The following is a 448,316-nucleotide window of genomic DNA, read 5'->3' on the forward strand; positions in this document are numbered from 1 at the left end:
ACAACTGCCTGTATGTGCTCGACGAGGCCCTGCGTCCGCTGCCCGTAGGTGTGGCCGGGGAAATCTGTGTCGGTGGCGTCGGTGTCGGCCGTGGCTACCTGCACGATCCGCAGCGCACCGCCGAGGCGTTCATCGAGCATCCGCAGCTCGAAGGCCGCGTGTATCGCACCGGTGACCTGGGACGCTGGCGCGCAGACGGGGTGATCGAATACCTCGGTCGCCGCGACCAGCAGGTCAAGCTACGCGGGCACCGGATCGAGCTGACCGAAATCGAACACCGTCTCTCGCAACACCCGAACGTGCGCGAAGCAGCCGTCCTGCTGCGGGAAAACAATGTCGGCGAAGCCTGGCTGGTGGCGTATTGGTCAGCCCATGACGACACCCTGGGCAGCGACGGCCTGGGCGAGCACCTGCGGGCGCAACTGCCGCCGTACATGGTGCCGGCCGCCTTCGTCTGCCTGGACAGCCTGCCGCTGAACAACAACGGCAAGGTCGACCGCAAGGCCCTGGCCGCCCGGGAACTGGACTGGCAGGCCGACGCCCAGCAAAGCATCGCCCCGCGCAACCCCCTGGAAACCGCCGTGGCGTCGATCTGGGCCGAGGTCCTGGGGCGTGACACCGTGGGCGTGGAAGACAACTTCTTCACCCTCGGCGGCCACTCGTTGCTGGCGACCCAGATCGTGGCGCGACTGCGCAGCCATTTCAAACTCGACCTGCCGCTGCGCACGCTGTTCGAACAGCCCACCGTGGCCTTGCTGGCGGTGAACATTGCCGCCCGCCAGGCCGACGCCGCCGCGCCACAAGCCGCTGCTCTCAAAGCGCCGAAAGCCCAGCCACGCCCGGCCCTGTTGCCGCTGTCGTTCTCGCAACAACGCCTGTGGTTCATCGAGCAACTGACCCCCGGCACGACGCTGTTCAACATCCCGTTCGCCCTGCACCTCAAGGGCGAACTCAATGTCGAGGCGCTGCATGCCAGCCTGAATGACCTGCTGGCGCGTCATGAAATCCTCCGCACCGGCATCCACAGCACCGATGGCGTGCCCTGCCAGCGCATCAGCGAGTCACTGGACATCGCCCTGCCCTTCGAGGACCTGTCCGGCCTGACCGCCACCGCTCGCGAAGGCGCGCAATTCACTGCTCTGCAAGACACCTTCGAGCAGCCGTTCGACCTGACCTCCCCGCCGTTGCTGCGTGCCCGCCTGCTGCGCCTGGCGCCGGGAGAGCACGTGCTGGGCATCGCCCTGCATCACCTGGTGTCGGATGCCTGGTCAGCCACCATCGCCCTGCGGGAACTGGCCCTGGGCTATGAAGCCCGCTGCAACGGCGCCGCCGCCGAACTGCCGGCGTTGCCGGTGCAATACGCCGACTTCGCCCTCTGGCAGCGCGAACACCTGCAAGGCGCCGAACTCAAGCGCCAGCTCGATTACTGGACCACCACGCTGGACCGCCGCGACAGCGAAGGCAGCCCGTTGCTGGCGCTGCCCACCGACCATCCACGGCCATCGATGCAGAGCTACCGCGCCGGGATCGTCCAGCGCGAACTCAGTGCCGACCTCAGCGGCCGGGTGCAAGCCTTCGCCAGCCGCCTCGGCACCACCCCGTTCACGGTGCTGTTCGCCGGCTTCGCCGTGCTGATGCACCGCTTGAGCGGCGATGCCACCGTGCTGGTCGGCACCCCGGTGACCCACCGCGAACAACCGGGCACCGAAGGCCTGCTCGGGATCCTGCTGAACAACCTGGCGATCCGCGCCGACTTTGCGCCGCAAGCGGATTTCACCGCCCTGGTGCAACAGGTCGCCGAGCGCCTGCGCAGCGGCCTGCAGCATCAGGACCTGCCTTTCGAGCAACTGGTGGACAGCCTGCAACTGCCCCGCAGCCTCAGCCACGCGCCGCTGTACCAAGTGATGGTGGCCCAGCAATTGGCCATGGAATCGCGCTTGCGCTTCCCCGGGCTGGAATTCGAAGCCCTGGACACCCCGCTCCGACATTCGGAATGCGACCTCGACCTGCACGTGTTATGCCCGGCCAATGCCCCGATCCAGCTGGAGCTGATGTTCGCCCTCGACCTGTTCGTCGCCGACAGCGCCCGCCAGACCCTGGCCCGCCTGGAGCACTTGCTCGAGCAGATGCTCACCGAACCGCAACGCCCGGTAGCGGCCCTGCCGCTGCTGATGGACGCGGAATGGCAGCGCACGGTGGTGGAATGGAACCGTACCGAGATGGCGGTGCCCGCGCACCTGACCTTCGCCCAACTGTTCGAACAACAGGCCGAGCGCACCCCCGAGCGTGACGCGTTGTGCTTCGAGGGCCGTCGCCTGAGTTACAGCGAGTTGAACCGGCGGGCCAACCAGGTGGCGCATTACCTGCGCAGCCGTGGCGTGGTCGCCAATCGTCCGGTGGCGCTGTGTGTCGAGCGCTCGCTGGAGCTGTTGGTCGGCCTGCTGGGCATTCTCAAGGCCGGTGGCGCCTATGTGCCGCTGGACCCGACCTACCCGGTAGATCGCCTCGCCTACATGCTCGAAGACGCGCAACCGGCGCTGTTCCTCGGCCAACAGGGCCTGTTGGAACAGTTGGGCGCCGACCTGCCACGCCTGCGCCTGGACAGCGACGCGGCGCTGTTCGCCGACCAGCCGGGCGACAACCTGCCGCCGCTCGCCGGGCCGGACGACCTGGCTTACATCATGTACACCTCCGGCTCGACCGGTAAGCCCAAGGGCACCCTGGTCACCAACGGTTCGGTGGTCAACCTGGCCTGGGCGCGGATCCATGGCCTGTACCGTCGCTACACCGACCGGCCGATGCGCACCAGCTTCAACTACTCGTTCGCCTTCGACAGCTCGGTGGCCGAACTCATCCTGCTGCTCGACGGCCACAGCCTGTACCTGACCCCGGAAGACGTACGCTACGACCCACAAGCGCTGGCGCAGTTCTTCGAGGAAACCCGCCTGGAGGCCTTCGAATGCACCCCGGCGCAACTCAAGGCCCTGCTCGAAAGCGACGGCGTACGCCGTGGCGAGGTGTACCTGCCACGTTTCGTGCTGTTCGGTGGCGATGCCGTGGACGCGCAATTGTGGCAGCGCCTGCCATCGATTGCCGGCAGCCGCTTCTTCAACACCTACGGCCCGACCGAGTGCACGGTGGATGCCACCGGTTGCGCGGTCGATGATTTCCCGGCCCGTCCCATCATCGGAAGGCCGATTGCCAACGTGCGCACCTACGTCCTTGACGGTTTCCTCAACCCGCTGCCGGTGGGTGTTCCGGGCGAACTGCACATCGGCGGTGCCGGGGTGACCCTGGGCTACCTCAACCGTGCCGAACAGACCGCCAAGGTGTTCATCGAGGACCCCTTCTCGCCGCTGGAAGGCGCACGGATGTACAAGTCCGGCGACCTCGTGCGTTGGCTGCCCGACGGCCAGCTCGAATACCTCGGGCGCATGGACCATCAGGTGAAGATCCGGGGTTTCCGCGTCGAACTGGGAGAAATCGAAAGCCTGATCGGTACCCAGCCCGGCGTACGCCAGGCCGTGGTGCTGGCCCGGGAGGACGTGCCCGGCGACAAGCGCCTGGTGGCCTACGTGACCTGCGACGGTCAGGCCGATATCAACGCCTGGCGCAAGACCATCGGCGCCGCCCTGCCCGACTACATGGTGCCCTCGGCCTTCGTGCTGCTGGATGAACTGCCGCTGACCGACAACGGCAAACTCAATCGCAAGGCCCTGCCGGCCCCGGACATCCAAGCCGCGCCGGACGCCCTCGATCCGCCGCGTAGCAGCGCCGAACGACAACTCGCCGCGCTGTGGTCGGAGTTGCTGAAGGTGCCGTCGACGCAGATCGGTCGCGACAGCCATTTCTTCTACCTCGGCGGTCATTCGCTGCTGGCGGCGGCGCTGTTCGCCCGCCTGCGCCAACAGTTCGCCACAGTGCCGCCGCTGCGGTCCGTGTTCGAACACCCGACTCTGGAGGTCCTGGCCGCGCTGCTGGGCGATCCGCTGCAAGCCCCCGCCGCGACCTTCGTCCCGGCGCCACGCCCGGCGCGCCTGCCGTTGTCGTTCGAACAACAACGCCTGTGGTTCCTCGAACAACTGAGTGCCGGCGGTGGCGAGTACAACGTGGTCAGCGCCGTGCAACTGGACGGTGAGCTCGATACCCGGGCCCTGCAAGCGGCCCTGAACAGTGTGGTGCAACGTCACGAAATCCTGCGCAGCCGCATCGTGCGCGAGAGCGACGGCGAGTTGGCGCTGGTCATCGAGCCGCACGTCGACATCACCTTGCAACTGACTGCCCTGGAAACCACCAGCGACGAACACTGGCAGCAACTGACCGACGAGGCCATCCACGCAGAAACCGGACGCCGTTTCGACCTCGCCAGCCAAGTGCCTGTGCGGGCCACGCTGATACAGCGCAACGGCCGCGCCCAGTCGTTGCTGTTGCTCACCGTGCACCATTGCGCCACCGACGATGCGTCCAGCCAGAACCTGTTGGACGAACTCGGCCGTTGCTACGGCGCCCATTGCCAGGGCACGACGGCCAGCCTACCTGAGCTGGCCCTACAGTACCCCGACTACGCCCTCTGGCAGCGCGAGCCCGGTCAACAGACCGCATTCAGCAGCCAGTTGGAATACTGGCGTGGGCAACTGGAGGACGGCGACTACCTGTTGGACCTGCCCACCGAACAGGGCCGCCCCAACCACCTCGCCCCGGCAGCCGGTGCGGTGCAATTGCAGCTGCCGCCGGCCCTGGCGGGACGCCTGCGGCAGTTCGCCCAGCAACGCGGCGCCACCCTGTACATGCTGATGCTCAGCGCCGCGCAATTGCTGCTGGGTCGCTACGCCAACCAGCGCGACGTGCGGGTCGGCAGCCCGGTGGCCCAGCGGCCGTTCGCCGAGCTGCAGCCGCTGATCGGTTGCTTCGTCAATACCGTGGTGATGCGTGCCGATCTCGATCCGGACCTGGACTTCGAAGGCTTGCTGGAGCAGGTCCGCAACCGCGTACTGGACGCCCAGCAGCATCAGGACGTGCCGTTCGACCAGGTTGTCGAACACCTCAAGCCAGCCCGCAGCCTCGGCCAGACGCCGTTGTTCCAGGTGTTGTTCGCCATGCAGAACGCCGATGCGGCCTGCCAGCACTGGCCGCAGTTGCAGGTCAGCGAGCGCGCCGTGAGCGCCCAGGCCACCAAGTACGACTTGAACTGGGAAGTGCATGACGGCGAGGTGTTGTCGGTGCTGCTGGAATACCGCGCCGCGCTGTTCAGCGAAACCACCGCCCGGCGTTGGCTGGAGCAATGGCAGCAACTGCTGGAAGCCATGCTCGATGCACCGCAGACCCGCCTCGCGGACTGGTCGCCGTTGGCCGCGACCGAGCGCCAGCGCCAACTGGTGGAATGGAACGCCACCGAACGTCATTACAGCGGCCCGACCGACCTGCACACCGCCCTCAGTCAACAAGCGGCCCTCAGCCCCAACGCCCCGGCGCTGGTGTTCGAAGGCCAACGCCTGAGCTACGCCGAGCTGGACAACCGGGCGCAAGCCGTTGCCCGAGCCCTGCGCGCGGCCGGCATCGGCACCGATGACATCGTGCCGGTGTGCATGGAGCGCTCGGTGGACATGGTCGTCGCTCTGCTCGGCATCGTCCATGCCGGCGCCGCGTGGCTGCCGCTGGATCCGGAACTGCCCGCCGGGCGCCTGGCCTTCCTGATCGAAGACGCCGACGCCAAGGTCACCTTGACCCAGGCCCAGTGGCTGTCGCGCCTGCCAAGTGCGCATCAGGCCTGGACTCTCGACACTCTGCCCCAGGCACCGGCGTTCGACCCGATCAGCGTCGCCGCCAATGACCTGGCCTACGTGCTCTACACCTCCGGCTCCACCGGCCAACCGAAAGGCGTGATGAACGAACACGGCGCCTTGATGAACCGCCTGTACTGGATGCAGGACGCGTTCCCGATCGGTCCGAACGACCGCGTACTGCAGAAAACCCCGTACAGCTTCGACGTCTCGGTGTGGGAGTTCTTCTGGCCGCTGATCACCGGCGCCACCCTGGTGGTAGCGCGTCCCGATGGTCATCGCGATCCGGCGTACCTCAGCCAGCTGATCCAGCAAGAACAGGTCACGACGTTGCACTTCGTGCCGTCGATGCTCCGCGCCTTTGTCGAGGAGCCGAGCCTGGTCGACTGCCGCAGCCTGCGCCAGGTGTTTGCCAGCGGCGAAGCGCTGCCGGTGGATCTGGTGCGGCGTTTCATGGGCCAACACCCGGCGGCACTGGTCAACCTGTACGGCCCGACCGAAGCGGCCATCGACGTGTCGGTATGGCGCTGCTCGGTAGACGACGTGATCGTGCCCATCGGCAAACCCATCGCCAACCTGCGCCTGTACATCCTCGACGAAAGCCTGCAACCGTTGCCCATCGGCAGCATCGGTGAGCTGTACATCGGCGGTGTCGGCGTCGCTCGCGGTTACCTCAAGCGTCCGGATTTGACCGAGGAACGCTTCCTCGCCAGCCCGTTCATCGACGGTGATCGCCTGTACCGCACCGGCGACCGCTGCCGCTTCCTGGCCGATGGCAACATCGAATACCTCGGGCGCCTGGATCATCAGGTGAAGCTGCGCGGCCAGCGCATCGAGCTTGGCGAAATCGACGCCGAGCTGCTGGCGCAGGAAGGCGTTCGCGACGCCGCGACCCTGCTGTTGGAGCAACGCTTGGTGAGCTTCTGGTGTGGCGACGCCGACGAGGCGGCCATTCGTAGCGCATTGAGCGACAACCTGCCCTCGCACATGCTGCCGAGCTTCTTCGTCCAGCTCGACAGCCTGCCTCTGAACAGCAACGGCAAACTCGACCGCAAGGCCCTGGCCGCCACCCCGCTGCCGGAACACCACAGCGATCGGCCGCACACCGCACCGCGCAACGCCACAGAAAGCGCGCTCTGCGAGTTGTTCAGCGAAGTGCTGGAATGCGCGTCGGTGGGCATCGAAGCGCACTTCTTCCAGCTCGGCGGTCATTCCCTGTTGGCGACCCGCCTGGTCAGCCGGGTCCGTGAACGCTTGGGTGTTTCCCTGCCGTTGGCGGTGGTGTTCGAACGCCCGACCGTCGCGGCCCTGGCCGATTACCTGGGCGTGGCGACAGCGGACGAATCGATCACCGTGCAGCCGCGTCCAGCGGCATTGCCCTTGGGGCTGGCGCAGAAACGCTTCTGGATGCTCAGCCGCCTGGTACCGGACTCTCGCGAGTACCACATGCCGTTCGCCCTGACGTTGCGCGGCGAATTGCAGGTCCGCGTCTTGCGCGAAGCCTTCGAACAGGTCAGCCAGCGCCACTTGGTGCTGCGCAGCCGGATTGTCGAAGTCCAAGGCGAGCCGCAACTGCTGATCGACGACCATGGGCCAGCGCTCGCGGTCACGACTGTTGCCACACAGGATTGGCGCGCAACCTGCGCCGCGGCCCAAGCCGAGTTGATGGCGCCGTTCGATCTGGCCGCCGCCGCGCCTTGGCGGGCGCACCTGCTGCAACGCCAGGACAGCGACGAAAACCTGTTGCTGGTGTGCCTGCATCACAGCGCCACCGACGGCTGGGCCATGCAGTTGCTCATCGATGAACTGACCCAGGCCTACGCCGCCGGCCTGAATGGACAGTCGCCGAGCTGGGCGCCGCTGGCGATCGACTATGTCGACTTCGCTCTGTGGCAACAGCATCCGGACACCCAGGCCCGACGCAATGACAGCCTGGACTACTGGAAAAACCACTTGGGTCAGGACGACTACCAGCTCGACCTGCCCATCGACCATCCACGGGGCGCCGAAGCCGATCGTCGGGCCCGGCAGTTGATCGTCAACCTCGGCGCCCAGCGCGCCGAATCGATCCGCCAGTTCGCCCGTCAGCGTGGCACCACCACCTACGTGGTACTCGCCACGGCCCTGAGCGCACTGCTGGCGCGTTATAGCGGTCAGCGCGAGATTCGTCTCGGCACCCCGGCAGACCAGCGCGATCAGCCGCAATCCCAGACGCTGCTGGCCTGTTTGGTCAACACCCTGGTGATCCGCAGCGAAGTCGACCAGCGAGCCCCGGCCGAGCAGTTGCTCGCCAGCCTCGAAGCCGATCTGCGCGCGGCCCAGGCCCACGCCGACCTGCCCTTCGCCACCCTGGTCGGCGCTGTCGCCCAACACCGCGACCTGAACCGCACGCCACTGTTCCAGGTGCTGTTCTCTCTCAACTACGGCCGCGTGGACAGCAGCCAATGGCCGGGACTGGAGGTCGAAGAGCAGACGCTGCCGGTGATCGACGCCAAGTTCGAACAGAGCTGGGAAGTCCAGGACGACGGCAGCGACATGACCCTGGCGCTGGAATATCAGGCGGCGCTGTTCGATGAGTCGACCATACAACGCTGGAGCGCGCAGTGGTGCGCGCTGCTAGATGCCTTGGTGGCGGCGCCTGCGCGAACGCTGATCGAGCTGTTCCCGCAGCAGCAGGATCAGCAGCAACTGGACCGTTGGAACGCCACCGAGCGTCATTACAGCGGCCCGACCGACCTGCACACCGCTCTTAGCCAGCAAGCCGCCCTCAGCCCCAACGCCCCGGCATTGGTGTTCGAAGGCCAACGCCTGAGCTACGCCGAGCTGGATAACCGGGCGCAAGCCGTGGCCCGGGCGCTGCGTGCGGCCGGCATCGGCGCTGATGACATCGTGCCGGTGTGCATGCTGCGCTCCGTCGACATGGTCGTCGCCCTGCTCGGCATCGTCCATGCCGGCGCCGCCTGGCTGCCGCTGGATCCGGAACTGCCCGCCGGGCGCCTGGCCTTCCTGATCGAAGACGCCGACGCCAAGGTCACCTTGACCCAGGCCCAGTGGCTGTCGCGCCTGCCAAGTGCGCATCAGGCCTGGACTCTCGACACTCTGCCCCAGGCACCGGCGTTCGACCCGATCAGCGTCGCCGCCAATGACCTGGCCTACGTGCTCTACACCTCCGGCTCCACCGGCCAACCGAAAGGCGTGATGAACGAACACGGCGCCTTGATGAACCGCCTGTACTGGATGCAGGACGCGTTCCCGATCGGTCCGAACGACCGCGTACTGCAGAAAACCCCGTACAGCTTCGACGTCTCGGTGTGGGAGTTCTTCTGGCCGCTGATCACCGGCGCCACCCTGGTGGTAGCGCGTCCCGATGGTCATCGCGATCCGGCCTACCTCAGCCAGCTGATCCAGCAAGAACAGGTCACGACGTTGCACTTCGTACCGTCGATGCTGCGCGCCTTTGTCGAGGAGCCGAGCCTGGTCGACTGCCGCAGCCTGCGTCAAGTGTTTGCCAGCGGCGAGGCGCTGCCGGTGGATCTGGTGCGGCGCTTCATGGGCCAACACCCGGCGGCACTGGTCAACCTGTACGGCCCGACCGAAGCGGCCATCGACGTGTCGGTCTGGCGCTGCTCGGTAGACGACGTGATCGTGCCCATCGGCAAACCCATCGCCAACCTGCGCCTGTACATCCTCGACGAAAGCCTGCAACCGTTGCCCATCGGCAGCATCGGCGAGCTGTACATCGGCGGTGTCGGCGTCGCTCGCGGTTACCTCAAGCGTCCGGATTTGACCGAGGAACGTTTCCTCGCCAGCCCGTTCATCGACGGTGATCGCCTGTACCGCACCGGCGACCGCTGCCGCTTCCTGGCCGATGGCAACATCGAATACCTCGGGCGCCTGGATCACCAGGTGAAGCTGCGTGGCCAGCGTATCGAACTCGGTGAGATCGACGCCGCCGTGCTGAACCTGCCGGCCATCACTGGGGCCTGCACCCTGGTCATCGATAACCGTCTGGTGGCGTTCTACAGCAGCAACGCCGCGCAATCGGGCCTCGACACCCTGCTCGCCGCCGAGCTGCCGGCGTACATGGTGCCGGCGGTGTGGGTCCACGTCCCGACGCTGCCGCTCAACAGCAACGGCAAGATCGACCGCAAGGCCCTGGCGGCCCTGCCGTTGCCGCAAACCCAGAAAGACTACGCTGCTCCGCGCAATGCGCTGGAAAGCCTGTTGTGCCAGTTGTTCGGTGAACTGCTCGGCGAAAGCCTGACCGGCGGCCGCGAAGTCGGCACCAGCGACAGCTTCTTCGCCTTGGGCGGTGACTCGATTCTCGGCCTGAAGCTGATCTCTCGTCTGCGCGAACACGGCTACTCGTTGACACCACGGGACCTGTTCCGCTCGCCCACCCCGGCGGCGCTGGCCCAGGTGACCACGGCCCTGTTGACCCAGGCCGAACAGGGCGAAGTGACTGGTGCGATGCCATTGATGCCGTTGCATCAGTGGTTCTTCGACCAACAGCAACCCCAGGCCGTGCACTGGAACCAGTCCGTGCTGGCCGACAGCGACCGGCGTCTTGAGCCGGCCATCGTGCAGGCGGTGTTGGATCGCCTGGTCGCGCACCACGACGCCCTGCGCCTGCGCTTCACCGAAGTCGATGGGCAATGGCAGGCGCGGATCGCCCCCGTAGCGCCGGCGCAACTGACTTGCTGCGAGCACCCGGACCAACTGCTGCAGGTCGCGCAAAGCCTGGACCTGCAACACGGTCCCCTGTTTGCCGCGGCCCTGCTGGAAGGTGAACCCCAGCGCCTGTACCTGGTAGCCCATCACCTGGTGGTGGACGCGGTGTCCTGGACGCCGCTGCTGGAGGATTTCCAACAGCTGTATTCAGGTCTGGAGCGCGGCGAACAACCGACCTTGCCGGCGAAAACCACCTCCTACCGGCAATGGGCCGAGCACCTGCATGCTCATGCCAGCAAGGTCGCGGGCGAACAGCGCTACTGGAGCACTCAGATCAGCGTGAACCGGCCGCCAGTGGCCACGGTGGCCGAGCGCCGGACCCTGTCGGCCCGTTGGGAAGCCACCCGCACCCACCAATGGCTGACCGAGTCCCACGCGGCGTACCGCACGCAACCGGAAGAGCTGCTGATCGCCGCCCTCGCCGCGACCCTGGCGGAGACCGAACGTCGCAGCGACATCGTCGTGGACCTGGAACGCCATGGCCGCGATGCACCTTTCGATGGTCTGGACGTCAGCCGCACGGTCGGCTGGTTCACCACGCTGTTCCCGCTGCGCGTCAGCGCCAGCGGCGCCCGTGGCGACCAGGTGCGCAACGCCAAGGAGGCCTTGCGTGCAGTGCCGGGCCAGGGCCTCGGCTACGGCTTGCTGCGTCAACGGGGTGAACTGCCGGCCAGCCATGGCGATGTGCTGTTCAACTACCTCGGACATGAGCAGACGCCCGAGGGTTGGTTGCGCGCCAGCAACCTGACCCCACCGGCGGACGTGTCGCCGGCAAACCGGGTGACCCACGCTCGCGAAGTGGTGGCGTGGCTGGAGGACGGCGTGTTGCGTGTCGAATGGCACAGCGTCACGCCGGAGGCCGACAGCCAATTGCCCGCTCGCCTGTTGGAGCACCTGCAAGCGCTGGTCGAGCACTGCCTCGATCCGCAGGCCGGCGCGCTGATGCCCTCGGACTTCCCCCTCGCCAAGGCGTTGAACCAGAAGTCCCTGGACAAACTGCTGGGCAAGCTCAAGACCAAACCGAACTCCCAAAGCCAGTGAGTGGCGCAACCGCCGCGGGGTCATCGCCTGACCACCGCGGCGTCAACCCGACACTCACTGTTTTCAAGCCTTTGAAATGGACCAAGCAAGCATGAACAACATCGAAGACATCTACTCCCTTTCGCCGACCCAGCACGGCCTGTTGTTTCACAGTGTCTTTGAACCGGATTCGCGGGTGTACTACCAGCAATTGAGCCTGGAAATGAACGGCCCGCTGCAACTCAACGCCTTTCGCGGCGCCTGGCAGGCGCTGATGCAGCGCCACGCCGTGCTGCGCAGCGCGTTTCTCTGGGAAGAGCTGGACGATGCCTATCAGGTGGTGCAGCAGGACGTCGAGCTGCCCCTGACCGAACTGGACTGGCAGGACCGCGCCGACCCGCAAGCCGCGCTGGAACAATTGGGCCTGGAGCAACGGGCACAACCCCTGGAATTGAATGAATCGCCACTGATGCGCGTCTGCCTGGTGCGCCTGGCCCCCGAGCGCTGGCACCTGATCTGGACCTTCCATCACATCCTCATGGACGGCTGGAGCGTCGGCATCGCCGTGCAGGAATGGCTGGCGCTCTACTACGAGCAAGCCCATGGCCGCCCCGCCCATCTGCCACCGACCCGCGCCTACCGCGACTACATCGCCTGGCTGGCGGAGCAGGACATGGCGGCCACCGAAGGCTTCTGGCGCGAGCAGTTGCAGGACCTGAGCGAACCAACCCCGCTGCCCAACTTCGCCGTACGCGAGGCCGCGCCTGCCGGGGCGCCTTTCGCCGAGCGGGAAAGCCGGCTGGATGCCAGCGAAACCGAGCAACTGTCGCAGTTCGCTCGCAGCCACGACCTGACCATCAACACCCTGATCCAGGGCGCCTGGGCGTTGCTGCTGGGCCAGCACGCCGGGCGTGACGACGTGGTCTACGGCGTTACCGTCGCCGGCCGTCCGGAGAACCTGGCGGCGGTCGACAGCACCGTCGGCCTGTTCATCAACACCCTGCCGCTGCGGGTACAGTGGGCCGACAGCCCGGCACTGGTGGATTGGCTGCAGCAGTTGCAGCACGCCAACAGCGACCTGCGCCACCACGCCTACCTGCCCTTGGGCAAACTCAAGTCGATGACGCGGATTGCCGCCGAACAGGCGCTGTTCGATTCGATCCTTGTATTCGAAAATTTCCCGGTCACCGATGCGCTGAACCAGGACACCGGCGGCTTGAGCTTCAGCGCTCCGGCCAGTGAACAGCAGGCCGACGGCATCACCCTGACCCAGGGCCGCAACCACTTCCCGCTGTCGCTGATCGTGATGCCGGACAAACAGTTGCATTACCTGATCAGCTACGACCGCAGCCGCTTCAGCGACGCCGAGGTCGCGGTGCTGTCCGCACAGCTACGCGCGATCCTGTTGGCGATGACCGCGCAAGCCCAGTGCCGGGTCAACGAACTCGAATGGCTGAGCGCGGAAGAACGCCAGCAACTGCTGGTACAGGGTCTTGGCGCGCAATTGCCGGTGCCCCAGGACTGCCTGCACCAGCGTTTCGAACAGCAAGTGGCCGCCTATCCCGAGCAACTGGCGGTACGCGATCGCCAAGTGGCGCTGACCTACCGTGAACTCGATCAACAGGCCAACCGCCTCAGCCAATACCTGCGCGCCCAGGGCATCGGCCACGACAGCGTGGTCGCCCTGGCCCTGGAACGCAGCGCCGATTTCGTCGTGGCCCTGCTCGCCACCCTCAAGGCCGGCGCAGCGTATCTGCCGCTGGACATCAAACAGCCCGCCGGGCGCCTGGTCGACGTGCTGGTGGACAGCCGCGCCGCGCTGCTGATCGGCGCCAGCCCTTCGCCGCTGCTCAAGGGCCTGGCCGAGCACACGCCGGCGCTGTGGCTGACCGAACAGGCCCAGGCCATCGCCACCCAGCCGGACACGCCACCCGTCGTGGCCCACAGCCCGAGCGATGCCGCCTATGTGATCTACACCTCGGGCTCCACCGGCACGCCCAAGGGGGTGGTGGTCGAGCACCGGTCCATCGTCGACTACCTGACGGCGGTGCAGGCCGTGCTCAACCCGCCGGCGGCCGCCCGCTACGGCTTGCTGTCCAGCATCGCCGCCGACCTCGGCCATACCCAACTGTTCGGTGCCCTGTGCAGCGGCGCCAGCCTGTTGCTGGTGGATGAAGACAGCGGTTTCAGCCCACTGGCCCTGGCCGAACTCTTCGACCAGCATCCGGTGGATGTACTGAAAATCACCCCAAGCCACCTCGCCGGCCTGTTGCAGGCACTGCCCGATGCGCGCCTGCTGCCGCGCACGCTGCTGGTGTTCGGTGGCGACGCCCTCAGCCCGGCGCTGCTGGAGCAAGTGAACCGCCTGGCACCGGGCTTGAAGGTGTTCAACCACTATGGCCCGAGTGAAGCGACCGTCGGCGCCATCGCGACCGAACTGCCGGCAGGCCTGCGCAGCATCGCGCTCGGCCGGCCGCTGCCGAACCGTCAACTGCAGGTCGTCGGCGGCAACGGTCGCCTGGCGGCCATCGGCGTGCCCGGCGAACTGCTGATCAGCGGCGCGCTGGCCCGGGGTTACCTGCACCGGGACGACCTCACCGCCGAACGCTTCCACGTCGATGCCAACGAGCAACGCTGGTACCGCACCGGCGACCGCGTGCGCTGGCAAGTCGACGGTCAGATCGCGTTCCTTGGCCGCGTCGACAGCCAGGTGAAGATCCGTGGCAACCGCCTGGAGCTGGGCGAAGTCGAGGCGCAGATCAAGCGCCTGTCACCGCTGATCGAACAGGCACTGGTGCGCGTCGTCGAACTGGACGGCAGCCCACGCCTGGTGGCCTGGCTGGTCGCCAGCCAATCGATTTCCCCCGCCAAGCTGCGCAACGACCTCAGCGCCCGCGTGCCGGACTACATGGTGCCGGCGCACTTCATCACCCTGGATGAACTGCCCCTTACCCGCAATGGCAAAGTCGACGTCCAGCGTTTGCCGACGCCGCAAAAACCCACCGACGACAGCGCCAGCCACGTCGCCCCGCGCAATGAAGTCGAGACCCTGCTGGCCGAGATCTGGCAGGACGTGCTCAAGCTGGAACGGGTTGGCGTACACGACAACTTCTTCGCCCTGGGCGGCGACTCGATCATCAACTTGCAGATCATCGCCCGCGCCAACCAGCAAGGGCTCAAGCTCACGCCTCGGCAGTTGTTCGAAAACCGCACCATCGCCGACATCGCCCGGGTGCTGGGCGCCGATGCCGGCCAGGGAGTGGCGGAAAACCTTGCCGATGGCTACGCGTTGCCACTGGGCGCCGGCCAATTGGCGCGGCTGCAACAGGGCCCGCTCGAGGCCACCTGGCGCTGCGTGGCGCTGTCCCAGGCCATCGACAGCACCCTGCTGGGCCAAGCGATCAGCGCCTTGCAACAACATCACCAGGCCTTGCGCCTGGCACTCAAAGCGTTGCCCGACGGGCAATGGCAGCAAAAGGTCCTGGGCGCGGCCAAGGCAGCGGTGATCGGCCACGAGAAACTGTCCGCGTGCGATCCGCTGCACTTGCAAGCCCTGGCCCAGGCCGGTGTCGACGCGCTTGAACTGGACGCCGGCCAGACCCTGCACGCCTGCCTGTTGGAGGTAGACGGCAAGCCGTCGCTGTTGCTGGCCGCTCACCCGCTGTGCGTGGACGAAGCGTCCTGGTCGCTGCTGCTTGCCGACCTCAACCTGGCGCTGGCACAACTGACGTATCACCGGCCGGTCCGCTTGTCCTATGCCGGCGGCGATTTCAGCCAGTGGACGCGACACCAGCAGGCCCACGCACAAAGCGACGCCCTCGACGATGCCTGGGAACATTGGCTGCAATACGCCGGCACGGAGCCGCTGCAATTGCCGGGAAGCGAGCAACCCACCAGCGTGGTCGAACACGCCCTGCCCGCCAGCACCTCCAGCGAACTCAAACGCGTGGCGGAGGTGCTGCAGCTGGACTGGAACAGCCTGCTGGCCGCTGCCGTGGTCGAACAAGGCCGGGCGCTGTGCGGCGACGGCCTGATCGCGCTGAGCGTACAGGGCACCCGAGCCGCCACCGAACGCTTGCCGGTCGATGCGCCCATTGCCGTGGCCGACCTCGAACCGGCTCGCATCCTCGGTCCCCTGGATCTGGCCGTGGCGTACTTCCTCCAGACCGAAGGCGACAGCCTGCTGCAACGGGTGCAGGCCCTGGTTGCGCAAATGCGCGCCTACCCGCAACACGGCGTTGACTACGGCGCCCTGCGTTACCTGTCGGACAACACTTACCTGCAAGAGCCCCTGCGCGACCTGCCAGCGGCAGCGGTCGCCATCCGCTGGCTGGGCAACCTCGACAGCCACCGCGAGGAGCACGGCATCCTCAGCGGGGTCGAAGCGGCAAACCCACTGGCGGCGTCTGCCTGCCCGCTGACACTCGATGCCTGGTGGCAGGACGATTGCCTGCACCTGCGTAGCCAGGGCGCCCTCGCCGCCAGCTGGGCGCCACGGCTCATGCAACGCTTGGTCGAACTCGCCGGGCTGCACACCGCCACTGACCTGCGCCCCGCCAGCCAGGCCTTCCCGCTGTGCCACAAGCAAGCGACAACCCTGTCGGCCGAGCCCCTGGACTGGCCGAACATCGAAGACGTCTACCCGTTGTCGTCGATGCAACAGGGCATGCTCTTGCACACCCTGCTGCAACCCCACAGCGGCATCTACCTGATGCAGCAACGCTACAGCTGGGACGGCGTGTTGCAGCGCCCGGCCATGGAAGCGGCCTGGCAGTTGTTCCTGCAACGGCACCCGATGATGCGCACTGCGTTCTGGTGGCAGGAAGACCACGAGCCGCTGCAATGCGTATATCGACAAACCCATCGGGCCTTCGACTGGCAGGACCTGCGTCATCTCGATGAAGAACAGCAGCGCCTGGCGATGGACCAGGCCCTGGAAGCGCAACGCCTGCAAGGCTTCGACATGGCCTGTGCGCCGTTGACCCATTTGCGGGTGTTCCAGCTCGATGAGCGCCGCTTCGCCGTGGTGCGCAGCTTCCACCATATCCTCACCGACGCCTGGTGCTTCGGCCTGTTGATGGAAGACCTGCTGGCGATCTACCAGGCCCTCGTCCGCCAGGAGCCCGTGGCCCGTCCGCGCCTGCGTTCGTTCCGCGGCTACATGAGCTGGCTGGAGCGCCATGACATGGCCGCCGCGCACGCCTTCTGGCAGGCGGAAATGGCCGGTTTCAGCGAGCCGACGCCGCTGCACGTGGACAGCCCTGTAGCCCGTCCCGAGCAGGCGCCGGAGCAGGTCGGCGATTTCGACCAGACCCTGAGCATCGCCCAGACCCAGCGGTTGCAGCAGTTGTGCCAGCAATACCAATTGACCCCTAACACCTGGATCCAGGGTGCCTGGGCGCTGTTGCTGTCGCGCTACAGCGGAAACCGCGACGTGCTGTTCGGCGTCACCGTGGCCGGTCGCCCGACCGACCTGGCCGGCGTGGAAGAAATGGTCGGGCTGTTCATCAACAGCCTGCCGCTGCGGGTCGACGTCGACCCCGAAGCGCCGGTCGCCGACTGGCTGCAGGCACTGCTGTCGCACAACGCGCAATTGCGCGAGCACGAAAGCGCATCGCTGGTGGACATCCAGCGTTGCAGCGAGGTGCCCCGTGGCCAGCAGTTGTTCGACAGCCTGGTGGTGTTCGAAAACGCCCCGCTGGACATCAGCAGCGTGCAACTGGATGCCTTCAGCATCGACATCTACGAAGACCGGGTGCACACCAACTTCCCGATGACGGTGGTGCTCTACCCCGGCGACCGCCTGGGCATTCGCCTGTCCTATGACAGCCAGCGCTTCAGCACCGACACCGTGCAGCGCATGCTCGGCCATCTGGTGCAACTGCTGTCGAGCATGCTCGACCAGCCGCAGGCGCCGCTGGGCAGCCTGCACATGCTCACCGAAGCGGAACGCCAGCAGTTGCAGATCGAGTGCAACCGCAGCGCGATGGACTTCCCGCTGGAACGCGGCTATGCGGCGCTGTTCGCCGATCAGGTGCAGCGCCGTGGGCAACACCTCGCCGCGGTCTGCCAGGGTCAATCGCTGACCTACGCCGAACTGGACCGCCGCGCCAACGCCATCGCCCACGGGCTGCAAGCGTCCGGCGCCGGTCCGGAAACCCTGGTGGCGCTGTTTGCCGAGCGTGGCCTGGCCCTGCTGACGATGATGATCGCCACGCTCAAGGTCGGCGCCGCATTCCAGGCCCTGGACATCCAGCAACCGCCCGCCCGCCTGGCGGAACTGCTGAACCTCGGCGAAGCGCCGCTGCTGCTGGTCTGCGAGCAGGCGACAGCGACGCTGGACAACGTCCTGCCGCAGATGCGCCGGCAACCCACCTGCCTGATCGCCCAAGCGCTTTGGAAAGGCGGCGAACAAGCACCGGTTACGTATTCGCACAACCCTGACCAACTGGCCTACGTGATCTTCACCTCGGGCTCCACCGGCACGCCGAAAGGGGTCATGGTCGAACAACGAGGGATGCTCAACAACATGTTCGGCAAGGTGCCGAGCCTGGGGCTGGGTGAGCACGACCGGATTGCCCAGACGGCGTCCGCGGCGTTCGACATCAGCGTGTGGCAGTTCCTCGCCGCATCATTGTTCGGCGCCACCGTGCATATCCTTCCCGATGCCCAGGCCCACGACCCGGTGGCCCTGCTCGACGCCGTCCAGGAACACGGGCTGACGCTGCTGGAAACCGTGCCGGCGCTGATCCGTGGCATGCTCCAGGAGAGTCAGGCACATCACGACCTGGCAAGCCTGCGCTGGTTGCTGCCCACCGGCGAAGCACTGCCGCCGGCCCTGGCCCGGGACTGGTTCGGGCGCTTCCCGGCCATCCCTTTGATGAACGCCTACGGCCCGGCGGAATGCTCGGACGACGTCGCCTTCCACCCCATCACCGAGGCGCCGACCGACGATTGCCTGCACATGCCCATCGGCAAGCCGACCGCCAACAACCAGGTGTTCGTGCTGGATTCGGAGCTGCGCATGGTGCCCCTCGGCGTTCCCGGTGAGTTGTGCATCGGCGGCGTCGGTGTGGGCCGCGGTTACCTGCGTGACCCGCAGCGCACCCAGGAAGCCTTTGTCCCGCACCCGTTCCAGGCGGACGCACGCTTGTACCGCAGCGGCGACATCGGCCGGATGCGCGCCGACGGCGTGATCGAGTACCTCGGCCGTCGCGACCAGCAAGTGAAGATCCGTGGTCACCGTATCGAACTGGGCGAGATCGAAAACCGCCTGATGCAGCACCCGGCAGTGGACAGCGCCGCCGTCCTGGCGCTGCCCGATGCCCGGGGTGCCTTGCAACTGGTCGCCTGGTACGTGCTCGACAGCGCTGCCGACCTGGGCGGCGAATCCGCGCAACAGCTGCTGAGCGCTTACCTGGGCTCGCAACTGGCGAACTACATGGTCCCGGCCCGCTGGCTGGCCCTTGAACAATTGCCGTTGAACGCCAACGGCAAGGTCGACCGTCGTGCCCTCGCCGCCAAAGGCGTGCCTCAGACCGAGACCACCGATGAGCGGTGCGTGGCACCGCGCACCGCCACCGAGCAGGTCCTGGCGGAACTCTGGCAGGAGATCCTCGGCCTCGACAGCGTCGGCGTGCACGATGACTTCTTCGCCATCGGCGGCCACTCGCTGCTGGCTACCCAAGTGTTGTCGCGGATCCGTCGGCGCCTGAACGTCAGCCTGCCGCTGCGCACGCTGTTCGAACGCGGCACCCTGGAGCAACTGGCCGCAGCGGTCGACCGGCAGCGCGACACCCAGGTCGCGTCCGAGGGCGACAACGAAATCGCCCTGGCGCCACGTCACCAGCCGCTGCCGTTGTCCTACGCCCAGCAGCGCTTGTGGTTCCTCGATCGCTTCGAAGGCCCGAGCGCCGCCTATAACATGAGTACCGTGGTGAGGTTGCGCGGGGCGCTGGACATCCCGGCGTTGCAAGCAGCGTTGCAGGCTGTGCTGGAGCGTCATGAGTCGTTGCGCACCGCCTTCCACCTCAACGGCGACCAGCCCTGCCAGGTGATCAGCCCGGCACCGCGGGTCGACCTGACGCCGACCGAGCTGGATCAACTGGCCGGCGAGGCGCAGGCAGCCACCCTGCAACGCCTGATCGACGAGCAGGCCGGCACCCCGTTCGACTTGCAACAGGCGCCGATGCTGCGTGCCAACCTGCTGCGCCTGGGCACGGATGATCATGTGCTGCAATTGGTGCTGCATCACATCGCCACCGACGCCTGGTCCATGGGCGTCCTCGTCCAGGAGTTGATTATCGGCTATCAAGCCTACAAAGGCGGATCGACACCTGAGCTGCCGCTTTTGCCGATCCAGTACGCCGACTATGCCCACTGGCAACGCAGCGAAGCACAGCAGCGTCTGCTGGCCCGGGCCATCGACTACTGGCGTCGGCAACTGGACGGCGCACCGACGCTGATCCCGCTGCCGCTGGATTACCCGCGTCCGGCGCGTCCGGACTATCAGGGCGCGGCGCTGGAACAACGCTTCACCCCAGCCCAGACCCAGGTGCTCAAGGCGTATGCGCAAGAGCACCGGGCGACGCTGTTCATGGTCTTGCTCAATGCCTTCAACAGCCTGATGCAGCGCGCCACCGGGGCCAGCGATTTCATCGTCGGCACCGACCTGGCCAACCGCGAACACCCGGCCCTGGAACACCTGATCGGTTTCTTCGTCAACGTGCTGCCGATCCGCGCGCGCCTGACCGAAGGCGAGACCTTCGACGTTCGCCTGCAACGCTTGCGTGAAGATTGCCTGTCGGCCTTCCAGCATCAGCAAGTGCCGTTCGACAAGCTGGTGGAAGAGTTGCAACCGCCACGCACGCCGGGGGTGAACCCGTTGGTCCAGGTGCTGTTCGTCATGCAGAACACGCCGAGCGGCAACGCCAACCTGCCGGACCTTGCGGTGGAACACCTGGTATCGCGCCAGGAGAGCAGCAAGTTCGACTTGGCGGTATTTGTCGAGGAAGACGAAGAGCAAGGCCTGAACGTGCGCTGGGTGTACCGCACCAGCGTGTTGCAGGAAGCGACCGTCCAGCGTTTCGAGCAAGGCTTCGCAAGCCTGGTCGAGCAGATCGCCTCGGTCTCCGGACAGGCGCTGGACCAGTGGTCCTGGCGCCTCGTGGAAAGCCAGGGCAGTGTCCTGGCCGACGCGCCCGCCGACGACGCCACGGCCCGCAGTTCCCGCAAGCTTTCCAAGCTGAGCAAGCTCAAGCAGACCCGCGCCACCGCCGTCAGCCAGCTGGCCCACGAACAGGTGCGCAGCCGCAGCCTCATCGCCGGGCAACCCCTGCCCCTGGTGATCGAGCCGTTGCTCGGCGACCTGGATCCGGTGCACTGGGCGCTGCAAGCCCGGGAATGGATCAACGAGCAATTGCGCACCCACGGCGGCCTGTTGTTCCGTGGTTTCAACTTGCCGGACGCCGCCGCGTTCGAACAGTTCGCCCAAGCCATCGAACCGGACCTCTACGGGACCTACGGCGACCTGCCGAAGAACACCTCCGGAAAGAACATCTACCACTCCACGCCGTACCCGGAACAACACATGATTCTCTTCCACAACGAGAGCTCGCACCTGCCGCAGTGGCCGCGCAAGCAGTGGTTCTATTGCGAGACACCGTCCCCTGTGGGCGGCTGCACGCCCATCGTCGATTGCCGCCAGGTACTGGCGCGGTTGCCGGACGACATCGTCACCCGCCTGAAAACCCATGGCCTGCTCTACGTGCGCCACTTCACCGACAAGCTCGACGTGCGCTGGCAGGACTTCTTCAAGACCGAACAACGCGAGGAAGTCGAGCGCCAATGCCGGGCGTCGGGCATGCGCTGGGAATGGCTGGGGGCCGATAACCTGCGCATTGCCCAGCACTGCCCGGCGATTGTCGAGCACCCCGAGACCGGCGAGCTGTCGTTCTTCAACCAGGTGCAACTGCACCACACCGCCTGCCTGGAGCCTGAAGTGCGCAGCAACCTGATCAATCTGTTCGGCCCGGAGCACCTGCCGCGCAACGTCTACTACGGCGATGGCAGCGTGATCGAAGATGCGGTGATGGAGGTGATCGGTGCGGCGTACGAAGATTGCGCGGTGCGGTTTACCTGGCAAAAGGGTGACATGGTGATGCTCGACAACATGCTGGTGGCCCACGCCCGGGACCCCTTTGAAGGCGAGCGCAAGATTTGCGTCGCCATGGGCCAGATGATGCGCCGCGAAGAGCTGACGGGGCATTTGCCTGAAGCACAGGCGTTGCCGGTGGCGGAGGTGCTGGCATGACCGCTTACGAAAAGCGTGAAGAAGCCTTCGCCCTCTCGCCACAGCAGCGCAGCCAGTGGCTGGGCGGGTTGCCGGCGGTGCGGCTGGAGCTGGAGATTCGCGGTGCGTTGGCGCTGGAGCGCCTGCAACAACGGCTCGCCGCGTTGAGCGCTTGCCACGAGGCCCTGCGCCTGCGGGTGCGGCCGGAGCCGGGATTGCTGACGCCGTTGCAAGTCATTGAGTCCACCACCAGCGCCGCCGATGGCATCGGCGTCGATGTGCAATCGGTGGATGCCGACCGGCACCGGGTCGTGCTGCAACTGCCCGCCCTCAGCGCGGACCGCGGAACCGTACTGCGCCTGGTGCAGGCGCTGGCGTCGGCGCAGGCACCGGCGTTCGACGAAGAGGCCATGACCTATACTCAGTACAGCGCCTGGTTGTACGAACTGCAGACCGACGAAGATGCCGAACATGGCCGGCGCTTCTGGGCAACCCAGGCGCTGGACGATTCGGCCACCGGCGAATTGCTCTACCGCCAGGTACGCAATGATCGCGCCGATGCACCGGTGGTCACGCGCCTGGTCGTCAGCCCACAGTTGGGCATGGCCCTGGACAGTTTTTGCCAGCGTCGCGGGGCCTCCCCCGAGCAGGTGCTGATGACTGCCTGGGGCGTGCTGTTGCAGCGTTTGAGCAGCGGCGACAGCCCGGCGTTGACCCTGAACTGGGTCCACGACTGCCGCGACGACTACGAAGAACTCGCCGACTGCTGGGGCCTGTTCGCCAAGCCCCTGCCCTTGCGCTGGGAACCGGCTCCCGAGCATTCCTTTGCCCAGGCGCTGGCGAACCTGCAAGCACTCTGCGAACACGCCACCGAATGGCAGGAGTATTGCGGCGTCGGCACTGCGCAAGCGATCGAGGCGGCCCATTACGGCTTCCAGTGGGGTGCGAACCTGCCTGGGCCGCTCGGCCTCCTGGGCAGCAGCGCATCGACGCTTACCGTGCTGGACGTCCAAGCCATCCCGTCGGGCATGGAGCTGCTGCTGGTGGCCGAAACCCTCGGCGGCGGCTATCGCCTGAACCTGTCTCATCCGCCGAGCCGCTACAGCGAACAAGCCGCCACGACGCTGCTGGAACAATTGCAGTCGTTGCTGCTCGATGCCCTCGCCAACCCGGACAAACCGCTGTCGCAACTGTCGCTGCAGGCGCCGGGCTTCGCGGCGACGCTGGCAGCCGTGCAGGCACCGCTCGACGCGCCGCCGTTCACCAACGTGCCGGTGCGCTTCAGCGAATGTGCCGCGCAGTTCCCCACGCACCTGGCCCTGCGTGACCACAACGGGCACTTGAGCTACGCCGAACTGGACGCACGCAGCAATCAACTGGCCCATTACCTGAAGACCCAGGGTGTCGGCCGCGAGGATCGCGTGGCGTTGTACCTGGATCGCTCGGTGCAGATGGTGCTGGCGATGCTGGGCGTGCTCAAGAGCGGTGCGGCATTCATCCCACTGGATGCCCAACAGCCCGCGCAGCGTTCCCTGGCGATTCTGCAGCAGGCGCAACCGACCTTCGTCCTTAGCGGCGCGGCCGGCAGCGCACCCGCCCTGCCGTCCGTCGGCAGCCTCGACCTGCGCGATGAAGCCGCCTGGCAGCAAGGGCCGACCAGCGCACCGGACCTCGACATCCAACCCGAGGACGCGGCCTACGTGCTGTTCACCTCAGGCAGCACCGGCACGCCCAAGGGCGTCATCGTCGAACACCGGCAGCTTGGCAGCTACGTCGCCAGTGTCTCCCGGCGCCTGAAACTCGCAGCGGGCGAGCGCAGCGCGGTAGTCACCTCGCTGGCGGCCGACCTCGGCTACACCCTGCTGTTCCCGGCGCTGCTCAGCGGCGGCGAATTACACCTGCTGGACAAGGAAACCGCCATGGACGCCCAGGCCTGGGCTGCTTGGCAGGCGCAATACCCGGTCGATCACCTGAAGATCGTGCCGTCGCTGCTCGACGCCTGGCTGATCCATGCCCAAAGCGCTGCGGTGCTGCCGCGCAAACAACTGATTCTCGGCGGTGAAACCTGCTCGCGACGCCTGTTGCAGAGCATTCGCCAGCACGCACCGACGCTAATGATCTTCAACCATTACGGCCCCACCGAAACCACGGTCGGGGTGGTGATGCACGCAGTCGAGCCGGCGGTGGATTATCGTCGCCTGCCCCTCAGCGACCGTCTCGACGGCATGCGCCTGTACCTGCTCGACGACCAGCAGGCTCTGGCCGCCCCTGGCCAAAGCGCCGAGTTGTATATCGGCGGCCCGCAACTGGCGCGCGGCTACCTGGACGCGCAACAGAGCGCTGACCGCTTTATCGAACTGGCCCAGCTGCCCGGCGAGCGCCTGTATCGCACCGGCGACATGGCCCGTTATCTTCATGACGGCAGCCTGGAAATCACCGGGCGTGCGGATCGCCAGGTAAAGATCCGCGGTTTCCGCGTGGAACTCGACGAGATCCAGGCGCAACTGACCGGCCTGCCCGGTGTGGCCCAAGTCGCCGTGGAGTGCATCCCTCGGGGCGAACTCGGCCAGCAACTGTTCGCCTTCATAACCCTGGCGCCCGGGCATTCGACCAACGTCGCCCGGCTGCATGGCCAGGCCCAGGACTGCCTGCCGGACTACATGCTGCCGACCTTGCGGATTGTCGAGGCACTGCCGCTGATGGGTAACGGCAAGCTCGACCGCAAGACGTTGCAGCAATGGGCGGACAAGGTGCTCGACACGGTCGGCAGCGCCCTGCCGCGCACCCCGCTGGAAGCCTTGCTCGCCGACGTCTGGGCGCAAGTGCTGGGCCTGGAGCGGGTGGGCATCGACGATGACTTCTTCGAACTGGGCGGCCATTCCCTGGCAGCGGTGACGCTTGCCAGTCGTCTGCAGACCGCGTTGTCGGCGCCGGTGACGGTCAATGCGGTGTTCAACGCCCCCAGCGTCTCGGCTTTTGCGGCGCTGGTGCAGGCCGAGCTCAAGCTCTCGCCGCTGGTCCGGCTGTCGGCGCCCAATGCCAATGCCGCCAATCTGTTCTGCTTCCACCCGTCCACCGGCCATGTGCAGGACTACCGCACGCTGCTGGCCCCGCTGCAATCCTGGAACCTCTGGGGTCTGCAGGCGGCCTACCTGGCCGAGGACAGCACCACGCTGGATGGCGATGTCGAGAGCCTTGCCGCACTCTACGTTGAGCACCTGCGCCAGCAGCAACCCCACGGCCCCTATCACCTGCTGGGCTTCTCCCTCGGTGGACTGCTGGCGATTGCCGCGGCCGCGCGCCTGGAAAGCCTGGGCGAGCAAGTGGCCTTCCTCGGCATCATCGACTCGCAATACCAGCATCAGGCGCCGGAAGACAGTGTCGAGGCGTTGCTGGAATCGGCTGCGCAGGCATTGACCCTGGACAGCCAGGCGCTGATGCGTCAGTTGCCGCCACCGGTCATCGCCGCGCTGACCGAGCAACTGGACGCCCTGCCCCCAGCGAAACGCCTGGCGGAACTGGTGCAGTGGGCCCGCCAGCAAGGCCTGCAACTCGACGGCGACAGTTGGGAACACCTGCAAACGCGACTACGCTATCAGCAGCACACACAGCACCTGCTAGCCAGCTTCAAGCCGGCGCAGCTAAGCTGCCCGGTTCATGTCTGGTGGGCCAGCGACACCCTGGCCCAGGCCGAGTTCGTCGACCCGCATTGGGAACGCCTGAGCAGCGGGCCGCTGACCCGCGAGGTCATCCAGGCGCAGCACCTCACCATCCTCGAGCAAGGCGCCCTGCACCAGCAATTGGCGGCGTGTCTCGAGACATTGGCTACGCACGGAGTGGTTTGAAATGGATCTGTTGTTACTCATGGCTAAACGCTCATGGCGCGCACTGCTGGTGGCGACCCTGACGGGCCTGATCTGCGGCCTCGCGGCGGCCGGGCTGATCGCCAACATCAACCACAGCCTGGCGGTGTTCGACCAATTGCGTCCGCTGGACGGCCTGTACTTCGGTGGGCTGGTGGTGCTGGTGGCGATATCCCGGGTGATCTCCGACGTCAGCCTGCTGCGCCTGGGCCAGGCGGCGGTACACGACATGCGCCTGCACCTGAGCGCCAAGCTGATCGACACGCCTTACGCGCAGTTGCAACGCCTGGGCAAGCACCGCCTGCTGGCGATGTTGACCGACGATACCCAGACCATCAGCCAGGCCGTGGAGCTGGTGCCGATCCTGTTGGTCAACGCCGGGATCATCGCCGCGTGCCTGGCCTACCTGGGCTGGCTGAGCCTGCCGCTGCTGGGCCTGACGCTGTCACTGATTGTCCTGGGCAGCCTCAGTTTCAACTGGCCGCAGCGCCGGGCCTTGACCTCGATCTCCCGTGCACGGGAGCTCAAGGACCAGTTGTTCGACCAGTACCGCCTGCTCACCGACGGCAGCAAGGAGCTGCAACTCAACCACCCGCGTCGCCAGCACTTCTTCACCCGCCTGCTGATACCGGTGAGCCAGCAGTATCGCCGGGACTTTGTACGGGGCATGAGCATCTACGCCCTGGTGCTGAACTGGGGCAATGCGGTGTTCTACCTGCTGATCGGCGTGGTGCTGTTCGCCGCGCCGCAGTTCATTGACCTGAGCGCCAGCCTGGTGACCGGCTATATCCTGGCAATCCTGTACATGATCACGCCGCTGTCGGAGCTGATGCACGCCTTGCCGACCCTGGGCCGGGCCAGCGTTGCACTGAACAAGATCCGAGCCCTGGAAAGCGAGATGCAGACCGCCGACGAGGCCGACGACAGCCTCTCTCCGACCCAGGTCCGCAGCCTGGTGTGCCGGCAGGTCAGCCATACCTACTACCGCGAACGCGAAGACGGCCATTTCACCCTCGGCCCCATCGACCTGACGTTGAATGCCGGCGAAGTGGTATTCATCACCGGCGGCAACGGCAGCGGCAAGACCACCCTGGCCTTGTTGCTGACGGGGCTCTACCGGCCGGAAGGCGGCGACATCATGCTCGATGAGCAAGTCTCCTCAAGCAATGACAACCACCATTACCGCCAGCACTTCTCGGCGATCTTCACCGACTTCTGCCTGTTCGAGAACCTGTTCGATGGCGACGATCCGCACCTGGTGAAACAGGCCCAGGATTACCTGGTCCATCTGCAGTTGGATCACAAGGTGCACATCGAGGAAGGCAAGCTGACGACGCTGGCGCTGTCCACTGGGCAACGCAAGCGCCTGGCGCTGCTCAGTGCCTACCTGGATGATCGCCCGTGCTACCTGTTCGACGAGTGGGCGGCCGACCAGGACCCGGTGTTCAAGCACTTTTTCTACACCCGGATCCTGCCGGACCTGCGCGAGCGCGGCAAACTGCTGATCGTCATTTCCCATGACGATGCCTACTTCGGTCTGGCGGACCGGTTGATTCGCATCGAGCATGGCCAGCTCAGCGAAATCGCGCCCCACGCCGCCATGAAGATGCCGGCCATGCTGTCGGTTTAAGGCAGACGAAGAACCTGTGGCGAGGGGATTTATCCCCGCTGGGCTGCGCAGCAGCCCCTACACAGGCGACTCAATCCACCTGATATACCGAGTAGCAGGGCTTTGGGGCTGCTTTGCAGCCCAGCGGGGCGGTGCGACGTTTCGCTAAATCCCCTCGCCACAGGTTCATCGTTCTTCTTAGGTGAACAGCATTATCCCTAACGAGGCTCACGCCTCTTCATAGATGTAATGCAGGTAGCTCACCTGCTCCGCCAGGGGCAGGCGATGCAGTTTGGGGCAGGACTCGCAGAGCACCGGCGGCTGGCCTTCGACGGGTTCGTGCAGTTGGTAATGCAGGCAGCAATGCCGGCGCAAGGGCAAGCACGGGCAGATCTGCGGCGCGGGTGATTCGACCATGCGTTGCAGGCCCCGCAGCTTCAGGCGCCCGTCATTCACCGTGACCGGTTCCAGCCACTGGTGCGCCTCGGCAAATCCGTCCCGGGACAGGTCGGGGTCCATTCGCGCGAACGCACCATCCCAGATGGCAACCATGTTGCCCCACAGTATCTTCGGCGCCAGCCCCCCGGCGGCGGCCAGGGTCGCGAACAGCGGTGCCAGGTGCTCGTGGACCAACCGCGACCAGTAGGTCGCGCGCTCATCCGGGCCCAAAGCCGGCAGTCGGGTCGCCAGCCCCAGCGCCGAGGGCTGACCGTCATCGTGCAACAGCACCGCCTCTTCGCTCCAGAAATCGATGGCGCTGTGACGGGTCAACACACAGGCCAGGGTCGCCGGCAGGACGATGCTCATGTAGTTCATCGACCACTGCGACACCACGGCGGCGCGGTTCACCCCCGGATAACGCAGGGCGAAGCGGGTCAGCAGCGGTTGCAGGACCTCAGGGTCGGCAAGTCGGCTCAACGCGACGCAAGGCTGATCGGCGGCTCCCTGCCGGATAACCCGCCGTATCGGCGGCCAGGCCTGGTTGAGCCATTCTGGAAATTCGATGACGGGTCTCCCTTTCCCTAATTAATGCAAACGATTAGCATTGGCTGATCCTATCCTTCCTCATCTGCAAACTCAACGTCGTCAGCGACCGGGCTTACCAAGATCACATGCACACACTCCGCACTTTCTGGCGTCTCGCGCGGCCGTTCTGGACATCCGAGGAAAAATACCCGGCCCTGTTGCTGTTGTTGGGCACCGTGTTGATGACCCTGTGCCTGGTGGGCGTCAACATCCTCAACAATTTCTGGAACCTGCATTTTTACAACGCGTTGCAGGCCCTGGACTATCAGGGCTTTCTCGTCGGCAGCCTGCAATTCATCCTGCTGCAGGTCGGCATGGCCGGGTTTACCGTGGGTGCGTTCCACTTCCAGCAGAAGCTGACCATACGCTGGCGCCGTTGGGCCACCCGAAACATGCTCGACCAATGGCTGGGCAGCCAGCGCTACCAGAAGCTGAAGCTGAGCGAGACCGAGGTCGATAACCCCGACCAGCGGATCGCCGAAGACATCGACCTGTTTATCGTCAAGTCGCTGAAATTGAGCCTGGGATTGTTGACGTCGGTGGTGTCGCTGTTCTCCTTCCTGAATATTCTCTGGCAGGCGTCGAACCTGGTCAGCGTGCCGTTCGACGACCAATCGGTGGTCATTCCGGGGCTGCTGGTATGGATCGCACTGGTATATGCCCTGCTGGGCACCGGCCTGGCGTTCTGGCTGGGGCGCGCCTTGCCAAGCCTCAACTTCATGCAACAACGGCGCGAAGCGGATTTCCGCTTCTCTCTCATCCGCCTGCGGGAAAACGCCGACTCGGTGGCCCAGTACCGCGGCGAAGCGGTGGAAAACGAGCGCTTCAACCAGCGTCTGGAAGCGGCGTTGGAGAATTTCTGGGCGCTGGTCAAGAAGCAGAAGCTGATCATGGGCTATTCAACCTTCTACCTGCGCAGCGCCACGGTCATTCCCATGTTCATCATGGCGCCGCAATTCTTCGCCGGCGCATTCCCTTTGGGTCGCCTGACGCAGATCAGCGCAGCCTTCGGCGAAGTCCACGCGGCCATCGCCTACCTGGTCAGCGTGTTTCCGGAACTGTCGGAATGGAAGTCGGTGATCGACCGTTTGAACGGTTTCCAGGAACGCCTGGATCACCTCGAAATCAAGTCCGAGGTCCGTCTCGAGCAGCAGGCCGCCGGCCTCGATATCAAGGACCTGGACGTCTGGCTGCCGAGCGGCCGGCAATTGTTCAAGGGCTTCAACCTGTCGCTCAAGCCCGGCGACAGCCTGATGATCAGCGCGCCGTCCGGCTACGGCAAATCGACCTTGCTTCGCACGATCAGCGGGCTATGGCCCCATGCCAGCGGCACCAGCCGCTATGACCGGGAGCGGGCGCTGACCCTGTCGCAAAAACCCTACCTACCGCTGGGCTGTCTGCGCGAGGCGCTCTGGTACCCCAACCCGCCACGGCCCGAAGAAGATGCCGCGTTGCACCGGGTAATGGAGCACGTCGGCCTGCAACACCTGCGCGATCAACTGGACCAGGAGCGAGACTGGGCCCAGACCCTCAGCGTCGGCGAACAGCAACGCTGTGCATTCGTCCGCGCCCTGCTGGCCCGCCCGACGGTGCTGTTCCTCGACGAAAGCAGCTCGGCACTGGATGCGGCCAACGAGCTGCGCTGCTATCAGTTGCTCAAGCAGACACTGCCGGAGACGATTCTGATCAGCGTCGGGCACAACGCCTCGCTGGAGCATATTCACTGGCAGGTCCTGGAACTCAAGGATGAGGCGCAGTGGGTGCATCGCAAGGTTCAGCAGGCGGCTGTCAGCTAGCCGGGCGATCGTCATCGCGAGCAGGCTCGCTCCCACAGGGTTTCCGGGTGGCTGCAAGGTCTGTGGGCGGCGCAGATCCCATGTGGGAGCGAGCCTGCTCGCGATGGCGCCCGTACACTCAACACCGACCCAAACTGCCCCACCGCTTTCGCGATGACCGCCAGTCCCCGCACCGCGAGATCTCTCTGAACTTCCATCCGGCATCTTCCCTCTGCCCTTTACCAGCATGCTAATCAGAGAGAGGCAGGACGTCATGAGAGCACTCACTTACCACGGTGCGCACAATGTAAAAGTCGACACGGTCCCGGACCCGATCCTGATGGACAGCGATGACATCATCCTGCGCGTCACGGCGTCCGCCATCTGTGGTTCGGACCTGCACCTCTACCGCGGCAAGATCCCCTCGGTCGAGCATGGCGACATCTTCGGGCACGAGTTCATGGGAATCGTCGAAGAGGCAGGTCCCGCAGTGACCGCCGTTCAACCCGGCGACCGCGTAGTGATTCCATTCGTGATCGCTTGCGGCAGCTGTTTTTTCTGCCAGATGGACCTGTTCGCAGCCTGTGAAACGACCAACACCGGTCGCGGTGCCATCCTCAACAAGAAAGCCATCCCACCCGGCGCAGCGTTGTTCGGCTTCAGCCATCTGTATGGCGGTGTACCCGGTGGACAGGCCGAATATGTACGGGTGCCGAAGGCCAACACCGGCCCCTTCAAAGTGCCTGGGACTCTTTCGGACGAGAAGGTGCTGTTTCTTTCGGACATCCTGCCCACCGCGTTCCAGGCGGTCACCAATGCGGGGATCGGCAACGGCTCGAGTATCGCCATCTACGGCGCCGGGCCGGTCGGTTTATTGAGTGCCGCTTGCGCCCGGATGCTGGGCGCCGAGCAGATCTTCATGGTCGATCATCACCCCTATCGCCTCGCCTATGCACAGCAAACCTATGGCGTGATTCCAATCAACTTCGATGAAGATGACGATCCCGCCGACACGATCATTCGCCAGACCAAGGGCATGCGCGGTGTCGACGGCGTGGTCGATGCGGTGGGCTTCGAGGCCAAAGGCAGCACCACCGAGACGCTGCTTGCCACGCTCAAGCTTGAGGGCAGCAGCGGCAAAGCCCTGCGCCAGTGCATCGCGGCCGTCCGCCGTGGCGGGGTCGTGAGCGTGCCGGGGGTGTATGCCGGCTTCATCCACGGTTTCCTGTTTGGCGATGCCTTCGACAAAGGCCTGACGTTCAAGATGGGCCAGACCCATGTACAACGCTATCTCCCCGAGTTGCTCGACCACATCGAGACCGGTCGCCTGGCCCCGGAGGTCATTATCAGCCACCGGATGTCGCTGGAACAGGCCGCCGAGGGTTATGAGATTTTCGACAAGAAGCAGGAGGACTGCCGCAAGGTCATTCTGACGCCGGGGGACTCAGCCATCGCGTTGCCGGAGGGGGATGGCCCGGCCCTGGTGCTGGGGACTTGAACTCAGCCGCCTTGGGAGACGCCAGCGTAACGCTGGCCCGTACGTCGGCGAACACGTAACAGGGAGCGGTCATCGTTAGCAAAGCAGGGCAACATTGTCATCGATCCGGCCTTGAATGATGCGCAAGGTTTCCTGGGTGATCGCTTGTGGGTACAGCTTCTCGGCAACGGTTGCAAACTGACTGGCAACGCTGCAAATCCGGTCGATAATGGAGCTTGCCCTCTCCCATGAAACCTCTGCTTCATCCGCAAGCCTGAGCAGGGCCTTCCGGTTGATCGCCAAGGCCTCACCCATTACATCCATCTGGTGATAGCCGCCCGGCCCTTCGCAGAACGTCACGTCATAGGCCGGGGCCAGCTTCCAGTCGCCAGCCGGCGACATCAGGTAGGAAAAATTCTTGGGGTGGTCGTCTCGGTTGTTGAATGCGACGTTGAAGACTGCACGCTCGAATGCGATCGCTTTCTCTCGCACGTCATTGGTACACATCTGGGTCGCACGTAGGAAGTTGACGTAGTCCAGGGCACCCGGTGATTGGTAATCGGCTCCGGTAAAGGCTGCAAGGCTCTGCATGGGCACGCGTTGACCGTACAGACGGTCGAACCGTTTACTCGCGAACGCCGCCAGCCCGTTGGGCAGACTGAAGTACTCGGTATCCGGCGTCTGGATGCCGCATATACGCAAGCACTCGGCATAAACCATTTCGACGGCACAGACCTCGGGATGTTCGTCTTTGCCCGGGAACTTGATCAGCCACGCTTCGAAGCCTGGCTTGACGGCGGTGGTAAAGGATCCGGCTTCAGGATCCCGATAGACCAAGGCCTTTGGCCTGGCGCCCTGAGGAGAGCCCCCCACCAGCAGCAGGTTTTGCAGGAACTCCCCGCCTTCCCCCTTGAGAACTTCCTGCACCTCGGCTGCGAGCAGATCGAGGGGGATATGTGCTTGCGGCGCATGCCCCTCGGGAACCACGGGCTCGAATGACATCGCTCCCATGGCATTGCCGCCAATATAGGACAGCCGCTCCAGAGGTCCTATGCGTGCGGTATTAAGGTTACGACGCCTGAACAAACGGTCCATCAGCAGCATACCCCAACCGTCAGGCAGCGAGTCATAGATCGGACCGGGCAATCCCAACTGATGGGACGGGAACCCCCTGCGTAACTGCGGGCCCTGCAACGGAAGTGTGTAGGACGACAACTCCAGACCTCGAAGCTTCGCCTCATTGCTGTACTCGAACACAATCTGCGGTCGGCCGCTGAGGACAGTCGTCGACACAAGTGTCCCCCACAGCCAACGCTCTCCCCAGCCTTCGTAGTAGACGTCGACTTGCTCAAGCATTGTCGGGTTTCCTCGTGGCACGATGGCGCTTGGAAATGTGTTCGTAGAGGCGAATGTCTTCAATACTGTCCAGCACAGGCAGGAACAGTCCTTCGAGTTCCTTGCTGCGGCCCAGGACCATTGCTACACGAACGACATTCTCGAAGCCGACATTGCGCCCTGCCTCCAGATTGGACACGGTATTAGTCCCGATGCCTGCGCGCCCGGCGACCTCGGCTTGCGTCATCTGCTGAGCCAGCCGCTCCATGCGCAGGCGCTCGCAAAGTCGCTTGACGATCTCATCCGGCTTGCTGAAGCCTAAATCCAACATAATGGGTATCTCGTTACCTTAGCCCTTGCTAATTCACAACACTATAAGGTCAAGACTAGCACAGCGTAAGAAAACTTAATTCCCTTAAAACAAGGCTTAAATAGGTATATCTGCGGTTAATCAACAGTATATTGGAATTAGATCAGACATCTGCCTCTGCATCCCCTTCGGTGCTACGCTTTGAGTCCGCAAGAGAAACTCAATCACCATCACTCCTTCTCCAACATCCCGATCACCTCATACGGCGTCTGCAGGTCACGCTCGGGAATCTCCCAGATCAGCAGCTTGGGGGGCGTATCCCGAAAAGCCGGGTTGCTGAAGTACTGGTTGGCGCCGCCGGAGAATTCGCCACCGTCCTTGGCGAAACTTCCCACCGGAGCGCCCAGTGCCAGTTCGAGAAAACCCACGAAATTGGAGTTGCGCGAGAACGAGGTGCCGATCAGCGCGACGTTGGGCAGGCCTTCATCGCCAAACAGATCGTCGAGGTTGTCGCCGCCGTTCTCGGCAGCTTGCGGCTGCTCGCTGACTTGGGTGGCCGCGACGGTTTCCGGGGTGGGTTGCCAGCTCAGCGGCAGCCAGTCGATGCCGGCCAGATGCACGAGGTCACCTGCACGCAAGGCCGCCGGGTTGGTGAGGGTTACAAAGGTCTTTTGTGGCGTGGCGCGAATACCCATTCCCTGGACCTGTTGCGCAATTGCCCGGGCCGCCGCATTGGCGCCGCTCTCGCTCCAGTGTGTGTCGGTGCGCAGGTAAGCCGACGCGCCCAGCGGCTGCAACGTCGGCGCCAGGTTCAGCGCCGGTACCCCGGCCTGGCTCAGCGTGTTGGTCCACTCCTCCGCCCGCCGGGCCAGTTCGGTCGGACGATCCAGGCCACACAACTGCTCGGCGGCGATGCGGCTCTTGTCCGGCACCACCGCCACCAGCAATTGAATGCCGCGCTGGTTCAGTCGCCGTTGGACGTCGATCACTGCCTTCGCCTTGGCCTCGGCGTTGGCCCGGGCATGGCGGTTGATGCGCATCTCATCGGTGAGGAACAGCCAGCCCTGGCAACCCGGACGCACCCGCGGCCCGGTGTCATGGAACAGCAGCCAACTGGCGCCGCGCTCCAGGTTGGCGGCCTGTTCCGGGAACCAGGCGTTGGACAGCTGCTTGGCGATGCGGTGGGTGACATCGCCATGCACCACCGCATCGCGGGTCAGGTTGGCCGGCAGCATTTGCACCTTGCCGCTGAACAACAGCCAGCCGCAGGAGATCAAGCCGACACCGAGCAAGCCGATCAGTGTGTAGCCGCAGATTTTGCTGGTTCGGGTAACCAGATCACTAGGGGGTGGCGGTGCGCTGGGCGCAGACTTCTTTGGCGTCGTCATCAGAACTGAAAGTACAGGAAAGGCACGGCTTCACGGCTGGCGATCAGAGCGAACGACAGCAGGAATCCGGCCACGGGCCAAAGGGCGACAGCCAATGCGAACCACACATTGCCCGCCAGTCGTCTTTCACAGCGTACCTGCCAGATCGGCAGGATCACGCACACCACCCCCAGTAGCGCCGCCAGGCCATGCACCGGGCGCAACGTCACCGCCAGCGCATCGCCAAGGGCAAACCCGTGCAGGCCGAACTGCCCGGCGTACAGGGTCATGGCCGAGTGGAAATCCGGGGCGCGGAACAGTGTCCAGGCCAGGCAAACGAACAACAGCGTCAACACATGGGACAACGCACGCGGGACGGCCGGCAGGTTCGAGCGCGACCAGGCGCGGTCGACACACAACGCCACGCCATGGGCCGACCCCCACAGCAAGTAGTTCCAGCTGTCACCGCCATGCCACAGCCCGGCAATGGCCATGGTCAGGAACAGGTTGCGATAGGTTTTCCAGACACCGTGACGGTTACCGCCCAGGCCAATGTACAGGTAATCGCGCAACCAACTGGACAGCGACAAGTGCCAGCGCCGCCAGAAGTCCTGGATGCTGCTGGCCAGGTACGGCCGGTTGAAGTTTTCCGGGAAATGAAACCCCAGCATCAGCCCCAGGCCGATCGCCATGGCGCTGTAGCCGGCGAAGTCGAAAAACAATTGCAGCGAGTACGCCAGGCAACCGATCCAGGCGTCGACGAATGAGGGGTTTTCCAGATGGAAAGCCACGTCCACCAACGGCGCCAGGGTGTCGGCCACCAACACCTTCATGCACATGCCGACCATGAAGCGACGGGCACCAAGGGAGAAGTTCTGCCAGTTGAACCAGCGCTGTACCAGCTCGCGGCGGACCCAGTCATAACGAATGATCGGGCCGGCAATCGAGTGGCCGAACATGGAAATGTAGGTGGCGTAGTTGAGGAAACTGCGTTCCACCGGCACCGTGTGGCGGTGCACATCCACCAGATAGGAAATCGCCTGCAACACGATGAACGACAGCCCGGCCGGCAACGCGACTTTCTGCCATTCCAGCGGCATCGCGCCGTAGCTGGTGATCAGGTCGTTCCAGGTGCCGGCGACGATGTTCGCGTACTTGTACCAGCACAGCACGGCGGTGTTGAACACGATCAGCGCGACCAGCAGCCGCAAGCGCCCACGGGCGTCCTCGCGGGAACGGTCGACCAGCAGGCCGCCGACCCAGGCGACGATGGTCAGCACGATGTGCAACGACAGGAACAGCGGGCTCAGCCAGCCGTAGAACAACCAGCTGCCCGCCAGCAGCACCCCGTTGCGCCAGCCGTGGGGAACCAGGGCGTAGATCAACAGGAAGGCCGGCAGGAACAGCGTCAGGAACTCGAGCGAGGCGAAAACCATGGCGACAGCGCAATCCGATCAGTGGGACAACGTGTCCGTGGCGGCCAGGAGGCGAGGTCCGGTGGCAGTCGGCAGCAGCAAAACGCTGTAGCGCTCGCCTGCCTTCAGTTCACCCAGATCCAGCGCGGGGCCGACATTGGCATTGGCGCAGACCAGTTGCACCGACAGCTTCACCGGGTTGATCGAGCGGCGTTGCAGGTTGCCTTCGGTCACGCCTTTGAACAGATCGGCGGTGCGACCTGCGGGGCGCAGGCTGGCATCGACGCAGCTGCTGTCCAGGTTGAAGAAGCCCAGCGAGGCCTTGAGGCCGTTGAAGTCGTCCGGGATGTCATGCACGGTCACTTGCCTGAGCCCCTTGCCGTCCGCAAGCGCGACCACGGTGGCGAATTCGCCGGGCTCGGCTTTTACTTCCAGCGCCAGGCGCTGCTCGCCGCTGACCAGGGTGCCCTTGATGGCGCTGCTGGCCGTGACCGGGAAAAACAGCGAGGCCGGCTGCGCCGCGTCCAGCTTCAGCGGCGGTTGGCCTTCCTGGGCAATGACCTGCATCGGCTCGGCGCTGCCGTTGACGAAGCGAATGAACGCAGCATCTTCGGCGGGACCGGTCGGGTACAGCGGGATGTCCGCCGCCACCACGTTCAAGCTCGATAGCAACAGCGCAGCCGCGCTCAGCACCTTGGCGTTGGTCATTTTTTCGCCCCTTTGCTGCTCAGCGCTTCAGGCGGCAGCTTGCCCAGTGCAGCGCCGATTGCGGTGCCCCAGGCCTTGTAACCCGCCACGGTGAAATGCTGACCGTCGGTGGTGACCCATTGGCCCGGCTTGGAGAAGGTCAGCGAGTCGATATAGGTGCAAGGCGCGACGTTGCTGGCCAGAAACTGCGACATCAGTTGGGTACGCGCATCGTTCTTCTGGTACATGCCGCCGGCCTTGCCCCACGCTGGGCCGACCCAGGCACATTTGGTGCCGGTGGCAGCGATGGCCTTGGTCAGGCTGGTCACGCTCTGCCAGGCCCAGGCCTTGGGAAATGCCGGTTTGTCGTAGGACGCCATGGTGTCGCCGATGACCAGTACGACCAGGTCGGGCTTGTCCTTGGCGATCAGCTCGGCGATAGGCGTGGTGGTCGCGTCACGGCCCTTGATCTCGATCTTGGCGGTGCCCTTTTGCTCGGCGCCACAGTCGACTTTCTTGCTGATCAACCAGTCGCCGGCGCTGGCGCCACAGGCGCCGATGGAGTGAACGATCGCGCCCTGGCGGGTGAGATCGGCATTGAGCGGCTCCATCAGGTGGTCCGCAAGGCTCATATGGCTTTCGCCGAGCACCAGAAGGGTCAGGCCGGCAAGGGCAGAGGCTGGCATAGGTATCTCCGGGAATCAGTTCGAATAAGGTGAGCGGTAAGGGCTGACCGGTAGCGCCATCGGGCTGCCCGTCATGTCCTCGAACATGTAGCGCGCATACAGGCCACCATTGAATTGTTGATAGTCGCTGGCGTTGTCCACGCCGATCGTTGCGCCCAGGAAAAAGCGCGAACCGAACTTGTACTCGCCGGCTGCCGCCAGGCTGTAGCCCACCCCGGTTTTGCTCTGGCCGGCGTAGCGCGAGTCGTTGGCCGCCTGGCGGTCGCTGTCGTTCGGGAAGAAATCGGCGCCGTCCTGCTGGAAGTGCTGGATGCCCACCGAACTCTTGACCTGATAGGTAAAGCGCTCGGTACGCTGCTGCCAGGTCACCGGCACGCCCAGGGCGAAATAGCTTTGCGGGCTGAAGTAGCCGCCGTGCCCGTACGTGAAGAAGTCCTGGTTGTTTTCGTAGCCCAAGGCGGTGGCGCTCAGGCCAACGGTGAGCGAGTGGTCCTGCGTGTTGTCCAGGTACCAATAGACGCCGCCACCGAGCTCACCCCGGGTGTTGGATTCGACATTGTGGCCCACCAGTTCGTGCACGGAGCCATACCCGTAGGCACCGACCTGCGAGTCGTCGTAGCTCAGTTCGCCACGCACACCGTTGGCGGTCACCCCGCCCCACGATCCACCGCCAGCACGCTTGTCGGTGGTACCGGCAAACGACGTCAGGCTGTCGGTGACCGCGCGACGCGACGCCGCGACGCGGTAACGGACGTTGGCGTTGCTATCCAACGGGCGATCGACACTCACGCCCCCCACCGCCGTCGTGTACTTGAAACCGATCGGCGTGGTCCCGACATCGGCCTTGATGCCTTCATCGGGACGCTCGTACGCCACCCCGACGCCGACGCCTTCGGCGCGCTGCGAACCGATACCGGAGGTTGCGCTGGAGACGCCGCCGAAACGACTGGCGGCCTCGCCCTTCACACTGCCGGCCGTGAGCGCGACGGGAGTGATACGCACGGCCAGGCGGTTATCACCGGCCGGTACGTTCACTTCGAACGGCGTTTCAACGTCCGTCAGTTTGCTCAGGCCCGATTCGCTGTTGTTGCTGCGAACGCTCAACCCCTGGGCGACGTAACCGCTGCGCTCCTGAAGAATATCGTTGAGGGCACGCTGAGCCGAGCTTGTCGAATCGACGACGGTCATTACCGTTCGAGGTTGCGGCTGGGCATTGAAGGGGTTGCCCTGGGCGACCGCGGTACCGCGCACGGAGGCCGCTTGAGCGCTGTTCCGCGGCTGGCCTGGGTAGGCATCGGCAGGCACGCCATCGGCACTGGCGAGCATGACGCCGCCGTTGAGAATGGCCTCCGCCGGTGGTGGGATGGCCGACGCCGGTGCACGCAAGACCTGCCGACGCTGCCCTGCTCCGCCGGCGAACGGGTTCGCCGCCACGCTCATTGCGCCAGGCTGGGCGGCGAGGCTGCGTTGCTTCTCGCTCTGCTCGATGGCAACCGCTTTACGTAGCACTTCAGTCGCCTTGCCGCTGTTGCCCATCGCCCGGTAGATGCGTGCGACTTCAGTCAACGATTCTGGATCGTAGTTCTGCAACGCCATGAACTGTTCCAAGGCATTTTCCGCGTAGCCGTTGTCGTGGGCGAGTACGGCAGCATCGGCCGCGTTCAACAGCACCAACGGGTCGTTCGGGTTGCGCTTGAGCAGGGGTTTGTACAAGTCGAAGGCCTTGGCGTTGTCGCCATTGGCGGTGTACATCCTGGCCAGTGCCGAGGTCGCGGCGACATCGCCCGGACGTTGGGCCAACGCTGGCGCCAGGGTGTCGTAGGCCGCCGCCAGATCACCGCCTTCGCGCAACCGGTCAGCCTGACGGATACGGTACAGGTACAGCACATCGTCATAACGCTTGCGGGTCGCGACGCTCAGCGGCTGGTTCTGCAAGCTGTTCAGGATGGAATTGACCTGGGCGTCGTCGCCGGTCTTCAGCAGCAAGGAGGCGTATTGCAGCATCAGGTCAGCGGACGGCGCGCTGCCTTGGGTCAGCAACGAACGCATCATCGACAGCGCCTGCTCGACATCGCCCGCGTCGACATAGGCCGACGCCAAGGTCGCCGTGCGCTCAGGGCTACGAGCGGCCATCGGTTGCAGGCGATCGAGCAAAGCCAGGGCTTCCTGACGCTGCCCGCGCTTGGCCATGGCGGCCGCCAGATTGATTTGCGTGGTCAACGTGACTCGATCCGCCAGCTCGTTCATATCCGCGCTGCGGCGGTCGACGGGAATCCGGTTGATGGTGGCCTGGGCGTCTTTCCACTGCTCCATTTCCACCGACAGTAAAGCACTGGTGTACAACGCATCGACGTTGTCCGGGTGACTTTTGAGAAAGGCGTCGATCAGGTCACGGGCCTTTTTCGATTCGCCGGTTTTCAGATACAGGCGCGCGAGGCTGAAACGCGTCCAGACATTCTCCGGATCGCTGTTCACTGCATCGATCAACGCGTTCTGGGCACTGCGGATATCGCCACGTTGCTCGGCCACGCTGGCCATCTGGGTGGAGCGCAACGCACGCAGCTGGCCGGTGTTGCCGAGCTTGGCCTGTTCAGCGGCAGGCAGGCTGTCCAACAGGCTCAAGGCTTCATCGGCCTGCCCGGTCTGCGACAACACATTGACCAGGCCGCGGATCGCCTGCGGGTTGCCAGGCTGGTTCGCCAGTACCTGACGGTAGTTGGCGGCTGCGCTGTCGAACTGGCCGGCCTGGGCCTGGATGTCGGCCAGGGTCAGACGAGCGTCCAGGCCATTGGGATTCATCCGCATGGCCTGGGCGACGGCTTCGGTCGCCTTGGCGGTCTGTCCTTTGGCCTGCAGGTCACGGCCTTGTTGCAACAGCGCCCAATAGCGAACGCCGTTCAAGGCGGGTTTCCAGCGAGTGCCACCGGTGCTGATCGCCCGGGTCAACAGTTGCTCGGCTTCGGGGTAACGGCCTTGCTGCTGACGGACCACACCCAGGCCGCCCAGGGCATCGCTGTCATCCGGACGGGCCTTGAGGCGCGCCTGGAAGGCCGTTTCCGCGCCGGCCTGATCGCCCTTCTCCAAGGCCCGCAAGCCGCTGGCCACCAACGGGTCCTGCTGCCAGCTGGAACCGCCAGCGGTAGCCGCTTTCTGGTGCCCCTTGTTCATCTGGTCACGGATTTCCTGGTCGTCCGGGTGAGCCTTCAGGAACTCTTCGAACAACGGCACCTGGGCAGCCGTCGGCGGGCCGATCCAGACCAGCGCCAAACGCCAGCTTTCATCGGCGTCACCGGCGATTTCCACGCGCTTGGTCAACCTGGCGAGCACCCGAGCGCCCTCGGCACGGCTGTCTTCGTGGCGAATCAGTTGCTTGCCATAGAACAGCGCCAGGATCGCGTCATCGGGGGTTTCGCGCAGCAGGCGCTCCATGCCCTGGCGTGCTTCGGCCCAGCCGTCGGCATTGAAGGCCAGGTTGTTGTAATACTCTCGCCCTACCGTGCCTTCCGGGGTCAGGCCGTTGAACATCTTGCGAAATACGTCGGTCGCTTTGTCGCGCTCACCGGCGTCGACCAGGCGACGGGCCTCATCCAGGCGCGCCTTGTTGTCCGGCCTGGCCAGCGCGATGTCCTGCTCCAGTTGACGAGCCATCCAGGGTTGCGGCGACAAGGCTTGCAGGCGCGCCAGGTATTCCTGGGCCTGTTGCGGCTTGTTCTGCTTGACGCCGATCAGCCCCATGCCATAGAGGGCATCGACCTGATTCGGATCCAGGCGCAGGACTTTCTGCCAGATCTCGGCAGAGCGCGACGCATTCGAGCGGGCTTGCCAGTACTGGCCCTGTTCGACCAGTTGGGCCTGGATGTCCGTGCCTTCGGCATGAACACCGGAGGCGATCAGCGCAATGAAAACTGCAACAGCTAGCGTGGAACGGCGCGGGCGCATGACGTCTCCCAGGACAAAGTGAGCGTTCCGTCATCACGGAACTGGTAACGCTTCTCTGCCCAACCCAACCCGAACAGGCTTAGCATGACGTTGTAATAGAGAGGATCGGCACCTTGGTCGCTGCCTTTAGCGAATGCCGCAGCAATACCGTCCTGGGCGCGACGTTGTTGTTGCTCGGCCAACCAGGGGTGCCCCTTGGCAATGAAATACGGCACCAGCGCCGCCGAATAGCCGAAGGGCCCGGTGCCATCGACCGCAGCGGACATCACCTGGGCTTTTTCTGGCGGGACACCCGTCGATGCCGTGCTTTGAACCATGCCATCCAGGGCTTCCAGGAGCTTTGGAGCCACCGGATCGGTCTTGGGTGTCATCCCTGCCCACAGGTAGACGCGGATCGCGTCGTAACTGCCCAGTCCACCCTTGATCGGATCGATCACGAACAGCCCGGACTGCGCGGAAGTCCCGCGATAACCCACCCAATCCGCGACATAACCCTTGGGGCTGGCACTGCGGACCAGTTTGACGGTGTTGTCCGCGATATCCTTCCATGGCCCTTTCGGTTGCTCTTTGGCCAGTCGCAGGAGCAATGGCCGAGGCAGATAGCTCGGGTTCAGGCGCCACAGATGATCTGGCTGAACGAAACCTTCGGGGCCCGGCAAGAGCATTTTCCCGAGGCCCGGCAACGTGACGACCAGTTTCGACTCAATGCTCTTGAGCAACTGCAGCGCTTCGACCCGGTACTCGGGACGCTGCCACAGCCGCGCCGCTTCGAGCAGCGAATAGACGATCCACAGGTCGGCGTCGGATGCCGAGTTGGCATCCTGGAGTTGCCACTGCCCGTCCTTGCCCTGCCCCCACAGCCAGCCCGGCAGGCGGGTCGCGGGGTCCGAGCCGAGCAGGTTGGCGCGGGTCCAGGTCCACAGGTGCTCGAAGCGCGCCTGATCGTTCCCGATCAGCGCGAAGAGCATGCCGTAGGACTGCCCTTCCGACGTGCTGTGGTTGGCCTCCATGCTGGAAGACAACATCCGGCCATCGTCCTGGATGTAGCGCGTGGCCCAGGATTCCCACAGGGGCCAGGCCTTGGCGGCACACGTCGGCTCCGTCGCGAACGACGGCAAGCACGTCAAGGACACGAGGGAAGCCAGCATGGCGCAGGCAGTGCTGCGCAGCCAACTGCCGGGCAAGGTCCGACGCACGTTCATCGATACGGTCTCACGGTCACGCTCAGACACTCAGTCGCTTCCTGGCTTTGGAACGCAGCCCCAGATAGGCCAGGCCGCTCAGCAACAGCACGCCCAGTGCCGTCATCAGCAACGTCCAGCCCACATGGCGCGACATCAGCCATTGCACGTACTTGACCGGCGACAGGCTGCCGACGAAATACTGCTCGTCAGCCACCAGCGGCTCGATCGCCTTGCCACGGATGACCACCAGGCTGCCCTGAATGGCGCCAGCGTCCTGGTCCGTACGGCTCAATGCTTCAGTGGCCTGGGCCAGGCCGGCAGCATCGCCCCCGGCAATGACCACGACACTGCGGCCACTCTTGAGCGGCGACTCGAAGCCGGTCAGGTAGGTGTTGGGCTGGCCACCGGAGAACGCCATGGCCAGGCGGCTCTTGCGCAGGTTCGCTTCCGGATCGGAGCTGAGCCAGTCCTGTATGCGCAGGGTCAGGTCAGACACTTCGAAACGTTGCTGCTGGCCGGTCCCGGCCGCCGGCAAACGATCCGCCCATTGGGTCAGCAACGGCTGGTTGGCGCCGGACGCCATCACCAGCAGGTCCTTGTCGGCAACAGTCGGCGCCTGTGCCGCCTGGATGACCGTCACGCCGGTTGCGGGATAGCCGGTGGAGTCACCGAAGCGACCCAGTACGGTCAGGTAAGCGCTGACGTCACCGAGGCCGGCGTTGTCCGGCAGCACCACGGCGGTCTGCGACAGGTCAGCCATGCGGGTGAACGGGAAGCCAGCGTCCTTGAACACACCCAGGTTGGGCATGGCCATGAAATGGTCGTAGTCGGTCAGGTCCAGCGTCGACTCAGGGTCGATGCTGCCACGCATGTTGTCGATGATGATGTCGCGGCATTCACCTTCCTTGATGTAGTCGTACATGTAGCGCAGTTGCAGGCGCGACTTCAGCGCAACGGCATTGAGCGGCAGCAACACGCGCATGTCGCGCACCAGGGTCTCGTCCTTGATCGCGCTCAACAGGCTCTTGTCCAGACGCTCCACCGAAGGCAGGGTCTCGGACTTGATCAGACCATCGTTGAAGCTGACGATGAACGACGAATTGACGGATTTGGGCTGCGGCGTATAGCGATACTTCAGGTTCAGCGGTGCGCCGTCCTGGTGCCAGTTGAACAGATCCGGCGGGAAGTTCAGTGGTACGGTGATGTCGCCGGGGTTGTACCCGGAAACGTTCAGTTGCTTGCTCGCGATCAGTTCACCCAACTTGACCGGGCGATCGGTGGGCAGCCAGTTCGGTGCATCGTATGGCTTGCGCGGCTTGAGGACATCGAGTTGGTTGATCACCACCGTGCTGCCCGACAGCGCCTGGCCACCGACCGACAGCGCGATGGCGGCCAGCTTGAGTTCTTCGGTGTTGCGCCCCGCCACCACCAGCAGCTTGCCGTTGGCGTCGTTCGGGTTGGTCAGGATGCTCAGGGTCGGCCCCTTCGGCGCAGGAATCGACAATCCGCCAATCTGCGCAGAGGCGTCGCCGCTGAGCACGATCACACCATTGCCCTGGGCCGGCAGCTCATTGAGCTGGGCCCGGAAGCTCGCGCCGCGATAGCTCGCCAGGGCACCGAACCAGGACGACAGCGCACCCGCCGCCTCGAGGGTGCCATTGTCCGGCGCGGCGCTGAAGATGATCGGCAGATCCAGGGGGCGGGCATCGCGCCGATCGAAGAACGGCACGGGCATCAGCGAAAGATCGTTCGGCAACGCCAGCGGCGAGGTCTGGATCTGCAGCGAAGAGTCATTGCTGACCTTGGCCCACAGGCTCGAATGCTGGGGGTCCTCGCAGCTCATGGTGTAGTGACCGATGAACTGCACGCTCAGGCGATTGAACTCGGTGATCAACTGCGGCGGAATCTCCACCGTCTGCTTTTGCAGCGTGCCGGCGTTTTCCTTGGGCAGCGGCACACTCGCCGCCACTTCATCGTTGACCATGATGTTGATCTGGGACAGATCGGGCAACAGCGCTGGCGAGTAACTGTATTGCAGCGTCAGATGCGCGCCGGTCACCACCTGATCGGCCCGCACGTCAAAGTTGACGCTATCGGTCGCTTCGACACCGTGCAGGTTCATCGGATAGGCGCGCCCCAACTGCTTGAGTGTCAGGGTGTAGCCATTGCCTGCGTCCGCCGGTGCGGTATCGGCGAATACCGCGCCACCACTCAAGGCCAGCAACGTTGAAGCCAAAATGCCTGAAAAATGCTTAGCGCTCATTGCTTGTCCATAAGGTTTTCGAGTGGTTGGGAAGACGGCCGGCGGGCAGAGAGGAATTTTTGCAGCTCGGCGAGGGTGGCCTTGAACAATTCGTAGATCCCCCCCATGCCGATGAAAGCGACGTCGCGCAATGCAGCCAACGGGGTGTCTACCTGTCGGCTGCCCCAGTTCGACGCCCAGGTGTCCGCGCGGGAGAAGGTCAGGCGCACCAGCTCGCTTTGCTGGCGCAGGCTCAAACGGTCGAACTGGGCGCCCAGGAGACCGCCGCGACTGAACATCACGGTCCCGGGGAACACACTGGCCTGGTGGTTGCGGAACAACGTCATGCGCAGGCGCTCGCCCTGGGCGATTTCCACGCCCTCCGGCAGACGGAAACCAAGACCCTTCTGCGAGAAGTCCTGGGTGATGCCGTCGAACGTGCGTCCATCCGCCAGCTCAATGCGCACCGGCAGTTCGGCGGCAACGCGCGGTTCGCTGCGGACCTGGCGCGTTTCACTGGCCACGGCCACCGAGGCGCTGGTAATGATGACGTTGTAGAGCGTCCAGGCCATGTTGATGAGGATCGTGGTCATCGCGCCCTCCTCGCCCTGGAACAATTGCCAGAGGCCGAAGGCAATGCCCGCGACGTTGAGAGTCAGCAGCACAATGTAGGGACGCGCCAGTTTCCACTCGAAAAACTTGCGGTCGATGATCCCGCCCTTGTCGGTCACGTTGAAACCGCCGAACTTGGGGTTCACCAGGGCCATGAGCACCGGTCCCATGATGTACCAGGCCAGTACCGTCTCGTAGACCTCGTTCCAGAACGAGTGCCGGAAACGCCCCTGGATCCGTGAGTTGGTCAGGCTGGCGTGGAGGATGTGCGGCAGCACGTAAGCGGTGATCATCAACGCCGAGGCGTGGAAAATCTGCGCCCCGAAAAACAGATAGGCCAGGGGTGCCGTCAGGAATGCGAGACGCGGCAGACCATAGAAGAAGTGCAACATGGCGTTGAGGTAGCACAGCCGCTGCCCCAGTTTCAGGCCGCGGCCCATCAACGGGTTGTCGGTCCGGAAGATCTGCGCCATGCCGCGCGCCCAGCGGATACGCTGGCTGATGTGGCGCGAAAGGCTCTCGGTAGCCAGGCCGGCCGCCTGCGGAATCGCCAGGTAGGCGGTGTTGTAGCCGGCACGGTTCATCTTCAGGGCGGTATGGGCATCCTCGGTCACGGTTTCCACCGCGACGCCCCCTATTTCCATCAGCGCGGTACGGCGCATCACGGCGCAGGAACCGCAGAAGAACGTAGCGTTCCACAAGTCGTTGCCGTCCTGGACCAGGCCATAGAACAGCTCGCCTTCGTTCGGGACGGAGCGGAACGTGTTGAGGTTCTTCTCGAACGGGTCTGGCGAAAAGAAAAAGTGCGGCGTCTGCAGCATCGCCAGTTTTGGATCCTTGACGAACCAGCCGACGCAGATTTGCAGGAAAGAACGGGTGGGCACGTGGTCGGCATCGAAGATCGCGACGAACTCTCCCTCGGTGACTTTCAGCGCTTCATTGAGGTTGCCGGCCTTGGCGTGGCGATTGTTGTCACGGGCCAGATAATTCACGCCAATGCTGTCGCAGAAGGTCCGGAAATCTTCACGACGCCCATCGTCGAGCACGTGCACACGCAGTTTGTCCTTCGGCCAGTCGATCGCCTGGGCGGCGAAGATCGTCACCTTCACGATATCCAGTGCTTCGTTGTACGTCGGAATGAACACGTCCACCACCGGCCATTCGGAAGGCGGCGTACTCATCAGCACCGGTTGGCGCCGCAGTGGCCAGGCGGTTTGCAGGTAACCGAAGATCAGGACGATCAGCGCATAGAATTCCGCCGCCAGCAGGCCATAGCCGAACAGGATGTCGAGCCAATCGTCGAAGCCCAGGGTCGAGGTGATCCGCCAGTACATGTAGCGCAGCGAAGCCGTCAGCGACAGACCGATCAGCAGCACCACCGGGAATCGGCCGGATTGTTTGCGCAGTATCAGCGCGGCGACAAAACAGCCTGCGGCGAAATAGCACTGTGATTGGAGGTCGAAAGGCACCGTGATAATGAACAGCGCCAAAAGAGCCGAGATCAGCAGGACACCGATCTGCACGGTGCGCCGTACCCCATGGGAAAGGTTCTCGAACCCGTCGGCCAGGGTTTGCGCCCAGCGTTGCAGGCGGCCGGGCACTTCATGTTGTTCGTTGGATTGACTCATGATGCGCGACTACCTGCCAATGCAGAGGTCCGGACAAGTGACTTCAGCGCATCGGCAATGGCCAGGACTTCTTGCCGTGCAGACGAGTCTTCATCTTCCAGTAATGGGTTGACGCCAAAGGCGAGGCCTTCGCTGATGGCGTGATCGAGCGGCAGGACACCGATCAATTGTTTGCCCAAGCGGCGCTTGAGCACTTCGAGCATGTCCTGGCAGAACGTGCGCGAGGCATCGAACTGGTTGACGACATAGTGACAGTCACGACGCCAGGCCTGATGGGTACGCCCTTCGAGCAATCGATCGATGGGATCCAGCGTCATGAACGAGGCCGGGTCCGGCGTGATGACGACGATCACCTGGTCGGCGACATCGAGCACCTGCTCCAGATACAGGGTGCGGCCGGGCGGTGTGTCGAGAATCACCACATCGTCAGCCGCCAGATCCATGCGCGCCAACTGCCGCGCCAGCCAATGAGTGTCATCCTCGAGGAAACGCTCGAGCGCACGACGCTCCTGCCCGGAGATCGGGCCGAAAGGCAGGACGCGGGTTCCGCCGATGCCATCGAGCAGCAAGCCGCTCCAGCATTCGCCGGTCAGGCTGGCGCTGGCCATGCCTGCGACATCCGGACTGACACCCAGGTGATATTGCAACGCGTTTTGCGGATCCAGATCAATGGCCAGCCTGCGCCCCTTCGCACCGAGCGCGCCCGCCAGCGCCGCACAGAGCGTACTTTTACCCACGCCGCCCTTGGGCGACACCACCGCGATGACCCGGGCCGGAGTGACCGCTACAGAACCGTTCGGGATCGATCGGCGTAACGCCTCCTCGTTCTGCGCACGCGCCTCGGCCTGGCGCTCAAGCGCGACTTCAGCCAGCAGGGAGCGCAGGGAACCAGCATTGGCGGGGACTGGAACAGGTTCGGATACCGCCGCGTCGACCGACGTGGCCTCAAGCAGATCATCCAGCACCGGCTCGACTCGCCGGTCCAGCGGATGAGCGGGCGTCGCCATCGTCTCGGACAGCGGCTGCACGGTTTCGACCGACTCGGGAGCAATAGCTGCCGCCGACTCTTCCGTCGCCACGAAAGCGCCAGATGCAGCAGGTACCGGAGATTCAGGCAATTCCTTGTAATTGAAGGAATTCTCCATCTCGATATAGCTGGCCGCACTCTCTCCGAACCTGCTCATCAGGTTGTCAATATCATTTGTCCGATTCATAAGCCCTTCACGGCGAGGTCAGTAGCATTCGGGCTCGTATAACGGCAAGCGAGTGCATTCGCGTGGCGAAATGATATCGTCAATATTTTGTTAACAACAAGCTCTTTTATTGGATCCAATAGAAAATAAGACAGGCGGACGCCAAAGTATTGGCGCCGACTGTTTCACAGGTTTATCAGCGAGCGGCAACGGCTGATTATTTGGCGAAGACCTGGCTCATATCCTTGAACGCTTTGAACTCCAGGGCGTTACCGCAAGGATCGAACAGGAACATGGTGGCCTGTTCGCCCACCTGCCCTTTGAAACGGACGTAAGGCTCGATCACGAACTCGGTGCCAAAGGACTTCAGGCGCTCGGCCAGGGCCTCCCACGCATCCCAACCCAGGATGACGCCGAAATGCGGAACGGGAACGTCGTGTCCATCGACTGGATTGCTGTGGACGTCCTCTTGCGAGGCCGTCTTGGGGTGCTCGTGGATGACCAGTTGGTGGCCATAGAAATTGAAGTCGACCCATTGGGTGCTGGAACGCCCCTCCTCCAGGCCAAAGACTTCACCATAAAAGGCTCGTGCTGCAGCCAGGTCATAAACGGGGATTGCGAGGTGAAAAGGCGAAAGGCTCATGAGCGCTCCAATATTTGATAGTCGTGGATGAACGAGCGTAGGCCGGAAAATCATCAAGAAAAATCAATATATATTTTTCAGAAGCACAACTAATATTTGTGAATGATCAAAGAGCTCAAGACCCTTGTCGCCGTAGCCCGGGAGGGTACGTTCGCCGCCGCCGGGAACAGGATCGGCCTCACCCAGGCGGCGGTCAGCGCCCAGATCCAGCGCCTGGAAGCCGAACTCGGCTTCGAGATTTTCGACAGGAAAGGCCGTTCGGCCCACCTCAACCGGATGGGCCACCAGATACTCCTGCAGGCGCAAGAGCTGCTTCGCCTTTACGACAACCTGGGCTCCGCCACCGTGGGACTGCCTGCCAGCACCTTGGTCAATATCGGCGCCATTGCTTCCGTCCAGCGCTCCTATCTGCCCGACGCGCTGGCCCGGTTCCACCAACAGTGCCCACAGTGTCGGACGCGGGTCATCCCGGGCTTGTCGATGGAGTTGGTCAACCTGGTGGATGCCGGCGAAATCGATATGGCGGTCATCATTCGCCCGCCCTTCTCGCTCCAGAGCGATCTGCGCTGGACAACCCTGGCGCTCGAGCCCTATCGCCTGATCGTGCCCCGTGATGTGCCGGGGGAAGACTGGTCGGAACTGCTCTCCAGCCACCCCTTCGTCCGGTACGACCGGTCGTCCTTCGGCGGCAGGCAGGTCGATCGTTTCCTGCGGCAGATGCATTTCACCGTGCGAGAGGTCTGTGAGCTGGATGAACTGGAGGCCATCATCAAGCTGGTGGAAAATGGCGTAGGCGTAGCGCTCGTTCCGCAGACCCTGTCCCATCGGCAATGGCCGGCAGGCCTCCGTGCGCTCGACCTTGGACCCCATACGTTCCATCGCGATATCGGACTGGTGCATCGACCTCGACAGGCCTTGACCGAACCAGTGCGGATCCTGGCCCAGCTTATAAGTGATCAAGTCGAGGGGAGTTCCGGGCAGCCCCAGGCATGAAAAGGCCACTCGAATCGAGTGGCCGTCAGGGGTCAGATCGCGCCCACATTCATTTTCGAACCATCGGTCAAGCGCGAGAGACGATAGGGTTCGGGATCGACACAGGGCGTATCGTTGGCGACCAGATCAGCGGCCAGATAACCGATCCCCGGTCCCAAACCGAACCCATGCCCGGAACAGCCCGCCGCAAGGACGAAACCTGACAATTCCTCCACGGCAGAGATCACCGGCACGGCATCGGGGGTGAAGTCGACATACCCGCCCCAGGTCTCAGCCACTTCAATGTTCGCCAGGGCCGGGAAACGCGCCCGGACCCGCTTCAGGATCTCGGCGACAGCCTCGGGCCTGGCCTCGGGATCGAGGACACGGTTGCGTTCGAACGCCAGGGGTTTATTCGCGCCCCAGCCTGCCAGCCCTTCGGGGCCATGGATAAAGGACTTGCCGATGCCGAACTCCATGGCGGCCAACCGCTTGACGAACATGGGCATGAAAGCCTTCCCATGGCGCAGGCCCTGGGGCGTGACGTCAAGCCGTGCCTTGCCACTGATGGCGATCGTATAACTGCCATCCAGACGGCGGGTGAGCGCGAAATCCGGCGTGTAGAGCGCATCCCCGAGGTTCGGCGCCGGGCGCGTACGCAGTGCGGTCTGGCGCACGCTCGCCTGGGGGAAATTCAACCCGTGGCGCCGACAGAACGCCGAGGCCCAGGCGCCGGCGGCACAGAGGACGGCCTGGGTGCGGATGACACCTTTTTCGGTGATCACCCCCGTCACCGCGCCATTGGTGATATCCAGGTCATAAGCAGCGCAGTCCTGATGGATGGTCGCGCCAAGGGCACGTGCGCCCTCGGCAATTCCCGGCGCCGCGAGCGCGGGCTCCGCCTTGCCGTCATCGACGGAATGCACGCCACCCAGCCATTGCCGACCGACAGCCGGGATCGCGGAAGTGGCCTCCCCTGGGCTCAGTATCCGCGTCTTGATGTCGAATTGACGGGCGATATCCAGCCACGCTTCCCATTCGGCGAGTTGCTTGGCGTTGTCGGTGGCGTACTTGAGGCCGCAGCGGCGGAAACCGAGATCAATGCCAATCTGCGCTGTGAGCTCATCCCACAGCCGCAAGGCGATACCCGAGAGAGGCAGCTCGCGGGCATCGCGATTCTGCTGGCGGCACCAGCCCCAGTTGCGGCTCGACTGTTCGCCGCCGACATAGCCCTTCTCGACCAGGGCCACCGAGAGTCCCCGTTTTGCCAGGAAGTAGGCGGCAGTCGCGCCGATGATGCCGCCGCCAATGATCACCACATCGGCATGGGAAGGAAGCTTTTCATCGCTGGGGATGCGTTTTATCGAGGGTGACATGCCAAGAGTCTCATCTGGATGGGTTATCAAGCCGGGCCATGCAGGCCGTTTTTCCAACGACCTGATGGTGGTCATTACGCCATGTACCGCCTACAGAGCTGTCTCGTTTTCACCGCGTTAAATCGCAGAAAAACTTGTTTTGGGGGCATGCGCAGCACAATCTGCCACGGTCTCCAGATGCCCTCCTTATCGCTTCATTCGGCACAGCGCCCGGCAATTTCCGCCATCAATAACGACGGGCTCGCCAATACCGGGCATTTCAGCTCCGCGGCGAGCCTGTCGCGCAAATGCGCCAGCGATGCCTGGGCGAGCACCAGCACATCCACCTCGTTGGAAATCCCGCTGGCCGCTTCAAGGAGTATCTCGTCATGCCGCGCCCGATCGCCCGCCATCAGTGCCTGGTAAGCCTCGGGGCGCAGTACCGTCTTGATCGTGACATCGCGTCCTTGCGCTGCAGCATGTGCATGCAGCAGCGCGCTGCTCGGTTCCACCGTGCTGGTCGCCGTGCAAAGCAGGCCAATCCGGGTGCCACAGCGCACTGCTTCCGAGGCCATCGGATCATCGATCTTCAGGATCGGCTGCGCCACGATGCTGCGCGCGATGTCGACAGCGGGAGACGTCGATGAACAGGTGACGACAATCAGGTCAGGCTGCGCTTGCGCCGCCAGCACAATCTGATCAACCACGCGCTGGTAGACCTGCGGCTGCGGTACGCCACGCAACAGGTCCTGCAGCAGGCTTTCGTTAAGGATATGGAAGCAGTCGGCGGCGGGAAGCTCGGCGCGCATACGCGCCCGGAACTCCTCGACCAGAAAACCGACGGTATGGATGAAAGCGATCCGCTGGGTCATGGAATTCTCCTGCGCGCGGGCTTATTGACGGGACATGGTTCAGTGTCATCCATTACCGCATGAATCACAGGCAAACCCGCCTCGTTTTCACGTTACGCAATCGCAGGAAAATTTTTGTTGTGGGTAGTGTGCAGCACAATCTGTCTGGCCTGTGGAGCTTCTCGATGATGCTGCTCACTCAAGGAAATAGATGAACCTGTGGCGAGGGGATTTATCCCCGCTGGGCTGCGCAGCAGCCCCAACACAAGCAACTCCATCCGCCTGATACACCACGTCGCGGGGCTTAGGGGCCGCTGCGCAGCCCAGCGGGGATAAATCCCCTCGCCACAATGAACCGGGCAAGTTTTAAGTGAATGCGTTACGCCCGGTGCGGCATCGCATCCATATCCCGTTGCAGACCATGAGTTTGAAGAATGCTCTGCGCCTTTCGCCCAGGCCAAGGTCAATCAGGTGCCTGCAGCGTCTGTGGCGAAGATTGTCCCTCGCCACACCGCTTAGCTGTTGATCAGCCCTCGGATACATCGATCCAGATGGTCTTGATCTCGGTGTACTGGTCATGGGCCCAGATAGACTTGTCACGCCCACCGAAACCCGACTCCTTGTAACCGCCAAACGGTGTCGACGCGTCGCCTTCACCGAAGCAGTTGACGGTAACGATGCCGGCGCGGATTTCCCGCGACAGTTTGATCGCGTTGCGCAGATTGTCGGTGTAGACCGAAGCGGCCAGGCCGTAGACCGAATCGTTTGCCAGGGCTATCGCTTCTTCGAGCGTGTCGAACGTGGTGACCGCCAGCACCGGGCCGAAGATTTCTTCCTGGAACAGCACGCTGTCGGCGCCGACCCCATCGATCACGGTCGGTTGCACATAGATGTCGGCCTCGGTATTACCGCCGAAAACCACCCGCAGGTTCTCGCTGCCGGCTTTTACCAGGTACGAACGAACCTTTTCGAAGTGCGCCTTGCTGACCATCGAACCCAGGCGGTTCTCGGGATCCAGCGGGCTGCCCATCTTCCATTCCCGCAACTGCACGCCGATGCGCTTGAGCAGTTCGTCCTTGATGTCGGCGTGCACGATCAGGCGCGAAGAGGCCGAGCAGTTCTCCCCCATGTTCCAGAACGAACCATTGACCACGTGACCGGCCACCAGGTCGAGATCGGCGACGTCGTTCATGACCACGGCCGGGTTCTTGCCACCGCACTCCAGGACGATCCGCTTGAGGTTGGAATCGGCGGCATACTTGAGGAAGAGACGGCCTGTATCGGTCGATCCGGTGAAGCTGACCATGGTGACGTCCATATGACGACCCAGCGGCTCGCCGACCTCGCGGCCACCGCCGGACAGCACGTTGAACACACCGTCCGGAACGCCTGCCTGGGACGCCAGCTCGGCGACTCGCAGGGCGGTCAGGGTGGTTTCCTTGGCCGGCTTGACCACGATGGAACAGCCTGCCGCCAGGGACGGGCCGATTTTCCAGGCCAGCATCAGCAGCGGGAAGTTCCACGGCAGAACCAGGCCGACCACGCCGATCGCCTCGCGCACCACCAGGGTCAACGCCCCTGCACCGGTCGGCGCGGTATTGTCGTAGATCTTGTCGATCAGCTCGGCATGCCAGCGGATCATGTGGATGGCTTCGGGGATGTCGGTCAGCTGGCATTCGCGAATCGGTTTACCGCTGTCCAGGCTTTCCATCACCGCCAGCTCGACCGCGTTCTGCTCCAGCAGATCGGCAAAGCGCAGCAGCACCTTCTTGCGAGCGCCTGGGCTGAGCTTGTGCCAACGGCCATCGTCAAAGGCTTCGTTGGCCTTGGCCACGGCGTAATCGACATCCTCGGCGTTGCAGGCGGTGATTTCGGCGAGGACTTCGTCGGTTGCAGGATTGGTGGTGGTGAAGGTCTTGCCCGACACCGACGTGTAGAACTTGCCGTCCACGAACGACTGCGTGGGCAGCGTCAGCTTTGCGGCAATGGCGGAATATTCGGCTGCACTCAGTAGATCGCTCATTTGCTGCTCCCGATGATGTGGGCCACTTCACTTTTCAGGGTGGTGATGATGGTCTGGAGGTCCTGCTTTTCATTTTCGTAAAGAGGTTGCAGCGGCGAGCGGACGCTACCGGCGCGCAGGCCATTCAGCTCGCAACCGGCCTTGATCGACTGGACGAACTTGCCGCCTTCGAGAAAGTCCATCAGCGGCATCATGGCGCTCATGATCTTGCGGCCCTTGTCGAAGTCCTTCTCGAGCACACAGGCTTCGTACAACGCCACGTGCTCACGTGGGATGAAGTTGGAGCCGGCGCAGACCCAGCTACGCGCGCCCCAGGCAAAGAACTCCAGGGCCTGGTCGTCCCATCCGCAAGACAGGGCAATGTTGGGGAAATTGCGCGACAGGTTGTGCACCTGCGCCATGTCGCCGGAGCTCTCCTTGATCGCCACGACATTCCGGGACTTCGATACCAGCTCGAAGTACTCGGTCCCCATGCTCACGCTCATGCGGCCCGGGTAGTTGTAAAGCATGATCGGCAAGTCGGCGGCGCGATCGACCGTCAGGGCGTGCGCGGCGTTTTCCTGTTGGGTCGGCAGCGCGTACGGCGGCGAGCCGACCAGGATGGCATCGGCCTTGATGGCGCGAGCGCCCTTGGCGTACTCCACGGAGTCTTCAGTGCGGATCGCACCGGTACCGATGATCAGTGCGGTACGGTTGCCGATGACATCCTTGGCCTTGGCGGCCAACTCGATTCGCTCCTGGGGCGTATGGGCGTAGTACTCGCCGGTGGAGCCGCCAATGATGATGCCGTGGACCTTCGACTCGATCAGGTACTCGAGCACTTGCGCGAACGCGGCCTGGTCGATTTCGCCAGTGGCGGTCAACGGAGTGATTGCCGGGGTGTAGATGCCTTCGAATTTCATGATTGCCTCTTCATCAATAAGGGGAATGCTCCCCGACTCAACGTCCACCACCAGGGGTCGGAGGACATCCAGGTTGGATCAATTCAGTGACTCAAGGCCGCGGCATCGCGCAGGCTCAGTGAGCGGGTTTCAGGGGCCAGCGCCCAGGCCGTCGCCAGACCGATGAAGGTCACTGCAGCGGCGATGTACATGGTCGCGCCGATACCCAGGGTGTGCAGGGACACAGGCACCAGGTAAGTACCCACGGCAGCCCCGACACGGGACAGCGAGGTGCCGATGCCCATGGCGAAGGTGCGGATTTCCGTGGGGAAGATTTCGTTTGGATAAACCAGTTGAAGCACTTGCGCGCCGCCAATGAACAAGGCGTAGGCACCAAACAGCACAAGCACTACCCATTCATTGCCGGAGGAAAACCTGGCCAGCAGCAGCAAGGCCACGCCCGACCAGAGGAAGCTCTGGATCAGCATGCTCCGTCGGCCCATGGTGTTGATCAACCGCGTCGCAACCAGGCAACCGATCACAAAAAGGAAGGTAATGGCGATCGAGCCATACGACGCCCACTGGCCTTTGAGATTGAGTGCCTGCAACACCGTCGGAGCAAAGGCATAAACGGCAAATACCGGGATGATCGAGCAGGTCCAGAACACCGAGACGAAAAACATGCGCTTGCCATAGCCGGAGTGCAGCAGATCACCGAACGACATCTTCTTCTGCTGGTGTTCCTCCGGCAGATCCCGCAGGGAGTAGCGCTCTCCGTACACGCGCTTGATCACCGCTTCTGCCTCGGTATCCCGGCCCTTGCTCAGCAACCAGCGGGCCGATTCGGGGGTACCGATCCTCAGGATGAACAGCGCCAGGCCAATGATCGCGGCGCTGGCCAGGACATAGCGCCAGGCCTCGTCCCCGCCGACATCGAGAATGGCATTGCCGACCATGTAGGCGAAAGCCGCACCGGCAAACCACAGGATGGTCAGTGCGGCGAGACGTGGGCCGCGTTGCTTCCTGGGCAAGAACTCCACCAGCAACGAGGTGGCGACCGGGTATTCGATACCCACTGCCATGCCAATGGCGAAGCGCAGCGCGAACAGCACGGGGGCCGATTCGACCCATAGCTGCGCCAGCGAACAGACAATGAACAGCGACGGCCCGACGAAGTACACCCGCTTGCGGCCCAGTCGATCGGTCAACCAACCGCCGATAAAACCGCCAAAGAACACCCCGATCAATGCCGAAGCGGCAATCATGCCTTGCCAGAACTCACTCAAACTCAACGCGTCAGTAATCTGCAACATGGCGATGCCGATAATACTGAGCACATAGCCGTCGACAAACGAGCCGCCACCGGAGCGGACCGTCAATAACCGATGAAAGTTATTGAGCGGTATATCTTCAATCGATGCATTAGGACTTGTCATTGTTATCTCCTACGGTCGCTTCGGTATTTCAGCAAACAGTCGCTACTGGAAATCCGGGCGATACAAAGCCGTCTCGATCAAAAAGTTCAACCTGTCTTGACACATCAACAGGCCTTGCACTCTTTAACCGATCGTTTGAATCAAACTTTTTCAGTTACTGCTGTTTGTGTTGCGAACTAACTTTCCTTGCCGGCGCGAGTTTGTCCCCAAAAAAGATTCATATTGACGCCCGCCGATAGAAACGGCTCAGGCGGATTCCTGTTCGGGCCAGGGGAATTGAGCAGGAAATCAATCAGTGGATTTTTCTTACCGGCCAACCAGTCGGCCAGTAGCGTTCCGGTTACCGTGCCACGGGTGATACCCAAGCCATTGCAGCAGAGTGCGCCGTAGACATTGTTGGAAAGAGGGCCGAAATGCGCTTCGTGATTACGTGACAAAGCCAGGGAGCCGCCCCAGGTGTATTGAAAGTCGACCTCGGGGAGCATCGGGAAGCGCCGGGCAAACGACTCCTTGTGGCGCTTGATGAACCGCTGCAGATACTTGGGATTGGCACGCCCATCGGTATTGAAACTGAAGCTGTTGCGCACCAGCAGACGATTGTCGACGGTGCGCCGCAAAGTCGTGCCAAAAGGATCGGCGGGGATGACGCCCCAGTAGGGCTTGCCACCCAGGCGTGCCTGCTCGGCACCGGTCAATGGCCGAGTCAGGCTGGCATAGGTGAAAATCGGCAGCATCCGCCCCTTGAGAAAACCGAAGCTCATGGCGAAGGCGTTATTGGTCAGCACCAGCTTGTCGGCGACGATGCGCCCCAGCTTATGGCTGAGAACGGTTTTGTCGCCGTATTCGACCTCAGTGATCGGGGTGTTTTCATACAGCGTCACATTGGCAGGCAAGCTATCGGCCAGGCCTTTCACCAGGGCCGCAGGTTGAATCAGCGCCGTGCCGGGCGTGAACAGGGCCTTGCGATAGAAACGACTGCCGATATGACCCGGCAAGTCCTGCTGGTCGATCATCTGGTATTCCTGGCCCAGTTTGTCCAGGCCGCTGCGGTAGGCATCGAGCACCGCAATACCCCGATCTTCAATCGCGGCCTGATACTTGCCACATTCGCGCAACTGGCAATCGATGCCATGCTGCTCCACCAGGCCCTTGAGAATGTTCTGGCCGGTGAGATTCAACTCAAGGCTGATCCTGGCCGTGGCGATATCACCGATATAGTCGGCGGCACCGATGTCGTGAGGCAGATCGATAGCGAATCCGGCATTACGCCCCGACGAGCCGAAACCCACCTCCTGCGCTTCGACCAGGACAATCTCGTCGTCTGGAAAATTCAACGCCAACTGACGTGCCGCGGCCAGCCCGGTAAAGCCTGCGCCTAATACCACCCAGCGGGCGCTGCGAGTGCCCGAGTGCGACGGCCGGGGCACGCGAGGCTTACTGAGATGAAACCAGCCACAACTGGAGTCGTCTGCCGGGGTGTTGGTGACTGTTAGCATTTATACGACCTGGACTCTTGTAGTTGTAAGTCTGAACCACCCCCTTCCGGCGCGGCTCGATAGCCGCGTCGACGCAAACGGGGTCCCGCGTGTCAATAAGTCAGTGCCACATCCAGCCCTTCCGGTGCCGCATATTCGGACATCCGGCGACGGGACAATTCCATGTGCGCGCGGGCGATATCGCCGGCCAGCGCAGCTTCGTGGTTTTCAATCGCGGCGATCATTTCGTCATGCTGTTGGGCGGCGATTTCCAGATCGGCCTGCATATCCACCGTGGTGGGATGGCGATAGAAAATCTTGCCCAGGCGCGCATGATCGATCAGCAAGCGTTGCAGGCTCGGCATCAAGTAAGGGTTATGGGCCATCCGCCCGATCTGCAGGTGAAACTCATCGTTGTAGAGCACCCGGTTCTCGACATGCTTCTGCTCGATGGCCTCGCGAAACAGTTGCTGGATACGCTTGAGCTCGGCGATCTCCGCGGGTGTCGCTTGCGTTGCGGCGAGCTGGGTGGTGGCGCTGTAGATCAGCGGCGCAGCGAGAAAGAAGCTGCGCAGCGACTGGTAGTTCATGGACGACACCCGCGCCGCCCGATTGGCTTCCAGCTCGATGTAGCCCTCCGCCGCCATCTGCCGCATCAGCTCGCGCACAGGAGGACGCGACAAGCCGAACTCTTCGCATAGGGCCAACTCATCGACCACCGCCCCCGGTGCCAGCTCCATGCTCAGGATGCGTCGCCGCAACGCGTCGCCCAACACAGCCTTGCGATCGATTGGCGCTTCTGTGGCGACCTGCTGGCCGGCTTGATTGACTGCCTTCATAGAAACCTTCGTACCCGTTGAGTGAGCTAGGTCTACTACCTGTAATCCGACTATAAAACAAGAAAATACATTGTGTCTACAATTGAAATACATAGATTTTCGCGTTCTCCCAGACATCTTTACGAAGCGCTGAACCCCTTATAAACAGGGGCTTTGCGCTTCGTTCAGGCGAATGTCCAGATGCGCCATCAATCGGTTCGGAAACGACCTGCCTGGCGCCCTACTTGACCAGCCTGACCTCCTTTGACGGGCGGTAGCCGAAATAGGAGCTGTAGCACTTGCTGAAATGGCTCGGGGACACGAAACCACAGGCCACGAGGACCTCGACCTGGGACAGCTCGGTATGCTGCAAAAGCCGACGCGCCTCGGTGATACGCAACTCCATGTAGTACCGCTGTGGCGTGGTGCCCAATTGCTCCTTGAACAGGCGCTCCAATTGACGCCGCGAACGGCCGGCATAAATGGCCAACTGCTCCAGCTCCAAGGGCTCTTCGAGGTTGGCGTCCATCAGCTTCACCACCTCGCGCAGCGGTGCGCTCAGGCAGACATTTTCAGTCGGCTTGATGCGCCGGTAGCGCGACTCTTCGAACGACAGAATGTCCTCGATACCTTCCACCAACGCTTTGTCGTGAAGCCCCTTGATCCAGTCCAAGGCCATGTGGAAAGCGCCGGAGGGACTGGATGCCGTCAGGCGGTCCCGGTCGATCACGTAAGGCTCGCTGCTGACCTGCGTCGCCTTGCAGAACTCCGCCAGCGCAGGGCGATGTTCGGGATGAATCGCACACCGGTATCCGTCCAACAGTCCTGCGCGGCCCAGGAACCATGCGCCATTCCACAACCCGGCCAGGCCGATCTCCAGCTCCGCGGCAGTCCTGAGCAGGTGCACCAGCTCCTCCGATGCTTTCAGTTCAGTCCTGTAGCCACCACAGATGACCAGCAGGTCAAGGTCCTTGATCAGCGAGCAATCGATACGGGTGTCCGGCCGGATGACCAGGCCCAGATCGCTGATGACTTCCCCGTCGCTCAGACCAAAAGTCCGCGATGAGAACAGCTTGGGGCGCAACAGGTTCGCCGTGACAATCGTGTCCAGGGCCTGGGTGAATGCCGGCAGCGAGAAATGTTCGAGCAGCAGGAAACCCACCCGAACCATCCGGCTCGTCTGGTCGGGGTTTTCATTCAGATAGCGGAAATTCTTGCCTTTCATGCCTCCGCTGAATTGGCGTCGCTCGATCAATTTCTGCCTACTCTTCTCTACGTGACGAATACAGTGTCTGGTGTGTTGCGGGTCAAGCGAGCTGGAAGCCATGACGCAGCGGGTCCTTGTCATCGACAAAGATCGTGTTGTGCCCGGTGATTTGCGCCCAGCCGCCGATGCTCGGCCTGATGCCTTCGAATGGTCCGACCTTGACCGCGTTTTCGACCTTGCCCTCGAAGATGGTCCCGATCAGGCTTTCATTGCGGTACGTATCGCCCACCTTCAGCCGCCCCTTGGCGAACAGTTGGGCCATGCGCGCCGAAGTGCCGGTGCCACCCGGAGACCGGTCGATTGCCTTGTCGCCATAGAACACGGCGCCGCGCCCATCCGCTGCGGTGCCCTGCCCGTCATCGCACCAGATGACGTGGTGAACCCCTTGGATCCTGTTGTTTTCGGGGTGCACGGGGACCGATACCTCTGCCAGGGCCACGCGCAGTTTCTGGCTCATGGCGACGATGTCCGCCGTCGTCATGCCGGTCAAACCGGCCCAGTTCGCCTGCGGTTCGACCACCGCATAGAAATTGCCGCCATAGGCAATATCAACGACGAGCTCGCCAACACCCGGCACCTCGACCCGTACATCGGCGCTGTGCAGATAACTGGCCACGTTGAACAAGCGGATGGAGTCGACAAACTCGCCGTTCAGCGTGTAGTCGACATCCACCCGCCCGGCAGGGGTCTCAATGGCCAACTTGCCAGGCTCGCGGGGTGTGACCAGCCCCTCCTCGATCACCACGGTCGACAAACCGATGGTGCCCGCACCGCACATGGGCAGGCAGCCACTGACTTCGATGAACAACGCGCCAAAATCGCAATCGTCGCGGGATGACGGATAGATGATGACGCCGGACATGATGTCGTGGCCCCGAGGCTCGAACATCAACGCCGTGCGCACCCAGTCATGCTCACGCACAAAGATCTCGCGGCGCTCGGCCATCGAAACGGACGGCAACAGCGGCGCGCCGCCCGCCACCACCCGCACCGGATTCCCGCAGGCATGGGAGTCGATACAAAAAAAGCTGCGTCTCATCGGGGCGACTCTCCTAGAGCGTGCGTGGGGAATGACGCTGCAACGCGCCACGGGACAATCGGTCCAGCAGCAGCGCCACAGCAACGATGGCCAGGCCGGCGCGCAAGCCGAGCCCCATCTCCATCCGGGTCAGACCGCGCGTCACCTCCGCCCCCAGGCCACCCGCCCCCACCAGGCCCAGGCGACAGCAGGATGCATTGGTTCAACCCGACCAGCAGTGTTGGAGCGGCTGTCGGCAGTTCGATCTTGAACAGGATCGCCCTCGGCGAGGCACCAATCGCCTGGCCCAGTTCCAACAGATCTTTGGGCAATTGCTTGAAAGCCAAGGTGGTCAACCGGAGCATCGGCGGAATGCCATAGACGATCGTCGCGATGATCGCCGGTACGCGCCCGAGACTGAACAGCATGACCGCGGGGATCAGGTAGACCCATGGCGGAACGGTTTGCATGATGTTGAGGATCGGCAACAACGCTTCATCGAGCCGCTTCATCCGTGCCGCCAGCACACCCAGCGGGAAGGCAATCGCCACCGAGATCAATACCGCGACGCAGACCAGTGCAATGGTCTGCATCGACGCAACCCAGAGCCCCGAGAACAGACAGAACGCCAACATCGCGGCAGCGAACAATGCCACCTTCTTGTTGGTGAAAAAGAATGCCAGCGCCACGACGATACCGATCAGCACGTAGGGGTTGGGGGCCAGCAACACGCCCTCCACCGCACCCAGGACCGCTTCGATGACCTGGCTGATCCCTTTGAAAAAACCGTGAAGATTGGCGTTCAGCCAGTCCACACCCGGGGCGAGGAATTCACCTGGAGAAAATTGGAGTTGCGCGGTCATTGGGAATCTCCCATCCGGGATCGTGCGGCGCTTTGCGCCAGTCGATCGAGGATCATGGTCAGGATGACGATGGCTATGGCGGCATTGATCGACTTGGCGATGTCCAGCGTACGCACGGCCCCGTAGATGGCTTCACCCAGGCCGCCGGAGCCTACGATGCCGGCAATGACGACCATGCCGAACGCCATCATCAGGCTCTGGTTGACCCCGGCCATGATGCTCGGCATGGCGAAGGGCAAGCGGATCTTGAAGAACATCTGCCAGCCGGTGACGCCGCTGGCGTCGCCCAGCTCGATGAACTCCCGAGGCGTCATGCGGATACCCAGGGAGGTCAGGCGCATGGCCGGCGGCACCGCGACAATGAATGTCGCCAGCAGCGCGGTGGCCGGGCCATAGCCCAGCAAGGCAATGGCCGGCAGCAAATAGATGTAGGGAGGCATGGTCTGCACCAGGTCCAGGCAAGGGTCCACAACCCGGTCGATGGACGGTGCGAGGCCGGTCAGCACCCCCAGCGGAATCGCCACCACCAGCGCCAGCACCGTAGCGGCCAGTACCAACGCGAGCGTACTGACCGTCTCCGGCCACAAGCCGATGACCTCGCAAAACAACAACGCCAGCCCCGTGAGCAGCGCAAACCGGACGCCGACCATGCGCCTCCCCATCAGGGCCAGGATGCCCGCGACGACGTAATACGGTGGATAGGCCACACACCATTGGACCGAGTGGTAAACCCCGTTCAGCAGTCCATTGGCCGCATCGAACAGGAACTCACCGTGATCCGATAGCCATTCGAGGCTGGCATCGACAGTCGAATCGAACTGGCTGGAAAAGTCTGGCGTGCTCATGTCGACGCCTCCAGCTCCGTAGCGGTCGACGTTGCGAAGTCATTCGCAATACCCTGGACGCCGCGAAGCAGGTCGCGGATGGTGACGATCCCCACCACCACGCCGTTATCGACCACCGCCAGTGCGTCGCGATCGGATTTCACCGTCAAGCCGATGAGTGCGTCGATATCCGCATCGACGGTGGTTCTGGCGAACCTTGCGATATCAGTTCCGGGGTTTGCCGCCTGATACACCTCGACCGGGGTCATGACCGACTGGGCCTTGACCAGGTGCAGTCGCGAGATGCCCGCCACGAATTCGGCAACGTAGTCGTCAGCCGGGTTGAGGACGATCTCCTCGGCGGTACCGACTTGGATGATCACGCCATCCTTCATGATCGCGATGCGGTCGCCGATGCGGATGGCCTCCTCCAGATCGTGGGTGATGAATACCGCGGACTTGCCCAGCTCCTTGGTCAGTTGGCGGAACTCATCCTGCAGCTGCCGGCGAATCAATGGATCGAGGGCACTGAACGGTTCGTCCATCAGAATCACTTCCGGATCGGCGGTGATCGCACGCGCCAGCCCGACCCGTTGTTGCATGCCACCGGACAGCTCGCTCGGGTAGCGGGACATCCAGTCGCTCAAGCCCACCTTGGCCAACGCCCGTTCAGCGACCTTGTAGCGCTCGGCCTTGCCGACGCCCTGCACTTCCAGCCCGAAGGCGGTGTTTTCCAGGACCGTCCGGTTAGGCAACAAAGCCACGCTTTGAAAGACCATGCCGATATGCCGCGCCCTGACTTCTCGCAGTTGCGCAGCGGTGAGGGACGACAGGTCCTTGCCCTTGACGAGAACCTTGCCCGCGCTCGGCGTGATGAGTTTGTTGAGAAGCCTGATCAGTGTCGATTTGCCGCTGCCGGACAAGCCCATGATGCAAAAGATTTCTCCACGTCGAACCTGGAGATTGACCTCGGATACCCCGACCACGCAGCCGTAGTTCTGCAGGATTTGAGTCTTGGTCAGCCCCTGTTTGACGACGGCATCCATCGCCGCAGGTGCGTTCTTACCGAAGATTTTCCAGACGGACTGGCAATCCACCAGCACTTCGTTCGTGTCTATGTTGGGCGTTGTCATGTTCGTAACCCGTCGGACCAGTTGTGCCTGGTCTCTCTGATGAATCAAAAGGCGGCAGTAGCTAAAAAACAGCGCGAAACCTGTGCGCCCGACTCAATGGACCCGGGGCGCACAGACCGCTCATTCTTATTTCTTCACGTTTTCCCAACGCTTCAGCAGGTCAGCATGACTGTCGGTCCAGCCTTTGATGGCCTGTTCCATGGTCTTGCCATCCTTGACTTCACCGTTGATCGCGGTGATATCGCCAATCGGCACATACACGCTGGCCATCAGCTCACGCGCTTGGGGATAGCTCTTGGAGAAATCCTTGTGACCGATCCAGTAGTAGCCTTGTGGCGGCGGGAAGATACCTTTTGGATCCTTGAGGAACTTCAAGTCGAACTTCTGCGCCATCCACGACGGTTCCCAGATCGCAACCGCGACCCACTCCTTACGATCCACAGCCGACTTCAGCGCGGCGGTCATCGCAGCGGTACTGCCTTCAAGCAACTTCAACTTGATACCGTAGGCATTGACTGCATTGGTGGCATCGTTCATCAAACCTGAACCCGGCTCGATACCGATGATCTTTCCACCAAACTTGTCGGCATTGGCATTCAGTTGATCGAGCGAGTCGATATCCACATATTTCGGTACGGCAATGGCCTGGTACAAGCCATAAGAAACAGGCGACAGTTTTTCCAGACGGTTCTTGTTTTTATTCCAGTAATCGTTCGCCGCGTAGTCCGTCTGGGAAGCCAATACCTGGATATCGCCTTTGCTCAACGCAGCGTAGGCAATACCCCACTCGGAAAACTCGACAACTTTCACCGTATAGCCGGAGTCCTCGAGAACTTTCTTGGTAATACCGGTGATGGGCGTCAAGTCTTCCCAGGACAACGTACCCATGGTGATGGTTTTTTCTTCAGCATGGACGGGCATCATTGCCATGCCCAACATTGCGACCGCGCAGACGGCCTTCCAGATTTTTTTCATGGTGTTCCTCGATCAACGTTTAAACTTATTATATTGGCCTCCAGACAACAGAAGCCCGTGGATACAACAACAAGTTCACCCTCTGTTCCCGCTATTATTGCCTGTCAATCCAGAACCGGATTGACACTCAATGCCTCAGCCTAATGCGGCATCAAAGTTGGTATCGTTCCTCCGCTCATCCAGCGTGGCCCAATATCATTTAATCTGGAATGACAGGTCTGCGCTGATTCCCTGAGGAGCAATAAACATTTCCATGTTTTCCCGAGAAAGTTCCCAGTGTTCAAACACCAGATCGACGACGGCACTTTCATCACGACTTTCAATGGCCACGATAAAAGCGTCGTGATGTCCGGCAGAAAGTTCCAGGCGCCGCTCCGTATCGGCGTCACGGGGACGGAAAAAAGTATGACCGATACGGGCGTGATCAATCAGCAGGCGTTCCAGGCTGGGTTCCAGATAGGGGTTGCCTGACATTTCCCCCATGATGGCGTGGAACCGGTTGTTCTCGACCACCATCATCAGCGCATCACGGGACACCGTCGCCGCACGAAAACGCCGCTGGGTTTCCTTCAGGTCGTCCAGTTGACGAGCCTTGAAGTTGAGCGCCGCCAGACGACCGATCGCGGCATAGATCATGGGCGCGACCAGGAAAAAATTGCGCAGGGTCGAGTGGTTCATGGGAATCACCCGTGCGCCGCGGTTCTCCCTGATCTCGATGTACCCCTCACCGGCGAGACGCCTGAAGACCTCTCGCACCGGAGTCCTGGAGAGGCCGTAGCGTTCGCTGATGGCGACCTCGTCCAGCGCCTCGTCCGGATCCAGTTCCATCGTCAGAATCTGACGCTTGAGGTCGTCATAAAGTGTGCTTTTGCCGTTTTTCACGATGACCTCCCGAGGCAGTCAAATAAGCGTACGGCTTCTTGTTGAATCCAGACTCGCACGGGTGGCCAGCATCGTCAACGCTTTTGTATTTTGTATGTATACACAGAAAATACTGTAAAAACACACACAAAAAACACATAAAACCTTTTTAAAACAATGGGTTGAATTTAGAGAAGAGTCTGATTGAGGTCGCTAACAGGAATGTTTCCTGTCGCAATTTGGATGCCATAGGCATGGGGATTTGAGGTTGCCCGGCAGGGCGGTTGTCCAAGTGCGTCACCAGGCAGACCGCGTGCGACACGTTTTTGTGGGAGCGAGCCTGCTCGCGATAGCCATCTACCGTCATCCCACGCCAGATCAGCCTCAACCCGAGGCCTGACAATCCCTCCAGACCTCACACATCAACTGCTTCAACATCAACGCCTCCTCCCAGCGATCACTGATATCGCGCCCGTCGGCCCCAGTAATCGCGTAGGGCGGCGGGCCGAGTTCGCAGGTAAAGGACAGGCTTGCAGGTGCGTTCGGGCGAGCCAGCCAGTCCTCGATTCCGTAGCGCCACCAACCGATGAAGCGCTCCAGCCAGGGTCGGTGCTGGGCGAAACCCAAGGGCACTTGCACCTGTTCGCCGTTGCTGACCCGGCCATGGAACCCCCAACTGTGGCGCAGGATGCGCTGGATGTACTCGTCGTCTTCGGCGGCGGCCGGTTCTGGCATCTCGCGGCCCACGACGTAGTGGGACAGGTCCGCCAGCAGTTTCAGGTCGGGCATCTGCTCGAGCAGGTCCAACGTGAACAGCAAGTCATTGCTCAGGCGATAACGATGGGTTTCCAAAAGGATCGGAAAATCCACCTGTTCGGCCAGGCGTTGCCAGCCCTCCACCAGTGTGATCGCCTGACTCAGCGTGCGCGGCCGGACGTCGGCTTGCAGTGTGAGATGGTGACAGCCATGGCGCACAGCAACGTCGAGTGCGGCCGCCAGATCATCCACGCTACGGGGAAAGAGCTGACCCTCGATTTGCAGGCCCAGTGCCTTGGCGGCGGCGTGCAGGCGCGCAGCGTGGGAAGCCTCCCAGAAGTGATCGGTAATGCCATCGAATCCAGCGGCAGCAATTTTTTCCAGCTGCGCTTCGAGGGGAAGCGCGCATTGGCCGCGGTGATCCTGCATGGCCCAGAGCGATTGAAAAATCAGGAACTCGCGCATGTCAGCTCCTCAGTAATTGTTTGAGCGACACGTCAGCATCGGCCAGGGCGTCCAAGGCAAGGCAGCTTCGGTTGGCGATCAGCCGTTCACACAGCTTGATGTCCTTGGCGATGCTGTTGCCCTGGCCCCAGCCGCAGGCGCCTTGCAGGCGATGCTCGGCATCGAGGTAGAACATCAGGAAACCGCCATTTGCGAGGGGCCGGCTCGCTGTCGGTTGCGTATTTGAAATCGCGCCCACGGTCTGGAGCCCCCAGTCGTACTGGTCGGACCAGAAGCCGGGGATCACCTCGAAGGGCAGTTCACGGCCCAGCAGGTTCAGGGCTGCGTGCCGCCCCTGGTTTTCGGCATTGCGCCAGGTTTCCTGACGCTGAAAAACACCCTGTGGATGCAGCCTGAACTCGCAGACATCACCGGCGGCGAAGATGTCCGGCGCACTGGTGCGTAATTGGGCATCGACGCGGATGCCCTGGCCGACGGCCAGTCCGGCGGACGCAGCCAATTCAATGTTGGGTTGCATGCCGATGCCAACGACAACCAGGTCGCAAGGCAACAGCTCGCCGTCAACCAATTGCACCGACTCGGCGTGGATGTCGCCCTGCACCGCCTCGATGGCGACGTTCAAGCGCACGTCCACGCCCTGGCTGTGGTGCAGCGCCAGCAGCGCTTGGGACAGTCGCTCCGGCAGGACGCGGCCCGCCAGTCGCGGCCCGGCTTCAAGCACAGTGACGGTGCAGCCCAGGGTGCGGGCGGTGGCGGCCACTTCGAGGCCGATGAAACCTCCGCCGATGACAACCAATCGTTTGCCGGGTTGCAGCGAAGCACGCAACCTCAACGCTTCATCATGGGTACGCAGATAAAGCACATTGGCTAGACCCTCTGGCACCGAGGGCAATCGCCGCGCCCTGCCCCCGGTCGCCAGCAACAACCGTGCATAATACAGCCCACGACCATCGGCCAACTGCAGCCGGCGTCGTTGCGGGTCGAGGCTCTCCACCGGATTACCCGCCCAGTGCTCGATATCCAGTTCGGCGAGCCGTGCGCTCTCACACAGGCTGTACCCACTCAGTTCGGCCGTACCCTGTAACAGCCCCTTGGACAGCGGCGGACGTTCATAGGGTGGGTGGGCTTCATCGCCGATCAGGATCAAGCGACCTGTATAGCCTTCCTCGCGCAAGGTCAGCGCCGCGCGGCCGCCGGCATGCCCGGCGCCGACGATAACCAAAGGCGCATTGCCAGCTTTCATGGCACAACCTCCACGCCGTCAAACATCAATGCCGAGCAGGACACGCCCCGCTTCGACCCGGACCGGATAGATCTTGAGGTTGACGCACACCGGCGCGCCCAGGGCTTTGCCGGAGCGGTAATCGAAGCGCCCGTTGTGCTTGGGGCATTCGATGACATGGTCCATCACCAGGCCGTCGGCCAAGTGGATGGACTCATGGGTGCACAGGCCCGCGGTGGCGAAGAACTCGTCGTCAGCGGAGCGGTAGACCGCGTAAGTGTGCGGGCCATGGTCGAAACGAATGACATCCTCTTCGTTTATTTCGCCCACGGCGCAAACGTCGATCCATTGATCGGTCATGGCACGTTCTCTTGTTGTGGTAAACGGGAAGGGTCAGGCCGGTGTCGCTTCAGCCTGGGTGCTGGCGGTCGATGCCGTGCGTGGTGGCAAAGGACGACGGACGAAATAACTCGGGTCTTTGCGCTGTTGCCAGATGGTCGGGAGGATTTCCTTGAACGCCGCCCAGAGGCTGGTATAGGGCGGCGGACAGTCGTGGCGGATCTCTTCGTGAAGCTGCGCCAGGGCATGGAACGGCACCATCGGATACATGTGATGTTCCAGGTGATAGTTCATGTCCAGGTAGAGAAAACGCAGCACCGGGTTCATGTAGATGGTGCGGCAGTTGCTGCGATGATCGAGCACGTCTTCAGCCAGGCCGACATGCTGGGACAGGCCGAACACGTAGGACAGCCAGCCGCCATACAGCGTCGGCAGGCCGATGAACATCAGCGGCAACCAGCTCTGCAGGTACAGTGCCGCCGCCACGGTCAATCCATAGATCACCAGCCAGACCCGCGCCGCCAGGAAGATCTTCGGCCACTCGGATGCGGGGATGAAGGTCTGTTCTTCTTCCGCCATCCGCCCGGTCGCATGCCGGCAGACCGACCCCATGGTCTTGATCGCGTAAGGCATCCTGACCAGGCTCAGTACCATACCGATCAGGCTTGGCGGGCGCGGCTCGACGATCTCCGGGTCGCGCCCGACGATGATCGTGTCGGTGTGGTGCCGCGCATGACTCCAGCGCCAGACATGGGGCTCGAACATGAACATGAAGCTCGACACCTGGTAGACCACGTCATTCATCCAGCGGGTCTTGAATGCGGTGCCGTGACCGGTCTCATGCCAGCGGGCATTCGACGCCGTGCCGTAGAGCAGCCCATAGGCAAAGAAGAACGGCACGCAGGCCCAGGATCCCCAGAACCAATAGCCACCGAAACCGGTGACGGCCATCGACAGTAACCAGATCGCGGTATCGCGCAGTGCCGGGCCGTCGCGGCGCTGCATCAACTCTTTCATGCGTTTACGCGAAATCGGCGATTGGTACCAATTGGCGGATACCAGGCCTTTTTGCGCCGCTCTGGCGGCTTCGGGACCGAGCAGTGAATAGTCTCGGCGTGCGGGTTTATCGCGGTGGCCGGAGGTTGCGTTTTGCTCAGGCATCTTATTGTTCTCCGCAAGCTTGATGGTTGTGGGCACTTGCTCGATGCAGGTTCGCATCGTTGGAGAAACCATAGAGAGCGCATCGATCAGCCTCAAGGCCTTGAATTGATTCCCTATCAAGCTATCATCCAGGCCCATCGAAGCTTGATAGTTTTCTATCAAGGCACTGTAGGGCCTGTCATGACCAACACCACCAAACGCCCAACCATCGCCACCGTCGCCAGGCACGCAGGATTGAGTGTCGCGACCGTGGACCGGGTGCTCAACGCCCGGGCGCCGGTCACGCCGAGTACCGCCGAGCAGGTGTTCCAGGCCGCCGAAGCGGTCGGCTATTTCGCCGCCCGACTGATCGGCCAACGGATCCGTGAGCGCCGCCCGAGCTACCGTTTCGGCATCCTCCTGCTCGGCACCGCCCAGGCGTTTTATGGCAACGTAGCCACCGCGATCACGGAAGCGGCGCAACGTCATGCCGGTGCCAACCTGAGCATTCAATTCGAGTACGTCTTCGATCGCACACCCAGCGCAATCGTCGCCCAGATCGAACAGTTGGCGGTGCAGTGCGACGGCCTGGCCGTGGTCAGCTTCGCGCACCCGTCGATCAATGCCAGCATCGCCCAGATCAGGGCCGCCGGCGTGCCGGTGATCGCGCTACTGTCCGACATACGTGAAACGGCCGATGAGCCATACGTCGGCCAGGACAACCATGCAGTCGGACGCACCATGGGTTGGCTGATGGCCCACACCTGCGGCAACCGTGAAGGCAGTGTCGGGGTGTTGCTCGGTGGCCATCGCTTCCTCGGCCACCAGGCGCGGATCGACGGACTGTGCAGCTACCTCGCGGAGCATGCTCCCGGTCTGCGACCGCTGGAGGCGTTGATCAATCTGGACAACGACGACATCACCGAAGAGGCGACCCTGGACCTGTTGGCGCGGCATGACGACTTGCGTGGCTTGTGTGTAGTCGGTGGCGGCGGCGATGGCATTATCAGTGCCCTGTCGCAACTGCCGAACCGGCCGTCGCTGTGCAGCATCCTGCAGGAGTCCACCGAGCTCTCGCGCCAGGCCCTGGCGCAGGGCCTGATCAGCCTGGTCATCGATTCCCAGCCGCGATTGCTGGCCCAGGCCCTGGTCGATCTACTGGTGGAATTGCAGACCGCACCAGCCTTCGATCCGGTGCGGCATCGCATCCATATTCCGCTGCAGATCATGACCTCGGAGAATGCTCGTCCCTGAACATGATGCTGCTCACTCAAGGAAGTAGATGAACCTGTGGCGAGGGGATTCATCCCCTCGCCACAGTGAACCGGGAAGTCTTAAGTGAATGCATTAGGCTCCAGAACGAAACGTTTCCGCCCTCAACCCGCACCGGCTCATTACGTTGCACAACCCCATCCCGGGAAACGGGATCAGCGGCGTTTTTCGTTGTGCAAGCCCCCCCCTCGCATCGCAGCCCTACTCGAACCGCAGCAATTGCGGCGATACATCCATTGTTCGATGCACCTCGAAGTGAGACATCTGCCTGACGCCTATTCTCTGGGTCCACGTAAAGGAGATGGCGATGACGCACACCCGTTTTTTCGGAAAAACCGTACTGACCTGCACGTTCATCCTGGCGATGATCGGTTGGGGGGTCGGTTTCTATGGGCCGCCGATCTACATGCAAGCGGTCATGGAACGCACGGGTTGGCCCATTGCCCAGGTATCGACGGCGGTCACCCTGCACTTTCTCAGCGGCACGATCGTCATCGCCAACTTGCCAAGACTCTATGCACGCTTCGGCATCCCAACCATCACTCTGCTGGGCAGCATTGTCCTGGGCATCGGCGTGAACATCTGGGCCCAGGCCGATCAGCTCTGGGCGCTGTATGCCGGTGCCGTGTGCTCGGGTATCGGTTGGGTGACCTTGGGGGCCGCGGCCGTCAATACCCTGATCGCACCGTGGTACGTCAAGGACAGGCCCAAGGCCCTGGGCAAGGCCTACAACGGCGCCAGTATGGGTGGCGTGATCTTTTCGCCTTTATGGGTGTGGCTGATCGAAGGCTTTGGCTTTGCCACGGCGGCGCTGGTGATCAGCTTCATGGCCGTGCTGATCATCGGTACCTTCGCCCTCCTGGTGTTCAACAAGAGCCCGCGAAGCCTGGGACAACATCCCGACGATGCCGACCAGCCGGAACCGGTGACGCCCGGCTTCAGCCCCACGCCGTGGACCGCCGTGCAGACGCTCAAAGTGGCAAACTTCCGCACGTTGGCCACCGGCATGTCCCTGGGGCTGTTCGCCCAGATCGGCCTGATCGCCCACCTGTACTCGATCCTGGCGGGACGCATGGGGGCGCATGACGCCTCGCTTGCCATGGGCCTGGCCACCGCCAGTGCCATGGGCGGGCGCTACCTCGCCGCGCGCCTGATGACCCAAGGCATGAATCGCAGGTTGCTGGCCTGCCTCGGTTATGCCATGCAGATGCTCGGGACCCTGCTGCTCCTCGGCCTGGACCTGCATCCGTCCGTGGCCTGGATGGCGGTGGTGCTGATCGGCTCGGGCATCGGCAACGCGACTTCCTTGCCGCCGCTGATCGCACAGACCGAGTTCAGCCGTGAACACACCGCCAGGGTCATCGCGCTGATGGTCGCGATCAGCCAGGCCACCTACGCCTTCGCCCCTGCGTCTTTCGGCCTGGTGCGCGCTGCCTTCAGCCAACCGAATCAAGCCATCGTCGCCGTCGTGGCTGTCGCCGTCGTCGTGCAGATGCTCGCCATCCTGTCTTTCTACCGAGGGTTACCCGCCCGCCCCGTCAGGATCAAACCAGTCGAGCACCGCCATCAACGTTGAGCACGGCACCGTTCATGAACGTGTTGGTCATCAAGAACACCGTTGCCGCACCGGCCTCCTCCGCCGTACCGATGCGACGCAGCGGCAGGGTCTGCTCCAGTGAGGCCACGTAGGCGTCACGGCCTTCGCCCAACGCCTTGCTGAAGATCGGGGTGTCGATCGGACCGGGCGACAGGGTGTTCACCCGAATTGGCGCCAACTCCAGGGCCAGGCCACGGGCCAGCGACTCCATGGCGGCCGATGCCGCCCCGATGACGGCAGTGCCATGGGCATTGGGTCGGTCAGCGAGCGCACCCGAGATGAAAGTGATCGATCCGGCCTTGGACAACCTGTCACCCAGGATACGGATCGTGTTGATGGACGCCCAGATACGCTCATCGAACGCCCGGCGCAGATGATCGACGTCGGCGGTCAGGATGCTTCCGGTAACGAACGTACCGGCGAGCAGCACCAGGTGATCGACCACGGGAATGTCCGCCAGCGCGGCCTCGACCGCCTCACGGCGGGTCACGTCGGCCGCGCGCCATCCATCCAAGCCGTGTTCCTTCGCCGCCTGCTCGGCACGGGCCGCATTCGAGCCGACGACCACGACCTTGGCACCGGCGGCCTTCGCCTGTATCGCGGCGGCCAGGCCGATGCCCGAGGTGCCGCCGAAGACCACGACCGTACGGCTAGTGAGATTGGATGCAAGTGCTGGGGTGATGGTCATGTCGGGGCTCCAATGAACGCCGGAATGGCGTGTGATGGAGTAAGCGTAAGGCTGTGAACGCGGATTGATAATTGGGGCGGAAGTCGCTTTACTAGTGCCATGAAGGCACAAATTGGTTTAGACCGTCTTACCGGACTTATCGCATTCGCGCGCGCCGCTTCCCTGGGCAGCTATACCGCTGCGGCGCGGGCGCTCTCGGTGTCCCCTTCCGCCGTCAGCAAAAGCGTGCAGCGGCTTGAAGAGCACTTCGGGCTGATGCTGTTCACCCGCACCACGCGTTCCCTGACCCTTACCCCCGAAGGGCGGGATCTTTACGAACGGGCGTTGCGAATCTTGCGGGAAGTCGAGGAGATCGATCAGGCCGCCGTCGCCTCCCGCGCCGAGCCTGCTGGCGTCTTGAAAGTCACGGCGCCCCTGCCCATCGGCGTGAACATCCTGGCGCCGGCATTGCCCCGGTTCCGTGAGCAATATCCCAAACTGGCAATCGACCTGCGACTCGGCGATCAGTATTCCGACATCATCGAGCAAGGAATCGACGTCGCCATTCGCGTGGGGAACCTCAGTGATTCGCGCCTGGTTTCACGGCCCTTGGGGCCTCATCGAATCGGCGCGTTTGCGTCGCCCCAATACCTCCAACGCAGAGGCATGCCGGCCACCGCTGAAGATCTTGCGGAACACGAGTGCGTGAACTTTCGCTACCAGAGTACCGGGCAAAGTCTGCGCTGGCCCTATCAGGCGGGCGAAAGACAACTGGAGTGGAATCCCGACGCCGCATTCACCGTGGATGTCAGCGACGCGGTAGCGGCCATCATGGCGGCGGGAGGCGGCATCGGTATCACGCCGCACTACGTGGCCGCGCCCTATGTCCGCCGGGGGGAGCTGATTCCCGTCCTGCCCCAGTTCACCGCGGAACGCTTTTCCATCACTGCCTTGTGGCCGGAAAGCCGTCGCGGAAGCCCCAACGTGAAAGCTTTCATTGCCTTTCTGCTTGAACTGTTTCCTGCCACGCCGGCCTGGGATGAGGCGGTGAATGAAGCGGCCGCAGCAAGACAGGGTTGATCGGTCGGTGGGTGAACAACCCCACCGATCCCGCTAGCCCCTCGAGAGGCCTGTATCACCCCAGGCGCATCGACACTTCAATGTCATCCGCAAAAGGCACGGACAGGTAGCCACTCTGCGGCGAACGCACGTAAGCCAGGTACCCAGGGCAGTAATTGGTGTTGTCCGCCACCACCAGGGCGCCTGGGCGCAGGTGTTTTTCAACCAGGCCCAGCACGTCGCCGTACAGCGCCTTGGCGCCATCGAGCAGGAGCAGGTCGACCGCTTCCGGGAGATCGCTGGCCAAGGTGAGCAATGCGTCGCCTTCGCGGATTTCCACCAGGTCGTCGACCCCGCCTTCAACGAAGTGGCGACGCGCCAGGGCGATTTTCGACGGTTCGAATTCACTGCCGATCAGCACACCGCCGCCATTGTCCCGCAGCGCCGCCGCCAGATGCAGCGTGGACAAGCCGAACGACGTGCCGAACTCGACGATGGCCCTGGCCTTCGCGCTGCATGCGAGCATGTACAGCAGCTTGCCGGTGTCGCGGGAGACCGGCAGCCACAAGTCCTTGAGCATGCCGTACAGTTCGAGGTATTCGGTCTTGCTGCGCATCAGGCGCTCACGTTCTTCGCCCGGTACCGTATCCAGCACCGGACTGGTGGCCGCGCTGGCCTGGGTGTAGAGGCGCTCGATCAGGGTGGCAAGGGGTTCTGTGGTCAAGGTGGTCATGATTGCTTCCATCAATGGGGGAATGAAATGCGACTGATTCGTCGCATTTCAATGATGCGAGTGATTCGCCTCATTCGCTATTCGCGTTTCCCCACGACGCCCAAGCCAGCCATGACCCAGCGCCAGAACGCCCGTATTGCCTCACGCAAGCTGCCACAGCAGGCTCGCCCAACCGAGCGACTGGAGACGATTTCCGAGATCGCTGTTCAGGTTTTCGCCGAGGAAGGCGCCCCTTGATTCGCCACCGTTCGCGTCGCGGAACAGACCAGGATGAACAGGTGCAGGGACAGGTGATTCAGCTGCTGCGTCATGTCCACCCCTCAAGTCGCAACGTGGCACGCACCAGGCGTTGCTCTTCGCTTTCGATTTCCCTGAGGTTGTCGCAGATGCTCTGGATATGCGCAACGGCGGCCTTGCGCGCCTGCTCGGGAAGTCGTCCGGTCACGGCGTTGTAGAGCCGTGCATGTTGGCGATCGATCTGGCGCTTCTGCGGTTCGCGGTGGTAGAGGTTGTTGACCGAGGCGAACACCGTGGTGAGCAGCAGGTCCGTCAACGAGCGCAGGGTCTGCACCAGCACCGGATTGTGCGACGCCTCGCAGATCGCCAGGTGAAATGCGTGATCGAGCCGGGCGTGTTCGGAGGGCTCCAACGAGCGCGCATGGGCATCGAGCAGCGCTTCGTAGCTGCGGGTGATCAGGACGAAATCGGCCTCGGTGCCGCGCAAGGCCGCCAGCCGTGCGGACTCGCCTTCGAGCAGGCTGCGCACCTCGAACAGATCGTAAAGCGTGCGGGGTTGTGAGCTGAACAGGTGCATCAATGGCGAGGCGGCACTGTTGCCCGACAGGTCGGCGACGAACGAGCCCTTGCCCTGCTCCGTCTTGATGATCCCGCGGGCACGCAGCAGCTTCAGCCCCTCGCGCAGCGCGGTGCGTGAAACACCGAGCTTTTCCGTCAGCCGACGCTCCGACGGCAGCAACTGGCCGGTCTTGAGTACACCGTCCACGATCAGCCGCTCGATGCGCTCGCACACCACATCGGCCACTTGCAGGTTGCGACGGTTCCGGGTGTCGTCCATTGAACCTCCAACTGGTATGACCAGCCACACCGAGCGCTTCAATCACGCTTACCGATCAGCACAACTCATTGTTTTTAGGCGCGTTATTTAAATGATCAGGAAAACGTCCTATCACAAACTGGTTCGACCACTTCAACAATGCATAGACAGTAGATCGCCCCGGACCAATGATGCAAGTCAGCTGAATGGGATACCTGACTTCACATAAAAACAACCGAGTGCCGTCAGCCGACTATGAACATTCTCTACGATGAACGCGTTGATGGTGTCCTGCCCGCCGTGGATAAAGCCACGCTGCTGCAGGCCTTGCAGGCGCGCCTGCCGGATCTCGAGATCCTGCATCAGCGCGAAGAACTCACGCCCTATGAGTGCGACGGGCTCTCCGCCTATCGCACCACGCCCTTGCTGGTGGTGCTGCCCCGTCATGTTGACGAGGTTCAGGGCGTGTTGGCGCTGTGTCATGCATTGCAGGTGCCTGTTGTCGCTCGGGGCGCCGGGACCGGTTTGTCCGGTGGTGCACTGCCGTTGGAAAAGGGTGTACTGCTGGTGATGGCGCGCTTCAACAACATTTTGCACATCGACCCCGCCGCCCGTACCGCACGGGTCCAGCCCGGGGTGCGCAACCTGGCGATCTCCCAGGCGACTGCGCCGTTTGGCTTGTACTACGCGCCGGATCCATCCTCGCAAATCGCCTGTTCCATCGGCGGTAACGTTGCGGAAAATGCCGGTGGCGTGCATTGCCTCAAATATGGGCTGACCGTGCACAACCTGCTCAAGGTCGACATTCTCACCGTCGAAGGCGAACACCTGACCCTGGGCAGCGATGCGCTCGATTCGCCGGGCCTGGACCTGCTGGCGCTGTTCACCGGCTCCGAAGGCATGCTCGGGGTGATCACCGAAGTCACGGTCAAGCTGCTTCCCAAACCGCAGACCGCGAAGGTGTTGCTGGCGGCGTTCGACTCGGTCGAAAAGGCCGGACGCGCGGTGGGTGACATCATCGCAGCGGGCATCATTCCCGGCGGACTGGAAATGATGGACAACCTGGCCATCCGCGCCGCCGAAGATTTCATCCACGCCGGTTACCCGGTGGAGGCCGAGGCCATCCTGTTATGTGAACTCGATGGCGTCGAAGCCGATGTCCATGATGATTGCGACCGCGTGCGCCAGGTGCTGAAGCAGGCCGGCGCCACCGACGTGCGTCAGGCCCGCGATGAGGCCGAACGCGTGCGGTTCTGGGCCGGGCGCAAGAATGCGTTTCCGGCAGTGGGCCGCCTCTCGCCGGATTATTACTGCATGGACGGGACCATCCCACGCCGGGAGCTGCCCGGTGTGCTGCAAGCCATCGCCGCCTTGTCGGCCGAATACGGCCTGCGGGTCGCCAACGTGTTCCATGCCGGTGACGGCAACATGCACCCACTGATCCTGTTCGATGCCAACCAACCGGGCGAACTCGATCGCGCCGAAGCCCTGGGGGGCAAGATCCTTGAACTGTGCGTGAAAGTCGGCGGCAGCATCACCGGCGAACACGGCGTGGGCCGCGAGAAAATCAATCAGATGTGCGCGCAATTCAACAGCGACGAATTGACCGTGTTCCACGCCGTCAAAGCCGCCTTCGATCCGAGCGGCCTGCTCAACCCCGGCAAGAACATTCCGACGCTGCACCGCTGCGCCGAGTTTGGCGCCATGCATGTGCACCTGGGGCAGTTGCCCTTCCCTGAGCTGGAGCGTTTCTGATGCACAGCGCACACGATAAGGATGCCAGCGACGCGTTGCTGGAACAGGTCGACCAGGCCCTCAAGAATGCTACGCCGCTGTGGATCCACGGAGGCAACAGCAAGGCCTTCCTCGGGCGTTCGGTCACCGGCGAGCGCCTCGACACCCGCGCCCACCGGGGCATCGTCAGCTATGACCCGACGGAACTCGTAGTGACCGTGCGTTGCGGTACGCCCCTGCGGGAATTGTCCGAGGTGCTGAGTGCCTCGCAGCAGATGCTGCCCTGCGAACCGCCCACCTTCGGGGACGCCACGGTGGGCGGGATGATTGCCAGCGGACTCTCCGGCCCGCGCCGCCCGTGGGCCGGTTCGGTACGGGACTTTGTCCTCGGCGCGCGGGTCATCACCGGCCAGGGCAAGCTGCTGCGCTTCGGTGGCGAAGTCATGAAGAACGTCGCCGGTTACGACCTGTCGCGCCTGATGGCTGGCAGCTTCGGCACCCTTGGGCTGATCACGGAAGTGTCGCTCAAAGTCCTGCCCAGACCTCGGCAAACCTTGAGCACCAGCCTGGAAATGGACAGTGATCGCGCCTTGCTGCGCCTGGCGGAATGGGGCCAGCAGCCGCTGCCGATCAGCGCCGCCTGCCACGACGGCCAACGCCTGCACTTGCGGCTGGAGGGTGGTGAAGGTTCGGTGGCGGCGGCCCATGATCGACTGGGCGGCGAGTTGCTGGACGCCTCGTATTGGGAGGATCTCAACGAACATCGCTTGAGTTTCTTCGACGAGGACCTGCCGCTGTGGCGCCTGTCCGTGCCGCACAACACAGCGTGGCTGCCCCTGCCCGGCCGGCAACTGATCGACTGGGGCGGAGCCCAGCGCTGGCTCAAGTCCGGCGCCGAAGCGGCGTTCATTCGCCGGGTCGTCGAAGGCGTCGGCGGCCATGTGACCTGTTACAGCCATGGCCTGATCGACAGTCCATTCCACCCGCTGCCTGAGGCGCTGATGCGCTACCACCGGAACCTGAAGCAACGACTCGATCCACAGGGCATCTTCAACCCCGGTCGCCTCTACGCGGAGCTTTGAACCATGCAGACCACCTTGAGTGAAGAGGCCCGCCGGCTGCCCCGCGCCGAAGAAGCCGAAAGCATCCTGCGCACCTGCGTGCACTGCGGCTTCTGCAATGCCACCTGCCCGACCTACCAATTGCTCGGCGATGAGCTGGATGGCCCACGGGGGCGCATCTACCTGATCAAGCAAGTGCTCGAAGGCAACCCGGCCACGACGAAGACCCAACAGCACCTGGATCGCTGCCTGTCGTGCCGCAATTGCGAAACCACCTGCCCTTCCGGGGTCGACTACCACAACTTGCTGGACATTGGTCGCGCCGTGGTCGATGCGGCGGTCGAACGGCCTCTCGGCCAGCGCCTGTTGCGCGAGGGGTTGCGCGCGGTCGTGCCCAACCCACGCTTGTTCAAGGGGCTGGTCAGCGGCGGCCGGGTGTTTCGGCCATGGTTGCCCGACACCCTGCGCGGCAAGGTGCCTCGCCAGGTGCCTGCGGCCAAACCGCGACCGGTGAGCCGCCATGCCCGGCAGGTGCTCATGCTCGAAGGCTGCGTGCAACCGAGCCTGTCGCCCAATACCAACGCGGCCGCCTCCCGGGTCCTGGATCGATTGGGGATCAGCGTGACGCCCGTTGCCGAAGCCGGCTGCTGCGGCGCCGTGGACTATCACCTGGACGCCCAGGCGGTGGGCCTGGATCGTGCCCGTCGCAACATCGATGCGTGGTGGCCGTGCATCGAAAACGGTGCCGAAGCCATCGTGCAAACCGCCAGCGGTTGCGGCGCGTTCATCAAGGACTACGGGCACTTGCTGGGCAGCGACCCGGCCTACGCCGAGAAGGCAAAAAAAGTCAGCGCCCTGGCCAAGGACCTGGTTGAAGTACTGCGCGAAGAACCGTTGGAAAAACTGAGCATCCACAGCGACCAGCGCCTGGCGTTCCACTGCCCCTGCACCTTGCAGCATGCGCAGAAACTGGGCGGCGCCGTTGAGGCGGTGCTGACGAAGCTGGGCTTCAACCTCACGCCGGTGCCCGACGGTCACCTGTGCTGCGGTTCGGCGGGCACCTATTCGATCACCCAACCCGAACTGTCCCGACAACTGCGCGACAACAGACTCAACGCCCTCGAAAGCGGGCGTCCCGACGTGATTGTCACCGCCAATATCGGCTGCCAGTCCCATCTCGACGGTGCGGGTCGGACCCCGGTCCGGCACTGGATCGAGTGGGTCGAAGCTGCGCTGCCTTAGCCGCGATGCTCAAGCGCAAGCCCGATGCACCGCATCGGGCTCTTTTTACCCCCGCAAGGCACTACCGGATCGATCAACCGGCCGTGACAGTCATGCCGCCGTCGGCCATGACCACCGAGCCGACGATAAAACTTGCGCGATCCGAAGCCAGGAATGCCACGACTTCGGCGATTTCCTCCGGTTGCGCGGCACGACCGATGGGCGCGGCTTCGCCGTGCCGGGCCAGGAAAGCCGGACCGTCATCGACCACGTCGTTGAGGATGTTGGTCACCACGTCGCCGACACCCACGGCATTGACGCGAATGCCATGCCCGATCGCTTCGAGTGCCAGTGTGCGGGTCAGTTGGGCCAACGCGCCTTTCGATGCCGTGTAGGCGGCAATGGTCGGGAAGGCAAAATAGGAGGCATAGGACGCAATGTTGACGATGGCGCCGGCCTTGTTGGGCATCATCGCTTTGACCGCTTCGCGGCAATGCAGAAAGGCGGCGGTGGCATTGACCGCCTGGATGCGCTCCCAGTCTTCACGGGTCATGTCGATGACCAGTTTGTTGATGATGATCCCGGCGTTGTTGACCAGGATGTCCAGACGACCGAACTGCGCCACGGCCAATCCCACCGCGCGCTCGGCGGCGCCGTCCTCGGTGATGTCGGCCACCAGTGGCACCAGCCCTGGGCGGGCGAGGTCTTCGACGGCGGGGTTGCGGTCCTCGGCGACGACCTTGGCGCCACGGGCATGCAGCAACAGTGCGATCGCCTTGCCGATGCCACTGGCGGCGCCGGTGACCAACGCGACCTTGCCTTCGACTTCGTTGGGTAGAGCGTGCTTGATATCAGTCATGATGTTCTCCTGCGTTACGAGCCGAGGAGACATTCGCCGGCTCGGCGCCCATGGGGCGCGGTCGTTATCGACGGCTTCACTGTCTCGCAACGGGTAACGCCGGGCTTTCGCAGGTTTGCCGAGGCTGTCGGGGTTTTGCGCTTGTCAGAAAAATGCAGATAACATCCGTGAAACGTTCGAGCGATTAGCAATGATTTCAGACCCAGGCACGCCTACCCTAGACCAGCTACGCGTATTCCTGACCGTGGTCGATGTCGGCAGCTTCGCCGGCGCGGCGCGCAAACTTCACCGGGCCACGTCCGTGGTGAGCTATTCGATCGCCAACCTGGAGATGCAGCTCGGCGTCAGCCTGTTCGACCGCAAAACCACCCGCAAACCCCAACTGACCGACGCCGGGCGTACCGTGCTGGCCGAAGCACGCACCATCTACAACGGCATCGACGGCCTGCGGGCCAAGGTTCGCGGGCTGCTGCATGGTCTTGAAGCCGAAGTGCACCTGGTACTCGATGTGATGCTGCCCAGTGAGCGGATGGTCGACGCGCTCAAGGCGTTTCGCGAGCAGTTCCCGACCGTGTCGCTGCACTTGCATATCGAAGCCCTGGGTGCCGTGACGCAACGGGTGCTCGACCGCATGGCCACGCTGGGCGTGAGCGGCCCGCTGACCAATAGCGTCGACGGCATCGAGCGGATCGGCGTGGGCAAGGTGGCGTTGATACCGGTTGCCGCCCCCGAGCACCCACTGGCGCAACCGGGGCCACATGCGCCGGGTGCCGGGCGCTCGCATGTGCAACTGGTCCTGACGGATCGCTCCAGCCTTACCCAGGACCAGGAGTTCGCGGTAATCGGCACCCGGACCTGGCGACTGGCCGACCTGGGCGCCAAGCACATGCTGCTTCGCGAAGGCATTGGTTGGGGCAACATGCCCATTGACCGGGTGCGCGACGACCTGGCCAGCGGCCGACTGGTGCGTCTCGAACTGCCCGACTGCGCCGGCGGCGATTATGCCTTTGACGTCATCCATCGGACGGACATGCCACCCGGACCCGCGACCCGCTGGCTGATCGAGCGGTTCAAGGCCCAGGCAACCGCCCTCTGAAGACTTGATCAAGCCGAACCTGTCCAAGGAGCCGCCTGTGCATCCACCTGAACATGACGACCTGGCAGCCAGCGACCCCCCGCGCATCAGGGCCGAGTCGATGCCCCATCACCTGCCGGGAACCCCGAAGGCGTTGCCATCGCACCCGCACTTGCAGGATGTGGTCGTTCAGTTGTTCAGCCATCGCAGCCTTGTCGAACCGATACAGGTGCCTGCCGTGGTGGAGCCGCTGCTGGTGTGGGTGCTGGCAGGCAAGGCCAGGGTCGAGGAGCGCACCCTTGGCGGCGCATGGGAGGCCACCATCGTCGAGGCCGGCGACTTTTTTCTCACCCATACCCAAGAACCCTACGAGATGCGCTGGCAAACCCTCGGGGGCGACACCTTTGAAGTGATGCACTTGTACCTCGGTCTGTCGCTGATCGACCAGGCTGCCCGGGATCTCCTGGGCGAGCAGGCCGCGCCCGTGAGCTTCCTGGACATCTCCGGCGCCCGGGATGAGCGGGTGCACTTCATTCTCGATCAGCTGCGCATCGAACTCATGGAAGAGCGCCAGCCCAGCCCGCTGTTCATCCACAGCCTGGCCCAGGCGCTGGCCGTGCACTTGATCCGTCGCTACCCCGCTCCACACGGCAATCAGAAACGCGGCAGCGCGCTGCAAGCCTACAAGTTGCGCCGCGTCCTGACGGCGATGAACGAGAGCCTGGCCGAGGAATTCAAACTGGCGCAGCTGGCCCGGATCGCCGATTTGAGCGAATACCACTTCAGTCGGGTATTCAAGCGTGCGACCGGATTGTCGCCCTCGCAGTACTTCATCCGTCTGCGGATGAGTCGCGCCCGACAGCTGCTGCTGGAGACCGACCGCAGCGTCATCGACATCGGGCTGGAGGTCGGCTACTCCAGCCCGAGCCATTTCTCCCAGGTGTTTCGTCGCGAGGTGGGTGTCACGCCCAGCGCTTACCGCCAGGCATGAGATGCAGTGCCCAGAGGAAATGGCGGGATGAAAAAAACCGGGCTTCTGCCCGGCTTGATTCGCTGCCGAGACCTGGCTTACCGACTGGCGTCGAGTACCAGCTTGCCACGTGTATGCCGGTCCTGGCTCTTGCGCAGCGCCTCTTGCGCCTGGGACAAAGGCAGCACCTCGACCTCGATCACCAGCTCGCCGGTTTCGAACAGCGCGGCGATCTCCTGAAGCTGCGCGCCATCGGAGCGCGTGGCGAAATGCTTGCCGGTCACCCCGGCGGCCTCGGCCAGCCTGGCATCCGGTGGGCTCACCGGGGACACCAGCACACCGCCGGGTTTCACTACCGACCAGGAGCGTTCCTGGGTATCGCCCCCGACCAGGTCCAGCACCACATCGACCGGCTCGACCGCGGCCTCGAATGCCGCCTGGTTGTAATCGATCACCTGCGCGGCACCCAACTTGAGCAAGTAGTCATGGTTGCGCGCCGAGGCGGTGGCGATAACGGTGGCACCCGCAATGCGCGCCATCTGCACCGCCATGCTGCCGACACCACCCGCGGCGCCGTGGATCAGCACCCGTTGGCCGGCCTTGACCTGCCCGTGCTCGTGCAGGGCCTGCCATGCGGTCAACGCGACGGCCGGAACACCGCCGGCATGCAACGCTGGTAGACGATTGGGCCGATGGGCGAGACGGTCCGCACTGGCAACCACCTCAGTGGCGTAGCCGCCAACGATATTGATAAAACCAAACACCTCGTCGCCGACGACGAAACCGCTGACGTTTTCCCCCACCGCCGCCACACGACCGGCTACCTCGACGCCAGGTGTATAGGGCAACTGCAGCGGAATGAAAGCTTTCATGGCGCCGGAAAGAACCTTCCAGTCAATCGGATTCACCCCGCTACCGGCCACCTCGATCAACACTTCACCCTGGCCCGGTACCGGCGACGCAAGTTCCTGGAGCGATAAACCTTCGACCTGCCCGTATTGCGCTACGCGAATCGCTTTCATGTCTCACCTCGTAAAAAGAATGGCGAGCCGGCGGGGAGCCGGCGTCGGATTACGCGCGACGCGCGTCCAGGCTGAAACGACCTGCACCAAAGGCGACAACCTGCAACAGGCCGCCCGCCATGGCGATGTTCTTGAAGAAATGGATGAACTGGTTCTGGTTACCCAGCTGGTTATGGAACGCCAACGCCGTGGCAACGCTGAACAAGGCCAGCCCGGCCGCGACCAGACGCGTGCGGTAGCCCAGGATCAGCGCGATCCCCCCACCCACTTCCACCAGGATGGCGATGGCCAGCGCCAGGCTCGGGAACGGCAAGCCGACCGATTCGATGTAGGCGATCATGCCGGCCGACGCGCCGATCTTGGAGACGCCGGAAAGCAGGAAGATGGCGCTCAGCAAGATACGACCGGAAAGCGCAACCGATGAAGACAGTGTGCTGGCGGAACCGATGGCAGTGTTGGCAAGGGTGCTGGACGACGGGTTGAATTGAGTCACGGCGATTTCCTCTGGAAGGGCCCACCACCTTGGTGAACCGCAATGAGGGAAATTCTGCGGGCAATTCACTTATCTAAAAAGACGCCTAATTTCGATTATCAAGTTCTACAAAATAGAAAAGCTGCCCTCCTGCCGACGGATCAGGGTTTGGCGCTGCGCGCGTGCCTCGGGCGGGTCGATTGTTCTTCTTGATTGAATTCACATGGCAACTTCCCGGGATTTATCTCTTCGTCCCAAACAAGAAAAATGCCCTCCAGACCCGCCGAGGTCAGCGCGTCCCGGGGTGCCGGATCCCGCCACCAACACCGATCATGTCATCAGCCACTGCGCAAGGACTCCCCATGACACTCGAAAACCCATCGCCGTTTCGTTCCGCCCTGACCACCCTGAGCGCGCGAGCCGCCAACCTCGAACCTTATCTGTACGCCTTGCTGCGAAGCGTCTTCGCTGTCGTGCTGTTGACCCACGGACTGCCCAAGGCGCTGGGAACCTCCCACGGCTCGATGGCCGACCCCATGGCCGCTTCGATCAACCTCATCCAGAACGTGATGGGGCTGCCTTTTGCTGCGCAACTCGCTTTTCTGGTCATGCTGCTGGAAACAGCAGGCGCCCTCCTGTTGGCGATGGGCCTCGCCACGAGGTTGGTCGCCCTGCTTATCGCCCTTCAAATGCTTGCCATCAGCTATGCGCTGGGACCGACATGGCCTTGGATTGACCGGGGCATCGAGTTTCCGGTGTTGATGGGGTTTCTGGCGCTCTACATCGTGGCGCGCGGCGGCGGAGCGTATTCGGTGGATGCTCGCCTGGGACGGTACTGACATCTGGCGGGGCGAACATATCGGCTTGGCGGCGGGCGATCTCATCCTTTCGAACCGCTTTAACGATCTTATAGATCCATTGAAGCGACACCCCCCGCTTACGCGCCAAGTCACTTTGATGAGTACACGCTAAACCGAGCGGACTGCCTGCAAAGCGCGAATCCGCCGGTCGAAACCGATACGTCAACCATCGACAAAACACGGCGGATTGGCCAGCGCACTTATCAGCCATGACAGGGACAGGCTGAGAGCAACGCGTCGATGCAGGTGACGACAGGCAGAAATCGGCCAAAACTAGCCGCTGGTAGGTAACCAAAATTGGCAGATCCAGGCAGGCGCCCTGTACTGGGAACTTAATGCATGAATCGAGCGGACGATTGTCAGGTGGCATCCGCTAAGTAGTAGAGGATGTACCCGGAATACACTAGAGAACCGGCCGCCACTTCGGCTTTGAAGCACTCTTTGATTGCATCCTCATCAACAAAACCGTAATCCGACAGCTTGTCGCTGGCAAAACTAGCAAGTCGCCATGCATCGAAGCCACTGATCTCACCATGAGCCCCAAAGTCAAAGTCTACTGTACCTGTGGGGAGGCTAACCGCACAGCCATAGCCGTGCTTGAAGTAACGAACTCCACCTTCAAGCTCTCCGTGCTGAGGAATGTCAGTTCCCACCCAATCCGTATTGGTCGGAGGCCGCGGGATACCGGACCGCTGCATCATTTCCACAGCGGCGCCGACGCTTGCCTGGTAGTCGCTGATCAAAATGGCGAGTTGTTTATTCATACGGTCTCACGTTGTAGATAAACAGCTGAATTCAGAAACCGCAAAAAGTAGCATTCGAAGCAACTGATGGGCCGCTATTGGCCGATCCACGCCTGCGTCCACCTCAAAAACGAAAAACTCTCAATTTGTAAGGGCTCGCATTATTTCGCTAACCACCGGCCTTGTGTATCTCTCACTGGGGTCAGTCTCAGGCGGGTCGCTACTACGAATCCACTCACCTTGATCGAACGCTTGGTAAAGCGAGAAAGCAGGCTGAGGCATTTCGTTGGTCACACCCACCTCAACCACGGCATTTATGATCCCGTTCATGACGTCGTCGCAAAAATCATAGAGCAAAGATCCCTGTAAATAACCTTCCGCGACCGCAACGGACAGCTCGTTCAGCACATCTTGCGGTGTAACATCAAATTTCTCACATGTGGCGACAAGATCACTCAGGATCAAACCCTCTGCGCCAGCTTTTATCGAAAGCTTCTCGAGCTCACTCTTGGGTAACACCCTGATCATGAGCTTCTTCCGGTTAGGTATGAAAGTACGCTTGCATCACTCATAAGTTTTCTATCCAACAGAGTGGCCGCAGTCGCCACATGTTCAATGCCATGCTGCAATACGGCTTCATTGACGGTCAACTTCAAATCCAGGCAATATCCGCTTCGAGTTAGCAGCCGTCATTCCTTGCACCAGCCAAACGGGCTGAGTACGCTCTGAAAGCGCTTATAGCCACGGGAGGTGCATATGGAAAGCCATGCAGCATTGGAAATCGAGCAAGCTGCTTACGATGAGTTTCTGATCCAATGGAACCAAGACGCCTTCCAACAACAGAGACTCGGTCAAGCCTTCTACAACTTTTTCAACCTTCATAAGCTCACGGATCAGAGATTGGTGACTGGCCTCTATGAGGCTGACGGTCAAAAAGCTACAACCCTGATCTCCCGAATTTTCAACATCAGGTAGTAGCCGGCTACCGGCCAAGAACAGCCGATAGAATTAGGCTGACCGAAGTCCTGTTAGGGATAATTAACATGCTGGTTGAATGCCAAAGGTGCGACCAGGGATACATACGAGCAATGCGTGTCCGCTCTACAAAAATCTCACTTTGGGTGTGCGAAGAATGTGAAGCAACGTGGAAGAGTCCGGCTGAAGTAAATGTCACCGAGTTTGAAGACTACGGAACGTTGATGGTTGGTATCGGACGCAAGCCTTTATGGTCAGAGCTGGAACCACAGTGAAGAGCACGCCATAGGATGCCTTTTATCCAAGGTCTATTCTGGCTCGTCGAAGCATCGCGACACCCGCCCCAGCATTGCGAGGATCGAGATCCCGCATCGAAACAAAACTTTAGCAGTGCGCTCACCAAAGCCAGGATGCAGAAAAAAGGAGGCCGAATATGAAAGCGTCGAGAATGACTAAGACACACGGCTCTCACAAGGCTCAAAAGCTAGTGGAGCTTGGCTGGACTATTAAACATGAATTCAAGGCTGACAACGAAACATACGAGTGGTACTTGGAATGGGAACACGTTGAAGACCCTCCGTTGGGTTCCTCGCAAGATAATTGTGAGGAAGAATGCTCTATGCCGAACGATAATGGTTAATGTGTTTTTGCGAGCACCACATCACTCAAGCACAGTCATATCCCGAACAGTCCCCGAGGGAATCCGGTTTCATCCGGGAAACCCAGCGCAGCAAATGGGCAGCCAGGTAACGCGGGTTTAGCCTCGATGACGTCTGCCACCTGATGGATCCATTTCGAGTTGACGCCGATGTTTTTGACCAGATACCAGAGTATCGCGATCAGACCATAAAGACGGCTCTTGGCATTCGAGTCGAGGCCAAGCCTCTGAAAGTAGGGATCGTTTGGTACGGTGGGTACAGGGTTAGCTGAAACCTGGTTCCAGATGCGACTATGGTGTGCACACCGGTTGCGTAGGATGCTGATCTCCTGCAGCCATTCTTTAAGAATTCTTGCATGAGTGAGGCCGAACCGTTTGCAGATTCTGTTCCGATGGCCGTCTTTGAGTATCTCGTAGTACTTCGATGCGATTCCAAAGTCCCATGCTTCGACGATCACCCAAAAGGGCATTGCTTTACGCTGCTGTCGATGCCACTCGATACTGTCCTCGCGGCTACGAGCAATTTGCTCTTCTTGACGCTTTGACCAGTCGTTCCAAATGTTGCGCGGCTTACCCTGTTTGGTCGTGAAGGTCCTGGTTTGCGAAGGATTGATATAGCGGATGTCCTGATAGGCCAGCGGGTCGTGAAAACCCACCTCGTGAGCGATTGCCGAGCGTAGGTGCACCTCAACGCGCTCAATGGCATCCAGCATCAATTGGCGCAATTTTTTGTCGAACAGATAGAGTTCAATAACGGAATCGAAATGGGTGCCTGGGGTAAACGCGTTTTGACGTCGTGGTTTTTTACCAGCGGCGCACAGCACCACGTCCCCCCTGGCATCACGAAGGAATTCACGGCACGGATACCAGAATCCGCTCAAGCGGTAGTAGCCAATCTGACTGAGTTTACGTTTGGCGCGGGGCACATCGATGATCTGCATACCACGACTGGTGAGCAGAGTGCACAGATCGCTATAGGATCGAAACGGCTTTGGCGGAGCTAATGGCTGCGACATCCTTTGTCCAGAAAAAGAAGGCCCGAACATAGTGCTGGACTGAGCCAGCACCAGAGGTTCGGGCGCTATTGGGTTAAGTATCTGCGCTCATCACCGCGGCGTCAATGCGGCGTCAATGCGGCGTATGCTCCTCTGGACCGTCATGGTTTCGCCCCGTACAGGGCCAGCCGGATTTGGGCGTAACGCTCATCACCACGCCCTTAATGACCTCCTTGCCCATCACCGTGGAAATGATGCGCAGCCCAGGCGTGTGTTGGTCGGTATCACGTATGAACGCTGCATCTTCGGCAAACTCATCGGGTACCAATCCTGGTCGCTGAATTTGCAGCCACCTGAGGAAAATATCCCGGTGAAGCGCTGGCCATCAAGGTCGTTACGATCAAAAAAACACCGTAAAGGGCACCTCCTACGCAACTATCGGAGTTTGCCTACAACCCCGGAAAAGGTCATCCATTTTATCCGGCGGGTCGAGCCCTTCAGCCATACATACCCAGTAACACCAAGCCCTAGTCCAGAGGCTACGTCACCTTGCGCCTTTGCCTACAACTAAGACAGAATCCGCCCGATTGTGTGCCCCGGTCCGTACCGGTAGCTTGGTTTCCGTCACTGCTCATCAGTGATCGGGTTTAGCGACCCGAAGGGTATGGACGCATCAGCACTCCTGATCTCGTTGCGGGTATTCATGTCTGCAATGCTTGTAATGGTGGCTGTGCGCGGGAGATCTTCGGGTCTGCCGGGCTCCTGTGCCCCCGGTTCGCTAACCTGCGTGCAGCCGCCACCCTAACTTGCTTAGCGACAAGTCATGGTGGCCCAATCAGGTCAGGAGATTCACCATGTTCAAGGTCACACCCAATCCTCCGGATTCGGACCCCACCTCATCCTACTCAAGCCTCGATCCGGAGAAATTCCACGAAGCTACTGAGCGGGCGCTCAACTACTATTTGAAGCCCGAACAGGACAAACCCAAGAAAGATCCGCCACCGGGCCAGCTCTTCACCGTCATCCCCGGCATCGACACCGAAAGTCTGCTCGCCAACCTCAGCGAGAGCCTGGCCTCGGCCAACGCCATGATCAACGACCTGGCGTTCGACCTTGAGGGGTCGCGGCGGCATGTTGCGCTGGGTATTCAGCAAGTCATCGAGTTGAGTGAGCTGTTGGCAAATCGGGCGTTGGATAACGTCGATCCGCGCTAGCACCCAGCCTGTAACGTGAGGCCGAGTCGGAACTTGTAGCCTTCCTGTCTACGGAGCCGCCGATTCACACCAGCACGAACGAGGTCGCCTGTGCATGTTCTTCAAACATTGCGCAGGCAACCCATGGCCGACTATCTTCACGGTGTGCGGGTCGTCGAACTCAACGACGACCCGGCGCGGTTCGAAGGCTGCAAACGTAAACCCCGCACCTTCGAAACCCTGCTCCATTCGCAGAGGTGCTGCACCCTTCGCGATTCAGAACTTATAAGTGACGGACGTACCGAAACCGCTGGCGCTGTTCTTGTATCTGGAGCTGTAGGCACCCCGGCTGGCTGAGGCGTCGTTGACCTTCACACTCTCTTCCCACAGATAGGAGTAAGCGAGGTCGACGGTGACATTGTCCACGGGCGTCCACCCGGCACCCAGACTGACCACCGTGCGGTCACCTGTGGGAATACGTGGCGAACGGTTGGTGTTGTTGGTGGGCGACTGATCCACCGAAAAACCGGTGCGCAGCACCCATTGCTTATTGAGCTGGTACGAAGCGCCAATCGCGTGCGCCCAGGTGTCGTGCCAGTTCTCCTCCTCAGTGACACGGCTCAACGTGCCGCTCAGCGCGGGAGGCAACCCGCTGTTCTCGATGGTGATGTCCTTGAAGCGACTCCAACGTGTCCAGGTGCTGCCCAGGTACAGGGTCCAATCGTCATTGAGTTGATGGGTCACCGAAAAGTCGACGGATTCGGGCGTGTCCACGTCCAGCGAAGCATCGTAACTTTCGCCGCTGACTCCCAGTAGGGAAAAGACGCCGCCGGTGACTTTGGTCTTGGCATTATCCAGGTGATAACTGACCTTGGAATGGTAGGTCACGCCCACCCGGGTGCTGTCCATGGCCTGCACCAGGATCCCGGCGTTGAAACCCAGGGCGGTGTCGTCGCCCTTGCTGGTGAGTTTGCCGTCATTGGTCCCAGGACTGAAGGGGTTCAGGACCATCGCCGACAACTCACCGCTGATGCGGTTGATCGTCGGACCGAAACCGATGGAAACCTTGTCATTGAAGGCGTAGCTGATTGTCGGTTGGAAGGTCAGTGTCTTGACCTCGCTTTTGTTGGTGAAGTAACGACCAGCGAACCCGCTGCCGTAATCCGTTATCAGGCCGAACGGCGCGTAGAAACCGACACCGAACGCCCAATGCTCATCGATAGGTTTGACGTAGTAACCCATGGGCACCGTGACCACAGGCACCATGTCGCCGTCTTGCTGGCCGCCGAACGTACTGCGCGTCTGGCTGATGTCTGATTTGGCGAAAAGCGTTGCAGCACCCACGCTGACTTGCTCCCTCTTCAAACGAGACATGCCCGCCGGATTGCCGAAAACGGTGCTCGCGTCATCGGCGGAAGAGGAACGACCGGCAAAACCGGTGCCCATCCCACTGATGCTTTGTTCATTGAGCGCAAAGCCGCTGGCGAACAGTTGCGAAGAGGCCAGCGCGACAGCGAGGCCAAGTGGAGTGTTGAGCATCATTTTTTTCATTGTTGGCTCTCTAGGGTGATAGCAGATGGTGTTGCAGGGAAAACAGTTCAGGCCTTGTAGCCAGTGGGTTGACGTTCACGAGGAGAACCTGCGCAGAACATTCACGTCGTGATCACGCCGACTCCCAGCGACGGAACAGAACGCTGGCATTGACGCCGCCGAAGCCAAATCCATTCGAGAGCGCATAGGTGATGGTTGCCTTGCGTGCCGCCAGGCCAACCAAATCGAGACCCTCAGCAGCCTCATCGGGATTGAGGAGATTCAACGTCGGGGGGATGATCTGGTCCCGCAAAGCCAGCACGGTGAAGAGCGCTTCGATGCCCCCCGCCGCGCCCAGCAAATGCCCCGTGGCCGACTTGGTCGAGCTGATTGCCACGCCTGAGTGGCCACCGAACACGGATCTGATTGCCGCCAGTTCGCCCTTGTCGCCGACCTGCGTCGAGGTCGCATGGGCGTTGATATGCTGTACCTCGCCAGCACTGACACCCGCCTGGCGCAAGGCTTGCTCCATGGCGCGCCGGGCCCCGTTCCCATCTTCCGGCCCTGCGGTCAGGTGATAGGCATCCGCGCTGGTGCCGTAGCCCACCAGTTCCGCCAAGGGCGTCGCGCCACGGGCGAGCGCGTGCTCCAGCGATTCGATCACCAGCAACCCTGCACCTTCGGCCATGACAAACCCGTCGCGCTCGCGATCGAATGGACGCGATGCTTCCTGCGGGCGGTCAGCGAACCCGGTGGACAGCGCGCGGGCGGCAGCGAAGCAACCCAGCGTCACCCGATCGATCGCCGCTTCGGTGCCGCCGCAAATGGCGATATCGGCCTCCCCGCTCCGGATCAGTCGCGCCGCATCGCCAATCGCTTGTACCCCGGCGGCACAGGCCGTCACCGGTGCGCCGAGCGGGCCCTTGAAGCCGTTCTGGATAGAGACATGACCCGCGGCCATGTTGGCGAGGAATGCCGGCGCGGTGAACGGCGATAATCTACGCGGTCCACGGGCGTCCGTGGTCCGTACGGCTTCGGCAATCGCGCCGAAACCGCCGACCCCGGAAGCGATGATGGTCGCGGTCCGCTGTTGTTGCGCTTCATCCGTGGGATGCCAGCCGGCCTGTTCCAGCGCTTCATGGGCGGCCATGAGCGCGAACTCGATGAAGCGGTCCATCTTCTTGCGCTCTTTGGGCGCAATGATGCGCTCGGGCGCATAACCGGCGACGGGATCTTCTTCCAGGGTCGGCACTTGCCCCGCCACGGCGACGCCAGTGCCTTCAGTGATTTCGTCCGGCAGGCGGCGGATACCCGAACGGCCTTCCAGCAATCTGCGCCAGACCTCCTCCATGCCGCACCCCAGGGGGCCAACAATACCGCCGCCTGTGACTACGATTCGCTTTTGATCATTGGCATTCATCATGAGAACCTCTTGATTCTGAGTCGACGTTCAGTGGGCTGTCTGTGCTTCGGTTCTTGCTGCGGTGTCGGGACGGATCTTGAACCAGATGGCATACATCGCCGGCAGGAACACCAGCGTCATGACGGTCCCACCGAATGTCCCACCGATCAGTGTGTAAGCCAGGGTTCCCCAGAACACCGAATGAGTCAGCGGGATAAAGGCCAGGATGGCGGCCATCGCTGTGAGCAGTACCGGCCTGGCGCGTTGCACCGTCGCCTCTACAACCGCATGGAATGGATCGAGTCCTTCTTTCTGGTTGTGATCGATTTGCCCGGTCAGGATCAGCGTGTTGCGCATCAAGATGCCCGACAAGGCGATCAGGCCCACCAAGGCATTGATGCCAAACGGCTGATGGAAGATGAGCAGGGTCGGTACCACACCAATCAGTCCCAGCGGTGCGGTGAGGAACACCATCACCATCGCCGACATCGAGCGGACCTGCAGAATGATGATCAGCAGCGTCAGGGCGATCATGATCGGGAACAGCGGCAACATCGCCCTTGAGGCTTTCCCCGACTCTTCGATCGAACCGGCCTGTTCGATGCGGTAGCCGGCCGGCAGCGTGCTGATGATCGGCTGCAGCTCGTCCAGGATTTTCGTGGAAACATCCGGCGGCTGCAGGTCTTCGGCAATGTCCCCGCGTACCGTGATGGTCGGCGTACGGTCACGACGGCGCAGGACCGGATCCTCCATGCGCACCTCGACACTGCCGATCTGCGACAGCGGAACCCGCTGGCCGGCCGCGCCCACCAATGTGAAGCCCTGGATTTTTGCCGGATCGAGGCGGATATCGCCCGCTGCACGCCCCACCACTTGCACGGAACGAATGTCTTCGCGCACAAACGTGATCGGGATACCCGACAGCAGGAACTGCAATTGCTGGCCGACCGCACTGGACGTCAGCCCAACCGCCTGCAAGCGGTTCTGGTCCAATGTGAAATGCAGTGTCGGTATGCGCGTGCCCCAGTCGGTGTTGACGGTCCGCATCATGGGGCTTGCCCGCATGACAGCTTCGACCCGGCCGGCAATCTCACGCAGCCTCGCGGGATCCGGGCCCATCACCCGGTAAGCGACGGGAAAGGGAGAATACGGACCGAACACCAGTTGGGTAACCCGCACACGGGCTTCAGGCGCGAGCCCGTCAGCCACCGCTTGGCGGAGACGGTGCTTGAGGGTTTCACGCGCCTCCTGGCTGCCGGTCAGCACCACCATCTTGGCGAACGACGGATCGGGTAGCTCCGGCGCCATTGCCAGGTAGAAACGCGGTGAACCCTGTCCGATATAGGACGTGACGATTTTCGCTTCGTCCTGCTTTTGCAGCCAGGCTTCAATGCTGGCCGTCGTCGCGCTGGTCTGCTCGATGGAAGTGCCGTACGGCATCTGCACTTCGATCAGTACTTCGGGACGATCAGAGGCGGGGAAAAACTGCTTCTTGACCAGGCCCATGCCGAGGATGGCTATGACAAAAAAACCAATCACCGCTCCGGCCACCAGCCATTTGCCAGCGATGACCCGTGTCAGCAACCGGCGAAAACGATTGTAGTGAGGCGTGTCATAGATGGCCGCGTGACCACCCTCGACTTGCTTGACGTGGGGCAACAGCTTCACGCCCAGGTAAGGTGTGAAGGCCACCGCGACCACCCAGGACGCGATCAGCGCAATGCCGACGATCCAGAACATGTTGCTGGTGTACTCGCCCGCGGTCGAATGCGCGAAACCGTTGGGCATAAAGCCGACGGCCGTCACCAGGGTACCGGCGAGCATGGGGGCGGCGGTATGGCTCCAGGCGTAGGCCGAAGCTTTGATACGGTCGTAGCCCTCCTCCATTTTGACCATCATCATTTCGATGGCGATGATGGCGTCATCCACCAGCAGGCCCAACGCCAGGATCAATGACCCCAGGGTGATGCGGTCGAAATTCTTGCCGGTGGCGGCCATCACCATGAACACCACCGCGAGGGTCAACGGCACGGCCGCGGCCACCACCACACCCACATGCCAGCCCATGCTGAGAAAACAGACGAGCATCACCACCAGCAGCGCGACGAAAAACTTGATCATGAACTCGTCGACGGCCGAACTGATATTCACCGACTGATCGGTGACCTTGGTGAACGTCATGCCCAGCGGCATGCCTTCGTTGATACTGGCCGTCTCGGCGTCCAGGGCCTTGCCCAGGTCCAGGCCGTTCCAGCCTTCGCGCATCACGATACCCAGCAACAGGGCAGGCTCGCCTTTGTTGCGGACCAGAAAGGTCGCCGGGTCTTCATAGCCGCGCTCCACCGTCGCGACATCCGAGAGCTTCAGCGCCCGCCCCTGCACCACAATCGGCGTATCGCGAATTTTCTCGAGCTTGTCGAACGCGCCATCCAGGCGCACGAAAACCTGCGGTCCCTGAGTGTCGATCGAGCCGGCGGGCGTCAGTACGTTCTGGTTGTTCAGCGCGGCAAAAATATCCTGTGGGGAAAGCCCAAGCGTCGCCAACCGATCATGGGAGAACGACACGAAGATACGCTCGGACTGCTCACCGATGATGTTGACCTTTTTCACACCCGGCACATGCAACAGACGCTGGCGCAACGACTCGGCATCGCGTGCCAGCAAGCGCTGCGGCTCGCCCTTGGCCTTCAATGCAAACAACGCAAAGGTCACGTCCGAGAATTCATCGTTGACCATCGGCCCAATGACACCGGCCGGCAGGGTCTTGGCCTCATCCGCGATTTTCTTGCGGGCCTGGTAGAACTCTTCCTGCACTTCTGCCGGCGGCGTCTTGTCCAGCAGCGACACCATGGTGAAAGCCAGTCCCGGGCGCGTGTAGGTTTCGGTGCGGTCGTACCACTTCAATTCCTGCAAGCGCTTTTCCAGCGGCTCGGCCACCTGGTCCTGCATTTCCTGCGCGGTAGCCCCCGGCCAGGCAGAGATGATCGTCATCTGCTTGACAGTGAAAGGAGGATCTTCCGCACGCCCCAGACCGAAGAATGCCAGGACACCGGCAACCGTGATCAGAAAGATCAGGAAAAGGGTGATCGATCGCTCACGAACGGCAAGCGCCGAGAGATTGAAACGCCCCTCGCTCATGGCTGATTCCCCTTGGCGACCACCTGTGCCCGATCCGCCACCCGAACCTCATCGCCGTCATGCAGCAAATGCGCGCCCAGAGCCACGATCTGTTCGCCCTGCTTGAGGTTGCCAACGACCGTGGCCGTGTCATCCCCCAGACCGAGGACCTGGACCGGACGCCACGAGACTTTTGCCGGTTCGCCGGAAAGCGCCCATACGCCAGGGCCTTTACCCGCATCAAAAACCGCCGCGACAGGCACCCGCAGTGTCTGACCCGGTGACTTGTCCTGGGCGATATTGAGCGTGACGGTTGAACCAAGCGGCGCATTGGCCAGCGCGCCTTCCAGCACGTACCTGGCCTCGAAGGTGCGGGTTACCGGATCGGCGGCATCGGAAAGCAGCCGCAGCTTCGCAACGGTGGCGACCTTGCCGTTGCCGTACAACGTCGCCTGGGCCACCGAGCCAACGGCCGGGCGCAGCGTTTCGGGCAAATCGACGCTGGCTTCGCGTTGTCCGGCGCGCGCCAGCTTGACCACCGGCTGCCCCGCGCTGACGACTTGCCCGGGTTCGGCCAGGGTATCCATCACAACGCCATCGGCGTCAGCCAGCAAGGTCGCATAGCCCATGGCATTGCTGGCCACATCAGCCTGCGCCTGCGCAGCGCTGAGCTGTGCCTTTGCCGTGTCAGCCGCGGCCTTTGCCTGGTCGTATGCAGAGGCCGAGATCGCCCCTGCCGCCACCAGCTCGCGATTACGCGCCTCGTCGTCCGCTGTCTGCTTGGCTTGCGCCCGGGCAGCGGCCACGGCCTGCTGTTGCGCTCGCGCCTGCAGGCCAAGGTCGACCGGGTCCAGGCGCATGAGTGGCTGACCACGCTTGACCGTCTGGCCAGCATCCACCAGACGCTCCTGTACCTTCCCCGACACCCGAAAGCCAAGATCGCTCTGGACACGAGCGACCACAACGCCAGTGAACGAACGCGTGATGTCGACCGAGTTCTCGACGCCAGCGACCCTTACCAGAGGGGGCTGGGTGCGTGCGTCGACGGCAGTCGATGAATTACCGCACGCCGCCAGGACGAGAGGCATTAAGCAGACGGCAACAGGTTTTAGCCGAAGCATGGTTCTCTACTCAATAAAAAAGAACAGGAACCCATCTTCATTCTAGTGACCAATAATGTCAACAGTCACAAAAATAACCAAACTAGCGCACAGAAAGGCTTCGTAGCAGCAACGTCGACAGAAGCGCCGCGGCCGATGAGGCTGTATCGAGGTTGTACTGCAACTGCACGGGATTGGCGTAAGGCCGCATGACCAGGTAGATCGCCTGGACGGCTTCATTCAATGGCGTTTTCCCCTCGAACTCACCGGACTCACGCCCCTCCAGGAGGATTTGCTGAATAAGCTGACGCAAACGCTCGTCATGCGCCTGTGCAGGGAGCCACTCCTCGCGAGCGGCAACAGCGGCAATGTCGTAGAGCTTGCGGTCATGGAAGAACAAGTCGCTGCCCGCCTCCGCCAGCGCCCGGAACAGACGCTTCAACTTCTCGGAAGCCGTCGGCGCCTCCGCGATCGCCGCATCCACAATCGCCATAATCATGACGAGGCGATTGGTACAGATCACCTCTCCGATTGCCTGTTTGGAATCGAAAAATTTATAGATATAGGCCTTGGAGAAGCCAATGGCCTTGGCGATGTCTGACACCGTCGTCTTCTCATATCCATAGCGGCCGAAGTGCAGTGTGGCAGCCTCCACGACTTGATCGCGGACACTATGGTCTGACGGCCCTCGCATCTGGGGTGCATGCATGTGTTTAGTCATTTTCCCAGCTTAGCCCCGCGCACCTCCATTGACAACGAGTGACCAATTGGTAATATCGTCACGAACCGTATCTGGCTAAATCAGGAGCTGTCATGCCCTCCCTCCGTACGCTTGCTCTGCTTGTGAACACCGGCTTAATAGCGAGCTGCGCGGTTGGCCCGGACTATCAACGTCCGGACGCTCCGCTGTCGGACAGCTATCAGGCTCAATCCGCCGTTCAACAAAGGGCGGCGGCCCGTCCGACGAACTTTGCCAGTTGGTGGGAAGGCTTCGGTGATCCGTTGCTCAGTGACTTCATCGCCAAGGCGCTTGCGCAGAACCTCGATCTGGCCCAGGCCTCGGCACGGGTCACCCAGGCACGTGCCGGACTTGGCGCGGCGACCGCTGCCCTGTTGCCGTCGGGCAACATCAGCGGACAAGCCGCACGCGCTTATCAGTCAGTCGAAACGCCACTGGGCCAGGTGCTCAACTCGACGCCTGGCTATGATCGCTATGGCAATTTGTATGAACTGAATCTCGGCGCAAGCTGGGAGCTGGATGTGTTCGGCGGCCTGCGTCGAGGCCGCGAGGCGGAGCTCGCGGAGTATCAGGCGTCGGAAGCCGGTTTCACCGCAACGCGCCTGGCCGTCGCTGCGCAGACCGCGGACATCTATATCACCCTGCGCGGCTTGCAGGCCCGGCTGGCCATTGCCAATCGGCAGGTCGAGACCCAACAAGACCTGCTGGAGAAAGTACAACTGCTCCACAGCAAAGGGCTTGCCGCCGAATTTCAGGTTCGCCAGACCGAGGGGGCACTTGCGCAGGTTCAAGCGACAGTGCCGGTCCTCAATACCGGCCTGGATGCTGCAATGAACGCACTGGACGTCATCCTCGGCAGCCCGCCCGGCACCCACCGGGCCCAATTGAGCGCGACCGGGTCGATTCCTCAGGCGCCGCAGATAACCTCGGCTGGAACACCGGCCGATCTGCTGCGCCGCCGACCAGACCTCATCGTGGCCGAGCGCAGGCTGGCGGCGTCCAATGCCCGCATCGGCGTGGCGATCAGCGAGTACTATCCAAAGTTCTCGCTCAGCGCCCTGATTGGCAGCGCGACCGCCGTTTCCAGCGGCAACCTGTTCTCCAGCGGGGCCAGCCAGGCCTCGGGGGTCTTGGGGTTGCGCTGGAGGCTCTTCGATTTCGGCCGTATCAACGCGCAGATCGATCAGGCGAAAGGACAGGAAGCCGAAGCGCTTGCCGCCTATCGCCAGTCGGTGCTGCGTGCCACCGAAGACGTCGAGAATGCATTCTCCGCACTGGTCAACCGCGAGGCGCAGGCATCTACGCTGACCGGAGGTGAAAGCGCTTTGACCAGTGCTCGACAGTCGTCCTTCATCGCTTACCAGAAAGGTTCGGCCAGCCTGATCGACGTCCTGCACGCCGATGAAACCATGCTGCAGGCATCCGACGCCCGGGCCCAGGCCCAGACAGAATCGGCACGTGCAGCGGTCGCGGCGTTCCGGGCGCTCGGTGGCGGCTGGCAGCCGATTGAAGCCCAACCCGTGGCTACCCGCTGATTACACTTCCCCCCCTGCGGATGAGACCGTCATCGATAAGCACGGTCTCATGCGGCACAACCTGAACCAGGCTGCGCCTGCGTTCAGCTCAGACCGAATGTTTTTCTCAGGCTGGAGTCGACCGGGCCCGCCGGCATGAAACGGCGCAGCTTGCGCAGGAGAGAGGCCTCGCCTTTAGGGGTGCGACGCATTTTCCATGCGCCCAAAGCTGCCTCGACAATCGACGCCGCCACGCCGTCGGGACTTGGTGCGCCCTGGACACTTTTAACAATCGCGCGGGTCACCGTATCGCGGTCTTCAGCATAGGCCGGAATGCTGCCCGCCGTTTGCGGCGCATTGAGATCCAGGTTGGTCTTGGTGAATGACGGCTCGACCAGCACCACGCGGACGCCGAACTTGCGCACCTCATGATCCAGAGACTCGGAAATCCCCTCGACAGCGTGCTTGGAGGCCGAGTAAAGGCCCATATACGGCGCAGGAAGAAAACCCAATACCGAGCTGACGTTGACGATTCTTCCCGAACGCTGTTCACGCATATGCGGCAGTACCGCGTGTGTCGTACGCAGGACACCCCACACGTTGGTATCGAACAACGATTGGGCTTCGGCGACCGACGTTTCTTCTACCGAACCCACCAACGATCCGCCCGCGTTATTGACCAGCACATCAATGCGTTTGGCCTGAGCGATCACGGCCTCGATGGCGCGTTGAACGGAAGCGTCGTCGCGAACATCCATCTCGACAAGTTCGACACCTGGCAACGGGTCTGATTGGGTAACGCTGCGCACGCTGCCAAACACCTGGCAACCTTGCTTGACAAACAATTGCGCAGCGGCACGTCCAATGCCCGATGAAACACCGGTAACAAGGACAACTTTCGTGTTCGACATAGCGGTTCCTCCAGCAAGGGATCATCGAGACGCCACTTTCCACCTAGTAACCATTTTAGTCAATGGTCACAAGCCAAGGATAACGGCTCCTCGCGGAGGATAAGGCGCCCTGCTTTATCGAATTGATGGAAACGCAGCTAACTGCTGTAGCAGTCGCTGCGACTCAAGGCATGAGGCTACGCAGTACCAGATTGGCGATGCTCGTGGACGCATCCTCCACGCCATCAAGGCTGTACTGCAATAGCAATGGATTGATATACGGGCGCAACGCCAGATAGATTGCATTGACCGTTTCATCCAGGGGCGTCTTGCGTTCGAACTCACCCAGCTCACGCCCATCGGAGACGATCTGCCTCACGAATGCCCGGATGCTGGCCTCGTAGAACTGGGCGCTAGGCCAGCTCTCCGAGGCCGCGGATGCCGCGATGTCGTAGAGCTTCCGGTCGTTGAAGAACAGGCTGACACCGGTGATGACCGCGGTTTTCACCAAGCGACGAAAGCGCTCGGTGGCGGTGAGGGACTCCAGGCTGATCGCCTCATCCACGGCCGTGACAATCGTCTCCAGGCAATTGCTGCAAATGGCTTCGCCGATCGCCTGTTTCGAATCGAAGAACTTGTAGATGTAGGCCTTGGAGAAGCCAATGGCCTTGGCCAGGTCCGATACCGTGGTCTTGCCATAGCCATAGCGGCTGAAATGCTCATTCGCCGCTGCGACAATCTGGGCTCGGATCTCATGGTCGACAGGACCGCGGACATTGCGCGAAGGGAAGGATGATGGATTCATGGCGCCAGCTTACCTGCCCCCCCATGGGGTGACAAGCAATGACCAACGCACCATTCAGTCACAAGCATGCACTTTCATAGACCAATCCCGACGATGCTCTATCATGAGCCAGCGCTCATGACGCGCTTCTTCTGACGATTCGCCGGGATTCCCTATCCATGAGAGATCTGCCGCCCACCGCTACATTGCGTGCCTTTGAAGTCGCCACCCGGCACACCACCTTTACTTCAGCCGCACAGGAGTTGCATGTCACTCAGAGCGCGGTCAGCCATCAGCTCAAGCACCTCGAAGCGCTTTGGGGGTTGCAACTGTTCGAGCGCGGCAAGTCATTAAGCCTCACCCCGGCGGGGGCCACCCTGGCGCCCATCGTGAGGGAATTCTTCTTGAGCCTGGAGGCGACCCTGGCTGATCTGCGCGAGCAAAAAGGCAGGGTCCGGCTCGAAGTCAGCACCACCTACTCCTTTGCCTTGAAGTGGCTGCTGCCACGCTTGCCGAATCTCTCCCGCCAGCATCCCGAGCTGTTGGTCTCGCTGGACACCACGGACAAGATCATCCACTTCTCCGAGGCCCAGGCCGATGTCGCGATCCGCCTCGGCAAAGGCATCTACCCGGGCTTGTACTCGGAGTTCCTGTTCGGCGAGCAGGTGTTTCCGGTGGCAAGCCCCGATCTGCTGCAGCGATACGGAACACCGCGCAGCCCTGCCGAACTGTTGCACTACCCACTGCTGACCCGAGATGGCGCCGACCTGGTGCCTAAATGGGAGGCTTGGTTTCAAAAGGTCGGGCTGGAGTTCTTGCCGCTCAAGGAAAGCGTCAGGTTTGGCGATAGCAACATGACAGTCGAGGCCGCTCTGCTCGGCCAGGGTATCGCCCTGGTGCGCAGCGGGCATGTCGAAACCGAGATCAGCGACGGGCGTCTGGTGCGGCTGTTCGAAGTGCCGTTCCCATCCCCCCTCGCCTATTATTTTGTCTGCCCAAAAGGCACCGAGTCGCAGCCACATATCGTCAGCTTTCGCCAGTGGCTGAACGGTGAGGCCCTGAAAGTTCAACGCGCCTATGAATGATGCATGAGAATTTTCTCATGAAACGATGAGGAGACTTCGCTGTAGTTCCTCCCGTCCGAATGCATAAGATGGCACATGCCAATCCATATCATCCTGCTGGTTCTTTTCGCCGCGCTCCTGCATGCCAGTTGGAACGCGTTGCTGCGCGGCGGCGCCGATCGGCTCTGGTCGATGACGATCATGTGCATCGCCATCGCTATCGTCAGTGCCGTCGCCGCAGCGTTCATGGCGCCACCGGCGCCTGCCAGCTGGGGCTGCATGGTGCTTTCGGCACTGCTGCACGTCGGCTACAACCTGTTTCTCGTGCGCAGTTACCGGGTCGGCGACCTGGGACAGACCTATCCGATTTCCCGTGGATCGTCACCGGCGTTGATCACCCTCGGCGCCGCCGTCTTTGCCGGAGAACGCATCGCTCCCGGCACATTGCTCGGTATTGCGTTGGTATCAGTCGGGATCATTTCGCTGGCCTTCCGGGGACGCAAACTGTCAGTTCCCAGCCTGCCCTACGCCCTGGGAACCGGTTGTTTCATCGCCGCCTACAGCGTCACCGACGGCATCGGCACCCGCCTCTCCGGCGCCCCGCTCGCCTACACCGTGTGGATGTGCGCCCTGTGGGGCTTGATGATGCCTGGGGTGTACATCGGCCTGCGCGACGCCCGCAGCTTGTTCAGCGTCCGACCTGGAATGCTGACCGCCGTGGTCGGCGGGCTGGTTTCTTTGCTGGCCTACGGAATTGTCATCTACGCCATGAACGAAGCGCCCCTGGGCGCGGTATCGGCATTGCGCGAAACCAGCGTGCTGTTTGCGGCGCTGATTGGCTCCGTGTTCCTCGGCGAGACACTCACCGCCCGCCGAGTCCTGGCGTGCGTGGTGATCGTCAGCGGCACTCTCATGATCGGCTGATACGCCTATTCCTCACCGCTACAAGAGGTACGCTCGATGGACAACATCTCGCAGACACCGTTGATGCTGATCACCGGTGGCGGTCGCGGAGTGGGTGCCGCTACCGCGCGGCTGGCCGCCGCACGAGGCTACGACGTCGCGATCAGCTACGTGACCAACGAGTCTTCGGCGCTGGCCGTGGCGGCGGATGTGCAGGCCTTGGGACGCCGGGCGCTGGCCATGCGGGCCGACAGTGCCGACCCCGAGCAGGTCGCCGAGTTGTTCGCCGCCATCGACCGCGCGTTCGGGCGCATTGACGTCCTGGTCAATAACGCCGGGGTACTGTCCGTTCAGTCGCGCCTGGAGGACCTCGGTTTCGAACGCATGCAGCGCATCTTTGCGGTCAACGCCATCGGTCCGATGCTCTGTGCCCAGCAGGCGGTGAAACGCATGTCCTACCGGCACAACGGTTCGGGCGGCGTGGTGATCAACATCTCTTCGGCATCGGCGCGCCTCGGCAGCCCGAATGAATACATCGACTATGCGGCGTCCAAGGGTGCCCTGGAGACCTTCACCATCGGGCTGGCCAAAGAGGTGGCTCGGGAAGGGATACGCGTCAACGGTATACGCCCCGGTCACATCTACACCGACATGCATGCCAGCGGCGGCGAGCCGGGGCGGGTCGATCGTGTCAAGGACTCGATCCCCATGGGCCGAGGCGGCCAGCCGGAGGAAGTGGCGCGGGCGATTCTGTGGCTGGCCAGCGCGGAGGCATCCTTCGTTACCGGTACGTTCCTCGATGTGACTGGGGGAAAATGAGCGGCTGGTCAGGTCTCGACATTGATAGGGTCAAGGGTAGCGTCAGTGGGTCAAGCCGGATCTGCTGCGACAGCACCTTGAAAGCTGGCGCTGATCTGTGAGTCCCTTCACCTTATTGTTCATTGTGAAACGACGTTGCGATTGGCAGCACGATCCTGCACTTGGCGAATGGCATAGAGCACCAGGGACAGCAACAGGATGCCGATTCCGCTGAGCACCTCCTTGAGCCCGCCATAACCGGCCAATTCCGCCGAGGCCGTTCCGACCAACACCACTGCGCCGGTGAAGAGGGTCAGTAGCCAGGCAATAGGCACCCAGCCCTTGCCCAATCTGACCGGACGAGGGATCTCGGGCGCATCCCGACGCAAGAGCAGGAACCCCGAGAGCGCGAAGAAAATAGCGACCAGATAGCCGATGTTGGCGGTGACCAGCATGGCCAGCGGAGAAGACAACAGGAAGATCATGCCCAGATTCAGCACGACGGCCACGGTCATGCACCGCCCAGGTACCTGGTGTTTGTTGAGCACGCCCAACTGACGAACAGTCAGGCCCTCCAGCGCCATGCCGTAGAGCGCCCGCGAACCGTCCGCCAAGGCCGCATTGAGCCCCATGAACAACCCCACCAGCAGGGTGGCGACGAAGAAGCTGCTATAGCCGGTACCCAGCATCGCGTTGAACGCGTCGATGTAGAAGCCACTGGGATTGCTCATCGCGGCCTCGCTGTCGACCATGCCGCCCAGACCGAACGCGACTGCGGCGAAGACGGCAACGGTGTAGCCACCCGAGGTGAGCAGGGCCAGGCGCATGTCGCGTTGGCTGCGATATTCGGGGCCGAAGGCCGCGCACATCTCGGTGCCGTAGGCGCTCCAACTGACCAGGAACAACCAGACCATCGCCGTGCGCAGACCACCCCAGCCAAGATCAGCAGGCTCGACCAGCGCGTTGCGAAAGCGCTCGAAACTCCAGCTATCTCCCAACAGCGGAGCCACCGCCAGCACCAGAATCGGGATCAACAGCAGCAAGCCCATGTATTTGGAGGCGCTGGCGGCCATATGGACGCCCAGTCGATTGAACTGCCAGAAGATCAATAACAGGCCGGCGCCTATCAGCTGAGGCAGTCCCACGGTAAGAGGTCCGGCAGTGAAGGACCAATCTTGCCCGGCGAACCATTGCGCCTGGATCAGCGAACCGGCACTGACACTGACAATCGACAGCACGGCTGACCAGCCCAGCCAGTAGCCGAATGAGGCCAGGGGACCGACAAGCTTGCAGCGCCGGCGCCAGCCTTCGGTGGCGATCATTGCGATGCCGCCCGGTTTGTCGGGAAACATCGACGAGACTTCGAGGAAGATCCAGTTCTGACAGGCGCCGATGGCCGCCGAACCCACCCACAGCACAAGCGCGTACACAGGCCCCAGCACGCCCAGTGCGAAACCGAAGGAGGCGAAAATCGAGCCGGAGACGGCCATTGATAACGCGAAGGCATCTGTCCAGCGCAAGGTCTTTTGCAGATGCTGATTATTATTGTTGTTGTCCACGAAAGGACTCCGCACGATTGAGTGTTGAGCCTTCATTAAACGCCTGTCGCCGGCCAACCGGCCATGACCCAGAATGCAAGCGGATGGTCATGAGCGCCACCGTCGGTCCAGGACAGATTGATATTTAGTTAATATGTTATGAATATCGAGGTTCGTTGCCCGATCCAAAATAATAACGCCAGCTTGACTGGCAAGAGGTAGCCGATGAACACCGCCTGTCACCCGACCAACCTGTTCCTGGGTCATCAAGGCTTCGAGGCCTGGCATGGAGATCTCTCGGCCAACTGCGGGACATTTCATGTAGAGCCGCCCCTGCAAAGCGGTATTGAGGAATTCCGCGGTGCTGTGACCCCTGTGGATGACGAACACAGCCTGGTCAAAGGCGCGCGGATCATCAGCAACTGCCGCCAGGTACATCGATCACAACGCGACATTCGCCAGGACGACAAGGATTTTTTCTTCCTGGTCATGCAACTGGATGGGCAGGCGACCGCCTGCCAGCCGGGTACGCAAACCATCCTGCATCGGGGGGACCTGGTATTGCTGGATGTAAGCCGGCCCTGCGAATTTCGATTCGAGGGCTGGAGCGATCAGGTTTCGGTGATCCTGCCACGTAAATCCGTGCTCCAGCGCTTCCGGGAACACCAGTTGCAGATCAACCATCGTATCGACGCAGCGTCACCGATGGGACGCATGAGCGGCCTGCTGTTGCAACAACTGATCGGCAATCCCGGCATGTCAGAGCCTGAGACGCGGGCAACACTGGAGGCGATCATCACCCTGCTACGCCCGGCCATAGGTAGCGCCGGCGACCACCCCACCTCACCCCGGGCCGACACCGCTACATTGCTCAAGGCCAGGGCCCTCATCGACCGCCAACTGACACAAGAGAACCTGACGCCCGAATACCTCGCCTCGACGCTGGGGGTTTCGCTGCGCAATTTGCACCGCATATTTTCCCAAGGCGATATGACGGTGAGCCGCTACATTCTCGAACGACGCCTGCAGCATTGCGCGGAGCAGATCAAGCAAAGCGATACCAAGATCATGAGCATCGCTTTATCGAGCGGCTTCAAGGATTTCAGTCATTTCTCCCGAGCGTTCAAACGGCATTTTGGCTCATCCCCCAGTGACTATCGTCACCAGCCATACGCCTAGCCGCCATTGCTGTCATGTCCTGACAACTGGCGAGCATGAAGCTCGACAACAACGCTTCCCTGCCCGGAAAGTCCAGTGAGACGCACATCGACAGCGATGAATTGCTGGATCACCGCTGCGTTGGTGCGGATGTGATTGCTCAAACGCTCCGTCGTCAGTTTGCCAGCGCCGGCGATGGCCATCGGCAACATCAATTGATCCGCCAGGCGATTGCCAACCGCTGCATTCGATTGAGTCCACGCCATGAGTTCATCCACCGCCACGTCAGCGACTTGCTCTGCGCGCACACGCTCTTGCCCGATGCTCGCGAACACCTCGGTAACGCCGGCTCTGGTGGCAGTGATCGATACCACATTGCCAGGCCCCGCCTGGTCACCCAGATCGGTAACCGACAGGTCGCGTCGTTCAATCTTCAGCCTTGCCGAGAGTCGATCAAGTTCGCGATTCCCGATCGAGACAGGAATGCCCGAAACCAGCGCTCCAGACGAAACGATGGTGACGGGTGCCTGCCCGCCGTCCAGCACCAATGGTTCAAGCGTCGAAGGTCGAATGGTGGCTTCGATCACGCCCCCTCCGCAGGGGACAAAGCCATGACGCAGTAGCGCCAATTCCACCTGTGCGCCCATACGTCGTATCAAAGGCAGCCACGCCTGCTCTATGAAGTCGAAAGGCGGCGCCGCCGGATTATGTGTTCCGCCGGTAATCCGGACGGTACTCGTCCCTGTTGCCTGCAACAGCGCAGGCAACAGGGTCTGCAACACCAGTATCGTGCTGCCCGCCGTGCCGATCGCGAACGAATACTCCCCTGCCTCTACGGTCCCGGGACGGAATTCGATAGCGGTCGAATTGAGTTCCGCTCCCAGGACTTTGGCGCCGCAGATCTCAGCCGCTGCTCGTACTGCGGTGAGGTGCTGGCGCAACAGACCGGGCCGGGAGCGCTTGCCGCGTATCCCTGTCATCTGGAACGCCTGGCCGGTGATCATGGAGAGGCTGAGGGCGGTACGCAGCACCTGCCCTCCTCCCTCGGTGCCGTCGATGAGAATCAGATCCTGGCCCATCCACTCACCCCTTCACGCAGACGACTGGGCGCAGGGTATGGACCACCTCAACCAGATCGCGCTGGGCCGCCATGACCGCATCAATGTCCTTGTAGGCCATCGGGATCTCGTCGATGACCGCCGCATCCTTGCGGCACTCGACATGGGCGGTCGCCCGCACCTGGTCCTCAACGGTAAACACGGCCTTGGCCTTGGTACGGCTCATCACCCGACCCGCACCGTGTGAACAACTGCAAAAGGCTTCCTCGTTCCCCAGGCCCCGGACGATGAAACTCTTTGCGCCCATCGACCCGGGAATAATCCCCATCTGACCCTTCTGCGCAGAGACGGCGCCTTTACGGGTGAGAAGAATATCCTCCCCGAAGTAAGTCCCTCGCTCCACGTAGTTGTGGTGACAGTCGACGGCGATCAGCCGCGACTCAAAGGGCTTGGTGATGACCGACCGCACGGCATCCAGCACCGCCAACATCATGACCGCGCGGTTCTGCTTCGCGAAATCCTGGGCCCACTCGACAGCCTCGACGTAGTCATCGAAGCTGGACGTTCCTTCCCGCAGGTAGGCCAGGTCCCGGTCAGGCAGGTTCACCATGTGCCTGCGCATTTCCTCACGGGCCTTCTCGATGAAATAGCTACCGATGGCGTTGCCTACGCCGCGGGAACCGGTGTGCAACATCACCCATACATGGTCGGCTTCGTCCAGGCACACCTCGACGAAATGGTTACCGGTGCCCAGCGTTCCGAGGTGCTTGTGGTTGTTGGACTTTTCAAGGCCCGGGTGCTTTTGGGTGATGAGGTCGAAACGCCCCTCAAGGGCCGACCAGGCCTGGTCGACAATCGCCGGTGCGGTGTCCCAGGCCCCTTTGTCCCGGCCGCTACGTCCCGAGGTGCGTCCGTGCGGCACAGCCTTCTCGATTGCGGAGCGCAGGCCGAACAGATGATCGGGAAGGTCGCTGGCGCGCAGCGAGGTGCGGACCGCCGACATCCCGCAACCGAGGTCGACCCCGACTGCAGCGGGAATGACCGCGCCCTTGGTAGGAATCACGCTCCCGATCGTCGAGCCCTTTCCTAAATGAACGTCGGGCATGACCGCCATGTGCTTGAACACGAACGGCATCTGCGCGGTGTTCATCAGTTGCTGCCTGGCCTCAGGCTCAACCGGGACGCCTCGGGTCCACATCTTGATGGGCTTGCCGTTTTCGACTTCAAGCAGCTCGAAGGTTTGAGTGGTCATTGTTTTTTCGCTCCTGTGATTTCTGTTTGGGAGCTCTATAGCGAGCGGCATGCCAATTCTACGGTTGGCGGATCATATTTTTACTATCCATTTGATATTAAAGAACTTTAATCGTAATGCCTTTAATCCGAACAGGCCGGCACTGTTCACTGACAGGCCTCAAAACTATACTCAATTATCGTTCGCTATCTTTTGAGATATTCAGCAATGCAGGACAAAAAGACAGTCGCCATAGGCATCCTTGGGTCAAAGCTCGACCGCGTCGGCAAGGGGGAGCAGCGCTGGAACAAATGGCGCCCGACCCTCTCTCTGTGCCAACAGCCCGACCTGGTGATCGATCGCCTGGAGCTGATTCACGGTGAAGCGCGTTGGGACGCCGATCTCGCCTTGAAAGTAGCGGCTGATATTGCCCAGGTCTCGCCAGAGACCGAGGTTCGCCTGCACGCCATGGCGATGCGAAACCCCTGGGACTTCGAAGAGGTCTACGCCGCACTGCATGACTTCGCAGCTGACTATCCATTCGACACAGAGGACGAGGACTATCTCGTCCACATCACAACGGGCACCCACGTCCAGCAGATCGTATGGTTCCTGCTGGCCGAATCCCGGCACATCCCTGCCAAACTGATACAGACCCAGCCAGGCGGCTTGCGGGATGACGACGCAGGACCGGCAGGCAAACACGTCATCACCGACCTCGATCTCCAGCGCTACGATCAGATCGCCAAGCGATTCCAAGCCGAGCGCCTGGAGGGCACCGAACTGCTCAAGTCCGGCATTGCAACCCGCAACGCGGCGTTCAACCGGACGATAGAACAGCTCGAACGGGTCGCCGTGCGATCCCGGGCACCGATCCTGATCAGCGGCCCTACCGGGGCAGGCAAGTCCTTTCTCGCGCGGCAAATCTACGAGCTGAAACGGGGTCGCCATCAGGTCGAAGGCCCGTTCGTCGAGGTGAACTGCGCCACGTTGCGCGGCGATACCGCGATGGCGACGTTGTTCGGCCATACGAAAGGCGCGTTCACCGGCGCTCAACAGGCTCGCGAGGGCTTGCTGCGCTCGGCACACAAGGGCGTCCTGTTCCTCGACGAGATCGGAGAACTGCCGCTCGACGAGCAAGCGATGCTCCTGAAAGCGATCGAGGAAAAGAAGTTCTTGCCGATGGGCTCCGACAAGGAGGTCGAGTCTGACTTCACGCTGATCGCGGGAACCAATCGGGACCTGCACGCGCGCGTTGTTGAAGGTCTGTTCCGCGAAGACCTGTTGGCCAGGATCAACATCTGGACTTTTGTGCTGCCCGGACTGGCCAATCGGAGCGAGGACATCGAGCCAAACATCGATTTCGAATTGCAGCGCCATGCCCGGGATAACGGCCATATGGTTCGCTTCAACACCGAAGCCCGGCGTCGATATCTGGCCTTCGCCACCGCCAGGGATGCCGCCTGGCCAGGCAACTTCCGGCAACTCTCTGCGTCGATCACCCGCATGGCCACACTGGCTGACAGCGGCCGCATCGACATGGCGCTGGTGGAGGACGAGCTGGAACGACTGCGCGCCGATTGGCGGATACCGACCGCCTCGGACCCATTGTCCGAGCACTTGGCAAAAGCCGGCCTTGAGATCGACCTGTTCGATCGCCTTCAACTGGAATCGGTCCTGAAGGTCTGCAGCACAGCGACAAGCCAGGCGGATGCCGGTCGAAAGCTCTTTTCACAGAGCCGATCAGCCAAGGCATCGAGTAATGATTCCGATCGAATCCGAAAATTTCTGGCGCGATTCGACATCACCTGGAGCCAAGTCCCGGGGCTTTCAGCCCATCGTCATGGAGGAAGTTGAAACGTTAGAACGCCACCCATTCCTGGAATACCACTCGCCACTTCAATTTCTGCATTTAAAAAACAGATCTTTAACGCAGATCAACAAAGCACTTCTCATTCCAGACCTATCATCTCCCAGCGCCAATCTTCGCTGAGACCTGAGAGGCAGGGATGAATGACCTAACCGGCAAGTGGCTTAAACGCGGGGCTCTGGGAAGCTTGGTTTTGTTGGGCATTCTGGGTGCCTGGTATGTGCTCGGACCCGCCCCTATAGACCCCGATTTCGCCAGCGGCAACGGGCGAATCGAAGCCACCGAAGTCGATATAGCAAGCAAACTGGCCGGGCGTATCAGCACCATTCTGGTGGCCGAGGGCGAACAGGTCGCCGCCGGTCAGGTGCTGGCGCGCATGGATACCCAGGCGTTGCGAGCCGAACTGCTCCAGGCCCAGGCCCAGTTACAGCGGGCCCGTACCGCCAAACTCACCGCAGCCGCGCTCGTCGCGCAACGGGAAAGCGAAAAGGTTACCGCGCGGGCGGTGGTTGCCCAGCGCCAAGCTGAACTGATTGCCACACAGAAGCGCTTTGCCCGCACGGAAATCCTCGTAAGCCGCAACGCCCTCGCCCGCCAGCAGCTGGATGACGACCGCGCGCTGCTCGACAGCGGTCAGGCCGCGCTGGCGGCAGCCAACTCACAAGTATTGACGGCCCAGGCCGGGATCGAAGCCGCCAAATCTCAAGTCGAGGAGGCCCAAGCCAGCATCGAGGCGGCAGCCGCGACCGAGCAACGCCTGCAGGCGGACCTCACCGATACCGAGCTCAAGGCGCCCCGCGATGGACGCGTGCAATACCGCATCGCCGAAGAAGGCGAAGTGATTCCCGCTGGAGGCAAGGTCCTGAACCTCGTGGACCTGAGCGACGTGTACCTGACGTTCTTTTTGCCGACTCAGCAGGCCGGTCGGGTGGCTATCGGCAGCGAAGTGCACGTGATCATTGATGCCGTGCCGCAATACGTGATCCCTGCCACCGCCAGCTACGTGGACAGTGTTGCGCAATTCACGCCGAAGACGGTGGAAACTACCAGTGAACGGGAAAAGCTGATGTTCCGTATCAAGGCGCGGATAGACCCCGAACTGCTGCGCAAGCACCTCAGCCAAGTGAAAACCGGCGTACCTGGCGTGGCTCATGTCCGGCTGAACCCTCAAGCCCAATGGCCAGCCGCACTGAAGATCAAGGTGCCCGAATGACCGACGGGTTCGCTTGGGCAGCACGCCTGCAGGACGTGGGGCTGCGGTACGGCAAGACCATCGCCCTGGACAGCGTCACGGTGGATATTCCCGCCACCGCCACCGTCGGCCTGATCGGCCCGGACGGTGTCGGCAAGTCCAGCCTGTTGGGGTTGATCGCCGGGGCCCGGACCGTACAGCAAGGACGCCTGACTGTGTTGAACGGCGATATAGCCAACGCCCGTCATCGTGAAGCCCTGTGTCCCCGCATTGCCTACATGCCACAGGGTTTGGGCAAGAATCTCTACCCGACCCTGTCCGTACTTGAGAACCTGGACTTTTTTGCCCGCCTGTTCGGGCAGGGCCGGCATGAACGTCGGCAACGCATCGATGCCTTGTTGGCGAGCACCGGGCTGACCCCTTTTGCGGACCGCCCGGCAGGTAAGTTGTCGGGAGGCATGAAGCAGAAGCTGGGGCTGTGTTGCGCGCTGATTCACGACCCCGACCTGCTGATTCTTGATGAGCCCACGACCGGCGTCGATCCCTTGGCGCGTAATCAGTTCTGGGCGTTGATTGCCGACCTGCGAACGCGCAGGCCCCATATGAGCGTGCTGGTGGCTACGGCCTACATGGAAGAGGCCGAGCGCTTCGATCACTTGCTGATGATGGACGCCGGCAAGGTGTTGACCAGTGGCTCACCTGCGCAAATCCTCCAGCGAACCGAATGTCAGGACCTGGAAACAGCGTTCATCGCCCTGCTGCCACCCGACCGTCGACGGGGCCACACATCGCTGGTGATCACGCCGCGCGTCGAACGCGCTGGACAGCCGGTGATCGCCATCGAGGCCCGGGAACTGACCTGTCGCTTCGGCGCATTCACAGCAGTGGACAGTGCCAGTTTTCGCATCGAGCGCGGAGAGATCTTCGGTTTCCTGGGCTCCAATGGCTGCGGCAAGTCCACCACCATGAAGATGCTGACCGGCTTGTTACCGGCCACCTCCGGGCAGGCCTGGTTGTTCGGCAAGCAAGTCGACCCGCACGACCTCAAGACCCGACAGCGCGTGGGGTACATGTCTCAAGGCTTCTCCCTCTATAACGAGCTGACGGTACGGCAGAACCTGGTGCTGCATGCGCAGTTGTTCCATGTACCCAGGGATGAAATTGACAGCCGCGTCCACGAGGCCGCCGAACGTTTCGGCCTGAAACAGAACCTTGACGCCCTTCCCGACCGGTTGCCGTTGGGTATCCGCCAACGCCTCTCGCTGGCGGTGGCGCTGATCCATAAACCCGACGTGCTGATCCTCGACGAGCCCACCTCTGGGGTAGACCCCATCGCGCGTGACGCTTTCTGGCAGCACTTGCTCGACCTGTCGCGCAATGACGGTGTGACTATATTCATCTCCACTCATTTCATGAACGAGGCGCAGCGCTGCGACCGAATATCATTCATGCATGCCGGACGGGTATTGGTCAGCGGCGCGCCCGAGCAACTGATCATTGAGCGGGGGTTGCCCAGTTTGGAGCAAACCTTCGTTTCATACCTGGAGCAAGCCGCCGGCAGCGAGGCAACCCCAGCGCAGTCCGAGAACCCCAGCAAGCAATCACCCGCTATCGAAGCGCCGTCCAAGCCCCCCGTCAAATCGCACCGCAACGGCTTCAGCGGCCTGCGAATGTTCACTTACGCCCAACGCGAAACCATGGAAATCCGCCGCGACCCGATCCGCCTGACATTGGCGGCGCTGGGTACGGTATTGCTGATGTTCATCATGGGTTACGGCATCAGCCTGGACGTCGAAGACCTGTCGTTTGCGGTCCTGGACCGAGACCAGACCACCACCAGCCTGGCCTATGTCCGCAGTTTTTCCGGGTCGCGCTATTTTATCGAACAACCCGAGCTGCTTGACTACGTTGACCTGGAGACACGCTTGCAAAGCGGTTCAATCACCCTGGCATTGGAGATCCCGCCCAATTTCGGCCGCGACCTCAAGCGCGGCCGCCAGCCCACGGTAGCCGCTTGGGTGGACGGGGCGATGCCCATGCGCGCACGCACGATAGAGGGTTATGTCAACGGCTTGCACAGCGGCTACCTGGCAGAGCTCGGGTATAACGGAGCGGCGCTGGCCAACGTGGAAGTGCGTTACCGCTACAACCCGGATGTGGAAAGCCTGCAAGCCATGGTGCCGGCAATTATTCCGCTGTTGTTGATGATGATCCCGGCCATGCTCACTGCATTGGGGGTGGTACGGGAAAAAGAGATGGGCTCGATCATCAACCTGTATGTCACACCCGTGACCCGGTTGGAGTTCCTGCTAGGAAAACAGCAGCCCTACGTCGCCATGGGCATGCTCAACTTTTTACTGATGTGTGCCTTGGCCGTCTGGGTGTTCGGCGTGCCGCTCAAAGGCAGTCTCTGGGTGCTGAGCCTGGGGGCGTTGCTGTATGTCGGCACCTCCACGGGGTTGGGCCTGTGGTTGTCGACATTCATGAGCAGCCAGATTGCGGCCGTCTTCGGCACCGCCATTGTCACCCTGCTGCCGGCCATCCAGTTTTCCGGATTGATCAACCCGGTTTCCTCACTGGAGGGTTTCGGCGCCCTGGTCGGCAAGGTGTATCCCACCGCACAGTTTCTCACGATCAGCCGAGGGGTGTTTTCAAAGGCGCTGGAGCTGCAGGCGCTGGCGCCTTATTTCCTGCAACTGCTGGTGACGGTGCCGATCCTGATTGGCCTGAGTGTGCTCTGCCTGCACAAACAGGAGCGCTAGCCATGTACAGTCTCTTGAACATCCTGCGCCTGGGCATCAAGGAGTTCCGCAGCCTGTACCACGACCGGGCGATGCTGATCCTGATCGTCTGGGCCTTCTCGTTCGGCATCTACACTGCCGCCTCGGGCATACCCGAGGCGTTGCACCACGCGCCGCTGGCCATCGTCGATGAAGATCACTCGCAACTCTCCGAACGATTGAACGCGGCTTTTCAACTGCCCTACTTCCTGCCTCCAGCGAAAATCAACAGCCAGCAGGTCGATGCGGGCATGGACAGCGGTCGTTATACGTTCGCCCTTGATATTGCGCCCGATTTTCAACAGGACGTCCTCGCTGGGCGCCGTCCAAGCCTGCAGCTCAACGTCGATGCCACCCAGATCGGCCAGGCCTTCACAGGCGCAGGCTACATCCAGACCATCGTCGCCACTGAAATCGGCAAATTCGTCCAAGGCTTGCGCGATGGGCCGCGCCCGCCGGTGAGCTTGGCCATGCGCATGCAGTTCAATCCCAACCTGACCCAGGCCTGGTTCACCTCGGTGATGCAACTGATTGATTACATCACCATGGTGTCGATCATCCTCACGGGTGCAGCACTGATTCGAGAACGTGAGCACGGCACCCTGGAACATTTGCTGGTGATGCCGCTACGGGCGTTCGAGATCATGTTGGCCAAGATCTGGTCCATGGGTCTGGTGGTGCTGCTGGCCACCGCTTTTGCCATATGGGTGATCGTCCAGGGCTGGGTGGCCGTGCCCATCAGCGGCTCCATCGGCTTGTTCCTGCTCGGCACCGCGCTGCACTTGTTTGCAACCACCTCCATCGGTATCTACCTGGGCACCGTGGCGCGCTCAATGCCTCAATTAGGGCTGCTGAGTATTTTGATCCTGCTGCCGCTCCAGTTGCTTTCCGGCGGGGCCACTCCACGCGAAAGCATGCCGCAGCTCGTGCAGAACCTGATGCTGGCCGCCCCCACCACACACTTCGTCAGCTTCGCCCAAGGCATTTTGTACCGGGGTGCGGGACTGGCGATTGTCTGGCCGCAATTCCTGGCGATTGCTTCGATCGGCACGCTGTTTTTCATAGCGGCATTACTGCGATTTCGCCGTGCAATCTCGCAGATGGCTTGAGGCTTCATCGAAAAGCCGATTACCGCGTTGTGTGCTCGCTTGAGCCTTATTGATTTAGCTCAATGTCACTGCGTCGCTCAGGCGTAAAAAAAGCAGGCCGGGTATTTAACGGCTCCGCATTTTCCACCGTTGCATGGAGGATCCTGAAATGAGCGACTTGAGCCTGCGAAACACTCTTCTCGAAGCACTTGAGTTCCAACCTGATATCAACGCCGCAAATATAGGCGTGGCCGTGGACAACGGCGTCGTCACCCTTTCTGGACACGTCAGTAGCTTCGCCCAGAAAATCAGCGCGGAACGTGCCGTCAAGGGCGTCAAAGGGGTGCGCGCCGTGGCTGAGGAAATACAGGTCAGACCGAACCAGAACTCCGGTACGACAGATGACGTCATTGCCAATCGCGCGCTGAACATTCTCAACTGGAGCTCCGATGTCCCTGAAGGCGACATCAAGCTGGTCGTGCACAATGGCTGGGTCGCTCTGGAAGGTGAAGTGGATTGGCAGTACCAGAGGGAGGCTGCTGAGCGAGCAGTGTTCAAATTATCCGGCGTGGTGGGTGTGAAAAACCGACTCACCCTGCGCCCACGGGCGGATGCAGGCGATATCCAGCGTTGTATCGAGGATGCCCTCAAGCGCAGTGCCGAACTCGACGCCAAACAGATCCACGTCAAGGTCGACGGCGATGTGGTAAGACTCGACGGCAAGGTCCATTTATGGAGCCAACGCCGATTGGCGGAGCGGGCAGCCTGGTCTGTGCCTGGAGTCAGAGAGGTGGACGATCATTTATTGCTGGTCTGACCAGGGCTGCGGAGCGCCGCGTATCTCCCGTCTTTGTGACTGGCTTGAAGGGTCGCAACCCATCGCTGAATCGACAGACGGTAGGATTCAGGCGACAAAAAACAGGCACGGTTCTGAGTCGGTCTTCTATGCTTGCTCCAATTATAGGAATTTTTCCCTATGGTCGAGCTGGAACCGCGTCTTTTGAAGGTACATGCCCTCCGGACCGCTTGCTCAAACTGCAGCGTGCTGGAACTGTGCCTGCCGATCGGCCTTACGGGCGATGAGGTCGAGCGCCTCGACACCCTGATCACCCAGCGGCTCAAGGTCAAGAAAGGCGCGGCGCTGTATCGCACCGGCGACCCATTGCGCTCGTTGTATGCGGTGAGAGTGGGCTTTTTCAAGACCAGCGTCCTTTCGGTAGACGGTCGCGAGCAAGTCACCGGTTTCCAGATGCAAGGCGAAATGCTCGGCCTGGACGCTATCAGCAGCGATCACTACGCCTGTAATGCCATTGCCCTGGAAGACAGCGAAGTCTGCCCGCTGCCTTTCAACCTCTTGGAAAAACTGGCCCACGACCTACCCTCGCTACAACACAACCTGAACAAGCTCCTGAGCCAGGAAATCGTGCGCGACCACAGTATGCTGTTGATGCTCGGCAACATGAACGCCGACGAGCGCCTGGCGGCGTTCCTGTTGAATCTGTCGCAACGGCTCAATATGCGCGGCTATTCCTCGCGGGAGTTTGTCCTGCGCATGAGTCGCGAGGCGATCGGCTCCTACCTGGGCCTGCGCCTGGAAACGATTTGCCGGGGCATTGCCCACCTGCGCCAGGAGGAACTGGTGGACATGCGTGGACGCAACGTCACGATCCTGGACCTGCCCGGGCTCAAGCAGAAGGTCGCCGGTTGCCACCGTCATAGCGAGCTGTAATGCCTGCCTTGCATCACATCTGATCTACATCAATACCCCTTTGCGCCTCCAGGCCGACATTAAGACGTAGCGTTCGAACCTTTGTATCGACGAAGGTTACCGAACCTCCCGTCTCATGGAGGCTTAGATCATGGCAACACAACTGCATGGTACAGAACCGCTCGTCCCGACCGTCAAACCTCATCCTCTGGCTGGCAGTTTGCGCAAGGTCGAACCCCGACGCCTGTCGCTGAGCCTGTTGGTCGCCCTGGTTGTCGGCTCAATGATCGGCAGCGGCATCTTCAGCCTGCCCCAGAACATGGCGGCCAGCGCCGGCGCCGGGGCGATCCTGATCGGCTGGCTCATCACCGGCGCGGGCATGCTCTCGCTGGCCCTGGTTTACCAGACGCTCTCCAATCGCCAACCGGAACTGGACAACGGAGTGTTCGCCTATGCCCGTGCGCTGGGCGGTGAATTCCTGGGATTCAACTCAGCATGGGGCTACTGGATCAGCGCCTGGATCGGCAACGTCAGTTACCTGGTGATCCTGTTCGCTGCCCTCAGTTACTTTTTTCCGGTATTCGGTGAAGGCAACAATAAAGCCGCGATTGCTGGCGCGTCCGTCGTGTTGTGGGCGCTGCACTGGATGATCCTGCGTGGAATGCGCACCGCCGCCAAGGCCAACGCCATGACCACGATCGCCAAAGTGGTGCCGCTGCTGCTGTTCATCGGCCTGGTCATTGCCGGCTTCTCCAAAAACACCTTCTTGACGGATTTCTGGGGCACACCGGCATTGGGCAGTACGCTGGACCAAGTCAAGAGCACCATGTTGGTGACGGTCTGGGTGTTCATTGGTATCGAAGGCGCCAACGTATTTTCTGCCAGGGCAGCCGAACGGGCTGATGTCGGCCGAGCCACCGTGATTGGCTTCATCCTGACATTGCTGTTGCTGATCGCTGTTTCCCTGTTGTCGCTGGGCATTCTCAGGCAACCCGAACTGGCCGCCCTGAAGAACCCTTCCATGGCAGGAGTGCTGGAAGTGGTTGCCGGGCCCTGGGGCGCCGTGCTGATCAGCATCGGTCTGATTGTGTCGGTGGGTGGTGCATTGCTGGCCTGGACGCTGCTCGCGGCCGAATCAGTGTTCACCCCAGCCAAGGAAAAGGTCATGCCCCGGCTGCTGGCCAGCGAAAATCAACGGGGCGCACCTGCCAACGCACTGTGGATCACCAACGGCTGCATTCAGCTGTTCCTGTTGCTGACCCTGTATTCGAGCGCCAGCTACCTGGCCCTGATTTCACTTGCCACTTCGATGATCCTGCTGCCTTACCTGTTCAGTGGCCTGTATGCACTGAAAATGACCTGGCAAGGCCAGACCTACGCCGGTCATCGTGGGTTGCAACTGCGCGACATGGCCATCGCCGTGGTCGCAACGGGCTATTGCGTCTGGCTGCTCTACGCCGCCGGCCCCCGGTACATGCTGCTCAGCGCCCTCCTCTATGCCCCCGGCACGCTGATCTACCTGAGCGCTCAACGGGCCAGAACCGACCGTGCCCTTAACGGTTTCGGCTGGAGCCTGCTGCTGGTGATCTGGGGGGCGGCGATCTTTGCCGGTTGGATGCTCTGGTCCGGCCAGCTGTCTTTGTAGGTTCGCAGGCGTGCACTGACCCGTTCGGCAACGGTGCCTGGCAATGGGGCCAGGCTCCCTCCGGACATCACCAAAGAGGAATATCCAATGTCCAATTCAGTGAAAAAAATGCCGGTCAACAGCGACCAGCAAGTGCAGCACTCCACCAGGACAGATACCTGGCATCCGTTGGAAAAACTTCGTCAGCAGGTGGATCACCTGTTCGAAGATTTCAACCGGGGCACAGCGCTCTCGACCTTCAGCCGCGGGCTGTTCGATGTAGAGCCTTTCTGGCGCCGTGAGTTCTCCGCCAGCCTGCCGGCAGTGGACATCAGTGAGAAGGAAAAGAACTTTGAAATTACCGCCGAGCTGCCTGGCATGGATCAGAAGGACATCGAGATCCGCCTGGCCAACGGCAACCTGATCATCAAGGGGCAAAAGAAGGAAGCCAAGGAAGAAAAGAAAAAGGGTTATCACCTGTCCGAACGCCGTTACGGTTCCTTCGAACGGGTGTTCAACCTGCCAAAAGGCATCGATAGCGACAAGATCGAAGCCCAGTTCAGCAAAGGCGTGCTGACGCTGACACTGCCGAAAAAACCAGAAGCACTCAAAGCGGAAAAGGTCGTCCCGATCAAGTCTGATTGACTGCCTTGAAACCTGCCCCTCGCCGGCCAACGACGAGGGGCTTTTTCATGCCTGCGCCGATTGAGCGAACAGGTGGGTGTCATGCCCGCTCGCGAAGGCGATCGTTCAGAGTTCCACGCTATCACGGTACGTCGGCACCGACACCGACCACCCCAGTTCGTCGCAAATCCGGTGGCGCAAGACATCCGACGCATTGGGCTCCCCATGCACCACATAGGTTTGCCGTGGTGGCGTCTTGAAGCCTCGCAGCCATTGCATGATTTCGTCGGCATCGGCATGGGCCGACAGTGTTTGCATCGGCACCACTTCAGCATTGATCGGTACATCTTTACCGTGGATGCGCACCGCAGGCTCGCCCGCCACAATCCTCGCGCCTCGCGTACCGCCGGCCTGGAAGCCGGGCATCAGCAAGGTGTTGATGGGGTTGGGCGCCAGGCTCTTGAGGTGATGCAGCACTCGTCCCCCGGTGGCCATGCCACTGGCGGCGATGATCACCGCCGGGGTGCGCTGCAGGTCCAGAGCCATGGAATCCTTGACCGAGCGCACCGGGTGGGCGATGTGGCACATGCCCTCGCATTCCTCCCGAGACAACCGGTGTTCATCAGCGAAGCGCTGATACAGCCGGGTCACGTCGATGGCCATGGGACTGTTGAGATAGATCGGAATATCGGGGATCGCCCGGCGTTGTTTCAGGCGATACAGGTGATACATCAACAATTGAGCGCGACCGACCGTGAACGAAGGCACCAGGGTGATGCCCCGGCGCAGCGCGGTGCGGGTAATGACATCGGCCAGTTGATCTTCCGGCGATTCATGCGGATGCCGACGGTCGCCGTAGGTGGACTCCACCAGCAGGACATCTGCCTGCTCGATGGCTTTCGGCGCGAACATCACCGGATCTTCGGGCCGGCCCAGGTCACCTGAACAGACCAACGTCACGCCACCAGCCCGGACCTGAACAGTGGCGGCGCCCAGGATGTGTCCGGCACGGCGCAGCAGGATCTCGATGCCCCTGGCGATCTCCACCGAATGTTCGAACGCGACCGGCCGCAGTAATTTGAGCGCCCGTTCGGCATGTTCACGGGTATACAGCGGGAAGGCCGGCGCGTGCTTGGAGACCCCCTTGCGGTTGGCGTACTCGGCCTCTTCTTCTTGCAAGCGGGCACTGTCGCGCAGCAGGATTTTCACCAGTTCACAGGTCGCGGGCGTGGCGTAGATAGGGCCGCGATAGCCATTACGCACCATGACCGGCAAGTACCCACTGTGGTCCAGGTGAGCGTGGGTCAATACGATCGCCTCCAGGTCCCGCATCGGCAGTTCAAAGGGGTCCCAGTTCAGCAGGCGTAACTGCTTGTAGCCCTGAAACAGGCCACAGTCGATCAGGATGCGCTGTTCGTCGTGTTCCAGCAGGTACTTGCTGCCGGTCACAGTGCCTGCGGCCCCGAGAAAAGTCATGCGCATGGCGGTGCTCCTGGACAAACGATGGAAAAGCTATTGATAGCATTGTTCACCCAGGCGGCCGGTGACTGCGTCAACCACTCGGCCGCCAGGGCTCACTTTGTCAGACCGCCAGGACACTGCACTGCACCTGATACAGGATGTGTTCTGTCGTGCTGCCCAGCAGTCCAAACGGATCATTGTGCTGGGAGCGGCCCATGACGATCACATCCACGTCATGCTCCAGAGCAAACTCACTAAGCGCCGAAACTGGGTGACCCAGCAGAAACTGTCTGCGTTCGGCAGGCACACCGAACAGGTTGGCCAGTGCCAGAAAGGATTTCTCCAGGCTTCTTCGCAATTCCTTGCTGAGCTGCGACAGCGATACGCCGCCGCCCCCTACATCACCCAGGTAGACCGATGATGCCTCGTAGGCATGAGCCAGATGCAATTCGGCATCGCATTGCAGCGCCAGGCCAAGCGCCTGGCGGATAATCCGGTCGTTAAGCCCACTGTTCTGTGCAAAGGCACTGGAAGGGTCCACAGCCGCGACCACTTTGCGCGGCAGGCCGTGAGCGGCCGCGCCCACCATGTACAACGGAACAGGGCATTTGCGCAGCAGGTGCCAATCCAGCGGTGTGAAAAGTGCGCGCTTGAGCAGGGATTCGTGCTGGACCTGCTTGATCAGCAAGTCGGGTTGGAATTGCGAGACGTGCTGCAGGATCTGTTCGCCCAGGGCCTCGACCCATGCCACTTCGGTGGTGACACGCAAGCCCCGGCGCCGCATCTTGTCGGCCTCCTCCTCCAACCAATTGCGCTGGTCCTGGAAATAGTTCTGTCGTGCCTCTTCACGAGGCTCCTGTTCGAGCAGCGACAAAATGTCCAGCGAAGGGATCAATGCGGTGACGTGCAGATGCGCTTCGCTGGCTGCCGCCAGGGTCGCGGCGTGATGAAGGACCGGCGAATGTCTTTGCGCCGGGTTGAGGATCAGCAGCAGGCGTTGATACTGGCTCATGATGGTTCTCCGGGGACAGGCTCCAACGCCACGATGCAGCGCTTGATGCCATGATAAATAGCGGCCGTCATGGCAGTGTGGGCGTCCAGCGCCACTCCAGTACCTCGGGCAGGTCCTGCCCATGCTCGATGACGTAGAGCTGATGCCTTTCCATGGTTTCCCAATATCGATCACGGGCGCTGTCGACCAGCGGACTCAGCCGTGGCACTCGCTGGATCACGTCAAGGGCCAATCGATAACGATCGAGCTGGTTGATCACCACCATATCGAATGGCGTGGTGGTTGCGCCTTGCTCCATGAAGCCGTGGACATGGAAGTTGTCGTGGTTATGACGTTTATAGACCAGCCGATGGATCAGCGACGGATAGCCATGGAAGGCGAAGATCACCGGCTTGTCCACGGTGAACAGCTCGTCGAACTCTGCATCCGACAGTCCATGGCCATGTTGTTGCGGTGGTTGCAACACCATCAGGTCCACCACATTGATGACCCGTACCCGCAGGTCCGGCACGTAATGGCGCAGCAACGTAATGGCGGCCAGGGTTTCCAGAGTCGGGACATCACCGGCACAGGCCATTACCACATCCGGATCTTCGTCGTCCTTGCAGGCAAAAGCCCAACGGCCAATGCCTGTCATGCAGTGGCGAATTGCCGAGTCGATATCCAGCCATTGCCATTGCGGATGCTTGCCGGCCACGATCACGTTGATGTGGTTGCGACTCTTGAGGCAATGATCGGTCACAGTCAACAGGCAATTTGCATCGGGAGGCAAGTAAATGCGCACCACGTCGGCACTTTTGTTCGCCACCAGATCGATGAAGCCTGGATCCTGATGGGAAAAGCCATTGTGATCCTGTCGCCAGACATGAGAGGTGAGCAGGTAGTTGAGCGATGCAATCGGTGCGCGCCACGGTACCTGGGCTGCGGTCTTGAGCCACTTGGCGTACTGATTGAACATCGAATCGACGATATGGATGAAGGCCTCATAGCAGGAAAACAACCCATGGCGTCCGGTCAACAGATACCCCTCCAGCCAGCCCTCACACACCTGCTCACTGAGGATTTCCATGACACGTCCCGCACTGTCCAGGTTGGTATCCCCTGCTTCCAGCGCGGCCAACCAGGTCTTGCCAGTGACCTCGTATACCGCATCGAGCCGATTGGAGGCAGTTTCGTCGGGCCCGAACAGACGGAAATCGGCAGCCTTGAGGTTGTGCTTCATCACATCGCGCAGGTATCCGCCCAATACACGGGTGCCCTCGGCCTCGATGGCACCCGGTGCGGAAAACAGCACGGCATATTCGTTGAACCTGGGCATTTCCAAGGGTTTGAGAAGCAAACCACCGTTGGCATGGGGGTTGGCGCCCAGACGCCGATGGCCTGTCGGCGCCAACGCGGCGATGTCAGGCCGCAACGCGCCGTTGGCGTCAAACAACTCCTGGGGTCGGTAGCTTTCGAGCCACTGTTGCAGTTGCATCAAATGCCGAGGCTGTTCGAGGTGGCTCAGCGGGACCTGGTGGGCGCGCCAGCTACCTTCAACCTGCTGACCATCGACGAATTTGGGGCCGGTCCAGCCCTTGGGCGTGCGCAAGATCAGCAGTGGCCAGAGCTGGCGCTCCACAGTACGTCCCGATGAGTCCGTACGGGCCTTGCGCTGGATGTCACGAATCTTGAGCAGCATCTCGTCCAAGGTCTTGGCCAACTGCTGATGAACGACGAGCGGGTGGTCGCCTTCGACAAAAAACGGGTCGTAGCCGTAGCCATACATCAGGGCCGACAGTTCGTCCTCGCTGATGCGCGAAAGCAGCGTGGGATTGGCGATCTTGAAACCGTTGAGATGAAGAATCGGCAGGACGGCGCCATCACGCACGGGGTTGAGAAACTTGTTGGAGTGCCAGCTCGCCGCCAGCGTACCGGTCTCTGCCTCTCCGTCGCCAATGACACACGTCACGATCAACCCTGGATTATCGAACGCCGCTCCATAGGCATGGGCCAGGGAATAGCCCAATTCTCCCCCCTCGTGGATGGAACCTGGAATCTGCGCAGAAACATGGCTGGACAACCCGTACGGCCAGGAAAACTGCCGGAACAGGCGCAGCATGCCGTTCTCGTTTTGTTCAATCGCGGGGTGATATTGGGTGAGGCTCCCCTCCAGGTAGCTTTGGGCGACAATGGCCGGACCGCCATGACCAGGCCCCGTGACAAGGATCATGTCCAGGTCGTGGGTCTTGATCAGATGGTTGAGATGCACATAAATCAGGTTCAACCCGGGCGTTGTGCCCCAGTGGCCGAGCAGGCGCGGCTTGACCTGGTCAACTTGCAAAGGCCTGCGCAGCAAGGGGTTGTCCTTGAGGTAAATCTGTCCCACCGCCAGGTAATTGGAAGCACGCCAATAGGCATCGATACCTTCCAGTTGATCGGGACTGAGAAAATCACTCATCGCGTCCTCCAGACAAGCTGGGTTGGCAGCGCTTCCTGCCGGTCGTCGGAGCCGCCGTCGAACGGCGTGCCATGGGTGGATTCTGGAACGCAGGAATGATCCCGACTTGATTTACATCAGAACCAGGGAGGCTAGGGTGTTAGAAGGTTCGGGCTCATCGGCGTGGAACCGTCTGCTCAGACAGGAGAATCCTCATGCGTGCCATGGTCCTGCACTCGTCTGGCCAACCCTTGAAGTTGGAAGAACGCGCCTTGCCGGTACCGGCACGCGGGCAACTGTTGATCAAAGTCCTGGCCTGCGGCGTATGCCGCACCGACCTGCATCTGTTTGACGGTGAGTTGCCCCAGGCCCGGCTGCCTCGGGTACCTGGCCATGAAATCGTCGGGCAAGTCACCGCTGTCGGCACGGACACAGCCACCGACTGGATCGGTCGACGAGTGGGTGTCCCCTGGCTGGGCTGGACCTGCGGGATCTGTGAGTTCTGCCGCTCGGGAAGGGAGAACCTCTGCGACCAGGCGTTGTTCACCGGCTGCCAGCTGGACGGCGGTTACGCCGACTACACCGTCGCCGACGCGCGTTTCTGTTTCCCTCTCCCTGACGACCTGGATGCCGCCGAAGCGGCGCCCTTGTTGTGTGCGGGGCTGATCGGTTTCCGAGCCTTGCAAGTGGCCCAAGACGCCCCTCATCTGGGACTCTATGGCTTCGGCGCCGCTGCTCACCTGGCAATTCAGGTCGCCGTGGGCCGAGGCCAGCTGGTCTACGCCTTTACCCGGCCCGACGATGACGCTGGCCAGGCTTACGCCCGATCACTCGGCGCAACCTGGGCGGGCCCATCGGATCGATTTCCGCCACACTTGCTCGACGCCAGCCTGATCTTCGCACCCGTGGGCGAGCTGGTACCGCTGGCCTTGAAGGCCACCGCCAAAGGTGGCTGCGTGGTGTGCGCCGGCATCCACATGAGCGACATTCCGAGTTTTCCTTATCGCTTGCTATGGGAGGAGCGCAGCGTGCGTTCAGTGGCCAACCTGACTCGTGCCGATGGCGTGGCATTTTTCCAGCAGCTCCAACACACCCCCGTGCATTGCAGCGTGACCTGCTTGCCCTTGATCGAAGCCAATCAAGCCTTGGAAGTCTTACGCAGCGGACAGGTCAATGGCGCCATCGTGCTCATCCCCTGACCGCCAACAGGCTGCCCGGTATGGAATACAAGGCCCGCTCAGTCGTGCTGCCGATCAAGCGCTCCAGGCCGACCCGGTGTGCGGTCCCCATCACCACCACATCAACCTCTAGCTCATCGACGAGTTCATGAAGGACCGGTATCGGCAGGCCAACGACGAAATGCCTTCGCTGCGCCGACACACCGCAGCGCTCGGCCAGGTTGACGAACGCCGTCTGCAACGACTCACGCAGGGCCTCGACATAATCGTCGTCCCAGGCCCCTGCCAGTAGCGACGCCTCTCCGTTGAACGCCGCCGACAGGTCGCAGGCATACAACAGGTGTAACGGAGCGTCGCATTGCCGGGCCAACGCCCCGGCGGTCTGGGCAATCAGCTCATTCAAGGCATCGGCCTGGGGATCGGAGGGATCCACTGCTGCCAGCACTTGGCGCGGCGTGCCGTGAACGGCCTGGTTGACCAGATGCACCGGCACCGGGCAATCGCGTAACAGATGACAATCGAGGGGCGTGGTAAAGACCCGTTTGAGCAAGGGTTCGAGGGTGACATCCTTGATCAGCAGATCGGGTTGCAACTGTTCGACGCAACGAAGAATGTCCAGCAGAGGATGAGTGGTCCAGACTACGCGCGTCGACACATTCAACCCCTCCTCCTTGAGCAGCGCAGCCTCCTCTGCCATCCAGCGGCGATAGCGATGCAAATGCCGCTGCACGTTCGCTTCGTCTGTTTTCTCACCCCATAGATGGGTATGTGCCGGTGGCTGGACGAATACATATAAATGCAGCTCGGCACCGCTGGCCCGTGCCAGGGCACAAGCCCTGCGCATCGCGGCAGAGGGGTGCAAGTCGGGTTCGACGATCAACAGCAGACGCTGGTATAGCTCCATCGCACACCTCCACCCGGTTGTTCAACGGGAGCCGGCACCTCGCACCGGCCACTGTCCGACATGATCTGCAGCGTGCGCCCACCGATGCCACATGCGGTTTGATCTGAATCAACCTCAGTGCAATCGACGGTTGGGTACGCCAAGGCTGATCCAGATCAGAATCGACTGCCGCCACCGGCGTAGAACTGCACCGAATGCGAGACTTTTTTCGCACTGCACGCTTATCCGACGGAGGATCGACCATGCTCACAGTCAAAGCCCATAACGAACGCGCCGCCGCACTGTATGCCAGCATCAGCGGCAAGCACTGGATTCAGGCGCTCAAAGACGGCCGGCATGTGCTGATCAGGCCGTTGCGGGAAGAAGATCGCCAACGCGAATATGACTTCATCAAGCGCCTGTCTCCGGAATCGCGGCACATGCGCTTTCTATCGCAAATCAACGAACCCGGGACGGCGATGCTCGATCAGTTGATGGACATCGACTACAAGACCCGCCTGGCCTACATTGCCCTGGTCCATGACGATGGCAAGTTGATCGAAATCGGCGTCAGTCGTTACTGCGCGACCTCTGATCACGAATGCGAGTGCGCCGTGACCGTCGCCGACCCATGGCAACAGCTGGGGCTGGGAACGCTGTTGATGGAACACCTGATAGAAACGGCGCGTAAAAACGGCTACCGCCAGATGTACTCCGTCGACTCCGCCAGCAATGTCGCCATGCGCGACCTGGCCCACAGCTTGGGGTTCGAGACCCGCACCGACCCCGAGGACACCCGACAAGTCATTCATCGCCTCTACCTTTAGCCACGAGGCTGCGCGGGTAACCTGTAGAACGGGGCCCGCGCAGGTGGCTCCGGTCAAGCCTGCGGCTTGATCGCCCATACGCTGCAAGGAGCTCGTTGCAGCAAGAGCTCGGCGGTAGTGCCCAGACGCCTGTCCAGGCCATGGTGTGCCGTGGTGCCCATCACGATCACGTCGACCTGATGGTCGTGAGCGAACTTACAAATACCCGGCAGCGGTGCCCCTTCGACGAAATGACGCTTGTGCGGCGCGACCCCGTGCCGCTCCGCCAGCGATTCGAACACCTCGTGCTGCGCCTCGCCCAATGCCTCATAGATTCCTGTCGCCAGGGGGAGCGCGCCGATGCCCATGTCCGTGGCATAGATGGCGGTCCAGTCAAAGGCGTGCAGCAACTCGACGTCGGCGTTGCATTGCTCGGCCAACTTGATGGCGGCGTTGACGATCTGGTCGTTGAACACCAGGTCCTGTTCCTCGCTACGCAGCACGTCGACGATCGCCAGGACTCGCCGAGGCCGGGGGTTACGCGAATCGGTGACCAGATGCACCGGTACAGGACAGTCGCGCAGCAAGCGCCAGTCCAACGGCGTGAAGAAGATCCGTTTCAGCGCCGGCTCCGGCTGTGCATCCTTGATGATCAACGCCAGCGGCAATTCCTTGATGTAATGCTGCAAACCTTGATAGGCATCCTTGCTCCAGACCACCTCACAGGTCACCTCGACCCCATGCCGCCGTGCCAGCTCGGCCTGTTGCCACAGCCAATGCCGATGTGTTTCCAAATAGCCGTCGCGTGCGCTCTTGACTTGGTCGGGCGCGAACAAACCGGCCACCGACAGCACCTCCAGATAATCGATGGCGACGATATGCAGCGGCAGGTCCATCGCCAGCGCCAGCTCGGTGGCACGGTCGAACGCAGGCGTACGGGTCATGGCGTCAGGCGCCAACAGCAATAAACGTTGAGTCTGGGACATGGAACACCTCGACATAGGGCAACAGCCCGTTGAAGGATCGAGGCTTCAGAATGAACCTGTGCCGCAAGCCAGACTTGATCTTCCTCAACTGGCCATCATTGAGGATCAAAAATTCGGTAGCAGCAATCCCGCCCACACCGCCAGCGTTACCAACGCCTGGCCAGTAATCACCTGCACGGCGAACTTTCGCCCGCCACTGAGCCAGGCCACCACGCACTTGCTCAGGGAGTTGCTGCTTATCGCCAACAATACCGGTACGGCGCTCGCCTCGAAGGGCAGCAAACCGGCCTTGACCAAGGACGCGATGGAGGCCATCGAGGCATGAGCGTCAACCAGGCCGCTGAAAATAGCCGTGACGGCCACCCCGGCCTGCCCGAATTCATCAAGCATCGCTGACGACACAACAGTGATGACGGTCATTGCCACGACCACCGTCAACGCCAGCTTCAGGCTGAACGCTCCGCCGTGCTTGATCCCCTCCTCAGCTCGCACTCTGGGTCGGGTAAACATCAATACGCTGGCGTAGAACAGTACGGTCACCGCCCCGCACAGCAGCGGCCACCCCAGCCAACGCAGCAACGCCGGTTCCACCGCACCGAGAATCAGCGCCACCTGTGCCAGAGTCGCCAGGTTGGCCAGCACTGCGGCCGCGCTCAGTACCTTCACATTGAGAGGCTCCTTCGCGGCGATGTGCCCCATGGTCGCGACCGTCATCGTAGCGGAGGCAAACCCCGATGCAATGGCGCCCAGGGCGTAGCCATAGCGAGTGCCAAGGGTGCGAACCGCGACGTGCCCCAGTGCCGCCACCGCCATCAGCATGACGACCAGGAAGCAGATGGTGCGAAGGTTGATGACGTTATAGGGCCCCAGGTAACGGTCCGGGGCGAGGGGGAGTATGACCAACGCGGCAATCAACAGCGTCAGGCCATCGCGCAACTCGACGGCGGTCAACTGACTGCGAGCAAAATGGTGCAGCACCTGACGGCTGGCCAGCAGCCCCGCCAACACCGCGCCTATCGCAGTAGCCAAGGCCGGTGCGCTGACGCAGAGCGCGCCCAACACCAACACCGCGAACAATGCGACTTCGCTGGTGATGCCGGGATCCTTGGCGAGACTTCTCCAATAGGCCATGGTGACCAATGCCCCCAGCGCCAGCGCAACGAACCCTAGCAATAAAGGTCCGCCGATCCAGGCCGTGACATACCCCAACATCGACGTAACGGCAAAGGTGCGCAGGCCGGCAAAATCTTGTCTGCCGTCCTCCCCCTTGCGCCGCTCCCTATCAAGCCCCACGAGCAGGCCGATGCCCAGCGCCGCGCCGGCGTTGATAAAGTCCAGGTCCTCGATCACGACCACGGTTCTACAGCAAGATTTGAGCGGACGTTCGACGGGACACCGCTCGCGCGATCTGCGATCACGTCTTGCGGCCAGGCATGAGGCGCATCGATTCGAGCCTGCAACGTCCTGGTAAACGCCAGCGCTTCATCGACGCTCCGGAAGCCTATGCACCAGGCATCCAGATGGACTACCCAGCGCTTTTCTGCCTGCCGCTCTTCGAGCCGAATAATCATGATCAACCTCCTATGGCGGGTGAGCCTGGATTTCAAGATCAGGCACCAGCCTGCGCCCGATTACGCTGGCCGGGTTGATCATGATCAATCATTGCGCTGTTGCCCGGTCGGGACCGATGTGACGCTTTCAAGCGTGTTTGATGCAAATCAAGTTACCCAGGCTCACCGCGCTCATGATCAATAGCGGAAACAGCCCGCGCGAAAGTCGCCCGGCGCCAACAGGTCCTTGCCCAGGAGGTTTGCCATGTCTACTCAACCACGCTTGATGCTGGTCGTTTCGCCACTGATGGAACACAACCCGGCGTTCGACCGGGCAGCCGCCCTGGCCAAGGCCGAGGGCGCCGCCTTGCACATTGTCGCTTTTGATTACCTGGAAGGCCTGGCCACGGCCGGCCTGGTCAACGAACAGGCACTGGAGCAGATGCGCCTGGGCTATATCGAACGCCACCGCCAGTGGCTGGAAGAGAAAGCCAGGCCCCTGCGCAAGCTCGGCATCGAGGTCACGACAGAAGTACAGTGGGTGGAGCGCCCCTTGCAGGAAATCCTGGTCCACCTCAAAGAGGCGCCGATGGAGGCACTGATCAAGACGGTGGACCCTGAGTCCTGGATCTCGCGCATGATGTTCACGCCTTTGGACGTGCACCTGTTGCATGAATGCAAGGTGCCATTGCATTTCGTCAACAAAGTGGTTCATGCACGTCCGCGTAAAATCCTGGCTGCCGTCGATCCGTTCCACCACGATGGCCGCTACCAGGGGCTCAACGACCGGATCCTGAGCGAAGCCAACAAACTGGCTGCCAGCTGCGATGCGGAACTGGAAGTCATCTACGCCTATGACCTGTCCTCCATCACCGCCGCCGAATACGGTTTTGGCAATGGCTCGCCATTCTTTTCCTCGACGCTGGCCCGACAGCTCTATGAATCCCAGGGTGCGACATTCGACGCCTTGGCCGAACGCAACGGCATCGCCCCGGAACAACGCCGCATGATCATGGGTGATCCGGCCAAGGTGTTGGCCAGCTACGCCGGGGCCCACGACATCGATGTCATCGTCATGGGTCGCGTGGGCTATGGCGGTCTGGACAAGCTGATCGGAAGTACTGTGGAAAGTCTGCTGTACAAGATGCCGTGCAGCTTGTGGGTGATTGCGCCGCAGCAGTTGGATTGAGGCAGATGACCATCGCCGATGAGAGCAACCGCTTCGGGCCTGACTTCTGCCAAGTTGATTGGCGTCCCCTGCACGGCCAGCGAAATCGCCGGGTTTCACAGCCGTTCATCTTTGGTCTGAAAGCAACTGGGCAGAGGCCTGGAGTGTCTGGACGTCGCGCATTTGCAAGGTGGCGCGCAACCCTCCTTCAGGGAGGTTTTCCAAACGGATCTGGCCGCCCAGGCGCTCGGCTATGGCGCGTACGATGGTCAGGCCCAACCCCGCGCCCTGATCATTGCCACGGCTGTAGAACCGCTCGAAGAGCCGCTCACGCTCAGCCTCGTCGATACCCGTCCCCTGGTCTTCAACCGACAGTTCATAACAATCATCCTTCCTGGCGAGCCGTACCGTAATGACGCCATTGGCCGGCGAAAACCTGGCAGCGTTGGTCACCAGATTGTTCAAGGCGATATCGATGGCCACCGGATCGATTCGAACCAGGCCGATGTCGTCGCTGACCTCCAGCACTGGCTCGAGTCCCTTGCTCAATAACCAAGGCGTCATCGGCACCAGAGTTGCACGCACTGTGGCAGCCAGATCGATCGGGGCAGGCGCCTCGGCAATCACCCGCGGTTCAAGCCGCGCCATGGTCAGCAACTGGTTGACCAGGCGCGTGGTGCGATCGACCCCGGCGAGCAAATGCTCCACGGACTCGCGACGACTTTGTTCATCCCCCGCCTCCAACAGGTTCTGTGCGTGCACCCGGAGTACCGCCAGGGGCGTGCGCATCTCATGGGCCGCATCGGCGATAAAACGCCGTTCACGGCCCATGACTTCCTGGATCTGCGCCAATACACGGTTGAGCGCCGCCTGCATGGGCTCAAGTTCCGTCGGCAACGGCATCATCTGCAGGGGTTCGAGTGAGCCCGGATGCCTGGCCCGCAATGTCGCCGCCATGTCCACCAGGGGCTTGAGCCCCCAGCCGATGGCCAGCCAGATCACCGCGGCGAGAAGCACGCTGCCGATCAGATTGGGCACCACGGTATGACGAACGATGCGATCCACCAGATCGGCGCGCACGTCGTCGCGCTCCCCCACCCAGATCTTGAGGCCGTACTGCGGGTCGTCCAGCACGAACGCCCGCCAGGTATGGTTCTTCTGGTCCATCACCTCACTGAAACCGGCAGCGGTGGGTGGCGAGGTGAAGGACGGTGCGCTGGAAGTGTGGACCAGCACGGAACCTTTTGCGTTCCAGACCTGGAAGGCGATCTTGCTTTCATAGGGATGACCATCCACTTTGGGCACCGCCTGCCCCAACGCCAAGTTGAACGCCTGGTACAGCTCGGCATGCTCCTTGCTCGCCATGGGCATACGCATGACGCCCTGCAACAAACGGGCATTCTGGGCCAGTTGCGCGTCATAGACCTCGGCGATTTCGTGGTTGCTGTCGTGCAGATTGAAGACCGTGATGATCAACAGGCCAAGGAACAGCAGGCCCAGAATCAACGTCAGGGTACGCCGGCGTATCGAACTCATCGGTGCTCCTCCACCAGATAGCCGACACCGCGAACGGTTCGGATCAAGTCGGTGGAGAACTTCTTGCGCAGATGATGGATGTGGACTTCGAGCGTGTTGCTCTCGGCTTCCTCATTCCAGCCGTACAGCAGTTGCATCAGATGGTCGCGGGTCATGACTCGCCCCGGCGGTGAAAGCAATTCGTGGAGCAGCTGATACTCCTTGGGCGTCAATGCCACCGGCTTGCCCTGGTAACTGACCTGCTGCGTACCGGGGTTCAGGCTGATGCCAGCGTGCTCGATCAGTGCCTGGGCACGGCCCGCGCTGCGCCGCAGCAGGGCTCGTAGCCGGGCCTTGAGCTCTGCCAGATCGAAGGGCTTGACCAGATAATCGTCGGCCCCGGCATCCAGCCCGGCGATACGGTCTTCGGTGGCATCGCGGGCAGTGAGAATCAGCACCGGCAAATTGCTACCACTCTCGCGCAAGCGACGCAGCACTTGCAGACCATCCATACGGGGCAGGCCCAGATCAAGTACCGCCAGGTCAAAGGTTTCACTGAGCAACGAATGCAGGGCACTGCTACCGTCCTGCAGCCAGTCGACGGTATAGCCCTCACGAATCAGTGCCTGACGGATGCCTTCACCCAGCGCCACGTCGTCCTCGATCAATAGTAAACGCACGCGCACTCCTGTCAGTCGAGTTTCCTGTTCACATCTGCAAGCAACGCTTCGATTTCCTTGCGGCGCCCGGCATCGGCGCTTTCCCGTCCTGGACGGGGGGCTGCCGACAAGGCTTTTTGCAAGGCTGCCCTGGCTTCACCATAGCGCTTTTGACGGTAGAGGTGATCGCCCCAGAAGTACAGGCTATCGATACCATTGGGATTGAGTTGCAACGCCTGCTTGAGCAACGGCTCGGCCTTGTCCGGGTCCCCGAACCCCAGAGGCCAGCCCGGAACCCGGTCATACAACGCCCCGAGACTGGTATAGGCCGAGCCTTGCAGGGCTTGGGGATCGAAGGTCAGGGCCTTTTCCAGATCAGCCTTGGCGTCCTTGACCTTGCTCAGCGCTCCTATACCACCCTTGGCACCGGCCCAACTGCTGTTGACGATGCCGGACCAGATCCAGGCCTCGGCCAACGATTGGCGCTGCTGCTTGAAAGCCGACGTCTGGACGGCGAGTTTTTCGAAGGCCTCGGCACGTTGTCCCTCAGGCAGATCATATTGTATATGTGCCCAGCTTTGCTGGATGTCATGCAGGCGTTGCTGATCAGCGGCATCCAGGGCCCAGGCGCCTTGAACCAAGGTGCCCAGCAGTAAACCGACAAGGATTCTCTTCATGGCTTGGGTTGCTCGTTTTCGGGTTTATGACTCAGGCGACGGATCAGCGGCAATTGCTTGCGCAGACCACGGTCGACCAGATTGGGCAGCAGGCTGTTGAGCCTTACGAAAAACCGCTCGGGCCAGCCCAGGTAGAGCTCGCGACGATCACCGATAATGGCGTGGATCACCGCCAACGCGACCGTTTGCGGGTCATCGACATTGGCTTTGAGCGCCTGGTTCAAGGCGTCGGCCGCCGGTGTGTTCATCGCGGTGCGGGTAGCCCGTGGCGCCACGTAGAGCACGCCGACACGGGTATCGGCCAGTTCACGGCGCAAGGCCTCGGAAAATCCGCGCAAGGCGAACTTGCTGGCGCAGTAACTGGCATAGCCGGGGTAGCCGATGGATCCGTAGGTCGAACCGACGTTGACCACCATCGCGCTGTCGGCTCGCTTGAGCAACGGCAGAAGCAGTTTGGTCAGAGAGATCGGCGCCGTGATGTTCAGCGCAAGCATGGCAGCGATTTCACTGTCGTCGAGCTGTTCGAGCATGGCGAAGTGATTAACACCGGCGGCATTGATCAGCAAGTTGATGCCACCCAACGCCTCGGCGGAGGCCAGGACCTTGCGACGGTCAGCCAGGAAAGTCAGATCGGCACCGACCCAGTACAAATGTTGCGGGTAGCGTTCGATCAGCGGCTGCAAGGTTTCCCCCCCCCTGGCCACGGCCAATACCCGTGCGCCGCTGGCACACAGGGCGGAGGCAATCGCCAGGCCGATCCCGCCGCTGGCCCCGGTCAACACCACCCGCGCATCACACAGGCGCATGTTCGTGCTCCCCGTCACGGGGCAAGCCCCGGAACATGTCGGTGTAAAGCCGGTACACCACCCGGGAGGCATGAATCACCGCAGCCTGGTCCGCGGGATCATCCAGCCTGTTCATCAAGCCGCGGTAGGTCTGCATGTGCTCGATATCCAGCGATCCGTGCGAGCTGAGGTAGCTGAATGCCGCGGGCGGCAGCTCCAGTTGTTGGCGGATGCTGTCGGCGGCGTGGGTCGCCAGGGCGATGCTGGTGCCTTCGAGCACATTGACCATGCCGAACAATCCCACTGGATTGCCCCGGGCGATCAGGTCGTAGAGATAACTGACCATCAGCTCGATCGGCAACGACGGCTGCCCGTTGCGTACCGCTTCCCTGTCGCCACCACAGGCGGCTATATCATCCAGCACCCATTGTTCGTGACCATATTCCTCCTCGATGTACTCACACACGGCTTTGCGCAACCATTCCAGGCGCGTGGGCAGGCGCGCGCCGCATGCCATCATCAACGGCACGGTGTGACGCACATGGTAATAGGCCTGGATCAGAAACGCCCGGTAAGCGGCCAAGCTGACCTGGCCGTCGAGCGCATCACGAATGATCGGCAAGTTGAACAGCGTATGGCGCTCTTGCTGCGTGGCTTCTTGCAGGGTGTCGAAAAAACTCATGAAGGGGACTCCTCGGGCAGAACGGATTCGGTGAGCAAGGTTCGGTAGTGCTCGACAATGGCTTCCCGGCGCGGGCGCCCATTGGCAGTGAGCAAGCCATTGGCCGCAGTGAAAGGCTCGTCCAGCCGCGTCCAGCGATGGACCCGCGCGTAATCGGGCAAGTTGGCGTTGGCCCGGCTCACTGCCAGCTCAAGCATTTGTGGGGTGCAGTCCACGCGGGTGGGCCAGAGCAAGGCATGGTTGTGCGGCAAGGCTTCGCCATAGACAAAGGCTAGGGCGATATCGCCGCCCTGGGTCAGCTCGGCCTCGACCCACTCGGGGTTGACGTTGCGGCCAAAGCTGGTGACGAACTGATGCTTCTTGCGACCGCGCAAGTAGAGGAAACCGTCATCGTCGAATTCCCCCAGGTCACCGCTGGGCCACCACGAGTCTGTGTGCGGGGCTTCCCCCAGGTACCCAAGCAGGGTCGCTCCCTTGATCATGACTTCGCCGTCATCGGCCAGGCGAAGCTGCACATGGGGCAACGGCCGGCCGACACTGCCACAGCGATGAGCCTGTGGCCGGTTGAGGCACACCACCGACGCGCACTCCGACAGTCCATAGCCTTCAAACACCGGCAGGCCCACCGCTTCGGCCCGTCTGAGCAGATCGTGGGACACCCGCGCACCACCCACGGCAGCGAACCGCACGACGTGGGGATTGAACGCCTTTTGTTCGGCGGCCACGACCAGCATCAGCAGCAATTGTGGAACCAGGATCAGGCTCTGCGCCCGCCGCTCGGCCAGGCAGCCCAGCAGGCGTGTCGGATCGACCCCGCTGGCGCCCTGGATCCCGAGTGTTCGCTGGCTGGGCACGCTGAGCATGGCACCGGCATACAAGGCCGCATAGCAGCCAAGGTTCTCCAGCAGAATCGCCAGGGGCAACAAGGCCAGGTGATGCCTTGCCTCGACCGGTTGACTGGCCCGCTCCAGCTCCCGGGCAACCTGCAGCAGACTGTCGGCGCTCAAACAGACGCCCTTGGGCGTGCCCGTGGTGCCGGAGGTGAAGGTCAGCTTGGCGGTGCCCGTCGGCAGATGGCTCGGCCCGGCGAAGTCTCGCTGCCAGAATTCGCCACTGTGCCGGTAACCGGCGGCTTGAAGTTCCGCGGCATAGGCTGGCTCTGCAATCACCCGTTCGGCCTGGCTCTGCTCCAGGCAGTGGCGACGTTGGGCCGGGCTGAAAAATCCGGGAAGGATGACGCAGGCCAGTCCCTCGAATAGCGCGGCAAGATCCCAGAGCATCATGTCAATGCCGTTATCCAAGGCCAGTGCAACGACGCTGATCTGCTCATCCCGCAGCCGTTGCTGGCGCTGCTGGACTTCGGCAAACAACGTGGCGTAATCCATCTGCGTATCATCCCCCCAAAGAGCAATTGCGTGCCCCTGGCGCTCGGAATGCCCACGCAGGGCTTGCTGGAATAGTTGCATTTCAGGCGACATGGCTGTTCTCCCCAGGCGCGGTGGACAGCTCCAGTCGATTGAACAAACCGGTGTTGCGCAGATGAACGAAACCCGCGCGGATGTTTCCGACATGGACCCACGGCTGAGTGTCGTAGTAGCGCCCCCAGAGATGACGATCCTCGCCCAGGCGCTGTGGATCGGCCGGGCACAGGGTCACGGGCTTGAGGCCGAGGCGATGGAAGCTGTTGACCAGGCCGGCATTGCCGGTGAACGCCACCCACTCCAGGCCGGCGACGGCCAACAGGTAAGTGATGGAGATGATGCTCAGCCGGGCGCTACCGGTATCGCAGGCGGCCAGGTTGCCCACTTCGACGATACCGGCACGGTCAACCGGACGACCGGCCGCGGCGCTGATCAAGGGCTCGATGGGCTCATCCAGGTAACGTTCGAGAAACAGTGGTTCTTGCGCGGCCCGGCGTACCCCGGCCACGGCACAGAGCGCGCCGCCGGCATCATCGAGTCCGAACAGCTCCGGCATAAAGTGACGAATATCGGCGCCATGGACCTGGCGGAAACGCTGCTGAATAAACGCTTCGAACTCAGCACGCCGAGGATGAGCCGGCAGACCGTGGTGCAATTGGCGCAGAGGCTGTCCGGCCCCCCCAAAAGCCAGGGGCAAGTGGATATTCCAATCGAAATCAGGCATGGCCGATGCTCTCCGTAAACGTCTTGCAGGGGAGTATCGAGGCCTTGTCTTAACGAAGTCTGAAGATGGCATGCCAGGGCAGGCAGCCAATCAGAACACAGCTCCAGTCGGACTGGAGTCCGAACGACGATGCAGTGAATGTGTAACCGAGAGGCTGCGTGGACATGACCGAGCGGACGAGTTGATCAACACACCAGGTCAGGGCAACCGCGCCTATTCAACGTGCCAGCCCGCCGAGTTCGATATCGGGAAGCCATAAGGCATCTATGCACTGCTGCGAATCCTCCTCGGTCACGGGTTCAAGGTTGATCGGATCAAGACCCAGACCACCGACCAATGCCAGGGAAACGAGGCCGTTTTTTTCCAAGAGCGCCTGGGCCACGCACTGACATAGGGCTCGCGGCGACGCCCTTTGCGGATAATCTATTTCGGCTATTTCAAATTCAATTTCCAGCTGCGCGGTGCAGGTGTTTATCAATGACTGTACGGCGCGCGAGGCGAAGTGAAGCGTGACGAAATACCCCATAACCAGCATCGCCAGAGTGGCGAGCAAGGTAATTGCCTCCCTCCTCCAGACGCTTGCGCCAGATCGAAAACCGGGGAACCGTTCCGCCATTCCCCGCCACCGGGCGCGGAAGGTATGAACCACATCAACGAATCCTTTGACTGTCATGACCGGGCCCTGCCCCAACGTATGGCTCAGAGCATGACGCCCGACGAGCGTCATTGTTTGACTTGAATCAAACTGTGTTGAGTCCTTCTTGTTGAGTCGTATGGTGACGGGTCCCTTCAAAGGAAGGCCTGATCGTAGCGCAACGTTTCAGGCTTAGATCCCTGCCCGCAATTCACGTGGCGACAGACCATAGTGTGAGCGAAAGCGCACCGCAAAACGTGAGGCCGAGGCGTAACCGCAGGCCGCGGCAATTTCCCCGATAGGGCGAGACGTTGTTTGCAACCCTTGCAATGCTGTCGCCAGTCGAACGCTCTCCAGAATATTCCTGAAACTGTCTCCCTCATTCGCCAGCTGACGACGCAACGTCGACTCACCCAGGTTCAGGCGTTGTGCAATGCTCGCGACCGTCCAGTCTTTCTCCGGGCTGCCCATGACGATCTGCTGCACACGTTCACGAACGGGGTCGTTGCGCCCCAACAGCAGAGGTCCGACCTGGCCACCGAGGCACAGACTCAGAAGAACCGCTTCCCCATAGAGTGCGCGTAATGCCTCCGGAGAGTTCGCATGGATAGAGGCCAACAATTGATCCCACGCCTGTGTTGTGTGCCTGTCCAGAGGGACGCATAGATCAGTCTTCAGTTCACCCTGACGGCTCATGATCTGCTGGTTATATCGGGTGCTGAAGTTGCGCAATGTCGAGACAGGAAACGTTACCGCATCGGCGATGTAATGACCGTGAAGTCCGGGGAAGTTCGAGATACCCAGCGCGCGTCCGGCCGGCATCAGGATCAGATGTTGCGGCCCGGCACGCATCTCCCGATCATCCCATTGCAACAGCTTCTCCCCTTGCCGCACTCGACACAAGGTGGTCACGAACACCGGCACCCTCGGCAAGGTCAGCGGCTGTCGCGCCCGGATGACGCACGCATCGATAATGTTTTCCCGGTGCTGTATGCCGTCACAAGGGCGCATCATTCTTAACGTCCGTAAGTTGGAGTAATGGTCGCTTTGGCAAGGGCGTTGGCATTGAGCATATAGCCAACCAAGGCCCCGCTGGCCTCACTGTCGAGTGGTAGCTTATCGACTTTCAACGCCCATACGGTGAATTGATATCGATGGGGTTTATCCCCTACAGGTGGGCAAGCCCCGCCAAATCCTGGCCGGCCATAATCGGTTCGCCCTTGTACTGCGCCGGCAGGCAGGTCCGCTCCCACGCCTCTTGGCAAGCTATGGGTAGAAGTCGGCAGGTTGACCACCGTCCAATGCCACCAACCGCTACCGGTCGGTGCATCGGGATCATAGACCGTGATCGCATAGCTTCGGGTACCGGCAGGGGCGTTTGCCCAGGAAAGCTCAGGAGAAGTGTTGCCACCTTCGCAACCGAAGCCTTGGAATACCTCGCGCTTGGTCAGCGGGCGGTTGTCAGCAATATCCTGGCTGGTCAGTGAGAAGTCGGCGGCATATCCATTGAATGCTACTGCCATGGCAAGTGCAGGCAGGACTGATCTGATGTTCATCGCGGCTCCATCTGAGTCTTAGAGTGAAGCGCGAGTGTAGGTTGAACAAAGCGTGGCTACTGTGCCGAAACGCTCGATGAAAGTGCCGAAATGCTCATTTTTGTTTGGGAAGCGATCCTCAAGCTTCCGTGGGGCGATTTCGCTTCTAACCCACCGTTGTGCTCAACCTCAACGCTACCTGTACCGCGTCCCTCCGCGCCTTTGGTAGCAGGCGCTTTTGTACAATTGACGCTTCTGGCCAGCCCTCGCAACACTTCACGCCGCTCACAACAATAATAATGACTGGCGCCTAGATGCGCCGATGAGACAAGGGGTTCTTGAATGCTTGGTTACTATGCGCAATACAGCAAGGAATACATCACAACCCTGATGGTGGTGACCACCCTCTTCTTTGCCTTGCCCATCTTTTTCGCCCCGCTCCGATGGGCCCGGCTTATGCGCTGGACCGTCCCCGAACACGAACATCTGGCTATCTATTTCGGCCGTTGCCTCGGTGCGTTCATCCTTGTCGTTGAAGTAGCGATGTTGCGTTCGGCCACCACCGGCACCAGTTTCGGTTATGCCTTCGATATTCTTTTTGTGGTTTTCACGCTGATGTTCTTCGTGCATGTCTACGGCGCAATCAAAAGGATCCAGCCTATTACCGAAACATTTGAAATCGGTTTCTGGATGATCCTCTTCGCACTCAATATTCTGTTCTACCCCGCCGCCAGTATCACACTGTAAAACCTTCACTGACCCGTTCGGCCGGAAGTTGCCAGTCGCCGTTCAACCCATTGAAAGTCAGCATTGCCTGGCGCCTTCGCGTTGGCGGCCCCGTGTCCGCCGAACGCTCCGCCATGGTTCTTCAGCGACTGATGCATCCTGTCAATGCCTGCGCGGGTGACTTTCTGCTCTGCTCACTGCCTTGATGAAACATGACAATAGGACCTAGGATCGCAAAGGCAAGAGCAGACATGAAAAGGAGAATCAGCCCCATGAGCCCTAACCTTGCCGATCTGTATAGCAACTACATCGCCTGCCTGAATGCACAGGACTGGGCAAACCTGGGCCATTTCGTGCACCCGGATGTGGTTCACAACGCGAGACCATTAGGGTTGCACGGCTATCGAAGCATGCTGGAAGCGGATTATCGGGCCATTCCCGACTTGCGCTTTGCATTTGAATTCCTGGTGATCGACCCACCGAAGTTGGCGGCTCGCCTGGCGTTCAATTGCACGCCGGTTGGGGAATTCCTGGGCCTGGCGGTGAATGGGGCACGCATATCCTTCGCCGAGAATGTCTTCTACGCGTTCGAGGACGACAGGATCCGCGAGGTCTGGTCGGTCATCGATAAGGGAGCGATCGAAGCTCAGCTCCGATCAGCGTAGCATCAACTCTTCACCCGGGCCTTGGTGCAACTCCATCAGGTCGCAGCCGTCCTGATGGTCGCGATCAGCCAGCCCTACTCGTCGGCGCTCTTCATATGGAAAATCGTGTACGGCAGGATCAGCGTATCGGCGACGAAACTGCAGGCTCCGATAGGGCGCATTTCAGTCGTCATTGAACGGCGCTTTTGCATCCCGCTCACCCGGCGGACCGGGTCGCTGCAAAGCAAAGCAATTCGAACCGTGGCCCTGACCGTCGGGCCGGGCACCGACGAAGGCAAATGCATCGCCCAATGAACCATGCAGCACCCCGTCATGCCCCAGGCCTTCGTAAGTCCGCCAGGTAACATGATTACCGGCAGCACACAGCGCCGCCGCGACCGCATACTGTCGCACAGGCACAATCGTTCGATCAGCCATGCCGGTGGCAATGAATAACGGAAAGGCGATCGATGCCTGGGGCATGTCGGTCGTCGGGATACGCGCGGTATTCAACGTTTCGAGGGGCACGGTCAGAAGTTCGGCAAACGAACCGATCTGCAACGCTTTGGACTTGAGCGCAATGTCACGGGTACAGCCCTGCCGGGCAACACTCAGCAGTTCAAGACCTTTGGCCGTCAGGATGTCCTCTACCCTTGGCCCGCCCTCGCGCAGGCCACCGGAGGCCAGTTCCAGGAACACCGTATTGGACTGGCGCGGCGCCAGCGCAATGGGTCCATGGGGAAATGTGCTGTTCGGGGCCGTGATTACCGCGCCGCGGATAGGCAGCTCCGGCGCGTAGCCACCGGCAAGGATCGCCGCGCCCAGCGCTGCCCCTCCCCCCTGGGATTGCCCGGCCAGGATCGTGTGATTGGCTATCAGCCCGGGCCTGATCGAACGGGCCGCGCGAATCGAGTCCAGAACAGAGCGTCCTTCGGCCTGCCAGAATGTATAGGGATGCGGTCCGGGTCCTCCCAGGCCTTGATAATCGGTGACGACAACAGCAAAACCATGGGCCAACCAGCGATTGATGTACGTCGCATCACGGTCTCGCAAGCCGGTCCAGGACGGTGCGCAGGCATCGGCAATCCCCAGCGTCCCGTGGGCCCAGGCCAGCAGTGGCCAGCCGTGCGGGGGTGGATTTCCAAACGGCAGGTACAACGCCCCGCTGACTGCAATGAGTCCGGAATGCCAGCGCTCGTCGGTTGAGCTGTAGAGCAGGCGCAAAGCCTGCGCGGCCGCGGGCATCTGCGGCTGCACCGCCAGCGTCTCGCTTCGCAGCAGCACACCGGGCAATGCGGGCATTGCTTCAGGCCAGCGGTAAAACGCCGACAGCGCCCCGTCTCCCGCGTCTGGGCCAACGGGAAGCGTGCCTGCCGCCACGGCATTGGCTGCCATAACGACGAATGAGCCGATGCAGATGCGTGCAAAGCCCGCGATTCGGGACAGGTTCATAGGCAGTTCACCTGAGCGGAAAGTGCCTTGCGTAAAGCGCTGCCTTGCACAGCAATGACATTGCCCACGACAGGGGCCACCTCATTGAAGCGGATAAATCCGTGGGTCATGTTCGCGAGCACGTGCAGACTCTTCGTCACGCCCGCGCTTTCCAACCGGTCCGCCAGCTTACGGTTTTCATCCAGCAACGGGTCCAGCGCGCCAACCACCAATCGCACCGGTGGCAGGCCGGCCAAGTCAGCGATGATCGGCTGCACTCGCCAGTCATCTTCGTCATTAGGCAGGTAGCTCGCCCAGTAGGCGCTCATGGTCTCGACCGACAGATTCTGCCCTCCGTATCCACCCAGCCTTTGCCACGAATCGGAGTTCATGTCGCGCGAGTAGCTACCGTAGAACAGCACCAACTGTTGCAGCGCATCAAACCCCGCATCGCGTAGCGCAAGCGCAGCCCCCAAGGCCAGGTTGGCGCCTGCCGAATCACCGCCCAGGGCATAACCACGTACCGGGCAATCGGTGATCGCCCCCAGCTTGATGACCCGGTTGACGATCGACACCACCTCGTTGAACGCCACCGGAAAACGATATTCCGGCGACAACGCGTAGTCGATGGACAACACCGCCAGGCCACTGTCACGCACCAGCTGGCGCAGCGGCGCATCCCAGCCAGCGAGCGAACCGTGGCGAAACCCGCCGCCATGACAGTAGAACATCAAGCAAGGCGTCTCATCGCCCTCCGGCCAATAGAGCTTGCAGGGCACCGTTCGGCCATCGACGGCAAACCCCAAGGTGCGCTCATAGGACAGCGGCACGCTGCGCCGTGCCGCCCAGGCATTGATCCGTTCCAATTGCGCCCGGACACTGTGCACTTCCCCATGAACAACCGGCAGCAACCCTTGTTCGCGCAGCGCCGTGGCCACGGCTATCAGATCTGGGTGAACCGGCGGAGGTGAATCCGCCGACAAGCTTTCAACGCCACTCATGGCCGGTCGTCCTCGTCGGCGCCAAGCGCGTCCAGCAGGATGAACGCCCACTGAGCCCCGTGCATGTCCCGGTCCTGCAAGGCGCCCTGCACCACCGGACGCGGCATGCTGATCTTGATCACATTCAACGCCTCGATGGGGAAAACGCTGATCGACTCCGCAGGCCTGCGGAACAGCTCTGCGATAGCCGGCCCTTGCAGCTTTGGCTCCATGGCCAGTTGCGCGAAGGTGGTCGAGTCTTTGCAGAACACATCGATAGTCAGGGAGAAGGGCCCGGCGTTCTTGGAACGGATTTCATAACCCCATGCTTGCAGAGTATTCATCTCATGCGCCCTCGACTGTTTTGAACGCAAACCGGAAAGGTGCCAACGGGTCCGCCACAACCATCACATGGCTGAGCACGAACTCATGCACCACGCCCCGGTCCATCGAGGCCGGAGAGAAAGGAAATGCATGGGTCGGCAGGTCCTTGTCGCCGGGCAACGGAAAGTGCAGCAGGTAGGGGTTGAGCAACGCGACCATGTCCTGGGTGCGCTCAGCGGTCGCCGACGTGGCTATCGCCATGACGCCGATTTCCACAGGTGTCCCCGTCCGTGACTCAAGCGCTCCCAAGGCTGCGTTCTTGCCGATAGCGCGGAACTGCAAGTCGTAGTCATCGGCGCCGATGCCCAGGTGTTTTTCAATTCGCTGGCGCATGACCGAATCCAGGTAGGCAAGCCACTCATCGAAGCGCTCGACGTATTCCGGATCCCGGACAATGCTCATGACCACCGATTGGAAGCCGCATGGCGCCGCCCCTTCCAACTTGACGGTGTAGTCTTCGCTGGGCTTCCAGACCGAGCCCTCGACCCGCACGGTCTGTTCGTCCAACGCGGTGTAGACCGCCCCTTCCACGTGCAGTACGCCACCGGGCTCGACGAGTACATAAGGGTTGCTGTTTTCATACAGCATGTGGGCCATGACCGATCGTGGCGTGAGCCGTGCGCCCTCGCCGATGGCCTTGATGGTGAATCCCGTGTCGTCGATCGTTGCCATCACCACTGCGTTGGCGGGCGTCGTCGTGCAGGAAGCGCCGCACTCCAGAATCTTTCCGGCATGCCACGCCGCGCCCTGATGGGCCCCGCGCAGGATGGGCAGCGAAGCCATCACCGCCGTGTCCGTGGAGCGTCCCGCCAAGATAATATCCGCACCGGCTTCAAGCGCATGAATGAAGGGCTCCACGCCCATCAGCGCGACAATACGCGAGCAGCGCTCGACCATTGCATCGTCGATATGATCCAGTTGCAAGGGCCTGATGCGCCCCTGCGCCAGCGCTTGTTTCACGACGCTTGCCGGTTGTTCGCTGTAGAGGCTCGCGATGCGTACGACCTGACCGAGTTCGGCGGCGATTTCCTCGCACAGGACCCGCATCAGATCGACCCCCGCGTCGGAACCACAGGTGCCGCAGCTGCCGATGATCAGCGGGATGCCCAGCGCTGCCCGCGCCTGCATGAACACGCGCAACTCGGCCCGCAGTATCGTGGCCGAAGCCTTGGTCGTACCGGTGCCCAGGTAATGCGGACCGGAGTCGGTGGACCCCGCGTCCATTGCAATCACGTCCGGTCGTTCCAGCAACGCCTGATCAAACGCCGCCCGTGGAAAACCGGTGCCAATGGCGCCCGTGGGCGTCAGCACTTTGATCGAAATATTCATGGATTCTCCTTCAAGCCCGTAGAACGACGTCCGTCAGCGATGACGCAATGGCCCGGCGGATTCCCCCCCTCCAGGACGGCCACCGCACATTGCGCGGCAATCAGATTGGTACGATTGAGCCCCTCGACCGTGGAAGCGCCAACATGGGGCGTCACGATCACATTCGGGAGCTGGATGAGTTGTTCGGTCACGGTCGAAAGCAGCGGATCCGACTCGCTTTCAAAGACGTCGAGCCCTGCCCCGGCCAACCGGTTTTGCCGCAGGGCACATAGCAGGTCCGCATCACGCACCAGCCCACCCCTCGCGGTATTGATCAGCACCGCGGACGGTTTCATCCGTTGCAGCGCGCGGCTATCGATCAGGCCGTGGGTATGCGGGCTGAGCGGAGCATGCAGGGAGATGAAATCGCTTTCCTCGAGCAGCGTTTCCAGGTCGACAAAGCAACCTCGGGGGATGCCGTCGACCTGTGCGCCGTCCGGATGAGGGGTGTGAATCAGCGGCGTGACTTCGAACCCGGACAAGCGCTGCAGCACGCCTCGACCGATACGGCCCAAGCCGACGATGCCAACGGTCTTGCGGTACAAATCGCCTCCAAGGGGAATCGACCAGTCATTGGCAGACAACCCCGACTGGCATCGCTTGAGCTGACGACACACAGCGAGCATCAACGCGACGGTGTGGTCAGCGACGCTGGCGTCGTTGCCGCCGACGGCAATGGTCGCCACCTTCCCCGCCGCCTCTACCGCTGCTGTGTCGACCCGCTCGTAGCCCACGCCACGACGGGCAATGACTTGCAGGCGCGGGAGCGCGCTCAACAGGCTCGATGTGACGTTCGCGTGCCCAACGATCCAGCCGTCGGCGTCTTCCAGGAGATCGATCAACTGGCGTTCGCTCAGGTCACCATCCCCTTGCCCCTGAGCCAGTTGCGCGACAACAACATCACAGCCATGGCTCTGCAGGAAGTGCACGGTTTCCGAATCGAAGAAGCGCTGTGTAACCACTATGGTATGGCAAGGTTCAGACATCACTGGCCTCCCGATGAATTTGCCAGGCAATCAAAATGCGTAGTCCACATACACCCGGGCTTCCGAACCGCTCACCACGTTGTCGGGTTGAGCGGACACAAGGGCGACAAAGTCCTGGTCGATTCGGTAATCGATATAAATCAAGCCCACTGAAAGTCCGGCGTAATCCTTTTCGTCGAAGCGATAATAGAGACGATATTCACTCTGCCGTTCGTGTACGTCAGTGCGCCGGCCGCTGAAAGGATCGGTGGCGTCGAATTTGCCTTGTTTGTAAATGGTCATGACTTTAAAGCCATCCAGCGAAGTCCCTAACACCGTATGCCCGCTCAAGTCATATTCAGCGCCTATTTGCCAAGTGTGCTCACCGTGGTTATTGAAGTCGTTACCGGAACGTGTCCAGGCGTCCATCTTGCCGTCGACATTGTCAGCATGATCAAAATAGGCATAGCCGAGTTGCCCATTGCTCAGATCGGCTTTTGTCTCGGAATATGAAAGACCCAGGCGAAGTTTATCGAGCAACAAACCCAAGTTAATATTCAGCCACGTCGCGTCATCATCATAAGCGGCCTCACCGGCCTGCCAATCGCGCTCCCAGATGCGCCCGGCTTTTTGAAACTCATAGTATTGAGTGTCGAATACAATGCCGGCTTTATCGCCGAGAGGTGCTTTCAGCGTCAGTCCATAACGGGTGTTTTCATTGAAGTCCCGCGACACACCATGGTCGTACCCCAGCTCGATGGCCTTCAAATCGTATTTGACGCCATAGGTGTACAGGTCTTTTATTTCCTCGCCCGACTGGCTCAACAGGTGTTCGAAGTGTTCCCGGTCGCGAGGAGACGTGCGGTTGATGTAGGCGGTTTCAAACCCCAACGTACCGGGCAGCGGACCAATGCCCATCTCGGTAAAATTCAGGTGGGCGCGGCCTCCTTGATAAGAGCCTGGAACGATCCGAGTGTCGAGCGTGACCAACGTCCCTGCATCGAACCGACCCCGGCCTATTTGCGAATCGGTATTCCAGCCGTCGCCCTCGTAACGCAATTTGAAATAGCTCTGGCCAACTTTGGCGAAGCCACCGTTAGTGCCATCGGTATCATCAAACAAATCCCGTCCATTATCTTTCGAATCAATCATCGCTACGCCATACAACGAGGCATCAAACCCTGCAACGCCGGCCCAATAGCTGGAGTTATAGTCCAGGATCGCGCCAACCCCTGTCCCTCCCAATTCGGCACCATCCGGGAAACCACCAAAACGATCCTCGATCAAGTCGTTGGATATTCGTGTATTGATATACATCGATCGAAGATAGGCGTTCAACTTCCCTTCATGCTGGAACCTGTCCGGATTACTGATCGTTGCCGAAAGACAAACTTCAGACATAAACAATGTCGACAGCAACGTCATCGCGACGGCGTTAATCGATTTCATCGACCACCTCATCTATTATTTTTATTTTGACGTGAGCAGACGCGACTGGGCGTCATTCAAACTCGGCACAGCGAACTAATGGATCAGATAATTGCCCGTGTAATAACAGCTGTCACAATCAGGACAAGGCTGCTGCCGATGGCCCAGAGCAGGCAGTAGCGTTGCATGTCCCCCATGTCGCGCTTGATGATCCCGCTGATGAGATATACCGCGGCCACCAACGGACTGAGTGCATGGACAGGTTGCCCCAGTACCGCCGCGCGGCCTATGTGCATCGGGTCGATACCGTACTCGGCACCTGCCGCTCCCAGTACTGGCAAGATCCCGAAGAAAAACGCGTCGTTGGACAACAGGAAATTCAGCGGCAAGGCGACCAGTGCGGTAATGATGCCGAAGTACTGTCCGCCGCCGTCGGGAATCAGCTGGACGATTTTCGCCGACATGCCATCGATCATTCCGGTGCCTGACAAGATCCCGGTAAACGCACCTGAAGCGAAGATCAGGGCGATGACCATCAGGACACTTTCAGAATGGGCCGCGACCCGCGCTTTCTGTTCCGACAAACGCGGATAGTTGATCAGCAAGGCCAGGGAAAACCCCACCATCATCAATACCGGCAGAGGTGCCAGCCCAGTTGCCATGGCGTACATGAGCCCTGCGGTGAGCGCCAGATTTACCCAGAAAAGCTTCGGCCGCTGTGTATCGGATTGCACGGTCGGCAGGGAGACCTCCCGCGGAGCAACGTCCTGGGTGCCGGGCGTCCACCCCAAGCGGCGCCGCTCCTTGTGGCCGATCCAGAACGCCACGACGAATGCGTAGGCAAGACCCGCGAACATGGCCGGTACCAATCCCAGGAACATTGACGCTACATCAAGGTGAAGGGCACTGGCGGCGCGGGCGACTGGCCCTCCCCAGGGAATCAGGTTCACCACGGTATTGGTCAAAAGGAGCATCAGCGCCAGGATGAGCGGATTCATCCCCAGACGCAGGTACAGCGGCAGGAACGCGGTGGTGACAATCAAGACCGTCGTCGCACCGTCCCCATCGAACGAAATAACGGCAGCCAACAAGGCCGTGCCCAGCACGACTCGAAGCGGATCGTTGCCGACATACCGCAGAATCCGCCGCACGGCGGGCTCAAAGAGTCCAGCGTCGAACATGATCGCGAAATGCAGGATTGCAAACATCAACATCAATGCCGTGGGCGCCACTTGCTTGACGCCATTCATCACCATCCCACCCAGTTCCGGCCCCACCCCACTGGCCAGCCCGAAAGCAACCGGAATGAGGATAAGTGCCGTCACTGCAGAAAGTCGCTTGCTTATGATCAATGCCATAAACGTGGCGACCATTGCGAAACCTAACCAAGCCATGTGTTTCACCTTCTCGTTTTTATTGTTATCGAGTCATCGAAAATCAATGTGAACAACTTCTGCTCATCCGAAATCTATATAGGGGTTGAAAGCCTGTAAATCTTGATTTTTTTCGTCAATATCCGCCATCAATCGCACCCTTTTGGAGAAACGACTCAGGACAGGATCGAACGAAAACCGCCCTCTTGCAGACATTGACGAAATGACGCTATATCTAATAAACATGTACGTCTTTCAATCAACCTGACCGGATCCACCATGCCAGAACAAGAAGACCTCTATCTTTCGGCAGAAGAGGCGGCAGCCATGCTCGGGATCAGCCTGCCAACGCTGTATGCCTACGTCAGCCGCAAAAATATCCGCTCCCTCAAGATCCAAGGTTCGCCCAAGCGCCGATATTGGGCCGAAGACATCCAGCGCCTGGTCAAGCGCCCGGCGGGAGAGAAGCAGGTGTCCAAGCGCTCGTCACCTTCGGATAGCGCGATTACGCTGATAACCGACGATGGCCTGTTCTATCGCGGCCATGACGTCGTCGAACTGGCTGACCGCGCAACGGTTGAAGACGTCGCCGAATTGATCTGGCAAGTGCCGTCGGCGTTCGGCGCGTCACTGCCCCGTGTACCGAGGGACAGCATCAAGCTGCTGAAGATCTACGAACACATGTCCGCCCCGGAAAAAGCCATCGCGCTTTTCCCATTGGTGCAAAGAGAAAATCCCAAGGCCTTCGACCTTTCCACGGACAGCTACGCGCGCACGGGCGCAGATGTCGTGAGATGGTTTGCCGCCTTGGTGGTGGGAGCGACCGAGCCGAGTGCGCAACCCTTGCACGAGTTCATCGCGCAGGCCTGTGGCGCTCCACCGGAGTACGCCGAGCTGATCCGGCGCCTGCTGATCCTCAGTATCGACCACGAGTTGGATCACACCACCCACAGCGTCCGTGTCGCCGCCACGACCGGGGCAACCCCCTACTACGCGGTCATTGCCGGACTTGCCGCAGCCCGGGGTCACAAAATCGCCTATGGCAGAAATGAAGCCGCCAGCCGGATGATCGAGGAAATCTGCTCGGCCGCTGACCCTGCGCGACCTATCTTGCAGCGCTACAGCCAGGACGGACACATCGTCGGCTTCGGCCCCCACGTCCATGCCATCAATGACCCGCGAGCCAGCAATCTAATGGCGGCGTTGACGGCGACGTTCGAGGGCGACAGCGACTTCGCAAAACTGCAGAAAGCATTTTCGGTGGCCTCGGAACTCGTGGCATACCCACCGGAATTCATCCTTCTGGTGAGCTTCATCGGCCAGAAGTTGGGGTTGCATGGACAGGAAATCTCATTGGCGGGCGTCGGTCGTCTGATCGGTTGGATAGCCCATGCCAGCGAGCAATACAACCAGCACCATGATTCCCGCGCTCGCGCCCATTATGTAGGGACTTTGCCTAGGGCCACCGAGACTGCCCGTCACTAAACCCGCTCGGTCGCGCCTTTGGCGGGTACGCTTGAAGCGACAGACCGGCTACGAGACAGCCATCGCCGTAAACAGTGGCCAGAACTCGGTTTGCCTTTCAAGGCCAGCCACGAACTCCAGCACTGCGGCCTGTGCCGATGCGTCGATATGCGGCATCGCCATGCGCCGGAATTTACGTTCGAAATCGTGATCGGTCATCGGCGTTTCGACTGACCCGGGGCCGGTGATCCTCTCGCTCACGATGCGCTCGCCGGAAACCAGGCTCACGCTGACACGGTTGGCCAGGTGCCGTGGGAACAGAGCAGTCAACGCCGGGTCCTCGACGACACCGACCTTGTTCATCAAGGCAATCGCCGCAGGGTCGGCAATCTTCTCAGGGCGATAGGAGCCCACCGTGATATCGCCATCGAGCAAGGCCCGGACCACGTTATAAGGCAGGCTGTGGTCTGCCGTTTCCCTGGTTCTCGGCAACCATTTCTCGGGGCTATCGGCCAGCACCCGACGGTTGAATTCGGACGTTTCGATCGTAATGGCGGCGATATCCTGTACCCTCTCGATCCGCTTGCGGATGTCCAGCGCCGCCCAGACAGCAGTGTGCAGCTCGCCATTGGTGGGGAATGTCTTGGTCAGGGAGCGTCGTATGGCGTAATCACCGTTGTCGGGCGTAGCAAAACGATCCGTATCCAGATCGAACGGTCCGGAAACCAGCTTGAAGAATCCCATCTCACCTTCGAAGAGCGGCGACGGCCCCGTCATGCCATGGCGCGCCAACTGGGCGGCGAAAATGGCGTTGCGCGCGGCGTTGGCCGCAGAACAGCCTTTCCAGTCGGACAACGCCCCACTGCGCACCTGACGCATGGCCAAGTGACCGCTCACGGCGATGTTGATCGCTTGCTCTGTCTGTGCCACATCCAGCTTCATCAGGTTGGAGGCGGCGGCTGCCATCGCGATGTTGATGTAATTGACGTGGTCCCAACCCCGCTTGTTCAAGCTGGCCGCATCCTGCAAGCGCATCTGGATTTCATAAGCCAGGACGATGGCCGAAATCAGTTCAGCCCCGCTTGCGTTTTCAGCTTGTGCCACGGCGAGGCAAGCTGGAATGTTGTCACTGGGATGACCCGGCTCCAGGCCCATATAGCCATCGTTATAGTCCAGGAAACGAACCATCAGGCCATTGGTGAAGGCCGCGATTTCCGGCGTTGTTTGCAGGTTGGTACCAAATACGCCGGATGATTTCGCGGTATTGGCGGCGGCATAACACACGGCGGCCTTTACCGGATCAGCCTCATAGGCACCCAGCACGCACGCCAGGCTGTCGATGAAGCGCTGGCGTACGAGGTGGACGATCGCTTCAGGCAAGCGCTGTTTTCTGAATGCGTGGGCATAGCGTGCAAGCCGCATCGCAACGGTCGAGTCCGTCATAACTACCTCGGGTTGAACAGGTGGGTCAGTCCTCGTCCATGAGGCGAACAGGTCAAGGCGCGACGTGGCGCCCACCGTCTCAGTCGATGACTACATCAAGCAAGCGGACGTATTGCTGGCCGGCGTGCATGTCACGCTCGACCATGCCGCCTTGTGGCGTCGCACGGGGATAGGAAATCTTGACCATTTCCAGGTTCGGCACCACGATGCGCTTGACCCGTTCGGGGTCAGTGCCGTAGAGCCTGGCAAATTGCGCCGGAGACAATGCCGCACAATCGCAATAACGCTCGAAATTCTCGCGCCCGTTGAAAAACACATCGAACGTAATCCAGAACGGCCCCGCTTGTTTGGATCGAACATGCCGGCAAACGTCACGCAACTTAGTCATTGTGCAAGCTCCTTCATCGCTGTCGACATGTCCGACAGCTCAATCCATTCAAGACGGACCAACTCCATCGGGTTCTCAAGTTGCACCACGTGATTCAACTTGAACTCATAAATCTGTCCTCGGGGTATATCCGCAGGTGTAAAAGCAAATCCGTACGAAGGTAATTCCTTGCCCATGACACTGGGATAATGAAAGAAGTAGGGATTACAGGCATGAGCAATTGTATTGGCCATCTCCTGAGTGGCGGCAGTCGCTACAAACAACATACCTATTTCAGGCGGAGGTAATGTTCCAGCAGGCGGCGTTACACCGGTGACGCCATTCCACCCATACATGCGCAGGGAAATATGAAACTCGCCCAACTCTTCGGCTGGAATGGATTGGCGGGTTCTTGTGTACAGCGCTTCAAGTAGACGATCGTGAAACCCATCGACATCATTGAGCACATCCGGGTCCTGGATACCCACCAACATGATCGTTTGATATAAACCGGCAGCGGCCCCTTCCAGCTTCATCGTGTAGGGCATCGTTTCCCAGCGCGAGCCTTCCACCCGAACGGAACGCCCATTCAAATCGGTATAACGCGCCTGGGCGACGTCCAGGATGCCGCCAGGCTCTACCAACCGAAACGGGTCGCTGTTTTCGTAGAGCATATGGGCCGAGACGCTATGGGGCGTGCACTGGTTATCCAGGCTTAAAGGTTCTACTTCGAAGCCGTTCGCATCAATACTCAGCAAGATACCCGACCCAAGCGTCGGGTTGACGGCGCATTGCACACCGCATTCGCCGGTCTTGCCGGCATGCCATGAGGGGCCCCAAGGCGCGCCTTTCCAGATGGGATAGCAGGCAATGACGGCAGTATCGGTTGCGCGGCCGGCCAATATGATATCGGCACCGCCGTCCAAGGCGGCGATAAAGGGTTCAACTCCCAGAGCCGCGACAATGTGTTCACAACTGTCCACCGTCGCGTCTTCCAGCTCGCCATGAGGCGGGAGCGGCGTGATACGACCTTCTGCGTTCAGCTTCTTGATGGTGCCCTTGTCTTGCTCGCAATAGATGAGAGCAATCTTCGGTGTCACCCCTAATTCTTTTGCGATTTCCAAGGCAATATCGCGCGTCCACTCCAGATTGAGATTACCGCCGGCCTGTCCTGCGGTACCCACAATGATCGGCACACCGGATCGTGACTGCGCTTTCATCAATATCGTCAGGTCACGTTTTACCGCGCCTCGGTTGTTCTTGGATTTGCCCAGTGCAAGATAGGCCGCGCCGCTGTCCGTTGAACCTGCATCCGTGGCAATTACTTGCGCACCCGCCGCCAACCCATAAGCGATTTCGTCTTCTCGAACACCCGCCCCTAATGAACCACAGGGCACGATCACTTTTACGCAACCTTCAAATAACTGCGCCATGACAACCTCTTCTAGAGTACTCAGTGCGCCAATCATAAAGACTCAAATTACGCTGACAAGTGGACAGAATTTATCCATATATCATTAACCAATGACACTACAAATCGGCCATTCCAGGCATATCCAATCAATATCGCGCCTAGGCTCCGGCGTAATTTTCATTTCCAGGCGGGCGTGCTAAAAGCTTGTCTCCGGAATATGCTCGATGAGCATTTACAGGCAACGGGTTGCATGAACTTTTAGCGCATCATTGCAAACTGACTCCGATAATATGATTGGAATAATCCAGGTCATGAGACGCAAACCTACCCACCGAGAACAATCCTTGCTGCCTGAGGACCTGCGCGTGTTCCTCACCGTCATCCGCAAAAACGGCTTTGGTAATGCCGCCGAGGCGCTGGGATTTTCGCCAGCGTATGTCAGCAAGCGAATCTCCGTCCTTGAGGCCGCGTTGGGCGCGAAGCTGTTGCACCGCACAACCCGACGTGTCGCATTGACCGACGACGGCGAACGTGTCCGCGTCTTCGCCACTCGACTGCTGGGGGATATGGATGACTTCATCAGCGAGCTGACCGACGCCCGCCAGCAATTGCAGGGAAGCCTGCATATCTGCAGCTCTTTCGGTTTTGGCCGCAACCATGTCGCGCCCGCGATCGCCGCGCTTTCGCACCTCTACCCTCGATTGGAGATTCGCCTGGACGTGTTCGATCGGATGGTCGATATCGTCAATGAAGGCTTCGATCTCGAAATCAGGGTGGGATACGACCTCCCCCAACACCTTTTGGGAAAGAAACTCGTGAGTAACCGCAGGGTGCTCTGCGCAACCCCAGGGTACCTGGCAAAGCGCGGCGTCCCGACGTCCCTGGATGACTTGGCCCGGCATGATTGCCTGGTGCTCAAGGAGCGCAACAACGCCTTTGGCATCTGGAACCTGACGAAAGACGGTGTTGAAGAATCCATCCGAATCAACGGTCCGCTGTCATCGAACAATGGCGAGATTGTGTTGCGCTGGGCCTTGAGTGACGCAGGTATCCTCCTGCGCTCCTTGTGGGATGTGAAGCCTCTGCTTGAAAGTGGACAACTGGTCCATGTGCTGCCTGCCTATGCCCAGGATGCCGACGTCTGGGCCATCTACCCGACACGGGTCAGTCAATCCGCCAAGCTACGCGCCTGTGTCGAATTCCTCGAGGAGCATTTTAAGACGCTCGCCCTCGTTTGAGTGCCTGGCAGCCATGGCTGACAAGCGCACCTGGGGAACTCAGTCCAGCCACGGATTTTCGGCGTAGTGACGCGCTTCGAAATCGCGAATCTGCGCCGCCCGCTGCAAGGTAGCGCCGATCGCGTCCAGCCCCGACAACAACGATTGCTTGCGCAGCGCATCGATGGTGAACTCGATGACCGAACCATCACTTAGCCAGATACGCTGATTCGGCAGATCGACGCTGATCGTCGCGGTGGCTCCGTTGTTCACGACGCGAGCCAGTCTCTGCAGCTGCGACTGACAAAGCTGTATCACGAGCACGCCATTACGCTGGCAGTTGTCATAGAAGATGCCGGCAAAACTTGTCCCGATCAGCCCACGAATCCCCAGTTGCTTGAGCCCCCATACCGCATGCTCGCGACTGGAACCACAGCCGAAGTTGGGCCCGGTCACCAGGAAGCTGGCCCCGCTCCACGCCGGCTGGTTGAGGACGAAGTCTGGATCGGGCTCGCCGGATTCAAGGAAACGCAAGTCAAAAAACACGCCTTTGTCCAAACCACTTCGATCGATCCCTTTCAAGAACTGCTTGGGCATGATGACGTCGGTATCGATGTTGGGCGCGAGCAAAGGTGCGGCTTTTCCAGTGACAGTTTCAAAAGGTTGCATGGTTCAAGCCTCCTCGGCCAACAGGCGGACGTCCGTCAGGCGACCGCGGATGGCCGCAGCGGCAACCATCGCCGGGCTCATGAGATGGGTCCGTGCGCCTGCCCCCTGACGTCCCTCAAAGTTTCGGTTGGTGCTGGACGCGCAACGATCACCCGCAGCAAGCACGTCGTCGTTCATGGCCAGGCACATCGAACATCCGGACTGGCGCCATTCAAAACCGGCCTCGAGGAAGATCCCGGCCAAACCTTCCTCTTCGGCCTGGACACGCACCTGGGTTGACCCAGGCACGATCATCGCGCGTACTGTCGAGGCGACCTTCCTGCCCTTCACCACCCGTGCCACGTCACGCAAATCTTCGATGCGCGCGTTGGTGCACGAACCGATGAACGCATGGCTGATCTGCACGTCACTTAACGCCATGCCGGCCTCCAACCCCATGTAGGCCAAGGCGCGCTGCATGCCCTGGCGCAGGATCGGATCGGCGACGGTCGCCGGGTCTGGAACGTTGCCACTGATGGATGACGCCTGGTCCGGGCTGGTTCCCCAGGTCACCATCGGCACCAACGTATCCACGTCCAGCAGGACTTCGCTGTCGAACACCGCGCCTTCGTCGGTGAAGAGCGTTCGCCATTGCTTTTCGGCGACAGGCCAGTGTTCGCTTCGAGGAGCACGCGGCGTGGACTTGACGTAGTCAAAAACCTTTTCGTCGGGCGCCACGAAGGCCCCTCGGGCACCCGCCTCCACCGCCATGTTGCATAGGGTCATCCGCGCTTCGACACTCAATGCGCTGATGACCGAGCCGACGAACTCGATGGCGTACCCGGTCGCGCCTGAGGCGCCAATTTTCTCGATCAGCGCCATGATGATGTCCTTCGAGGTGACGCCTATGCCCAGCGTGCCGGTGACCGTGACCCGCATGGTTTTCAGGCGCTTGTAGACCAGGGTCTGCGTCGCCAGCAAGTGCTCGATTTCAGAGGTGCCAATGCCAAAGCCAAACGCGCCCAGTGCCCCATAGGTCGTGGTATGGCTGTCGCCCGCAGCCACCACCATGCCAGGCAGGATAAAACCCTGCTCCGGCGCGACCACGTGCTCGATCCCCTGGCGCTTGTCCAGCACATCGAACAACTCGATGCCGAAGTCCCGACAGTTTTCTTCGAAGTACGAAACCTGCAAGGCGCCACCGGCATCGGGCATGGCCGCAATACGGTTCGGGCTGGTTGGATTGACATGGTCGACGACCGCCAGCGTTGCGCGAGATCGCCAGACGCCGCGCTTCGCCTCGCGAAGCCCGCTGAAAGCTTGGGGGCTGGTGTATTCGTTGGCCACTTGGCGGTCGATGTAGAGCAATACGTGCCCTTGATCGTCCAGGGTAGCGACGGTGTGGCTATCGATGTATTTCTGGTAGAGGGTACGAGGGCTGTTCATTGCGATGCGCTCTGTTGGGCCGGGTCACGGATGAACAGAGAGTATTCGCAATGAAAAACCCATCAATAGCCCTCAAGTGATCACATGAGACACGATTCGTGAACAATCGGCAGGGGCAGTGAGGTGAGCTTCCGGCAGCGTCACGGAGCTTGAACACTGCAGGCTCTGGAATGACATTGGGCGCCTCTTCAGCGACGTGATGGCCACTATCAATGCCTGCGCCCGGTGACTTCTATTCTGCTCACTGCCCTGATGCGACCTGACAATAGGCCCTAGGACCGCAAAGGCAAGTGATGCGCGCCCCCAGAGTAGTCATGACCCAACAACGGGATACGCGCAAAACCGGCGCGACATTGGAACAGGAATGTCTCTAGCGCTTGAGACACCGTGAAGTGGTTGAGCGATCAACCACCTCACTTTGCCAAGCCCTGGTGCGGTATTTCTGAAACACCACACTAGATCATCGGTGAGGTGCTCACCACCCGCAGCGCCAACCCCTCGAACGCATCCAGCGTAATGGTGAATTCGCCCTCAGGCGTGAGATCACCCTCGACCCGTTCATTGATGATGTCGACCACCGGCCCGGGCGCGATATTGGGCAGGTGCAGGGTTTCAGTGATCGGCGTCGAACCGAAGTTCAGCGCGGTGATTTGCGTACCTTTGCCGGCCGGCAACTCGTGAACCATGATCAACAGCCCCGGATGCTCGACGTCCGGAATCAGTATCTGGCGACTCGCGGCGATGTCATAGGCACGGCGCGCAGCGAGGATCTTGCGCAGTTGCGAGGCGAACGAATCCGGATCTTTCAACTGGCTTGGCAAGCTGCCGTACAGGGTCTTCGGACGAGGCATCTGGCCGGCCGACAATGCCGCATCAGGGTTGAGATCCACCAGATCGTAGGCACCGCGATGAATCCAACGGGTGTCGCCATCACCCATCAGATGCTCGACCTGTTCCGCCGGCAACGGCAATGCGCCGACCAGGTCCCAGCCAGACAACGCGAATACACCGGGCTGCATCGCGTTATACATCACCAGCAGCAGATGAACCTGGCGAATCTGCTGGACATCTGCCGTCGTAATGGCGTCGAGATCGCGAATCCCCAACGCCGCCGTGATGATGCTCGCGGTGGTGCAGGACACACCGTTGGTGACGAATTTCAGGTTGTAGGGCGCATGCTCTCCAGTGAGGCGCTCGTACATCTGCTCGCGGATGTGCTCGCGCAGAATGCCGCCGGGAAAGGTCTGCCCCTGATAGAGGTAAGTATCGTGCGCGTGCAGGGTCCAGAAGTGCACCAGCTCCAGGGTCAATTCATCATGATTCTGCAACGCGTGAATCAGCGAGCCCGGATCGATGCCGAGAGTGTGCATCTGCCGCAGCATCAATCGCAGGAATTCGGCATCGCCCATCAGCAAGGCATGTTGATAGGCCGGTCGGGTGATGAAGTCGTAGGAGAGATCCGCCCCGCCATGGGACATGGCGGCGATATCGTCTACGGTCAGGTTCAGCTCCTGGAAACTGAAGCCGCCGGCCTTGCGAATCGCTCCAGCGAGCAATTGGTTTCCGGTGATCGAGAGCGGATGGCTTTCGGACCAGGCGGTACCTTCGAGTTTGCGTTCCACGCCAAGAAATCCGTTGGCGTCCAGACGCAGGATTTTCGCCCCCGAGACATCGATGGCATGCAGCGCGTCGCCGATGACCATTTGCTGAGCGGCAAAGGTCGGGTCCAGCCAGTTCAGCGAAGGTTGCCCTTCCTTGAAGTAATGCAGATAGACCCAACGGCGCGGCTTGCCATCAACGCCCATCACCACCGGTGTCGCACTCCAATCGGTTTCCTTGACGCCTGGTTCGAAGAAGATCACCCGTTGCAACTGACCGACGATGTAATGCTTATCCCGCAGTACGTCGACCTGCTGCGGGGTGAGGTTCTGCGCATCGCGCCCCTCGGCAATGTCGGGGAGCAGCGGCCAGTCCTCCTCGCGGATTTCCACCATGTGGTAGAGCCCCGGATAATCTTCATACGCCATCTCGGCCAAACGAAAATCCGCGCCTTTGCCGGTATGCGACGGGATGACATCCTCGATGACGACCGCATTGTGCGCGGCGGCCATTCGGGTCAATGCTTGCAACTGCGCCTCGGTGCCCAACTGCGGGTCGATGTCGAAACTGATGCGGTCAAAATTTCCGTCAATCGTCGGGGTGTGCTCAGTGCCGGAAAGACCTCCAGCGCGTTTCAACGGCCCATTGTGAATGCCCTGAATACCGATCCTCGACAGCGCATGCCATAGGGTTTCATCCCCCAGCGCCTCCAGCACAGTGCCATTTTCACGGGTAATAATGGACGCCGGATACGCGGTGAACCATACCGAAGACAGTGCCGAGGCGTCACGAGGCCGAGTATGCGCGTAAGGCTGCTGCCACAATCGACCTTGCCCCGAGTACAGCTTGGCGCGCTTCCTGGCAGCGCCGAGCATCGATTGTTCGACGAGCCAGTCGACATGATTTTTCTCAGCTGCCGTCATGGAAACAATCACCTCCGTCATGAAAAACCGCAGCCGCCCTTCTCCAACCGAGGCGCCGCCCGTTTTCATATGAGGCCATTACGCGACATTCGTTGCATCGAATCAGGAGAGAGCCTGCGAGGCACGATCCGCGAGTTCAGAGCGAAGCTCGATCGGCTGCAGAACCGGGTGTCCGCCGAGCCGCCGGGCCGCTTTTGCTGATTGCTTTGCAACGGCCCGTTTCGCTTGAACGGAAAGTTCTGCATATGAAGCGATGAATGACCCTGTTTGGCGACAGGTAAAGGCTCGCCATCAGCCTGGTGATACCCCCTGAGCCCCGCCGCCAAAACTGAAAGAAGCTGACTACAATCATTTTGACATCATGCCGCGCTTGGCGGCTCAGGGAGAAAAATGATGCGTAAAACTTGGCGATCTGGAGTGGCTGCTTTTGCCGCAGTGGTATTGCCCACCTTAATAAGTGGATGCATTTCGACCGAGCGAGTCATGGCTCCATATGAGGACGCGCTGTCGCTGGATAGCAGCGACGCAGTGAAATTTCACAGCATGCTTTACTTTCCTTCTGGCACTGCGCTGCACTTCCCTGGCTACGTGGTAGCCCTGGAGAAAAGCCCACAGGAGATAATAGGCGGACCGAAGTTTAACGATAATGTGCGCTTCGTTCATTCCGAGACGGCATATTTCAACGGGGAGGAAGACAGCCGATACAATACGATCCATCACATCGAGCGATTCCAGACCTTCGACAGCAAGGCCATGTTCGTCTCGCATATTCTCCAAAACGGAGTATTGCAGGACGACAGTGTGCAGGGCGACCCATACCTGGCCAAAACTCACTGTTTTGTCTACAACGCCTATGCGGCCGATGCTCTGGCAGGCATACGCAAAGACTACGATCTTAAGAAAATTAATGACTGGCATGCCTGCAAGACTGCCCAGAATCTGGAAGTTATCAATCCCCTGCTCACTGATCTGTATGGCGAAAGCGCAAAGGCGCTCGATGCACTGAAAAGTAACCTGACTCAGGATCTGCGCAGCTCTCGATATACCCACGTACTAATTGTCGTGATGGGCTGGAACACCGCTCAGGATGAGGCTATTCGCAACATCAACGATATTACTGGAAATATGATGGCCGCCGCGCAAGAAGCACAAAGCGCTCAGATTGATGATCAGGCAACTCGCCCCAAATCCTTGAATATCGTAAATAGTCAGTTCCGCCCGCTGGTGATTGGCGTAACGTGGCCGTCATTTTGGTCCAATTCTTTCACTAATTTTTTCAGCTATAGCAACAAGGCTAACGACGCCGACGAAATCGGCCTATCGTGGCTTAACAAACTCATCAACGAAACCGTACCCGGCGCTCTCGATGCGTCAGGAAGCAAGGCCAAAGTAGTCGCTATCGGCCACAGCTTCGGAGCCCGGGCCATGACTCGCGCATTATTCAGCTCGCCAGCTCTCCAGCCCAGTCAAACAATCCCTGTCAGCCGGGTGGATCTGGCGGTGGGTTTGCAAGGTGCGGTGAGCATCAACCGCTTCATAGTGGGTAAAGGCATTGAAGGTGCGCCTTATCGCGACTTTGCCAAGTTGAGCAAGACCCATATTGCCCTTACTGCGTCGAAATACGATGGCGCCGCAGGCGGGCGAATGGTGGTCTGGTACGATCCTTCCGGCTCGATCAGCTCTTGGAGACTGGCCTGCAACACCTCTGACTCGGCAATGGCAGCAACTTTCGAATGCCTGAAAGCCAGTGATACATCTGCAACACCTGGAGGCAGCTTCAGCCTGTGCAAGTCCGACGGCAAGGACTGCTCGATGTCGCCCGCCAACCCAAGCAAGATTAGCTATATTGACGCCTCTGAAGGAATCACCCAGTTCAATTCCCCCGGCTCTGGCGGCGGTGCCCATAGCGATATTTACCGCCTCCCAATGGGCAGGCTGCTATGGCGTCTCGTTGAAGAGTACGCTCTACAGCGTTGAACAACCTATCCGCTGGTACGATCCTGTCGGATGAACTATCGCAGTATCAGCGCCATGAGGATCACGGCCCGATAAACCTGACGGCAACAGGCGCAGAAATCCTGGCGCTGGTCGAGGCGCTATCCACCTATGTGGACCTCGACCACGCCAACGCGATGACCTGCCGTGATGTTGCATTTACTTGCTTCTGCCGCACTGATGGCATATATGCATCACTGGCCCTATCAGGGCATAGGACACCATCATCCAGGGAGACAAGGATAAGATGTCAACCATCGCCCCAAATGCGACCATCCTCGACGACGACTATCAGCACGCCGTCGTCGACATGACATGCCTGTTTCACAACGGTGCTTGTTACCTGGTATTTGCGTCTGCACAGTTGTTCCCTACAGAACTTGGTGCCCCAGCCGAAGAATCGCCGACCAGCTACCCGGTCAAAAAAATGAAGAGCGGCAGCCGATTGGTGCGCCGCCGCTATGTCGTGACCGCCAAACAGGCGCGGGACTGGTATCGCGACTGCCTCGCTGGTGGAGTGCAATTGCTGATGGGCGATGAGCAACGTTACCCACTGCTGCACGAGAGGCTGTTCCCCGAACCGTCCTGGCCACACCTGGTTGCCACGGAAGACTTCGTCGCGGTCAGTGACGTGGAAGGACCACTTCGCGTGCACCACCTGATGCCTCGCGACTGCCCCCCCATGATATCTCAGCTCTACGACACTGAGCCGGCAGCAGTTGCATGGCTGTGCAGCGAGATGGGCATCGACTTCTTGCGTCATCCTGAACAATTCGGCTCGGTACACCTGCTTTTGCCGAATCCGGTCTTGCGTGACATGCAGATCAGACTCCATGTCGATGACCAGGGCGCAGAAAAAACCGTATTGCGATTGTCACCGAGACATAATCACTCGGCCAGAGGCCTTGAAGTCATGATGCTGGAGCATCGGCCTACAGGGATAAGCGCCATACAAACGGTCACTGCCGAAGGCTCATATCTGGAAATACCTCACGCCGGGACAGCTGAAAAGTTCGAGCTGTTCATTCGTTGCCCGGTACGGGGCGTACTGGCGTGGAAAAAAGACCGTAGCTACTACACACAAATGAACTTCGGTCTGGAGGTCATCGGTACTCAAAAAACGATCCAAGTCCCCGGCAAGGACGGACTCTCATTCAACGTTGCAATCCGCGAGCGGGTTTCGGAGCGTGTGATGGGAAAACCTGCTCGTACTAACGGCATCCCGGCGAGACTGCGTAAAGGACAGTACGACCGCCAGAGAACATCGGCCGCCGAAGACCTGGGGCAAAAGTGGTTGCATCGCAACCAGGAAGAGGCCACAAGCTTCGTTCGCCACCTGATCGGTGAGGCCAAACATCGTGTATGGATCATCGACCCATACTTCGCCACGGCGGAGCTTTTCAGTTTCGCCGCCGCCACGGCGTATTTGAATACCGAAGTGACGATCCTCACCGGCGCGAGCACCGCACTGACCAGGCCTGACGAGCACTACAAGGACAAGGAAGCCGGCGAGGCCATGCTGCTCAATACATCCAAAGATGACATGAAGCACATCAAAGTACGCGTGATGACGGGCTCCATGCCAACGGTGCATGACCGGTTTCTGGTAATCGACAACGATGTCTGGTTTACCGGAAACTCACTGAATTCGCTCGGCGAACGTGCCGGCATGATGATTAAACTCCCGGCACCTGAGCCGGTGATCGACAAGATCAGCCAAGTTTTGCATGACCCGGAACGGACCAAAACTCTGGATGACTGGGTGCAGCATCGCCTGGCGACGCGCGAATCCGCCCCGTGCTCGAAGTTCGTCAAACTGCTCCGTTGGGCACGCAAGCTCAAGCGTGGATCGCTTGGCATATCCCCCCCCTGTTCGACAGCGCAACGACCTGTTCTGAAGCCTGCTGGAAAAACAACTGAGATAGGTGTCGAAACGGAGAAAGCGCCATGATCGATCCACGCATTGTTGAAACGGATTATCACGTCAATCGATGTGTTCAAGAGGATGAATTGGCACGCGCGCTCTGCGAACAGCCCTGGGTCCCCGGCGTCCGAAGAGCCATTGCCGAACTGCTGGGCCAGTTTCTCGCCAACCTCGATGGCGACACCGAGGACATTCCAGAGAAGCTGCGCGATCACAGCCTGCTGCACCAACAAGTACTCGACGATCTAGACCTGCCAGAGCGGTCGAATCACGCGATTCACAGCATGCTCCAGAGTCTGATGCACAATAGCGCAGAGCGTGGCGAAGCCCGAATCGTCGGCCTTGCCCTGGGGGACGCACTGCTTGCACGCGCTCAGTTCACTACCGATATCGTGCCAGTGGCATTGCTAGCCAGATACGACTATCTACTTACCATCGGCTTCACTGAAGCGACCCGGGATGCTCTTGCGTCTACGGATCATCAACTCTGGGACGCCTTTGAATCACTCATTGCCTATGAGAATCGGCTCCACGCGGATCCGGGCCACTTCCGTCATAAAGATCGGATGGACATGCTCAAGGGATGGCATCAGGAAACGGACATTCACGAACTCTGGCATCTGTATGCCTGGGGAATGAGCTGTCTGCACCCAGAAGTGCTTTCTCTTTTAATGGCTGCCCGTCATGCCGATGCAAAACGCTTCCTGCAAATGGCCGAGAAGCTCACCTTTCCGACAATTGCAGCGGACATGCTCTACACATACGACATCCGCTATGATTTCGACCATCTACTTGTGTTGCTAGCAAGTGCCCCGAACACCCAGAGTGACGAGGGCAACTGGAACCGAAACATGCTGGCTCCCTTGCTACTCAAGGTTGCCTTCCGGTATCTGCAGGACCTGGGCAACCCATCAGGAAGAGCGGAGCCTATGGCAGATCTCGACGAAATCAGAATCAAGGTTCGTTCGATTCTGTCGGTACTCCTCGCTCGTCCCGACGGTTATTACCTCTGCGTGAACTGGCTGGTCCACCTGTTGAGGCCGCTTCACCGGGTCTGGGCCTCCAAATATACCGACACGCTCATCGATGAATGCATTATTCAGTTGGCGAACAATGAGTTTCCAGCAGCAACGCTAATCTCATCTCCCGTGCAGCCACTGAAAATGGGACTCCAAGATCTCAAACTGATCACTTTAGCGGACGAAGAAGACGAGCGAGCTTACTTTCATTTTTTTATCGCATTACTACTACACGAAAAAAAGCCCGTCGCAGCGGACTTACGCGAAGCGTTCGAAAGCCTTCTGGTTACTGCCCGCAGTCAGTTCGGTTCCTCAACCGGGTACAAATACAGTTGGCAGCATACGTTGGTTGCAAATCTCTATCTAAGCGATAAGAAGTCTTTAGCCGATAGATGGCGAGTAGCATTCAACCGTTTCGCCTCGATGCTCAGACGTGATCGACTGGGGCAGGCCGCCCAGGAAAACCTAGGCGTCCCAAGTCTGTTCCTCGCAGGTGTGGGCATTGCCATGATCCGCGCAGGCACGAGCCCAGACGCCCCGCCAGCCCTTACGGCGCAGATGGCCGAGCTGTGGTCGGCGGTCTTCGAGGCCGCCTTCCACGCCCACGTCTGCTCGGATCCTTTTGACACCTGGGCCACTGTGATCGAAGACCTGTTTCGGTGTTATCCGAGCATCCAGAGGCTCCAGGGAGATGATCGGTCAAGCGCACTACTGACTTACATCGACCGCCTGGGAGCGGATGACCGCCTGCTTACCCTGGCTATCACAGCACTCGGCACAGCGGGACTAGATCTGCTCGAAATTACCAAGGACGACAGTTTGCAAAGAGCGATGGAAGATCGCATCACCACTTACCTTGCATGGAGTCTGCAATTTGACTCAAGGCAACTACCCGCTCAACTGCGCGGTTACTGGCACAAAAGGCGCCATCGACGGCTTCCTGAGACCCCCAGGCCTGGCCAGCGTGCGTAAAACGGTTGTCGGACCTGCCAGGCCTGCAAACTCGACGGCGCATGTGAGCGGGTCAATACGGCATGTATCTGCGAAGCCGTTTGAATAACGCAAAAACCGCTCTAATGAGGGCGGTTCGGTTTATCACCGGAACTTGTAGGTCCGCCACCCACCTATACGCGTAATCTGTGGTTAGCCGGTAAGACTCAAGGACAAAAGGGCCAGCAGAAGTGTAACCTCGGCTTCCTAAACCGTTGTACAGCTTGAGCTTATCCCGATGCTCCAGAAACACCTCATCCGCCGGCTCGACCTCATCACCCTCCAGCTGTTCGTCAGCGTGCATCAGGAGGGTACGCTGACCCGAGCAGCGGAGTTGGAGATGATCGCGCTTTCGGCGGCGAGCAAGCGTATGAACGACATGGAACAGGCCCTTGGTATAGAGCTGTTCGAGCGCAACGCCAAGGGTATGGAGCTGACGGCCGCAGGCGAAACCCTGCTTTATTACGCCAAGCGGATTCTGACCGATGTCGAAAAGATCAGTATCGATGTTGGCGAGCACCTGCACGGGGTACGTGGCTATGTTCGTATGCTCGCCAATATCTCCGCCATCATCGAGTTCTTGCCGGAGGACTTACAGGCGTTCATTGCCGATCACGGGCAAGTGAAGATCAATCTGGAAGAGCGCCCCAGTGCCGGGGTGGTGAAAGGTATTCTGGATGGGGTGGCCGACATCGGGATCTGCTCTGCGGATACAGAAATCAAAGGGCTTCACGCGGTGCCGTACCGCCAGGATGAGTTGGTCGTGGTCATGCGCCCGGAACACCGTCTGGCCGCAAGAGAACGGATCGCCTTTGCCGAGACGCTCGACTTCGATCACGTCGGCCTGCACGCCGACAGCTTCATCAATCTGCGCACCCACGCGGCCGCACGCAGTTGCGGAAAAGCGCTGCGGCTTCGCATCCATGTGCCGGGGTTCGACGCGGTGTGCCGGATGGTCCAGGCTGACCTGGGCATCGGAGTGCTGCCGCGCAAGGCGTTCGAGCTTATTGGCCGGTCGTTGGGCTTGAAGGCGGCGGCACTGGAAGATGATTGGGCCATTCGCAGCATGCTGCTGGTGATCCGGAACGAGGACGCAATTTCGCCGGTTAGCAAGTTGTTGTACAGGCATCTTCAAGGGCTCTGAATCGCGGTCTTCGTATTTCGCGAAGACTCGTTCCAAATTTACGGTTGGTAGCGAGTGGTTGGCCTCTCTTAGGCTTGGATCAAATTCCAAGAACACGAGGCTACATCCCCATGACTGCCCTTAACGGCCTTCGCGTCATTGAAATCGGTACGTTAATCGCCGCTCCATTTGCAGCACGCCTACTCGGTGAGTTTGGTGCGGAGGTGATCAAGATCGAGTCGATGGGTCATGGTGACCCCCTACGCAAATGGCGAAAGATGCATGAAGGCACTTCGCTGTGGTGGTACTTGCAATCGCGAAACAAGAAGTCCCTTGCGCTCAATCTGAAAGCCCCTGAGGGCATCGACATCGTCAAGCAATTGGTCGAAAGCGCCGATGTGCTTATCGAAAACCTTCGTCCTGGGGCGCTGGAAAAGCTGGGATTGGGCTGGGATGTACTGCATGCACTGAACCCCAGGCTCACGCTGGTACGCATTTCCGGTTATGGCCAAACGGGCCCCTACCGCGATCGACCGGGCTTCGGTGCCATTGGCGAGGCGATGGGAGGTATTCGCTACACCACCGGTACGCCTGGCATCCCACCGGCGCGGGTCGGGGTGAGCCTCGGTGATTCGCTCGCTTCGCTGCATGCGGTGATCGGGGCGCTGATGTCGGTGCTTCGGGTCAAGACAGGCCAGGGTGAGGGGCAGGTTGTGGACGTATCGCTGGTCGAAAGTGTGTTCAACGTCATGGAAAGCCTGGTACCGGAGTACGCCATGATGGGGCACGTTCGTGAGCGTACGGGCGGCTCCTTGCCGGGCATCGCACCCTCCAATACCTACCCAACAGCCGACAATGCCTACGTGGTGATCGCCGGCAACAGCGACCCGATCTTCAAGCGCCTGATGACGGCCATCGGTCGGGCTGACCTTGCCGCACGTGACGACCTGGCGCAGAACGATGGCCGCGCGCTTCAAAGTGAAATGCTCGATGCGGCGATCGCAGCTTGGACCACGAGCCACCCGATCGAGCACGTGTTGAGGGCTCTTGAACAGGCTGAAGTTCCTGCCGGCCGCATCTACTCGGTGGCGGACATCGTTGCCGATCCCCATTACCAAGCTCGCGACATGATTCTCGATGCCACCTTGCCCGACGGTGCCGAGGTGATGATGCCCGGCATTGTACCGAAGCTTTCACAAACCCCTGGTCAGGTGAACTGGCAAGGTCCTGCGCTCGGACAGCACACCGAGGGCGTTCTCGGCGAACTGGGTTTCAGCGATTCGCAGATCCAGCGCTTCAAGGCTGAAGGAGTCGTGCAGTGATCACTGACTATTCCCAGCGTCTTGTCGTGCAGGAAGTTTCCCCTCGCGATGGCCTGCAGATCGAGCCGGTGTGGGTCGAGACGGCGGACAAGATTGCCTTGATTGACGCGTTGTCGCTGGCCGGCTTCTCGCGTATCGAAGCGGGTTCGTTCGTGTCGCCCAAGGCAATTCCCGCCCTGCGAGACGGCGAAGCGGTCTTTTCCGGCATCCAGCGGCAGCCAGGCGTCATCTATACCGCTCTGGTACCGAATCTCAAGGGTGCCCAGCGGGCAATCCAGGCGGGGGCTGATGAGATCAACATGGTAATGTCCGCCAGTCAGACACATAATCGCGCCAACATGCGCATGAGCTGTGAGCAGTCGCTTGCCGCCTTCGTCGACATTGTGCAATTGGCCCAAGAAACCTCCCTCCTGCTTAACGCGACCGTCGCCACCGCTTTTGGCTGCCCGTTCGAGGGGGTCATCGACGAAGACCGGGTCTTGGACATCGTCGAGACGTACATGGACCTTGGCGTTACCGGCATCACCCTCGCGGATACCACGGGCATGGCCAATCCTCGCCAGGTCCATCGGATTGTCCGGCGCGTGCTCACTCGGGTTGCTCCATCTGCGCTGACCCTGCACTTCCACAACACCCGCGGCCTGGGGCTTTGCAATGTCCTGGCGGCTTATGAGGCCGGTGCCCGCCGTTTCGATGCCTCGCTGAGTGGTCTGGGCGGCTGTCCCTTTGCCCCCGGAGCATCCGGCAACATTTGCACCGAAGACCTGGTGAACCTGTGTCATGAGATGGGTATCGAGACGGGCATCGATTTGCCCCTTCTGCTGGACCAGTCACGCAAGCTTCCCGCACTACTCGGCCATGAGTTGCCTGGCCAACTGGTCAAGGCCGGTCGCAACTGCGATCTCCATCCGACGCCTGCCGGATTGCCCCTCTGACGATTCGCCAGCGCAAGCGATGTGCTTGCGCGCAAATCCTGGTCGTTGTCCAGACTACAAAAACAATCGGGCTCCGAAACGGAAGCCTATCTGGAGATTGAAATGAGTGTATCCACAACCTCTGCCGGCAGCCTCGGCGACGATGTCAATGCTGAAAAATCGGTCGTGCGCAAAGTCGCCTGGCGGATCATGCCCCTGATCATGATCTGCTACCTGTTCGCTTTTTTTGATCGTATCAATATCAGCTTCGCCAAGTTTCAACTGCAGGCCGACCTGTCCTTGAGCGACACGGCTTACGGTTTGGGCGCCGGGCTGTTTGTGGTGGGTTACGTACTGTTCGAAGTGCCGAGCAACATGATGCTCTACAAGGTCGGTGCACGACGGTGGATCGCACGGATCATGATGTCCTGGGGCGTCGCCACTGCCTTGATGGTCTTCGTTACGTCCGAATGGCAGTTCTATGTCTTGCGATTCGTGATTGGCGCCATGGAAGCAGGATTCGCACCTGGCGTGCTTTACTACCTTACTCTGTGGTTCCCGCAAAGCTACCGTGGCCGCATCACCTCCACACTCTTCCTGGCCTCTGCCTTCGCGGGCCTGATCGGTGCTCCAGTGTCCGGTCTGGTGCTCGGACATATGGATGGTGTCCTCGCCTTACGTGGCTGGCATTGGCTGTTCCTGCTGGGAGGCGTTCCCTGTGTCCTATTGGGCCTGGTCGTGCTGCGGACGCTCAAGGACCGTGTGCAGGATGCGACGTGGCTGACGACTGAAGAGAAGGCGCTGCTGGCCCGGCATATTTCCAGCCACGAAGCCAACAAGCATGGCTCGCTCTTGGCGGCGATCAAGCTTCCTGGCTTCCTCATGCTCGGCTTGATCTACTTTTTGATCCAAGTGGCTTCCTATGGACTGAACTTCTGGGCGCCTCAGCTGATACGCAGTGCCGGCACCCAAAGTCCTGTCATCATTGGTTTGTTGACTGCTGTGCCCTACATCTGCGGTGCGATCAGCATGTTGGTCATCGGTCGACTTTCGGATATCAGCGGGGAGCGACGCAAGTTCGCGTGCGGCTTGGTCGTGCTGGGTGCGCTCGGCTTTTTCAGCGCCGGTATCTTCGCACAACACACGATTTTTTTGATCGGCGCCCTGGCGCTGTTGGGTGCAGGCATTATCGCTTCGATCCCGGCGTTCTGGGCTTTACCGCCCAAATTGTTGGCAGGGGCCGGGGCCGGCGCTGCAGGAGGGATCGCCCTGATCAATACCATGGGTCAGTTCGGTGGCATTGTCAGCCCAGTCATGGTGGGTCACATCAAGGATTTAACCGGTAGCACCACCCCAGCACTCTATGTGATTGGCTTCACCAGTCTACTGGCAGCAGCCCTGCTGTATTGGGCTTTACCGGAACGCCTAAGAACCAAGGATCAGACTCGGCAGTGAAATACTGTTTGCCTGGGTCGCCCATGTTGTGCGCGGCCCGGGAGTCATGCCACCGTTTCTGCCAGAAAAGTTTGTACCTTCTTACCAAGCTGTGTGGTCAAGCCAAAGCTCTGATTGCAGCTCGAGCCATTCGCCTCCTCCAGGACACCTTGGATTTGCAACTGCGACTGATCAAAAACGCTCAGAAGATGTTTCAGCACGTAAATTATATGTCTAGTCCTGAATAAGGTTTACACCTAGAAGGGTCGCGAAGACGGGCTTCCATGATGTCGCGTTTAAACAACAATCATCCTGTTACGGATTGCAAGGCTGCACACTGAGGTTCGGGCATGGCGCCATTGCGTCCGAAGCCTTCACGCGCTGTTCGGCACGAAGGATGCCCCCCGTACGACACAGTTCGTCAGATACAAATCCCAAACTATGTGCTCACGGGCAAAATGGCAAAATATGCCAACGATCGAAAGAACCTGTTTGCCCAGAGCTGGAGCTAATTATGGCGACCCGAAACGTTGTGCTCACCCCTCACCAGGAACAGGTTATCCAGGACCTGGTGCAGTCCGGCCGTTATCAGAATGCCAGCGAAGTGATGCGAGATGGTTTACGTCTACTGGAGCAGCGCATCGCCGAAGACACCGCCAAAATTGAGGCCCTGCGTCAGGCGACCTCGATCGGCATCATGGACCTTGAGCACGGGCGTTTTACTCATTTGAACGAAGGGGATCTGGAGCACTACCTCGAGGGCTTGAGCCTGGAGGCAACGATCCCCGCGAGAGATAAACACTGAGCCTGCCACAGTATCGAATTTCCAACGCGGCGCGCCGACATTGTCGACATCCTCAGGCTCTCCCAAACGCAGTTCGGCAATCAAGCACGGCAGCGCTACCAGGCACTGATCCTCGCGGCGCTGCAAGCGATTGCCGACACACCTTATCGCATTGGCAGCCACGACCGTGACGAGCTTGCGCCGGGCCTTCGCAGCTATCACCTCATCTATTCACGTCAGCAGGCCAAACAAACCCATGGCACGGTCAAAAGCCCGCGCCATATCGTGTTCTATCGCGTGGCAAACGACGACGTGATCGAGGTCGTCCGACTTCTTCATGACGCCATGGAAGTGCAACTGCACTTGCCTAATGACTGATCAACTACCTGGCCCAAAGGCTTAACTGGCCATGAACAGCGAAGGTAAGGCGCCCGCCTCTACATCTCAACCTGAGCGCCCTCGCTGTCAGCCGACTCGGTGACCCATTGAAGCGGCGGGTTTTGGACCCGACCGGACTCTCGAGACCCACGACCAGAAACACGATGCTCAACTTTGCGTAAATGTCACGCACAAAAAAAAGCCACTCATCTGAGTGGCTTTTTTTGAATCTTGGAGCGGGAAACGAGACTCGCATCTGGTGTCCGACTCGTTGAAACATAAGGGGTTTATTTTTTTCCGTAGCAGAAAAAGACTTAATTCTGGACTTGTTTTTTGGGAGTATCAAGAACGCAAAAGGCAGTTACTGAGCGACTCGGTATCAGCCGAGTTGGCGTTCATTGAACCCTGACCGACGGGAACGTCGTCAGTCGAGGTCGTCCTCCATGACCTATCCAGAATTTTGACGTGGTGGTATTGCGCAGTCCTCAGTTGGATGTTTATGCACGGACCTGCCTTTGAGCAGACCACTCCCGGCAATTTTCTAATCAGAATACGCCCACAGATGCAAGCTTCCTTCGGGGTTGTGTTTCGAGCATCGTAGCGAACGCACTAACCGAGAGTTCCCGGCGCCTTTTGGGAAGGCCAGCTCTTAACCCTTGCCGTTGGTGCGGTGGCGACAGAGCAGTTGTCGACGTACAGCTGGTGCCACGACTGCCCTATTTCCATGCAACCAATGCAATCAATCTTCAAGTGCGCGAACCCTCTTATGGCGCTGCTGTTCCTCAGGCTGGGCGGACGGCTGCAAAGTGAAATCGAATTCGATCTCGGCAAAGCGACCGCTGACGCCGTATACCGCGGCGCGCTGCTGATCTTCACAGAAGGTGATTTTTGCGATCAACTCGTCGCGGGTCGCGTAGGCGAAATCGTTGTATAGGTATTGATCGCCATCGAGATTGATCTGGGTGGTCAGGTGGCGATGATCGGGCGCGGAGATAAAGAAGTGCACGTGCGCAGGGCGCTGGCCGTGACGGCCGAGTTGATCGAGCAATTGCTGGGTTGGGCCGTCCGGCGGGCAGCCGTAGCCCGACGGTACGATGCTGCGGAATTTGTAGCGGCCCTCAGAATCAGTGACGATACGGCGGCGCAGGTTGAATTCCGATTGTGCATTATCGAAGTAGGAGTATGTACCGCTGGTGTTGGCGTGCCAGACATCCACCACCGCCCCAGCCAGAGGCTCGCCGGCGGTATTGAATACCCGGCCTTGCATAAACAATGTCACACCTGGATCGAGACCGTCGTCAAGGCGTGCCTCTCCCTGGGACAACGGTGCACCGGCTACATACAAGGGACCTTCGATGGTCCGCGGTGTGCCGCCAATCTTACCGGCCTGCTCGTCTTGGGCATCCATCAGCAGGTCAAGGTAATGTTCCAGGCCGAGCCCAGCCACCAACAACCCGGCCTCCCGACGCGCACCAAGAACGTTGAGGTAGTTGACAGCTTTCCAGAATTCTTCCGGGGTTACGGCCAGGTCTTCAATGACCTTCACCGAGTCACGGAGAATGCGGTAGACAAGAGCCTTGGTACGCGGGTTACCGCCATCGTTGTGGAGGCCGCTGACTTCTTCGAGAAACTTCTGCGCATCGGCAGTGAGGGAGATTTTGGCGTTCATGGTGATTCCTCATCTTGTAATTATTAGCTTGGCAAAACTGAACAGGCTGGGTTCAGAGGTCATCCTCGCGGATGGAAGATGGATGCCGACACATTGCGTCGACCTCAATCGCCATGTAAGGGAACAGCGGTAGCTGCATCAACAGGTCGTGCAGTTCCTGAACGCTGTCGACATCGAACACGCTGTAATTGGCATAACGCCCGGCAATACGCCACAGGTGACGCCATTTGCCTTGATCTTGCAGACGCAGCGCCAGGGCTTTCTCGTCAGCCTTCAATTTGGCCGCCACTTCAGGATTCATATCGACCGGCAGGTTCACGGTCATTTTTACGTGGAACAGCATAAAGCTCTCCTCAAGCTAGATGAATGGAAGTAGAGGTTTTGTCGCGGCGGAAGAACGCCAGGCTCTCTTCATCGAGGCTCAGCCCCAGCCCCGGAGTATTCGGCACCTGCAGCTCGAAATCGCGATAGATCAGCGGCTCGCAGAGCAAGTCTTCGGTCAGCAGCAGCGGCCCGAACAGCTCGGAGCCCCATGCCAGTTTGTTCAGCGTGACAAACGCCTGGGCAGACGCAAGGGTGCCGATGCTGCCTTCGAGCATGGTGCCACCGTACAAGCCAACTCCCGCAGCTTCGGCAATTGCAGCGGTTCGCAGAGCGGCGCGTGGGCCGCCGTTCTTGGCGATCTTCAGGGCGAACACCGAAGCGGCACCTTCACGGGCCAGGTTGAAGGCATCTTCAACACACTCGATGGATTCGTCGGCCATGATCGGTGCCGGGCTCATGGCATTTAGGCGAACCATGCCAGCGCGGTTGTTACGCGAGATGGGTTGCTCGATCAGGTCGATGCCATTGGTCCCGAGAATCCTGCAGGCACGCAATGCGACAGCTTCGTCCCAGGCCTGATTGACGTCGACTCGTACACTGGCGCGGTCACCAAGCGCTTTCTTGATCGCAATTACATGGGCCAAGTCCCGGTTGACCTCGTCGGCACCGATCTTCAGTTTGAAGATGCGGTGCCGACGCAGGTCGAGCATGTTCTCCGCTTCGGCGATGTCCTTGTCGGTGTCGCCACTGGCCAGTGTCCAGGCCACTGGCAGGGCATCGCGAACGCGACCGCCTAGCAACTCGCTGACCGGCAGCCCAACGCGTTTGCCCTGAGCGTCGAGCAAGGCCGTTTCTATGCCGGATTTAGCAAACGTGTTGCCACGAATGCTGCGCTCCAGGCGCAACATCAGGGCATTTACGTTGGCGCTATTCTGGCCCAGCAGCAGTGGCGCGAAGTGTTTGTCAATGTTGGTCTTGATGCTGTCAGGACTTTCGCTGCCGTAGGCTAAGCCACCGATGGTGGTGGATTCGCCAATACCTTCGACACCGTCGGCGCACCGCAGGCGAATGATCACCAGGGTCTGCTTCTGCATGGTGTGCATCGCCAGCTTGTGTGGGCGGATGGTCGGCAGATCGACAATGACCGTCTCTATCGATTCAATGGCGGTTACTATCATTACAATACCCATAAGGTTCTTGAAGTCTGGAATCGATTCTCGTACGACTTTTTTTCCGGTGCCAATATAGAATTGGTCTGGATCCATACCTGCAAGGTATGAAATCAACTGCAGCCGGAGGCTCCATGGAATTGCGTCACCTGCGGTATTTTCATGTATTGGCTCAAACCCTCAATTTCACCCGCGCCGCAGAGCGCTTGCACATAGCCCAACCCCCCCTGAGTCGGCAGATCCAGCAACTGGAAGTCGAACTCGGAGTGCCGTTATTTGAACGTGGACGACCGTTGAGGCTGACCGAAGCCGGGCGTTTTTTTCATGAGCATTCGAGTGCGCTGCTGGAGCAACTTGGCAAGGTCTGCGACAACACGCGGCGGATCGGTCTCGGGGAGAAAACTTGGCTGGGTATCGGCTTTGCGCCATCAACGCTATACGGTGTGCTACCGGAACTTATCCGCCGGTTGCGTAGTGGCGAGCCGTTGGAACTGGAGTTAGGACTTTCGGAAATGACCACGCTGCAACAGGTGCAAGCTCTGAAGGCCGGACGTATCGACGTCGGCTTCGGACGCATCCGTATCGACGACCCGGCTATCGTGCAGACCGTACTGGCCGAGGATCGTCTGGTTGCCGCCCTGCCCGCCGGACATCCATTGCTGGCCGCCCCCATCAGCCTGCGCGACTTGGCCAGGGAATCCTTTGTGCTTTACCCTGGCAACCCACGCCCCAGCTACGCCGATCACGTTATTGCGTTGTTCGAATCCTACGGAGTGAGCATCCATGTAGCGCAATGGACCAATGAGCTGCAAACGGCGATCGGTCTGGTGGGGGCCGGGATCGGAGTCACATTGGTGCCGGCCTCGGTGCAGTTGCTGCACCGCGACGACATCGGCTTCACGCCGCTACTGGAAGACAATGCGACCTCACCGATCATTCTCAGTCGGCGGATGGGCGATGGGTCGCCGGGATTGAATCATTGCTTGCGGACGATTGATGGATTGTTACAGCAAGACTAAACGACAACAACCGCACCTTATCGGACATTTCGAGAATAGCTCGGCCGGTACAGATTTCGATTCAGCAAACAAGTATTTGGCAGGCGTCACGCCCACATCAGCTCTGCAAAGCGCATATAGAGTGAACGATAGCGGCGCAGCGTACGAGTGCAGCGTGCATTATCCCAACGACTACAAAATCCGCGACCTCGACCACTGGCTGCTCAACGCTCGGGCCCGCAACCGTCGCTATATAGCTGATCGCGCCGCCACGATGAATCCTCTCGAGAACTTTAAAGATTTCGTTGTGGCAAAATACCGTTCGATTATTTCTGGAAGCGGCGTCGATCATTAGCCTCCGGTCATGTTCATAAACCGCACAATTTGTACCGCGCCTTCCGAGCTGAAATTGTGACCCCGCGGCTTGCCGCGCAACGCCTGCTGCACCGCGCTGATCAAAGGCAGATCTTCTTGCGGATGACGACGCATTAAACTGCGCAAATCCAGCGCGTTCTCTTGACCGAGACAGAGTAACAACTGACCCTCAACGGTCGTACGGACCCGATTGCAACTGCCGCAGAAGTTGTGACTATAAGGTGAAATAAATCCGATCCGGGTATCAGGATGGCACTCCAAGCGAACATAACGTGCGGGGCCGCCGCTGCTTTCAGTGCTGTCGAGCAACCGATGATGGCTGGCGATCAACATCAGCACTTCATCACTGGAGCAGAATGATTCGCCCCGGAAGCGCCCGACATCGCCCAATGGCATTTCCTCAATGAAACTGATATCAATACGTCGATCAATGGCGTATTGCACCAACGCCGGGACTTCATCAAAATTGCGGCCCTTCATCACCACGCAGTTGAGCTTTAACCGCTCAAACCCCGCATCCCGTGCCGCCTCTATGCCTTCCAGCACTTGAACGAGATTTCCGTTTCGAGTAATAGCTCGAAATTTCTGCTCGTCCAAGCTGTCAAGACTGATGTTCATCCCCTTGACCCCGGCCTCAGCCAATCGCCGGGCAAGGCTGCCCAGTTGTGAGCCGTTGCTGGTCATCACAAGTTCACGCAAACCGGGCAACGCAGCGATATTGCGACACAGATCGACTATCCCCGGACGAATCAACGGCTCGCCGCCAGAAAGCCGAATTTTGCTTATGCCTGCCCCGACGAACAGCTTTGCCAGACGCAGCAATTCTTCCAGCGTAAGCACCTGCTGACGTGGCAGGAAGGTCATGCGTTTCGGCATGCAATATACACAACGGAAATCACAACGATCAGTCACCGACATCCGCAGGTAGTCAATCTGTCGCCCCAAACCGTCCTTCATTACGTTGGTCATGTTTATCCTCTATTGTATAAGTTGCCGCTGCAAAGCGGTATAATCCGTCTTGACATGTCAACCCCAAAATTCCGCAACACCGGTTTGGACGCACTATGTGATAAAAGACCTGCGTTGTTGTGTTTTTATCTTCACTGTAAAAAATTTCGCTTCTATTCACCTTGAGCAATCACCACCGCATAGGAAGAGCACAGAGCCTTGAAGAAGTCAGAATTACTATACAAACACTCTTTCTGCCACAGGCGAGGCTAATCATATATGTCAGGCCCGCAGTCCCTACCCCTACCTTTTACAGATGAAATTTGAATAGGCTACTGGTTGTTCTTGCCCTCTAACAAGGTTCGACATGAAAACAACGCCATCAGTCGAAATTTACTGGCTATCACATAGCTGACGCGCACACTCATATGAATAGGCTGACCTTTGGTCAATCGTATTTATTTTTGATTTTAGAGTAGGTGTGTTTTTTGAACCCGCCGCACGCTTTATCAGCTACGTCAAGGCCGACGACTAGCGCAATCTTTCTCGGCCACCACTAAATCCAGGATACGATCCTCATCCAACTCAACACCCAACCCAATACCATCAGGCAGCTGCAACATTCCATCCACAACCGTGAGTGATTTTAAGGTTAGATCATCACGCACTCGATGAGGACCAAAGAGCTCACTCCCAAGTTGCAGCTCAGGTAAACTGCCATATAGCAAGGCATTGGCCGCCGTACCAATCGACGTTTCAAGAGCGGTACCGCCATAAAGCTTGATTCGCGCAGCCTGAGCGATGCACGAAAGACGCCGAGAGTTCACCACTCCACCATCGCGATTGGGCTTCAAAGCGAATGCAGTGACTGCACGCCGCGCTGCTAGAGAAAAAGCAATAGTGGAATCTGTTAAAGCCTCATCGGCAATAACATCCATATGCAGCATACCTGCCAAACGCGCCGCGCCCTCCAAATCATTGACCAGCAGCGGCTGCTCAATCGCCTCCAGCCCGGCCTCCTGCAGTTGAGGTAAATACCTTAACGCGGTAGTTAGATCCCACCCTTGGTTAACATCCGCAATTACAGTAGCCCTACCGTTGAAAGCGTCTACAATACCGGCTACACGAGCTACATCTGCGGCAATATTTTCACGCCCCAACTTGACTTTGAAGCGACGATGTCCGCGCGCCAGAATCGCACGTTCCCCCTCTTCCACATCACCTTCCAAGCTGCCAGTCGAAAGGGTCCAAGCGACAGGCAACTGCGATCTGCAACAACCGCCTAATAAATTGATACTTGAGGTGTTCAATCTGCGACCTAACAAATCCAGCACCGCCATCTCAACGCCTGACCGTCCCGGCCCGTTACCCCGTATAAGCCGACTCAAGAACGTAGACGTCGCCTCTATGCCGGTGATTGGGAAGCGCACAAGCGCAGGCGCGATATAACGCTCGATGACCGCCTGGATGCTTTCGACACTGTCGCTTCCCCAGTATGGCCCCCCTAACACTGATGCCTCGCCGATTCCCATTCGGCCTTCCTGATCCCTAACCCGGATCAGTACGACGTTCAATTTTTCAACATTGCCGAACGACATCTTGATCGGTTGTAATAAGGGCAGATCTAGACATTGGGTCGTTATCGACTTCAGGTAAAACGGTTCAATGTTCATCTATAGCCTCATATAGTGAGCCGGACTCTTTACTACTCAGGATTACTCAACCGCAAGAGGCATGCTCAACCAACGTCTGCACATTCAAAATAACGTTATTGCCTAAATTGTTCGTTCTGTAGCAGTTTTACCAGGCACCGCAGACAGGACGAAATCGTAGATTACTTCATAATACGGCTTCGTCAGCCCACGAATAGCAAGGTCCTCAGCAGAATCTCGATAAACCAGTTTCGCAACCAGGCCATCGCGGACTGCGCTGGCCACGTCGTTGTCAAGGTATTCACCGCCCTCAAAGTACAACTGTGAAGTCATCTCACCGAAGGCAGGGTGTTTGACTTTTACATGCAGGTGTGCCGGCCTGAAGCAATGCCGCCCTAGCGCGCTCAACACCGCACCCGTAGGGCCCGCCTTTGGGATCTCATAAGGTGGCGGCAAGATTGACTGAATTTCATACTGCCCTTGCTTGTTTGCGTAAAAGCGTCCGCGCAGATTCCAGTCTGGAATTCCCGGGTGGATATTGGAATAAAGCCCCAACGCGTCCGCATGCCACAAATCAAGTTCCGCTTCTGGCACCGGATTACCTTCGAGATCAGTGATAGCACCTTTAAAAAAAAGGAGCTCGCCTGGCTCATTATCACGCTGAGGCATCACGTATGGCGGATACAGTTGCGGGGCACCCCTGAGGTAAAAAGGCCCCTCAATAGCTTCAGGACTGCCCTGGCGCTCGTTATTGCTGATGTCGCTCGCTTCGGCCTCAAAGAAAACGTCAAACAACAACGACTCTTCACCAAGCTTTATGGACTGAATGATCAAATCCGTGGCCGCCCGGTACTCAGAATGGGAGATTTGATGCTTACGCATAAAGGCGCACAGAGTTGTTTCCAGATCTTCAATCACAGTTTTGACACGCTGATTAACCATTACTGATACCTTTTTTTGAGGCCCGCAGGGGTTCGCATGGCCTGGTTTTTCAGATGTGTTTGCCGCTTTAGCCTTGAGGCCAATGGTAGACACGGCGTTTTTGGGCTTGCATCAGCACCACAAAATAGCGTACGTTATGCGTACAGTCTGTACGCAATGAGTACAGATTGATTTCAAACCGCGACTCTGTCAACAGAAAGTGAACAGCCATGGCAAATTCGAATGAGTGATGAACTAGGACGGGACTACATACAGTCGATCGAGCGGTGCATTCTGGTGATAAAGACCTTCACCAATAGCAAGCCGTATCTGAGCTTTACAGAGATCGCCACCGCAACCGGCTTGAGTAAGCCCACGGTGCGTAGGATTTTGTTGACTCTCGAACACCTCGGGTACGCAAACAGTTTCGGCACAAAATTCTGCTTGAATCCAAAAGTTCTTGAGCTGGGGTACGCGTATTTATCGTCGCAAAACCTCCCGGAAGTCGCGCAGCCGATCATGGAGAAGCTAACAGATTGTTTGCAAGAAAGTACCTCGCTGGTGACCCTGGATGGCTCCGACGTGGTGTATATAAACAGGGTTCATCGCCATCGGATCACCAGCATCACCTTAGCCGTGGGGACACGGCTTCCGGCTCACGCCACCTCCTCTGGACATGTTTTGCTAGCGGATTTGAGCGAGGAAGCACTTGCCCGGTATTTCAAGTATGCCGAACTTAAGGCCCTCACCGATAAGACCATTATTGACCAGGAAGCATTAAAAGCTCGGTTGCAGCATGTTCGTATTCAGGGTTGGGACGCTGTCGACCAAGAGCTGGAGCTAGGACGCCGGTCAATCGCTGCACCGATTCGAGACACAAACGCAAGAGTGGTTGCGGCGCTGTCATTTTCATGCGGTATCGGCGAACGTAATTTCGAGCAAATGAAAAATGAACTGCTTCAACCGTTACTAGAGGCTGCCGAACAAATTAGCTCAGCGCTTGGCGCAAAGGCTTACTCACGTAAGTAATTGGCTTTATTCGACAAATTACATGCTCATGCTGATAAAAAGGAGTCATTCATGTTACCTGCAGACATCCAAAATCTTCCTGACTATCAAGCCTTACTGAATCGCTCCGATGCTCCTCCGGGCTCGTCGTGGAAGCTTTTCGGGGATAATGACCAACTTGGAACACTTAATTTTCTTTCTGCCACTAGTAGACGTAACGGCGCCGAAAGCATCCTGACAGGGCAGGCTTTTTCATTAGACTTGCGCTCTGATGCCATCGCCCCTTCACTGGCCCCCACTCGCAAACCCATTACTCATCACATCTTTCAGCGCAATGACTTTCACCACGACGAATGGCTGGACAATTTCTACACGCAATATGGCTCGCAGATTGATGGCTTGCGCCATATTGGTCACCCCGAATACGGCTTCTATAACGGTTATGATCCAAAACAGTTTAAGCCAGGCACTGAAACTCTAAGCATGCACCATTTCACCGCCGCGCCAATTGCGGGCCGTGGCGTGCTTATTGATGTTGCGCGCTATCTGGAATCGCAGGGTACACCGATCGACCAAGCCGGCGGCGAAGCTATTTCAGTACAGACTCTTGAAGCCGCGAGGATGGCTCAAGGTGTCGAAATCGAAACGGGTGACATTGTTCTACTGCGCTTCGGATGGTTAGATTACTATCGCAACCACGCCACAGACGAAGCGCGTGCACGCTTAGTCAGTGAGCAGTTCCACCCAGGACTGCTTCAGTCTCACGACACCGTTGCGTGGTTATGGGATAACCGTATTAGCATGATTGCAGCCGACAATTTTGCTCTTGAGTGCTGGCCAGCAAAACCAGACAGTCCATTTTTCACCGCTGCCGAACATGCGCATGAAAGCTGCAGCGTTCACGGAGGCATCATGCATCGTTCCATCATTCCTTTGTTAGGCATGCCTATTGGCGAGCTATGGGATATGGAGTCGCTGGCCTCCGCCTGCGACGCCGATGGGCGATATACCTTTTTGATAACCGCTTCGCCGCTTCCTATCGTTGGAGGTGTGGGCTCCCCGGCCAACGCCGTGGCCATACGCTAATACACCTCATCCGTAGGGATCTCTAACCATGAAAAGTGCTCCAACACATCCAGACGTCCTGCACCCCTTCACTTTCAACACAACAACTCCTCGCGTCATATTTGGCGCGGGCGCTTTAGAAAATCTGCCGGATGAGGTCGAAAAGTTGGGGTTGAAGCGAGTAGTTATCGTATCAACCTCACGACAACGCGAATTCGCCGAAAATTTAGCCAGCAATCTGGGTTCCCATGCGTCCGCTATATTCTCGAATGCCACCATGCATACGCCTACACACGTGACTGATGAAGCGATGCAATTGGTAACCTTGCATCAGATCGATGGCATCGTTGCGGTCGGCGGCGGCTCAACGACGGGGCTTGCAAAAGCAATAGCACTAAGAACCGGTTTACCTCAGATTGTTGCTCCGACGACCTACGCGGGTTCAGAAATGACAGCCATCATTGGCGAAACGCAAAACGGCCTTAAAGTTACCAAAAGCGACCCGCGAATACTTCCCCGCGTCGTAATCTATGACCCAGATCTAACGTTAGATCTGCCCCTACAAACGTCTCTAACCAGTGCAATGAATGCGATAGCTCACGCAGTGGAAGCCCTCTATGCGCATGATCGCAACCCTGTAATTTCTTTAATCGCAGAGGAAGGGATCAGGGCATTGGCTAACGCATTGCCAATACTGATGAAGAATGGAAAAGATCATGCCTCTCGTACGCAAGCCTTGTATGGCGCGTGGTTGTGCGGCATCGCCTTAGGTTCGGTCGGCATGGCTATCCATCACAAGCTTTGTCACACCTTAGGCGGAACCTTCAATCTCCCCCATGCCGAAACCCATACGATCCTGCTTCCTCATGCTGCCGCCTTCAACAGCGCTGACGCTCCCGAAGCTATGCGCCAAATCGCACGAGCACTAGGTAGCGAACATGCAGCAACAGGGCTGTACGACTTAGCTCACAACCTTGGTGCAAACATGGCGTTGCGTGATTTGGGTATGCCGGAAAGCGGAATAGACGTCGCCGCCGATCTTGCTATGAAGAATGCCTATTCCAATCCAAGACCTTTAGATCGTGAATCCGTGAGGAAAATCATTGCCGACGCGTGGTCAGGTTATCGTCCATGAGAACTCCACGAAACCCGGTGTGATTCATCCAAGAAATCCCCCCCGGCTAAGCTGGGGGTGCAGTGGTCTAATGAAACCGGACACCCATTTAGGCGAGAATGCTCGCCAGATAGAGGTGTCTGATGACCAAACAAGGTCGTTCCTTTTCCGCTGATTCAAAGAGGCCGCAGGCCTTGTGCTCGATCAAGGCTATAGCCATATCGAAGCCAGCCGCTCGCTTGTGGTGGTCGAGTCCACGTTGCGTCGCTGGGTTAACCAACTCCAGCAGGAGCGCAGCGGTGTTACTCCGCAGACAAAGGCGCTGACGCCCGAGCAGCAGAAGATCCAGGAGTTAGAAGCCCGGATCGCTCGTCTTGAGCGGGAGAAATCCATTTTAAAAAAGGCTACCGCGCTCTTGATGTCGGAAGAGCACGAGCGCACGCGCTGATTGATCAACTGAGCGCCCAAGAGCCGGTCGATTGGTTTTGCACAGTCTTTGAAATTACTCGCTCGTGTTACTACGCCCACCGCCTCCGGCGCCGAACTCCGGACGTTGAGCGGCTTCGGTTGCGCAGTCGGGTCAATGAACTGTTCACGCAAAGTCGTAGCGCCGCTGGTAGCCCTAGCACCGTGTCGATTATGCAGGAAGACGGCGAGCAGATCGGGCGATTCAAGGTGCGAGGCCTGATGCGGGAACTGGAGTTGGTCAGCAAACAGCCTGGCTCACATGTCTACAAACAAGCGACGGTCGAGCGGCCTGATACTCCAAACATCTTGAATCGAGAGTTTGATGTGCCGGCCCCCAATCAAGTCTGGTGTGATGACATCACCTACATCTGGGCTCAAGGGAAATGGCATTACCTGGCTGTCGTTTTGGATCTCTACGCACGCCGGGTTGTGGGTTGGGCGCTATCAAACAAGCCGGATGCAGATCTGGTCATCAAGGCGTTGGACATGGCTTACGAACAGCGTGGCAGGCCTCAAGGGTTGCTGTTCCACTCGGATCAGGGATCGCAATATGGCAGCCGCCACTTTCGCCAACGGCTCTGGCGTTACCGCATGCGTCAGAGCATGAGCCGTCGTGGAAACTGTTGGGACTCTCGCCGATGGAGCGTGTGTTTCGCAGCTTGATAACTGAATGGATACCGACTGTGGGCTACATGACAGCTCAAGAAGCGCACCGTGACATTAGTCATTACCTGATGCATCGGTACAACTGGATCAGACCGCACCAATTCAACAACGGACTGGCCCCAGCCCAGGCCGAGAAAAAACTTAACATCGTGTCCGGGATCAGTTGACCACTACAGCGGTTGAAGTCGACCGGAATGTAGGACTACTTCAGCCCAGGGTGAGAAAACAATGAAGCAACACTGCTTATTTCGCGCAATCCAATATCCTGTTCATAAAGACCAAGAACAATTTCCCGACGATCCTTAAAAAATCCGGCAAACAAATTGGGCGAAAGGGGATACTTTCTAATCGTGGCTCGCCCCCCCCTGAGAAGGAGAGAACGCCTCCCCAGGAACTGGGACGTTGGTAGGAGCCGTTCGAAATAGCAAGGCTCATAGCACCTCTGGCACAAGGATGCGTCAGTGCGGAAGATTCAACATCCGCTGACGAGCGTGCTGCACGCCGAGCCCCATCCTAGAGCGTGCCGAAAATGCGAAAATATGTTTATCATGAGTGATGACCAAAAACACAGAGGGAAAACGTGAAAGCTCCCAGCATCCATCGCACCCAATATGACCCAGCTAGTGACACATTTAAAAAGGAAGAATTTCCCTTTTTTTGGTTAGCACAGGCCCATGGAAAGTACACTCAGCGCATGGAAAAAGCGCTCAAGAAAATTAACTTAGATATTCCATCCTGGCGTGTACTTTTCATCCTCAAGGTCTATGGCGAATCAAACATATCTGAGATATCGAATCACGCCATCACAAAACTTCCCACCACGACTAGAATCATCTGGCGCATGAAAGAAGATGGTCTTGTCGAAACCGCCCCCAATCCAGACGACGGTCGAGTCACGCAAGTTCGACTCACCCCAAGAGGTAGGGAGATGTTTGAACAGATGATCGAAGTAACTAGCGACCTATTCCGCCAAAGTTTCAAAGGCCTTAGTCAAGCCCAAATAAAGCGACTGAACAAGTTACTCGAAACCTTATTCATAAACTTAAGCGATGAATAACACGTCTCACCCAACTCCGAAAGTGCACATCGATTACAAGGCTCCAAAAATCTCAGGAGCCTTGTAACCAACCTAAGCAGCAATGGCCAGTACCAAGATCTACCTTAACATGCCTGAAGGTCGAGCCAGCTTTTCATCCACAAGCAGCCGCTCCAGAGCTCCTTCATCCTAGCCGACACGCTCACCATGAAATTATAAGGGGAAGACGACTTCCACCCAAAATTTATTACCCTCACTTCGGTTTTCTACAGCGAACTCTCGCTGGTATTTCACCATAACTCCGCCTTTCCCGCCCAAAATATCATATGAAATCTGAGGCCCCAACCCCATCGCCTGGGCTCTATTACCACCTGGAATAGAGACATTATCGACCTTATCATCAGTAAACTGTTTTAAAGCAAAACCCTGTAAAGCGAACTTAAGCTCTGGCATATCAGAAAACGGTCTGTAACCGACGGCTCCGTCAATAGTAACGCTATTTCCAGAACGATAATTTGTCGCTTTGTTTTCAGCATTGAATTCGCTGTAGATAGTACCAGAGATCTCCCAGCGGCTTGAGGGGAGCCAAGTAAACATCACATTTGGAGACACTGACCAATAGTTTAGACCGTTATTTGCTATACGATCCTTATCGTATTCTCCAACCGGCACCCAGATATCTGGGCCAAAATAAGCGAAGAAATTTCCGGCTGGATTAACATAGTAAAACAACAGCGGAGACAATGTAGGGTCGCCCATCCCTGTACTCACTTGATGCCGCCCAAACGCCCTAACATCCACACGCGTCATCGGCAAAGAAATAGCTGATGCTAGAAAAAACGGCCCCACTTTATTTTCCCACGTGTGTGCAAATCGCGGAGCCCATGCTGCAACATTAAGCTTGAAGTCAGGATCCAGCGAACGGCCATGCGAATCATTTAGACGTGTACTTTCATAATACTGAAAATAATTGAACATCATCGTTTCGCCGGGTGCAGGTAGCGCACCGTTCATTATCGTATTAACGCCACTAGGATAATGCGCCCCTCCTCCCTCAGAAGCATAAGCCCGCCCCAGAAACATCACAGTCGTCAAGCAAAAGAAAAGCATAAACTTACACAGTTGCCGACAACTACGATCGAGACCTCTTATCACATCTAGAGAGTTAAAATTTACTCTGAATGCACCCAAAGTCATTAGTTTATTCTCAGAGCCAATCAAGCTATGCATACTTCACCTTTGCGTCTTTGACGCATATATTGGAATGATTGTTATCTAGGCAGTATGTGGCGACTCAGCAAATCGCTTATTTTAGTACTTGTTAACTAGCGTTTCTTTTTCACGAGTAAAACATTCAGAAAGCGTCTTGGGCTTTCTACCCAAGAGGCGCTGCAAGTCTCCCGTCGGCTTGGCCTCTCGCCCGTCCTCAAGGCGCGAAAACATGTAAGACAACATAGATGCCATTTCCCGCCCTACCAGCCACGGGAGAATGAATTTAACAATCAACAGAGGTGGAGATTTGTGTTTAACAGAAACACCAACAGATGAAGAAAGTATTATCGCCGCCTCCTTGAAACTCACACTTTCATCACCAGTCAATACTCTAATACTATTCTTCAGCTCACTGGACAACGGATTGATTGCGCATTGTACAACCGCACTAGCAACGTCCTGCGCGTCGACAAACGCCACACTTCCACTCGGCACAGGAACCACCATGTTACCATTTTTAAAATTTGTAAAATTAGAACAACTCTGCATAAAAACACTGGGACGGAGAATGACGTACTCAAGTCCAGAGGCCCTAACCTCTCTCTCAATTCCTGCATGCCTTGCCGCAAAGCTTCGAGGGACGTTCTCACCCGCGAGCATTGCCGACACAAGCACAATGCGACTCACGCCTACCAGTTTCGCCGCGTTGATTGCCGAGGCACCCTGTACATACTGACGAATGTTATCCGAAGTGATGACAATGAGGCACTTCAGGCCCTTCATGGCGGAAACCAGTGTTTCTGGACGGTCTAGGTCACCAAATGCAATTGTATGAACGGAGTTCTGCAGCTTTCTGGGCTGCCGGACAATCAATCGCACAAAGCACCCTTGATCCGCCAGCTCTCGGGCGACGCGTCCTCCCAAATTACCGGTTGCGCCTATCAACCCTATCTCGTCGCCACAATAGCGTTGCGATAGTTCGCTTATGTCCTGGGACATTCCGACCCTCCTTTTTTGAGAGATTCTGTGCTCTCTTTATGAATAAAATTCCCGCTAACAGCTCACAATAGCGGCAACACCTTGTCACCCACCTTCAGGGTTCCCGGCGTAATAATCTCCGCATAAACCCCAAGGTCACCATGGCCGAACGTTTTCCGAAGAAACTGTGGCAACGCTAAATCACGTTCAGCCGTCTCAGGATTTACGTCTGTCGCAGGACATCTGCGCGTTTTAAAATTAACCTTCGCTCTGATGGAGCCAATTGCTATTTCCTTATCCATCCATTCGAACTCTTCCCAGGGTTGCTCACCTTGGAAATACACGTTCGCCCTAAACCGTCGCGGATCGAGTTTTTTACCGAGCGCCTTCTCAACCTCAAATAAAGAAGTGAGGTTGATAATCGAAATACTGTGCATCAACGTAGGAGACACTACAGAAACATCAGTAAACGGATGCGTTTCTCGATGCACTACCTTTGGACTGCCCGTAATGACCTGCTCACCCAAGAACTCACGAAAAAAAGCGGCTATATCTGCCTTACCTTCTTCGGTCATCAGCGACGACTCCAGCAACACGTTCTGTCCGCCGTGCTCACGAACTTCTAACACTTTGCGCTGAGCGTCATATCTCGTATCTAAACGTGCTAATTCAGCGTATTTCATCAAGACTAAAAAACTAGTTTTGGGCTCAGGCTTTAAACTATCAACATCGAAAGTAGCACTCCCATTTGTTATGGCGAATACTCGATCACCGGGGAAGCCTCTACCTTGTTCAAGTTCCACAGATGATAATTTTTCACCGCTCAGGCCCTTCACTGGGTAACGGTACAAATGTTTTATGGTTCGCATCTTCAACACTCAACTTTTTTTTGAAAAAGGTCAGGCGCTACGCACGCACCACATACAGAGTGAACACGCAGCGCTATGCTGAGGAGCTTCCTGTCATCCAGGCTGGGCGCCTCCAACATGAGCCCAAAAGGCATACCATTATCCAAATATCCTGCTGGCACACTGATGGACGGCACTCCAGCCAGCGAGGCTGGACTCGTCTGACGCACGAATGTTGAAAACGTCGTCCTGCTTTCACCATTTAGCTCACACAGCTCCCGCTCATGCACATACATTGCGTCGCGCACCGTCGTGGGCATCAGTAATGCGTCTACTCCACAGGCAAAAGCACCTGCATACGCTTCTTTAATCTTAGCCAGCCCCTCCAGTGCCTTGAGATAGTCCGACTCAGACGGCATCTCCGGCCCTGTCATGAACTCAAACAACTCACGGACATCTTTACTCGCAATCGTTTTTAAAAAATCCACCAAAGACAATCCATGGACGCGCTCTAAATAGTCATTCCATGTTTTAGATGTTTCCCAGAAAGCTATCGGAAAACTTATCTCGGCGTCGATGCGACCAATTTCACTTGCATCAATATCAACCAGCTCGATTCCTGCATTCGCGAGCTTGTGCAAAGCCGACTCGCACGCCTCAGCCATCGGCTCAGAAAGCCCCTCCCAGAAATACTGGCGCACGACACCCAATTTCAATTTTCTTGGCGGGCTCAACGGTTCTGACGGGACGCCCGCCAACACGGCATCCAATACTGCAATCTGATGAACATCAGCACCAATCAAACCCAGCGTGTCCCTGGTTGGACTCAGGGTCATAAGACCATCATTAGGATAACGTCCTGTTGTCGGACGCCAACCAAATACACCGCACAGTGCAGCCGGAATTCGGGCCGAGCCACCCGTGTCGGTCGCTAAAGATACTTGAGCCATTCCCGTTGCCACAGCGACAGCAGATCCTCCAGACGACCCCCCCGCTAGTCGCTTAGGGTCAAATGGATTACGAACGAATCCAGTATGTTCGTTCGCGCTAGTCACACCAAAAGCGACTTCATGCAAGTTGGCTTTTCCAACCACAACAACGCCAGCGTCCCTCAACAAAGTTACTGCGGAGCTCTCTTTATCAGGATAATAATTAGAGAAAACCGGCGATCCTCCAGTAAACGCGAAACCATTGGTCGCGATGTTGTCCTTTATAAGTGCAGTCACGCCATGAGCAGGCTTTTGCTTGTGCTCTTCCTCAGCGTCCGCCGTACGGGCTTGGCCTAATGCAGAGACCGCGTCATAAGAAATTACCGCATTTAATTCAATGTACTGTTCAATGGCTTTGAGTGCCTGCTCTACTGCGGTTACAACATTACTCATTTGGTCACCCCCGACAGCTCGAAACCATTCAAAACCGTCAATGCCTCAGCCACTAACCGATGCGTAATTTCAGCGGCAGTTGGAATATCTCTTATCATCTCGACCCCCTCACCACTGAGAAGTGGGAACTCATCCAAGTCACCTTCGGCACTCAGCATGGGGGCCATATTCTGAAAACGTTGTAAAGGGACAACTTGTCCGAAGAGCTCCATCGATCCGATAATTCCTGGACTTCCCTGATCATCCAATGGCGCCTCATCAACACGATCATTCCACTCTTCAACCACTTTGTTGCGAAGCACACGAATGGGATTAAATAGAGGATCTTGACGTCCAAATATATGCGTACAGCATGTATCTACCGCACGAGCGCTAAGAAGTCGACGCTTCCACTCTGGATGCGCCTCAGACTCCACAGATGCCAAATAACGAGTTCCTACCCAGACACCGTCCGCCCCCAACATCAAGGCCGCAGCCAATGATCTTCCATCAACAATTCCGCCAGCAGCAAGCAGCATCGGCTCTGGACCTACGGCGTCGCGAACAGCAGGCAACAGTGTTAACAATGAGGACTCGCCATAGTTGTGTCCACCCGCTTCACTACCTTGCACGATGACAACATCAATGCCGTCCTCAACAGCACGTAACGCCTCCGCTACCGAGCCAACTTGCTCCCAAACTTCAACGCCTGCACCTTTAAGTAATTTGACCCACTCTGGATTCGGACGCCCCCAATGGAAAGAGACCGAGAGCGGACGCAAGCGGACGATAGTGTCAATTATCGACGGATTAACATAGTAGGTGATGAGATTAATAGACAATGGGCGAGAAGTGAGTCGACGTGCCGCCTGCCAGACATGTTCAAGTATTTCTGGAGGTAAAGAACCCACGTTAGCGATTGTTCCGATCCCCCCGGCTTCACTCACAGCCACCGGAAGCACCTCGGTCATACTCGCGAATGCCATGCCAGCTTGAACAACCGGATACGGAATTTCATAGCGGCTGGAAAATCGGGTCTTCAGGGTAGCGACGGTCATGGAATGTTCCTTGCTTGTTTTAGTCTTGTTCGGAACACTCTACCCCTGAGCAAAAGGAGCGGTTAGTCACTGCGCGCCCTGAAAACGTTCGCAGAGTGCACAGAAGCAATCTCAGAATCCAATGCTCGGTTTCAGCAGGGAGGGGTGCTTTATCAACCTTTTGTGGAAACGAAAATATGTCCCATACATTCCAGCAATCGCCCACCTCAAACAGAGAGTGTTTGACTGTATGGCGTGAGGAAATTTTTCATAAATTTGAACAACTTGAGATCGTTGACATTCAGCAAGACCAACCTTTTCATGCCGAGCTGACACTGCAGGGGTCAGGTCCGGCGCGCACTGCTCGGTTGTCCTCTGGCTCGCAGACAGTTCAACGAGATTCGGTTACCTGTAACGCTGCCAACGACGTGTGCCTGTTACTTATAGAATCAGGCAACACCGTGCTGACACAGGATGGCGGCCAATTGCTTCTTTCGAGCGGAGACCTGATAATTTTCGAAAACACTCGCCCCTATACGTTGGAAATGCTTGAGCGTTTTGAGCACTCAATGCTTCTATGCCATAAGAGGAACTATGCCGTTGAACTGGGATTCATCGAAAGCCACGGTCCAGTCAAGATGAAAGATGGGCCAACTACAGCACTATTACGACAGTTAGTGCACGGCACCGTGAACACGTCATCCCAAATGAACGACAGTCAAATAGGACACGCCACCTTCGCGGCACTCCATCTGTGCGCTGCGGTCATGGGCCCCAGCACTGAAAACGTAGTCACGCGAGACCGGGTTAGTCAGGCGTTGTTTACACGGATATGCGCCGGTATTCGTGCGTCGCTCAGGGACCCTACATTGAGCCCAACCACAATAGCCCAGACCCATCAAATATCCCTACGCTACCTTCATAAGCTGTTCGCTCAACATGGCATGCAGGTCATGAAATTCGTTCGGGATGAACGGCTAGCTGGTTGTTCTCGAGAACTTCAGGCAGCGGTAACACGGCCACATCTCGCAGCCTTGGCATCTAAGTGGGGATTTGAAGATGACAGTAACTTTCGACGGGCCTTCCGAAAAGCGTACGGCTACGCTCCAGGCCAAAGATTTAAGACGTAAAAAGATAAGCTCTTGTTTGCGTGTTACTTATTGGTTGATCCAATGCCGGATCGGTCTAGTCGCGACATTCTGCCGACAGGGACTGATTGCGACCTTATCGCTCATTCTGCTTTTCGCCCGCACCAGCGTTCAGCAGGAAGCAAGCGCACTGTTGCTCGAAGTCAGAGCGTGACTACGTAATCGTGCAGCGCCGTCACGCTCCCTACAAAGGCGCCTTATTCAGCGAAGCAATATAGCCCAACCTACACCTATCGATTTGCACGATTAGGCTCTGTACGAAATCAGATGAAACCCATTGAACCCAGCAATTGTCGGGACTCAAGTCCGCGTTCATCATAGGCAGGAGCCCACGACAGCCAAGCGGTACGAACTTCCCGACTTAGCCCGGGATTTGGTTGCGGACATTTTCAGTGAACCCCGCCGGAACGGACGCCCACGGATAGATGATCGGCTGATACCCAACGGCGTGCTTTGGGTGCTCTGTCCGGGCGCTGCCTGGCGCGACATGGCCGAGCGCTTCTTCCACGAGCATTCCGGTGCCCTGCTCAAGCAACTGGGCAAGGTCTGCGACAGTACTCGACGCATTGGCGCATAGCTTTCTCCCCGTCCACACTCTACGGCGTGCTACCGAAGCTGAACCGGCGCCTGCGCAGCGACGCCGGCTCGGGTTACCATCGTCCTAATCAGCGCGGGCATCGGCATCACCCTGGTGCCGACCACGGTGCAGGTGATGCACTGCGTCGACGTCAACTACGCGCCGCGGCAGGGAACGCAAGCCAACTTGCCAATCATCAGCCAGCGTATCGGCGACGCCTCGTCGGCGCTCGATCACTGCCTGGCGCTGGTCGAGCTGTTGCGTGCTCGCCAGCGCTGAGCGCAGAGGAGAAAGTAGCCCGCAATGAAGGGGACGAGCATGAAACAGTTCACCTGCTACTGCAACGGCGAGAACGCCGCCGGCAGGTAGAGGGTCGAATGCATCTCGCGCAGTTGCGGACCGGAGTTCTCCGGCGGCCAGACGCCATCCGCCACGGCACGGGTGCGCACGTCCAGGCGGTGTTCCTGGCTGGCGTAGGGCCAGATGTGCAGGTAGCGCGGGGTACGCCCATCGGTGGCGAAGAAAGCAGCGTAGACAGCCGAATAGTTCTTCCCGGTGCGCGGGCCGACGGCCTTTTCCCAGCCTGCCATCGTCGGCGCCAAGCCGGAGGCAATCAGGTTGTATTCGCGCAATTCGTAGAACGGCCCGTGTTTGCCGGGCACCAGGGGTTCGAGAAAAGGGAAGAGCGTGTAGTTTTCCACCTTCATATCGAGCATGAAGGCTTCGATGCCAAAGGGATCCGGGGCCTGGAGGAAGCGCTCGCGCTCAGCCTGCCGCGCCGTTTCGTCACGAAAGCCACGCAGCACTGCAACCTGATTCAGTGGGCCGATTTCCGACACCCAACAGCCCATCAGCACGCAGCCGTCACGCGCTTCGGCGAGGGTTTGGCGCAGGCATTTCAGCGCTTCGGCCGGTGTGCGTACGCGTAAGGTGAAGGTGATCATTTCGTAGAGTCGCATCGTCTTCTCGTAGCTGTGAATGCAGGCGGAGCCGGATCCGCACCCGGACCCGCCGCCGGTCATAACCTGAAGGTTTAAGAGGTGATCAAGCGTTTTTCGTTGTAATCGGCGCCCGACGCCACGCCATTGTCGTAACGGGTCTTCATGTCGACGTTACGCCTTCCCATGGCACCCTCTGATTCATCGCGATCAGGAACAGTCTCTTGCGAGTCTGCTTGGGTTTGCAGGCGTAATCGGCGTCGGCGAAGGTCATCTGTTTCATCGGGAACTCAGGCAACGGGATCGATGTATCTCACCAGACTCGGGAAGTTAAATTCCATTGAGGGTTACTACATCCTGCATGATGAATTCATCATTCATCCTGCAATCCAATTGAATTAAGAGTTCCTTGGCTGAATGGGCGCGCGGCCCACCTACGGTATCTCAGCAGGCCGATCGCGACTGCTCGCCCAAGCGGTGATAGGCACGGTTGAAATACACCAGGCCCTCCTGGCTATTTCCGTGGCGAATGCCCAGCACTTCGCAGTAGAAGATGGTGTGCGAGCCCACCTCATGGGCCTGGACGATACGGCAATCGAAATTGACCAGGGCGTCTTCCAGCAGCGGTGCGCCGCTTTCCAGGATGCTCCAGCTGGCCTGGGCGAATCGTTGGTCGGAGTCCAGATCTCGGTTGGCGAACACGCCGGAAATATCCTTTAGCTCGGCACTCAACACATTCACGCTGAGCACACCGTTCTGCTTGAAGTGGCCATTGGAGAAAGACGCGCGGTTCATGCACACCAACAGCGTCGGCGGCTGGTCGGTGACGCTGCACACGGCCGAGGCGGTGAAGCCCCAGCGCCCGGCTGCACCGTCGGTAGTGATTACTGAAACGGCGCCGCCCAGCAGCGCCATGGCATTACGAAAACCTGTGGTATCAACCATGATGTTGCCCTCGCTTCTCAGATATCCAGCACCAGTTTTTTCGACTTGGCACGCGAACAGCAGACCAGAATCTGGTCATTGGCGGCCTTCTCGTCATCGCTCAGATAGAAGTCGCGGTGATCCGGTTCACCCTCCAGCACATCGCACAAGCAAGTACCGCAGACGCCCTGCTCGCAGGATATGTCTACCTGGATGCCTACACTTGCGAGGGCATTGACGATGCTCTGGCCTTCGGCTACTTGAACACTCTTGCCGCTACGCTGAGCCACCACCTCGAAGCTATCGCCACTGACATCGACCTCCACCTGGAAGTACTCGCGGTGGATGTGATCCTCGGTGTAGCCGGCCTGGCGCGCCCCTCCGATGACCCAATCCATGAAACCGCTCGGGCCGCACACGTAGACGTGCACGCCAGCGCCTGGCTGGCCGAGTACGGCCGGCAGGTCGAGCTTCTGTGCATCGCCTTCGTCATCGAAGTGGGTGCGCACGCAGGCGGCGAAGTCAGCGCCTGCCAGTTCGTCCAGGAACGCCGAGCGCTGACGCGAACGTCCGCAGTAGTGCAGCTCGAACGGGCTGTCCTGTGCGGTCAGTTGATGCGCCATGGCGATCATCGGGGTGATGCCGATACCACCGCCGATGAGGATCGAGCGGCTGGCGTCAGCGGCCAGGGGAAACAAGTTGCGCGGCATGCCGATACTGATATGGGCGCCTTCGCTGAGCTGCTCGTGGACGGCCACCGAGCCGCCGCGCGAGGCCGGATCACGCAGCACGCCGAGGCGGTAGACGGCGGCATTGGCCGGATCACCGCATAGAGAATACTGGCGCACCAGGCCGGGCTTGAGGTGGACATCGACATGGGCACCGGCCTCGAAGGCCGGCAGATTGCTGCCCGTCGGATCGGCGAGGTCGAGGATTACCACGCCCTCGCCTTGTTCCTGCCGCTTGCGCACCACCAGGTTCAACACTTGCTCAGTCATACTAACCTTCCCGCACCCTTAGAGGTGCTGATTGTTCTCGTTCATTACAGTCCGCAGCTCGCACGCGCGGCATTCTTTCGTCTGCCCGGCACGGCCGAAGGCCAAGTCGGGCGGGGTTCAACGCATGAACAGGCCACCGTTCACATCCCAAGTGGCCCCAGTAGTGAAGTAGGCTTCCGGGCGCGCCAGCTGAACAACCAGGTCACCGAGGAAATCGGCATCGCCCAGGCGCTTCACCGGGATATTGGCTAGCAGCCCGGCCATGCGCTCCGGCGGCAGCGCAGCATGCACGACGGGCGACTCGATGGGGCCGGGGGCGATGGCGTTGACCGTCACCCCGGCTCCTGCCAGCTCCTTGGCGAATATTTTGGTCAGGGTGACGATGGCACCCTTAGAGGCGGCGTAATGCGCCCCCGTAACGGTGCCGCCGTTCTGCCCGGCCAGCGAGGCCATGTTGATAATCCGCCCGTAGCCAGCCGCAGCCATGTAACCGCCAAGCACCTGGCAGCCGAGAAAGATGCTGCGGGTGTTGAGGCTCATGACCTGGTCGAACTCTTCGGGGCTGATTTGCATGACCGGCGTGGTGCGGGTCATCGCAGCGCTATTGACCGCCACATGCAGCGCGCCCCAGCGCGCCCGCACGGCAGTCAGTGCCGCCTCGAAGTCGGCCTTGCTGGCGACGTCGAGCTGTAGTGCCAGGCTACGCTGGCCGCTCGGATCGAGGCGGTCTGCGGCGGCCTGAGCACGCTCCAGCGACAGGTCAGTGATCACTAGCGCATAACCGGCCGCGAACAGACGGCTGGCGATAGACAGACCGAGGCCCTGGGCAGCGCCGGTGACTAATGCTACTTGGCTCATGGTGGGCCTCTTAGAGGATGTAGCCGATACCGGCGAGGGTATCGGTGGAGTTGATCAGCTGGATCAGCTTGCGCTGAATCTTGAAGCTGTCGCCGTCGCGCTTGAGCTCGAAGGTGACGTCAGCGGTGTAGTGCTTGAGCACATCCTTGCGAAACTCGCGCAGGTTCTGTGCGCAGCGCACGGTGACCACACCGCCGTCCTCGCCGAGCACGCGAAAGCGCGATAGGCCGCGCACGGTGCGTGCACGCGGACTGGTGGAGATGGACTCGCCGCCGATCAGGCGCTGCACGCGCAACTGGCGCATGTGATGGTCGTCGTAGGCGTAGTTGAGGGTGTTCTCGAAATCGGTCTCGTTGGGATCGATAGGGATGACGTAAGTCCCCTTGTCGGCCCACAGGTTCAGCCAGGCGTCGAAATCGCCGTGGTCGAGCATGTCCGCTTCCTGCCAGATGAAGGCGCTGACGTGGTTGAGCAGTTCAAGATTCATATTGATTCTCTTCAAATAGGTGCGTGACGGGCCCCTCTCACCCTTACGGGCAGAGGGGCGCGATGGCTCAGGCCGACATCATCTTTTTCCACTGCTGGTAGGCCGCGCGCATGCCGGTCTCTGCACTCACGTCACTGACCAGCCCGTCTTCGCTCGGCCTCTCGCCGGTCAGGCCGCGATTGAGCATGATCCACAGGTCCCTGCCGGCCTGGGCGCCCTTCTGCACGCGCTCCCAGGCCTCGGAATCGTCCGGGGTGCCGAAGCCCATCGGGCCTTGGAAGTGCTCGTGCAGGCGCAGGCGGTAGCGGTTGGCCGAGGACGGACCGCCGTCCATGGTGATCACCGCGTGGTGGATCTCGGTCTCGTTCACCGAGACCGGCTGCAGCACGCGGAAGAAGGCCATGGAGCAGGCGACGTTGGGGAACAGGTTGAGGTTGAAGCCCGAGCCGCCGACGGCACGGACGATTCGACGCACTTGTTGTTCCTCGATGCCTTCGTCACGCAGCTCCTGCGCCAGCGCCTCGAAGCGCTCGGGGATCGCCTTATCCAGATCGGCTTCCAGGTCCACTAGGTCGGGGATCATCACTATCACGCTGTGACCATTGCCAAGATCCTCGACGTAGCCGGGGCCTTCGACGAAATCGAACAGCTTCAGGGTCTGCTCGTCCACTGAGGACAGGAAAGACTTGTGCACCAGCGGGAAGTGGTAGGCGTCGGTGGTGTTCTCCAACTGGATCTTCCAGTTGCCGGGGAAGCGAAAACGATGCTCGCCGGATACCTTCACGCCATAGCCGGCGCCCTGCTTCATGAACAGATCGATCCACTTGCGCGCCGCGCCGAGGAAGTCTTCCAGCGGCTCGATGTCATTCTTGAAGGTGGCGAAGATCATGCCGTTGTATTGCTCGACGCGCAGGCTGACCAGCGGCAACTCGCCCTTGTCCAGGCAGTCGGCGTAGCTCTCCGGGTGCGGCACGCCGCGCAGGCTGCCATCGAGGGCGTAGCTCCAACCGTGGTAGGGGCAGACGAAGCTGTTGGCCTTGCCCTTCTTGTGCTCGCAGACGGTGGCGCCACGGTGACGGCAGCGATTGAGCAGCACGTGTACGTCCTTCTTGCGGTCACGTACGACGATGACCGGTTGCTTGCCGATGAAGGTGCTCTTGTAGCTGCCGTTGTCGGGAATCTCACTCGCGTGCGCCACCCACACCCAGGTGCTGTAGAACACCTTCTCCAGCTCTTCATCGAAGAGGCGTGCGTCGGTATACAGGGAGGTGTGCACGCGGTCATGCAGCACCAGGTCGGCCGGCGAGCTGGCCAGGTTCACGGTTTCGATCAGGTTGGTCACGGTCACTCCTCGTCGGCGCAGGTCACCGACTCATAAAAGTCATTCTTCGGTCTGCCCCGGCACGGGCAGGTGGGCATCGCTGTTCCATGCATCGACCGGGCGGCCGAACAAGTTCTCGGTCTGGAAATGAGCCATGCGCCAAACGCCTTCCTCTTCGCGAAAACGCACCGTCAGTTGCGCCGCGTTCAGATGTGATGCGCCAGTGGCGAAGGTAGAAGTCTGCAACAACATCCAACTTCCGCAGGCCTCGTCCCCCTCCACACGGATCAGCTCCGAACAGAGGAAATGCACGTTGAGGGCGAAGTGCGCCGGCTCGGTCATGTAGCCGGCGAACATCGCGCGGATTGCCTCTCGCCCCCGATAGCTGCCAAAGCTCTTTGCATACTTGGCGCCCTTGCCCTCCCAGATGGCGTCGGCGGTGAACAACCCTGCCAGTTCGTCTAACGGGGTGCGCGCGTCGATCGCATCGCACAGCACCATGTAGCGGTTCATGCAGGCACGCACGGCGCTCTCGCTTTCCAGCTGGCGCAGGCGGGCTTCGAGGGATCGGCTCATGGGTCAGGTCCTCTGGATAATCAGTTCGCGACCGGTACGCGCTTCCACCTTGCAGTAGCGCCACAGTTTGTAAGGGCCGGTGCCCACCGCGGTGGTACGGAACAGGTTGCAGGCGGCGTGTACCGTCTCGATGTCCGGTACGTCGGCCAGCAGATAGGTGGTCCAGGGGTAGCCGGTGGATGGGCCGACCATGCTTTGATCGTCGTCCATGTTGCCGAGCACCTTCACTCCGGGCAGATCGTGGATGCCGTTCCACATGGCGCTGACCGCCGCCCAGACTTCCAGTTGCTCTTCACGTGGGGCATCGAAGAAGTTCTGGTTGACGCCTATGCAGAACAGGACACGCAGAGTTTTTTTCTCAGTCATCGCAATCACCAATTGTTAGTTTTCGATTACAGGTAGCCAGGCATCGGCTTGCCGCCGAAGAAAATCGCGCCGGCGCTCTGGTAGGTCACGTCGCCCATGAAGGCGTGTTGGGTAACCACCTGGGCGTCGTTGACGAAGCGCGCCAGAGGACTGTGGCGGTAGACACCGGTCATGCCCGAGAGCATCTGCGCAGTGCGCGCCACCTCGGCCGACACACGGGTAGCATGGGTGGAGGACAGTCGCAGCAGGTTGGTCTGCTCGACACTCACCGTATCGCCGGCCAGCACGCTGGCCCAGACGTTCTCCATGGCTTCGTAGAACCAGGCACGGGCAGCGCGCAGCTCGGCTTCGGCCTTGGCAACCTGCATTTGCGCAAGCGGGCGATCTGCCAGGACCGGCGCGCCGGTAACGGAGAAGCGGCCGCTGGCCATGTCGGCCAAGTAGTCCAGCGCGGCGCGCGCAACACCGAGGCCGACCACGGACAGCACCTGAGCGGCAAAGGACAATGAGGGATAGCGGAACAGTGGTTCGTCGAGGTTGGCCGGACCGCCACGGACAAAGGTCCAGTCCTCGGGCACCACTACGCCGTCGATCACCAGGTCATGGCTGCCGGTACCGATCAGGCCGACCACATCCCAAGTCTCATCGATCCGCACCTTTTCACGCGGCATCACCGCCAGACGCGGCAAGCCTACTGTGTCGCCGTTCTTCGGGCTGATGCCGACGCCGATCAGGCTGGCCCCCACGCAGCCGCTGGAGAATTTCCAACGTCCGCTGACCTTGAGGCCGCCGTCGACGAACTCCGCCGGTTGCGGCGGGAAGATGCCGCCCGCGAAGACCACGTCGGGGCCGTCGGCATAGATTTTTTTCAGAGTCTCTAAGGGCAGAGCCGCCAGGTACACCGGGTTCATGCCGAAGCTGGCGACCCAGCCGGCGGAACCGTCGGCGGCAGAGACATCTTCCACCATCTCGCAGAACTCCATGGGGCTGCGCTGCTCGCCGCCGAAGCGCGTGGGTACCAGGGCGCGGTAGACGCCAAGCTCCTTGAAACGCGCGATGACGTCATGGGAGATATAGCGCTGCTGATCGAACTCCTCGCGCCGAGCGCGCTCACGAATATCGGTCAGCAGGGCCCGAAAAGCTTCATTCGCAGTAATCGGGGCAAGGCGCTGGTGATCCAGCTGGCTTAGGGAAGACATGGGCTTCTCCAGGATGGGCACGGTTATTGTTCGAGGCGCCGCAGCAGCTCGCGGGCGACTGCCAGAAGCAGTTCGTCCGCGCCCTTGGCGGCGATCAGTTGTAGGCCTACCGGCAGCTTCGAGGCCCCCTCGAAAGGGATACTCAATGCCGGGTGGCCAGTCAGGTTGAAGGGGCGTACGAAAGCGGTCATGCCGATGGCCGCGCGGGTATCGGCAGCGTCTGCGACGCGCGCCGGGTAATCCGGCATGGTCGGCAAGGCAAGAATCGGACACTGCGCCAGGGCGGCGTCCACCTCGGCAGTGAAGGCGGTGCGGCAGCGTTCGGCGTCAGCCAGAGCGTCGTCACGGGTTTCGCGTGCGGCCAGCAGCCGACCAGCGACATCGGCGCCCACCAAGCCGGTTTCCACCAAGTGCCCGCAGGCATTCCAGGTTTCCCGGTTGATCACTGCCAGACCCGCATCGTAGGCCGATTGCATACCGGGCAGCGGCATCTCGCACTGTTCGAAATTCGCCGCCTCGAGCACAGTATTCAGCGTTGCCTGCACCTCGGGATGGGCCTGCACTGGTACCACGCCGATGCGGACGCCGGCTACGTCCGGCAGTGCCTTGAAGGACGGGTCGATGGCCTTCATCGCGTTGATCAGCATCTCGATATTGGCAGCGAAGGGGCCGACGCAATCGAGCGATGTCTGCTTCGGCATCACCCCGGCACGGCTGATGCGGCCGAAAGTGGGTTTGAGACCGAACACACCGCAGCACGCGGCGGGAATACGCACCGAACCACCCGTGTCGGTGCCCAGGGAGAAGTCGCACAGACCGGCAGCCACGGCAGCGGCCGAGCCACTGGAGGACCCCCCGGGAATGCGTCCGGGGTAGCGCGGGTTCTCCGCCGTACCCGTCCAAGCATTGAGCCCGGTGGTGCCAAAGGCCAACTCATGCAAGCTGGTCTTGCCAATCAGCTGGCAGCCCGCAGCCAGGAGAGCCTGAACTACCTCAGCATGACACTCGGCATCCGGCGCATGTTCAAGGGCGCGACTGGAAGCACGAGTGGGATGACCGACCACATCGATGGTGTCTTTCACCATCACACGGAGCCCTTGCTCACCGAGCTTCAGCTTCTCGACCACTATCGCCATCTGCATCACCCATTGCTGTTCCGGTTGATCAACAGAACCGCAGGACGAGCCGCGATTCACTTAAATCCAGAATCGGAACAATTAGATGATTTGTCAATTAATTTATCAATAAAAACAATGTGTAGATTCGGTGCATTTTTGATACTTCGAACACCATTACCGTGCAATTTCGTAACACTAAAACTTTTTATCATTCGCAAAAATTAAATAAAAAACCTTTAATTTCAGATATTTATTGACATGAATAAGAAACATTATCATCACGCAATGATTGTTTAAGGCAATTCGAGCTACTCACAGACTGTCCGATAATCGCACAGAAAAAACACTTAACACGACGATATTTTGGACGACAAAAACTCATTTTCTTTAGATAAAAAAACGCTAAAAAACGCCCCTTTCAAGTAGCCGGAAAGTGCCGTCTGACCTGATGACCTCGGCCGTGAGCCAATCAACAGGCGTCTCCACGAACAGCACCGACAAGCCTCCTCACCACACTTGCAATCCCCCTGGAACACGGCGGCTGGCCGTATTGCAACAGCGCAGTGCACAGCGTTCTGGCACGAGAGGTGCAATTGAACCTGTATCGGACGGGAAAACCACCGGCAGTGCCCACAAGGAGAGCAGCATCGAGAAGACGTTCTTCTTGCTCTGGAAGGTGCTGCGTGCCGTCGGGAACCAGTGCGCCCCCCCCGGGCGCCCTGGGCGGCGAGGACAACCCGCTGAAGGACGGCATCGCAGTCAAATGCCCGACCTCAGCGCGATGCTGATCCGCTAGAGCAATTTCGCCACCAATTTCTATGACGCCATGGTGCGCAGGATGCGCGCCGAGCGGACCATAAACTGGTAATCGTACGGCCTGCCCCAGGGCAGGTCGCAACGGGTCACAGCCGAGGAGTCGTGCCATGCAAACTGTCATCAACACCCCATCAGGTTTCGAGGAACCACCGATTTCCCGGCTTGACCCACAAGGCGTTCTGCTCACCTGCAACGCCGCCTACCTGAACATGAGCGGCTACACAGAACACGAACTGATCGGTAAACCTCACACACTGATCAACCACCCGCACATGCCGGCAGCGGTGGCGACCAGCATGTGGCACGCGCTGCGCGCCGGTGTGCCGTGGACAGCGCCGGTGATGACCCGTTGCAAGCAAGGAGATGCGCACTGGCGCAGTCTCTACGTGGTGCCGCTATTTGACGACGGCAAGCTGGCGGCGCTGGGCACCGTCTACCAGCCTATCGAGCCAGCGCAGGCACGGCAGGCCGAACAGCTCTATGCGCGTCTGGCGCGCGGCCAGGCGCCCTGGAGTCTGCTGCAACGCTTTGGCGAACTGCTGCTGGGTCATGGGCTGCAACTGGCGCTAGGCCTGGGCCTGGCGCTGGCCACTCTACAGGGCTATCTGCCCCTAGCGTTGGGCGCGCCGCTGCTGCTGGCGCTGTGCCTGGCCGGACTGCAACCGGCACTGCGTCAGCGCCAATTGACCCGCGCCCTGCTCGCCCAACACACGCAGGCCTACAGCGATCCGTTGCTGACCCCACTGCACGCGCAACACCCCGGCCCCACCAGCTTGCTGGCCATGGCCCTGGACGGCCAGCGCGCACGCATGAGCACGGTGATGTCGCGCATCTGCATCAACAGCGTGGTGTTGCGCCAGCAGGCGCAGACCTCGGCGGACGTGGTAGAGCAAACGGTCGAGCAGCTGGATCGCCAGGTACGCGAGACTGAGCAGACCGCCGCCGCGATCAACCAGATGAGCGCCACCATCCAGGAACTATCACGCAACCTGCAGCACACCGCGCAAGCGGCGCAGAACGCCGATCATCTGGCGCGCGACGGTGAACGCCTGTCCGATGACAGCCAGCATTCGGCGCAGACCATGCGTCACTCGGTGGGCGAGATTGGCCGGGCGGTTGACAGCCTGGCGGCGGCCATCGAGTCCATCGGAGGCATTGCCACGGTGATCCAGAACATCGCCGAGCAGACCAACCTGTTGGCCCTCAACGCGGCCATCGAAGCCGCCCGCGCCGGCGAATCCGGCCGCGGCTTCGCGGTGGTCGCCGACGAGGTACGCAGCCTCGCCTCACGCACTCGCGAATCAACCCACGAGATCCAGCGCTCGCTGGAAAGCCTGCGTCAGGACAGCGGCACGGCCTTGGCCACTGCACAACGCGGCGAACAAATAGCCTTGCGTGCCAGCAGCGATGCCGAACAGGCGCGTCAGGCCTTGACGCGCATCTGCGCCGAGGTCGCGCAGATCAGCGGCATGAGCTTGCAGATGGCCGCCGCAATCGAGCAACAGGGCCAGGTAGCCGAACAGATCAACCAGCAGATCACCGAGATCGCCGGCTTCACCGAGCGCACCAGCCAGCAGGCTGGGCGCACCAGTAAAATCAGTCAGGCACTGCACCAATTGGCCGAATCACAATTGGGATTGGCGCAGCGCTTCCTCAACGGTTGAGAACCTGGCAACCAGGTACAAGAGTTCGGCCGCCAAGATCAATCACGCCACACCCGGCGCCGAGCGATTGGATGACACACAAAGGCGTCATACAGGCCGACCGGGTGTCGGAACAGCGGCACACGCGACACCAGAATGGAGGCATTGACCAGCGCCACCAGCAGCGAGGTGGCAATGGCCCGACCTGCAGGGTTACCCGCAACGCTCCGCCGAATGCGGGCAGAGTCGACAGCACGAGATTCCAGTCGAAATTCATCGCGACGGCCTGTCACACGGTTGCGGTAGCGGCACGTCCACCTGAACGGCATCCGGATACTTGATCCAAGCACCGGCGTGCAACAAACTCAAGTCAACGGTTCGCTTCATTTTGTGAGCTACTGCAGGTCTATGTCGTTCCGTAGCGCCTCGACCGCCATGTCGATGAAGGCGCGTACCTTTTGGGTACCGTGCCGGCCTTCACGGTGCACAACGTGGATCGGCACCGCCGGGCGCTCGAAGGCCTCGAGCACCAGTGCAAGAGCTCCTTCTTTCACCCCTCGCGCGATTTGAAATAGCGGTAGGCGCGTGATACCGAATCCTGCGACAGCGCACTCAGCCGCGGCCTCATTCATCGTGGTCGTAAATCGCGGCTGCAAGCGTATCGTTGCAGACTTACTGCCGTCTCGGAACCTCCACTCGGGCACTGGCGTGACTCCAGTGGCGGCTATGACGACATGCTGCGACAGGTCTTCGGGGCGTTTTGGCGTTCCACGTTGTCGCAGATAATTTGGCGACGCACAAAGAACCTCACGTACTTGGCCAACCTTGATGGCTTGCAATGACGAGTCTGGTAACTCACCAATGCGTATCGCGACATCGACTCCTTCGTCCACCAAGTTGACCATCCTGTCCAAGAACAAGCAGTTAATTTCCACCTCAGGAAATCGAGTTAGGTAGTCGCGCGCAATCGGGGAGATATACATGCACCCGAAGTTCACCGATGACGTAATGGTGAGCTGGCCTCGCGGCAATGCGTGTGCACCAGCGGCCGCGCTGTCAGCCTCCTCAATGTCCACGAGGATTCTCCGGCAGCTTTCTGCGTACCTCATTCCCGCCTCAGTGACCCTGACAGTGCGGGTCGTTCGAGTCAGCAGTCTTACACCTAGACGTTCCTCTAGCTCGTAGACGGCGCGCGTGACGACGGAAGGCGACATGTTGAGTCGGCGTGCGGCAGACGCAAAGCCACCAGTCTCTACGACCGCGAGGAATGTCGCCATGGCCTGTAGTCGATCCATCAATGAACGTCCTGCGAACTTCGGGGCGGGCAATGATGCCAGAACTCGAATGTGTTTATTGAAATTTCGAGAAAAGTGAATTGCAGTCCGAAGCGATTCTAAAGTTGGCGGCGACAAAAGATCATTCGCCTAACAGACACGGAATCATCTGTTTGGACATCAACAAAGGATCATTCATGAAGCTTTACCTTAAGGACTCGTTATGACCTCACAAGCTTCTATCGAACCTCTAATGCCATTTCCGCGGCAGAGCGTTCGCGTCGCTGGCTTCAATGGCGTCTCCATCGCCGCACAAGCCTGGGGCCCCGCTGATGCCCCAGCGGTGCTGCTGATCCACGGCTTTTTAGGCGGTAGATTTTCGTGGGCACCTCTGATTTGCGGTCCTCTGGCCACCAAGGCAAACCTTGTTACCGTGGAACTGCGAGGGCATGGAGCCTCCGACAAGCCAGAGGAACCATCAGCCTACGCCGACAGCGAGGTGTGGGCGGAGGATATCGCAGCGGTCGCGTCGGCCCTGGGTCTCAAACAATTCATCCTTGTCGCACATTCCTACGGTGGCGTTGTAGCGTTTGACTACCTGCGCCACAAGGGAAGCTCGGCAGTGAAAGGTCTGATCCTCCTTGCAGCGGCGGCGGAACCACCTGGGGTTTCCCAGGACTACGTCCGGCCGGACACTCTACCCGCACTGCAAGCATCCCTCAGCCAGGACTTTTCGGAGCGGGTGGACGGGATTCGCAGTTTCGTTCAGGCGATCTCGCGAGGTCCGCTTCCAAGAGACCTTCACGACGCGCTGATTGCACAGGGAGCCATCTCCACTCCGTCCATGCTGGTCGGTGCGTTGTCCCGCCGGCCTGTCAGCAACGTGGATATTTTCACGAAGCTTGACATGCCGGTGATTTTTGTCTGTGGAACCCACGAGAACGTTGTCACGCAAGCACTTGTGGAACATGTATTGCGGGCTGTGCCGCACGCAACCAGCCGAACTCTGGACAATGTGGGCCATTTGCCGCAAATCGAAGCGAACGACCAGGTTGCAGAGCTGATTGCTGACCTGATCGAATCTACTTCCAGCAAGTAGGGCACGCCAAGCTCTCTACACTGATTGTGTTGATCCCGTGTCGAGGCACCCGCCGCCGTTACGAAATATATTTGATGCTCTCAGGTACTTCATGACGAGTTCGCTCTACATAACCAAGAATGCACCTTGCAAGCTCGTTATGGGATGCGTGATCGCATCAAAGCGATGAGCCAGCGGTTGGTGTGGCGCGATATCACGCCTGCGCAGCAAGCGTGATATCGCGCCACAGTGTCTTGGTGGGTGCTTTTTTCGGGAGACCCTGGCGGTACATACCAGATCGAGTCGGGCCCTGGTCGACGGTCTATCAGCGCTTTCGAGATTGGCGATACCACTCCATTAAAAAACTTAGTATGAATCGCCCCTAGTTTCGTAGACCTGTTTGATATCGCAAAATTGGCCAAGGAGGCGGGTATCAACTGGGATCACTTCCTGGCGGTGGTCAGGGAACTGAATATCTACAAACCGTTTTTCTACACGATGGACAGCATCAATCTGATTTGTGACGCCCAAATTTTTCCACAATTCATCGTGGCATCACTCCGCGACCAGGCTTCTCGTCGTTTCGATTATGGCTATCAAATCCACAAGCTTTTCCGCGTTCCAGAGTCCGCGCCGCAATTCAGGACTGGAACGTGAATTGATGCGAGAAGGTTTGCGCCTATTGGAACAGCGCGCCGCCCCACTGCCGAAATTGAGGCCCTGCGTCAGGCGACCTCGATGGGCATCATGGACCTTGAGCACGGGCGCTTTACTCAGTTGAACGAAGGGGATCTGGAGCACTACCTCAAGGGCTTGAGCCTGGAGGCCACCCTCCCCGCGCGAGAAACACTAGGCATGCCGCAATATCGGATTCTGAAGCTGTCGTCAACAACCTCAACAACGCCATGATGAAGAATAATGTCCGCGACATCACTGTCTTGCGCTAAACCACTTTCAGAGAACAGCAAAAGCGAGATAATGGTGGACAGCAGGCAACAATAGCTTTTCAAGGCATTCATCTCCGAACTCCTCCGCATATAAATCAGAAAAAATGGCCTGCAAATTTTCAGCGCAGTGTTTTACTGCTGGCTCCTCGAACCGCTTTTTCTGAATAAAAACAGGCATAATCATCTCGAGAAAAACAGAACAGTTAATCTCATAGAAGCCAAATTTTTTAATACTTGCGTCAACTTGCCACTGTCTATTACCAGACTTAAATCACTTAGTATGGCTATGTTCATGCTTCATAAGTCGCCACAAACGGTACAGAACCACCTGGAGTATGTTGAAGGTAGACATCGCCCTCCAGCCAAGCCATTGCGGTGTCGGGGGTGAAGGGATAGGACTCCCAGGAGTGATACTTCAACTCCGTCTGGGCCCTAATGGGAAAAGATATGCTCATGTTCTTGTCCTTATTATATGAGGCAGTTATTGCTGGATCAAAAACCTCACCGACTTCCAAAGCACATTGGTTCTGGCTGCACGGTGTATTCGAGGCTAATGCCCTGCCAACCCCCTTCACTATCCCAAATTGGCAGCATCCAAATCCGAGGCTCCAAAACAGGTCACCCGATCCCGGATCACGATATCCCGAATACAACAACGCCTAAATACATAACACCTCTCAAACATCTTTTTGTTCGATAATCGAACGCTTTTATTTAACGCTAACTTTTTGTTTTTTAACATATTTGGCATAAATATAGATAAATCATTAAGAGCTCATTTATCACAACACTTTTAAACGGGTTCAGAAATTGATTGACTAGCGCCGCACGGTGTCAGCCAGAACGCCTGTTCGCTCAAAAAAATAACAAGGTATCGTGATGAGTGACTTCTCAATCGGGTTAAAGCCCAGGTTTGTACCTACCTTCGTGTGCTTTACTCGTATTACCTGTAAGCAGCCTCTTCTCAAGGGGGGGCAGCTATGACTGTCGCGCTCAAGACTGTCGTAGATGAGCGGCCCATGGCGTCGTTTCAGTGGCTGGCCGTGGGTATCTGTATTGTCCTAAACATGATCGATGGCTTCGACGTGCTGGTAATGGCCTTCACGGCTTCCTCGGTGTCTGCCGAATGGGGCCTGAACGGCGCGCAGATCGGGCTGTTGTTAAGTGGCGGCTTGTTTGGCATGGCGGCAGGCTCTTTGTTTATTGCACCGTGGGCGGATCGCTTTGGCCGTCGACCATTGATTCTGTTTTGCCTGCTGCTCTCAGGAGTCGGCATGCTGTTGTCGGCCCTGAGCCAGTCGCCATTGCAACTGGCGCTGCTGCGCGGGCTGACCGGCTTGGGAATCGGCGGCGTCCTGGCCAGCAGCAACGTGATTGCAAGTGAATACGCCAACAGACGCTGGCCCGGATTGGCGGTGAGCCTGCAATCCACCGATTATGCGTTGGGCGCGACCCTCGGGGGCCTACTGTCAGTGTGGCTTTTGACGCACTTTGGCTGGCGTTCAGTATTCATTTTCGGCGGCGCCGTGACCCTAGCGGTGATTCCACTAGTGCTGATGTACTTACCCGAATCGCTGGATTTTCTGATCGCCCGCCGCCCCGGCAACGCCTTGGCTCGCACCAATCGCCTGGCCGTCCGCCTCGGTCAGCCGGCACTGCACGAATTGCCCATCGCCCACTCGGCGCCAACTTCCGGCCCCGCGCGCTTGGCACAGTTGCTCTCACCGGCGTCACGGCGCACGACCCTGCTGATCTGGCTGTTGTTCTTCCTGGTGGTGTTCGGCTTTTACTTCGTGATGAGCTGGACACCGAAGCTGCTGGTATCGGCTGGGCTATCGGCACAGCAAGGGATCAGCGGCGGTGTGTTGCTGAGCATCGGCGGTATCTTCGGCGCGGCCCTGATTGGCGCCATGGCCTCGCGCTGGCGACTGACCCGCGTGCTGTTGCTGTTCATGCTGGTTACGGCGGGCTTGCTGGTCCTGTTCGTTGACTCGGCTTCATCGGTATCGATGGCGCTCGGCCTGGGTCTATTGATCGGGTTGTTTTCCAATGGCTGCGCGACGGGTTTGTACGCGCTGTCGCCGATTGTCTATGACGCCTCGGTACGAGCAACATGCGTCGGTTGGGGCATCGGTATCGGGCGGATCGGCGCGATTCTTTCGCCGACCGTCGCCGGTCTGTTGCTGTATAGCGGCTGGCAGCCTCTGCACCTGTATGGGGTGTTCGCCGTGGTATTCGTCATTGCTGCCACCGTGCTGTTGCTACTGAGGCCTGAAGCCAAACAGCAGCCAGGCTTGATCCTATGTCAAGAGTAGCGAGGGGGCGCTCAGCGAAGTGGGTGCCCGTACATGCTGGGATATCCGGACACCTTGTGCAAAAACATCGAAAATGACGCCATTCAGGCGGGTAAAAGATACTGATGAGTGTACGCACACATTCGAGTCAGTTGATGTAGGTATCAATCCAGCCACCGGCCAGCGCCACCCAGTTCGGTGAGAAGTAATACCATTAGAGATACTGGTTACAAAATGGAATGGAATGACCTCACCGATTTGGTCAACCGAGGAAACAGCTGGCCTGATTAGCTAGTTCGATACATAAATAGTCGGTGAGACCTTTCCATTAGGAATGGAGGTCCGCCGCAGATGAGCGTTTACGTTTTCAATCCGAATACGAAAACCTTCTATCGCCCTATTGATGCAGCTTTGCGCTGGTGCAATCTCACTCGCTACGAAGCCCAAATAGTCCAGGCGGACTGGGCTCGCACCGAGAATCTTGCGGTCCTATTTCCCCAGTGGCCCAATCTTCACATCGCTATCGAAAGGATTTTAGACGCCATACGCAATGGAGAACTGCCTTATGGATGCCTCGGGATTTCTGTTCCTTTCGGAAGCTATGTAGAGCCCTTTCAGCTAACCATTCGCCATTCGGACTTACGCCGTTGGATGGAGATTCATTACCCCGACCATAAGCCCAGCTTTTTATTCGAGTCAGGTGAGGATACTCCTGCAAAGGTCAGCCTCGGAACTTTTCTCTCATTGAAAGCAGATCGAGATGAGTTATCGAGGGAGCTGCAAGCGCAACAGCAGCGCTTTCAAGAAGTACTTGCAGAGCTCCAGTCGATTGGACTTGAAAGAGATGATCTCAAAGCCTTGGCCAAAACGAATGGCCAACTCAGCGAGCGTAGTGAACTGACCTATCACACCATCATTGGCGCATTGGTCAGCCTGCTCTTGGACCATTCACCCGCCGGAAAACCCCTTTCAGTTTTCACGAATCAAGCAGCCATCGTTGATGCCATTGTCGCCCGCCATAAAGATGTGCCCGGGCTGAGCAAGCGTACGTTGGATGAAAAATTTGCCGTGGCCAATCGTAGTCTCAAAAAAAATAGCTGATCCAGTCAATTGCATTGCAACAGGCCTGGTTGCAATGCAATGACTCATCCGCCCTGCTGCGATTCAATTAATGTCACTTACCACCACGCGCCAATTGGCGCCAGGAGCGACTAGTATGTCCGGCCAATCTATTCCCTCAGTTGAAGCCACTCAATTCCAACGCCACATCATGCGGCGTGACGAGGTTGAGCGTAAGACCGGTTTCAAGCGCGCGCACATCTACAACTTGATGAAGGAAGGTAAATTCCCTCAGGCCAAACGCATCGGGCTGCGCGCAGTTGGCTGGGACTCGCTCGAGATCGAGCGATGGGTCGTCGAGCGCTTAGACCAACAGGCCTGATGCCATGCATGTGTTATCGGTGGTTTCCACGAAAGGTGGAGTAGGCAAAACCACAGTAGCCGCCAATCTCGGTGGCCTGCTTGCGGATGCTGGTCTACGTGTCCTATTGCTCGATCTGGATAGCCAACCCAACCTCTCCAGCTATTACGCCTTGAGCCAGAAAGCCATTGCCGGGACGTATGAGCTCATTGCACTCAACTTAACAACGCCTGCACAGATTGTTTCCAGGACCGTGATTGCAGGGCTCGACCTCATCATCTCCAACGACGCTCAAGGCCAGTTGAGTACATTACTGCTGCATGCCCCTGACGGGCGATTACGGCTGCGCAATTTACTCGACGATTTCCGCCCCCGTTACGACCTGCTTTTGATCGACACCCAAGGTGCACGTAGCGTGCTGTTGGAGATGGCGATCCTCGCCTGCGATATCGCCCTCTCTCCCATCACACCGGAAATGCTAGCCGCCCGTGAACTGCGCCGCGGCACTTTGAGGCTGTTCAGTGAACTCGAACCATTTCATCGCGTGGGTATTACACCGCCACCGTTGCGATTGCTGCTGAACCAAGTAAATAGCATCCGAGTAGACACGCGGATGATCATCCGTGGCCTGCACGAGGCCTTCGCTGGAGCTCCCGACATATCGATTCTAGGCACCGTAGTTCCAGACCGAGTGGCTTACCTCAATGCCGCCTCCCTTGGGCTACCAGCCCACCGAATCGAGACTCGCCCGTCACGTGAACGACGCTCGCGATCAGCGCTGGAAACCATGCAAGCGCTGGCGATCGAGTTGTTTCCGGAATGGCGCGAAGCGATTTCGAGGGTAAGCAGATACGCAGCGGTTCGATAAGGCGAATTCCGGCGACGGTATCTCGCGCCAAATCATTTTGTTTGTTCAACCTTGAGGCCAACAGCGTTTGGCGAGGAGTCTTTTGATGTTGGATCGGTTACCCATCGTCGTTCAGCCGTCCATTCGACAAGATCATCTACCTAACGAGGAATACTGCACCGTGGTCTTTCGCCTGCAGCGTGGGCGCTCGGCCATGGGTCGGCTTCTCGCGGAACTGTCTCGGTATTTCGAAGGTTCGGGAATAGCCGAGATCGTTAAATTCGAGGTCGGTGACCATTTGCGTAACCGGCGTTAACTGAGGCTGTTCCGATGAAGAAGCTCACTCAGGAGGAGATCACCGACAAACTGCACCAGGACCACTTCCTTCGAGGGCCAGAACTGGATCGGCTGTCCGACCCAGTCATCGACACCCCCATGCTGGTCACCCTGGAACAGTTGCGGCCCTACGAACACAACCCGCGCTTCATCCGTAACCCGCTTTACGACGATATCAAAGCCTCTATCCGTGAACGTGGACTGGACCAGCCGCCACCTATTACCCGCCGCCCAGGAGAACCCCATTTCATCATCCGTAACGGTGGCAATACGCGATTGGCGATTCTCGGCGAGCTGTGGCAGGAAACCCGCGACGAGTGTTTCTTCCGCATCCATTGCCTGTTCCGGCCCTGGAGCAATGAAATTATCACCCTGCTCGGCCATCTGACCGAAAGCGATCTGCACGGCCAGCTCACCTTCATCGAACGTGCTCTGGCGGTAGCCAAACTCAAGACCATGCTCGAATCAGATGGAGCACCACTCTCGCAACGTGAGCTGGCACGACGTTTTGCCGCTGGCGGCTATCCGATTTCGCAGTCGCACATCAGCCGGATGCTCGACACCCTTGAATATTTACTGCCCGCCATTCCACAAACCCTATATGCAGGGTTGGGAAAACCAAAAATTGAACGCTTGATTGGTTTACGTAGCCAGGCTGAACGAACCTGGAATCGTTATCCAACCGACGCCATCGCATTTTCCGAGTTTTGGCTCAACACCTTAGGGCAATTTGATGCCACCCCAGAGTCCTTCGACCTTGAGCAAATCCAGGATGAACTGCTCGAACGCATGAGCCGCTTACTCGGACAGTCCTACCGCATGTTGGCCCTGGAGCTGGGCGATACCCAACGGGTTATCCGGACGCCTGGCATTGTCGTCGCGCCCCAGGAGAACAACCCTCTGCCGAGCGTCGATGAACCCGCGGCCGAGCCTCCCCCTTCCGTGCTGCATTCCAAATCAGCTGAAATCAGGACGCAGACCGAAACACAGCGAGAGGAACAGCTCACGCTGCCCGAAACGACCATGGTATCAGCAGCCAGCCCTCCGTCACGTGTCCAGCAGATCCGCGAACGGATTGATCGCGCCACTGCCACCAAACCAGCACAGATCGTCGAAACCTGCCCGATCGACGACATCTGGATCATCGCACCAACATTGGATAGCCCCGAACAACTGCGTTTAGCCATTGCCGGCCTGGCTCGGGAAATGGCGGCTTATGCCGGACATCCCGAGAGCATCATCGACCAGAAATATGGCCTGGGCTTCGCCCTGAACATCGAGCAACTTAATCTTGCTGCGCCTCGTGCGGCCGGCGTTCACCTATTGCTCTTGGCCCTGCTGCGTGCCCAAGACGAAGTGAACTGGGAGGATCGCAAGCAATTGCCCTCAGCCCTGTTAGGGCAACTGCTATTGGGGGTCTATCAACTCCCACTGACAGATCGTCCCGCCGTGGACGTTGGACTGGAGCGACTACCCGACTGTCTGTTAATCAAACTGTATCGCCTCATTCGCTTATCCCGGCGCCTGATCGACTTAACGCTTACCCATGAAGACGATTCACCAAGGGAGCTGCCATGAACCTGTCCTTCAATGTGCTCAACCAGGCCATGCTGACCCAGGTCCTTCACGAGTTGCGCCTGGGTAATCTGCAACGCTGCAAAGCACTCGGACTGGATGAAGAGGACATCTACCTGCTGCAATCCTTACCTCCTACCACATTGTCACGCCTGGCTAATACCACCGTCCCTTGGGTTGAGGTCAAGATTGATTCGTCGGTGCTGCATCGGTTGATCGACCAGGCCGAACGCGACGAACAGAACGATCGCCTGATCAACCGAGCGCTCAAGCTCGGTGCCAGCAGTACCATCATGTATCAGTGCTTCGGCTTGGCACATTCGGAAACCGCCTTGCGCCGACGGCTGCTCAAGATAGAAACCCGCAAGGGCCGCCCTCAGAACTTGAGCGAAGCGCAGGAGCATGCGCTCTGGCAGCGTTGGTGCCAGCTACGCGCTCAGGACAGTGCTGAGGATCAGCTCGACGCCATGATGATGTTGGCGGAAGAGCAACAGATCAGCTTGACCGTCGTTTGGCAGCAGATCGACCATTACAGCAACGGAACATGAACACTGCCGCTTCCAGTCGTTGGCAGCGTGTTCTGCAGCAATGCACCCAGCAGTTGACTGAACGCTGGCCCGCACGCCCCGCCACGGAACCATCCTCCAACCAGGCCCTGCAAGCTGGCTTTCTGTTCAGTGGCCAATCACACGAAATCGTGCCGCGTCGCTTGCTGCTGGATTGTCGGCTGACGCCATTGGAGCGTAATGCATGGCAAGTATTTCGACTCATGCTACAAGGCCAGGGCGTAGTCACACCGCGCTATGAAGATCTGCAACCTTACCTGTCGAGCGTACCCTACGGTGCGTCAGCCTCCCGCGAAACCATCGCTCGGGTGCTGACGATGCTCAGGTTGACGCGCTGGCTTAGCTTGGTGAGCCGTGGCCGCGATCAGCTCAGCGGGCGTCTACAAGGTTCTCTGTACGTCCTGCACGATGAGCCGTTAACCCCCGCCGAAGCCATGGAGTTGGATCAGGACTATCTGGAACTGGCCGGACATGCCCTCTCTCATGCGACCAAGGCTGTGCGAATTGTCGCTCAGCATGTTTTGGAAGAAATTCGTCAGGACACCGATATCGATTTGGATCGACTCCCCACCCGGCTCGACAGTTGGAGCGACCATTGGACACAGCAAGGATTGGATCAGGCGACCGATGAAGCGTTACACGATTCCGAACTGGGTGGCGATCACCGCGTTCGGAATCGTGCGGGACTCAGTTCGGAATCCGAACTGGGTCCGAACGCCAATGGTTCCGGCAGCGTTCGGAATCCGAACGCTGCCTGTACTGTATTAAAAGAAAGTATTAGTACGGTACCGCGCGCGACCCCAGCGGTGGATAACCTGCACTGGCCCGATCCGCTTCACCTGAGTCCAAGCGAGCGGCAGGCCGTCACCGTGACGCTGAACAAGCTTAAGCCCGCAGATCGGCAGGCGGTGCTCAACGAAGCGGGCGCACGATGTGCGGCAGGCAGCGTCCGTAAACCCGCGGCGTATCTGTTGGGCCTGATCCAGCGGGCGCTGAAAGGCGATTTCCGCCCTTGGGCAGGTCAGGCAGAATCGTTACCCATGACAGAACCGCCATCAGCTCCCCCCCGCCAACTTAGGAAAAAGGGCGAACCCGCCTCTGCCCTCGCCCAGGCGTGCCTGGATGAACTGCGCCAGCTACGTAGCAAACGCCCTGGACGTCAGTAGATTTGATGCCACTGGCATCATTCTCGAGCGTCTCGAAATTCAACCATCTCAAACCAAACCGAACACACCGCATTCAGGTTTTTCGCTGCCCTCAAAGCTCATCCGTCACAAGGTGCTCACCAAGCTTATGCGAGGACTCCATCGTGGCCGATCACTACCAGCTCAACCTGGGCTCATTGCGCAGCAGCATCACGTTAACGCTGCATACCCATCACGCCGCTCGCATCTGGCAAGGCCGGACTGCACGCGAAGGTGTTCACTCGATCATGGGTATGGCCGGCTATATCAGCGTCACCAACCTGATCAAGCAAACCGCGGCACAGGACGACCCGTATGCCGACTGGGCCATGGTGCAACTCGAAGAAAAACTGTTGCAGGCCAAGGCTGGGATGCTGGAACTGACCCAACAGCTTGATCGGATCAGACAAGACCTGCCGACCCAAATCGACATGAGCGACAACCTCAACATCCACCCCGTCACCTTGCCGTTATACATCGGCAGCCAATTGGGCTTTCTGGCGGTGTACCTGTTGACCGATTACGACACACTGGTACGCCATACCCTATTGGCCCATCACACCGCTCTGATCGGCCGCATGGACATGGAAACCTGGATCGATGACGGCGCCCATCTACTGCGCAGCCTATTCGGCCTGGCGCAGCGTTACCGGCATGCCGGTGTTACGCGCGATGACATGGCAGCGAACAACGCTCGCGCCCTAGCGGCCATCGACAAACTGGGATTGCCCCCCATGGACATCCTCGAGGGTCATCGCCGCTCCCAGTTTGCGCCACCGATCATTCGCCGAGGGGCTGTGCCTATGGATGACGCTGAGACTCTGGCTGAGGAGCCCAGTGGACCATCAACGACCGTGGATGAGCCTGAGGGCGACGCATGACTCTCAAGCACCCTGCTCAACCGATAGCCTTCGAAGGGCTGACTTCAGATGCCTATCGACAGCTCGAACACGCCGCCTCCCTAAAAGGCCTTTTAAAACCATTTAAGGGTAAGGGGGAGTTGGAGTACCTGGCGCAAGTTGCGAGGGAAATCGAGGCGCAACTATGTCGTTTGATGGAAACCCTGGTGCAGCAGGCAGAACGCCTTCCTTACTCGCTGCTGGATTTTCGCCTGGTGTTGCAGAACACCAATGCTGGCAGCACCTTCCTACGTTGGCGCACTCGTGATTTCTCCCGTATGGGCGTTGCGGTCTGGGAACTGCAACTCGGCAACAAAGCCTTGCCGCAGCTTGTGCGCGAGGGCTTGCACCGATTCGAATGCGACCGCATTGCGCTGAACCTGCAGATGAGCGTGGTGCATTCGATACTGCGCCAGGCCACCACCTGCGCGATCAAAATGGCCAGTGCCGACGAGCGACTGCGCCAGTTCACTACAGCAGTGGAGGTATCACGATGAGTACTTTTTTTGTCGGCGAAGGCAATATCGGCAGTGCGCCAGAATTCCAGGAGTTTGCCTCAGGCAATGACGAGCCACGGCGTCTGCTGCGACTGAACGTGTACTTCGACAATCCCGTGCCGCGCGACGGTAGCTATGAAGATCGGGGCGGTTACTGGGCACCGGTTGAGCTCTGGCACCGCGAAGCGGAACATTGGAGCATGCTGTACCGGAAAGGCATGCGCGTACTGGTCGAGGGTCGCACGGTCAAAGATGAGTGGGAGGACAGCGAGGACAATGCGCGGGTGACCTTCAAGATCGAGGCCCGTCGGGTCGGTATCCTGCCTCATCGTGTACAAAGTGTGGTCATGCGCGAGCGTTCCAGTGAACAGACAGCGCCAGGAAAACACGGCGGACAAGGTACAGAGCCAGCCAGTCCACCGGCATCTAAGCCCAGGAAGCGTCGAGGGCAGCAACCTACGGATTGATGGGGCTGGCATAAAAAATGCGCCTTTACGCGACTCTGCTGTGCTGCGCTTACGCCCCGCTCGTGAATATGCGCGTCATGCCCAGGCGGCAGAGGGGCAGCAACCTCTCCACTGACTAATATGAGAAGCCTGCAGTTCAGGTTTCTCATACCCCGCATTAGATGATTCAACAACTCTGCTTCGGACCCCATCTGGAGCTGTCCTATGCGCTTATTCCTTTGCGAGAAACCCTCTCAAGGTCGAGACATCGCTAAAGTACTCGGAGCCACCCGTCGCGGCGAAGGTTGCCTGCTCGGTATCGAAACAGCCGTCACCTGGTGCATCGGCCATCTTCTCGAAGCAGCCCCACCTGAAGCCTATGGCGAACAATACAAACGCTGGTCGCTGGAGCATTTGCCGATCATTCCCTTGCAGTGGAAAGTCGAGGTCAAGCCCAAAACTGCTACCCAATTCAAAGTCATCAAGCACCTGCTAAAAGAAGCTTCCACCGTAGTGATCGCGACCGACGCTGATCGCGAAGGCGAGATGATCGCTCGAGAACTGCTGGAGCTCTGCAAGTATCGAGGCCCTATTCAAAGGCTCTGGTTATCCGCTCTCAATGAGACCTCCATCCGCAAGGCATTGTCCTCGCTGAAGCCCGACCACGAGACCTTTCCCCTCTATCATTCAGCCCTTGCCCGCAGCCGCGCCGACTGGTTGATCGGCATGAACCTCAGTCGGTTGTTTACCCTCCTCGGCCGGCAAGCGGGCTACGACGGTGTGCTGTCGGTTGGACGGGTCCAGACACCGACATTACGCCTGGTGGTTGACCGGGATCGCGCGATTGCCAGCTTCATCCCTGTGCCCTATTGGCAGGTGGAGGTGCAGCTATCGTCGAGAGGACAGCCGTTCCTTGCGTCGTGGTTACCGCCAAGCATGGATCGGGATGAGGCAGGTCGCTGCCTACAACAGGCGCTTGCCGCTCAGGCAGTCCAGGCGATCACTGCCGGCAAAGTTGCTACGGTACTCTCGCTGCAGACCGAGCAGCTTCGCGAAGCGCCGCCCCTACCCTTTGACTTGAGCACGCTGCAAGAAGTCTGCTCACGCAAGCTGGGGCTCGGCGTCCAGGAGGTGCTGAATATCGCCCAAGCCTTGTACGAAACACACAAGGCCACCACGTATCCGCGCAGTGATTGCCGCTATCTGCCAGAGAGTATGTTCAACGAGGTGCCCGCGGTGCTCGATGCTCTGCTCAAAACAGATCCCGCACTGCTATCCGCCGTCGAAAAACTCAATCGATCATTGCGTTCACGGGTGTGGGCCGATGCCAAGGTCACTGCGCATCACGGCATCATCCCCACCACCGCTCCCACGAATCTTGCGCGGATGTCCGAACCAGAGCGCAACGTCTACGAATTGATTCGCAGCCATTACCTCGCGCAATTTCTTCCCCACCATGAGTTTGATCGCACCGAGGTCGAATTGGCGTGCGGCGGACAGCGATTGACCGCCGTGGGTAAGCAGATCCTGGTACAGGGTTGGAAGGGCCTGCTATACGATACCGCAGAGGACGAAGAGCTCTCTCAAAAGTCCCAAATCCTACCGGTTCTGCAACAGGGCACACAGTGCCCCGTGAACGACGTGGAACTCAAAACTATGCGTACCACGGCACCCAAACCACTCACCGAGGGCAGTCTGATCAAGGCCATGAAAAACGTGGCCAAACTGGTCCGCGATCCACGGCTGAAACAGAAACTTCGAGACACCACCGGTATCGGTACCGAAGCCACGCGGGCCAGCATCATCAAGGGATTGATCGACCGTGGTTATTTGCTGAAGAAGAAACGCGCCTTGATGGCTTCGGCCGCGGCTCATACGCTGATCGAGGCGGTGCCTCCAGCGGTCGCAGATCCAGGGATGACGGCGATTTGGGAGCAGGCCCTGGACGAAATCGAAGCCGGACGCCTGCCTCTTGAGGCGTTCGTCGCCAAGCAAGCGAACTGGATTGCGCAGTTGGTCGAGCACTGTGGAACGCTTAGATTGTCAGTGCCTGCGGAAACCGGGCCTGCCTGTCCTGTGTGCAACGACACGATGCGCAAGCGTAAGGGGAAGTCCGGCCCGTTCTGGTCATGCGCCCGATACCCTGACTGCAAGGGCACCTTGCCCATCAAACACAAGGCTCAGCGCACCTGATAGTGATCCGTCGTACGACTCTGAGATCGATGCCTAGTCAGTGCATCAGCAACGGCCGCTGGTCCTGCTCTAACTCGCTCAAGGGCTGTCCGATTTCACGGGCCAAGGCAATACCTGCGGAGATCCATATCTGCCCCAGCTCGTTGAACGCTTTAAGGTGAACAGGGCTCTCATTGAGCCAATGAACCAGACTGTCGAAATGTTCGGGGTTGCCCGGGGAATCATGAATTTCGATGACCAGTTCCACTGCTCGATCCCAAATGGAGTCCATGACGTCCTCGCTCTCATCTTCCATGCTCAACCAGTCCTCGTCTTTCAAACTGACCACTACGCCTCTGGAGCCCAAAGAACCAGAAACTACGTCGCGGTAAATGTAGATTTCAGTCAAAATAACAACCTATGTAGTCGATATTCAACTTTTAAGGATGTTCATGTCAACGAGTCTTTGCTCAACCATTCGGGTTGAACTGGAGAACTCATCACTTGGCACATAAGCATCCAACCCAAACCCAAATCGGGCGCATGATCGCGAAACACCGGACCGAGCGTCATCTGACCCAGGAAGAGGTCGCTGAACGCTTGGGGATTGGCAGCGAGGCGATATCGCGCCTGGAGCGCGGGGTGGTGGAGCTGTCCGTCGCCAAGCTGATGCAATTGGCGGATATCTTCGACTGCCGAGTAGATGAATTGCTGACGGAGTCCAGCAGTCGCCCCAACGACCAGAGTCAGATGATCATGGGGCTGCTGAGCGGGCTGAAAGAACGTGACCGTGCCTTTATCCTGGCCACCGTCGAACAGTTGGCCGCTCATCTCGGAAGTAAATGAGCACTGGCCTCTGGCTTGACGCTGTGACGCGCCTTCTGCTGTAGTCATTCGGGTTCATCGCCGTTGGCGACCCAAGACCGATTAGCTCCGGGCAGCTCGGTCGGACTCAATGAGTTCGGAGCCTTATTCTCAGTGGATCATTTTCCGCCCTCATGCGTTGCTGATCGTGGCAGCGGATGACCACTGCTGCCACACAGCGACAGCAGTGGTCATCCGCTTCGGCGGTCGTATTCAATTCCGGAGCCCGCCGGCGAAACACTGGGCACCCTTTGTACGCGGATGCGTGCCAGTACGTTCCGATCCAGGCCACGACAAGGGTCGGTTGGCGAATCGTTACGCAGTGAAGCAAGCTTTGCGAGGAGCTTTTTGACTGCATAAGATCGTCAAAGGTGGCTTTTCTCTTCCTCGCCTGGCGCTCGCGTCAGGCCCACTCTTCACTTTTTTCATTCCAGTGATTGCCACTGTATTCCAGGCGTAAAAAATCGGGTTGTAGCGTCTTGACGCTCCCCTTTGACAGGCTTATAGAAAGGGTGTGGTCCGCTGTCGTTGACAGCCCAGCCCAGATAGCCAGAACCTTCAAGGCTACGCCACGTTTGTGGTGGTTTACCCAAGTGCGATCAGCGTTCGGAAGCTCGCACGGTCACTGCTTCGGCGGTGATGAATGCCCACTACCTCCGCCTGCGGACCTCGCCGCAGACATCCTTCTGCTGTATCGCTATTCACCCAGATGCACCGCGCTGCTCATCATCGGTTTACCGATGACAGCCGTTCATCGCTGCACTCACCTTACCCACCCTGACGGGGGCTCACTTTTCCGTCAGGGATCGTGCGTCTTCGTTCTTCCTTGAAACAGGAGAACCACCATGGCCCACGCCAACCAACCTCAAGAAGTGACCAATTACTTCAACCTGCACACCGCCGGTATTGGCTATCTCAACCGTGTGCGTGAAGTACAAGTTCGCCGCGGCCAGCCGTTCATGGCCTGCGATATTGCAGCCCTGCACGGTGCTAGCGATGCAGTGGAATACACCCGCTTCGATTGCAAGGTCGCTGGAGGCGAAGCTGAACGTTTGATTCGCCTCTACATGGATGCCGTCAATGCCGAGAAAAAGGTGTTGCTGTCGTTTCGCATCGGCGACCTGTGGATTGATCCCTTCCTCTATGAGAAAGGCGCCAAACAAGGCCAACCAGGCGCCAGTCTGAAAGGCCGGTTGTTGTTCATCGACTGGATCAAGGTCAACGGCATGCTGGAGTACAAAGCGCCCGCCAGGCAGGAAGTCACAGCACCTGCTGAGCAAGCGCCTACCAATGAGTCCGCTCCAACATCGGATGATGCCGAAGCTGAAGAGAACGAAGCCGAAGTTAAACCTTCGTCACGCACGGCTCGCCGTGGCTCTACTCAAACCGCTCAGCCCGCCTGAATGGTTCGTAACGCCCTCACCAAGGCGCTCCTTTGAGCGCCTTTTTCTTAACCGACATGGGAGCACTCTCATGGAGTCCTTCTGGCTTTGCGACGAATGCTTGTTCGCTGTCGCTTATGAGGACTACAGCGCGCTTTCGCTCTACTACACGGCGGATCAAATCGCTCAACGTATCGCCGTTCTCCAAGCTGGATTGGCTCGACTAATGCCCATCAGCTCCGACTACGATCCCGAAACCGGCTGGGGAATCAAAAACTTTTCCTCGCTGCCCTGCGATGGCTGCGGCTCTCCTCTACGCGGTCAACGTCATCAGTTCACCAGGTTGTAAACAGCCTACAACCGCAACTTCACACCCATTGAGGGGATATCACTCCTCTTGGGTGTGTGCCCCTGATGATCCAATTCGGAGGCACTATCATGAACAATCAACTCATCTTGACTGAAACCACTGAGCTTGAGACTGATCGGTTCGCGCATGAAAACCGCGTGATCGATGAAGCACTGCATATTCTGGATCGTCGGTTGTTCTCCCGCGGACCCAATTTGACCTCTCCCGACGTCGTGGCTTCGTTCCTGAAGCTGCAACTGGTTCAACAGGAGCACGAAGTCTTCGGCGTGATTTTTCTTGATGCCAAGCACCGGGTGCTGGCGTTCGAAGTTCTCTTTCACGGCAGCATTGATGGGGCCAGCGTATACCCTCGCCAGGTCGTTAAGCGCTCCATGGTCCATAACGCCGCAGGCGCCATTTTTGTTCACAACCACCCTTCTGGTTGCACCGAACCCAGCCAAGCAGATCGCATTCTGACCGTTCGGTTGAAGGAGGCATTGGCGCTGATCGAAGTGCGTGTATTGGACCACTTCATCGTGGGCGAAGGTCGTCCGCTGTCCTTTGCCGAATACGGTTGGCTTTAACCCTTACAGGCACCCTCGGGTGCCTTGTTCATTGTGAGCCTGGAGACCCTCTTATGAACCCTATCCATCAAGTCTCAGCCCTGCGGGTAGATTCAAATCCTTTTATGCGTGGTTACCACAGCCTGGCTATCGAGCGGCTGCTGCAAATCACCTATGACAATGACTGCCCGCCCTGCTTTCGCCCCTTGCATCACTCACAAGTCCACCTGTCCGACGATGAACTGCAACTGCTCCCCTGCATATTCAATGACGATTTCGCCTTGATCAGCGAAGGCCAATCCATTCCAGATGAACTGGATGAGCGTTGCCAGTCCATGGGGCTGGTCCGCCAAGTCATCTACGCGGTAATTGGTGAAAGGCTCAACCAGAGCCACCATGTCGGTGACCTGTATTCTCTGGAAGAAGCTCAAGCCGTGATTCAAAACTTGAGCTTCGAAACGGGACACTACAGTCGAGCCTGGGAGATCAGTACTGCCCATCTTCCCGCGGAGGCGATGTCTTATCTGCAGGTACGGGTGTCCCGCGAACCCAGGCTTACGGGTCTGCTTTTCGAGCTGTTCAAGTTGCCAGCCTGCGACGCCATCGGATGCAAGCTGATCGGCACACCCTGGACCGATGAGCACCTGTTAAAAATCGACGGTGGTTCCTACTTGTCCCTCAGACAAGAACAAGTCGATGCCGGCACGCCAGAAGCCTTGGTCAAGGTGCTGTACCTGGCGGCGTTGGCGGATGTGCGAATGTTGATCTTCGATCCCTGGGCATCCGTCTTACCCGGACTCGAGGTTTTCAACGAACAACCATGAACGTGCCGAATAATACGTTGCTCCCGAAATCGCCTTTCTCACTGAGTCATCCTTTCCCTCATGTCAGGTTCTGCACTGAATCTGACATGAGGATCTTTCCATGGCCCGCTTCTTCACGCCGATCTGTCTGCTGGGAGCACTGAGCGCGTGTACAGCGCAAGTCCCCAGTACATCGCCATTCAAACCATCGACCGAGAGTGAGATGAGTCGGGACCCATCCACAATGGGTACGGGTGATGACAGTCATCAGGCAGAACTTCGCTATGGCCGCTATACGCTGGTGAGCACCGCACCAACCACGGAGCAACGGGACCTTCTCGCCCAGATCATCGACGTAAACATTCCGTCGAACCTGAGTCCATCGGTGCAGGATGCGCTGCACTATGTGTTGCTGCGCTCGGGTTATTCGCTCTGTCCTGATGCCGCGCCAATGACGGTGCTCTTTAGTCGTCCATTGCCGGCGGCTCACTACCGACTTGGTCCGATCCCTTTGCGCGGCGCACTTCAAGTGCTGGCCGGTCCGGCCTGGCAACTCACGGTCGACGACATCAACCGCTCAGTCTGCTTCGAACCGCAAAAAGCCGACACCCGCGCCACGCCAGTCGCCTCTACTTCGTTCCGCCAGCCGGAGGCGCGCCCATGAAAGCCTCAACGTTTCAAACCCTGATCGTTGGAGGGTTGTGCCTGGCGATCGCCGGCCTGAGTGGCGGTTTATATAACCAGACTCAGCGCATGGCGCAATTGCAGAACAGCAGCATCCAACACCAACAGGCTCTAGATACCCTGCAGCATGACTCGAACGCTCTCAAGGACGCGCAGGAAAAACTGCATTACACCGTGAAAGACCTGAGACAGATGGTCGATACCGGCGAGCAACAAGCCAGTGTGCTCGATCCGATGCTGGATCAGTGGGCACAAGAAATTCAGGAACTGCGCGACAGTCTGGCCGCCCGTGCCACCGAGGCTGACGTAACTGCATTGCGGGCACGTCTGGAGCAGGTCGAGCAGCAGCTTCTGGATCTCAACTCCAAGCCGTCACCACCACCACCACCACCCTCCGCTGCTAAGCCGAGAAAGACCGCTCTCCCCAAGCCAATTCCACTCTCGCCCCCATTTTCGGTGTTGGGCGTTGAGTCTCGCGGTGGAGAACGTTTCCTCGCGATTACCCCGCATGACAGTCGCACTCTCGCGGATGTTCGACTGCTGCATAGCGGCGAGCAGACCAGCGCCTGGCGCTTGAAAACACTGGAACCCACCTCAGCCATTTTTGCGGTGACCGAGCATCCAGACCAAACCGTGCAGTTACCTTGAGCAATCAGCATGAACAGAGCGCTGCTGACGACCTGCTTCTACCTCGCGTCAATGATTGCCATTGGCTCTACGCAGGCAGAAACCACTGCGATCCACTCACAGGGCAGTGATACCCAGTCAATTCCATTAGAACGCTCCCGATCGGCACAAGCTACGACTTGGGGATTGTCAGATCAGGAGTGGTCACGCTTCGAGCAGATCCAAGCGGGGCCGCGCGGCTTCTGGAGCCCCAATCTCGATCCATTGACGGCACTCGGGGTGGAAGCCGAGTCCGACCAGGAACGCCAACGTTATGCCAAATTGCAGGTCACGCTGGAGGCCAAACGCGCCGAACGCGAACTGGCCTACCAGAACGCTTATACCGAGGCCTGGGCCAAGCTGTTTCCCGGGTTGTTGCCGGTCCAGGGCATGGCGTCCGCCTCTCCTGCCAGCTCTCCGGTAGCACCCCGTCCATCCTTGTTCGTGGAGGAAAACTGCCAGCCCTGTATCGTCGAAGCACAGCGTTTGCAAAACCGCGACGCCGCGTTCGATATCTACCTGGTGGGCAGCCAAGGCGAGGATGAACGCATTCGCATCTGGGCGCGGCAAGCAGGCATTGACCCATCTCGAGTACAACGCCGACAGATCACTCTGAATCATGACCGTGGCCACTGGTTCAGTTTGGGTGCGTCAGGTCCATTACCTGCCACGTTCCAACAGGTCAATGGACAATGGCAGCGTCTCAATTGAACAGTCTTGTACTCATGCTCATGGCGCTGACAGTTCAGGCTAACGAGCTGCCACCACCGGCCTACCAACTGGCGGCGCAAGGTGCCGACATTCCTTCCATTGTGCTGTTCGCCATCACCTTGCAGGAGAGTGGTATCCGCGCTCGAGGCCGTCTGTTGCCCTGGCCCTGGACGCTGAATATAGCCGGAACGCCCTACCGCTTCGCCGCACGCCCTGCGGCATGTCACGCGTTGCTTCAGGCACTCACCCACCATGATGCCAGGCGGGTCGACGTTGGACTCGGACAAACCAACATGGGTTATCACGGGCAGCGTTTTTCCAGCCCCTGCGAAGCCCTCGACCCCTATCGAAATCTCGCTGTTACCGCCGCGCTACTACGTGAGCATCACACCGCCACCGGTGATTGGGTACTGGCTGCCGGTCGCTATCACCGCCCGGCAGGAGGTGCGCCGGCCGCTCGCTATCGCGCTGGCTTTTCCCAGCAACTAGAACGGCTATTGGTTTCCTTCGATCAGGTCATATCTCCATGAAACGAATTACTTTTGCCTGCTATTCGATCTTATTCCTGGCACCTTTCGCCCAAGCAGAACTGGCCGTCGTAGAGGATCTTGCCCAATTGAATAAAGGAGGCTCATCTCATCGGGCCATTCATGCAGACCTGTCCGTACCGTCCGATGAGGCGTGGATACTGCCAGTCAGTAGCTCTCAACTGACCCCAGGCCAGGTGGTGTCTCGACGGCTGGAAATGCCCGGTTTGAAGCCGTTCTTCCTGGTAGGTGGCGACGCTCGGTCGCTGGATTGGCTACGCCAACGTGCTGCTGAGTTACAAGCGATGGGAGCAGCTGGGCTGGCCGTCGAAGTCGCCGATACGGGCGCACTCACTCGAATCCGTGCAGCAGCTCCTGGCATCACCATCCTGCCGGTCAACGGCAACGACATCGCCATTCGCTTGCAGATCGAGCATTACCCCGTCTTGGTCACCGCCACCTCGCTGGAACAGTGAGCCCAAGCCATGGCCGAGCATGTGATGGAATCCAAGCTCCGGCCGGCGGTGGAGCTGTACACCGTAGCGATCTGCATCGCGGCGGCGATGTTGTGCGTGTACTCGCCTTGGGCCGTGGCCCTGTCGCCTGAGATCGGTCGGATCACCGCGCTGGCTTACACGCTGTTCGGGCTCGTACGATTTCGCCAAGCCTGGGACGTGCTGCGCTATCGTCGCAACATCCGTCGGCTGCCTCGCTATGAATTAACCAGTCGACAGATCCCTGTCAGCCGCAAGCGTCTGTTCATGGGCCGCGGTTTTCGCTGGACTCGCCTGCACACACAACGTCTGGTCGAGGCTCAAGATCCGGCCGTCGCCCGTTATATCGATCCACCTACCCGCTACCGCCTGGCACGAGGGCTCGAGCGGCGTTTGGAACATGCGCCATTTCCGCTCTCGGTCCTGGGGCGCGTTACGGCCTGGGACAGTGCTTTCAATCCTGTGCGCCCCTTGCCACCGGTAGGCGGGTCACCGCTGCTGCATGGCGTCGAGCCGGACGAGATGGAGGTCAGCTTGCCCTTGGGTGAACGGGTTGGCCATACCCTGGTACTGGGCACCACCCGTGTCGGCAAAACCCGATTGGCTGAGGTGTACATCACCCAGGATATCCACCGCGTCGAACATGAGGTGGTCATTGTCTTCGACCCCAAAGGCGATGCCGACCTGCTCAAGCGTATGTACGTCGAAGCGCGACGAGCCGGTCGTGAGAAAGAGTTCTATGTCTTCCATCTGGGTTGGCCGGAGATCTCCGCTCGTTACAACGCTGTAGGACGTTTCGGACGCATCTCGGAGGTAGCGTCGCGCATCGCCGGGCAACTTAGCGGCGAGGGCAACTCCGCAGCCTTCCGCGAATTCGCCTGGCGCTTCGTCAACATCATTGCCCGTGCCCTGATCGAGCTGGGCCGGCGACCGGATTACCTGCAGATCCAACGGCATGTGGTCAACATCGACGCGTTGTTCGTTGAATACGCCCAGCAACTCTTCGCTAAGACCGACTCGAAAGCGTGGGAGCTCATTGTTCAAATCGAAGGCAAACTCAACGAGAAGAACACCCCCCGACATATGGTGGGACGCGAGAAACGCGTGGTGGCCATCGAGCAATACCTGGCTGCGAAACGAGTATTCGATCCTGTGCTGGATGGACTGCGCTCTGCCGTGCGTTATGACCGGACCTACTTCGACAAAATCGTCGCTTCGCTGCTGCCGCTGCTGGAGAAACTCACCACCGGCAAGACTGCTCAGTTACTGGCCCCCAACTACATAGACTTGGATGATCCGCGACCGATCTTCGACTGGATGCAGATCATCAGAAAACGCGGCATCGTTTACGTTGGGCTGGACGCGCTGACTGATGCTGAGGTTGCCGCAGCAGTGGGCAATTCCATGTTCGCCGATCTAGTCTCGGTCGCCGGGCATATCTATAAGCACGGCATCGATCAGGGGCTACCCGCAGAGATCAGCAGCCCCGAAAAACTGCCCATCAACCTTCACGCCGATGAGTTCAACGAGTTGATGGGCGATGAGTTCATTCCGCTGATCAACAAGGGTGGCGGTGCCGGCATCCAGGTGACGGCCTACACCCAAACCCTGAGTGATATCGAGGCACGGATTGGCAACCGAGCCAAGGCCGGCCAGGTCATTGGTAATTTCAATACCCTACAGATGCTTCGCGTCCGTGAGACGGCTACCGCTGAGCTGCTCACCCAACAGCTACCCAAAGTCAATGTACTGACCAAAACCCTTGTCTCGGGTGCCACCGACACTTCCGATCCAGAGGCCAATACGGACTTCACTTCGTCCTCGCAAGATCGCGTCAACAGCACCAGCGTGCCATTGATCGAGCCCGCTCACATCGTCAGCCTGCCCAAGGGGCAAATGTTCTCCTTTCAGGCAGGTGGACAGCTGTGGAAGGTGCGTATGCCATTGCCTAAGCCCTCCAACGACGATGCCATGCCCAAGGACCTGCAGGAGCTCACTCAGCGGATGCGGGCGACCTACAGCCAGCAAGCGGGCGAATGGTGGAGCGCGAGCGGCGGTGGCCCAACCGTTGACTTCAATTTAGATCAGGTGGGGTAACGCGCCCCTGGTTCCGGTGCCGACTCTGAGAAACAAACAGACAGCGTCATGACTGCATCGGCGCAATGAGATGCAATGGAGTGAAGATGGCAGCCTCCACACAGAACACGCCGCCACAGCCCATTCAGCGTCCAGGTCTGATCGTATCGGCGATCAGGCTCGTCCTACGTGTTATCGGAGTACTGATCGCTTCACTGTTATTTTCAATTCTGATCGAGCTGGCGGGTCTGCTGCTGTTCTGGGAGGATCAAGGTTGGCGTCACAGCCAAGCCATGCTGACCAGCGAGCTAGGCTGGTTGAGCGAGCATTTTAAATCATCACTCATCATCCAGCAGCCCGGCCAGACGATCGTTCAATGGCTGAACCTTCTCAGTCAATGGCTATTGGTCAAGACTGGCTTTGCAGAGTTTGCTCAGCAGGCGCGCGTATCGAGCCAAGGGAGCGGCTACTGGAGTTGGCTCAATCAGCTCTACATAGGCATTGAAGATTTTGTGTTGGCGGCCGTGTATGTCGCCTTCACCTTCATGGTGCGCCTAACCGTTCTGCTTCTAGCGACACCCTTGTTCCTTCTGGCAGCGCTCACCGGTTTTGTGGATGGATTGATGCGCCGTGACCTGCGCAAGTTTGGCGCTGGGCGAGAAAGCAGTTTTGTTTATCACCGCGCCAAGAGGGCAGTGATACCTCTGCTGATCCTGCCCTGGATCATGTATCTATCGCTGCCCTTTTCGTTCAACCCTATGGTCGTATTTTTGCCTTGTGCTTTAATGCTTGGCATCACGACGGCAATCACAGCGACCACATTTAAAAAATATCTCTGACGGATCTCATTCATGAGATCAAAATCTGCTATCGCACTACTATGTCTAGCCACGCGAAGCCCTTGCTGAAGCAGTTGAATCCAGCTTCATAGGATGTGCGACTCACAAAATCAGCATCAAACAGGTTGACCTACCACGACATCAGCTCAGCGCTCAATACCAGAGCCAATATCTTGCCTTATGCGGTGACATATTTTTGCCGTTACAATATCGAGGCACCGAACAAGAGTGGTTGCTGCCTCCTCATTAAAAGTCTTGCAATTCGGATCCCCCATCAACACCGAATAGATTTCCTTCATATTAAAATCTTGATGAACCACCTCAGAGGAAAACGTATAAACCTCGTCATAAAAGCTTCTACCAAGGGGTGATAGGATCGCTTTACTACTAACATTGCTTAGAAGGTTATAACAGTAGCTTTTCTGCTCTGCGAGAAATTTGTTTTTCTTGGAGTTTTCTTTAGGATGAGCTAGTTCCATCGCCATTTTAAAGCCGACCCTATCGATTCGAGCGTGCACTTGAAGCCAAAATCCAATCTGCTCAGGAGCAAGCCAGTCAACATAAAAATCTAAAGACATCTCATATGTTGATCGGAGCAAGCAAACCGCTTGATAGTAGTAGTTATTAGCAATCAATAACTTGATCGCCTGTAAATTCTCGACGAGCCTGTAGAGGATTGAAAAAAGGGTTTGATGGTAATGAAGACCGGAGATGTAATCACTATGAAACCTCTTCAGCTCTTGCATTACTAGACCAGCGTGCACATGAAGCTTTTCTAATTCTTCTTGGTGCATGCATGAAATCTTTTCGCCTAAAACAGAATACGCTTGACCGGTCTCTTTTTTTGCCACTATTGAATCAATGAATGTTCCGAGATTTTCTTCTTTGAATCTCAAATTTTTGACTTGATACGCACTCTCCTCAAGTTCTATTGAAGTATCTAGAGCCACTACAGGCACGACCTCTATTCTGAGGTTTTCGTATGCCTTGTAGACAGCTGAATCATCGGGTGCAACGTACAACTCTGAACTACTTTTATTTATATTTTTGTATATGTATATTTGAGGGCGATGCCCTGAACGAATTAGATTTGCAACATAAAAAATGTGATCTTCAGGAGGTGAATCGGCGACGCTAACAAAGCCAGAACCAGAATTCTTATAGAAGCCATTCTTTATGTAACTTAATGGCATCCTTGTAAGTAGCGCCTGCTTCTCCCCGCGTTGAAAACGAATATATTTTTTCAAAAAAATATCGTCTTGAACGACCTCCCTACTTGAGTAGATTTTGTCTAGTGGAATTGTTGTTGTCACCGGGAGACGATTCAGCTTAGGTTTAATAATTTCCATCATGTTTACATCCTTGGGTTAGGTGCTTTTGGCTGCGGTGTTTGGGATCATCTATGAGTAGGCGAGTGGTCACTCAACATTGCATCGATTTTCGCCCGCATAGCAGAATCTTCCGATCAAAAATAACTTCAACCTGTCTCGTGCCGCAAACTGTGATAACGTACTTTGCTGGAACTTGGCTCGCGAAATACTATCACTGCTCGAAGTAATGTCCTATGACCACTCCTGAATTGCATCTCAAATAGGTAGCTGCGTACGGCAAATTTTTTTGCGCAAAAAAAATCGATACATCCCATTTCGGATTTACTGCTGAACAAAACAACTGTCCAATTGAAACTGGCTCTACATCCAATTGGGCCAATATTATGTCTAATCCCGCCCTTCGCTATTTTTTTATTTTTTCACTATCCATCATTCATGACGCCTGTTATGCCGCATCGGATAATGAACGGCAACAGCTCAGCTTGATCCAGCAGCAACTCGACGTAATCGAACACCTTGCGACACGAGCTGAAACGGCCATTACAGCAGAATCGGGTGAACGCTATCACTTTGATTATTCAAGGTTAATTCGAGACATTCGACGCATTCGCCAAGGTGTGAGGGGCTATCTTTTACCCTCCCGCGCACAACCCCGCGATCTCACTGAAGTGATGGGTGTCTACCGGCTCGACACTCCACCCACGGAGCCGTCGCCATGAGCATGACAGACGCTCAGGCCGCAGCCTTCCAAAACGCCTCCGGCTTTTCTGCCAAGAGCAGTTCAACTCTGTGGATCTCCATGGTTCTAGTCCTGGCATTGCTCTGGTGTGCCTGGGTGATATGGACCGCTTACCGAGGATGGGCGGCAGGAAGTGTTCGCTTTGGCGCGCTCGGAGGCAGCGCTGCACGCGTGTTGCTCGCCTTGTTGATTTTGATGTTTTTCACCCTTTCCTAAACCAGGAGATCACCATCATGCTCAAGTGCCTTGTTCCGCTGAAAAACAACCTACGTGATCGTGCGAGCCAGCGATTGATCGGCTTGCTGCTGGTACTGGGTCCGAGCCTGGCTTGTGCCGAGCTTCCCACCATGGAAGCCCCTTCGCGTGGCGAAGGCTCCGGCTTGATCGATACGATCAAAAACTACGCCTACGACGGCGGCATTCTGCTCGGTCTGCTGATCGCTCTGCTGGCCTTTCTCGGCGTAGCTTGGCACTCCCTCACTGTCTATGCCGACGTGCAGAATCAGCGCAAGACCTGGAAGGACCTCGGCGCTGTAGTGGGTATCGGCGCCCTGCTGGTGGTGATCATTATCTGGTTCCTGACCAAGGCCGCAGCGATTCTGTGAGGTCGAGATGAACGACACTATCGAGCGCCTTACCGACGGTACGCTGGTCTTTCTACCCGAGCGACTCAATCGTGATCCTGCTGTACTGCGTGGTTTGACCAACGATGAAATGTGGGTAGCGCTCGGCACAGGTGCGTTTATTGGCCTTCTGTTGGGCGTGCCTCTGGCGATTGCCACCGCCTCCATTGCCGTGGCACCGACCAGCATGATCGCCTGTATGGCGGTGGTGCTATTTGCCGGAGGCTCGCTACTACGTCGGGCCAAGCGAGCCCGTCCCGAAACCTGGTTGTACCGCAAACTCGAATGGATTCTCGCCAGCCGTTGGCGCCTGGGTCGCGGAAGTTTGATCCTCCACACCGGAGTCTGGACGGTTCGCCGCTCCCGTCGACTGCGCCCGGCCTTGTCCCGGTGGCAATCATGAGCCGATTTCGGAACAAGGTAGATGCCCAGCAGGCGCATATCTTCAGTCTGCGATTGGCGGTCATGGTCCTTGCCCTGCTCTCTGCCGGTCTCTGGTACGGCTGGCGCTCGGCACCGACCGATCTGACCGTGCATGTCCCCCCGGATCTGCGCTCGGGCAGCACTCGCAAGTGGTGGGATATTCCCTCAGAGAATGTGTATGCCTTTGCCCTGTACATCTTTGGCCAACTTAACCGCTGGCCTTCGGATGGCGAGCAGGATTATCGCCGCGCCATCTATGGCTTGCAGTCCTACCTGACTCCCGCCTGCAAGGCCTTCCTCGACGGCGACTACGAATACCGAAAAGCCGCTGGCGAGTTGCGTCAGCGGGTGCGTGGCGTCTACGAAATTCTGGGCCGTGGCTACAGCGAAGATCCAGAACTCAGGGTCAAGCAACTCGACCGCGACAGCTGGCTGGTCAAGCTCGACCTCAACGCCGATGAGTATTACGCCGCTGAGCCAGTGAAACGGGTGGTGGTGCGATATCCATTACGCGTGGTGCGTTTTGACCAGGATCCCGAGCGCAACAAGTGGGGGCTGGCGCTGGATTGTTATCAGGGTACGCCGCAAAAGATCTTTCTACCTGGAGGTGAGCAATGAAGCGTAGGTCTATCCTGGGGCTAGCCGTTGCGCTGATGCTATGGGGAGCGACAGCGCAGGCCATTGAGCTGATGCGCTGGGAGCGCCTTCCTCTCGCGGTCCCACTAGCGATCAATCAGGAACGGGTGATCTTCGTTGATGAGGATGTTCGGGTTGGTGTTCCCTCAACCCTGACGGGGAAGCTGCGCGTGCAATCCACCGGCGGCACGCTGTACCTGCGCGCATCGGAAGCCATTGCACCGACCCGACTGCAGCTGCAATCGGTCACAACGGGCGAGATCATCCTTCTGGATATCGCGGCCACGCCTGGTGATCAATCGCTGGAGCCGGTGCGTATCCTCAAGAATGCTCAGGCGCAGCCTGCCGAGGCTGAGGTCAACACCGTCCCGGTTCCAGAGCGTACACCGATCCCGGTTGCTTTGACGCGCTACGCCGCCCAAAGCCTGTACGCGCCGCTGCGCACCGTAGAGTCACTCCCCGGCATACGCCGCGTACCGCTCAAGGTGCGCACCGAGTTATCGACGCTGCTACCAACCGAAAACATGTCCAGCACCCCCATCGCCACCTGGCGACTTGGCGACTACTGGGTGACCGCCGTGAAGTTGCGTAATCGTGGATCAGAGACAGTGCAACTCGATCCGCGTCGGCTTCAAGCCAAGCTGTTCGCTGCCTCTTTCCAGCACGCATTCCTCGGCCCAGTTGGCAGTGCGGAAGACACCACGGTTGCCTACCTCGTCACCCGCGGAGCCGGCCTGGAACAGGCCACGCTGATTCTGCCTGTAGCACGGGGTGTTGGCGATGAAGGCTAATGCGTTGCTCAAATGGCTGGTACCGGCAGCGCTGTTAGCCGTGGCGTTAATCATCCTGAAAACCTGGGTGGCGAATGACGACAGTTCCTCTCCAGAGAAACCGCTCGATGAGCGTGATATTCAGTTATCCGCCGAACAAGCTAAGTCGCTTGGCATTGCCGGCGATACGCCGCGCGACACGGTCGCCACGCTGGTAGGTCAGGTGAAGGCCATGCGCAGCGACATGCTCGGGCTGAAGAAACACAACGATTCGCTGCAAACGGAGAACAGCCACCTGCGTGAGCGGGAAAACAGTGTCGACTCACGTATCCAAACCGCCCTTGGTAGCGTGACCCAACAGGTCGACGAAGGCCGCCGGCAAGCCAACGAAGCCCGACTCAAAGCGGAACAAGACAGTCGCCAGGCCCGTGGACTGCTGACGCAATTGCAGGAGCAGTTGTCGGGGCTGAGCGGTAAAGACAAGGGTATGCCCATCGGATTGGGGCTTGAGCCAGGCGACGGTGCTCAGCTCGAAGGGCCGCACACTGCCAATGATGCTCTGCAATGGATTGAGCCCTCGGATGCTCCAACCACCGACGCCCGAGGTAAAACCAAAAGCGTCTCTCCACTGAGTTTGCCAAGCACTTTCAACTCACTGGAAGGCTTGAAAGACAATGCTATTGATCGCAGCCAGAAACAGTTACGTGCCGCCACCAAGGGTGAGCGTGATCTGAAGCGGTCAGTTGATCGTACCGAAGACGCGAAGCCGGTCTACACCATCCCAGAAAACGCCACGCTGATGGGCTCGGTCGCCATGACAGCGCTAATCGGCCGCGTCCCGGTGGACGGCACCGTGAATGATCCTTATCCCTTCAAGGTACTGGTCGGTCCAGAGAATCTGACTGCGAACGGCATCGACCTGCCGGACATCGCAGGAGCTGTGATGAGCGGCACGGCGTCCGGTGACTGGACCCTGGCCTGTGTCCGTGGCCAGGTTGAATCGATCACCTTTGTATTCACCGATGGCACCATCCGCACGGTACCTCAGCCGCAAGCCATCATCAATCGCAATGCCTCCACTCCCCAGAGTTCAAGCACCGAGAAGGTCCGTGGCGGGCTCGGTTACCTGTCCGACCCGTATGGCATTCCTTGCATCGCCGGCGAACGACGGTCGAACGCCCAGCAGTACCTCGGTAGCCAAAGTCTGATCACCGCCGCCGGTGCGGGTGTCGCAGCCTTGCTCGGGGATGAGCGGAACAACAGCAGCGTAATCAGCTCGGGAGGAAGCACGCTCGGAGTCACGAACAGCGCGGGCAACAGCGCACTGAGCTCAATTCTCGGTGGTGGTGTCAGTGACATCCGCGAATGGGTCAACAAGCTGTATGGCGAGGCCTTTGCCGCTGTGTACGTGTCACCGGCCGCGCAAGTCGCATTGCACCTCGATCATGAGATCACCATCGACTACGAGCCCAAAGGCCGGAGCGTTCGCCATGAAAAAGACTCTGCTTCTCTGCCTGACCTTGATTAGCTGGATCTTGACGGGCTGCTCCACCGATAAGGAAACGATTCTGCCGCATGGTGCACAAACCATGCTGGACATCTGGAACGGCACCGGCGTCCAAGGTACTGAGCAGCAACTGCTGGATGCTCGACAGCAGTTGCGCCGTCCTCTGGCTCAGGCAGACCTCTCCGCCTCTCTCCAGGAGCCATACACTCGCACAGCGGCGAATGAGATCCATAACCTGTTCCCCCGCCTGCCCAATCCTGATCTGGTGCTGTACGTTTACCCCCACTTGAGTGGTACCGAGCAAGCGCCGGTTCCGGGTTATTCGACAGTCTTTCCGTTCTACCAACGTGTGCAGTACGCGTTACCTGGTGAACGTCAGGAAGACTTGTAGTGAGTACCGGCGGCTCGGGCAAAAGCACTCCTACATGGACAGGCTGGCGCAACTCGTTGCGCCCGCACGCCACCTTGGCCGATGAAGCCGCTCTGTATGCGCACAACCCCAGCTTCACTGATCACTTACCTTGGGTCGAGTACCTCGACACCGAGCAGTGTTTTCTGCTCGATGACAATCGCTCGGTCGGTGTGGTGTTCGAGTTGCTGCCCATTGGCACCGAAGGACGTGAACCCGATTGGCTGATGGCGGCCCGCGATGCGCTTGAGGATGCCCTTCAGGACAGTTTTGACGAGTTGGATCAAGCGCCTTGGGTGGCGCAGTTTTTCTGCCAGGACGACAATGACTTCGCCCCCTATCTGTTCCAGCTCACCGACTACATTGAGGACCGCGCACGAGGCACGGTCTTCACTGAGACCTATCTGGAGCTCATTCGCCGTCATCTAAAGGCCATCGCCAAACCCGGTGGTCTGTTTGAGGATAAAGTAGTGACGCATCTGCCCTGGCGTGGCAATAACCGCCGGGTGCGCCTGGTGGTCTATCGCTGGCTTGAATCTGAAGCTGAGGAGACAGGACTCACCCCGATGCAATCCCTGCAGCAAGCATGCGAACGAATCGGTGCCTCGCTACAAGCATGCGGAGTGCAATCAACACGTGTCGATGGTCGAGGTTTTTATGCCTGGTTATTGCCCTGGTTCAATCCGGCACCCACGCTCACCAATGAGGCACCCGAAGACTTCTACCAACGCGTGGCTTATCCGGAGGCGGGCGACGGTGAATCGTTAGATCTGCCCTTCGATCACGACTTTTCTGAACGACTGTTCTTCAACGAACCGCGCTCGGATGTGCAACACGGACTTTGGTTTTTCGACGGTCAGCCCCACCGCGTGATGGTGGTGGACAAGCTGCGGCGGGCACCATCAATCGGTCAGCTCACCGGCGAGACCCGCAAGGGCGACGCTGTGAATGCCCTGTTCGACCAGCTACCCGAAGATACGGTCATGAGCCTGACCTTGGTGATCAAACCGCAGGATGTGCTTGAGGATCAACTGAATCACCTGGCGCGCAAGGCTATCGGCGAAAACCTGGCGTCGACCCAGACCCGCCAAGACGTTGAAGAGGCTCGCGCAATCATCGGCCGCCAGCACAAGCTGTATCGTGGCACGCTGGCATTCTATGTGCGCGGCCACGATGGACATCAGTTGCATCAGCGCTCCGTCAGACTTGCCAACGCGCTGTTGGGGGCGGGACTGCAACCGGTACGTGAAGGCGATGAAGTCGCCGCCTGCAACAGCTACCTACGCTGGTTGCCAATGTCCTATAACCCATCCCGAGATACGCGCAATTGGTACACCCGCCTGATGTTTGCCCAGCATCTCGCGAACCTGATGCCCGTCTGGGGCCGCAGCACAGGCACAGGCCATCCGGGCATCACCCTGTTCAATCGCGGCGGCTCGCCGTTGAGCTTCGACCCGTTGTCACGCCTGGATCGGGCCATGAACGGTCACTTGCTACTGTTCGGCCCAACTGGCGCTGGTAAGTCTGCCACGCTGGTCACTCTACTGATGCAAGTTATGGCCGTGTACCGCCCTCGCCTATTTATCGTCGAAGCCGGTAACTCATTCGGCTTGCAGGGCGACTACTTCGCGACACAGGACCTCTCGGTCAATAAGGTCCAGCTAAAACCCGGCGCTTCGGTCAGCCTAGCGCCCTTCACTGATGCCTGGCGCCTGGTCGAGCAACCGGATCAGGTGGCCAATCTATCGATCGATGAGTGGGATGATGACGCCGTAGCAAGTCTCGAAGACCAACGCGATATTCTTGGTGAATTGGAAATTACTGCGCGCTTGATGATCACAGGTGGCGAAGCCAAGGAAGAGGCCCGCCTGAGTCGAGCTGATCGCAGTTTGATTCGCGAATGCATCATCGATGCAGCGCAAACGTGTGTCGGAGCGAATCACCAGGTGCTGACCCACGACGTTCGCGACGCCTTGCTGCGGGTCGCTGCCGATCCGCACTTGCCGGATAAACGGCGCGAGCGCGCCCAAGAAATGGGCCAGTCCATTGATCTATTCTGCCAGGGCTTCGAGGGTGAACTGTTCGATCGCGAGGGCACGCCCTGGCCAGAAAGCGATGTGACCATCGTCGACCTGGCCACTTACGCCCGCGAAGGCTACGAGGCACAGATGTCCATCAGCTACATCAGCCTGATGAACACCGTGAACAACCTCGCCGAACGTGACCAGTATCTGGGCAGGCCAATCATCATGGTCACCGACGAAGGCCATATTGTTACCAAGAATCCATTGCTGGCGCCGTTCGTGGTCAAAGGGACGAAGATGTGGCGCAAGCTCGGTGCCTGGTTCTGGCTCGCCACACAGAACCTCGCCGACTTCCCCGCCGCCGCACAGACCATGCTCAACATGATTGAATGGTGGATTTGTTTGAACATGCCACCGGCGGAAATTGAAGAAATTGCACGATTCAAGAAGCTCACGCCGGCGCAGAAGGCCTTGTTGCTCTCAGCCAATAAGGAGTCGGGAAAATACACTGAGGGTGTTGTGCTATCGAAGAAGCTTGAGACCCTGTTTCGTGCCGTTCCGCCCAGTCTCTATCTCGCCCTGGCCATGACGGAGCCCGAGGAAAAAGCCGAACGCTGGACACTGATGCAGAGCACCGGCTGCTCGGAATTGGAGGCGGCTTACCGGGTAGCTGAACGGGTCGATAGGATGCGAGGAATTAAGTGAAACGGAGCTGATCCTAGGTTTCGATCAACCTGGCAGCAAATCCTTGAACACCTTCTCCACGTAGGCTTGCATGAACCAGTCAGGGATCTCATCAGCCCTGAATTCAAGGTCAGTCCCGTCCGTTACTTCAGCGAGCAACACCAGATCAGCGCCGGAGTTATCAAAGATATAAGCCCGGTTCGAGGCTGCGATGGCTGCTGGCAATAGGTTCAGGCAACGACCGTAGCGCTGCACAATTTTTTCCGTTGGGACTGGGTGCCCACCTGCCGCGACACGGTTCTTGACCCTGTTGATATTAATGTCAGGATCTTCAGTGGCGACAAAGTAGAGGTAGGTTCGATATCCCGACGCTTTTGCCTTAAGCATAAAAGCGACTTTGTCCTCGCTAGACATCACCGTTTCGAAGGTGAAAGACAACTGGGCTTCAAGGAGCTTGTGCCGCATGAAATCAGAGAGCACGGAAGCAAAATAGGAGTTCATCGCAACGGATTGGAAATTCAGGCCGTTATTGCTGAAGCCTATTTTGGATGCCTCTTCAACGAGCTGGGTCGACCGAATCAGTCGGTGCGCCTTGATAAAGCCGAGGACCTCGTCACCTTCGACTTCCAGTTGAAAATCGCTGAACTCCAGGCGTCCACCCTCTTTGGCAGCCTTTTCGATTTCATCCGGGTTGATGTAGATCCCGATCAGATGGGAAGGGACGGCACTTTTCATTGTGCTTTTACCGGAACCATTAGGGCCGGCAAACACCCTCAGCCGAGGGACAGTCATAAGCAGCGGTGCACCTTGATAATCCCGCCCAAGGTCACTTTATGCTTGGGCTTGGCCACTCGAATAACCTTGTGCTTACCGTCGGCAGTCGTCTCAACGAGCTTGCCGTCCATGACTTCCATCACGCTGCGTCCGGCCGCCAGCGCGTTGATATAGGCCGTATTGATCGCACCTTCAGCCATGGCTGGGATTTTACCCTCCAGTCGGCTCACCAGATCGTCACTCAACACTTGGTCGGCTTTCATATCGCGCTCCACGTTCTCAGAGCGTGCAGAATCTGCACTTATCAGAATCCTAGCTACGTAAATCTGTTTATCACAGACCAACGCCACTTCTGTCAGATCTCCATTCTAGAGGAATGGGGCCTGGAACCATACCTTCCAGTAAATTTTCCCGTGTAGGCCATATCGTCAGGGTTGGAGCCGCACGGCTACGGTGAAACGCCTTGAAGCCGTTGCTGAACTCTCAATAAAAATCCTGCTTCGAAAGCATCCTGAGATTCTCCTGTCGGACAAGTCTTCCGTGCCTGCGCCAGTTCCCACCACAGCGGTACGTCACCGGGTGAATTAAGCCAGGCCTGAGCGCATTGCACGCCACGTTCGATCATAGGCGCAAATTCGCTGCCCCACGGTGTCAAAAGGCTCGGGCAGCCGTCCGCCGCCGGAATTGAAACGTAATTTTCGTCCATAGACACCCTAGCTTTCGATTATTTATTAATGCTCGGTCTGTTCTAAGCAGCATAGAAACAAAATTGATACTCGGCTTAAGCATCAAAAAAGCCCGAATCAGAGCCAATGTAGACTATATCCCGTGGATTGAGAGTCCCTCAAGGCGCAGTTTGCGCGCATGACTCAAGACTACGAACAGCTTCGTCTGCAACTGGCGGAAAACATCCGCTCGATGCGGCGTGTGAAGAACCTTACCCAGGAGCAATTGGCGCTCATGGCCGAGGTGGATCGTACCTATGTGAGTCAAATCGAACGGGGGGTAGGCAATCCGTCGTTATTGGTTCTCTGCAAACTCGCCAACATTTTCGAGATCAAAACGGATCAGCTGCTCATTGAGTCTGACGTGCTTGCTCGTACACTGAGCGCTGAATGACCATCTGCTGATCTAGAAGACCGCTATAAACCGACAATCCTGCGTTCGGCTTTCTCACTGACGCCCCTCTCTCGATTATTGAACCTGTCCAGGCCATACACCCAGAGCCTGGATCATGTCTGCTGCCCGCCCGCACATTTCGCCCCGAAAATTGCATCCGTTGGTGCTGAGCATTCTGCTGGCATCCGGGTCAAGCGTAGCGCTGGATACCGGCAACATTACCGCCTCCGTACTTTCTCCAGACTGCCTCGAGTACAGAGTCGTCGGCATCTGCTTTTGGTTGCTCTGCACCCCCTTCGGCTGCACGGTTAAAACCTCAACCAAGGTTCGACATTTCATTCCTGAACTGGTGGTCTCGAGCTACGCCACCACCGGCAATAATCCCTGGACCGAGATGGCTACCCTCTCCTCTCCCATCAGCGGTGCAGAAGGTGGTGGTAACCTGATCACGCCGAACACACAGCGCGATAACCTGCCTCGTTTCAAAAACGTTGATGGCATCGGTCACCCGGGGGGATGGGCCGCCACGCAACTGGCATCGCAATCTGGTTACGCATGCGTCAGCGGCGCCACGGCATTCTTGCCCTACTACCTGAGCACTTTGGACTCACTGGCTTGGCGCCATGGCATTCCGGAAAGTTTCTATCCCGAATCCCTCGTACCGGGAGTCCGTGAAATTGGTCATCAGGCATTGGGAAATATGTGGGGAAACGTCTATCCCCGTCAGGGCTTCCTGATACAGCCGGATGATTTCAAAGCTTCTGCGGTGATGGCTCAACGGGCCGGTGATGTGATTACTCGTATTGGGCAACCGCATGTGTACTTACCGCTCACACCTATACCTCGCGACGGTTATTGGCCGCCCGGTCCTATCATCGAAAACGACGCCACAACCCACAAGTGGCAACTGTTATATCCCCAGCTTCAGCCTACGTGCGCCCTCTTCCCCAGCGATCCTATACAGAGCGCCGATGGCGGCTACGCCTGGTCACTGTGGCGTCCTTATAGCTGCTGCAAACGTGAGGGGCAGACCTTCCTGTTCAGCATCGACTTCGAAGGAGGTGCGTCATGAACCGGCGTAACAGTCGACCAACGCTAGGCATCGTGAGCCTGTGGCTCTGCACACTCTTGGCGGCGGCCGCTCCTACCCATGCCGCCGAGGACGATTATAGACTCGGCACTCAAGGCGGAGTACTCGACGACCGGGTGATGTACACCATCGGCGGTGGCTCCGCAGTGGGCTCTCCGAGCTCGTTCTATCGACCCAGTGGTCTCGGCGTCGGCGGGGCCTGGCGCGCGAACATGATGTGCGGAAACATGAGCCTCACCAACACCCTGCAAAATCAGTTAAACGGTGTGACCGAAGGTTTCCAGCAGATCATGGGCAGCATTGTGCAGAACGCGACCCAAGCCGTGATGTCGCTACCAGCGCTGATTATCCAGCGCGCCAATCCCGGCCTCTATGAGTTGCTCAGCAACGGCGTGATGCAAGGTCGCATTGACTTCGACCGCTCCAAACTGACCTGCCAGGCCATGGCCGAGAAGATGGCCGATAACGTTGGACAAGCGGGCTGGGGGGCTCTGGCCAAGAACCAGGAAATGCAGGTAAATCTGGAGAATACAGGCGGTGATGCCGTGGCCGCGGTGAAAAAAACCGAAGCTCGTAATGGTAACAATGGGGTGTCCTGGGTCGGTGGGCAGAAGGCGGGAGGTAGCGGGCAGACGCCCATCAGGGTGACCTCCGATGTGGTCCGTGCGGGCTATAACCTGCTGCATAACCGCGCAACGGATGAAAGTGCCTCAATCAGTAGCAGTGATTGCCTGGGCGGAGCCATCTGCCAGACCTGGGCTTCCCCCCAGGAGGAATCCGAATGGGCTGTTCGTGTATTGGGTGAGAGCGAAGTCGCAACCTGTGACAGCTGCGAAACCCTGCGAGCTACCGCAGGCAGCGGACTGACACCACTGATCCAGGAGACCTACAGTGAACACCTCAAAGCCCTGCAAGGGTTGCTGTCGGGTTCCCTGCCACTCACTCCTGATAACCTGGCCAGAGCATCCAGTTCAATGCTACCGGTGACCCGTGGCGTGGTCGAAGCCCTGCGCGACGATCCCGACCAGGATGTGCTGGCGCGGCGCTTGGCCAGCGAGACGGCCCTGTCCAGTGTGCTCGATAAAGCGCTCCTGCTACTGCGCACACTACTGGCAGGTAGTCACGAACCGAACCTCGCCTCCGCCGAGCCGGCACAGACCGCTTTGACGAAAAACATTGATGCTCTCGAGCGTGAGATACGCCTGTTGCAAACCGAACTGCAGGTTCGGCAGATGCTGGCCACTGCCAGCCTTGTGCTTGATCGGCATACCGGTGGTGCGGATGCTTCACGTACCGTCGAACAAGGCGACCCTGAGCCAGGGCGACTCAATGACGCGGACTCTAGGCGCAAGTGAAGCCATGAAACGCTCACGGTTATGCACACTGATCTCAGGCCTGGGGATTGCTGTCGGGATGATCCTGACCGCCATTCTGGTCGCATGGATCGGCCGCACTGCACTGGGTAGTTTCGAGGTCTGGCAGCAGGTATTCGAATCCGTACGAGCCTATCTGCGGTGGTGGCGCACTGTGCTCTATAGCGCCCTCTTTGCGTTCTGGTGGGATTTGCTTCGACGCTACCGACACCAACCACAGGATCGGCGGCGTGTAACACGCATTGGAGCGATGGGGCTCTTGCTCTTTACCTGCATCGAACTGACCCGGTTGTGACCGCCATGCTCATGAGCACCAACAGCTACTTGGAGTTTTACCTCTCCCTGCTGGCCTGGATCATCAACAACGGCATATGGAGCGTGCTGTCCGACACCGGACTGTTCGCTGCGCCGTTTGCTGCAATCATCCTGCAGGAATGGCTATCGGCCCGACAACAAGGCGCCGATGAAGGCAACAAGGGATTGCTCTCGGTACCGCGAATCGAGAACCGATTATGGCTGGCCTACATCGTCATCTTGTTCGGTTGTGCACCGGTTTTTCCGTTGAGCCTCACATCAATGGCATTCGATGATGTCGCGAGTCAGCGCTGCGGCGTGAGTGTGGCCAAGCCGGCGGAAACCGCCTGGGGTACCACCTTCAATACCATTGGCGAGCGCTCTGCCAACGTGCCGATCTGGTGGTTCTTGGTGCATGCGCTGAGCAAAGGCATAAACGCCGCGGCAACCGCCGCCATCCCATGCGCACCGGATATCCGACAGATGCGCATGGAAATCGACAGCTCGCGCATCGACAGCCAAGTACTGCTGCAAGAGGTCGCGGACTTCACTCGCGACTGCTATGGCTACTCCCGCTCTCGGTTGTTCACCAATCGTCCACAGTTGGACAGGGCCCAAAGTCACGATGCCACCTGGATCGGCTCAACCTATTTTCTCGACACACCTGGCTACTACGATACGGATCGTTCTCGCACGCCACGAGTCAGTTGGCCCTATGACCAAAGCCGCGATGTTTCCCTGCCTCAGCTAGAGAATGGGGCGGGTTATCCCACCTGCAAACAGTGGTGGAACGACAGCGGTATCGGGCTACGGGATCGATTGATTGAGCAAGTCGACGCTTCGCTGCTCACCCAATTGAAAGGCTGGCTGACTGGGCGATCGAGCAACGAGATCGAAGACGCCACGTTGCGTGAGTTGGTCAGCCCGCGTCAACAATCGATGTCCATGTCACCCGGACAGGTGTACCAGGACTATGGCTCCAGCGCCCGTGGCGGCTCGATCAATCAGGGGCTCAATAACCTGGCGACAAACACCGGATTGGCTCTCGGGTCCTTCAGTAATTTTCCCGCAATGAATGCGCTACGCGCTGCTCTGCCGATGGTGCAGGCGTTCTTAATCATGGGAGTCATCATCAGCCTGCCGCTGGTTCTGTTGGTCAGTACCTATCAGTTAAAGACCGTAATGACGGTGACATTCGCGCTGTTCACCTTGCACATGCTGACCTTCTGGTGGGAGCTGGCGCGCTGGGTTGACTCAAGTATGCTCGACACCTTGTACAACCAGGTTTCAGCTTCCAATCAGGTACTGTTGTCACTGCCCACATCGGGATTTATGGATGGGACTGTCACAGCTCAGGTGATTGAGTATGTGATGGGGGCGATGTTCATCGTGCTGCCAATGCTGTTCTTGGCTGCGATGAGTTGGGCAGGGTATCAAGTGGGCTCTGGGGTAGAGGGCATGCTCAGTAGGGGAACTCAGGCGGCGCAAACCAACAGCTCCAAAGGAGCATCACAATTGGCAAGCGCCGCAAAACTGACTGCGGGTAAATTGAAGTAGCACGTCTTACTTCAACGAGCCCCACTCATCATATTGCTCTGGCCAAGATGTCCGATGCGTAGGACCGTCAGCATCATCAACGTCCGACGTATCGCCATCTCGGCCAGGTTGAACGAATGCAAGTGCGCTGACAGTGCATACCAAAATAAACAGCCAAAAGCTCAAACAGAGCAAAGCCCCCACCGCCACTAATTTCGCAACCAGAAAGCCGCCATGGACAAGTAGCTTTCCAGCAGGAATACCTCTTGCTGTCGCCCCTTCAGCCAAACGCATCTCGAACGCTTTCAACTTGCGATAAGCACGCTTAATCGTCCTGCCCCCTGCATATGCCCAGCGGCGGCCGCGAGAGTCTTGATTGTGGTGTGGGGTCAGCATGTTCTCGCCCTCTTCTGAGCGCGCTTTCTAGTTGAGGCCGAGCTAACAGCCTACTACTGAAAACTGTCCGCACCTGACCGTTTATCAGTTTTCCCAGCCAAAAAAACCTCACTGGAAGACGGAAGACAAACCCAGTGAAGGAGCGTCTCTCCAGCGATTGACCCATGTAAATCGTCCGGCTAAATACACAGTACGGATCGCTGTTTTCGACAGCACACTCCCAGGTAGCCGAAGCCTTCAAGGCTACGTCACTTCGGTGAAGGCTTTCCCAAGTGCGATAAGCGTTCGGTAGCTCGCACGGTGACCGCTTCCGCGGTGATGAACGCCTTCTCCTCTGCTGAGTGCCTTTCGAGCCTTGCTCGTCAGATAACCCTTCTTGTTTTTCTTCAACCCACTGCGGGGAAATTCTTTCCCGCACGGGACAGGTTTTTTCGCGTTTTTAACGGAGGTACACCATGTCCGACTCACTCACACCCGAAGCCCTGAGCACCATTCAGTTACCCATCGTGTTTACCCCTGATGCCTGGCGAAGGGCGGTGCTATTCGAGCATTCAGATCATCCTGAAAGCCTACTGCTCACTCAGTTGAGCAATGTAGTACGCGCGGCCCTCGAAGCTCACCTCGCCCACCCACTCGAACCTTATGTCGTATTCGAGGTAGTTCAGATCACATCAATAGGTCGTCCAGACCATGACTCGACACTGCAACTGAGCCTCAGACTGTTACAAGAGCCGAACCAGCCTGTCGCCTTGCTGATCGCTCTTGTTGGAGAGCACTAGCACTAAGGACCCATCACCCATATTCGCACTTGGGCAACAGGCCTGGCCTGCGTCAATCCAATTCCACCACCCAACCGGGGAACCCTCCCCCGACGGGCAAGGCGTTCCTCCGTTATTTTGAGGAACATGCCATGCGCGATATCTACCAAGACGTGACTGACAAGATCATTACTGCTTTGGACCAAGGGGTCGCTCCCTGGATCAAACCTTGGGCATCTACCAGCTCATCTCACTCTGACCGTCACCAACCCTACCCGATCAACGCCATCACTCAGCGCCCCTATGCCGGCATCAACTTGTTGTTGCTATGGGCCGAGTCCCGGCTACAGGGATTTACTCAAGATCGTTGGCTGACCTTCAACCAAGCCAAGAAAGCCGGCGGACACATTCGCAAGGGCGAGCACAGTACCCTGGCGGTTCTCTACAAGCCGATGGAACGCGAAGAGCAAACAGAGTCGGGCCAACCTGTTCTCGATGAGAATGGCCAGCCCAAGGTCACTCACTTTGGCATTCTCAGAACGCATTTTCTGTTCAATGTCGAGCAAACGGAGGGGCTCGAAGCGCTCACTGAAACACCGATCGAAACGGAACCAAGCGATCCATTCCAGGCCAACAGCGCTGCGGAAAATCTGTTGTTAGCGTCTGGAGCAAAGATCGTCCACCGGCCTGCCAGCGAAGCGTTTTACCACCCGCTCAAGGACTTCATCCAACTGCCGACGAAAGCCCAATTTCATGATGAAGGCGGCTACTACGCGACCGCACTACACGAGCTGACACACTGGACCGGACATCTCTCCAGGTTACAGCGCGAAGGAATCATCTCTCCCTATCCGTTCGGCTCACCGGCTTATGCTTTTGAGGAGTTGGTCGCCGAGATGGGTGCTGCTTTTTTATGTGCCCACGCCGGTATCCAAGGAGCGCTTCGACATGAAGGCTACATCGACTTCTGGCTCAAGATCCTCAAGGCAGACAAACGAGCGATATTCCGGGCGAGTGGTCAAGCCAGGGCTGCGTCGGAATACGTGCTCCACCTGAAGCAGCAATTGGAGCAAGCAGTAGTGGAAACGCAGGAGCCCCAACGTTCAGTCGTTAGCAACTCTTAAAACTCACCCTTTCACATGCTTCACAGGGCCCGACGCGAGTTGGGCCCTCTTCTACCAGCGAAGGCGCATCAAGACATCAGCTACCATCAGCGCTGCTGCTCAGTTAGTAATCACCCCATCGCAATCAGCGTACTCCGCGGTACGCAGAGTTTTATCCACAGATATACCCACGTTTTCCGTGGACAACTTTACCTACGTCCGAGAGCCTCTCTTGGACGCAGCGGGCCACGGAAAGATCGCAGGTCAGTTATCCAGGTTTTCTGCCAGAAACCCGACTAGATCGAGCGGACTTCGGCTGTCGATTACCTTGTAGATCAGATCGCGTTTGCTGCGCGGCAACTTCTTGACCACGCTCTTCGCTGAGGCCCTGACAGCCTCATCTGTTCCATGGATACGTGCCGCGAGGAGCAGCACGAGCGTTGCGTCAGTAAGGTTCATGGCAGGGACCCAAAAATTATGCAGCCGCAGTGTACTGACTCTTTTCTTTTCAGTACCAGCTCAAGAAACCGATGTCTGGCGATTTCAATATTCCGATTGCCGCGTAAAAGGACACCAGCCAAAAGGAGATCAAAGGTCGAAGGGGAATGGGAGTTCAAGGGTAAGAGCTCTACCCGAAAAGGCTAAAAGGCCATAGGTCCGGCCGCCACCCTGGAGACCACGATGCTTCTCAACCTGTTTCTTCGCAAAAAGCAAAAGCCTCCCCCCCTGCTGTCCGCGAACGTCACCGAAGGTTACCTGTCCGTCGAGTCAGCTCAAACTCTATTGGCGGTCGATCACCGCCGCCAGTTACTGGATCGAATCTGGCAATACACCGCCCTCTCCCATACCCAATTCACTCAGCTCTACTTGCATCCGATCCATCGTTACGCCAAGCAGGTTCAGCTACTCCCGGCCAGCGAGGCGCACCATCATGCCTATCTTGGCGGTATGCTCGACCATGGGCTGGAGTTGGTCGCTTGTAGTCTGAAACTGCGCCAGTCCTACCTGCTACCCACCGGCGCAGCCCCTGAAGACCAGGCTGCTCAGACTGATGCCTGGTCCGCAGGTATCGCCTATGGCGCCCTGCTGCATGACATCGGCAAGATCGCCGTGGACATGTTAGTCGAACGCCAGGACGGCCGCCTTTGGCATCCTTGGCAGGGCCCCTTGGATCAGCCCTATCGCTTTCGCTACATCAAGGGTCGCGATTATCACCTGCATGGCGCAGCGGCAGGTTTGCTATACACCCAGATCCTCGACCGCCCTATCCTGGACTGGCTCAGTGGATTTCCGGCACTGTGGGCTAGCCTGCTGTATGTCTTGGCTGGTCAGTATGAACATGCCGGCGTGCTGGGAGACTTGGTAATTCAGGCCGACCGAGTCTCCACCGCGCAGAACATCGGTGGTAATCCGAGCAAAGCCCTACAGGCGCCGATTCATTCTCTGCAACATCACTTGATCAGCGGACTGCGTCATCTGGTTCAGCACGAGCTGAAACTCAACCAGCCAGGCGCTGCGGGTTGGCTAACCCACGATGCTCTGTGGCTGGTCAGCAAGACAGTCACGGACAAGCTGCGAGCCTATCTGCTGTCGCAATCAATTGAGGGCATTCCTTCATCCAACATCGCGGTGTTCGACGAGCTGCAATCGCATGGGCTGGTCGAGTCGACCCCGGAAGGAAAAGCCATCTGGAGCGCGCTCGTCGCACAGGGAAACTGGCAGCAGACTTTTACCTTTCTGCGACTACAGCCAGCGTTGATCTGGGGGAACGAAGACCGGCCTGAGGCTTTCAGCGGAACGGTGAACATTGCAGCACATGACCACCCAACTGACGCTCCGGTATCACTATCAGCGCCCAAGGCAGGCGGAACAGGATCGCACCAAAGCCAATCGCAGCCAGATCCCATGGCGATGGAGGATGCTGACTACCTCGGAACGCTGCTGGATATGTTCGAAATGGGAGAACCCGAGCCGAGTGAAACGTCGTCAGAAAATGTTCTCGAAGTCTCAAGCCCACCGTCGGATGACCCAGGCCAGGTCTTCCTGAATTGGGTCAAGGAAGGCATCCAGAATCACAAGCTGATCATCAATGACAGCAAGGCCAAAATCCACACGGTGTGTGGCAGCGTAATTCTGGTCACACCTGGCCTCTTCCAACGCTACGCGCAGGAGTTTCCTGGTATCTCACAGGGGGCCGATCAAGAAATTGAAGAATGGCGCTGGGTGCAGAAGCAGTTCGAAAAACTGAAGGTCCACAGGAAACGAGACGATGGCTTGAACATTTGGATCTGTCAGGTCGAAGGTCCTCGGAAGAAAGCAAACCTTAAAGGTTATTTGCTCGAAACTCCGGAGTTGCTATTCAACATTGTGCCAGCCGATAATCCTTTTCTTAAAATCGTAAATGCTTAAATTTCCATAGTAATCTATTGGATCCTACGACATTCTGCACCGCGAGTATTAGGACTGCCGAACTTATGGCCGGCCACAATACTGTGACGCCATTGCCGTTTGAGAGACAGCACACTACAGCCTACACCGACGCGGTGAAATTATGACAGCGTGCCCCGGTTTGACAGAGGGTCGGCCAGGGCGGGCTCGGTCTCTCTTCGCCCCCTTTCTATCTCATCCCTGAACCCGCAGATGATCACTAGTAAGGATGTTTGTCCACGCAGTCCTGAAGTCTCGCAACGCCTGGTTCGATGCTGGCTTCCCATGGAAAATCTTGGTGAGCTAGGCTCGTGCCAAGCTCACAGCCAAAAGCGCGCATTCGCACCGAAGGAACTGTCAAACACAAATGACTTTGTATTTGATGACGGTATGGCTACAGAAGAGCTCACCTTAAGCGATCCATTGAGTCTCCTGTTTTGCTCTCACCATCAACCGAGCTGGGTGGAAAAAACAAGTCTCAGATGGATAGGCGTTCTTCTGGCAGAGATTCATACCGAATCACACCTCGTGCCCATAGATCGCCTTTGTGAGCGGCCCTCCGGATGGATGAAGGCGAGATCACGAGCCACTTCCCAATTTTCGGCTTAACCAAAGGCCTCCCCATTCGGGCGTGACAGGCCGCAAGGAACGGCTCCATCTTTTCGATTATATGCGGTGCGAGCTGGGCTACCTCCGACGATGCATAGCTGGCTTCGGGTGCATAGGTCAGTCCTTTCGGAAAAGCGTACGCTGTATCCCAAAATACTGCCGGCATTTCGCACGCTAAGAAACCTGCACCCGCAGGTAGGTAGTACGTACCCAAGTCGATAATCGAGCCATCGAGTTCCACCCAATAATGAGAATGCTCGCCGGACTCAGATGCATACCCGTGAACGAAGCCCCTTCGCTGATCCTGCGAAACCACAAAGGCTGAAAATCTACCCCCCAGCACCTCTGGGCTATGTCCCAGCGACTGCAAGAGACTGTGCACACCAAAAGATGCATACAAGCATCGTTTGTAGTAGTCATCGGGAAACTGGGCCTTCAGGCATCTATCAACTACACAGAGAACGCGCTCAACAACCGTAGCATCGACCAAAGCAAGCTCCTTCTCAGATTTGGTGCTTGAAGATAAATATAGTGGCCATTACATGACATAACATGACTAAAATCCACCCCGGCACCTGATGGATCGCCTTGCGCTGGAACGCCTAATTACCACGCCCAGCGCAACATGCGACGTCAGGGCCGTCTATATACCTCTCTCAGCGGTAGCAGGCGACTGATGAGACTCTCTGCAGGTAAGCTATATGGATGAGCAGGTTGCGCTGAAGTTGATCGCCGAGAAGGCCTATGACGTCGGGTACTCCGCCAAACTTCACTTCTCCACCTACGACATTGTGGAGAAAGCTCCAGGCTGGATCGGCCTGATCTCCCTGGTGATTGGCGTGCTAGCGCTCTACATCGATTTCTTGGCGGCAAAACACATCTCGGCGCTCATTACGGTGATCGGCATCTGCAGCCTCTACATCACCTATTATGGCGATACCAAAGAGCAGTATTTCCAGGCTGGGAACAAGCTGACGCAGTTGCTGGATCAGCTGAAGAGCATGTCTGCCCGGTGCAAATCCAACCACCAGTTCACCTCCGCCGATCAAGCCGAACTAGATCAAATCACCACCGATTTCCGCTCAGCCTGTCAGAGGAAGCACATCCTGTTCTCGGGCTGGCTTGCTCACAAGAAATTCTTCTGGGATCAACAGGTCGACTGGATCGCTGAGCACCGTGAGTTTTCGTTTTTCAGGGACAAGATCCCGTTTTCAGTTTACGCGCTAATCGTGGTGATTCTGATCGCTTTTGCCGGCGGGTCATGGCTTGCAGCGCATCCAGATCTTCTGCTCTCCCTAAAGGACGTCTGCACCCATGAGTAAAGAGCTTTTCGAGCAGTTTCGTAGAAACCTGGCGGTTAAGAATGCCGACGAGATCTCCAAAAGCTACCGGCAGATCACCGAGAAGCTGAACGGGAAATACTACGATAGCACCTCAGACATCCTCCACTGCCGCCAGGTAGGTTCGTACGGTCGCCATACCGCCGTCCACGGCGTAAGCGATCTGGACATGGCATTCGTGCTGCCGTGGTCGGAGTACGATCGCTTTCAGCGTTACGAAAACAACAAACAGTCGGCATTGCTCGGTGAGATACGCCTCGCCCTGAAGGAGCGCTTTCCGAACCATGAGGTCAGGGCTCAGCAGCAGGTAGTGTCGATCAACTTCACGGACTACGTGGTCGAGGTGCTACCTGCATTCGAGCATGAGGATGGCAGCTACACCTATCCGGATGCGAATGACGGAGGCAGCTGGGAAACCTGCAACCCGGTCGCTGAAATCGATGAGATCAACGCGCTAAACCAGGCCAAAAACCATAACCTCAAGCGTCTGTGCAAAATGGTGCGGGCCTGGAAGAACGACCATGGCGTGCCGCTAAAAGGGATGATGATCGACACCCTCTGCTACCAATTCCTCAAGAACACCGCGGACTACGACGCCAAGTCCTATTCCGCTTACGGCGAAATGACTCGGGATTTCTTCGCATACCTGGTGGATATTGACGAGGTCAAGGAGCAATGGCGTGCTCCTGGAAGCGGCTCGATCGTCACGAAGTCAGGTAACTTCCACCCCAAAGCCAAGAAGGCCCTGAGGCGTTTACAGGAGGCTCTGGACGATGCTGAGGTAGCCCATGAGCGATGGAGTACCGTCTTTGGCGAACATTTCCCAGAGTATGTCGAGCAGGAAAAGAAGCAGGCAATAGCGGAGAATCGGGTCAAAAATGGCGAACAGTTCATTGGCCGAAAATTCAGTCTCGACATCCAGTACACCCTTCGTATCGATTGTTCGGTCAAAAATGAGGGTGACCGGCTTCGCAACCTCATGTCACGCGTTATTACCTACCGGATCCCGAAACAGCGTGATCTGACATTCTGGGTAGCCGAGATCGATGTGCCGCCACCTTATAAAATCTACTGGAAGGTGAAGAATCTCGGCCCGGAGGCCATCGAGCGGAACATGATTCGCGGGGAAATCCGTATCGACAGCGGCCACCATCAAATCACCGAGCACTCCACCTTCCAAGGCGATCATTACGTGGAATGCTATGCGGTGAAAGACAACGTGTGCGTTGCCCGCAGCCGAATCATCGTGCCGATATGAGTACTGTCGAAGTGTTTCAGGAGACAGTCCGCACTTACGCAACTTTTTGCGACGAAGCTACAAAGCACCGGTAAAAAACAATGCCATACGCTATCGGCGAGGGAGGCAGCTTTGAAGCAATATGCAGCGAATAGCGTCGACGAGTTAAACCAGCTCATTGGGAGCTTCGGTGAGGATATTTTGTTTCGTGGCCAGACCTCCCATTACGGTGAGGTGGGAGCCCCCTCCATAGGAACGTCCTTCGACAGGAAGGGGTGCATAACGAGCGAAATGCTCAAGTGGTGTCGCTACTCCCAAGGCGTGTTGGATGCCTACATCGCCCAGCACCGATCAGACTTTGCCTACCAGCAGGCCCTCCTTCAGCACTACGGGTGGCGTTCGTTTTACGTCGATTGCACTTCAAGTGCAGCCGTAGCTGCATGGTTCGCCAGCCACAAATACAGTGAAGCAACCACGCTGGAGCTGTGCGAGGACTGTGACGAGGTGGCGGTGATGGTCAGAAAGCGCATTGCCCGCTATGCACCTGTGATCGGCACTGGCCATCTGTATGTGCTCAGTAAGCAGGCCGCTAATCATGTAGGCCTGGTCAACTTGGCTACGTTGACGGTTGAGGGCTACAGGCCGCGCACCGTGGCTCAGTCAGCTTGGCTTCTCGGCCCTCTGCACAATCCGATTCCACAGAATTGCTATCTCGCACAAATCACTGTCCCGAGCGACGTTCTGCAGGCGTATGCCGCTGCCCGTGGCTTAACCGACACGAACACGCTCTTTCCCTCTCCCGCAGACGATCCGATCTTAAGATCACTGCTGGGCTTGCCGTGGGAGGAGATCAAGTTTGAAGCAAGCCTCAAAAATCTGCCTGCGTTCAAGCGAGCACTGGAGCTTCCGGAATACCATCCAAGCTCAGTGAAAATCGCAAGTGCGCAAACGGCGTTCTATCGTGGTGCAAGGATTCTGGATACCCAGGGTTCGATTGATGGTAACCCTCACAGTGGAATCTTCGTCGAAATCCCGGACATGGTGCTCTATGGCTCAGCCGACCCGAGCAAACCCCTTCGCTTCCCTGAGATCGAGAAGCTAATCAACGAGAATGGCACGATAGCATTCGAAGCAGACACGTTGATCAAGCATCCAACCCTCGATCACCTGACGCTCTACCAGAAGGGCGTCGGCGTCATACCTCGCGGGCCCGACCTATTTGAGGTTTGTGAACTCACCGTCAACCACCCAGGGCTCCGACTGAGCGGCGCCGGCTTCATCACGGGCTGGACATATCGGAGGCAGGCAAGCGGAGTGTGGACACGGGAAGCTCAGACCACAGATTGCTCATGCGGCAATCCCATCGTCCATGCACAGCACATCAGCGCACTGCACATCGCCGAAGAGTTCCTGAAAGATCCCAAAGGCTTCGATTGACGAAGCTCGTGCACTCAGCCGTGCCGATCACTTAGGAGCACGGACGGCTAGCCTCGACGAATGTCGAGATGAATCTCGACTCATCGCTGTAACCGACTCACTACGCTATCCTGATCAAACTCGCAGCCGCTTCCAAGATCCTCAATCAGATGGGTTTGAGGTTCATCTTGGCTTCAAAAATCAGCAGATCGCTTTCCTCGTTGTTGATCATCATGTTGACTAGGCGAGGGCTCACTTCGATCTCGCCGCCAAGCGTCGCACGCACAGTTTCGGGGTACCGTTCGAGCATCAGATCCGCTAGGCCATGGCTGTAGCCATCACGGATGAGCTTGATCTTCGTGTCATCCGCAGTACCGTATTTGATGAGTTTGTAGAAGCCTGGATCCAGGGCACCTACCCCATTCAGCACCTCGACGAACTTGAAAATCTTGTTGTCGAAGAAATCGTCCTCGTCCTTGAGACGGACGATTGCCAGGTTAATACGCTCGCCGTCATCCTTTTGGGAGATTCTTACCCAGTTCTCGTACTTGCTGTCGCGATATTTGGTATCACCCCATTTACCCACGAATACGTGATCGCTATGGCTAGTCTCGACCAGCTTTTTCCAGTACGCGAGCGTCTGTCGGATCGTCTGCTTGACGCTGAGTTTCTTCAGCTTCCAATCCAGGATCATGGCGTAGAAATTCCGGGCAGGCTCTTGCTTGAGACGCACCAGGTCGCTGTACTCTCGGCTGTCGTCGAAGTGATCGACGAACGATTTGGAGATCGCAAGCATCAGCCTGTCAACGGTATTGATGACGCCGTTCGCCTCGATGCCTCGTCTGATCTTCCGTTCAATAGCCTCCTCCTCTGAGAACACGTCAATTTCACTGACACTGTTCGCGATGAGGAGCTTGCCCACCTGAGTGGTAACGTACCGACACTCTCGATCTTTAACCACGCCAGGATGCAGATTCTCAAGACGTGCCACGGCGTCGTCGTAGAGAACCGACACCTTCCCATCGATGATCTTGGTGGCTTCAAGCAGAACGTTGCTGACAGTGTCCTTGACCACCTTTGAGACGTTGACGGATTTATCGTAGAAAGTCTCAAGCGCTGCATTGTCGCGTGTGTAGCCATTTACACCCAACAGGTAGATGCTGGACTCCAGCTTTCTCAACGCAGCCTTAGCTCCAGGCGCAAAGACCTCACTGAACCGGTTGACGCGTCCGACCAGGTTCTTGAATTGAGATGGCGTCAGCTTTTGCTTCCCTTTGAAAAAATCAAAAACGAAGAGTCGTTCGATCGGCAGGTTTACCCCTTCCAGAAGCGTGGAGTTGCAGACCAGAAACCTCATCTGCTTGGAGCTACTGAAGAGGTTCTCCAAGTAAAGACGGATGGTGTCAGGGATCGAACCATGGTGGTACATAACCCCTTTGCGCAGGCAGCCGATCAGTTTGTAGCGTCGGTCAAAAAGCTCTCCTAGCTCGGCACAGGCCGTCTGGATCAGCGGACAATCTACAGGCGGCAGCACGGCTGCCAGTTCAACCGCAAATGACTCAATGCTTTTCTTCCTGTTGCCGTAAACGATGTTTTTGGACAGTGCTTCGCCTTTGATGAGCTCGAAGCAGTTGGCATACCTCCGATCGAACTCCATCCAGTCATTCAGGAAATGGTCATAGAGCTTGAGCTTCGTCTGGCCCCTCCCTGCCCTAAAATCCCTGATGTAGAAGCGCTCAGACTTGATGTACTCGTCGATCTTGAATCCGCTCGGGATCATGTCCAGGAAGCGCACACGGACGTTGAGTTCATCGCATAGGAAGGGAGTCAGGAACTTGAATGATGTTTCCGGATTACGAGCCCCCAGGATGCACAGCATGGCAGCCAGTAACTCACTTCTGCGGTCGCTCTGCAGCAAGTTGTGGGCCTCGTCGACGAAGACCATATCGAAGCTCAGCCCGGCGTTCTCGTTCAAGAGCCTGTTGAGCCGCTCCTGGGTCAGGACAAATGCCCTGTTCTTTCGCTCAACCGAATACATCTCGGGGTGGGTCACCACCTTGCCCAACCCCTCAATGTCCGCGTAGATCAACCGTTTTTTCGTCTGGGCCAGCAGAGCCTTAGAAGGCACGAGGATCAGGATCCGCTGCCCTGGATTTTCCCTCACCGATTGGATGATGAGCTCAGATTTACCGTAACTGGTCGGAGCAACCACGACTGACGACTTACGGTACTCCGACTGAACGAATGTCCGCAGGGCATCCTGTTGCTCAGTCAGCACGATGCCTTGATCACGGAAGGTATCGATGTAGCTGCCCACGATGTTTCGGATGAACGACTCGCTGCGGTGATCATCCTCCGGAAAGTAGCTGCTGATTACTGCTGAGACAGGGTGCAGACCACTGTTGAGTGCTACATCGTACAGCGCCTGGTACTGACCCGAAGCGTTACCGTAAAACAGGATAATGCGGTAGCCGAGACGCCGAATTTCGAGGGTCTTGTGGTTAAGGAGCAGCACGGCGATCGCCAAAAGTTTCACAATCTCTGTGTTACCCAGTTCGTCTCCCTTGAGGAGTTGGAAATACAGATCCTTGAACTTGGTGTTGCCCAGTTTCCTGATAGTCAGCTCTTCCATGCTACTGCTCCGCCTCCTGCCTCAAAAACTCTTCCAGCAATTCCATGGTGCCTTTGTGGAGGGACAGCACCCACACCGTTTTGAACACAGCTTCAGCTACCAGCTTGGTGGTGAAATTTGACACAGTATTTTCGGCGATAGCCTGGGACACTTCGCTGAACAGGGCAGAGACCAGAAACACATTGTTGTCCGAAGCACTCGCCCCGTCTTCTTCAGCCAAATCACCTTCCATCTCCAAGATCTCAATAACCGAGTCCCGGTAATTAGCTTTGTTGTGGATCGCATTTTTCGCAGCATTGATCGCGTTGAGCCAGTGATTGAGCTCCGGCTCAGCCAAACGCCTCTTGAGGTCATCCCGAGCCAAACGCAATTGCGCACTTGTGGCCGAGCAAGAAGTCTTGTTCGCCCCTCTGCCGCCCGACTTGACCTCGGTGATCCAGACGTTGTTGGTTGAGGTCTCGTATAGGAGGAGATCGAAGCCCTTCCGGATACTCTTCTCTTCCATATTGAAGAACGGGGAGACCACATCGAAGTTGGGGAAGAGCTTCAGAATGATGACGTGAGACAGGAGCTCACCCAGCATACCAATCCGGGTTTCCCAAGTTTTCTTGGAATAGCGCTCGTTCCAGAAGTGCTTAATCGTCGCAGGGTATTTGTAGATCGCCCTGTCCTTGCTGGCCTGATCAGCACCATGGCAGATACGGGTGAGGTTTTCCCTCAGCGCGAGCTTAAGCTCATCAGAAAAATTCTCGACACAACACAGGGCATACTGGTCTACCTGCTTGAAGCTCACGCCATCCATAACACTTCCTACAAACACTAAACCGCAGAATCCTCTTGCGGTTGCTGCGCGCGATCAATGATCCCGCCCTGATTAAGGGTAGGCACCAGCTGAGCAGCTGTGCGCGCGAGTGAGATCTAGTCAGGGATGACCGATAGCGGCACTGTGCCAGCGTTACCGCAAGTTAGCGTGATTGACGGGACCGGTAAACAAGATCGGAGACTATTTTTGGTGCAAATCGTCGGAGTTTGCGTAACAGCTGTATAAATATCCAATCGTTCGTAGGTCATGGAGAGAATAGAGCACAGCTTCTGCGGCATTCAGTAGATGTTCCCCATATGTCCTCAAGCGAGCTAGCGGCCGGAAAAGCGGTCGGGACAAAACGCCTTTTTAGTCCCGACTCGCTAGCTCATCCACTCTCCTAGAGCCTGCCCTTTATGCCTTAGCCGAGAATCTGCTTCGGCTAGTCTTTACACGCACTTTCCTTTTCGGCCCGACGTCCCAATCTTCATCCCACACCTCGCCGGTGAGATACGCACCTTGTGATCCGGTGAATTCTGTTTCAAAGATATTGGCGTTTCGGAAGTCAGCGCCGTCTAGGTCGGCACCTACAAATTTTGCACCTCTCATGTACGAGCCACGGAAGTCAGCACCTGACAGATTTGCATAGCTGAAATCCGCCATCCAGAAATGTCCGCCAGGACGTGTGAGAGGGTCTGCGGTGACAGTGTAAAATTTCGCGTCACTGAAATTTGCTTGGTTGTACTTGACGACGTCCAATACCCAGTGCCAGTGAACAAGGCTGCCAGGAGCCTGAAGATGGCTAAAATCAGGCACCTCACGCCGCTTTAGCACCTGATCAATGCGTCCGAATAGCAAGCTGCTGAAATGGAAACCGGCGAAATCAACACCTCGTTTCTGAGCTGCCACAGCCAAAGGCACCTGATCGCGAAGGGACTCCACCAAAGCATCAAATTGCCGCAAGTACCTGGCACGACGGAACGGATACCCATAAGGCTCACGCCAGAACCCCTTTGCTTCTGAATGCTGGACATAACGGGAGATCAGCTTCTCTTCGCGGACTGCCTCAACGAAGGTCGTACCATACTCCTCGGCAACTACGCGCAAGCATGTGTCGTGCGTTAGCTCCTCGGCTCTTCTAAAGCCTTGTTGCACAAGTCGAATCACTGCGTCTGGGCAGCCGTCACGAGCATCACGTAAAAGTCTTTCTGCATCAGACTTCAAAATCGAAAGTGAAGGTGTAGCTGGAGTGTTCATGACCAAACCTCAAATTATCAGCATGGAACCCTAGAGGATGCTGACCATTGAGATGGCTTATAAAAAAGGCGGGGGTAACATGACGGTGCAGGGGCTTCACCAAGCTAGGGCCGAACGCCTCCGTCAGTGGCGCGTGATGCAATATTGAGAAATTACTGTGCTGCCGTCAAGACGCTGCCACTTCGATTTTTAGGCTAAAATTCGGTCTGGTCTCTGAATGCAAACGGCGACATCCGTTGTCACCGCTCGAAGATGGCATCTTAGCGTGGGCCCAGTGCGCTGCAAACGATTCGTGCAGTCACGTCGAAATTCTCCAGTGTGAGCACTTCGATTGGCGAACGACCTTTCAGTCGCTCATGAGGCTCACAGACCGTCCGATAAAGCCTCCACCCATCAACATCCGGAAACCGCGCTAACGCAACAAGTACCAACTTGTGCCGCAGTGAATCAAGCTGCCAATCTGGAATGCGCTGACCACGATTCCCCAGGCTCAGGGACAGCAGACGGCGAGCCTTGATATCACGGTTGATCTGATCTCGGGATTTGCCGGCCAATTTAGCGAAAACCAGTAACGGCAAATTACTAGCGGCCTCATAAATGGCAAGCATCTCGGCGCGTTCGCGCTGGATGTCGGACAGGTGAGATTTATGCGGCTTTTCAGTCGGGACCGGAAGAGGTACGACAGGCGACTGGTGCGGCACGATAAGAGCTGCTTCGTTGCTAACCGAAGCCTTGGGCACCGAGACCGTTGTCACTGGAAAGGTGCCGTTGAACTGGATGGAATTTGCGCTCGCGTTTTCGAGTGATGGCAACGAAGCGGCGCCCTCCAACCGGATGGTAAGCGGAGAGCTTGCCGCTTTCAGCTGGCCCTGCCCCCACAGATCCAGACGGTTCGCCCAATCCTGCATCATGGTCCGGCGCTGCTCCACGTATTCCGCGTGATTGTAGGCCGCACTCACCTTATCCGGATCAGCATGAGAAAGCTGGGCATCCACCCATACCTTCGGGTATCCGATCTCGTTCAGCGCCGTCGAGATCGTCGCCCTCATCCCATGACCAGTGAGCTGATCGGCATACCCCATCCGACGTAACGCGCCATTCAGCGTGTTCTCGCTGATGCGTTTGCTTAAGTCGCTTCGATGCGCGAACAAGTAGCGTTGTGCCGGAACAACCTGATCCAGCAGGTGACGCACGATCTCCAGCGCCTGAACCGACAGCGGCACTATATAAGGCGGTACATTTTGGGTCTGCTTACCTGGCTTCCGCATCGCTAGCTGGAGTTGTTTCACCACTTCCGCCGGTATGATCCATAAGCGCTTCTCCAAATCGAACTGGTCGGGCGTTGCCAACCGCAATTCGCCCGTGCGGACACCGGTCAGCAGCAACAACCGAAGGCCAAGCCGAGTTTGGTTGGCGCCACCGTAGTTTCGAAGAGCAGCCATCAATGCCGGGAGCTCGTCCATACGAAGAAATGGATTATGCGTAACAGGAGGTTTGGGGAGTGCAACCACATCAAGGTCTGAAGCTGGGTTGTGTTCCAGCCCCTCGATCTTCACCAGCGCGTAGCGGAACAATTGGTTAAACCAAGTCCGGCATTTTTCGGCGGTCGTTAAGGCCTTGCGCTGTTCAATTCTGCTCAGCAAATCCAACAAATCGTGACGATTGATATCGTAGATGGAGCGCCCACCGAGCGTGGGCAGAACGTCCTTATTGAAGATTCGTAAGATTTGCGAGAGCGTACTCTGGCGCCCTTCCTTCAGGCTCAGCCTACGGAACTCCACCCACTGATTGAACACAGCCTCAAAGGTATGCTCTGCCGCAAAACGAACAGCACGACGCTGCTGTTTACGATGCTCATAGGGGTTGATGCCTTGGGCGACTAAGGCGCGGGCCTCATCACGTCGGGCACGGGCTTCTTTAAGACTGATTTGCGGATAACTACCGAGAGACATGCGCTTCTGCACGCCCGCCCAGTAGTATCTGAAACGCCAGATTTTCCCGCCGCGGGCGGTCACGTTGAGCGCAAGCCCATCCGTGTCGCCTATCGTGTAGTCATTGCCAGTGATTCGGGCTTGCCGAACGGTCGTATCCGAGAGTGCCATAGCGAGCTCCTGAACAGAGTCAGGACCGGATGCTCGTCTCGCTATCCAAGCTGCTCCAGCAAAAAACCGATTCAGTGCACATCCAAATCCAAGATCCTCATTCGGGACTTAAATCGGGACTTAAAAGCACCGGATACTGCTGGATTTCAGTGGTTTCCGCCAGAACGAAAAAAGAGCCTTTCGGCCCTTATTTCAATCACTTACAGAATTCAGTGGAACTCTGTAGCGCTATATCTGGAGCGGGAAACGAGACTCGAACTCGCGACCCCGACCTTGGCAAGGTCGTGCTCTACCAACTGAGCTATTCCCGCGTCTTGGTGTGGCGCATTCTATAGGCTCGCATCGGGAACCGCGCCGAGATCGTAGACCGGGATACCGATCAGGCCACGGCTAGTGGTGTATTCCCAGGTGGGCCAGCCGGCCGCGAAGCCAAGGTTGTTGGCCACTCGCATCGCGGCATTGGCCCAGACCGCCGGGTCCAGCAGATTGACCAGCTTGGCCGGTTGCTCCAGGGAAAAGTACAGTTGGGTGTTCGGTGCATCATAGAACGACAGGGTCGGGTAGCTGGGGGTGAATACCAGGGCATTGAACGTCTCGCCATCGCCGGTGTACATCGGGATCGCGAGCTGATTGGAACCGTTTTCCTCGGCTTGCGCCCAGCGCATGACCCCTTGCCCGCAACTCTGCGGGTTGGTCAAGTCGTAGCCGGCCAAGTCAGCCAGCGGGATCTGCATCACTTGCAAGCCCGGATGCGGAAGAAAGCCGATGACACCCCAGGTGCCATTGCCAACCTCCCAAGTCGGGATCGCGCCGGCAAAACCCTGCCCCAGCGCCCAATTCATAACGGTGGCGACCGCGTACTAGCCCATGGGCAATGTGGCGTCGGATGGCGCGTACTGCGCCAATGCGCTGGTACGGAGGCACCTTCGAATCGGTAAGGAAGGCTTGCAGTGTGCTCACGACAGTTCTCCTACGCGCAGTGTGGACAGCAAGGGTCGCCGTGGTTTCCCACGGCGACCGGTAGAGTCGCCGATTGGCGCAAGTTCATATGGAAGCTTTTCAAAGAAATGCGGCGAACCACCGCTCGAACATCTGGCTTCACTGGCTGCCGAACGGCGGCATCGGTATATCACTGGGCTGCAGGCCGAGCAGTGTCATGTACTCGTAGATGTGCTGATAGCCGGATTGAGACTCATAGGTTGTGCAGTCGGATTGAGGTTTCCCACAGAGCCGCAGCTCCATGTTCGCGCTGCCCATTCCCCATTGCGTATAGTTCAGGTTGTTGCTGACAACCTTGTCTATGTTCGAACACACCGAATTCCTCATGAAGTCATCGATGGCGATGTCGTATAGCGTCAGGGATTCATTGAGCGATGTGGCGCACCACGCCATCGGAACAACATCCAGGGTGTTGTAGATGCGTAGCGCATTACCGGCCATTTGCTTGTTGAAATAACTCGCGAACAAACCGTCGCCCGCCGTGGGCGCAGCAAAGGTTTCGCAAAAGTAGTTAAAGGCCGGAAGTTTATCTTTCAGATAAAGCGCGATCACCGACATGAGCGCACCGCCCAGGCTATGACCGACCAAGCGAATGTTCGTGCCACTTTGCAGCCTCCCTAGAAAATCACACAGCGTGTCCTGAGAGCCGACAGTGGGCGTCTGCGCCAATACCGCGTTTGCGCCCTTGGAAGTTCCCTCGGCAATACTTGCCGTCACCAGGCAGCCCGGGATAACGTTCTGCAGGGGCACCATTGGAAAAATATCCAGATCGTCCACTTGATCCTTCATGGAATCCTTGAGTGTTCCACTCGTCACCACGACGATGTCGTGCCCGCTTTTCCCGCCGGTCAGCACCACGGTGATGTGCGCCGCGTGTTCGCCATCCATCACCAGTGCCGGGCCCCAGGCGATGCCATAACCGCCGCCTACCTTGGAGGCATTGAGACGCGTAAGAATATTGTCCGAAACCTGGCTCGGCGTCGGATTTTTCATGTTTTTCCATGACTGAGGATGCAACGCCGCATTGTTAACCACGAAAGCGTGCGTAAGACTGATTTGCCTTTGCAGAAGTGTGTCTGGGGTAGTCATGACTGTTCCTTGTCTCGAAGAAAGTTTTCAAAGGACCCAACGAAAACCTGTTGCAGCCGTCGATCCTTCCGGGCCAGCAAGACCGAGTGTAGACGCAGTTTTTGCAAGCGTAAGAGCGATGCAACCTGAGCGCTATTCCGGCGAGGAATACGCCCATGAAAAACCTGCATTGTATTTATCGCACTGGAACCCGTAGCGTCTGCCCTTCATACATATGGAGATGCCCTCGTGACCCATTCCCGCCTGCACCTGTACGTCGACGCCCAGTTCAGCAGCCCCTATGCCATGTCGGTGTTCGTGGCACTTCGTGAAAAGGGCATCGAATTTGAAATGAGCCCGATAGACCTCGATGCGTCCGAAAACCTGACGCAGAACTACGCCAGTCTTTCTCTGACCCAGCGGGTGCCCACGCTCGTGCATGGCGACTTCGCCCTGTCTGAATCCTCGGCGATCGCCGAGTACCTGGAAGAGGCCTTCCCGTCGACGCCGGTTTATCCGCAGGATCGTTTCCAACGGGCGAAGGCGCGCCAGGTCCAGGCATGGTTGCGCAGTGACTTGCTGCCGATTCGGCAGGAGCGCACCACATTGGTGGTGTTCTATGGGGTCAAGTCGACGCCGTTATCGCCAACGGCCGAATTGGCAGCGCGCAAGCTGGTGAGTGCCGCACAAACGCTGCTGGCCGACAGCCCGGAGTACCTGTTCGGCCAGTGGTCGATTGCCGATGTCGACCTGGCGTTGATGCTCAACCGACTGATACTCAACGGCGACTCCGTGCCCGCGGCGCTGGTGGCATACGCTCAGCGCCAGTGGCAACGACCCTCGGTACAGGAGTGGGTCAAGTTGCAACGTCCTGCGCTGTAGGGGCACGCACTCCACGATACTGGTGCGAAGTTATCGGGTCGGCGACCCGGGGCAGACCTATCCGATTGCCCGTGGCTCGTCACCCGTGTTGATCACCCTTGGGGCAGCAATCTTTAGCGCCCATGACTCAACGAGAAAGTGATCTACCAAATGCCGGATTAATGTACTAGAAAAACGTAGATGGTAGTGTTTCCGAGGGGAACTTACTGGAACAAAAAAAGAGGCCTAAGCCTCTTTTTTGGTTTCTACATACTTCAATGGAAGTCTATAGAAAAATAATTGGAGCGGGAAACGAGACTCGAACTCGCGACCCCGACCTTGGCAAGGTCGTGCTCTACCAACTGAGCTATTCCCGCGTCTTGGTGTGGCGCATTCTATAGATTCAAATTACGCCGTCAACCCTTTGATTCAAAAAAGTTTTATTTCTGCTCCACATCCGTCCGCAGATGCGGCCAGGCGGCGCGCAGGTACTGGACCATCGACCACAGCGTCAGGCCGGCGGAAATCAGCAGCAATGCATAGCCCAGCAGCACCCAGAAGCTGAAGTCCGAGGGGTTGGCCAGGAGGATGACCAGGGCGAGCATCTGCGCGGCGGTTTTCCATTTGCCGAGGTTCGACACGGCGACCTGGGCGCGGGCACCCAGCTCGGCCATCCACTCACGGAGTGCCGAGACGACGATCTCACGGCCGATGATCACTGCTGCCGGCAAGGTCAGCCAGAGGTTGCCGTGTTCCTGCACCAGCAGCACCAGGGCCACTGCGACCATCAGCTTGTCTGCCACCGGATCGAGGAACGCGCCGAATGGTGTGCTCTGCTCCAGACGGCGGGCCAGGTAACCGTCCAGCCAGTCCGTTGCGGCGGCGATGGCAAAGACCGAAGCGGAAGCCACGTAGCTCCAGTGGTACGGCAAATAGAACAGCAGTATGAAGATCGGAATGAGCAGGACGCGTAGAACGGTAAGCAGATTTGGGATATTCATCGGCACAACTGGCTGCGAGGTTGACGGGCATTCTACTCGCTATGCAGGTTTGCATAAATCGACTCTGCGAGCTTTTTACTGATACCAGGAGCTTTGGCGATCTCCTCGATGCTGGCACGAGACAGCTCCTGCAATCCACCGAAATGTTTCAACAGGTCCCGTCGCCGTGTCGGGCCGACCCCTGCCACGCCTTCCAGGGTGGAGGTGCGGCGAGTCTTGCCACGACGGGCGCGGTGGCCGGTGATGGCGAACCGGTGGGCTTCGTCACGGATCTGCTGGATCAGGTGCAACGCCGGGGAATCCCCTTTCAGGGTGAATTCATGAGCCGCATCGTTCAGGTACAGGGTCTCGAAACCGGCCTTGCGCGTGGCGCCCTTGGCCACGCCAAGCAGGATCAGGTCGGGAACCATCAGCTCATTGAGTACATCGCGAGCCATGGACAGTTGGCCTTTACCGCCGTCCACCAGCAGGATGTCCGGGAGCTTGCCCTCCCCGTCCTTCAACTTGCCGAAGCGGCGCATCAGTGCCTGGTGCATCGCCGCATAGTCATCGCCGGCGGTTACGCCTTCGATGTTATAGCGGCGGTAATCGGACTTGATCGGGCCTTCCGGGCCGAACACCACGCAGGACGCCACGGTAGCCTCGCCGCTGGAATGGCTGATGTCGTAGCACTCCAGCCGCTGCGGTGGCTCGTCCAGGTTGAGGACGTCGGCCAAGGCATCGAACCGCGCCGCGACATGCTGGCGGTTAGCCAAGCGCGCACCCAGGGCCTGCTCGGCATTGGTGACCGCCAGTTGTTGCCAGCGCGCCCGGGTGCCGCGCACGCGGTGGCTGATGGTCAGCTCGCGACCGCGAAGCGTATGGATGGCTTCAATCAGGGTCGGAAAGTCCTCGTGGACCACGTTGACGATCAATTCGCTCGGCAGGTCGCGTTCCGGACTGCTGACGTAGTACTGGCCGAGAAACGCCGACATGACCTCGGCCACGTCTTCCTCGATACCCACCTGGGGGAAGAAGTTCTTGCTGCCGAGCACGCGGCCGCCCCGCACGCTGATCAGATGCACGCACGCACCGCCCGGGTTGATGAACGACGCGATCACATCGACGTCGCCGCTGCCGCCCTCCATGCTCTGCTGGTCCTGCACGCGGCGCAGCAAACCGATCTGGTCGCGCAACTCGGCGGCTTTTTCAAATTCGAGGTTGATCGCTGCCTCTTCCATCGCGGTCGACAATTCATCGGTCAGCGCATTGCTGCGACCTTCCAGGAACATCACCGAGTGGCGCACGTCCTCGGCATAGACTTCGGGCTCGACGAACCCCACGCAAGGCGCCTTGCAGCGTTTGATCTGGTATTGCAGGCAGGGCCGGGTGCGGTTCTTGTAATAGCTGTCCTCACACTGGCGCACGAAGAAAGTCTTCTGCAGCAGGCTCAGGCTTTCACGAATCGCACCGGCGCTGGGGTAAGGACCGAAATAGCGGCCCTTGGCCTTTTTTGCGCCACGGTGGATGCTCAGGCGCGGGAACGCCCCATCGGACAGGAACACGTAGGGGTAGGATTTGTCGTCGCGCAACAGGATGTTGTACGGCGGCCGCCACTCCTTGATCAGCGTCTGTTCAAGCAGCAGCGCTTCGGTTTCGTTGGCGGTGATGGTGGTTTCGATCTGCGCGATGCGCCCCACCAGCGCGGCGGTCTTGGGGGCCAGGCCGGTCTTGCGAAAGTAACTGGCCAGGCGCTTCTTGAGATTCTTGGCCTTGCCCACGTACAGCAGGCGCGCCTCGCCGTCGAACATGCGGTACACGCCGGGACGGCCACTGCATGTGGACAGGAAAGCACTGGGATCAAACAGTTCGGTCATTATCAGGCGCTGGCATCGACCATGCCGTGACGCACTGCCAGCAGCGTCAATTCGACATCACTGCTGATCGAAAGCTTCTCGAAGATACGGTAACGGTAGGTATTGACGGTTTTCGGCGACAGGCACAGCTTATCGGAGATGATCTGCACTTTCTGGCAACCGACTATCATCAAGGCGATCTGGATTTCCCGCTCCGACAACGCATCGAAGGGCGATTCATTGGTCGGCTGGAACGACTTGATCGCCAACTGCTGGGCGATCTGCGGACTGATATAGCGCTGCCCGGCGAACACCAGGCGGATGGCCTGGACCATCTCGTTCAAGCCGGCGCCCTTGGTGAGGTAACCTGCCGCGCCCGCTTGCAACAACCGGGTCGGGAACGGATCTTCCTCACAGACGGTGACCGCGACCACCTTGATGTCCGGGTGACTGCGCAGCAGCTTGCGCGTGGCCTCAAGACCGCCGATGCCAGGCATCTTCACGTCCATGAGGACCACGTCGGGTTTCAATTCACGCGCCTTGATCAGGGACTCTTCCCCGGATTCGGCCTGACCAACCACCTGCAGACCGTCGATGTCAGCCAGCATTCGTGTAATGCCCGTACGAACGAGATCATGGTCATCGACCACTAACACCCTAATCAAGCAGACACCTCACCATTTGGTCTTGTATGGACTGCCTCACACCTTAGCAAAAAGCTTCCGGCAGACCTAGCGCCAAGGGGCATTAAAAAGTTACAGCAAATCTTCCCGGGACAAGCGATCCGAGGCCTCAAGTACCGGCGTCTCGCTGCATTCTCAGGAAACACTCATCCTCACCCGCGACGTATAGCCCCATGCGTTCGTAGAGCTTCCTGGCCGGATTGTCCTTGAACACCGTCAGGCGCAACGCCGGGCGTCGCTCCAGCGCGACCATGTCCCATGCCTGTCCAATCGCCCAGGTCCCGGCGCCCTGACCCCGGAACGCCTGGTCGATCTGCAGTTCCCGGATATACAAGGCCCGGGCATCGCGGCTCAGACTGACAAACCCCAGCACCTGCTCCTCGCGGCAGATAATCCAGTTCTGGCGAATGATCCACGCCAGGTCGAATGCCTCGTCCTGCCAGAGCAAATCATGGCGCAGGTAGTACGGCAGCATGTTGGCGCAGGTCAGTTGTCGGGCGAAATCGATGTCTGTGGTGGTGGCCGCACGCCACTGGAAACTCATGGGTACCTCGTCAAAGATCCAAGGATCGCAGGCTCCAACAAAACCGCGGGCTCTTGTGGCGAGGGGATTTATCCCCGCCGGGCTGCTACGCAGCCCCTGAAAACCCGCCAACCACGGAGTATCAGTCAGATCTAATACCGCTTCTTTATGGGGCTGCTACGCAGCCCAACGGGGATAAATCCCCTCGCCACGTTGATTCAGCATCAGACCTGAGTTTGTCATAATGCCAGCCAGACTCAATGCCGCGAACAATTGCATCCCGGCGATAGAAACTTCTTATTGAATCGGCGCCCCAGCCTCGGTAAGCTCGGGACCATTCATCGGAGACACACCATGTTCAACGCCCTCTCACCGCTTCAATCCGCCAGCGCCCCGCGCTCGGTTGCGGCTGTCCGGGCGAACAGCGTTGCTGCTCCGGTCAACTTTTATTTTGGGTATTGGTTTAGCCACTGGCGCGCCTGATACCCAACCGGCGCCCACTTTAAACGGGTCGCCTTCCAGAGTTCATAAACCCCCGGTCGGCCTCCCGACCGGGGGTTTTGTTTTTTCAGCCCTGTTTTTTGCAACACCGACAACTTTGAGGATCAAGCCATGAACTACGCCACCTATTACCGTTACGACTTTTGCGCCTGGCGATTTACCAGCCTCCGCTCGGGACAGCCTGCCGCCTCCGATCGGTCACCTATCGGTGGCATGCAAACACTTGAGGCCAGTACGGCCAACTGTCGAACACCTCACTAGGGCCGGCGCGGGAACGAACCCGCTGCTCGCCCAGGAAGCCAGATCATGAATTCGTCCGTCTCCGCTTTGCCGCTGTCCACGCTCACCCCTGCCAATGAAGCCCTGAGCCTGCGTCTGCCCAGCTCGTTGCAGCTCAAGCACCAATTGCCCCTCAGCCACGCATTGAGCCAACAGGTCGACACCCATCGCCAGACTGTCCGTGCAATCCTCGACGGTGAGGACGCCCGCCTGCTGGTCATCGTCGGCCCCTGCTCCCTCCACGATCCGAAATCCGCCCTCGAATATGCCGCCAACCTCGCTCGCCTGGCCCACGAAGTGAGTGACAGCATGCTGCTGGTGATGCGCGCCTACGTGGAAAAGCCCCGCACGACCGTGGGCTGGAAAGGCCTGGCCTACGATCCCGACCTGGATGGCAGCGATGACATGGCGGGCGGCCTGACGCTGTCCCGAGAACTGATGCGTGAAATGCTGCAGCTCGGCCTGCCCGTCGCCACCGAACTGTTGCAACCCATGGCCGCCAACTACTTCGACGACCTGCTCAGTTGGGTCGCCATCGGCGCGCGTACCACCGAATCGCAGATCCACCGGGAAATGGCCAGCGGCCTGGGGATGCCGGTCGGCTTCAAGAACGGCACCGACGGCGGCGTCGGGATCGCCTGCGACGCCATGCGCTCCGCCGCCCATCCCCACCGGCATTTCGGCGTCGACAGCCAGGGGCATCCGGCAATCATCCAGACCCAGGGCAACCCCGACACCCATCTGGTACTGCGGGGTGGACACCGCGGCCCGAACTACGACCGCCAGAGCGTCGCGCAGATACACAATGACCTGAACCGCCTGAAGATACCGGCCCGGATCATGGTGGATTGCAGTCACGCCAACAGCGGCAAGGATCCTTCGCGTCAGCCGGAGGTGTTCAACGACGTGCTGGCGCAGCGGCTGCAAGGGAACCGCGCGTTGATCGGCATGATGATCGAGAGCCACCTGTTCGAAGGCTGCCAGCCCATCAGCCCGTCAATGCGCTACGGCGTATCGGTGACCGACGGCTGCCTTGGCTGGGAATCCACCGAGCGACTGCTGCGCCAGGCCCACCGTCAGTTGCTATCGGCCATCTGAATGTCGTGCACGCCCTCCTTCGGGAGGGCATTCGTGGGGCGCACATGAACATCGAGCCCGGCGAAATGCTGGCTCACATCGTCCAGGCGCTCGACCTGATAGCGAACCCGCACCGATCTGCCCCGTTGGCTCTGCCAATAGTCCGCCGGGACCACGAAGGTCATCGGCTGGCCGGCGTTGGCCGGGACGATATCGCGCTCGCTGACATAGGCGTAGCTGCCATCGCATTGTAGCCAGACCAACTCGCCAACCTCGAACCCGGCATTGTCGATGATGATGGTCACCCCTTTCTCCTGCTCGTCGACATCCAGCTCACCCTCCTTCACGCCCGGGATCCGGGGCGCCTTCAGCGGCGGGCGCACCAGGGCGCCAATGTGCAGCGACAAGGTTTCGGCGCGGCGTACGGAATGCCCGCGCCTGACCACGTAAGCCAGGTCCAGTCGGTGCCCCAGGTGCGGGGCGATCTGCGCGTGATCTATCCAGAACGAGACCTCGCGGCCGACGGCATGGGCCTCGATGTCCAGCACATCGCGCCAGAGCGCCTTGGAATCCCTGCTGCCGATCAGGATCAGCCGGTCCCCGACAGCCATTCTTGAATAAGGCCGGATGCTCACGCAGGTGCCCTCGGGGACACGCTTCGGATCAAGGCTGCCGCCCACCGCATCAACGGCAATGGCCGGCAGCAGGTGCGGCGCTGCATCACCGATCACCAATTGCAGGGGCTCCGAGTGCATCGGGGCCGGAAGCCGTTTACCGGTGACCTGATAAAAGATCTCCAGCGAGCCGCCATCCAGCTCGGCGATGTGGGGCTCGCGCACGACGAAGATGACGTCCCGCTCGACTTGGCGCTCCGTGATGGACCTGCGTATTTCATGTCGGTACGGCTCGCCGTCCGAATTGAGCCCATGCCAGAACAGCAGCACTTCATCGCCGCACGTCATCATCGGATAGGGTTTGAGGGTGATGGCAACCTTGCTCCAGGCCGGGTTGATCACCCCGTCCTTTGCCGCCGCCAGGAGGGGGGCCCGGAGTTTCGTCCGGGCGCTGAGCCGGGCTCGCCGGCCAAATGGGTCAGTGGTCATGTATGGGTTCCAGTCCTTGGATGAAGACGCCCTTTCCTGTAACGGCGTCCGACAGAGTCATTAAAACCTGCTCCTCGCAAACCCGCAGTCAGACAAGACGACAGCGCGGGTGGTCCCTTGCACTTGAGACTGTAGCTGCATGCAACCGGGTCTATCAGACGCATCCCGAAACCAAACCCATCATTCGGCCACTTTTCTGATTCTTCCCGCCTTCTTTAGTCCGTTTTCGGTCGGCCACAGCGGTTTCTTCCTACACCCCGGCACAGGACGCTGCATTACAGTGGTGTCGCAAATTCAACATGAACCTCTTCGAAAAAGGTACGAACATGCAACGGAATGCAACCACTCAATTTCCTATCCTGTTGGTACATGGTTTGTTCGGGTTTGACAGGGTCGCGGGCTCCGAACTTTTCCTGGGCATCAAGCAGGCACTGCGCAGCGCCGGTGCGCGGGTATTCATCCCCTACTTGTCGGCCACCTACGCCAATGAGGCGCGTGGTGAAGAGTTGCTGCTCCAGATCGATCGGGTCCTGAGCGGAACCGGAGCCACCCGGGTCAACCTGATCGGGCACGGCCAAGGCGCATTGGCGTCCCGCTATGCCGCTGCGCTGGCGCCCGGAAAGGTCGCCTCGGTGACCTCGGTCAGCGGGCCCAACCACGGCTCGGAACTGGCCGACTTCCTGCGCAAGGCCCTCACGCCCGGACGCCTGCCGGAGCACGTCGCAAGCAGGGTCGCCACATTGTTCGTCGACTTCATTTCGCTGCTCGGCGGCCAGGCACAACTCCCACACAACGCCATCGCCGCACTGGCGGCACTGACCACTGAAGGGGTTGGCGCATTCAACGACAAATACCCGCAAGGCCTGCCCAGGAGCTGGGGAAGCAAGGGACCGGAGCTGGTCAACGGCGTGCGCTACTACTCCTGGAGCGGCACGCTGCAAGAAACACCCGACGGAGGGCCCAAGGCGACGGATCCATTCCAGGTGTTCTGCCGGGCCTTTTCCGAATACTTCATCACCGAAGCCGGACAGAACGACGGCCTGGTGGGTCGCTTCAGCTCGCACCTGGGCAAGGTCATCCGTTCCGACTATTCGATGGATCATCTGCAGGCCATCCATCATCCGTCCGGGTGCACGCAGAAGAGGACAACCCCGCTGGAACTCTACATACGGCACGCCGAACGCCTGCGCAAAGCGGGCCTGTGATTGGCGGGTTCAAGGTTTTGACGCATTTTTGACAACAACCGTCCAGTGATTCCGGTAGGCTCACCCCCTTTAAACCTGTTGAAAGGAATTTCCCATGGCCAAAGCCACTGCCCGCCACATCCTGGTTTCCAGCGAAGACAAGTGCAACGAACTCAAGGCCCAGATCGAAGCCGGTGCCGATTTCGCCGAAGTCGCGAAAGCCAACTCCACCTGCCCATCCAGCCGTCAGGGCGGCGACCTGGGTTCGTTCGGCCCGGGCCAGATGGTCAAGGAATTCGACACCGTGGTGTTCAGCGCGCCGATCAACGTGGTGCAGGGCCCGGTCAAGACCCAGTTCGGCTATCACTTGCTGGAAGTGACCAGCCGCCAGGACTGAGGGTGACGGTGGCGAGGGAGCTTGCTCCCTCGCCACCGTAGCTCCTCGCCACCACTCCTTGACCGTAGGGCTGGCGATCAGCGTGCCGCTCGCGTAAAAATCGTGGTCATCGATCACCCGGCTTTAAGGCTGACAATGCGACTGGTGTTTCCCTCTCTGTTTCTGGCTGCCGCGCTCCTGCTGACAGGCGCCGCCGGTGTGTCTGCCGCACCGCAACATGCCCTGACCGTTTATGGCGAACCGGCCAAATACCCCGAAGGCTTCAGCCATTTCGCCTATGCCAATCCCCAGGCGCCCAAGGGTGGCACCCTGCGCCGCTCGGCCATCGAGATCGGCCAGTTCGATCACGTGCTGCCCTACATCGACAAAGGCATCGGAGTCAGCCAGATCGACGGCATGCTGTATTCACCCCTGGCCCAACGCTCGCTGGATGAGCCCTACACGGTCTACGGCCTGGTCGCACAAAGCATGGAACGCGCGGACGACGGCCTGTCCCTGCGCTTCTACCTGAACCCCAAGGCCCGCTTTGCCGACGGCAAGCCCATCACCGCCGAAGACGTGCGTTACAGCTTCGAGCTGCTGATGACCCAGGGCAGCCTGCGCTATCGCACCCAGTTCGCGGCCGTCAAAGGCGTGGAAGTCGAAGGCGAGCGCACCGTTCGCTTCGATTTCAAGAACAACGAAAACCGCACCCTGCCCCTGGACGTCGCCACCCTGCCGGTGTTTCCCGAGCATTGGTGGAAAACCCGCGACTTTGCCAGCGGAGGTGGCTATGAAGCGCCGTTGGGCAGCGGGCCGTACCGGGTCGGCAAGGTCGACTCCGGGCGCAGCATCACTTTCGAGCGCAACGCCGACTGGTGGGGCAAGGACCTGCCGGTCAGCCGCGGGCTCTACAACTTCGATCATTTCAGCATCGAGTACTTCGGCGACACCGACGTGGCGCGCCAGGTGCTGCGCGGCGGTGCCTACGACTACAACCGCGAGTTCTCCGCCACAGGCTTTTCCATCGGCTACGACAGCCCGGCGCTGCGCGACGGGCGCCTGCAGAAAGCCCACCTGGCCACCGAAGCCCCGCAAACGGCCCAGGGCTTCGTGTTCAACCTGCAAAAGCCGCAGTTCCAGGATCGCCGGGTACGCCAGGCCCTGGCGATGCTCTGGGATTTCGAATGGAGCAACCGGCAGATGATGCGCAACCTCTATGTGCGTCAGCAGAGCTTCTTCTCCAACACCGACCTGGCCGCCCGAGAGCTGCCCGACGCGAGCGAACTGGCGATCCTTGAACCGTTGCGCGGGAAAGTCCCCGACGAGGTTTTCACCCAGGTGTTCCAGGCCCCGAAGACCGACGGCAGCGGGGTGATCCGCGACAAGCAATTGCAGGCCCTGGCGCTGCTGGAACAGGCCGGCTGGAAACCCGATGGCGATCGCCTGGTGAATGCCGAGGGTGAACCGCTGAGCTTCACCTTTCTCAACAGCCAGAACGGCATGGACCGTCTGCTGCTGCCCTACAAACGCACCCTGGCGCAGATCGGCATCGACATGAGCATCCGGCGCATCGACCCATCCCAGTACGTCAACCGCCTGATGAGTCGCGACTACGACATGATCGTCACCGGCTACCCGGTCAGCACCTCGCCCGGCACCGAGCTTTACAACTACTTCGGCTCGGCGGCGGCCAACGACCCGGGCGCCAACAATTACATGGCATTGCAGAATCCTGCTGTCGATGCGCTGATCGACGGACTGGTCAAGGCCACCACCCAGGACGACATGCTCCGTCATGCCCACGCCCTGGACCGGGTGCTGCAATGGAATTACTACTGGATTCCCAACTACTACCCACCGGGCAGCTCGACGGTATGGTGGAACCGCTTCGGCATGCCCAAGGTGCAGGCCGCCAATGACGAAGCCATCGAGAGCTGGTGGGAAGTCAGCACCACGCCCTTGACCAATGAGCAGATGACCGCCGAGCGAATCAGGCGTGGCACCTCCGGAGGGCGTCACTGATGTGGGCCTATATCGCGCGACGCCTGCTGCTGATCATCCCGACCCTGGTGATCATCCTGCTGGTCAATTTCGTCATCGTCCAGGCGGCCCCGGGTGGCCCGGTGGAACAGGCCATCGCCCACCTGCAAGGCATCGGTGGCGCCAGCGTCGGCAGCTCGGGCAATGCCATGACCGGCAGCTCCCGGGCGAGCCGTGGCCTGGATCCGCAACTGATCAAGGACATCGAAAAACAATACGGCTTCGACAAACCGGTCCATGAACGCCTGTGGCTGATGCTCAGCAGCTACGCCCGCCTGGACTTCGGCAAGAGTTTCTTCCGGGGCGCCACGGTCACCGACCTGATCCTGGAAAAGATGCCGGTGACCATTTCCCTGGGGCTGTGGGCCACGCTGATCACCTACCTGGTGTCGATTCCGCTGGGCATCCGCAAGGCGGTGCATCACGGGTCGGCCTTCGATGTCTGGAGCAGCACGGCGATCATCATCGGCTACGCCATGCCGGCCTTCCTCTTCGCAATGTTCCTGATCGTGATGTTCGCGGGCGGGACGTCGCTGAACTGGTTTCCGGTGCGTGGGCTGGTGTCGGACAACTTCGAATCGCTGTCGACCCTGGGCAAGATCACCGATTACTTCTGGCACCTGGTGCTGCCGGTCACCTCACTGGTAATCGGCGGCTTCGCCACCCTGACCATCCTGACCAAGAACTCGTTCCTCAATGAAATCACTCGCCAATACGTGGTCACGGCACGGGCCAAGGGCATGAGCGAACGACGGGTGCTGTACGGGCATGTGTTCCGCAACGCCATGCTGTTGGTGGTGTCGGGAATTCCCCAGGCGTTCATCAGCGTGTTCTTCGCCGGGTCGTTGCTGATCGAGGTGATCTTCTCCCTCGATGGCCTGGGCCGCATGAGCTATGAGGCAGCCGTGTCCCGGGACTATCCGGTGGTGTTCGGCTCGCTGTTCATCTTCACGCTGTTCGGCCTGCTGATCAAACTCATCGGCGACCTCTGCTACACCCTGGTGGACCCACGCATCGACTTCGCCGCGAGGAACGCCTGATGTTCAGATTCTCGCCCCTGGGCCGACGGCGTTTCGAGCGCTTCAAGAAGAACCGCCGTGGCTGGTGGTCGCTGTGGCTATTCATCGGCCTGTTCATCCTGACCCTGGGCGGCGAGCTGATCGCCAATGACAAGCCGCTGGTGGTGAGCTATCAGGACTCGTTGTATTTCCCCGTGTTCAAGCGCTACACCGAACAGGAATTCGGCGGCCAGCTGCCGTTCCAGGCCGACTACCGCAGCAGCTACGTGCAGAACCTGATCCACAAGGATGGCGGCTGGCTGCTGTTCCCGCCGATCCCGTTCAGCGACGACACCCCCAACTACGACCTCAATCAACCGGCCCCAAGCCCGCCCACCTCGGTGAACTGGCTGGGCACCGACGACCAGTCCCGGGACGTACTGGCCCGGGTGATCTTCGGCGCCCGGGTGTCGATCCTGTTCGCCCTGGCGCTGACGGCCATCAGCGCCCTGATCGGCATTGCCGCCGGGGCGTTGCAAGGGTATTACGGCGGCTGGGTGGACTTGTTGGGGCAACGCTTGCTGGAGGTCTGGTCCGGGCTGCCGGTGCTCTATCTGCTGATCATCCTGTCCGGTTTCGTCGAGCCGAATTTCTGGTGGTTGCTGGGGATCATGGCGCTGTTCTCCTGGCTGGCCCTGGTGGACGTGGTCCGCGCCGAGTTCCTGCGCGGGCGCAACCTCGAATACGTCAAGGCTGCCAGGGCCCTGGGCCTGACCGACCGCAAGGTGATCGTGCGGCACATCCTGCCCAACGCGATGAACGCGACCCTGAGTTATCTGCCGTTCATCCTCACCGGGGCGATCTCCACCCTCACCGCCCTGGACTTCCTCGGCTTCGGCATGCCGGCCGGCAGCGCGTCCCTGGGCGAGCTGATTGCCCAAGGCAAACAGAACCTGCAAGCACCCTGGCTGGGACTGACGGCATTCTTCACCCTGGCCTTGATTCTTTCCCTGTTGGTGTTCATTGGCGAGGCTTTGCGTGATGCATTCGATCCCAGGTCCTGATCCGGACGTGCGTGACAACCTGATCGAAATCCGCGACCTGAGCGTGGCCTTCAGCGACCACGCCGTCGTGCGCAACCTGTGTCTGGACATCCGCCCCGGCGAGTGCCTGGCCCTGGTGGGTGAATCGGGCTCCGGCAAATCGGTGACCGCTCATTCGATCCTGCAACTGCTGCCGCCAGCCGAGAGCCATACCACCGGCAGCATTCGCTATCGCGGCCAGGAACTGGTCGGCGCCCAGGCCAGCACCCTGCGGGCGCTGCGCGGCAACCGCATCGCGATGATCTTCCAGGAGCCGATGACCTCCCTCAACCCGCTGCACAGCGTCGAAAAGCAGATCGGCGAAACCCTGATGCTGCACAAGGGCCTGGGCGGCAAAGCGGCGCGGCAACGCATCCTGGAACTGCTGGCCCTGGTCGGCATCCAGAAGCCCGTCGAACGGCTCAAGGCCTACCCGCACCAGCTCTCCGGCGGCCAGCGGCAACGGGTAATGATTGCCATGGCCTTGGCCTGCGAGCCGGAGCTGTTGATCGCCGACGAACCGACCACCGCACTGGACGTGACCGTGCAGCGCAAGATCCTGCTGTTGCTCAAGTCACTCCAGCAACGGCTCGGCATGTCTTTGCTGCTGATCAGCCACGACCTGAACCTGGTGCGCAGCATCGCCCAGCGGGTGTGCGTGATGAAGGCCGGGGAAATCGTCGAGCAGGCGCCGTGCGAAACCCTCTTCAGCGCGCCGAAGCACCCCTACAGCTGTGAACTGCTGCACGCCGAACCGGAGGGTGAAGCCCTGCCCCGGGACGCGCGCGAGGATGTGCTGCAGGTCCAGGACCTGCGGGTCAGCTTCGCCCTGGGCGGCGGGTTGTTCCGGCGCAAGGAATACCTGCGCGCCGTCGACGGCATCAGCCTGAACATCCAGCGCGGCAAGACCCTGGGCATCGTCGGCGAATCCGGCTCCGGCAAGTCCACACTCGGCCAGGCGATCCTGCGGCTGATCGAATCCGAAGGCAGCATCCGCTTCCAGGGTGAAGCCCTCGACACCCTGTCGCAGAAAGAGCTACGGCCGTGGCGCAAGCAGATGCAGGTGGTGTTCCAGGACCCATTTGGCAGCCTCAGCCCACGGATGTCGGTGCAGCAGATCATCAGCGAAGGCCTAGAAGTCCACAGTCCGTCCAGCGCCCAGGAGTGCGAAGCCCGGGTGATCCAGGCCCTCAAGGAAGTCGGCCTCGACCCGCAGAGCCGCCATCGCTACCCCCACGAATTTTCCGGCGGGCAACGCCAGCGCATCGCCATCGCCCGGGCCCTGGTGCTCAAGCCGGCCCTGATCCTGCTGGACGAGCCTACCTCGGCACTGGATCGCACCGTGCAGAAACAAGTGGTCGCCCTGCTCCGTCAGCTCCAGGAGAAGCACGGCCTGACCTACCTGTTCATCAGCCATGACCTGGCGGTGGTGCGCGCTCTTGCCCACGACATGATCGTGATCAAGGACGGAAAGGTGGTCGAGCAAGGCGCGAGCCATGAGCTTTTCGAGTCGCCACACCATCCCTATACCAGAGAGCTGCTGGCGGCGGCACATCCCGCATAACTCGCGGGCCAGCCTTCTCCAGCGACTCAGGCGCCCCGTCGCTGGTCCAGGGTGTTGGCAAAATTGCCCATCACCGTCACCACCTGTTGCGCGCCGCGGTGGATATCCTGGATCACCGCGCCTGCTTCATTCACCAATGTGACACCCTGCTCTGCCTTGAGGGTGCTCGACTGCATACTGGTGACCGCTTGCCTGGCGAGGTCGCGGTTCTTGCCGACCACCTCGGTGATCGCGACGGTGGCCTGGCTCGTACGTCGGGCCAAGTTGCGCACCTCATCGGCCACAACCGCGAAGCCGCGCCCCTGCTCTCCCGCACGAGCGGCTTCGATAGCGGCATTGAGGGCCAGCAGGTTGGTCTGTTCGGCAATGCCCCGGATGGCATCGACGATACTGCCAATTTCCTCGGACTGTGCGCTCAGGGCCTCTATGCCCGTCGCCACGGCCTGGAGTTCATCGGCGATGCTTTGCACGACGGTCACAGTCTTCTGCACGACGGCGGAGCCAAGCCGGGTATGCTCATCGGTCTGCTGGGACGTCTCGAAGGCCAACTGCGCCGCCTTCGATTCGCTCTGGCGTTGTTCGATCTCAGCGGTGCAATCAGTGGCGAACTTGACCACCCCATACACATGGCCCTGGGCATCATAAAGCGGGTTGTAAGTGGCCTGCAGCCAGACGGTCGCGCCACGCTTGTCGACCCTCTGGAAAAGCCCTCCCATGTACTCGCCCCGGTTCAGCGCGGCCCAGAAGCCGCGATAGGCTTCGCTCTGCGCTTCGCCGGGCGCGCAGAAGATACGGTGATGCTGGCCACGCACCTCTTCCAGGCCATAGCCCATCACCTTCAGGAAATTCGCGTTGGCATTTACCACCTGCCCTTTCAGGTCGAATTCGATGACCGCCATCGAACGGTCAATCGCCTGCGTGAAGCTGGACTCGGCCTGTGAACGAAGCACGTCATCGGTCACATCGCGAACAATGCAGATGATGCGCCGTAAGCCCGCGCCCGCCTGGCGCACCGGAACATGGTCCGCTTCCACCCAGGCCCCGCATCCGTCGCGGGACAACAGAAAAAAACGATCGCTGGCACTTTCACCCTGCCGCAAGCGCTGCCACAACGTCGTGTACTGTGGACTACGGGCGTACGCCGGCGCGCAGAATGTCTGGTGGTGCTTGCCCAGAATCTCGTCGAGCGAATATCCAGTCATCCGCAGAAACAGAGGGCTGGCGTCCAGCACTTCACCTGTCGGCGCGAGCTCGAGCACGGCCATGGCGGCATGCAGGGCATGGTGCTGCGCCTCGAGATAAGCCTCCCTGGCCTGGACTTCATGCAAGGCCTGTTGATGCTTGCGCGTACGAATGAACATGGCACCACTCCGGGACGTTGGATGCGTGAATCGAGCCGCCTGCAGACGCAGGCGCCTTTTTCGCTGGGGAGATGCCATTAAGCCATGATTGCAAAAATAACTGTACAGCTTTTTAAATCTGTACAACTTTTATGTGACTAACGGCGTGCCGTCGGCCGCCCGCGCTCTTTCATCTCCAGCCTATGCGCCACTGCTTGTCATTTCGCAATTCGCGCCAGTCCAACAGCTCTGTGCGCCCGCTGTGTACCGCTTGCAATTCAACTTGCAGAGGTATCCCAACCTCGTCGCAGAGGAGTCGGGTCACCAGGAAATGCTTCTCTCGATTGACCGGCATACAGGCTGTCCATTTCGAAAGCATGAGTTTGCGAGGGTTGAATGGGTTCATTGTGGACATCCAAAAAATGTACAAAACAAAAACAACTGTACAATTTTACCTTCGTTGAAACCACGACCCAAGGAACGCTCGACCGAGGCGCGACGTGTCAGCCATCTTGATCGAGTGGATCTACGGCATAATGCCGCTGGCAACAGACTCACCAGAGGACGCCACACCCTCACCTTTCTGGGAATGCCCGATGCGCCCGACCGAAAACCTCAAGGACTACCAGCGTGTACGCACCCTGGCGATTCGCTCCTTGTTCGAGATCATCGAACAGTCCAGCGAAGGCACGGTAATCGTCGACCGTGACGCCAACATCGTCTGGATGAACGAGCGCTACGCCCGACGCTTCGGCCTGAACTCGGCCCAGGAGGCAATCGGCCGGGCCTGCGAGAGCGTGATCCCCGGCAGCCTGCTGCGGGAAGTGGTACGAACCGGGCGGCCGATCCTGCTGGACATGCAGGAGATGCCCAAGGAACCGCTGGTGGTCATGCGCCTGCCGATCCATGACAGCGCCGGCGCGGTCATCGGCGCCATCGGTTTTGCCTTGTTCGGTGAGCTGCATAGCCTGTCGCCGATGCTCAAGCGCTACCAGAGCATGCAGGAAGAACTGGCCTCGACCCGTTCGCTGCTGCGGGCGCGGCAGACCAAGTACAACTTCGCCCATTTCATCGGCACCAGCAGCGCCGGCCTGGAGGTCAAACGCCGCGCCCGCCGTAGCGCCAGCACCGATTCGCCGGTGTTGCTGCTCGGTGAAACCGGCACCGGCAAGGAGTTGCTGGCCCAGGCGATCCACAGCGCCTCGCCACGGGCGCACAAGGCATTCGTCAGCATCAACAGCGCGGCGATTCCGGAATCGCTGCTCGAAGCCGAGTTCTTCGGCACCGCGCCTGGAGCGTTCACCGGGGCCGACCGCAAGGGCCGCGCCGGCAAACTGCAGATCGCCCACGGCGGCACGTTGTTCCTCGATGAGATCGGCGACATGCCGCTGCCGCTGCAAAGCAAACTGCTGCGGGTACTGCAGGAAAAGGAATATGAACCGGTGGGTTCCAACGAAGTGCTGCAAAGCGATGTTCGTGTGATCGCTGCCACGTCCATGGATCTGGAAGCGGCGATCAAACGCGGTGAGTTCCGCGCCGACCTGTATTACCGCCTCAATGTACTGCCGATCCAGGTTCCGCCCCTGCGCGAGCGCCTGGATGACCTGCCGGCCCTGAGCGAGGCGATCCTCGAAGACCTGCGCAGCCAGCACGAACTCAACCCCGACGCCCTCGACCTGCTGGGCCAGCACGCCTGGCCGGGCAACATCCGCGAGTTGCGCAACGTGCTGGAGCGCGCCGCGCTGCTCAGCGATAACCTGCAACTCACCGCCGCCGACATCCGCGCGGCCATCGGCACGTTCACCCCGGTGACCCGCACGGCCAGCCCAAGCCTGGAACTGCAGCCCCAGGAAACCTTCAGCCAGGCCCGGGCGCGTTTCGACCGGCAACTGATCGAAACCACCCTCGCGCAATGCGGCGGCAAGGTGATCGAGGCGGCTGAGCGGCTGGGGCTGGGACGCTCGACGCTGTACAAGAAGATGGTGGCGTTGGGGATTGCCGAGTCTCAATAGAGAGAAATTAATTCTCTTTTTGTAGACATACATCTTGGAGCGCTTTGCGCTCATCGCGAGCAGGCTCGCTCCAACAGGAGATTGCGTTCCCCTGTGGGAGCGAGCCTGCTCGCGATGAGGCCATCCGAATCAAAAAATCTCCAAAAAGAGACAGCACTCTCCATATCTCCTCAAGCCAAACGACAAACCTCATATATTTCAACAAGTTACCAACCTGGCACAAAACTCGCTAAAGCCCTCCCACCGCTTCACCACAAAAATAACAATCCCAGGAGACACACCATGAGTGTGATCATTGCCTTGGCAGCCCTCGCGCTGCTGATGGTTGCCGCCTACCGTGGCTACAGCGTCATCCTCTTCGCCCCCATCGCCGCCCTCGGCGCCGTCCTGCTCACCGATCCCTCCGCCGTCGCCCCGGCTTTCACCGGGGTGTTCATGGAGAAAATGGTCGGGTTCATCAAACTGTATTTCCCGGTGTTCCTGCTCGGCGCGGTGTTCGGCAAGCTGATCGAGTTGTCGGGGTTCTCCCGCTCCATCGTGGCCGCGGCGATTCGCCTGCTGGGCACGCGCCAGGCGATGCTGGTGATCGTGCTGGTCTGCGCCCTGCTGACCTATGGCGGCGTGTCGTTGTTCGTCGTGGTGTTCGCGGTGTACCCGTTCGCCGCCGAGATGTTCCGCCAGAGCAATATCCCCAAGCGCCTGATCCCGGCCACCATCGCCCTCGGTGCGTTCTCCTTCACCATGGACGCCCTGCCCGGCACGCCGCAGATCCAGAACATCATCCCCAGCACCTTCTTCAACACCACCGCCTGGGCCGCGCCGTGGCTGGGTGTGATCGGCACGTTGTTCGTGTTCAGCATCGGCATGCTGTTCCTGCAACGTCAGCGCAACAAGGCCCAGCGCGTGGGCGAAGGCTACGGCACCGAACTGCGCAACGAGCCGGAAACCGCCGAAGACATCAAGCTGCCCAACCCATGGATCGCCGTTTCGCCGCTGCTGGCGGTCGGCATCATGAACCTGCTGTTCACCCAGTGGATCCCCCAGTGGTACGGCAAGACCCACAGCCTGGCGCTGCCGGGCATGGCGGCACCGGTGACCAGCGACGTCGCCAAACTCACCGCGATCTGGGCGGTACAGGCTGCGTTGCTGGTGGGCATCATCATGGTCCTGCTGTTCGGCTTCCGGGCCATTCGCAGCAAGCTGGCCGAAGGTAGTAAAAGTGCGGTGGGCGGTGCGTTGCTCGCGGCGATGAATACGGCCTCGGAATACGGCTTCGGCGCGGTCATCGCCTCGCTGCCGGGCTTCCTGGTACTGGCCGACTGGCTCAAGAGCATTCCCAACCCATTGGTCAACGAAGCCGTGACCGTGACGCTGCTGGCGGGCATCACCGGTTCCGCGTCGGGTGGCATGAGCATCGCCCTGGCGGCGATGTCCGAAACCTTCATCAGCGCCGCCCACGCCGCCAACATCCCTCTGGAAGTGCTGCACCGGGTGGCGGCCATGGCCAGCGGCGGCATGGACACCCTGCCGCACAACGGCGCGGTGATCACCTTGCTGGCGGTCACCGGGCTGACCCACCGTGAAGCCTACAAAGACATTTTCTGCATTACGCTGATCAAGACCCTCGCGGTTTTCGTGGTGATCGGTGTGTTCTACGCCACTGGCATTGTATGAGGTTCCTATGACGACAACTCTTTGCGGCAAGACGGCCCTGGTTACCGGTTCTACCAGCGGCATCGGCCTGGGCATCGCCCTGAGCCTGGCCAAGGCCGGCGCCGACTTGATCCTCAATGGCTTTGGCGATGCGTCGGCGGTGATCGCCGAAGTGCAGCAGTTCGGCGGCAAGGTGGGCCATCATCCGGCCGATGTCAGTGACCCGGCGCAGATCGCCGACATGCTCGCCTATGCCGAGCGGGAATTCGGCGGTGTCGACATTCTGGTGAACAACGCCGGCATCCAGCATGTGGCCGCGGTGGAGGATTTCCCGGTAGAGCGCTGGGACTCGATCATCGCTATCAACCTGTCCTCGGTGTTTCACGCCACCCGCCTGAGCCTGCCGGGGATGCGCAGCAAGGGCTGGGGAAGGATCGTCAACATTGCCTCGGTACACGGCCAGGTCGGCTCGGTGGGCAAGGCCGCCTATGTCGCGGCCAAGCACGGGGTGATCGGCCTGACCAAAGTGGTCGGCCTGGAAACCGCCACCAGCAACGTCACCTGTAACGCCATCTGCCCGGGCTGGGTGTTGACCCCGCTGGTGCAGAAACAGATCGACGATCGCATCGCCAGCGGCATCGACCCGCAACAGGCCCAGCATGACCTGCTGGCCGAGAAACAGCCGTCGCTGGATTTCGTCACGCCGCCGCAACTGGGGGAGCTGGTGCTGTTCCTGTGCAGCGAAGCCGGCAGCCAGGTGCGTGGCGCGGCGTGGAATATCGATGGTGGGTGGTTGGCTCAGTAACCTGGGCGAAGCACACCCCATGTGGGGGAGTTTGCTGTGGCGAGGGGGCTGTTGTGGCGAGGGAGCTTGCTCCCGCTCGGGTGCGTAGCAGCCGCAACAGGGCCTGCTTCGCAGTCCAGCGGGAGCAAGCTCCCTCGCCACAACAGCTCCCTCGCCACATAGAGCACCTTGTGCTGCAATGTTTATAAGCCTGAACAAGAACAAGAGGCACGCCATGTCCGACACCCTCTGGCAACCCAGCCCTGAACGCATCGCGCGGTCGCGCATGAATGCCTTTCGCCGGTTCGTCAACGAACGGCATCACCTGGAACTCAATGATTACCCCGCCCTGCACGCCTGGAGCATCGACCAGCGCGAAGCCTTCTGGCAGGCCATCGTCGATTTCTTCGAGATCCGCTTTCACCAGGCGCCCACCGAGGTACTGCAGGAAGGCGCGCAAATGCCCAGTGCCCGATGGTTCCCGGGGGCGACGCTGAACTTTGCCGGACACTTGCTGCGCCGTCGCGACACCGCGACGGCGGTGGTGGCCGTCGACGAAAACGGCGGCCAGGAACACCTGACCTGGGCCGAACTCGCTGCCCACGTCGCCGGCCTGCAAAAAAGTCTGCAAGCGGCCGGCGTCACCCAAGGCGACCGCGTCGCCGCCTGCATGCCCAACACCTGGCAGACCCTGGTGGGCATGCTCGCCACCACCAGCCTGGGGGCGATCTGGTCCTGTTCGTCGCCGGACTTCGGCACCCAAGGGGTGATCGACCGTTTCGGCCAGATCGAGCCCAAGGTGCTGATCACCTGCGCCGGTTACCGCTACGCCGGCAAGGTCATCGACCAACGGCCCAAGATCAACGAGATCCTCGAACGGCTACCCTCGCTGCAACAGCTGATCGTGCTGCCCTATGCCCAGCCGGACGCACGCGCCGAGGACTTCAAGACCGCGGCCAGCGTCGCCCTGTGGGACGGGTTCTACCAAGCCGGCGGCGAGCCGCAATTCGTTGCCGTGCCGTTCGACCATCCGCTGTACATCCTGTACTCCAGCGGCACCACCGGCGTACCGAAGTGCATCGTCCACGGTACCGGTGGCGTACTGCTGCAACACGTCAAGGAACATGGCCTGCACGTCGACCTCGGCCCCGAGGATCGGTTGTTCTACTACACCACCTGCGGCTGGATGATGTGGAACTGGCTGGTGTCCGCCCTTGCCGTTGGCAGTATGGTAGTGCTCTATGACGGCTCGCCGTTTCATCCCGGTCCCGAGCGCTTGCTGGACCTGATCGACCAGCAGCGCATCAGCGTGTTCGGCACCAGCCCCAAGTTCCTGGCCGCCCTGGAGAGCCAAGGCCTGAAGCCGCGGCAGACCCACGACCTGGGCAGCCTCAGGACCCTGCTCTCCACCGGCTCGGCGCTGGCGCCCCACAGCTACGACTACGTCTATCGCGACTTCAAGCCCGACGTCTGCCTGGCTTCGATGTCCGGCGGCACCGACATCGTCTCGTGCTTCGTCAACGGCAACCCGCTGTCGGCGGTAAGGCGCGGCGAGATGCAGGGCAAGAGCCTGGGCATGGCAGTACAGGTCTGGAACGAGGCCGGGCAGGCTGTCATCGGCGAGAAAGGCGAACTGGTGTGCACCCGGCATTTCCCGGCGATGCCCATTGGCCTGTGGAACGATCCCCGGCAGGAAAAACTCCGCGCATCCTACTTCAGCCAGTTCCCCGGCGTATGGGCCCAAGGCGATTACGCCGAGGAACTGCCCCATGGCGGCTTCCTGATCCACGGCCGCTCCGACGCGGTGCTCAACCCCGGTGGCGTGCGCATCGGCACGGCGGAGATCTATCGCCAGGTGGAAAAGGTCGAACAGGTGCTGGACAGCGTCGCCATCGGCCAGCAATGGCAGGGGGATGTGCGGGTGGTGTTGTTCGTGCGGCTGCGAGAGGGCGTGGTCCTGGATGACGCCCTGGAGCAGCGGATCCGCCAGGTCATCCGGGCCAACACCACGCCGCGCCATGTACCGGCGAAGATCCTGGCGGTCAGCGATATACCGCGGACGATCAGTGGCAAGGTGGTAGAGCTGGCGGTACGCAATGTGGTGCATGGCGAAGCGGTGAAAAACACCGACGCCCTGGCCAACCCGGAGGCGCTGGAGCAGTTTCGGGATCGGCCGGAGCTGGCCACCTAGGCACCCCACAAAACTGCTTTTCTGTGGCGAGGGGGTTTACCCCCGTTGGGCTGCGAAGCAGCCCCCCAATACCCTCAAACACAAGTCTGTCTGATACACCGAAGTGTCTGGATTTAGGGCTGCTGCGCAGCCCAGCGGGGATAAATCCCCTCGCCACAGGGAATGTCCCAAACCCCATCAATCCATCAACCCCCACTCCCCCGCCGCCGGATCGGCCGCAGGCGCGGCGCCCGACTCCGCATGCAGTTTCAACCGCAACCGCAGGTTGTTCGCCGAATCGGCGTTCTTCAGGGCCTCCTCCTCATCCAGCACTCCCTCCACCACCAGCTTGAACAGGGCTTGGTCAAAGGTCTGCATGCCCAGTTCCTCCGACTTTTCCATGATGCCCTTGAGCTCGCCCAGCTCGTTGCGCCGGATCAGGTCGGCCACCGTGGGCGAGCCGAGCATGACTTCCACCGCGGCCCGGCGCTGGCCGGTGCGGGTGCGCACCAGGCGCTGGGACACGAAGGCCTGGAGGTTGTTGCCCAGGTCGCTCAACAGCTGCGGCCGGCGTTCCTCGGGGAAGAAGTTGATCACCCGATCCAGGGCCTGGTTGGCGTTGTGGGCGTGCAAGGTGGAAATCACCAAGTGCCCGGTGTCGGCAAAGGCCAGGGCGTGCTCCATGGTTTCCCGGTCGCGAATTTCGCCGATCAGCACCACATCCGGCGCCTGGCGCAGGGTGTTCTTGAGGGCGGCATGGAAACTGCGGGTGTCGACACCGACCTCCCGCTGGTTGATGATCGACTTCTTGTGCCGGTGGATGTACTCCACCGGGTCTTCGATGGTGATGATGTGGCCGCTGCTGTTGCGATTGCGATAGTCGATCAGCGCCGCCAGGGAAGTGGATTTGCCTGACCCCGTCGCGCCGACGAACAGCATCAGCCCCTGTTTCTGCATGATGGTGTCGAGCAGCACCTTGGGCAGTTTCAGGTCCTCGAAACGCGGGATGTCCAGCTTGACGTTGCGGATCACCATGGACACGTCATTGCGCTGCTTGAAGATATTGACCCGGAATCGCCCGACACCCGAGAGGGATATGGCCAGGTTCATTTCCAATTCCCGATCGAACTCAAGGCGCTGTTCGGCGTCCATCAGAGACTCGGCGAGCCCGGCAATGTCACCGACCTTGAACGCCTGGTTGCCCAGGGGCTTGAGCACGCCTTCGAATTTGGCACACGGCGGCGCCCCGGTGGACAAGTAAAGATCGGAACCTTCCTGGCTGGCCAGGATGCGTAACAAGGGATCGATTTCCATGGACTGAAATTTCCGCGAGACATCAATGAAACAAGCTGACCCGAGCACGTACCTCTGCAGACCAACCCGCGCTTGCCTTCCTGAGAGGATAGTAGACGCGACACGCCACCCAGGGATTCCGTGATGAACGCAACACCCGCCAGCAGCGGCACACAGCGCCTGATCGAGCGACTGGACTGGAGTTCCAGCCCGCTGGGCGCCGCTGAAACCTGGCCCCAGAGCCTGCGCACCGCCGTGGACATCGTGCTGAACTCGCCGATGCCGATGGCCTTACTGTGGGGGCCGCAACTGATCCACTTCTACAACGACGCCTTTTCCCGACTGGCCGGCGATAAACATCCCCAGGCGTTCGGCCAGCCGACCCACACCGCATGGCCTGAACTCAAAAGCGTCAGCGCGCCGATTTATAACGACGTGTTGCAAGGCCGCACGCACACCAGCCGCGACCAGCAATGGCGCCTGCCCTTCGCCGGCCGGCTCTGCGACCTCTGGCTGGACCTGACCTATAGCCCCGTGCGTGACGAAGGCGCTGCCGTGGCCGGCATCCTGATCACCGCCATCGAAACCAGCGAGCGGCGACGCCTGGCCCTGGAGTTCGAACGCCGTTCCGAAGCCAGCCTCAAGGCCCAGCAGGAAAGCGAAGAGCGCCTGCAACTGGCCTTGGCGGCAGCCGATACGCTGGGCACCTGGGACTGGGACATCAGCGAAGACCGCTTCATCGCCGATGCGCATTTCGCCCTGCTGCACGGTGTCGATCCCAGTCTGTCGCGGCAGTTGCCCATCAGCGCCTACCTCGAAGGCGTGCACCCCGAGGATCGGGCGATGGTCGCCCGCAGCATCAAGCATTGCATCACCCACGGCACCGAATATGCCGAGGAGTACCGCCTGTTGCAGCCCGACGGCGAACTGCGCTGGGTGTTCGTGCGCGGTCGCTGCTACAAGGATCGCCATGGCCGGCCCAAGCGCTTTCTTGGCGCGGCCCTGGACCTGACCGAGCGCAAGCGCACCGAGCAAGCCCTGCGCCAGAGCCAGACCGAGCTGCAACTGATCATCAACGCCATGCCGATCCTCATCAGTTACGTGGACCGCGAAGAACGTTTCCGCCTGAACAACAGTGCCTACCTGGACTGGTTCGGACTGACCCCGCAGGAACTCTATGGCAAGACCATTCGCGAAGTGATCGGCGAAGAAGGCTATGCCGCTCGCGCCGAGCAGATTGCCGCAGCCCTGGCGGGCAAGCCGTGCAGCTTCGCCGTGCAGTCGGACCACCGCGACGGCCGGCCGCGGCATGCGCTGACCAACTACCTGCCTCGCCATGGCGCGGACGGCACGGTAAACGGCTTCTACATTTTTGTGATCGACGAAACCGAGCGCAAGAAAACCGAGGAAGCCCTGCGCAACCTCAACGAAACCCTGGAAGAACGGGTCATCGCCCGCACCCAGCAATTGGCCGAAGCCAACCACCGCCTGCAAAACGAGATGTTCGAACGCGAGCGCGCGGAGGAAGCGTTGCGCCATGCCCAGAAGATGGAGGCCGTGGGCCAGCTCACCGGGGGCATCGCCCACGACTTCAACAACATGCTCACCGGCATTCTCGGCAGCCTGGACCTGATGCAGCGCTACATCGCCAGCGGCCGCATCGACGAGATCGGACGCTTTACCGAAGCAGCGGTGTCATCGGCCAACCGCGCCGCGGCCCTGACTCATCGGCTACTGGCCTTTTCCCGACGCCAGTCCCTGGACCGCAAGCCGCTGGACGCCAACAGCCTGGTGTTATCCCTTGAAGACCTGCTGAGTCGCACCACCGGTGACCACATTGCGCTGCGCCTGCAACTGACCGATGAGCTGTGGCCCGTCAGCACCGATGCCAGCCAGTTGGAAAACGCCCTGCTCAACCTGGTGATCAACGCCCGGGACGCCATGCCCGACGGCGGTGAGCTCACCATCGAAACCGCCAATGTCTACCTCGACGGCAGCGACATCAGTACCCTGGAACCGATCAAGCCCGGGGACTACGTGATGATTGCCGTCAGCGACAATGGCAGCGGCATGACACCGTCCGTGCTGGCAAAGGCCTTCGATCCGTTCTTCACCACCAAACCCATCGGCCAGGGCACCGGACTGGGGCTGTCGATGATCTATGGCTTTGCCCAACAATCGGGTGGACTGCTGAATCTGGACAGCGTGCCGGGCCAGGGCACACGGGTGCAGTTGTACCTGCCGCGGCTGCGGGTGGCGCCTGTCGAGCAACCGACGCAGCCCACCACCGTCGAGGCACCGGCCGCCATCGCCGGCGAAACCGTATTGCTGGTGGAAGACGAGCCGGCGGTGCGGATGCTGGTGCTCGATCTGTTGCAGGCGCTGGGGTACACCGCCCTTGAAGCCGAAGACGCCAAGACCGCCCTGCCGTTGCTGGAGTCGGACCGGCGCATCGACCTGCTGGTCACCGACGTCGGCCTGCCCGGCATGAATGGCCGGCAACTGGCGGAGATCGCCCGTCAGCATCGACCCGATCTGAAGGTGTTGTTCATGACCGGTTATGCGCAGAAAGCCGCCGAACGCCAGGGCTTCCTGGAACAGGGCATGGACATGGTCGCCAAGCCTTTCACCCTGGATTTGCTGGCGAACAAGATTCGGACGATGATCAACCATGTCGCCTGAGTTGAGGCATAATCGCCCCCTTTTGTTCAGGTCAGCGCTGCGATGAAAGCCCAAGCCCGCCATATCCTGGTGAAAACCGCCGAAGAAGCCGAACAGCTCAAGCAACGCATCGCCAAGGGCGAAGCGTTCGATGTGCTGGCAAAGAAATACTCCACCTGCCCGTCCGGCAAACGCGGCGGCGACCTGGGTGAAGTGCGGCCGGGGCAGATGGTCGGGGTGATCGATGCGGTGATCTTCAAGAAGCCACTACGGGTGGTGCATGGGCCGATCAAGAGCAAGTTCGGCTATCACCTGGTGCAGGTGTTTTATCGGGATTGATATCGGGCCCAACGCAGGTCACATGTGGGAGCGAGCCTGCTCGCGATAGCGGTGGGTCAGTTGATATTGATGGTGACTGACACACTGTCATCGCGAGCAGGCTCGCTCCCACATGAGGTTCTGTGGTGGGTCGCTATCGGGGAATCAACGCCCCCGGCACCTGAATCACCCGACTCGCCAACCGATGCCCGGCCTCGGCGGCTTCCACCGGGCTGCCACCCATCAAGCGGCGCGCCAGGTACGCCGCGCTGAACGAATCCCCCGCCGCCGTGGTGTCCACCACCCGCTCGACCCGCTGGGCCGGCACTTCATACGATTGGCCATCGCAGCGGATCAGACACGCCTCGGCACCGCGCTTCAGGACCACTTCCGGGGTGCCTAGCGGTTCGTAGGCGGCGAACACCGCTGCGCTGTCGGCATAACCGAACAGCGCCTGCTCGTCGTCCACGGTCAGCAGCGCCAGCTCCACGTAAGGCAATACACTGCGATAGGCCGCACGGGCGGCGTCGACCGAGGCCCAGAGCCTTGGTCGATAGTTGTTGTCGAAGACCACCTGAGCACCTCGCCGACGCGCCTCGACCAGGGTCTCGATAAGCTTGCCGCGCCCCTGCTCGCCCAGCACCGCCAGGGTGATGCCACTGAAATACAGCACATCGTAATCCGGCAACGCCGCCAGGATCGGTGCGGCGGCCGGCGTGGTGAAGCAATCGCGTACCGCCGCTTCGTTGCGCCAGTACAGGAACCGTCGCTCACCGGCCGCATCGGTCTGGATGCAATACAAACCCGGCAAGCGGCCGGGCAAGCGCTGTACCCTCTCCAGTCCGATGTTCTCCTCGGCCCAGCTCTGGCACATGGCGTCGCTGAAACTGTCGTCGCCCAGGGCCGTGACGTAATCCACCGATGCCTGGTCGCCCAAGGCGCGGGACAGGTAGACCGCCGTGTTCAGGGTGTCGCCGCCGAAGCTCTGTTGCAGGCTGCCGTCGGCGCGTTGCTGCAGTTCGATCATGCACTCGCCGATCAGGGCGATGCGGGGTTTGGAGTGGCTCATGGAAAGTCCTGATGATTCGGTGGTGTCTGGCAGGCCGTCATCGCGAGCAGGCTCGCTCCCACATTTGAAACGCATTCCTCCTGTGGGAGCGAGCCTGCTCGCGATGGCCGCGACTCGGTTTCAAGCCTAGAAACAAGTCTCCATGCTTTCGACCACCCGCAACTGCTCATCCACCAGGCATCCCACCCGCCACTTGTCGAAGGTCAGGCACGGATGGGAAGTGCCGAACGCAATGATGTCGCCGATCCGCAACTCAATCCCCGGCGCCACGGTCATGAACGCGTGCTGGTCCATCACCGCCGTCACCTTGCAGCCGCTCACGTCATCACCGGTTACCGAATCCGCTCCGGGCTTGTAGCGCTTGAGCGGCACCGGCAGCCCCGCGTCGTAGGCCACATCGCGCTTGCCCAGGGCGATGACCGCGAAGCCCGGCTCCGGCAGGGATTGCACATGGGCCCAGACCTCCAGTGCCGGCCGCAGGCCTTCGTGCAGGTCGTTGCGCCGCTCCAGTACGCAGCACTGGGCCTCCTTGTAGATGCCATGGTCGTGGGCCACATAACTGCCGGGCCGCAGCACGCTGAGGAAACGCCCGTGGGCATTGCGCACCTCGAAGGATTCGGCGATCAGGTCATACCAGGCCGAGCCCGAGGCGGTGATGATCGGTTTATCGAGGGCAAATGCGCCGCTGTCCTGCAACTGCACCGCCAACCCCACCAGGGACGCGGCGAACGCGCGGATGCCGCTGACAGCCTGATCACCGTGGATCACCCCTTCGTAGCCTTCGATACCAGTCAGGGCCAGCGCCGGTTGCGCCCGGATCGCCTCGGCCAGGGCCAACACTTCGGCCTCGCTCCGACAACCGCAGCGACCACCGACCACGCCGTACTCGATCATCACGTTCAGCTTCATCCTGCGAGAAGCGAAAAACTCGCCCAGGTCGGCAACGCTGTCCGGATGATCGACCATGCAGTGGAACTCGAACGTCGGGTCGGCCAGCAGATCGGCGATCAGCGCCATGTTCGGCGTGCCCACCAACTGGTTGGCCATCAGCACCCGCCGCACACCGTGGGCGTAAGCGGCGCGGGTTTGCACGGCGGTGGCAAGGGTGAGGCCCCAGGCGCCGGCATCGAGCTGGCGGTGGAACAACGCCGGGGTCATGCTGGTCTTGCCGTGGGGCGCCAGCTCGGCACCGCTGTTGCTGACGAACTGTTGCATCCAGCGAATGTTGTGTTCCAACGCGTCGCGATGCAGCACCAACGCCGGCAGACTGACGTCGCGCAACAGGTAGGCACCGACGGTGGCGGCGCCCTTCTCTACGGCTGTGTCCTGAATGGCAGAAGACATGGTCGAACTCCTCTCGCGGTCGCGGATGACCGCTACTGTCTATTCATTGATGCGCCGGGCCAGGTTGTTGGCGCTGTCGATCAGCACCCGGCGGTAGTCGGCGTAATTGTTCTTGGCGTCGGCCCGGGGGGCGACGATGCACAGGGTCGCGATGGCCACGCCGTCGGGGTCTTTGACCGGGGCGGCGAAGCAGTGGGTGAAGGTGTCGGCGACGCTGTCGAAGGAGAAGAACCCGTCGAGGCCGGCCTGGCGGATCTCCTTGAGAAACTGCTCCACCGGCAGGCGCTCGCCATCCGGCAGGATGAAGTCGTCGGGGTCGATCAGGTCGACGATCTGCTGATCGCTCAGGTGCGCCAGCAACAGGCGGCCGGAGGCGGTCCAGGGGATTGGCGCGTTTTCACCAATGTCCGATGAAATGCGGAAATGCCGCTCGCCCTCCTTCATCAGCGCCACCGTGTACTTGCGTCCGTTGAGCAGGCACATCTGCGCGGTTTCCCGGGTCTGGCGGACAATCTCCTGCAAGGCCTGATCGGCCTCGCGGCTCAAATCGAAATGCCGCAGGTGCGCCTGCCCGAGAAAGTACAACTGGCGGCCCAGGTAGACGTGGCCGTCCTTGCCCACCGGCTCGAGGATGCGCCGCTCCAGCAGCGATGCCACCAGCTCGTAGACCGTGGACTTGGGGCTGCCAATGCCGCTGGCGATGTCGTTCGGGCGCAGCGGCTGGCCGATCTCCTTGAGGAAATCGAGGATATCGAACGCCCGATCCAGTCCCCGGGCCCGGCGTTTGATGGTGTCTTCGGTCATGTCTTGGGTTCCCATTCAGTTGGCCGCGAGTGTAACCAGACAGCGGTGGCGTCTGGTAGATCGCTATCGCGGCCAAGCCTTGCTCCCACAGGCACAGCTTGATCTTGTGGGAGCAAGGCTTGCCCGCGATGGCCTCACTTTTTCTTGTAGGCCACGCAATCGATCTCGACCTTGCAATCCACCATCATGCTCGCCTGCACACAGGCCCGGGCCGGGGCGTGTTCGGGGCTGAAGTATTCGCCGAATACCTTGTTGAAACTCCAGAAATCCCGCGGGTCATCCAGCCACACACCGCAGCGCACCACATCCTTGAGCTCGTAGCCGGCCTCTTCGAGGATGGCGATCACATTCTTCATGGTCTGGTGGGTCTGCTCGACAATCCCGCCGGCGATGATCTCGCCGTTCACCGCCGGCACCTGGCCGGACACGTGCAGCCAGCCATCGGCCTCGACGGCGCGGGCAAAAGGCCGTGGCTGACCGCCACCCGCGGTGCTGCCGGTCCCGTAGCGCTTGATGCTCATGAGTGGATCTCCTTGTTCAATGGATTAAAAACGAGTGTTCTTGAGAAATTCCGCCAGGCGTGGCGACTGCGGCCGTTCGAACAGTTCCTTCGGCGGCCCCTGCTCTTCGATACGGCCCTGGTTCATGAAGACGATCTTGTCGGAGACCTCGAAGGCGAAACGCATTTCGTGGGTCACCAGCAGCATGGTCATGCCGTCTTCGGCCAGGCCCTTGATCACGTTCAACACTTCGCCCACCAGCTCCGGATCGAGGGCCGAAGTGACTTCATCGAACAGCATCAGGCTGGGATTCATGGCGATCGCCCGGGCAATCGCCACCCGTTGCTGCTGGCCGCCGGATAACTGACCGGGAAAATGGTTGCGGCGTTCCAGCAGGCCGACCCGCTCCAGCCACTTCTCGGCCAGGGCCACGGCTTCGTCCTTGGGCAGCTTCTTCACCTTGAGCAGGCCCAGGGTGACGTTCTGCAACGCGCTCAGATGGGGAAACAGGTTGAATTGCTGGAACGCCATGCCGGTCATCGCGCGGTGCCGGGCGATGACTTTTTCGGGATGGCGCACTCGCTTGCCGTCGACTTCGTCGTAGCCGATGGACTCGCCGTCGAGCATGATCCGCCCGCCCTGGAACTCTTCCAGCATGTTCACGCAGCGCAGCAGCGTGGTCTTGCCCGAACCGCTGGAGCCGATCAGCGTCACTACATTGCCGCGCTGCATGCTCAGGTCAACGCCCTTGAGCACTTCCAGCGGGCCGTATTGTTTGCGCAGGCCGCGAATGTCGAGCAGCGGCTGGGCGTTGGAGGGAGTCGAAACGTCAGTCATGGCAAGGCCACCCGCTTTTCAATGTGCCGCCCGAGCAATTCGATGGCGTAATTGATGATGAAAAAGAGAAACCCGGCGAACAGGTAGAACTCCAGGGTCATGAAGGTCCGGGCGATGATCTGCTGGGTGCTGAGCAGCAACTCGGCGACGCCGATCACCGACAGCAGGGTCGAGGCCTTGACGATCTCGGTGGAGGAATTGACCCAGGTCGGCAGGATCTGCCGCAGTGCCTGGGGCAGCAGCACATAACCCAGGGCCTGGAAGAACGTCAGGCCGATGGCCTGGCTGGCTTCCATCTGCCCACGGGGCAGCGCTTGCAAGGCACCGCGCACGATCTCGGCCACGTGGGAGCCACAGAACAGCGTCAGGCCCAGGACGCCGGCCTGGAACGCGCCGATCTGCCAGCCCAGCGCCGGAGCCATGTAGAAGCAGGCCAGCACCAGCACGAACACCGGCGTGCCGCGAATCAGGTCGACATAGAAGCGAAACGGTGCGCGCATCCAGGTGCGGCCGTAGGTCAGCACCAGCCCGGCAACCAGGCCAATCAAGGTGCCCAGCAAAATCGCCAGCAGCGAACATTGCACGCTGGTCAGAAACCCGGCCCACAGCGTCTCCCGGGCAACCCATAGCTCATGCAACCAACTGGGGGATTCGTACATGGGACGCTCCTAACGGCGAATCGCCAGGCGCTGCTCGAAATACCGCAGCAGCATGGCAATGAGATAACAGGCCGCGACATACAAGGCCGTGGTCACCAACCAGGTTTCGATCACCCGGTAGCTCTCCACGTTGATCTTGCGGGCGTAATAGGTCAGCTCCGGCACGGCAATCGCCGCCGCCAGGGACGTGTCCTTGAACAGCGAAATGAAGTTGTTCGACAACGCCGGCAGCACGTTGCGCAGCATCACCGGCACGGTGACATAGGCTTTCACCTGCCACTCGCCCAGGCCAATCGCCAGGCCCGCTTCCCGCTGGCCTTTGTGGATGCTCATCAACCCACCGCGGAACACTTCGGTCAGGTAGGCCCCGGCGTACAACGACAAGGTGATGACGAACGACGGCAGCTTGTCCAGGCGGATGCCGAGGCTTGGCAAGGCGAAATAGATCAGCAGGATCAGCACCAGGATCGGCGTATTGCGGATCACCGTGACATACACCGACGCCAGCACGCGCAAGACCCGGTGCTTGCTGAGCAGCGCGAATGCCATGGCCAGGCCGATCACGCAACCGATCGCGATCGACACCAGCGCCAGGCCGAGTCCCAGGCCAAGCCCCGCCAGCAAGGTGTCGAAATCGCGCCAGACAGCGGCAAAATTCAACTGATAGTTCATAGTCGGCAGTACCTTCGACGGGGCGCCCGCACGTGACGCCCCGAGTTCACGGGATCATTTGAACTCAACGGGGAAACCGATGGCCGGCGACGGCAACTCGACGCCAAACCACTGCTTGAACGATGCGGCGTAGGTGGGGAATTCCACGCCGGTCATGGCTTCATGCAGGGTGGTGTTGACGAAGTTCAGCCAATCCTGGTCGCCGCGCTTGACCGCGCAGGCATAGGTTTGTGGGCTCCAGGCATACGCCGGGCTGCGATAGCGACCCGGATTCTGCACCATCAGGTACTTGACCGAGGACTGATCGGTGGCTGCCGCGTCGGCGCGACCGGAGTTCACTGCCTGGTACATCAGGTCGACGCTGTCGTACTGGTCGACCTTGGCCTTGGGCAGCGCCTGATGCACTAACTCTTCGGCGTAGACGTTCTGCAACACCGCGACGGTGACGCCGTCGCCGGCAGCCTTGAGGTCGTCGATTTCCTTGTACTTGCTGTTGGCCGGCAATAGCAGGCCCACGCCTTCGCGGTAGTACGGCAAGGTGAAGGCCACTTGTTGAGCGCGGCTGGCGGTCACGGTGATGAACTGGCAGCTCATGTCCACCTTGTCGGTCAGCAGGTTGGGAATCCGCGCATCGGAAGACTGCACCACGAACTCGACTTTCTCCGGGTCGTTGAACAGACCCTTGGCGACCATCCGTGCGATGTCGATATCAAACCCTTGCAACTTGCCATCCGCTCCCTGGAAGTGCCACGGCGCATTGGTGCTGCCCGTGCCCACGATCAATTTCCCCCGTTGCAGCACGCTGTCCAGCTTGCTGTCGGCCGCCTGAGCGACACCCATGGCAGCCGTCGTGGCCGCGAAGAGAAAAACACACGCTTTGAACAAGGAAGGTCGGCGATGCATGGCAAGCACTCCAGGATGAGTTTATTCCGCTATACCGGAACATGGTATGTAACAACGGAATAGACAGCAGAAAGTGTGCCACAGGTTTGAGACCCATGGGCGAGGAAAATGGAAAGTGAATGGAATCAGGGAGATGGAGAAACTGGCCGGGCGGGGACGACCTGGGGCGTTATCGGGCAATTGCTACCGTTGGCTACGACGTGCGAGTAGCAAGGCCCCAAACCGGTGCCAGGCCGTGCCCTCTGTGGGAGCGAGCCTGCTCGCGATAGCGGTGGGTCAGCTTGAACTGATGTTGGATATGATGCCGCCTTCGCGAGCAGGCTCGCTCCCACAGGAGGTTATCTACCGTTTGGCGGCCTCATCGTACACTTGGCCACGCTCACGCTTACCGACCGCAATCACTGTTACGACCAACACCTCGTCTACCACACGATAGACGAGTCGATAGCCTGCATTGCGCAGCTTGATTTTATAGGCGCAACCCAGCCCATGCAGACGGTCAGCTTGGACATGCGGATTAAGCAATCGCTCTTCGAGCTGCTTTTTGAACTGCTCTCTTAACGTCGCTCCCAGCTTTTGCCATTCCTTCCATGCCTTATCGGAAAACTCCAACTCATAGGTCATCAAGAGAAACCTTGATCGTTGGATCGTTCTCACGCTCGCGGCAAAGAGCGACCAACTCCATATCCTCAAGTCGATCCATCATGGCTTCATACTCTTTAGCGGGCACACAATAGAAAGCCGGTTCGTTACGATTGAGAATCGCGACGGAAAGTCCTCCACCAGCGGCGACGGTTCCCATTGGATTTTTCTTGAGCTCAGAGATACTGGCGACGACTTGCGAAAGTACGATATGTGTCATGAGATGTTTCCTTGAGCACTCTTAATCATGCGAAAAATAGCACTCTGAAACGCTCCTTACCACTGGCATTAGCGCCCGCAAAACCTCACCCGAGACAACATCCGCAAATCCCCATCGCGGTAATAATCGTCACTCCAGCTGTCATCCACCGCCAACGGCTTGACCTGCTGGAGCGCGAGCTTCTTGGCGAAATAGCGAAAGCGGTAATGCTCGTAGAAGCGCAGCAGCTCCAGCCCGTAGCGGTCGGCCAGGTCGGTGTCGCCCTGGATGATGAGGTAGTTTTCATCGTTACTGCTGCTGGCCGCGGCGCTGAGGTTATGGCTGCCGCTGATGATGGTGGGCGTGTCGCTGGTGAAGTCAGTGACGATGGCTTTGGTGTGCACCAGCAGGTTGCCCTTCTGGCCTTTCATGTTTTCCCTGAGCCAGCCCTCCAGCCCGGTATTGAGCAGTGCGGTGGCGGCGAATTCGGCGGTGCGGTCGGCATGGAAGCCGGTGATGCGGCTGGTGGTGTTTTGCAGGCCGTAGCGCAGCACATCGTCGTGGGGCTGGCCGAGCAAGGCGTCGAGGATCCGGTCGGGCAGGACGAACGCGGTGACGAACAGCAGGTCCTTGCGCGCGGCCTTGATGATGTCGACGAAGCGGTCCAGGTCGCCTCCGCCCGTGCGCGGCGAGAACCCGGCGAACAAGGGGTCCTGCGGGTCCATGGGATTGCTCTGGGTCAGCCACTGGCGGGTAGCATCGACGTCCTGCGGGGTGGCCCAGATCTGCTCGAACACCTGGCGATAGCTGTCGCTCACCCGGGGATCGTCCAGCACGTGAACGACATTGGCCTGGCGGTAGACACCGTTGGCGGTGAAATTGGTGCTGCCGCAGAGCACGGCCTCGGGGTGCAACGCACCGCTGCCGTCGACCTTGCTCAAGACGATGAACTTGTCGTGGAAGATGCCTTGGGTCACCCTTCCCCGCTTGTTGGCCGGCGGCAGTTTTTCCAGGCTGGCCTCGTTGCGCAGCGTGGTCTCGTCGCCCGGTTCGGCGTGGTACAGCACCCGTACCTGCGCACCACGGGTGAAAGCGGCATTCACCGCCTCGACGATCACCGGCAGTTCGTACTCGTAGATGGCGACATCCAGGGCCCAGGTCGCATCCAGCGCCCGGTCGATGAAGCCGGTCAGGCGTCCCAGCAGACCGTTTTCCAACCAGCGACGCGGTGCATCGGGCCAGTCGTCGATGGACAGGTGCCGGTTGGCACTGATCAACGCATCCAGTTCGGGGAACTTGCGCTGGAACGCCTGGCTGGCGGCCACGGCACGATTGAAGATCACCCGCTGGTTGGTCGGCTGGCCGTTATCGCTGGTGACCGTGACCTCCAGGGACTCTCCCAACTGCGGCGCATCGGAACTGCCGTAGGCCAGGTGCACACGGTAATGAATGGTCATACCGGGATTGACGGCGTAATCGGCCCAGCGAAATTTCTGCAAAGGCGCCTTGTCGCTGGGCGTGGCGTGGAATTGGGGGAAGGTGTGGGCCTTGTCGGGGAACGTCAGGCTGTTGAACAGGAACAACCAGGGCTTGTCACCCTGCTGCTTCTCAATGGCAAACCCCAGCAGGCCCTTGCGCCGCGGTTCGGCCAGGTCCATGGCGAGCAACACGCCGTTGGTGCCGGCATAGGCCTTGACCCGGAAGTCGTCCTGGGGGTTGGTGATGAGTATGCGCATGGTTCACTCCTGTGAAGTTGCCTGAGCATAGAACAGGGATCCGACTCGGGGGCAGATCGGGGACCGAGGTAATGCTATCGCGAGCAGGCTCGCTCCCACAGGGAGTTGTGGTGTTGATCAATTCGGTATTCACCGCACAGCCCATGTGGGAGCGAGCCTGCTCGCGATGAGCCCCATCCAGCCAACGACTATCAGCCAGATACCCCATCATCGATATGCCGATACTGAGCCCCCAACTGCCCCGCCAACTGCCGGGCCCGGCCCAGGCGAATCGGGCCTCGCTCGACGTCGATCAACAGACACGGGCAATCGAGTGGCGGCAGCGGCAGGCTCTCTTTCACCCGCCCATCCGTCATCAACAACACCCGCTGCTGCTCCGCCGGGTAACGCTTGCGTCGGGCCTCCAGCCAGCGCCCGGCCTCACTCAACGCCGCCAGCAACGGCGTACCGCCGCCGGCGCCCAGCCTGTCGAGCCAGTCGCGCAACCCGGCCGAGGCCTTGAGTCCCTGTACCTGCCAGTTCGGGACACTGCCGCTGGCCGTCAACAGCGCCAACCGGGCGCGTTGCCGGTAGGCATCGTCGAACAGTTGCGCCAACAAGCCCTTGCCATCACTCAAGGCCCTATGACGACGGGTCGAGGCCGACGCATCGACGATGACCAGCCAGAGCTCATGGGGCGAGCGATGGCGGCCATGAAAGCGCAGGTCTTCATGCAGACGTGGCCGGCCATTGAGCAACGTCCCCGGCCAATTCACCGCACCGCTGGCTGCCGTTTTACTACGGCCTTGGCGACCCAGGTCGAGGCGCCCTGCACGGGGCCTGGCATTCGCCCCCGCGACCGAACGGGGGCGAATGCCTAGGGCTTTTTTGGCCAGCTCGGCACTTCACGCCGGGCACCGGTCGGCAGCGCCTGGGCCGGCAGGTCACCCCACTGGCCCTGGCCTTCGCCTGGCTCGGCGGCTCGATTGCCGGCCGAGGGGGCCTGGGACGGTGAAGGTGCCGGGGCCGAATGTCCGCGCCGCCGGTGGCGCAAGGCAAACTCGGCAACCGCATCGATGTCCTCCGCGGCGATAAGCTGTGCCCCGCGCCAGGCCGCATGGGCCCGTGCGGCGCGCAACCAGACCAGATCGGCGCGCAAGCCATCGACGCCGGCGGCAAAGCAGCGCTCGGTAATCTCTGCCAAGGCCTGATCGTCCAGGGGGATTTGTGACAGCCGCTCGCGAGCATTCCGGCAGCGCTCGCGCAATTGGCCCTGGGCCGCTGCCCATTGCGCGCAAAACGCGGCCGGATCACTGTCGAAATCCAGCCGCCGCCGAATGATCTGCCCGCGCTCGGCCGGTGCGGTATGACCGTCGAGGGCCACGTTCAGGCCAAACCGGTCGAGCAGTTGCGGGCGCAACTCGCCCTCTTCCGGGTTCATGGTGCCGATCAGCACGAAACGCGCCGGATGCCGATGGGAGATGCCGTCGCGCTCGATCAGGTTGGTGCCACTGGCGGCGACATCCAGCAGCAGGTCCACCAGGTGATCCGGCAGCAGGTTGACTTCATCGACGTACAACACGCCACCGTCGGCCTTGGCCAGCACACCGGGGGAGAACTGCGCGCGCCCTTCTCCCAGGGCGGCGTCCAGATCGAGGGTACCCACCAGCCGCTCTTCGGTGGCGCCCAGGGGCAAGGTGACGAACTGACCGCTGGCCAGCAAGTCTGCGAGGCCTCGGGCCAGGGTCGACTTGGCCATGCCCCGGGGACCTTCGATCAGCACGCCGCCGATTTTCGGATCGATGGCGGCCAGGCACAGCGCCAGTTTCAGGTCATCGGCGCCGACCACGGCGGAGAGCGGGAAATGGGGAGTGTCGGTCATGGTCGATTCTCAAAGGTGGTCGGTAAAGTCGGTTTGGAGAGAGTCTTGTGGCGAGGGGATTTATCCCCGCACTGTGGGAGCAAAGCTTGCTCGCGAAAAGACGCCTCGATTTCTGAAGGACCGCATCGCCTGCATCGCGGGCAAGCCTTGCTCCCACAGACAACCTCGGCACAGGTTTTGCGTATGGCCAGCTGATGGTACCCATCAACTATCTTCTTCAATATCGAGCAACAGATTCTCCAGCGCCTGGCGGTATTCGCCTGGCGCCTGCCACAGCCCCCGTTGCTGGGCTTCAAGCATGCGTTCGGTCATATCGCGCAAGGCGTCGGGATTGTGTTGGCGAACGAAGTCCCGGGTGTCCGGGTCGAGCAGGTAGGCATCGGCCAACAAGGCGTACTGGTGATCGTCGATCAGTTGCGTCGTGGCGTCGAAGGCGAACAGGTTGTCCACCGTCGCTGCCAGTTCGAACGCGCCCTTGTAACCGTGCCGTTTGACCCCGTCGATCCACTTCGGATTGGCCGCCCGGGAACGGATGACGCGGTTGAGCTCTTCCTTGAGGGTGCGGATCCGGGGCAGGTCCGGTTGGCTGTGATCGCCGTGGTAACTGGCCGCGACGGTTCCACCGAGGGTTTCCACCGCCGCCAGCATACCGCCCTGGAACTGGTAGTAATCGTTGGAATCGAGCAGGTCGTGCTCGCGGTTGTCCTGGTTCTGCAACACCGCTTGCACCTGGCTCAAGCGCCGGGAAAACTGATCCCGCGCGGCGGTGCCTTCATCTGCGCCGCCGTAGGCGTAGCCGCCCCAGTTCAGGTACACCTCGGCCAGGTCTTCGCGGCTCTGCCACAGGCGACCGTCGATGGCGCCCTGCACGCCCGCGCCATAGGCTCCGGGCTTGGCGCCGAAGATCCGCCAGCCGGCCTGTCGGGCGGCCGCGTCCGCCTCGAGGCCCGAAGCCAACAGGGCCTCCCGCTCGCTCCGCACTTTGGCCGCCAGGGGGTTCATGTCTTCCGGCTCATCGAGGGCGGCAACGGCCTGCACCGCCGCATCGAACAGGCGGATCAGGTTGGCAAAGGCGTCCCGGAAGAACCCCGAAACCCGCAGTGTCACATCGACCCGGGGTCGATCCAGCAGGCTCAGCGGCAGGATCTCGAAGTCATCCACCCGCTGGCTGCCCGTGGCCCACACCGGGCGCACGCCCATCAGCGCCATGGCCTGGGCGATGTCATCGCCGCCGGTGCGCATGGTGGCGGTGCCCCACACCGACAGGCCGAGCTGGCGCAGGTGATCGCCATGGTCCTGCAAATGCCGCTCGAGAATCAGGTTCGCCGACTGGAAACCGATGCGCCACGCCGTGGTGGTGGGCAGGTTGCGCACGTCCACCGAGAAGAAATTGCGCCCGGTGGGCAATACGTCCAGGCGCCCACGACTCGGCGCCCCACTGGGGCCTGCCGGTACGAAGCGGCCGCCCAAGGCATCCAGCAGGCCGCGCATTTCCGCCGGGCCGCAAGCGTCCAAGCGTGGGGCCACCACGGAGCGCAGGCTTTCGATGACGCTGCTCACCTCTTGCCAACCGGGCGCGTCCAACTGCTCGACCCGACCTTGCAGGGCCTGCTCGATCAAGCTTGCCGCAAACAGTTCCAGGCGCTCGCGGGTATCGCCGGCGGTGCGCCAGGGCTCATCGCTGACCTGCCGCAATGCCTCGGGACGGTCGTCGGCCCAAGGGTCGGCCAAGGCGCAATCCAACGGATCGAAACCCAGATCGAATGCCTTCGACAGCGCCCGCAACAGGCTCGACTGCGCGCCCTTGCCATCACCCCGGGGAATGCGCAGCAACGCCAGCAAGGTGTCGATGCGCAGCCGCCCGCTGGGCGATTCGCCAAAAACATGCAGGCCGTCGCGGATCTGCGACTCCTTCAGATCGCACAGGTAGGTGTCCAGGCGCGGCAGCCAGATCGCCGCGTCGGCATCAGCGTCCAATTGCAGCTCGCGGTCGATGTGGGTTTCGCGCACCAGGTTCAGGATGTCCCGCTGCAGCTCCCGGGCGCGGCGCGGGTCGAGCAGTTGCGCTTCGTAATACTCGTCGGCCAGCAACTCGAGGTTACGCAGCGGCCCGTAGGTTTCGGCGCGAGTCAGCGGCGGCATCAAGTGATCGATGATCACCGCCTGGGTGCGCCGCTTGGCCTGGGCCCCCTCGCCCGGGTCGTTGACGATGAACGGATAGATATTCGGCAAAGGACCCAGCAGCGCATCCGGCCAGCAGCTTTCCGACAACCCGACACCTTTGCCCGGCAGCCATTCGAGGTTGCCATGCTTGCCGACGTGAATCACGCCGTGGGCACCATAGGTATGGCGCAACCAGAAATAGAAGGCCAGGTAGCCATGAGGCGGCACCAGGTCCGGGTCGTGGTACACGGCACTTGGGTCGACCTGATAGCCCCGGGCCGGTTGGATACCGACGAACGTCAGGCCCAGGCGCAGGCCGGCGATCATCAGGCGCCCGGCGCGGAACATCGGATCCGTCTCGGGCGGGCCCCAGCGATCCAGCACCGCCAAGCGATTGGCCTCGGGCAGTGCGTCGAACATGGCCTGGTAGGCATCGAGGACCAGGCTTTGATGACACGGGCGCAGGTCGAGACTGTCCAGGTCGTTGCTGACGCCACCGAGCAGTTGCTGGATCAGCGCGGTGCCACTGACAGGCAGTTCGGCGGACAGCGGATAGCCTTCGTCCCGCATGGCGCGCAGGATGTTCAACGCCGCCGCCGGGGTGTCGAGGCCGACGCCGTTGCCGATGCGTCCGTCCCGGGTCGGGTAGTTCGCGAGGATCAACGCGACGCGCTTCTGCCCATTGGGCAGGCGCGCGAGTTCGGTCCAGCGCCGGGCCAGCTGCGCGACGAAATCCATGCGCTCGGGCACCGCGCGGTAGCAGACCACATCGCTCTGGCTGCGCTCGCTGCGCCAGGCCATGTCCTTGAAGCTGATGGGGCGGCTGATGATCCGCCCGTCCAGTTCAGGCAAGGCGATGTGCATCGCCAGGTCCCGCGGGCCGAGGCCCTGCTCGCTGGCGCGCCAACCGGGTTCGTTGTCCTGGGCGCAGATTGCCTGGATCACCGGAATGTTGCGACGAAACGGCCGCAAGTGCGGCGCCTCCGGGCTCGACTGGGCAAACCCGGTGGTGTTGAGGATCACTCCGGCCTCCACCTCGTCCAGCCAGTCTTCGACCTGCGCCAGACAACCAGGCTCCTTGAGGCTCGCCACCGCAATCGGTAACGGGCTCAACCCCGCCAGTTGCAGCCGCTGGCAGAACACGTCGATGAACGCCGTGTTCGCCGCTTGCAGGTGAGAGCGGTAGAACAGCACCGCCGCCACGGGTTGATCGGCCTGCCAGTCAGCTCGCCAGTCGTCGAGGCTGGCGCTGGTGTTCTGCGGATGGTAGATCGCCGTGCGTGGCAGAGTTTGCGGTTCAGCCCAGGCGTAGTCGCGTCCGAACCATTGATTGCCGAGGTTGTGAAACAGATCCAGGGCATTGCCCAGCCCACCCTGACGCAAGAACTGCCAAAGTCGGTCGCGGTCGGCGGCGGGCACGTTGCTCAAGTCGCTGAGTTCCGGGTCCGGACGGTCGTCCCCCGGCACCAGGATCAAGGTCACCCCGCGTCCGGCCAGTTCCATCAAGCGTTCGATGCCGTAGCGCCAATAGCCGATACCGCCGTGCAGCGACAACAGGATGACCTTGGCGTGGCGCAGCACGTTCTCGACGTACAGATCCACCGAAGCGTGGTTCTGCACCTGCATCGGGTTGGCGAGGCGAAACTGCGGGTAGTCGTCCGGCAACTGCCGCGCTGCTTCGGCCAGCAGCGCCAGGCTGGAGTCGCCGCTGCACAGGATCACCAGCTCGGCGGGGGTTTGCCCCAGGTCGGCAATGTTGTCGTCCGAGACGAAGCCGCCGGGCTGGGTCCTGAGCAGGTGCATGGCTTAGGCGCTGAGGGCGGCGCGCAGCTGCGCTTCAAGCAGCCCGGCATCCAGGGCCTGGCCGATCAACACCAGACGCGTCACCCGCGCCTCGTTGGCGCCCCACTGGCGGTCGAAATGCTTGTCGAAACGCGTCCCCACGCCCTGGATCAGCAAGCGCATCGGCTTGTTCGGGATCGCCGCGAAACCCTTGACCCGCAGCACGCCGTGCTGGACCACCAGTTGGGTCAGCGCATCGAGCAACAGGCTTTCGTCGGCCTGGGGCAGTTCGATGGAAATGGAATCGAAGGCGTCATGGTCGTGGTCATCATCATCGCCGTCATGATGGTGATCATGATGGCTGTGGCGGCTGTCGATGTGTTCTTCGGAACCGGCACCCAGGCCAATCAGCACCTCCAGCGGCAGGCGACCGCCGCTGGCTTCGATGACCTTGACCGCCGGTGGCAGTTCTTCGGCCACTTCAAGACGGACTTTTGCCAGGTCTTCCGGGCTGATCAGGTCGGCTTTGTTGAGGATCACCAGGTCGGCGCTCGCCAACTGATCGGCGAACAGTTCGTGCAGCGGCGATTCGTGGTCCAGGTTCGGGTCGAGCTTGCGCTGGGCATCGACCTGGTCGGGGAAGGCGGCGAAGGTGCCGGCGGCCACCGCGGGGCTATCGACCACGGTGATCACCGCATCGACGGTGCAGGCACTGCGGATTTCCGGCCATTGGAAAGCCTGGACCAACGGCTTGGGCAAGGCCAGGCCGGAGGTTTCGATGAGGATATGGTCAAGGTCGCCGCGCCGGGCCACCAACTCGCGCATCACCGGGAAGAACTCTTCCTGCACCGTGCAGCACAGGCAGCCGTTGGCTAGTTCGTAGACGCGGCCGCTGGCTTCTTCTTCGGTGCAACCGATGGAGCACTGCTTGAGGATCTCGCCGTCGATGCCCAGTTCGCCGAATTCGTTGACGATCACCGCGATACGCCGGCCCTGGGCGTTGTCGAGCATGTGTCGCAGCAAGGTGGTCTTACCCGAGCCGAGGAAACCGGTAACGATAGTGACGGGAAGTTTGGCCAGTGTTTTCATCGGATGCCCTTTGGCAAGGTGGCGGGCAAACGGGACGACAACCGCAGGCACAGGGGTGCGCGGAAGATTTCGCCACCGGATCACCCCGCCCGGTTGTAGTGAGAATCTGTCTCGAGGCAGGTCTCCTGGCTGACGGCGGGCCGGTCGCGGCTTTTCATGAAAGCCCTGGCAATTCCTGCGCCTTCCCGTGCGGCATGCACAGTGGCCTGGCAGGAACGTCACCGTTCACAGTTGCGGGGGCAGCCGCGGCTTCGACCGCGTTCCCTTCTTAGCTTCGGCGCAAACCGAAGAACCTCGAAGGCGCAAGGCTACGCAGGGTGTGCGGGCGGGTCAATGTCTGCGGGTAAGTTCGGTGGTGCATGAGCGGGCCCCATCGCGAGCAGGCTCGCTCCCACATTTGAAATGCATTTCCCTGTGAGAGCGAGCCTGCTCGCGATAGCCGCGACTCGGTTTCATTGACGCCCCACCCCTACCCATGCTCTCCTGTGCGCCTAATTATGGGTGCCCTTCACAGGGTGAAACGGGAAACCGGTGAATCGTGTGCTTTACTTCAAGGCCACGTCAGTCCGGTGCTGCCCCCGCAACGGTAAGCGAGCGAAGCGTCAGATCCACTGTGCCTCATGGCATGGGAAGGTGACGCTTGCAGGCAAGGCTAAGGCCCTGCCCCTCGTGAGCCCGGAGACCGGCCCGTAATCAAACATCAACAAACCCGCGGTGGGCGGGCGCTGTTCGGATCCTGACGGGCGTTTGCCCGGGGTTTCATTGCGCTCGATTTACCCACTGGCCAAGACAAGAACAGAGGGAAGCGCCATGTCGACCATCAGCACCACCGCCCGCACCGCCAGCAGCACCACGACCCTGAGCCAGCGCCTGAGCGCGGCGATCCTCGCCTCGATCATGGGTGCCGGCCTGGTCTATTTCGCCGGTTTCTCCCACATCGAGGCGGTGCACAACGCGGCCCACGACACCCGCCACAGCGCCGCCTTCCCGTGCCATTGAGACCTGCCGACATGATCAAGCGTATCGCGCAAACCGCCGGGTTCAGTGGTTTGCTGGCCGCCCTGCTGCTGACCCTCCTGCAAAGCCTATGGGTTTCGCCGCTGATCCTGCAGGCCGAAACCTATGAAAAAGCCCCGGCTGCCGAAGCGCCTGTCGAGGTCCATCAGCATGCCGACGGCGTCGCCCATACCCATGATGCCGAAGCCTGGGAGCCCGAAGATGGCTGGCAGCGCGTGCTGTCCACCACCGGCGGCAATCTGGTGGTCGCGGTGGGTTTCGCCCTGATGCTGGCGGGCCTGTACACCTTGCGCGCCCCCACCCGCACCTCCCAGGGCCTGCTCTGGGGCCTGGCCGGTTATGCCACCTTCGTCCTCGCTCCGACCCTCGGCCTGCCGCCGGAACTGCCCGGCACCGCCGCGGCCGACCTGGCTCAACGGCAAATGTGGTGGATCGGCACCGCGGCGTCCACGGCCGTGGGCATCGCCCTGATCGCGTTCGGCAGGCATTGGCTGCTCAAACTGCTGGGAGTGGCGACATTGCTGGTGCCCCATGTCATCGGTGCACCGCAGCCGGAAGTCCACTCGATGCTGGCGCCCGAAGCCCTTGAAAGCCAGTTCAAGATCGCCTCGCAATTGACCAACGTCGCGTTCTGGCTGGCCCTGGGCCTGATCAGCGCCTGGCTGTTCCGCCGTGACGGTCAAGCTCGCCACGAGGCATGAATAGCGGGCAGGTGCTGGTGGTCGGCCTGGGCTGCCAGCGCGGTTGCCCGGCCAGCGTGTTGCGAACATTGCTGGATGAGACGTTGCTGACCCATGGGATCGCGCTCGAGGCGGTAGGCGCCCTGGCCAGCATCGATCTCAAGCGTGACGAACCGGGCCTGCTGGAATTGGCGGGGCAACTGGCCCTGCCGCTGACCTTCTTCAGTGCTGCCCAACTGGCGAGTTACCGGGAACGCCTCAGCCACCGCTCGCAGATCGCCTTCGAGCGCACAGGTTGCTATGGCGTTGCCGAAAGCGCGGCGCTGGCCCTCGCCGAACAACTGGGAAAAACGACCGCCACCTTGCGGATTCCCCGCCAGAAGTGCGCCCAGGCCACCCTGGCATTGGCGGTCGCGTCGTAAAACCCGATAATCTCGCCCCATGGATCATGAGCGATCTTCATTCAGGCGTCGCTCTCCACCTTATTTCAGGAACCGGTCATGACCGTCTACTTCATCGGCGCCGGCCCCGGCGATCCGGAATTGATCACCGTCAAAGGCCAGCGGCTCGTGCGCAGCTGCGCGGTGATCATCTATGCCGGCTCCCTGGTACCCGCCGCCGTGCTCGAGGGCCATTGCGCCGAACAGGTGATCAACAGCGCCGAGCTGCATCTGGAACAGATCATCGCGCTGATGGAGGCAGCCCACCGCAACGGCCAGGACGTCGCCCGGGTGCATTCCGGCGACCCGAGCCTGTACGGCGCCATCGGCGAGCAGATTCGTTGCCTGCGCGAATTGGGCATCCCCTTCGAGATCATTCCCGGCGTGACCGCGACCTCAGCCTGTGCCGCCCTGCTGGGCACCGAACTGACCTTGCCGGACGTCGCCCAGAGCGTGATCCTCACCCGCTACGCGGACAAGACCGCGATGCCTGCCGGGGAAGAACTGGCCAGCCTGGCGCAGCATGGAACGACCATGGCGATCCACCTGGGGGTCAATCATCTGGAAAGAATCGTCGAAGAGTTGCTGCCCCACTACGGCGCGGATTGCCCGATTGCGGTGATTCACCGGGCAACCTGGCCGGACCAGGATTGGGTGATGGGGACGTTGGCTGACATTGCCGCAAAGGTGCAAGCCAAGGGCTTTCGCCGCACCGCGCTGATTCTGCTGGGACGAGTGCTGGGCAACGACGTGTTCAGCGAATCATCGCTGTACCGCGCCGGGCATGCTCATCTCTACAGGCCCTGACCGCTCAATATCGATTGCCTTTGGGAGCGAGCCTGCTCGCGATGGCGGTGGATCAGGCAGAAATGATGTTGAATGCACCGCCGCAATCGCGGGCAGGGCTCGCTCCCACAGAGTCATGGGTGATCGCAAATTCAGCGTTCAGCCCAATCATTGTGGGAGCGAGCCCTGCTCGCGATTGCGGTAGCCCAGGCTGCAACAATCAGTAGTAAGCGTTTTCTTTTTGCGTGTGGTCGGTCACGTCGCGCACGCCCTTGAGTTCCGGGATACGCTCGAGCAGCGTGCGCTCGATCCCTTCCTTCAAGGTCACGTCAGCCTGGCCGCAGCCCTGGCAGCCGCCACCGAACTGGAGCACGGCGATGCCGTCTTCCACCACGTCGATCAGCGACACCTGGCCGCCGTGGCTGGCCAGCCCCGGGTTGATCTCAGTTTGCAGGTAATAGTTGATGCGCTCGTTGATCGGGCTGTCGGCATTGACCATCGGCACTTTCGCATTCGGCGCCTTGATGGTCAGTTGGCCGCCCATCCGGTCGGTGGCGTAGTCGACCACCGCATCGTCCAGGAACGCTTCGCTGAACGAGTCGATGTAGGCGGTGAAGCTCTTGAGCCCCAACGCGGTGTCTTCGGGTTTTTCTTCCCCCGGCTTGCAGTAGGCGATGCACGTCTCTGCGTACTGGGTGCCGGGCTGGGTGATGAAGATGCGGATCCCGATACCCGGTGTGTTCTGCTTGGACAGCAGGTCGGCCAGGTAATCGTGGGCGGCATCGGTAATCGTAATGGCGGTCATGGAAACTCCTCGCAGGCTTGCCGGCAGTTTACGCCAAATCAGGGCGCCGGACAAAGTCCCAGTATTTTTGTCGGGAAAGCGGCCGGCGGCACGGGCTTCGCCGCCGGAACATGCCGATCAGAGGTTCTGGTAGCGATTCATGTCCAGGACGCCCGCCTCCAATGGCTCGGTTTCCTCGATGTAACGGCTCAGGTCATGAAAGTAATGCCAGAACTGCGGGTGACTGCGACGAATCCCCCAACGTTCGACAATCCGCTCGAACGCCTGCTCATCCTGGGCGTTTTCCATGGCGTCGACGAACGCTGGGACTTGCCCCGCCGGGACATTGAACATGAAGTTCGGGTAGCTGCTGAGCACGCCCGGATACACCGTCAAGGTGTCCAGCCCCGGCTGATAGCGCCGCTCCTCGCCCAGCAGGAACGCCACGTTGCTATGGGCACGGTTGCGCAGCAGGCTGTAGACCTCGCGATGGCCATCGGCGGTTTCGACACGCAGCATCGTCGCTTCCGGCAACTGGTCGATCACCCGTAGTCCCGCCGCCGGGCGCGACACCAGGCGACTGAGGGCCTGCTCGGCGTTCTGCAGGGCCGGAGCGATGTTCGGGCGCGAGCAATAGGCACCGTCGCAACGGTTGATCGGATCGGGCCGGGCATTCAGTTCGCCATAACGGAACAGCAATTGCCGGGCGAAATCGCCCTTGGGGTCGCGCTCGTCAAGCTTGAGGGCGGTCGGCTTGTCATTGTCGATGCTCTCGTAATCCAGCCACATCTTGAATTTGCCGCCGGACTGATACCAGTCGTCGAGGTAGCCTTCCCGGGCGTCGGCGGGCATCAGGCGCAGGAAGTTCTGTTCCGCGCCATTGCGAATCAGGTCGAAGTACAACCGCGTCTGGGCCTGATGGGAAACGTTGCCGAACACGTCGAAATTCACCGCCAACTGGTAATAAGTGCGTTCCAGCAACGGGAAGTCGAACAGCCACATGGTCTGCGGTACTTCGCCAATCAGGCCCTTGGTGACCGAGGCACTGTCGAAGTGCCGGAAAATACTCAACAAGGCATTGTCGTTACCGGCCCACAACGTCGACCAGCTCGGCGCCGGCAACTCGGCGTAATTGTCCCGGCGCAGGGCCTCGTAGGCGTTGCGCTTGTCGCGGTAGTCGAGCCACAGGCTGACAACGCTGCCCACATCGTCGTTCTGCCCCGGCATCGCCAGCAAGGGCGTGGCCTGGCCGCGATAGTTCGGATCGGTGATGTACAGGTCGTGCTCAGGGGCCTGGAACAGCGCCCAGAAGTTGTCGCGGATCACATCCGTGGCGATCTGGCCCCGGCACACCGGGCCGCGAATAAAGGTGCGGACGAAATATTCGGCGTTATCGAGCATAAATTGATAGCGGGCCTGGGCCGGGATCGCTTCAAAGGTGGAGAACGGATTCGAGCGGCGCTCCGGCCCGTAGCCGGGCAACGCCGTGACCTGCCAATTGCCCTTGTAGAACAGGCTCTTGACCCGCGCCATCTTGGCCGCACTCAGCCCGTAGGTGATGTGGGTCTTGTGCACGATCACCCCTTGCACCGCCCAGAGCCGGTAATAGACGCGGGTGCCGGGGTCGTCGTTCGGGCGCCGGGTGTTGATCAGGTCGATCGGCTGGCCGCTGGGCGTGCGCGAGCGCACCCACTGGAAGAAATGCCCCGGCTCGCCGTCCTTGAAGTAGATGTGGGCCAGGAACCAGTGCTCGAACAACCAGCGAGCCACCAGGCTTTCCCGGGCGCCGGGAGCGTTGAGCAGGTTTTCCCATTGCAGCACCTGCAAGGCTTCGGCGGCGCTCGGGGCCAGGGCTTGCTGGTCGATGGGAGCGCCGGCCGCGAGCCAGCGCTGCAGGGTCTGGTATTGCTGATCGGTCAGGCCGGTGACCGCCAGGGGCATGCCCTCCCTGGGGTGCGCGGCAGCGTATCCATCGAATTGCCCCGGCATCGCGCAACTGTTTTCACGCTCCAAGCCGAGCACGATGTCTTCCGGCAGCTTGGCGTTGGGTTGCAGCGGCGCGCCGTGCCCCAGCGCCAGCATCTGCGCCATCAACGCCGCCTGGCTGCCCTGGGCATCGAGCACCGAATAGAAGCCCTTGCGCTGCCAGGCCTGGGGCCCGGAAGCGTCATAGAACAAGCGGGTCGGGACGGCGGCCTGGCGGCGCTCGCCGTCATACACCGACATTTTGCTCGCGCCCCGGGCCGCGCCTTCGCCGCTGCCCAGGTTCAACTGGCAGGCGGAGTCGTAGCAGGCGTGGCAGGCCACGCATTTCTCGGTGAAGATCGGCTGGATGTCGCGAGTGTAGGACAGCGCTGGTAGGGGATTCTTGGCGGCTGCGGTAAAAGACAACAGCAGCAACAGACTGCCGAATAAGACGCGGTACGGCATGTCTCGGTCCCTAAGAGATGGAACGCTGATTCTACCGGGCCAGCAGCCGCTTGCAAACATGAGCAACATTCATGCAAAAGCCGCCCACGATCAAATCCGGCACAGGTTTGCTATGATTCCAGGCTTCGTAATGGTCTTTTTTCCAGGTAGTCCTATGTCCGATCGCAGCGCTCGCCTTTATCTTCTCCAGCAAGCCCTCAAGGAACGCATCCTGATCCTCGACGGCGGCATGGGCACGATGATCCAGAGCTACAAGCTGGAGGAACAGGACTATCGCGGCAAGCGTTTCGCCGACTGGCCGAGCGACGTCAGGGGCAACAACGATTTGCTGGTGCTGACCCGTCCCGACGTGATCGGCTCCATCGAAAAAGCCTACCTGGATGCCGGCGCCGACATCCTCGAAACCAATACCTTCAACGCCACCCAGGTATCCCAGGCCGACTACGGCATGCAAGGCCTGGCCTATGAGCTGAACCTGGAAGGTGCGCGCCTGGCCCGCAAGGTGGCCGACGCCAAGACCCTCGAAACCCCGGACAAGCCGCGCTTCGTCGCCGGCGTGCTCGGCCCGACCAGCCGCACCTGCTCGCTGTCGCCGGACGTGAACAACCCCGGCTATCGCAACGTGACCTTCGACGAACTGGTGGAGAACTACACCGAAGCCACCAAGGGCCTGATCGAAGGCGGCGCCGACCTGATCCTGATCGAAACCATTTTCGACACCCTGAATGCCAAGGCAGCGATCTTCGCCGTGCAAGGCGTCTACGAAGAACTGGGCGTCGAGCTGCCGATCATGATTTCCGGCACCATCACCGACGCCTCCGGCCGCACCCTCTCCGGCCAGACCACCGAAGCGTTCTGGAACTCCGTGGCCCACGCCAAGCCGATCTCCGTGGGCTTGAACTGCGCCCTGGGTGCCCGCGAACTGCGCCCTTACCTGGAAGAGCTGTCGAACAAGGCCAGCACCCACGTCTCGGCGCACCCGAACGCCGGCCTGCCCAACGAGTTCGGTGAGTACGACGAACTGCCGGCGCAAACCGCCAAGGTCATCGAAGAGTTCGCCCAGAGCGGCTTCCTGAACATCGTCGGCGGCTGCTGCGGCACCACCCCGGCACACATCGAAGCCATCGCCAAGGCCGTGGCCGGTTATGCACCACGACCGATTCCGGAAATTCCCCGGGCTTGCCGCCTGTCAGGCCTGGAACCGTTCACCATCGATCGCAACTCGTTGTTCGTCAACGTCGGCGAGCGGACCAACATCACCGGTTCCGCCAAATTCGCCCGGCTGATCCGCGAAGACAACTACACCGAAGCCCTGGAAGTCGCCCTGCAGCAGGTCGAGGCCGGCGCCCAGGTGATCGACATCAACATGGACGAGGGCATGCTCGATTCGAAGAAGGCCATGGTGACCTTCCTCAATCTGATTGCCGGCGAGCCGGACATCTCCCGCGTGCCGATCATGATCGACTCGTCGAAATGGGAAGTGATCGAAGCCGGCCTCAAGTGCATCCAGGGCAAGGGCATCGTCAACTCCATCAGCATGAAGGAAGGCGTCGAGCAGTTCATCCATCACGCCAAATTGTGCAAGCGCTACGGCGCCGCCGTGGTGGTAATGGCGTTCGACGAAGCCGGCCAGGCCGACACCGCGGCGCGCAAGAAGGAAATCTGCAAGCGCTCCTACGACATCCTGGTCAATGAAGTGGGCTTCCCGCCGGAAGACATCATCTTCGACCCGAACATCTTCGCCGTCGCCACCGGTATCGAAGAACACAACAACTATGCCGTGGACTTCATCAACGCCTGTGCCTATGTCCGCGACGAGCTGCCCTACGCGCTGACCTCCGGCGGAGTGTCCAACGTATCGTTCTCGTTCAGGGGCAACAACCCGGTGCGCGAGGCGATCCACTCGGTGTTCCTGCTGTATGCGATCCGCGCAGGCCTGACCATGGGTATCGTCAACGCCGGTCAGTTGGAAATCTACGACCAGATCCCGGTGGAACTGCGCGACGCCGTGGAAGACGTGATCCTCAACCGTACTCCGGAAGGCACCGACGCTCTGCTCGCCATTGCCGACAAGTACAAGGGCGACGGCAGCACCAAGGAAGCGGAAACCGAGGAGTGGCGCAACTGGGACGTCAACAAGCGCCTGGAACACGCCCTGGTCAAGGGCATCACCACCCACATCGTCGAAGACACCGAGGAATCGCGCCTGTCGTTCGCCCGCCCTATCGAAGTCATCGAAGGCCCGTTGATGGCCGGCATGAACATCGTCGGCGACCTGTTCGGCGCCGGCAAGATGTTCCTGCCCCAGGTGGTCAAGTCGGCCCGTGTGATGAAACAGGCCGTGGCCCACCTGATTCCATTCATCGAGGCGGAAAAAGGCGACAAGCCGGAGGCCAAGGGCAAAATCCTGATGGCCACGGTCAAGGGCGACGTCCATGACATCGGCAAGAACATCGTCGGCGTGGTGCTCGGTTGCAACGGCTATGACATCGTCGACCTGGGCGTGATGGTGCCGGCGGAGAAGATCCTGCAGGTGGCCAAGGACGAGAAATGCGACATCATCGGCCTGTCCGGCCTGATCACGCCGTCCCTGGATGAGATGGTGCACGTGGCCCGCGAAATGCAGCGCCAGGATTTTCATCTGCCACTGATGATCGGTGGCGCGACGACCTCCAAGGCCCACACGGCGGTGAAGATCGAGCCCAAGTACAGCAATGACGCGGTGATCTATGTCACCGACGCCTCCCGCGCCGTCGGTGTGGCGACCCAGTTGCTGTCCAAGGAACTGAAACCGGCGTTCGTCGAGAAAACCCGCCAGGACTACACCGAGGTACGCGAGCGCACCGCCAACCGCAGCGCCCGTACCGAACGCCTGAGCTACCCCGCCGCTGTCGCCAAGAAGCCGCAGTTCGACTGGAGCAGCTACCAGCCGGTCAAGCCGACGTTTACCGGCGCCCGGGTGCTGGACGACATCGACCTGAACGTCCTGGCCGAGTACATCGACTGGACGCCGTTCTTCATTTCCTGGGACCTGGCCGGCAAGTTCCCGCGCATCCTCACCGATGAGGTGGTCGGCGAAGCGGCCACCGCGCTGTACGCCGATGCCCAGGCGATGCTGCGCAAGCTGATCGACGAGAAACTGATCAGCGCCCGCGCGGTGTTCGGCTTCTGGCCGGCCAACCAGGTGCATGACGACGACCTGGAAGTCTACGGGGACGACGGCAAGCCGCTGGCCCGCCTGCATCACTTGCGCCAGCAGATCATCAAGACCGACGGCAAGCCGAACTTCTCCCTGGCCGACTTCGTCGCGCCGAAGGACAGCGGCGTAACCGACTATGTGGGCGGCTTCATCACCACTGCCGGCATTGGCGCCGAGGAAGTGGCGAAGGCCTACCAGGAAGCCGGCGACGACTACAACTCGATCATGGTCAAGGCCCTGGCCGACCGCCTGGCCGAGGCCTGCGCCGAGTGGCTGCACCAGCAGGTGCGCAAGGAACACTGGGGTTATGCCAAGGACGAAAGCCTGGACAACGAGGCGCTGATCAAGGAGCAGTACACCGGCATCCGCCCTGCCCCCGGTTACCCGGCGTGCCCGGATCACACCGAGAAAGCCACGCTGTTCCGCCTGCTCGACCCCGAGGCCAGCGAACTGAAGGCCGGCCGCAGCGGCGTGTTCCTCACCGAGCACTACGCCATGTTCCCGGCAGCGGCTGTCAGTGGCTGGTACTTCGCCCATCCCCAGGCGCAGTACTTCGCCGTCGGCAAGATCGACAAGGACCAGGTCCAGAGCTACACCGGCCGCAAGGGTCAGGAGCTGAGCGTGACCGAACGCTGGCTGGCGCCGAACCTGGGCTACGACAGCTGATCCTGAAGATCGCGGCCGGCAGCGGCCGCGATCTTTTTCCAGGGTTGTCTATGCTTGTGTCAAACCCATGGCAGACGAGGGATTTATGGACGATCCAGTCGACAACAAGCCGCCGACCCTGCTGCAGATGATGCACAGCGTACTGGCCGCCGCTTTCGGCGTGCAGAGCGGCAAGAACCGCGCCCGTGACTTCACCCACGGCAAACCGAGTCATTTCGTGATATTGGGCATCGCTTTCACGGTGATCTTCGCCCTGACGCTGTTCGGCATCGTCAAGCTGGTGGTGCATCTGGCGGGGCTATAGAAAGGGTCTGCACATCAACCCCCTGTGGGAGCGAGCCTGCTCGCGATAGCGGTGATTCAGTCCATACGGCAGTGACTGACATACCGCTATCGCGAGCAGGCTCGCTCCCACAGGTTTTTTCATTGCATTGGACGACCGATCACTGGTGACTGACCCAGAACACCGCCGTGCCCACCACCAGGATAATCAGGAACAGAATGGCCCAGGCATCAACGGTACTGTCGCTTTTCCTTGCTTTGGTCGGATTGCTCATTGCATCGCCTCTTGTCGGTTTTTTAGGTGATTGCATAGGGACTCGACCACAGTTAAGACGATGATTGCCCATACGACAAATGTGGGTTCCGGGCCGATAGATCCCATTAGGTCATTTGGTTCTTTACATATACTCAAACATCACTTTTGCGCATAACTCAAAACAGGTATCTTGCACCGGCTCCTATAGGAGTGCGCGGCCGTGCGCGCAGAATTGCCGAGGCAGAACCCGATTCCAGCGAGCCAATACGCAGCTGTTTCTGATCGGCCCAAGCCTGAGACCGAGACTTATATGTACGTATATGACGAGTACGATCAGCGGATCATCGAGGACCGCGTCAAGCAGTTCCGTGATCAGACCCGACGCTATCTGGCAGGCGAGCTGAGCGAAGAAGAATTCCGCCCTCTGCGCCTGCAGAACGGCCTGTACATCCAGCGTTTCGCCCCGATGCTGCGGGTGGCGGTGCCTTACGGCCAACTGAGCGCGCGCCAGGTGCGCAAGCTGGCCCAGATCGCCCGCGACTACGACAAGGGCTACGCCCACATCAGTACGCGGCAGAACGTCCAGTACAACTGGCCGGCCCTGGAAGATGTACCCGAGATCCTGGCTGAGCTGGCCACCGTGCAGATGCACGCGATCCAGACCAGCGGCAACTGCCTGCGCAACGTCACCACCGACCAGTTCGCCGGTGTCGCGGCCGATGAATTGATCGACCCGCGTCCGTGGTGCGAGATCGTCCGCCAGTGGACCACTTTCCACCCGGAATTCGCCTACCTGCCGCGCAAATTCAAAATCGCCATCAACGGCTCGACCTCGGACCGCGCCGCCATCGAAGTCCACGACATCGGCCTGGAGGCGGTCTACAACGCCGCGGGCGAACTGGGCTTCCGCGTGCTGGTGGGCGGTGGCCTCGGTCGTACGCCGGTAGTGGGAGCATTCATCAATGAGTTCCTGCCCTGGCAGGACCTGCTGAGCTACCTCGACGCCATCCTGCGGGTGTACAACCGCTACGGCCGTCGCGACAACAAGTACAAGGCGCGGATCAAGATCCTGGTCAAGGCCCTGACACCAGAAGTGTTCGCCGAGAAGGTCGAAGCCGAAATGGTTCACCTGCGTGGCGGCCAGACGACCCTGACCGAAGCCGAAGTCCATCGCGTGGCCAGGCACTTCGTCGACCCGCAATACAAGGCCCTGGACAACCAGGACTTCGCAGCACTCGACAAGGAACATCCGGGCTTCGCCCGCTGGCGCAGCCGCAACACCCTGCCCCACAAGAAGCCTGGCTACATCGCAGTCACCCTGTCCCTGAAGCCGACCGGCGTTGCCCCTGGCGACATCACCGACAAGCAATTGGACGCCGTGGCCGACCTGGCCGAGCGCTACAGCTTCGGTCAGTTGCGCACGTCCCACGAGCAGAACATCATTTTGGCCGACGTCGAACAGAGCCAGTTGTTCACCCTGTGGGGCGAGTTGCGCGAACAGGGTTTCGCCACGCCGAACATCGGCCTGCTGACCGACATGATCTGCTGCCCGGGCGGCGACTTCTGCTCCCTGGCCAACGCCAAGTCGATCCCGATCGCCGAATCGATCCAACGCCGTTTCGACGACCTGGACTACCTGTTCGACATCGGTGAACTGGACCTGAACATTTCCGGTTGCATGAACGCCTGCGGTCACCACCATGTCGGCCACATCGGCATCCTGGGCGTGGACAAGAAAGGCGAAGAGTTCTATCAGGTCTCCCTGGGTGGCAGCGGCACCCGCGATGCCAGCCTGGGCAAGATCCTCGGTCCTTCGTTTGCCCAGGACGACATGCCCGACGTGATCGAGAAGCTGATCGACGTGTACATCGAACAACGTACCGAAGACGAGCGTTTCATCGACACTTACCAACGTATCGGCATCGACCTCTTCAAGGAACGCGTCTATGCAGCGAATCATTAAGAACAACGAGGTCATCGACGAAACCTGGCACCTGCTGCCCAAGGACGCGACCCTCGATGGTATTTCCAACTGCGACGACCTGATCGTACCCCTGGCCTTGTGGCGTGATCACGCTCGCGCGCTCAAAGTCCGCGATGGCGGCCTGGGTGTGTGGCTGGACGCCGACGAGGAAGCGGAAGAGATCGGCGACGATGCCAATCAGCTCCAGGTCATCGCGCTGAACTTCCCGGCCTTCACCGACGGCCGCAGCTACTCCAACGCCCGCCTGCTGCGTGACCGCTACGGCTTCAAGGGCGAACTGCGGGCCATTGGCGATGTATTGCGCGACCAACTGTTCTACATGCGCCGCTGCGGTTTCGACGCATTCGCTCTGCGTGCCGACAAGGACCCCTACGAAGCCCTCGAAAGCCTCAAGGACTTCTCGGTGACCTACCAGGCCGCCACCGACGAACCGCTGCCGCTGTTCCGTCGTCGCTGAGTCCGCTGTAATGAAAAAGCCCTGATCCGGATATTCCGGTTCAGGGCTTTTTCATTTCCAGCAATCACCGAAGTTCAGTGTGGGAGCGAGCCTGCTCGCGATGGCGGTGATCCAGTCGATACTGCAGTGACTGACAGACCGCTATCGCGAGCAGGCTCGCTCCCACAGGGATTGAGGTAGCAGAGTTACCAGAACCGCTGCTGGGTCAGGCGGCTCCACCAGCTCAGCAGGACACGGTCCACCGAGCCGCTGGCCGCGATGCCGACGCGCTCCTGCAGGCTTTTGCGTTCGGCATAGTGCAGGTGGTACAGCTCGGCGCTCTTGGCGCGCTCGGCCAGGTATTCGTCGCTGGTCTTCAACTCGTCCACCAGGTGCTTGCCGAGCGCCGCGACACCCAGCCAGACCTCTCCGGTCGCCACTTCATCAATGGCCAGTTGCGGACGGTAGTTGGACACGAAGTTCTTGAACAACTCGTGGGTGATGTCCAGGTCCTGTTGGAATTTCTCCCGGCCTTTCTCGGTGTTTTCGCCAAACACCGTCAGCGTGCGCTTGTACTCGCCAGCGGTCAGGACTTCGAAGTCGATGTCGTGCTTCTTCAGCAGGCGGTTGACGTTCGGCAACTGGGCCACGACGCCGATGGAGCCGAGGATGGCGAAAGGCGCGCTGATGATCTTCTCGCCGATGCAGGCCATCATGTACCCGCCGCTGGCAGCGACCTTGTCGATGCACACGGTCAGCGGTACGCCGGCCTGGCGGATCCGCGCCAGTTGCGACGAGGCCAGGCCATAGCTGTGGACCATGCCGCCACCGCTTTCCAGGCGCAGCACCACTTCGTCCTTGGGCGTTGCCAGGGTCAGCAGCGCGGTGATTTCATGGCGCAGGCTCTCGGTGGCCGAGGCCTTGATGTCGCCGTCGAAATCCAGCACGAACACCCGGGATTTGGTCGCCGGCTTGTCCTTTTGCTTCTTCTGCGCCTTCTCAGCCTTGCCTTCGTTCTTGCGCAGGGCCTTGAGCTGATCCTTGTCCAGCAGCGTCTGTTCCAGGCGCTCGCGCAGCCCCTTGTAGAAATCGTTGAGTTTGCTTACCTGCAACTGGCCGGCCGACTTGCGTCGCCCCTTGCTGCGCAGGGCAGCAAAACTGGCCAGCACCACCAGGATGGCGATGACCAGCGTCACGGTCTTGGCCAGAAAACCGGCGTATTCGATAAAGAACTCCACGATCACTCCTAATAGATTCTCGACTCGCCGCTCGACGGCGGACATTAAACGTTCCCAGCATACCCATGCACCCGCGTCGCTACCAGCCGGGAAACCTGTGGTTACCTTAAGCCCGGGCCAGGTTGGACAAGGGTGTAACAGACATTTCAAACGAGCGTATGTTTTTTCATTGACAGCTCACGGTCATCCTCATAACCTCGCCAAACCTTCAACGTACCGGGATGACGCGGACGTGGGCAGTATCTATCTGATTCGACATGGCCAGGCCTCCTTTGGTGCGGACGACTACGATGTCCTCTCACCCAATGGCGTGCGCCAGGCAGAGGTGCTGGGTAACCACATGGCCGAGCTGGGTGTCGTGTTCGATCGTTGCCTCTCGGGCGACCTGCGCCGTCAGCAGGATACCGCCACCGGCGCCTTGGGCCGGATGTCCGCCGCCGGGCTGCCGGTTCCCGAAGTGGAAACCGACGCCGCGTTCAACGAATTCGACGCCGACGCGGTGATCCGCGCCCTGCTGCCGGACATGCTGCCCGAGGAGCCCGAGGCCCTGTACATCCTGCGCAATGCCGCGCAGAACCGAGCCGAATTCCAGCGCATTTTCGCCCTCGTGGTCGAGCGCTGGCTCAGCGGCCAGTATGACCCGCCCGGGCTGGAGAGCTGGCAGGGTTTCGTCGAGCGGGTCCAGGCCGGCCTTCAGCGCATCCTGGAACAGGCCGACAACAGTCACAAGATCGCCGTGTTCACCTCCGGCGGCACGATTACCGCCCTGCTCCACCTGATCACCCGGATACCGGCCCGACAGGCCTTCGAACTGAACTGGCAAATCGTCAACACCTCGCTCAACCACCTGAAATTCAGGGGGCGCGACGTGGCCCTGGCTTCCTTCAACAGCCATGCTCACCTGCAGCTGCTGAAGGCCCCGGACCTCATCACCTATCGCTGAGGCCGAAGTAATCGTAGACCCTTGCTGTATCCACCCGATAAGGATCGAAACCATGACCTCTGTAGTCGACGCCGTACAAAAGATGAAAGAAAAATTCAACCCATCCGCCGCTGCCGGCCTAGACCTGGTATTCGGTTTCAACATCACCGACGAAGACAAGCAGTACGCCCTGATCGTCAAGGACGGTACCTGTGAATTGCAGGAAGGCGAAAATGCCGACGCCAACTGCACACTGGTGATGGACAGCGACACCCTCAAGGGCATCGTCAGCGGTGAAACCGACGGCATGCAAGCGTTCATGGGCGGCAAACTGCGTGTCGAAGGCGACATGATGCTGTCGATGAAACTCTCCGAGCTGTTCCCGGCCTGAGCCTGCGCCCCCCTCCCGGGCGCTCCTGGCTGCAACGAATCCCGCCTCCGTGGCGGGATTCGCGTTTCTGCCCTCCTGTGATTCCTCCAGTACCCACAACCTTGATCCCGGTCAGCTCCCGCTCGCCCTCCAACCGCTAACTTGACGCCTCCATCAGAAGCCAGGGACGGCTCATCGGGAGCCGGTGCTCGCTCATCTCAAGGAAGAGAACGTCATGCCCACATTGAAGATCATCCTGCTGTCGACCGCGTTCAACGGCCTGACCCAACGTGCCTGGCTGGACCTGCGCGAGGCCGGTTATCGTCCCAGCGTGGTGCTGTTCACCGATCCGGATTCGGTGTGCCGGCAGATCGAACACAGCGGGGCCGACCTGGTAATCTGCCCCTTTCTCAAGGACCGGGTCCCCGAGCAACTGTGGCGTAATCCCCACCGACCGGTGGTGATCATCCACCCGGGCATCGTCGGCGATCGCGGTGCCAGCGCGCTGGACTGGGCCATCATGGGGCAACCCGAACGCTGGGGCGTCACGGCGTTACAGGCGGTGGAGGAAATGGACGCCGGGCCGATCTGGGCCACCTGCGAGTTCAACCTGCCCGAAGGCCTGCGCAAATCAGAGTTGTATAACGGTCCGGTCAGCGATGCGGCCATCTGCTGCATCCGCGAAGTCGTGGAGAAGTTTGCCAACGGTTTCGTCCCGGTGCCGTTGGACTACAGCCGCCATGACGTGGTCGGGCGCCTGCGGCCGAACATGACCCAGGACGATCGCACCTTCAGCTGGCACGACAGCGCCGTGTTCATCAAGCGCTGCATCGACGCCGCCGATGGCCAGCCAGGCGTGTTGGCGAGCCTGGTCGGCGGTCAGTTCTACCTGTATGACGCCCACCTGGATGTCCGCCGTGGATTGCCTGGCACGCTGCTGGCCGTGCGCGATGATGCGGTGCTGGTGGCAACCGGTGATGCAAGCCTCTGGATCGGCGCCCTGCGCCAAAAACCGCGCCCCGGCGAACCGACCTTCAAACGGCCGGCGCGCCACGTACTGTCGGAGCGACTCAACGGCGTGCCAGTGCTCGACAGCTCATTGGCCCGAGAGCCGTTCAGCGACGAGGCTTATCAGCCCATTCGCTACCGGGAATGCGGCCATGTGGGTGAACTGACGTTCGAGCTCTATAACGGCGCGATGAGCACCGAGCAATGCGGGCGCCTGGTGGACGCGCTGCGCTGGGCCAAGTCCAGGCCTACCCAGGTGTTGTTGATTCGCGGCGGACGCGGCAGTTTCTCCAACGGCGTGCACCTGAACGTGATCCAGGCCGCCGCCCAACCTGGCCTGGAGGCCTGGGCCAACATCCAGGCCATCGACGATGTCTGTCTCGAGTTGTTGAGCGCCCGGCAACTGGTGGTCAGCGGTCTGACGGGCAATGCCGGTGCGGGGGGCGTGATGCTGGCCCTGGCCGCCGATGTCGTGCTGGCGCGCAGTGACATCGTGCTCAACCCCCACTACGCAACCATGGGCCTGTACGGCTCCGAATACTGGACCTACAGCCTGCCTCGCGCCGTTGGGCCTGACCTGGCCTGGACACTGACCCAGGACTGTCTGCCCATCAGCGCCCGCCAGGCATTGCGCTACGGCATGGTCCAGGAGATCGGTCCACGCTGCCCCGACGAGTTCGGCCTGTGGTTGCTGCAACGGGCCAACGGGGCCTGGCACGATCCCGCCTACGAAGCCATCCGGGCCCGCAAGGCCGAACGCAGCCTGTCGGCGATCCAGGCCTGTCGGGATGGCGAGCTGCAACACATGCGGCGCGACATGGTCGAGAATCGCCACGGTTTCGCTGAAAAGTGCCGCAACTTCGTATTCAAGCGCAAGGCCTGTCGCACCCCGGAACGGCTGGTTGCGCCATGGGCACGGATGACGGAGGCCGAAGCCGTCCAGTGATTGTCGGTATCGGGGCGGCGTGCCAGCTCTTACAATGCCCGCTTCCCCTGTATCGGCCTGAACATGGACATCGACCTCGCCCGCACCTTCCTGGAAATTGTCCGCCACGGCAGTCTCGCCGCGGCGGCCGACAAGCTGCATGTCACCCAGACGGCGATTACCGCTCGGGTACAGAAACTGGAAAGCCAGCTCGGCTGCGCGCTGTTCGTGCGCAACCGTGCCGGTGCACGACTGACCACCGACGGCGAAGCCTTCGTCGTCTACGCCAACCAGTTGGTGCAGACCTGGGAAGCGGCCCGCCGGGACCTGCCGCTGCCCGAAGGCTATCGCAATGTCCTGCACATCGGTGGCGAGGTCAGCCTGTGCAATCCCTTGATGCTCAGTTGGGCCCGTGAACTGCGTCGGACGATTCCCGGCCATGCTTTACGCATGGACATCCGCGACGGCGAGAAGCTGCTGCAACAGCTGGAACTGGGCCTGCTGGATGCCGCGGTGGTGTATCAACCCGAATACTGGCCGAGGTTGCAGGTTGAACAGCTGTTGGAAGAGAAACTGATTCTGGTGCGCCTGGCCAGTTGCCCGGAGCCCTATGTGTACATCGACTGGGGCGTCGATTTCCGTCGTCAGCACGACACGGCCCTGCCGGACAAAGCAAAGGCTGCCGTCACCTTCAACCTCGGCCCCCTGGCCTTGCAATACATCCTGGAAAACGGCGGCAGCGGCTACTTCCGCACGCGCGTCGTGCAGAGCTACCTGGACAGCGGCATCCTGGAGCGGGTGCCCAAGGCACCGGAGTTCAACTACCCGACGTACCTGGTCTATTCCCGGGACCGGGATTCGGCGGCGTTGCAACAGGCGTTCGAGGTGTTGCGGGGCATCGTCAGGAGCGGCAGCGACTGGTCCCAGCGCTGGGATCCGCTGGGTTGATGCATGCTGTAAAAAAGCGGGGGCCTCTTGCGGCCCAGCGGGGCGATGCGACGTTTCGCTTGAATCCCCGTGCTACAGATAAAGCCCCCGCGCCTTCAGGTTACTTGCGCAAGTGCTCCATGATCTCGTCCTTTACCTGCAATCGTTTCTTCTTGAGCGTCTCCAGGGCAACGTCGGACAGTGCGGCGGACGTCGGCTTCTCGGCGTCCAGCACCTCGGCGTCAAGCTGGGAGTATTTTTGAAGCAGCGAGTCGAGTCTTGGATTTTCGCTGCGCTTTTGCTGGATGTGGTCTTTTTCGCACTTCAGATCCTGGCACAGATCATGGGGCACCGGCATGGAACACCTCCTTTTGGTGGATCAGTGACAAGCGCCTTTGAGGGCGCCTCGATCATCAGGATGGCCTTGCCGGCGGCCTTCTGTCGACCGTCAATCCGACCAGCGGTGACCGTTCGTCGTACCGTATCGCTTTGCGATCAAACCTTTACCCATACGCCGCTCTCCATTGAACAGTGACACTCAAGATCACTTGTACAACCTGTACGGAGAATAACTATGGACGGATTTACCCTGCGTCAACTCGGCCTGGCAGTTGCCCTGAGTACCAGCATGGGCATGGCATGGGCCGCGAGTTCAAACGACTTTGTCGACAACGCGGCGGCCGGTGGCATTGCGGAAATCGAAACCAGCAAATTGGCGCTGGAAAAGAGCGCATCGGCGGACGTCAAGGAGTTCGCCAACAAGATGATCGCCGACCACACCAAGGCCAACCAGGAGTTGATGACCCTGGCGAAAAAACATGACATCGAAGTGCCGGACGAAACCACGCTGGTGAAGAAGGCGAAGGCCAAGATTCTCGATATGCGTGATGAGTCCTTCGATGCCGCCTATGCCAACAATCAGGTCAAGGCCCACGAAGAAACCATCACCCTGTTCAAGAAAGAAGCAGAGACCGTCACCGACGACAAGAAACCCGGCAACACCGAGCTCAAGGCATTCGCCCAGAAGATGCTGCCGGATCTGCAGCACCATCTGGATATGGCCAAGAAACTCCAGGCCGCACACCCCAGCAAGTAGTGTTTCCTGGCAGTACTGGAAGTATGAAAAGGCTCGCCTCCCAGGAGGACGAGCCTTTTTTGCGCAGGTCGATCAGCCGCCGTCGGTGTCGATATCGGCGTCCGTGTCATCGCCGGACTTCGGCCGGTCAGGCTCGGGCTTGAAGCCCGGACTGAAGGTGTTGTCGTTTTCCTGGTGGTGTTTTTTCTGATCGACCTCCTCCGCAGCGCTCTGGGCCTGGTCCGCACCAGCCGGGCTGACCGGCTTGGCATCGGGCAGTTGCGGATCGATGACCGGGTCGTTGCGGGGTGACGGGGTCTGCGTCTGACCTGGTTGCGCAGTGTTTGCACGATCGTCGTTCATGGGCACCTCTTCATGACAGAGGCCGGGGTGATGACCGGCCTTGATCATTCGAAGGGAACGCAACGGCTTCGGTTCCATTTGTTTGTGGCAATGCGCTCAGCCACCGAGCACCGACCGGACCATACGGGTCAGCGCATCCGGCCCGTAGGGCTTGCTCAGCAGATGGGTATCGGGACTCAGTTGATGGTTGCGGGAAATGATGTCCCGTGTGTGACCTGAGGTGAACAGCACCGGCACCGGGGGCGTCTGCACCTTGGCCCAGGCCGCCAGGTCGGAACTCTTGATCAGGCCGGGCATGACCACGTCGGTGAAAATCAGGTCCACCTTGGCGCCTTCGAGCAACAGCTTCATGGCCGCGTCGGCATTGGCGGCGGTGAGGGTTCGATAGCCGGACTGTTCGAGCAACTCCACCGATGCACTGCGCACCGCATCGTTGTCCTCCACCACCAGGATCGTTTCATGCCTGCCGGGCTGGGGCGTGTAGTCGTGGGTCTGTTCACCGGCTTCAGGCTGGTAGCTGCGAGGAAAGTACATCTGCGCCCGCGTGCCCTTGCCCATGTCGCTGGCGATCTCGATATGCCCGCCGCTCTGCTTGACGAACCCGAACACCATGCTCAGGCCCAACCCGGTGCCCTGGCCATCGGTCTTGGTGGTGAAAAACGGCTCGAAAACCTGTTTGAGAATATCGGGCGGCATGCCTATGCCACTGTCAATGACCGACAACCGCACATACTCACCCGCCGGGATCCCTTTGCCGGCACAGGACGCTTCGTCGAGCACGATGTTCTCGCCCAGTATCTGGATGGTGCCATCGCCGCCCATGGCATCGCGGGCGTTGATCGCCAGGTTCAGCAGGGCATTTTCCAACTGGTTGCGATCCACATGGATGCACCAGGGTTCGTCGGGCAGGGTCACATCGATCCGGATGGTCTCGCCCAAGGCCCGTTGCAGCAATTCCTCCAGGTCGTCGTAGATGCGCCGGGGGTTGTAGACCGCCGGCGACAGCGGCTGGCGACGGGCAAAGGCCAGCAGTTGCGATGACAGCTTGGCGCCCCGCTCCACCGCCTCGATGGAGGCACTGATCCTGCGTTGCACATTGGCATTGTCCGGCTCGTGACGTGCCAGCAGGTGCAGGTTGCCGGCAATGACTTGCAGCAGGTTGTTGAAGTCATGGGCGATGCCGCCGGTGAGCCCGCCAATGGCCTCGAGCTTCTGCGACTGGCGTAACTGCTCTTCGGCCGCCAGCCGCGCCTGGACCTCATCGGCGACCCGCTGCTCCAGGTCACGGGTGAACCTGAGCAACGATGCTTCGGCAATCTTGCGTTCGTTGATGTCAATCAGCACACCGGGGAAACGCAGCGGCCTGCCCAACGCATCGAACTCGCATCGACCGCTGGCCTGCACCCATAGGTCATCGCCCTCGGGGCGACGTATCCGGTATTCGGCATTGAAGGCCGACCCTGTACGCAAGGTCAGTTCAATGCGTTGCTTGACCTCATCAACGTCATCGGGATGAACACGCTGGCGGGCAACCTCGATCGGCAAGGCCTCCAGTGGCGTGTCTGGTGGGTAGTCGAACGTGCGGGCAAAACGCTCGTCGCCGGACAGGGTGTCGGCCTGGACATCCCAGACAAACGAGCCGAGCAACGGCCCGGCCGAAAGGGCCAGCTGGATGCGTTCATTGACGGCGCGATAGCTGCGTTCCGCTGCCTGGCGAGCCCGCTCGGACAAAACCAGCTCGGTGGTTTCCACGACAATTGCCAGCACGCCGGCCGGTGCCTGGTCATCGTCGGGCACGGGGCTGTAGAAAAGGTCCATCCAGACATCTTCGGGTTTGCCATCACGCAACAGGACCAGTTCCTTGCTGCGATAGGACAACGTGCCTCCGGCCAGGCATACGTCCAGCACGTGACGATTGAACTCGGCCACTTCCGGCCAACCCAGCTCTACCGCACACCCCAACAGATAAGGATGACGCCCGCCGGCGAACTCGGCGTAGGCATCGTTGTAGATCATGAAGCCCTGGCGACCCCACAACATGACCATCGGCAAGGGCGAAGCCAGCAACACCTGGACGGCACTGCGCAGGCTGGCGGACCAGTGTTCGATAGGACCCAGTTCGGTCTGGCGCCAATCGTACGCCCGGATGCGCCGGGCCATTTCACCGTCCCATCCGGGACATCCGTGAGGCTGGGATAAGAACTCCATGGGCGACTCTGAACCTCGAATGGCTGCGGGGAATCGCCTATCGCGAGCCCCTTGTGCTCAGACCTTCGAGCGCGAGGTTGGCATTTGGTTTCATGCTGGTCGGTTCACATTCTCACCGTGGCGAGGGAGCTTGCTCCCGCTCGGCGGCGCAGCCGTCGTAAATCGGTTGATGCGGTCTGCCTGAAGGATTGCGCCAACCCATTTTGGGGCTGCTGCACAGCCCAGCGGGAGCAAGCTCCCTCGCCACAGGTTGCTGTGATACGACAGCCGTGTCAGCGAAAATCGCGGCTGCGCACGTTGATGCCCGCCAGCAACCCGGTCAGGTCGCTCAGGCGCCCGGCAATCAGATGACGGACTTCGCCGACACTTTCCCAGCGCCCGTCGACCCGAAGCAATTGCGAGCCCACCAGGACTTTGCGCTGGCGCTCCGCCAGGTCGCGCCAGACCACCACGTTGAGGTTGCCGAACTCATCCTCCAGGGTGACGAAGGTCACTCCACTGGCCGTGCCGGGGCGCTGGCGACCGGTGACCAGGCCGGCGACGCTGACGTTGCGGCCATGCTCCACCTCCTGCAATTCCCGAGAGCTGCGACAGCGTCGGGCACGCAGTTCAGGGCGCAGCAAGGCCAGCGGATGAGGGCCCAGTGTTGTGCCGAGGGTGGCGTAGTCGGCAAACAAGTCCTCCCCCAGCGAGGGCTTGGGCAGATTCACCGGCGGCTCCTCCTGACTGGGCAAACCGGCAAACAGACCCAATTGTTTCTGCACGCCGGCCACTTCCCAGCGTGCACGATGGCGATCACCCACCAGGCCACGCAAGGCCCCGGCGTCGGCCAATTGCGCCTGGGCCCGGGCATCGAGTTGCGCGCGCTCGCCCAGGTCGGCCACGTCAGTGAATGTCCGCTGCCGACGAGCCGCCTCGATACGCCGGGCGTCGTCTTCACGAAAACCCTTGATCAGGCGCAAGCCCATGCGAATCGCCGGTTGCCGACCTTCCTGGGGTTCGAGACTGCAATCCCAATCACTGGCGCGCACGTCTACCGGACGGATCTGCAATTGATGCCGGCGGGCATCCTGCAGGATCTGGTCCGGGCTGTAGAACCCCATGGGCCAGCTGTTGATCAGGGCGCAGGCGAACGCCGCCGGCTCGTGGCACTTGAGCCAACTGCTGGCGTAGGTCAGCAAGGCGAAGCTGGCGGCGTGGGACTCCGGGAAACCGTAGTTGCCGAAACCCTTGATCTGCTCGAAGATCTGCGCGGCGAACTCTGGAGTGTAGCCGTTGCGCGCCATTCCCTCTGCCAGGCGTAGACGGTGTGGTTCAAGCCCGCCGTGACGTTTCCAGGCGGCCATGGAGCGACGCAACTGGTCCGCTTCGCCGGCGGTATAGTCGGCCGCCACGATGGCGATCTGCATGACCTGTTCCTGGAACAACGGAATGCCCAGGGTACGTCCGAGCACTGTCTTCAATTTTTCCGAAGGATAGGTGATGTCCTCCTCTCCATTGCGCCGCTTCAGGTACGGATGCACCATGCCGCCCTGGATCGGCCCCGGGCGCACGATCGCCACTTCGATCACCAGGTCATAGAAATTCTTGGGCTTGAGCCGGGGCAACATCGCCATCTGCGCCCGTGATTCGATCTGGAACACACCGATGGTGTCCGCACGGCTGATCATCTCGAAGGTGGCGGCATCTTCACGGGGCAGACTCGCCAAGGTGTATCGCTGCCCCCGGTAGTGCTGGATCAGATCAAAACACCGGCGAATCGCGCTGAGCATGCCCAGGGCGAGGATATCCACCTTGAGCAGCCCGACCGCATCCAGGTCGTCCTTGTCCCACTGAATGATGGTGCGCTCGGCCATGGCGGCGTTTTCCACCGGCACCAGGGTGTCCAGGGGCTGCTGGGAAATCACGAAGCCGCCGGGGTGTTGGGACAGGTGCCGGGGAAAGCCGATCAGTTGCTGGGTCAGGCTCAGCACCCGGCGCAAGATCGGGGTGTCCGGGTCGAAACCGCCCTCGCGCAGACGCTCCACGGGGGGTGCCTCGTCGCTCCAGCGACCGCAACAGTCGGCCAGCGCATTGACCTGATCCGGCGGCAGGCCCAAGGCCTTGGCGACGTCCCGCACCGCCCCGGCGCCGTGGTAACTGCTGACCACCGCCGTCAGCGCCGCGCGATGGCGACCGTAGCGCTGGAAGACGTATTGCAGCACCTCTTCGCGGCGCTCATGTTCAAAATCCACGTCGATGTCCGGCGGCTCGTTGCGCTCTCGGGACAGGAACCGCTCGAACAGCAGATTGGTCTGGCTCGGGTCGATCTCGGTGATGCCCAGGGCATAACACACCGCCGAATTGGCCGCCGAACCACGGCCCTGGCAAAGAATGTTGCTCTGGCGGGCAAAGCTGACGATGTCCTGCACGGTGAGGAAGTAGCTGTCGTAGCCCAGCTCGGCGATCAATTCCAATTCTTTGTCGATCTGTTCCCGGACCTTATCGTCCACCCCTTTTTTCCAACGCTCGCGCATGCCCCGCTGGGTCAGTTCCCGCAGCCAGGATGCCGGATCATGCCCCTCGGGCACCAACTCACGGGGGTATTCATAGCGCAACTGACCCAGGTCGAACGTACAGCGCCGGGCGATCGCCAGGGTTTCATCGAGCAACCGGCGGGGGTAGAGATCGGCCAGATCCTTACGGCTGCGCAGATGGCGCTCGCCGTTGGGGTGCAGGCGCTGGCCGGCCTCGGCCACCGTGACGTGATGCCGGATGGCGGTCATGGTGTCCTGCAAGGCACGACGACCGCGCACGTGCATGTGCACATCGCCGGTGGCGACGGCAGGCAGCGCCAGGCGGTCCGCCAGCGCCAACAAGTCGGCCAGGCGACGCCGGTCGTCCTGGCCGCAGTGCAACTGCACCGACAGCCACAAGCGCCCGGCGAAGATCGACTGAAGCCAGCGGCCCTGCTCCTCGACGTCGTTGCCATCGGGCACCCACAGTGCCAGCAACCCCGGCCAGGGCTCGTCGAAGTCTTCCCGCACGATCCGATAACGGCCCTTCTCGCTGCGGCGGCGGGCTCGGGTGATCAACCGGCACAAGGCTTGATAGCCTTCGAGGTTTTCCACCAGCAGCACCAGTTTCGGACCGTTTTCGATCTGGATCTCGCTGCCGACGATCAACGGCAGGTTCAATTCCTTGGCCGCTTGCCAGGCCCGCACGATGCCGGCCAATGTGCATTCGTCGGTGATCGCCAGGGCCCGGTAGCCTTGCTGGCTGGCCCGGCGACACAGTTCCAATGCGCTGGAGGCCCCACGCTGGAAACTGAAGTTCGACAGGCAATGCAGCTCGGCATAGTCGACGTTCATGCGAACCAGCCCTGCAACCACAACGGCCCGCCCTCGCCCACCGGTCGATAGGCCCAGCCCCGTTGGCCCGCACGGGTTTCGACCAGGTAGTAATCGCGGCGCACGTCCGCGCCGTCCCACCAGCCGGTCTCGATACGTTCCGGGCCCATGAGGACGCGCGCCTGGCCTTCCGGCAATGCCTGGGGCTGGTCCAGCAGCCAGCCGGGACGTTGCACAGCGCTGCGCACCGGACATGCCTGGGGCCGGGGCTGAGGCGTCATCTGCCAGGCGCACTCAGGCCGATGGTCGTCGCGAAACCCCAGGCCCTGCACCGCATCGTCCCCCAAGCGTGCGCGCAACCGCTCCCGCAGTTGCTCCCAGGGCAAGGACTGCTGGGGACGCTCGTCGAACAGCTCCAGGCGCTGGGGCACGAAACTCGGCAAGTCTTCGGCACACAAGCGAAAGCCACGCACCGGCGCCTCGACCTGCACCTGTTCCAAACGACCACGGGCCAGTTCGAAGAGCATCGAAGGGTCCCGTTCGGCACTGAGCAGGCCGACCTTGATAATCGTGTCCGGCAACCCGGCGTGCTCCAGGTGCAGGTCAAATCGCTGCACGCCACTGTCGCGACCGCACAGGAAGGCCGACAGGTCACCGGTCAACCGGCGTAACGGGAACAGCAGCGCCTGATGGGACTGGACGTCGTAGTTGAGTTCGATGCGCACATCGAAACGATCCGGCGGCAGGTAGAACGACAGCGCCAAGGTGCGACTGCCGATCAATGCGTCGAGGTGCTTGAGGACCTGGGCCTCGAAGCGCCGAGCCAGCGTGTGCCGGGACAAGGCCTGGACCTGTTCCAGGCAGCGCAACCCCATGCGCGACAACGCCGTGGCGACGTCGGCAGGCAGACCGATCCGATCCACCGGCATCTGTCCCAGGCACTGTTGCAGGCGCTCGGCATCCGGTACCACCAGGGCATCATGGGCATTGGCGAGTACCCGCGCCGCCACCGGGTTCGGGGCCGCGACGATGCGATGACGGAAGCCCAATTCCGTCAGTTCGGCCCGCAGCCGTGCCTCGAAGACCGGCCAGGGCCCGAACAGGCCCAGGCTCGACTCGATCTCGAACAGCACCGTGCGCGGGTAATGCACACTGACCTGGGAACTGAACCGGTAAGCCCAGGCCGCCAGGAACTGTTGCCAGTGCTCGATCTGCGCCACGTCGTATTCGGCGGTGGCAAAGCCTTTGCTCAGGGCCTGGGCGGCGGTCATGGTCTGGCCGGGACGCAGGCCCAGGGCCCGGGCGGGGTCGTTGACCGCTTGCAGCACCCGACGCTGGGCCGGGCCGGTCAACAGCGCCAGTGGCTCCTCGGGATCGGGGCGCTGACGCAGCGCGGCGTCCAGCGCCAATTGCGGAAAGAGAATGCAGACCCAACGCATCGCAACCTCAATGCCCTGTTGGCGCGGCGTGAGCAAAGGCAATCGGTGCCGACCGGACCAACCCGCCCCGGCATTTAAGCACCCGCAGTTGCCCGGGCCCGGCATCGATGGCAATGCGCAGAGCCGCTGGCGATGGATTGATGGCTTCCTGGATCGGGCGCCAGGCGAATGCCAGGGTCTGGCCGGTTTCCGCGGCCACTTGCAGGCGGCGCAAGGCACGATCGTCCGCCTGGCGCGGCCAGCACAGGACCGCCCCGCAACTGCCCGAACGCAGGCATTGTTCAGTGGCCCACAGGGCATCGCGCTCATCGGCCCGGATCACCGACAGTTGGCTCAGGTCCACCCCGGCGCTCTGCCAGGCCTGGGGATAGGGCACGAACGGCGGTGCCACCAGCACGATCCGTTCTCCTTGCGCAGACAGTCGTGCCAGGGTCGGCCACACCAGTTGCAACTCACCCAGGCCCGGCGCGGCAAGGAGGATTTCCGTCAGCGCCGCTTCAGGCCAGCCGCCACTGGGCAACGCCGCGTCCAGCGCGGCATGGCCGGTGGGTTGCGGGCTGGCGGCCGGAGGCGCAGGCCGACCTTTCCAGACCTGGCCGCCATTGAACAGCGTGTCCAGCGCAACGACCGCGCCCATCAGCCTTGCCTCAACAGGCCACAGAACACCCCTTCTATCGCCAGGTCCTGGTCGGCCTCGACGATGATCGGCTGATAGGCCGGATTGCGCGGCAGCAAGCGCACCCGCTCGCCGACTCGCTCGAAGCGCTTGATGGTGACTTCACCGTCGAGCCGCGCCACCACGATTTGTCCGTTCGAAGCCTGGGGCGTGCGCTGGACACCCACCAGGTCACCGTCGAGGATGCCGTCGCCGATCATCGAGTCACCCTGGACCCGCAGCAGGTAATCCGGCGCCCTGGTGAAAATCGCCGGGTCCAGCATCAGGCGGTCGTGGACCTCGGCATCGGCGCCGATCGGCCGGCCGGCGGCCACTCGCCCCAGCACCGCCACGTCCAGCAGCTCGGGACGCGGCGGCTGGTTCAGCAAGCGGATGCCCCGGGCCTGGTGTGGATTGACTTCGATAAAACCGGCTTCGGTCAACGCCAGCACATGCTTGCGCGCCACGCTGCGGGAGGCGAAACCGAACGCCTCGCTGATTTCAGCGAGGCTGGGAGGCTGGCCCTGCTCGGCGATGCGTTCGCGGATGAAGGTCAGGATGGCGGAGCGGCGGGGAGTGAGAGTCGTCATGGAGTACATTTGTACTCCTGTCGGTTTTTTCTGACAAGCGCCGCCAGTCAGTTCACGGGCTGGGCAGTGCCGCCGCTATCGCGAGCAGGCTCGCTCCCACATTTGTCTTCAGCATCCACATACCCATGTGGGAGCGAGCCTGCTCGCGATAGCGGTGGGTCGGCTTGCATTGATGCTGAATGGGCCATCGTCATCGCGAGCAAGCTCGGCTCCCACAGAGGGCTCAGTGTTCAGTCCAGCCAGGTAAGCCCACGGATAAATCCCGCGCTCATGCCCATCACTGAAGACCAACTGAACCCCATACCCCTGGGCATTGACTTCAACCACCCGAATCCGCGAATCCACCAGGACCGCCAGCCCTTGCAGGCGAAACGCCCGGCACTGGGAGCAGGGGCACTGGCGGCGCAGTTCGGCGTGGTCCAATCGTTGCTCGCGACCATCGGGCCAGCTCAAGCGCAATTGCCCCTTGCCTTGGGCATTGCCAATCGCCAGCGGATTCATCGCAGCTGCTCCAGGGCAATACGCACGGCTTTGCGCACTTCGGGATCGCCATCGTCCTGGGCAGCCTGCAAGGCCGCAATGGCACCTGGATCATGCAACTCGCCCAACGCCAGGGCCGCCTCCTTGCGCAGGTTGCTGATGCGATGCCCCAGGGTGTCAATCAAGGGCTGCAACGCCGGTGCATGACGCAAACGGCCAAGGCTACGGGTGGCCCGCAGGCGCACTTGCCAATAATCGTCAGCCAGGGCATCGATCAGGGCCGGGCCGGCCTCGCTGTGGCCGACCTTGCCCAAAGTGGTGGCCGCCTCTTCGCGCACCGACCAGATCGGGTCGCGCAGCGCCCGGCACAGCGCCGGCAAGACCTGTGGGTCCGAAGCCAGGCCCAGGGCGCCGGTGGCGGCTCGGCGCACTTCGCTGTCGGGATCGTCACTGGCAAGCCTTGCCAGCGCCGGCAAGGCGTCGAGGTGCTTGAGCCAACCGAGCACCCCGACGGCCTCGCGGCGCACGCCGGCATCGCTATCGGCCAGGGCCGCGATCGCAGCCGGTGCTGCGTCCACCAGGCGCAACTCGCGCAAGGCCCTGAACGCGGCGACCCGCACGCTGACATCCCCATGGGCGACCCAGGGCAGAATCACCCTCCCCGCCGCCTCGCTCTTGAGCAGGCTCAGGCTCTGCGCGGCAGCGCTCTGTACGGTTGGAGACGGATCGGTCAGGGCGCGGCACAAGGCCTCGACCACCGCCGCATCTTCCCAGGCCTCAAGCAGGCGCGCCGCTTCGGCCCGCACCTCGGCACTGGGATCCCGGCCCAGGCGATCCACCAGCCACGACAGGCCTTCGGGCTCCTCAAGATCAGCCAGTTCAATCAAGGCAATACGGCGCACGCCGGAATCGTCGTCGGTCAGTCGCGGTTGCAGGAGCAGAATGTCGTCGTTATCGGTGCTTTCGAATAGAGAGGTCATAAGGCAAATCGCGGCAAGGAGGTTTCAGGAAGCCCGAGAGGATTGAGGCGCGGCAGTTGCCGGCCCTCTTCATGGCGCAGCAGCTCGAGGCAGTGGCGTTTCAAACGGGTGAACTCGGGGTGGGTCACCAGCTCCGTCGTGCGTGGTCGGGCAAAATCCAGCCGCAGGTCCTCGATGATCCGGCCGGGGCGCGGACTCATCACCAGCAAGCGGTCGGCCAGGAACAGCGCCTCATCGATGTCATGGGTGACGAACACCACGGTGGTGCGGATGCGCGTCCAGATATCCAAGAGCAGTTCCTGCATGCGCAACCGGGTCAGGGCATCCAACGCGCCGAAGGGTTCGTCCATCAGCAACAGCCGTGGGCGATTGACCAGCACCCGGGCGATTTCCACCCGTTGCTGCATCCCCCCGGAGAGCTGATCCGGCCAATGCCCGGCAAAGCCTTCCAGCCCCACCAGCGCGAGGATTTCATCGGCGGCGCGGTATCGCTCGGCCTTGCCGAGGCCGCGCATCTTCAGGCCGAAAGCCACGTTGTCGCGCACCCTGCGCCAGGGAAACAACGTGTGCTGCTGGAACACCATGCCGCGCTGGGGCGACGGACCGGACACCGACACACCGTCGACATCCAGGGTGCCGGTACGCGGTTGCAGGTGCCCGGCCAAGGCGCCGAGCAAGGTGGATTTTCCGCAGCCGGACGGGCCCAGGACACAGACGAACTGGCCCGCTTCGATCTGGCAATCGAGACCCTGGACGGCTTCGAACGCCTGGGCTCCCGTGCCAAGGACAATGGACAATTGGCGGATATCGATGCGCCCTTCGGGCGTTTGCATGACACTCATCAGGCTTTTCCTCGGGGTCGATGCCAAGGCGTGAACAACCCGCCCAGGCGCTTGATCAACACACTGCTGCCCATGCCCAGGACACCGATGAGCAGCATGCCGACCACGATGTCGGCGTAGTTCTGCACGGTGTAGGAAGCCCAGGTGTAGTAGCCGATGCCGTACTGGCCGGCGATCATTTCCGCCGTCACCAGGCAGAACCAGGACGTGCCCATGCCGATGGCCAGGCCGGTGATGATGCTCGGTGCCGCACCCGGCAGGATCACTTCCTGCAGGATCGCCCGGCGCCCGGCCCCCAGGCTTTTGGCCGATGCGATCAACCGCCGGTCCACGCCTTCGACGCCATGCACGGTGTTGAGCAGGATCGGAAACAACGCGCCGGTGAAGGTGATGAACACCATCGACAGTTCCGACGAGGGAAACATCAGGATTGCCAGGGGAATCCAGGCCACTGCCGGGATCGGGCGCAGGACTTCCAGCGGTGGCAACAACAGGTCTTCCGCCCATTTCGAGCGACCGATGGCGAGGCCCACCGCCACACCGATCAGCACCGCCGCGCCATAACCGGCAAAGACCCGGCCCAGGCTGCTGCCCAGATGCCGGGCGAGATTGCCCGATTCCCCCAACCCAAGCGCGGCCTGGATCACGGCCAGTGGCGGCGGGACGTTGGCGAAGGTCACCAGGCCAAGATCCCAGTGGCCATTGGCGGCGAGTTGCCAGAACAGCAGGCAGAGCAGTAATGAGGCGGCTCGGGGGAGCCAGCGCAGGTAAGATCGATTCACAATGCTTCCTCTCGACCGAGATCCCTGTGGGAACGAGCCTGCTCGCGATGGCGTCAGATCAGTTGAAATTGATGTGACAGGGACACCGCCATCGCGAGCAGGCTCGCTTCCACAGGTCATTTGGCAGGTTATCGGGTGGCTACGGCTTGGGCCGTGGCTTCGCTGAAATCCAGAATCCTGCCGCCCTGCTGCACGGCGAACTGCTCGGCCTGCCCCTTGAGCAGGAACGCACTGAGCCGCCCTTTGCCATCACTGGCGAACCACGCCTGCTCGGCCAGCAACTTGATCCCGCTGTCGCTGGCCTGGGCATAGACCGCACGGATGCCCTTGCCTTCTTGCTTGAGGCTCGCCAGGGCGACGAAAGCCGATTGCGCCGAGGCGTAGTGACGTACTTTCGGCTCGCCACGCACCCAGATCTCGGCCACGCGGCTGAAGTCGGTAATCGCCTGCCCGGTCGAAGCATCGGTGCCGCTCAACGGTGTCCGGGCGTAGTGCCCCAGTTGTGCGTCGTAATCCAGGTTCGAGGCCTTGAATGCGGCACGGATGTACCGGTCATCGATGAACGTATTGAGGTCCAGGCCGCGATCGGCTTTTTTCAGCAGCTTGAGGGTGTCGATGGCGGTGCCGACGGCTTGCCGGTATTCCGGCTTCCAGGTCAGGTCACGGGTCTGCACGCCCAACGGTCCGTGGAACAGATAATTGACCTCGGCATCCACCCCCGTGACCTGGGCGATCAGCTCGCTGTACTTCTCTGGCTCTGCGGCCAGCAACTGGTTGGCCTCGAGGGTTGCACGCAGGTAAGCGACGACGATTTCCGGGTATTGCCTGGCATAGGCCTGGTCCACCAACGCCCCATGGAACGTCGGCGCGCCGGCCTGGGCACCGTCGTAGATCTTGCGGGCGAAACCCCGGCTGGGGAACAATTCGGCGAACGGCACGAAGTCGGCGTGAGCGTCGATCTTGCCGGCCTGCAAAGCCGAGCCGGCGACTTCCGGCGGCTGGGCGATGATGTTCACATCCTTGAGCGGATCCCACCCCTGGGCCGCCACGGCACGCAGCAACATGCCGTGGGCCGTGGACGCGAATGGCACGGAGATCGTCTTGCCCTTCAGTTCGGCCAGCGACTGTACCCCGGACGCGCTGGGGACGACGATGCCATTGCCACTGCCCTGGATGCTGCCTGACAGCACGCTGATGAACAGGCTGTGCTTACCGGCGGTTTCGAATGCCACGCCGTTGAATGCGCCGGGGAAATCGGCCATGGCACCGAAGTCGAGTTTGCCGGCGACCATCTCGTTGGTCAGGGGCGCACCGCTGGTGAAGTTCTTCCACTGGATCTCGTAGCGGGCGTCTTTATAGGCGCCGTCATGGGGCAGGTATTTGTCCAGCAGGCCCAGCTCACGGATCAGCAACCCGCCGGCGGCGCAGTTGATGGTGGTGTCCTGGGTGCCGATGGCGATACGGATGGTTTCTGCCTGGGCAGACAAGGTCAATGAAGCCAGTACCAGACCGGCCAGCGCTGCACGCAACATGGGGATTCCCCTCGAATCATGTATAGGAGGTTCGTCTCCGCCGTGATCTGTGCACGGTGGGAAACGAGGGGTGTTTTTGGATCGGGCGTCCGGGGGTGGCCGGATGGCTTTGTAGTGGCTGGGCTGGCCCCATCGCGAGCAGGCTCGCTCCCACATTTTTCTTCAGCGTTCACAGATTCGGTGTACACCACACATCCCATGTGGGAGCGAGCCTGCTCGCGAAAGCGGTTCTGATGTCAGCGCAGCAAGTAAGGAATCTCCACTTTCACGGCACCGGTCGGGCAGTCCTTCTCGCACGGCATGCAGTACCAGCATTCATCGAATGCCATGTAGGCCTTCTGGGTCGCCGGGTTGATCGCCAGCAGGTCCATGGGGCAGGCATCGACACACACGGTGCAACCTTTGTGGGCGATGCATTTGTCCTCGTCCACGGTAACGGGGGCATTGGAGCGGAAGAAGATTTCCTGGGGTTGATAAGCCATGGGCGTTCTCTCTGGGTGGACGGTTCACGCCGCGTCGGCGCCGACTCGCAGCCGGTCGTAAGCCTGCAGCTCTTCGGCATCGAGGGCGATGATGTAGGGCTCGACAGGTTTCTTGAACGAGGTCATCGCGCCGTCGTCGCCCTTCTTCAGATGACAATGGCAGAACCACTCGCTGTCGTTGCGTTGCGGGTGATCGACCCGATAGTGGTACAACCCCCAACGGCTTTCGGCTCGAAACAGCGAGGCCCTGGCGGCCATTTCGGCGCAGTCGCGGATCACGCTGACCTCCATGGCGCGCATCAACTCGTGAGCGTTGTGGGCCTTGATCTGGTCCAGGTCGCGCTGGATGTCGCTGAAGCGTTGCAGGCCGATCTGCATTTTCTTGGTGACCTTCGGCGGTTGCAGGTAATCGTTCACAAAACGCCGCAGCTTGTATTCCACCTGGGCCGGCGGCAGGCCGTGTTCGCGCGTCAGCGGAGCGTAGACGCGGGCTCTTTCCCGCTCGATCTGAGCGGCATCCAGCGCCGAGAAATCCTTGCCGGCCACGAAATCCGCCGCGTTGTGGCCGGCAAACCAGCCGTAGGTGAACGCCCCGAGCATGTAGTTGTGCGGCACTGCCGCCATGTCGCCGGCCGAGTACAGGCCCTTGACCGAGGTCTCGGCCCGCTCGTTCACCCATACGCCCGAAGCCGAATGGCCGCTGCAGAAACCGATCTCGGAGATGTGCATTTCCACCATCTGCGTGCGGTAGTCGGTGCCGCGGTTGGCGTGGAACTGGCCGCGGCTGGGCCGCTCGTTGCTGTGCAGGATGTCCTCGATGTTCTGGATGGTTTCCTCGGCCAGGTGATCGAGCTTGAGAAACACCGGGCCATTGCCGCCCTCGAGTTCCTGGTGGAACTCCCACATCATCTGCCCGCTCCAGTAGTCGCACTCGATGAAACGCTCGCCCTTGTTGTTGGCGGTGTAGCCACCCAAGGGACCGGTGACGTAGGCGCAGGCCGGGCCGTTGTAGTCCTTGATCAACGGGTTGATCTGGAAGCACTCCAGGTTCGCCAGTTCGGCACCGGCATGGTAGGCCATGGCATAGCCGTCCCCGGCATTGGTGGGGTTCTCATAAGTACCCATCAGGTAGCCGGAACTCGGCAAGCCCAGGCGACCCGCCGCACCGCAGCACAAAATGACCGCCTTGGCCTTGATCACATGGAAGTCGGCGGTGCGGCAATCGAAGCCCATGACGCCGTTCACCGCGCCCTCGGCATCCGTCAGCAAGCGGGTGCAGACCAGCCGGTTGGTGATGCTCACCCGTGCCCGTTTCAACTGGCGATAGAGGACTTTCTTGATGTCGTGCCCTTCCGGCATCGGCAGCACATAGGCGCCCATGTGATGGACCTTCTTCACCGCATAGTCGCCGGTTTCGTCCTTCTCGAACTTCACGCCCCAGCGGTCCAGTTGCTCTATCGTTTCGAAACTGTGGGTCGCATAGGCGTACACCGCCGCCTGGTTGACGATGCCGTCGTTGGCGATGGTGATTTCCTTGGTGTACTGCTCGGGTGTCGAATGGCCGGGAATGATCGCGTTGTTCAAGCCGTCCATGCCCATGCTGATGGCGCCGCTGCGTTTGACGTTGGCCTTGTCCACCAACAGCACGCGCAAATCGCGATTGCGCTCCTTGGCCTTGATCGCCGCCATGGGTCCGGCCGTGCCGCCGCCGATGACGACGATGTCGTATTCCTGTTCCAAAATGCTTCCAGTCACAGCGCTGTCGGTCATGCTTGTGTCCCTTTCTGCCGGTCGATCCGCAAGCGGTACTGGAAAGCATCGCCGCGGTAATAGAGATGTTCGAAATCCAACGGTCGGCCATCGGCGTCGTGGGTCAGGCGCTCGATGCGCATGATCGGCGATCCCGGCTCGACCTCCAGGGCCTGGGTCAGATCGCTGTCGGCCAGCACCGCATCGATGGCGAGGTCGGCGTGCCCCAGGCTCAAGGCACAGTCGTTTTCCAGGATCAGGAAAATGTCGCGGGTCACCAGGTCGGCTTTTTCCAGGCGTTCGCCGAGGGCCTTGGGCAGGTAGGTGATTTCCAGGGACACCGGCTCGCGGTTGATCAGTCGCACCCGTTTGATCTGCGCCACCGCCTCCCCTTCGACCAAGCCCAGGCGCTCGGCCACCTGTTTGTCCGCCGGAATGAATCTGAAACTGCGCAGGCGGTTGATCACCTCGAAGCCGCGCCCGGTCATGGATTCGGCCAGGCCCTGGAGGGTGCTGACGTTCTGGAACGTCTTGGGCTTGGCGACGAAGGTGCCTTTGCCGTGGATCTTGAAAATCAGCCCTTCCTTCTGCAGATCCCCGAGGGCCTGGCGCACGGTGATGCGGCTGACGCGAAACAGCGTACCGAGCTCGCTTTCCGAAGGCATCTGGCTGCCCTGGGGGTATTCACCGTCGAGGATGCGCGCGCGCAACACGTCGCGCAGTTGGGTGTGCAGCGGAACGCTGCTGAGGGCAAGCACGTTGTCGGACATGGGGCTGGATCACTTGTCATAACGAGTTATGACGTGATCTTAGGGAAGCCGTCCAAGGCTTGAGAAATACTGTTTGGACATAACCTTAGATTAGAGACGTGCGTCGACACCCTCGCTGCGAAACGCACTGGGGCTCATCCCGGTCCAGCGCCGGAAGGCCCGGCGGAAACTGCGCACGTCGCTGTAGCCGACCTCTTCGGTGATGCGCTCGATGGACAGCTCGGGGTTGGCCAGCAAGCTCAGCGTCCGGCCGCGACGCACCTGTTCGAGCAGGGTCTCGAACGTCAGGTTGTGCTCGCTCAGGCGCCGGCGCAGGGTGCGGCTGCTCATGTTGAGGTCGCCGGCTATTTTCTCGATGTGGCTACCCCGGGTCAGGTCCCGGGCAATCGCCCGTTCCACCGCCTGGATCAGGTCGATCTTCTGGTGGACCTCGGCCGCTTCCTGCTCCAGCAAGGCCAAGGCTTGACGCAAGGCCAGCGGGTGATGATTGGGCAGGCGCACGTCCAGCCAGCGGACATCGATCAACATGCGGTTGTATCGGCAACCGAAACGCACATCCGGTCCCAGAATCCGTTGGTACTCCAGGATGTAGGACGGCGCCGCGTGCATGAACTCCACGGCCTGGGGCCTGAAATCCGGGCCTGCCAGCGCCCGCCCATACACCATCAGGCTGGCGAAGAACTCTTCGACCGCAAACACCTGGACCTCGGCGAAGGGCAAACGGCAGGTCGCGTCGACCATGATCCGCTCGGCAGTCTCTTCGACACTGGTCACGGCGATGCCGCCGGTGGTGTGCTGGTAACGGATCCCCAGGGCGAAGGCATCGCGCAGGGTTTCGCACAGCGACAACACATGCCCCAGCAGACCGAGGGTGCCAAGCACGTTGCGGTCGCCGACCCACAGCCCCAGCCCCTGGTCCGGCAACAGCTTGAGTGCCCGTTGAATCATGACCACGGCCTGGCGATGGGAAATGCGCTGGGCGGGATCCTGCAGATCATCGAGGCCGAACCCCAGGCCGCGACACAGGCTGGCGGCGTCGAAACCTTTGTCCGCGACGACTTCGGCCAGGGTCTGCAGCAGGAATGGCGAGACCAGCGCCAGCTCAAAAGTGGGGTCGATGACTTTCATCTGCATGGCGGGTTCCGGGACACGTTAGGTGGCGTTTTTGTAACCGGTTGTTTCATAAACGTTAGCATGCCCCCAAGGAAAGAGGTGGGCGAAATCTGGCCGCCCAAGTCCCCTGTGTGGCCGCCAATACCCTGCCCTGCCGGCCGCGAACGGCTTATTTGTATGGCTCGGACCTTCGGTGTACCTCCAACAATAATAATGAGCGCCTCACATGAACCCGATCCGCACGACGTTCGCCTTGCAAATGACCCTGGGCCTGGCTTGCAGCTGCGCGCTACCGGCCCTTGCCACCGAAAACGGAGTCGACAACATCGGCCCCGGCACCGACGGCTTCTTCGTGTTGCCACTGGAGGTCGACAGCCTTCCGGACAACATGGTCGCGTTCAACCTCTACTACAACCATTACAAAGCCCGGACATTCAACATCAGCTCGTTGGGCGGCAAGGTGCCGGGGGTGGAGATCGAATCCACGGCGGTGATTCCGCGCATCGACTACCTGAGTCCACTGCGATTCGCCGGCGGGCGCCTGGGGATCTATGTCGCCCAGCCCTGGATCAAGCAGGAAGTCGCGCTGTTCGGCATGAGCGACACCCGTGAAGGCATGGGCGATACCACCATCTCCCCTATCGTGCTCTGGGACATGGGCAAGAACCTGACCCTGGCCGCCGCCGTGGAAATCACCGTGCCCACCGGTGAATACAGTTCCGATCGACTGGCCAACACCAGCAACAATTTCTACACCTACAAACCGCTGTTTTCCTTCACCTGGCTGCCCACGGAAAACACCGAGGTGTCGATGAAAACCACCTACAGCTTCAACGAGAGGAACAAGGACACCGACTACCGCTCGGGGCAGATTTTCCACTTCGATTATTCCGCCAGCTACCGGTTGACCGACAACCTGAGGGTGGGGCTCAACGGCTACTACCTCAAGCAGACCACCGATGACAAACAGTTCGGCCACACTGTGCAATTCGCCGGGCAGGACGTGGACGACGGCGTGCGCGGCCAGGTCTTCGCCATCGGCCCGGCGCTGCACCTGACCTTCCTCAAGTACGCCAGCGCCGAGATCCGCTGGGCCAAGGAATTCGACGTGGAGAACCGCCCCGAAGGCGAGATGCTCTGGGCCAAGTTGAGTATTCCGTTTGAGTTATAAGCACCTCTTCTGATCGTTCCCACGCTCTGCGTGGGAATGCAGCCAGGGACGCTCCGCGTACCAAGAGCCAAACGCGGAGCGTCCGTTGAGGCATTCCCACGCGGAGCGCGGGAACGATCACTACCACAGTGGATCAGCCATAGACCGGCCACGCCTCGACAATCCGCCCCCCACGCACCGCCAGCAGATCCCCGAACTGCAGCAGCACCGACTCGACCTGGGTCGGCCTGAGGAACACCTGGTCCTCCACGGCCAGCCCCACCGCCTCGGAGCCGTTGGCCATTTCCTGGTTGGAACTGCGGCCATAAAGACTGTTGCTCTTCAGGCCGGATGGGGATTCGAAATCGGCCATCCAGTTGCCACCGTAGAGGAAGAACGTCTCGCGCTGGTTCACGTCCCACCAGGAAAAGATACGCGACTTGTCGTCCAGCGCCGGAATGTTCACCGCGCCGGTGCGCTTGAGCACCGGGGTCGCAATGTAGGCCGCCGGCACATGTTCGCTCAGGGACGGCAGGTCGTAATGACTGGGCTTGAGCATGGCCGTGCCCACCGACACTTCGCTACTCAGGCGTTCCTGTTCATGCAGACGATAACTGGGACTGCCCGCCGTGTTGAGGGTCAGGCCTGGGTGCCACAGGTCGGGGTAGCGCAACCGGACGAAATCCACCCGTGCGGTGTAGATCGCCATGACCCGCGCCAGCAGTGTTTCAGGGCTTGCCAGCAGCTCGGGCACGCCCATGCCCACGAACGGGTCATAACCCATGAAACCAGCGAATTCCAGTTGCGCCGGATGAGCACGGATCAGCTTGAGCATCGCGTCCAGGGTCGCGTCGTCGGCCACTCCACCCCGGTGCAAGCCGACGTCCAGTTCAATGTTGACCCGCATGCGCGTGCCCAGCCCTTGGGCCAGGGCCTGGTATTGCTGGACGCGCTCGGGGGTATCCAGCAGCCACTGCAACTGACGCGACGGGTCGAACGGCCCTTTGTGGAGCTGATAGAACAGCTCGGCGGAACGCACCGGCAGCGGTTTGCCCAGCAGGATATCGGCATCGGGGAACTGCATTGCATCGTGGTTGAGAAATGGCTGGTGAAACGACATCAACCGCCGGGTCTCGGCCCGCTCGCCGATGTACTTCAGCAATTGGGGCGAAGGCAGGGACTTCTCCACCAGCCGCAACTGCTTGCCCGCGCGCCGGACCGAAGCTTTCACCACGTCGATGTTGTGATCGAGGCGATCCAGGTCGATCAGCATCACCGGACGCATCGGGCCATGGGCCTTGAGCTCGCGATTCAATTGACGGAAATAATCACTGTACGGTCCGCCCCGGTCATCCGGTCGCAACCAGGCCCCGACACCGGCCAGCAACACCCCGGCGCCCAACGTGCCCTTCAGCAAACCACGACGATTGAAAGCCATCAGCTCACTCCCAGAATCGTTGAAAGATGCCCGTTCAGAAACTTCCCGGCGGGATCCAGGGCCTGGCGCACCTGGGTGAATTCGTTCCAGCGCGGGTACAGCGCCTGCAGCGCCCTCGCGTTCAGGGAATGCAATTTCCCCCAGTGCGGTCGGCCCTGGTATTTCCAGAAGATCGGCTCGATGGCAGCGAAGAAATTGTGATGATCCATCTGGTAATGCTGGTGGACGGAGATCGAACAACTGTCCCGTCCTTCGAACATGCTCAAGGGGATGTCGTCGGCCTTCACGTAGCGGTATTCGATGGGAAACCAGGTGCGCAGGTCCTTGTCGCGGATCAGCGCGAGGATCTCCCGCAGGCAGGCCGGTCCATGCTCGGCCGGCACTGAATACTCCATTTCGTTGAAACGCACGGTGCGGGCATTGGCGTAGATATCATGGGAGTCACCGACCCGGTCGTCGAAGTCGGCCACCAGTCGCAGGCTGTTGAGCAACGATCGACGGATCGCTGGAAAGTCGCTGCCGTACTTGTCGAGTTTCTCGATCAGGGTGACGAATTCGTTGCCGCCCTCCTCCTCGGGGCTGATGGGCGGCGTGGCCGGATCGGTGGTTTCGTTCAGGGTGATCGACAATGCATAGTCGGAGTGAGTGACCACCTGCATTTCCCAGTGCTGGTTGTCCCGGGTATTGGCTTCCACGTCTTCCAGCAACTCTTCGGTTTTCGCCACCCATTGGCGCTCGCGCAACCGATAGGCGGCGCGGTTCTGCAAGCGCACTCGGGTCACCAGCCCCAGCGCTCCGAGCGATACCCGCCCCGCCTTGAACACCTCGGGATGACGATTGGCATCGCAATCGAGCACCTCGCCGCCAGCCGTCACCAGTTGCAGGCCGACGACCTGGGAGGCATACGAGCCGAAGGCTTTGCCGGTGCCGTGGGTCGAGGTGGCGATGGCGCCGGCCAGGGTCTGATAGTCCACGTCGGCCATGTTCGGCAATGCCTGGCCGATGGCCTTGAGCACCGGACCCATGCGGGACATGGGCGTGCCGCCGCCGAACTCGGCTTGCAGGCTGGCCGCGTCATGGTCCAACAGGCCGCTGAAAAAACTCAGGGACAGCAAGGTTCCATCGGTAGGCACCAGGGCGCTGAAGGAATGACCGGAACCCACCGGGCGGATCCGTCCTTCGGCACGGGTCACCACTTGTACCAGTTCATCGAGGTCCTTGGGCGCCAACCGCGCGGCCGGCAGGCAACTCTGTGCACCGGACCAGTTGCGCCACGGGATCAATCGCGGCGCGCGCATCAGGTCGGCCAGGGCGCCCTGGCCGCCGAGCGCCGTGAAAGCGGCAACCACACCGGCCCGTTGCAGCCATTGGCGTCGTGAGTAGTCCATGGTCTGCCCTCCCTACTGGAATTGTTGGCCGGACATGAAGGCGATCAACGCCAGGAACTGCTCTTCGGAACAGTGCATGCACAAACCCATCGGCGGCATGCCGTTGTAGCCGTTGATCGCGTGGTCCAGCAGGGTGTCGGCACCCTGGGCCACCCGCGGCGCCCAGGCATTCGCGTCGCCGGTCAGGGGCGCCCCGGCGCCGGGGTTGGCATGGCAGAGTTTGCAACTGCTGTCGTAGACCTGGGCCAGCGCCGCATCGGCGGGCATGGCGTTGAAGGTCGCGGGCGCAGGCGGCTTGGCCTCTTCGCCGCATCCGGCGAGCAGCGCACCAAGCAGTGTGAGAGTCGCAGTGTGAAACAGGACAGAAGGAATGGTTGCCGACATAAGGCCCCTCTCGGCGGCGCATGGGTGCGCCTTTCTTGTTGTGGGTCTGGCAGTTCCCACGTTAAGGCACGCCGGCGTATCGCCTTGAGGTCATTGGGGGCCAGAAAAGGGGGCTTGGGCGGCCAGGGCTGATATCTGTCCATGAGGACCTGTGGCGAGGGGATTTATCCCCGCTGGGGTGCGAAGCAGCCCCTGTGTTCGGCCCGATACTGCAGCGGCAGATGAATTTTGGGGGCGCTTCGCACCCCAGCGGGGATAAATCCCCTCGCCACAAAAAAACCTTTGCCACAGAAATGCTTTGCACAGAGCCATGCCCATCCTATTCAGGATCAGGGCAACAACAACCCCTGCTCCCGCTCGCACAGTTGCACCACATAATCCCACAGCACCCGCAGGCGCACGGACTTGTGCAGTTCGCGCCGGGTGCTGATCCAGTAGCTGCGACGGATGGTTTCGTCGGGCAGCAAGGGCACCAGCGCCGGGTCGTCGCTGGCCATGTAGCACGGCAGCACGGCGATCCCCAGGCCGGAGCGTGCGGCCTGTTGCTGGGCGATGACACTGGTGCTGTGGAACACCACCCGCGGGTTGCGGCAGAAGCTGTTGAGGAACATCAGCTCCTGGCTGAACAGCAGGTCATCGACGTAACCGATCCAGGCGTGCCGGGCCAGGTCCTCGCGACTGCGCAGCGGCGGCGAGCGATCCAGGTAAGCCTGGCTGGCGTACAGCGCCAGGCTGTAGTCGGTGAGCTTGCGGGTTACCAACAGATCGGCCGCCGGGCGTTCGAGGTGAATACTGATTTCCGCCTCGCGGTTGAGGATGCTGACGAAGCGCGGCACCGCCACCAGCTCCACTTCCAGACCCGGATAGCGCTGGAACAAGCCGTCCATGCGACTGGCCAGGAACATGATGCCCAACCCCTCGGTCACCCCCAGGCGGATCTTGCCCAGGGGCGCGCTGGACTGGGTAATGTCCTCCTGGGCCAGCAACGCCACGTTCTCCATGGCCTCGGCGTGCTTGAGCAGCGTCTCGCCAGCCGGGGTCAGTTCATAGCCCTGGGCGTGTTGGATGAACAGCGCGGTCCCCAGGCTTTTCTCGATGGCTTCGATGTGCCGGGCCACGGTGGCATGGGTGGTGTTCAACCGCCGCGCCGCGGTCAACAGGCGGCCGCTGCGTTGCAGCTCGAGAAAATACCGCAGGTCATTCCAGTCGAACATGAACGCTCCTTGCACATTGCTGTTTATAAACGCACAGCCGTTGCGTAAAAACTAACATTCTTTTAACGAAAACTAACAACTACGATGGGTCAGACAAAAACAAAAAACGAGGTCGCGGATGCAACCTGTCGTCGATGAATACGATTACGTGATCGTGGGCGCCGGCCCCGCCGGATGCCTGCTGGCCAACCGGCTTTCGGCCAACCCCCAGCATCGGGTGCTGCTGCTCGAAGCCGGCGGACGCGACAACTATCCCTGGATTCACATCCCGGTCGGCTACCTGTTCTGCATCGGCAACCCGCGCACCGACTGGTGCTTCAAGACCGAAGCGCAACCCGGCCTGCAAGGGCGTGCCTTGAGCTATCCGCGCGGCAAGGTCCTGGGCGGCTGCTCCTCCATCAACGGCATGATTTACATGCGCGGCCAGGCCGCGGACTACGACGGCTGGGCCGCCGAGGGCAATGCCGGCTGGGCCTGGAAAGACGTGCTGCCGCTGTTCCGCCAAAGCGAAAACCACTTCGCCGGGGATTCCGAACTGCATGGCGCCAGCGGTGAATGGCGGGTCGAACGCCAGCGCCTGTCATGGCCAATACTCGACGCCTTTCGCAACGCCGCCGAACAGAGCGGCATCGCCAATGTCGACGACTTCAACGGTGGCGACAATGAAGGCTGCGGCTACTTCCAGGTCAACCAGAAAGCCGGCGTGCGTTGGAATGCGGCCAAGGCGTTCTTGAAACCGGTTCGCCAGCGCGCCAACCTCACCGTCCTCACCGAAGTCGAAGTCGACCGCGTGCTGCTGCGCGATGACCGGGCCCACGCCGTCAGCGCCCGCTGGCAAGGCAAAGGCATGACCTTCAAGGCACGCAAGGAAATCGTCCTGTGCGCCGGCGCCATCGGCTCGCCGGGGATCCTGCAGCGCTCCGGGATCGGTCCGCGCAACTTGCTGCAGCGCTTGGGGATCGGCGTGGTGCATGAACTGCCGGGCGTGGGCGGCAATCTGCAGGATCACTTGCAACTGCGGCTCATCTACCAGTTGGAAAACGCCCGGACCCTGAACCAGATCGCCGGCACGTTGTGGGGCAAGATGGGCATGGGCCTGCGCTACCTCTATGACCGCAGCGGCCCGCTGTCCATGGCGCCCAGCCAGCTCGGCGCGTTTGCCCGCTCGGGGCCGGAGCAGACCTCGGCCAACCTCGAATACCACGTGCAGCCCTTGTCCCTGGAACGCTTCGGCGAGCCCCTGCACAGCTTCCCGGCGTTCACTGCGTCGGTCTGTGACCTGCGCCCGCAAAGCCGTGGCCGGGTAGACATCCGCTCGGCCGACCCGCACGAGGCGCCGCTGATCCAGCCCAATTACCTGAGCCATCCCGAAGACCTGCGGGTCGCCGCCGACGCCATCCGCCTGACCCGACGCATCGTCGCCGCGCCCGCCCTGCAAGCCTTCAAGCCCAAGGAATACCTGCCGGGCCCCAGCCTGCAGAGCGAAGAAGAACTGCATCGGGCCGCCGCCCGCATCGGCACGACGATTTTCCATCCGGTGGGCACCTGCCGCATGGGCCAGGACGGCGACACGGTGGTGGACGCGCAACTGCGGGTCCATGGCATCAAGGGCCTGCGCATCGCCGATGCTTCGATCATGCCGCGCATTACCTCGGGCAATACCTGCTCGCCGACGCTGATGATTGCCGAAAAGGCGGCGCGGATGATGCTGGCGACGAACGCGACAAGCACCGTCAGCACCAAGGAGACAGCAACGGTCTGAAGAACAACCAAGGTCCCTTGTGGGAGCGAGCCTGCTCGCGATGGCGATGTGTCAGTCAACCTATTCGTTAACAGGCATACCGCTATCGCGAGCAGGCTCGCTCCCACAGGAAACGGCAGTCACCCAAGGAATGCGTCAAAGCAGGAGATGCCAAACCGGCATCGACAGTGGAACAACAAAAACAATCACTGTGAGGGATACCGCTATGTCCGAGCATGTTCAACCCCTGGAAGCCACGCACAGCGTCGGCACCAGCCAGGAAACCCAGAAAGTCATCTTCGCCTCGTCCCTGGGGACGGTGTTCGAGTGGTACGACTTTTTTCTCTACGGCGCCCTGGCGGCGGTGATCAGCAAGCAGTTCTTCGCCGGCGTTAACGACACCACGGCGTTCATCTTCGCCCTGATGGCATTCGCCGCCGGTTTTGTCGTGCGGCCATTCGGCGCACTGGTGTTCGGGCGGCTGGGGGACATGATCGGGCGCAAATACACCTTCCTGGCAACCATCATCCTCATGGGCCTGGCCACATTCTGCGTCGGCCTGCTGCCCAACTACGCCAGAATCGGCATCGCCGCGCCGATCATCCTGGTCGCCCTGCGCATGCTCCAGGGCCTGGCCTTGGGTGGCGAATACGGCGGCGCGGCGACCTACGTCGCCGAGCACGCACCCATTGGTAAGCGCGGCTTCCACACCAGCTGGATTCAGTCCACGGCCACCCTCGGGTTACTGCTCTCGCTGTTGGTGATACTGGGCTGTCGCTACTTCACGGGGGACCAGTTCGAAGTCTGGGGCTGGCGCATTCCATTCCTGCTGTCGATCCTGCTGTTGGGCATTTCCACCTGGATCCGCATGAGCCTGCATGAATCGCCGGCCTTCGTGAAAATGAAAGAAGAAGGCAAGTGCTGCAAGGCACCGATCCGTGAATCGTTCGGCAAATGGGAAAACCTCAAGGTCGTGCTGATCGCGCTGTTCAGCATCAACGCCGGGCAAGCGGTGACCTTCTATGCGGCGCAATTCTATGTGCTGTTTTTCCTCACCCAGTTCCTGAAGATGGACCCGGCCCTGGCCAACAGCCTGCTGATCGTCAGCGTGGTGATCGGCGCGCCCTTCTTCATCTTCTTTGGCTGGCTGTCGGACAAGGTCGGGCGCAAACCGGTGCTGATGATCGGCCTGCTGCTGGCGACGGCGTTGTACTTCCCGATCTTCAAGACCCTGGCCCACTACGCCAACCCGGCCATCGACCTGGCAAGCCGCCAGGCACCGATCAGCGTGATCGCCGACCCGGCCACCTGCACCTTCCAGTTCGACCCGGTGGGCAAGGCGCGCTTCGACAGCCCGTGCGACAAGGTCAAGACGTTCCTGGTCAAGCAAGGGCTGCCCTACAGCAGCATCTCGGCACCGGCCGGCACCACGGTGCAGGTCAACGTCGGTGATGTGAAGATCGAGGGGTATGACGAAGCCGCCCTGCGTGGCGCGGTGACCCTGGCGGGTTACCCGCAGAAAGCCGATGTCCAGCAGATCAACCGGCCGATGATCGTCGCCTTGATCGTGGCGCTGATCATTATCTCGGCGATGTGCTACGGGCCGCTGGCGGCACTGATGGTCGAACTGTTCCCGACCCGCATCCGCTACACCGCCATGTCCTTGCCCTATCACATCGGCAACGGCTGGTTCGGCGGCTTCCTGCCCACCGTGTCGTTCGCCCTGGTGGTCTATACCGGGGATATTTTCTATGGGCTGTGGTACCCGGTGGTGATCACCGGCGTGAGCCTGGTGGTGGGCATGCTTTACCTGCGGGAAACCAGGAGCGTGGACCTGCAAAAGAACTGAAGACAGGCATCCACCTGTGGCGAGGGAGCTTGCTCCCGCTTGAGTGCGCAGCGCTCACAAAAAACAAGGCTGCTACGCAGCCCAGCGGGAGCAAGCTCCCTCGCCACAAGGCTCTGCATTCATCCCACCTCAATGCAGCTGATGATCCTTCACCGTGCTCTCCACCAGGTCCAGCATCTGTCCCAGTGCCCACGGCTTGGCGATAAAGGCCGCGTGGTGCTTGATCCCGGCGCTTTCCGGCGTTTCGTAGCCGGACATGATCAGCAACGGTATCTGCGGCCAGCGATCCCCGGTCAGGTTCGCCAGATCCGCACCGTCCAGATTGCCCGGCATGGTGATATCGGTCAGCAACAGGTCGACAAAATCCGCACTCTGCTCGAGGAATGTCAGCGCCGAATCGGCGCTTTCCCGAGGCTCCACGACAAACCCTTCGTCTTCCAGGATTTCACACAGGAATTCCAGAATCGTCGGGTCATCCTCAACAACGAGAATCAGACGCGTGGTGGCCTGTCCGTCGCCCTTCGGCATCGAATTCATAAAGTGACTCTCCTTGATCCCGGCAATGGTTTTCGCGGTTTCAGCCGCTCTTGAAAGTTATGAGCGATGCCCTCGCGAGAAATTCATTCGGAGTACAAACCGCCCGCCGAACGTCATTCCAGACACCTCGTTGTAACGCAGCGCAACGTCTTATCTGTATATCCATACAGATAAAGCTTGCTCCCGAGGCGATCCCTGACCATGCTATCGCCCCATCACATCAGCTCAGGAAAAGGGCGTTATGCGGTTGTACCTGTGTGAGAAACCGTCCCAGGCCAAGGACATCGCCGCCGTGCTCGGCGCCACACGGCGTGGCGACGGCTGCTGGTTGGGCGCAAACGTCACGGTGACCTGGTGCATCGGCCATCTGCTGGAAACCGCCCCGCCCGATGCCTACGATGCCCGCTACAAGCGCTGGGTACTGGCCGACCTGCCCATCGTGCCGGCGCAATGGAAAATGACCGTCAAGCCAAAAACTGCCGGCCAGTACAAGGCGGTCAAGCGCTTGCTGGGGGAAGCGAAGGAACTGGTGATCGCCACCGACGCCGATCGGGAAGGCGAAATGATCGCCCGGGAACTGGTGGAGCACTGCCGCTATCGCGGACCGATCCAGCGGCTGTGGCTGTCGGCCCTCGACGAAGCCTCGATCCGCAAGGCCCTGGCCGCCCTCAAGCCGGGAGCCGAAACCTTCAACCTGTATCACTCGGCCCTGGGTCGTTCCCGGGCCGACTGGTTGATCGGCATGAACATGAGTCGCCTGTTCACCTTGCTCGGGCGTCAGTCCGGTTACCAGGGCGTGCTGCCGGTAGGCCGGGTACAGACGCCCACCCTGCGGCTGGTGGTGGACCGCGACCGCAGCATCGCCGACTTCGTGCCGGTCGCCTACTGGGCCATCGATGTGCAACTGCGCCACGCCGGCACCGCCTTCACCGCCCAGTGGCGCGCCGATCCGGATGCCTGCGACGATCAGGAGCGCTGCCTGAACCAAGCCCTGGCCCGCGATGCCGCCCAGGCCATGGGCAACGCCGATACCGCCCTGGTGACCAAAGTACGCACCGAGCGCTTGCGCGAAGCGGCGCCTTTGCCCTTCGACCTCGGCACCCTGCAGGAGATCTGCTCGAAGAAGCTCGGCCTCGGCGCCCAGGAAACCCTGGACATCGCCCAGTCGCTCTACGAAACCTACAAAGTCATTACCTATCCCCGCAGCGATTGCGGCTACATGCCCTTGAGCCAGCACAGCGAAGCCCCCGACATCCTGGCCGCCCTCGCCCAGGCCGACCCGGGCCTCGCACCGCTGCGTGAACACCTGCAACCGCAACGCAAGTCCCGGGCCTGGAACGACGCCAAGGTCAGCGCCCACCACGGCATCATCCCCACCGCCGCGGCGAAGAACCTCGACAAGCTCGCCGGCAAGCAGCGGGCGGTCTATACGCTGATTCGCGCACGCTACTTGGCGCAGTTCCTGCCCAACCATGAATATGACCGGACCCAGGCCGACTTCGACTGCGCCGGCCAAGCGCTGCGGGCCGTGGGCAAGCAGATCGTCGAGCCCGGCTGGAAACGCGCCTTGCCCGAAGCCCTGGCGCCGGCCAAGGGGCGGGAAGCCGTACAGCCGCAAACCTTGCCGGCACTGGCCGAAGGTCACGAGTGTGGCGTGGACGGAGTGACACTCAAGGACCTGTGGACCCAGCCTCCCAAGCCATTCACCGAAGGCGACCTGATCAAGGCGATGAAGAACGTTGCCAAACTGGTGGAGGATCCACTGCTCAAGCAGAAACTCAAGGACACCACCGGCATCGGCACCGAAGCGACCCGGGCGTCGATCATCCAGGGCTTGCTCGATCGCGGCTACCTGGTGAAAAACGGCAAGGCTTTGTCCGCCACCCCGGCGGCCTTCAGCCTGATCGACGCCGTTCCCCGCGCCATCGCCGACCCGGGCACCACCGCGATCTGGGAGCAGGCGCTGGACATGGTGCAAAGCGGTGAGATGAGCCTGGAGGAATTCGTCACCCGACAAGCCGCCTGGATGAGCAAGCACATCGCCCGCTGCCAGGGCATGAGCCTGACCATCAACGGCCCGGCCGGCCGCGCCGCAGCGCCCTGGAAGAAAAAGCGCAAGCCGGCCAAACGCAAGCCCGCCAAAGCCAAAACAAATTGAAATCCTCTTGTGGCGAGGGAGCTTGCTCCCGCTGGGCTGCGAAGCAGCCCCAAAACGCCATAAACGCAACCAAACCGAATCCCGCCTGATTTCAGGGCCGCTCCGCCCCCAGCGGGAGCAAGCTCCCTCGCCACAGGGACTGGCTCAGGCCGTCCTTTTTCATACCCAAACCATTTTGTCCGACAATATGTAGTGACCAAAAATAATCACTACAAAACCGTTGACGACGTCGATTTGCCCTTGCATGATGCAGACGTCTCCCCGATCGGGAGTACAGGCAACCGTTTGAGCAAGCTCGTCTGACCGCCGAGCTGTTTTTTGGATAAGGGACTGCCCACAAGGCAGATTGAAGGTGCTGACCTGGCATGACCGTCCGGTAACAAGGACGAGAAACGTCGGCGAAGGTCCTCATGATGCGCGTGGTCGACCCTCGAAAGTTGACACTGCCTTAAGGTTCTTCGCTGTTTCTCTTCGTTGTAGCGCATTTGCGTAGCAGCCCTTCGATAGCACTACACAACCGATGCACTACCCCGTCGAAGTCTGACGGACGAACGCTGACGGCCTGGTTTCGGTAGCAGGCAGGCACTTACCGAGAAGCGAAATCTTTGCGAACCACCAGACAGATCAACCAAATGGTCAAGGGGCTTACACATGAATCTGAACAATCAACCATCTATTGATGAACTGGCTCGCATGTTCGCAGCACACAAGGACACACTCGACAGCCATATCCTGTGGATCAGCAAGACAGGCCAGGTCCATATGGATTGCCTGTCGCCCTACACCCACGAAGACGAGTTCGAACGGAACCAGCAAGACCTGTGCGCCCGACTGAAGATGTACCGTCGCGGCCAAGGCTACGTGGGCAAGAAGGCTGCGGCCGACAAGGACTTCATCGGTCGTGTGCTGCAGACGCTGACCCAGGCCTGGCAGTCGATGCAAACCACCTCTGAAGTCCGGGTCATCGACCGCTTCTGCTGAGTGCACTCAAGACAAAGGGCCCGTTCCTGAAGAGGAACGGGCCCTTTGCTTTTATCAGAACACCGACCAGCCAATCCGCTGGCTGAGCAACTCCAGCGCCGCCATGCCGGCCAGGGAGTTGCCGGCGGCGTTGAGTTCCGGCGACCAGACGCACACCGTGAAGCGCCCCGGCACCACGGCGACAATCCCGCCGCCCACACCGCTCTTGCCAGGCAGGCCGACGCGATAGGCAAAATTGCCGGCCTCGTCGTACAGCCCGCTGGTCGCCATGATGGAGTTGACCTGCTGGGTCTGGCGGGCGCTCAGGATCTGTTCGCCGCTGTGCTTGCAGAAGCCGTCGTTGGCCAGGAAGCAGAATGCCCGGGCCAGGTCGATGCAGCTCATTCGCAGCGCGCAGTGACTGAAATAACTGCGCAACACCGCTTCCACGTCGTTATGGAAGTTGCCGAACGATTGCATCAGGTAAGCCATCGCCGCGTTCCGGGCGCGGTGCTGGTACTCCGACTCAGCGACCTTGCCATCCACCATCACTTGGGGATTGCCCGACAGGCGCCGCACGAAATCACGCATCGACAACGCCGGGGCGGCGAAACGCGACTGGTTGATATCGCAGATCACCAAGGCACCGGCGTTGATGAACGGGTTGCGTGGCCGACCGCGCTCGAACTCCAATTGCACCAGGGAGTTGAAGGGCTGGCCGGACGGCTCATGGCCCAGGCGCTCCCAGATGGTTTCGCCGGAATGCTCGATGGCCTGCACCAGGCTGAATACCTTGGAAATACTCTGTACCGAAAACGGCGTTTCGGCGTCACCTGCGCAATACATCTCGCCATCGTTGCCATACACGGCAATGCCCAACTGATTGCCAGGCACGCTGCCCAGGGCCGGAATGTAGTTGGCCACCTTGCCCTGACCGATCAGGGGGCGAACCGCATCGAGGATCTCGTTCAACAGTGCTTGCATGTGCGGGGGTCCAGTCATTCCCCGTTCGAGTGCGGGGATACAGACCCTAGACGCTAGTGGGCGGGATCAGAGCACACTCATGGATCAACCCGCTCACCTTTCGCTGGGAAAGAGAGGAACTGTGGGAGCAAGGCTTGCCCGCGATGAAGTCCATGCGTTCCCTCCTGGGACCGAGTCGCTGCCTCGCGGGCAAGCCTTGCTCCCACAGAACACCAATCGAGCGGTCTATAGTGAAAGATCAACCGGCAGGAGGACACGATGCGTCAGATCATGCAAAAAGAACCCTGGTGGGCATCGCCGCCCAAGCCGGGGCAGGACGAGAGCGAGCTGGAATGGGGCTGGCTGGTGATCTACAGCGAAGGCGAGCCACGCTTCGAGTTCGTCAGGGAACGCCCTTCGGACGAACAGATCCGCCACCGCAAGGGTTGTCGCGTCACGCTCGGCGCGGAATGAGCCTGCCCGTCACGGCTTGATATCCGGCAACGCCACTGCCCGGTTCGCCAGCTCGGCCTCCACCAAGTTGCCTTCGATTTCTTCGTCCAGGTAATACACCGGCGCCAGCACTCCGCTCAAGGGATGCTTGAGCGACTTGAACCACGCTTCATCAAAGGCAGCGCTCAGGCTTTTGCGAATCTGCGCTTCCATTTCCGGCCGCTCGCCTTCGTGGATGATCGCCCGAACGCCTGCCACACCCACCGAAATCAATGCCCCCGCCGCTTTTCCGGCCACGGCTGCAGCCGCCCCGGCCGCACCTCGGGTGGCGAATTGGGCTTCGATTTTCTCGCTGGTGCGTTGCGCCACCGTGGCGATCACCGCATCCGACGGGCCCGACCCCGTGGTGGCGGCTTTGTTGACGTGATCAATCAACGCGGCGTAGGCCGGCAGGGTATTCAGCGGCTCAGTGTGGACCATCTCATACAACGAAGCATTGCGCGCCGCCGGCGGGCCCAGGTTGATCGCGGGAATGCCATGCAGGCGCCGGTTCATCAGTTCGTTCGGAATTTGCTGCCGCTGTGCGATCACCCGCACCTGCTGATCGAGCAGGCGCACGTAATAGCTAGTCGCGGCGGCCCTGATGGCTTCGGGATCGATCTCCACGGCCACCGGCTCCAGCACCTGCTCGCGGTATTGCTCTTGAAGATAGAGCGCCAGGCGGTTGGAGGCAGAATCCGCCTCGCCCTTGGCACTGGCGGCATACCAGCTGACCTTCACCGCCATCCACTCCTGGGTCCAATAGCTGCTGAACCACGGGATGAACTCAGCTTCGGTCCGTTCGTACACCAGCACCCGCCAATGCTCCATCGACCCACGGGCATAGACTTCGGCTTGCTCGATAGCGCTTTTGGACGCAGCGATGATCTGCTGGTCGACCTGCCGCCAAGTGTCCTGGGAAACCGTCACCGCACTCGCCTGCTGGCCGCGCTCTGTCGTAGCGCATCCCGCCAGAGCGATCAACACGGCCAGCATCAGCGAACGCAGCACGATCGCGCCACTCCGGATTCATGTCATCCATGGCATTGAGTATAGGTGGCAGTAGACAACAAAGCTGACCCACCGCTATCGCGAGCAAGCTCGCTCCCACAGGGGTCCCGTGTGTCCTCGGAAGCAGAGTGCAGCGCAAGTCCTTTGTGGGAGCGAGCCTGCTCGCGATGACGGCAGTACAGTCAGCAAGCCAACCTCAGCCCAGCGCCGTGTCGAGAAACATCATCACCGCAAACCCCATCATCAAGCCCAGGGTGGCCGGGGTTTCATGGCCGTTGCGGTGGGTTTCGGGAATCACCTCGTGGGACACCACGAAAATCATCGCCCCGGCCGCCAGGCCCAGGCTGATGGGATAGGCCACGGCCACGCCCGACGACATGCCCAGGCCGATCACCGCGCCCAGCGGCTCCATCAACCCTGAACCGACTGCGATCAATGCGGCACGCAGGGTGCTGATGCCGGTGACTCGCAATGCCATGGCAATGGCAAGCCCTTCGGGAATGTCCTGGATGGCGATCGCCGTGGTGAGCGGCAGGCCGACCTTGAAGTCGCCGTCGGCAAAACTGACGCCGATGGCCATGCCTTCCGGCAGGTTGTGCAAGGTAATCGCGAGCACGAACAACCAGACGCGATTGATGCGCTCGGCTTGAGGCCCACGCCGGCCGCTCAATTCGTGTTCGTGGGGAATAAACCGGTCAAGGCCGATCATCAGCGCAACGCCCAACCCCAGGCCCAGCACCACGACAAACGCGGCGAGCAACTGATTGCCGCAAATCACCTGGGCGGCTTCGATACCCGGCAATATCAGCGAAAACGAACTGGCCGCCAGCATCATGCCGGCGGCGAAGCCCAACATGATGTCCTGGGTGCGCGAGGAGATGTCCCGCAACACCACGGCCATGATTGCGCCCAAAGCCGTGGCGGCAAACCCGGAGGTCCCGCCCAGCACCGCATACCCCAGGTGACGAGGGTCGGCGCCCACCAATGCGTTATAGCCGCTGTAGAGCAACAGCACGGCGACCGCCGCCAGCCCGAGCCAGAAGCTCGCACCCAGCAGCAGGTTGCCTTGCAAGGGATCCAGCCAGGTACGCCAGGGCGATCGGATCCGGGAAGTCGGCTGGTCCATCAAATATCCTTACAGGCTTAAGCCAGGCCCAATGGAAGGTTCAACAAGGGAGCGAGGGAGCCAGGCCCCCTCGCCGCTTTCCTACAGTTTGTCACCTTGCATCCCCGAACCCAAGTCGGCACCTGTGGTGGGGTCGCTCTCGGGGTTGGACATCGTCCGCGCCTTCATGTCCATCAGCAGGGCTTCGTCTTTTTTACTCAGCTGTACGCTGGCCAGGCCATCGCCGCCATCCACCGCCGGCGTGGGGTCTTCGACGAACTCCCAATCGTCGCCCTGGTTCCATGGGCCGCGTACAGCCGGCTCGCCCTGGGACATGTTGAAGTACACATTGGTGAACTCCGGCATGCCCGGCAATTTACCCTGAGGGAAATTGGGCTGGATGGAATGCAAGGCTTTTTCAAAAGACATCTGGTGAGCGATTTCCCGGGTCATCAGGAAACCCAGCGCCTCTTTTACGCCCGGATCGTCGGTAACGTTCATCAGCCGTTCATAGACGATTTTCGCCCGGGCCTCGGCGGCGATGTTGGAGCGCATGTCCGCGGTCGGCTCGCCAATGGTGTCGATGTAGGCTGCAGTCCAGGGCACACCCGCCGAGTTGGTCAGGGGTGAACCGGCACCATACAAAAGGCTGGTGATATGGGAATCGTTGCCGGCACCGTTGATATCCCGGTACAACTGCCCTTCCTTTTCCACGCCTTCGGCCATCTGGCCTTTGGCGCCCTTGTTCAGCATCACGATGATCGAACCGATGATCTCCAGGTGGCTGAGCTCTTCGGTGGCGATGTCCATGAGCAGATCCTTGCGACCGGGATCATCCTCGGCCAGCGCCTGGGTGAAATACCGGGATGCTGCCGCCAACTCCCCCTGGGCCCCGCCGAACTGTTCCAGCAGCAGGTTGGCAAGACCTGGATTCGGCTCTGCCACACGCACGGTGTATTGCAGTCGCTTGTTATGTAGAAACATGATTATGAACTCCTCGATCAGGGCACAACTTATGGGTCTGCCGATAAACGGCAGACTGACAAGAGTCTGAATATATAAAAGGAATTAAATTTACTTTTTATTCAATAATGGAGACAGGCGGTAAATACGGTCCCTTTCCACCTTCAGTATTGAATAAAGGGCCAACTGCCCAAGACCTGTCTTCTTATATTTAACAGTACAGGCCCCCGGCTTGGCGCCAAGGGGCCTGCCTGTCATGGCGCATTACGACTTACGGCCGCCGCCGTGGCTACTTTCGCCACCCTTCTTGCCGGCGTCCGAAGCTTTTTCCCGGTCGTTGGCGAAATTGCCACCCGATGCCTGGCCACCTTTACGGCCGGCTTCCGAAGCACGTTCGGGGTCGTTGGCAAAATTGCCACCAGAAGCTTGCCCGCCCTTGCGGCCAGCCTCTGCGGCGCGTTGAGGGTCATTGGCGAAATTGCCGCCGGAAGCCTGGCCGCCTTTGCGGCCGGCTTCCGAAGCGCGTTCAGGATTATTGGCAAAATTGCCCCCGGACGCTTGCCCGCCTTTTTTCCCGGCTTCCGATGCCTTCTCACGATCGTTAGCGAAATTGCCAGGGTTGTTATTGCCTGTATTAGCCATTTCATTCACCTCGTTAGTTACTGTTAGCGAACCTGTCGGCTCGTAGTATTCGGAGAACCCGGGGCCGATAAGGTTTGAACGAAGTTCGGCAGTCAGCGACGAACGGTCAGCACTTTCAAGTTCACTTTAAAAGTACAATCAACCCTATCGAACAAGCGGCAGCCGATAAATTCATTCAAATAAACGCAAAGCTATCGACGGACCTCATCTATAGCCCCGGCGCTCAATAAACAGTGCGTGTCTTTCCACGCCGTCCGCCAAAGGCCGGATGGCGCCGGCACCCCACTGCACCGGTCTCGCCACCCATGCCTCGCGCCGTTCCAGGAAGCCAAAACTCGCGGGCTGCCGGCGTTATCCTGCACCACCGCACTGTCCGGCTTGCGGCGTCCGGACACCCTGTCGCCGCTGTCCGGATAAAGATGTGCCGTTAATCAGGGGGAAATCGGGTCGCTGGCTGGAAAGGTTTCCTCCAGCGCGTCGTCCAGTTGCTTATTGGTCACGTCTCGCTCCTCGACCTTGCCGCTGCGCTCGCAATGGCAGTCTGGGGCCGGACAGGGTTCGCCGTTGGGATGCTGCTCCGCGCAGGCCTGGCTGCAATACGCCTCGCCGTCGTGGTTGAACATCCGCTGCGGATCCACCTCGCATTGGCAATCGGGGCAGCCGCATTTCATCTTCGACTCGCTCATGCTTTTTCTCCTAGGAGCCCACCAGCAACTGGACCTCCAGATTGGCTGCCGCGATACCGTGCTTGACCACATACACCTCGGCCTCCCAGCCTTTGGTCAGGTTGCGGTAGGACTGGATGCCAAGGGCCGTGCCGCTGCTCCACTCCATGACGTCACCGACGTCGATGTCGTTGGCAGAACGCAGTTCGAGCACGGTGTGGCCGTCCTCCTGCGCCACATACACACCCACCATTGCGCTCTGTCGGTTGATGGCGCGTACCTCACCACGGGTCTGATTCATACACCTCCTCTATGCGCCGGGTTGACGGGCGGCCGACCCTGGGTCGACCGCCCTTCACGTTCAGCGCTTGGCCTCGGTATGGGGATTGTCGGAGCGCTCCAGGAACGCCTGGGTGATCTCCGGCAAGTGGTCGCGCAGCCAGTCGGCCATGGCGATCTCCTGTGGCAGGATCTGTTCGCAGGCCCGCTGGGTATCGACGTCGCCGGCCGCTTTCGCCGCCGCGATCAGCACCGTGTAGGAAGCGATTTCCAGGTTTTCGAACACGTAGCCACTCATCGCGCCCTTGACCACCTCATCGCTCATGGTCATGCCACCCACCGCCTGGCCGAAAGCCATGAGCTTGCCGGCCATGTCCTTGATCATCGACGTGCTGCCGCCCAGGCGCTGGATGCACTCCTCCACCAGCTTCTGTTGCCCGAGGGTTTCCTGCAGATGCTCTTCGATGCGGGCCTTGAGCACCGGGTAGTGCTTCAGCCGCTCGGCCTGGGCCTTGAGCATTTTTTCCGCTTGCTGCTCCATGGCATGGGCGTCGTTGAGCCAATCCAGCAGGTTCTCTTTAGGCGTTGCCATTTCCTTCTCCTTTTCCGTGGTCGAAACTGCATCGCAGCGCGACGGTTCTGAAATACCGCACATAAAAGTGGATGTTCCAGGCAGAGGGAAAGTTTGAAGGAACCGCGATGCAGGGCGACGAAAGGCACGGGTGGCGGTTCGGCTTGCATTTGCGTTGCATGTTCTGCCCCTTCGCGAGCAGGCTCGCTCCCACAGGAGGTTACCGCAGTCCCCTGTGGGAGCGAGCCTGCTCGCGAAGGCAATTTGTCAGCGACATCAATGTAAGCTGACGCCCGAAGGTCCGGGCTCAGTGCATACCCAACCGAGCACCCAAATCCTGATCCTTGAGGGTATCGAACAGCGCCTGCGCCGCCGCCGAAAGTTCGTGTCCCGGTTTGGTCAGCACGCCGATGGCGCGTTCCACCACCGGATCGCCCAGGGTGATGCAACGGGCCCCCAGCTCATGCATCTGCCCGACGCACAGCGCCGGCACCGCGCTCACCCCCAGGCCGCTGGCGACCATCCGTCCGACCGTCGCCAACTGATGGCTTTCGAACTCTACCGGCAGCTTCATGCCCCGGGCCTGGAGGTGTTCCTCCAGCATCACCCGCACGGTGGAGGGCCGTTGCAAGGTGATGAATGGCTGCTCCAGCAACGTCGGCCACTGGATTTCGTTGCGTTGGGCCAGCGGCGAATCCAGCGGCACCACCGCGACGAAACGATCCAGGTACAACGGTGTGAACGCCAGGGACGAACCCTGCAGCGGCTCGAACGCAACGCCCAGTTCGACGTGACGGTCACGCACCATCTCCAACACCTGTTCGTTGATCACATCGTTGACCGTGACGTTGACATTCGGATAGCGGGCGCGGAAGGTCTTGAGGATCGGTGGCAGCAGGTTGCCGGCAAACGACGGCATCGCCGCCAGGGTCACGCGGCCGCGCTGCAAGGTGAAACGCTGGCGCATCTCATCTTCGGCGTTGTCCCAGTCGGCAATCAGCCGCCGGGCCAGAGGCAACAGGGATTCACCCTCGGGCGTCAGGGCCACGTTGCGGGTGTTGCGGCTGAACAGGCGCCCGCCCAGGCCCTCTTCCAGGGCCTTGATGGTCAGGCTCAGGGCCGACTGGGACAGGTGCAGTCGCTCACAGGCCACGGCGAAACTCAGGCTCTGGGCCACGGCGAGAAAGGCGCGAATCTGCTTCAGGGTCATGGTCGCTACGCTCCCAGCAGCAAGCGGTGAGGTTCAAGCCGCAAGAAGGTGGCGGCGATTATTGAGATTTATCAATTAATCCAATCTAAAAATCAACTTAACAAATATATGACTTGGCGCAACACTGCATTCCATTGCGACCCCATCAAGAATAAAAGAGGTGTCTATGGCAGGTTTCGACAAACGCGTGAGTTCCTATGAAGAAGCGCTGGCAGGCTTGAAGGACGGCATGACCGTCATCGCCGGTGGCTTCGGCCTGTGCGGCATTCCGGAAAACCTGATCGCCGAGATCAAGCGCAAGGGCATCCGCGACCTCACCGTCGTGTCCAACAACTGCGGCGTCGACGGCTTCGGCCTCGGCGTGCTCCTGGAAGACCGGCAGATCCGCAAGGTGATTGCCTCCTACGTGGGCGAGAACGCCCTCTTCGAGCAGCAATTGTTGAGCGGCGAAATCGAAGTCCAACTCACCCCCCAAGGTACCCTCGCGGAAAAAATGCGTGCCGGCGGTGCTGGCATCCCCGCATTCTTCACCGCCACCGGCGTCGGTACTCCGGTGGCCGAAGGCAAGGAAGTGCGTGAATTCCATGGCCGCCAGTACCTGATGGAAGAATCCATCACCGGCGACTTCGCCATCGTCAAAGGCTGGAAAGCCGACCATTTCGGCAACGTGGTCTATCGCCACACCGCGCAGAACTTCAATCCACTGGCCGCCACGGCAGGCAAGATCACCGTGGTCGAAGTCGAAGAGATCGTCGAACCCGGCGAGCTGGACCCGACGCAGATCCATACCCCAGGCATCTACGTCGACCGGATCATCTGCGGCACGTTCGAAAAGCGCATCGAACAGCGCACCGTGCGCAAGTGATCCCCTGCCCCTCGGCCCGAATGAAGGAATAACAATATGGCACTTTCCCGCGAACAAATGGCTCAACGCGTCGCCCGCGAAATGCAGGACGGCTACTACGTGAACCTGGGCATCGGCATTCCCACCCTGGTCGCCAACTACATTCCCGAAGGCATGGAAGTCATGCTGCAATCGGAAAACGGCTTGCTCGGCATGGGCGCGTTCCCCACCGAGAACGAAGTCGACGCCGACATGATCAATGCCGGCAAGCAGACCGTCACCGCGCGCATCGGCGCATCGATTTTTTCTTCGGCCGAGTCGTTCGCCATGATCCGCGGCGGCCACATCGACCTGACCGTGCTCGGCGCGTTCGAGGTGGACGTCGAAGGCAACATTGCCTCGTGGATGATCCCCGGCAAGCTGGTCAAGGGCATGGGCGGTGCGATGGACCTGGTGGCCGGTGCCGAGAACATCATTGTCACCATGACCCATGCGTCCAAGGACGGCGAATCGAAACTGCTGCCCCGTTGCAGCCTGCCGCTGACCGGCGCCGGTTGCATCAAGCGCGTGCTGACCGACCTGGCCTACCTGGAAATCCAGGACGGCGCCTTCATCCTGAAAGAACGGGCTCCGGGTGTCAGCGTCGAGGAAATCGTCGCCAAGACCGCCGGCAAATTGATCGTGCCGGACCATGTGCCTGAAATGCAGTTCGCTGCCCAGTGAGGAGAGAGTCGATGCAAGAAGTCGTGATTGTCGCCGCCACCCGTACCGCCATCGGCAGCTTCCAGGGTTCGCTGGCTTCCATTGCTGCACCGGAACTCGGCGCAGCAGTGATCCGCCGCCTGCTGGAGCAGACCGGGATTTCCGGCGAGCAGGTCGATGAAGTGATCCTTGGCCAGGTACTGACCGCAGGCTCCGGGCAGAACCCGGCGCGCCAGGCGTCGATCCTGGCCGGGCTGCCCCATGCCGTGCCGGCGATGACCCTGAACAAGGTCTGCGGCTCCGGCCTCAAGGCGCTGCACCTCGGTGCCCAGGCGATCCGCTGCGGGGATGCCGACGTCATCATCGCCGGCGGCATGGAGAACATGAGCCTGGCCCCCTACGTGCTGCCCGCCGCCCGCACAGGCCTGCGCATGGGCCACGCGCAGATGATCGACAGCATGATCACCGATGGCTTGTGGGATGCGTTCAACGATTACCACATGGGTATCACTGCCGAAAACCTGGTGGACAAGTACGGCATCAGTCGCGAAGAACAGGATGCCTTCGCCGCCGCGTCCCAGCAGAAGGCCGTGGCCGCGATTGAAGCTGGCCGTTTCGCCGATGAGATCACGCCGATCCAGATCCCCCAGCGCAAGGGCGATCCGCTGACTTTTGCCACCGACGAACAACCACGGGCCGGCACCACTGCCGAATCCCTGGGCAAACTCAAGCCCGCCTTCAAGAAGGACGGCAGCGTCACCGCCGGCAACGCTTCGTCGCTCAACGACGGTGCGGCGGCGGTGCTGCTGATGAGCGCTGAAAAGGCCAAGGCCCTGGGCTTGCCTGTGCTGGCAAAAATCAGTGCCTACGCCAACGCCGGCGTCGATCCGGCCATCATGGGCATCGGTCCGGTCTCGGCCACCCGCCGCTGCCTGGACAAGGCCGGCTGGTCCCTGGAGCAACTGGACCTGATCGAAGCCAACGAAGCCTTTGCCGCCCAGTCGCTGGCGGTGGCCAGGGAGCTGAAGTGGGACATGGACAAGGTCAACGTCAATGGCGGCGCCATTGCCCTGGGCCATCCAATCGGCGCGTCGGGCTGCCGGGTACTGGTGTCGTTGCTGCATGAGATGATCAAGCGCGATGCCAGGAAAGGCCTTGCAACACTGTGCATCGGCGGCGGCCAGGGCGTGGCCCTGGCCCTGGAACGGCCGTAATCGGCAACGGGCTCAACGGCGGCTGAGCGGACCCACGACTATCCGCACAGCCACCGGCAACACCACCGGCGCAACCTCGGTTGCGCCGGTTTTTTTTGCCTGCTGACTGTCGGGGTGGTGTTGGCTGTGAGGACGCTATCGCGAGCAGGCTCGCTCCCACAGGGGATCGGCGCCGGCCACAGAATGGGTGCTCACTGAAGACCCATTGTGGGAGCGAGCCTGCTCGCGATAGCGGTGGATCAGCAAAGATGATGTTGAATCCAATGGCGCTATCGCGGGCAAGCCTTGCTCCCACGATGTTCAGCGGTGAATGGACTGTTGTGACCACGCAGCTTTTTGGTGGGAGCAAAGCTTGCTCGCGACAGCGGCCGATCAGCTCCCCGCGCCAAACCGGTCACGGCTATTGGTCAAATGCAGCCACATCGCGGCACGGGCGGCGTCGGGGTCCTGGCGTTTGATGGCGTTGAAGATGGCCTCGTGTTCGAGGTTGGCCAACTGCGCCAGTTTCCCCAGGTCAACCTGACCCCGCTCGGCCACGTTCACCCGGGTCCTGGGGATCATCGCGCTACCCAGGTGCTGCATGACTTCGACAAAACAGGTGTTGGCCGTGGCCTCGGCGATGAGCAGGTGAAAACGCCGGTCGGCCTCGACGCAACTGTCGTTGTTGCTGAGCAACCGCTGGTAGTCATCCAGGGCCTCGCGCATCTGCTGCAAGTGCTGTTCGCTGCGGCGCTGGGCCGCCAGGGCCGCCGCCTGGGTTTCCAGGCCCAGGCGCAGCTCCAGGATGCCGCGCACCCCTGCCGCGGTGTCGACATTGAGGCGCAACCCCGGCTCGCCGGTCTGCTCCAGCACGAAGGTGCCGATGCCATGGCGCGTCTCCACCAGCCCTGAAGCCTGCAACTTGGAAATCGCCTCGCGTACCACCGTACGGCTGACACCATGCTCCAGCACGATAGCGCCCTCGGAAGGCAGCTTCTGTCCCGGTTTCAACTGCCCCAGCAGGATGCTCTGGCTGAGCTTCGCCACCAGATCATGGGCCAGATTGTGGGTACGTTTGCGCTGGGGCGCGTCGGTGTCTTGCATCGCCAGGGTTCCTCGAATACAGGCTGACTGATCCTACCACCCACGGGCTTGAGCGTGTGCACCATGACGGGATCAACTTGTATGACAACACAACAAATATCAAGATTTCTTGGCTATCCATTCAACTGACAGGCTTTCTTCATGGCCACCAGCTACATGGCAGAAATAACTCACAGCATCCACATAAACCAATAAATACGGCATAAGCAGCAATACTATCCTCTCCAAACATCATGAAAAACAACTTGTCATCGAAAAAAATCAAGTTGTATGATGTCTATCAACATCGACACCTGCTCGATGCCCCGCATAAAAACAATGAGTGGGAGAAAACCAGTGAACACATCCAGCCTCAAGGCGAATGCCGGCGCGGATCCGGTGCTGTCGTCGGCCATTTCCAAGGTCAAGCGCCACATCCTGCCGCTGTTCGTCATCATGTTTATCGTCAACTACATCGACCGTGTGAACATCGGCTTCGTACGTGCCCACATGGAGCACGACCTGGGCATCGGTGCGGCGGCCTATGGCTTCGGTGCCGGCCTGTTCTTCATCGGTTACGCGCTGTTCGAAGTCCCTTCCAACATCCTGCTGCAAAGAATCGGCGCACGTATCTGGCTGACCCGCATCATGCTCACCTGGGGCCTGGTGGCAGCCGGCATGGCCTTCATCCAGAACGAAACCCACTTCTACATCCTGCGCTTCCTGCTCGGTGTGGCCGAGGCTGGTTTCTTCCCCGGCGTGATCTATTACTTCACCCGCTGGCTCCCTGCCGTCGAGCGCGGCAAAGCCATCGCCATCTTCCTCAGCGGCTCGGCCATCGCTTCGTTGATCTCCGGCCCCCTGTCCGGGTTGCTGCTGCAGATCAACGGCCTGGGCATGCACGGCTGGCAATGGATGTACTTCATCGAAGGGATGTTCTCTGTCGGCCTGTGCGTCTTCGTCTGGTTCTGGCTGGACTCCAAGCCCCACGACGCAAAGTGGCTGGACCGTGACGAACAGGACGCGCTGGTAAAAGTCATCGATGACGAACAACGGGCTCGCGAAGCGGCTACTCCCGTCAAACTGTCCATCGGCCAGTTGCTCAAGGATCGCCAGATCATCCTGTTCTGCCTGATCTACTTCTTCATTCAACTGACGATCTACGCCGCCACGTTCTGGCTGCCGAGCATCATCAAGAAGATGGGCGACCTCAGCGACCTCCAGGTCGGGATGTTCAACTCGATTCCCTGGCTGCTGTCGATTGTCGGCATGTACGCCTTCGCCTCGATGTCGGCCAAATGGAAGTTCCAGCAAGCCTGGGTGGCGGCTGCGCTGCTGATTGCCGCGGCAGGGATGTTCATGTCCACCGTCGGCGGGCCGATCTTCGCCTTCGTCGCCATCTGCTTCGCGGCCCTGGGTTTCAAGTCGGCGTCGTCGCTGTTCTGGCCAATCCCCCAGGCGTACCTGGATGCCCGGGTGGCGGCTGGCGTCATCGCGCTGATCAACTCGGTAGGCAACCTCGGCGGGTTCGTCGCCCCGACGACGTTCGGTCTGCTGGAGCAGCACACCGGCTCGATCCAGGGTGGCCTCTACGGCCTGGCGGGCACGTCCATCATTGCCGCGATCATCGTCTTCGCCGCGCGCAATGTGCCCAAGCCCAAAGCCGCCACGACTGCGGTCAATCCAACGGCCAGCCACGTCTGATCATTCGATTCGTTCAAGGATAAGCACAATGAATTCACAAGAAGCCAGTAAAGCCCCGATCATCACCAGCATGCAGATCGTGCCCGTGGCCGGCCATGACGGCATGCTGTTGAACCTCAGCGGCGCCCATGGCCCGTTCTTCACCCGCAACGTGGTCATTCTCCAGGACAACGCCGGCCGTACCGGTGTCGGCGAAGTGCCCGGCGGCGAGCGCATTCGCCAGACTCTCGAGGACGCCCGGGCGCTGGTGGTCGGCAACCCCATCGGCACCTACCAGAAGATCCTCAACAGTGTGCGCCAGGCGTTCGCCGACCGCGACGCCGGTGGCCGTGGCCTGCAGACCTTCGACCTGCGCATCACTATCCATGCGGTCACCGGCCTGGAAGCGGCCCTGCTGGACCTGCTCGGCCAGCACCTGGACGTACCGGTCGCCGCCCTGCTCGGCGAAGGCCAGCAGCGCGATGAAGTGAAGATGCTGGGTTATCTGTTCTACGTCGGAGATCGCCAGCAGACCGACCTGCCCTATCGCAGCGAGCCGGAGGCCGACAACGACTGGTTCCGCGTACGCCACGAGAAGGCCCTGGACGCCGCCGCCGTGGTGCGCCTCGCCGAAGCCGCCCATGCGCGCTACGGCTTCCAGGACTTCAAGCTCAAGGGCGGCGTACTCAAGGGCGACGAAGAGATCGAAGCGGTCACCGCCCTGGCCGAACGCTTCCCCCAGGCGCGCATCACCCTGGACCCGAACGGCGCATGGTCGCTCAAGGAAGCCATCCGCCTGTGCCGGGACCAGCACCGGGTACTGGCCTATGCCGAAGACCCTTGCGGCGCCGAGAACGGTTATTCGGGCCGCGAGGTCATGGCGGAGTTTCGCCGTGCCACCGGCCTGAAGACCGCCACCAACATGATCGCCACCGACTGGCGCGAGATGGGCCACGCAATCACCTTGCAGTCAGTCGACATCCCCTTGGCCGATCCGCATTTCTGGACCATGCAAGGTTCGGTGCGGGTGGCGCAGATGTGCAATGAGTGGGGGCTGACCTGGGGTTCGCACTCCAACAATCACTTCGATATTTCCCTGGCGATGTTCACCCACGTGGCAGCCGCCGCACCGGGTGACATCACGGCCATCGACACTCACTGGATCTGGCAGGACGGCCAACGGCTGACCAAGGCCCCCTTGCAGATCCAGGGTGGCTGCGTACAGGTGCCGAAGAAGCCGGGGCTGGGGATCGAGCTGGACATGGATCAACTCGCCAAGGCCCATGAGCTGTACAAAGGCATGGGGCTGGGGGCGCGGGACGATGCGGTGGCGATGCAGTATCTGATTCCAGGGTGGACGTTCAACAACAAGCAGCCGTGTCTGGTGCGCTGAGTTGGCCAATCCCTTCAAGGGATCTGGTGAACATACCTGTGGCGAGGGAGCTTGCTCCCGCTTGGACGGTCCGACACCTCGGGGGCAGCGACCGCAAGAAATGGGGCTGCTGCGCAGCCCAGCGGGAGCAAGCTCCCTCGCCACAGAAGTCTCAAGCCTTCAAGCCTTCAAGCCTTCAAGCCTTCAAGCCAGCCATGATGGCTACCCCTCCGGCCGCAGGATCAACACCGCCAACGGCGGCAGGTTGAGTTCAAGGGACAGGGCCTGCCCATGGCTGGGCGCGGCCTCGGTGGAGGCGCCGCCGCCGTTGCCGTAGTTGGAGCCGGCATAGGTGTCGGCGTCGCTGTTGAGCAATTCCACCCAACGCCCGGCGAAAGGCACGCCGACCCGATAGGCCTCGCGTGGCACCGGCGTAAAGTTGGCCACCACCAGTACCGGCCGCCCGTCCTTGCTCCAGCGCAACCAGGCGTAGACGCTGTTCAGTGCATCGTCGCCGATCAACCACTGGAACCCTTGGGGCGCGTCATCCTGATCGTGCAGCGCGGGCTCCTCGCGATAGAGCCGGTTCAGGTCGCTCACCAGCTTCTGCACACCACGGTGCTCGGCGTATTGCGTCAGGTACCAATCCAGTTGCTGGTCGTGGTTCCACTCGCGCCACTGACCGAACTCGCAGCCCATGAACAACAGCTTCTTGCCCGGATGCCCCCACATGAAACTGAGGTAGGCGCGCAGGTTGGCGAATTTCTGCCAGCGGTCGCCGGGCATCTTGTCGATCAGCGAGCGTTTGCCATGGACCACTTCGTCATGGGAAATCGGCAGGACGAACCGCTCGGACCAGGCGTACACCAAGCCGAAACTCAGTTCGTTATGATGATGGGCGCGGTACACCGGATCCTGTTGGATGTAATGCAGCGAGTCGTGCATCCAGCCCATGTTCCACTTGTAGGCGAAGCCCAGGCCGCCCTGTTGCGTGCTCTGGCTGACGCCAGGCCAGGCGGTGGATTCCTCGGCGATGACCAGTGCACCCGGAGCTTCCAGGGCGACCACATCGTTGAGGTGCCGAAGGAAATCGATGGCCTCCAGGTTCTCGCGCCCTCCGTGACGGTTGGGCACCCACTCCCCGGCCTTGCGCGAATAGTCGCGATACAACATCGACGCCACGGCATCCACACGCAGGCCGTCGACATGGAAATGCTTCAACCAATGCAAGGCCGAAGCCAGCATGAAGCCGTGGACCTCGGTGCGTCCCAGGTTGTAGATCAGGGTGTCCCAGTCCTGGTGGAAGCCTTCCAGCGGGTTGCCGTACTCGTACAGCGCCGTGCCGTCGAACTGGGCCAGGCCGTGGGTGTCGGTGGGGAAATGCGCCGGCACCCAGTCGAGGATCACGCCAATGTCGGCCTGGTGGCAGGCGTTGACGAAGGCGGCAAAATCGTCCGGCGAGCCGAAGCGTGCCGTCGGCGCGAACTGTGACAACGGCTGGTAACCCCAGGAGCCGCCGAACGGATGCTCCATGATCGGCATCAGTTCGATGTGGGTGAAGCCCAGCTCCTTGACGTAGGGAATCAGTCGTTCGGCCAGTTCATGCCAGTTGTATTGCCGGGCCACTTCCCCGGCCTCGTCGATTTCGCATTGCCAGGAACCGGCGTGCAATTCGTAGATCGACAACGGCGCGCTGGGGACCTGGCGTTCGCGACGGTGCTGCATCCATTCACCGTCCTGCCATTCGATTTTCAGCGGTGAAGCGACTTTCGACGCGGTGTCCGGGGGCATCTGGCTGGCCAGCGCCACCGGGTCGGCCTTGAGCGGCAGGATGCCGTGGGCGCCGAGGATTTCATACTTGTAGGCTTCTCCAGCCCCCAAGCGCGGAATGAACAGCTCCCATACGCCCGATGGATAACGGATGCGCATCGGGTGCCGGCGTCCGTCCCAGACGTTGAAATCACCGACCACCGACACCCGTCGCGCATTCGGCGCCCAGACGGCGAATCGCACGCCATCGACACCATCGACGGTGGTCAGTTGCGCCCCCAGGCAGGAACTGAGATCGCGATGATTACCTTCGGCAAACAGGTAGAGATCCATTTCTCCCAGCAACGGCCCGAAACTGTAGGGGTCTTCGGCCACCTGCTCGCCACCGGCCCAGCGGGTGCGCAGCAGATAAGGCTGGGCATGCTCGAAATGGCCGACAAACAGACCCGGCGTTTCGCCCAGGTGCAGCTCACCCAACTCCTCGTCGCTGTCACGGGCGAGCACGTGGACGCTCAGCGCACCGGGCAGGTACGCCCGGATGAACTGCCCGCCGGCACCGTCGCCGTGGGGGCCCAGGATGGAAAACGGATCGTGATGCTCGGCACGCACCAGCGCGTCGATATCACGGGGGGACGGCAGCAAAGACTCTTTGGCCTGTCCCTGTGGTTCCTTGTTCGAGACGCTCATGATGCTCTCCACTAAATCGGTCCGCCCAAGTCGGAAAAGGGTTCAAGCCCACTCAATAACCCGTACAGCCCGTGCAACGGCACGGGCAGCCAGGCGGGGCGATTCTCGGCTTCATAGGCCACTTCATAGGCCGCCTTCTCCAGGCCGAACAACGCCAGCGCGGCGTCCTCGCCTTCAGCATCCTTCCACTCATGGGCAAGATTAGCTGCCGCCAGTCGATATGCCTGGACAAATGCCTGGCGTGCCTCGGCCAGATAACGATCGGCGACCCGTTGCCGCGCCGCATCGGCGTCGGCCGTGCTGTCGACGGTGTGCAAGTGAATCGCCATGGCCGCCGCGTAATCGAAGGAGCGCAGCACTCCGCTGACATCCTTGTACGGGCTGTGCTTGCCCCGACGTTCATGCAACGGCCGCGCCGGTTCGCCCTCGAAGTCGATCAGATAGGCGTCGCCCTTGATCACCAGCACCTGCCCCAAATGCAAGTCGCCATGAACCCGGATGCGCAAGCCACCGACGGCCTTGCCGGCCAATTCCTGGACGTGGGCCAGGACGGCTTTTTTCTGCTCCAGCAAGCGTGCGACCATGGCTTGGTCCGCCGGGTTCAATTGGCTCTGATTCTGTTTGAGCAGGCGCAGGGCATTTTCCACCTGGGCAGCCACGTCCCGGCCGATGGCCTGGGCGTCCTTGGCGGTGGTTTTCTGCGGCGTGAAGTCCGGATCGTCGGTGGCCTGGGCCAACACCTGATGCATTTCCCCCAGGCGCTGGCCGAGCATGCCGGCGAAATCCTTCAGTTCACCCAAGGCGTTGTAATGCTGCTCCTGCTCGGACACGGCGTCGGCCAACTCATCGCGCAAGGCCCGTTCGAGGTTGTTCTGGGTCCATTCCCAGGCGTCGCCCTGATTGCTCAAGTAGCCTTGGGCGATCATCAGCAACGCATCCTCGCCATCGGCATCGCGGCGGATCACCGAACCCAGCAGCGGCGAAATATTGCTGAAGCCCGCGGCCGTCAGGTAGGCGCTCATTTCCAGTTCCGGGTGCACCCCGGTAGCGACCTTGCGGATGAGCTTGAGCACCAGACTGCCGCCCACCACCACCGAACTGTTGGACTGCTCCGCGGACAGGTAACGCACCTCCGGCTCGGCGCCCAGGTTCAACGCCGCCAATCCCTCGGTGGGTTCGAAACGCAACTCGCCATCGGCGTAAGGCAGCACCGTGGCCACCTGCATGCTGTTCAGCACGGCCCGGATGAAACTTTCCAGGCTGAACGCATCGGTGATCAACCCCACCTGACGTACCCGGCGGACCCGGGACAGCGCCAGTTGTTGCGGTAGCGCCGCGCCGACCTGATCCTCGGCCAACAGGCCGAAAGGCAGTTGATAACGCAGCGTCTGGCCGCCGCTGGTAACGTCGATTTCGCTGAGCAGTACCGGATGCTGCGGATCGCCGAAGCGCACGCCATAAACGATATCGACCTTCTCGATGGCGCTGTCCTTGCCGGCGAACCAGCGCCGGTTCTGCAGCCAGCTCGGCAGGATGGTTTGCTCCAGGGTGGTGCGCGAGGGCGCTTCGAGCAATTCTTCCAGGCGTTTTTTCAAGACCAGGGTGGTGAAGTCCGGCAGGCTCTGGGCCGGTTCCACGTGCCAGCTCGGCATCTGGTTTTCCGCCGCCAGGGCGAACCAGTAGAAACCATAAGGCGCCAGGGTCAGGAGGAAATTCAGCTGGCCGATGGGCGGAAAGGCATTCCCCCCCAGCATCTCCACCGGCACCATGCCCGCGTAAGCCGACAGGTCCAGCTCGGCGGCCTGGGCACTGCGGGACACGTTGGCCACGCAGAGAATGATTTCATGCTTGCCATCCGGCCCGGTGTATTCGCGGGTATAGGCCAGGATCCGCCGGTTGCTCGGCGAGAGCATTTTCAGGGTGCCGCGACCGAAGGCCTTGGACTGCTTGCGCACCGCCAGCATCCGCCGGGTCCAGTTGAGCAGCGAATGCGGGTCGCCGGCCTGGGTCTCGACGTTGACCGACTGGAAGCCGTACTGCGGGTCCATGATCGGTGGCAGCACCAGGCTGGCCGGGTCGGCCCGGGAGAAACCGCCGTTGCGGTCGATGGACCACTGCATCGGCGTGCGCACCCCGTCGCGGTCCCCCAGGTAGATGTTGTCGCCCATACCGATTTCGTCACCGTAGTACAAGGTCGGCGTGCCGGGCATCGACAGCAGCAGGCTATTGAGCAGTTCCACCCGACGACGGTCACGCTCCACCAGCGGCGCCAGGCGTCGACGGATGCCCAGGTTGATGCGCGCCCGACGGTCGGCCGCATAGTAATTCCACAGGTAGTCGCGCTCCTTGTCGGTGACCATCTCCAGGGTCAGCTCATCATGGTTGCGCAGGAAAATCGCCCATTGGCAATTGGCCGGAATCTCGGGCGTCTGGCGCAGGATGTCGGTGATGGGAAAGCGGTCTTCCTGGGCCAGCGCCATGTACATGCGTGGCATCAGCGGGAAGTGGAACGCCATGTGGCATTCGTCACCGTTCAGGCCCTGGGCATCGACATCGCCGAAGTACAGTTGAGTGTCCTCCGGCCATTGGTTGGCTTCGGCCAGCAACATGCGGTCGGGGTAGTTGGCGTCGATCTCGGCGCGGATCAGCTTGAGGACATCATGGGTCTCGGGCAGGTTCTCGTTGTTGGTGCCATCGCGCTCGATCAGGTAAGGAATCGCGTCCAGGCGCAGGCCGTCGATGCCCATGTCCAGCCAGTAGCGCATCACCGACAACACGGCCTTGATGACCTGCGGGTTGTCGAAGTTTAGGTCGGGCTGGTGGGAATAGAAGCGGTGCCAGAAGTACTGGCCGGCCACCGGGTCCCAGGTCCAGTTGGACTTTTCGGTGTCGAGGAAAATGATCCGGGTGCCGTCGTACTTGTGGTCGTCGTCGGACCAGACATAGAAATCCCGCGCACTCGAACCGCGCTTGGCCTTGCGTGCCCGCTGGAACCAGGGGTGCTGGTCGGAGGTGTGGTTGATGACCAGTTCGGTGATCACCCGCAGGTTGCGCTTGTGGGCTTCGGCGATGAAGCGCCGCGCATCGGCCATGGTGCCGTAGTCGGGACTGACGCCACGGTATTCGGCAATGTCGTAACCGTCGTCGCGCCGGGGCGATGGATAGAACGGCAGCAGCCAGATGGTGTTGACGCCCAGGTCGGCAATGTAGTCGAGCTTGGCGATCAGGCCGGGAAAGTCGCCGATACCGTCGTTGTTGGAGTCGAAATAGGATTTGACGTGTACCTGATAGATCACCGCATCCTTGTACCAGAGCGGATCCTTGATGAACGTGGCAGACCGCGGTTTCTTCGCCATGTGCAACTCCTGATGAATTCAATAAAGCCGCTGGGACGGGCTTGCGCTGTTCTTTACGGCAAGAGGATCTGTCTGTGGGAGCAAAGCTTGCTCGCGATACAGACGCCTCGGTTTCTGGACGATCGCGTCAGCTTCATCGCGGGCAAGCCTTGCTCCCACAGGTTGCCTCACCATTGCGCTCGCCACGGAACCTCTCAAGACGTACTGATCCGCCAGATCCCGAATGGCTGATACCCCGGGTCGATGCGCATGAACTGGTACTTGCCATACCAGGTCCAGCGGTGCCCGTTCATCAAGTCCTCGCCCTGGGTCTGGGCATCGTCCGGCAAGCCCATCTCCCATAACGGCAATTCGAAATTGGCCTCCTGAGGGTTGTGCGGATCGAGGCTGACCGCCACCAGGACGAAGTTGCTGCCGTCAGGTGTGCGCTTGCCGAAAAACAGAATGTTGTCGTTCCAGGCGTTGTAGATTTTCAGCCCCAGGTGTGTCTGCAGCGCCGGGTTCTGGCGGCGGATGCGATTGAGCTGGGCGATTTCGGCAATGATGTTGCCCGGTGCGGTGAAGTCCCTCGGCCGGATTTCGTATTTCTCCGAATCGAGGTACTCCTCCTTGCCCGGCACTGGCGCCGACTCGCAGAGCTCGAAGCCCGAATACATCCCCCACAGGCCCGAACCCATGGTCGCCAGCGCTGCGCGAATGAGAAAACCGGCGCGTCCCGACTCATGGAGGAAAGCCGGGTTGATGTCGGGGGTATTGACGAAGAAATTCGGTCGATAACACTCGCGCCACGGCGACTGGTTGAGTTCGCTGAAGTAAGTCGCCAGCTCGGCCTTGGTGTTGCGCCAGGTGAAATAGGTGTAGCTCTGGGAATAGCCGACCTTGCCCAACCGCGCCATCATCGCCGGCGTGGTAAAGGCCTCGGCGAGGAAGATCACCTCGGGATGGCGGGCGCGCACGTCGGCGATCAACCACTGCCAGAACGGCAGCGGCTTGGTATGAGGGTTATCGACGCGGAACATCTTCACGCCTTCGTTGACCCAGCCCAGCACGATGTCCCGCAACTCCGTCCAGAGACTGGGAATCGCCTCCGCCGCGTAGAAATCTACATTGACGATGTCCTGGTACTTCTTCGGCGGGTTTTCCGCGTATTTGATCGTGCCGTCCGGCCGCCAACTGAACCAGCCCGGATGCTGTTTGAGCCAGGGGTGGTCCTGGGAACACTGAATGGCGAAATCGAGGGCGATCTCCAGGCCATGGGCCTCGGCAGCCGCTACCAGGCGACGGAAGTCATCCCGGGTACCCAGTTGCGGATGGATCGCCTCATGCCCTCCGTCTTCGCTGCCGATGGCATACGGGCTGCCCGGATCGTCGGGACCGGCGGTGAGGGAATTGTTCGGGCCTTTTCGAAAACTGCGGCCAATGGGATGAATCGGTGGGAAATACAGGACGTCGAAGCCCATGTCCTGGATCATCGCCAGGCGCGAATGGACGTCGTTGAACGTGCCATGCCGGTTGGGATCGTCGGTGATCGAGCGCGGAAACAGTTCATACCAGCTGGCGAATTCGGCCCGTTCGCGCTCCACATCCAGTGGATATTCGGGACTGATGCTCAGGTAAGGCCGATGATCGGCCAGGGACATCAGGTCGGCACTGTGCGGCGCCAGGAACAAAGCGACTTGCTCGGCCGGCAACAACCCCGAGAGCTCATGGTGCAATGCGGCCAGTTGTTCGCTCAACTCGCCATCACTGCGCTCGGCGGCCTGTTGCACATGATTGCGCCCTTCCTGTAATTCGAGGCTGATCGGCACACCAGCGCCGTATTTCTTCTCGAGTTCGTAGCAGAAACTGGCGTACTGGTCGAACCAGGCCTCGATGCAAAATACATAGCGGCCCTGGTTCGGTACGTTGAACTGACCGCGCCAGCCGTTGTTGCCCAGGTCGGTCATGACCTCGCTGTTCCATACTTCGTCATCCAGCGCGCGCCAACGGATTCGCACGGCCAGCTTGTCATGACCATCGGTGAAGACTTTGCTGGTCACCGTGACGTCCTGCCCCGCCACGGCCTTGGCGGCGAACTGTCCGCCATCGATCACCGGCATGGTGTTTTCAATGGCAATACGTGGCAACAACAAGGCGTGGGACAACGGTAGATTCGGGTTAAACGCCAAGTCGGTCGGGTGTTCGGCAGTCATCGAGCATCGCTCCTTTTACGCCCCATGGACGTTATGGCGGTAAAGGCCCACTAGTCTTGGAAAACGGGTCCCTGAAAGAACTCACTTAAACTCCGAACCGGACCGGCAGGGAAAAGTTCAGCGGGATTTGCCCGGCGGCGACCGGGATCAAACCCGGCCCAGGGTGGTCAACAGCAGTAAGCACGACTCAAGCCATATGCGTCACGGAGACCCGTCCCGATGAATATTCCCATCCCGGCCGAAACCCCCGATCCCAATATCGACGACCCAACCCTGCCGCCTCCAGGACCTGACCCGGAACCTGTTCCGGAGAAAGATCCGCCAATCCCTCCGCAGCAACCCGTGGGCGATCCACCGAACGAGGCGCCGCCGGAACGGGTGTGAAAAACAAGCTTAGTGGAGAACTGTGGGAGCGAGCCTGCTCGCGAAGCGGCGTGCCAGCCACAGATGGGTTGCCTGGCATTCCGTCATCGCGAGCAGGCTCGCTCCCACAGGTGCTGTATGAACTGCAAACCGGGATCACGGTTTGTCGTCCCTCTCCAGCGCCCGGACGATCACCGGCATCACACTGAAGACCGCCAACGCCAGCAACGTGCTCAACACCGCCGTCGCTTCCCGGCCCAACCCGGCCGCGACGCCGATGGCCGCCGTCATCCATAGGCCGGCGGCGGTGGTCAGGCCTTTTACGTGGCCTTCGTCGCCATCGGTGTTCTTCAAGATGGTGCCCGCACCGAGAAAACCGATGCCCGCGACAATGCCTTGTATGACCCGGCTCATGGCGTCGGCCTGGGAACCGGACATCTGCGGCACCAGCACGAACAGCGCCGCGCCCAGCGCCACGAGCATATGAGTGCGCACGCCGGCCGCCTTGCCCTTGTGTTCACGCTCGAACCCCAGGATGCCGCCGAGCAGCGCGGCCATCAGCAGGCGCACCGTGACCCGTGTCATTTGCTGGGTATCGCCGATGTCGGCGAATTCCGATTGCAGGGTGATCCAGACCTGATGCCACCACGCTTCCATACAACCCTCCTCATGCAGTCGATAAACGATGGACCGCAACGGACGCCAGAGGTGCTCCGACCGCTGATCCGGCGCAACGAACCCTGGCAAGCGGGAGGCGCCTAACGCTCAGGACATCAGGAAGGAGCAGCACCATGACCGTTGATATCAACCAGCAGACCTGTAGTTTCGATACCCCCAATGGCCCGAAACACTATTCCGCCAGCGAGCTGACGATCATCACCGACGCGGACAAGGCCATGTCGGCGGTGGAGGTCGATGGCCAGCGTATCTACATCACCGAGGCCGAAGCCGACGCCTTGACCGTGGCCGGCGCGAAGGATGGACGCGAGCATCTCAAGACGACCGATAGCGGCTCGGCGATCTGAGCACCACCTTGTCGGCAAGTGGGCAATCTGTGGCGAGGGAGCTTGCTCCCGCTGGGCCGGTCCGCGTTCGAGCGCAGCAGCCCCCCCTTCATCGCACCCTGTGCATCAGGGCCACTGCGTCGCGCCTTTCATGGGGCCGCTTCGCGGCCCAGCGGGAGCAAGCTCCCTCGCCACACTAGCGCCCTTGTCACATGGGTGTTTGTCTATCCCAGGGTGCTTCAACCTGTCGCAGGCCCTGGCCTCCAGCTCATCTGATCCGGTTTTTATCGAAACACCTGAGTCTGTTATGCAAACAGTTCGATGGTCATAGTGCGCGGGCCAGATAAGGCTGATGAGCGACCGACCATGAGCGATAGAATCCCCGTCCAGTTGATACAGACCTTCGAACCTGCGCCCGCGAAGATCAAGGCCAGGACCACCGACAACCTGATCCATACCCGCAGCTTCAGCGGCCTGTTCCGCACCTTGCGCATGAGCGGCGCGGGCGTACTGTTCCTGCTGTTCTTCGGCACGGTGTGGTTGAACTGGGGCGGCCGCCAGGCAGTGCTCTGGGACCTCGCCGAAAGCAAATTCCACATTTTCGGCGCAACTTTCTGGCCCCAGGATTTCATCCTGCTGTCGGCGCTGCTGATCATCGCCGCCTTCGGCCTGTTTGCGATCACCGTGTTCGCCGGCCGGGTGTGGTGCGGCTATACCTGCCCGCAGAGTTCCTGGACCTGGATCTTCATGTGGTGCGAGAAAATCACCGAAGGCGATCGCAACCAACGGATCAAGCTGCACGCCGCGCCCTGGAGCCTGGACAAGCTGCTGCGCCGCTCGGCCAAGCACACGTTGTGGCTGGCCATCAGCCTGCTCACCGGCCTGACCTTCGTCGGCTACTTCACGCCGATCCGGCCACTGGCCGAAGAGCTGCTGACCTTGCAGATGGCCGGCGTGAGCCTGTTCTGGGTGTTGTTCTTTACCGGCGCCACCTACCTCAATGCCGGCTGGCTGCGTGAAGCGGTGTGCATGCACATGTGCCCCTACGCACGGTTCCAGAGCGTGATGTTCGACAAGGACACCCTGACCATTTCCTACGACGCGGCCCGTGGCGAAATCCGCGGCCCACGCAAGCGTGACGCGAACCCGGCCAATCTCGGCCTGGGGGATTGCATCGACTGCCAGATGTGCGTGCAGGTCTGCCCGACCGGCATCGATATCCGCGACGGCCTGCAAATGGAATGCATCGGTTGCGCGGCCTGCATCGACGCCTGCGATTCGATCATGGACAAGATGGGTTACGCCCGCGGACTGGTCAAATACACCTCCGAGCGTCAGTTGCAGGGCGGCAAGACCCACCTGCTACGACCGCGACTGATCGGTTATACCGCCGTGCTGCTGGTGATGATCGGCGCACTGGTAGTGGCGTTGGTGGAGCGGCCGATGGTCTCCCTGGACGTAAGCAAGGACCGCGGCCTGTTCCGCGAAAACAGCCAGGGCCTGATCGAAAACATCTACAGCCTGAAGATCATCAACAAGACCCAGCAAGGCCAGGACTATCAGCTCTCCCTGGTGGACGGCGACGACTTCGTCCTGCAGGGCAAGACCCGACTGAGCCTGGCCCCGGGAGAAATCGTCGACGTACCGGTGTCGGTGGCGATGCTCAGCGAACGCCCCCGCAGCGGCTCGCAGGAACTGACCTTCAGGGTAACCGACAGTGACGAGCCCAACATTCATAGCGACGCCAGAAGCCGTTTTGTCGCGCCGATGAATCGCTAACGCCTTAAGATGCAGCGCTGTGTTCTTGTGGGAGCGAGCCTGCTCGCGATAGCGGACCGTCAGCCACATCAAGGTTGACTGTGCTGGCCTCATCGCGAGCAGGCTCGCTCCCACAGGTTGATGCGCAAACCTGCATGCCCCCGAACCGCTGCTGACTGGACCGCAAATGAAACGCTACGAGAAATTCGCCGACGACATCGCGGAGCTGATCCGCTCCGGCATGCTGGGGCCGGGACAGCGCGTGCCGTCGGTGCGCTATGCCAGTCAGACCTACGGCGTCAGCCCGTCCACGGTGTTCCAGGCGTATTACCTGTTGGAGCGACGCGGCCTGATCCGCGCCCGGCCGCGTTCCGGCTACTTCGTCAACAACCATGCGCCGAGACCATTTTCCGAGCCGGTCATCAGTAGCCAGGTACACGAATCCACCGAAGTCGACGTCAGCGAACTGGTGTTCTCGGTGTTGAACTCGATCAAGGATCCGGGCACCGTGCCCTTCGGGTCGGCATTCCCCAGTCCGACGCTGTTCCCGTTGCAACGGCTGTCCCGCTCCCTGTCCAGCGCCACGCGGGATATGGACCCGCGGGTGGTGGTCACCGACATGTCGCCGGGCAACCCGCAACTGCGCCGACAGATCGCACTGCGCTACATGGTCGGCGGACTGATGCTGCCCATGGAGGAACTGCTGGTCACCAACGGCGCCCTGGAAGCCTTGAACCTGTGCCTGCAAGCCGTGACCGAGCCCGGCGACCTGGTGGCCATCGAAGCACCGGCGTTCTATGCCAGCCTGCAGGTGCTGGAACGGCTCAAGCTCAAGGCCGTGGAAATCCCCGTGCACCCACGCGACGGCATCGACCTGGATGTGCTGGAACAAACCCTGGAACGCCATCCGATCAAGGCATGCTGGTGCATGACCAGTTTCCAGAATCCCGTGGGCGCGACCATGCCCGAGGAACGAAAACAGGCGCTGGTGGAATTGTTGCGCCGCCATCAGGTGCCATTGATCGAGGATGACGTCTACGCCGAACTCTATTACGGCCAGCAAGCTCCGAAACCGGCCAAGGCGTTCGACACCGAAGGGTTGGTGATGCATTGCGGATCGTTTGCCAAGAGCCTGGCACCGGGCTACCGCATCGGCTGGGTTGCCGCCGGCCGCTACGCGCAGAAAATCGAGCGCCTGAAACTCATGACCTCGCTGTGCGCCTCGATGCCGGCCCAGGCCGCCATTGCCGACTACCTGCAGCACGGCGGCTATGACCGTCACTTGCGCAAATTGCGCTACGCCCTCGAAGAACAGCAAAGCGCCATGCTCGCCGCCATCGCCCGCCATTTCCCGGCCCAGACCCGCGTCAGCCACCCGGCCGGAGGGTACTTCCTGTGGCTGGAACTGCCGGAACAGATAGATTCGCTGAAACTGTTCCAGATGGCCCTGGCCCAAGGCATCAGCATCGCCCCAGGCCCAATCTTCTCAGCGACGCGGCGGTTCAGGAACTGCATTCGCTTGAACTATGGCAGCCCGTGGACGGATACATCGGAAAAGGCCATGGAGACGCTGGGACGGATCATTCGCTCACTGTTAACCAGGCAAGACAATTGATAAAGACCTGTCAGCTCTGACAGTAGTAGGCTTGTCAGGAAAGACTTAGCGTAGAGATCGCCAACCGAATGAGCGCCACGGGTTGGCAACAATCTATCCTAAGGAGAAGATCATGAACGAATCTTACGATTTCGAGAACGGCCCAGACGGCTGGAGATTTACCCAAAGTGAAGGAACAATAGTCCGGGAAGAGCGTGGCAATCATTACATCACGGGTAACGAGTATGTGACCGATTACAGCTTGGTCAAGATATTCAAATTGCCATTCGCGGACAATCTACCAGTCACCGTAAAATTCGATATCAAAGTCCCTGATGGGGTGACGCTAAGAGAGTTGGCTTGCACAATCAATAATAATATTCAGTCACTGGACGTCCCCCCAGGCGACAACCAATGGCATTCTCGCGAAGTGACATTTCCCCCTCCTCCGCCTCAAACGTCCGGATTTCCTACCGTTCGTATAACCGCATTTCAGGAAGTTGAAAAGCCTCCACACGGCTTAGGGTTCGATAACATCTCCGTCATCCAGGAATGACCGCTATCCGGCCATTCGAACGCAGGCGTTCTGCATACCGACAGCATTACAGGCAAATCGCTCCCATAGGCGAACTGTATTCAAATGTGGGAACGAGCCTGCTCGCGATGAGGCCAGCACTGACGAAAACTCAGCGCCCGCCCCCAAGATCCACAAACGTCCCGGTCGCATACGAAGCCTTGTCCGACAACAGCCAGATAATCGCTTCGGCGACTTCATCCGGACGCCCGCCCCGGGCCATGGGGATTGCCGACTCCAGCTTGCTGACCCGCTCCGGATCGCCGCTGAGGGCATGGAAATCGGTATAGATGTAACCTGGGCGAACCGCATTGACGCGGATGCCCTCGCCCGCCACTTCCTTGGACAGGCCGATGGTGAAAGTGTCCAGCGCGCCCTTGGACGCAGCGTAGTCGACGTATTCGTTTGGCGAGCCCAGGCGGGCGGCCACCGATGACACGTTGACGATACTGCCACCCTGCCCGCCATGCCGGGGGGACATGCGCAGCACGGCGTGCTTGGCGCAGAGAATCGGCCCCAGCACGTTGGTCTTCATGATCTTGAGAATGCGGAACTCGGACATCTCGTCGAGCCGGGACTTGTGGGCGACCGTACCGGCGTTGTTCACCAGCGCCGTGACGCGTCCCAGCTCGGCATCGACCCGGTCGAACAGGCCCACCACCTCGTCCTCGATGCTCACGTCGGCGCGCACGGCGATGGCCTGTGCGCCCTTGGCGCGGACCTGTGCCAGCACATCCTGCGCGGCGTTCTCATCGGCCTGGTAGTTGATGCAGATCCGATACCCCAGTTCGGCAGCCAGTAACGCCGTAGCCGCCCCGATACCACGGCCACCACCGGTGATCACGATGACTTTATCCACGCTGCTTCCCCTGTTCCACGGTAGACATCCGGGGCCAAGAATAGCGTTCACGTCACGCTTTTGCACAACCCCCGGCCAGGGCCCGCAGGTCCAGGCGTCCGTCCAGCAATGGCGGGCACCAGTAGTAGCCGCCGGTGATCGGCCGACTCATGCGATACAAGCCATCGGTGATGCCATCTTCAAGGCCACTCATGCGTCGCAGTTGCGCCTCGAAAGCGTCGAGGGAGAAACCGAACGCGAGGAACATCAGGCCGGCCCGATCCCCTTCGATCCACGGCATGGAGCGGCGCACGACGAAGGCTTGCGGCGCGAAGCTTTCCTGGGCGGTGCGTTTGACGTGGGCCGACTCCGGCGCATCGTCGAGTTCTTCGTTGTCGCTCAGCCGCCGGCCCATGATGTTGTCGCGTTCATGGGGTTGCAGGGCAGCGAAACCGTCCAGGTCGTGTTGCCACTGCTGGATCGCCGCGAAACTGCCACCGCGCAGACCGTCGGTGCCCTGGGCCAGGGCCGCGGCGATGGCCGCCTCATCGTGGGGGTTCTCGGTGCCGTCTTCGTAGCCCGTCAGGTCGTGGCCGGTCATGTGGCGGAAGGTTTCGTTCATCTGCACCAGGCGCAACGCCGGCGCCAGCGCCGCCTCAATGGCGCGGCTGCGGTGCAGCAGTTCGCCGCGGTCTTCGCCGTGCAGCCAGCACCACAGCGCGTGCTGGGTCGACGGATTGTCCACCCCCACGCCCGCCAGCGCAGGAAATGCCCGCAGGCCTTCGATCTGCGCGCCCAGCGCCTGGACCAGCGATTCGCCGAGACCGATCACGCCACGACCATCGAGTTGCAGCACCAACCTGTCGATCGCAGCCGGCAACGCCTCGACCGATTCCAGGGCGAAAAACAAGTGACGGGCCTGAGGCGGAACAGGGGTGGCGAGAATGCCGGGCTGGTAGTAACTCATGTGAACTCCTCTAGAAAGAGCGCAAGTTTACCCGGCGGCCGTGGATTTGTGGTGGTTTGCCAACGGGGAACCTGCCTGTGCGCCCCAGGCTTTTTGTAGGATTCCTCTTCTGCCCCCGTCGGATGGCTCGGAACCTGCCCTGGAGCGAAAGGCCTCGGGTTGCCTGGTCGCCGAAAACTTCCTAGAGTGCGATCCAAAGCTTGCACCCCAACGGTGCATTGAGCCGTCAAGGCTGCCGGATGCAGAGCGGCCTGAACTCTCGCCATTCATGGAGAACGGTCAACATGCACATGACCCGATCGATACTCGCGGGCACCTTTTTGCTGGGCTGTGGAATGATGCCGGGCTTTGCCCAGGAGCGCCTCGAAGACACCGTCAATGCAGTGATCGAACCCTTGATGAAACGCCAGGACATTGCCGGCATGGCCGTGGCGATCACACTGGACGGCCAACCTCATTATTTCAACTACGGCGTGGCCTCCAGGGAAACGAAACAGCCGGTCACCGAACAGACCCTGTTCGAAATAGGCTCGGTCAGCAAGACCTTCACCGCGACCCTCGGCGCCTATGCCCAGGCCCAGGGCAAGCTGTCCCTGTCGGACCCGGCCGGCCGCTACGCCCCCGAGTTACAGGGTAGTGCCCTGGAAAACGTCAGCCTGCTCAACCTCGCCACCTACACCGCCGGTGGATTGCCGTTGCAGTTTCCCGACAGCGCGGACCACCCGGACCGGATGTTCGGCTACTACAAGACCTGGAAACCGCTTTACCCGGCCGGTACCCAACGGCTCTATTCGAACCCGAGCATCGGCCTGTTTGGCTATCTGGCCGCCCGCAGCCTGGATCGCCCTTTCGACGATGCAATGGAACAGACGATGATGCCGGGCCTGGGCCTCAAGCACAGCTATCTGCGGGTGCCGGCGTCAGAGTCGAGCCGATACGCCCAAGGCTACGCGAAGGACGGCAAGCCAGTCCGGGTCGGTCCCGGGGCAATGGACTCCGAGGCCTATGGCGTGAAGACCAGCGCCTCGGACCTGATCCGTTTCGTCGAAGCCAACCTGCGACCGGAAACACTGGCCCCTGACCTGCAACAAGCCATCGCCACCACCCACACCGGGTTCTACCAGGTCGGCGGCATGACCCAGGGGTTGGGCTGGGAGTTCTACCCTTACCCGGTGACGGTCAGCCAGCTGCTGGCGGGGAATTCGGTGGAAGTGGCCATGCAGCCGAACAAGGTCGAACCTCTCGACCCGCCCCGCCCTGCCCCGGACAACGCCTGGATCAACAAGACCGGATCGACCGGTGGCTTCGGCGCCTATGCGGCTTTCGTGCCTGGCAAGAACAGGGGCATCGTGCTGTTGGCGAACAGGAACTACCCCATCGAGGAACGGGTGAAGGCGGCGCACCGGATCCTGATGGCGTTGGAGGAGCGATAAGGCAAGAGGTAGCTGCAAGGGCAAATTGTGGGAGCAAAGCTTGCTCGCGATACAGGCACCGCGATTCCGCTGGAGACCGCATCGTCCTCATCGCGGGCAAGCCTTGCTCCCACAACTGCTGCCAGGAAAGTCACCCGTTGAAAGTCAATCATCCAACGGTTTCGGCGCAGCCGCAGGCTTGGCGGCCTTGCCAGGTTTTGCGCCCTTCGCATCCTTGGCCGGGGCAACTTCAGGCGCTGGAGGTGGTGCTGGGGGCGTTGCTTCTTTTTCGGCCGCGGGCAGCTTGTCGACGGTGTCGAAAAGCTCCTTCAGTTCGATTGCCCCGGAATGCTCAAGCTTCTTTTCCCCATCCTTGCCCACCAGGATGATCTTGGTCTGGGCACCGGCTCCCAGCTTGAGTGAACGGATCAGCGCCATGGTGCTTTGAGGGTCCAGGTCCTTGCCGTCGCGCTGCCCGATGGTGTTGAGCACGGTATAGAGCACCATGTTGCGCTCAGAGAAACCCTGCTTGCCCGCCGGTTCGTCCAGGGCCTTTTTCAGGCTGATCCATGCAGGGTCCACGGTACTGGGTGCGATGACAACCAGGGGACGGGACTTGCCCACCTCCGCCACCAGGAGTGAGTCACCATCAGCGGCGAACAGGGGGCCGGCGATGGCCAGCAAGGTTGCCAAGGTCAACGACCGAATGAGCATGCGCCTCTCCTTTTGATATTTACGCTGTACTGATTGCACAGGGCGGCAATTGTTCCGCGAGAGAGTCGCCCAATACTGCGCCGGCCTGCCATGAAGCTTAGGTCAGCGGGGTCATTGCGCAACCGTGGTACAGGAGGGAGTCAGTCGATGCAGAGGCAGATACGAACCACTGTGGGAGCGAGCCTGCTCGCGATAGCGGTGGGTCAATCAGCATTGATGTCGACTGACACAGCGTCATCGCGAGCAGGCTCGCTCCCACAGGGTTTTGTGAAATGCCTGAGGGTTGTGTTCGGCCGCAGCAATCAGAACGCCAATTTGAACCCGATCATCGCCAGCATCACCGCCAGGCATGGGCGCAGCAGTTCGTCGGAGATGCGTCCCGACAAGTGACTGCCCAGGTAGATACCCGGCAAGGAGCCCACCAGCAGGTAACCGAGGATGTGCCAGTCCATGTTGCCCATGCTCGCATGGCCCAGGCCGGCCACCAGGGTCAGTGGCACGGCGTGGGCGATTTCGGTGCCCACCAGGCGCTTGGTGACCAGGAACGGGTAGAGAATGAACAACGCGACGGTACCCAGGGCGCCGGCACCGATGGAGGTCAACGCGACCATCGTGCCCAGCACCAGGCCGGTGATGACCGTGAGCACATTGAGCCGCACGCCGGAGGGGTTGTAGTGACCGCCCGCACGATCATGGGCGAACTGCAGCAGGCGCTTCTTGAACAGGATCGCCAGGGCAGTGGCGAACAGCACGAAGCCCAGGGCCTGCTTGATGACAGCGTTCATTGCATCCGGCGAACTGTGCAGGGTACTGAGGAACCACAGCGTCAGTCCGACCGCCGGCACGCTGCCCAAGGTCAGCCAACCGGTGATCGCCCAATCGATATTGCGATTTCTGGCATGCACCAGCACGCCGCCGGATTTGGTAATGGCCGCGTACAGCAAGTCCGTACCCACGGCAGTCGCAGGGTTGATACCGAACCACAACAGAATGGGAGTCATCAGCGAACCGCCGCCGACACCGGTCATTCCGACGATGAAGCCGACCACCAGGCCCGCTACGACTAAACCGACATTACCGAAATCCATCAAAACCGTCTCAGCACAACCGCGTGGAAAATCTCGCCGCGAGCATAGCGATTTTTCTTATAACCGCCCTATAACGTTGTGATCTATCTTTATGCCTTTTCCTGAAAAACCTACTGAACCGGCAAAAAATTGAGAAACAGCAGGCTCTGGGCGTAGTTCAGCCCGATCCGCCGGTAACGCTCATCCAGCATCTGCGTCAGCAAGTCCAACCGCGCGACGATCTTCCCGAACTCCACAGCGAAACTCAGGTTGCTGCCCTCCTCCGAGATCTCGTTGGAAAACAGCAGCAGGTTGCCGTCCTTGTCCTGTCGCTGGCTGAGTATCCAGGTGGCTTTTTCGATATTGCGTGCCGCGTTGCTGACAAAGCGCGGGTCGATGGTGTCGGTCATGTAGAACTCGAGCCGATTGCCATGGGCTGTCACCAGCATGCTGCCGATTGCATAGATGAAGGCACCGACCCGATCGCCGAGGAACTCCGGGCTCATGGCGTAGCTCAGGGCCGCCAGGTCCTTCTTGCCGCCCAAGGTCGGCAAGGGTTGCTGCTGCTCGATGGCCATGCGCACCTGTTTTTCCGCGGTGCGGGCATCGAGAAAACCGGATTTGCGCAACTCCTGGGGATTACGCAGGTAAAGCTTGCTCATCAACAGGTAGAGGCTTTGCAGGTTGTCGTGCATCGACAACGTGGCCATGCGGTCGACGCTGGTCTGCAAGAACTCCTGGGGCCTGGCGTTGCTGAACTGAGTGACCATGTCCTGACCCTGCTGGTGACTGCAACCACCACTGAGCAATATCAACGCCCCCCCCAACAGCGCGGGACAGCGACGTCGCAACACCATCAAACAGTAGGAAACACCGGCCATTGAATCTCGATCTGGGCAAGGGGAAGCGGTGGGAGTCGCCGCTTCCTGGCCATGGATAGAGCGACAAAAAACCTGAAAGTGCAGTCCTGCCTGCCGCGCCTGACGCTTGGGCAAGACTCGCCTCGCTTAATTAGTATTACTTTTTAATTGATAAATTTCGATTTTTGGCTATAAATCCCTTCTCAACCCTTAAATAGATAGACTACTGAACAGAAAAACCTTCACCGCTGTCCGACCAAGTAACCGACTCGACCCGCGTTCAAAACAACAACAAAACCACAAGAAGGAAGGTCTACCATGCTTGAACCCAGACATCTGCTCACGGCCCTCGGAGTGTCTCTGATGATCGCCACTTCTGCCTCCCAGGCCGCCGGCCTGACCAATGAACGCGCTGCGTTCGGCAAGACCGACGACGGCACCGCGGTGGAAAAATATGTGCTGCGCAACAGCCATGGCATGGAGGCCACCGTCATCACTTACGGCGGGATCCTCCAGTCGTTGATCGTGCCGGACAAACACGGCAAGGCCGCCGATGTGGTACTCGGCTTCGATGATGTCCAGGGCTATCAGAAAAACGGCAACGTGTATTTCGGCGCAACCATCGGCCGCTTCGGCAACCGTCTGGCCGACGGAGCATTCGAACTGGACGGCAAGCGCTACCAGGTCCCCCAGAATGACCATGGCAACTCGCTGCACGGCGGACCGCAAGGGTTCGACAAACGCGTCTGGAAAGCCGTGCCTCATAACGGCAAGGACTCGGTGGGCGTGACCCTGACCTACCTGTCGGCGGACGGCGAGATGGGCTTCCCGGGTGCGCTGACGACCGATGTCACCTACAGCCTCACCGAGCAGAACGAGCTGCGCATCGACTACAAGGCCACCACCGACAAACCCACGGTGCTGAACCTGACCAACCACAGCTATTTCAACCTCGCGGGCGCCGGCAACGGCGACATCCTGAAACAGGTCGCCACCCTGTACGCCTCCCACTACACCCCTGTGACCGCCAAACTCATCCCCACCGGCGAACTGGCGCCCGTGGCCGGCACACCCATGGACTTCACCAAGCCCACCGCATTCGGTACCCACATCAAGGCCGACCACCCGCAACTCAAGTTCGCCGAACCGAAACAGGGTGGCTTCGATTTCAACTGGGTACTGGACACCCAGGGCGACGTGAGCAAACCGGCCGCCGATGTCTACGACCCGCAGTCGGGACGCCGCTTGCAGCTCTACACCACCGAGCCCGGTGTACAGCTCTATACCAGCAACTTCCTCGACGGCACCGTCAAGGGCAAGCAGGGCAAGGTCTATCCGCACTGGAGCGCATTCACCCTGGAGACCCAGCATTTCCCCGACTCGCCAAACCAGCCGAAATTCCCATCCACGCGGCTTGATCCGGGACAGACCTACACCCAGACCATGGTGCTGAAGTTCTCCGCGAAATAACCCCTCCCTACCTGATCGCTCCCACACTGTCCGGCTGAAGTGTGGGAGCGAGCCTGCTCGCGATGACGGTGTATCCGTCGACATCAATGCCGATTGACCCACCGCTATCGCGAGCAGGCTCGCTCCCACAGGGAACGGCGCAGACCTCCCCGTCGATCGACCTGAACACTTGGTCTATCCTGCTGCCACACCTCTGACGTTCAAGCACACAGGAGACAGGCATGAGGACTCTGGAGTTGGCCGGCGTTTCCGTACCCGTGATCGGCCAAGGCACCTGGCACATGGGTGAGGAACCGTCCGCCCGCAAGAAAGAAGTTGCCGCCCTGCGCCAGGGCATCGAACTGGGCATGACCCTGATCGATACGGCGGAAATGTACGCCGAAGGCGGTGCCGAGGCGGTCGTGGGCGAGGCGATCACCGGCCTGCGGGACCAAGTGTTCCTGGTCAGCAAGGTCTACCCCCATAACGCCAGCCGCAAAGGCATTCCACTGGCCTGCGAACGCAGCCTGCGGCGACTCGACACCGACTACATCGACTTGTACCTGCTGCACTGGCGCGGCCAATACCCGCTTGAAGAAACCGTCGAAGCCTTCGAACGCCTGCGCGAAGAAGGCAAGATCGGCCGCTGGGGTGTATCGAACTTTGATGTGGAGGATCTTGAAGAACTGGCTTCACCGACCTGCGCCACCAACCAGGTGCTGTACAACCTGCAGGAGCGGGGTATCGAATTCGACCTGCTGCCCTGGTGTCGGCAGCGCTCCATGCCAATCATGGCCTACTGCCCGGTCGGCCAGGGCGGGCATCTGCTCAAGGATCACACCCTGCGGGAGATCGCCGAGCGCCACGGTGCGACGCCGGCACAGATTGCACTGGCCTGGTTGTTGCGCCAGGACAATGTCGTCGCCATTCCCAAGGCGGTGCAACCGGAGCATGTGCGCTTGAACGCCGAAGCGGCGAACCTGCAACTGGCGCCCCAGGACCTGGCAGCCCTCGACCTGATCTTTCCACAGCCCCAGGACAAGCAGCGATTGGCAATGGTGTGACGCTCCGCTGCCCGGTCGGCAACACCACTGAGCGACAGGCTCAATGTGCCGAGAATGAAGCCCAACTGCACGGCGTTGGTCAGCCAGCCGATGTCAGTGGACGTGGCGTTCCAGGCTCGCATCAGCTCTTCGGCGGTACTGTTGGCACTGAACCACAGCGAAAGGTTCACAGTACATCCCCTGTGGGAGCGAGCCTGCTCGCGATGGCGGCAAACCAGGCAACACTTTCGTCGACGGATACATCGCCATCGCTAGCAGGCTCGCTCCCACAGAGACAGCACCGGCAGGCATCAGCCCGCGGCAAGCCCGGCCAGCCAGCGGCTATCCCGTGGCGATGGCCGGCGATGCAAGCGCTGGTCCAGCAGAACCCTGGCTTTCTTCACCTCGCCGGCCCGCATCAACGCCACCAGCAACGCGTCCTGGACGATTTCGCGCTGGGCGCCACTGCCCCCCAGGCGCACGACATCATGGGCCACCGGCTCGAGGATCTGCGCACAATCAGCATAGCGCCCCTGGGCGAATGCCTGCACCGCATGACAGAGGGCCGGGACCACCGCCCCTGCACGCAGGTTGCCATCGCGCACCAATTCACTCAGCGCATTGGCCCGCTGCTCGAGGGCGTGCTCATCGCCGGTGGCGGCGGCGAGGATAGCCATGTGGAAATCGGCGAAGGGGAAGCCCGGTTGCTGGAAGTAACTGGACGCATAGCGGGCCGCCTCGTCCCACAAGCCGGCCGGCACTTCGTGCCCGTAGGCCTGCAAGCGCCACAGGAATGAAGCGCTGTCGCTGACCACGTTGATCGGTACGCCGGTGGACACCGAAGGCGCCACCTGTTCGGTATAGACAGCGAGTGCGGTTTCGGTATCGCCGCGCTCCAGCGCCACCAGGGCGCCGTGCCAGGCGATATGACCGTGCAGGATGCCGCTGCGGTCGTAACCGGGCAGCCAGTCGCGGATGATCCCGGCCGCTTCGTCGTTGGCCCCGGACTCATGGAGCACGTGGGCTACCGCGTGCACCGCGTTGACATTGTCGCGGCGAAGTTCCAGTGCCCGTTGGGTCAGTTCACGGCCGAGGGCGACATCACCGTTCTCGCCATGGGCCCAGCCGCGATAGGTGAGAAACCACCAGTCGTTTTCCGGGAAATGACGCGCGTGACGCTCACACAGCTCCACCCGGGCCTGGTCATGGTCAGCCATGCCGGAGAATGCGAACAGTCCGAACGCACCCAGCGGCAGCGACAGGACCACGATGTCCAGGGGCCAGCGATCCGTATGCTGCAAGGCGCCGGCCAGGGCCTTGGCCGGTTGGCCATTGATAGCGAACCAGAGCACCTGCACATGGCTTCGCTCGCGCTCGGTACCGTTGGCCTGCGCCAGTTCCAGCGCCTTGGCGATCCTGGCCTTGGCTTCGCTGATTTCGGCACGCACCGCGTGCAAGCGGGCACGGGCAGCATGGGCCAGGGCGAAATCCGGATCGGCTGAAATGGCTTCCTCGAGGGTTTCAGCTGCGCCAGGCCACAGGGAAAGCAACAGGTCCACCCCCGTGCGATAACGCTCGGCGGCGACGTTGGACGTGGTCGAAAGGGGCAGACTGTAACGGTCGAGGCAGGTCATCGGACGCAGGTCTCCTGAGGGTTCCGGTTCAAACGAATGAGGAACATTAGACTTCAAACGCTGCTGGCAGACTTTCGACTAACTGCCACATCATGTAGAACAGAAGACAGCCGTGCCGCCAACATGAATAAAACCCCAGGCCTTCATGAAAATGTCTCGGGTGCTGGACCTGAGAGGGCTCGATTTCTATTTGGCGGCGGTCTCGAACAACCAATCGCGAAAAGCCTTCAACCCGGCTGACCGGAGAGTACAGGGGCTGGCGAGACGTACTCCAACACCTTACCTTCTGCCCGAGATCAACCATGAAGTGGGACACCATCGAAGCCCCCCACGGCCTCACACCCCCCGCGCCCTTGAAGGTACGCGCCCAGTCCATCCCTGCGCGGCATAGCTTTCCCGAGCATGCCCATGACTGGCACCAGATGGTCTATGCGATTTCCGGCGTGCTGACGGTCAATACGCACTCCGGTTCCTTCGTGATCTCGCCGGAACAGGCCGCCTGGCTGCCGACCGGACTCAGTCACAAGGTCGGCTCGATGTTCGGTGCGGAGTTTCGCAGCCTGTGGATCAGCCATCGCATCCCGTCCGGCCTGCCTGGCGACCACCCCACGTTGTTCGGCGTGTCGCCCTTGCTCAGGGCGCTGATCATCGAAGCGGCCCGGATAGAAAATGAAGAAGACAATGACGGCTATGCCGGTCGCATCACGCAACTGATCCTCGACCAACTGCGTCGTACCACCCCCATCTCCACCGCCCTGCCCTGGCCCCGTAATCAAGCATTGGTGACGCTGTGCGAAGCCCTGTATGCCGACCCGGCGGATCCGACGGAAATGGACAGCTGGGCTCGGAAACTGGGAATGTCCGAGCGAACGCTGGCGCGCCATTTTGTCAACGAAACAGGGATGAGCCTGCGTACCTGGCGCAGGCGACTGCGTCTGTTCAGAGCCATCGAATTGCTCGGTGATGGCCTGGACGTGACCCGCACGGCCCTGGAGCTGGGCTACGGTTCCACCTCCGCGTTCGTCTATGCGTTTCGCCAGGAACTGGGGAGCAGCCCGCAGACATACATGCGCGGGGAATCGGTGACGGCGCCCCTCGGGCGAATCAAGTCGCCTTCCTCGACATTGCCCGGGAGCAACGTCCCACCCATTGAAGCTCAGACGACGCTCGAACCCATCGTCAGCACCATGCGAAATTTCACCTCGCCGGACTTCACCTTCTGATAGCCCTCCCAATCGGCAACTGCAGGCCCGGCCGGTTAACCTGCACGGCCTTGTAGGTGTTCCTTGTCATTTCTTTCAGAACAACCCCATCTGCCCACCCACCAAGGTCAGGAAATCATCCCCCACGAACGGCAGGATCGCATCCGCCACCGGCTGCAGCTGTTTGCTCACGTAGTGGTCGTAGTCGATGGCGGCGCTGCGGGTTTCCAGGGGCTCGGGACCGGCGACGGTGATGACGTAGCTGATCCAGCCACCGTTCTGGTATTGCCGCGGGCGGCCCTGGCGCTGGTTGAACTCGTCGGCAATCCGCGCCGCTCGCACGTGGGGCGGGACATTGCGCTCGTAGTCATCCAGCGGTCGACGCAGGCGCTTGCGGTAGACCAGTCGCTCATCGAACGTCCCGGCCAGGGTCTGGTGGACGTAGTCGCGCACGTAATCCTGGTAAGGCTTGCGATGGAAGATACGCTCGTACAATTCCTGCTGAAATTGCCGGGCCAGCGGTGACCAGTCGGTGCGCACCGCCTCCAGCCCCTTGTAGACGATTTCGTCGCTGCCGTCGGCACGGGTGACCAGCCCGGCGTAGCGTTTCTTGCTGCCCTCCTCGGCGCCGCGAATCGTCGGCATCAGGAAACGCTTGAAGTGGGTTTCGAATTGCAGCTCCAACGCGCTCTGCAACCCGAACGTCTCATGCACGTATTCGCGCCACCACTGATTGACGTACGCCACCAATTCACGGCCGATGCTGGCGGCCTCTTCCTGGCCATGGGCCCGGCGCAGCCAGACGAAGGTGGAGTCGGTATCGCCATAGATCACCACATGCCCCCGGGCTTCGATCAACTGCCGGGTCTGCTGCATGATCTGGTGGCCGCGCAAGGTGATGGATGACGCCAACCGTGGATCGAAGAAACGGCAGCCGCTGGAGCCGAGGACGCCGTAGAAGGCGTTCATGATGATCTTCAAGGCCTGGGACAACGGCGCGTTGTGTTCGCGCTTGGCGGTTTCCCGGCCTTCGGCAACCCGCGCCACGATGGACGGCAGGCAATGGCGGGTGCGCGAGAACCGTGCGCCGCGAAAGCCCGGCACCGACTCGCTATCGTCAGGGTGGCGCAGGCCTTCGATCAGGCCCACCGGGTCGATGAGAAAGGTTCGGATGATCGACGGATACAGGCTCTTGTAGTCCAGCACCAGGACCGATTCGTAGAGCCCGGGCTGGGAGTCCATGACAAAACCGCCCGGGCTGGCCTGGGGCGGGCGCAGGCCAAGATTCGGTGCGACGAACCCCTGGCGGTGCATCAGCGGCATGTACAGGTGCGTGAAGGCCGCCACCGAACCGCCGCTGCGGTCCGCCGGCAGGCCGGTCACGCTGGCCCGTTCCAGCAGGAACTTGAGCAGTTCGGTCTTGGCGAAGATCCGCGTCACCAGCTCGCAGTCCTTGAGGTTGTAGCGAGCCAGGGCCGGCTTGTCCTCGGCGAACATGCGGTTGATCTCGTCCATACGCTGGTAAGGGGTGCCGATGGCCTTGCCCTCCCCCAACAGCGTCTGGGCGACGTTTTCCAGGCTGAACGAAGGGAAGCTCCAGGTGGCCGAACGCAGGGACTCAATGCCGTCGATGATCAACCGACCGGCCGCCGAGGCAAAAAAGTGGTTGTTACGCGCACCGTGTTCGCGCCACTGCATCTCCTCCCCACCTCGCCCCAGGCGCAACGGCACAGCCAGACGCCGGGCATGTTCGTGCAGTACGCGCAGATCGAACTGCACCAGGTTCCAGCCGATGATCGCGTCGGGGTCGAAACGGGCAAACCAGTCGTTGAGTCTCTTCAGCAGCAGCGTGCGGGAATCACAGTAGTCGAGCTGGAAATCCACGCCGCTATCGTCGCCGTTGGGTGGGCCGAGCATGTACACCTGGCGTTCGCCGCAGCCTTCCAGGGCGATGGAATACAGTTCGCCCTGGGCCGTGGTCTCGATGTCCAGGGACACCAGGCGCAACGCCGGACGGTAGTCGGGAGCCGGTTTCATCTGGGCGTCCAGCACCAGGCCGTCGGCGCCCGGCGTACCACCGAACCAGACCGGCGCGGTGATGAAGCGCTCCATCAGGTAGCGCTCAGGTGGCCGGATATCGGCCTCGAACACTTCCACGCCCGCACGCCGCAAGGTCGTGTCCAGGCGCATCAGTTGGGCGTGCTGGCGGCAATACAGGCCCAGCACCGGTCTGTGCTCGAAATCCAGCAGGTCAAGGGGGCGCAGTTCGATGTCCTTCTCCCCCTGCAGCAGGGCTTCGACCTGGCCACGCAGGAGCTGCGGCACGAACGCCACCGACGGTTGCACCGCCAGCCGCACACGCCGGGGCCCGGCGTCCGTCGCCAGCCAGAATTCCACTTCGGTGCCCGCCGGCGTATCGCGCCAATGCCGGGTCAGGACGAAGCCCTGCTGTAAATCCACCGCGGTGACCTCGAAACTTGGGTGAGGGGGGTAATTCTACCGCCATCTCCCGGGCAAACATTGAACCTGTGGCGAGGGGATTTATCCCCGCTGGGCTGCGAAGCCCCCCTGAATCCTGACACGTCGGTGCATCAGACAGATTAAGTTGACTGTCTTGGGGCTGCTTCGCACCCCAGCGGGGATAAATCCCCTCGCCACAGGGTGTATGGCGAAAAATCGAGATAAATTCGCTGCCATGGCGTTTTTGGACGACTGGCCGCCGTTTTACCGCTTGCCCTGCGCCGCCGGGTCTACGATTCTTTAACAACACCTGCAAAAACACCCCCGAGGCCCCTCCCAATGAAAACCGTCGCGCAGTTGCTCCGGATGAAGGACGAGAAGAACCAGCATGTGCACACCATTTCACCGGACGACATGGTGTTGCAGGCCCTGATGCGCATGGCCGAGAAAAACGTCGGCGCCTTGTTGGTGGTGAAGAACGATGAAGTGCTGGGGATCATCAGCGAGCGCGACTATGCGCGCAAGATGGTCTTGCATGGCCGCTCCTCGGTGGGCACCAAGGTCAGCGATATCATGGTATCCCCCGTGATCACCATCGATCCGCACCAGACCGTCGAAACCTGCCTGAGCATCATGACCGAAAAGCACCTGCGGCACTTGCCAGTGGTGGATGACGGCAAACTCGTCGGCCTGTTGTCCATCGGTGACCTGGTCAAGGAAGCCATTGCCGAACAGGCGAACCTGATCCAACAACTGGAGCAATACATTCGCGGCGAATGATCGGCCCGCCAGGTTGCTCATTCCCAACCCACTTCTATATTGAAGGGGTTGTCCCTGCCCGAGCACCCTGATGGCCGACACCGAGCGACTGATCATTTGCGAACATTGCGATGCGGTGTACGAGCCGGTGGAGCTCGTCCCGCATCAAAAAGCCTCGTGCGTGCGATGTGGCGCGGTGATCCAGCGCTATAACGGCCTGACCATCGAAAAACGCCTGGCCTTGAGCGTGACGGCGGCGGTGTTGTGGGCCTTCGCCAACGTCTACCCGGTGATGAGTATCCGTTTCCAGGGCCTGAGCAACAGCGCCACCCTGTGGGACTCCATCGTCGCCCTGAGCCAAGGGCCCATCACCTTCATCGCCCTGGTGGCCGCGGTGGCGATCATCGTCGCACCGGTCCTTCAGCTGGTGCTGCTGCTCTGGGTGCTCGGCCATGCCTACGCCAACCGCCGTGCGCCGGGGTTCAACCTGTGCATGCGCAGCCTGGAAACCCTACGACCCTGGAGCATGCTGGAGGTCTGCCTGCTCGGTGCCTTGGTGGCGGTAATCAAACTTGCCGGAATGCTCGACGTATTGCCGGGCATCGGTCTGTTCGCCCTGGCGGCCTTGAGCCTGCTGATGATTCGGATTGCCGGGCGCGACGTGCGCGACCTGTGGAGCAAGTTGTGAACGGAGAACCGCTGGATACCCCGCCTCAGGCCGGTGATCTGGACCTGTGCCTGTGCCATGGCTGCGGCCTGGCCTGCGACATGACCGACGAGCCCCAGACCTGCCCGCGCTGCGACGCCCCCCTGCACCGGCGCAAACCCGACGCCCTCACCCGCACCTGGGCCTACATGCTGGCCGCGCTGGTGTTCTATATCCCGGCCAACCTGCTGCCGGTGATGAATACCCGGATGCTCGGGGATGGCGCCGACAGTACGATCATCAGCGGCGTGATCGAGTTCTGGCGCAGCGGTGCCTGGGACATCGCCCTGATCATCTTCATCGCCAGCATCGCCGTGCCCGGCATCAAGTTCGTGGTACTGACGCTGCTGCTGGTCACTGTGCAACGCCGCAGCAATTGGGCCCAGCTCCAGCGGGCCAAGCTGTACCGGCTGGTAGAGGTCATCGGCTACTGGTCGATGCTCGACGTGCTGGTGGTGGCCCTGGTGGCAGCGCTGGTGAAGTTCCAGGCACTGAGCGATATCGAACCGCGGCCGGGGATCCTGTTCTTCGGACTCGTCGTCCTGCTCACCATGCTGTCGGCCATGAGTTTCGACCCACGGCTGATCTGGGACACCCCACCCTCGGAGGAGGCCATGGATGAAATCGCAAGCCACTGACGGACAGCAACCCGCGCCGGGTCGCGCCCACGTCACCCGCCGGCGCTGGTCGGTGTCGCTGGTGTGGATCGTGCCGATCATTGCGGTGCTGGTGGGCCTGTCCCTGGTGATTCACAACTGGTTGCAGGAAGGTCCGACCATCACCATTACCTTCAAGACTGGCGAAGGCCTGACCGCCAACAAGACCGCGGTGAAATACCGCAACGTGGTGATCGGCCAGGTCACGGACGTGCAGTTGAGCGACGATCAGAAGAACGTCACCGCCACGGTCAAGCTGGCCAAGAACGCCGATACGTTCACCCACGAAGACTCGGTGTTCTGGGTGGTCCGGCCGCGCATCGGCGCCGGCGGTATTTCCGGGATCGACACGCTGCTGTCCGGGGACTTCATCGGGGCCGATGCGGGGCATTCGAAAGTACGCGCCAAGTCGTTCACCGGCCTCGAGGCACCGCCGCCGATCACCTACGGCGAACCGGGCAAGCGCTTTACCCTGCACTCCCAGGACCTCGGCTCGCTGGACATCGGCTCGCCGGTGTACCTGCGCAAGATCCCGGTGGGCCAAGTGGTGTCCTACGGGCTGGACGCCGACGGCAAAGGCGTCAATATCGAGGTGTTCATCAACGCACCGAACGATGCCTATGTCACCGAGAACACCCGATTCTGGAACGTCAGCGGCGTGGACCTGAATGTCGGCGCCAATGGTTTCGCGGTCAGGACCGAATCGCTCTCGGCATTGCTGGTCGGCGGCATCGCGTTCAGGGCACCGGAATACAGCCCCAACGACACGCCGGCGGCCGAAGACAAGAACTACGAACTGTTCGCCGACCAGCAAAGCGCCCTGGCCCCGCCCAGTGGCAAGGCGCAGTACCTGGCGCTCCGTTTCGACCAGGCACTGCGCGGCTTGAAGGTCAATGCACCGGTGGAATTCCTCGGCGTGGAAGTGGGCAGGGTCGTCGCCATCAACCTGGATTTCGACGAAAAGCAACGCAGCTTTCCAGTCAATGTCGGCGTGGTGATCTATCCCCAGCGCCTGGGCAAAGCCCACGAGAAACTGCTCAAGGCGCTTAATCACGACCCGGAAGACGAAGCTGCCTCGGCCCGCCTGATCGGCAGCTTCGTCGAGCGAGGCCTGCGCGCCCAGGCCCGCAGCGGCAGTCTGCTGACCGGGCAGTTGTACATTTCCCTGGACTTCTATCCCAAGGCTGAAAAGGTCGCTTTCGATCCCAACGCCCGCCCCGTCCGTATCCCGACCATCCCCGGCAGCCTCCAGCAATTGCAGGAGCAACTGCAGTCGGTGGTCGAGCGGATCAACAAGCTGCCGCTGGAAAGCATCGCCAGCAACCTGGATGGCAACCTCGTGGAATTGCGCAAAGGCTTGAAGCAATTCAACGGCAAGACCCTGCCAGGCGTGCAGAACACCTTGCAAGACGTCAGCAAGACCCTGCAATCGGCCAACGCCACGCTGGCCGAAGACTCGCCACAGCGCGAACAGTTGACCCAGACCCTCGACGATCTCGGACGCATGTCGCGCTCGCTGCGTGAACTGTCGGACTACTTGAGCCGTCATCCCGAATCGCTGCTGCGCGGTCGTCCCAAGGATGCCTCCCTCACGTTCCCGGTGAAAGAATGACTACAGGAGCGCGCGCCATGCCGTCGATGCTGAAACTCACCCTGGTCGCCGTGGTGGTGCTGCTCGGCGCCTGTCGCAGCGATCCGATTCATTACCACACCCTGAGCCCGTTCCAACCGACGGGTAAACCACCCGCCAGCGTCGACATCCGCATCGAGCAGGTCAGCGTCCCGCCTCAGGTGGATCGTCCCCAGATGGTCATCCGCCAGGGCGCCAGCGGGCTGTCGATCCTGGAGAGCGAATGGTGGGGCGCCAGCCTGGCGGATGAGCTGCGCAGCAGCCTGGAAGAGCAACTGAGCAACCCCGGCGCACCGAAGGTGCTACTGCGGGTAGACGTACAACGCTTCGATTCGGTCCCCGGCCAGTACGCCCGCATGGACGTGCAATGGCGCCTGCGCAACCTGAGCGACGCAGCCCATGCTTTCACCTGCCGCAGTCACCTGCAGACGCCTGCCGGAAGCCCCCTCGACGAGCTGGTGCTAGCCCACCAGAACAATGTCCGGCAGCTCGTCGACCTCATCGCCCAGGCGGCCACTCGAAAAGCATGCCCATGACATTTCGGCCACGCCTACGCAGGCCAATGCAGTGACAGCACCGGGGCCACACGCGGATGCTGGTCGATACGCTCCAGCACCGCATGAAATTCCGGTCGTGCACTGAGCATCGCCTCTCGCGTTCCGGCCCACTTGGTAATCACCGCAGCGAGAATATCCAGCGCTCCCGGCTCGGCGCCGCTGAAAAACGGTTGCGCCGGAAACTGATCGGCAAACAACGCCCAGTTGCGATAGAGGCGTTGCTTCGTGCCCGACACCAATTGCTCCCGCGTCGCCTCATCCGCCTCGACCAGCCAGCGCTCCGGAAAATCAATGATCCCGACGGGCGTGTAGCAATTGGCGGCGATGTAGACCAGGCCTCGTATGGCTTGCGCACGCTGGACAGGGTCCTCGGGCAGCAACTTCGATTCCGGATAGGCCAGCCCGAGGTGAATCAGGATGGCCGCGGCTTCGGTCAGCACCGAGCCATCCGGCATCTGCAAGGTCGGAACCTGCTTCTGGGGATTCAACGCTTCGAGCATTTTCGCCGCGTCATTATCTTCGGTCGAATAGGCATCGACCCGACGATAAGGCACACCACATAAGTACAGGGCAATCTCCACGGCCGAAGAACCTGATTGCCTGTAGCCGAATAACTGATACATAAGCCTGCCTCCTGGGAAGGTTCAGTCGATAGAGCCCTGCGCACGCCCGATGTTCCACGCCGTGGACGACCTGCACCTCCTCCAGCTATCACCGCCGTCGATGTTCACCATCACGTCAATGAAGTTCTCATGATCACCGCCCGACGCAACAATGGCCCCACACAAACCCACTGCATCCCCGGAGCACACCATCATGAAACGCCAAATCATCCTCAGCCTCGCTTTCTCGGTTCTCGCAGCCAACGTATTTGCCGCCTCTTCCCACCCGGTCGTTGCCGAAGGTGGTTCGGATCGACTGATTGAAAACCGTGTTGCCGAAGGCGGTTCGGATCGTCTGATCGAAAATCGCGTCGCTGAAGGTGGTTCCGATCGTCTGATCGAAAATCGCGTCGCTGAAGGTGGTTCGGATCGCTTGATCGAAAACCGCGTCGCTGAAGGTGGTTCCGATCATCTGGCCCAGAATCGCGCATGACCTGCCGCTCTGCTCTGCCCGACAAAAGCCCGGCTCATCCACCGGGCTTTTTTCATGGTCGCTGATCGCTAGCTTTTCATACAGAGCCTAGCGTCCCGCCGACCGCGCCATGCACCGCTGATAACGCTCATCCACGCGCTTGGCAAACCATGCGGTGGTTAGTTTGCGGGTGATTTTCGGGCTCTTGAGTACGATACCCGGCAACACCGCACGGGGTAATGACTTACCTTCGGCCTTTTCGGCCAGTTCGAAAACCCGCTTGTAGAGCTTGCTGTCCTCGAACGCCAGGCTGTCGCCCTGCTCCAATTGATCGCGAATGGTGGGGTTGCGCATTCCCAACGATTTCCCCAGCGTGCGCACTGCCAGCTCGGTGCTGCCGGGCATGATGGAGTCATGCAGGATCAGGTCACCGTCGAGTGCCAGGGAAATACCTGAGGCGCGACTCACTGCATGCTGGAAGGCCGCGTTGCGGCTGGCGTACCAACCGGCATTGAAATCGGCGAAGCGATACAGCGGCTCGGTGTAGCTGACTGGATACCCCAACAAATGCGCAATGCCGAAGTACATCCCACCACGACGACTGAACACTTCCCGGCGAATCGACCCGTCCACCGTATAAGGATAATTCCGGGCATTGGCCTGGGCGAAGGCGATACTGACCTGCATCGGCCCGCCGGTATGCACCGGGTTGAAACCGTCGAACAACGTTTTGCCCAGCGGGACCATGCCAATGAAGTCATCGAAAATGCCGCTCAGCTCCTTCTCGCTGCGCACCGCGGCGAGCCGGTCGCTGTAGCTCTTGCCATTGGATGAACGCACCTGGAGCGCGCCGCTGACCAACAGCCCTGGAATGTGCAGCTTCGCCGCACGGCGGTCGATTTCCTGTCGGGCAATCTTGCCCAGTCCCGGCACCGTGGGGTCGGCCTGGAACGTCGACTCCTGCTCCGCGACAGCCAGGACCGAACAGATATTCTGCGTCGTAGGCGGGATCTGCTGCGCGGCAAACGCGACATAGATGTCCGTGGCCCAGCCTTCGCGATCCGCGGTCTTGGCCGGCAACAACCGCACGATCTGCGCCTTGACCTCGGCGGGCTGGCGCTCAGGCTCCTGGACCTGACGACTGCCGCAACCGGCCAGGACCAGCAGCGCCGGGAGAATGAACAACCATCGATTGAAAGGCATAGGGCTCCGTCAGGTTTGTACTCCAGAGCACCATACGATCAAAAGCGGAGGCAGGCTATGCTCCGTCGTCGACACATGGGTAAAACCGGCTCGACAACCACCGCAAAACCCATGTGGGAGCGAGCCTGCTCGCGATGACGGCGGCACATACAACATCAATGCAAGCTGACCCACCGCTATCGCGAGCAAGCTCGCTCCCACAAAGGGAATGATGGCGAACGCGAGTCTTGTGAACAGCCGAAATCTCTGTGGGAGCCGGGCTTGCCCGCGATGACGGCGGCACATACAACATCGACGCAAGCTGGCCCACCGCTATCGCGAGCGGGCTCGCTCCCACAGGGGGTATCGATGGCGAACGCAAGTCTTGCGAACAGCCGAAATCTCTGTGGGAGCCGGGCTTGCCCGCGATGACGGCGGCACATACACCATCGACGCAAGCTGGCCCACCGCTATCGCGAGCAGGCTCGCTCCCACAAGGGGAATGATGGCGAACGCGAATCTTGCGGACAGCTCGCTCCCACAAGGGAATGGTGTGGATCAGATGCCGCTCGATGCCAGGTCCATCGCAAAGTAGGTGAAGATCAGATCCGCCCCTGCCCGCTTGATCGCACCAAGGCTTTCACGCACCACTCGGGCCTCGTCGATGGCGCCGGCCTGGGCGGCGAACTTGATCATCGCGTACTCGCCGCTGACCTGATAGGCCGACAGCGGCAGGTTCGACGCCTGGCGGATGTCACGGATGATGTCGAGGTAGGCCCCGGCCGGCTTGACCATCAGCGCATCGGCGCCTTCCTGTTCATCGAGCAGGGACTCACGCAGCGCTTCGCGACGGTTCATCGGGTTCATCTGGTAGCTCTTGCGGTCGCCCTTCAAAGCGCTGCCGCCCGCCTCACGGAACGGCCCATAGAGCGCCGAGGCGAATTTGGTGGAGTAAGCCATGATTGCCGTCTGGCTGAAGCCAGCTTCATCCAGGGCCTTGCGAATCGCCTGGACCTGCCCATCCATCGCCGCGGACGGAGCGATGACATCGGCACCGGCGCGGGCCGCGGCCACGGCTTGTCGCCCCAGGTTGAACAGGGTCCGGTCGTTGTCCACTTCATGCCCATGAAGCACGCCGCAATGACCGTGATCGGTGTATTCACAGAAGCACGTATCGGACATTACGATCATTTCCGGCACCGCGTCCTTGCAGATCGCCGCCATGCGCGACACCAGGCCACGCTCGTTCCAGGTATCGCTGCCGTCGCTGTCCAGATGATGGGACACACCGAAGGTCATCACCGCCTTGATACCCGCACGGGCATATCGTTCGATCTCGCCGGCCAGTTTCGACTCAGGAATGCGCACCACGCCCGGCATGCTCTTGATCGGCACGAAGTCATCGATTTCCTCTTCGACGAAAATCGGCAGGACCAGGTCGTTCAAGGTGAACTCGGTTTCCTGGAAAAGACTGCGCAGGCTGGCATTGCGACGCAGGCGACGCGGACGTGCTTCGGGGAACTGGCTGGACATGGGACTCCTGGGCAAATGAGGGTCAATCACAGGGGGACAAAGCTTATGCCCTGGCCGGCCAGGGCACAAACGCCACCTGGAAAACAGAGTATTACCGGCCGGGCAATAATCCGCTCACAAGCTCAACGAACCATTGATGCAGGTCACCACCGCACCACCGATCCAGACATTTTCCGCGATCCGCTCGACATGAATCCGTCCGGCACGCCCCATGGTCAACCCCTGGCTGACCACATAAGACGACGGCGCCAGCCCCTTGCCCAGCATCCACTGGGCAAGCCCGGCATTCAGGCTGCCGGTGGCCGGATCCTCCGGCATGCCATCACCGGCGATGAAGCCCCGCACTTCAAATTGAGCCTCGTCACCGTCCACGGCCGGATCCCAGGGAGCGATGACGCCCACCGCCAAGTCCAGGAGCTGGTGATAGTCAGGCTTGAGCGCCAGTACCTGCTGACGATCCTTGAGCACCAACGCCAGCCAACCGGCGCCGTTATCAACCCATTGCGCATCGACAATCGCCTCGGCCGGCAACCTCAGCCCACTGCGTACCCGCTCCAACAGATCAACGTTCAGCGGACCGGACTTGAGCAACGGCGGGGCCAGGAACGCCAACCCGTGTTCATTGCGACGAATCCTGACCAGGCCGACGCCGCATTCCTGCACGATCTCCTGACCTTTCGGCATGCCACCGGCTTCCAACCAGGCATGACAACTGCCCAGGGTCGGATGCCCGGCAAACGGCAATTCGGTCGAGGTGCTGAAAATCCGCACCCGGTAATCCGCCTCCGGATGTCGCGGCGCCAACAGGAAAGTGGTTTCGCTGAGGTTGGTCCAGTTGGCAAAAGCGATCATCTGCTCATCGCCGAGCCCATCGGCCCCCAGCACCACCGCCAGCGGATTGCCCTTGAGCGGCACATCGCTGAACACGTCCACCTGCTTGAAATCGAATCGGCGCGTCGTCGCTCCGTTCATTCCGGAATCTTCAAACCGCGCACCACTGCCGGCCGCGCCAGGAAGCGTTCCAGCACCCGCGTGACGTTGGGGAAGTTCTGGATTCCCACCAGATCGCCGGCCTCATAGAACCCGATCAGATTGCGCACCCAGGGGAGCGTGGCGATGTCGGCAATGGTGTAGCGCTCGCCCATGATCCAGTCGCGTCCTTCCAGGCGACCATCGAGTACCTTGAGCAAACGCTTGCTCTCTTCGACATAACGGTCGCGAGGTCGCTTGTCCTCATAGTCCTTGCCAGCGAACTTATTGAAGAAACCCAACTGCCCGAACATCGGCCCGATACCACCCATCTGGAACATCAGCCACTGGATCGTCTCGTAGCGCGCCGCCGACTCCTGGGCCAGCAACTGGCCACTCTTGTCCGCCAGGTAGATCAGAATCGCCCCGGACTCGAACAACGCCAACGGCTGGTCCCCCGGCCCATGAGGGTCGAGGATCGCCGGGATCTTGTTGTTCGGGTTGAGAGAAAGGAATTCCGCAGAGAGCTGGTCGTTGCTGCCGAAATCCACTTTATGGGGTTCGTAGGGCAGGCCGATCTCCTCCAGCATGATCGAGACCTTCACGCCGTTGGGGGTTGGCAGGGAGTAGAGCTGGAGCCACTCGGGGTATTGGGCGGGCCATTTCCGGGTGATCGGGAATTGAGTCAGGTCAGGCATGGGAGCTCCATGGCAGGAGGGAAAGGCTGGAGCATAATTCAGGACCGGATGGATGGCATCAGGAAATGCCCGCCTGCTGACCCTCGCGTTTGCCGAACGGGCTGGAGAAACATGCCTGGGTTGGAATAAGGCCATTCGCTAAACCCCACACGTCACACGAATCAAGCCGGCCTTTATTAATTTCGCAACATCCTGTCGTTAATCTTCCCCCATCTCACGGAAGAGAGCCGCGGCAGGATCGAACCAAAGGGCTTCAGGAGACTCAGAGCAATGCCCCGAGGAATCGAAGCGGCGTAATGACAAGGAAAAACATCCGAAGCCAGGGCTTCGTGGTGCCAGGGTTTGTCAGCCTGACTCGATGCCTGACTCGAGACAGCCGAAGAACGTAATCCGATGATCAATCCCCTGAAGTTCACCAGACACCTCAAACGCCGGTCATGGCTGGTATTGCCGACATCGCTTGTGGTCTGCGGCCTGGTGCTGTCACTGGAATCCAGCGTCAGTCGCGCCCAGCCGGTCGATGGCATCCAGACCCTGGTGTTCCTGCGCCACGCCGAAAAGCCTGCCGGCGGCCTGGGGCAACTCAATTGCCAGGGCCTCAACCGCGCCATCGACTTGGCCACCCTGTTGCCGCAAAAGTTCGGCAAGGCTGACTACGTATTCGCGGCCAACCCGACCCGCAACGTGGAAGAAGGCGAGCGGGACAATTCCTACAGTTATATTCGCCCATTGATGACCATCAGCCCCAGTGCGATCAAGCTCGGGTTGCCGGTCAATATCGAATACTCGGCCAACGACACCAGCGCCCTGGCTGACGAATTGCTGCACGATAAGTACCACAACGCCACCATCTACACGGCCTGGTCCCACGGCTATCTGCCGGAACTGATCAACAAGGTGGCCGGCGAGGCCGTGGGCAAGGAGCAGACCATTACCGAAGACTGGGAATCCGGGGATTTCGATTCGTTGTATGTCCTGACCCTGACCTGGCACAACGGCAAGGCCAGCCTCTCCAGCCAGAGCTACAAGCAGGGCCTGGATAACGGCCAGCAGACCTGTCCGACGTAGGCGGCGGGCAGGGCTTCGCCCTCCAGCGGGAGCAAGCTCCCTCGCCACAGCAAGCTCCCTCGCCACAGCTAACGCCCTTGCCACAGCAACCTTCCTCACCACAGGGTATGATGCGCCTACATCCCTGTTGCCCGGACCTTCTCCATGTCTTTATCTTCTGCCGCTCCCGTTCGGGGCTGGTCGTTCTGGTGGAAACCCGCCCTGTTCCTGCTGGTGGCCTGTGTCGGTCTCTACTACGTCAAATGGTCGCCGTATTACCTCAAGGCGTTCGTCGCCGCCGATAACCACAGCATCGGCAACTCGATCCTCAACGACGCACAGACCGCGCCGCTGATGGCCGCGCTGGCCTACGCCAAGGTGTATTTCCTGGCGATCTGGAAAGCGGCGGTGCTGGCGGTGATCCTGGGCTCCCTGTTGCAGGTACTGATTCCCCGTGACTGGCTGTTGCGCCTGTTCGGCCGGGCCGGCTTTGCCTCGACCCTGCGCGGCGGGCTGTTCGCCCTGCCCGGCATGATGTGCTCATGCTGCGCGGCGCCGGTGGCGGCAAGCATGCGACGGCAGAATGTCTCGGTGGGCGCGGCGCTGGCCTTCTGGATCGGCAACCCGGTACTCAACCCCGCGACCCTGGTCTTCATGGGCTTCGTGCTGGGTTGGGGCTTCACCGCCCTGCGGCTGGTAGCAGGTATCGTGCTGGTCTTCGGCGTGTCGTTGGTCGCCCAGCGCATCGCCCGGCCCGAAGTCCTGCCCGAGGCGGCCGTGGAAGCCGTGACCGAGGCCAGCGAGGTCGATACACAGCCTTTCCTGACGCGTTGGGGACGGACCTTGTGGCAGTTGTTCTGGAGCACCATCCCCGTCTATGTGCTGGCCGTGCTGGTCCTGGGCGCTGCTCGGGTCTGGCTGTTTCCCCATGTCGATGGCGCCATGGCCAACAGCCTGGTATGGCTGGTGCCACTGGCCATTGTCGGCACGCTGTTCGTGATTCCTACCGCTGCGGAAATCCCCATCGTGCAAACGATGATGACCCTGGGCATGGGCACCGGACCGGCCGTGGCGTTGCTGATGACACTGCCGAGCATCAGCCTGCCGTCGCTGTTGATGCTGCGCAAGGATTTCGATGCCCGGGTGCTGGTGACCGTGGCGCTGCTGACCATGTTGGTCGGCATCGTCTGTGGGTTGATCGGGGCGGTGTTGCTTTAAGGCTTCAAGGCTGAGATCGGCGCCGGCTGATACATCGCTATCGCGAGCAGGCTCGCTCCCACAGGGGCCTGGGGTGATCGCAGATGTGCGGGCTACTGCAAATCTCCTGCTCGCGATAGCGCCGGCCCGTTCCCATACTGTCCTGAGATCAGGCCGTTCGAGCCACTCGCTCACGCAGATACTCGAGCACAGCCGCCTGCTCTCCCGCAAACTCGATCCGACCGCCCTTCTTTTCCCGCTGGAACACGTACATCGGGTCGTAATACTCGCGCAGCAACCCTTCGATCCAGCCACGATGCAAATCCACGGCGCCGCTATCGGCCTGCTCGGCCAGGGCGGCTTCCATGATGACCATCAGGCGCCGATGGCGGTCGCCTCCCAGGCGCTTGTGGATATTGTCCAGACTCGCCAGCAGCCGCTCGGAGAACAGCGAGAACCCTTCCTCGCCATGTACCGCGATAAACTCGGCGCTCAGGTTGATGACGTAATCCCGCAGAATCCGCTCGACCCGCCGCTCCACGCTGTCTTCCAGCCAGACCATCGGAACCTGTTGCATGCGCTGGTACAGCGGCAATGGCAAGGCACAACTGCCGACCATGCGGCTTTCATCTTCCACCACAAATTGCCCGATACCGGCGGCGCGCTTTTTCAACACATCCACGGCCAGGCGGTTCTCGAAATCGATGTTGGACGGCTGTCCCGTGGCACGCTTGCCGAAGCTCGAACCCCGGTGGTTGGCGTAACCTTCCAGGTCCAGGCCGTTGCCCAGCTGGTTCAGGACTTCGGTCTTGCCGGTACCGGTCATGCCACCCAGCAAGACGAAATCGCACTGGGCGACCGCCTGCTCCACGGTATCCAGCAGGAACGTGCGCATCGCCTTGTAGCCGCCGCCGACCCTGGGGTATTCGATGCCGGCTTCATCCTTGAGCCACTGCTGGACAATCTGCGAGCGCAGCCCGCCTCGAAAGCAGTACAGGACACCGTCAGGATGGGCCCGGGCGAAGTCGGCCCAGGCCTGGATACGTTGCGCCTTGGTTTCGCCGGACACCAGCTGATGCCCGAGGACGATGGCCGCTTGCTGGCCTTGCTGCTTGTAGCATGTACCGACCCGCTGCCGCTCGATATCGGTCATCAGCGGCAGATTGACCACGCCGGGAAACGCACCCTTGATAAATTCGATGGGCGCGCGGGTGTCCATCATCGGCCGGCCGTTGAGGAAAATGTCGCGGTAATCGGTAATGTCATTGCTCATCAGGACACCTCGACCGCGCTGGTCTGTCGCTCGACCAATTCGCCGATCGGCTCCAGCGCGAGGCCCAATTCAGCGGCCACCTCAAGAAACTCGCCTTCGCCCTGCGCCGTCACGGCGATCAACAGGCCGCCGCTGGTCTGCGGGTCGCACAATACGCGCTTGTGCAGTTCCTGGACGCGACCGACCTTGCTGGCGTAGCTGTCGTAGTTACGCAGCGTTCCGCCCGGCACGCAGCCCAGGTCGAGGTAATACTCGACGCCCGGCAGGCGCGGCACCGCGTCGTAGCGAATGCGTGCGGTCAACTGGCTGCCATCGGCCATTTCCACCAGATGCCCAAGCAGACCGAAACCGGTGACGTCGGTCATGGCCGTCACGCCATCGAGTTTGCCGAAGCGGCTGCCGGGTTTATTGAGGGTGCACATCCAGTCGCGGGCCAGGCCGACGTCAGCGGCGCGCAATTTGCCCTTCTTCTCCGCCGTGGTGAGGATGCCAATGCCCAGGGGCTTGGTCAGATACAGGCGGCAACCGGCAGTGGCGGTGTCGTTGCGCTTCATGTGGCGTTTCTGCACCAGGCCGGTCACGGCCAAGCCGAAAATCGGCTCGGGCGCATCGATCGAATGCCCGCCCGCTAACGGGATACCCGCCTCGTCGCACACCGAACGACCGCCGCGAATCACTTCCCGTGCGATTTCCGGGGCCAGCACATTGACGGGCCAGCCGAGAATCGCAATGGCCATCAACGGATCACCGCCCATGGCGTAGATGTCACTGATGGCATTGGTGGCGGCGATGCGGCCGAAATCGAAGGGATCATCGACAATCGGCATGAAGAAGTCGGTGGTCGACACCACCCCGCGCTCTTCGTCGATGGCATACACCGCGGCATCGTCCCGGGAGGCGTTGCCGACCCACAGTTTGGGATCAAGGTTCTGCGCACCGCTGCCGGCCAGGATCACTTCCAGCACCTGCGGCGATATCTTGCAGCCGCAACCGGCGCCGTGGCTGTACTGGGTCAGGCGAATGGGCTCGCTCATGGGCATACCTCTCATCAGTCAAGGTGAGCGATTCTAGCAGTAACATCGACGCTTCAGTGCTGATGCCGCCATGGCCAGGAGAAACTGGTACGGGATGTGCAAACGTTTGCGAGCCCCGTCAGGGCCTTCTGATCGGGTTGTTTTCTTTCATCCAGGATCACGGGCTTCGGCCCGCACGAACAAGGACTTTCCATGCATTTCATTTCCCGGCGTTGCGCCGTGCCCGGTGTATTCGCAGCCTCCCTGCTACTGAGCGCCGTTACCGGACTACCCAGCACACCCGCCCAAGCCGCACCGAACGACTCTGCCCAGGGCGAAGCCTTGAGTCCCGAAGCCACCCCGCCGAAAAAAGGCGCCTACCTGTCGGACTGGTACAACCAGAACCTGACCATCATCGGCAGCAAGGACATCAGCTTCGGCCCGCAACCCGTCGACGATGTGTACCTGGAGTATGAATATTTCGGTCGCAAGGGGCCGTTCGAACTGTACGGCTACGTCGACATTCCGAAGATTTTCGACATCGGCAACAGCCACGACAAAGGGGCATGGGATCACGGCTCGCCGCTGTTCATGGAACATGAACCGCGTATCTCCATCGACTCCCTGGCGGGTCGCAGCCTGGCCATCGGGCCATTCAAGGAATGGTATGTGGCGTTCGACTGGATCTATGACCACGGCAGCAACAGCGCCAATCGTGGCAACACGTTGTACAGCGGACTGGGCACCGACATCGACACCCATTCCCGGGTCAACCTGTCGGCCAACTTCTACGGTCGGTATCAATGGGAAAACTACGGCGCCAGCAATGAATATTCCTGGGATGGCTACCGCGCTCAACTCAAGTACATCGTGCCGATCAGTCGGTTCAGCAATGGTGCGTCCCTGACCTACATCGGCTTCACCAACTTCGATTTCGGCTCGAACCTGCACAAGGACAATCCGGCACGCACCGCCAACGCCACGGTCGCCACCAACGTCTTGCTGTATTCCTTCACTCACCTGCGCTTCACGCTGGTGGGCCGCTACTTCCACAACGGCGGCAACTGGGAAGATGGCAGTGAACTGAACTTCGGCGACGGCAACTTCCGCGCCCGTTCCGACGGCTGGGGCTACTACGCCGGGGTAGGTTATCAATTCTGATCGGGGGCACTGGCGATGGAATTTTCGTCCATCACGAGAATCACTTGAACATCAACCTGATGTTCAACAGGAGACTGCCGATGTCCCTTTCCTCCGCCGCTGCCGACAGCACCCACCTGGATTACGGCCTCGACACGCTGTTCGGCCGGGAAACCAAAAGCATCGACTGCCGGTTCGATGTCAAACGCCTCGATGACGGTGAGCCGCCGTGGTTCGCGCTGCACATTCGCCCCCCACTGCCGGATGATCTGGAGAAGGCCCAGATCGTGGTGTTTACTGCCGAGGGGCGGCGGATCAGCGGGATTGTCCGGCGCACCGAGCGCCTGGCCGATGACAGCCTACAGCTGGATGTCGAGCCTGACTGACGTATTGGAAAGCTTGCGCAGCGCTGGAGTCCGGCGGGATGCCCGTGGGATGATCGGCCTCCCATACGCCCTCCACGCCGAGAGTTTCAATGTCATTGCTGATAAAACACACGGCTGTCCTGTTGCTGACAGCCGTCGCCAGTCTGGCTGTCGTGCCAGCCCATTCGGCCCCAGCCAAAGCCTCCGGCGATCTACCGCCCCAGAAGGTATCGATGCTGGGCGGCAAATTTGTCTTTACCTTGCCCAAGGGCTTCACCGCCACGCCACTGCCTGCCGGCGATGCCGCCCAAGGCACGGCAGGGGCGACGGGGACCATGTACAGCAACGCCACCAGCAGGACCGTGGTGATCACGGCTGAAAACACCATCGTCAATGGTGCGAAGGTCAAGGATGACGATGCGGCGTTTCTCGATACGACCATGGCCGGCTTCGCCGCCCAGCGAAGCAAAGCCCTACCGGACGCCAGGATCCTCAGCGAAAAAAGCCTGACCCTCAAAGGCAGTGGGCTGGGCCTGCGTCAACTCGACACCAGCGCCACCCAGGGCGGCGGGCCGACCCTCGACACCACATTGCTGGGAGCCTCCGGCACGCGCGTGGCGGTGGTACAGATCATCTCCCGGGCCAGCGACAAGAACGGACATGAAGCGCTGGTGAAACAGATCGCCAGCGGCAAGTGATGGCCTCGGCGCGGGGCGTGTGGGAGCGGGCTTGCTCGCGAAGGCGGTGGGTCTGTTGGCATTGATACAGGATGTGCCGACGTCATCGCGAGCAGGCTCGCTTCCACAGGCGGTCTGCTGTAGACATGATTCGTGCTAACACCGGGCAACATCATGTGGGAGCGAGCCTGCTCGCGATAGCGTCAGCCCAGGCAACCATGTTCCACCCTGCAGCCGCTACGGATTGAGCCGCTCCAGCCAGGCCCGCAGGTCCTGCACTTCCAAGGCACTGATGGTATGCCCAACACCCGGGTAGGCATGGAATTCCGGCTCCAGGGCCAGGGTCTTCAGCAACGTGTCGGCCTCGGTGCCGTCGTGGTAGGGAATGATCGGATCGGCCGTGCCGTGGCCGATGAACACCGCCAGCGACCGCCGCGATTCGTCGGGGGTCAGTTCGGCTTGCAGCACGGACAGGACCCGCCCGCCCATCGCGGCGATTCCACCGACCGCTTCGGGGTGTCGCAAGGCGACTTCGTAACTCATCATCGCGCCCTGGCTGAAGCCCACCAGATAGACCTGGCTGGCGTCCGTCGGGTATTTGGCCCGGGCCTTTTCGATGAAATCCAGCAACATCTGGCCGCTGGCCTTCAAGTCCGAAGTGTCACCGTCATAAGCGCCCTCGCCCTTCTTCGCAAACCACTGGTAATGGCCCGGTTCCATGCTCTTCGGCGCCCGCACCGAGAGGTAGTTGTAGTGCTTGGGCAGCTCGTCCTTGAGTTCGAACAGATCCTGCTCGTTGCTGCCGGAGCCATGCAGGAATATCACCAGCGGCCGGTCCCTGGCCTGCTCGTCGGCCTGGGCCAGGTAACTGAGCGGCAAATCCGTGTGCAGCGAGGGCTGGGCTTGCAACCCGGACGAGACCAGCAACAGGAACAGGGCGAACGCTTTGAACATTGATCTTCCTCCATCATTCGAGAGCCCCATGGCGGGGCCGTACGGTGAGGTAGACAGCACTTTTCAGTCGTTGGTCAATTTCCCGGTGCGTATCGGCTCACGTCCCGCCACTTTCGCCTGCCAGATGCCCGGCTGGGTATAGCGCCCACGGTCCAGGGCGAACAGCACGCCGCTGGTGCCGGCCCGTACCGTCGTGACCCGGTCATTCAACGGGTCGACCACTTCAAACAAGGGATCGCCCTGCTCCACCCATTCGCCCGCTTCGCGCAGGAAACTCACCACGCCATGGTGCGGTGCGAACAAGTACTCGGTGCCCTCGAAGGGAAAACCTTCACAGCATTGGGCCGGCACGGACGGCCAGTCACCGCCGATGAAACCCTGCTCGGCAAGAAACCCGAGGATAGCCTCGCAGTTGGCCTGGGCCTGGTGCACCCGCGTGTCGCCCATGCTCCCCAATTCCAGGGTGGTCGCCAGGTTGGCCGGCGGGATCGCCGCTTCAGGAAAAGCCCTGGCCAGGCGCAGCCAGGGGGTGGAGCAGGATTCGTCGAACGAACTGCCGCCGGAGTCTTCGCACAGCAACGCCACGCCGGCTTTCAGCCGTGCAGCCAGGGAGCGCCACTGCGGCCACTGTTGCGGCAAGGCGTACAGATGAATGGCCGCCTCGAAATCGCAGTGCAGGTCGAGGGTGATATCGGCATCGCAGGCATGGCGCAGCAGGAGACGATGCAGGGCTTCGAGCTGCGAAGGGGGTGCCGGCAACTCGTCCAGGACCTGAAGCATGGTCTGGCGGATCAAGGTGATATTGGCCGCCGGATCGTCCCCCAATCGGTCACCGACACGTTGCGCCACCGGGGCGCTGAGTTCCACGAAGGCGCGGTTGAAGTTCTTGCCGCTGCCCAACTCGAAACGTCCCATATGGGCGCTTTGCAGATGCTGATCCAGGCCGATGGGGTTGGCCACCGGCACCAGCTCGATCACCCCCTTGAGCAAGCCTTGGGCCTCGAGGGCGTTGAGCCGCTGCTTCAACTCCCACGCGGTGCGCATGCCCGGCAACTCATCGGCGTGCAGGCTGGCCTGGATGTAGACCTTGCGTGGGCCATGGCCATAACGAAACACACTGAGCCGACGTTCGGTGCCGAGGTGGCTCCATGGCAGGGTATGGTCGATGCGTTGCATGAAATCTCCAGGTACGAAGGCGCTCAGGGCACAGGGTAAAACAATCACCCATGAAAAAGGTGGCCGACCGGGTCAACGGAGGGCCACCTTGGTTTCAACGATCAGTGCCCGTAGATGTCGAAGGCGAAGTACTTGTCCTGCACCTTCTTGTACGTGCCGTTGGCGCGGATCTCGGTAATGGCGGCGTTGAATTTCTCGGCCAGGGCCTGATTACCCTTGCCCACGGCAATGCCGGCACCGCCACCGAAGTACTTCGGATCGTCATAGGCCGGGCCCACGAACGCGAAGCCCTTGCCGGCGTCGGTTTTCAGGAAGCCATCGTCAAGGTTGACCGAATCGGCCAGCATGGCGTCGAGACGGCCGGCGACCATGTCCAGGTTGGCTTCCTGCTGGGAGCTGTAGCGCACCAGGTTGATGCCCGCCGGTACCAGCACTTCGGTAGCGAAACGATCATGGGTGCTGGCCCGCAGCACACCGACCTTCTTGCCCTTGAGTTCGGTCAACGGGTCCTTGATCCCGGAACCTTCCTTCATCACGAAGCGTGCCGGGGTGTGATAGTACTTGATGGTGAAATCGACGCTCTTCTTGCGATCGTCGGTGATGGTCATCGACGACAGGATCGCGTCGATCTTCTTCACCTTCAGCGCCGGGATCAGGCCATCGAACTCCTGCTCGACCCAGACACACTTGACCTTCATCTGCTCACATAACGCATCACCGATATCGACATCGAAGCCGGCCAGTTTGCCGTCAGCGGTTTTCATCGAGAACGGCGGGTAACCGGCTTCGATCCCGAGGCGGATCGGCTTGGCGTCAGCGGCTACGGCCGACAAGGACAACACGGACAGTGCCAGGGCACCGAACATTGCTAGCTTCTTCATTCTTGCTCCTGAGTGCGCAGTTTTTTATTGGCAGATCGTAGGCAGCGTTCGGTTGGCAAAAACCGAAGTGGCCGGGAGTCTAGAGGGGCACTCGGAGGGCGAATTGTGTCGAGGCGACAAATAGTTATAAAAATAATCAGGTGTGCCTGATGTCCATGAAGTTTGCGAAAAACCTGACAGGCACAAATGCCTGTGGCGAGGGAGCTTGCTCCCGTTGGGGCGCGCAGCGGCCCCGGGAATCATGACTTCAGACCGAGGGGGCTGCTGCGCAGCCAGCGGGAGCAAGCTCCCTCGCCACAGGGGTATCGGCTGCTGCAAAAATCAACAGTCGCAGCTGACCGCCGTGTCCGCCACGCGCTCCACCAGACCGGTCAGGCGAAAGCCTTCATCGAGCCAGCCCATGACGCCGCCGATCATTTCCTTGACCGGATAGCCCAGGGTTGCCAGGCGGACCGCCGCCTTGTTCGCACCGTTGCAGTGTGGCCCGGCGCAATAGACCACGAACAATGTGCTTTTCGGATAAGCGGCCAGCGACTGGGCAGTGAGCGAGCGCGTCGGGATATTGATCGCGCCTGGCACATGACCGCGTTCATAAGCCAGGGGGCCGCGGACATCCACCAGAACGAAGTCGACCTCGCCGGCCTGTTGGCTGGCATGAACGTCGGAACAATCTGTTTCGAACGTCAGACGACGGCTGAAATGCTGTAGGGCAACATCGGACGGAGCAGCAGGCACTTCGCTAACCGGACTGGGCATGGTGGGTACTCCAAGGGGGATGAGGGCGTAAGGAGACTTTATCCGGCCTATGCTAACCGCTAAAGTGGCGCACAAGACACTCAGTGGGAATTTTCCGCCAAATGCAGCCTTCCCCCGGCCTGGTCGCGGTCCTTGCCTATGACGGCTTGTGCACGTTCGAATTCGGCGTCGCCGTCGAGATTTTCGGACTGGCCCGACCCGAATTCGATTTCGCCTGGTACGAACACCGGATCGTCGCCGTCGATGACGGCCCGTTGCGCGCCATGGGCGGCTTCCAGGTGCTGGCCGATGGCGGCATGGAACTGCTGGATACGGCACGGACCATCGTCATCCCAGGCTGGCGCAGTCGCAGCGAGCCACCGCCCGAAGACCTGCTCGAAGCACTGCGCAAGGCCCATGCCCGTGGCGCGCGCCTGCTGTCGATCTGCTCCGGGGCCTTCGTGTTGGCGGCCGCCGGGTTGCTGGACGGGCTGGGGGCCACGACCCACTGGCGCTACACCGATGAACTGGCCGAAAGCTTTCCGGCCATTCTGGTCGATCCGGATGTGCTGTACGTGGACTCAGGCCAAGTCATCACCTCGGCCGGCAGCGCCGCCGGCATCGATGCCTGCCTGCACCTGGTGGCGCGGGATTTCGGTGCCCAGGTCGCCAACGCCGTGGCGCGCCGATTGGTGATGCCGACGCAACGCACCGGCGGTCAGGCGCAGTTCATTCCATCGCCGGTCAGCCGCACCCCGCGCAGCGATCTGTCCGGAGTCATGCAGTGGGCCCGTGAACACCTGCACGAGCCCCTCGGCGTGCGCGAACTCGCCAGCCAGGCGGCCATGAGCGAACGGACATTCCTGCGCCGCTTTACCCAGGCCTGCGGCCTGTCGCCCAAGGCCTGGCTGCAACATGAACGCCTGGCGCGCGCCCGGGAGCTGCTGGAAAGCACCCGGGACAACACCGACAACATCGCCCAACTGTGCGGCTACCGTTCGGTGGAAAGCTTTCGCGTGGCGTTCCGCAGCGTGGTGGGGCTGGCGCCGTCGGTGTATCGGGAGCGGTTCGGGCGGGGGTGAAGCCCCCCATGCAGAAAACTCGGCGAGCGCTGTTGTGGCGAGCCACAAAGTTGATGCAGCGACGCCATTCGGATATCAACGCTTACGCAACAAATAAGTATCCATGATCCACCCATTCGCCTGCCGCGCCGCCTTGCGAGTCCGCTCGATGTCATCGGCCACGTCCCCCAGCCGTCCGGCAATGAGCAGCTCGTCCGGTGTCCCGACGTAGGCGCCCCAGTAGATATGCGTATCGGGATCGCTCACCTGGCGGTATGCATCCTCGGCGTCGAGCATCACCACCACGCTCGCCGCGTCCCCCACCTGCCCCGCCGCCAACCGCCGCCCCGTAGTGATCTCCAACGCGCCGCCAATGCCGTTCAACGGTACTTTGTGCTGCGCCGCCAGGGCCTGGACGCTGGTGATGCCTGGGATCACTTCGAACTCGAAGTCGCAGCGCCCCGTCTCGAGAAGGGCCTGCAGGATGCGAACAGTGCTGTCGTACAACGACGGGTCGCCCCACACCAGGAAACCGCCGCACTCCCCGTCGGACAATTCTTCATCAATCAACCTTTCAAACGTCGCCTGCTTCGCGCGATTCAGGTCTTCGATGCTGCTGGCGTAGTCCGGATCGCCGCGTTGACGCTCAGGACTACAAGCTTCGACAAACCGATAAGGGCGATCATTGATGTAGCGCGCGCAGATCTCGCGCCGCAGGTCCAGCAGTGTGTGCTTGGCGGGCCCCTTGTCCATCAGAAAGAACACATCTACCCGATTCAGGGCCTTTACCGCTTGCATCGTCAAGTAATCCGGATCGCCGGCGCCGATACCAATAACTGAAAGCTTCTTCATGTCCATGGCTCCTGGGTGCGCAAGCGCCACACCCCGTTGAAACGCAACTCCAGGGAAGACAACGGTTCGATGTCGATCCGGCTGAAGCTGCTTGCCGGGCATTGCAAGACGTTCATCAGGGCCGCCCGGATCACGAACGGATGAGTGATAGCCAACAGGTGTCCCGGTTCACTTTCCAGGCTTGCCAGCCAGTCCCCGACACGGCGACATAGCCGGTCGATGGACTCGCCGCCATGGGGAGTTGCGTGGGAATCATCGAACCAGGCTTGCAGGTGCTCCGGTTCGGCCTGGAGCAGCACCTCGATAGACAACCCACCCCATCGCCCCATATCACAATCGGCCAGGGCCTGGACCACCTGGAATTCGTCGCCGAACAATGCGGCGGTCTGGCGCGTGCGCAACTCAGGTCCGCAGAGGATGTGCCGAACGTTTCGATACCCGCGGCCGGCCTCCGGGCGCCTGGCCAGCCAGTCAGTGTCGAGTGATTCGTCCAGCGCGAAACGCGCCTGCTTTTGGGCGACGGTTCGGGCATGGCTGATCAATGTCAGACAGGTAGCTTGCACGTGGGACGCTCACAGTAGCTGAGGGCGGATACTGAAGTCTTTGAAGTACGGCACCTTATCTGAAATCAAATATCCGAGACAAAAAGTCGTTATGTCTGACACAGAAAAAAGCATTGGCTGACATACCACTCCCTTCTTTCCAAGCCCCGGCCTACAGGACTTTCGCACCAATTTCGAGCATTTTAAACGAAACGTAAAAACCACTGGACATGTAGCACTGGCTACATAAATACTGTTTTCAGGAGTTATGAAAGAAATTCAACACCCATCCAGCAAGGAGCACGGATGCCGCCTCTCAGGGACCTCATTACCGATCCCGGCCTGATCTTGACGCCGTCGGAACGCAAGGTCGTACGTGCTCTGCTCGATCATTATCCGCGCAATGGCCTCGGCCCGATGTCGCGCCTGGCCGAACATGCCGGCGTGAGCGACCCGACCATTGTGCGCCTGGTAAAGAAACTCGGATTCGGCGGCTATGCCGAGTTCCAGGATGCGCTGCTGGTCGACATGGACCACCGCCTGCGCTCCCCCCGCACGATGTTGCAACCTCGGATCAAATTGCAGCAAGGCGACACCTGGAGCCAATACCTGGTAGCCAGCCAGCGTAGCCTGCTGGAGACCCAGGTCCTGACCCAGCCCGAAGACGTGCGCATTCTCGTGCAGTGGCTGCTCGAGCCCCGGCACCAGATACATTGCTTCGGCGGACGCTTCAGCAGCTTCCTCGCCCATTACCTGCTCAATCACCTGCGCCTGCTGCGGGCCGGCTGTTTTGCCCTGGAAGACAACGCGCAACTGCCCGACCGCCTGTTCGACGTGCAACGCCAGGATGTGGTTTTGATCTTCGATTATCGTCGCTACCAGGCCCAGGCCCTTCGTGTCGCCAGTGCAGCCAAGCAACGCCACGCCCGAGTCGTGTTGTTCAGCGACATCTATGCTTCGCCATTGCGCGAACTGGCCGACCTGATTATCAGCGCGCCGGTGGAATCAGTCTCGGCCTTCGATAGCCTGGTACCGGCGCTGGCCCAGGTTGAAGCATTGATCGCCTGCCTGACGTTGCAATGTCCTGGCCTGGCCGAACGCCTGGACGGTATCGACGGCTTGCGCACTGAATTCGACACGCACCTGTTGGAGGAAAAATAAGGATGTTCTCGCTCCCTCACCGCTCCCCCCGGGACCTGCCGTTTACCCGCGACCACACCGCATTGCTGCTGGTCGACATGCAACGGGCCTGGCTGGAGCCGCAGTTCGATGCTCATCTGGACACCCCCGAGGCCGACTATTTCATCCGCCGCGCTCGCCAGCGTGTGATCCCCAACCAGCAACGCCTGCTCGACGGGGTGCGTGCAGCCCGGCAAAACGTCTTGCACACCCACATCGAAAGCCTCACCGCCGATGGCCGCGACCGTTCCCTGGACCATAAGCTGTCGGACATGCACTTGCCCAAGGGCAGTCCCCAGGCGCAAATCATCACCGAACTGACGCCGCTGGAAAACGAGATCGTGCTGCCCAAGACCTCCTCGGGGGTCTTCAACTCCACCAATATCGACTACGTGCTGCGCAACCTGCAGGTCCGACACCTGATCGTCGCCGGTATCGTCACCGATCAGTGTGTCGACATGGCCGTGCGCGACGCCGCCGACCGCGGTTATCTGGTCACGCTGGTGGAGGATGCCTGCGCCACGTACACCGAACAGCGCCACCTGGCCTGCCTGAATGCCATCAAGGGTTATTGCTGGATCACCGACACCGATACCGTGCTCGGACGTTTGCAGGAGATGCAGCCATGAGCCGCCTCGAAGCCGCAGCGCTCACTCCGCTGCCCGTCACCACGCTGGTGAGCACCGACCTGATCGGCGTGACCCGCGGACGCTCGTTTCCCAGCGATGAACTGCCCCACTACGTCACTGCCGGTTGTGGCTGGGTGCCGGCCAACAGCGCGCTGACACCCCAGGACATCATTGCTTCGACCAATCCCTGGGGGGCGTATGGCGACCTGCGACTGGTACCGGACCTGTCCAGTCGGGTCACCATCGGCAACGGTCCCGATCCCGAGGCCCCGGCGCTGGATTTCATCCACTGTGACGTGCGCGAGACCGACGGCCGACCCTGGGGCGCCTGCCCGCGCACGCTGCTGCATGACGAAGTGGAACGCTATCGCAGCGAACTGGGCTTGCAGGTCTTCGCCGCATTCGAGCATGAGTTCAATCTCAAATCCCCCCTGCCCCAACCCGATCGCCTGGCCTTCAGCCTCCAGGCCCAGCGCCAGCAGGCCGGGTTCGCCGGGTGGCTGCTCAGTGCCCTCCGGGCTGGGGGCGTCGAACCGGAAATGTTCCTGCCCGAATATGGCAAGCAACAGTATGAAATCACCTGCCGCCCGACCCTGGGCGTCGCCGCCGCCGACCGCGCGGTGAACGTGCGCGAAATCACCCGCGAAATCGCCCGGCAGATGGGCCTGGAGGCAAGCTTCGCGGCCAAGACCTCGGCCGAGGCCGTGTGCAACGGCGTGCACCTGCACCTGAGCCTGCAAGACCTGGACGGCGATCCGGTGCTCCACGACAGCGCGAGCGACAACGGCCTGTCCAGCCTCGGTCGGCATTGGGCCGCCGGTGTTCTGCAGCATCTGCCGGCGCTGTGCGCGCTGACGGCGCCGACGCCGGTTTCCTACGAACGCCTGCAACCCCATCACTGGAGCGCGTCCTACGCTTGCCTGGGACAGCGCAACCGCGAAGCGGCGCTGCGCATCTGCCCGACCGTGAGCCTGGGGGGCAAGCCGCTGGCGAACCAGTACAACCTGGAGTTCCGCGCCATGGATGCCACCGCCTCACCGCACCTGGCGATGGCGGCCTTGTTGATCGCCGGACGACTGGGCATCGAACAACGGTTGGCGCTCAATGCCGTCACCGATGAGATACCTGACGATTTGAATGAGGAAGAACGCCGGACTCGTGGCATTATCGCCCTGCCGACCACCCTGGCCCAGGCACTGGATTGCCTGCGTCACAGCGGGGCTCTGTTGGAGGCCCTGCCCGGCCCGCTGGTCGAAACCTACTTCGCCTTGAAGGCCCAGGAACTGGCCTTGACCCAGGCGCTGTCACCTGCCGAGCGATGTGAGCACTATGCGCGAATCTATTGAGTGCGCCGAGTCGGGGCTTTACACCGAACCGCCCTACCGGCTGATCCGGGAGAACGCCGAGCACCCGTTGATATTGGTGTGCGAGCACGCCAGCCGCTTCATCCCCGCCGCACTGAACGACCTGGGCCTGGACGAGACGGCGGCCCATGAACACATTGCCTGGGACATCGGTGCCCTGGCCCTGGCCGAACGCCTGTCCGAGACGCTCGGCGCGACCTTGCTGGCGGCCACCTATTCACGCCTGCTGATCGACTTGAATCGTCCGCTCCACGTGCCGGACAGCATCCCGCCCCAGAGCGAGATCTACCAGGTCCCGGGCAACCAGTCCCTGGACGAAGCCACCCGGCAATACCGCCAGCAATGCCTGTTCCATCCCTTCCATGACCGGTTGCGGGCGCTGATCGACCAGCGCCTGGCCGACAACCGACCGACGCGGGTGGTGGGTATCCACAGTTTTACCCCGGTGTTCTACGGCCAGCCCCGCGCCCTGGAAGCCGGTGTGCTGTTCGCCGACGCCGTGGACTATGCCCAGCGCATCGTCGATGGGCTCGGTCGGCATTCGCTGCGGGTGGCGGGCAACCAGCCCTACCGGATCAACCCATTGAGCGACATGACGGTTCCGGTTCACGGCGATAGTCGCGGTCTGGACTCGGTATTGATCGAGGTGCGCAACGACCTGCTGCGCAGCCCCGAGGCGGTGCGCACCTGGAGCGCCTACCTGGCGCCATTGTTGTAGCAGGCAGCCACAAACAATAGAAAAACAAAATCAACGATTAGCTGAAACGGAGAACGGCTTGTGAGTATCGAGGCATTTGGCTACAAACAGGAATTGAAGCGCAGCCTGTCGCTGACGGACCTGGTGGTGTACGGGATGATTTTCATGATCCCCATCGCCCCGTTCGGCGTGTATGGCTACGTGAACGCCGAGGCGCCGGGGATGGTGCCGCTGGCGTATATCATCGGCATGGTGGCGATGCTGTTCACCGCCCTGAGCTACGGCAGCATGGCCCGGGCCTTCCCGGTGGCCGGCTCCGTTTATTCCTACGCACAAAGGGGCCTCAACCCACACGTCGGGTTCATTGCCGGCTGGTTGATGTTGCTGGACTACCTGCTGATCCCGCCGCTGCTCTATGTCTACGCCGCCATGGCGCTGAATCACCTGTATCCGGACATTCCCAAGGTCGGTTTCATCCTGGCCTTCCTGGTGAGCGCGACTTTCGTCAACCTGCGGGGTATCACCTTTACCGCGCGGATGAACATCATTTTCCTGCTGGCCCAACTGGTGGTGCTGGGGATTTTCCTGTTCTACGCCTGGAATGCCCTGCATGGCGGGGCCGGCAACGGCCAGATGACCCTGGCGCCGCTGTACAGTCCGGAACACTTCAACTTCGCCCTGCTGATGCAAGCCGTATCGATTGCCGTGTTGTCGTTCCTCGGATTCGATGCCATCTCCACCCTGGCCGAAGAAATCAAGGGGGATCCGGGACGCAGCATCGGCAAGGCAGCGTTGGTGACCTTGTTGGTGATGGGCGCGATTTTCGTGGTGCAAACCTGGATCGCCACGGACCTGGCGGCCGGCATGGGCTTCAAGTCCGCCGACACCGCCTTCTATGAAATCGCCGAACTGGCGGCCGGTAGCTGGCTGGCCACCCTGACCGCTGTCGCCACGGCGCTGGCGTGGGGCGTGGCGGTGGCGATCACCTCCCAGGCCGCGGTGTCGCGCCTGTTGTTCGGCATGGCTCGGGACGGCAAGCTGCCCAAGGTGCTGGCGAAGGTTCATCCGAAACACAACACACCGTACATGAGCATCTATCTGGTGGCCGTGCTGTCGCTGCTGATCTGCTACCTGTTCATCAATGCCGTGGACACCCTGACCTCCCTGGTCAACTTCGGCGCCTTGAGCGGCTTCATGCTGTTGCACATCACCGTGATCAATCACTACTGGCGCCGCCAGCGCTCCGGGCAACTGATCCGTCACCTGATCTGCCCGCTGATCGGCTTCGGCATCGTCGCGGCCATCATGTACAACATGGGCGTGGATGCGCAGAAGCTGGGCCTGGTCTGGATTGCGGCGGGCCTGGTCTATCTGTGCGCGCTGAACAAGTTCGGCAGCCACACCGCCCTGCCCGACCCGGCGGGCCAATGAAATCCGGAGCTGGTCGCAGGGGGCGACCAGCCGCTGTAGTTGTAACCGTTACAACGCGTGGACATCGACAGTGATCGTCAAGCCCGGTGCAGCCACCGGGCCCTGGAACAGGAGTGCAATCCATGCTGGCCTTACGTCCAGTTCAGTTAAGCGATCTGCAACAACTGCAGCAACTGGCCCGTGACAGCCTGGTGGGGGTCACCTCGCTTCCGGACGATACCGAGTGCCTGCGGGAAAAAATTCTCGACTCGTGCGCTTCGTTCGACGCCGACGTCCAAAGCCCGGGCGGGGAAAACTACTTTTTCGTGTTGCAAGACCTGGTGTCCGGACGCCTGGTGGGCTGTTCGGAGATTCTCGCCAGCACCGGTTGCAACGAACCGTTCTACAGCCTGCGCAACCGACCGTTTTCCAGTACCTCCCGGGAACTGAACATCCGCCACGGCGTGCCGGCACTGTCGCTGTGCCAGGACCTCAACGGCCAGACCCTGCTGCGTGGTTTCCACATCGACGCGGAACGGGTGCGCACGCCGGAGTCGGAGCTGCTGTCCCGGGCCCGGCTGATGTTCATCGCCGCTCACCCGCAACGCTTCGCCGATTCGGTCATCACGGAAATCGTCGGTTTCAGCAGCGAAGACGGCCAATCACCGTTCTGGGACGCCATCGGCCAGCACTTTTTCGACTTGCCCTACGCCGAAGCCGAGCGCTTGTGCGGACTGCAGAACCGGACTTTCCTTGCCGAGCTGATGCCCCAGTACCCCATTTATGTCCCCATGTTGCCGCCTGCGGCCCAGGCCTGCATCGGCCAGGTACATCCTGACGGCCAGGAAGCCTTCGACATCCTGGCGCGCGAGGGTTTCGAAACCAACAGCTACGTGGACCTCTTCGATGGCGGACCGACGCTGCACGCTCGCATCGCGAACATCCGCTCCATCGCCGAAAGTCGTATGGCTTCGGCTCGACAGAGCCCGCAGATTGATGCCCGTGGTCGCTATCTGGTGAGCAACGACAGCCTTGGAAACTATCGGGCGATCGTGGCTGAGCTGGATGTCGGCTCCGAAGGAACGGTAACCCTGACACCCGGGATGCTCGCAGCGTTGAACATCACTGATGGGCAACAGATCCGGGTGGTTGCCTTATGAACGTCATGCAAAGTCGTTTCCCAGGCCGACACGACGAAGGAGCTGCATCATGATTGTCCGCCCGGTCGCCATCACCGACCTGCCCGCATTGCTGGACCTTGCCCGCTGCGCAGGCCCGGGGTTCACCAGCCTGCCGGCCAATGAAGAACGCCTGGCCCATCGCATACGCTGGGCCCAGCGTACCTTTGCCGGACAAGTCGAGCGGGCCGACGCCGACTACCTGTTCGTACTCGAGGACGATGACCGGCAAGTGGTCGGTATCAGCGCCCTGACCGGCGCGGTCGGCCTGCGTGAGCCGTGGTACAACTATCGGGTCGGGGTCACGGTCAGTTCTGCGCCGGAGCTGGGCATCCAGCGGCAGATCCCTACCCTGTTTCTCAATAACGAGATGACCGGGCAATCGGAAATCTGCTCGTTGTTCCTGCACCCCGCCCAGCGTCATGGTCATAACGGGCGGCTGTTGTCCCTGGCCCGTCTGTTGTTCGTTGCGGAGTTCTCCCAGTTGTTCGGGGAAAAACTGATCGCCGAGTTGCGCGGCCACGCCGATGAGCACGGTTGCTCGCCGTTCTGGGACAGCCTGGGACGACACTTTTTCCAGAAAGACTTCGCCTACGCCGATCAGTTATCCGGCATGGGCAACAAGTCATTCATTGCCGAATTGATGCCGCGCCAGCCGCTGTACACCTGCCTGCTCACCCAGCAGGCCCAGGCCGTGATCGGCAGGGCCCATCCGAACACCGAACCGGCCTTGAGGATTCTCGGCGCCGAGGGTTTCAGCCATAAGGGCTACATCGATATTTTCGACGGCGGCCCGGTGATCGAAGCGCCGGTCTCGAATATCCGCAGCATCCGCGACAGTCAGTCATTGATCCTGGCAGTCGGCTCACCGGACGAACAGGCCCCCCTCTGGCTGATCCACAACCGGCGCCTGGAAAACTGCCGGGTCACCAGCGCCCGGGGCCATCACAACGGCCATAGCCTGATCGTCGACCGGCTCGCCGCCAAACGCCTGCAAGTCCAGCCAGGTGACACGGTGCGCGCCGTGCCGCTGCTCGGTCAGGGGCGACAGGCCGTGGCGGCATAGAGAGTACACACGCACCACCTGCGGCCCCGGGACAACTGACCGCCAGTTGACTGGATTCGCTACCCGTGCCGGGCAACTCGACAAAAACGACTTAGTTCATTCGCAATACTTGTCGACAATTCCTTAGTTGCCCCTCCCCCACGCAAAACTCATACTTTCGCGCATCGACCCACTGCTGCGAAAACGTTCATGATCAAAAATCTAATCAGCGAAAATTTTTCGCCAGAGCACATAGCGAAAGAAATAAAAACATTAGACATGACCGCGCAAGTCAACCAACTGATCAGCGACTTGAATAGCCAGCCGTCGTTTGCCAAGACCCCGTCCCGGCGCGCGACCCTCATGAACATTTCCAATCCGCACACAGGAACTTTGCTGTTGCATTGCACCAGCATCGGCAATATCAGTATCAGGACTACCACCCCAGACAGCGCTCTTTCGCCACTCTACTCGGTCCCCGGGCAAAGTGTTTTATTTGCCCTTGACCAACCATACGAAGTGCAACTTTATATGCGCCATGAACAGCAACTTGAACAACTCGACAGGGTTATTGTTAATCAGCAAAACCCGCTTATCATCGATGGCAGTCGAACATTATTCGACTACGCTCCGACAGGGCTCGAAGCTGCGCGATTAACAGGTCGAATCAACTTGCTGGACAGAAGTGCCGACATCAGCGTGTTCGATCGCGTCTCGCTGCAGAAAGTAGCCTGGATGCCTCACGACGAAAGCGCCGCCCGGTTCCTGGTGAGCCTGGAATTGCTCGAAACGCTCGGCGACCCCGGAGGCTCCAAAGTTGCCGAAGAGCTGATCTATCACTATCACCCGGCAGTGGCGTGGAAGGCTTTTCAGCTGCTCTATCAGGCCGCCCCGCACAAGGCACTGAACTATGTCCCGCTGTTAAGAAAACTCAAGAATCCACGCCTGGATAATCTGCTTTCGCCATTGGAGAAGGCAGCATGAATCTGGAAACATTTATCGCACGTTTGAATACCCGTGACTTACAGCGGGACAAGCATTGCATCATGGACGACCTGCGTCAGTTGGCTTCGAACCGTTTTCTATTAAGCGAGCATCTTTATGCCTCGATCCAGGAGAATGGTTTCAGTACCCGTAACAGCCTCTACAATGCCTACGCATTTGTACTGCACAGCGATGACCTGTTCACGCTGCGCCTGGGGTTCTGGGCGCCGGTCAACCTGCATGATGAAGGCGAAACTTTTATCTATGACCTGAACCACAGTCACGACTTCGAAATGTATACCGTCGGTTACAGCGGCGACGGCTACACGACCATCATCCGCGAGATATTGGACGACCTGCCACTGCAAGCAGGCAAAGTTCCTCGACTGGGAAAACCGTGCAGCATCAAACTTTCGCCCGGCGAAGTTTTATACATGCCGCCCCTGAGGGAAATCCACAGGCAAATTGCACCCCAATCGATGTCCGCATCATTGAGTCTGCTAATTCATCCCGAACATTCGAACCTCGCTGACGAAGCCTGGTGTTTTGATGAACATTACATGCCGCTTTATCCCGGCATTGCTGCGCAAGAGACAGCACTGTTTACCCAGATGCTGTCATTGCTCCCCGCTGGGCAGTCGTCCGCTGCCCAGTAACCAAAAGAAGGAAGAAACCGTGAATAATCCAATGAAAAACTGGGATGAAACCCCCTTGTTGCGCGCGGCGGCCAATGTGGTCGATACCGCCATGCAACTTACCAGCGAAATCCAATGCACCATCCCGGGGTTCCCGACACGCTTCAACGTAGGGAACATCCATGAGATCAAGCAAATCTGGAGCGTGCCCGCACAACACTGAACGGGTCCTGGATAATCGCTCCCTACCGGGCCGCAGACCTCCCAGGCCTGCGGCCTTTTTCGATGCGCGGCAAACATGGCCCATGCGCATTCGTCATCATCCTTACGCCTGCCACGTGATAGCCTTTGGTTCTTTCGGCGTTGACATTTTTGCTCAAGCCCTTCCATTCCATTGGTGGAACTCATATGTCCAGGCTTTCCCATCAAGATTTGCGCCGTAACTTCCGCCAACTCCTGGCTTCTCAGACCTGCTACCACACCGCATCGGTGTTTGACCCGATGTCGGCGCGCATCGCTGCCGACCTGGGTTTTGAAGTGGGGATCCTGGGAGGCTCGGTTGCGTCGTTGCAAGTATTGGGCGCACCGGACTTTGCGTTGATTACCCTCAGCGAGTTCGCCGAACAGGCCACCCGCATCGGCCGTGTGGCCCAATTGCCGGTGATCGCCGATGCCGACCATGGCTACGGTAACGCCCTGAACGTGATGCGCACCATCATCGAACTCGAACGCGCCGGCGTGGCAGCCCTGACCATCGAAGACACCCTGCTGCCGGCCCAGTTCGGCCGCAAATCCACCGACCTGATCGGTGTAGCGGAAGGCGTCGGCAAGATCCGCGCAGCGCTGGAAGCCCGGGTCGATCCGGAAATGGCAATCATCGCCCGCACCAATGCCGGGATCCTGCCGGTGCAGGAAATCATCAGCCGCACCCAGCAATACGAACGTGCCGGTGCGGACGGGATCTGCATGGTGGGCGTACAGGACTTCGAGCACCTGGAGAAGATCAGCGAAAACCTCACGGTGCCGTTGATGCTCGTCACTTATGGCAACCCGCTGCTGCGCGACGACAAACGCCTGGCCGAGCTGGGTGTGCGGGTCACCATCGACGGTCACGGCGCCTACTTCGCCGCGATCAAGGCCACTTACGACAGCCTGCGCGAGCAACGGCAGATCTTCACCCAGGCCTCGGACCTTAGCGCCACCGAGCTGACCCACACCTACACCCAGCCCGAGGAATACATTCGTTGGGCCGAGGAGTACATGAGCGTCAAGGAATAACTGCGAAATGTGTGTTCACCACAGATCCCCTGTGGGAGCCGAGCTTGCTCGCGATGGCGGTGGGTCAGCCGACTGAAAGAGTGGCTGTGATACCGTCATCGCGAGCAAGCTCGGCTCCCACAGGCGCTTGTGGTGAATGCCGAGCCCTCAGCGCTCGCTGCGCAGCATCTCCCTGGGCACATACTTGCCGATTTCGAACTTGCCAATGGCCGCCCGGTGTACTTCATCCGGGCCGTCGGCCAGGCGCAGGGTGCGCTGCATGGCGTACATGTAGGCCAGCGGGAAATCGTTGGACACCCCGGCACCACCGTGGATCTGGATCGCACGGTCGATGACCTTCAGGGCCACATTCGGCGCGACTACCTTGATCTGGGCGATTTCACTTTTCGCGACCTTGTTGCCAACGGTGTCCATCATATAAGCCGCTTTCAGGGTCAGCAGGCGGGCCATGTCGATTTCCATCCGCGAGTCGGCGATCTTGTCGACGTTACCACCCAGGCGCGCCAGCGGTTTACCGAAAGCGGTGCGACTGACGGCACGCTTGCACATCAACTCCAACGCCCGCTCGGCCATGCCGATGGAACGCATGCAGTGATGGATACGGCCCGGGCCGAGGCGCCCCTGGGCAATTTCAAAGCCGCGGCCCTCACCCAGCAAGACGTTTTCGTACGGCACCCGCACGTTATCGAACAACACCTCGGCGTGACCGTGGGGTGCATCGTCGTAACCGAATACCGGTAGCGGCCGCACGATCTTGACGCCGGGGGTGTCCACCGGCACCAGGATCATCGAATGCTGGGCATGGCGCGGCGCGTCGGGGTTGCTCAACCCCATGAAAATCAGGATCTTGCAACGCGGGTCACAGGCCCCCGAGGTCCACCACTTCTTGCCGTTGATCACCCATTGGTCACCTTCGCGCTCGGCGCGGGCGGCCATGTTGGTGGCGTCCGAAGAGGCTACGTCCGGTTCGGTCATGGCGAAGGCCGAGCGGATCTCGCCGCGCAGCAGCGGTTCCAACCAGCGTTGCTTTTGCTCTTCATTGGCGTAACGCACCAGTACTTCCATGTTGCCGGTGTCCGGTGCCGAACAGTTGAACGGCTCCGGCCCCAACAACGAGCGGCCCATGATCTCTGCCAGCGGTGCGTACTCCAGATTGGTCAGGCCCGCCCCCAGTTCGGACTCGGGCAGGAAAAGATTCCACAAACCTTCGGCTTTGGCCTTGGCCTTGAGTTCTTCCATGATGGCCGTGGGCTGCCAGCGATCACCTTCGGCCACTTGCCGTTCGAACACCGCTTCGGCCGGGTAGACGTAGGTATCCATGAACGCCGTGACGCGTTCACGCAATTCCTGAACCTTGGGGGAATAGGCAAAATCCATGGGCAACACCTTCTGGCAGAGGTTGATTTCAGATCATGAAAGCGATGCTAGTTCAGCTACGAAAATTTACCTAACCTATTCTCGGCGTGTATTAACATTCATCACCGATATATGGTTCACTGATTCCAATCGCCATCCGACACGTCACGACACGCCCGAGAAACCCTCTAAAAACAAGAGTGCAGCGCCATGAATCTGAGCAAGGTCGACCTCAATCTCTTCATCGTCTTCGATGCGATCTACACCGAAGCCAACCTGACCCGCGCCGGGCAGATCGTCGGCATCACTCAGCCGGCCGTGTCCAACGCCCTGGCGCGCCTGCGGGAAACCTTCAACGACCCGCTGTTCGTGCGCACCGCCCAGGGCATGGTGCCCACGCCCATGGCCCAGAACATCATCGGCCCGGTCCGTAATGCATTGTCGCTGCTGCGGGTGTCGGTGCAGGAAAGCCGGATTTTCAATCCGCTGCAGGCGGTCAAGACCTACCGTATCAGCATGACCGACCTCACCGAAGGCGTGATCCTGCCCCCGCTGTTCCAGCGCCTGCGGCGGCTGGCGCCGACCGTGGCCATCGAGAGTTTCCTGTCCAAGCGTCGTGAGACCACCAAGGAACTGGCCGCCGGCCGGCTCGACTTCGCCGTCGACGCCCCGCTCAATACTGACCCACAGGTGCGCCACGTCAAACTCATGGAAGACCGTTACGTGTGTGCCATGCGCAAGGGCCATCCCTTGGCGGGCAAGGAAAAAATCAGCCTCGATGACTATCTCGCCCAGACCCACGTGCATATCTCCAGCCGTCGCAACGGGCTGGGCTATGTCGACCTGGCCCTGGGCAAGATGGGCATCCAGCGCAAGATCGCCCTGCGCTCCCAGCATTACTTGATGGCTTCCCAGGTGCTGCAACAGACCGACATGGTCATGACTGTTCCGGAACGGTTCTCCCGTCGCCACGACCTGCACGCCTTCCAATTGCCGGTCAACGATGTGCCGCCGGTGGAAACCCATCTCTATTGGCACGAGAGCACCGACCAGGACCCGGCCAACCGCTGGATGCGCGAGCAGATGATCGAGCTGTGCCAGCAGGTGACGGCCCATGAGAAGAAGCTTGAGCACGCGTAGGAGATCAACGGTGGGAGCGAGCCTGCTCGCGATGGCGACAGATCAGTCAACAACGAGGTTGGCCGATCCACCGCTATCGCGAGCAGGCTCGCTCCCACAGGTTTCATTTGCTTGACGTGAACGTCAACCTGACATTAGCTTAGCGCCAGCCCCTATCGTTTCGAGCGCGTCCATGAGCAGTCAGACCTATAGCATCTCCGACCTCGCCCGGGAGCTGGACATCACCACCCGGGCCATCCGCTTTTATGAAGAGCAAGGCCTGCTGAGCCCGGAACGACGGGGTCAGGAGCGCATCTACTCACCGCGGGACAAGGTCAGCCTGAAGTTGATCCTGCGGGGCAAGCGCATCGGTTTTTCCCTGGCCGAGTGCCGCGAGCTGATCGAGCTCTACGACCCCTCCAGCGGTAACCAGAAGCAACTGCACAGCATGCTGGCGAAGATCGCCGAGCGCCGGGAACAACTCGAACAGCAACTGCTGGACATCGAACAGATGAAGCTGGAGCTCGACACCGCCGAAGAACGCTGTATCCAGGCGTTGGAACAGACGCTCAAGGGGCAGGAAGCTGTTTAGCTGTCATACCCATTGTGGGAGCGAGCCTGCTCGCGATAGCGGTGTAACCGCCAACACCAATGTTGTCTGACAGACCGCTATCGCGAGCAGGCTCGCTCCCACAGTGGATCGCCCTGGCCCTCGATATATTGGCAACCCATTAAAGGTCTATCCCCATGTCCCTTCCCTCCTTTGTACGCCTGATCGAAGTCGGCCCCCGCGACGGTCTGCAGAACGAAGCGCAACCCATCAGCGTCGCCGACAAGGTGCGCCTGGTGGATGCGCTGAGTGCCGCCGGCCTGGGTTACATCGAAGTCGGCAGCTTTGTCTCGCCCAAGTGGGTGCCGCAGATGGCGGGTTCCGCCGAGGTGTTCGCGCAGATCCAGCGCAAACCCGGTGTCACTTATGGTGCCCTGGCACCGAACCTGCGAGGGTTCGAAGACGCGCTGGCGGCCGGCGTGAAGGAAGTGGCGGTGTTCGCCGCCGCGTCCGAAGCGTTCTCCCAGCGCAACATCAACTGCTCCATCAAGGAAAGCCTGGAGCGCTTCGCACCGATCATGGAGGCCGCCAAGCGCAACGGCGTCAGTGTGCGCGGCTACGTGTCCTGTGTGCTGGGCTGTCCTTACCAAGGCGCCGTCAAGCCCGAGCAAGTGGCCTGGGTCGCTCGCGAGCTGTATGCCATGGGCTGCTACGAGGTATCCCTGGGCGATACCATCGGCACAGGCACCGCCGGCGCCACGCGCAAGCTGTTCGAAGTGGTTTCGGCAGACGTTCCCCGAGACAAACTCGCCGGTCATTTCCATGACACCTACGGCCAGGCCATGGCGAACCTGTACGCCAGCCTGCTCGAAGGCATCGCCGTGTTCGACAGCTCCATCGCCGGCCTCGGCGGGTGCCCGTACGCCAAGGGCGCCAGCGGCAACGTCGCCACCGAAGACGTGCTGTACCTGCTCAATGGTCTGGGCATTGAAACCGGCGTCGACCTGGACGCACTGATCGTCGCGGGCCGCCAGATCTGTGACGTGCTCGGGCGCCCGACCGGTTCGCGCGTCGCCAAGGCCCGCAGCGCCCAATGAGGTGTTACCGCACCGGCTGGAAACGAGTAACACGGAAACAATTTGTCAGATCTGCCGCGCACCCCTGCTCACCCGAAAAACTCAAGCTACTGATTTATAAAGGGTTTTAAAAGTTGGCACGGCACCTGCTATCTCTCTGGCATAACAAGAATAAAAAAAGCGGCAAACCCAATAAAAACAAGACGAAACGACTCTGACATAACAAAAACAACACGGCAGAGACGCAGCTAACAGATTTTTTTGGAGAAGATGTGCTTTTCAGGGTGCTTCCAGGAGCAACCCGCAACCGGGCAGAGAACAATAAGACTACCTTCAGGTAGGACCCGAATCGGTTGGATCGCCAGGCGAAAAAGCAGATCAGCGCTCAAAAAAATACGTTTGCTCTTGATCCCGGATGGGGATCGCCAAAAACAGAGGTAAAGGGTCACGGCTACCAAAAACAACAACAGGCTGCCCCTCAATAATAAAAAAAGAGCACGCGACGACAAAATTAAAGGGGAGCTTCGGCTCCCCTTTGTGCTGTCTGGAGATTGGCTTTTTATGGGAGCGAGCCTGCTCGCGATAGCGGTCTGTCAGTGACAGAGATGTCGACTGACATGGCCTCATCGCGAGCAGGCTCGCTCCCACAGGTATCGTGGCGAGTCTTATCGATCGCGCAGTTCTTCGATGCTGATTTCACGCATGCGGAATTTCTGGATCTTGCCGGTCACCGTCATCGGGAATTCCTCGACGAACTTGAAATGACGTGGCGTCTTGTAGTGGGCAATGCGTGTCTTGCACCAGTCCTGCAAGGCCTGTTCGGTCACGCTGTGCCCCGGATGGAACTTGATCCAGGCGACGATCTCTTCGCCATAGCGCGAACAGGGGATGCCGATCACTTGCACATCGGCCACCGCCGGGTGAGTGAAGAAGAACTCTTCCAGCTCACGGGGGTAAATATTCTCACCTCCCCGGATGATCATGTCCTTGTTACGTCCGACAATGCAGACATAACCCTGCTCGTCCATGGTCGCCAGGTCACCGGTGTGCATCCAGCCGTCCCGATCGATGGCCTCGGCGGTGCCCTCGGGGTTGTTCCAGTAACCGAGCATCACGCTGTAGCCACGGGTGCACAGCTCGCCGATGGTGCCCCGGGGGACAATGGCGCCGGCCTCATCGACAATTTTGCTTTCCAGTTGCGGTTGGGTGCGGCCGACGGTGGTGACGCGCAATTCCAACTCGTCTGAAGCACCGGTCTGCAGCGACACCGGACTGGTCTCCGTCATGCCATAGGCAATCTGCACCTCACTCATGTGCATTTCGTTGATCACCCGCCGCATCACTTCGATCGGGCAGGTCGAACCGGCCATGATCCCGGTGCGCAGGCTGGACAGGTCGAAGTCGTGCCGCTGCGGTTGATCCAGCATGGCGATGAACATCGTCGGTACGCCGTACAGTGCAGTGGCTTTTTCTTCGGCCACGGTGCTCAGGGTCAACAAGGGGTCAAAGGCGTCGTTGGGGTAGATCATGGTACTGCCGTGGGTCACGCATCCCAGGTTTCCCATGACCATGCCGAAGCAATGGTAGAGCGGCACCGGGATCACCAGCCGATCGTTGGCGCTGAGACCCAGGCTTCCGCCGACCATGTAGCCGTTGTTGAGAATGTTGCGGTGACTGAGGGTCGCGCCTTTGGGAAATCCGGTGGTGCCCGAGGTGTACTGGATATTTACCGGTTGCTCGACCTGCAGGCTGGCCTCGCGTTCGGCCAACCGTTCAGGCGAAACCGCCATGCCCAGGTCCGCCAATTGCGACCAGGGTAGAAACCCTGACGGTGGCCGGGGATCGAGGCTGATCACGCCCCGCAGCTCCGGCAAGCGTTCGCAGCGCAACTGGCCGATCGATTGCTCCGCCAGCTCCGGCGCGAGGGTTTGCACCATGGCGTGATAGTCCGAGGTCTTGAACGCCCCGGCGCACACCAACCACTGGCACCCGGACTGCTTGAGCACATATTCCAGCTCGGAGCTGCGGTAGGCCGGGTTGATGTTGACCAGGATCACGCCGATCTTCGCACTGGCGAATTGGCTGATGCACCACTGGGCGCAATTGGGAGCCCAGACGCCGAGACGATCACCGGTTTTCAATCCCAGCGCCAGCAAGGCCCGGGCGTGCAGATCGACCGCCTCGGCCAGTTGCCGCCAGGTGTAGCGCAGCGCCTGATGGCGAACCACCAACGCCTCGTTATCGGGGTAACGGGCCACGGTCTGGTCGAAAGCCTGGCCGATGGTCTGCGCCAACAAGGCCTTGGCCTGGGAGCCGCGGGTGTAGCTGAGCTGCGAATGCGAACCGGGTTGATCCATGACGCCCCCTCTTGTCTTTATTAGTGGGTTGCTACGCTGAACCTGTGAAACCAAAGCCTGCGCCGCAACCTGTGGGAGCCGAGCTTGCTCGCGATGAAGGCGCCTCGGTTCAATGCCGGAAAAGGGCGTTATCGTTCATCGCGAGCAAGCTCGGCTCCCACAGGGCCAGGCTGTCAGTTGCATCTACTCTGGACCAAGTTGACGTTAACGTAAAGGTGATTGACAGTCATTTGTTGCAGGCTTACGTTAACGTAAAGGTGAGAGCGCTACCGCCCCTCTCCACACCCGATAAAAAAGCCAAAGGTGTCCCATGAGCTACCCATCCCTGAATTTTGCCCTCGGTGAAACCATCGACATGTTGCGCGACCAGGTACAGGCCTTCGTCAAGGCCGAACTGGCGCCACGGGCGGCGCAGATCGACGTCGACAATCTGTTCCCCGCCGACATGTGGCGCAAATTCGGCGACATGGGCCTGCTGGGCATCACCGTACCGGAAGAATACGGCGGTGCCGGCCTGGGTTACCTGGCCCACGTGGTGGCAATGGAGGAAATCAGCCGCGGGTCGGCCTCGGTCGCCCTCTCCTACGGCGCCCACTCCAACCTCTGCGTCAACCAGATCAACCGCAACGGCAACCACGAGCAGAAATCCAGATACCTGCCGAAGTTGATCAGCGGCGAACATATCGGCGCCCTTGCCATGAGCGAGCCGAACGCCGGTTCCGACGTGGTTTCCATGAAGCTGCGGGCCGACAAGCGCGGCGACCGTTACGTGCTCAACGGCAGCAAGACCTGGATCACCAACGGCCCCGACGCCAACACCTACGTGATCTATGCCAAGACCGATCTGGAAAAAGGCCCCCACGGCATCACCGCGTTCATTGTCGAGCGTGATTGGAAAGGCTTCAGCCGCAGCAACAAGTTCGACAAGCTCGGCATGCGCGGCTCCAACACCTGTGAATTGTTCTTCGACGACGTCGAAGTGCCGGAAGAGAACATCCTCGGTGTGCTCAACGGCGGCGTCAGGGTGCTGATGAGTGGCCTGGATTACGAACGCGTGGTGTTGTCCGGTGGTCCCACCGGGATCATGCAAGCGTGCATGGACCTGATCGTGCCCTACATCCATGACCGCAAGCAGTTCGGCCAGAGCATCGGCGAGTTCCAGCTGATCCAGGGCAAGGTGGCCGACATGTACACCCAGCTCAACGCCAGCCGCGCCTATCTGTACGCGGTGGCCCAGGCCTGCGAGCGCGGCGAAACCGCCCGCAAGGACGCCGCCGGGGTGATCCTCTACACCGCCGAGCGCGCCACGCAGATGGCCCTCGATGCCATCCAGATCCTGGGCGGCAATGGTTACATCAACGAGTTTCCGGCCGGCCGTCTGTTGCGTGACGCCAAGTTGTACGAAATTGGTGCCGGCACCAGTGAGATCCGTCGGATGCTGATCGGTCGCGAACTGTTCAACGAGACGAAATGAATTTCGTCAGCTACGAGCGACAAGCTTCAAGCGGCAAGCGAACTGCGCTCTTGCTTGCAGCTTGTGGCTTGAAGCTCAAAGCTGCTACGGAGTAGCCCATGATTCTGCATACCCAGCTCAACCCACGTTCACCGGAATTCATCGCCAACCGCGACGTCATGCTCGAACAGGTCGAGGCCCTGCGCACCCTTCTCGCGCAAGTCCGACAGGGCGGTGGCCCCAAGGCCCAGGAGCGCCATACCTCCCGGGGCAAGTTGCTGCCGCGGGAGCGCATCAACCGGTTGCTGGACCCCGGCTCGCCCTTCCTGGAGATCAGCCCGCTGGCGGCCTACGAGGTTTATGGCGAAGACGTCCCCGCCGCTGGGGTGATCGCCGGCATCGGTCGCGTGGAAGGCGTCGAATGCATGATTGTCGCCAACGACGCGACGGTCAAAGGGGGCTCCTATTATCCGCTGACCGTGAAGAAACACCTGCGCGCCCAGACCATCGCCCAGCAGAATCGCCTGCCTTGCATTTACCTGGTGGATTCCGGCGGCGCCAACCTGCCGCGCCAGGACGAGGTGTTTCCGGATCGGGAGCACTTCGGTCGGATCTTCTTCAACCAGGCCAACATGAGTGCCCAGGGCATCCCGCAACTGGCGGTGGTCATGGGCTCGTGCACGGCCGGGGGAGCTTACGTACCTGCGATGGCCGATGAAGCGATCATGGTCCGCGAACAGGCAACCATCTTCCTCGCCGGCCCACCGCTGGTCAAAGCCGCCACCGGCGAAGTAGTCAGCGCCGAGGACCTGGGCGGTGCCGATGTGCATTGCAAGATTTCCGGCGTGGCCGATCACTACGCTGACAACGACGAACATGCCCTGGCGCTGGCCCGCCGCAGCGTCGCCAACCTCAACTGGTGCAAGCTCGGTGAGGTGCAGACACGCACACCCATCGCCCCGCTGTATGCCAGCGACGAGCTGTACGGCGTAGTACCGGCCGATGCCAAGCAGCCTTTCGACGTGCGGGAGGTGATCGCGCGCCTGGTGGACAGTTCGGTGTTCGATGAATTCAAGGCATTGTTCGGCACCACACTGGTGTGCGGTTTTGCCCATCTGCACGGCTACCCCGTCGCGATCCTGGCGAACAACGGCATCCTGTTCGCCGAAGCCGCGCAAAAGGGCGCGCACTTCATCGAACTGGCCTGCCAGCGCGGCATCCCATTGCTGTTCCTGCAAAATATCACCGGCTTCATGGTCGGGCAGAAATACGAAGCCGGCGGCATCGCCAAGCACGGCGCGAAACTGGTCACCGCAGTGGCCTGCGCCCGAGTGCCGAAATTCACCGTGATCATTGGCGGCAGCTTCGGCGCGGGTAACTACGGCATGTGTGGACGGGCCTACGACCCACGTTTCCTGTGGATGTGGCCGAATGCGCGGATTGGCGTGATGGGCGCCGAGCAGGCCGCCGGTGTGCTGGTGCAGGTCAAGCGCGAACAGGCTGAACGCAGCGGTCATCCGTTCAGCGCCGCCCAGGAAACCGAGATCAAGCAACCGATCCTCGATCAGTACGAAGAACAGGGCCACCCCTACTATTCCAGTGCCAGGCTGTGGGACGACGGCGTCATCGATCCGGCCCAGACCCGCGACATAGTGGGCCTGGCCTTGTCCGCGTCACTGAACGCACCTATTGAACCGAGCCGCTTCGGCGTGTTCCGGATGTAACCGGGGAATGCCCATGGACCACTTCAACACCCTTGAACTGCAGACCGACCCGCGCGGCGTTGCCACCCTGTGGTTGAGCCGCGAGTCGAAAAACAATGCGTTCAACGCCGAAATGATTCGCGAGCTGATTCTCGCGCTGGACCAGGTCAGCAGCGATCAAAGCGTGCGCTTCCTGCTGATCCGCGGCCGTGGCAAACACTTCAGCGCCGGCGCCGACCTGGCCTGGATGCAGCAGTCGGCCGAACTCGACTACCACACCAACCTCGACGACGCCCGGGAACTGGCGGAGCTGATGTACAACCTCGCCAAGCTGAAGATCCCAACGCTGGCTGTCGTCCAAGGCGCGGCGTTTGGCGGCGCGCTGGGATTGATCAGCGCCTGCGACATGGCCATTGGCGCGGATGATGCGCAGTTCTGCCTGTCGGAAGTGCGCATCGGCCTGGCGCCGGCAGTGATCAGCCCGTTCGTGGTACAGGCCATTGGCGAACGGGCCGCTCGGCGTTACGCCCTCACCGCTGAACGTTTCGGCGGACAACGTGCGAAAGAGATCGGTTTGCTGTCGGAAAGTTATCCGCCCGAGACGCTGAACGATCAGGTCGAACAATGGATCGATAACCTGTTGCTCAACAGCCCGGCGGCCATGCGTGCCAGCAAGGAGCTGCTGCGCGAAGTCGGCAACGGCGCCCTGACCCCGGCGCTGCGACGCTATACCGAGAACGCCATCGCCCGCATCCGCGTCAGCCCGGAGGGGCAGGAAGGCTTGCGGGCCTTTCTGCAGAAACGGCCGCCGAACTGGCAGGCCGGATCGAAACCTGTCCCATCGAAATCTGCCCCATCCAAACATGAGGAGCCCCGTCGATGAGCGCCCCTGTCCTCACCACCTTGCTGGTGGCCAATCGCGGTGAAATCGCTTGCCGGGTGATGCACACCGCCAAGGCCATGGGCCTGACCACGGTAGCGGTGCACAGCGCCACCGACCGCGACGCCCGCCATAGCCGTGAAGCCGACATCCGGGTCGACCTGGGCGGCAGCAAGGCGGCCGATAGCTACCTGCAAATCGACAAGTTGATCGCTGCCGCCCAGGCCAGCGGCGCCCAGGCCATTCATCCCGGCTACGGTTTTCTTTCGGAAAATGCCGGGTTCGCCCGGGCCATCGAAAACGCCGGACTGATTTTCCTCGGTCCGCCCGCCTCGGCCATCGATGCCATGGGCAGCAAATCCGCGGCCAAGGCCCTCATGGAAACCGCCGGCGTGCCCCTCGTGCCCGGTTACCATGGCGAAGCCCAGGATCTGGAAACGTTCCGCGCCGCCGCCGAGCGCATCGGTTACCCGGTGCTGCTCAAGGCCACCGCCGGCGGTGGCGGCAAGGGCATGAAAGTCGTCGAGGACGTCAGCCAACTGGCCGAAGCCCTGGCCTCGGCGCAGCGTGAGGCGCAATCGTCGTTCGGCGACTCACGGATGCTGGTGGAGAAATACCTGCTCAAACCACGTCACGTTGAGATTCAAGTGTTCGCCGACCAGCACGGAAACTGCTTGTATCTCAACGAACGCGATTGTTCGATTCAGCGCCGTCACCAGAAAGTCGTTGAAGAAGCTCCCGCCCCAGGCCTGACCCCGGAACTGCGCCGGGCAATGGGCGAGGCTGCCGTCCGCGCGGCCCAGGCGATTGGCTACGTCGGCGCCGGCACGGTGGAGTTCCTGCTGGATTCGCGGGGCGAGTTTTTCTTCATGGAAATGAATACCCGGTTGCAGGTCGAGCACCCGGTCACCGAAGCGATCACCGGGCTGGACCTGGTGGCGTGGCAGATTCGCGTTGCTCAAGGCGAGCCGCTGCCGATCACCCAGGAACAAGTCCCGCTGCGGGGCCACGCTGTCGAAGTTCGGCTGTACGCCGAAGACCCGGCCAACGACTTCCTGCCGGCCACCGGGCGCCTGGCGCTGTATCGCGAATCTGCCGCAGGACCGGGACGACGGGTCGACAGCGGCGTCGAGGAAGGCGATGAGATCTCGCCCTTCTATGACCCGATGCTCGGCAAGCTGATTGCCTGGGGTGAGGATCGTGAACAGGCGCGGTTGCGGCTGTTGAGCATGCTCGACGAGTTTGCCATCGGCGGGTTGAAAACCAACATCGGCTTCCTGCGCCGCATCATCGCCCACCCGGCCTTCGCCGCAGCGGAGCTGGACACCGGATTTATCCCACGTTACCAAGCGCAATTACTGCCAGAACCTGGTGAATTGAATGACGACTTCTGGTCCGCAGCCGCCCAGGGTTTCGCCTTGGGTCTGACGCCGCGGGTACGCCCTGACGACGCCGGTTCCCCGTGGTCCGCGACCACCGGCCTGCGTTTGGGACTGCCAAGGGAAACCACGTTGCATTTGAGCTGCGAAGGCCAGGATCGAGCGGTGACGCTGGACGTCCAGACCGCAGCCGCCGAACTTCGCGGCGAACACCTGGTGATCGGACACAACGGCCTGCGTCGCAGCCACCGGGCCATTCGCCAGGGCGACAGCCTGTATCTGCAATGGCAGGGCGATCTGCGTCACGTCGAGGTGTACGACCCGCTGGCCGCCGCCGAAGCCAGCCATAGCCATCAGGGCGGCCTGACCGCGCCCATGAACGGCAGCATCGTGCGGGTGCTGGTGAGCCCCGGCCAGACAGTTGAGGCCGGGACACAACTGGTGGTCCTGGAAGCGATGAAAATGGAGCACAGCATTCGTGCGCCCAAGACCGGAGTGATCAAGGCGCTGTATTGCCAGGAAGGGGAAATGGTCAGCGAGGGCAGCGCATTGGTGGCATTCGAAGAATAGGCATCGGCCCGTCCAAGGGCCGATCCGGTCAGAACCTGATGGTGGCCTGCACCACCACACCGATGATGCGGCATTGCTCGGTGTACAAGGTTTTCGGGTAAGTCGGATTGAGCGGAACCAGGTACTGTTGCCCGCTTTCTTCGATCAATTTGCGAAAGGTCGCGTCGCTGCTGCCCGGCAACTGGGCGACCACCAGCTTGCCGGGCACCGCCTCGATGGCCGGGTCCACCAGGATCGACATGCCTTCGGGAATGCTCAGCCCGGTCGGCGCGGTCATCGCGTCGCCCATCACCACCAGCCAGAACGCATCGCCTTGGGCGTGGTAATCCGTCAACTCATAACGCCCCTGGCTGTAGCGCTCGGGATCGACTTCGCGGATTTCGCCGACGTCGTGCCAGTCACTCACCGGGTAGCGGAAGTACGGGTTGTACTTCTGCGCCAGGGTCATGCCCTCTTCGGTCGAGGTATCCGGCTCGCGGATCACCATCGCCACTTCGAGGAACTCCATCCCCAATTCCTGCAGGACCCGGTTCATGTCTTCGACACTGGGCTGCCGGCGCTTGGTCAGCCAATGGCCGACGCCGCCCTGTGACATCCCCAGACGTTCTGCGAGCACCACTTGCGTGACGCGCAGCTCCTTCATTTTGGCCTTGACCAACTCTATCCATTTATCCATGAGCGGCACGATACGTGGATGACTCCGACCATCAAAACACATATTGTAGTATTTAAATTGTCGTCACAATTACGATGCGTACTATTCTGGATCGAGGATTTCAGCCCACTACGGAGAACCTCGACACCATGGATATCTTCAACAAAGACGAGCCCACCGGACCTTTCAACCCCCCGTTCCCTTCGCTCCAGGATTGCCCGGCGGCCCAACGGGCGCTGGACTATTACTTGAAACCGGGTGTTTCGGATGAACAGGAACACCGCTTTTTCGACGTGAACCGCAATATCACTGGCGAGGAAGCCCTCGTCCATGCGTGCGACCTGCTGCGTTGTGCGGCAGCGACCGCCCACGAGTCCGCCAACCGGCTGCAGGGTTCGAGCCGTGACCTGGCCTTCTCCGTGGTGCATATGATTGATCTGGCCAAGGTCATGCTGGACCGCTCCCTGGATGGCTACCCGACTCGATAAGCAGCGTAGTCAACGAGAACGGCACTGCGGCTGCGGGCGTCAGGAAATATTTTCCAATACGCGCAATAAAAACATTTGACCTGCAAATGATAATGATTATTATTGCATCAACTGATCGCGAGATCGGTCGATAGTCCAGAAGGCCTTAGGTCGGACTTCTGGAGTATCTCCTCATCAGGCTAATCACGGTTTTTGACCCGGCTCATTGCCGGGTCTTTTTTTGCCGATTTTCCGGTTTATTGCTTCGGTTGGTGAAGTCTTTGGCGGGCGCGGCCGATTCGATGACGGCGGCGATTATTCCTTACCCAACCCCCCGCCAAGCCGGCAAAAACTAACGACGGCCAGCACTTGAGAATCAACTGCGAACTCTCTAAGCTGCTTCTGCGTCCAGGGAGGACGCCCCCTGTTTTATGACGCAAATCGTCTCGATCTCCCCTTCCTTGCGTGTAAAGTAACGGCCATGGAAACCTCTCAAAGGAATCGTGACCGTGGCTAAATCGTCTTTTGATATCAGCGCCAATTTCGACAGCGGCAACATCCAGGTCGTGGACATCAGCAATCCGTTGCAATCGCTGTTGAAAATCCGCCCCGACACCCGCAGCGCCCACTTCCAGTGGTTCCACTTCAAGGCCAGCGGCCTGCATGTGGGCCATGAATATTCCTTCCGCCTGCTCAACGCCAGTCAATCGACCTACAGCAAAGGGTGGCCGGGTTACCAGGCCGTCGCCTCCTACGATCACGTCAACTGGTTCCGCGTTCCGACCCAATTCGAAGGCGATTCACTGCGTTTTTACCTGGAAGCCGAACAGCCCCACGCCTGGTTTGCCTATTTCGAGCCCTACGGCCGTGGCCGCCATGACTGGCTGATCGAGCAGGCCCAGCACAAGGCCGGAACCGAACTGCTGGCCACCGGTAAAAGCGTCGAGGGACGAGATATCCAGTTGCTGCGCAAGGGCAGCGGTGCCGAAGGCCGGCGCAAGGTCTGGATCATCGCCCAGCAGCACCCTGGCGAGCACATGGCCGAATGGTTCATGGAGGGCGTGATCGAACGCCTGCAGGATCAGGACGACGCACAACTGAACCGGTTGCTGGCCAAGGCCGATCTCTATCTGGTGCCGAACATGAACCCGGACGGCGCGTTCCATGGGCACCTGCGTACCAACGCCATGGGCCAGGACCTCAACCGTGCCTGGCAGGACGCCAGCCCGGAGATCAGCCCCGAGGTATTCTTCGTACAGCAGCAAATGGAAAAGTACGGCGTCGATCTGTTCCTCGACATCCACGGCGACGAGACCATCCCCCACGTCTTCACCGCCGGCAGCGAAGGCAACCCCGGCTACACGCCGCGCATCGCCAAACTCGAGGAGCGCTTTCGCAGCCACCTCAAGCACCAGACCAAGGACTTCCAGACCACCCATGGCTACACCCGCGATGAACCGGGCCAGGCGAACATGACCTTGGCCTGCAACGCGGTCGGCCAGAAATACGACTGCCTCTCCCTGACCCTGGAAATGCCCTTCAAGGACCACGACGACCACCCGAACCCGCAGACCGGCTGGTCCGGCAAGCGCTCGATGCAACTGGGCAAGGATGTGCTGAGCACGGTGGCGGATATGGTCGACGAGTTGCGCTGATCCAGCGACCTGATCCCGTGGCGAGAGAGCTTGCTCCCTCGCCACGGTTTCTGCTGATCAGGATTTGCCGCGCAACATGCTATCCAACACCTCGTCCCGCCGTACCCAGCCGTGGAACAGTGCCGCCGCCAGATGCACCAGCACGGTCAGGAACAGCAGGTAGGCCAGGTAGCCATGGGCCTTGCGCAACCACGCGAACGTCTGGGCATTCGCCGGCAGGATCGAGGGCAGTTGCAGCGAGCTGCTGAGCATCACCGGGTCCCCCGCCGCAGAGATCATGCCCCAGCCCAACAGCGGCAAGACCAGCATCAAGGCGTACAACAGGACATGGGAGGCCTTCGCCGCCAGTACCTGCCAGCCCGGCAGATCCCTCGGCAACGCTGGTGGGCGCGTGGTAAAGCGCACCGCCAGGCGCACGATCACCAGCAACAGAATCGCGATGCCCAGGGGCTTGTGCAACTGGAGCAGCCACTCATGCCGCTCGGACACCGAGGCCACCATGCCCGCGCCGATGAACAGCATGGCGATGATCATCAATGCCATCAGCCAATGCAGCAGCCGGGCCAAGGGTGCGAAGTGACGGGGGGCGCTCATGGGCGGGACTCCTGGGTGGCGGGCAACTGGCTCACTTCACTGGTACGCCGCAGATAGGAACTGGCGTACGCGGCGGAGCGCGCGGCCAGCAGCGGGTCTTCGGAACCTTCGATACCGCTGGGCAGGATCAGCGGGTCATAGTTGATGTCACGGCATTCGCCGTTGTCCTGCGCCTGGGTACTCTCCAGCACTAGCGTACCCGCGTTGAGCACCTTGCGATCGGTGGGCCATGGCTTGCTGGCGTCATTCACCGGATCGCCAGGATTGGCCAGGGTGATGTTCAACCGCCAGCGCAACGGTCCGGCGGCGAGACGCTTGGTCAGGTCCTGCTCCAGGTAGTCGGCGCCCTGGGCGGGTGGCGCATCCGCCGCGTCGGCGGTCAACGGGACCACGCCCCAGCGCACCGCCTGACGTTGCCCGGCCGGATTGACCAGATAAAATGCGTTGATGCCGTTGTAGGTTTCGGTGGCATAGCTGGCCGACGGCTTGGCGGTCTTGATCCATTGCAGAAACGGCATGGCTTCCGGGTGAGCGGCAAAGAATGCCGGTACCGCCGTCGGGTTCGGTTTCCCCGTGGCGGGGTCCGGTGACTGGGCCTGTTGGAACTGATAGAACGCCTCAGGCGTGCCCACCGGAAATACCGGCATGCTGTTCATGCCGGTACGCCACTGCTGGCCGTTGGCCTGGGTGAAGCGCAGCGCCAGGCTGCGGATCGGTACGCTGCCGTCCGGCGCGTACGGGTTGCCGCTGGGCAAGGCGAAACGTCCGACGACCGGCGTTCGTGCGGCCATGAACACCTGGGCGCTGGAATAGACCCGCGCCTCGCCGCTGCTTTCGAAATAGCCGGCGACACAAACGCCCTTCGAGTGATTACGCCGGAAGCCCGGATGAATCCCATTGTTCTTTTCCAGCACATTGACCAGCGCTTTGGGTGTCAGACGCTGTGGGTCAAGGGTGCCGTTGACGTAGGCAAACGCCCCCGCCAGTGCGGCAACAATCACCGCAATACCACCCAGGCGCAGGGTCAGGCTGGCGGCACTCAACGGTGGCCGACCCGATGCCGGGCCAGGTGAAGAGGAAGGATCAACCATGACGAAGCTCCAAGGCTCAAGGCCATTTGAGGAAAGGACCCGTCAGACGAAGGCCCAATGGTTTTATTCCCACGCCTCGTATTTATTTTTCCTACGCTGGAATAATCTCGTTCGGGGATCGTCTTTCCAGTCTCACTCAGCGAAGGCTCACCGGACGCCAAACGCCCATGAACGAACTCGATGACCAGTTGCGCACGCTCATCCCCCGACTACGGCGGTTTGCCGTGTCGCTGACGCGCAACCCCAGCAATGCCGACGACCTGGTGCAGACGTGCCTGGAGCGGGCCTTGTCAAAATGGAACGACAAGCGTCCGGACGGCGATTTGCGGGCCTGGCTGTTTTCCATCCTGTACCGGCAATTTCTCGATGGCCATCGCCGCTCCCGACGCTATGCCCGCATGCTGGAGTTCTTCACCGGTCGCGACGAGACGCACCCCTCGGCCGAGCGCAGCGTGATTGCCCAATCGTCCTTGCAGGCCTTCGACCAACTCACCACCGAGCAGCGGGCGCTGCTGCTGTGGGTGTCGGTGGAAGGCTTGAGCTACCAGCAAGTCGCCGACATCCTCGGCGTGCCGACCGGCACCGTGATGTCTCGCCTGTCCCGCGCCCGCCAGGCCTTACGCCAACTCAGCGAAGGCGAAATCACCCGCCCCACCCTGCGGATACTCAAATGATCAGCATGCCCCCCAGCGACCGCGACCTGCACGCCTACGTCGATCGCCAATTGAGCGAAGCCGACCAGCACCTGATGGACACCTACCTGAACAGCCACCCTGACGTCGCTGCCCGGGTCCGGGCCTGGCAACAGGACGCGTTGCGCCTGCGCACGGCCCTGAGTGGCGCCTTGCAACAACCGGCCAATCCGGCGCTCGACCCGGCCTTGATCCGCCAACGGCTCAAACATCGCTCACGCCGGCACCTGGCCAGTGCCGCAGTGCTGTTGCTGGCCGTCAGCGTGGGCGGTTTCGGTGGCTGGCAGGCCCGTCAAATGACCCTCCTCAGCGCCGCCCACCCCATGGCTGACGCCCTGCAGGCCTACCGGCTGTTTGCCCAGCAAGGCATCCTGCCGGCCGATTACCAGACGGGCGATGAAAGTAGCATGCAAGGCTGGCTCGACCGTTACTTCAGCCACGCCAACCGCCTCCCGGATCTTTCCGGTGCGGGATTCAAACCGGTCAGCGGCCGCTTGCTCAGCACCGAGCAGGGCGCGGCGGCGATGATCGTCTACCAGGATGAAAGCGGTCAGAAGATCAGCTTCTACGTGCGCCCACCGGGGCCGAGGAATTTCCTCCTGCCCCGGGGCAGCCGGCGCGACGGCGAACTGCAGGCCGAATACTGGTCCGGGCCGGGGTACAACTATGCGATGGTCATCCCCAGCGACATACCGGCCGCCCAAAGGCTCAAGCAAACCCTGGATTTCTGACCCCACCGCCCACCCCTGTGGGAGC

General features: G+C 60.5%; 381 protein-coding genes, 2 tRNA genes, 15 pseudogenes and 2 riboswitches (1 of these 400 cut by a window edge). Of the genes and pseudogenes, 188 read left to right on the forward strand and 210 right to left on the reverse strand.

The features are described 5' to 3' along the window. The 4 genes from N005_RS23675 to N005_RS23690 all read left to right on the forward strand — a co-directional run. Window positions 1-11,552, forward strand: the 3' portion of a protein-coding gene (locus N005_RS23675; RefSeq protein ID WP_047703405.1) for a non-ribosomal peptide synthase/polyketide synthase. It extends 2,398 nt beyond the left edge of the window; the window shows 11,552 of its 13,950 coding nt (coding positions 2,399-13,950); its start codon lies off the left edge, out of view; the stop codon is at window positions 11,550-11,552. 91 nt (window positions 11,553-11,643) lie between these two features. Further along, window positions 11,644-21,843, forward strand: a complete 10,200-nt coding sequence (locus N005_RS23680) for a non-ribosomal peptide synthetase (RefSeq protein ID WP_047703406.1) — start codon at window positions 11,644-11,646, stop codon at window positions 21,841-21,843. Beyond that, window positions 21,840-25,667 (forward strand): non-ribosomal peptide synthetase, encoded by a 3,828-nt coding sequence (locus N005_RS23685; RefSeq protein WP_047703407.1) that lies wholly within the window; start codon window positions 21,840-21,842, stop codon window positions 25,665-25,667. The genes N005_RS23680 and N005_RS23685 overlap by 4 nt, the downstream gene beginning before the upstream one ends. Before the next feature lies 1 nt (window position 25,668). Beyond that, window positions 25,669-27,315 (forward strand): cyclic peptide export ABC transporter, encoded by a 1,647-nt coding sequence (locus tag N005_RS23690; RefSeq protein ID WP_047703408.1) that lies wholly within the window; start codon window positions 25,669-25,671, stop codon window positions 27,313-27,315. A 207-nt stretch (window positions 27,316-27,522) separates the two neighbouring features. Here the strand turns inward: N005_RS23690 and fhuF are convergent, their stop codons facing one another. Continuing rightward, the gene (fhuF, locus tag N005_RS23695; protein ID WP_081993335.1) at window positions 27,523-28,212 is read right to left on the reverse strand and encodes a siderophore-iron reductase FhuF; all 690 of its coding nucleotides are present in this window, start codon (window positions 28,210-28,212) and stop codon (window positions 27,523-27,525) included. 194 nt (window positions 28,213-28,406) lie between these two features. Here fhuF and N005_RS23700 point away from each other — a divergent pair, with 194 nt between their 5' ends. Together N005_RS23700 and N005_RS23705 are read left to right on the forward strand one after the other, a co-directional pair. Continuing rightward, window positions 28,407-30,116, forward strand: a complete 1,710-nt coding sequence (locus N005_RS23700; protein WP_047703409.1) for an ABC transporter ATP-binding protein/permease — start codon at window positions 28,407-28,409, stop codon at window positions 30,114-30,116. A 253-nt stretch (window positions 30,117-30,369) separates the two neighbouring features. Then, the gene (locus N005_RS23705) at window positions 30,370-31,593 is read left to right on the forward strand and encodes a zinc-dependent alcohol dehydrogenase (protein WP_047703410.1); all 1,224 of its coding nucleotides are present in this window, start codon (window positions 30,370-30,372) and stop codon (window positions 31,591-31,593) included. A 75-nt stretch (window positions 31,594-31,668) separates the two neighbouring features. Here N005_RS23705 and N005_RS23710 read toward each other — a convergent pair whose 3' ends face one another. The 12 genes from N005_RS23710 to N005_RS23765 form a co-directional block, all read right to left on the reverse strand. After that, on the reverse strand, window positions 31,669-32,928 hold the full coding sequence (locus N005_RS23710) for a type II toxin-antitoxin system HipA family toxin (RefSeq protein WP_047703411.1): 1,260 nt from the start codon (window positions 32,926-32,928) through the stop codon (window positions 31,669-31,671). Further along, complete coding sequence (locus tag N005_RS23715; protein ID WP_047703412.1) at window positions 32,921-33,238, reverse strand: helix-turn-helix domain-containing protein; 318 nt, start codon at window positions 33,236-33,238, stop codon at window positions 32,921-32,923. The genes N005_RS23710 and N005_RS23715 overlap by 8 nt, the downstream gene beginning before the upstream one ends. Before the next feature lie 209 nt (window positions 33,239-33,447). After that, window positions 33,448-34,605: an alginate O-acetyltransferase AlgX-related protein gene (locus tag N005_RS23720; protein ID WP_047703413.1), complete on the reverse strand. Its 1,158-nt coding sequence runs from the start codon at window positions 34,603-34,605 to the stop codon at window positions 33,448-33,450. Beyond that, window positions 34,605-36,020, reverse strand: coding sequence for an MBOAT family O-acyltransferase (locus N005_RS23725; RefSeq protein ID WP_047703414.1), 1,416 nt, complete (start codon window positions 36,018-36,020; stop codon window positions 34,605-34,607). Before N005_RS23725 ends, N005_RS23720 begins: the two co-directional genes overlap by 1 nt. Before the next feature lie 18 nt (window positions 36,021-36,038). Further along, on the reverse strand, window positions 36,039-36,707 hold the full coding sequence (locus N005_RS23730; RefSeq protein WP_047703415.1) for an alginate O-acetyltransferase AlgF: 669 nt from the start codon (window positions 36,705-36,707) through the stop codon (window positions 36,039-36,041). Then, complete coding sequence (locus N005_RS23735) at window positions 36,704-37,372, reverse strand: SGNH/GDSL hydrolase family protein (protein WP_047703416.1); 669 nt, start codon at window positions 37,370-37,372, stop codon at window positions 36,704-36,706. The genes N005_RS23730 and N005_RS23735 overlap by 4 nt, the downstream gene beginning before the upstream one ends. A 15-nt stretch (window positions 37,373-37,387) precedes the next feature. Continuing rightward, window positions 37,388-41,311 (reverse strand): cellulose biosynthesis protein BcsC, encoded by a 3,924-nt coding sequence (locus N005_RS23740; RefSeq protein ID WP_047703417.1) that lies wholly within the window; start codon window positions 41,309-41,311, stop codon window positions 37,388-37,390. After that, window positions 41,287-42,513, reverse strand: a complete 1,227-nt coding sequence (gene bcsZ, locus N005_RS23745) for a cellulose synthase complex periplasmic endoglucanase BcsZ (RefSeq protein WP_081993336.1) — start codon at window positions 42,511-42,513, stop codon at window positions 41,287-41,289. Before bcsZ ends, N005_RS23740 begins: the two co-directional genes overlap by 25 nt. A gap of 22 nt (window positions 42,514-42,535) precedes the next feature. Then, the gene (gene bcsB, locus N005_RS23750; RefSeq protein ID WP_047703419.1) at window positions 42,536-44,758 is read right to left on the reverse strand and encodes a cellulose biosynthesis cyclic di-GMP-binding regulatory protein BcsB; all 2,223 of its coding nucleotides are present in this window, start codon (window positions 44,756-44,758) and stop codon (window positions 42,536-42,538) included. Continuing rightward, entirely contained in the window at window positions 44,755-46,977 is a 2,223-nt protein-coding gene (bcsA, locus tag N005_RS23755; RefSeq protein ID WP_047703420.1) for a UDP-forming cellulose synthase catalytic subunit, read from the reverse strand. Before bcsA ends, bcsB begins: the two co-directional genes overlap by 4 nt. Beyond that, entirely contained in the window at window positions 46,974-48,161 is a 1,188-nt protein-coding gene (bcsQ, locus tag N005_RS23760; protein ID WP_230163920.1) for a cellulose biosynthesis protein BcsQ, read from the reverse strand. Before bcsQ ends, bcsA begins: the two co-directional genes overlap by 4 nt. A 226-nt stretch (window positions 48,162-48,387) precedes the next feature. Further along, window positions 48,388-48,813 carry a VOC family protein gene (locus N005_RS23765; RefSeq protein ID WP_047703422.1) on the reverse strand — a complete coding sequence of 142 codons (426 nt, stop codon included), beginning with the start codon at window positions 48,811-48,813 and terminating at the stop codon, window positions 48,388-48,390. A gap of 102 nt (window positions 48,814-48,915) precedes the next feature. On the opposite strand from N005_RS23765, the gene N005_RS23770 reads away from it, so the two are divergent. After that, the gene (locus tag N005_RS23770; protein WP_047703423.1) at window positions 48,916-49,806 is read left to right on the forward strand and encodes a LysR family transcriptional regulator; all 891 of its coding nucleotides are present in this window, start codon (window positions 48,916-48,918) and stop codon (window positions 49,804-49,806) included. A 32-nt stretch (window positions 49,807-49,838) separates the two neighbouring features. On the opposite strand, the gene N005_RS23775 is transcribed toward N005_RS23770, so the two are convergent. The 18 genes and pseudogenes from N005_RS23775 to N005_RS23860 all read right to left on the reverse strand — a co-directional run bounded on the left by N005_RS23775 (window position 49,839) and on the right by N005_RS23860 (window position 69,508). After that, window positions 49,839-51,161, reverse strand: coding sequence for an NAD(P)/FAD-dependent oxidoreductase (locus tag N005_RS23775; RefSeq protein ID WP_047703424.1), 1,323 nt, complete (start codon window positions 51,159-51,161; stop codon window positions 49,839-49,841). 194 nt (window positions 51,162-51,355) lie between these two features. Beyond that, window positions 51,356-52,012 carry an aspartate/glutamate racemase family protein gene (locus N005_RS23780; protein ID WP_047703425.1) on the reverse strand — a complete coding sequence of 219 codons (657 nt, stop codon included), beginning with the start codon at window positions 52,010-52,012 and terminating at the stop codon, window positions 51,356-51,358. A 505-nt stretch (window positions 52,013-52,517) separates the two neighbouring features. Further along, on the reverse strand, window positions 52,518-54,014 hold the full coding sequence (locus tag N005_RS23785) for an aldehyde dehydrogenase (RefSeq protein ID WP_047703426.1): 1,497 nt from the start codon (window positions 54,012-54,014) through the stop codon (window positions 52,518-52,520). After that, entirely contained in the window at window positions 54,011-54,916 is a 906-nt protein-coding gene (locus N005_RS23790) for a dihydrodipicolinate synthase family protein (protein ID WP_047703427.1), read from the reverse strand. Before N005_RS23790 ends, N005_RS23785 begins: the two co-directional genes overlap by 4 nt. 83 nt (window positions 54,917-54,999) lie before the next feature. Next, window positions 55,000-56,331 (reverse strand): MFS transporter, encoded by a 1,332-nt coding sequence (locus tag N005_RS23795; RefSeq protein ID WP_047703428.1) that lies wholly within the window; start codon window positions 56,329-56,331, stop codon window positions 55,000-55,002. Window positions 56,332-56,507: 176 nt separating this feature from the next. Continuing rightward, window positions 56,508-57,827: an NAD(P)/FAD-dependent oxidoreductase gene (locus N005_RS23800; protein ID WP_047703429.1), complete on the reverse strand. Its 1,320-nt coding sequence runs from the start codon at window positions 57,825-57,827 to the stop codon at window positions 56,508-56,510. 92 nt (window positions 57,828-57,919) lie between these two features. After that, on the reverse strand, window positions 57,920-58,645 hold the full coding sequence (locus N005_RS23805) for a GntR family transcriptional regulator (RefSeq protein ID WP_047703430.1): 726 nt from the start codon (window positions 58,643-58,645) through the stop codon (window positions 57,920-57,922). Window positions 58,646-58,865: 220 nt separating this feature from the next. Beyond that, window positions 58,866-59,849, reverse strand: coding sequence for a GlxA family transcriptional regulator (locus N005_RS23810; protein WP_052126492.1), 984 nt, complete (start codon window positions 59,847-59,849; stop codon window positions 58,866-58,868). Window positions 59,850-59,931: 82 nt separating this feature from the next. After that, the gene (locus N005_RS23815) at window positions 59,932-60,930 is read right to left on the reverse strand and encodes a 4-hydroxyproline epimerase (protein ID WP_047703432.1); all 999 of its coding nucleotides are present in this window, start codon (window positions 60,928-60,930) and stop codon (window positions 59,932-59,934) included. A gap of 13 nt (window positions 60,931-60,943) precedes the next feature. Next, window positions 60,944-61,772, reverse strand: a pseudogene (locus N005_RS23820) (ABC transporter permease). Further along, complete coding sequence (locus N005_RS23825) at window positions 61,769-62,617, reverse strand: ABC transporter permease (protein ID WP_047703433.1); 849 nt, start codon at window positions 62,615-62,617, stop codon at window positions 61,769-61,771. The pseudogene N005_RS23820 and the gene N005_RS23825 overlap by 4 nt, the downstream one beginning before the upstream one ends. After that, window positions 62,614-63,729: a quaternary amine ABC transporter ATP-binding protein gene (locus N005_RS23830; RefSeq protein ID WP_047703434.1), complete on the reverse strand. Its 1,116-nt coding sequence runs from the start codon at window positions 63,727-63,729 to the stop codon at window positions 62,614-62,616. Before N005_RS23830 ends, N005_RS23825 begins: the two co-directional genes overlap by 4 nt. Before the next feature lie 126 nt (window positions 63,730-63,855). Next, window positions 63,856-64,704, reverse strand: coding sequence for a glycine betaine ABC transporter substrate-binding protein (locus N005_RS23835; protein ID WP_047703435.1), 849 nt, complete (start codon window positions 64,702-64,704; stop codon window positions 63,856-63,858). 195 nt (window positions 64,705-64,899) lie between these two features. Further along, entirely contained in the window at window positions 64,900-65,586 is a 687-nt protein-coding gene (locus N005_RS23840) for a GntR family transcriptional regulator (RefSeq protein ID WP_047703436.1), read from the reverse strand. 363 nt (window positions 65,587-65,949) lie between these two features. Then, entirely contained in the window at window positions 65,950-66,786 is an 837-nt protein-coding gene (locus N005_RS23845) for a sugar phosphate isomerase/epimerase family protein (RefSeq protein WP_047703437.1), read from the reverse strand. Between the two features lies 1 nt (window position 66,787). After that, the gene (locus N005_RS23850; RefSeq protein ID WP_047703438.1) at window positions 66,788-68,029 is read right to left on the reverse strand and encodes an NAD(P)/FAD-dependent oxidoreductase; all 1,242 of its coding nucleotides are present in this window, start codon (window positions 68,027-68,029) and stop codon (window positions 66,788-66,790) included. 18 nt (window positions 68,030-68,047) lie between these two features. Beyond that, entirely contained in the window at window positions 68,048-68,368 is a 321-nt protein-coding gene (locus N005_RS23855) for a MocE family 2Fe-2S type ferredoxin (protein WP_047703439.1), read from the reverse strand. 33 nt (window positions 68,369-68,401) lie between these two features. Beyond that, window positions 68,402-69,508: a fatty acid desaturase family protein gene (locus tag N005_RS23860; protein ID WP_047704130.1), complete on the reverse strand. Its 1,107-nt coding sequence runs from the start codon at window positions 69,506-69,508 to the stop codon at window positions 68,402-68,404. A gap of 180 nt (window positions 69,509-69,688) precedes the next feature. Here N005_RS23860 and N005_RS23865 point away from each other — a divergent pair, with 180 nt between their 5' ends. Beyond that, entirely contained in the window at window positions 69,689-70,741 is a 1,053-nt protein-coding gene (locus N005_RS23865) for a LacI family DNA-binding transcriptional regulator (RefSeq protein ID WP_047703440.1), read from the forward strand. A gap of 325 nt (window positions 70,742-71,066) precedes the next feature. Beyond that, complete coding sequence (locus N005_RS23870) at window positions 71,067-72,335, forward strand: MFS transporter (RefSeq protein ID WP_047703441.1); 1,269 nt, start codon at window positions 71,067-71,069, stop codon at window positions 72,333-72,335. On the opposite strand, the gene N005_RS23875 is transcribed toward N005_RS23870, so the two are convergent. After that, entirely contained in the window at window positions 72,304-73,044 is a 741-nt protein-coding gene (locus N005_RS23875) for an SDR family oxidoreductase (RefSeq protein ID WP_047703442.1), read from the reverse strand. The genes N005_RS23870 and N005_RS23875 overlap by 32 nt on opposite strands. Before the next feature lie 99 nt (window positions 73,045-73,143). Here N005_RS23875 and N005_RS23880 point away from each other — a divergent pair, with 99 nt between their 5' ends. Further along, window positions 73,144-74,103 carry a LysR family transcriptional regulator gene (locus N005_RS23880; RefSeq protein WP_047703443.1) on the forward strand — a complete coding sequence of 320 codons (960 nt, stop codon included), beginning with the start codon at window positions 73,144-73,146 and terminating at the stop codon, window positions 74,101-74,103. A 55-nt stretch (window positions 74,104-74,158) separates the two neighbouring features. On the opposite strand, the gene N005_RS23885 is transcribed toward N005_RS23880, so the two are convergent. Beyond that, complete coding sequence (locus N005_RS23885) at window positions 74,159-74,815, reverse strand: O-methyltransferase (protein ID WP_047703444.1); 657 nt, start codon at window positions 74,813-74,815, stop codon at window positions 74,159-74,161. A 27-nt stretch (window positions 74,816-74,842) separates the two neighbouring features. Here N005_RS23885 and N005_RS23890 point away from each other — a divergent pair, with 27 nt between their 5' ends. Next, window positions 74,843-75,052 (forward strand): hypothetical protein, encoded by a 210-nt coding sequence (locus N005_RS23890; RefSeq protein WP_083365900.1) that lies wholly within the window; start codon window positions 74,843-74,845, stop codon window positions 75,050-75,052. A gap of 70 nt (window positions 75,053-75,122) precedes the next feature. Here N005_RS23890 and glcC read toward each other — a convergent pair whose 3' ends face one another. Further along, window positions 75,123-75,890: a transcriptional regulator GlcC gene (gene glcC, locus N005_RS23895; protein WP_047703446.1), complete on the reverse strand. Its 768-nt coding sequence runs from the start codon at window positions 75,888-75,890 to the stop codon at window positions 75,123-75,125. Between the two features lie 234 nt (window positions 75,891-76,124). Here glcC and glcD point away from each other — a divergent pair, with 234 nt between their 5' ends. Genes glcD through glcF form a run of 3 tightly spaced genes read left to right on the forward strand, consistent with a single transcriptional unit; the run spans window position 76,125 to window position 79,906 of the window. Continuing rightward, entirely contained in the window at window positions 76,125-77,624 is a 1,500-nt protein-coding gene (gene glcD / locus N005_RS23900; RefSeq protein WP_047703447.1) for a glycolate oxidase subunit GlcD, read from the forward strand. Continuing rightward, entirely contained in the window at window positions 77,624-78,685 is a 1,062-nt protein-coding gene (glcE, locus tag N005_RS23905) for a glycolate oxidase subunit GlcE (RefSeq protein ID WP_047703448.1), read from the forward strand. The genes glcD and glcE overlap by 1 nt, the downstream gene beginning before the upstream one ends. A gap of 3 nt (window positions 78,686-78,688) precedes the next feature. Further along, window positions 78,689-79,906: a glycolate oxidase subunit GlcF gene (gene glcF, locus N005_RS23910; protein WP_047703449.1), complete on the forward strand. Its 1,218-nt coding sequence runs from the start codon at window positions 78,689-78,691 to the stop codon at window positions 79,904-79,906. Between the two features lie 73 nt (window positions 79,907-79,979). Here the strand turns inward: glcF and N005_RS23915 are convergent, their stop codons facing one another. Then, window positions 79,980-80,744, reverse strand: coding sequence for an SDR family NAD(P)-dependent oxidoreductase (locus N005_RS23915; protein WP_047703450.1), 765 nt, complete (start codon window positions 80,742-80,744; stop codon window positions 79,980-79,982). 190 nt (window positions 80,745-80,934) lie between these two features. On the opposite strand from N005_RS23915, the gene N005_RS23920 reads away from it, so the two are divergent. Both N005_RS23920 and N005_RS23925 read left to right on the forward strand, forming a co-directional pair. Beyond that, window positions 80,935-81,840 carry a LysR family transcriptional regulator gene (locus N005_RS23920; RefSeq protein ID WP_047703451.1) on the forward strand — a complete coding sequence of 302 codons (906 nt, stop codon included), beginning with the start codon at window positions 80,935-80,937 and terminating at the stop codon, window positions 81,838-81,840. Window positions 81,841-81,940: 100 nt separating this feature from the next. Then, a complete protein-coding gene (locus N005_RS23925; RefSeq protein WP_052126493.1) occupies window positions 81,941-82,810 on the forward strand; it encodes a helix-turn-helix domain-containing protein in 870 nt (289 codons plus the stop codon). A gap of 77 nt (window positions 82,811-82,887) precedes the next feature. On the opposite strand, the gene N005_RS23930 is transcribed toward N005_RS23925, so the two are convergent. After that, window positions 82,888-83,811 (reverse strand): NADP-dependent oxidoreductase, encoded by a 924-nt coding sequence (locus tag N005_RS23930; protein WP_047703452.1) that lies wholly within the window; start codon window positions 83,809-83,811, stop codon window positions 82,888-82,890. Window positions 83,812-83,860: 49 nt separating this feature from the next. After that, the gene (locus N005_RS23935) at window positions 83,861-84,259 is read right to left on the reverse strand and encodes a DoxX family protein (protein ID WP_144402742.1); all 399 of its coding nucleotides are present in this window, start codon (window positions 84,257-84,259) and stop codon (window positions 83,861-83,863) included. 386 nt (window positions 84,260-84,645) lie between these two features. Here N005_RS23935 and N005_RS23940 point away from each other — a divergent pair, with 386 nt between their 5' ends. Then, entirely contained in the window at window positions 84,646-85,122 is a 477-nt protein-coding gene (locus N005_RS23940) for a DoxX family protein (protein ID WP_047703454.1), read from the forward strand. Between the two features lie 28 nt (window positions 85,123-85,150). Here N005_RS23940 and N005_RS29860 read toward each other — a convergent pair. The 3 genes and pseudogenes from N005_RS29860 to N005_RS23950 all read right to left on the reverse strand — a co-directional run. Beyond that, window positions 85,151-85,513 (reverse strand): annotated as a pseudogene (locus N005_RS29860) (Mor transcription activator family protein); the annotation flags it as partial. Further along, window positions 85,503-85,907: a DUF6896 domain-containing protein gene (locus N005_RS23945; protein WP_047703455.1), complete on the reverse strand. Its 405-nt coding sequence runs from the start codon at window positions 85,905-85,907 to the stop codon at window positions 85,503-85,505. The pseudogene N005_RS29860 and the gene N005_RS23945, both read right to left, overlap by 11 nt. 120 nt (window positions 85,908-86,027) lie before the next feature. After that, the gene (locus N005_RS23950; RefSeq protein WP_047703456.1) at window positions 86,028-86,414 is read right to left on the reverse strand and encodes a hypothetical protein; all 387 of its coding nucleotides are present in this window, start codon (window positions 86,412-86,414) and stop codon (window positions 86,028-86,030) included. A 228-nt stretch (window positions 86,415-86,642) separates the two neighbouring features. Here N005_RS23950 and N005_RS23955 point away from each other — a divergent pair, with 228 nt between their 5' ends. Next, the gene (locus N005_RS23955; RefSeq protein WP_047703457.1) at window positions 86,643-86,861 is read left to right on the forward strand and encodes a hypothetical protein; all 219 of its coding nucleotides are present in this window, start codon (window positions 86,643-86,645) and stop codon (window positions 86,859-86,861) included. A 675-nt stretch (window positions 86,862-87,536) separates the two neighbouring features. Here N005_RS23955 and N005_RS23965 read toward each other — a convergent pair. Next, complete coding sequence (locus N005_RS23965) at window positions 87,537-88,460, reverse strand: Abi family protein (RefSeq protein WP_052126462.1); 924 nt, start codon at window positions 88,458-88,460, stop codon at window positions 87,537-87,539. A 187-nt stretch (window positions 88,461-88,647) separates the two neighbouring features. Next, window positions 88,648-88,827, reverse strand: a pseudogene (locus N005_RS30055) (DUF3077 domain-containing protein); the annotation flags it as partial. A 541-nt stretch (window positions 88,828-89,368) separates the two neighbouring features. Between N005_RS30055 and N005_RS23970 the strand changes: the two are divergent. After that, the gene (locus N005_RS23970) at window positions 89,369-89,728 is read left to right on the forward strand and encodes a DUF6124 family protein (protein WP_047703460.1); all 360 of its coding nucleotides are present in this window, start codon (window positions 89,369-89,371) and stop codon (window positions 89,726-89,728) included. Window positions 89,729-89,983: 255 nt separating this feature from the next. On the opposite strand, the gene N005_RS23975 is transcribed toward N005_RS23970, so the two are convergent. The 5 genes from N005_RS23975 to N005_RS23995 form a co-directional block, all read right to left on the reverse strand. Further along, entirely contained in the window at window positions 89,984-91,258 is a 1,275-nt protein-coding gene (locus N005_RS23975) for an OmpP1/FadL family transporter (protein WP_047703461.1), read from the reverse strand. A gap of 112 nt (window positions 91,259-91,370) precedes the next feature. After that, window positions 91,371-92,660, reverse strand: a complete 1,290-nt coding sequence (gene fabF, locus N005_RS23980; RefSeq protein WP_047703462.1) for a beta-ketoacyl-ACP synthase II — start codon at window positions 92,658-92,660, stop codon at window positions 91,371-91,373. Window positions 92,661-92,687: 27 nt separating this feature from the next. After that, entirely contained in the window at window positions 92,688-95,777 is a 3,090-nt protein-coding gene (locus N005_RS23985) for an efflux RND transporter permease subunit (RefSeq protein ID WP_047703463.1), read from the reverse strand. Beyond that, window positions 95,774-96,877: an efflux RND transporter periplasmic adaptor subunit gene (locus tag N005_RS23990; RefSeq protein ID WP_047703464.1), complete on the reverse strand. Its 1,104-nt coding sequence runs from the start codon at window positions 96,875-96,877 to the stop codon at window positions 95,774-95,776. The genes N005_RS23985 and N005_RS23990 overlap by 4 nt, the downstream gene beginning before the upstream one ends. A gap of 82 nt (window positions 96,878-96,959) precedes the next feature. Further along, window positions 96,960-97,577, reverse strand: a complete 618-nt coding sequence (locus N005_RS23995; protein WP_047703465.1) for a TetR/AcrR family transcriptional regulator — start codon at window positions 97,575-97,577, stop codon at window positions 96,960-96,962. 92 nt (window positions 97,578-97,669) lie between these two features. Here N005_RS23995 and N005_RS24000 point away from each other — a divergent pair, with 92 nt between their 5' ends. Beyond that, window positions 97,670-99,130, forward strand: a complete 1,461-nt coding sequence (locus N005_RS24000) for an efflux transporter outer membrane subunit (RefSeq protein WP_047703466.1) — start codon at window positions 97,670-97,672, stop codon at window positions 99,128-99,130. Between the two features lie 83 nt (window positions 99,131-99,213). On the opposite strand, the gene N005_RS24005 is transcribed toward N005_RS24000, so the two are convergent. Together N005_RS24005 and N005_RS24010 are read right to left on the reverse strand one after the other, a co-directional pair. Further along, window positions 99,214-100,020 (reverse strand): oxidoreductase, encoded by an 807-nt coding sequence (locus tag N005_RS24005; protein WP_047703467.1) that lies wholly within the window; start codon window positions 100,018-100,020, stop codon window positions 99,214-99,216. A 163-nt stretch (window positions 100,021-100,183) separates the two neighbouring features. Beyond that, entirely contained in the window at window positions 100,184-100,804 is a 621-nt protein-coding gene (locus tag N005_RS24010) for a TetR/AcrR family transcriptional regulator (RefSeq protein ID WP_047703468.1), read from the reverse strand. A gap of 158 nt (window positions 100,805-100,962) precedes the next feature. Here N005_RS24010 and gcvA point away from each other — a divergent pair, with 158 nt between their 5' ends. The 3 genes from gcvA (at window position 100,963) to N005_RS24025 (ending at window position 103,569) form a co-directional block, all read left to right on the forward strand. Beyond that, the gene (gene gcvA, locus N005_RS24015; protein ID WP_047703469.1) at window positions 100,963-101,868 is read left to right on the forward strand and encodes a transcriptional regulator GcvA; all 906 of its coding nucleotides are present in this window, start codon (window positions 100,963-100,965) and stop codon (window positions 101,866-101,868) included. 75 nt (window positions 101,869-101,943) lie between these two features. Beyond that, window positions 101,944-102,771, forward strand: a complete 828-nt coding sequence (locus N005_RS24020; protein WP_047703470.1) for a DMT family transporter — start codon at window positions 101,944-101,946, stop codon at window positions 102,769-102,771. Window positions 102,772-102,807: 36 nt separating this feature from the next. Continuing rightward, complete coding sequence (locus N005_RS24025) at window positions 102,808-103,569, forward strand: SDR family oxidoreductase (protein ID WP_047703471.1); 762 nt, start codon at window positions 102,808-102,810, stop codon at window positions 103,567-103,569. Window positions 103,570-103,688: 119 nt separating this feature from the next. On the opposite strand, the gene N005_RS24030 is transcribed toward N005_RS24025, so the two are convergent. After that, on the reverse strand, window positions 103,689-105,107 hold the full coding sequence (locus tag N005_RS24030) for an APC family permease (RefSeq protein ID WP_047703472.1): 1,419 nt from the start codon (window positions 105,105-105,107) through the stop codon (window positions 103,689-103,691). A gap of 204 nt (window positions 105,108-105,311) precedes the next feature. On the opposite strand from N005_RS24030, the gene feaR reads away from it, so the two are divergent. Beyond that, window positions 105,312-106,265, forward strand: coding sequence for a transcriptional regulator FeaR (gene feaR, locus N005_RS24035; protein ID WP_052126463.1), 954 nt, complete (start codon window positions 105,312-105,314; stop codon window positions 106,263-106,265). Here feaR and rtcA read toward each other — a convergent pair. Beyond that, window positions 106,262-107,323 (reverse strand): RNA 3'-terminal phosphate cyclase, encoded by a 1,062-nt coding sequence (gene rtcA, locus N005_RS24040; protein WP_047703473.1) that lies wholly within the window; start codon window positions 107,321-107,323, stop codon window positions 106,262-106,264. The two genes, feaR and rtcA, sit on opposite strands and share 4 nt — an antisense overlap. Window positions 107,324-107,327: 4 nt before the next feature. Then, window positions 107,328-108,554: an RtcB family protein gene (locus N005_RS24045; RefSeq protein ID WP_047703474.1), complete on the reverse strand. Its 1,227-nt coding sequence runs from the start codon at window positions 108,552-108,554 to the stop codon at window positions 107,328-107,330. Window positions 108,555-108,761: 207 nt separating this feature from the next. Here N005_RS24045 and rtcR point away from each other — a divergent pair, with 207 nt between their 5' ends. The 8 genes from rtcR to N005_RS24085 all read left to right on the forward strand — a co-directional run bounded on the left by rtcR (window position 108,762) and on the right by N005_RS24085 (window position 119,440). Then, a complete protein-coding gene (gene rtcR, locus N005_RS24050; RefSeq protein ID WP_047703475.1) occupies window positions 108,762-110,390 on the forward strand; it encodes an RNA repair transcriptional activator RtcR in 1,629 nt (542 codons plus the stop codon). A gap of 152 nt (window positions 110,391-110,542) precedes the next feature. After that, window positions 110,543-111,616, forward strand: a complete 1,074-nt coding sequence (locus N005_RS24055; protein ID WP_047703476.1) for an HlyD family secretion protein — start codon at window positions 110,543-110,545, stop codon at window positions 111,614-111,616. Further along, window positions 111,613-114,357: a ribosome-associated ATPase/putative transporter RbbA gene (gene rbbA / locus N005_RS24060; protein ID WP_047703477.1), complete on the forward strand. Its 2,745-nt coding sequence runs from the start codon at window positions 111,613-111,615 to the stop codon at window positions 114,355-114,357. Before N005_RS24055 ends, rbbA begins: the two co-directional genes overlap by 4 nt. A gap of 2 nt (window positions 114,358-114,359) precedes the next feature. After that, window positions 114,360-115,484 carry an ABC transporter permease gene (locus tag N005_RS24065; protein WP_047703478.1) on the forward strand — a complete coding sequence of 375 codons (1,125 nt, stop codon included), beginning with the start codon at window positions 114,360-114,362 and terminating at the stop codon, window positions 115,482-115,484. Window positions 115,485-115,632: 148 nt separating this feature from the next. Next, window positions 115,633-116,280 (forward strand): BON domain-containing protein, encoded by a 648-nt coding sequence (locus N005_RS24070; protein ID WP_047703479.1) that lies wholly within the window; start codon window positions 115,633-115,635, stop codon window positions 116,278-116,280. A 159-nt stretch (window positions 116,281-116,439) separates the two neighbouring features. After that, a complete protein-coding gene (fnr, locus tag N005_RS24075; protein ID WP_047703480.1) occupies window positions 116,440-117,192 on the forward strand; it encodes a fumarate/nitrate reduction transcriptional regulator Fnr in 753 nt (250 codons plus the stop codon). A 130-nt stretch (window positions 117,193-117,322) separates the two neighbouring features. Continuing rightward, a complete protein-coding gene (gene arcD / locus N005_RS24080; RefSeq protein ID WP_047703481.1) occupies window positions 117,323-118,816 on the forward strand; it encodes an arginine-ornithine antiporter in 1,494 nt (497 codons plus the stop codon). An 87-nt stretch (window positions 118,817-118,903) separates the two neighbouring features. Next, window positions 118,904-119,440, forward strand: coding sequence for an Hsp20/alpha crystallin family protein (locus tag N005_RS24085; RefSeq protein WP_047703482.1), 537 nt, complete (start codon window positions 118,904-118,906; stop codon window positions 119,438-119,440). A gap of 105 nt (window positions 119,441-119,545) precedes the next feature. Here N005_RS24085 and N005_RS24090 read toward each other — a convergent pair whose 3' ends face one another. From N005_RS24090 to N005_RS24100, 3 genes are all read right to left on the reverse strand, one after another. After that, complete coding sequence (locus tag N005_RS24090) at window positions 119,546-120,901, reverse strand: MBL fold metallo-hydrolase RNA specificity domain-containing protein (protein WP_047703483.1); 1,356 nt, start codon at window positions 120,899-120,901, stop codon at window positions 119,546-119,548. Between the two features lie 100 nt (window positions 120,902-121,001). Continuing rightward, window positions 121,002-121,892, reverse strand: a complete 891-nt coding sequence (locus N005_RS24095) for a universal stress protein (RefSeq protein WP_047703484.1) — start codon at window positions 121,890-121,892, stop codon at window positions 121,002-121,004. A gap of 67 nt (window positions 121,893-121,959) precedes the next feature. After that, entirely contained in the window at window positions 121,960-124,332 is a 2,373-nt protein-coding gene (locus tag N005_RS24100) for a phosphoketolase family protein (protein WP_047703485.1), read from the reverse strand. A 194-nt stretch (window positions 124,333-124,526) separates the two neighbouring features. On the opposite strand from N005_RS24100, the gene N005_RS24105 reads away from it, so the two are divergent. After that, entirely contained in the window at window positions 124,527-125,510 is a 984-nt protein-coding gene (locus tag N005_RS24105; protein WP_047703486.1) for a zinc-dependent alcohol dehydrogenase family protein, read from the forward strand. On the opposite strand, the gene N005_RS24110 is transcribed toward N005_RS24105, so the two are convergent. Beyond that, the gene (locus N005_RS24110; RefSeq protein ID WP_047703487.1) at window positions 125,500-126,393 is read right to left on the reverse strand and encodes a universal stress protein; all 894 of its coding nucleotides are present in this window, start codon (window positions 126,391-126,393) and stop codon (window positions 125,500-125,502) included. The genes N005_RS24105 and N005_RS24110 overlap by 11 nt on opposite strands. A gap of 242 nt (window positions 126,394-126,635) precedes the next feature. On the opposite strand from N005_RS24110, the gene N005_RS24115 reads away from it, so the two are divergent. Next, complete coding sequence (locus tag N005_RS24115; RefSeq protein WP_047703488.1) at window positions 126,636-127,199, forward strand: GNAT family N-acetyltransferase; 564 nt, start codon at window positions 126,636-126,638, stop codon at window positions 127,197-127,199. A 53-nt stretch (window positions 127,200-127,252) separates the two neighbouring features. On the opposite strand, the gene N005_RS24120 is transcribed toward N005_RS24115, so the two are convergent. From N005_RS24120 to N005_RS24130, 3 genes are all read right to left on the reverse strand, one after another. Further along, a complete protein-coding gene (locus N005_RS24120) occupies window positions 127,253-128,164 on the reverse strand; it encodes a universal stress protein (RefSeq protein WP_047703489.1) in 912 nt (303 codons plus the stop codon). 105 nt (window positions 128,165-128,269) lie between these two features. After that, window positions 128,270-129,514, reverse strand: a complete 1,245-nt coding sequence (locus N005_RS24125) for an MgtC/SapB family protein (RefSeq protein WP_047703490.1) — start codon at window positions 129,512-129,514, stop codon at window positions 128,270-128,272. Further along, on the reverse strand, window positions 129,511-129,735 hold the full coding sequence (locus tag N005_RS24130; RefSeq protein ID WP_047703491.1) for a hypothetical protein: 225 nt from the start codon (window positions 129,733-129,735) through the stop codon (window positions 129,511-129,513). Before N005_RS24130 ends, N005_RS24125 begins: the two co-directional genes overlap by 4 nt. Before the next feature lie 244 nt (window positions 129,736-129,979). Between N005_RS24130 and N005_RS24135 the strand changes: the two genes are divergently transcribed. Further along, window positions 129,980-130,903, forward strand: a complete 924-nt coding sequence (locus tag N005_RS24135) for a universal stress protein (protein ID WP_047703492.1) — start codon at window positions 129,980-129,982, stop codon at window positions 130,901-130,903. A 105-nt stretch (window positions 130,904-131,008) separates the two neighbouring features. Here the strand turns inward: N005_RS24135 and N005_RS24140 are convergent, their stop codons facing one another. The 10 genes from N005_RS24140 to N005_RS28440 form a co-directional block, all read right to left on the reverse strand. Further along, window positions 131,009-132,418, reverse strand: coding sequence for a sensor histidine kinase (locus N005_RS24140; protein ID WP_047703493.1), 1,410 nt, complete (start codon window positions 132,416-132,418; stop codon window positions 131,009-131,011). Then, the gene (locus N005_RS24145; protein WP_047703494.1) at window positions 132,415-133,077 is read right to left on the reverse strand and encodes a response regulator; all 663 of its coding nucleotides are present in this window, start codon (window positions 133,075-133,077) and stop codon (window positions 132,415-132,417) included. The genes N005_RS24140 and N005_RS24145 overlap by 4 nt, the downstream gene beginning before the upstream one ends. A gap of 11 nt (window positions 133,078-133,088) precedes the next feature. Continuing rightward, window positions 133,089-133,733, reverse strand: coding sequence for a tetratricopeptide repeat protein (locus N005_RS24150; protein ID WP_047703495.1), 645 nt, complete (start codon window positions 133,731-133,733; stop codon window positions 133,089-133,091). Then, window positions 133,730-134,539 carry an SDR family oxidoreductase gene (locus tag N005_RS24155; RefSeq protein ID WP_047703496.1) on the reverse strand — a complete coding sequence of 270 codons (810 nt, stop codon included), beginning with the start codon at window positions 134,537-134,539 and terminating at the stop codon, window positions 133,730-133,732. Before N005_RS24155 ends, N005_RS24150 begins: the two co-directional genes overlap by 4 nt. Beyond that, window positions 134,526-135,200, reverse strand: coding sequence for an iron-containing redox enzyme family protein (locus tag N005_RS24160; protein ID WP_047703497.1), 675 nt, complete (start codon window positions 135,198-135,200; stop codon window positions 134,526-134,528). Before N005_RS24160 ends, N005_RS24155 begins: the two co-directional genes overlap by 14 nt. After that, a complete protein-coding gene (locus tag N005_RS24165; RefSeq protein ID WP_047703498.1) occupies window positions 135,197-136,678 on the reverse strand; it encodes an AMP-binding protein in 1,482 nt (493 codons plus the stop codon). The genes N005_RS24160 and N005_RS24165 overlap by 4 nt, the downstream gene beginning before the upstream one ends. Next, window positions 136,668-137,345, reverse strand: a complete 678-nt coding sequence (locus N005_RS24170; protein ID WP_047703499.1) for a thermostable hemolysin — start codon at window positions 137,343-137,345, stop codon at window positions 136,668-136,670. The genes N005_RS24165 and N005_RS24170 overlap by 11 nt, the downstream gene beginning before the upstream one ends. 217 nt (window positions 137,346-137,562) lie before the next feature. Further along, window positions 137,563-137,898, reverse strand: coding sequence for a hypothetical protein (locus N005_RS24175; RefSeq protein ID WP_237149655.1), 336 nt, complete (start codon window positions 137,896-137,898; stop codon window positions 137,563-137,565). Window positions 137,899-138,171: 273 nt separating this feature from the next. Next, the gene (locus N005_RS24180) at window positions 138,172-138,990 is read right to left on the reverse strand and encodes a helix-turn-helix transcriptional regulator (protein ID WP_047704134.1); all 819 of its coding nucleotides are present in this window, start codon (window positions 138,988-138,990) and stop codon (window positions 138,172-138,174) included. Window positions 138,991-138,995: 5 nt separating this feature from the next. Further along, on the reverse strand, window positions 138,996-139,535 hold the full coding sequence (locus tag N005_RS28440; RefSeq protein WP_081993339.1) for a kinase inhibitor: 540 nt from the start codon (window positions 139,533-139,535) through the stop codon (window positions 138,996-138,998). A gap of 321 nt (window positions 139,536-139,856) precedes the next feature. Here N005_RS28440 and N005_RS24185 point away from each other — a divergent pair, with 321 nt between their 5' ends. Together N005_RS24185 and N005_RS24190 are read left to right on the forward strand one after the other, a co-directional pair. Next, window positions 139,857-140,261 (forward strand): hypothetical protein, encoded by a 405-nt coding sequence (locus N005_RS24185; protein ID WP_047703500.1) that lies wholly within the window; start codon window positions 139,857-139,859, stop codon window positions 140,259-140,261. Between the two features lie 251 nt (window positions 140,262-140,512). After that, a complete protein-coding gene (locus tag N005_RS24190; RefSeq protein WP_047703501.1) occupies window positions 140,513-140,905 on the forward strand; it encodes an ester cyclase in 393 nt (130 codons plus the stop codon). A gap of 162 nt (window positions 140,906-141,067) precedes the next feature. On the opposite strand, the gene N005_RS24195 is transcribed toward N005_RS24190, so the two are convergent. The 7 genes from N005_RS24195 to N005_RS24225 all read right to left on the reverse strand — a co-directional run bounded on the left by N005_RS24195 (window position 141,068) and on the right by N005_RS24225 (window position 148,834). Then, window positions 141,068-142,336, reverse strand: coding sequence for a lipase family protein (locus N005_RS24195; RefSeq protein ID WP_047703502.1), 1,269 nt, complete (start codon window positions 142,334-142,336; stop codon window positions 141,068-141,070). After that, window positions 142,333-143,316 carry an alpha/beta hydrolase fold domain-containing protein gene (locus tag N005_RS24200; RefSeq protein WP_047703503.1) on the reverse strand — a complete coding sequence of 328 codons (984 nt, stop codon included), beginning with the start codon at window positions 143,314-143,316 and terminating at the stop codon, window positions 142,333-142,335. Before N005_RS24200 ends, N005_RS24195 begins: the two co-directional genes overlap by 4 nt. After that, window positions 143,313-143,639, reverse strand: coding sequence for a DUF4387 family protein (locus N005_RS24205; RefSeq protein WP_047703504.1), 327 nt, complete (start codon window positions 143,637-143,639; stop codon window positions 143,313-143,315). Before N005_RS24205 ends, N005_RS24200 begins: the two co-directional genes overlap by 4 nt. A gap of 1 nt (window position 143,640) precedes the next feature. Next, window positions 143,641-145,008: an acyclic terpene utilization AtuA family protein gene (locus N005_RS24210; RefSeq protein ID WP_047703505.1), complete on the reverse strand. Its 1,368-nt coding sequence runs from the start codon at window positions 145,006-145,008 to the stop codon at window positions 143,641-143,643. Next, a complete protein-coding gene (locus N005_RS24215; RefSeq protein WP_047703506.1) occupies window positions 145,005-146,033 on the reverse strand; it encodes a phosphoglycerate dehydrogenase in 1,029 nt (342 codons plus the stop codon). The genes N005_RS24210 and N005_RS24215 overlap by 4 nt, the downstream gene beginning before the upstream one ends. Window positions 146,034-146,063: 30 nt before the next feature. After that, on the reverse strand, window positions 146,064-147,461 hold the full coding sequence (locus N005_RS24220; protein WP_047703507.1) for an OprD family outer membrane porin: 1,398 nt from the start codon (window positions 147,459-147,461) through the stop codon (window positions 146,064-146,066). A gap of 83 nt (window positions 147,462-147,544) precedes the next feature. Next, the gene (locus tag N005_RS24225) at window positions 147,545-148,834 is read right to left on the reverse strand and encodes a CitMHS family transporter (RefSeq protein ID WP_047703508.1); all 1,290 of its coding nucleotides are present in this window, start codon (window positions 148,832-148,834) and stop codon (window positions 147,545-147,547) included. A 258-nt stretch (window positions 148,835-149,092) separates the two neighbouring features. On the opposite strand from N005_RS24225, the gene N005_RS24230 reads away from it, so the two are divergent. Continuing rightward, window positions 149,093-150,298, forward strand: a complete 1,206-nt coding sequence (locus N005_RS24230) for a citrate synthase (protein ID WP_047703509.1) — start codon at window positions 149,093-149,095, stop codon at window positions 150,296-150,298. A 48-nt stretch (window positions 150,299-150,346) separates the two neighbouring features. Here N005_RS24230 and N005_RS24235 read toward each other — a convergent pair whose 3' ends face one another. From N005_RS24235 to N005_RS24245, 3 genes are all read right to left on the reverse strand, one after another. Beyond that, window positions 150,347-151,720, reverse strand: coding sequence for an MmgE/PrpD family protein (locus N005_RS24235; RefSeq protein ID WP_174245310.1), 1,374 nt, complete (start codon window positions 151,718-151,720; stop codon window positions 150,347-150,349). Window positions 151,721-151,799: 79 nt separating this feature from the next. Beyond that, window positions 151,800-152,108, reverse strand: coding sequence for a DUF4387 domain-containing protein (locus N005_RS24240; protein ID WP_047703510.1), 309 nt, complete (start codon window positions 152,106-152,108; stop codon window positions 151,800-151,802). Beyond that, a complete protein-coding gene (locus N005_RS24245) occupies window positions 152,105-153,556 on the reverse strand; it encodes an acyclic terpene utilization AtuA family protein (RefSeq protein ID WP_231983242.1) in 1,452 nt (483 codons plus the stop codon). Before N005_RS24245 ends, N005_RS24240 begins: the two co-directional genes overlap by 4 nt. A 256-nt stretch (window positions 153,557-153,812) precedes the next feature. Between N005_RS24245 and N005_RS24250 the strand changes: the two genes are divergently transcribed. Next, entirely contained in the window at window positions 153,813-154,739 is a 927-nt protein-coding gene (locus N005_RS24250) for a LysR substrate-binding domain-containing protein (protein WP_047703511.1), read from the forward strand. Window positions 154,740-154,778: 39 nt separating this feature from the next. On the opposite strand, the gene leuD is transcribed toward N005_RS24250, so the two are convergent. The 3 genes from leuD to treS (N005_RS24265) all read right to left on the reverse strand — a co-directional run bounded on the left by leuD (window position 154,779) and on the right by treS (N005_RS24265) (window position 159,334). Beyond that, on the reverse strand, window positions 154,779-155,387 hold the full coding sequence (gene leuD / locus N005_RS24255) for a 3-isopropylmalate dehydratase small subunit (protein ID WP_047703512.1): 609 nt from the start codon (window positions 155,385-155,387) through the stop codon (window positions 154,779-154,781). A gap of 3 nt (window positions 155,388-155,390) precedes the next feature. Beyond that, window positions 155,391-156,812: a 3-isopropylmalate dehydratase large subunit gene (leuC, locus tag N005_RS24260; protein ID WP_047703513.1), complete on the reverse strand. Its 1,422-nt coding sequence runs from the start codon at window positions 156,810-156,812 to the stop codon at window positions 155,391-155,393. 455 nt (window positions 156,813-157,267) lie between these two features. After that, on the reverse strand, window positions 157,268-159,334 hold the full coding sequence (gene treS, locus N005_RS24265; RefSeq protein ID WP_047704137.1) for a maltose alpha-D-glucosyltransferase: 2,067 nt from the start codon (window positions 159,332-159,334) through the stop codon (window positions 157,268-157,270). 390 nt (window positions 159,335-159,724) lie between these two features. On the opposite strand from treS (N005_RS24265), the gene N005_RS24270 reads away from it, so the two are divergent. From N005_RS24270 to N005_RS28445, 9 genes and pseudogenes are all read left to right on the forward strand, one after another. Then, window positions 159,725-161,311, forward strand: coding sequence for an alpha/beta hydrolase (locus N005_RS24270; protein ID WP_047703514.1), 1,587 nt, complete (start codon window positions 159,725-159,727; stop codon window positions 161,309-161,311). 265 nt (window positions 161,312-161,576) lie between these two features. Beyond that, window positions 161,577-163,280: a VPA1262 family N-terminal domain-containing protein gene (locus N005_RS24275; protein WP_047703515.1), complete on the forward strand. Its 1,704-nt coding sequence runs from the start codon at window positions 161,577-161,579 to the stop codon at window positions 163,278-163,280. Further along, entirely contained in the window at window positions 163,277-165,244 is a 1,968-nt protein-coding gene (locus N005_RS24280; protein WP_047703516.1) for a hypothetical protein, read from the forward strand. Before N005_RS24275 ends, N005_RS24280 begins: the two co-directional genes overlap by 4 nt. A gap of 256 nt (window positions 165,245-165,500) precedes the next feature. Beyond that, complete coding sequence (locus N005_RS24285; RefSeq protein WP_041021005.1) at window positions 165,501-166,406, forward strand: LysR family transcriptional regulator; 906 nt, start codon at window positions 165,501-165,503, stop codon at window positions 166,404-166,406. 110 nt (window positions 166,407-166,516) lie between these two features. Further along, on the forward strand, window positions 166,517-167,707 hold the full coding sequence (locus N005_RS24290; RefSeq protein WP_047703517.1) for a CaiB/BaiF CoA transferase family protein: 1,191 nt from the start codon (window positions 166,517-166,519) through the stop codon (window positions 167,705-167,707). Beyond that, window positions 167,704-168,642, forward strand: coding sequence for a hydroxymethylglutaryl-CoA lyase (locus tag N005_RS24295; RefSeq protein WP_047703518.1), 939 nt, complete (start codon window positions 167,704-167,706; stop codon window positions 168,640-168,642). Before N005_RS24290 ends, N005_RS24295 begins: the two co-directional genes overlap by 4 nt. Window positions 168,643-168,744: 102 nt before the next feature. Next, window positions 168,745-170,076 carry an MFS transporter gene (locus N005_RS24300; RefSeq protein WP_047703519.1) on the forward strand — a complete coding sequence of 444 codons (1,332 nt, stop codon included), beginning with the start codon at window positions 168,745-168,747 and terminating at the stop codon, window positions 170,074-170,076. A gap of 493 nt (window positions 170,077-170,569) precedes the next feature. After that, window positions 170,570-170,860 (forward strand): type II toxin-antitoxin system ParD family antitoxin, encoded by a 291-nt coding sequence (locus N005_RS24310; RefSeq protein ID WP_047703521.1) that lies wholly within the window; start codon window positions 170,570-170,572, stop codon window positions 170,858-170,860. 2 nt (window positions 170,861-170,862) lie between these two features. Continuing rightward, window positions 170,863-171,217 (forward strand): annotated as a pseudogene (locus N005_RS28445) (type II toxin-antitoxin system RelE/ParE family toxin). Between the two features lie 739 nt (window positions 171,218-171,956). Here N005_RS28445 and catA read toward each other — a convergent pair. Genes catA through N005_RS24325 form a run of 3 tightly spaced genes read right to left on the reverse strand, consistent with a single transcriptional unit; the run spans window position 171,957 to window position 174,388 of the window. Then, window positions 171,957-172,886 carry a catechol 1,2-dioxygenase gene (catA, locus tag N005_RS24315; protein ID WP_047703522.1) on the reverse strand — a complete coding sequence of 310 codons (930 nt, stop codon included), beginning with the start codon at window positions 172,884-172,886 and terminating at the stop codon, window positions 171,957-171,959. Window positions 172,887-172,938: 52 nt separating this feature from the next. Beyond that, the gene (gene catC / locus N005_RS24320; protein ID WP_047703523.1) at window positions 172,939-173,229 is read right to left on the reverse strand and encodes a muconolactone Delta-isomerase; all 291 of its coding nucleotides are present in this window, start codon (window positions 173,227-173,229) and stop codon (window positions 172,939-172,941) included. Window positions 173,230-173,239: 10 nt separating this feature from the next. Beyond that, window positions 173,240-174,388, reverse strand: coding sequence for a muconate cycloisomerase family protein (locus N005_RS24325; RefSeq protein WP_047704138.1), 1,149 nt, complete (start codon window positions 174,386-174,388; stop codon window positions 173,240-173,242). A 125-nt stretch (window positions 174,389-174,513) separates the two neighbouring features. On the opposite strand from N005_RS24325, the gene N005_RS24330 reads away from it, so the two are divergent. Continuing rightward, entirely contained in the window at window positions 174,514-175,398 is an 885-nt protein-coding gene (locus N005_RS24330) for a LysR family transcriptional regulator (RefSeq protein ID WP_047703524.1), read from the forward strand. Window positions 175,399-175,552: 154 nt separating this feature from the next. Continuing rightward, window positions 175,553-175,732 (forward strand): hypothetical protein, encoded by a 180-nt coding sequence (locus N005_RS29565; RefSeq protein ID WP_156789373.1) that lies wholly within the window; start codon window positions 175,553-175,555, stop codon window positions 175,730-175,732. Here the strand turns inward: N005_RS29565 and moaA are convergent. From moaA to N005_RS24350, 3 genes are all read right to left on the reverse strand, one after another. Further along, the gene (moaA, locus tag N005_RS24340) at window positions 175,729-176,721 is read right to left on the reverse strand and encodes a GTP 3',8-cyclase MoaA (RefSeq protein WP_047703526.1); all 993 of its coding nucleotides are present in this window, start codon (window positions 176,719-176,721) and stop codon (window positions 175,729-175,731) included. The two genes, N005_RS29565 and moaA, sit on opposite strands and share 4 nt — an antisense overlap. 497 nt (window positions 176,722-177,218) lie before the next feature. Next, the gene (locus N005_RS24345; protein WP_052126465.1) at window positions 177,219-178,373 is read right to left on the reverse strand and encodes a muconate/chloromuconate family cycloisomerase; all 1,155 of its coding nucleotides are present in this window, start codon (window positions 178,371-178,373) and stop codon (window positions 177,219-177,221) included. Window positions 178,374-178,475: 102 nt separating this feature from the next. Further along, the gene (locus N005_RS24350; protein WP_052126466.1) at window positions 178,476-179,294 is read right to left on the reverse strand and encodes a dioxygenase family protein; all 819 of its coding nucleotides are present in this window, start codon (window positions 179,292-179,294) and stop codon (window positions 178,476-178,478) included. Window positions 179,295-179,516: 222 nt separating this feature from the next. Between N005_RS24350 and N005_RS24355 the strand changes: the two genes are divergently transcribed. The 5 genes and pseudogenes from N005_RS24355 to N005_RS24380 all read left to right on the forward strand — a co-directional run bounded on the left by N005_RS24355 (window position 179,517) and on the right by N005_RS24380 (window position 184,651). Beyond that, window positions 179,517-180,302 carry an IclR family transcriptional regulator domain-containing protein gene (locus N005_RS24355; RefSeq protein WP_047703527.1) on the forward strand — a complete coding sequence of 262 codons (786 nt, stop codon included), beginning with the start codon at window positions 179,517-179,519 and terminating at the stop codon, window positions 180,300-180,302. Window positions 180,303-180,353: 51 nt separating this feature from the next. Continuing rightward, window positions 180,354-181,367 carry a cyclase family protein gene (locus tag N005_RS24360; protein WP_047703528.1) on the forward strand — a complete coding sequence of 338 codons (1,014 nt, stop codon included), beginning with the start codon at window positions 180,354-180,356 and terminating at the stop codon, window positions 181,365-181,367. A 28-nt stretch (window positions 181,368-181,395) separates the two neighbouring features. Further along, window positions 181,396-182,481, forward strand: coding sequence for a maleylacetate reductase (locus N005_RS24365; protein ID WP_047703529.1), 1,086 nt, complete (start codon window positions 181,396-181,398; stop codon window positions 182,479-182,481). 122 nt (window positions 182,482-182,603) lie between these two features. Next, window positions 182,604-183,761 (forward strand): annotated as a pseudogene (locus N005_RS24375) (IS3 family transposase). 413 nt (window positions 183,762-184,174) lie between these two features. Continuing rightward, complete coding sequence (locus N005_RS24380; RefSeq protein WP_047703531.1) at window positions 184,175-184,651, forward strand: MarR family winged helix-turn-helix transcriptional regulator; 477 nt, start codon at window positions 184,175-184,177, stop codon at window positions 184,649-184,651. Window positions 184,652-184,843: 192 nt separating this feature from the next. Here the strand turns inward: N005_RS24380 and N005_RS28450 are convergent, their stop codons facing one another. From N005_RS28450 to N005_RS24405, 5 genes are all read right to left on the reverse strand, one after another. Then, window positions 184,844-185,860, reverse strand: coding sequence for a SphA family protein (locus N005_RS28450; protein WP_081993342.1), 1,017 nt, complete (start codon window positions 185,858-185,860; stop codon window positions 184,844-184,846). An 81-nt stretch (window positions 185,861-185,941) separates the two neighbouring features. Beyond that, the gene (locus N005_RS24390; RefSeq protein ID WP_047703533.1) at window positions 185,942-186,841 is read right to left on the reverse strand and encodes an NmrA family NAD(P)-binding protein; all 900 of its coding nucleotides are present in this window, start codon (window positions 186,839-186,841) and stop codon (window positions 185,942-185,944) included. Window positions 186,842-186,903: 62 nt separating this feature from the next. Next, entirely contained in the window at window positions 186,904-187,689 is a 786-nt protein-coding gene (locus N005_RS24395; protein ID WP_047703534.1) for an MOSC domain-containing protein, read from the reverse strand. A 2-nt stretch (window positions 187,690-187,691) separates the two neighbouring features. After that, window positions 187,692-189,050: an amidase family protein gene (locus N005_RS28455; RefSeq protein WP_081993343.1), complete on the reverse strand. Its 1,359-nt coding sequence runs from the start codon at window positions 189,048-189,050 to the stop codon at window positions 187,692-187,694. Then, window positions 189,047-190,087 carry an NAD(P)H-dependent flavin oxidoreductase gene (locus N005_RS24405; protein ID WP_144402720.1) on the reverse strand — a complete coding sequence of 347 codons (1,041 nt, stop codon included), beginning with the start codon at window positions 190,085-190,087 and terminating at the stop codon, window positions 189,047-189,049. The genes N005_RS28455 and N005_RS24405 overlap by 4 nt, the downstream gene beginning before the upstream one ends. Window positions 190,088-190,263: 176 nt before the next feature. Here N005_RS24405 and N005_RS24410 point away from each other — a divergent pair, with 176 nt between their 5' ends. The 3 genes and pseudogenes from N005_RS24410 to N005_RS29575 all read left to right on the forward strand — a co-directional run bounded on the left by N005_RS24410 (window position 190,264) and on the right by N005_RS29575 (window position 192,070). Then, the gene (locus N005_RS24410) at window positions 190,264-191,196 is read left to right on the forward strand and encodes a helix-turn-helix domain-containing protein (RefSeq protein WP_047703535.1); all 933 of its coding nucleotides are present in this window, start codon (window positions 190,264-190,266) and stop codon (window positions 191,194-191,196) included. Between the two features lie 307 nt (window positions 191,197-191,503). Next, window positions 191,504-191,716 (forward strand): annotated as a pseudogene (locus N005_RS29740) (transposase); the annotation flags it as partial. 210 nt (window positions 191,717-191,926) lie between these two features. Beyond that, the gene (locus tag N005_RS29575) at window positions 191,927-192,070 is read left to right on the forward strand and encodes a hypothetical protein (protein ID WP_197678627.1); all 144 of its coding nucleotides are present in this window, start codon (window positions 191,927-191,929) and stop codon (window positions 192,068-192,070) included. Between the two features lie 56 nt (window positions 192,071-192,126). Here N005_RS29575 and N005_RS24415 read toward each other — a convergent pair whose 3' ends face one another. The 11 genes and pseudogenes from N005_RS24415 to N005_RS24460 all read right to left on the reverse strand — a co-directional run bounded on the left by N005_RS24415 (window position 192,127) and on the right by N005_RS24460 (window position 200,594). Further along, complete coding sequence (locus N005_RS24415; protein WP_047703536.1) at window positions 192,127-192,750, reverse strand: NIPSNAP family protein; 624 nt, start codon at window positions 192,748-192,750, stop codon at window positions 192,127-192,129. A 154-nt stretch (window positions 192,751-192,904) separates the two neighbouring features. Next, a pseudogene (locus N005_RS29215) lies at window positions 192,905-193,012 on the reverse strand (IS5/IS1182 family transposase); the annotation flags it as partial. A gap of 161 nt (window positions 193,013-193,173) precedes the next feature. Then, on the reverse strand, window positions 193,174-193,674 hold the full coding sequence (locus N005_RS24420; RefSeq protein ID WP_047703537.1) for a flavin reductase: 501 nt from the start codon (window positions 193,672-193,674) through the stop codon (window positions 193,174-193,176). Between the two features lie 17 nt (window positions 193,675-193,691). Further along, window positions 193,692-194,651, reverse strand: a complete 960-nt coding sequence (locus N005_RS24425; protein ID WP_047703538.1) for a PDR/VanB family oxidoreductase — start codon at window positions 194,649-194,651, stop codon at window positions 193,692-193,694. A 117-nt stretch (window positions 194,652-194,768) separates the two neighbouring features. Further along, complete coding sequence (locus N005_RS24430) at window positions 194,769-195,509, reverse strand: SDR family NAD(P)-dependent oxidoreductase (protein ID WP_047703539.1); 741 nt, start codon at window positions 195,507-195,509, stop codon at window positions 194,769-194,771. Window positions 195,510-195,519: 10 nt separating this feature from the next. Continuing rightward, on the reverse strand, window positions 195,520-195,996 hold the full coding sequence (locus N005_RS24435; RefSeq protein ID WP_047703540.1) for an aromatic-ring-hydroxylating dioxygenase subunit beta: 477 nt from the start codon (window positions 195,994-195,996) through the stop codon (window positions 195,520-195,522). A 67-nt stretch (window positions 195,997-196,063) separates the two neighbouring features. Further along, window positions 196,064-197,338, reverse strand: coding sequence for an aromatic ring-hydroxylating oxygenase subunit alpha (locus N005_RS24440; protein WP_047703541.1), 1,275 nt, complete (start codon window positions 197,336-197,338; stop codon window positions 196,064-196,066). Window positions 197,339-197,377: 39 nt separating this feature from the next. Next, window positions 197,378-197,893 carry a nuclear transport factor 2 family protein gene (locus N005_RS24445; RefSeq protein WP_047703542.1) on the reverse strand — a complete coding sequence of 172 codons (516 nt, stop codon included), beginning with the start codon at window positions 197,891-197,893 and terminating at the stop codon, window positions 197,378-197,380. A gap of 3 nt (window positions 197,894-197,896) precedes the next feature. Further along, a complete protein-coding gene (locus N005_RS24450; protein ID WP_047704143.1) occupies window positions 197,897-198,259 on the reverse strand; it encodes a hypothetical protein in 363 nt (120 codons plus the stop codon). 26 nt (window positions 198,260-198,285) lie between these two features. After that, window positions 198,286-199,458, reverse strand: a complete 1,173-nt coding sequence (locus N005_RS24455; protein ID WP_047703543.1) for an acyl-CoA dehydrogenase family protein — start codon at window positions 199,456-199,458, stop codon at window positions 198,286-198,288. Between the two features lie 23 nt (window positions 199,459-199,481). Further along, on the reverse strand, window positions 199,482-200,594 hold the full coding sequence (locus N005_RS24460) for an amidase (RefSeq protein WP_047704144.1): 1,113 nt from the start codon (window positions 200,592-200,594) through the stop codon (window positions 199,482-199,484). Between the two features lie 905 nt (window positions 200,595-201,499). Between N005_RS24460 and N005_RS24465 the strand changes: the two genes are divergently transcribed. Next, window positions 201,500-203,056 carry a methyl-accepting chemotaxis protein gene (locus N005_RS24465; protein ID WP_047703544.1) on the forward strand — a complete coding sequence of 519 codons (1,557 nt, stop codon included), beginning with the start codon at window positions 201,500-201,502 and terminating at the stop codon, window positions 203,054-203,056. 89 nt (window positions 203,057-203,145) lie between these two features. Here the strand turns inward: N005_RS24465 and N005_RS29745 are convergent. From N005_RS29745 to N005_RS29865, 3 genes and pseudogenes are all read right to left on the reverse strand, one after another. Further along, window positions 203,146-203,312: pseudogene (locus N005_RS29745) on the reverse strand (amino acid ABC transporter permease); the annotation flags it as partial. A gap of 118 nt (window positions 203,313-203,430) precedes the next feature. Then, entirely contained in the window at window positions 203,431-204,111 is a 681-nt protein-coding gene (locus N005_RS24470) for a LysR substrate-binding domain-containing protein (RefSeq protein WP_331716920.1), read from the reverse strand. A 45-nt stretch (window positions 204,112-204,156) separates the two neighbouring features. Next, window positions 204,157-204,330: pseudogene (locus N005_RS29865) on the reverse strand (helix-turn-helix domain-containing protein); the annotation flags it as partial. 202 nt (window positions 204,331-204,532) lie between these two features. Here N005_RS29865 and N005_RS27870 point away from each other — a divergent pair. The 4 genes and pseudogenes from N005_RS27870 to N005_RS24480 form a co-directional block, all read left to right on the forward strand. Further along, entirely contained in the window at window positions 204,533-205,408 is an 876-nt protein-coding gene (locus N005_RS27870) for an alpha/beta fold hydrolase (RefSeq protein ID WP_081993344.1), read from the forward strand. A 224-nt stretch (window positions 205,409-205,632) separates the two neighbouring features. Then, window positions 205,633-205,734 (forward strand): annotated as a pseudogene (locus tag N005_RS30060) (transposase); the annotation flags it as partial. A 67-nt stretch (window positions 205,735-205,801) separates the two neighbouring features. Beyond that, window positions 205,802-206,044 (forward strand): hypothetical protein, encoded by a 243-nt coding sequence (locus tag N005_RS29495; RefSeq protein ID WP_162843588.1) that lies wholly within the window; start codon window positions 205,802-205,804, stop codon window positions 206,042-206,044. Then, window positions 206,043-206,296: pseudogene (locus tag N005_RS24480) on the forward strand (hypothetical protein); the annotation flags it as partial. The gene N005_RS29495 and the pseudogene N005_RS24480, both read left to right, overlap by 2 nt. 45 nt (window positions 206,297-206,341) lie before the next feature. On the opposite strand, the gene N005_RS29350 reads toward N005_RS24480, so the two are convergent. After that, window positions 206,342-206,512, reverse strand: coding sequence for a hypothetical protein (locus tag N005_RS29350; RefSeq protein ID WP_154673558.1), 171 nt, complete (start codon window positions 206,510-206,512; stop codon window positions 206,342-206,344). Window positions 206,513-207,314: 802 nt separating this feature from the next. Between N005_RS29350 and N005_RS24485 the strand changes: the two genes are divergently transcribed. The 11 genes from N005_RS24485 to N005_RS24540 all read left to right on the forward strand — a co-directional run bounded on the left by N005_RS24485 (window position 207,315) and on the right by N005_RS24540 (window position 218,591). Beyond that, window positions 207,315-208,649 carry an MFS transporter gene (locus N005_RS24485; RefSeq protein ID WP_047703546.1) on the forward strand — a complete coding sequence of 445 codons (1,335 nt, stop codon included), beginning with the start codon at window positions 207,315-207,317 and terminating at the stop codon, window positions 208,647-208,649. A 330-nt stretch (window positions 208,650-208,979) separates the two neighbouring features. Beyond that, window positions 208,980-209,729: a hypothetical protein gene (locus N005_RS24490; protein WP_047703547.1), complete on the forward strand. Its 750-nt coding sequence runs from the start codon at window positions 208,980-208,982 to the stop codon at window positions 209,727-209,729. 115 nt (window positions 209,730-209,844) lie between these two features. Continuing rightward, window positions 209,845-210,069: an AlpA family phage regulatory protein gene (locus N005_RS24495; protein ID WP_047703548.1), complete on the forward strand. Its 225-nt coding sequence runs from the start codon at window positions 209,845-209,847 to the stop codon at window positions 210,067-210,069. A gap of 4 nt (window positions 210,070-210,073) precedes the next feature. Continuing rightward, window positions 210,074-210,916 (forward strand): ParA family protein, encoded by an 843-nt coding sequence (locus N005_RS24500; protein WP_047703549.1) that lies wholly within the window; start codon window positions 210,074-210,076, stop codon window positions 210,914-210,916. Between the two features lie 309 nt (window positions 210,917-211,225). Next, window positions 211,226-212,809, forward strand: coding sequence for a ParB family protein (locus N005_RS24510; RefSeq protein WP_047703551.1), 1,584 nt, complete (start codon window positions 211,226-211,228; stop codon window positions 212,807-212,809). Beyond that, window positions 212,806-213,354 (forward strand): DUF2857 domain-containing protein, encoded by a 549-nt coding sequence (locus tag N005_RS24515; RefSeq protein WP_047703552.1) that lies wholly within the window; start codon window positions 212,806-212,808, stop codon window positions 213,352-213,354. Before N005_RS24510 ends, N005_RS24515 begins: the two co-directional genes overlap by 4 nt. Beyond that, entirely contained in the window at window positions 213,351-214,538 is a 1,188-nt protein-coding gene (locus N005_RS24520; RefSeq protein WP_047703553.1) for an STY4528 family pathogenicity island replication protein, read from the forward strand. The genes N005_RS24515 and N005_RS24520 overlap by 4 nt, the downstream gene beginning before the upstream one ends. A 143-nt stretch (window positions 214,539-214,681) precedes the next feature. After that, complete coding sequence (locus N005_RS24525; RefSeq protein ID WP_047703554.1) at window positions 214,682-215,437, forward strand: PFL_4669 family integrating conjugative element protein; 756 nt, start codon at window positions 214,682-214,684, stop codon at window positions 215,435-215,437. After that, a complete protein-coding gene (locus N005_RS24530) occupies window positions 215,434-215,952 on the forward strand; it encodes a DUF3158 family protein (protein WP_047703555.1) in 519 nt (172 codons plus the stop codon). The genes N005_RS24525 and N005_RS24530 overlap by 4 nt, the downstream gene beginning before the upstream one ends. Then, the gene (locus tag N005_RS24535; RefSeq protein WP_047703556.1) at window positions 215,949-216,419 is read left to right on the forward strand and encodes a single-stranded DNA-binding protein; all 471 of its coding nucleotides are present in this window, start codon (window positions 215,949-215,951) and stop codon (window positions 216,417-216,419) included. Before N005_RS24530 ends, N005_RS24535 begins: the two co-directional genes overlap by 4 nt. Before the next feature lie 204 nt (window positions 216,420-216,623). Next, window positions 216,624-218,591, forward strand: coding sequence for a DNA topoisomerase III (locus N005_RS24540; RefSeq protein WP_047703557.1), 1,968 nt, complete (start codon window positions 216,624-216,626; stop codon window positions 218,589-218,591). Between the two features lie 37 nt (window positions 218,592-218,628). Here N005_RS24540 and N005_RS24545 read toward each other — a convergent pair whose 3' ends face one another. Further along, the gene (locus N005_RS24545; RefSeq protein WP_230164612.1) at window positions 218,629-218,979 is read right to left on the reverse strand and encodes a hypothetical protein; all 351 of its coding nucleotides are present in this window, start codon (window positions 218,977-218,979) and stop codon (window positions 218,629-218,631) included. A 95-nt stretch (window positions 218,980-219,074) separates the two neighbouring features. Between N005_RS24545 and N005_RS24550 the strand changes: the two genes are divergently transcribed. The 12 genes from N005_RS24550 (at window position 219,075) to N005_RS24605 (ending at window position 228,528) form a co-directional block, all read left to right on the forward strand. Then, window positions 219,075-219,416, forward strand: a complete 342-nt coding sequence (locus N005_RS24550) for a helix-turn-helix domain-containing protein (RefSeq protein WP_047703558.1) — start codon at window positions 219,075-219,077, stop codon at window positions 219,414-219,416. An 863-nt stretch (window positions 219,417-220,279) separates the two neighbouring features. Beyond that, window positions 220,280-220,837 carry an STY4534 family ICE replication protein gene (locus N005_RS24555; RefSeq protein ID WP_047703559.1) on the forward strand — a complete coding sequence of 186 codons (558 nt, stop codon included), beginning with the start codon at window positions 220,280-220,282 and terminating at the stop codon, window positions 220,835-220,837. Window positions 220,838-220,907: 70 nt separating this feature from the next. Then, the gene (locus N005_RS24560; protein ID WP_047703560.1) at window positions 220,908-221,165 is read left to right on the forward strand and encodes a hypothetical protein; all 258 of its coding nucleotides are present in this window, start codon (window positions 220,908-220,910) and stop codon (window positions 221,163-221,165) included. An 89-nt stretch (window positions 221,166-221,254) separates the two neighbouring features. Next, window positions 221,255-221,749 (forward strand): RadC family protein, encoded by a 495-nt coding sequence (gene radC / locus N005_RS24565; protein ID WP_047704147.1) that lies wholly within the window; start codon window positions 221,255-221,257, stop codon window positions 221,747-221,749. Between the two features lie 53 nt (window positions 221,750-221,802). Next, the gene (locus N005_RS24570) at window positions 221,803-222,552 is read left to right on the forward strand and encodes a DUF5983 family protein (RefSeq protein WP_047703561.1); all 750 of its coding nucleotides are present in this window, start codon (window positions 221,803-221,805) and stop codon (window positions 222,550-222,552) included. A 100-nt stretch (window positions 222,553-222,652) separates the two neighbouring features. Beyond that, complete coding sequence (gene pilL2, locus N005_RS24575; RefSeq protein ID WP_047703562.1) at window positions 222,653-223,195, forward strand: PFGI-1 class ICE element type IV pilus protein PilL2; 543 nt, start codon at window positions 222,653-222,655, stop codon at window positions 223,193-223,195. Then, on the forward strand, window positions 223,192-223,863 hold the full coding sequence (locus N005_RS24580; RefSeq protein WP_047703563.1) for a chemotaxis protein: 672 nt from the start codon (window positions 223,192-223,194) through the stop codon (window positions 223,861-223,863). Before pilL2 ends, N005_RS24580 begins: the two co-directional genes overlap by 4 nt. Before the next feature lie 9 nt (window positions 223,864-223,872). Continuing rightward, a complete protein-coding gene (locus N005_RS24585) occupies window positions 223,873-224,592 on the forward strand; it encodes a TIGR03759 family integrating conjugative element protein (protein WP_047703564.1) in 720 nt (239 codons plus the stop codon). Next, window positions 224,574-225,122, forward strand: a complete 549-nt coding sequence (locus tag N005_RS24590; protein ID WP_047703565.1) for a lysozyme family protein — start codon at window positions 224,574-224,576, stop codon at window positions 225,120-225,122. Before N005_RS24585 ends, N005_RS24590 begins: the two co-directional genes overlap by 19 nt. Then, on the forward strand, window positions 225,119-225,595 hold the full coding sequence (locus tag N005_RS24595; RefSeq protein ID WP_047703566.1) for an integrating conjugative element protein: 477 nt from the start codon (window positions 225,119-225,121) through the stop codon (window positions 225,593-225,595). Before N005_RS24590 ends, N005_RS24595 begins: the two co-directional genes overlap by 4 nt. A gap of 9 nt (window positions 225,596-225,604) precedes the next feature. Beyond that, entirely contained in the window at window positions 225,605-227,710 is a 2,106-nt protein-coding gene (traD, locus tag N005_RS24600) for a type IV conjugative transfer system coupling protein TraD (protein ID WP_047703567.1), read from the forward strand. An 86-nt stretch (window positions 227,711-227,796) separates the two neighbouring features. Continuing rightward, window positions 227,797-228,528, forward strand: coding sequence for a TIGR03747 family integrating conjugative element membrane protein (locus N005_RS24605; protein WP_047703568.1), 732 nt, complete (start codon window positions 227,797-227,799; stop codon window positions 228,526-228,528). 146 nt (window positions 228,529-228,674) lie between these two features. Here N005_RS24605 and N005_RS24610 read toward each other — a convergent pair whose 3' ends face one another. After that, entirely contained in the window at window positions 228,675-229,880 is a 1,206-nt protein-coding gene (locus N005_RS24610) for a hypothetical protein (protein ID WP_047703569.1), read from the reverse strand. Between the two features lie 362 nt (window positions 229,881-230,242). On the opposite strand from N005_RS24610, the gene N005_RS28480 reads away from it, so the two are divergent. Genes N005_RS28480 through N005_RS24650 form a run of 9 tightly spaced genes read left to right on the forward strand, consistent with a single transcriptional unit; the run spans window position 230,243 to window position 237,695 of the window. Further along, complete coding sequence (locus N005_RS28480; RefSeq protein WP_081993345.1) at window positions 230,243-230,578, forward strand: integrative conjugative element protein, RAQPRD family; 336 nt, start codon at window positions 230,243-230,245, stop codon at window positions 230,576-230,578. Beyond that, complete coding sequence (locus N005_RS24615) at window positions 230,575-230,814, forward strand: TIGR03758 family integrating conjugative element protein (RefSeq protein ID WP_047703570.1); 240 nt, start codon at window positions 230,575-230,577, stop codon at window positions 230,812-230,814. Before N005_RS28480 ends, N005_RS24615 begins: the two co-directional genes overlap by 4 nt. Window positions 230,815-230,831: 17 nt before the next feature. Next, window positions 230,832-231,203 carry a TIGR03745 family integrating conjugative element membrane protein gene (locus N005_RS24620; protein ID WP_047703571.1) on the forward strand — a complete coding sequence of 124 codons (372 nt, stop codon included), beginning with the start codon at window positions 230,832-230,834 and terminating at the stop codon, window positions 231,201-231,203. Between the two features lie 7 nt (window positions 231,204-231,210). Continuing rightward, complete coding sequence (locus N005_RS24625; protein ID WP_047703572.1) at window positions 231,211-231,624, forward strand: TIGR03750 family conjugal transfer protein; 414 nt, start codon at window positions 231,211-231,213, stop codon at window positions 231,622-231,624. Next, window positions 231,621-232,262 (forward strand): PFL_4703 family integrating conjugative element protein, encoded by a 642-nt coding sequence (locus N005_RS24630; protein ID WP_047703573.1) that lies wholly within the window; start codon window positions 231,621-231,623, stop codon window positions 232,260-232,262. Before N005_RS24625 ends, N005_RS24630 begins: the two co-directional genes overlap by 4 nt. After that, window positions 232,259-233,071 (forward strand): TIGR03749 family integrating conjugative element protein, encoded by an 813-nt coding sequence (locus tag N005_RS24635; protein WP_047703574.1) that lies wholly within the window; start codon window positions 232,259-232,261, stop codon window positions 233,069-233,071. The genes N005_RS24630 and N005_RS24635 overlap by 4 nt, the downstream gene beginning before the upstream one ends. Continuing rightward, complete coding sequence (locus tag N005_RS24640) at window positions 233,061-234,578, forward strand: TIGR03752 family integrating conjugative element protein (RefSeq protein ID WP_047704148.1); 1,518 nt, start codon at window positions 233,061-233,063, stop codon at window positions 234,576-234,578. The genes N005_RS24635 and N005_RS24640 overlap by 11 nt, the downstream gene beginning before the upstream one ends. Beyond that, complete coding sequence (locus N005_RS24645; protein ID WP_047703575.1) at window positions 234,541-234,948, forward strand: TIGR03751 family conjugal transfer lipoprotein; 408 nt, start codon at window positions 234,541-234,543, stop codon at window positions 234,946-234,948. The genes N005_RS24640 and N005_RS24645 overlap by 38 nt, the downstream gene beginning before the upstream one ends. Then, window positions 234,948-237,695, forward strand: coding sequence for a conjugative transfer ATPase (locus N005_RS24650; protein WP_047703576.1), 2,748 nt, complete (start codon window positions 234,948-234,950; stop codon window positions 237,693-237,695). The genes N005_RS24645 and N005_RS24650 overlap by 1 nt, the downstream gene beginning before the upstream one ends. A 24-nt stretch (window positions 237,696-237,719) precedes the next feature. Here N005_RS24650 and N005_RS24655 read toward each other — a convergent pair whose 3' ends face one another. The 3 genes from N005_RS24655 to N005_RS29500 form a co-directional block, all read right to left on the reverse strand. Further along, window positions 237,720-238,466 carry an ATPase gene (locus N005_RS24655; protein ID WP_047703577.1) on the reverse strand — a complete coding sequence of 249 codons (747 nt, stop codon included), beginning with the start codon at window positions 238,464-238,466 and terminating at the stop codon, window positions 237,720-237,722. Next, entirely contained in the window at window positions 238,463-238,711 is a 249-nt protein-coding gene (locus N005_RS24660; protein ID WP_047703578.1) for a hypothetical protein, read from the reverse strand. The genes N005_RS24655 and N005_RS24660 overlap by 4 nt, the downstream gene beginning before the upstream one ends. 185 nt (window positions 238,712-238,896) lie before the next feature. Next, the gene (locus N005_RS29500; protein WP_081993346.1) at window positions 238,897-239,154 is read right to left on the reverse strand and encodes a LasR-specific antiactivator QslA; all 258 of its coding nucleotides are present in this window, start codon (window positions 239,152-239,154) and stop codon (window positions 238,897-238,899) included. Between the two features lie 158 nt (window positions 239,155-239,312). Between N005_RS29500 and N005_RS24665 the strand changes: the two genes are divergently transcribed. The 5 genes from N005_RS24665 to N005_RS24685 all read left to right on the forward strand — a co-directional run bounded on the left by N005_RS24665 (window position 239,313) and on the right by N005_RS24685 (window position 243,881). Beyond that, the gene (locus tag N005_RS24665) at window positions 239,313-239,567 is read left to right on the forward strand and encodes a helix-turn-helix domain-containing protein (protein ID WP_047703579.1); all 255 of its coding nucleotides are present in this window, start codon (window positions 239,313-239,315) and stop codon (window positions 239,565-239,567) included. Window positions 239,568-239,682: 115 nt separating this feature from the next. Next, window positions 239,683-240,639 (forward strand): TIGR03756 family integrating conjugative element protein, encoded by a 957-nt coding sequence (locus N005_RS24670; RefSeq protein ID WP_047703580.1) that lies wholly within the window; start codon window positions 239,683-239,685, stop codon window positions 240,637-240,639. Then, on the forward strand, window positions 240,636-242,012 hold the full coding sequence (locus N005_RS24675) for an integrating conjugative element protein (RefSeq protein WP_047703581.1): 1,377 nt from the start codon (window positions 240,636-240,638) through the stop codon (window positions 242,010-242,012). The genes N005_RS24670 and N005_RS24675 overlap by 4 nt, the downstream gene beginning before the upstream one ends. A 4-nt stretch (window positions 242,013-242,016) precedes the next feature. Further along, window positions 242,017-242,325 carry a hypothetical protein gene (locus N005_RS24680; protein WP_047703582.1) on the forward strand — a complete coding sequence of 103 codons (309 nt, stop codon included), beginning with the start codon at window positions 242,017-242,019 and terminating at the stop codon, window positions 242,323-242,325. Between the two features lie 5 nt (window positions 242,326-242,330). After that, the gene (locus N005_RS24685; protein WP_047704149.1) at window positions 242,331-243,881 is read left to right on the forward strand and encodes a conjugal transfer protein TraG N-terminal domain-containing protein; all 1,551 of its coding nucleotides are present in this window, start codon (window positions 242,331-242,333) and stop codon (window positions 243,879-243,881) included. A 6-nt stretch (window positions 243,882-243,887) separates the two neighbouring features. Here N005_RS24685 and N005_RS28490 read toward each other — a convergent pair whose 3' ends face one another. Continuing rightward, window positions 243,888-244,256: a DUF3742 family protein gene (locus N005_RS28490; protein WP_081993347.1), complete on the reverse strand. Its 369-nt coding sequence runs from the start codon at window positions 244,254-244,256 to the stop codon at window positions 243,888-243,890. Window positions 244,257-244,711: 455 nt separating this feature from the next. Between N005_RS28490 and N005_RS24690 the strand changes: the two genes are divergently transcribed. Beyond that, entirely contained in the window at window positions 244,712-245,035 is a 324-nt protein-coding gene (locus N005_RS24690; RefSeq protein WP_047703583.1) for a hypothetical protein, read from the forward strand. A 131-nt stretch (window positions 245,036-245,166) separates the two neighbouring features. Further along, window positions 245,167-246,138, forward strand: coding sequence for an ArdC family protein (locus N005_RS24695; RefSeq protein ID WP_047703584.1), 972 nt, complete (start codon window positions 245,167-245,169; stop codon window positions 246,136-246,138). A 243-nt stretch (window positions 246,139-246,381) separates the two neighbouring features. Here the strand turns inward: N005_RS24695 and N005_RS24700 are convergent, their stop codons facing one another. Continuing rightward, window positions 246,382-246,576: a DUF7740 domain-containing protein gene (locus tag N005_RS24700; protein ID WP_047703585.1), complete on the reverse strand. Its 195-nt coding sequence runs from the start codon at window positions 246,574-246,576 to the stop codon at window positions 246,382-246,384. A gap of 222 nt (window positions 246,577-246,798) precedes the next feature. Here N005_RS24700 and mobH point away from each other — a divergent pair, with 222 nt between their 5' ends. The 4 genes from mobH to N005_RS24725 all read left to right on the forward strand — a co-directional run bounded on the left by mobH (window position 246,799) and on the right by N005_RS24725 (window position 253,167). After that, window positions 246,799-248,526, forward strand: a complete 1,728-nt coding sequence (mobH, locus tag N005_RS24705) for a MobH family relaxase (RefSeq protein ID WP_047703586.1) — start codon at window positions 246,799-246,801, stop codon at window positions 248,524-248,526. 1,328 nt (window positions 248,527-249,854) lie between these two features. Then, complete coding sequence (locus N005_RS24715) at window positions 249,855-250,475, forward strand: SLATT domain-containing protein (RefSeq protein WP_047703588.1); 621 nt, start codon at window positions 249,855-249,857, stop codon at window positions 250,473-250,475. Then, entirely contained in the window at window positions 250,468-251,751 is a 1,284-nt protein-coding gene (locus N005_RS24720) for an SMODS domain-containing nucleotidyltransferase (protein ID WP_047703589.1), read from the forward strand. The genes N005_RS24715 and N005_RS24720 overlap by 8 nt, the downstream gene beginning before the upstream one ends. A 111-nt stretch (window positions 251,752-251,862) precedes the next feature. Further along, window positions 251,863-253,167: an FRG domain-containing protein gene (locus tag N005_RS24725; protein WP_047703590.1), complete on the forward strand. Its 1,305-nt coding sequence runs from the start codon at window positions 251,863-251,865 to the stop codon at window positions 253,165-253,167. A gap of 145 nt (window positions 253,168-253,312) precedes the next feature. Here the strand turns inward: N005_RS24725 and N005_RS24730 are convergent, their stop codons facing one another. From N005_RS24730 to N005_RS24760, 7 genes are all read right to left on the reverse strand, one after another. Continuing rightward, window positions 253,313-255,778 (reverse strand): DEAD/DEAH box helicase, encoded by a 2,466-nt coding sequence (locus N005_RS24730; RefSeq protein ID WP_047703591.1) that lies wholly within the window; start codon window positions 255,776-255,778, stop codon window positions 253,313-253,315. A 1-nt stretch (window position 255,779) separates the two neighbouring features. Further along, the gene (locus tag N005_RS24735; RefSeq protein WP_047703592.1) at window positions 255,780-256,580 is read right to left on the reverse strand and encodes a Hachiman antiphage defense system protein HamA; all 801 of its coding nucleotides are present in this window, start codon (window positions 256,578-256,580) and stop codon (window positions 255,780-255,782) included. Between the two features lie 414 nt (window positions 256,581-256,994). Further along, window positions 256,995-257,837: a pentapeptide repeat-containing protein gene (locus tag N005_RS24740; protein ID WP_081993348.1), complete on the reverse strand. Its 843-nt coding sequence runs from the start codon at window positions 257,835-257,837 to the stop codon at window positions 256,995-256,997. 260 nt (window positions 257,838-258,097) lie between these two features. Then, the gene (locus N005_RS24745; protein ID WP_047703594.1) at window positions 258,098-259,939 is read right to left on the reverse strand and encodes a tyrosine-type recombinase/integrase; all 1,842 of its coding nucleotides are present in this window, start codon (window positions 259,937-259,939) and stop codon (window positions 258,098-258,100) included. Between the two features lie 235 nt (window positions 259,940-260,174). Beyond that, window positions 260,175-260,250, reverse strand: a tRNA-Gly gene (locus N005_RS24750). Window positions 260,251-260,268: 18 nt separating this feature from the next. Next, window positions 260,269-260,781, reverse strand: coding sequence for a hypothetical protein (locus N005_RS24755; protein WP_047703595.1), 513 nt, complete (start codon window positions 260,779-260,781; stop codon window positions 260,269-260,271). Window positions 260,782-261,037: 256 nt separating this feature from the next. Next, window positions 261,038-262,027, reverse strand: a complete 990-nt coding sequence (locus N005_RS24760; RefSeq protein ID WP_047703596.1) for a lipase family protein — start codon at window positions 262,025-262,027, stop codon at window positions 261,038-261,040. 228 nt (window positions 262,028-262,255) lie between these two features. Between N005_RS24760 and yfcF the strand changes: the two genes are divergently transcribed. Beyond that, complete coding sequence (gene yfcF / locus N005_RS24765) at window positions 262,256-262,888, forward strand: glutathione transferase (protein ID WP_047703597.1); 633 nt, start codon at window positions 262,256-262,258, stop codon at window positions 262,886-262,888. 7 nt (window positions 262,889-262,895) lie between these two features. Then, window positions 262,896-263,006: pseudogene (locus N005_RS29750) on the forward strand (EamA family transporter); the annotation flags it as partial. Window positions 263,007-263,168: 162 nt separating this feature from the next. Here the strand turns inward: N005_RS29750 and N005_RS24770 are convergent. From N005_RS24770 to N005_RS24790, 5 genes are all read right to left on the reverse strand, one after another. Further along, window positions 263,169-263,244: transfer RNA gene (locus N005_RS24770), tRNA-Gly, on the reverse strand. A gap of 63 nt (window positions 263,245-263,307) precedes the next feature. Then, a complete protein-coding gene (gene pgsA / locus N005_RS24775) occupies window positions 263,308-263,868 on the reverse strand; it encodes a CDP-diacylglycerol--glycerol-3-phosphate 3-phosphatidyltransferase (protein WP_047703598.1) in 561 nt (186 codons plus the stop codon). Window positions 263,869-263,900: 32 nt separating this feature from the next. Next, on the reverse strand, window positions 263,901-265,724 hold the full coding sequence (gene uvrC, locus N005_RS24780) for an excinuclease ABC subunit UvrC (protein WP_047703599.1): 1,824 nt from the start codon (window positions 265,722-265,724) through the stop codon (window positions 263,901-263,903). 2 nt (window positions 265,725-265,726) lie between these two features. Beyond that, window positions 265,727-266,368 carry a response regulator transcription factor GacA gene (gacA, locus tag N005_RS24785; RefSeq protein ID WP_024781217.1) on the reverse strand — a complete coding sequence of 214 codons (642 nt, stop codon included), beginning with the start codon at window positions 266,366-266,368 and terminating at the stop codon, window positions 265,727-265,729. Between the two features lie 127 nt (window positions 266,369-266,495). Beyond that, window positions 266,496-266,930 carry a GNAT family N-acetyltransferase gene (locus N005_RS24790; RefSeq protein ID WP_047703600.1) on the reverse strand — a complete coding sequence of 145 codons (435 nt, stop codon included), beginning with the start codon at window positions 266,928-266,930 and terminating at the stop codon, window positions 266,496-266,498. Between the two features lie 786 nt (window positions 266,931-267,716). Between N005_RS24790 and N005_RS24795 the strand changes: the two genes are divergently transcribed. Beyond that, window positions 267,717-268,787, forward strand: a complete 1,071-nt coding sequence (locus N005_RS24795) for a 3-deoxy-7-phosphoheptulonate synthase (protein WP_047703601.1) — start codon at window positions 267,717-267,719, stop codon at window positions 268,785-268,787. Here N005_RS24795 and N005_RS24800 read toward each other — a convergent pair. Continuing rightward, window positions 268,766-269,869, reverse strand: coding sequence for a hypothetical protein (locus N005_RS24800; RefSeq protein WP_231983243.1), 1,104 nt, complete (start codon window positions 269,867-269,869; stop codon window positions 268,766-268,768). The two genes, N005_RS24795 and N005_RS24800, sit on opposite strands and share 22 nt — an antisense overlap. A gap of 326 nt (window positions 269,870-270,195) precedes the next feature. Here N005_RS24800 and N005_RS24805 point away from each other — a divergent pair, with 326 nt between their 5' ends. From N005_RS24805 to N005_RS24830, 6 genes are all read left to right on the forward strand, one after another. Next, window positions 270,196-271,074 (forward strand): esterase/lipase family protein, encoded by an 879-nt coding sequence (locus N005_RS24805; RefSeq protein ID WP_047704151.1) that lies wholly within the window; start codon window positions 270,196-270,198, stop codon window positions 271,072-271,074. Between the two features lie 94 nt (window positions 271,075-271,168). Further along, window positions 271,169-271,450 carry a peptidylprolyl isomerase gene (locus N005_RS24810; RefSeq protein WP_041478733.1) on the forward strand — a complete coding sequence of 94 codons (282 nt, stop codon included), beginning with the start codon at window positions 271,169-271,171 and terminating at the stop codon, window positions 271,448-271,450. A gap of 135 nt (window positions 271,451-271,585) precedes the next feature. Next, window positions 271,586-273,454 carry an extracellular solute-binding protein gene (locus N005_RS24815; protein WP_047703602.1) on the forward strand — a complete coding sequence of 623 codons (1,869 nt, stop codon included), beginning with the start codon at window positions 271,586-271,588 and terminating at the stop codon, window positions 273,452-273,454. After that, window positions 273,454-274,512 carry a microcin C ABC transporter permease YejB gene (locus N005_RS24820; protein WP_047703603.1) on the forward strand — a complete coding sequence of 353 codons (1,059 nt, stop codon included), beginning with the start codon at window positions 273,454-273,456 and terminating at the stop codon, window positions 274,510-274,512. Before N005_RS24815 ends, N005_RS24820 begins: the two co-directional genes overlap by 1 nt. Continuing rightward, window positions 274,512-275,534 carry an ABC transporter permease gene (locus tag N005_RS24825; RefSeq protein WP_041022586.1) on the forward strand — a complete coding sequence of 341 codons (1,023 nt, stop codon included), beginning with the start codon at window positions 274,512-274,514 and terminating at the stop codon, window positions 275,532-275,534. Before N005_RS24820 ends, N005_RS24825 begins: the two co-directional genes overlap by 1 nt. Before the next feature lie 7 nt (window positions 275,535-275,541). Next, entirely contained in the window at window positions 275,542-277,116 is a 1,575-nt protein-coding gene (locus N005_RS24830; RefSeq protein WP_047704152.1) for an ABC transporter ATP-binding protein, read from the forward strand. Between the two features lie 26 nt (window positions 277,117-277,142). Here the strand turns inward: N005_RS24830 and N005_RS30065 are convergent, their stop codons facing one another. From N005_RS30065 to N005_RS24840, 3 genes and pseudogenes are all read right to left on the reverse strand, one after another. After that, window positions 277,143-277,607 (reverse strand): methyl-accepting chemotaxis protein, encoded by a 465-nt coding sequence (locus tag N005_RS30065; protein ID WP_425337475.1) that lies wholly within the window; start codon window positions 277,605-277,607, stop codon window positions 277,143-277,145. Window positions 277,608-277,697: 90 nt separating this feature from the next. Continuing rightward, window positions 277,698-278,555: pseudogene (locus tag N005_RS30070) on the reverse strand (PAS domain-containing protein); the annotation flags it as partial. 91 nt (window positions 278,556-278,646) lie between these two features. Further along, the gene (locus tag N005_RS24840) at window positions 278,647-278,862 is read right to left on the reverse strand and encodes a TIGR02450 family Trp-rich protein (protein ID WP_047703605.1); all 216 of its coding nucleotides are present in this window, start codon (window positions 278,860-278,862) and stop codon (window positions 278,647-278,649) included. 190 nt (window positions 278,863-279,052) lie between these two features. Between N005_RS24840 and N005_RS24845 the strand changes: the two genes are divergently transcribed. The 4 genes from N005_RS24845 (at window position 279,053) to N005_RS24860 (ending at window position 285,096) form a co-directional block, all read left to right on the forward strand. Next, on the forward strand, window positions 279,053-280,468 hold the full coding sequence (locus N005_RS24845; RefSeq protein ID WP_047703606.1) for a sigma-54 interaction domain-containing protein: 1,416 nt from the start codon (window positions 279,053-279,055) through the stop codon (window positions 280,466-280,468). A 282-nt stretch (window positions 280,469-280,750) separates the two neighbouring features. Beyond that, window positions 280,751-282,142, forward strand: coding sequence for a GntP family permease (locus N005_RS24850; RefSeq protein ID WP_047703607.1), 1,392 nt, complete (start codon window positions 280,751-280,753; stop codon window positions 282,140-282,142). A 7-nt stretch (window positions 282,143-282,149) separates the two neighbouring features. Then, the gene (locus N005_RS24855) at window positions 282,150-282,926 is read left to right on the forward strand and encodes a 3-hydroxybutyrate dehydrogenase (RefSeq protein WP_047703608.1); all 777 of its coding nucleotides are present in this window, start codon (window positions 282,150-282,152) and stop codon (window positions 282,924-282,926) included. Between the two features lie 214 nt (window positions 282,927-283,140). Beyond that, a complete protein-coding gene (locus N005_RS24860) occupies window positions 283,141-285,096 on the forward strand; it encodes an acetoacetate--CoA ligase (RefSeq protein WP_047703609.1) in 1,956 nt (651 codons plus the stop codon). A 177-nt stretch (window positions 285,097-285,273) separates the two neighbouring features. Here the strand turns inward: N005_RS24860 and N005_RS24865 are convergent, their stop codons facing one another. Next, window positions 285,274-286,389 carry a PilT/PilU family type 4a pilus ATPase gene (locus tag N005_RS24865; protein WP_047703610.1) on the reverse strand — a complete coding sequence of 372 codons (1,116 nt, stop codon included), beginning with the start codon at window positions 286,387-286,389 and terminating at the stop codon, window positions 285,274-285,276. 123 nt (window positions 286,390-286,512) lie between these two features. On the opposite strand from N005_RS24865, the gene N005_RS24870 reads away from it, so the two are divergent. Both N005_RS24870 and N005_RS24875 read left to right on the forward strand, forming a co-directional pair. Next, complete coding sequence (locus N005_RS24870; RefSeq protein ID WP_047703611.1) at window positions 286,513-289,050, forward strand: PAS domain-containing hybrid sensor histidine kinase/response regulator; 2,538 nt, start codon at window positions 286,513-286,515, stop codon at window positions 289,048-289,050. Window positions 289,051-289,092: 42 nt separating this feature from the next. Continuing rightward, the gene (locus N005_RS24875) at window positions 289,093-289,368 is read left to right on the forward strand and encodes a peptidylprolyl isomerase (protein WP_003182808.1); all 276 of its coding nucleotides are present in this window, start codon (window positions 289,093-289,095) and stop codon (window positions 289,366-289,368) included. 133 nt (window positions 289,369-289,501) lie between these two features. Here N005_RS24875 and N005_RS24880 read toward each other — a convergent pair whose 3' ends face one another. From N005_RS24880 to cobW, 15 genes are all read right to left on the reverse strand, one after another. After that, a complete protein-coding gene (locus N005_RS24880) occupies window positions 289,502-290,416 on the reverse strand; it encodes a sugar kinase (RefSeq protein WP_047703612.1) in 915 nt (304 codons plus the stop codon). 126 nt (window positions 290,417-290,542) lie between these two features. Continuing rightward, window positions 290,543-291,760 (reverse strand): amino acid deaminase, encoded by a 1,218-nt coding sequence (locus tag N005_RS24885; RefSeq protein ID WP_047703613.1) that lies wholly within the window; start codon window positions 291,758-291,760, stop codon window positions 290,543-290,545. 39 nt (window positions 291,761-291,799) lie between these two features. After that, window positions 291,800-292,564, reverse strand: coding sequence for an IclR family transcriptional regulator (locus tag N005_RS24890; RefSeq protein WP_047703614.1), 765 nt, complete (start codon window positions 292,562-292,564; stop codon window positions 291,800-291,802). A 134-nt stretch (window positions 292,565-292,698) separates the two neighbouring features. Continuing rightward, on the reverse strand, window positions 292,699-293,085 hold the full coding sequence (locus N005_RS24895) for a RidA family protein (RefSeq protein ID WP_024781238.1): 387 nt from the start codon (window positions 293,083-293,085) through the stop codon (window positions 292,699-292,701). Window positions 293,086-293,109: 24 nt separating this feature from the next. Then, entirely contained in the window at window positions 293,110-293,901 is a 792-nt protein-coding gene (locus N005_RS24900; RefSeq protein ID WP_047703615.1) for an amino acid ABC transporter ATP-binding protein, read from the reverse strand. Beyond that, window positions 293,898-294,560, reverse strand: a complete 663-nt coding sequence (locus N005_RS24905; RefSeq protein WP_047703616.1) for an amino acid ABC transporter permease — start codon at window positions 294,558-294,560, stop codon at window positions 293,898-293,900. Before N005_RS24905 ends, N005_RS24900 begins: the two co-directional genes overlap by 4 nt. A gap of 9 nt (window positions 294,561-294,569) precedes the next feature. Beyond that, window positions 294,570-295,232, reverse strand: a complete 663-nt coding sequence (locus N005_RS24910; protein ID WP_041024414.1) for an amino acid ABC transporter permease — start codon at window positions 295,230-295,232, stop codon at window positions 294,570-294,572. Between the two features lie 54 nt (window positions 295,233-295,286). After that, entirely contained in the window at window positions 295,287-296,135 is an 849-nt protein-coding gene (locus N005_RS24915; protein WP_047703617.1) for a transporter substrate-binding protein, read from the reverse strand. A 342-nt stretch (window positions 296,136-296,477) separates the two neighbouring features. Continuing rightward, the gene (locus N005_RS28495) at window positions 296,478-296,759 is read right to left on the reverse strand and encodes a type II toxin-antitoxin system RelE family toxin (RefSeq protein ID WP_081993349.1); all 282 of its coding nucleotides are present in this window, start codon (window positions 296,757-296,759) and stop codon (window positions 296,478-296,480) included. Beyond that, window positions 296,749-296,997: a type II toxin-antitoxin system Phd/YefM family antitoxin gene (locus N005_RS24925; protein ID WP_003182829.1), complete on the reverse strand. Its 249-nt coding sequence runs from the start codon at window positions 296,995-296,997 to the stop codon at window positions 296,749-296,751. The genes N005_RS28495 and N005_RS24925 overlap by 11 nt, the downstream gene beginning before the upstream one ends. Before the next feature lie 68 nt (window positions 296,998-297,065). Continuing rightward, window positions 297,066-298,712 (reverse strand): phospholipase D-like domain-containing protein, encoded by a 1,647-nt coding sequence (locus N005_RS24930; protein WP_047703619.1) that lies wholly within the window; start codon window positions 298,710-298,712, stop codon window positions 297,066-297,068. Window positions 298,713-298,903: 191 nt separating this feature from the next. Further along, window positions 298,904-299,467 (reverse strand): vWA domain-containing protein, encoded by a 564-nt coding sequence (locus N005_RS24935; RefSeq protein WP_081993350.1) that lies wholly within the window; start codon window positions 299,465-299,467, stop codon window positions 298,904-298,906. 101 nt (window positions 299,468-299,568) lie between these two features. After that, the gene (locus N005_RS24940) at window positions 299,569-300,573 is read right to left on the reverse strand and encodes a magnesium chelatase ATPase subunit I (protein ID WP_047703621.1); all 1,005 of its coding nucleotides are present in this window, start codon (window positions 300,571-300,573) and stop codon (window positions 299,569-299,571) included. Window positions 300,574-300,777: 204 nt separating this feature from the next. Beyond that, entirely contained in the window at window positions 300,778-304,539 is a 3,762-nt protein-coding gene (gene cobN, locus N005_RS24945; protein WP_047703622.1) for a cobaltochelatase subunit CobN, read from the reverse strand. Window positions 304,540-304,542: 3 nt separating this feature from the next. Next, entirely contained in the window at window positions 304,543-305,607 is a 1,065-nt protein-coding gene (gene cobW / locus N005_RS24950) for a cobalamin biosynthesis protein CobW (protein ID WP_047703623.1), read from the reverse strand. A 98-nt stretch (window positions 305,608-305,705) separates the two neighbouring features. After that, a riboswitch (cobalamin riboswitch) is annotated at window positions 305,706-305,919 on the reverse strand. 170 nt (window positions 305,920-306,089) lie between these two features. Next, window positions 306,090-306,312, forward strand: a riboswitch (cobalamin riboswitch). Between the two features lie 105 nt (window positions 306,313-306,417). Here cobW and N005_RS24955 point away from each other — a divergent pair. From N005_RS24955 to cobM, 4 genes are all read left to right on the forward strand, one after another. Next, entirely contained in the window at window positions 306,418-306,606 is a 189-nt protein-coding gene (locus tag N005_RS24955) for a CbtB domain-containing protein (RefSeq protein ID WP_047703624.1), read from the forward strand. Between the two features lie 11 nt (window positions 306,607-306,617). Then, on the forward strand, window positions 306,618-307,325 hold the full coding sequence (locus tag N005_RS24960) for a CbtA family protein (RefSeq protein ID WP_047703625.1): 708 nt from the start codon (window positions 306,618-306,620) through the stop codon (window positions 307,323-307,325). Next, complete coding sequence (locus tag N005_RS24965) at window positions 307,322-307,726, forward strand: cobalamin biosynthesis protein (RefSeq protein ID WP_047703626.1); 405 nt, start codon at window positions 307,322-307,324, stop codon at window positions 307,724-307,726. Before N005_RS24960 ends, N005_RS24965 begins: the two co-directional genes overlap by 4 nt. 78 nt (window positions 307,727-307,804) lie before the next feature. Then, window positions 307,805-308,551 (forward strand): precorrin-4 C(11)-methyltransferase, encoded by a 747-nt coding sequence (gene cobM, locus N005_RS24970; protein ID WP_047703627.1) that lies wholly within the window; start codon window positions 307,805-307,807, stop codon window positions 308,549-308,551. Window positions 308,552-308,750: 199 nt separating this feature from the next. Here the strand turns inward: cobM and nfuA are convergent, their stop codons facing one another. Beyond that, window positions 308,751-309,335: a Fe-S biogenesis protein NfuA gene (nfuA, locus tag N005_RS24975; protein WP_024781251.1), complete on the reverse strand. Its 585-nt coding sequence runs from the start codon at window positions 309,333-309,335 to the stop codon at window positions 308,751-308,753. Window positions 309,336-309,452: 117 nt separating this feature from the next. Continuing rightward, window positions 309,453-311,744, reverse strand: a complete 2,292-nt coding sequence (locus tag N005_RS24980; protein WP_047703628.1) for a fatty acid cis/trans isomerase — start codon at window positions 311,742-311,744, stop codon at window positions 309,453-309,455. 154 nt (window positions 311,745-311,898) lie between these two features. Here N005_RS24980 and metH point away from each other — a divergent pair, with 154 nt between their 5' ends. The 4 genes from metH to N005_RS25000 all read left to right on the forward strand — a co-directional run bounded on the left by metH (window position 311,899) and on the right by N005_RS25000 (window position 318,588). Beyond that, window positions 311,899-315,609 (forward strand): methionine synthase, encoded by a 3,711-nt coding sequence (metH, locus tag N005_RS24985; RefSeq protein ID WP_047703629.1) that lies wholly within the window; start codon window positions 311,899-311,901, stop codon window positions 315,607-315,609. 85 nt (window positions 315,610-315,694) lie between these two features. Then, window positions 315,695-315,913 (forward strand): DUF2970 domain-containing protein, encoded by a 219-nt coding sequence (locus N005_RS24990; protein ID WP_024781254.1) that lies wholly within the window; start codon window positions 315,695-315,697, stop codon window positions 315,911-315,913. A 544-nt stretch (window positions 315,914-316,457) separates the two neighbouring features. Beyond that, window positions 316,458-318,110, forward strand: coding sequence for a nitrite/sulfite reductase (locus N005_RS24995; protein ID WP_047703630.1), 1,653 nt, complete (start codon window positions 316,458-316,460; stop codon window positions 318,108-318,110). Next, window positions 318,094-318,588: a DUF934 domain-containing protein gene (locus N005_RS25000; protein ID WP_047703631.1), complete on the forward strand. Its 495-nt coding sequence runs from the start codon at window positions 318,094-318,096 to the stop codon at window positions 318,586-318,588. The genes N005_RS24995 and N005_RS25000 overlap by 17 nt, the downstream gene beginning before the upstream one ends. 185 nt (window positions 318,589-318,773) lie before the next feature. Here N005_RS25000 and sohB read toward each other — a convergent pair whose 3' ends face one another. Further along, window positions 318,774-319,805 carry a protease SohB gene (gene sohB, locus N005_RS25005; protein ID WP_047703632.1) on the reverse strand — a complete coding sequence of 344 codons (1,032 nt, stop codon included), beginning with the start codon at window positions 319,803-319,805 and terminating at the stop codon, window positions 318,774-318,776. A gap of 232 nt (window positions 319,806-320,037) precedes the next feature. On the opposite strand from sohB, the gene N005_RS25010 reads away from it, so the two are divergent. From N005_RS25010 to N005_RS25025, 4 genes are all read left to right on the forward strand, one after another. Beyond that, the gene (locus N005_RS25010; protein ID WP_047703633.1) at window positions 320,038-320,748 is read left to right on the forward strand and encodes a histidine phosphatase family protein; all 711 of its coding nucleotides are present in this window, start codon (window positions 320,038-320,040) and stop codon (window positions 320,746-320,748) included. A gap of 52 nt (window positions 320,749-320,800) precedes the next feature. Then, window positions 320,801-321,118: an SCP2 sterol-binding domain-containing protein gene (locus N005_RS25015; protein ID WP_047703634.1), complete on the forward strand. Its 318-nt coding sequence runs from the start codon at window positions 320,801-320,803 to the stop codon at window positions 321,116-321,118. Between the two features lie 214 nt (window positions 321,119-321,332). After that, the gene (locus tag N005_RS25020) at window positions 321,333-323,051 is read left to right on the forward strand and encodes a hydrogenase maturation protein (RefSeq protein WP_047703635.1); all 1,719 of its coding nucleotides are present in this window, start codon (window positions 321,333-321,335) and stop codon (window positions 323,049-323,051) included. A gap of 63 nt (window positions 323,052-323,114) precedes the next feature. Then, the gene (locus N005_RS25025; RefSeq protein WP_047704153.1) at window positions 323,115-323,978 is read left to right on the forward strand and encodes a LysR family transcriptional regulator; all 864 of its coding nucleotides are present in this window, start codon (window positions 323,115-323,117) and stop codon (window positions 323,976-323,978) included. A gap of 100 nt (window positions 323,979-324,078) precedes the next feature. On the opposite strand, the gene N005_RS25030 is transcribed toward N005_RS25025, so the two are convergent. After that, a complete protein-coding gene (locus N005_RS25030) occupies window positions 324,079-324,315 on the reverse strand; it encodes an HP1242/YdcH family protein (RefSeq protein WP_047703636.1) in 237 nt (78 codons plus the stop codon). Between the two features lie 216 nt (window positions 324,316-324,531). Between N005_RS25030 and N005_RS25035 the strand changes: the two genes are divergently transcribed. After that, on the forward strand, window positions 324,532-325,053 hold the full coding sequence (locus tag N005_RS25035) for a DUF4142 domain-containing protein (protein ID WP_047703637.1): 522 nt from the start codon (window positions 324,532-324,534) through the stop codon (window positions 325,051-325,053). A 72-nt stretch (window positions 325,054-325,125) separates the two neighbouring features. On the opposite strand, the gene N005_RS25040 is transcribed toward N005_RS25035, so the two are convergent. The 15 genes and pseudogenes from N005_RS25040 to N005_RS25110 all read right to left on the reverse strand — a co-directional run bounded on the left by N005_RS25040 (window position 325,126) and on the right by N005_RS25110 (window position 342,367). Next, the gene (locus tag N005_RS25040) at window positions 325,126-325,395 is read right to left on the reverse strand and encodes a hypothetical protein (protein ID WP_047704154.1); all 270 of its coding nucleotides are present in this window, start codon (window positions 325,393-325,395) and stop codon (window positions 325,126-325,128) included. A 96-nt stretch (window positions 325,396-325,491) separates the two neighbouring features. Further along, window positions 325,492-327,603 carry a hybrid sensor histidine kinase/response regulator gene (locus tag N005_RS25045; RefSeq protein ID WP_081993352.1) on the reverse strand — a complete coding sequence of 704 codons (2,112 nt, stop codon included), beginning with the start codon at window positions 327,601-327,603 and terminating at the stop codon, window positions 325,492-325,494. A 272-nt stretch (window positions 327,604-327,875) separates the two neighbouring features. Then, window positions 327,876-330,974: an error-prone DNA polymerase gene (locus tag N005_RS25050; RefSeq protein WP_197678628.1), complete on the reverse strand. Its 3,099-nt coding sequence runs from the start codon at window positions 330,972-330,974 to the stop codon at window positions 327,876-327,878. Continuing rightward, the gene (locus tag N005_RS25055; protein WP_047703640.1) at window positions 330,950-332,371 is read right to left on the reverse strand and encodes a Y-family DNA polymerase; all 1,422 of its coding nucleotides are present in this window, start codon (window positions 332,369-332,371) and stop codon (window positions 330,950-330,952) included. Before N005_RS25055 ends, N005_RS25050 begins: the two co-directional genes overlap by 25 nt. Window positions 332,372-332,378: 7 nt before the next feature. After that, window positions 332,379-333,008 carry a translesion DNA synthesis-associated protein ImuA gene (gene imuA, locus N005_RS25060; RefSeq protein ID WP_047703641.1) on the reverse strand — a complete coding sequence of 210 codons (630 nt, stop codon included), beginning with the start codon at window positions 333,006-333,008 and terminating at the stop codon, window positions 332,379-332,381. Then, window positions 333,008-333,625: a transcriptional repressor LexA gene (gene lexA / locus N005_RS25065; protein WP_047703642.1), complete on the reverse strand. Its 618-nt coding sequence runs from the start codon at window positions 333,623-333,625 to the stop codon at window positions 333,008-333,010. The genes imuA and lexA overlap by 1 nt, the downstream gene beginning before the upstream one ends. Window positions 333,626-333,847: 222 nt before the next feature. Further along, window positions 333,848-334,117 (reverse strand): annotated as a pseudogene (locus N005_RS25070) (DUF971 domain-containing protein); the annotation flags it as partial. Next, entirely contained in the window at window positions 334,114-335,076 is a 963-nt protein-coding gene (locus N005_RS25075) for a HEAT repeat domain-containing protein (RefSeq protein ID WP_047703643.1), read from the reverse strand. The pseudogene N005_RS25070 and the gene N005_RS25075, both read right to left, overlap by 4 nt. Next, window positions 335,073-335,918 carry an ABC transporter ATP-binding protein gene (locus tag N005_RS25080; protein ID WP_047703644.1) on the reverse strand — a complete coding sequence of 282 codons (846 nt, stop codon included), beginning with the start codon at window positions 335,916-335,918 and terminating at the stop codon, window positions 335,073-335,075. Before N005_RS25080 ends, N005_RS25075 begins: the two co-directional genes overlap by 4 nt. Further along, entirely contained in the window at window positions 335,918-336,700 is a 783-nt protein-coding gene (locus tag N005_RS25085; protein WP_047703645.1) for an ABC transporter permease, read from the reverse strand. The genes N005_RS25080 and N005_RS25085 overlap by 1 nt, the downstream gene beginning before the upstream one ends. 128 nt (window positions 336,701-336,828) lie before the next feature. Continuing rightward, complete coding sequence (locus N005_RS25090; RefSeq protein WP_047703646.1) at window positions 336,829-338,232, reverse strand: ABC transporter substrate-binding protein; 1,404 nt, start codon at window positions 338,230-338,232, stop codon at window positions 336,829-336,831. 236 nt (window positions 338,233-338,468) lie between these two features. Next, window positions 338,469-338,714 carry a 4Fe-4S dicluster domain-containing protein gene (locus N005_RS25095; protein ID WP_047703647.1) on the reverse strand — a complete coding sequence of 82 codons (246 nt, stop codon included), beginning with the start codon at window positions 338,712-338,714 and terminating at the stop codon, window positions 338,469-338,471. A gap of 24 nt (window positions 338,715-338,738) precedes the next feature. Further along, on the reverse strand, window positions 338,739-340,484 hold the full coding sequence (locus N005_RS25100) for a fumarate reductase/succinate dehydrogenase flavoprotein subunit (protein WP_162843609.1): 1,746 nt from the start codon (window positions 340,482-340,484) through the stop codon (window positions 338,739-338,741). Continuing rightward, window positions 340,481-341,233: a GntR family transcriptional regulator gene (locus tag N005_RS25105; RefSeq protein WP_047703648.1), complete on the reverse strand. Its 753-nt coding sequence runs from the start codon at window positions 341,231-341,233 to the stop codon at window positions 340,481-340,483. The genes N005_RS25100 and N005_RS25105 overlap by 4 nt, the downstream gene beginning before the upstream one ends. 90 nt (window positions 341,234-341,323) lie before the next feature. Continuing rightward, the gene (locus N005_RS25110; RefSeq protein ID WP_047703649.1) at window positions 341,324-342,367 is read right to left on the reverse strand and encodes an AraC family transcriptional regulator; all 1,044 of its coding nucleotides are present in this window, start codon (window positions 342,365-342,367) and stop codon (window positions 341,324-341,326) included. Between the two features lie 205 nt (window positions 342,368-342,572). Between N005_RS25110 and N005_RS25115 the strand changes: the two genes are divergently transcribed. After that, window positions 342,573-343,517, forward strand: coding sequence for a SphA family protein (locus N005_RS25115; protein WP_047703650.1), 945 nt, complete (start codon window positions 342,573-342,575; stop codon window positions 343,515-343,517). Between the two features lie 133 nt (window positions 343,518-343,650). Here N005_RS25115 and N005_RS25120 read toward each other — a convergent pair whose 3' ends face one another. The 4 genes from N005_RS25120 to N005_RS25135 all read right to left on the reverse strand — a co-directional run bounded on the left by N005_RS25120 (window position 343,651) and on the right by N005_RS25135 (window position 347,920). After that, window positions 343,651-344,859 (reverse strand): DSD1 family PLP-dependent enzyme, encoded by a 1,209-nt coding sequence (locus N005_RS25120; protein ID WP_162843641.1) that lies wholly within the window; start codon window positions 344,857-344,859, stop codon window positions 343,651-343,653. Window positions 344,860-344,933: 74 nt separating this feature from the next. Further along, window positions 344,934-346,232: a D-arabinono-1,4-lactone oxidase gene (locus tag N005_RS25125; RefSeq protein ID WP_392397545.1), complete on the reverse strand. Its 1,299-nt coding sequence runs from the start codon at window positions 346,230-346,232 to the stop codon at window positions 344,934-344,936. A 102-nt stretch (window positions 346,233-346,334) separates the two neighbouring features. Beyond that, window positions 346,335-346,706, reverse strand: coding sequence for a c-type cytochrome (locus tag N005_RS25130; protein WP_047703653.1), 372 nt, complete (start codon window positions 346,704-346,706; stop codon window positions 346,335-346,337). A 329-nt stretch (window positions 346,707-347,035) separates the two neighbouring features. Continuing rightward, complete coding sequence (locus tag N005_RS25135; RefSeq protein WP_047703654.1) at window positions 347,036-347,920, reverse strand: LysR family transcriptional regulator; 885 nt, start codon at window positions 347,918-347,920, stop codon at window positions 347,036-347,038. 118 nt (window positions 347,921-348,038) lie between these two features. On the opposite strand from N005_RS25135, the gene N005_RS25140 reads away from it, so the two are divergent. Next, window positions 348,039-349,682: a GMC family oxidoreductase gene (locus N005_RS25140; RefSeq protein WP_047703655.1), complete on the forward strand. Its 1,644-nt coding sequence runs from the start codon at window positions 348,039-348,041 to the stop codon at window positions 349,680-349,682. A gap of 205 nt (window positions 349,683-349,887) precedes the next feature. After that, window positions 349,888-351,510, forward strand: coding sequence for an MFS transporter (locus N005_RS25145; RefSeq protein ID WP_047703656.1), 1,623 nt, complete (start codon window positions 349,888-349,890; stop codon window positions 351,508-351,510). A gap of 129 nt (window positions 351,511-351,639) precedes the next feature. Here N005_RS25145 and N005_RS25150 read toward each other — a convergent pair whose 3' ends face one another. Beyond that, the gene (locus tag N005_RS25150; RefSeq protein ID WP_052126471.1) at window positions 351,640-352,047 is read right to left on the reverse strand and encodes a response regulator; all 408 of its coding nucleotides are present in this window, start codon (window positions 352,045-352,047) and stop codon (window positions 351,640-351,642) included. A gap of 241 nt (window positions 352,048-352,288) precedes the next feature. Here N005_RS25150 and N005_RS25155 point away from each other — a divergent pair, with 241 nt between their 5' ends. Together N005_RS25155 and N005_RS25160 are read left to right on the forward strand one after the other, a co-directional pair. Next, window positions 352,289-354,205 carry a DNA topoisomerase III gene (locus N005_RS25155; protein ID WP_047703657.1) on the forward strand — a complete coding sequence of 639 codons (1,917 nt, stop codon included), beginning with the start codon at window positions 352,289-352,291 and terminating at the stop codon, window positions 354,203-354,205. 651 nt (window positions 354,206-354,856) lie between these two features. Then, window positions 354,857-355,186 carry a hypothetical protein gene (locus tag N005_RS25160; protein WP_047703658.1) on the forward strand — a complete coding sequence of 110 codons (330 nt, stop codon included), beginning with the start codon at window positions 354,857-354,859 and terminating at the stop codon, window positions 355,184-355,186. Between the two features lie 54 nt (window positions 355,187-355,240). Here N005_RS25160 and glsB read toward each other — a convergent pair whose 3' ends face one another. Beyond that, on the reverse strand, window positions 355,241-356,149 hold the full coding sequence (gene glsB, locus N005_RS25165) for a glutaminase B (RefSeq protein WP_047703659.1): 909 nt from the start codon (window positions 356,147-356,149) through the stop codon (window positions 355,241-355,243). A 258-nt stretch (window positions 356,150-356,407) separates the two neighbouring features. Between glsB and N005_RS25170 the strand changes: the two genes are divergently transcribed. Then, window positions 356,408-356,602 carry a hypothetical protein gene (locus N005_RS25170; RefSeq protein ID WP_047703660.1) on the forward strand — a complete coding sequence of 65 codons (195 nt, stop codon included), beginning with the start codon at window positions 356,408-356,410 and terminating at the stop codon, window positions 356,600-356,602. A gap of 9 nt (window positions 356,603-356,611) precedes the next feature. Here the strand turns inward: N005_RS25170 and N005_RS25175 are convergent, their stop codons facing one another. From N005_RS25175 to N005_RS25210, 8 genes are all read right to left on the reverse strand, one after another. Then, the gene (locus N005_RS25175) at window positions 356,612-357,631 is read right to left on the reverse strand and encodes a hypothetical protein (RefSeq protein WP_052126472.1); all 1,020 of its coding nucleotides are present in this window, start codon (window positions 357,629-357,631) and stop codon (window positions 356,612-356,614) included. Between the two features lie 196 nt (window positions 357,632-357,827). Then, the gene (locus N005_RS25180) at window positions 357,828-358,757 is read right to left on the reverse strand and encodes a ZIP family metal transporter (RefSeq protein WP_047703661.1); all 930 of its coding nucleotides are present in this window, start codon (window positions 358,755-358,757) and stop codon (window positions 357,828-357,830) included. 81 nt (window positions 358,758-358,838) lie between these two features. Then, the gene (locus N005_RS25185; RefSeq protein WP_047703662.1) at window positions 358,839-359,720 is read right to left on the reverse strand and encodes a manganese catalase family protein; all 882 of its coding nucleotides are present in this window, start codon (window positions 359,718-359,720) and stop codon (window positions 358,839-358,841) included. Window positions 359,721-359,963: 243 nt separating this feature from the next. Continuing rightward, entirely contained in the window at window positions 359,964-360,341 is a 378-nt protein-coding gene (locus N005_RS25190) for a con-10 family general stress protein (protein ID WP_047703663.1), read from the reverse strand. A 431-nt stretch (window positions 360,342-360,772) separates the two neighbouring features. Continuing rightward, window positions 360,773-361,027 carry a metallothionein gene (locus tag N005_RS25195; RefSeq protein WP_230165360.1) on the reverse strand — a complete coding sequence of 85 codons (255 nt, stop codon included), beginning with the start codon at window positions 361,025-361,027 and terminating at the stop codon, window positions 360,773-360,775. Between the two features lie 10 nt (window positions 361,028-361,037). Beyond that, window positions 361,038-361,307: a hypothetical protein gene (locus N005_RS25200; protein ID WP_047703664.1), complete on the reverse strand. Its 270-nt coding sequence runs from the start codon at window positions 361,305-361,307 to the stop codon at window positions 361,038-361,040. 60 nt (window positions 361,308-361,367) lie between these two features. Then, window positions 361,368-361,877, reverse strand: coding sequence for a ferritin-like domain-containing protein (locus N005_RS25205; RefSeq protein ID WP_041023644.1), 510 nt, complete (start codon window positions 361,875-361,877; stop codon window positions 361,368-361,370). A gap of 286 nt (window positions 361,878-362,163) precedes the next feature. Further along, a complete protein-coding gene (locus N005_RS25210; RefSeq protein WP_047703665.1) occupies window positions 362,164-363,066 on the reverse strand; it encodes a LysR family transcriptional regulator in 903 nt (300 codons plus the stop codon). 166 nt (window positions 363,067-363,232) lie between these two features. Here N005_RS25210 and N005_RS25215 point away from each other — a divergent pair, with 166 nt between their 5' ends. Genes N005_RS25215 through N005_RS25225 form a run of 3 tightly spaced genes read left to right on the forward strand, consistent with a single transcriptional unit; the run spans window position 363,233 to window position 365,826 of the window. After that, window positions 363,233-363,931: a CoA transferase subunit A gene (locus N005_RS25215; protein ID WP_047703666.1), complete on the forward strand. Its 699-nt coding sequence runs from the start codon at window positions 363,233-363,235 to the stop codon at window positions 363,929-363,931. A 36-nt stretch (window positions 363,932-363,967) separates the two neighbouring features. After that, a complete protein-coding gene (locus N005_RS25220) occupies window positions 363,968-364,633 on the forward strand; it encodes a CoA transferase subunit B (RefSeq protein WP_047703667.1) in 666 nt (221 codons plus the stop codon). 11 nt (window positions 364,634-364,644) lie between these two features. Continuing rightward, window positions 364,645-365,826, forward strand: coding sequence for an acetyl-CoA C-acetyltransferase (locus N005_RS25225; RefSeq protein ID WP_047703668.1), 1,182 nt, complete (start codon window positions 364,645-364,647; stop codon window positions 365,824-365,826). Window positions 365,827-366,198: 372 nt separating this feature from the next. Here N005_RS25225 and N005_RS25230 read toward each other — a convergent pair whose 3' ends face one another. Beyond that, complete coding sequence (locus N005_RS25230; RefSeq protein ID WP_047703669.1) at window positions 366,199-366,909, reverse strand: FadR/GntR family transcriptional regulator; 711 nt, start codon at window positions 366,907-366,909, stop codon at window positions 366,199-366,201. A gap of 318 nt (window positions 366,910-367,227) precedes the next feature. Between N005_RS25230 and N005_RS25235 the strand changes: the two genes are divergently transcribed. Both N005_RS25235 and gudD read left to right on the forward strand, forming a co-directional pair. After that, the gene (locus N005_RS25235) at window positions 367,228-368,592 is read left to right on the forward strand and encodes an MFS transporter (protein ID WP_144402723.1); all 1,365 of its coding nucleotides are present in this window, start codon (window positions 367,228-367,230) and stop codon (window positions 368,590-368,592) included. Window positions 368,593-368,620: 28 nt separating this feature from the next. After that, a complete protein-coding gene (gene gudD, locus N005_RS25240) occupies window positions 368,621-369,964 on the forward strand; it encodes a glucarate dehydratase (protein ID WP_047703671.1) in 1,344 nt (447 codons plus the stop codon). A 201-nt stretch (window positions 369,965-370,165) separates the two neighbouring features. Here gudD and glgB read toward each other — a convergent pair whose 3' ends face one another. The 3 genes from glgB to N005_RS25255 form a co-directional block, all read right to left on the reverse strand. Beyond that, complete coding sequence (gene glgB / locus N005_RS25245) at window positions 370,166-372,400, reverse strand: 1,4-alpha-glucan branching protein GlgB (RefSeq protein ID WP_047703672.1); 2,235 nt, start codon at window positions 372,398-372,400, stop codon at window positions 370,166-370,168. An 11-nt stretch (window positions 372,401-372,411) separates the two neighbouring features. Next, window positions 372,412-375,756: a maltose alpha-D-glucosyltransferase gene (treS, locus tag N005_RS25250; protein WP_047703673.1), complete on the reverse strand. Its 3,345-nt coding sequence runs from the start codon at window positions 375,754-375,756 to the stop codon at window positions 372,412-372,414. Between the two features lie 194 nt (window positions 375,757-375,950). Continuing rightward, the gene (locus N005_RS25255; protein ID WP_047703674.1) at window positions 375,951-377,948 is read right to left on the reverse strand and encodes an alpha-1,4-glucan--maltose-1-phosphate maltosyltransferase; all 1,998 of its coding nucleotides are present in this window, start codon (window positions 377,946-377,948) and stop codon (window positions 375,951-375,953) included. Between the two features lie 219 nt (window positions 377,949-378,167). On the opposite strand from N005_RS25255, the gene N005_RS29505 reads away from it, so the two are divergent. After that, window positions 378,168-378,332, forward strand: a complete 165-nt coding sequence (locus N005_RS29505) for a hypothetical protein (protein WP_162843610.1) — start codon at window positions 378,168-378,170, stop codon at window positions 378,330-378,332. Between the two features lie 135 nt (window positions 378,333-378,467). Here N005_RS29505 and N005_RS25260 read toward each other — a convergent pair whose 3' ends face one another. Then, window positions 378,468-378,968 (reverse strand): MgtC/SapB family protein, encoded by a 501-nt coding sequence (locus N005_RS25260; protein ID WP_047703675.1) that lies wholly within the window; start codon window positions 378,966-378,968, stop codon window positions 378,468-378,470. Between the two features lie 134 nt (window positions 378,969-379,102). Between N005_RS25260 and N005_RS25265 the strand changes: the two genes are divergently transcribed. The 4 genes from N005_RS25265 (at window position 379,103) to N005_RS25280 (ending at window position 383,223) form a co-directional block, all read left to right on the forward strand. Then, window positions 379,103-379,336 carry a DUF3203 family protein gene (locus N005_RS25265; RefSeq protein ID WP_047703676.1) on the forward strand — a complete coding sequence of 78 codons (234 nt, stop codon included), beginning with the start codon at window positions 379,103-379,105 and terminating at the stop codon, window positions 379,334-379,336. A 345-nt stretch (window positions 379,337-379,681) separates the two neighbouring features. Next, window positions 379,682-381,094, forward strand: a complete 1,413-nt coding sequence (gene ccoG / locus N005_RS25270) for a cytochrome c oxidase accessory protein CcoG (protein ID WP_047703677.1) — start codon at window positions 379,682-379,684, stop codon at window positions 381,092-381,094. 166 nt (window positions 381,095-381,260) lie between these two features. Further along, entirely contained in the window at window positions 381,261-382,688 is a 1,428-nt protein-coding gene (gene mapR / locus N005_RS25275) for a GntR family transcriptional regulator MpaR (protein ID WP_047703678.1), read from the forward strand. 112 nt (window positions 382,689-382,800) lie between these two features. Further along, window positions 382,801-383,223 (forward strand): hypothetical protein, encoded by a 423-nt coding sequence (locus tag N005_RS25280; RefSeq protein WP_047703679.1) that lies wholly within the window; start codon window positions 382,801-382,803, stop codon window positions 383,221-383,223. Window positions 383,224-383,353: 130 nt separating this feature from the next. Here the strand turns inward: N005_RS25280 and N005_RS25285 are convergent, their stop codons facing one another. Together N005_RS25285 and N005_RS25290 are read right to left on the reverse strand one after the other, a co-directional pair. Then, a complete protein-coding gene (locus N005_RS25285) occupies window positions 383,354-384,100 on the reverse strand; it encodes an SDR family oxidoreductase (protein ID WP_047703680.1) in 747 nt (248 codons plus the stop codon). A 52-nt stretch (window positions 384,101-384,152) separates the two neighbouring features. After that, on the reverse strand, window positions 384,153-385,046 hold the full coding sequence (locus N005_RS25290) for a Dyp-type peroxidase (RefSeq protein WP_047703681.1): 894 nt from the start codon (window positions 385,044-385,046) through the stop codon (window positions 384,153-384,155). Window positions 385,047-385,330: 284 nt separating this feature from the next. On the opposite strand from N005_RS25290, the gene ampC reads away from it, so the two are divergent. Next, window positions 385,331-386,479: a class C beta-lactamase gene (gene ampC, locus N005_RS25295; protein WP_047703682.1), complete on the forward strand. Its 1,149-nt coding sequence runs from the start codon at window positions 385,331-385,333 to the stop codon at window positions 386,477-386,479. A 144-nt stretch (window positions 386,480-386,623) separates the two neighbouring features. Here ampC and N005_RS25300 read toward each other — a convergent pair whose 3' ends face one another. The 3 genes from N005_RS25300 to N005_RS25310 all read right to left on the reverse strand — a co-directional run bounded on the left by N005_RS25300 (window position 386,624) and on the right by N005_RS25310 (window position 389,096). Beyond that, window positions 386,624-387,172, reverse strand: coding sequence for a DUF4174 domain-containing protein (locus tag N005_RS25300; RefSeq protein WP_047703683.1), 549 nt, complete (start codon window positions 387,170-387,172; stop codon window positions 386,624-386,626). A gap of 302 nt (window positions 387,173-387,474) precedes the next feature. Further along, on the reverse strand, window positions 387,475-388,260 hold the full coding sequence (locus N005_RS25305) for a sulfite exporter TauE/SafE family protein (RefSeq protein WP_047703684.1): 786 nt from the start codon (window positions 388,258-388,260) through the stop codon (window positions 387,475-387,477). A 110-nt stretch (window positions 388,261-388,370) separates the two neighbouring features. Then, window positions 388,371-389,096 carry a hypothetical protein gene (locus N005_RS25310; RefSeq protein WP_052126496.1) on the reverse strand — a complete coding sequence of 242 codons (726 nt, stop codon included), beginning with the start codon at window positions 389,094-389,096 and terminating at the stop codon, window positions 388,371-388,373. Between the two features lie 321 nt (window positions 389,097-389,417). On the opposite strand from N005_RS25310, the gene N005_RS25315 reads away from it, so the two are divergent. Both N005_RS25315 and N005_RS25320 read left to right on the forward strand, forming a co-directional pair. Beyond that, window positions 389,418-390,569 (forward strand): aldose epimerase family protein, encoded by a 1,152-nt coding sequence (locus N005_RS25315; RefSeq protein ID WP_047703686.1) that lies wholly within the window; start codon window positions 389,418-389,420, stop codon window positions 390,567-390,569. Between the two features lie 221 nt (window positions 390,570-390,790). Further along, window positions 390,791-391,612 (forward strand): aldo/keto reductase, encoded by an 822-nt coding sequence (locus N005_RS25320; protein WP_047703687.1) that lies wholly within the window; start codon window positions 390,791-390,793, stop codon window positions 391,610-391,612. Window positions 391,613-391,902: 290 nt separating this feature from the next. Here N005_RS25320 and N005_RS25325 read toward each other — a convergent pair whose 3' ends face one another. Then, window positions 391,903-393,225, reverse strand: coding sequence for a tetratricopeptide repeat protein (locus N005_RS25325; protein ID WP_047703688.1), 1,323 nt, complete (start codon window positions 393,223-393,225; stop codon window positions 391,903-391,905). Window positions 393,226-393,527: 302 nt separating this feature from the next. On the opposite strand from N005_RS25325, the gene N005_RS25330 reads away from it, so the two are divergent. Further along, window positions 393,528-394,448 (forward strand): AraC family transcriptional regulator, encoded by a 921-nt coding sequence (locus N005_RS25330; protein WP_081993355.1) that lies wholly within the window; start codon window positions 393,528-393,530, stop codon window positions 394,446-394,448. A 75-nt stretch (window positions 394,449-394,523) separates the two neighbouring features. Here the strand turns inward: N005_RS25330 and N005_RS25335 are convergent, their stop codons facing one another. Further along, window positions 394,524-396,887, reverse strand: coding sequence for a DNA polymerase II (locus N005_RS25335; protein ID WP_047703689.1), 2,364 nt, complete (start codon window positions 396,885-396,887; stop codon window positions 394,524-394,526). A 339-nt stretch (window positions 396,888-397,226) separates the two neighbouring features. On the opposite strand from N005_RS25335, the gene N005_RS25340 reads away from it, so the two are divergent. From N005_RS25340 to N005_RS25360, 5 genes are all read left to right on the forward strand, one after another. Continuing rightward, entirely contained in the window at window positions 397,227-397,667 is a 441-nt protein-coding gene (locus N005_RS25340) for a CBS domain-containing protein (RefSeq protein ID WP_041020645.1), read from the forward strand. A gap of 70 nt (window positions 397,668-397,737) precedes the next feature. Further along, window positions 397,738-398,334, forward strand: coding sequence for a paraquat-inducible protein A (locus N005_RS25345; protein WP_047703690.1), 597 nt, complete (start codon window positions 397,738-397,740; stop codon window positions 398,332-398,334). A gap of 11 nt (window positions 398,335-398,345) precedes the next feature. Beyond that, window positions 398,346-398,990 (forward strand): paraquat-inducible protein A, encoded by a 645-nt coding sequence (locus N005_RS25350; RefSeq protein ID WP_047704161.1) that lies wholly within the window; start codon window positions 398,346-398,348, stop codon window positions 398,988-398,990. Beyond that, a complete protein-coding gene (locus N005_RS25355) occupies window positions 398,971-400,620 on the forward strand; it encodes a PqiB family protein (protein ID WP_047703691.1) in 1,650 nt (549 codons plus the stop codon). The genes N005_RS25350 and N005_RS25355 overlap by 20 nt, the downstream gene beginning before the upstream one ends. Before the next feature lie 17 nt (window positions 400,621-400,637). Continuing rightward, a complete protein-coding gene (locus N005_RS25360; protein ID WP_047703692.1) occupies window positions 400,638-401,174 on the forward strand; it encodes a PqiC family protein in 537 nt (178 codons plus the stop codon). A gap of 14 nt (window positions 401,175-401,188) precedes the next feature. On the opposite strand, the gene N005_RS25365 is transcribed toward N005_RS25360, so the two are convergent. Further along, complete coding sequence (locus tag N005_RS25365; protein ID WP_047703693.1) at window positions 401,189-401,818, reverse strand: glutathione S-transferase family protein; 630 nt, start codon at window positions 401,816-401,818, stop codon at window positions 401,189-401,191. Window positions 401,819-402,011: 193 nt separating this feature from the next. Between N005_RS25365 and N005_RS25370 the strand changes: the two are divergent. Continuing rightward, window positions 402,012-402,284 (forward strand): annotated as a pseudogene (locus N005_RS25370) (hypothetical protein); the annotation flags it as partial. Between the two features lie 93 nt (window positions 402,285-402,377). Here the strand turns inward: N005_RS25370 and N005_RS25375 are convergent. The 4 genes from N005_RS25375 to N005_RS25390 all read right to left on the reverse strand — a co-directional run bounded on the left by N005_RS25375 (window position 402,378) and on the right by N005_RS25390 (window position 406,651). Beyond that, the gene (locus N005_RS25375; RefSeq protein WP_047703695.1) at window positions 402,378-403,472 is read right to left on the reverse strand and encodes a DUF1615 domain-containing protein; all 1,095 of its coding nucleotides are present in this window, start codon (window positions 403,470-403,472) and stop codon (window positions 402,378-402,380) included. Window positions 403,473-404,009: 537 nt separating this feature from the next. Beyond that, window positions 404,010-404,984 (reverse strand): porphobilinogen synthase, encoded by a 975-nt coding sequence (hemB, locus tag N005_RS25380; protein WP_047703696.1) that lies wholly within the window; start codon window positions 404,982-404,984, stop codon window positions 404,010-404,012. A gap of 114 nt (window positions 404,985-405,098) precedes the next feature. Next, window positions 405,099-405,956, reverse strand: a complete 858-nt coding sequence (locus tag N005_RS25385) for a PhzF family phenazine biosynthesis protein (RefSeq protein ID WP_047703697.1) — start codon at window positions 405,954-405,956, stop codon at window positions 405,099-405,101. Further along, window positions 405,953-406,651, reverse strand: a complete 699-nt coding sequence (locus N005_RS25390) for a glutathione binding-like protein (protein ID WP_047703698.1) — start codon at window positions 406,649-406,651, stop codon at window positions 405,953-405,955. The genes N005_RS25385 and N005_RS25390 overlap by 4 nt, the downstream gene beginning before the upstream one ends. 393 nt (window positions 406,652-407,044) lie before the next feature. Between N005_RS25390 and N005_RS25395 the strand changes: the two genes are divergently transcribed. After that, entirely contained in the window at window positions 407,045-407,719 is a 675-nt protein-coding gene (locus N005_RS25395; RefSeq protein WP_047703699.1) for a hypothetical protein, read from the forward strand. Between the two features lie 144 nt (window positions 407,720-407,863). Then, window positions 407,864-408,916 carry a permease gene (locus tag N005_RS25400; RefSeq protein ID WP_047703700.1) on the forward strand — a complete coding sequence of 351 codons (1,053 nt, stop codon included), beginning with the start codon at window positions 407,864-407,866 and terminating at the stop codon, window positions 408,914-408,916. A gap of 148 nt (window positions 408,917-409,064) precedes the next feature. Here N005_RS25400 and mnmH read toward each other — a convergent pair whose 3' ends face one another. Both mnmH and selD read right to left on the reverse strand, forming a co-directional pair. Beyond that, window positions 409,065-410,168: a tRNA 2-selenouridine(34) synthase MnmH gene (gene mnmH / locus N005_RS25405; RefSeq protein WP_047703701.1), complete on the reverse strand. Its 1,104-nt coding sequence runs from the start codon at window positions 410,166-410,168 to the stop codon at window positions 409,065-409,067. Next, window positions 410,168-411,202 carry a selenide, water dikinase SelD gene (gene selD, locus N005_RS25410; RefSeq protein ID WP_047703702.1) on the reverse strand — a complete coding sequence of 345 codons (1,035 nt, stop codon included), beginning with the start codon at window positions 411,200-411,202 and terminating at the stop codon, window positions 410,168-410,170. The genes mnmH and selD overlap by 1 nt, the downstream gene beginning before the upstream one ends. 192 nt (window positions 411,203-411,394) lie before the next feature. On the opposite strand from selD, the gene N005_RS25415 reads away from it, so the two are divergent. The 3 genes from N005_RS25415 (at window position 411,395) to N005_RS25425 (ending at window position 413,384) form a co-directional block, all read left to right on the forward strand. Beyond that, complete coding sequence (locus N005_RS25415) at window positions 411,395-412,342, forward strand: nucleoside-specific channel-forming protein Tsx (RefSeq protein ID WP_052126473.1); 948 nt, start codon at window positions 411,395-411,397, stop codon at window positions 412,340-412,342. Window positions 412,343-412,422: 80 nt separating this feature from the next. Next, a complete protein-coding gene (locus tag N005_RS25420; RefSeq protein WP_047704163.1) occupies window positions 412,423-412,707 on the forward strand; it encodes a hypothetical protein in 285 nt (94 codons plus the stop codon). 89 nt (window positions 412,708-412,796) lie between these two features. Beyond that, window positions 412,797-413,384 (forward strand): DcrB/PsbP domain-containing protein, encoded by a 588-nt coding sequence (locus tag N005_RS25425; protein WP_047703703.1) that lies wholly within the window; start codon window positions 412,797-412,799, stop codon window positions 413,382-413,384. Window positions 413,385-413,600: 216 nt separating this feature from the next. Here the strand turns inward: N005_RS25425 and N005_RS25430 are convergent, their stop codons facing one another. The 4 genes from N005_RS25430 to N005_RS25445 form a co-directional block, all read right to left on the reverse strand. Further along, window positions 413,601-414,317 (reverse strand): alpha/beta hydrolase, encoded by a 717-nt coding sequence (locus tag N005_RS25430; protein WP_047703704.1) that lies wholly within the window; start codon window positions 414,315-414,317, stop codon window positions 413,601-413,603. A 63-nt stretch (window positions 414,318-414,380) separates the two neighbouring features. Beyond that, on the reverse strand, window positions 414,381-415,493 hold the full coding sequence (locus tag N005_RS25435; protein WP_047703705.1) for a M14 family metallopeptidase: 1,113 nt from the start codon (window positions 415,491-415,493) through the stop codon (window positions 414,381-414,383). Between the two features lie 101 nt (window positions 415,494-415,594). Next, window positions 415,595-416,374, reverse strand: coding sequence for an ABC transporter substrate-binding protein (locus N005_RS25440; RefSeq protein ID WP_047703706.1), 780 nt, complete (start codon window positions 416,372-416,374; stop codon window positions 415,595-415,597). Window positions 416,375-416,695: 321 nt separating this feature from the next. Continuing rightward, window positions 416,696-417,130, reverse strand: coding sequence for a rhodanese-like domain-containing protein (locus tag N005_RS25445; RefSeq protein WP_047703707.1), 435 nt, complete (start codon window positions 417,128-417,130; stop codon window positions 416,696-416,698). Window positions 417,131-417,231: 101 nt separating this feature from the next. Between N005_RS25445 and ftrA the strand changes: the two genes are divergently transcribed. Continuing rightward, window positions 417,232-418,191, forward strand: coding sequence for a transcriptional regulator FtrA (gene ftrA, locus N005_RS25450; RefSeq protein ID WP_047703708.1), 960 nt, complete (start codon window positions 417,232-417,234; stop codon window positions 418,189-418,191). Window positions 418,192-418,266: 75 nt separating this feature from the next. On the opposite strand, the gene cobF is transcribed toward ftrA, so the two are convergent. Both cobF and N005_RS25460 read right to left on the reverse strand, forming a co-directional pair. Next, complete coding sequence (gene cobF, locus N005_RS25455) at window positions 418,267-419,022, reverse strand: precorrin-6A synthase (deacetylating) (RefSeq protein ID WP_047703709.1); 756 nt, start codon at window positions 419,020-419,022, stop codon at window positions 418,267-418,269. Next, window positions 419,019-419,585: a histidine phosphatase family protein gene (locus N005_RS25460; protein WP_047703710.1), complete on the reverse strand. Its 567-nt coding sequence runs from the start codon at window positions 419,583-419,585 to the stop codon at window positions 419,019-419,021. Before N005_RS25460 ends, cobF begins: the two co-directional genes overlap by 4 nt. A gap of 285 nt (window positions 419,586-419,870) precedes the next feature. On the opposite strand from N005_RS25460, the gene N005_RS25465 reads away from it, so the two are divergent. From N005_RS25465 to N005_RS25515, 11 genes are all read left to right on the forward strand, one after another. Continuing rightward, complete coding sequence (locus N005_RS25465; protein ID WP_047703711.1) at window positions 419,871-420,725, forward strand: MurR/RpiR family transcriptional regulator; 855 nt, start codon at window positions 419,871-419,873, stop codon at window positions 420,723-420,725. 2 nt (window positions 420,726-420,727) lie between these two features. Beyond that, window positions 420,728-421,372 carry a cysteine hydrolase family protein gene (locus tag N005_RS25470; protein WP_047703712.1) on the forward strand — a complete coding sequence of 215 codons (645 nt, stop codon included), beginning with the start codon at window positions 420,728-420,730 and terminating at the stop codon, window positions 421,370-421,372. After that, entirely contained in the window at window positions 421,369-422,718 is a 1,350-nt protein-coding gene (locus tag N005_RS25475; RefSeq protein ID WP_047703713.1) for a glutamine synthetase family protein, read from the forward strand. Before N005_RS25470 ends, N005_RS25475 begins: the two co-directional genes overlap by 4 nt. Then, window positions 422,702-423,454, forward strand: a complete 753-nt coding sequence (locus tag N005_RS25480) for an N-formylglutamate amidohydrolase (RefSeq protein WP_047703714.1) — start codon at window positions 422,702-422,704, stop codon at window positions 423,452-423,454. Before N005_RS25475 ends, N005_RS25480 begins: the two co-directional genes overlap by 17 nt. 60 nt (window positions 423,455-423,514) lie before the next feature. Further along, window positions 423,515-424,864, forward strand: a complete 1,350-nt coding sequence (locus tag N005_RS25485; RefSeq protein ID WP_047703715.1) for an APC family permease — start codon at window positions 423,515-423,517, stop codon at window positions 424,862-424,864. 122 nt (window positions 424,865-424,986) lie between these two features. Further along, on the forward strand, window positions 424,987-426,003 hold the full coding sequence (locus N005_RS25490; RefSeq protein ID WP_047703716.1) for an arginine N-succinyltransferase: 1,017 nt from the start codon (window positions 424,987-424,989) through the stop codon (window positions 426,001-426,003). A gap of 49 nt (window positions 426,004-426,052) precedes the next feature. Then, window positions 426,053-427,087 carry an arginine N-succinyltransferase gene (gene astA, locus N005_RS25495; protein ID WP_047703717.1) on the forward strand — a complete coding sequence of 345 codons (1,035 nt, stop codon included), beginning with the start codon at window positions 426,053-426,055 and terminating at the stop codon, window positions 427,085-427,087. A 189-nt stretch (window positions 427,088-427,276) separates the two neighbouring features. Continuing rightward, on the forward strand, window positions 427,277-428,050 hold the full coding sequence (locus N005_RS25500) for a hypothetical protein (RefSeq protein ID WP_047703718.1): 774 nt from the start codon (window positions 427,277-427,279) through the stop codon (window positions 428,048-428,050). Next, window positions 428,047-428,706, forward strand: a complete 660-nt coding sequence (locus N005_RS25505; RefSeq protein WP_047703719.1) for a transposase — start codon at window positions 428,047-428,049, stop codon at window positions 428,704-428,706. The genes N005_RS25500 and N005_RS25505 overlap by 4 nt, the downstream gene beginning before the upstream one ends. A gap of 19 nt (window positions 428,707-428,725) precedes the next feature. Continuing rightward, the gene (locus N005_RS25510) at window positions 428,726-428,908 is read left to right on the forward strand and encodes a hypothetical protein (RefSeq protein ID WP_047703720.1); all 183 of its coding nucleotides are present in this window, start codon (window positions 428,726-428,728) and stop codon (window positions 428,906-428,908) included. A gap of 185 nt (window positions 428,909-429,093) precedes the next feature. After that, window positions 429,094-429,963, forward strand: coding sequence for an isocitrate lyase/PEP mutase family protein (locus N005_RS25515; RefSeq protein WP_041022419.1), 870 nt, complete (start codon window positions 429,094-429,096; stop codon window positions 429,961-429,963). A gap of 147 nt (window positions 429,964-430,110) precedes the next feature. On the opposite strand, the gene N005_RS25520 is transcribed toward N005_RS25515, so the two are convergent. Next, on the reverse strand, window positions 430,111-431,340 hold the full coding sequence (locus tag N005_RS25520; RefSeq protein ID WP_047703721.1) for an acyl-CoA dehydrogenase: 1,230 nt from the start codon (window positions 431,338-431,340) through the stop codon (window positions 430,111-430,113). A gap of 189 nt (window positions 431,341-431,529) precedes the next feature. On the opposite strand from N005_RS25520, the gene N005_RS25525 reads away from it, so the two are divergent. The 3 genes from N005_RS25525 to N005_RS25535 all read left to right on the forward strand — a co-directional run bounded on the left by N005_RS25525 (window position 431,530) and on the right by N005_RS25535 (window position 434,085). Next, window positions 431,530-432,459 carry a LysR family transcriptional regulator gene (locus N005_RS25525; RefSeq protein WP_047703722.1) on the forward strand — a complete coding sequence of 310 codons (930 nt, stop codon included), beginning with the start codon at window positions 431,530-431,532 and terminating at the stop codon, window positions 432,457-432,459. Between the two features lie 172 nt (window positions 432,460-432,631). Beyond that, window positions 432,632-433,030: a MerR family transcriptional regulator gene (locus N005_RS25530; RefSeq protein ID WP_047703723.1), complete on the forward strand. Its 399-nt coding sequence runs from the start codon at window positions 432,632-432,634 to the stop codon at window positions 433,028-433,030. Between the two features lie 155 nt (window positions 433,031-433,185). Then, complete coding sequence (locus tag N005_RS25535; RefSeq protein ID WP_047703724.1) at window positions 433,186-434,085, forward strand: hydroxymethylglutaryl-CoA lyase; 900 nt, start codon at window positions 433,186-433,188, stop codon at window positions 434,083-434,085. Window positions 434,086-434,729: 644 nt separating this feature from the next. Here N005_RS25535 and N005_RS25540 read toward each other — a convergent pair. Continuing rightward, window positions 434,730-436,421 (reverse strand): AMP-binding protein, encoded by a 1,692-nt coding sequence (locus N005_RS25540; protein ID WP_047703725.1) that lies wholly within the window; start codon window positions 436,419-436,421, stop codon window positions 434,730-434,732. A gap of 310 nt (window positions 436,422-436,731) precedes the next feature. Between N005_RS25540 and N005_RS25545 the strand changes: the two genes are divergently transcribed. The 4 genes from N005_RS25545 to N005_RS25560 all read left to right on the forward strand — a co-directional run bounded on the left by N005_RS25545 (window position 436,732) and on the right by N005_RS25560 (window position 442,406). Beyond that, window positions 436,732-437,895, forward strand: coding sequence for an isovaleryl-CoA dehydrogenase (locus tag N005_RS25545; protein ID WP_047703726.1), 1,164 nt, complete (start codon window positions 436,732-436,734; stop codon window positions 437,893-437,895). Window positions 437,896-437,993: 98 nt separating this feature from the next. Next, on the forward strand, window positions 437,994-439,598 hold the full coding sequence (locus tag N005_RS25550) for a carboxyl transferase domain-containing protein (protein WP_047703727.1): 1,605 nt from the start codon (window positions 437,994-437,996) through the stop codon (window positions 439,596-439,598). Between the two features lie 13 nt (window positions 439,599-439,611). Further along, entirely contained in the window at window positions 439,612-440,460 is an 849-nt protein-coding gene (locus N005_RS25555) for a gamma-carboxygeranoyl-CoA hydratase (RefSeq protein WP_047703728.1), read from the forward strand. After that, complete coding sequence (locus N005_RS25560) at window positions 440,457-442,406, forward strand: acetyl/propionyl/methylcrotonyl-CoA carboxylase subunit alpha (RefSeq protein ID WP_047703729.1); 1,950 nt, start codon at window positions 440,457-440,459, stop codon at window positions 442,404-442,406. The genes N005_RS25555 and N005_RS25560 overlap by 4 nt, the downstream gene beginning before the upstream one ends. 28 nt (window positions 442,407-442,434) lie before the next feature. On the opposite strand, the gene N005_RS25565 is transcribed toward N005_RS25560, so the two are convergent. Then, window positions 442,435-443,082, reverse strand: a complete 648-nt coding sequence (locus N005_RS25565) for a LexA family protein (RefSeq protein ID WP_047703730.1) — start codon at window positions 443,080-443,082, stop codon at window positions 442,435-442,437. Between the two features lie 128 nt (window positions 443,083-443,210). On the opposite strand from N005_RS25565, the gene N005_RS25570 reads away from it, so the two are divergent. Beyond that, window positions 443,211-443,549, forward strand: coding sequence for a DUF6124 family protein (locus N005_RS25570; RefSeq protein WP_047703731.1), 339 nt, complete (start codon window positions 443,211-443,213; stop codon window positions 443,547-443,549). Window positions 443,550-444,031: 482 nt separating this feature from the next. Continuing rightward, on the forward strand, window positions 444,032-445,183 hold the full coding sequence (locus N005_RS25575) for a M14 family metallopeptidase (RefSeq protein WP_047703732.1): 1,152 nt from the start codon (window positions 444,032-444,034) through the stop codon (window positions 445,181-445,183). Between the two features lie 57 nt (window positions 445,184-445,240). On the opposite strand, the gene N005_RS25580 is transcribed toward N005_RS25575, so the two are convergent. Both N005_RS25580 and N005_RS25585 read right to left on the reverse strand, forming a co-directional pair. After that, a complete protein-coding gene (locus N005_RS25580) occupies window positions 445,241-445,777 on the reverse strand; it encodes a cytochrome b (protein WP_047703733.1) in 537 nt (178 codons plus the stop codon). Then, window positions 445,774-446,868 (reverse strand): catalase family peroxidase, encoded by a 1,095-nt coding sequence (locus tag N005_RS25585; RefSeq protein WP_047703734.1) that lies wholly within the window; start codon window positions 446,866-446,868, stop codon window positions 445,774-445,776. The genes N005_RS25580 and N005_RS25585 overlap by 4 nt, the downstream gene beginning before the upstream one ends. 167 nt (window positions 446,869-447,035) lie before the next feature. On the opposite strand from N005_RS25585, the gene N005_RS25590 reads away from it, so the two are divergent. Next, complete coding sequence (locus tag N005_RS25590; RefSeq protein WP_047703735.1) at window positions 447,036-447,542, forward strand: sigma-70 family RNA polymerase sigma factor; 507 nt, start codon at window positions 447,036-447,038, stop codon at window positions 447,540-447,542. Further along, window positions 447,539-448,291, forward strand: coding sequence for an anti-sigma factor family protein (locus tag N005_RS25595; RefSeq protein ID WP_047703736.1), 753 nt, complete (start codon window positions 447,539-447,541; stop codon window positions 448,289-448,291). The genes N005_RS25590 and N005_RS25595 overlap by 4 nt, the downstream gene beginning before the upstream one ends. Window positions 448,292-448,316 lie beyond the last annotated feature (25 nt).

This window comes from Pseudomonas mediterranea CFBP 5447 (assembly GCF_000774145.1).
GTDB classification, from domain to species: Bacteria; Pseudomonadota; Gammaproteobacteria; order Pseudomonadales; family Pseudomonadaceae; genus Aquipseudomonas; species Aquipseudomonas mediterranea.

Excerpts from the sequence above, each read along its gene's own strand:
- N005_RS23680 (WP_047703406.1), top strand. The coding sequence starts at position 11,644 with ATGAACAACATCGAAGACATCTACTCCCTTTCGCCGACCCAGCACGGC.
- N005_RS23685 (WP_047703407.1), top strand. The coding sequence starts at position 21,840 with ATGACCGCTTACGAAAAGCGTGAAGAAGCCTTCGCCCTCTCGCCACAG.
- N005_RS23690 (WP_047703408.1), top strand. The coding sequence starts at position 25,669 with ATGGATCTGTTGTTACTCATGGCTAAACGCTCATGGCGCGCACTGCTG.
- N005_RS23700 (WP_047703409.1), top strand. The coding sequence starts at position 28,407 with ATGCACACACTCCGCACTTTCTGGCGTCTCGCGCGGCCGTTCTGGACA.
- N005_RS23705 (WP_047703410.1), top strand. The coding sequence starts at position 30,370 with ATGAGAGCACTCACTTACCACGGTGCGCACAATGTAAAAGTCGACACG.
- N005_RS23710 (WP_047703411.1), bottom strand. The coding sequence starts at position 32,928 with ATGCTTGAGCAAGTCGACGTCTACTACGAAGGCTGGGGAGAGCGTTGG.
- N005_RS23715 (WP_047703412.1), bottom strand. The coding sequence starts at position 33,238 with ATGTTGGATTTAGGCTTCAGCAAGCCGGATGAGATCGTCAAGCGACTT.
- N005_RS23720 (WP_047703413.1), bottom strand. The coding sequence starts at position 34,605 with ATGACGACGCCAAAGAAGTCTGCGCCCAGCGCACCGCCACCCCCTAGT.
- N005_RS23725 (WP_047703414.1), bottom strand. The coding sequence starts at position 36,020 with ATGGTTTTCGCCTCGCTCGAGTTCCTGACGCTGTTCCTGCCGGCCTTC.
- N005_RS23730 (WP_047703415.1), bottom strand. The coding sequence starts at position 36,707 with ATGACCAACGCCAAGGTGCTGAGCGCGGCTGCGCTGTTGCTATCGAGC.
- N005_RS23735 (WP_047703416.1), bottom strand. The coding sequence starts at position 37,372 with ATGCCAGCCTCTGCCCTTGCCGGCCTGACCCTTCTGGTGCTCGGCGAA.
- N005_RS23740 (WP_047703417.1), bottom strand. The coding sequence starts at position 41,311 with ATGCGCCCGCGCCGTTCCACGCTAGCTGTTGCAGTTTTCATTGCGCTG.
- bcsZ (WP_081993336.1), bottom strand. The coding sequence starts at position 42,513 with ATGAACGTGCGTCGGACCTTGCCCGGCAGTTGGCTGCGCAGCACTGCC.
- bcsB (WP_047703419.1), bottom strand. The coding sequence starts at position 44,758 with ATGAGCGCTAAGCATTTTTCAGGCATTTTGGCTTCAACGTTGCTGGCC.
- bcsA (WP_047703420.1), bottom strand. The coding sequence starts at position 46,977 with ATGAGTCAATCCAACGAACAACATGAAGTGCCCGGCCGCCTGCAACGC.
- bcsQ (WP_230163920.1), bottom strand. The coding sequence starts at position 48,161 with ATGAGCAGGTTCGGAGAGAGTGCGGCCAGCTATATCGAGATGGAGAAT.
- N005_RS23765 (WP_047703422.1), bottom strand. The coding sequence starts at position 48,813 with ATGAGCCTTTCGCCTTTTCACCTCGCAATCCCCGTTTATGACCTGGCT.
- N005_RS23770 (WP_047703423.1), top strand. The coding sequence starts at position 48,916 with ATGATCAAAGAGCTCAAGACCCTTGTCGCCGTAGCCCGGGAGGGTACG.
- N005_RS23775 (WP_047703424.1), bottom strand. The coding sequence starts at position 51,161 with ATGTCACCCTCGATAAAACGCATCCCCAGCGATGAAAAGCTTCCTTCC.
- N005_RS23780 (WP_047703425.1), bottom strand. The coding sequence starts at position 52,012 with ATGACCCAGCGGATCGCTTTCATCCATACCGTCGGTTTTCTGGTCGAG.
- N005_RS23785 (WP_047703426.1), bottom strand. The coding sequence starts at position 54,014 with ATGAGCGATCTACTGAGTGCAGCCGAATATTCCGCCATTGCCGCAAAG.
- N005_RS23790 (WP_047703427.1), bottom strand. The coding sequence starts at position 54,916 with ATGAAATTCGAAGGCATCTACACCCCGGCAATCACTCCGTTGACCGCC.
- N005_RS23795 (WP_047703428.1), bottom strand. The coding sequence starts at position 56,331 with ATGACAAGTCCTAATGCATCGATTGAAGATATACCGCTCAATAACTTT.
- N005_RS23800 (WP_047703429.1), bottom strand. The coding sequence starts at position 57,827 with ATGCTAACAGTCACCAACACCCCGGCAGACGACTCCAGTTGTGGCTGG.
- N005_RS23805 (WP_047703430.1), bottom strand. The coding sequence starts at position 58,645 with ATGAAGGCAGTCAATCAAGCCGGCCAGCAGGTCGCCACAGAAGCGCCA.
- N005_RS23810 (WP_052126492.1), bottom strand. The coding sequence starts at position 59,849 with ATGAAAGGCAAGAATTTCCGCTATCTGAATGAAAACCCCGACCAGACG.
- N005_RS23815 (WP_047703432.1), bottom strand. The coding sequence starts at position 60,930 with ATGAGACGCAGCTTTTTTTGTATCGACTCCCATGCCTGCGGGAATCCG.
- N005_RS23825 (WP_047703433.1), bottom strand. The coding sequence starts at position 62,617 with ATGAGCACGCCAGACTTTTCCAGCCAGTTCGATTCGACTGTCGATGCC.
- N005_RS23830 (WP_047703434.1), bottom strand. The coding sequence starts at position 63,729 with ATGACAACGCCCAACATAGACACGAACGAAGTGCTGGTGGATTGCCAG.
- N005_RS23835 (WP_047703435.1), bottom strand. The coding sequence starts at position 64,704 with ATGAAAAAAATCTGGAAGGCCGTCTGCGCGGTCGCAATGTTGGGCATG.
- N005_RS23845 (WP_047703437.1), bottom strand. The coding sequence starts at position 66,786 with ATGCGCGAGTTCCTGATTTTTCAATCGCTCTGGGCCATGCAGGATCAC.
- N005_RS23850 (WP_047703438.1), bottom strand. The coding sequence starts at position 68,029 with ATGAAAGCTGGCAATGCGCCTTTGGTTATCGTCGGCGCCGGGCATGCC.
- N005_RS23855 (WP_047703439.1), bottom strand. The coding sequence starts at position 68,368 with ATGACCGATCAATGGATCGACGTTTGCGCCGTGGGCGAAATAAACGAA.
- N005_RS23860 (WP_047704130.1), bottom strand. The coding sequence starts at position 69,508 with ATGCCTGAGCAAAACGCAACCTCCGGCCACCGCGATAAACCCGCACGC.
- N005_RS23865 (WP_047703440.1), top strand. The coding sequence starts at position 69,689 with ATGACCAACACCACCAAACGCCCAACCATCGCCACCGTCGCCAGGCAC.
- N005_RS23870 (WP_047703441.1), top strand. The coding sequence starts at position 71,067 with ATGACGCACACCCGTTTTTTCGGAAAAACCGTACTGACCTGCACGTTC.
- N005_RS23875 (WP_047703442.1), bottom strand. The coding sequence starts at position 73,044 with ATGACCATCACCCCAGCACTTGCATCCAATCTCACTAGCCGTACGGTC.
- N005_RS23880 (WP_047703443.1), top strand. The coding sequence starts at position 73,144 with ATGAAGGCACAAATTGGTTTAGACCGTCTTACCGGACTTATCGCATTC.
- N005_RS23885 (WP_047703444.1), bottom strand. The coding sequence starts at position 74,815 with ATGACCACCTTGACCACAGAACCCCTTGCCACCCTGATCGAGCGCCTC.
- N005_RS23890 (WP_083365900.1), top strand. The coding sequence starts at position 74,843 with ATGCGACTGATTCGTCGCATTTCAATGATGCGAGTGATTCGCCTCATT.
- glcC (WP_047703446.1), bottom strand. The coding sequence starts at position 75,890 with ATGGACGACACCCGGAACCGTCGCAACCTGCAAGTGGCCGATGTGGTG.
- glcD (WP_047703447.1), top strand. The coding sequence starts at position 76,125 with ATGAACATTCTCTACGATGAACGCGTTGATGGTGTCCTGCCCGCCGTG.
- glcE (WP_047703448.1), top strand. The coding sequence starts at position 77,624 with ATGCACAGCGCACACGATAAGGATGCCAGCGACGCGTTGCTGGAACAG.
- glcF (WP_047703449.1), top strand. The coding sequence starts at position 78,689 with ATGCAGACCACCTTGAGTGAAGAGGCCCGCCGGCTGCCCCGCGCCGAA.
- N005_RS23915 (WP_047703450.1), bottom strand. The coding sequence starts at position 80,744 with ATGACTGATATCAAGCACGCTCTACCCAACGAAGTCGAAGGCAAGGTC.
- N005_RS23920 (WP_047703451.1), top strand. The coding sequence starts at position 80,935 with ATGATTTCAGACCCAGGCACGCCTACCCTAGACCAGCTACGCGTATTC.
- N005_RS23925 (WP_052126493.1), top strand. The coding sequence starts at position 81,941 with ATGCCCCATCACCTGCCGGGAACCCCGAAGGCGTTGCCATCGCACCCG.
- N005_RS23930 (WP_047703452.1), bottom strand. The coding sequence starts at position 83,811 with ATGAAAGCGATTCGCGTAGCGCAATACGGGCAGGTCGAAGGTTTATCG.
- N005_RS23940 (WP_047703454.1), top strand. The coding sequence starts at position 84,646 with ATGACACTCGAAAACCCATCGCCGTTTCGTTCCGCCCTGACCACCCTG.
- N005_RS23945 (WP_047703455.1), bottom strand. The coding sequence starts at position 85,907 with ATGAATAAACAACTCGCCATTTTGATCAGCGACTACCAGGCAAGCGTC.
- N005_RS23950 (WP_047703456.1), bottom strand. The coding sequence starts at position 86,414 with ATGATCAGGGTGTTACCCAAGAGTGAGCTCGAGAAGCTTTCGATAAAA.
- N005_RS23955 (WP_047703457.1), top strand. The coding sequence starts at position 86,643 with ATGGAAAGCCATGCAGCATTGGAAATCGAGCAAGCTGCTTACGATGAG.
- N005_RS23965 (WP_052126462.1), bottom strand. The coding sequence starts at position 88,460 with ATGCAGATCATCGATGTGCCCCGCGCCAAACGTAAACTCAGTCAGATT.
- N005_RS23970 (WP_047703460.1), top strand. The coding sequence starts at position 89,369 with ATGTTCAAGGTCACACCCAATCCTCCGGATTCGGACCCCACCTCATCC.
- N005_RS23975 (WP_047703461.1), bottom strand. The coding sequence starts at position 91,258 with ATGAAAAAAATGATGCTCAACACTCCACTTGGCCTCGCTGTCGCGCTG.
- fabF (WP_047703462.1), bottom strand. The coding sequence starts at position 92,660 with ATGATGAATGCCAATGATCAAAAGCGAATCGTAGTCACAGGCGGCGGT.
- N005_RS23985 (WP_047703463.1), bottom strand. The coding sequence starts at position 95,777 with ATGAGCGAGGGGCGTTTCAATCTCTCGGCGCTTGCCGTTCGTGAGCGA.
- N005_RS23990 (WP_047703464.1), bottom strand. The coding sequence starts at position 96,877 with ATGCTTCGGCTAAAACCTGTTGCCGTCTGCTTAATGCCTCTCGTCCTG.
- N005_RS23995 (WP_047703465.1), bottom strand. The coding sequence starts at position 97,577 with ATGACTAAACACATGCATGCACCCCAGATGCGAGGGCCGTCAGACCAT.
- N005_RS24000 (WP_047703466.1), top strand. The coding sequence starts at position 97,670 with ATGCCCTCCCTCCGTACGCTTGCTCTGCTTGTGAACACCGGCTTAATA.
- N005_RS24005 (WP_047703467.1), bottom strand. The coding sequence starts at position 100,020 with ATGTCGAACACGAAAGTTGTCCTTGTTACCGGTGTTTCATCGGGCATT.
- N005_RS24010 (WP_047703468.1), bottom strand. The coding sequence starts at position 100,804 with ATGAATCCATCATCCTTCCCTTCGCGCAATGTCCGCGGTCCTGTCGAC.
- gcvA (WP_047703469.1), top strand. The coding sequence starts at position 100,963 with ATGAGAGATCTGCCGCCCACCGCTACATTGCGTGCCTTTGAAGTCGCC.
- N005_RS24020 (WP_047703470.1), top strand. The coding sequence starts at position 101,944 with ATGCCAATCCATATCATCCTGCTGGTTCTTTTCGCCGCGCTCCTGCAT.
- N005_RS24025 (WP_047703471.1), top strand. The coding sequence starts at position 102,808 with ATGGACAACATCTCGCAGACACCGTTGATGCTGATCACCGGTGGCGGT.
- feaR (WP_052126463.1), top strand. The coding sequence starts at position 105,312 with ATGAACACCGCCTGTCACCCGACCAACCTGTTCCTGGGTCATCAAGGC.
- rtcA (WP_047703473.1), bottom strand. The coding sequence starts at position 107,323 with ATGGGCCAGGATCTGATTCTCATCGACGGCACCGAGGGAGGAGGGCAG.
- N005_RS24045 (WP_047703474.1), bottom strand. The coding sequence starts at position 108,554 with ATGACCACTCAAACCTTCGAGCTGCTTGAAGTCGAAAACGGCAAGCCC.
- rtcR (WP_047703475.1), top strand. The coding sequence starts at position 108,762 with ATGCAGGACAAAAAGACAGTCGCCATAGGCATCCTTGGGTCAAAGCTC.
- N005_RS24055 (WP_047703476.1), top strand. The coding sequence starts at position 110,543 with ATGAATGACCTAACCGGCAAGTGGCTTAAACGCGGGGCTCTGGGAAGC.
- rbbA (WP_047703477.1), top strand. The coding sequence starts at position 111,613 with ATGACCGACGGGTTCGCTTGGGCAGCACGCCTGCAGGACGTGGGGCTG.
- N005_RS24065 (WP_047703478.1), top strand. The coding sequence starts at position 114,360 with ATGTACAGTCTCTTGAACATCCTGCGCCTGGGCATCAAGGAGTTCCGC.
- N005_RS24070 (WP_047703479.1), top strand. The coding sequence starts at position 115,633 with ATGAGCGACTTGAGCCTGCGAAACACTCTTCTCGAAGCACTTGAGTTC.
- fnr (WP_047703480.1), top strand. The coding sequence starts at position 116,440 with ATGGTCGAGCTGGAACCGCGTCTTTTGAAGGTACATGCCCTCCGGACC.
- arcD (WP_047703481.1), top strand. The coding sequence starts at position 117,323 with ATGGCAACACAACTGCATGGTACAGAACCGCTCGTCCCGACCGTCAAA.
- N005_RS24085 (WP_047703482.1), top strand. The coding sequence starts at position 118,904 with ATGTCCAATTCAGTGAAAAAAATGCCGGTCAACAGCGACCAGCAAGTG.
- N005_RS24090 (WP_047703483.1), bottom strand. The coding sequence starts at position 120,901 with ATGCGCATGACTTTTCTCGGGGCCGCAGGCACTGTGACCGGCAGCAAG.
- N005_RS24095 (WP_047703484.1), bottom strand. The coding sequence starts at position 121,892 with ATGAGCCAGTATCAACGCCTGCTGCTGATCCTCAACCCGGCGCAAAGA.
- N005_RS24100 (WP_047703485.1), bottom strand. The coding sequence starts at position 124,332 with ATGAGTGATTTTCTCAGTCCCGATCAACTGGAAGGTATCGATGCCTAT.
- N005_RS24105 (WP_047703486.1), top strand. The coding sequence starts at position 124,527 with ATGCGTGCCATGGTCCTGCACTCGTCTGGCCAACCCTTGAAGTTGGAA.
- N005_RS24110 (WP_047703487.1), bottom strand. The coding sequence starts at position 126,393 with ATGGAGCTATACCAGCGTCTGCTGTTGATCGTCGAACCCGACTTGCAC.
- N005_RS24115 (WP_047703488.1), top strand. The coding sequence starts at position 126,636 with ATGCTCACAGTCAAAGCCCATAACGAACGCGCCGCCGCACTGTATGCC.
- N005_RS24120 (WP_047703489.1), bottom strand. The coding sequence starts at position 128,164 with ATGTCCCAGACTCAACGTTTATTGCTGTTGGCGCCTGACGCCATGACC.
- N005_RS24130 (WP_047703491.1), bottom strand. The coding sequence starts at position 129,735 with ATGATTATTCGGCTCGAAGAGCGGCAGGCAGAAAAGCGCTGGGTAGTC.
- N005_RS24135 (WP_047703492.1), top strand. The coding sequence starts at position 129,980 with ATGTCTACTCAACCACGCTTGATGCTGGTCGTTTCGCCACTGATGGAA.
- N005_RS24140 (WP_047703493.1), bottom strand. The coding sequence starts at position 132,418 with ATGAGTTCGATACGCCGGCGTACCCTGACGTTGATTCTGGGCCTGCTG.
- N005_RS24150 (WP_047703495.1), bottom strand. The coding sequence starts at position 133,733 with ATGAAGAGAATCCTTGTCGGTTTACTGCTGGGCACCTTGGTTCAAGGC.
- N005_RS24155 (WP_047703496.1), bottom strand. The coding sequence starts at position 134,539 with ATGCGCCTGTGTGATGCGCGGGTGGTGTTGACCGGGGCCAGCGGCGGG.
- N005_RS24160 (WP_047703497.1), bottom strand. The coding sequence starts at position 135,200 with ATGAGTTTTTTCGACACCCTGCAAGAAGCCACGCAGCAAGAGCGCCAT.
- N005_RS24165 (WP_047703498.1), bottom strand. The coding sequence starts at position 136,678 with ATGTCGCCTGAAATGCAACTATTCCAGCAAGCCCTGCGTGGGCATTCC.
- N005_RS24170 (WP_047703499.1), bottom strand. The coding sequence starts at position 137,345 with ATGCCTGATTTCGATTGGAATATCCACTTGCCCCTGGCTTTTGGGGGG.
- N005_RS24180 (WP_047704134.1), bottom strand. The coding sequence starts at position 138,990 with ATGCGCCCTTGTGACGGCATACAGCACCGGGAAAACATTATCGATGCG.
- N005_RS28440 (WP_081993339.1), bottom strand. The coding sequence starts at position 139,535 with ATGAACATCAGATCAGTCCTGCCTGCACTTGCCATGGCAGTAGCATTC.
- N005_RS24185 (WP_047703500.1), top strand. The coding sequence starts at position 139,857 with ATGCTTGGTTACTATGCGCAATACAGCAAGGAATACATCACAACCCTG.
- N005_RS24190 (WP_047703501.1), top strand. The coding sequence starts at position 140,513 with ATGAGCCCTAACCTTGCCGATCTGTATAGCAACTACATCGCCTGCCTG.
- N005_RS24195 (WP_047703502.1), bottom strand. The coding sequence starts at position 142,336 with ATGAACCTGTCCCGAATCGCGGGCTTTGCACGCATCTGCATCGGCTCA.
- N005_RS24200 (WP_047703503.1), bottom strand. The coding sequence starts at position 143,316 with ATGAGTGGCGTTGAAAGCTTGTCGGCGGATTCACCTCCGCCGGTTCAC.
- N005_RS24205 (WP_047703504.1), bottom strand. The coding sequence starts at position 143,639 with ATGAATACTCTGCAAGCATGGGGTTATGAAATCCGTTCCAAGAACGCC.
- N005_RS24210 (WP_047703505.1), bottom strand. The coding sequence starts at position 145,008 with ATGAATATTTCGATCAAAGTGCTGACGCCCACGGGCGCCATTGGCACC.
- N005_RS24215 (WP_047703506.1), bottom strand. The coding sequence starts at position 146,033 with ATGTCTGAACCTTGCCATACCATAGTGGTTACACAGCGCTTCTTCGAT.
- N005_RS24220 (WP_047703507.1), bottom strand. The coding sequence starts at position 147,461 with ATGAAATCGATTAACGCCGTCGCGATGACGTTGCTGTCGACATTGTTT.
- N005_RS24225 (WP_047703508.1), bottom strand. The coding sequence starts at position 148,834 with ATGGCTTGGTTAGGTTTCGCAATGGTCGCCACGTTTATGGCATTGATC.
- N005_RS24230 (WP_047703509.1), top strand. The coding sequence starts at position 149,093 with ATGCCAGAACAAGAAGACCTCTATCTTTCGGCAGAAGAGGCGGCAGCC.
- N005_RS24235 (WP_174245310.1), bottom strand. The coding sequence starts at position 151,720 with ATGACGGACTCGACCGTTGCGATGCGGCTTGCACGCTATGCCCACGCA.
- N005_RS24240 (WP_047703510.1), bottom strand. The coding sequence starts at position 152,108 with ATGACTAAGTTGCGTGACGTTTGCCGGCATGTTCGATCCAAACAAGCG.
- N005_RS24245 (WP_231983242.1), bottom strand. The coding sequence starts at position 153,556 with ATGATTGGCGCACTGAGTACTCTAGAAGAGGTTGTCATGGCGCAGTTA.
- N005_RS24250 (WP_047703511.1), top strand. The coding sequence starts at position 153,813 with ATGAGACGCAAACCTACCCACCGAGAACAATCCTTGCTGCCTGAGGAC.
- leuD (WP_047703512.1), bottom strand. The coding sequence starts at position 155,387 with ATGCAACCTTTTGAAACTGTCACTGGAAAAGCCGCACCTTTGCTCGCG.
- leuC (WP_047703513.1), bottom strand. The coding sequence starts at position 156,812 with ATGAACAGCCCTCGTACCCTCTACCAGAAATACATCGATAGCCACACC.
- treS (WP_047704137.1), bottom strand. The coding sequence starts at position 159,334 with ATGACGGCAGCTGAGAAAAATCATGTCGACTGGCTCGTCGAACAATCG.
- N005_RS24270 (WP_047703514.1), top strand. The coding sequence starts at position 159,725 with ATGATGCGTAAAACTTGGCGATCTGGAGTGGCTGCTTTTGCCGCAGTG.
- N005_RS24275 (WP_047703515.1), top strand. The coding sequence starts at position 161,577 with ATGTCAACCATCGCCCCAAATGCGACCATCCTCGACGACGACTATCAG.
- N005_RS24280 (WP_047703516.1), top strand. The coding sequence starts at position 163,277 with ATGATCGATCCACGCATTGTTGAAACGGATTATCACGTCAATCGATGT.
- N005_RS24285 (WP_041021005.1), top strand. The coding sequence starts at position 165,501 with ATGCTCCAGAAACACCTCATCCGCCGGCTCGACCTCATCACCCTCCAG.
- N005_RS24290 (WP_047703517.1), top strand. The coding sequence starts at position 166,517 with ATGACTGCCCTTAACGGCCTTCGCGTCATTGAAATCGGTACGTTAATC.
- N005_RS24300 (WP_047703519.1), top strand. The coding sequence starts at position 168,745 with ATGAGTGTATCCACAACCTCTGCCGGCAGCCTCGGCGACGATGTCAAT.
- N005_RS24310 (WP_047703521.1), top strand. The coding sequence starts at position 170,570 with ATGGCGACCCGAAACGTTGTGCTCACCCCTCACCAGGAACAGGTTATC.
- catA (WP_047703522.1), bottom strand. The coding sequence starts at position 172,886 with ATGAACGCCAAAATCTCCCTCACTGCCGATGCGCAGAAGTTTCTCGAA.
- catC (WP_047703523.1), bottom strand. The coding sequence starts at position 173,229 with ATGCTGTTCCACGTAAAAATGACCGTGAACCTGCCGGTCGATATGAAT.
- N005_RS24325 (WP_047704138.1), bottom strand. The coding sequence starts at position 174,388 with ATGATAGTAACCGCCATTGAATCGATAGAGACGGTCATTGTCGATCTG.
- N005_RS24330 (WP_047703524.1), top strand. The coding sequence starts at position 174,514 with ATGGAATTGCGTCACCTGCGGTATTTTCATGTATTGGCTCAAACCCTC.
- moaA (WP_047703526.1), bottom strand. The coding sequence starts at position 176,721 with ATGACCAACGTAATGAAGGACGGTTTGGGGCGACAGATTGACTACCTG.
- N005_RS24345 (WP_052126465.1), bottom strand. The coding sequence starts at position 178,373 with ATGAACATTGAACCGTTTTACCTGAAGTCGATAACGACCCAATGTCTA.
- N005_RS24350 (WP_052126466.1), bottom strand. The coding sequence starts at position 179,294 with ATGGTTAATCAGCGTGTCAAAACTGTGATTGAAGATCTGGAAACAACT.
- N005_RS24355 (WP_047703527.1), top strand. The coding sequence starts at position 179,517 with ATGAGTGATGAACTAGGACGGGACTACATACAGTCGATCGAGCGGTGC.
- N005_RS24360 (WP_047703528.1), top strand. The coding sequence starts at position 180,354 with ATGTTACCTGCAGACATCCAAAATCTTCCTGACTATCAAGCCTTACTG.
- N005_RS24365 (WP_047703529.1), top strand. The coding sequence starts at position 181,396 with ATGAAAAGTGCTCCAACACATCCAGACGTCCTGCACCCCTTCACTTTC.
- N005_RS28450 (WP_081993342.1), bottom strand. The coding sequence starts at position 185,860 with ATGCATAGCTTGATTGGCTCTGAGAATAAACTAATGACTTTGGGTGCA.
- N005_RS24390 (WP_047703533.1), bottom strand. The coding sequence starts at position 186,841 with ATGTCCCAGGACATAAGCGAACTATCGCAACGCTATTGTGGCGACGAG.
- N005_RS24395 (WP_047703534.1), bottom strand. The coding sequence starts at position 187,689 with ATGCGAACCATAAAACATTTGTACCGTTACCCAGTGAAGGGCCTGAGC.
- N005_RS28455 (WP_081993343.1), bottom strand. The coding sequence starts at position 189,050 with ATGAGTAATGTTGTAACCGCAGTAGAGCAGGCACTCAAAGCCATTGAA.
- N005_RS24405 (WP_144402720.1), bottom strand. The coding sequence starts at position 190,087 with ATGACCGTCGCTACCCTGAAGACCCGATTTTCCAGCCGCTATGAAATT.
- N005_RS24410 (WP_047703535.1), top strand. The coding sequence starts at position 190,264 with ATGTCCCATACATTCCAGCAATCGCCCACCTCAAACAGAGAGTGTTTG.
- N005_RS29575 (WP_197678627.1), top strand. The coding sequence starts at position 191,927 with ATGCACTGCGTCGACGTCAACTACGCGCCGCGGCAGGGAACGCAAGCC.
- N005_RS24415 (WP_047703536.1), bottom strand. The coding sequence starts at position 192,750 with ATGCGACTCTACGAAATGATCACCTTCACCTTACGCGTACGCACACCG.
- N005_RS24420 (WP_047703537.1), bottom strand. The coding sequence starts at position 193,674 with ATGGTTGATACCACAGGTTTTCGTAATGCCATGGCGCTGCTGGGCGGC.
- N005_RS24425 (WP_047703538.1), bottom strand. The coding sequence starts at position 194,651 with ATGACTGAGCAAGTGTTGAACCTGGTGGTGCGCAAGCGGCAGGAACAA.
- N005_RS24430 (WP_047703539.1), bottom strand. The coding sequence starts at position 195,509 with ATGAGCCAAGTAGCATTAGTCACCGGCGCTGCCCAGGGCCTCGGTCTG.
- N005_RS24435 (WP_047703540.1), bottom strand. The coding sequence starts at position 195,996 with ATGAATCTTGAACTGCTCAACCACGTCAGCGCCTTCATCTGGCAGGAA.
- N005_RS24445 (WP_047703542.1), bottom strand. The coding sequence starts at position 197,893 with ATGAGCCGATCCCTCGAAGCCCGCCTGCGCCAGCTGGAAAGCGAGAGC.
- N005_RS24450 (WP_047704143.1), bottom strand. The coding sequence starts at position 198,259 with ATGACTGAGAAAAAAACTCTGCGTGTCCTGTTCTGCATAGGCGTCAAC.
- N005_RS24455 (WP_047703543.1), bottom strand. The coding sequence starts at position 199,458 with ATGTCTTCCCTAAGCCAGCTGGATCACCAGCGCCTTGCCCCGATTACT.
- N005_RS24460 (WP_047704144.1), bottom strand. The coding sequence starts at position 200,594 with ATGGCGATAGTGGTCGAGAAGCTGAAGCTCGGTGAGCAAGGGCTCCGT.
- N005_RS24465 (WP_047703544.1), top strand. The coding sequence starts at position 201,500 with ATGCAAACTGTCATCAACACCCCATCAGGTTTCGAGGAACCACCGATT.
- N005_RS27870 (WP_081993344.1), top strand. The coding sequence starts at position 204,533 with ATGACCTCACAAGCTTCTATCGAACCTCTAATGCCATTTCCGCGGCAG.
- N005_RS29350 (WP_154673558.1), bottom strand. The coding sequence starts at position 206,512 with ATGCCTGTTTTTATTCAGAAAAAGCGGTTCGAGGAGCCAGCAGTAAAA.
- N005_RS24485 (WP_047703546.1), top strand. The coding sequence starts at position 207,315 with ATGACTGTCGCGCTCAAGACTGTCGTAGATGAGCGGCCCATGGCGTCG.
- N005_RS24490 (WP_047703547.1), top strand. The coding sequence starts at position 208,980 with ATGAGCGTTTACGTTTTCAATCCGAATACGAAAACCTTCTATCGCCCT.
- N005_RS24495 (WP_047703548.1), top strand. The coding sequence starts at position 209,845 with ATGTCCGGCCAATCTATTCCCTCAGTTGAAGCCACTCAATTCCAACGC.
- N005_RS24500 (WP_047703549.1), top strand. The coding sequence starts at position 210,074 with ATGCATGTGTTATCGGTGGTTTCCACGAAAGGTGGAGTAGGCAAAACC.
- N005_RS24510 (WP_047703551.1), top strand. The coding sequence starts at position 211,226 with ATGAAGAAGCTCACTCAGGAGGAGATCACCGACAAACTGCACCAGGAC.
- N005_RS24515 (WP_047703552.1), top strand. The coding sequence starts at position 212,806 with ATGAACCTGTCCTTCAATGTGCTCAACCAGGCCATGCTGACCCAGGTC.
- N005_RS24520 (WP_047703553.1), top strand. The coding sequence starts at position 213,351 with ATGAACACTGCCGCTTCCAGTCGTTGGCAGCGTGTTCTGCAGCAATGC.
- N005_RS24530 (WP_047703555.1), top strand. The coding sequence starts at position 215,434 with ATGACTCTCAAGCACCCTGCTCAACCGATAGCCTTCGAAGGGCTGACT.
- N005_RS24535 (WP_047703556.1), top strand. The coding sequence starts at position 215,949 with ATGAGTACTTTTTTTGTCGGCGAAGGCAATATCGGCAGTGCGCCAGAA.
- N005_RS24540 (WP_047703557.1), top strand. The coding sequence starts at position 216,624 with ATGCGCTTATTCCTTTGCGAGAAACCCTCTCAAGGTCGAGACATCGCT.
- N005_RS24555 (WP_047703559.1), top strand. The coding sequence starts at position 220,280 with ATGGCCCACGCCAACCAACCTCAAGAAGTGACCAATTACTTCAACCTG.
- N005_RS24560 (WP_047703560.1), top strand. The coding sequence starts at position 220,908 with ATGGAGTCCTTCTGGCTTTGCGACGAATGCTTGTTCGCTGTCGCTTAT.
- radC (WP_047704147.1), top strand. The coding sequence starts at position 221,255 with ATGAACAATCAACTCATCTTGACTGAAACCACTGAGCTTGAGACTGAT.
- N005_RS24570 (WP_047703561.1), top strand. The coding sequence starts at position 221,803 with ATGAACCCTATCCATCAAGTCTCAGCCCTGCGGGTAGATTCAAATCCT.
- pilL2 (WP_047703562.1), top strand. The coding sequence starts at position 222,653 with ATGGCCCGCTTCTTCACGCCGATCTGTCTGCTGGGAGCACTGAGCGCG.
- N005_RS24580 (WP_047703563.1), top strand. The coding sequence starts at position 223,192 with ATGAAAGCCTCAACGTTTCAAACCCTGATCGTTGGAGGGTTGTGCCTG.
- N005_RS24585 (WP_047703564.1), top strand. The coding sequence starts at position 223,873 with ATGAACAGAGCGCTGCTGACGACCTGCTTCTACCTCGCGTCAATGATT.
- N005_RS24590 (WP_047703565.1), top strand. The coding sequence starts at position 224,574 with ATGGCAGCGTCTCAATTGAACAGTCTTGTACTCATGCTCATGGCGCTG.
- N005_RS24595 (WP_047703566.1), top strand. The coding sequence starts at position 225,119 with ATGAAACGAATTACTTTTGCCTGCTATTCGATCTTATTCCTGGCACCT.
- traD (WP_047703567.1), top strand. The coding sequence starts at position 225,605 with ATGGCCGAGCATGTGATGGAATCCAAGCTCCGGCCGGCGGTGGAGCTG.
- N005_RS24605 (WP_047703568.1), top strand. The coding sequence starts at position 227,797 with ATGGCAGCCTCCACACAGAACACGCCGCCACAGCCCATTCAGCGTCCA.
- N005_RS24610 (WP_047703569.1), bottom strand. The coding sequence starts at position 229,880 with ATGATGGAAATTATTAAACCTAAGCTGAATCGTCTCCCGGTGACAACA.
- N005_RS28480 (WP_081993345.1), top strand. The coding sequence starts at position 230,243 with ATGTCTAATCCCGCCCTTCGCTATTTTTTTATTTTTTCACTATCCATC.
- N005_RS24615 (WP_047703570.1), top strand. The coding sequence starts at position 230,575 with ATGAGCATGACAGACGCTCAGGCCGCAGCCTTCCAAAACGCCTCCGGC.
- N005_RS24620 (WP_047703571.1), top strand. The coding sequence starts at position 230,832 with ATGCTCAAGTGCCTTGTTCCGCTGAAAAACAACCTACGTGATCGTGCG.
- N005_RS24625 (WP_047703572.1), top strand. The coding sequence starts at position 231,211 with ATGAACGACACTATCGAGCGCCTTACCGACGGTACGCTGGTCTTTCTA.
- N005_RS24630 (WP_047703573.1), top strand. The coding sequence starts at position 231,621 with ATGAGCCGATTTCGGAACAAGGTAGATGCCCAGCAGGCGCATATCTTC.
- N005_RS24635 (WP_047703574.1), top strand. The coding sequence starts at position 232,259 with ATGAAGCGTAGGTCTATCCTGGGGCTAGCCGTTGCGCTGATGCTATGG.
- N005_RS24640 (WP_047704148.1), top strand. The coding sequence starts at position 233,061 with ATGAAGGCTAATGCGTTGCTCAAATGGCTGGTACCGGCAGCGCTGTTA.
- N005_RS24645 (WP_047703575.1), top strand. The coding sequence starts at position 234,541 with ATGAAAAAGACTCTGCTTCTCTGCCTGACCTTGATTAGCTGGATCTTG.
- N005_RS24655 (WP_047703577.1), bottom strand. The coding sequence starts at position 238,466 with ATGACTGTCCCTCGGCTGAGGGTGTTTGCCGGCCCTAATGGTTCCGGT.
- N005_RS24660 (WP_047703578.1), bottom strand. The coding sequence starts at position 238,711 with ATGAAAGCCGACCAAGTGTTGAGTGACGATCTGGTGAGCCGACTGGAG.
- N005_RS29500 (WP_081993346.1), bottom strand. The coding sequence starts at position 239,154 with ATGGACGAAAATTACGTTTCAATTCCGGCGGCGGACGGCTGCCCGAGC.
- N005_RS24665 (WP_047703579.1), top strand. The coding sequence starts at position 239,313 with ATGACTCAAGACTACGAACAGCTTCGTCTGCAACTGGCGGAAAACATC.
- N005_RS24670 (WP_047703580.1), top strand. The coding sequence starts at position 239,683 with ATGTCTGCTGCCCGCCCGCACATTTCGCCCCGAAAATTGCATCCGTTG.
- N005_RS24675 (WP_047703581.1), top strand. The coding sequence starts at position 240,636 with ATGAACCGGCGTAACAGTCGACCAACGCTAGGCATCGTGAGCCTGTGG.
- N005_RS24680 (WP_047703582.1), top strand. The coding sequence starts at position 242,017 with ATGAAACGCTCACGGTTATGCACACTGATCTCAGGCCTGGGGATTGCT.
- N005_RS24685 (WP_047704149.1), top strand. The coding sequence starts at position 242,331 with ATGCTCATGAGCACCAACAGCTACTTGGAGTTTTACCTCTCCCTGCTG.
- N005_RS28490 (WP_081993347.1), bottom strand. The coding sequence starts at position 244,256 with ATGCTGACCCCACACCACAATCAAGACTCTCGCGGCCGCCGCTGGGCA.
- N005_RS24690 (WP_047703583.1), top strand. The coding sequence starts at position 244,712 with ATGTCCGACTCACTCACACCCGAAGCCCTGAGCACCATTCAGTTACCC.
- N005_RS24695 (WP_047703584.1), top strand. The coding sequence starts at position 245,167 with ATGCGCGATATCTACCAAGACGTGACTGACAAGATCATTACTGCTTTG.
- N005_RS24700 (WP_047703585.1), bottom strand. The coding sequence starts at position 246,576 with ATGAACCTTACTGACGCAACGCTCGTGCTGCTCCTCGCGGCACGTATC.
- mobH (WP_047703586.1), top strand. The coding sequence starts at position 246,799 with ATGCTTCTCAACCTGTTTCTTCGCAAAAAGCAAAAGCCTCCCCCCCTG.
- N005_RS24715 (WP_047703588.1), top strand. The coding sequence starts at position 249,855 with ATGGATGAGCAGGTTGCGCTGAAGTTGATCGCCGAGAAGGCCTATGAC.
- N005_RS24720 (WP_047703589.1), top strand. The coding sequence starts at position 250,468 with ATGAGTAAAGAGCTTTTCGAGCAGTTTCGTAGAAACCTGGCGGTTAAG.
- N005_RS24730 (WP_047703591.1), bottom strand. The coding sequence starts at position 255,778 with ATGGAAGAGCTGACTATCAGGAAACTGGGCAACACCAAGTTCAAGGAT.
- N005_RS24735 (WP_047703592.1), bottom strand. The coding sequence starts at position 256,580 with ATGGATGGCGTGAGCTTCAAGCAGGTAGACCAGTATGCCCTGTGTTGT.
- N005_RS24740 (WP_081993348.1), bottom strand. The coding sequence starts at position 257,837 with ATGAACACTCCAGCTACACCTTCACTTTCGATTTTGAAGTCTGATGCA.
- N005_RS24745 (WP_047703594.1), bottom strand. The coding sequence starts at position 259,939 with ATGGCACTCTCGGATACGACCGTTCGGCAAGCCCGAATCACTGGCAAT.
- N005_RS24755 (WP_047703595.1), bottom strand. The coding sequence starts at position 260,781 with ATGAATTGGGCGCTGGGGCAGGGTTTTGCCGGCGCGATCCCGACTTGG.
- N005_RS24760 (WP_047703596.1), bottom strand. The coding sequence starts at position 262,027 with ATGACTACCCCAGACACACTTCTGCAAAGGCAAATCAGTCTTACGCAC.
- pgsA (WP_047703598.1), bottom strand. The coding sequence starts at position 263,868 with ATGAATATCCCAAATCTGCTTACCGTTCTACGCGTCCTGCTCATTCCG.
- uvrC (WP_047703599.1), bottom strand. The coding sequence starts at position 265,724 with ATGACCGAACTGTTTGATCCCAGTGCTTTCCTGTCCACATGCAGTGGC.
- N005_RS24790 (WP_047703600.1), bottom strand. The coding sequence starts at position 266,930 with ATGAGTTTCCAGTGGCGTGCGGCCACCACCACAGACATCGATTTCGCC.
- N005_RS24795 (WP_047703601.1), top strand. The coding sequence starts at position 267,717 with ATGAATTCGTCCGTCTCCGCTTTGCCGCTGTCCACGCTCACCCCTGCC.
- N005_RS24800 (WP_231983243.1), bottom strand. The coding sequence starts at position 269,869 with ATGACCACTGACCCATTTGGCCGGCGAGCCCGGCTCAGCGCCCGGACG.
- N005_RS24805 (WP_047704151.1), top strand. The coding sequence starts at position 270,196 with ATGCAACGGAATGCAACCACTCAATTTCCTATCCTGTTGGTACATGGT.
- N005_RS24810 (WP_041478733.1), top strand. The coding sequence starts at position 271,169 with ATGGCCAAAGCCACTGCCCGCCACATCCTGGTTTCCAGCGAAGACAAG.
- N005_RS24815 (WP_047703602.1), top strand. The coding sequence starts at position 271,586 with ATGCGACTGGTGTTTCCCTCTCTGTTTCTGGCTGCCGCGCTCCTGCTG.
- N005_RS24820 (WP_047703603.1), top strand. The coding sequence starts at position 273,454 with ATGTGGGCCTATATCGCGCGACGCCTGCTGCTGATCATCCCGACCCTG.
- N005_RS24825 (WP_041022586.1), top strand. The coding sequence starts at position 274,512 with ATGTTCAGATTCTCGCCCCTGGGCCGACGGCGTTTCGAGCGCTTCAAG.
- N005_RS24840 (WP_047703605.1), bottom strand. The coding sequence starts at position 278,862 with ATGAACCCATTCAACCCTCGCAAACTCATGCTTTCGAAATGGACAGCC.
- N005_RS24845 (WP_047703606.1), top strand. The coding sequence starts at position 279,053 with ATGCGCCCGACCGAAAACCTCAAGGACTACCAGCGTGTACGCACCCTG.
- N005_RS24850 (WP_047703607.1), top strand. The coding sequence starts at position 280,751 with ATGAGTGTGATCATTGCCTTGGCAGCCCTCGCGCTGCTGATGGTTGCC.
- N005_RS24855 (WP_047703608.1), top strand. The coding sequence starts at position 282,150 with ATGACGACAACTCTTTGCGGCAAGACGGCCCTGGTTACCGGTTCTACC.
- N005_RS24860 (WP_047703609.1), top strand. The coding sequence starts at position 283,141 with ATGTCCGACACCCTCTGGCAACCCAGCCCTGAACGCATCGCGCGGTCG.
- N005_RS24865 (WP_047703610.1), bottom strand. The coding sequence starts at position 286,389 with ATGGAAATCGATCCCTTGTTACGCATCCTGGCCAGCCAGGAAGGTTCC.
- N005_RS24870 (WP_047703611.1), top strand. The coding sequence starts at position 286,513 with ATGAACGCAACACCCGCCAGCAGCGGCACACAGCGCCTGATCGAGCGA.
- N005_RS24875 (WP_003182808.1), top strand. The coding sequence starts at position 289,093 with ATGAAAGCCCAAGCCCGCCATATCCTGGTGAAAACCGCCGAAGAAGCC.
- N005_RS24880 (WP_047703612.1), bottom strand. The coding sequence starts at position 290,416 with ATGAGCCACTCCAAACCCCGCATCGCCCTGATCGGCGAGTGCATGATC.
- N005_RS24885 (WP_047703613.1), bottom strand. The coding sequence starts at position 291,760 with ATGTCTTCTGCCATTCAGGACACAGCCGTAGAGAAGGGCGCCGCCACC.
- N005_RS24890 (WP_047703614.1), bottom strand. The coding sequence starts at position 292,564 with ATGACCGAAGACACCATCAAACGCCGGGCCCGGGGACTGGATCGGGCG.
- N005_RS24895 (WP_024781238.1), bottom strand. The coding sequence starts at position 293,085 with ATGAGCATCAAGCGCTACGGGACCGGCAGCACCGCGGGTGGCGGTCAG.
- N005_RS24900 (WP_047703615.1), bottom strand. The coding sequence starts at position 293,901 with ATGACTGACGTTTCGACTCCCTCCAACGCCCAGCCGCTGCTCGACATT.
- N005_RS24905 (WP_047703616.1), bottom strand. The coding sequence starts at position 294,560 with ATGTACGAATCCCCCAGTTGGTTGCATGAGCTATGGGTTGCCCGGGAG.
- N005_RS24910 (WP_041024414.1), bottom strand. The coding sequence starts at position 295,232 with ATGAACTATCAGTTGAATTTTGCCGCTGTCTGGCGCGATTTCGACACC.
- N005_RS24915 (WP_047703617.1), bottom strand. The coding sequence starts at position 296,135 with ATGCATCGCCGACCTTCCTTGTTCAAAGCGTGTGTTTTTCTCTTCGCG.
- N005_RS28495 (WP_081993349.1), bottom strand. The coding sequence starts at position 296,759 with ATGACCTATGAGTTGGAGTTTTCCGATAAGGCATGGAAGGAATGGCAA.
- N005_RS24925 (WP_003182829.1), bottom strand. The coding sequence starts at position 296,997 with ATGACACATATCGTACTTTCGCAAGTCGTCGCCAGTATCTCTGAGCTC.
- N005_RS24930 (WP_047703619.1), bottom strand. The coding sequence starts at position 298,712 with ATGCGCATACTCATCACCAACCCCCAGGACGACTTCCGGGTCAAGGCC.
- N005_RS24940 (WP_047703621.1), bottom strand. The coding sequence starts at position 300,573 with ATGACCGACACTCCCCATTTCCCGCTCTCCGCCGTGGTCGGCGCCGAT.
- cobN (WP_047703622.1), bottom strand. The coding sequence starts at position 304,539 with ATGCACCTGCTCAGGACCCAGCCCGGCGGCTTCGTCTCGGACGACAAC.
- cobW (WP_047703623.1), bottom strand. The coding sequence starts at position 305,607 with ATGAAAACACTGGCCAAACTTCCCGTCACTATCGTTACCGGTTTCCTC.
- N005_RS24955 (WP_047703624.1), top strand. The coding sequence starts at position 306,418 with ATGTCGACCATCAGCACCACCGCCCGCACCGCCAGCAGCACCACGACC.
- N005_RS24960 (WP_047703625.1), top strand. The coding sequence starts at position 306,618 with ATGATCAAGCGTATCGCGCAAACCGCCGGGTTCAGTGGTTTGCTGGCC.
- N005_RS24965 (WP_047703626.1), top strand. The coding sequence starts at position 307,322 with ATGAATAGCGGGCAGGTGCTGGTGGTCGGCCTGGGCTGCCAGCGCGGT.
- cobM (WP_047703627.1), top strand. The coding sequence starts at position 307,805 with ATGACCGTCTACTTCATCGGCGCCGGCCCCGGCGATCCGGAATTGATC.
- nfuA (WP_024781251.1), bottom strand. The coding sequence starts at position 309,335 with ATGACCGCCATTACGATTACCGATGCCGCCCACGATTACCTGGCCGAC.
- N005_RS24980 (WP_047703628.1), bottom strand. The coding sequence starts at position 311,744 with ATGCCGTACCGCGTCTTATTCGGCAGTCTGTTGCTGCTGTTGTCTTTT.
- metH (WP_047703629.1), top strand. The coding sequence starts at position 311,899 with ATGTCCGATCGCAGCGCTCGCCTTTATCTTCTCCAGCAAGCCCTCAAG.
- N005_RS24990 (WP_024781254.1), top strand. The coding sequence starts at position 315,695 with ATGGACGATCCAGTCGACAACAAGCCGCCGACCCTGCTGCAGATGATG.
- N005_RS24995 (WP_047703630.1), top strand. The coding sequence starts at position 316,458 with ATGTACGTATATGACGAGTACGATCAGCGGATCATCGAGGACCGCGTC.
- N005_RS25000 (WP_047703631.1), top strand. The coding sequence starts at position 318,094 with ATGCAGCGAATCATTAAGAACAACGAGGTCATCGACGAAACCTGGCAC.
- N005_RS25015 (WP_047703634.1), top strand. The coding sequence starts at position 320,801 with ATGACCTCTGTAGTCGACGCCGTACAAAAGATGAAAGAAAAATTCAAC.
- N005_RS25020 (WP_047703635.1), top strand. The coding sequence starts at position 321,333 with ATGCCCACATTGAAGATCATCCTGCTGTCGACCGCGTTCAACGGCCTG.
- N005_RS25025 (WP_047704153.1), top strand. The coding sequence starts at position 323,115 with ATGGACATCGACCTCGCCCGCACCTTCCTGGAAATTGTCCGCCACGGC.
- N005_RS25030 (WP_047703636.1), bottom strand. The coding sequence starts at position 324,315 with ATGCCGGTGCCCCATGATCTGTGCCAGGATCTGAAGTGCGAAAAAGAC.
- N005_RS25035 (WP_047703637.1), top strand. The coding sequence starts at position 324,532 with ATGGACGGATTTACCCTGCGTCAACTCGGCCTGGCAGTTGCCCTGAGT.
- N005_RS25040 (WP_047704154.1), bottom strand. The coding sequence starts at position 325,395 with ATGAACGACGATCGTGCAAACACTGCGCAACCAGGTCAGACGCAGACC.
- N005_RS25045 (WP_081993352.1), bottom strand. The coding sequence starts at position 327,603 with ATGGAGTTCTTATCCCAGCCTCACGGATGTCCCGGATGGGACGGTGAA.
- N005_RS25055 (WP_047703640.1), bottom strand. The coding sequence starts at position 332,371 with ATGCGTTGGGTCTGCATTCTCTTTCCGCAATTGGCGCTGGACGCCGCG.
- imuA (WP_047703641.1), bottom strand. The coding sequence starts at position 333,008 with ATGGGCGCGGTCGTTGCGCTGGACACGCTGTTCAATGGCGGCCAGGTC.
- lexA (WP_047703642.1), bottom strand. The coding sequence starts at position 333,625 with ATGTACTCCATGACGACTCTCACTCCCCGCCGCTCCGCCATCCTGACC.
- N005_RS25075 (WP_047703643.1), bottom strand. The coding sequence starts at position 335,076 with ATGACCTCTCTATTCGAAAGCACCGATAACGACGACATTCTGCTCCTG.
- N005_RS25080 (WP_047703644.1), bottom strand. The coding sequence starts at position 335,918 with ATGAGTGTCATGCAAACGCCCGAAGGGCGCATCGATATCCGCCAATTG.
- N005_RS25090 (WP_047703646.1), bottom strand. The coding sequence starts at position 338,232 with ATGTTGCGTGCAGCGCTGGCCGGTCTGGTACTGGCTTCATTGACCTTG.
- N005_RS25095 (WP_047703647.1), bottom strand. The coding sequence starts at position 338,714 with ATGGCTTATCAACCCCAGGAAATCTTCTTCCGCTCCAATGCCCCCGTT.
- N005_RS25100 (WP_162843609.1), bottom strand. The coding sequence starts at position 340,484 with ATGACCGACAGCGCTGTGACTGGAAGCATTTTGGAACAGGAATACGAC.
- N005_RS25105 (WP_047703648.1), bottom strand. The coding sequence starts at position 341,233 with ATGTCCGACAACGTGCTTGCCCTCAGCAGCGTTCCGCTGCACACCCAA.
- N005_RS25110 (WP_047703649.1), bottom strand. The coding sequence starts at position 342,367 with ATGCAGATGAAAGTCATCGACCCCACTTTTGAGCTGGCGCTGGTCTCG.
- N005_RS25115 (WP_047703650.1), top strand. The coding sequence starts at position 342,573 with ATGAACCCGATCCGCACGACGTTCGCCTTGCAAATGACCCTGGGCCTG.
- N005_RS25125 (WP_392397545.1), bottom strand. The coding sequence starts at position 346,232 with ATGCGCGCGCCGCGATTGATCCCGTGGCGCAACTGGTCCGGTGCACAG.
- N005_RS25130 (WP_047703653.1), bottom strand. The coding sequence starts at position 346,706 with ATGTCGGCAACCATTCCTTCTGTCCTGTTTCACACTGCGACTCTCACA.
- N005_RS25135 (WP_047703654.1), bottom strand. The coding sequence starts at position 347,920 with ATGTTCGACTGGAATGACCTGCGGTATTTTCTCGAGCTGCAACGCAGC.
- N005_RS25140 (WP_047703655.1), top strand. The coding sequence starts at position 348,039 with ATGCAACCTGTCGTCGATGAATACGATTACGTGATCGTGGGCGCCGGC.
- N005_RS25145 (WP_047703656.1), top strand. The coding sequence starts at position 349,888 with ATGTCCGAGCATGTTCAACCCCTGGAAGCCACGCACAGCGTCGGCACC.
- N005_RS25150 (WP_052126471.1), bottom strand. The coding sequence starts at position 352,047 with ATGAATTCGATGCCGAAGGGCGACGGACAGGCCACCACGCGTCTGATT.
- N005_RS25155 (WP_047703657.1), top strand. The coding sequence starts at position 352,289 with ATGCGGTTGTACCTGTGTGAGAAACCGTCCCAGGCCAAGGACATCGCC.
- N005_RS25160 (WP_047703658.1), top strand. The coding sequence starts at position 354,857 with ATGAATCTGAACAATCAACCATCTATTGATGAACTGGCTCGCATGTTC.
- glsB (WP_047703659.1), bottom strand. The coding sequence starts at position 356,149 with ATGCAAGCACTGTTGAACGAGATCCTCGATGCGGTTCGCCCCCTGATC.
- N005_RS25170 (WP_047703660.1), top strand. The coding sequence starts at position 356,408 with ATGCGTCAGATCATGCAAAAAGAACCCTGGTGGGCATCGCCGCCCAAG.
- N005_RS25180 (WP_047703661.1), bottom strand. The coding sequence starts at position 358,757 with ATGGACCAGCCGACTTCCCGGATCCGATCGCCCTGGCGTACCTGGCTG.
- N005_RS25185 (WP_047703662.1), bottom strand. The coding sequence starts at position 359,720 with ATGTTTCTACATAACAAGCGACTGCAATACACCGTGCGTGTGGCAGAG.
- N005_RS25190 (WP_047703663.1), bottom strand. The coding sequence starts at position 360,341 with ATGGCTAATACAGGCAATAACAACCCTGGCAATTTCGCTAACGATCGT.
- N005_RS25195 (WP_230165360.1), bottom strand. The coding sequence starts at position 361,027 with ATGAGCGAGTCGAAGATGAAATGCGGCTGCCCCGATTGCCAATGCGAG.
- N005_RS25200 (WP_047703664.1), bottom strand. The coding sequence starts at position 361,307 with ATGAATCAGACCCGTGGTGAGGTACGCGCCATCAACCGACAGAGCGCA.
- N005_RS25205 (WP_041023644.1), bottom strand. The coding sequence starts at position 361,877 with ATGGCAACGCCTAAAGAGAACCTGCTGGATTGGCTCAACGACGCCCAT.
- N005_RS25210 (WP_047703665.1), bottom strand. The coding sequence starts at position 363,066 with ATGACCCTGAAGCAGATTCGCGCCTTTCTCGCCGTGGCCCAGAGCCTG.
- N005_RS25215 (WP_047703666.1), top strand. The coding sequence starts at position 363,233 with ATGGCAGGTTTCGACAAACGCGTGAGTTCCTATGAAGAAGCGCTGGCA.
- N005_RS25220 (WP_047703667.1), top strand. The coding sequence starts at position 363,968 with ATGGCACTTTCCCGCGAACAAATGGCTCAACGCGTCGCCCGCGAAATG.
- N005_RS25225 (WP_047703668.1), top strand. The coding sequence starts at position 364,645 with ATGCAAGAAGTCGTGATTGTCGCCGCCACCCGTACCGCCATCGGCAGC.
- N005_RS25230 (WP_047703669.1), bottom strand. The coding sequence starts at position 366,909 with ATGCAAGACACCGACGCGCCCCAGCGCAAACGTACCCACAATCTGGCC.
- N005_RS25235 (WP_144402723.1), top strand. The coding sequence starts at position 367,228 with ATGAGTGGGAGAAAACCAGTGAACACATCCAGCCTCAAGGCGAATGCC.
- gudD (WP_047703671.1), top strand. The coding sequence starts at position 368,621 with ATGAATTCACAAGAAGCCAGTAAAGCCCCGATCATCACCAGCATGCAG.
- glgB (WP_047703672.1), bottom strand. The coding sequence starts at position 372,400 with ATGAGCGTCTCGAACAAGGAACCACAGGGACAGGCCAAAGAGTCTTTG.
- treS (WP_047703673.1), bottom strand. The coding sequence starts at position 375,756 with ATGGCGAAGAAACCGCGGTCTGCCACGTTCATCAAGGATCCGCTCTGG.
- N005_RS25255 (WP_047703674.1), bottom strand. The coding sequence starts at position 377,948 with ATGACTGCCGAACACCCGACCGACTTGGCGTTTAACCCGAATCTACCG.
- N005_RS29505 (WP_162843610.1), top strand. The coding sequence starts at position 378,168 with ATGAATATTCCCATCCCGGCCGAAACCCCCGATCCCAATATCGACGAC.
- N005_RS25260 (WP_047703675.1), bottom strand. The coding sequence starts at position 378,968 with ATGGAAGCGTGGTGGCATCAGGTCTGGATCACCCTGCAATCGGAATTC.
- N005_RS25265 (WP_047703676.1), top strand. The coding sequence starts at position 379,103 with ATGACCGTTGATATCAACCAGCAGACCTGTAGTTTCGATACCCCCAAT.
- ccoG (WP_047703677.1), top strand. The coding sequence starts at position 379,682 with ATGAGCGATAGAATCCCCGTCCAGTTGATACAGACCTTCGAACCTGCG.
- mapR (WP_047703678.1), top strand. The coding sequence starts at position 381,261 with ATGAAACGCTACGAGAAATTCGCCGACGACATCGCGGAGCTGATCCGC.
- N005_RS25280 (WP_047703679.1), top strand. The coding sequence starts at position 382,801 with ATGAACGAATCTTACGATTTCGAGAACGGCCCAGACGGCTGGAGATTT.
- N005_RS25290 (WP_047703681.1), bottom strand. The coding sequence starts at position 385,046 with ATGAGTTACTACCAGCCCGGCATTCTCGCCACCCCTGTTCCGCCTCAG.
- ampC (WP_047703682.1), top strand. The coding sequence starts at position 385,331 with ATGCACATGACCCGATCGATACTCGCGGGCACCTTTTTGCTGGGCTGT.
- N005_RS25300 (WP_047703683.1), bottom strand. The coding sequence starts at position 387,172 with ATGCTCATTCGGTCGTTGACCTTGGCAACCTTGCTGGCCATCGCCGGC.
- N005_RS25305 (WP_047703684.1), bottom strand. The coding sequence starts at position 388,260 with ATGGATTTCGGTAATGTCGGTTTAGTCGTAGCGGGCCTGGTGGTCGGC.
- N005_RS25310 (WP_052126496.1), bottom strand. The coding sequence starts at position 389,096 with ATGGTGTTGCGACGTCGCTGTCCCGCGCTGTTGGGGGGGGCGTTGATA.
- N005_RS25315 (WP_047703686.1), top strand. The coding sequence starts at position 389,418 with ATGCTTGAACCCAGACATCTGCTCACGGCCCTCGGAGTGTCTCTGATG.
- N005_RS25320 (WP_047703687.1), top strand. The coding sequence starts at position 390,791 with ATGAGGACTCTGGAGTTGGCCGGCGTTTCCGTACCCGTGATCGGCCAA.
- N005_RS25325 (WP_047703688.1), bottom strand. The coding sequence starts at position 393,225 with ATGACCTGCCTCGACCGTTACAGTCTGCCCCTTTCGACCACGTCCAAC.
- N005_RS25330 (WP_081993355.1), top strand. The coding sequence starts at position 393,528 with ATGAAGTGGGACACCATCGAAGCCCCCCACGGCCTCACACCCCCCGCG.
- N005_RS25340 (WP_041020645.1), top strand. The coding sequence starts at position 397,227 with ATGAAAACCGTCGCGCAGTTGCTCCGGATGAAGGACGAGAAGAACCAG.
- N005_RS25345 (WP_047703690.1), top strand. The coding sequence starts at position 397,738 with ATGGCCGACACCGAGCGACTGATCATTTGCGAACATTGCGATGCGGTG.
- N005_RS25355 (WP_047703691.1), top strand. The coding sequence starts at position 398,971 with ATGAAATCGCAAGCCACTGACGGACAGCAACCCGCGCCGGGTCGCGCC.
- N005_RS25360 (WP_047703692.1), top strand. The coding sequence starts at position 400,638 with ATGCCGTCGATGCTGAAACTCACCCTGGTCGCCGTGGTGGTGCTGCTC.
- N005_RS25365 (WP_047703693.1), bottom strand. The coding sequence starts at position 401,818 with ATGTATCAGTTATTCGGCTACAGGCAATCAGGTTCTTCGGCCGTGGAG.
- N005_RS25375 (WP_047703695.1), bottom strand. The coding sequence starts at position 403,472 with ATGCCTTTCAATCGATGGTTGTTCATTCTCCCGGCGCTGCTGGTCCTG.
- hemB (WP_047703696.1), bottom strand. The coding sequence starts at position 404,984 with ATGTCCAGCCAGTTCCCCGAAGCACGTCCGCGTCGCCTGCGTCGCAAT.
- N005_RS25385 (WP_047703697.1), bottom strand. The coding sequence starts at position 405,956 with ATGAACGGAGCGACGACGCGCCGATTCGATTTCAAGCAGGTGGACGTG.
- N005_RS25390 (WP_047703698.1), bottom strand. The coding sequence starts at position 406,651 with ATGCCTGACCTGACTCAATTCCCGATCACCCGGAAATGGCCCGCCCAA.
- N005_RS25395 (WP_047703699.1), top strand. The coding sequence starts at position 407,045 with ATGATCAATCCCCTGAAGTTCACCAGACACCTCAAACGCCGGTCATGG.
- N005_RS25400 (WP_047703700.1), top strand. The coding sequence starts at position 407,864 with ATGTCTTTATCTTCTGCCGCTCCCGTTCGGGGCTGGTCGTTCTGGTGG.
- mnmH (WP_047703701.1), bottom strand. The coding sequence starts at position 410,168 with ATGAGCAATGACATTACCGATTACCGCGACATTTTCCTCAACGGCCGG.
- selD (WP_047703702.1), bottom strand. The coding sequence starts at position 411,202 with ATGAGCGAGCCCATTCGCCTGACCCAGTACAGCCACGGCGCCGGTTGC.
- N005_RS25415 (WP_052126473.1), top strand. The coding sequence starts at position 411,395 with ATGCATTTCATTTCCCGGCGTTGCGCCGTGCCCGGTGTATTCGCAGCC.
- N005_RS25420 (WP_047704163.1), top strand. The coding sequence starts at position 412,423 with ATGTCCCTTTCCTCCGCCGCTGCCGACAGCACCCACCTGGATTACGGC.
- N005_RS25425 (WP_047703703.1), top strand. The coding sequence starts at position 412,797 with ATGTCATTGCTGATAAAACACACGGCTGTCCTGTTGCTGACAGCCGTC.
- N005_RS25430 (WP_047703704.1), bottom strand. The coding sequence starts at position 414,317 with ATGTTCAAAGCGTTCGCCCTGTTCCTGTTGCTGGTCTCGTCCGGGTTG.
- N005_RS25435 (WP_047703705.1), bottom strand. The coding sequence starts at position 415,493 with ATGCAACGCATCGACCATACCCTGCCATGGAGCCACCTCGGCACCGAA.
- N005_RS25440 (WP_047703706.1), bottom strand. The coding sequence starts at position 416,374 with ATGAAGAAGCTAGCAATGTTCGGTGCCCTGGCACTGTCCGTGTTGTCC.
- N005_RS25445 (WP_047703707.1), bottom strand. The coding sequence starts at position 417,130 with ATGCCCAGTCCGGTTAGCGAAGTGCCTGCTGCTCCGTCCGATGTTGCC.
- ftrA (WP_047703708.1), top strand. The coding sequence starts at position 417,232 with ATGCAGCCTTCCCCCGGCCTGGTCGCGGTCCTTGCCTATGACGGCTTG.
- cobF (WP_047703709.1), bottom strand. The coding sequence starts at position 419,022 with ATGAAGAAGCTTTCAGTTATTGGTATCGGCGCCGGCGATCCGGATTAC.
- N005_RS25465 (WP_047703711.1), top strand. The coding sequence starts at position 419,871 with ATGCCGCCTCTCAGGGACCTCATTACCGATCCCGGCCTGATCTTGACG.
- N005_RS25470 (WP_047703712.1), top strand. The coding sequence starts at position 420,728 with ATGTTCTCGCTCCCTCACCGCTCCCCCCGGGACCTGCCGTTTACCCGC.
- N005_RS25475 (WP_047703713.1), top strand. The coding sequence starts at position 421,369 with ATGAGCCGCCTCGAAGCCGCAGCGCTCACTCCGCTGCCCGTCACCACG.
- N005_RS25480 (WP_047703714.1), top strand. The coding sequence starts at position 422,702 with ATGCGCGAATCTATTGAGTGCGCCGAGTCGGGGCTTTACACCGAACCG.
- N005_RS25490 (WP_047703716.1), top strand. The coding sequence starts at position 424,987 with ATGCTGGCCTTACGTCCAGTTCAGTTAAGCGATCTGCAACAACTGCAG.
- astA (WP_047703717.1), top strand. The coding sequence starts at position 426,053 with ATGATTGTCCGCCCGGTCGCCATCACCGACCTGCCCGCATTGCTGGAC.
- N005_RS25500 (WP_047703718.1), top strand. The coding sequence starts at position 427,277 with ATGATCAAAAATCTAATCAGCGAAAATTTTTCGCCAGAGCACATAGCG.
- N005_RS25505 (WP_047703719.1), top strand. The coding sequence starts at position 428,047 with ATGAATCTGGAAACATTTATCGCACGTTTGAATACCCGTGACTTACAG.
- N005_RS25515 (WP_041022419.1), top strand. The coding sequence starts at position 429,094 with ATGTCCAGGCTTTCCCATCAAGATTTGCGCCGTAACTTCCGCCAACTC.
- N005_RS25520 (WP_047703721.1), bottom strand. The coding sequence starts at position 431,340 with ATGGATTTTGCCTATTCCCCCAAGGTTCAGGAATTGCGTGAACGCGTC.
- N005_RS25525 (WP_047703722.1), top strand. The coding sequence starts at position 431,530 with ATGAATCTGAGCAAGGTCGACCTCAATCTCTTCATCGTCTTCGATGCG.
- N005_RS25530 (WP_047703723.1), top strand. The coding sequence starts at position 432,632 with ATGAGCAGTCAGACCTATAGCATCTCCGACCTCGCCCGGGAGCTGGAC.
- N005_RS25535 (WP_047703724.1), top strand. The coding sequence starts at position 433,186 with ATGTCCCTTCCCTCCTTTGTACGCCTGATCGAAGTCGGCCCCCGCGAC.
- N005_RS25540 (WP_047703725.1), bottom strand. The coding sequence starts at position 436,421 with ATGGATCAACCCGGTTCGCATTCGCAGCTCAGCTACACCCGCGGCTCC.
- N005_RS25545 (WP_047703726.1), top strand. The coding sequence starts at position 436,732 with ATGAGCTACCCATCCCTGAATTTTGCCCTCGGTGAAACCATCGACATG.
- N005_RS25550 (WP_047703727.1), top strand. The coding sequence starts at position 437,994 with ATGATTCTGCATACCCAGCTCAACCCACGTTCACCGGAATTCATCGCC.
- N005_RS25555 (WP_047703728.1), top strand. The coding sequence starts at position 439,612 with ATGGACCACTTCAACACCCTTGAACTGCAGACCGACCCGCGCGGCGTT.
- N005_RS25560 (WP_047703729.1), top strand. The coding sequence starts at position 440,457 with ATGAGCGCCCCTGTCCTCACCACCTTGCTGGTGGCCAATCGCGGTGAA.
- N005_RS25565 (WP_047703730.1), bottom strand. The coding sequence starts at position 443,082 with ATGGATAAATGGATAGAGTTGGTCAAGGCCAAAATGAAGGAGCTGCGC.
- N005_RS25570 (WP_047703731.1), top strand. The coding sequence starts at position 443,211 with ATGGATATCTTCAACAAAGACGAGCCCACCGGACCTTTCAACCCCCCG.
- N005_RS25580 (WP_047703733.1), bottom strand. The coding sequence starts at position 445,777 with ATGAGCGCCCCCCGTCACTTCGCACCCTTGGCCCGGCTGCTGCATTGG.
- N005_RS25585 (WP_047703734.1), bottom strand. The coding sequence starts at position 446,868 with ATGGTTGATCCTTCCTCTTCACCTGGCCCGGCATCGGGTCGGCCACCG.
- N005_RS25590 (WP_047703735.1), top strand. The coding sequence starts at position 447,036 with ATGAACGAACTCGATGACCAGTTGCGCACGCTCATCCCCCGACTACGG.
- N005_RS25595 (WP_047703736.1), top strand. The coding sequence starts at position 447,539 with ATGATCAGCATGCCCCCCAGCGACCGCGACCTGCACGCCTACGTCGAT.